Here is a 461,373-nt window from a genome sequence, read left to right on the forward strand (position 1 = left end):
ATTCGTTTATTACACCGTACCATCCCGGTTTCTACGATGTCTCACGGAAAGGTTATTCCTACGACCCTGATAAAGCAAAACAACTGCTTGACGAAGCAGGCTACAAGGATGTTGACGGGGATGGCTACCGCGAAACGCCTGACGGAAAACCGCTTAAAATCAATTTCATGTTTATGAGCGGCAGCGATGTAGCGGCTCCGATTGCGAATTACTATATCCAAAACTGGAAAGATGTCGGTTTAAATGTCGCGCTGAATGACGGCCGGTTGATCGAATTCAATGCGTTCTATGATAAGCTGCAGGATGACGACCCGACGGTAGAGATGTATTCCGCTGCATGGGGAGTCGGGTCGAATCCCGAGCCAACGGGGCTTTACGGAAAGGTCGCGCAGTTTAATTTGGAACGTTGGGTAAACGATAAAAATGAGGAGCTTCTTGCCAAAATAACTTCCGAAGCTGCTTTTGACGAAGCATTCCGTGCTCAAGCTTATAAAGAATGGGACGAGAATATTCTTGAAGAAGCTCCTGCGATTCCGACTGCTTATCGTATGAAATTGTATGCGGTAAACAAGCGGACAAAGAACTGGGATCAACAGTTCGTTACCGGTTGGGATTGGTGCGACCTAGCTCTGATTAACGATAAGCCTGCCGTTAATATGATGAAATAACGGTAGCCAAGTAAAAATAATGATTGGGGATAACACTGGTCGGTCAAACAAAACCGATCAGTGTTATTTGCATTTAAAGTAAATTAAAATTGTTATGAGGTTATAGCGCATGATACGAAAACAGCAGGAATTTTGGGGAAAATTAGTTATTTTCACCGGTATTAGTTTGGTTTTTGCATTTTTTATGCTGGCGTTGAGTCCCCGCTTTTCATTTTTAGGGCGATTGATTTCGGCAAAAGACCTTACATTGATGGTAACGCAATACCGGATACTCCCTAATTTCAGCTTTCTTACTCGTTTCGGCTTCGCCTTTGGAATCTTTGCTATTGCTTCAATTATGGCCTCACTTGGGACGGTTTTTTTGTCTCGTAGGGTTCGGGAAAGAGTGTATAAAGAAACGGAGACTGCTCTTTTTGATACTTTTATCAATAGATTGCGCTTTTGCTATACACGTGAAAACCTTATTGAAGCTATCCAGCAAGAACTTGAATACAAGGCTGATTGTTCTGTCTTGCTCACCAATACCGATACCGATTTAGTTATATACGGCAGTACGTCTGCGTATGTTTCGGATCCTGATGTATATGCAAAGTTGGCGCACCGATTCTCGGTCGAATGGCTTGACCACTGGGGAGAAAATATTTATTTATTGGATTCCGATATGCAGATGACCTCTGACAGAAAGAAAGCACGAGGTTTGGTTATTGCATACGGCTCTTCACGCCTTTTTATTATCTGCCGATATATCCGTTCCGTTGAGCCGGAGATTTTTTCTCAGCTTTTTAAAGAATTTAAAAATTATTTCGGACGTGAAAAAACGCTTTCTCAACTGCTCTATTATTCGGAACTCGCACAGGAGTGGCAGATGGTTGCAAATACTCAGCGTGCATTCCTGCCTCAAAAAATACCGGCACTTGACAAGTTAGAAATTGGCGTTTATTTCCGACCGTTAGTAAACGTGTCCGGCGACTATTATGATATTATTCCCATCGATGAGGATAAGACACTTATTATTACGGGGGATGTTTCAGGAAAAGGACTTGCTGCAGCGCTCGTTATGGGGGTTGTCGTAAATACAATACGGATTATGGAAAATAAAGAGGATTTAGCCGGCCTGATCCTTGCAATAGATAGCGCTATTAAACGTATGAATCTCCTTGATAAATATACCGTTGTGTTTTTAGGGTTGATCGATACCAAAGCGATGAAAATACGTTATGTCAACGCTTCGATGGAAGCGCCGATGATTTTTACCCATGCTGCGGAAGGATACAAAGTAAAGCAGCTTGATTCGAATTGTTCCGTTATCGGAATCATCGACATCGATTCGGTTGATGTCGATGAAAAACCTTTATACCGTAACGATTTACTGGTTATTACAACGGATGGAATTCCTGAAATAACGAATGAAGAGGGCGTAGAACTCGGCAGTAACGAAATTTATATTAAATCGATCAAATCTTTTGCCTCGTCGGATGCATCGACTATTGCTTCAAAGGTAGCAGATTTGGGGCTTACTTACAGTGCCTCAAAAGCGTTCCGCGATGACACTACTATTTTAGCAGTAAAATTAAAGGGATAATGTATGGGTTTAATTTTCTTTACTTATTTTTTTGCCGTATCACTTTTTGTGAACTCCTCCTATCTTGCATTTCATAAATCGAACCGTATTAATGTCCTTTTAAATAAGATTACGGTACCGGCTTCTCTTGTTGCGCTTTGTATTGCCGTTTCTATTCATCTGGTTTTTTATAAACAAATCGGACTGCAGCGTATCATATCAACTGCTACCTTATTCTTTATGCTGCTTACTTCTTATCATATTGTCGATATGGCTCTTGTTCTCTCTGAATTGAAAACGTACAAGATAATGCAAAAAGTGAATACGGTAGTCCATCTCGCCGGTATCGGACTTATCGTATTCTATGTGGGTAGATTTCAATGGAACTCGCTGAAAGGTTTCTATTTTGTACAGCGCGATGTGTTTCCGGGCATGAGCGGTATTAGACTGTTTCAGTATATTTATGTATTTTTTACCTCTGCGGTTTCGATAGCAATATGTTTTATAAAAATATTTTTTGTTAAAAGTAATATCCATCGTCAACAGCTGTTTTTACATACTCTTGCCATCGGGCTTGGCCTCGCGATATGGATTGCAGAAGGCTATTATTTCTTGATGTTTTCTTGGGTGTTCGCATTTATACCGGTCGGTTATGCTGCAATGTTGGCTTTTGACAATATAATATTCTCACTGACGCGCGTATTTGATATTAAACAAATCGCTTTCGGCCTTATCCGATTTGTCCTTTTTACAGCTATCTTTGCAGGTGCTGCAGGTTTTACGACGGCACTTATTATGCAGTTTATTCATTCAGTCAGCGGCTGGATAGTTTTAATTATCGTTTCGTGTATTATTCTTTTCTTTATCCGCAGTTTTGTTTCCGGTAAGCTTGAATATGTTTTCGGTAAAACGACGGATTATGAAGTAATGCTGGACACTGAGTTGCAAAAACTTGATTTTGGGAAAGGCCACGATACCGTGTTGGAATCTTTTCCGAAAATAATGAAACAATATATCACTTGTCAAGGGCTCGATATTCTTGTAAGTGATGAAAATATGAATTTACAGACAGTCTATTCGGATTTTGAGCATCATAATACATTGAGCGCTAACCTCGCTTGTTTTGAATATTTGCTCAGTCAAAATAATGTTGTTCTTACGAAAACGGAACTTATTGCCAATTATTTGTATGACTCTATAAGAGATGAACTGTTGGATGTCTTTGAAACAACACAGACCGAAATTCTTATCAGTATGCGGGAGGGGCAGAAACTCATCGGCTGTATCCTCCTCGCGCCAAAAACCCATAGCGCGGAATATACCCCTTATGATATACACGTATTGTCCAATATGTATTCGTATTTCTTTTTGGTAATCTATTACCTCAGAAATATATCCAAGCAGGATATTATCGTTACGATCGACCGTGAAGTTGAAATGTCCGACCAAATTATCGGATCCATTCAGAACTATAAGGATACACTTGAAGCACACGGATTTTCAATGGATTCTATTGCATATTCGGCGCATCAGCTTGGCGGTGATTTTATCGACTATATTACATTGAATGAAAAGCGGACAATGTTCCTTATCGGTGATGTTTCGGGTAAGGGGTTAAGTGCAAGTATGTCGATGGTTATTTTAAAGTCGATTATTCATACCTACTTGCAGACAATCTCCGATTTTAAAGAATTGATAACAAAGGTAAACCGGTTTATAAAGGATAACTTGCCGCGTGGGACTTTCTTCGCAGGGCTTTTCGGTATTATCGACTTCCCGACTAATACGATTTATTACTTGAATTGCGGTATTCCATTGATGTCAATGTATATCAGTTCATATAAGCATGCAATCGAAATTCAAGGGGAGGGTAGAGTTCTCGGTTTTGTAAAGAATATCGCACCGTTCCTAAAGGTACGAAAAATCACCATGCACAAGGGCGATACAATTGTCTTTACGACTGACGGCCTGCTTGAAGCAACGAATCTTAAAGGTGATCGGTTTGGCAGTGATCGCGTCGGACGAATTCTGCAGGAAAACAACGGGGCAAAGGCTTCTCAGATCGCCCGCACTATTTATAATAATCTTCTGGATTTTATTTTACGTAAAATCGATGATGATGTTACCATATTGGTATTGAAATACAATCAACAGGGTGTTTCTAAAAACTGATTCGCTATCCATGTCATGGATTCATGGATACGATAATAATTCCCTTACGGAATGAGCCGATAGGATTGCAGTCTTTAGAAGTCCTCAATATATAGGAGTAGATTTATGGATAATTTAACGATTACGGAAAAAACGAATGATGCGTTTGTATTACTGACGGTAGCCGGTTCAATAAATTCATACACGTATCATGAATTTGAAACGAAAGTTTACAATCTTATTAAAGAACACTCAATTGTACTTGATGTGTCAAGGGTTACCAATCTATCATCGTCAGGCTTAGGGATTCTCATGGCTGCTTCTGAAGACGGGGCGGAGCTTGGTCATAAAATCTATATTTTGAATCCTTCAGAGGTTGTAAAGCTTGCGATCGCCTCTACCGGCTTTACGGAAGTGTTTCCTATCATTCACTCGCTTGATGAAGTAAAATAGGCCGATACGGTAGTAGGACGTGAACCATTTACAGGTAGGAGCCGATTTAAAAAATATCGGCTTTATTGAAGAATTTATCTCTACCTCTAAAGATATTCCCGAGAATAAGCGAGTAGCAGCGCTTATTATATCAACAGAAGTGTTTGACAATATTGCTGAGCATGCCGCTTTTACAGGACGTAAAGAACTTCAATTAAGCATATCAAATATGTTCTTTCCGCGCCTTTGTTTTTCCTATCGCAGTACGAATTTCGACAATCTCCTGCATGCGCTCAAGGAAACAAAACCTCATTTTGATCCGAAAGCGAAGCGGTATCGAGGCTTCGGTCTATTGATGACGAAAAACATTGCTCGAAAAGTGTGCTATCGGCAAGAGCAATCTCGTTCTTATATTATCGTGTACTTATAAACACATTGTTAAAAGTCGGTGGTATGAAAAAAATACTTTGTATAATACTGTGTCTGTCATCGTTTTTTTGTATAACGGCAGCTGATCCTGCTATGGAAGCTCAGCTTCGCAACTTTGTATATCCCTCTGCTGTTCCGGCAGAGATACGGCGTCATATCGGCAATGATGCAGATGCCTTTTTAGCTGATCTGAAACAAGTTTTGGCTGCAGAAAAAGAGAACTTATTTATACTGGTTGATAAACGGCATTTGCTGCCGGATGGATATACGCCGCAAAATCTTGTAACGCTGCATACCGGCCGTGCATATATAATTAACCGGAAGGATTTATCTCTGACAAAAACGGCGGAACAGGCGTTACAAGAAATGGCGCTTGCAGCAAAACGGGATGGTATTACACTGGTCGTCAGCTCCTCGTACCGTTCATACACATATCAGAAAAATTTATTTGACCGCTATGTGCGGGAATCCGGTGAAAAAGAAGCGGAACGGTTTTCCGCCCGTGCGGGAACAAGTCAACACCAACTTGGGACGGTCGTCGACTTCGGTTCTATCTCCGATGACTTTGCGCAAACGCGCGCCGGCAAATGGATATTGCGTAACGCTTCAAGATACGGGTGGTCGCTTTCCTTTCCCAAAGGATACGAAGCAGTAACCGGCTATGTATGGGAGTCGTGGCACTATCGCTATATTGGCGTAGAAGCCTGTGTCTTTCAGCAAAAATGGTTCGGCGATATTCAGCAGTACATGCTTGAGTTTATAGACGCTTGGAAGAAACAAACGAGATAAGAGGATGCCTCAAAATGATTGGGTATTCCTAAAAACTTGGAATGAATTAGCCTGTCTGCCCTGCGTACGATCACTTGAGGATTTGACCAAAACGATTTTTACCTATAGAATAGTAGATATGAAAATATTTCATCGATATTTATTTTTAGCTTTTATAATAAGTGTATTGGTCGGCTGTTCTGCTGCGCCGTCTTCCGTTAAAGAGGAACCTACACCGTCCGAAGAGATCGCGGTTCCTGCTCCTCAGCCTGAACCGGTCAAAGAAGCGGAAGTGCCGGTAAAACGGGAATCCGTTAAACCCACGGTTCCTGTTAAACCGAAGCCTCCTGTTAAAACGAAGGAGCCTCCTGCGAAGGTAGAAGAACCGCCTGTAAAGGTGGAAGAACCTCCTGCGAAGGTGGAGGAGCCTCCCATGAAGCCTGAGCCGGTTAAAGAGCCTGTTGTTGAAGTTAAGCCCGAACCTGTCGAAGAAAAAAATACCGTTATTGCCGAGTTTGAAGGGGTTACCATTACAAAAGAAACCTATGATCAAACAAAGACGGAGATGGAAAAGATTGTCGAGAAGCTTAACCGTATTACAGCGACAAAGGACTATGCTCAATGGACGACATTCTTATCGGAAGAGTATAAACAACAATATTCCCAACCTTTGACGCTTAGAAAGGTTTCTGAAGCCTTACCGGTTAAAGGGATTAAGCTCAAATCGCTGCGTGATTACTTTATGTATGTTTTTGTTCCTTCTCGTCAGAATGTACGGGTAGACGATATTAGGTTCGTTTCCCCGACACGGGTCGATGTTATTATGAAACAGGCAAATGTTTCGCTGCTTGTCTACGGTTTGGAAAATATTAACGGCAGCTGGAAACTGATTCCGTCGAAACTGTAAGTCATCTTTGAGTAGGAGTTATACGCTATGCGTAAAAGTATTACTTCTGCAGTTTTTGCTGCATTAATTTGTGCAGGATGGATGATGTCCATTCCCGTCGGACCTATTCCCATTGTGCTGCAAAATGCGCTTGCAGTGCTTGCCGGCTTGCTGTTGGGGCCGCTGTTCGGCGGTCTTTCGGTACTGCTTTTTTTGGTTGCCGGAGCCGTCGGTCTGCCTGTTTTTTCGGGTGGTTCGGGAGGTTTTGCCGTCTTTGCGGGACCGACGGGCGGCTTTTTAGTCGGATATCTTGCCGCGGCTGTTGTCGGCGGTTGCATCATGAAACTTTACAGAGAAGAACAGCGGTGGCCGCTTGCTTGCAGTATTATTGCGGTTGCAGGGCTTTTAAGCTTTTTGTCTATCTACGTATTCGGTCTTCTGTGGTTTAAACATGTTCTGAACCTCAGCTGGCAGCATACGTTTATGAAAGGGTTTGTGCCGTTTATCCTGCCCGATCTGATTAAGCTGGTTGTTGTCGTTCCGATTACGCTCAAATTGCGCCCGATTATACGGCGCTATACGGAATAACGCAGCCTCTATCGATGCTCCGACTATTATACTGATGATGCCTTCCTCAGAACGCTATGAATTATTCAAGCTCACTGATGTAGCTAAATCTTTTACCGGTACCGAACGTCCGGTGCTGAACGGTATATCTTTCTCGGTATATGACGGTGATTGTGTTGTCGTATCGGGGCCGAACGGATCCGGTAAAACCGTACTGATGACGCTTATTGCCGGACTGGAAACTCCTTCCTCCGGTTCGATAGTCAGCAGCAGGAAAGACGGCGGTGAGTTGCGTATCGGACTGGTGTTTCAGGAAGCCGACGCTCAAATCCTCGGCGATACCGTCGAGGAAGATGCGCTTTTCGGTATGCGGGATAGTAAGCTGTCTAAAGACGTCATCGCACAGCGACTGGAAACGGTGCTTGCACAGCTGGGCTTGTACGAAAAGCGCCGCTCGCCCGCACGTAGTTTGTCAGGGGGCGAGAAGCGGCGGCTTGCAGTTGCCGGTATCCTGATGATGGAAGCCGATGTTATCATCTTTGACGAACCTTTTGCCAATCTCGATTTTGCTGGAGTGGTGCAGGTAACGGCAATGATAGAGCAGCTGCAGCGTGACGGGAAAACGGTTATGGTACTTACCCATGAGCTGGAAAAAGTGCTTGCACTTGCGAACCGGCTTATCATCTTGCACAAAGGGTGTCTTGTTTATAACGCGGAACCGGAGCCTGCACTCCATAGCGGTATTCTTGAACAATACGGCATACGGAATCCTCTCTGCTCATATCGTGTATTTTCGGACCTTGTATGGAGAACCGGTGACTGTCGATAAAAATAACTTTTTATTTCAATATACGGCTCGAAATACGGTGATTCACCGCCTTCCGGCGGGAGTAAAATTTTGCGTATTATGTCTTTCATCCTTCGTTTTATACGGCGCACCTCAAACGCTGCTGGCAGTCTATGCACTCTTTCTTGTATTGGCCAGCGTTGCTGCAAAGCTTTCGTGGCTAACGGTAAAAAGGAATTGCCGATTTTTAGGTATCTATGCACTTTGTATTTTTTTTATCAAGATAGTCGGTGTGCCGCTGACGGCAGATATGCTTAAAACTATGACGGCGGAAACGCTGTTGTTTATGCAAAAGCTCGTGCTTATCTTATTTACTGCCTCGATATTTTACGAAACCACCTCAAAGCTGGAGTTTTTTGTACTCTGCGAAAAAATCGAACGCTTCTTTTGCAGAAAAAAATACACCGGCGCTTTTTCAACGCTCTTTACCATCACATTGATGTGCGTTCCCCGTGTGTTTGAGGTGTGGGCTCAATTGAACTACGCTTACAATGCACGTACCTGCCGGCGGCGCGATATTGTCAGTGCCTACCGCCGGTTTGCTTCACTATTGCCTGCACTTATCGAAAATCTCTTACGTTTTGCCGTTACCGCCGAAAAAGCCCTCAAAAACCGCCGACTGCGGGGGTGTTAAACAACCGACCTGATGCGTTTACCCTGACTTCTTGGTGCAAGCCGTTTGACAATAGGGCAGTGTTTGTTATATTCTATACGACAATATGTTTGTATCGATAATGATAGATCCGGGCGGAGAGGAATCTGCCGCTCATCTTTCTGAATTGTTAACCTTTTATGGATTTGAACGGGTACAGCGGGCGTGTTGGGAATCCACTACAATTAGTGAAAAACAATTGGGTGCTCTTAAACGCGAAATTGATCGGGTAACCGATTATTATGATGTTATTCGCATATATCAGTATCCTGTCGAAGGGGTATTGGCGATTTCTACGCTTGCTAAAAAGAAGTGGCGGAAACTCTTAATTCGTCCGCCTAAGGACAGCTAAAAACTTTTTTCGGATGTTGAAACATCCTGCAAAAGTTTTTATAGGAGATATGATGTTATTGGAAGAATATAAACCGCAGATTGCAGCACTTAAGGCCGATGTCGATGAAATCTGGAGGCGTCTTTGACTCCGAAGCGGTAAAAAAACGGATTGCGGAAAAAGAAGCTATCGCGGGGCAAGAAGGTTTTTGGAACGATCCTAAAAATGCCGAAAAACTCTTGTCGGAAATCAAAAAGCTGAAAAACCGTATCGAGCCGTGGGAAACACTCATTGCCGATATCGACGATCTGCAAGCCCTCTATGAACTTACCCAAGAGGCGGGGGAGGAGGATAATGCAGATTCCATTCAAGAAATCGATACGTCGCTCACAAACCTTCAAGAACGGTTTGAAAAGCTCAATACGCTGGCACTCCTTTCCGATGAGGTCGACGGAAATGACGCCTTCTTGACCGTTCATGCAGGGGCAGGCGGCACCGAAGCGTGTGATTGGGCGCGGATGTTAACCCGTATGTATCTCCGCTGGGCGGAGCGCCGCGGGTTTACTATCGAAACGCTTGATGAGCTGGAAGCCGATGAAGGTTTAAAATCCATTACCCTACAGATACGCGGCGACTATGCTTACGGCTTTTTAAAGGCAGAAACCGGTGTACATCGGCTTATCCGTATCAGCCCGTTTGATGCAAATGCCCGCAGACATACTTCTTTTTCTTCCGTCTATGTATTCCCCGTGCTGGACGATACCATCGAGGTAAATATCAGACCGGAGGATTTACGGGTGGATACCTACCGCGCGGGCGGTGCCGGAGGACAGCATGTTAATAAAACCGACTCTGCAGTACGGCTGACGCATCTGCCTACCGGTATTGTCGTAGCGTGCCAAAACGAACGAAGCCAAATCTCTAATCGGGCAACGGCAATGAGTATGCTCAAGGCACGACTTTACGAATACTACCGCAACGAGAAAGAAAAAGAGAATGCGAAATTCGCTACCGAGAAAAAAGGAATTTCGTGGGGAAATCAGATCAGATCATACATCTTTCAGCCCTATACGATGGTAAAAGATCATCGTACAAAACATGAAACGGGCAATATTCAAGCTGTTATGGACGGCGATATAGACGGCTTTATCGAAGACTTTTTAAAAAAACAATGGGCAAATCAGCTTATGGATGAGGACAGCCCAGAATGAAGGTAAAACGGGTGTGCGTTGCGCTGATTGCGATAGTAATTGCATCCTATGGTACTGCGCAAACAAATGGGGAAATTCCTACATGGTCAATTACAGCATCAAAATTTACGCTTACCGATGTGCCTGAATTGTATGCGTCGTACTCGACTGCATTGCCTACAATGCTCAACCTTTTTTGTGCTGTACCTACAAGCAGAGTTGTGACTCCCGAAGAAAAAAAGGCACGACAGCTCATAGATTATGCTGCAAAAAAACTTATGCTTATTCGTGAGCGAGTATCATTAATCGCAGAACGGGATTCGTTGTACCTTGCTGTCATGCCCGAGAAGGAGAAGCTGAAGCAAGCGGTCGCATTCAACAAGAAAATAACTGCGAAGGAAATTGATATCCAAAAAGCCCAAGAGAAAATTGATGCATTACTGAACGATACTTCTTTTACTGCCGAAACGCTCCCGGTTACGATATGGAAGGACGGTCAACAGTTGTTTGAGCTCCCTGAATATGCGAATATTCCGCAAACGCTCAAAGTTGAGAATATCTCAGCAGTTATTAACGGATCGATACAGGATTTGGCGGGGTATATGTATGTGTCCGTTGTGTTGACAACCGGTTTGCCGGGTATGCCCGATTATCGGTTCAGCGAAGCGGGGCCATATCAGTCAATCGAAGCAATTGCTCGTTCATTAGCGGCACAAATTATGACGGCGGTAAAAAATACTCAGCCTGCAAAGGTTTTGCTTACTGTCGAACCGGAAAATGCAGAACTGTATTTAGACAGCGAACCGCTGGAAACTGGGAAAAAGTCTATTTATATGTATGAAGGAAGCCATCGACTGGAAGCGCTTGCTGACGGTTACGATTCAGCCGGTCAAACTATTGAGGTTCAAGCAGGACAAAACTATTTGTTGAACATAAAATTAAAAAAGGAAAAAATTATTTCCGTCGGGTTTCAGTTTATAACACCCAATGCAGATGTGTTTTTACATACACAGTATTTTGCCGGTGCACCATTTCAAACTGATATTCCGGTAGGTAAAAATACCGCTATCAGTTTTTCTTATGGAGACGTAAAAACCTATATTGTACTTCGGCCTCATGATTTTATGCAGCAAGGACAGACAATCTATCAGTTGCAAGCTACACTCAATAAAGAAAAGACCAAAACCTTGGTTGATCGGCGGCGGAATGTCTTGTACTGGTCGCTCGGCGCCTTTTACGTGTCGCTTCCTATTTTTATGATTTTGCAGGGACTTACTGCGGATATGGCTTCCGCCGCTGCGGATTCCCGTTTGGGAAGTGATACAACAGTACGAAATAAATATCGTGCACTGTTTATCAGTACTGCGGTTATGCAGGGAATAACAATCGGTTTAGGTATTAACTATGTGGTACAACTTGGACTGTATCTGTATGCCGCCGACCAAAGTATCCCAAAAGAGGCACGCAAATTATAACCGGATAAGCAGTGATACTATCACGCTTTGTCGGAATATCGGATATACTGGAGAGAAATATGGCTAAAAGAAGTTTTTCCGAAGGCTTAAAGAAACTGTTCGGCATTCATTCCAAATTGGACGATTCTTTTTTTGAAAGTGTTACCGATACTTTGGTAGAAGGCGATATCGGTGCTCAATTTGCATTCGAGATTGAAGACATGCTTCGTGCAGAATGTAAAAAACGGAAGGTTGAACAGCAAGAACAAGTATTGCAAATTTTATACGATATTTTGCTTCCTTTTTTGCCGGTCGTCTCTTTTACGCCGGAGAAAGATAAAACCTCCGTGTATTTGCTACTGGGGGTGAATGGAGTAGGGAAGACCACGACAGCGGCAAAGCTTGCTCAGTATTATAAGCCTCGCTTTGAAGCGCCGATCATACTTGCCGCTGCGGATACTTTTAGGGCCGCTGCGATAGAACAGCTTGAATATCACGGCAAACAGCTTGGAGTGCGGGTTATTGCACATCAGTACGGCGGAGATCCGGGAGCGGTTATCTTTGATGCGGCACAGGCAGCGCGGGCGCAGGGAGGAGGACTTGTCATCGCCGATACCGCAGGGCGACTCCATAATAAGGAAAACCTTGTACGGGAATTACAAAAGATCAATAGGATTGCCGAATCTAAAACCGATGAGGGATGTTATAAAAAAATACTTGTACTCGATGTAACGGCGGGACAAAGCGGTTTCAGGCAGGCTGAGGTGTTTCACGAGGCGGTCGGTGTCGATGCAGTCATCCTGACAAAATACGATTCGACGGCAAAGGGTGGTATCGCGCTCAGTGTGGGACGGCAGCTGAATCTGCCGGTCATTTTTACCGGCACCGGAGAAAAATACGGGGACTTTGCCCCTTTCAATGCCGATACCTATCTACGGGAATTTATCGGTATGCCGGTATGAAACGTTTTGCCTTTTGTATCTTCATTTTAGTGTCTGCATTCCGCCAATTGCCGTTTGGCATTGCTGATGGAATCGAATTAACGGATACTTCGATCGGTACAGTGCCGGGTGGGGCGGTAGACAGTACTCCGGATATTCAGGCAAACTCAGCGCCGATAGATACTACCCAAGCAGAGAAACTTTCTGCCGAATCTACAAAAGAGCATGAAATGACTTCGACACCTGCTACAACAAGAAAAGAAGCTTCCATGGAACCTGCAAAAAGTGATGAATTTGCTCCGTCGACAGCGGATACAGATGGAAAAACGGTTGATAATGACGGAACCACTGCATCAGCCGTAAAAGACGAGAAAAAAGACGAAAGTGGTGAATCTGCTGATGTAGCTTTTGCCTCTATCCATAGCAAGGGATTGACCGTCGCAGACGGGAACAGATGGTACTACGAGACTTTTGATCGCCAGGGGCGTTCTACCTTTGCGGTACTTTACGAAGATGGTACGGCTATTGAAAAAACAGAGTGGGCATATAAAGGAAAAACCCGTCATCCCACAAAAAAGCAGATACTTCGCGCGGATGGATCGGAGACGTTCCGCTATAACGAGCAGGGAAAAGAGTTGACTATTGAACGATATAAAGGAAAGACATTAACCTCAAAGACGGAAAATGTATATAACAGCGACGGTAAACTAATTGAGCAGACAATTACCGCGGGGAAAAATACCGACAAATCGGTATGGGTGTTTGCCGGAGATAAGGCTGTTTCTCAGACTAAATATCGGAACGGAAAAAAAACGGCCCTTATCGAACTGGGTAATATTCCTCATATTATACACTTATATGTCGATGACAAAGAAGTATATGTAGGAGAGGAACAATGAAACGTACCGACCTCGCATGGATTTTTTTTGTATTGCGGCGGTTTAATGCCGCAGATACCAAGGGGCGTTCGGCAGTTACCGGAATCCTTTCCGTACTCGGTATTGCTTTCGGAGTTATGGTCTTGATTGTGATCCTTGCCGTGATGAACGGTTTTCAGCGTAGCTTTATCGACACCATCTTACAGGTAAGTTCGGCGCATGTGCAGCTGTACGGCTCCGAAGCGGCACTTGAAAAGGCAAAGGCTGCAGGCGGGTTCCAATCTTTTTCTATATTTTCAGAAACACAAACGGTAATGCAGGGAAATTACGGCAGGCAGCAGCCCGCCATACTGCGCGCTGTGCCCGAAACAATCTTAGGCGATGACCGTGGCTTTGCCGGCGCTATAACAATGATGGAAGGTCGCTTTGACCTCAGTGTGCCGTATTCTGTCGTGCTTGGGTATGAGCTTGCCCGTATGCTTTCGGTTTCTATCGGGGATAAAATTTCACTTCTTGTACTTTCGGGGACTGCTGATACCGATATATTTCCGGAAGATGCGGAATGTACGGTTACCGGTTTAATGAAGACCGGCTATTATGCAATTGATGCAGGGTTTGCCTTTATGTCAACCGATACCGGCGAACTGCTCTGTGGCAAACAGCAGGAGCTGTCTGCTGCCGTAAAACTTCGAAACTCTGAAGCCGACGGGATCTATATTGCCCACATTTCCGCAGCTGTGCCCGAATTGAAAGCCGAATCCTGGCGCACCTATAATCAGGCGTTTTTCGGTGCACTACGCATCGAAAAAAATACGATGTTTATACTTGTGTTTTTAATCTTTGTAGTGGTTACGGTGAATATTTACAACGGGATGCGGCGTTCCATCTATGAGCGGCGGGAAGAGATTTCGGTGCTTGCCTCATTGGGAGCTAAAAAGGAGCATATCCAAGCCCTCTTTATCGCAAACGGTTTTACCATCGGACTTCTGGGTGCTTCAATCGGCTTACTATTGGGGCTGCTGCTTTCTGCCGACATCAATCGGGTATTTCTGCTGGCTGAATATCTGGTAAATACCGTCATTGAAGCGGCAAACATTTTGTTGGAGTATACGTTTTTTACCGGTTTCAGTATTTTCAGTCCTCAGTATTTTTATATTGATTCGGTACCGGTTCGCATTTTTTTTAACGAAGTATTCTTGATATTTTTGTTCGGAGTTTTTTCGGCAAGCTTTGCCGCTTCAATTGCAGCCCGGAAAATTCTTACTCTAAAACCTGCAGAGGTGCTACGCTATGAATAAACCGATTTTAGCACTGACGAACGTCTCAAAGACATTTCAGTCGGAGGCGGATTCAATCCGTATTTTACAAAATTTAGATCTGATAATCGAGTGTCCGGCAAAAATTGCCGTAGTAGGGGAGTCCGGTTCCGGGAAAAGTACCTTTTTGAATATTGTCGGCGGTTTGGAACAGGCTGATTCGGGAGAGATTGTTGCGGGCGGGTACGAATTGCACCGGCTCAATGAAAGCGGATTAACGGACTACCGACGGTTTTATCTCGGTTTTATCTTTCAGTTTCACTACTTGCTGAAGGATTTTACAGCGCTTGAAAATGTAATGCTGCCTGCCCTTATCGCCGGTATGCCGAAAAAAGAGGTAAAAGAGAAGGCTGCTGCGCTTTTGCAGGATGTCAAACTGGAAACACGGCTTCATCATTTCCCTTCTCAACTGTCGGGAGGGGAGCGGCAGCGGGCAGCGGTTGCTCGTGCGCTTATAAATGATCCCTCGCTTATTTTGGCCGACGAACCGACCGGCAACCTTGACCCTGCGAATGCGCACGGGGTTCAGGAGCTGCTCTTTTCGATAGCGGATAAGCATCATAAAACGCTCATCATCGTAACGCATGATCAGGGAATCGCTGCCGATACCGATCTATGCTATCGGCTTGAACAAGGGAAGCTGAATCTCTTATGAATTTTTTACTGGCATGGAAACTGGCGCTGCGGTATCTCGGACTCAACGCAGGTACGGCAGTCTCTAACGCGCGGAAGAGTTTAATCGGCGCCATCTGGGGCATCGGTATCAGTATTATCCCGTTGGTCATCGTGCTTGTGGTGTCAGATGGGATGATAAAGGGGATTACCTCTCGTATGATTGAGCTCGGAAGCGGGCATATACAGATACTCGACCTACGCCCTGCACCGCGCAGTGTACAAACAGCCGCTGATCGGAAGCGAAGCGCTCAAGAAGTTTTTGATTCAATCCGCATGAATACACGTTTGCTACTCACCGGTTCGCGGCAGCAGCAGGAAGGTACCGGCTTACTGATCGGCAAAGTCGGCCGCAGTGGGGGCACGATACGGGCGATAGAGGCGGGCTATTTTACCGGAAATCCTGCTGCACGGAATCTATTAACGGTAGTAGACGGTAATCTTGAGTTTGACGATGCCCGATCAATTCTGCTCGGTAAAAAGATTGCGGAGAAAACCGGTCTTAAAGTTGGAGATAGCTGCTCTCTGCTTACGCTAGTGCCACAGTATACAGGCAATCAGACAAAGCCGAAACTTACTCGTTTTAAGGTTGCCGGTATTCTTTCTTCCGGTTATCAGGAATTAGATGCATTGTGGATCTTTATCCCATTGGCATCTGCCGATGCAGTGTTATCGCCTCAGTCCTCGCTGAGCGCTCTTACGGTCAGTATTGCAGATCCTTTCAATGCCACTTTGCTTGCTGATGCGAAAGATGCCATCCAACAATTATTGCCGGCAGGTTTTTCGGTATATACGTGGCAGGATCTAAACCGCTCTCAATTTTATTCATTTCAGACTTCAAAGAATCTTTTGATGTTCATCATGTTTTTGATTCTTCTTGCTGCCTCGGTCAATGTTTCATCGGCAATGGTGATGCTCATCATGGAGCGGCGGAAGGAAATTGCAATTCTTAAAGCGACCGGCGCACATCCGTTTTTTATTACCCTGTCGTTTTTAATTGCAGGTCTCTTTACGGGAGCGGCAGGACTCTGTATCGGCTTAACCGGCGGTATCCTTGCAGCTTTACACATCAATGAACTGTTTACCTTTTTTGAATATGCAATCAATGCGGGACAGACTGCACTTTATTATATGGTGGGAAAAACGGGTGTTCCCCAAACCATCCGCCTCTTAGCACCTGAATACTATTTGGAGTATATCCCTATATCCTTAAATGCGACCGAACTGTATATAATCGCCGCCGGAACGCTTATTTTGTCGGTGATTGTCTGCTTGCTGCCTGCCGTGTATGCAGGTAAAGAAAAGCCCTTGGACAGTATGCGGAAACTGTAAGGGCTGATAATATGCTAATAAAATTCCGGAAATAGAAAAAATTCCAATGCCTATAAATTTTTACCTTGCATCAGATTAAAGAGTCTTTTAAACTTCTCTTTTGCCGCATTGCCGTATCGGGCAGCAAGCTGTTCCAGCGCTAAATCGATGGTTTTCTTTCCCTGCGCTTCCGCATCGGCAATCGAACCGCTTGAGCTCAGCAGTGCTATCGCTTTTTCTATCGCAGGAGAATCGATACCTTCTCGCCGCGCCTGTTCAAAATAAGCGGTAAGAGAGGCCGCATCTTCGGGATGTTTTTCGATATGCAGTATTGCGGGCATACTCTTTTTCCCTTCCACAATATCGTCGCCCCGTTTTTTTCCGGCATTTCCCGTGCTGATATTTTTTACATCATCGAGTATTTGAAAGCCGACGCCGGCTTCTGCAAACAGCGCTGCAAAAACGTTGCTTTCTTCATGTTCTTTTCCTGCAGCGCGCATACCGGTATAGGCGGCAAGCGCAGCGAGCGCTCCGGTCTTTAAGCGGATCATCCGCTCATAATCCTGCCGCGAAGGGAAAAACCCCGCCGTCCGATGCCAGTGGATATCGAGCGCCTGCCCTTCGTGCAAAGCACGGATATGCGCCAGCGCCGCAGCATATAAATCAAGCTTTATGCCGGCAGGAGCCTGATAGTTTTCGAGCGATTGCAATGCCCGAAAGTAAAGCCAGCTGCCCGAATTGAGCGCCGAATCGAGCCCGTAGGCCACGTGAGCGGCAGGCTGTCCGCGGCGCAGTTCGGAATTGTCTTCTATATCATCATGAATAAGGCTTGCCGTATGGATTCCTTCGATAAGCGGCGCAAGCGTGTAAATGTCATCACCGCTGCCCCCTGCAAGCCGATAGGCAAGAACCGCAAGCAGCGGTCTCCAGCGTTTCCCGCCGCCGGACACCAATGAGGCGCATGGAGCGGATAAAAGTGCAATAGGATTTTGTTCCAAATCGTCGCTCGATATATCGGATGTATCGGGTAGAAATGCAGTGCGCAAAGCGCCTTCAATCTTTTCAAGCCGTTGCTTAAATTCATCATTCATACTACTATTATACCTCATATTTTATTGATAGAGAACTACTCTAGCAAAGTGCAAAGGAACAGATGGGAAATCAGTATCGGGAACCGGACTATTGGTCGCGGAAGGCTTTTGCGGAAGGCTATCCTGCGCGGTCGGTCTATAAATTAGAAGAAATGCAAAAGAAATTTAACCTGTTTGGGAAAAACGACAGCGTGCTTGACCTCGGTGCCGCGCCGGGGAGCTGGACAACATTTTTACTGCGGTTTCTTTCTCCGGAAGGGCGCGTCTGTGCAGTGGATTTGCAGCCGCTTTCAGAGTCGATACGGGATCCGCGGCTTTCGTTTTTCCAAGGAGATCTGACAGCGGCGGCCATGGCTGTTGCGGTAAAAAACTGCGGCCCCTACCGTTCCGTTATCTGCGACGCGGCGCCCGCCACCACCGGTAATAAAATCGTCGATACCGCCCGCTCCGCCGCTCTTGTCGATATGGCGCTTTACTATGCCGAAACGCAGCTTGAAGCTCACGGCAGCTTTGTTGTTAAAATCTTTCAAGGCGGCAGCGAACAGCAGTACTTGCAACAAATGCGAAAATTATTTAAAACCGCCCGAGCTTTTAAACCGGAAGCATGCCGCAGCAGCAGCTTCGAAACCTACCTGCTCGGCCTAGACTTTAAAAGCCGTGGGTAAGTTCTCGATTATTTCCTTGACAATACCTACAACTAGCCCTTACAATATATAATATAGAATACTTTTTAACATCTTATGAGGAGCTTCGTGATGGGAATTGGAACAGAGAACATAAGAACGATTGCGATTGCAGGGCACGGACAGTCCGGCAAAACAACGCTTATTGAAAATCTTGCGGCAGTAACGGGTACAATTGCACGGGCGGAGCCGGTTGCAGGCGGTAAAACGGTTAGCGACTACACCCCCGAAGAAATAGAGCGAAAAATTTCGATATATTCGGCGCTGGTATCAACAAATTGGAACGATACGGTGATCAATTTCTGGGATACTCCCGGCTCTTCGGACTTTATGGGCGAAGTTATCGCGGCTTTCCGGTCGGCAGAAACGGGTTTAATGGTACTCGATGCAAAATCTGGAGTGCAGATTGAAACCATCAAATACTGGCGAGACCTTGACCGCCGAAATAAACCCCGCTTGGTTTTTGTCAATAAGATGGACGAAGAGCGCGCCGACTTTAATCATGCGATGCAGGATGTCAAAACCCAATTCAACGCTGATGTATTTGCCGTTACCTTTCCGATCGGAAAAGGTAACGATCTTGCAGGGATCGTCGATGTCCTGCACGGTGTTGCTTATCAAACAGATTCAAACGGTAAAGAAAAGGAAATACCTATTCCCGATTCGGAAAAAAAGCGATACGAAGAAATGCGCGAGGTACTTGCAGGAGCTGCAGCGGAAGGCGATGAAGATTTATTAGTAAAATTTATCGACGAAGGTGAACTCAGCAGTGACGAAATTGCGAAGGGGCTCACGCTCGCGATGAAGAACAATAGAATTGTGCCGATCTTTGCCGGAGCCGCACAAATGGGACTCGGTTTAACAGCGCTTTTACGCTTTATCACGGAGATTTTACCCTCTCCGGCCGGTTGTTTGGAACGTGCGGTAAAAGGCGAAGAGGAGTGTACCGTCAAAATCGATCCGGAGCCCGCATTCTCCGGCTTTATCGTTAAAACTGCAAACGACCAGTTTTCGGGACGGCTTTCGTACATCAAAGTTATTACCGGCACGCTCGTGTCGGATGCAGAAGTATATAACATTAACGAACAAAAGAAAGAGCGAGTCGGTAAGTTATATCGCGCTGTTGGAAAGAAACTGACCGAAGTAAAAGAGCTTGTAGCCGGAGATGTCGGCGTTGCGGTTAAACTCGCGGCAGCAAAAACCAACGATACCCTTGCCGCCTCTCAAGATTGCCCGCCGTTTGTAAAACTGCGCAATCCCGATCCTATCTATTCAATTGCAGTTGCAGCCGTCGATAAGAAAAATGACGACAAACTCGGCGAGCAGTTACTCCGCGCCTGCGAGGAAGACATGACGCTCTCTTTTGTCTACAACCCTGAAACAAAGCAGAATGTATTTTCCGGCATGGGAGACTTGCATACCTCCATTGTGCTTGACCGCATCAAAAAACAGACAAAGATTGAAGTACAAACCTCCATCCCCCGCATTGCCTATCGTGAAACCATCCGGCAAAAAGCACAGGCGGAATATACGCATAAAAAACAGTCGGGCGGACACGGACAGTTCGGACGGGTCGTCTTGGCAATTGAACCGTTGGAACGTGGTGCCAAATACAGCTTTACCAATGCGGTATTCGGCGGTGCGATTTCCAAGGGCTACATTCCCGGTGTTGAAAAGGGTGTAAAAGAAGCGATGGAAAACGGCGTCATGGCGGGCTATCCCGTTGTCGATGTCGGTACGACGGTGTTGGACGGTAAAGAGCATCCGGTAGACTCATCGGAAATGGCCTTTAAGATCGCCGCCCGAAACGCATTCAAAAATGCAATGCGTAACGCAGGCCCTATCCTTCTGGAACCGATTATGAATTTAACGGTCTATGTGGAAACGGCCTACCTCGGCGATATTATGAGTGATCTATCTTCACGCCGCGGACGCATTCTCGGACAGTCTCAACTTGCAAACGGTATTGAAGAAATCCGTGCACAGGTACCGCATAAAGAACTGCTCCGTTACGCTATCGATTTACGGTCGATGACCAGCGGTACCGGCTCTTTCGAAATGTCGTTTGATCATTACGACCCAATATCCGGTAAAATTGCCGATGAAGTAGTTGCCGCTGCCAAGGCATTTATCGAAGAACAAGAGGAGTAATATTTCTAGCTGTAATACTTAAAATTAAGTCATTGATATATAAAAACTTAATTTTAAGTTTGTTGAGGATGTTCTGAAAGATAGAAACTTTTGGGACATCCCCGTTTCCACCATATAAAAAAGTTGGCACATATACACAGAAAGGAGAATATTATGGCAGAAACAACAGCAAGTCCGGAGTATCAAAATCCCCCTAAACAAATTCTTATTCTCGATTTATGTACTAATCTCGGATGGATAGCAGCTAATTTTATTACTTCACCTTTTATCGGCAGTACCGGTAGTTTAAACGGTGTTATCAGGACAAAAGCTTTCATTATCGGTTTAATTCTTGCGTTCATCAATCCTGTTATAAAACAACACCTATTATTTCCGTCGATCATTAATTGGAAGGAAAATCCTCATAAGGCAAAAAAATGCATTACACTCTATGAACAATTATTACTGATATTTCCGGTTCTTATAGCGATTACTGTTCCGTTCTTTATTTCGCTTGAAATGGGTTTGCTGCAAAGCACTGGAATCTTTTTATCCGCGATGTTCAGCACAATCGGTAATATCTTATTAATCGGTGGTTTATTCTGCGCATATACGGTAAGGAGTTTTGAAAAATGGGTTCTATTCGTACCGGTCGATGAGGAAAGCCTTACGCTCTCTATGTTGAAACGAGTAGTATTCGTAAGCATCGCATGTATTGTAGCAATCGTTCTACTCGTCCTTTCACCACTTGTACGATATCAACAACATGATACCCATGTTAAGTTGATTACCGCAGCTTTACCTCTTTTTATATATGGCTTATTTTTTTCAGTATTTAATTTGCTAACAATTATACGCTCATTTGGAAGAAGAATATCGCTGATTCAACAAATTGTTAGGAAATTGGCAAACGGAGATTACCGACAAGAGATGCTTACGGCATGGACACGGGATGAAATATCTCTTTTACTATTGGACTTTAATAGATTGCTCTCATTTAATAAGACTTTCTTAAACGAGCTGAATGAAAGTGTTGCCGTTTCAACCCACACAGCGGAAGCGCTTTCTTCTAACATGAAGATAACCTCTAAAGCCGCCGAGAAAATCGGTGAAAGCGTATCTTTTGTGCGGGAGCGTATCAAAGAGCAGTCGAGCGGCGTTTTAGAGATGCAGGAAAACTTGCAGCAAGCGATAGAAAATATCGAAGATCTTGATAACAGTATTGAAACACAATCAACTTCCATCGGTCAAGTCGTTTTTGTTATTGAACGAATGGTTTTCGATATTCAATCGGTTACCCATACGATAGAAAATACCGTCGATTCGATTAAGCATTTAAATAGTGCAGCCGATGCCGGTAATGCAGCGGTCTCGAACGCCCATACGATTGTGAAAAATATTAGCGATCAATCTGAAGGATTACTGGAAGCAAGTAACGTCATTCAGCATATTGCAAGCCAAACCAATTTACTTGCAATGAATGCTGCTATCGAGGCTGCTCATGCGGGGGATGTTGGTAAGGGGTTTGCAGTTGTCGCCGACGAAATCAGGAAACTTGCCGAGGAATCAAGTACGCAAGGGAAGACTATTACTGCGGTGTTAAAAACACTGAAGGAAAAAATTGAAGCATTGAATTCGGTTGCGGAAGAAACTGCTATTCAGTTTGCAGAAATTATGCGGCAGCTCTCAACGGTTAATAGCGGCAGTAATACCATTATGGAATCGGTAACGAAACAAAATGACGGTAATACGCAAGTGCTTGAATCCGTTAAAGAAGTCAATGCTATAACGGCGCGGGTTAAGGAGAGCTCCTTACAAATACGTTCGGGTAATACGGAAGTCGGTAAAGAGATGGCAAGGTTGGTAGAAATTACTCAAAATATCGATAACACGATCAGCAGTGTAAGCGGTGACACGGAACAGATTAGAAAAGTTATCGATGAGGTAAGCGATAGCAGTGCGCGGAATCGAAAAGCAGCGCAGAGCGTCATGAAGTATCTGAGCCAGCTTTCGCTGTAATTTTAAAAGATACATAGGGAGTTTCTATTGCACACGCATAATGGAAAATGTGCTTGAGAAGCTCCCCGCTTCATTAGTATAAAAGCAGTCAAATTAACGGAAGAGACTGTTTGCCGATACGTTTATCGCAAAAAAAAGACAAACAGTACGATTATAAAAATACCGAATAGGATAAGGCAGATTCCGAGTAGTACGGCGAGCCCTCTGCCGGCCTCTTCATTGACACGACTCACTCGGGTTTCGGGATCTACAAGAACTCCGAGTCCCCATATCATACACCCGATACCGAAGCTGACCATTTGCAGATCCAATACACCGTCCGGTACTCCCAATATTTTTGTGATTGGTATTTCCAAAAAAGACATAACCACAATCGAAAAAATGTAGATAATCAGTCCCGTAATCTTGAGTCCTGTCCCTATCGTATGCCTTGTGCGTGTGGTTTTTTTCATACTAAAAACTTATTTCCAAAATCCTAATATTTCAAAATCTTCACAGTTAAATGCGGTAATTTTATCCCAATCTCTTTTTAAGATGATATCATCGACTTGTGCCGCTGTATATAATTCATCTAATGACTTGTAATTATATTCTCCACTTGATTTTTTATCATTACTGCCGCATCTCTGAAAGGAGCAATGGTCTTTGTAGATAATAATCATATACTCTTCGGGGTTATCTGCAAAAAATATGTGTAATTCGGCTTCGCAGTGGTACTCATCTATGCTTTTTAATAATAAGGTTTTAATCTCTTCAAAAGTAAATTCAGCCGCACTGTTTGTTTTTTCAATCCACACGATATTTTCTTTTGAGTTTTCTGCTATTATTTTACATTCTTCTACCGTGTCAAAAAAATAATCACTAACTGTGTTGAATTTTTCATCACAGAAAAACAAATAAAAACCTTGCTCATTTGCATAACTGCAAATTGCAAGATGTTTTATATCGAGAGTTTTCTTTCCGTCATTGCAGTCGACGGTACCAAAATCATCTTTTTTTGTATAGTATTTAACCTTTGCACCGTCTAAATAATTTGGGAACACTTTTTACCCCTATTAACTATATTATGTGTTGTCTATTCAAATCCCATTAAAAGACCATACATTTCATCTTTTACAGTCTTTGACTTCTCCAAGTCTTTTTCTGAAAGCTTTTGAGCAGTTTTTGAAAGTACATATATGCAGTCGATACAAATTTCAAATGCTCTCATCGGTACAGCTCCATTTTTCTTCCATTGCTTAAATCTTTCATTTAATTTTTCAAAGAATATATTATATAAGTCTTCATCAAAAAATCCGTTTTTCTGTTTAGAAACACATCTACCCAAGCATTTGGATCTTTGACATACCCATACAATGTTGGGTTTCCGCCCGCCAACCCTATTGGGTCTTGACTTATATATGCGCTCCTGTACTTGGGACATAGTACCTAAACCTATTTGTATACTAATTTCGTCTCGCGATCAAGATATTGTCCTTGATATAGAAACGATATGAAAATCCCGTCAACTTTTATTTTCCAATGATTTTGATACAGAATCTATTATTTCTTTTATTCTTTGAGATGAAAGTATTCCAATACCTCTTTTCTCTATTTCTTCTAATTCTTCGATAATTGCCCTAAAAGAGTGAAGTATCTGATTCAGCTTGTTGATATCCCCAAAAATCTCAATGTAGACATAAGTTTTAGCAATTATTCTTATTTCGAAATCTATCCAATCTTCATCATTGTCCCTGCCCAAAGGCTCGCTTGCTTTTAAAAAATCGCCATAATTACTTATATCAGCCCTTAAAATCCAGCCAGGATTATCTAACATACCAATAGAAATACCCTGCTCGTGTTCCCAATCGCCATCAATTTGCGTTTTTGTCCAGTCTTGTAACCAATCTACTATACTACGCATATCCTATCCTTTTTTGCCTGAATGGTATGAAAGTACGTTTTCCTTTTATATTTTTCAGTCTACCATAAATGTCGTTATTTGAAGAATATCTCTTTGCCGTCGGGGCTTTTAACGCTTCGTAGAGAGCTGTTACCGTTCCACTCGTGACTGTAACGATAGTGGAGATTATTTCTTTCCTAATACATCTGTTAATTTTAACTTCCAATCTGTGTCCCATCTATTTTCGATTACTTTTGAGTAATTCTTTATATGATAGTAATCATCAACGTCTTTATGGTAAAGGAAACAATTATCAACACTATTAATTATCCATTTTAAAATCCCAATTTCCTTGATATTTAATTTATTGAATAAGACATAATTGATAAGTTCCATTATTTTATCAGTATCAAAATATTGCTCTTCAAACAATTTATAACAAAAAGTATCTTCTATATCATCATCTTTATTTTTCATAATCAGACTATTGTCCTCGACACTCTGTTCTCTTTTTTGCTTTTTTAGTCTTTTTTTCATTTAAACTACCATCAAGATTTGTTATCGCTTTTGATTTATCATTACTATCAAAATACCTCCCATACAATGTTGGGTTTCCGCTCTTTAATTGCTTCCATTCATCATACCGTTTGTTTATGCCCCTCTTTTAGCGACGCTTTTTTCATTTTTATTTAAACACACCATAAATAAAAATACCTCCGACAACAGCAAAGAAAATACCGCCTACAAAACCTATTATGCGGGCAACAGGACGGCCAAAATAACGACTTATCTGTCCCATTCCCCATTTACTTTGATAGTGAGCGTCCGGTGCATACAGCCAATCCCAATCTCTGATGGCGCCTATAATGAGGCAAACTCCGAAAACAAAAACCACAACCGCTATTATTTTTCTGAAAATAGCAGGGTTATTTTTTATCCATTTCTCAATACGCTCGTCCATAGTTTACCTCCTCCTCCCGTCCCATTTTTCTAAAGATTATTGAATAATCTCTAAACCATGTAAATATGCAAATTTGATTAAACTTGCACCGTAAAAGTCTTCAAAATGCAAATCGATGTTTTCTTTTGGAATTTCTTTTAATGAGTTATAAAACGAAATATATTTTTTCTTTAACTTATCTTCTTTGATAACTTTATTAAAGTATCTTTCAGCCGGCTCTTTGCCGCCAAAATAGTAGATATAGTAGAGCAAAGCATACCCTTTTAATGAGCCGTTTAAAATTCTTTCGATATTTTTATTTGTATCTTCAAAGTCTGCAAATAAAGGCATAATGTGTTTATGTAATAATCCCGTAATTTGCGTTACGGTATCTTTATAGCTTGCTCCGGCCAACTGCCACCAAGCACCCGCTTTTCTTCCGACTAAAGAACTAAGCTCTCCGCCGTAAATAATTCCCTCACCGGTTATGCCTGCTTTTTTCATAGCCTTTGAATAAATGTTGATATGCGGGATAAACTCAACATTAGATTCACAATTGTATCTATTGGCCTGAAAATATATTTCAAAGATAATGTCTTTGTTATTTGCAATTTTTCGTAAAGTCTTTCCTTTACCTAACACTTTAAAGTCGGGGAAATTGCGTGCTATTTCTTGCCATGCTTTTTCGCAAAGTTCTCTTGGTTTCATAACTTCCTCCTAAAAACTCATTTTCGTCATCTTTTTTTTGTATAGTATTTAATCTTTGAACCGTCTAAATAATTTGGGAACACTTTTTACCCCTATTAACTATATTATATAAGTCTTCATCAAAAAATCCGTTTTTCTGTTTAGACACAAACTGAATGTATGCTTCTCTTAATTCCTCTTCTTGTTCCGTCTTTTCATTTTGGAGAACTGATTTTTCATATTTATTCTCACTATTAAGATAATATTGTTTTTGTATTTCTTCTTTTTTTCTACTTTGAAGATAACCTATATTCCTTAAAATTTCTTGACTACAATCCAAACCAAACACATCTACCCAAGCATTTGGATTTTTGACATACCCATACAATGTTGGGTTTCCACCCGCCAATGTTCCACCAAAGGCTAAAAAAGAAAACAAAAAACGCCTCGATTGAAACGCGTGTGAATTATATAATTTCACCCATTTCTAAGAATACAACATTTTCATAATTGTTGTTTTTACAAAACTCTTTTACTCGTTCTGTACACAATAAAAAACCAGAGTTTGTAAGGGTAAAGAAGTCAAAGTCACCGATTGCATCAGAACTAAAAAACAATCCTTTTCCTTGCTCTCTTGGAATAATGACATCGCCTCTTAAATCTGCAACTCCTATTATTTCTTCTATCCCCCGTTCACTCCTTATTATCGTACTTTTAGGAAGACAGTCGAAACTTATCGGACTAAAAAAAGCGGTTAAGGGAATAGCTTCCTTGGGTAGCCATTTTAAACGTCTGATGTCTTTTGCGTTTAACTCTTTATCTGTTTTATTGTATCTCAATTCCACACTTTTCAGCTCTTTGAAATTTTCTTTTAACAATTTAAAAATCGAGTTCTTACAGACATTTATCGCATAGCAAAAAACAAAATCACCAATTTTATCTCCACCGCTACACCAATCATCCCACCAAACATCCAAAACATCAACTTCTTTAATGTTTTGTTTATTACTTGGTCGAAGAATAGCAAAACTATCTTTTCCCGCATAGCTCGTTATATTATATATTTTCATTTTTTACACTTCAGTTTATATTTATCTATTCTAAATTTTTTTGTTAATTTATCCCTTATATTCAATATATCGGATATCACTTCAATCGCAATCCCTGCAAATACGCCATTTTAAATTCCCCGACTCCGACAAATTCATTATATTTAGGATTGATTTCATTTTCATTCATATTCAATAAGGTATTATATAATTTCATATATTGCCCTTTGTACCGGCTTTGGTTTATCCTCGTTTGGAATACCCGCTCTGCCGTTTCTTTTCCTCCAAATACAAGAAAATATGATAATGAAATATCCAAGTCCTGCTTGATGCTGTATTCGATAATTTCGTCCGGCGATTTACAAAAGACATCGAACAACGGAAGTACCGTATCGGTAAGGGCTTTTTGTATTTCAGAAACTGTCCGTACATAATTGGTTTTTGCAAGATCCCATGTTTTATATTCAGGACCGAGGATATAGCAAAGCTGTTTTCCCCAAACTATTCCGGTGCAATATTCGTTTTTATAGGCTTTAATATCAAATATTTTTACGGCTTTTGAATACACAGTGATATGCGGAATGATGGTAACGGAATTTTCATCATTATAGTGTGAGGATTGAAAATACAGCTGCAACGTAATATCCTTATTCGGTCTTTTCGAAACGGTTTGTCCTTTTTGAGCCGCTTTAAATCCATGCGGAATTAAGACCTCCGCTATCTCGTTGCAGCCCTTTAAAAACAATGCCCTCGGTTTTTCACTCATAAAATACACCCTCTATATCGTTCAATATATGTACCGATACTTTTAAACTTTATCATACTCATGGTCCGTCCGTGCTATACTCAACAACACAGCTAAAACATTACCGGTTTTGATTAGAATAATCACTAAACGCTCGTAAAATCTGAAAATTGAGCTATATTTTTTAGAAATATATCGTCATAGTGAACTTCCGTATTTTTGATGCGTATAAATCCAAAGCCTGTATCATCATGAGGATAAGCAATAAATCCTAATTCATCAAAAACAAAAAAACAATGCCCGTCAATTCCTTCATCCATCATCATTAATAAAGAGAACATAGATATAATATCATAATCCGTAGTGAGAAATTTTTTGAATCCTAAAGATAAGCAATTATCATTATCATAAATAGAAGCGCTAATTGTTTCTATATATCCAAAATCAATTAAATACTTTTCTATGTATTTTATGTAATTGTTTATATTGCTCTTATTTAGATTATATTCTTTTACTTTGAAAATATTAGAAACTATAATTATATTATTTGTATGTTTTCTAAAAAAATGCATAAAATAACCGACTATTTTATTTGCACGAAAAATAGTGAAAGGTTTATTTCTTTTGCAATATCCTTTCCAACCTTTGCTGTCGGTATAAGAATTTAAATTTACCCATTCTTGAATATTAAAATTTGAGTTATCCATTATCGTGTTCATCTATCTACTTTTAAACCTCCAGTTTTTGATAATACTTCTCTAATTGTTTTATATTCCGTGCTCTTTTTAAAGAATCGACATCATTTTTATCCGTATATGTCAGCCATTTATTATATAAGTCATATAAAATTTTCTGTCCGGTTTCGGTTAAATCGAGATTCGTATATAAGAGTTTTATAATTCGGCCTTCTCTGTCTACAGGATTTTCCTTTATCAGCTTTTTTTTATAGGCAAAATTAAGAAATGTAAGATTTTCTTCATATAGTTTATAAATGGTTTCGGGATAGCCTCTATAACTTTGAAATAAAAATCCTATATCAATGACAATTTCTTTTAGAAAATATAATTCATGATAGACATAATGTATGATCTTTTCAAGGTTCTCCTTATCTTCAAGATTTGTAACTTCAATAAATTGATAATACTTCCAATTAAATAAATTTACCGTTTTAAAACAAGGCAGTATATTTTCCGTTTTTTCAAAAGTTGGCGCATAAAGGACATAAAACTTTTCCTGATACAGCACACCGATTCGTTTCCCCGACACAAGTACAATATACTCTTCAAAAATAGCTTCCAGTGAAAAATTATTTATTCCTTTGCATTGTTTTTCCATATATTGAGCAAATTTTTTAGTGGTCATTTATTTTCTCTCTCCTAATCCGAACATAAGCCATATCCGGTTCTAATGTATCAAATTATACATGATTTTACGGTATTTTTCTATCCTTTAAAAAGCGTAAAAACAGCTGTTCTTATTATAGAAAAAAACGATTAAAAATGATATAATATAAACAATATTTAATTGGTGAAGGGCTTTTACATGGCAAAAGAAACAAATACTTTAGAAACTGATGTTTCTTTAACTGTTGCATTTTAAGGAAGGTTTATTTTCAGCCGCTAAAATGGCGCGGCTGAAAAACACGTCAAGTTTGCTTTGTGCAAACTTGCGGATTATATGTGCGCATTCTGCGCACGAATGCAACAGTCTCCAAAATTGATATTTTGTTCGACTGTTGCATTTTAAGGAAGGTATGAAATGGCACGATACGAACTTGGCGCAATTTACGAAATAGATGCAGGCGAAAAATCCTATTATGCCCGCCTTTTAAATTGTGATTTATATGGAGTATTCGCCCCCCTTTCCGGTGAAATATCCGAAGAAGCATTTGAAAATACACCATATCGCCTGTATATTTCTACCGGTAGCTATGCAGTAAAACGAGGCTTTTGGAAAAAGCTTTTTCCTTCGCCCGATAAAACGGATATTGAACGCTGGAGCCGCCCTCTGCATTTAGTTGTATTTACACCTTGGGACATTGAGGGGGCACTCAACCGTCGAACTTCATTTGACAAATACGGCCATACTGAAATACTTGATGAAAAAACATATATTCAATGCCTTAAACAGGGCTTTATTTCAATCATTCAACCTATGTACGAAAAAATCCCTCAGTTCCTCAATAATTATTACGATGATTGGCCTGCAAGTGAAATTTACAGCGACGTTCTAACAGGAATCGGCGCGGCAGAATATCAACAAAAACAAATGAGCAATTTAAAGAAATTGGGATTTGATATTTATGAATATCAGCATAAGAGGGGCTAGGTAAAAACCATGGTAAAAGCATATCCGTTAATATTGGAAAATACGACCTTTGTAAGCCATTGTATAGTCGGAATATATCCGCTAAAAGATAAAATAGCGGTTGTTCACTGTGCTTTCAATCATGCCGATAAAGAAAAAAATAGTGCAGAAAAGTGCATACGGACTTATATCCTGCTCGATGTTTTTTCTAAAGATTTTACCGAGCATACTAAGAGCCATCTTATATATCATCAAGAAGAAATTGTCTATCAAAGAGATGCGGCTTGTTATATAAAAGATGGTAGATTCTTATTGAATACTAGAAAGTATAAAGGTCTTGATTCTTCAATATCAAAGCTGATAGAAATATCCGATACTAATCTCGTTGAACTCGGAAAATCACCTGAACCTATTGATAAAATATATAATGACGGTAAAACATATTACTTTGATGAATCTGAAATATATATGTTTTCACAATATATAATGGCATGTAAAAATAGTAAATCAAAAGAAATAATATGGAAGCTGAAATTAGGTTCATATCTTTATACTGAAGTAAAAGAAGAAAATGGTGTGTTATATTTTGGAACCGCCGGGCACGGAGGGAAGTTTTTTGCCGTGAATATAGATGACGGCAGTCTCCTTTATAGTTATAAAACAGGCGGAACTGAAAACTTTATACAGTATAAGGATTACATCTTGCTTGCCGATATAAAAAACAAGCCAATATTGTTAAATAAAAAAAACGGTACGGAATTTAAAAAAATAGATTTTAATAATTTTCAAATTACAGCAGATCAACAAATGATTGTAATTGATGATACTTTGTACACAATAGCTTTTAATGATAATACAGTTTATGCGGTATGCACTGATTTAGTATAATTAATATAAGGAGAAATAAAATGCTTACATTGAAAGAATTAATTAAAAATCAAAAAAATTTTAATGAAAGCTTCTTTGTGGAAGTTTCGAGTAAACTATGGAAAATCGGAGAAATAGAAGAAATTAAAAATCAAACCGATGAGGATTTATTCCTTTTTCATATTGCCGTTAACATCATCGGAAATTGGAAGGGAGATGGTTGGTGGGAATTTATCTGTAATTATCCGCAGCTTATCCGTTATGTTCCTGACACATTGGCAGTATTAAAATTATCCGATATGAAAACAGCTTTTGAAAACGTGATAAAATGTTTCCCTGAAAATACGGTTTTTGAATATTCGAGCACCTATGTAGATACGGTCAATTTTCTTCAAAATGTCAGATTCAAAATAAGCGATACATATTTAAATTCGATTCCTGCAGATAAGAGAAAAGAAATGTCCGAGGCGTTACATAAAAGCATTGACGACCTTGAATCCTTGACGGATAAACGCTGGGCTTATGATGCAAAAGATGACGGCTGGTCGGATGTAATTAATTTTATCGGAGAAAAGGAATAACAGAGAAAATGATAATGCAGTATATCGGAGAATTAACAACATACGGTTACGGAATGGCTATTATTCCTATTGATTTGCTTACAGAATATCTTGCTTCAAAAAAATGCAGGGCAAAGAAGCTTTTAAGCTATCTGCAAAAGAACTTCGAGCTTTTTCTGGAGCTTGTAGAAAAAGGCAAGCTTGTCCCATTTTATCGTATCAATTCTTTTGAATATCATATATTCGCCTCTATAAATGAAGAAACTGTCATACCTAAAGAATTTAAAGAAATATGCAAGTTTGAAAAATTTTATCTTGAAGTGGGCGATTTAAATAAAATATGTTTTTCCTGCTTCGATGATTTGGACTATGATTTTGAAAATATCAAAAAAAATATTACAGATCACACGGAATATATTAAAACCGGTCCGAAAGAAATTATGGAGCCGTATAATTATCGTTTAGGTTTTGATATACCCAAAGGAAAATATGAATTCGATCTTATAGGCTTGGAAAAAATAGAGAAAACTGAAAGAGAAACCAAGAATTATGGTTATGCTTTTGTGTTCAAAAAGAATGAAAATGCCGTAAATAATAATTTGACAAAATGTGATAATGAAGATGATACTTATAAATTTAATGTACCGAAAAAAATACATGAATTATTTAAAGATTAAAAGAGAGGTGTTTAACACTTCGAGAAATAGGTAAACAAGGATTTAATTATGATAACAATCGGAAACATCGGAAGATTTGAATCTATACCGCAAATTTTAAACGATGTACTAAATGAAAATATTTTTGCATTGGAAGAACATCTATTAAACGGGTGGAAGCTTAATAAAGCAATCAGAGTCGGCAAATACACCGAACTCTCTCCTTTGGATTTTGCATTGATAATGGAAAAATCTCAATCTATAAAATGGCTGACGGAAAAAGGAGCAAACCTTAATGCAAAGGAGCATCCAAGTTTTCTTCTAGCAGTGAGATATTGTAATGAAGAGGTAATAAGGTTTCTTGTTTCCCATGGTGCAAAGATAGATGTAGTAAACAACGTAGGTTCGGAAGCATTTTTAGAAGCATACTATGGTAAACGCTTTGTCAATTTTTCGATTATACAAGAACTTGGGCATACCGCGGCTAAATACGGCGGACAGCTCTTTCGTCACGCGGTTTCTGACCGTAATTATAAAATTCTGGAATTTCTAATTGAACACGGAGCAGATATTAATTACAATAAGTCCAATATGGTATATTCCGATCAATCGACTCCGTTGTGTGTAGCTGCAAGATATGTTGATTTGGAAATGTGTAAATTTTTAGTGAAGCATGGAGCGGACGTTACGATTGCCGAAAAAGACGGAATGCGTCCATATAGTATAGCCTTGGAAAAAGGTGATGAGGAAATGGCGGAATATTTTAAATCATTAGAGCCTTCTGAGTTTCATCAAACGCAAAATAAATTGGATGAATTAAAACCGTATAAATTACCAAAGAAAATAATTGAATTTTTAACCGGTGAAAACCTACACTTTGATTTAGCGGATTCCGACTTTGGATATATCGAGTTCTTCAAACTGATTGATACTATTCCATTTAAATTCGGCCGACAAAAATTATTAAGACTTTCCCGCTCTCTCGGAGATTACAGTCATATTTATATTGTATGGAATCCGAAAACAAAAAAAATTGCAAGCTATGATATGGAGCATGAAGAGCTCATCGATTTGGCAGTCTTTGATGATTTTATAGAAAATATGACAAAGTATATGAACCGGATTTTGGAATAATAACTGATAATGAGAAAAAAGCTTAATGAATATAAAATGCATAGACAGATATCTCTATAATATAGATGAGGAGATGATAGATTGGGGAGATTAATTTTTATTTTACTGCTTTCCGTTTCAGGACTTGTTTTTTTAGCGATTATCTTCGGAATGTATATTTATATGAAACGAACTGTTTCCGGTGGAAAATCATTGATGGAAGAAGCAGTAAACGAACAGACCGATACTACAAAAATGTCGCTCAGTGAGTTTTTAGTATATGCATCTTCGATACTTGGGGCGGTATTATTTGCCTTACAGGTGATAAAAAAGGGAGGCTCAGGATTTTCTAATTTGGCAACATATATTATTTTGCCTCCGGTTATGGCTCTTTTTAATGCACGAAAGCGTACCGGAAGAAGTGTTTTTGTGTTTGTGGCTGTCGCAATATTTTCACTTTATATGTTTTTGGTATATATCATAATCAGCGTTCCGGTGAAGGCTCCGGTTTTTACGATTAACAACACAAAGATTAAGATGGCATATACAACTGTTGCCGATATAGTTGCGGACGGATTCGACATATATGTAAAACAGGATAATCATTCCGGTAGAGATTATGAAAAACTACTTTCTTGCGGTGCTTTTAAAAAATATCCCGTTGATCGGAGTATTCTCGTTGAAAAAGGATTCCGGCGAAATAATACTGCTATACCTTATGCTCATTATCTTCTTGTAAAAGACGGCTTTGTGATTGGGAGCATCGGTCTTTACGGTCATAAAAAAAAGGATACGGTATTAGAAGACTGTAAAATCATTCATTTAAAACTTGACGAATACTGTATCTCCGATGCAAGAGAAAATTCAATTCGTTATTGTCTTGATGATGTTGAGCTGCTCGTTCCATTGCAGCGAGAAACATTGCAAAAAACATTCGATAAAAAACTATGGTTAGTACCGCCGAAAAATACGAAAGACATAACCCAGCTGCACTACGGCATTAAATGGTCAACCGGAAGCGATCATCTCTTTTGGAATGAATACTTTGCTTATATTCATTTTAATGAAAGTAATGATATGACCGGCTTTGAGATTTCAACCGAAATAGCACGTGATTGGAATGAATGAGAGAGCTCAGTCGTTATAATCCCCCCTACACAAAGCCGCGCCGTATTTTTTTTATTGCGGTATGATAAGCGATTCGAAAGATACAAAAATTACAACCTGCATGCCAAGCATAATCCGAGACTACCTGCATGAAAATCGGGAGTATAAAAGAGCCTGACCGGCAGCGCTGCGTTATATATATCGGTATCTATACCGCCGCCCCGAAACACGCGGCAGGAATCGTGGATATCGTCAATGTCAACGATATCTGCTTCTACAAGCGAGTCAGGCAAAAAATCTTTAAAGCGGCTCCAACACCATTCCCACACGTTGCCGCTCATATCGTAGAGCCCGTATCCGTTCGGTTTCAGTTTTTTTACTTCATGGGTTCGGTTTTCACTATTCCCATCATGCCACATATATCGATCGACTTCTTCTTCATTATCCGTGCCCGCCCATTGGCTTTCTGCACCGCCTTTTGCTGCCCATTCCCATTCGGCCTCCGACGGCAACCGGAATCCATTTTTGCTTATATCTACGGTTACGGCATCCCATGCCTTTACTGCCGTCTCCTTTTCGGACATATATTTTTCCGAAGGAATTTTATCGAATGGAAGTGAGGCAAAGTCTATCGGTTTTCCTTTCACTGTTACCGTATAACAGGGTTCAAGGCCGAGCTTCAAACTGAGCTTGTTGCAAAAGGCAATAGCCTGATACCAGTTTATCATTTCTACCGGCCGCCTTTTTTGTTCTTCGCCGCCGACAGGTTTCGTTTCTTCGTCATTACCGTTAAAACCACTCGGGTTATTGCCCATCACCGCCTGCCACAACTCCTGCGTTACCTCCGTTTCGCCGATCCGGTAGGCCGGTAAGCTGACCGTATGTACAGGGTTTACGTCGTATTCTCCGTATCCGAGGGTACCGTCCGTTACGGCAGGAATGGTGATCATCGTAAACGATACGCCGCTTACCGTATACGTCTTACCGGCAAGCGGTATGTCTGCTTTTTCGGCATTTACACCGGTACTGCCGACCGTCATTACAATAAGTGCCGCTCCTAAAAATAATGTTTTATTCAATTTTCTTTCCTCCAAATATATTTATATTTCGGTCTTATAATACTGCTTTACCACAGTCTCCTTTCCCAAAATTACCTTCAACATTTTGTAGAATATTCTACATTTTTATTGTATCACTCCAAACTTCATAGAGCAATTAAAATAGAGTGATTAAAATAGAGCAATTTTGATAACGCACATTGTCTTAAGATGATAACATGTTAAGATAATGTGCGTTTTTATATCCGTTAGAGCAGTTAGCAAGGGCGTTTTTACCAAAGATACATGGTCTTTTTTATTTTTCATGAAAAGTAACTTTATGCAAGGAAGGGAATCTGTTTGTAAAATTGAAAACTGATGGCATAGTTGAATCGCTTCAATCTCTACAAGGGTTGTTTTTGATGATTTGATGATTCTCTGTTGTTAGACTGTTATAGAGTCGGTTTGGAACTTTTTAAGTTTCTGAAATGCTCTATTTTTTTGAACAAAATATTGAGTTTCAGCATTACAAATTAAAAATAGGATACATCATATCATCCTACTAAGTTATCTATCATTGTAGTTACAACAATGATAGATAACATCTATGAGCCAAGTATAATGCAAGAGACTGTGAGAGAATAATTTATAAAAGCTCTTGACAAAATAACAGATAAAAGATATTTTAAAAAAAACCGAACGGTCGGAATTTAATAAGAAGGTGTATCAGCTATGGCGAAAGAATATAATGCAAAGGCTACCATTGAGGCTATTTTATCCGTATCAGCGAAGCTGTTTTTACAAAAGGGATTCGATAAGACCAGCATGATGGATATTGCAACAGCTGCCGGAATATCCAAGGGGGCTATTTATCATCATTTTAAATCGAAGGATGAAATTATCAAATCTGTTATGGAGAAGCAGGAACAAAGTGTAAAGGGTATAATAGAAAACTTTATGGAAGAGACCCGGTTTTTGAGTGGAAAAGAACAGTTGCAACTTATTTTGGAGAAAAATATCGAGAATCAGGAAGCACATTATTTAGATGATGCAATGAGTGTACGCATGAAAAGTGCAGAGTTTGTCCTATCCTACATGCAATCTTGTGTCAATAAGGATTCTAACTTTGTTTCAAAAATTATTAAGAAAGGAATACAAGATGGCTCTATCGTTACAGATTTTCCGGATGAATGTGCGGAAGTTTTTATGCTATTGCTCAATGTGTGGTGTGATCCGGCTGTTTTTGATTGTGATGGTGAGAAGTTATCCTCGAGACTCGGATTTTTACAATATATGATGAAGTCGATAGGCATCGATGTATTCAGTGATGAACTTATTGAAAAATCGTTGGAGCTATTGCAAAAATTATATCCAAAGGAGGATTAAGACCGATGAATCATCATTTCATTATAGAAACAAATAACCTTACAAAAACTTTTGGCGGTAAGGAAGTAATTAAAGGTTGTAATATGCATGTAGAAAAAGGTACGATTTATGGTTTTTTAGGTGCGAACGGAGCGGGGAAAACAACGGTATTCAAACTTCTCTCAGGACTTCTTACACCGACTATGGGAAAATTACAAATGTTTGGAATAGATAATCTTTCAACACCGAGTGATATGTTATCACAGATTGGTACTTTGATAGAAACTCCCATTTTTTATGAACATTTGTCGGCAGCAGAAAATTTGCGTATGCATCTTGCCTACATGGGCAAGGAAGGTGGGAATGTAGAGGATGTCTTGTCAAAAGTCGGATTAAAGGATATTGGTGTTCAGCCGGTATCTACTTTTTCCTTGGGGATGCGTCAGCGTTTAGCGATTGCAAGAGCAATTATCCATAAACCACAACTATTGATTCTGGATGAGCCGATTAACGGACTGGATCCTATGGGAATTAAGGAAATGAGGGACTTATTTTTGTACCTTGCAAAAACAGAGGGTATGACATTACTGATTTCCAGTCATATTTTGACAGAAATAGAGCATATTGCGGATACAATAGGGGTCATTGTCAACGGAACGATAGTGAGAGAGGTCTCGATGGATAAGGTGAAGGTAGAGTATCCATCAGGTCTGGAAGAGTATTTTATGGATATTATGATAGGGAGAAAAGAAAATGAAAACGCTGATTAGATTGGAATTAAAAAAGAATAACATCAACACTTATATCTTAGCGGATATTATCATAGCGATTACGATGATTGGTTTCCTTTTTCTTTTTGCATATGCCCCTTTGATAGAGCCGAATGATAAAGACATGGCAATTTTTGCAGGATATGATAATCTTATTTCTCTATTTTGTGTTTTTAACATGGCAGTATTTTGTGTGATGTCTGCAGTGATGTATTGCAGGTTTGTTATTGAAGATTATTCGGGTAAGCGACCTATTTTACTTTTTTCCTATCCGGTCAGTCGAAAAAAGGTTGTGTTATCCAAACTTTTGATTGTGTGTGGATTTACGATTATATCAATGGTTATCTGTAACTTTATTGTTTTTTTGATATTCGGTATCACTGAAAATTTCATTCATCTTGTAGGAAACAACTTTACAGTTTCTATTATCTTGAACATTGTTGAAAATACCATATTGATGTCAGCGATAACTGCAACTATCGGAGTGATAGCAGTAGGAATCGGATTTATCAAAAAATCAGTGCCGACAACTATTATTTCTGCAGTTCTCCTTGCTTCGTTAATGTGTAATATTGTGGTAAATACAAACCCTAATCGAGCAGCGATGTATGTGTTAGCAGCGGCAATGGTAATGATTGGTATCTTGTGTTCGATATTTTTGATGAAAAAAATAAATAAGATGGAGGTTTTATAATGGAACAAAAAATAGAAGGAACAGTGGACAATTTTCTTGATAGAATGGCATCAGAATTATATTTGGGAAGTGTATGGTTTGGATTGTTGCTAATCCTTGTTGGAGCAGTGTTGTTATTCAAAAAAAGAAATTCAAACAATAACAAATTTGTTTGTTATGCTTGTATGGTAATAGGATTTCTCGCTATTGTAAGTGGACTGATGCAGATGTAATCCACTGAAAAAGGGGTCCTTGAATGCGTATCGGCTCTACATGAGACCAGACTATTTACGCTACAAGACAGGATAAAAGTATGTATATCAAAAATCGAAATTCCTATGCTTACAGTACGAGAAAATACTGAGAGAAGATGAATAGGGTAGTATAAGATGTTGAGAATACGAACAATAGGGTCTTCCAAATCAACCATGCGGTTTATAATCTATCTTCTATTTTATATTATAGCTTTAACACTGCGATAAGTTCTTCTCCATCCAATATCAAAATGAAGCATACTATATCCTTTATGACTTAAATTTATTCTGCAATATTAATTCCTTTCTTGATAAGTTTTTTCTTTGCTTTTTCGGAAATATAAATAGCGGTACCGTCAATAAGTTTTAAGTTTGGAAACTGTGCCAACTCTTCATCGGAAATAGACTTAATATCAAATAAATTATCCTCACCGTCCCATTGCGGAATAAGCTGCATATTAATTTCATTTCCGCCATCAAGAAACAGCTGTGTTACCTTTGAAGCCAATTCAGCAGGAATTTCCAATTGCTGAAACCAGCTTTTTACTTCAGGTATCATTTTATCGTAGTAATCATCGGGATCTATTTCTTTTTTTGCATAATCATTGCAAAAATCATATACATCAAATTTCGGTTTAAGCAGTTCTTGTTTGTACATCAGCTCTTGGATAACAGCAAGTTTAAAATTGAAGTTTGTAAATGTCAGTACTTCACCTTTTACCTTTGGCAGCGCCCATTTACCGCTCGACACCCTCGGCGGTTTATACCAAAAACTTATATCCCGTATAGGTTCAGGTTCGGCACATACCAAATCGACTATCTCATCGGTTTTTGATTTTCTTAAACGCTCCTGAAAAGATATTGCGCCCAGAACCGAGTTTAATTTGCTCGACAATGAGCAATTTATTTTCCAGTTTCCCACTTTCATTTCTAAAAATATATAAGCATCTCTCAATGTTTTTTGAGGTATAGCTTCCAAAATAGTTTTACCGTTTATCGTAAAAATGCCGGGAAACACCTGCTTGGGATTTACATCGAAAAACGAAAATTTTACTTTTTTCTCCCATTCCTTATCTTCACATATTCTTATGTCTAGTTCACTGATACATCCTTTGGAAACAAAACTTTTTACTCCCATATTATCCCAGATATATATTTCCTCTAAATCATCTTTACTTACTGTTCCATCAGGCGGCTTACGCAATACTTTTCTATATTCACCGAATTTCTCCGCAAGAATATCTATTGATAGGTTTTCAATAAACTCATCATTAATATACAAACCGTTTTTAGTTAAATTGATATGAAGTTTCTGTTGCGGCATAGCCGGCTGTTTATTCTGTTTATTTGATTCCAAGTTTTTTATAATACTCATTTTATAACTCCTTACCATATAATATTTCTTTAATAGCTCTTATGTCAATTTTATGCCATGTTTTATTAACATACATAAGCGCATCCCATAATTGGATCTTTACTTTACTGTTATCACTATATCGTATTACTATTCTTAAATGCGGTGTAGTCATTTTAAACATCTTTCCATCATTACGCTCATCATCATATTTTGCAGTATTTAAAATATCCGTTATTGCCTTTATATCATCATGCTTAATTGTTCGTAAGGCTGTATCCGTATTATCGGAAAACTGCATTGACACAATACCGTCAGGGTTTATGATGCATTGTTTTGAAATAGTCATAAAGCTGTCCTTTCCATCAGCAGATAGTGCAAAAGTAATGAATATAAACATAGAAAATGCAATTACTTGGTTCATTCTTTCCTTTATTCGTGCGGAGGGTTTAATACCCGCCGTCCTCGGCAACGCTCTGCGTCGGGGTTGTTGATTACAGCATGTTCACAATTTCAATCGTATTTTCAGATTGAAGCAGGATGAACAGTTGTTTATAAGCACTTATAATTTTTTCTCTATTTTCTTTATCTGACAAACCTAAAATATAGCAATCGCTATTTGTATCGATAAGATATAATACCTTGTCACTCATCGAAGCAAGTCTACGGAAAACTTCCGGCGGTTCAAATTCCGTATCTTTATCCAAGTGAAGCATATTCGCTTTTATCTTTTTTGCTAATAGATTGTAACCGTATACAATATCTCCCACATCCGCCTTCCAATCGAACATTACCAAATAGTTCAAATCTATAAAATCGTTTATCAAAGAGACACAAATATCTTCTTGCTCCAATGCTGTATGGTATATTTTCTTGGCTTTTTGCAGAGATATGCCGAGTAATTTGCAAAGCGATAAAAAAGTTTGTTCCGTATCGGCAGGTAAGCTTTTGTTCCGGCAAGCAAGTTTTTCTTTTTCCTCAAAAATACGTCTGTCTTCTTCTTCAAGTATTTTTATTTGCAGTTGTCCGTATTGTGTTAAAGCCGTTTTTATATTCTCAATGATTTTTTTATCAAAAACAGGGGTGTTCTTTCCTATAAAATTGAACCACTCTTGTCCATTCTTGCCTGTGATGTCATAATCATAAGAAACAATTTCACAACGCTCTCCGATTCTCACAACGGCAAAGATTTCATCTTCACAATAATCAACCATACAGATACTTTCGGGTATAAATGCTCTATGGCCGCCATTTTCGTAAAAGCGATTGGTGTATTTTGAGCTTTTGAGTGAAATACAATCATAAATATTTTGTGCTTTAATTTGTGTCTCCATCATTTCTTGAGCCTGATTCGAAAACTTTGCGTTGTTTTCCAATATCTGCCGAAAGAGTTGTATATCAAATGCCGACCCGCCTATGAGTTTTTCGTCTTTGTAGTATACCCACGATACAGTTCGGCCGATATTTTTTCCATTCATATTCCATTCCTTTTTTTTATTCGTGCGGAGGGTTTAATACCCCGACGCTTACGTCGGGGTTGTTGATTTATGAATTCACATTGCATAATGCTATTTCTTTTAGTCCTCTATCGTAAAACGAGGTAAGGCATATTTCGCCTGAGATGTTTTCGAGCCTGTGTTTGGACATTCCTCTTGGAAAGGTAATATCGGAATATTCACATGTGTTGAGTGAAAAAACTTTTTGCTTGCCTTTCCAATCATCGGTTTTAAAAAGAGGAGTCATTATCACATATTGAGAATCCGTAAAGCATCCGTTGATGCCGCCTTTTTTACCGTCTTTTTTTAAGTCATCTGATTCGATAAGTTTTTTGATTACTTTCCCATCTTCGGAAATACTTGCAAGGGCATAATAATTCATTCCCCACTTATTAACCGATGTTTGGCTGTCACCCGGAATAAAGGCATAGATTTCTTTACCCGATATTTTAATGCTGTCTATTTTAGGTGCCTCGCCGCATCTGTTATCTTGATGTATAAATGCTTTTTTATCTATTGTGGAAAAACATTTCCATTCGGCAGTTTTTGCTACCTCATCAAATTCCAAAAGAGCAAAATATCTTGCGTCCCCGCAATAAACTTCATTTTCAAAGCAAACGGGAATCGTTTGGCTGTCAGATATATTTTGAAAATATCTCTGTTCGGCTTTTTCCGGTACAATATTATACCTTAATAATGATTTATTTTTTATCGGAATTATTTCCGGAGAGGAATGAATGCTGGAGTAATACCGCACTTCTTTTGCCGAAATGATGAGTCCGAAACTTGCACCATATCGAAAAAGCACAGGATAATCTCTGCCTGATGTTTCCGCATATTCAATCGGAATCTTTTTTATGCCATCGACAGAAAGCACAAGGAGGTAAAATTTACCCCAATCGCTCTTCTCGCCCGTAGTCAGAATTATAGCAGTTCCATCCGGCAACAAAACAGAGCTATGCACAAACGAAAGCTCACTATCCAATTCCCATTTTTTCAATAAACTTAATTTTAGGTTATTCATATTTTTATCTCCTTATTTGCTTCAATTAAGCAATAATCGTTTTATATTTTATGAAAAGCTCTCTCAGCGGCGTAATGCAGTTTTTTCGACAGGTTCTCGAATTCCAAAGACCAAATCGATTCATCGTATTTCCATTCAAACGGTGTTTTGTAATTTTCCCAAATTGTACAAGCCTGCTTATTTACTTCTTCAATGAGCTCCGTAATCTTCAAAGCATCGCCCGCCTCGCTCATCATCAAATGCCAGTTGTCCAAATCGGCAGGGTCTTCGGTATGGATGGATTTCTCTCGCGGAAGATAATACACAAAATCGCTTGTATCAAAAGGGAACAGGGTATGACACAGCGCTATTTCGTAGATGTCTTGTGCAAGAACGGTAAGCAGCTGCTCGTCGGAATAACCGAAGGTGGAAATATATAAAAAGCCGCGCAAAATGCCTGCTAAATTTCTACAAACGGGAGCAAAAGCATAGTTAGAAACCTTAGTTGTTATGGCTCCGTTTCGTATAAAACTTATGGCACTGTCGATCTCTTTTCTTCTTAGATTTATATACTTTATCTTTTTAAACCGCCAAGAGTACATCAGTTCCAAAGAATTGTCGATGACGTGCAAATGCTTGTCTCTTTTTTCCTCCGCCGTGCCGTTTAGCTCGGCAATCATCGTAACAGCCTGTCTCCAAAACGGGATTAATGTTTTTACCCATTCGAAATACTGCAAAAAGAGGTCATTGGGTTTTTCTTTTTCAAAAGCAGTTCTTATTTCTGTAAGTTTTATCATGGTTTTTATCTCATTGTTCCTTTGATGGTTCAAGCCCGAATCCTAAGTATACTTAATCCTTTCAGCCGAGCTTCTTCATCAACTAATCCTCTTCCTTTCATATTCTATTGTATCATTTTTCCTTATCGTTTTTAAGAGGGGCGATGAAAATCTGACAGTAGAAAAGACACCTTAAAAAGGATACAATAGTGTCAAATATGTAATGAAATGAGAATTGTGCGTGGAATATAGTTATGGAAATGTTGATTATCGATATTTAAGGAATGACTTATCAATTGATAAGCCGGAACGTTCTGCCAGTGCATTATTTTCACAAAAGAGATACAACAAAGAAATACGGAAGAGGAACGATATGAAGTATATGGATTCGGATAATATGCATACAAGATTGGAGACTTACTGATCGTTCAGAGAGATGAGAGGAGGAGCTGAAAATGTATCTATGAACTTATACGTGCAAAAACGAACCGACGCCGTAGGGCGATTATGGTGAGCTTTTAAAAGATGCATTGTAAATAGTCGGAGTAATTGGAGGTTGCGAAGGATATATGAGCGTAGTAATGAATTTTTGGATAGCCATACCGGTAGATGATTTCTTTTGGTATAGCAATGACATAATGAAAAAATACGGCGTATCCGCTTATGTGGAAGTAATTGACAATAAGTCCGGAAATCGGAACGTGTATACTTATCGGGAAGACAGTCCTAATGTATTTACCGAATATTTCTTTGAACAAAGTTATCATTCTTTTTATTTTTCATGTTATCCGTTTGATGATGAAAAAAGTTCTATTCCGTTTGGCGCCTTTTATACACCTGAAATAGCTCCTTTTACAATCGAAGGCAACGGCGGATATGAAACGGAGCGTACACGAGAACAAATATATTTAAGACAAATTGATAAGCGGCCTGATAAAAACATCAAAAAATTTTATTCGGCTTTACAGCAGAAATTAAAAACTCTGCCGGGTATACAAAACGGCTATGTAATGGGAAAATACGAATATAAAAACCGCTATTTTTTGCCGTCATCAAAGATAATTATTCCCAATAATCCGCATAATAAAAACATAAAAGGAACGTGGGAGGACTATTATCTTAATTATCAGTATAATAAATGAAACAGAAACGACGGATGATATTGTGAAATGGTTACAAGGAATTTTCAAATAAATCAGCATTGAATGACATATACTATCAGTGAAAGGGAGATAACAAATGCTAAAGATCGGAGAAAATCATACGTTTGAAGATGACTGGAGTGGAAGACAGAGCTGTCTGATGTATTTAAAAGAAGATGGATCTGCATCATGGTCAGTGGATGTCGGATTTGCTAAAGGTAATTTTAGGGGCGAAACAATAGCACCTTCTATTTGCATAAATTGGATAGGTACAAACAAAAACTCAGCAGCAGAATTAATTGGAGAATCCTTTTCTGTAATGACAATAGAAGAAAGCGATGACAGAGAAGATTCATTTTACATTTATGAACACGAACCGATGGTTTCATACAAATTAAAAATTCTTGAAATAAGGAATAGCAAGGCTCATATCCAATGCAGCGGAATATTAATAGTGGATGGATATACTGAACCCTATGAACAGGAAAAATTTGAAATCGACAGTTGGATACCTGTTATTGAATCGGTTAAGGACTGGGAAAAATTCGGATTATAGGAAAAGTTAGGCGAGCGGAGGAACTATGAACGAGATTGAGAAATATAGAATATTGAGTGCAGGAAAAGCCTTTGGTCACCGTGCCCAAATTGCTTTGTTGTTGCTTGATAGCCGCACAGCCTATGAAGAACTTAAAGAGGAAGCGGCACAAACTTCAGTTGCCGGAAGTTATGGTTGTACCGGAGGTTTTCCATCCGAAATACTTGAAAGAATAATAACAGAATTGATATGCCGCGATACCCGCAACACCTGGTATTTGCCTGACAATGTAAAATTTTGGGACAGGCGTTTCGGCAGTCTGTTTGAGACCAAGTTTTTTTGCTATGATGATGATGTAGAAACGTGGAGTAAGATACTTTACAAATTCTTTGTAAAACTCAAGTGGATGCCGAAAAGAGAAGATTATACTTCAACAAAAAGCTATAATAACGTTTGGGGATATTTTGCAGAACTTTTAGCGGTTGTGAAACAAAATAATCATCCCGAATTTGATAAGTATTATGAAATTGCAATCAAAAACGGAATGAATGCAGTGATTTTGGAAAGAAAGTTAAAAGAACTGTCTGAAATAAAACAGTCCTTTATCGAGTTTAAAACAATTTGAACTAAAAAACGAATTTGATGAATGATGGATTAGTCGCATTTATAGTAGTGAACTGACTGTTATGTGAATATGGGAGAATAATTATGAATTACTATAATTGGAATGCAAAATGGGCAGGAAACTCTATTACAGAGTTAAAAGATTATACAGGAGAAGAAATTTTAAAGTTATATTGCTACGGATTATCTGAAGAAAAATATCCTTTAAAAAAAGACAGAGATAACATTTTAAAAAGCTGGATAGATTATTTTAACAATACAAAAACAAACATTAAAAAGCTTTTAGTAACAGGTATTGTAAATCAGAAGTTATTGGAAGCGATATGTAATCAAACGTCACTTGAAGAACTCGTTATATTTCAGGGCAATTTCTCGGACATACAGTGTATTACAAAATTAAAAAACTTAAAGACTCTTTCAATATATGCTTCATCAAGAGTAAAAAGTTTGTATTCCATAGGCGAAATACAAAATTTAGAAGTGCTTATATTATCTAACTTCACCGGCATAACGGATTATTCGCCGTTGGGCAAATTAAAAAATCTTAAACAACTGGGAATTCATAGTTCTATGGGAAATATAATTAAAGTAGATTCTTTTGATTTTTTAAAAAGTTTGAAGAATATTAAAAATCTTCATACAACGGGATTTAGGCTATTGAATGGAGATTATTCGCCTGTTTTAGAACTTGAAAAATTAGAATTCCTATCTGTTAATATGCCTGCTTATGATTACAAAATATGGAATGATAGGTTTGCAGAAAAGTTTAAAGATATTCCACAAAATGACCATGTTCGTCAGTTTGTATTTATATAATTTTAAAACCGAGATGATAATGATTACTGAATGGATAGAAAGAATAAAGCGAAAACATAATTGTAAAGCACATTTTGGAAATGATAGTTTTCAAATGAAAGACTGTATCGTAGCTCCAGTCCACCTGATTCCGGAGAAGATTTATGATAATCAAGAGTTTGACTTCTATGTCAAAACAAAATATGATGTTTACCTGCTCCGTATTATAAATAATGAATCTAAGTGCGGTATTATTTATCCGGCAAAACTGAGTGGTATTATATATATCGTAAGCAATTTACCTATTAGTAAAAACAATATAACCGAATCTATTCAAAAAACATTAAATCGATTAGAGGAATATGGCTTTCCAAATTTAAAGAACTCAAAATACAAAATTGCATTTCAAATGGAGTAATAAATTGAGCACTTACACAATGAAAGAAAAAACTTTGGTTACTCTTAAAGATGAAATATCTTTTGAATATCCGTTTTCTGATGATATGCCTATGATTTACTTAGGCGAAATAGCTAATATGCCGGAACATGGAATTTTTATAGGTCAATCCGGAAAATGTTATTTTGGATATCATATTTCAAATTTTAGAGAATTAAGCGAAGAAGAAGTATAAAAATATTAAGACAGATTGATTGGAGGACTTAATGGAATTAATTGAATACATGCGGCTAAGAAATAAAATGACACAAAAAGAATGGGAAGACTCTTTTGAGAAAAAGGAACGAGAGACTATTGTTCTAAGACACGAAGGCGGCGGCGGAAGTTTGAGAAACGGTTTTTGGGACTGGGCTGCTTATTTCTTAGCTTATGTGGACTGTGAAACAGGTGAACTGCATAAAGAAGAAGGGCGTATAGTATTTCCTGTCACAGATAAAGAAAATTTGCCATATCAATTTGAAGACGAAACCATTTACAAATTAAAGGTGCGTGCAAAGCTTCCTGAGGAAGTTCCAAACGGTGTACTACCGACAAAAAAACATTTTTTAGTTGTGGAAGTTCTTGAAAAAAATGCGGCTTGTAAGGAATTGGAAGAAATACTTGCAGAGTATAGAAAACCTATAATTTTACAAGATGATATATTAGGTGAACTGATTTATGATAAACAAATTAAAAGTTTTCAAGGAAGTATTATTTGGCAGGATAGAAAAATAAATATTACATTAGATGTAGATAAGGATAATACGGGTGAAATAACAAAGGCTAAAAAAGCTCTGAAAACAATGGTGTCAGAGCAGGCAAAATGGGATGCAGACCTGCGTAGTTTTGCTGCAAAAAAGCTTACTAAACTCGCCTGCGAATGGGCAGAATCTGATGATGAAACTTCTGAAATTACAGAAGAAAGTTTTGCAAAAAGAATTAGCCTCAGTTCAATTTGGATGACATCAGGCGGTTCATTTTCTGCCTATTTTGATGATGACGACCTTTTCTTTGGGCATTGTATAACAGTATGCGGAAGCTTAAAGAAGGGGATTGTGTCAGCCGATATGGAAGGGTAAGAAAATATAAGGAGAAGTGATGGAATTTATCATAGCTGAGGAGGGTGTTCCTCAAAGTATCGGTTGTGAAGGGGCAACGTTTGCATATTATGGGAGTGAAATAGAATTTCACTATGAAACAGTGCCGCCGCATGGAGATGATATTTTTTCTGCAAAATTACCGCTGTTAGATATTAAACTTCCATTTTGGATATATGGAAGAAATCTTATATTTTTAGATGCGTATTATTTACTGGCGGAAACGGTAAAAAAAGGCACTTGGGATCCCATAACAAGCATGCTTATCAATATCCATACGGGAAAGTATGCAAGTTTGGAACACTGGTACAACAACATATCGGTTAAGGAAAAAGAAGTTGAATTAAAAAATGATTATGACGGAAAATCTATGGTTTTAAAAGATGTTAATGGCCTTAAGTGGGTTTAGAAATATAAAATATACAAGTGTCAAATACTTTTGATACCCACATAGTATAATGGAAACTTAATAATTTTGGATTATAACTAAGGAGAAGACTAATGGCAAAGAAAAGAATTACCTTACCTAAAAATTTTGATGAACTGATTACAGCAGGAGATGTTGAAGCACTTAAAGCCGTCTATGATAAATGTGAGCTTACCGCTCATGACGGCAGATACAGCTTAAATACGGCGCTTCATTATGGCGGTGTTCCTGATGAACTTGTGATCTGGCTCGTTGAACAGGGCTTAGATGTAAATACACTCGATTATTATGGGCGTACGCCATTATATAAACATGCCACTCTGGGCAGAGATACTGTAAAACTGCTGTATGAATTAGGAGGAGATATACAAAAACCTGATACATATGGAAGTACACCTCTGCATACGGCAGCAGGGTTTTTCCGACCTAAGATAGTAAGTTTTTTGATTGAAAAAGGTGCAGACATTAATGCAAAAGATGATATGGGACGAACTCCTTTAGCCGAAGCCCTTGCTACTTGTAGGAATATTAATATTGTCCAGGCGGCAGAAATTGCAGAAATGTTAATAAAGGCGGGCGCTGAGGTAGTACCTGAAATGGCGGAAAGAGTCGAAATAATCGGTAAGGATTTTGAATTTCACAGAGAAAACTTTAATAAAGATTATCTGGCTGAAACAGAAGCGGGACTTGAGAAACTCTATACACTATTTAATGTAAAGCCTGCTCCAAAACGTAAAATACATGACGGCGTTTCTCCTATTATTGTAAAGACGGGGTCTTGGAGGGAACAATACGATGAACTTTGGGAGATGCTGATTCCTTCAAGCGGAGCTGCAAAAACAGTACAGGGAGAAGTCATCCGTATAACAGGCAGGGTGCAGGATGAGCTATATAGAAATGGCGGAGTAAACTGGGATAAAGATTATAGAAATATGCTTAATACCCTGCCAAATCATTTTGCTTCAGGCACGTCGCTTTCTGAGGAAGAACTGAAAGAGACCAAAGAGCTTATTTCAAGCATACGTGCAAACGGTAGTGATGAAGATGCTATAACAGAGCGTTTGCGCAAACTTTCGGTTCTCTGGGTGCTTTCAAATCCGACACCTATTCCTTTAGGAAAAACAAATTATAATAGATGATTGAGAATATAAACTTATAAAAATAGTTCTTTGAGGCGGCAAAATGAGCGGAGAAATCTCACACAAATATTTTTTGTTCTCTTATAAATAAGCAATAGGAAAAGATGGAATAAGCCGTATTATCTTATTGAAAAACAAGAGAAAGAAAACAACTTTGATGCGAACATGAAAGGAGAATGTATATGCATATTTTTAAACCAATAGTCATTTTATTATGTATTGTATGCAGTGCAATCTTTTTAAATGCCTGTTCGCATATTAAAGAAGATAGTGAAATGATAATCAAATATTTGGATAATAGATTTGGTAAGGATGCATATACCATTAAGAAAGATAAATATTATCGCCGCTGGCTTGTGACATTAAATGAATATCCCGATCTCATCATTTTTTATACTGTTTCCCGTGATCCTCTTTCCATGACATCACCTTCTATAAAAACGAATTTTGATGAGATTTTCGGCGAGTATATCATTGAGGAATACAAAAAAAATTATGAACTTGGTAATGATGAGATTTTTTGGGAAATCCCTATAAATTTTATATACTATACGAAAGTACGTTCACTTGAAGAATTGAAAGTTCCTTATGATAGAGCGATGGAATTTATTGCATTCGTTTCTGAAAAACATCCGATGCTTATTGATGAGAGATTACTAAACATACGAATGGATATTGACGGCATCAGACTGAAAGGTGTTGCCGATAATGATAGCATGATATATCTTGATATATCTGAAGTAAAAAACGATGGACTTAGTATTGCGGCATACGAAGACATTTGTAAAGAATTAACTCCAAAGTTAAAAACGCATTCGGATAATCCGAATGGATTTACATTTCATGCAGATATTGGGAAGTCTTTTATTTTAGGCAGTGATACATTTGAAGATTGTTTCTTTAAAAACCTTATTGTAAAGCAAGGAACGATTGAAGAATTAAAAAACATCATTTTGCAACCGGGGGAAATAAGTAACGCTTATATTTTTAAAAGTGATAATCAATATGAGTTTACAAATATAACTTTACAAGCTAAAAACTTATCGGATGCACCATGTTCTTTACTTGAGGCAACGATTGTCAAAGCAATTATAGATGATGCAAAAGAAATATATATTGAACCGGTATGGATTGATCTTGTTTTTGATAAACGCAGAGAATGGAAAGAACCTTATGAAGTACTAGGAATTTCTCCTCCAAAAACAGAGCAAGAGAATATGGAAGGTGTGCAATATAAAAATATTAAGATTTTATTTGAAATGAATCAATATTACAAAGAAGTTAAAAGGATTACATTAACCTTTCTATAAGTAAGCAAAACTAAATAAGCAGCACTTGTTAAGGAATGTATTAGAATTATGAACGGAGAGATGAGAAATGGCAATAGACGGTGTAAAAATTATAGACAGTGACGATGGGTATGATATTTACAATACTATAGTAGAACGATATAAAGACGGTGAAAATATCGACACAATAATTGAAGATATTTTAAATGACGAAAATAATTTTTGTATAGATTCATTTTACACGGAAATTTACTGGACTGCATTTGCGTACTCGCTGTGGAAGGTGGGACATTTGCCTGAGAAGATAAAGAATAAGGCATTAAAAATAATTGCAAAAGGACCCGATGATTTCTGGCGTGAAATTGACGGGAAAGCTTTAAAGCAAAGGCAAAAGGAACTCGATAAACTGGCAGTACAGTTACAAAGCGAAAATCAGAAACCGATTAAGGTACCGAAGGCAAAAATTAAACGATGCCCGTATTTTAAAGTGGGAGAAGTGCTTGCAGTTAAATTTGAGAATGAGTACGGCGTCGTTTTTGTTTCAGATGTTGATCAAACTCCAAGAAAAATAGAATATCATTTAGCCTGCACGCGTTTGTTGCAAAAAGATAGGCCGAGTATGGATGATTTTTTGAATAGCGAAATTGCCTGTAAGAAACAAAACACGAAATATGCTCTGGATACGGATTGCTGGTTTAATCACAAAGATTTAGGACTTCTATTAGATAAACTTGAAAAGATAGGTGAAGTCGTTTTTGAAGATTATTTTTTAGGATTATTAGCGCCTGCGCATACGTTGGAAAATATATACGAAGAAATTACCGCCGACAAGAAGATTTGGCAACTTCGCTTTATAGAAACTTATCATTTGATAAAAGAAATTAACATAATATAGTGGACACATACATGATGAAAAAATTTGAATTTGTGGCAGGAACACCAAAAAGCGACATGATTATGGGATTATGCTTTCCGATAAGCTTTATGTTTCCTATATTACTAACCTACCTGCTGTTATTTTATTCTGGAATGATTACTTACAAAATTCATCCGCTATTTAAATTTTTAGTGTTTTTACCTGCATTTGTTATATCATATCTTATTATAAAAAAAATTCGTAAAAGTGTAGCAAAAAAATTTATTGTTTATATCGATAAGCTTAATATAAGAATTTTAGAAAATGAAAAAGAAATTATAGCCGGTAAAATCTCATTTTGTAAAATCAAATCGAATCATGATAAATTGCTAAAGGTTGATATAGGAATTGATAACCGGAAAATATCATTTATATCAAGACCGAAAGAATACAAAACAATTACAGGCGCTACATCCTTCAATTCTTTCGGGATAAGCGATATATCAGACATGAGCCGATTATTGACCTTGGGAAGAGAAGTACAATATCTTATTGAAAAACAAGGGGAAAATTAGATTTACCGACATAAATGAATAGCATGTTTATACCTCCCTAATTCATCCATTTTTTCATTATTTCAATGAAATCGGAAATCATTAAATTGAAATCATAATTCGGTGTTTTCTTTCTTTGTTTTTCTGCAATAGTTTTAAGTGCAATTAAAAAATACTCTGCCAGTTTTTCTTTTTGCTGACGATGTGTTAATAGGCTGAATTCTTTTTCAAAATGTATAACTACATTTATCTTGCCTGTATCTGCTCTAAATGCCCCGTATTGAAATCGGGGACGTAAGTAATATCCGTTTTCGGAAATTTCTTCTTTTGTGTATAATTTCTGTAATTCTTTTGCGGCTTCTTGACTTGATAATTTGCGTCCCGATTCATCGATGACATAGTTTGTTTTACAATGAGCGTTATCATAATAGCTGAAAGCACATTTCAATAAAATACAATTTACGGCTGTGCCGTATTTTTCGGGACGCATCTTTTTATTTAATTCATCCTGAAGTTTTTCTTTAATGCTTTCTATAACCGGTTTGGAATTTTCATAACAGTTGGATATTGCATGCACAATCCAAACAGGATTTTTAGGAATCCAATTACGTTGACTTTCAATTTTCATGTCTTCTATATTTTCGGTTACAGGGTAATCCCAACACATCGATTGCTTCTTGTCTTTGCGGTCGGGGGCAGGATAATAGGAAGTTCTGCCCTGCTCCATCGTAAAGCCCATTTTTCTTTTTGACCATATTGCCTCGACAAAACGGAGCTCTCCAAATCTGTTGCAAAAAAAAGTACGGGGGTTACCGTTAAAAAACACACCTCTTGACGCTTCCAAAGATTCATGGTTTCCCCAACCGATTACGGCAAGACATTCGCAAAGACGCACCGCCTTGTTCCACTCCGATACGCTTTTATAATCCGCATATTTTAAAAATTCCGCAAAAAGTTTTTCACGTATGTTTTCAATGGAGTTTTGAGAATGTAAAAAATCTTCCAGTTCCGATAAGTCGTTAATTGCATAAATTTCATTCATATCCGTTTTTCTTTCCATATAGTTTAACTATTGATTCCGAGTCCATTGGTTTAACAGCAATCCCAATACATCCACACCTTATTGAAGTTTCTGTTTTTTAAATCGTCTTTGTTGATAAAAAAATGAGCTGTGCCGGTATCGCCGAACATAATCTTATCATCGCTATCGATTTGCAAAAGCGAAACATCATTCTTATGTTCTTGCCCGTAATCGCGCGGATCGGTTTGTGTAAAATATGAATAACCTCCTATCTTGTGCCCCGTGCCGTAAAATAAATCATCAAATACTTCTTTTTGTGCAGGCACAAGCGTATCATAAAGCTCCCACGGGCTTTTTCCGTTGAACATACAGCTACACCGAAAATCTTCGGTACCGCCGTACTCTTCCGTTTCTTTAAACTGCAAACGGTGCTCGCACCATATCGGACACTCTTCGTACAAATCTTCGGTTAAGAACGGAAAATCAGTTTGAGGCGGCGAGTCCGTATGCTCGTGGAAAAGTACTTTTATTTCTTCGCAATCGCACCACTTATCTGCCGAAACGAAAAACTGCACAATACCATTTTCGGGATAATCGTCCAAATGAGGAATTTCCAAAAAATTTAATTGCGCCCATAAAACAAGCGGCTTGCCATCCTTGTCTTTCGGATAGTCCGTACCGACAGGCAAATAAGGGGTTCCCAAAAACTTGGAACTTTTTATATCCGTTGTTTCACCGTCGTTTAGGGCTGTCGCAAGAATTTCGACAGAACGCTGCCTGTATTTTTGTAAAGCGGTTTCGTATTCTTTCATAAAATCGGGAATTTGTTTCATGATCATATTCCTTATATTTAATCCTTACTTAGAAATCTGACAGCCGATTTGCGAGCCTTTTCTATTTTTACTGCATCTTCATTTTCAACAGCGATAGACGATATCCATTTTTTGCCGAATAAACTCTGTGCCGACTCTATCATTACGCCGCATGCAAAAAGGTCTTTTTCCGCAGCGATTGCCTGTCTAAAAACATCTTTTACATCAGGGAGTATTGTTTGACTATGCAGTCTATTACATGATAATTGCCATAGCCCCGAAGCTGACCATGCACGGCAAAGACTATCCTCGTCGTGAAGCATTCTGTCATTAAAAATACCAATCTCTTGCGCTGTCCCAACCCACCCGACAGCTATCAGCACTTTTCGCCTCAGAACACAGTCCTTCGTATTTAAATACGAAACAAGTATCGGTACAAGACAATTGCATGCAGCCGTATAAAAATCGCGATGTTTCGACCTTACAAGAATTTCGGCAATGAGATAGGCGGTGAACACCCGTATTTTTTCGGTTGAAGCTTTGTTTATAGCCGCAAAAAGAAAATCAATTCCCGCTAAATCGTGTTTATCGAAACTGTTATCCAAATGCAACGAATCATCTCGCTCCCAGTCTTTGCAAATCAATTCGTAATGATAAGCGAGCTGATTACTGCCGCCTAAATCGGCTATAAAACCGATACATTCGCTAAGAGGAAAACCGGTTCTTTGTAAGTCGGCATACTTTTTTTGCAAATCTTCTTTTGTAAGATTTTGACGGCGTAACCGTTCCGCTTCAAGTTCTTGTAAAATCTTTTCCGTTGAATTCGGCATTACTTTATTTCCTTTTTAAAATCATGAAAAAAGTATTTTTGCTCTTCCATAAGTTGTAGGAAGCCGATGCCAAGGTACATCTTCTATTTTTAAGTTATGAATATAAGAATTGTTTTTCATACAATATCCCTCCCTGTGTATTTATGGTAATTTTTTTTACAGCTTATATTTTTCAATCAGCTCCATCAGCACAGACGCGGTATCAATTTCTTCTGAAAGTAAATCGTCAAACTCTTCTTCAAGCTCATCTTGTTTATCACAAATCCATGATAAAAATTCTTTTGATTTTTCATAGTTTTGATGAATAAAATAATATTCACCTAAAATACATTTTGCAGATGTAACACTGGCAAGATCATCATCGAGTTCGATTACTTTATTCAAAGTTTCCAAGGCTTCGTCATACAATTTCTTATTTAGTTGCAGCATGCCCTTTTTTAGATATAATTCTCCGTTCATATTTTACCCTCTATAAAAACTTTTTGAAGCAAATATAAATTTGCGAAAAAAGTTTTTTCAAATGTGTGCCGGAAAGCACACATATATAATAATGCGATGTTTGCCTGAAAGGCAAACTCGAAGATAAACAGTGAGGCTGAATTTCTGCCGAACTGTTTATCGCACCTCCTTATATTTATTCTATCATCTTTCAACCGTTTTTGTAAGTGTTGTAATTATATCGTCCAGTGTTTCAGATACGGAATTAAAGCCGGCTTTTTTTGCAGCCTTAGGAGTTTTTTCCAATGAAAATGATACGGCTTCTTTTAAAGCTTCTGCATCTTTTAGTGAAATAAGATTTTCCTTCGTCACAGTATTCTCAAAAGAGTCTGTAATAACTTTATCATCATTCAAAAGTGAATAACAATTGCGAATCATTATGCCGATATGAGAAAGTGTTATATAATCACGTTTTTTCTGCATAAGCTCTATGATTACAGGCCAAACTTCGGAAGTTTTCTTTAAATACCAAAGCAGGCTTGCTGCAGCTTGCCGTACAGAGGCATCTTGATGCCCTAAAAATAATCCTCCGAGCTCACGAGCCTTTATTTTGAATTCTGTGTTTTCTTTTTTTGCGATAAAGTTTTGAGAATCTTTTACCAAATAAGCTAAATCAATATAACGTTCACAATATGTTTTAATCAAAAATAAATATTCCCATAACAGTTTCGGATCTTTTTCGGATTTTACTATTTTAAAAAGTTTTGTGTAATTTTTAGTTTCAGAAAACCAATCTCTTATCGGATAGGTATTCTTCGTACCTGTTTCCAAACAAGAGGCTTGTCTTAAAAACTTTATCCCTTTTGTTTTCATGCTAATATCGCTGCTTTGCGCTTGCAGCAATGCTTCATCTAATGCTTCTTTTGAATACTTTGCCATATTCTTAACTAATCCCTCTTAAACTTTTAAGAACAATTTCTTTAAACAGCTCGCCATCAAAATTATATCCGGCTGCTTTAAGCTTTTTTTCAATAATTCCGCCTAACTGTATCAACGAGTTTTCCATGAATAGAATAAACTTTCTATCCACTGGAAGAACAGGTTCTAACGACCAATAGTTTTTATCGATACAAAACTCTGTCGTATATTCTGTCTTTGCACGGAAATATCGGGTTGCAGTAATACCCGTTTTATCGCAATAAGAAGAAACATCTCCGCTGATATATACGTTGATTTTTATTCTATCTAGCCCTTCAAAAAATATTCTTTTAAAATGCTCTTTCAAGGAGTTTCTCATTTTTATTATCAATGAATGAACAATTTTCCCACCATCAACCTCAACCGTAATTTCACCGCCGATTACCGTACTCAAAATAACTTCCATATTGCTGTCTCCTCATATTTATTCTATCATCTTTTAGCAATTTTGTGAGTGTACTATTCTTTTATATTGTTACCTTTATTGTAAGATTATCAAAAACGCTGTCAAAAAAATAAAGAGAAAAAATAACAATAATGGGAATGATGATAAGTTCAATGTAGTATAGTTTAGCCGAAATTGTATTTTGTTGAAAAATTTTTATTTTTCTTGTAAGCTGACTAATAGCTAAAAACAAATTCGTTATTATAAACGATACTAAAAATCTATAGCCCTCGATAACAATATCAAAAGAAAATTTAAGAGTTTTGGTAAAAACTCCTGTCTTTGGGAAATAGTACCCGATGATATACACCGCAATATTTAGCATGATGTAGTTCAAAAAAGTTTTAAGATATTTATTTTCAATTTTTGGAAATAAATCGGGAAGTCCGCCCCAAAGAGGAGCCGAATCATTATATCTTCTTTGTTTTATCAGTGTGAAAAATCTTGTGATTAACACTATATCGGCTGTAAAAATTAAAAGAGTAAAAATTACCATTACTGTTGTAGTTACAATTTTATTCATGTTAATTTCTAAAGATATGCGGAAAATTTACTGTGAACACTTCCTGTTCTTTGGGAGAAAGATTCTCGAAGTCTTTATTCGTGCGGAGGGTTTAATACCCCGATGCTTGCGTCGTAATAAAGGGTATTAAAGCCGACTGCAACCACCTTATAGAACACACAGTGCGAAACGTTGAGCACTGTGCCCCGACGCTTGCGTCGGGGTTGTTGATTTATCCTTGCGAATATCTTTTTTACAGATTCATTTTCAGAATCCTCGGCTAAGTAAGCAATCATTAAAACAGTTGCGCCGTCCAAATAATTCGGAAACATCTTTTAATCCTAAAAATCCCGTATCGTATCAAAAATTTCTAAGAGTTTTTCTTTATTGATAGATAGAGAAGGCGGTATTAAATCTAAAAGTTCTGTAAGAGCACAATAGATATCCTCTCGTTCTACTGTTTCAATAAAATATTTGCGTTTGTCCATCTTATTAAAGGCTTCAGTGTATGCCCTCACCAAAGCTTCGGCAGTCCGAGCAGCTTCGATCGGCGAGCTTTGTTCCAATTTGAGAATTTCGGCTCTTGTTTTTTTATATACATCTGCTGCTTTCTTGGCATTCGCTGCAGAAATATTTTCTTGTCCGTCCCATGAGCGGAACGGATTGTCAAGGTTCTGCGCCAGCCATTCCGGTTTTCGCGGCTTTTGTATCCAAAGGTTAAGACCTCGTTCTGTTTTCTTTTTATACAGTTGTTTTGCTTTTTTTGCCGCATCCTCCGGCAGGCTGCTCATCCAAAACCAATGTAAGTTAGGTAAACGATCCGGCTCCGGAATGTCTTCGGCAGAAAAACCGAATAAATCAACCGTAGTAAAGCCCTCCAGTTTTGTAAATCGGGATAGCATAGAAAGGTTAGAAAGAATACCGGGTTTGCCCCATAGCCGCAATTCCTTCAGCATCGGATATACTTTTAAAATCTCGGCTACATCAAGTTCTGTAATCTCTGAGCAATGCAGTTTGCCCAAGTCTTTTAGCCCCTGTATTTTAGGCACTATTTCAGTTGATGTTAAAAGTAATAAAGCTCCGTTTTCAACAGCATGTATTTTACAGTTATTTGTTACTTCACCTAACAGAATAAGTTCTTCCAATTCGTTATTCAGATACAGTTCTTCCACGCCGTTCATATCAATGGAAAGCTTATGTAAATGCGTATTGGAAAAATCCAATTTTTTTTGCTGATGATTTTCAAGTACCAGCTCATCTAAAAACGGACATGATTGTAAATATTCATATAAACCGGTATGCCATTTTTTACATGCCAAATAGGATAAGCATGGAAAGGCCTTTAATTCCAGCACATTTTCAAAAGGAACATCATCATATATGCGATGTTTGGAAACCGGTCTTTCTTTTCCGGCAAATATAATTTTTTCCTTACTGCTCTCCGCTTTTTTAAACGCATCTCTTTGCTCTTTAGGAATTTCCTGCCATTTAAGTTGACGATATACTTCGTATCCGTTTCCCCAAGACATTGCATAGGTATTTGTGCTTTCATCGGTTAATGGCTGCATGTTACCGATTAACATATGGTTCGCAGGCACCATGACATCAACATTACAAAGATGCAGACCACGTTTCCAGTACATAAAGTCCTGATAAAGCGGCTTTAGTAAAGGTAATTCTTCCTCTTTGAGAGGCTGTTCACCCGACCAATCTAACCAGAGCTGCACTGCTTTCGTTTTTTTCTCACCTTCCTCTATCTTGGTTATTTGGCACGCAGTATATTTTTTTAAATATGAATTATACACACAGTACACATCTCCGCTTTTAGCTTGCATAATTATGCCCCCTTCTTCTTATATATTATTACATTTCAAAATTTTAATTTTGCGACAAACCGTATTCGCTCAATCCTATTTCTTTTAAGTTTACATCCTTGCCATAACCGTCGTATAGGACATTTTTTTAATTTTTTTAGTGCTTCTATTAATTTTATAATATTTATCCATTTTTTAATTATATCACGGTTTCCGTTCTTTGATAAGTTTATCCAAATATAATTTATCTACGCTAATCCATTCAATGCTTTCTTTTCCGTTTTTATAATTGCGATATTCGAATATCATTTCATCTCTTGTTTGAAATAATGCATTCACAGCCCAATTTTTTTCTAAAGCCCCTGTTTTGCAATCAATAATCAGTTCATCAATTAATTCAAGTGCGGATAAATCAAATGCATAGCATCTTCCTTCAGTAGTACAAACTATTCCGAAACTATCATTGATTTTCTGTACATTGGATAATGAATCTTCTTTAAACAAAGAATATGTATTTTCAGCAATCGGCGTAAAATCGGAGGAGGAAATTTTAAAAAAGTTTGAGCTATAAAAATCTGCAAGCAAAGCATACTTATCGAAGCTAAATATATAAGATAAATTCTCCGGAAACTTATATATTATTTTCAGCTCATTTTGAGTTAATTCTATGCAATAATCTTGAGAGCCGTCCTGTCCTGCTGCAAAAGATACTACTATGCGATTGTCTTCATTTAAACTTGTAAAAGCTATATCTGAATCGCTTAATGCATCTTCCATTTTTATAGAAGCAATTTTGTTTGCAGCTTTATCGAATACCATTATGCGTACACAATTTTCGTCCAGCCGTTTTGCAGCCCAAATAATCTTATTTGGATGAGGAGATTGATAGATAATGTCAGCGTCGCAGCTTATTATTTTTTCAATCTCGGCACTTGGTTTTCTGTTGATGTCCTCTAAAAAACAATCTTTAGTTTTGCTATAGAATTTAACATAAATCACAGTTTGTTGCTTTCTCTCTAATCCTCATCTGTTTCATAACTGCCCACATAGACAAATTTCTCGGGATTATTCTTAATGTAATCTATCAGCTTATCGCCAAAGTCCTCGTTTTCATAGAAGAATTGTAACATTTCTAACCGCTAACTTTCCCAATCGATGGATATGATTTTTGCATCTTCACCGAATTTTACGCAGAGTATTTCATCGCTTTCATCAGGTGCAATCATAAAATCCATTGTGATGTGCGGCTTTTCACTGTCAATCCATAAGCCGATATTGGTTACTATCATTTTCGTTACAAACTCGGTAATATCAGTCGGTAAATCTTCCAGTCTGCATTCTTCAATATGAAAGTCGATATAGTAACTGTCATCTTTTAAATATGCTATAAGTGCTTTTCTTGCTTCTTTTATTTTATCGTCTATGTTCTCAAGAAACTGTGCATAAAGGTCGAGTATGCCGGTAGACGGTTCTACATTTTTGCCGAGCCAAAGCCATGTGTCTATCCCCTGAATCTCTTTTTCCCAAATAACATCCGTGTCATCGACTGCCTCAAGATTCAACTGACCGAAATACCAATGTTCCGTTTTTTTCATAGCTTAATCTCCTATAAAAGCTTTTTGCAGCAAATATCAATTTGCGAAAAAAGTTTTTTCCGTGCTTTTGTAACGCAGTTAAAAAGCACATATAATAATGCGACGTTTGTCGAAAGACAAACTCGGCAGATAAACAGTGAGGCTGAATTCCTGCCGAACTGTTTATCATGACTCCAATAAAAACTTCTTGTAAGTATATCAAAAAATGAAACTTTTGTCTGTGGACACATGTACTGATAAATACTATATTATTTAATCTTTATGTGGAGGTTTATATGATACCGACAAGAGAATGGATTGAAAAATATGAAAAGGTGAAGGAGCTGCTTGTATCTCCTGTGCATTACGGTAACTTGTTTTCTCAAAATGAAGTAAAGAAAAAAAAGTTGTTTATATTGCCGATGGGAACCGTGCATTTTCCGACGGGAAATATTTTGGTGCGTGATCCGCTTGTCTACCTTGACAGAAACGCGGAACCGTATCTGCAAAAAGTACCTACAGGAATTTTTCCATTAGAAACTTTGGTTGTCGAAATAGAAGAAGACCATTACCGATATGTTGCAACACGGGTAAAATTTTCCGATGAAAAGGCTGCCGTATATCGTGAAGCCTTGATAGGCAATGAAGATTTGGACGACGTCAATGGAGAAAGTTTTTTCGGATTTAATGTCGATGCAGGGCTTGCAACGGTTATCGATGTAAAAACACGGGATGCCTATTGCGATTTTGAAAGCCGTTGGGCAAACGAAAATCCCGACAAAAATATATACGACGATTATTTTGCAAAAGAGTTCAAAAAGAGTTATGCAGCAAATCCGCGCTTTCAACGCGACGGCGGTGATTGGATTAACTATCCCTTAGAAGGAACGAACTTGACCATTCCCATGATACAAAGCGGTTTCGGTGACGGAAAATATCCGGTATATTTCGGCTACGATAAAAACGATGCTGTCTGTGAGCTTGTCATCGAATATATTTTTGTCGGATAAAAATAGCGATGTATATTTGATTAACTAACTTTCCCAACCGATTATCGAATCGGTTAAGGACTGGAAAAAATTCGGATCATAAGGTAGCAGTGTAGAGAGCGAAAAATATGGATAATATTAATTTATTACAGTTAAAACAAAGGCTTGATTCGATAGACTGGAGCGGTAATTTCGAAAAGGCGGATAAAGAGCATTATGAGACTCTCGACAGACTGTGTGAATATATCGAGGTAGAACTTGGCAGAAATCCGAAATCTGAAACGATAGATAATGCCCTCTTACTCCTTGCAGAAAACATAGGCTGTGCCGAAGATTTTGCAAGATACGAAGAAAATTTTGTAAACAAGCTTGCAGACAAAGGGCTGCTGACCAAAGAACGGACTAAATTATTTTATAATAATACAAACAGAAGACAAGGATAGAACTTTATTGTGTAGGATAGAAAATCATGCAGGTAAAATTAGATAAAATTTCAGAGTGGACGACGACAGGATTCGAGCTAAGCAACGGCGCCTATCAATATGCTCCTATCAATGCAAAAAATCATTTTGCACGAGGAAAAGACGAATTCGTTATCTGGGGCAGCGGCGACGACGGCACGAGCTACGGTATCGTTTGGATAAAGGCGGGGCGATGGTCATTCATTCCGTCTCCCGCACAAAAGAAAAGCTGGAATAAGCCCGTTTTGTTGGATACAGGTTCCGACATTTTAATTATTAGCGGAGAAGACAAAAAAGCCTGGTGGGTGTCGTCTCCCGAGCAGAAGCCGTGCGAAGTAGTAAGTGAAAACCTGTGTGCCGCAGAGAATATCACGGAGATTTCCACACTTGGCGAAAAGGGGGGTTATCCGATTATTTGCCGTGTCGACGGAGAGGTCTTTGCCGCAAATAGTTTTACCTCTCTACATTATGATAATGAGACGCATACGCTGCACTGGGACAAGCAACTCACCCCTGTGTTTACAAATGAAAAAGTCCGGAGCAATTTTATGCAATCCTTGGGACGGGCAGAGGGTATCCATCACAAAATGGATTTTAGTTACTCCTATCCCCAGATAGGCAGCCTTATGATAAAAGATAATTCGATTTATGCCTTCGTGGAATCGGATACGATAAATCCTTGCCGCTTATCACAATTCAAGTATTATTGGTATCTCGAACTCACCCAAGACGGTATCTACAAGAGGAAAATATGGGGAAAGGAAAAATTGGAAAAGCTTGCACAAAAGCATGGCGTGAGGGGAAAATTCAGCGCCCAAAAAGAATATCTGATCCTATCCCCGATTTTCAAGACAGATGAATGGAAAGGAAACCAAAAACTGTTGAGATTGTCTGACCTGGAACTTCTCGATATTACATTCCCAAGAGGATATTCCAAATTCAGGATTATGGATATTTGGGATAATCACGTATTTATCAGCGATGAGATAAATCATATCGCCCTGTGCAAAATGGCGGTATAGGTACTTTTTGAGAGGAGGTATCGGTACTCTCTCTTATTGTATCCCTTGCCGTTACAATAGTCGACTTGACAAACAATATCCTTCTCTTTAATATTAAATTAAAATTCAATTTTGATAAAAAGACAAGCGATTTTGAGATGCAAGTATTGAAAGAAGAAGTGAGAAATAGAATTCTCGCCGCAGCAGAAAAAATATTTTATGAACAAGATTATAGGAGCGCCAAGCTGACGGATATTGCAGATGAAGCTGATATTCCTGTAGCACTCATTTATACCTATTTTAAAAATAAGGAAGTTTTGTTTGATACGGTTGTTGCCGGTATAACCGAGTATTTTACGAATGCGCTGGAAAAAGAAGAAGCTATGGAGTCGGGGCTGCCGTCAACACGTTTTGAAAAAATCGGCGCGGAATATGTGCACGGGCTTTTAAAAAATCATATAAAGCTCGTCATTCTGATGGATAAAAGTTCCGGCACCAAACACGCCGGAGCAAAAAACCGATGGGTTGAACGACTGCAGTTACATATCGAAAAAGGAGCCGCGCAGTTTGCGCATGGCTCCTATGATCCGGCACTGTTTCATATTCTTTCCAATAATTATGTTGAGGGGCTTTTAGAAATTGCACGCCATTATAAAAACGACGAGTGGGCAATGGAAATGTTCACCTTAATGAACCGATGTTATTATCACGGAGTTGAATCGTTGTAACCCATACTTGTGGCATAAACAATGGAAGAGAAGGAGCGGCAAACCGCTCCTTATTTTAGGCTATAATACTGAATATATATTCAATATTATTTAGTTTTGAAGACATGGATGTTAACACTTGATGATGATAAGGAGTTATTTGAAATGACTGAAAAAGAATTGAAAAAGCCTATGGCGGATAAACAAGTTAGAGCGGCGTATGTTTTTACGCTGGCTAAGGCGGAGCGGGGAAAATTGGCTGCGGGTATGGTACTTGCAGCGATCGGCTCGGTATTGTCGTTGGTTCCGTACATTGCTGTGTACCGGATTTTGGAAATGATTATTGCTCGGTCAATGAGTGCGGAAGCGCTTTTACATTGGGCTGTTATGTGTGTTGCAGCAGCAGCAGTACAGGCAGTGTTGATGTCGATTGCGGGAATTTGTTCGCACACAGCGGCATTTAATACGATGCATACGGTAAAGATAAAAGTCTTGCAACATATCTCGTATCTGAATGCAGGCTTTTTTCAAAAAAATGCAGCGGGTAAAATCAAGACAACCCTATTCGATGACATTGATAGAGTAGAAGCTTTTTTAGCGCACAGCACTTTGGAACTCACGCAGGCGGCGGTTGTTCCCCTTGCGATGTTTGTATTTATGCTGCATCTCCATTGGCTTATGGCATTGGTTATGCTTGTTCCTATGCTGCTCGGTATTGCCGTTCCGATGATGATGATAGCGGCAAGTAATTTTTCGGGATTGGCGAACGATTTTGCAAAGGATATGGAAGCCTTGAATGCATCGGCTACGGAATATATTTCTGCAATGCCGGTGATGAAGATGTACCGCGTAACAGCCGAAAAATTTCAACAGTATAAAACCGCTTTACAGACGTATACCGTTTGCTGGAAAAAGATGTGCACCGCTTCGTGTAATCCGCTTTCGGCAGCATCGGTTATCTTGGATTCGGCAATCTTATTCACTCTGCCGGCAGGAGGGTTCCTTTATGTAAGAGGCGCGCTGTCCGTTTCTTCTTTTTTGATTTTTATTCTTTTGACGGTGTGCTTTTATACATCGTTTTTAAATTCGGTTACGATTGCTATGCAGTCGATGGAACTCGGCGGCGGACTTGCAGCGGTTAAAAAAATTTTGGAAGAGCCTCAGATGAAAAGCGGATCAAAAACTCTTCCGCTAAACGGCCGTTATGATGTCCGGTTTGACGGTGTTTCATTTTCGTATGGAGAAGACGGACGGAACGCTTTAAATGATGTTTCGCTATGTGTAAAGGCGGGAACCGTCAACGCCTTTGTCGGAGCTTCCGGTGCAGGCAAAACCACCGCCGCCCAGCTTATCGGACGGTATTGGGATAGCTCTGCAGGCACTATTTCTATCGGCGGTATTCCCGTTACGGAACTGCAAACGGAGAACCTTATGGCGCTTACCTCGTTTGTGTTTCAAGAGGTGTTTTTATTGGAAGACACGCTGCTCGAAAATATCCGCATGGGGAGTGCCGCTTCTTTGGAAGAAGTACGCAAGGCAGCACAGGCAGCTCAAATTGACGATTTTATTATGAGTTTGCCCGACGGTTATGAAACGAAAATCGGCACAGAGGGTGTAAAGGTTTCAGGCGGAGAGCGGCAACGGATTTCTATTGCGCGTGCGTTAGTTAAAAATGCGCCTATCCTCATTTTTGATGAAGCAACTTCATATTCGGATATTCAAAATGAACATAAGATTCAAGTCGCATTGCAAAATTTGCTCAAAGGAAAAACGGTCATTATGATTGCGCACCGTCTGCACACGATAAAAAATGCGGATACTATTTTTGTCTTTGAAAAAGGCAGCATCGCTGAACAAGGCAGTCATACTGAACTGATGAATAAAAACGGTTTGTATGCACAGATGCAGCGCACGTACATATCCGCTCTCAACCACGACACTATAAATGTAAAGGAGGAAAACTGATATGTTAAAACTGATTGCACATATATTAAAAGAAAAACGGAAAGAATTAAGGCTGCCGATTATTTTAATGTCGCTTGATTCCGTGGGCGGTATGCTCTTATACATTATGCTCTATTTTACGGTGGTCGGATTAGTACGTAACACATTGACCGGAGAAATTATCATTACCTATTCGCTGATTTGTTTAGGAGCGGTGGTATTCCGTTTAATTATTTACCGCACAGGTTACTACCTCTGCTTTGCTCGCGGGGCGGAAGTATGTGCGCAAATGCGGCTCGATTTGGCAAATCACTATCGCTCGTTAAGCCTCGGCTATTTTAACCGGCACAGTTCAGGTGCTCTTTTGGAAACCCTTGTAAAAGATATTACCAATTTTGAACTGATCATTACGCATACGCTTCCCGCACTGGTAAAAACCGCGGTAACGGCGGCGCTGATTTTAATCGGTATGTATTGTATCGATGTTCCCTTGGCGATAGCGCAAACGGCAGCTCTCCTTGTGCTTATTCCGTTTTTGCATTGGGGAAACAGCTTGGCGGAGCATTTCGGAAATGAAAAGCATCGACTCACCGCTCGTATGATTTCCATTGTGCTGGAATACATTAAAGGAATAAAAGTGTTTAAGGCGTATAATCTAACCGGAGAGAAATTTGACAGAATGCTGCAGTCGTTGGAAACGGTAAGGAAAACCAATATCAAAGCGGAAATAAAACTTTCGCTGCCTGCTGCCGTCTATTTTATAGCAGCTCATTTTTTACTACCGCTTGCTCTTTTATCTTCGGTATATATTCTGAAGAGCGGATCGGTCAGCCCCGAAAAACTCACCGCTTTTATGTTGATGAGCCTTGCGCTTTCGGGAGTATTAATTTCATTTGAACACGCATACGGTTTACTAAAAGGTTTAAAACCTGCGGCGGAACATGTGCAAAAAGCGTATACGGCTCAACCCCTACCGTGTTTACAAACCGCCGGAACTTCAAAGTCAAATACCGGCACAACGGTGGGAGAAACAAGGCAGGAACAAAGTCAGCCTTTTGACGTTTCCTTTGAGGATGTTTCATTTTCTTATCGAGAACCGTTCCATACGTTTCAAAACCGGAGCGGTGAATCTAATACCGAACGGGAAACAGACGGTGCAAAACAAACAGCTGTATTACATTCCATTTCTTTTGAGGCAAAGCAGGGAACGGTAACTGCTCTTATCGGCCCGTCAGGTTCAGGCAAAACCACGATTGCTAATTTAATAGCCCGCTTTTGGGATCCGCAAAAAGGTACGGTTAAAATCGGCGGAAAGGATATAAAAGAAATAGAACCCGATACGCTTTTACAGTCTGTCAGTGCGGTATTTCAAGACAGCATTTTACTGTCGGACACCATTTACAATAATATTAAAATCGGAAAGCCCGATGCTTCGGAATCGGAGGTTATCGCTGCGGCACAGACGGCTCAATGTCATGAGTTTATCAGCGAGCAGCCTGACGGATATAACACCCTGCTTGAGGAAGGCGGGGCTGCTCTTTCAGGCGGCGAAAAACAGCGCATTGCTATTGCCCGTGCTCTTTTAAAAAATGCACCCATCGTGCTTTTGGATGAATCAACCGCCTCACTCGATGCCGACAACGAATGGAAAATCAACGCCGCCTTGGATACGCTTATGCAGGGTAAAACCGTCTTTGTCATCGCTCATCGGCTGAACACCATTCGTAACGCAAATCAAATCATCGTGTTGAAAAACGGCCGTATCGAAGAAAAAGGGACTCATACGGAACTTATGCAAAAGCGCGGCACCTACTTTGAGATGATACAAGAGCAACAAAAAGCCGCCGGATGGGAAGTCGCAAAGAATTTGTAATTTGTAATTTGTAATTTGTAATGGAGTTGTTTATGACAGAAAAAGAGCTGCGGAAAAAAGCAGTCGGTAATAATGTGAGTTCAAATATATTGCTTTCTTTAAAGATACTATTTGATTTAATACCGCAGGTACTGCTCGTTTATCTCATAAGTTCATTGATTGCACAAGATATAGCAGCGGCAAAGGTGAAGTATATTTTTCTTGCAATGCTCACTTCCTTTATTCTAAAGGGGGTGTTTTATTATTATGCGACGAAAGTTGCTCACGAAAAAGCATATAAAAAATTGACGGAACTAAGGTTAGATATTATAGGTCATCTGAAAAAACTCAGTTTGGGATTTTTCAAAGAGCATAATACCGGAGAGCTTACCAATATCGTTCAACATGATGTAGAGCAGGTTGAAGTATATCTTGCGCATGGATTACCTGAAATAATGGCTGTTACGCTTCTTCCTGTTATCATCTTCATCGCAATGATTTTTGTAGATTGGCGTCTTGCACTTAGCATGATTGCAGGTGTTCCGCTGATGTATGCGGTAAAAATACTTTCGCAGAAAACAATGAATAAAAACTTTGCGCTCTACTTCAACCATGAAAGTAAGATGAGAGAAGAACTGATGGAATATGTAAAAAATATTTCCGTGATTAAAGCTTTTGCAAAAGAAGAAGAGATGAGTGAACGGACACTAAAGACGGCAAGAGAATATATTTACTGGGTGAAAAAGAGTATGGGAGCAATTACCATTCCAATGGGACTCATTGATATATTCATGGAAATCGGCGTAGTTATTGTTATGATTTTAGGAAGTATATTTCTTTATCATGGGAACATTACAACACCTCATTTTATTCTTGCTATTATTTTGTCCTCTGCATTTACAGCCTCTATAAGTAAGACTGCTACTTTGCAACATTTTTCTATTGTGTTTAAGGAGGCCTTAAAAGAAATAGGAAAGATTTTAACCGTTCCGATTCCGAATAAAAAAATGGTACAAGGTTTGGAATGCGGCGATATAGAATTTTCAAATGTGAATTTTGCTTATGGTAAAGAAAGCTTTTCTCTGAAAGACATCAATTTAACTTTTAAGAAAAACAGCTTGAATGCCTTTGTCGGAGCAAGCGGTTGCGGAAAGAGCACCGTAGCCAATTTGCTTATGGGCTTTTGGAATGCAGACAGCGGACTCATAACGATAGGTGGAAAAGACATAAAACATTACAGTCAGGAGAATATTGCAGAACTTATCGGAAGTGTGCAGCAGGAGGTTATTCTTTTTGATGTAAGTATTTCGGAAAATATCGCTATCGGTAAAACAGGAGCAACAACAGAAGAAATCATAGAAGCCGCAAAGAAAGCACGATGTCACGATTTTATTTCTGCTTTACCGAATGGATATAATACAAAAGTCGGTGAAATGGGTGTCAAGTTATCAGGCGGAGAAAAGCAGAGGATTTCCATTGCGAGGATGATACTGAAAAATGCACCGATTTTGATATTAGATGAAGCAATGGCCGCAGTTGATAGTGAAAATGAAAAATTAATTGGAGAAGCGATTGATGATTTACGTAAGGATAAAACGGTTATTACCATTGCTCATCATCTGAATACGATAAAAGATTCGGATCAAATTATTGTGATGGATAAAGGCATCGTTCTCGACACAGGCAATCATAAAGAACTAATGCAAAGATGTGAGTTTTATCGTGATATGGTTGAAGCACAGAATAAGGTAGATAGATGGAATGTGAAAGACGAGGAACAAAGCTTTTCACGAACGAGCAGCGCAGCAGATTGCGATTGCATAACGGGAGTAATAAAAAATGTTTAGAGAGATGCTAAAACTGCTTACAAAAACCGGTAAAAGAGATTTGATTATATCAAGTATATTCTTTGCTCTCTATGGGTTAAGCTCCATAGCGATGATTGTTATTGTCTTTTCTATCTTGTTTCAAATATTTGCCGGAACGAGTATAAAAAGTCTCTATGCCTATTTTATCGCAATTGCACTGCTTGTTGTATTCAAAGGAATTTGCAATATGGTCGCAGACATGAAAAAGCACAGCGCAGGATTTGATATTGTTCAGCAGATTAGAGAGCGAATGATTATTAAACTAAAAAAATTCAGCTTAGGATTTTATACCAATGAAAGACTTGGTGAGATTAACACGATTCTTCATAAGGATGTTGATACTATGTCTCTTGTTGTAGGACATATGTGGTCAAGAATGTTCGGGGACTTTTTAATAGCGGCAGTGGTATGTATCGGTCTTGCAAGTATTGATATAAGGCTTGCACTGATAATGACAGTATCCGTTCCTATTGCTCTTGCGTTCTTAATTATGACAATTAAAAGATCAAAGGAAATTGAAAATAAGAACAACTCCGCTCTTTTGGATATGGTGAGTTTATTTGTTGAATATGTTAGAGGGATACCGGTATTAAAAAGTTTTTCCAACAACAAAAGTCTGGATAGTGAACTGATAGAAAGAACAAAAAAATTCGGAGAAACAAGCAAAGTTGCTTCAAGATTTAAAGCAAAACAATTATCCGTATTCGGTTTTTTACTTGATATGGGATATTTACTGCTCCTTATATTTGGAGTGATGTTTGTGATAAACGGCAATTTGAACGTATTTGATTTTATCATCTTTGCCGTTATTTCAAAGGAATTTTATAAGCCCTTTGCGTCGATGGAACAGCACTATATGTATTATGTTTCGGCAGTAGACAGTTATGAACGACTTTCAAGAATTTTATATGCAGAAGTAATACCGGATAAAGCGGACGGTATTATTCCTGAACATAATGATATAGCTTTTGAAAATATCGAATTTGCATATCAACAAGATGAGTTCAAAATGAATGGAGTAACTTTTTCCGTTCCGGAAAAAACGATGACTGCGCTTGTAGGAGAATCGGGAAGCGGTAAGACGACAGTTACGAATTTGCTTTTGCGGTTTTACGATGTGCAAGGCGGAAGTATTACACTCGGCGATACCGATAGTCGGGATATTCCCTACGATGAACTTTTGGATCGCATCAGTATTGTTATGCAAAATGTGCAGCTTTTCGATAACACCATCGAGGAAAATATCCGAGTAGGAAAAAAAGGAGCAACAAAAGAAGAAATCATCGAAGCTGCAAAAAAGGCAAAGATTCACGATTTTATTATGAGCTTGCCGAAAGGCTATGAAACGGATATTGGAGAAAATGGAGGTCTCTTATCCGGCGGGCAAAGACAGCGGATTTCCATTGCACGAGCATTTTTAAAAGACGCTCCGATTTTAATCCTCGATGAAATGACCAGTAATGTCGATCCCGTAAATGAGTCTTTAATACAGGATGCCATTACAGAACTTGCAAAAAACAGAACGGTCATAGTGATCGCTCATCATTTAAGGACTATTCAAAAGGCAGATCAAATTCTTGTGTTTCAAAAAGGAAAATTGCTTGAAAGAGGAAAGCATAGAGAACTTTTGGAAAAAGATGGGTACTATGCTCGGCTGTGGAAAGCACAGTATGAGGTGTAGTTATGATAATGCTTAAGAATATACAAGATTAAATGATTTGTTGGAATGAAACCGTATCTTACGTATCCATCGAAATATCGAACCAATCGGATTCTTCGGAAATAAGCCATTCAAGTCCGCGCCGCCGTTCCATCAAAACATCGGGATTTAAGTCCTTGATTTCCGTTTCCGGGCGGAGCCGCTTTTCCTCCGTTGCCCAATGGTAACGGTAGTGAAGATCGAGCATATCCAGTATTTCTTCTATTCCGCGGAGTTTGCACTGTGCTTTAAACGCAGCTTTCCCATCGGTATCGCCGACCAGCTTTATCGCTCTCTCCACATCACAGATGGTGTTCGGATACGAAATATCCTCGACCAAGCCCAAAGCCCACAGAAGCGACCAATACGCTTCATAAGTCCAGCAGACATCGATGACATCCTGTTCACTGTAGGTTCCGTCAAAAAGCCGTTTTTCTTTTTCCAAAAGGCAGTCCGATACTTCGTAGTTTTTAAGCAAACGTAAAAACAGTTCCTTCGATTCTTCATACCCTTGCTCATTATGAATGTCTTCGGCCAATTGAATTGACAAAAGGCATGCGATGGCTCTGTTGCAGATTTCTTCAAAGCTTTTAAGCTTTGCCTCTTTTGAGGATTCCACCAAGGGCAGTTCTTCCATACAGGCAATGCCCATTCCCTTTATTTTTGCATTCGATTTTTCACGCCGATCTTCAGGTCTTATGTACATAATAGTTCTCCTGTTTTTTGCTTACGTTGCCATTATATCAAAAACTGAACTCATTGATAACTGCTGGAAAAACACCTTCAACATGGTATAATGTTAGCTTAGCACATTTGACTTGATAAACAGACCGAAATATGATGCAGTTTTATTCAAATGAATTTTATCACTGAAAAGCGGATAATGTATACGGAATAAAGCGTTAAAAAAGGAATTGTAAATGATGAGAAGAATAACATTTCAATGCAATAAATATTCGCCCGGTGTATTGTATATTATGGTGTTATTCGGAGTAATAGTTGGGCTTTTGACTTTTTATACATTTCTTGTGTTCTCCGGTATTGAGAAAGGACCGGAAGATGGACCGGTATATTTCAGAGAACATCCCATGCATGCTGTTTATGTGATATTCGGTTTAATTCCTATTGCTATGTCGCTGCCGGCATGGATTGCTGCAAAATGTTGGAGCAGCAAGGAGGAAGAAGCACAGCTGGAACTATATGAAGATCATGCCGTTTTATATTGGAAAAATAAAGAATTCCTCATCAAAAAGGGAGCTGTAAATATTAAGATTCCCAAACCGCAACCTTATTGGTATAAAACTTACGTATTAAAAATACCGAGACACAGAGTCGTTTTGGTTGGCTCCATAAAAGAAATAAAAGAAAAGAGAAGAAGGCGACCTTCTTTGGATGTTGCAATGGAGGAACTCTCAGCTTACAAATAATGACCGATGCAACTATTAGAGAGTCTTTGGGAACCTCTTAAAAAGGATCAAGAAAAAAGATAAAATAAGGTATGAACGGCAGAATATCGGCTTTATCGGATAAAACAAAAATACGATATGGTAAATTTTTGACGGCAGTCTTTTTTACGTATGCCGCACTTTTTTTATTTCCCTTGAAAATTGTGCCGAAAAATGTGCCCTATTCGTATGCGCTCTATGATAAAACGGGTGTCCTGCTCGGTGCATCGGTTGCTTCGGACGGTCAGTGGCGTTTTTCGCCCGGCGAGGTCCCCGATAAATTTGCTCAAGCGGTTATCGTTTTTGAGGATAAACGTTTTTATTATCATCTCGGTGTTGATCCGATTGCCATAGTGCGTGCGGTCGTGTCCAATATACGGGCGGGACGGATCGTTTCGGGAGCCTCGACGCTTACGATGCAAACCATGCGGCTGCTTGCAGGGAATAAACCGCGTACATTCGGACAAAAGTGTCGGGAATCTTTCCTTGCGGTTATGGCGGAAATTCGGTTGGGAAAGGCGAAAATCTTGTCGCTGTATGCCGCTCATGCGCCGTTCGGGGGAAATGTCATCGGTATTGAGGCTGCTTCTTGGCGATATTTTAACCGTTCGCCGGCTTCGCTGACATGGGCGGAGGCGGCAACACTTGCCGTACTGCCGAATCAACCTTCGCTGGTGCATCCGGGAGCAAACAGAGCTGTTTTGCTCAAAAAGCGCAATACATTGCTGCAAGAGCTTTATGCGAAGGGGCGTATCGATGCACAAACGCTGGAGCTTTCGCTTGCAGAACCGCTGCCCGCAAAGCCGTACCCGCTGCCTTCCGGCGCCCCCCATTATTTGGAATTGTTAAAGAAGCAATACCCCCATACCGCACGGTTTTACACTGATCTGGATTCCGGTCTGCAAAAAAATCTGCACCGGATTCTGGAACGGCATTCGCGCGAGCTTTCTCGAAAAGGGATCGACAATGCTGCAGCGTTGATTATTGAAACCGCTACCGGAAAAGTGCTCGCATACTGCGGCAACACGGGGCTTGATGGCCGGAATGGAACTACATCGGCAGTAGATATTGTGCAGGCGCGGAGAAGTTCCGGCAGCTTGTTAAAGCCATTCCTTTATGCGGCGATGCTGGACAGCGGCCGGTTATTACCGGATCAACTCGTCATTGACATTCCGACTCGTATCGGCAGCTATAAACCCGATAACAATGTGCCGCTCTATCGCGGGGCCGTTCCCGCTTCCGAAGCGCTTTCACGCTCGTTAAATATTCCCGCCGTTAGAATGCTGCGTGAATATGGGATCAGTCATTTTCTCGACTATCTGAAGCGGTGCGGTTTTACCACCTTTACGCGGTCTGCCGACGAATACGGCTTGCCGCTCATCCTCGGCGGCGGTGAGATTACGCTCTACGAAGCGGTATATGCCTACGCACAGCTTATGAACGCCGCATGCAGCCGGAGCGGGTACTCCGGTGAATATGTCTTTCCCGTATCGGCCGGTGCTGCGTGGTTGACGCTCAAAGCATTGACCGAGGGGGTGCGTCCCGATGATGAAGCGCTCTGGCGTGTTTTTGCCGGTTCCAAAAGAATCGCATGGAAAACCGGTACCAGCAACGGGAACCGCGACGGATGGGCAATCGGAACCACGGAAGCATATACGGTCGGTGTGTGGTTCGGCAATGCGGAAGGGCAGGGGAGACAAGACCTCCAAAGTATCCGCACGGCAGCGCCGGTATTGTTTGAAATTTTTGCTTCCCTCCCCGCAGCTCATTGGCCTGCGGCACCATCCGAAAGTTTAAAGGAAGAAACTTTCTGTGCGGATTCAGGATATATTGCCGGACGGTACTGTAGCCGTACCGTAAAGGGCTTTCGTCCCGCTCAAGCGCCGCAGGGTACGGTTTGCCCGTATTGCACCGCCGTATCGTTTACACCTGACGGAAGATTTCAGGCCGATATGTCGGATATGACGGGGGTATACGAAGGCCGGTTTCCGCTCATTCAAAACCGCTTTGTATTGCCGCCGGCAGTAGAGTATTATTATACCCGGTTTGCCGCGACGTATAAAAAACTCCCGCCCTTCGTTGCGGGGCATCAAGGTACTCATCCTTCGCAACTGGCAATCCTTTTTCCGGAGCAAGGAGCGCGTATCGTTATTCCGGTAGAAATCGACGGCAGTGCGGGCGCCATGATTATGCAGGCTGCTGCGCGTGATATTGGCACGGTTATCTATTGGGATATCGACGGAGTGTATCTCGGCAGTACGCAGGGAACGCACACAATGACCGTTCGGCCTAAGATCGGCACCCATGTTCTTACCGTAACCGATTCGCTCGGCGCCCGCCGTGTCCGTACCTTTGAAGTCCTCGACGCGGGATAAGCATAAGTGCAGGCGTCTCTCCTCATCACCCTTTCAGTGCATAAAAAACGGTAAAAATGAGCTCCATTCGCGGAGGCGGATTGCTTCTTCGATGTGCGGTGCCGCAATGACTTCTTCCTGCGCGAGGTCGGCAATGGTACGCGCAATCTTTAAAATTGCGTGGCTGCCCCTTCCCGAAAGCTCTCTTTTTTCGGCATTATGGGTAAAAATACGCTCCGCCTCGCCGGTCAGCGGACACACTGCCGACAGGGCAGACGGAGTCAGGTGTACATTTTTGTAGGATAACTGTGCTGCCGATTGCGCAGCACAGGCGAGGCTGGGGGCTACCGCCTTGTTGTGTACAGGCGTTCCTGCCGCCGCTCCGCCGTTGAATCCTTTACGCAGATATGCGGCGTACCGCTCTCGTTGTATGTTATCCGAAGCCGCGATTTTTTTGCGCATATCCGCGGTATTGTAACGCGGCTTTTCCGGCAGCCCATATGATTGAGGCGGAAATACCGGAATCCGCAAGTCGATGCGGTCAATTAGCGGAGCCGTCAGTTTTTTCCAGTATTGTTCAACTACGGCGGGCATACACGTGCATACCTTGCCGTCGGCTCCGAGATTTCCGCACGGGCATGAGTTAAGCGCCATGAGGAGCTGGAAGCGGGCAGGGAAGGTACTTGTCCTGCCCGCACGGCTCAAAGTGACGGTTCCCGTTTCCAGCGGCGCACGGAGCGTTTGCAGTACAGTTTGTTTAAACTGCACAGCTTCGTCCAAAAAGAGGGTTCCGCCGTGCGCAAGGGAGATTTCTCCGGGCATACACTTTCCCGCGCCGCCGATCATTCCTTCAAGGCTGGCATTCGGATGCGGCATCCTGAACGGTGGGCGTTTAATCCGCACATCATGACCGCGCATACTCGGTAAAAGACCTGCGATGCTGTAAATATGGGTAACTTCCTCCGCCGTTTTCGGGTCTAGGTCGGGAAGGAGGCTGGCAAAGCGCTGCATCGAAAGCGTTTTACCGCAGCCGGGCGGCCCGTATGCAAGTACGCTGTGCCCGCCTGCTGCTGCGATGTGCAAAGCCCGCACCAGTTCGCGTTGGCCGTATACCTCCTCGAAAAAGCCGCCCGTCCCCGTATTGGCGACGACATCCGCTTGACTCGGTTCCGACCATGAAGCAGCTGTGGAAATCGAGTTGCCTGTGTGTCCGATAGCCTCCTGTGCCGGTGCGCCGCTGTTTTTTTTGCCTGTGTTTGTTTCGCAGTCTTTTTCCACACGCAACTCCGCTTCAATCGCATAGAGACATTCCAGGGATTCCCGCAGCGTTTCAACACCGTATATGCGCACCCCCTGTTGGATACGGGCTTCCGCTTCATTTTCTTTCGGTACGATAAAGTACTTAATCCCAGCGGCAGATCCTGAAATTAAAGCTCCCAATACGCCCCGCACCGGCCGTACCCTCCCCGATAGTTCCAGCTCGCCGATTACCATAACCGGCATATCGAGTGCGCATTCGGCCTGCAATACGGCGAGCGCAATCGGCAGATCAAACCCACTGCCTTCTTTTTTCTGGTCGGCAGGGCTTAAATTGATCAGTATCCGTTCTTGCGGGAAAGGCAAATCGGAATTACCGATGGCTGCACGCATCCGTTCCCGTGCTTCCTTCACCGCCGAACCCGGCAGTCCGACAATATCGACAATCGGCAGCCCGCGCCGCAAATCCGCTTCAACCTTGATAATCTCTCCTTCATAGCCGAAGGAGGCAAAACTCATAATAGTCATGTTCAGCTCCTCATCCTGTCACCGCCTCATAAAAAACACGATGGTTGCAGTTTCTTAAAGGATATATAGGGCATGATCAGCAATTCGGCTAAAGATTTGAGGGAAAAAGTGTCGTTTTTATGAAAATATTAAGAGAAAATGTGCCGTTTTAGCATCGGGGAGATTAAAAACGATGGAAATTAATCTTTAAGACAAGCAAATTCGTATTAATCGAGCGGCTGGGTGGTCTTTTTTTCTTTTATCAAGATAGTTCCGGTGGTACCTTCGTTAAAGGCAAATTCTTTTGCAGCGGTATTTGCTGCAAAGCTTTTACCTTCGATGGTAATTTCATCTTTTTGAGTAATCGTTACTGTTTCATCAGCAGGCGCCGATAAGAAGTTTTCTTTTTTTTTCCAAATGAGGGCGGGGCTTCGGATAGAAAAATCATCTTCAATCAACTGAAAGGATACTGTGTCGCCAAGCGAGTATTCTTCGGCTTTTTCATCGATGTATAAAATACCGGTTTGCCCCTTCATAGACTCTTTTTGTGTTTTTTTATCGTACTGTATAAAACTGATGTGCTTGCCCGCCCAAATTTTTTCTTCATCGTACATTTCGAGCTCTTGTGCATACACACTTAAATCGACGAGTGTATCCTCGTATCGCTTTAATGTGACGTTTGTAAATATCATATCAGGTTGAGGCACCGTTTGTTCCGGCAGTTCCTGATAATTAAACGAGCACGCCGTGCAGATAAAGATAATAAGGACAGGCCACAGCTTCATCTATTCCGCATCACTTCCGGTTGCTTCGATGACGGTTTCGGTAATGATCCCTTCCGCTTCCGGTTTACGGGAATAGCTGACGGAAAGATTCTTACCGCGGTACGGAAAATCATTGAGTTTTTCAATAATTTTATCTGCATCTTCATTCATTACCTGCACGAATGAGTAATTGTCGAGAATGCGGATATCGCCGATTCGTTCGCGGCTTATGTCTGCATTTTGGATAAGCAGCGTAATAATATCACGGGGAAATACACGGCGGCTTCTGCCGACACTCATAAAGATGCTCACCGATTCGGACGGTTCAAGCATCGGGCGTTCTACCGGCGGACGATCGGAAAAATAACCTCGTGAACGATCTCCGAAACGGGGATTCGGACGCCGACTATACGGTTTTGAGCGGGGGAAGGCAGAGCCTTCAAATTCTTTGATTAAATAAGCAGCAATATAAGAACGCAGCGTAAAGGGTACATTCTTTCTGAAAATCTTACGATAGGCGTTAAGGACATCCGGATCTTCTTCCGTTTTAACTGTTTCTACTGCTTCTTTAAGAAATGCGGTGATTTGTTCTTCATTTAATGCGGGGGTATGTTTTACCACAATATTCTCCTCTTCAACTCAGCTCCGCCTCATCGGAGCATAACATAACTGAAAATCATTCATCGTGCGCCGGATTAACCGACACTGTAATGCGACAATACTGCCATAGATAGATAATTTACTCAAGGGCAGGTTTAATTTTTCCTGACGATGTTCAAAATATCTTCTTGCGTTAAGGCTGTAACTATAATGTAGTTAGCATCTATAAATCGATATTTGCCTTTCGGCAGCCGTGCTATAAAATCGGAATATTCTACCTCTCCTGCCTGCTGATAAGAGTCTTTATCATCGGGATCGCCGTTTATAATCATTAAGGCTGCTTTCCAAGCGTTTACATCTTCATTTTTTACTATGTTTATATTCTTGTATTCCACGCTTGGTTTATAGGGCAAAATGGTTTCTACGTCTTGGGTGAGGGCATACATTCCAATAATTTGTTTAGTGTTCTTATCCTCAAAAAACATCTGATTTGCTGAAAAAGCGTCTAAATACTGAATCTCTTTATAGAATGTGCTAAATGCCGCTATCGGATTTTCAGCATTTAGAAATCCTTCTATAATTTTTTTGTTCAGCGCAACTTCACGGAAAATGCCCAAACTGATGTATTCTTCTGAATCTTTATCAAAACAAGATTTTATTCCGAATAAGATATCATCGGTATAATTGAATTGTTCAATGTTCTCAGCTGTGAAATGTTCATCTCTTTCACTTACAATATCACTGCCTAATTTCTTTGCCAGATCTTTGATATATTTTAAAGCAACTTCCCAGTCTTCTTGTGTGCTTGGGGTGAAAATTCTTACGGCATATTCATTGAGATCCTTTTCAAAAGAAAGTTCAAAACCGCGGGAACTCCGTTCATATACTCCACAGAGCAAACATTCATAATCTGCAATTGATGAGTTATAGAATTTCTTTGCATCAAAATCATCTTCTGTCTCATCAAAGGTAAATTGCTCTATTTTTTGTGAAGAAAGCGCTAAGCATTGTTCCACTGTCATAGGAGCCTTACTTCCCAAAATACTTTTTTTGTTTTTAATATAAAACGATATGCTCATTCGTTTCTCCATGTACTTTAGGTGGTATGTTAGATGGGAATGTCTCAAAACTCAAAAGTCGGTTGCTTTTTCGCCATCCTTGCCTTATTGGATATTGATATAAAAACCGGTGATATACCGTATCCGCGCATCCGCCTCCGCCCAATACTTACTTTGCGGAAAACCATCTGTAAGTGTTCTGTATGCGTCGAGAGCCAATCTGATATTGCGCATGGAACCGTTTAATTCATACGCGCGTCCTTTCAACAACCACCCTTCATCCAATTTCTCTTCCGCAGTGGTAAAGAAATTGTTCAGATATGTTAAGGCCTTGCCTGCATCCGCAGCTGCGATTGCCGTACGTGCCTTTTCGAGCAATTGATCGGGGCTGAGTACTTCTTCGCTTGCTGCTGTGGGACCTTGTCCGGTTGAATCGCCGGTATTTCCGGCAGCTGAGGATGCGGCTTCCGCCGTTCCGGCGGTCATAGCCTGTTCCGAAGTTTTGCTTTGCGAACCGGTACTCGCTGTTTGCGGAGCTTCGGAGGCTGCTTGTGCCGTGTGTGTTGTCGTGCCGGTGCCGGTGTTTGCGGTCGAATTGCTTGACGACTGAGAAGCGGCTGCTTGCGTATTTTTGTTAGCTTGCGCTTCTGTCGCATCGGAATCCGCTTCGGTTTGATAGTCCGGCGCTTTTACCATTGCTTTCGCTGCGGTTGAGCGGGCGGCGCTCACCGATACAGCTACCGCATCGGTGACAAACTCATTGGTAAATACGTCGAAATAGGAGAAATGGAGTATATAATCCCCTTTTTTCTCCGCTGTAAACATAAAAATCGAATTTTCATCCTGTAGTTTCCGCTGCTCATACTTTAATCCCGGTTGGGAAGTTTGTTCGCCGACATAGACCCATCCGTGCCCCGGATAGGTGAGCTCTAATCGCTGTTTTTCTTCGACTGCAACCATGCGCGAAACCTTGGGCTTTTGTTCGGTTTCCGGTTCTTTGGAAAGCGCAACGGTAAATATTTGCGGAGAAAAAAGGTCGCGCATTTCTTCCTGGAAGGTTGGTGGAGGTTCGTAGCCGTGGCTGCCGCCCTGTTTTTCAAAATCACTGATAAGATCCGCAAGCGTTGTTTCGTACGCCGGTACGTTCTGCTCTACAGAAGGGACGGGCGTGTCTGCGGCTGCAAGCGGTACCGGTTCGCCCGTAGACGGAGCTGTCGGAACCTGCTCGACGGCTGTATCTGCCGTTGTTGTGGGCTGTGGCGTGTTCTCGGTGGCTTTAGCGATATCTGCTGCTGTCGTTGTCGTGTTCTCGGCGGTTACGGTATCGGGATTGGAAGCGGCCGATTTCAGCTCACCGGCAGTTTCGGCAGCTACAGACTCACCGGCTGCTGCAGTAGGCTCTGCCTCACCGGCGGTTTTTGTAGGGACAGATGTATCAGTGGCGGCAAGGGCAGGGGAGGGGACAGTAGCCGACTCCTGCGTTGCTGTCTTGCCGCTGTTTCCTTCATCGTTATGTACAACTGCCTTGCTGCTGTTCTGTTTGGAATGCTGTGCAGCTGCTGTTACCGTTGGTTCGCTCTGCGCTTTCGCGGCGGTTTTATCTGCGGCAGTGTTCTTTTGACCGGCGGTTTTACCTGCGGTTGCTGCCGGAGTATGTTGCTTTTTCGATACGGCTGCGCCGCTGGTTGCCATACCTTTGTTGGCTCCTACTGCTTCCGATGCAGGCGTTCTTTTTTGCCGTTGGGATATGGTTGCACCGGACACGGTATCGATTGTTGCACCCGATACCGCATCGGGCTGCGATGCTTGTTTTGACTGCTGGGGGGCTACCGTTGCCGGCTGCGGAGACATTGTATTGTCGGTGTGAGAATCCGCTTCTACAGCAGGCTGTTCCTGCCGCGAAGGGGGATCCTGCGGCTTTTCCGCAGCAGTCTTTGTCGTACAGGCGGTAACCGGCACGAGGAGTAATACGAGAAGGATAAGGCAGGGCGGATAGATCGATTTTTTCACGGAACACTCTCCCATAATTTGTTCATTTGCCGCTCATTTATATCGTGCAGTTTTTGCATCTGCTCCGCATCGGGAATCGTATACCAATACTGCAAATCCGAATCAGTCCAGATTTTCTTTTGTTTGCGCGAATATTGTATCGGCGGAAGTTCAAGCGGCTCGTCGGGAAGCATAAAAATTACCGGATCGATTGAAATCATTACCTCATCGGGATCGATGCTCGGTTTTTTTGTTCCGCTTAGTAAAATAATCACGGAAATAATCAACATGATAATCAGCAAACCGAGCGCAGAAGCTAGAACAATGAGCTTATGCGTCCGAATCGTTTCCACGATGTTCATCCGGCTGTTCCTCCTGAGTTGTATGTCGTCGTTTCGGCGGCCGCGACGGAATGTAGATACCTTCTTCCGGCTCTACATCCTCTTCTATAAAAGTATCGGCATCTTCTTCCGCTTTCTCCTGCTTTAATAACTCAATATCATTATCCAATTTGATTGCAATGAGTTTGGAGACGCCGGATTCTTCCATCGTAACACCGAGCATGGTGTTTGCGCCGAGTACCGTTTTTTTGTTATGGGTGATGACGATATATTGACTGACATTCGCAAAGCCGGACAGGGCAGTAACGAAGCGGCTGACGTTCTGCTCGTCAAGCGCAGCGTCTATCTCGTCCAAGAGACAGAACGGGGAGGGCTTGACCATGTATGTTGCAAAAAGGAGCGCCACCGCCGTCATGGATTTTTCTCCGCCCGATAATAGACCGATATTCTCCAGCTTTTTCCCCGGAGGCTGCGCGAAAATCTCGATGCCCGATTCCAATACCTGCTTGGGATCGGTTAGCTTAATTTCCGCCCTGCCGCCGCCGAAGAGCCGCCTAAACATATTGTGAAAGTTCTTTTTGATCTTATTATAGGTTACAAGAAACAGCTCCGTAGACTCCGCCTTTATTTCATCCGTAATCCGCTGCAAATCCGAGCGGGCTTTATCAAGGTCGTTGATTTGTCCGGTCAAAAAATCAAATCGGGTCTTTACTTCTTGGAATTCCTCCGGAGCCATCAGGTTGACACTGCCGAGGTCTTTCAGCTGTTTGCGCAGCTCGGCAAGTTCCGTCCGTAAATCCATCGGGGAAGCGGTGATTTTATACATCCGCTCTTCAAATTCCATCAATTCACGCGAATGGGTTTCTCTAAAATTGTCTTTGACGTTTTTGATTTCGATTTCAAGGGTTGCCGTATCGACATAATATTTTTCGATAAGCGAATTATGCTTGGCAAGTTCCGCATTGAGCGTTTTCAGCGTCCCTTCGTTGCTCGAAAGCTCGTTATTGCGGGACGCGATTTCTTTTTCCAGCTGCTCGAGCGCTTCGGTCAACTGCCGCCCCTTGCGGTCAATCGACGCAATTTCTCCTTCAATTTCGAGGAGCTGTTCTTTTACCTCGTCAAAGCGTTTTTGCTCCGTGTACAGCTCGTTTTCAAGTTCGCGGAGCGCATTTTGCTGTACCGTCAATTCTTTCCGCAAAAACGCCGCTTGCTGCTCGGCAGCATCGGATTCCGCCTTCATCTTGGTTTTATGGATACGGAGGTCTTCCAGCGTTTTCCGGTACTCGTTTATTTTTACTGCGAGCTGCTCGTTTTCGGTATGCAGATTGGCTATCTTTTTTCGTTTTTCTTCTATTGTATTTCGATTTGCTTCGATTGCCGCGTCGATACTGCGCTTTTGAGTGATAATACCTTCCGGCGCTAAAAAGTCATCGATAAAACTTGCGGAAGATTTTTTGTACTCCTGCAAATATGTTTCCAGCGACTCGGTTAAGCCGAGCAGCTCGGTAAACGACTGTACGGCATTGTCGGCAAACTGCGCAGTCTCTTTTTCAGTATGATCGCTGAGCGCGGCAAAGTCCGAAAAGATATTCTTGCGGCCGTTTAACAGCACTTTGATTTGGCGGATGCAGTCAAAAACCTGTTGTTCCAGCTTGCCGCGTCCCTGCGCCGAATAACCTGCGGCGGAAAGGTTCTTATCCAGTTCCGTAACGATGTCTTCGGTGATAGCGCGGAGCTCGGTTTCCATACCGGCGCGTTTTTTATCGAGTTCTTCAATCTGTTCCTGCAGCGTCATACGGGCAGTGTCGTTATCGGTGATTTTTTGCGACGCAAGCCGGAGACTTTCTTCAAAGTCGTCGATGTTTTTTTGAATATCCTGCACCTTCTTTTTAAAGTCGTGCACCTTCGCATCCTGCTCTCCGGCGTCCTCTTCAAGGTTTTCGATACGCTCTTCGAGCCCTGTCTTGCGCAACTCCAGCTGACCGAGTTTGGTTTTCAGCTCGGTTTGCCGCTCCGCCTGTAAACGCGCCTGATTTTCCTTTCCGCGCTTTTCGATGGCAAGTCCGTAAATCTCTTTTTGATGTTCGTCGAGCTTTTTTTCCAAGCTGTTGACTTCGTCCATGTTCTCGGAAAGCATCGTATGGATGGAATCGATTTTGGTCTGTACATCATCGCGCTTAGCTTTGGCTTCTTTTATGCTTTCCTCGCGCTGTGCGTAGTCATCGGTGAATTTTTTAAGGCGCAACAGTTGGATATCGAGGTCGTGTTCAAAGATGGCATCCCGCAGCGACCGGTGCTTGACGGTTTTTTCCGCCTGTACTTTCAGAACATCGTAGGAGCGGCGTACCTCTCCCAATACGCCTTCCACTTGACGCATATTTTCTTCGGTCTTTTGCAGTTTTCGCTCCGCTTCGGCGCGGCGTACTTTAAACCGTGTAATACCGGCGGCCTCTTCAAACAAATAGCGGCGGTCTTCCGGCTTGCTGGAAAGAATTTGGTCGATCTTTCCCTGCTCCATGACTGAATACGCCGCCTTTCCGACACCCGTATCCCAAAAAAGCTCCCGCAGCTCTTTGAGCCGCACTGGCATATTATTGATAAAATATTCGCTTTCTCCCGACCGGTAGAGCCTGCGCTTTATGGCAATTTCACTTACTTCAAGATTTAACAATCCGTTTTCGTTGCTGATAGTCAGCGTAACTTCCGCCACATTGAGCGCCTTCCGCGACTCGGTGCCGTTAAAGATAACGTCTTCCATCTTCTCCGCACGGAGCGTTTTTGACGCCTGCTCACCCAGTACCCACTTCATCGCATCGACGACATTGCTTTTACCGCAGCCGTTTGGGCCGAGTAAGGCGGTAATACCTTCCGCAAATTCTATCCGCGTCCTATCCGCAAACGATTTAAATCCGAATATTTCAAGACTTTTAAGAAACACCCTGTCTATTAACTCCTCAAGAACTTGCCGTTTCCCATTCATTCAAGATAATCGGCAATCTTTTGTATTTTATACTTTTTTAGGGAGATTGTGAACATCCGTTCGAAGGAAATTTTATGCTGTTATGGAAAATAGATCTAAAGGGCATCTCTAAAAACCTCAGTTTTTAGAGATGCCCTAAACTCTTACTAAGCAGGTCAAAAAGAAGTATAGTGAATATGGACGTTTATTTTCAGCCGCTGAAATAGCGCGGCTGAAAAACACTGCGAGTTTGCCATTCGGCAAACATCGTAGATTATATGTGCGCTATCGCGCACTAATTGAACAACTTCCAAAATTGACACTTTGTTCAGTTGTTCAATTTTAAGGGAGGATAGAAAGCAGCAGATGCGGAAAAAAGTACTCGGAGGGATAGGTTTTGTGTGTCTGATTTTGATGCTCTTTTTATTTGCATTCGGGCGATCTTTTCCTTCGTATATACGAATAGATACACCTACATATCCGAATAGTTTCGTTTTGAACCTTGACGATAATTTATTTTACCGGCAAACACTGAATAATTGCGGCCCTTATTCGGTGATGGCTGTAATTAACGTTTTAAAAAGCGAAGTAATCTCTCCTGAACTGCTTGCAAAGGAAATGAGATGGCGAATGCATAAAAATTTAACATTCCCTATAGGATTAATAGAACTCCTACATAGATACGGTATAGGGGCAACAGAGTATATTTTAAACGGTAAAACAAGTGATACAAAGATTCATTGGATAAAAGAAACGATTGCAAAAGGTTCTCCCATAATTATGCTCATAAAAATCAATCATGTTCAACATTATGTGACAGTCTTAGGGTATGATGAGCATGGTTTTATGTTGTATGATTCACTGCAAAAGAAAAATATTGAAAATGGACGAAAAACTTTTATTGATGAAGGCTGTCTTGTTGGTAATAGATATTATTCGCATGAAGAATTAATCGATTTATGGAATAATGGCGGATATAAAATATTTTTCAAGAACTGGGCTATAGTTTGTAATCGGTATTAAATCGCTTTTTATAACGCTTACAGTGAAGATAATAATAAGTAAAAGCAAGCAAGAAAATCAACATACAGAGGCAGAATACACGATATAAAAACAATTTTCCCAAGAACTAATTGTAAGTACGGGGAGTACCCGATTTACAGTCCTCCGAGGAAGATGCCGGCAATAACTAAAATCAGGCATACGGGCACAAAGACATATTGCATATAGGGGGCGTACCACTTACCGACCTTATGCTTGGCATGAAGGTTGATATCCTCAAGTGTTCGCTGTGCCCCATATACCCAAAAGATAACAAAGGCCGCCGTAACTGCTGCGAGCGGAAAAATGATGATGGCAATGGTGTCGGTAAAGGTGCCGAATACCCTCATGTCAAAGTTGAGGGGTACGGCGATACCGGCTGCTAACACGGTGATAATAATCGCAGCCTTTTTTCTGCCGATTCTGAATTTTGACATCAGCGACTCAACAGGGACTTCAAGCATAACAATTGAAGAGGTGAGGGCGGCAAACAGTGCGCAGAGAAAGAAGAGGATGCCGAAGATATAGCCTGCCGGCATGTGTGCGATAATGTTAGGTACGGCAATAAAGAGGAGCGCGGCTCCCGCCTGCGGATTGATTCCAAGCGAATATGCGACCGGAACGGTAAACAGGGCGCACATTATCGAAGCAAGAAAATCCAAGCCTGCCGTTTGGCGGGCGGTACGAGGAACATCGGAACCCTCCGGCATATAGCTTCCGTATACAAGCATTGCAGCTCCGCCGAGACTGAGGGTAAAGAATGCCATGCCCAGCGCATATATCCAGATTCTGAAATGACCGAATACTTCCCACTTAGGTCTCAGCATTATGGCAACTCCGCGTAACGCTCCCGGCAGGGTGAGTGCACGGATAACCATCACGGTAACAACGATGTAAAAAGTTGCCATCATCACGGTGGTAAAGCGTTCGATGCCTTTTTGAATGCCGAGACTGACGATCAGCGCTGTTGCAACAAGGGCGGCGAGCGTCCATGGAATATTGGCGGGAGTTCCTGCAAAGGATTCGAAAAAGGAGGGAGACAGCACTGGAAATGTATTGGTAATCGCCAATACAAGATAGCGTAGGATCCATCCGATGATAACGGTGTAGAACGATAAAATGCCGATAAGGGCTACGACCGGAAACCAACCGACGGCACGGAGTAGGGGATTCGTTGTCTTTTGCGCGATAACCGATTCAAAGGCAAGTACCGGCCCTTTGCGCATCTTTCGGCCGAATGCATATTCTCCCATCAACCCAAAGGCGGAAAAGCAAAATAAAAAAATGAGGTACGGAATAAGAAATGTGATGCCGCCGAACTCCGCTAAGCGGGCGGGAAACATCCAAATATTCGCCAATCCCATTGCCGAACCTACGCAGGCAAGGAGCATTCCGATGTTTGTTTTAAAAAGTTCTCGTTTTTGTTTCATCCGTAACCTCAATAATTTTGCGGCTGTTTACCTTGCTTCTTTAAAAGCGGCGCCTACCGCATTCATATCCTCGATAAACCGAGGGTAGGATATTCTTACACAATCAAAATCTTCTATACAAGAGGTTTCGGAAAATTTTTCGGTATTTTCTCTCGTTGTATCCGATTGTTGTTCGCTGTGATACCGTGCGGCAATTCCGCAGGCTGCGACGGCGAGCATCATCGCGATGCGGTGATCACCACGGCTCCGTACCCGTGCGGGATGGAGTTTCTGTCTGCCGCTGCCGTTTGCAGTGCTGCTGTTTCTACCGCGGCTGCCGATGCGGAGAAAATCTTCCCCTTGGGTGATATCCGCTCCGAATTTTGCGAGTTCTTCCGCCGAGGCAGCAAGCCGGTCGCATTCTTTAAAGCGGCACACACCGGCGTTGAGCAGCAGTGTTTCTCCCGTACAAAACACAGCGGCAGCGGCGAGGATAGGAACCGCATCGGGGATATCCGCACAGTCGAAGCGTCCGCCTTTTAGTGTGCCGGATATGGGAAATACCGAAACCGTGCGGCGCTCCGTATCGCAGCGGATGTCCGCTCCCATTGCTTTGAGGATCGAAAGCGCCTGTGAATCTCCCTGCGTGTCTGCGGGGTCGAGGTTTGTCAGCGTAAGCGCCGCATTGCAGATGACGGCTGCTGTCAGAGGAAAGAGGGCGGACGACCAATCGCCCGGTATCGTTTCGGAAAACGAGCGGTATCGCTGTCTGCCTGCAACTTCAAAATAATAGTCGTCACGGTTCAATACCTCGATACCGGCAATGCGCAGCCAGCTGCAGGTCATCCGAAGATACGGACGTTCCCCGGCCTTGTTAAAGGTAATGCGGCTCATCCCGTTTAAAAGCGGTGTTGCAAGGAGGAGCCCCGTTACGGGTTGGGAAAAGGGGCCGTCGAGTTGATATGCTCCGGCCGGCAGCGGGCCGCAAAAACGGAGCGGCGGAACTTCCATGCTGCCTGTATCGTTTTTAATGCGTGCCGCCGAATATGGGATGCCAGTCTGTCGGTATACTGAAAGGAGCGGCTCTACGGGGCGGCTCCTAAGGGATTCATCTCCGGTGAGACACACCGGCATATCGACTGCGGCAAGAATCATGCCTAAAAAGTAGAGGAGGGAACCGGAATTGCCGAGGTCGAGGACGAGTTCTGTTGGTTTGTCACTTTGCTCGCTGTGTCCGATGTTTGTGCCAGCTGCATCGCGCTCTGCGGAGGCGAGGAGACCGCCGGATGGCGGCGTAACTTTGAGTACAAGCGGATTATTCGATACTTCCGTAATGGTAACGCCAAGCTGACGCAGTACCTGCACGGCGCTTTCCATGTCTCCGCTGATAAGGGGTGCGGTAATAAACGAAGTATCGTCCGCTAAAGAGGCGCAGATGAGGGCGCGGATCGTATGGCTTTTGGAAGAAGGCGTCGTCATTGTTCCGCAAAAAGACGGCGTACTTACTCTGAGATTCATTATGGTATAGTTCGTTCCGTTATTCAGCTGTTTTTTTTGTTCGAGGCTTTTTTACCGCCGCTTTTTCGGTTTTTGTATCAGTCGTCTCTTCTGCAGCAGGCTCAGTCGCTGCTGTTCTTTTTTTGCTTACAGCGGACTTGGCTCTTGCAGGAGCCTTCGTGTCCGCAGCAGACTTAGCAGATGCAGCTTTTTTTGCCTTGGTGCTTGTAGCGGGTTTTGTTGCATCTGCTCCTTCTTCGCCTGCAATAGACTTGGCGCTTGCCCTTTTTTTTGTCTTGGTACTGCTAACGGGTTCTTCTGCATCCGCGGCGGATTTGGAAGCTCTGCTTGTTTTTTTTGCCGAGGATGTCTTCTTGGGTTTTTGTTCAGCGTTTTGCTCTGAGGCAGGCTGATCGGTTGTGCCGGTATCCTGCAAGAGGGCTTGTTCAAGCGCCTCGACACGTTCCGACGTTTCGTACTGTTTAAGCTGTACAACCTGCGCTTGTGCCTGCTCGAACCGTTTTGTGTTGCGGTACACACAGGCAAGGTCGTAATGCAGGTCGGGGCTGTCGGCAAAGGCTTCAAGTCCTGTCCGCAGTGTTACCTCTGCACGGGCATAGTCGCCTTTTTGAACGGATATGGATGCAATCAGCTGATATATCCGTACGGACGGCTGAATATCGAGCGCCTTAACCAAACCGTCATCGGCTTCGTTTAGAAGGAAGAGCGCATAGTCGTTTTCAGCCTTATCGGTGAGAAGCTCGGGATTTTTCGGATCGAGTTTTAATGCCTTATAGTACCACTGCTGCGCTTCTTCGCGGGCATCGTCGTCGGCAAACGCATTCGCTAAGGCGTGGAACGCAGCTGCCCGATTACGTTCTACCGCAAGGTCGGCAGTTCCGTTTTCAATATCGAAGAGCGGCAGGCACTTTGCAAGCTGTCCCTTCCTGCGTTGTACTTCAAGGTAGTTTACCAATAGGGATACTTCATCGGGCAGCAGTCTGCGCGCTTCCGCAACTGCCGCTTCCGCCTGTTCAATATCGTTTTCGCTCAAGGCTGCTAATGCGCGTAAATTGTGCACCCAACCGTTTTGAGGATCGGCGGCGAGCGCTTGTTCCAATGCCGGTTGATATTTTCCGTTACTTAAATAGAGTGCTTCCGCCAGCCGGAACTGATATAATCCGTATTCAGGTTCAAGGTCACACGCTTTTTTAAATGCTTTGACCGCTCCTTTTGGGTCATCGGTTTTGAGCAAAAGTCCGTACAGGTACCAGTCAGCGGAATCTTCCGAACCCTTTTTGCACGCCGTTTTTAATTTGAGCAAGGCATCATCGTATCTTCCCACTGCGTAAGCATATTTTCCGGCAATCGAAAGCGTTCGGGAATCATTCGGCGCTATACGTTCCAATATCGTAATAACTTCTGCAAGGTCATCGTATGCTTCCTGCTGTAAAAATGCGCGCGCAGCCTGCATATATGCATCTACCGCTTCCGGCTTTTTCCCGCAATCGTAGAGTTCATTCGCCTGATGGAAGGCAAAAAGTCCCTGATCGGGATTGATTGTAAACGCTTGCCGATATGCTTCAGCCGATTCTTCGTGCTTTCCCAAGGCATGGTATAAATGTCCTTCAAGGTTTGAGAGGAATGAGGATTGCGCCATCATCGGCTTGGGAACTTTTTGCAGTAAACGCTGTAAATCTTCGTACCGTTCAGCCCGATAGTAAATGCCGCCGAGTTCCGCAAAGGCTTCCTCGTTGGAAGGATTCGCGTCCAAGACCGATTGAAATTCCTGCTCGGCTTCGTCAAGCATCCGTTGTGCAAAATAAATGCGGCCTGCCAGTATCCGATCCGCTTCTTCCGGCTCCTTTAACCGCGCTGCAGCCCGGAGTTGGAGCAAGGCAGGAACATACCGCCCCATCGCATAGAGCGTTTTTGCAAGACTGATGCGGGCATCCGGCGGCACAGCAGAAAATTCGTTCGCTTCCGTGTATGCCGTTTCTACCGTCATCGGGATGGAGTTTAGCGAAAAGCGGGAAAGCTGTGCGGTAACCTGCGGGTAGGTTTCCCAGTTTTGAATTGCAAAGGCAATTTTTCCCGCTGCCTGAATGGTGTCATCCTCGCAGCAGGCAACCCAATGGCCGTTTATCAAAATAGTGATAGTCGTATTATTCGCGATCAGTTTGATTGAGTACGCACGTTTTGTATCCGTCTCTTCTTTATGATTTGAATGGTCTGAATAGGAATGATCTGGATCGGAGTGATCTGAACCATGATGATCGGCATCGGAATGAGCGGAATCGGGGATTTTTATCCAGCCTAGGAGGGGCATCGGAGTGCTGTTGACGACTGCATCGAGCCGTACCCATCCCGCATCAGAGATCATCAGTGCGTAAAAGGTACTCTGGCTGATATAACGGAACAGGATTCCGGCAGCGAATCCTCCCGCCTTATCGGTCGGTGTGTCCTGTCCGTCCGGCTTTTTTGCCGGCTCCGGTAAACGGATATCGGCTTCGATAATCACATCCTTATAGCGGGATACCGGATTTACCGTCCACGCATAGAGATGCTTCCGCTGCGCTTCGAGCGTCAGTCCTCCCGTATTGTTTCCGGCAGGCTCAGGCGGCGTAAAGGCAACTGTATATCCGTCACCCGTTTCGGCAGCAAACCGGCAGTTTTCAGGCTTGGAAAAATTGGCCTGCCACTGTTCTTCAACAATTTCTTCATAATCAATCGGAATTTCTTCTTTAGGCTTCCGCAGATTTTTAATCTTACTTTTAAAATAATCGATGTAAAGTTTGAACATCCCCATACATTAAAAATAGCGAAAAAGAGAAAAAAAGTCTATCGAAGAAATAAATCAGAGCAATCCCAGCAGTTATTTTTATTGGTAAATGCCTTTCATGTAAAACTTAGTCCGGTGTTTAAGTTCTAATATTTCTCAATATATTTTGCTAACAAGCGAGGTGTAATAAAAAGAAATGTACTGCCACAAGACGGAAGCCGGTCATTCCTTTTTGTTTTCTATACATCCGGTACCGAACATATTCTTTTTTTAGGAAACCTCGGGAATGGCGAAAAAGTAATAACTTTTGAGCCATCCCCTTATCAGTTAAAATTCAACTTTAGGTGCCGTTGCTGCTTGCTCATCAGCCTTAAAATATGCCTTTTCTCTAAAGCCGAACATATTGGCGAGAAACGCTTGCGGGAAACGCCTAATCTGTAGGTTATATGTCTGTACCGCCTCATTAAAACGCTTTCGTTCTACGGCAATGCGGTTTTCGGTTCCTTCAAGCTGGCTTTGCAAGTCGCGGAAGTTTTCATTCGCTTTCAATTCAGGGTAATTTTCCGCAATGGCAAGCAGCCGCTGCAGTGCCCCGCCTAACTCGTTCTGTGCTTTTTGGAATTTTTCAAACGATTCGGGATTGTTGAGTACTTCGTCCGAAACATTGATAACGCCGCCTGCTCTGGAGCGCATTTCCGCAATTTCGGTAAAGACTTTTTCCTCATGGCTTGCATAGCCTTTTACGGTGTTAACAAGGTTGGGGATTAAATCAAAACGGCGCTGGTATACGTTTTCTACCTGACTCCATGCCGCTTTAACGTTTTCATCCGCCGCTACCATCGAATTATACGAACGGGCTACACAACCGTACAGCGAAAAAATAATCAGCACAATAATGCCGAGAATAATGAGTCCTGTTTTTAATCCTTTGCTCATAACCGGATGCTCCTATCAAAAAATTTAAAGTATTATTTGGCACACTGATGCATGCCAAATAATCAACGGCGAAGTATAGAGCATTTAGCGAAAAGAAACAACGTTCCGAAGTCTATAAGTGTAGGGCTTCAGCATGAAAGAAAGGCTGTAACGGCAGACGGTTTCGCCGGTACAGGTGGAAGGCTGTACAGTTAAGAGGGATTCCGAAGGAGATTGGGAGGAGCTTGAATTTGCTGGGGAATAAGCAAATAGCTTTCAAATTGCATTTTAAGGAATAATCTGTCTGCATAATCAACAACCCCGACGCAAGCGTCGGGGTATTAAACCCTCCGCACGAATAAAAGTAATCCACGCTTGACATTCATTCTCCTTTTTAGTAACATTGTTATTGATTAATAGAAGAGTTATTAGAATATGAACAAGTATACGGAAAAAATATTGGCCGATAAGGATGAGCTCAACACACGGGCAAAGATTTTGCGCGCTGCAAAACAGGAGTTTTTTACCAATGGCTTTGCAGATACTAACGTGCGTGCCATTGCAGAGAAAGCAGGGGTTACAACAGGGGCGCTGTATAATCTTTTTGATAACAAGGACGGCATATTCGAAGCTCTGGTAAGCGGTGTGTTCGATGAATTTTTAGACATCGTAACGCATCACGATATATTCGATGCTGAAAATTTTGGCATGAAAACAAGCGATCTTTCTGCAATTACCGAACTATCACAACATCGGTTCTTAAAAATGGTGGATTTTTTTTATGGTAATTGGGATGCGATGAAATTGATTGTCTGCTGTTCGAAGGGAAGCTCCTACGAGCATATTTTCGATAAAGCAATCGATGTAACTGAAAGAGAAACACTTCAATGGCTGAAACAAGACGGCGTTAAAATGTCGCGGCGCATACGTTTTTTTATTCATGTCATGGTAACGTCTCACTTTGAAAATCTAAAAGAAATTTTTTATCATAACTTAAAAAAATCGGAAGCAGTGGAATATATACTCGACTTTAACGTATACCATTGTGCCGGCTGGAAACAATATTGGATGGAACAAGTAAAGGGCTAAAGGTTAATGGAATAAACATTTTTGAAAATAGGTGGAGCAGATGCAAGGCGCAAGCAAAAATTAACCGGAGCCGTACTTTGTGTACGGTGAGGATTAATTTTTGTGAAGCAACGCAGCAGATGCCCGCATATTTTCAAAAAATAAAGGAGTTTATTTTATATGGATACATATAAAAGATTGTTAAAATATACGCCGGAGAAAATACACTGTGCGTATATTTCGGTGGTATGCGCTGTGCTGGGAGTTGCTTCTCAGATGGGGGCATTTTGGTTTTTGTGGAAGTTTTTGTACGCGCTTTTGGTTACCAAAAACGTTACGGACGGATCGATGTACGCAACGGTGATTGTTTCGCTGTTGGCAGGTTATTCGGTTGTATATTTCTGCGCTTTGTGGGCGTCGCACGTGCTTGGGTTCAGGCTTGAATCGAACTTGCGCAAAACGGCAATCAATCATTTGATGAATGCATCGTTTGCCTTTTTTGATATGAATCCGTCGGGAAAAATCCGGAAGCTCATTGACGACAATGCACAAGAGACGCACATGCTTGTTGCGCATTTAATTCCCGATAATATTTCCGCATTGTTTACACCGATTTTTATGTTTATCATTGTCTTTGCAGTTGATGTAAAACTCGGTCTTTTGTTGCTTGCCGTTGCTCTTATCGGCGGTGCGCAGATGATGTTTATGATGGGCAATAAAGATTTTATGCGGAAGTATCAAGCGGCGTTAGAGCGGATGAATGCCGAAGCAGTTGAATATGTCCGCGGTATGCAAATTGTAAAAATCTTTAGAAGCACGGTTGAATCTTTTAAAGCGTTTTACGAAGCAATTACCGGCTATTCCGATTTGGCATACAAGTACACACTCAGCTGCCGTACGCCGTATGTGATGTTTCAAGTGCTGTTTAACCTGTTTGCGGTGTTCACTATTCCTGCCGCTGTTTATTTTATGAACAAGGGGGCGGACGGCAACCTCATCATTGCAAAACTTGTCTTTTTTATTTGTATCGCCGGTGTGCTTTTTTCGGCATTTATGCGCGTGATGTATGTCGGTATGTATAACTTTCAGGCAAAAAGTGTTGTAGATAAACTCGAAACTCTTTTTGCAGACATGGAAAAGGATAATCTTGAACACGGTACGGAAGAAACCTTCGAAAACTTCGGTATTGAATTTAAAAACGTATCGTTCGGTTATACGGAAGAAAAGATTTTAAATGATGTCAGTTTTACATTAGAACCGAATAAAACCTATGCATTGGTCGGCTCATCAGGTGGAGGAAAAAGTACAATAGCAAAATTGATTTCGGGTTTTTATAAAATAAATTCAGGTGAAATTTTAATCGGCGGAAAAAATATTTCGTCATATTCAAAAAATGCGCTGATGCGCAGTATCGCCTTTGTGTTTCAAACCTCGAAGCTCTTTAAAACAAGTATTTTTGAAAACGTCAAAATGGGGAATAAAAATGCAAGCGATGCAGAAGTGATGAATGCGCTTCGACTAGCCCGCTGCGAAGATATTTTAGCAAAATTCCCCGAACGTGAAAAAACAGTTATCGGTTCAAAGGGTGTACACTTATCCGGTGGAGAAATTCAGCGCGTTGCGATTGCCCGCGCGATTTTGAAAAATGCGGATATCATTATTCTGGACGAGGCGTCCGCTGCTGCCGACCCTGAAAATGAATACGAAATTCAGCAGGCGTTTTCCAATTTGATGAAAAACAAAACGGTTATTATGATTGCGCACCGGTTAAGCTCGATCAAAAATGTTGATGAAATTTTAGTTGTCGAAGACGGAAATATTGCCGAACGCGGCAGCGATGCAGAACTGATGCAGAAGGGCGGAAAATACAGCCATCTACAACGGCTGTATTCTAAGGCGAATGACTGGAGGGTCTAGACTTTTGCAAATATGCGGGTATCTGCGTTGTCGCTTAACAAAAAACAGTCCTCGACGTACACCAAGTACGCCTGCGGGTGTTTTTTGTACGCTCCTAGCATCTACCTCGCATATTTGCAAAAGCGTTGGAGGAAAGAGATTTTTTCCTAATTAAGGGAGTTATATATGACTAAATTACAAAAATGGTTCGGGGTAACCGAATCGGGGGCAAAAGGGATTGTTACAGCGTCGGTATGGTCGATGCTTGCGGATGTTGCATTTATTCTACCGATGTTTGTGATGATGTTTTTTTTGCAAAGTTATTTTGACGGAACGCTGCGGTCGGCGGGATTTTATATCGGTATTATTGCTGCGCTTGCTGTTGTGATGTATGTGCTTGTGCATATCAATTATAATACGCTCTACACCGCGACATTTAAAGAATGTAAAGAACTGCGTGTGAATATTGCCGACCGGCTCAAGGCGCTGCCGCTTGCCTATTTTTCCAAACACGATGTTTCCGACTTATCACAAACGGTGATGACCGATGTTGCTACAATCGAGCATGCGCTGAGCCACGCAATTCCGCAAACAATCGGTCTTGTGTTCTATTTGATTATAATCGGCGCAATAATGATTACTGCGCATCCGGGATTAGGCTTATGCGTATTTGTTCCGATTATTATCAGCTTTATTCTATTGATCCTGTCGAAAAAAATTCAGATACGGGAGACAACGCGGGACTTTCATAAACAGCGTGAGCGCACGGAATTTTTTCAAGAAGCGATAGAACTGCAACAGGAAATTAAAAGCTATGGGCTTACGGAAGACACGGCGGAAAAACTAAACCGCAATGTCGATGAAGCGGAAAAACTACACTTAACTGTGGAAGCACATCAAGCGATCCCGCTTAACATCGCACTGCTGTTTTTAAAGTTTTCTATCGGTGTTACCGTATTTTTCGGACTAAAAATGTATCTGGCTGGCACGGCACCGCTTTTATATCTTATCGGCTATATTATTGCCGCTTCCCGTGTTATGGATGCGGTTGCAGGTGTTGAAATGAACCTTGCAGAGATGATGTATATCGATGCACGGGTTAAGCGCATAAACGAGCTGCGCGAAACAAAAACGCAGGAAGGCGAACCTGCTTCTTTGCAGCATTACGGTATTCAATTTAAAGATGTTGAGTTTTCGTATAACGATGGACAAAAGATTATCGACGGTATTTCGTTTACGGCGGAACAAAATAAAGTTACCGCGCTTGTCGGGCCTTCCGGCTGCGGAAAAACAACCGTACTCCGGCTTGCGTCCCGTCTCTATGATTACGGCAAGGGACAAATTCTCATCGACGGCAAAGACATTGCAACGATTGATACCGACAGCCTTTTCGATAAAATTTCGATTGTCTTTCAGGATGTCGGGCTTTTTAATACCTCTATTATGGAAAATATCCGCGTCGGAAATAAAAATGCCAGCGATGATGAGGTAAAAGAAGCTGCCCGTCTTGCCAACTGCGCCGAGTTTATCGAAGCGCTGCCGGACGGCTACAATACGGTCATCGGCGAAAACGGCAGCAGACTTTCCGGCGGAGAGCGTCAGCGTCTTTCCATTGCGCGTGCTCTTTTGAAAAATGCGCCGATTATCATCCTTGACGAAATCAGCGCCTCGCTCGATGTGGAAAACGAAATGAAAATACAGGAGAGCCTTAACACACTCATAAAAGGCAAAACGGTGATTATCATTTCGCACAGATTAAAGTCAATCGAGAACGCTGATAAAATCATCGTGATGAATAAAGGCAAAGTTGATGCGGAAGGTACGCACGCAGAGCTGTTGCAAAAATCGGCACTGTACCGAAGTATGATTGAGAAGTCGGGGTTGACTGAACACTATACCTATTGAAAATATACGGCATATCTACTTCGCCGCTCGTTCAACGAAGTACGTTCGTGTACTTCGCTGAGCACAAGTTTGCCCTTGCAAACTTGTAGCCCAAAAATGTACACAGATGTACATTTTTTTAGCGATGGCATCCATGCCGCTGATTTCATGCAGCAGGGAGTTCGCCTAGCGAACTCGTAGCCCAAGGATGTGCAAAGACGCTTGACACAAAGGTAAAAGTGCGTATAATAATGAATGAATTGTATGAAATATTCATTCATATCAACAACAGGATACAGAGATGGACGACAAAAAAGAACGGCTGACATCCGCAGCACATTCATTATTTTTAAAAAACGGCTATAAAAACACCAATATTGCTCAAATTGCAAAAAAAGCAGGTGTTGCCGTCGGATCATTCTATAACTACTATGCTTCAAAAGAAGATATATTTTTAGCGGTCTATATAGAAGAAAATGAGACGATGCGAAGTCATCTAATACAACAGATTGATTGGAAAGGGGATGTCGAGCAAATTATTGATGAGCTTTTCTCATACAGTTTTAAAAATATTATGAATAATAAAATTCTGATCGAGTGGAATAATGGCGCTGTTTCACAAATGCTGCATAGCTACTATTATTCAAAAACAGGCATAAAAAATAATTCTTTTCATCATTTTTTACAGAAAATTTTTACTAAATGGATGAGAGAACGAAGTCTCACTTCTGATGCAATCGAGAAAATATTAAAAGTATTTGATTTCATCTACTATATAGACTGTCATGTTACAGGGGATGAGTTTACGGGTTATGGCGAAGCGCTGCAAACATTTGTAAAGTATTTTGTCAAAGGTATTTTGTCGGAAGTCTCATCTAATACATAGCGGCTTAAGCCTTATTCTAAAAGATGAAAGAGAATCCTGTGTTTTTTATATCAGAAAATGAATGAATTTTAAAATTTATTCATTCATACTTAAAAAGGAGATCTGTGTGCGCAACGGAGATAAAAATTATACGGCAAGTATTTTGGTTAATTGTTTAACTATGGGAAGAATACCGCTTTCTGTTTTGGCATATATACTCGTATCTGCAGAGGAAATCAAAATGCTATCGTATCTATTCCTATTTACGGCTATTGCCGCAAGCGATTTTTTTGACGGAAAAGCTGCGCGGGCATTCCATGTGCAAAGCAATCTTGGTGCGGCAGCAGATGTGTTTTGCGATTTTTTTTATATCATAACTTCTTGCTATGCACTCTATCGAAAAGGGTTATTTCCATTATGGATGATAGCACTCATTGCACTCAAGCTAGTGGAATTTATCATGACATCCCTAGCAATACAAAATAGAAACAGCTGTCGGCATATTTTTTGCTTTGATTATATTGGGCGATATATCGCAGTTGTTTTTTATGCATTGCCGTCAATGATTATCATCTTTGATCGATTTATGCCCGCATATATCTTTTATCGCACGTCATATGTGCTATACGTTACATTGTTATTTTTTTCTATTTTTTCAAGCATCAAACGAATCAGGCTACTAGCATAATGAACATTTTCTCAGATGATCTGTTTGTAAACAGTTCCTATTTTTCTGCTATTATTCGTGCGGGGGTAATACCCCGACGGTTGCGTCGTAACAAAGGGTATTAAAGCCGACTGTAACCACCTTATGAGAACAACATACCTACAGAGTAGATTAGTATAGCCTTTTATCGCATATACGACACTACAGGATATCTTTATCATTGAATATTTTATTCAACGTTCGTTTATATGAATTGATCAAATGTTTTCTGATCATTCGTTTTGCTTTATCGGGATCGTTCTTTTTAATTGCTTCTGCAATAGCAAGATGTTCATTAAATACGGTTTGCGCATCGATCGAATTATTGTACACGGATTTATTTTCAAAGCGGAGATAGTTATCCAAGATCAATTCCGTTTCTCTATAAAGCCACTTATTGTTTGTTGCCTTTGCTATTGCTCTGTGAAATGTATGATCCAATCGATAGAGTTTTATTCCGTCTCTTGTTTCCAGTTGATCTTCAAGATTCTGTAAGCAATTAAAAATATCTTTTACACTCTGATCATTTGCCCGTGCTGCTGCGAGGTATGCATTATTCTGTTCCGTTAATAACCGTATCTCTAAAATATCTTTGGCGATTTCATCGGTAACCGGAACAACTTTTACGCCTCTCCCTCGTGCAAAAGCAACATAGCCTTCTTTTTGTAATTCTAACAAGGCTTCCCGTACAGGCGTTCTGCTGATACCGAGCTCTTCGCATATTTCATCTTGCGAGTATATGGCTCCGACTCTAAACCGGTTAAATAAAACAGCATCTTTTATAAGTTCATAAGCTTGTTCTTTGTATGTCAAAGTTTTTACAACTACACCGCCTATCAAAGACTCTTTTTTATCAGACATATAATCTCCTTCCGGAATTTTCTTACTGTTTCTCTATTTCTCCGTTGAGTTCACAATCTACGTTGAACTCAAATTGACAATCGCGGTGCGGAATAACTCTTCTTCTTTTGCAGCAGGATCGACACCTTTTGCGCGCATGGATTGCGCAACCGATTCTACCGTTTCTGCAGCACGCTTTCGATCGTATCCCATATTGATAAGAGCGGTGATGATATCCTCAAACTCCGATTTTTTTGCCGTTTCCGTCCGGCCCGTGTCGTGTAATCCGGTGAGTTGACCTTTCAGAGTAAGCACCATCTTTTGCGCTGTTTTCTTGCCGATACCGGGGATGCTTTGCAGCCGTGCAACATCCCCTGCCTCAAGAGCCGCTTCCAGCGCTGCGCTGTCAAGACCGGAAAGAATTTTCAGCGCTTGCTTCGGGCCAATCCCGTCAACTTTTGTTAAATCCAAAAAAAGACTCCGCTCCGCCGGTGTTAAAAAGCCGAAAAGCTTCATCTGATCTTCCCGATGATAGAGCCATGTATAGACCCGTACCGTGCTCCCCGCAGTTCCGAATCGGTCTGCACTCAGGGCGGATACAAAAACTTCCCATTCAATACCATTGGTTTCTATGTAGATGGATTCCGCCGTTTTACCGGTCAGTGTTCCGCTGATGCTGTTAAACATAGTTTTCTCCTTATGGAAATATATCCGCTTTTAGAGGTTCCTTATTCTGAAAATTGCACCGAAGAAGCGCCCTTGGTGATTTCCGTAACCAGCTTTGAAAACTCATCGCAGTATGCAAGCGGAATTGAGCCGCTCAGCCGGACAGTTTGTGCAAATTCCGTTTGTGCAAAGCTGATCGGCAGGTGTGCGGCGGCACGGAGCAGCGGGTTGTGATTCTCATAGCTGCATTCGCATATAAACTCCGCTTTTTGAATGAGCGGCTCCGTGTGTACTTTGGCAAGCGCCTCTTTTGCCGCCGTAGAATAGGCTTTTACCAAGCCTCCTGTTCCCAATAAGGTGCCGCCAAACCAGCGGGTAACGGTTACAAGAATATTGGTAATTCCGCTTCCTTTTAAGACGGCCAGAACCGGCTGTCCCGCCGTGCCTGCCGGCTCTCCGTCATCGCTGCAGCCAAGTACCGCGCCGCTTTCGCCGATAACAAAGGCGTGTACCACGTGCCGGGCATCGCGGTATTGGTCTTTTTGTCGCTTTACGGTCTCTTTAGCTTCCTGCGCATTGTCCGTATAAAACACCTCGGCACGGAACACCGATTTTTTTACGGTAAGTTCCGCCGCAGCTTCGGATATGGGTGTCGATGCTTCGGGGATAGATATCAATATGTCGGGCATAACCGCCGGTTTATCCGTTACTCCTGCGTCCGGCACTACAGTGGGTTCGTGTCGAGCGGCTTGCTCCCGGCTGCGGCTGAGAACTAGCATCCGGCGGCACCTGTGTTAGCCTGCGCTCCGGTTTCCGTTTTCGGCAAGCAGCCGTGCCGGAGCTGTGCGGCACGTAGGGTGTTCCGCAACACCATCGCTACGGTTAAAGGACCGACACCGCCGGGAACCGGAGTAATCCAGCCGGCTTGTTCAGCGGCGCTTTCAAAGTCAACATCGCCGGTCAGCCTGCTGCCTTTGGGTGCAGTAGGATCGGGGACGCGGTTAATTCCCACGTCGATAACTGCGGCGCCTTTTTTTATCATGCTACCGGTAATGAGCGCCGGATGTCCCGCAGCCGCAATCAAAATATCAGCCTGCCGTGTCAGTGCGGCAAGGTCTTTCGTTTTACTGTGGCAGAGTGTAACGGTTGCATCCGCTACAGTGAGCAGGGCGGCAAGTGGTTTCCCGACAATCGCAGAGCGCCCGACAATAACCGCATGAGCGCCGCTGAGCAGTATGCCATATTGCCGCAGTGCATACATAATTCCCTGCGGTGTACAGGGGATAAAGCCTGAACTACCGGTAAGCAATCGTCCCAAATTCTCCGGTGTAAAGCCATCGACGTCTTTAGCCGGATCAAGCGGCGCTAGTATCCGTTTGCTGTCCAGCGGATAGGGAAGGGGCAGCTGAATTAAAATGCCGTCAACGGTATCGTCAGCATTCAGGTTTTGTACGCACGCTGCCAACTCCCGCTCACTTATTGTTTCGGAATACGGAATAATCCTGCTCTGCATTCCCGCTTTCTCCAATGCTCGCACCTTCGTTTTAATGTAGACCTGTGAGGCGGGATCGCTTCCCGATGATACAATCGCAAGGCAGGGCTGCGGATGCTTTTTACAATATGCGGCATTTTCTTGTGTTACCGCTTCGGTCAATGCTTCGGCTAATTTTTTGCCGTCTATAATCTGTGCCATAATCAAGTTCTCTTATTGTAGTATATTAAAATCGCTTTGGGAATATCCGGCGCATTGTATGACGGTCTTTTTTCTGGTATACTTGCCGAGTTATGAGCTGTGTTATATTTACCGGCGGCGGTACCGGAGGGCATATATTCCCCGGTATTGCCGTTGCAGAAGTGTTAAAAAAAGAAACAGGGATACCGATTATCTGGATAGGTTCCAATAACGGCACCGATCGATCGTATGTGTGTAGTGCTGATATTCCGTTTTACGGAATACCGGCAGGAAAGCTCCGACGATATTTCAGCCTCGAAAACCTCATCGATGTGTTTAAAATTATCGGAGGATTCTTCGCTTCGTTGATTATCCTGTTAAGGCTTAAGCCTCGCTTTGTGTTTTCCAAGGGAGGCTTTGTGTCAGTGCCGCCGTGCGTTGCCGCACGGTGTTTAAAAATTCCGGTTATTACGCACGAATGTGATTTTTCTCCCGGACTTGCCACAAAAATCAATATGCGGTTTGCCGATCAAGTACTCATCTCTTATGCAAAAACAGCTGAATTTTTTCCGGTTACCGTGCAGAAGAAGCTTGTCGTTACCGGAAACCCTGTCCGAATGCGTTTTTATGCAGCCGATGCGGAATCTGGCAAAGCTTTTATTCAATATACCGGTGATAAGCCGATCCTATTTGTACAAGGAGGAAGCCTCGGTGCACTCCAGATTAATGTATTGGTAGAGCAAACAATTTTATTTCTTGCGGAATCTTTTTTTGTTGTGCACCAAACCGGCGCTCAGCACCGTGCGCAAGGGGAACGGATTAAGCAGCGTCTAAAGGAAGAACGGCCGGATTTAAGCAGTTGCTATAAACCCTTCCCGTTCATCGTCGAGCAAATGCCCGATGTTCTTGCCGCTTCCGATCTCGTGATGTCGCGTGCAGGTGCTAATACTATCTGGGAAGCGGCTGCAGCCGGAAAGCCGATGCTCTTATTGCCGCTCGAAAAAGGCAGCAGCCGCGGTGATCAAATTGAAAATGCGGAATTTTTTACAGCGCAAGGAGCATCTATTACACTTCATGCTAAAGATGCATCACCCACCGCACTTTGCAGTGCATTAACTCATCTTGTAGAGAATCCGGAAAAGTTAAAAGCGATGGCTCAAGCCTCTTCCGCTCTTGCCGGAGAAAAACCTGCTGTTAAAATTGCCCGTCTATTACAACAATGGATGGCAAAATGAGCATCAATATACTTGATACCGTTCTATTGCTTTTCAGTATTATTGTCATCATAAAAGTTACCATCCGAGGTTTTATCGACGAGTTTTTTTCAATGGCTGCCTTTTTGCTTGCAATTGCCGTCGCCTTTTGGTTTTATCGCCCGCTTTCTTTGCACACAAAGGTGAGCGGACTTTCCCCGGCAGCGATGAAGCTTATCGCTTTTTTTATGATATTTATCGTAGTATTTATAGCGGTTAAACTTTTACAATTGTTGATATCTGCCGTTTTCAATAATGAAATTCTCAATAGTCTTGATCATGCGCTCGGATTTTTTTTAGGTGTATTTGAAGCATATATCGTGCTTATTATTATAATCGCTATCCTACAGCTTCAGCCGTTTTTTAATGTTGATGAGCTTATTGCCCACAGTATTGTTGTGCGAGTACTGGTACCGCTTCCGATAGATAGCGATAATGTCTTGCAGATGATCAGAAGCGGTATCTAAGGCGCAAAGTACCATGGCAACCGTACTGAAAATATTTGAACGGTTACTTGCCGCTTAGGGATGTTCCAAAAGTTGGTTGCTTTCGGGACATCCCCGACGAGTTTAAAATTAAGTCTTTATACAGCAATGACTTAATTTTAAACATCGCATCTAAAACTTAAGGAAACTGTCCAAAAACTGTTTTGCAATCCGCTTTAGCGGATATGACAAATCATGTCCTTACAGAAAAAGCCGATAGGCTTTCAGTTTTTGGACAGCCCTATCATTTTTTTTGAGAAGGGCAACGCATCAGACGAATAAATATAAATAGCAAAATCAGGAGGTTGGACAAGCATTTGAACCATCTTCAACTGCTGTACATCCGTGTACAGCAGTTGAAGGCGAGTTTTATGCGTGCATAAAACATCGCTTCTGCATGGAACCACTGCCATCCATGGCAGCTCTGCTTGAACGGCCTCCTGATTTTGCGGGGAGATTAAAAAAATGATCTGATACGATTTGCCCTGAGAGAGGGTATATGTTTGAAAATGTACTCGGGCAACCGGTTATCCAGCTGCTCAGCGATGAATCACAGCACGGTAACGTACCACCGGCATTGCTTTTTGCAGGGCCGGAAGCAAGCGGTAAACTCACCGCCGCATTGGAAACAGCACGTATTCTTTCATGTGCTACAGACGGCAGTTGGACATGTACCTGTGAATCCTGCAAACGGCATAAAGACCTATCGGCAAGCGATCTGTTAATCCTCGGAACACGGGATACCGTGCTTGAAACGAAAGCAGCTGCCCGTGCGCTCTGCACCACAAAGACTGCGGCTGCACGGTACCTTTTTATCCGTGCCATACGCAAGCTTACGTCCCGATTTGATTCTCGGTTGTGGGAAACGGACGAACCGCGGTTTGTTAAAGCGGCGCCGATCCTTGCCGACATAGAGGAAGCCTTATCAGACCTTATCAGTCAATATGATAATATGGAAAACCTATCGGGCGAAGAAGACAAAAAACTGGAAAAGCAAACAATAAAAATTGCCGATTTCTGCCAAAAGCTACAAGAAGATTGTATGTATGACACACTTCCCGTTAATCAGGTACGCAAAGCTTCCGCATGGGTGCGTTTAATGCCGGTAGGTAAAAAAAAGGTACTCATTGTCGAAAACGCTGATAAAATGCAAGAATCTGCCCGAAACGCATTTCTCAAGATATTGGAGGAGCCTCCTGAATATGCAGTTTTTATTTTAACGACAACACGCAGAGCCGCTGTTATCCCCACTATTTTATCTCGCGTACGAACCTACCCGTTTATTGAACGGGAAGCTAAGCACCAACAGGCAGTAATCGAACGGGTATTTCGCGATACGCATTTTTGTGTGGCGCTATCTCCATCGCAACCGGTTCGTATCGTTTCATACTTGCAAAGTTTTTTACCGGTTGTCCCCGAATATTTTCGGGAAGCTGCCGCGGCCTTTTGGGAATATTGCTTAAATAGGGGCGAGCAACAAAAAAGACAATCCACAGTTCTTATTCAAAAGCTTACGGCTTATCGGTCCGAACATCCGTCAACCTACGAATCGTCGATTACAGTTATACTGAAACTGCTCAATAATTGTAAACCGCGCCGAATATATATACTTTTCTTAGAAGCGGTTATCGCTTTTTTGCAGGAAAGTATTCACACCGGCACATGCACGCCGCAGGAATTAGAGCAATACGCTGCTGTTTCTCGTTTTATCCACACGGCGATGCAGTCAGTCGATATTTTTAATGGTGCACCGCAAGCGGCACTGGAAACACTGAGCGAGCAGATTGCCTTTGCCTAAGGATGATCAAGGCAAGCATATCAAATTGGACATTTTAGATTTCCAGTGCAGGTTGTCTCGATGAGTAGGTATCTATAAAGAGGTCAGGGGGAGTTTTTAAAGATTCCCAAGCATTATAACCCGAAGGTGTTTGCCGGATTTACGCCTGCATAAAAATATAACGGATGCTTATCTTCAGGGAAGACTCCTTTCAACCGTTTAGCTTCTTCAACCAGTGCAGGAGCATCCTTAATCACGGTAGTCAGTGCATTGAGGTTCGCAAGATTTTTATTGATAATCAGTTCCGACTTGCGAGCAAGTCCCTGTAGTCGGCATGCAAGGTTGATGCCATAACCGACATAGTCGCGATATTTTAAGGCAGACGCTTCAGCAGATATCTCATACTTATATACTTTTTCCATTACTAAAGCACCGCCAAGCCCTAATTCGGGGTAGGGACTGAAAAGTTCTTCTCCGAGAAACTCGGTATAGGTTTGAAATACCATAATCGCTTCGCCTAATGTTGTCGGGGTTGTCTCGTCCCAAATAACTAAAGCACCGTCCCCAAGGAGCTTATAGTATGAGCATCCGTATCCGAATTGATTTACACAGGATAAAAAGTTTGAAGTGAACGAGGTGATAAGCGAAAACACAGCCTTTTCATCATGTGAGCAAAGAAAGTTGCTGAATCCGCGTACGTCGACACAAAGGATAAGCGCATGAGGTTTTACGTCACCGACATATACGTTATCGAATATATCGACAGGCATCTTTTTCAAACCGGCAAGAGTTGATGCATCCAGCTCAACAGATCCGTTTTCAGCATTAGAAAATACAAGGTTATTAAGCGATACTGTATCCATTTGTACAAAATTTAACATATTTTATTCAAAAAGACAAGGTAAAAATATCTTGTCTTGAATATTTTTAATATTCCTCGCATATTAATAGGGGAGGAGTAATCATATATGCGCCGAATCTCTGTTTTTATGTTTCTGTTGCCTGTATTCTGTTCATGCTGTGTAGTTGCCGACTCACTGCAAGTTATTATTCCGGCTGTTGTAGAGGAAGATGCTGTCCCTATAGACGATGGCAATCTCCTTTTTATGGGAAGCAATCCTTATAGTCATCCTCTCGTGCTCACTTTCGCAGGAGATCTTATGGCTCATACTGTGAATTTTAATATGAAGTCGTATGATTTAATATACACTGATGTCGAAAAAATATTACATAATGATGATTTAAGTTTTGTAAATGTTGAAACACCGGTCTGCGATGTACTACCGCTTTCGACCTACCCCAGTTTTAATGTGCATACACCTTATGTGCGTGCTGCTGTTCAAGCAGGGTTTGACGTATTGAGTCTCGCGAATAATCACACCAATGATCATGGTAAAATCGGTATTGATGGAACACTTACTGCGATACGGACAGTACAGAAAGAGCGCCCCACTTCCGGCATACTTCCTTCGTTTTTGATATTTTCCGGCTTAAAAGATTCCGAGAATGACCCTATACAGGTAACACCTCTTTTTTATAAGGGATGGAATATCCTATTTTGCTCCGTTACCGAAATTTTGAATTCCTACGATTCATCAAAAGCTCGGCTGTATTACAGTGCACCGACAAAGCAGGGGAGAGAGGCGCTCCTTTCAGTCATTAAAGAGGCACGCAACAGATATCCCTGCGATCTATTTGTCTTAGGGCTCCATCTCAATGAACCTGAATACGGTAGGATTGTTTCGAAAGCGAAGAAGGCGTGGTTTAAACAGCTTGGCGAAGCAGGAGTTGATATTATTTGGGCGCATCATCCGCATGTTATGCAGACATGGGAGACAATTACGGTCGAACGACCTGTACCTTTGCAAGAAGCCACCATGCCCGATAACACAACCAATCAAAAAACTTCTGATACCGATATGACAATTGATGCTAGACATACCGACATATCCGATGTGAAAGAAATCGTTGCCTCAGAACAGTGCAAGGTCTTTTGTATGTATTCTATGGGGAACTTTATTTCTGGGCAACGCTGGCATACACGGTATGATGATCCCGCATTCTATCGTGAATATACCGGAGACGCCGTATTGCTGCAATTAACATGTACGCGAAATAAAGCGGGTAGGGCGGATTTTTCGGTTTTGCCGCTGCTTATAACGCAATACAATGAATCGGCATATCCGGTTGTCAAGCGTTTTACACAGGAATGGCTAGATACGCTCAGCGAAAAAGAAAAGAATTATTTTACGAAGCGGCTTGAACTTATGGAGGCATATCTTCCGATAAATCTAACTACCGAATAAAACACGAGCTTTAGAGTCTTGCCGTTTTCAGTTATTATTCGTTCCGCGCCTTAGAAACAAAACGGGTACATTCGCTGATAAACTCAAGGTTGACGGTAGCAACCGGTCCGTTACGTTGTTTTGCAACGATCAGCTCGGTATCAGGGCTCTCGCGTTTTTCGCGATGTAAGAACATAACGACATCAGCATCCTGTTCGATTGCGCCTGATTCCCGCAAATTTGCAAGTGTCGGAGCTGTACCTTCAGCATCACGCCCTACCTGCGATAGCGCTATGACGGGAATATTAAGTTCGCGGGCGAGGCTTTTAAGCGATTGAGAAATTTCTGCAAAGCGTTCATGGCGCGGAATAGCGTTATTTTCCGAAGCGATTAAACCGAGGTAATCGATAAAGATAATCTTTACCCCCTCTTGCAAGCAGAGTTGCCGCGCCATCGCCCGTAAATCGAGCAGCTTCATATTGGGCATATCGACGATATAGAGCGGTGCTTCATAGAGTCTGCCTGCTGCATCTTGAATTTTTTGAAAATCGGCAAGCTGCAAATTCCCGGAACGGATTTTGGAAGAGGAAACTCGCGATTCCAGAGAGAACAGTCGATGTATCAGCTGCATATTTGACATTTCAAGCGAAAAGAAAGCGGAAGGTATTTTTTTTGTTACCGAAATATAGTCGGCAATGGTAAGTGCCAGCGCAGTTTTTCCGATTGAAGGGCGTGCCCCGATGATAATAAGTTCGGAATTTTGAAAACCGCTGGTAAGGCTATCTAAAAATTCAAAGCCGGAAGGAATCCCAGAAAACTCGTCGCGATGTTGTGTACGCGCTTGGATAATCTCGATTGCTTCCAAAATAAGATCTTTCGGTGTATGAAAGGTCGCCGATTGCCCCGCATCGGTTAAATCAAAGATATTCTTCTGTGCCTGTTCCAGCACGGAAGAGTATGCAACGGTTTGGTCAAAGACATCGGCATAAATCTGCTGCGAAACTCGTAAGAGTGAACGACGAATAGCAGCATCGAGGACAATTTTTGCATAATAGGCAACGTTTGCAGTGCTTGGGACGGTATCAGTGAGTGAGGCGATATAAGCCGTACCGCCTACAGAATCAAGCAAACCTTCTTGCCGCAGATGTTCGCTGATAACAAGAAGATCAACCCGATGACCTCCGTTATAAAGATCAACAACAGCTTGGAAGATTTTTTGATGGGCAATTGTATAAAAACTTTCCGCACGAACATACTGCAAAACCGTCCCGATAGAATCCGAGTCAAGCAAGATAGCTCCGAGCACAGCTTGTTCTGCTTCCGTATTATTCGGCGGTATTTTATCCTTTAATGAAGAAAGCTGTTTTATCATGTCTGACATTCTATTTTCCCTGATAATTTTTATATATGAGCATCTATAAAAACCGGCGAGTTTTTATAGATACCCTAAAAAATAAAAGAGAAGCCCCCTAATAGAACTTCTCTTTTATGATGGATGACACACCGTTTCCTTCTCTGATAAATCAATATAAGAGAAGTAGGCTATTCTTGCGTTTTGGCAGATTCTTCTGCTTTTACTTCTTCTTGGGTAGCTTCAGCTTGCTGTCCTTCAGTTGCTTCTGCCCGAGTCTCAGCTTCGTCCCCTTCATGGTGGCGGCGAGAGCGTTTCTCCGGTTTTGCCTCGGCCGTTTTTTCAGCCTCAGGCTGTGCCTCTACCACGATGGGAAGCACCGCAACAGCCGCTTCATACAGTTTGAGGGTCGCGTTATAATGCCCCACACTTTTAAAGGTAAGGCCGGGCAATTCAATACGCTTCCGTTCAATTTCGAATCCAAGTTTCTGCAGTTCATCGGAAATGGTTTGGTTGGTAACCGCACCGTACAGCTTCCCATTGGGACCTGCGGGCATTACGATAGTCAGTGTGAGGTTTTCAAGCTGCTCTTTTAAGCCTGCTGCATTCTGCCGTTTCACTGCTTTCCGCTGCTCTATCTCCTCTTTACGGCTTTCAAAATGGGCAAGGGTAAAAGAATTGCAGGGAACTGCTAAATTCCGCGGAAACAAATAGTTACGGGCATACCCTTTGGCAACGTCCTTAATATCACCCTCTTCTCCGAGGTGTTTGACATCTTCATTTAAAATTACTTTCATTTCAAGCTCCTTATAGGCGTACCGTTACAACGGTACATAATGATAAAACGATAGCTAACCGGTATTCCAGGAGTTGGAATCCGGCAGCAGACAATTTAAATACTCCTAAAAACCGTGCTTTTAGGAGTGTATCAACTCTTAGTCTACAACGTAAGGAAGTAACGCTAATGCGCGCGCACGCTTGATTTCGAGCGCAAGCTTACGCTGATGCTTCGCACAAGTTCCGGTAATACGGCGTGGTAAAATCTTTCCGCGTTCGGTAATAAAGCGCCGCAAAGAATCAGGGTCTTTATAATCGATTTTTGCCTTTTGCGAACAGAATCGGCAAACCTTTTTACGGAAAAACATTTTTCCTTTTTTATTTACCTGGCGTTCTTCGTTTCCTCCTCCTTCGCGAGGATTTTCCTGTGTATTTGTGTCCGCTTCAACGGTATTCAGTGTCTCGTCCGACATGTTTTGTTCTCCTTAAAATGGAATATTGTCATAATTAGCATTATCAAAATCAGCTTCATAACCGTCATTAGCCGGTGACATATTTTGCCGAGCCTGATATGCCGAAGGCGCATTTGATCGCTGATATGCTTCCCGATTGCCGCTACTTGTCTGCTGACCGCTTCCGGAACCGCCTCCTAAAAGCTGAAGATTATTCGCGATAATTTCTACTTTACTGCGGAATTGCCCGTCCTGTTCCCATCGGTTTTGCCGAAGTTCACCGTCAACAGCAACCTGTTTTCCTTTCACAAGGTATTGGTTAAGCGCTTCACCCTGTCTGCCCCAAAGTACGATGTCGAAATAGTTTACTTCTTCAACCCATTCTTCACCGTTTTTCCGCCGCCGGTTAATTGCAATCGAAAACTTGCATACGGCGGCTCCTCCTTGAGTATATTTTAATTCCGCATCACGGGTAAGTCTGCCGACAAGTACGACATGGTTTATATCTGCCATCAATATCCTCCCGAATTATTCATCAATTTTGATAAATAAAAAAGTCAAAAGGTTTTGATTTAGTTTAAACTTGCGGTCTATTTCGATAATTTTATCCGGTTCGGCATGGATATTGAACAATACATAGCGCCCCTTTGTCTTTTTTTTGATTTCATACGTTAATTCACGGTCTCCGAATGGGTCTTCGGAATCAATTTGGACGTTGAAGTCCCCCAGAACGGATCGGGCTTCTTCAATCCCCTGTTTGAACTGTGCTTCCTCAATAGGAAAGACAGTCATCAACTCATACTTTCTCATGTGCCCTCCTGATGGCCATTAGCCCCGTATTTACTACGGGATGGAGTTTATTTATCGGGCTTTAAACCCCGATATAGCGTTTACCTCATCTTAGATGAATAGCAATAAAACCCATTCATAGAGAGGTAAAGCATAGGTTTCAGTATAGTATAAAAAGACTTGTTCAGTCAATGCTGCATTTCATAATTAAAGAATTAAACATCATCTGATGTTAAGCGTTATAATTTTAGTTTTGTTTGCGTATTTCCTTAATCCGCTCCCAATAAAAGTCAAGTTCATCGGCTTTAAGGAGCGGTTCAGGCGGTGGCCGTTTGAGACTATTATGCCGTTTTATTTCTCCCTGCAAGTCTGAAATTGATGATCGGATTAAAAAAGGCTCGCCAAATGCAAAGGCGGTATCCGTTTCACTATAATATAACGGGAGCGATTGTACCTTCGGATATTTTTGATTCGGATACACATCCCCAATTGCATAAGTTCCCGGTCCGCCCCCCTGTGGTATAAGCGTCAGCTGGCGCATACCATTTTTGCCATTGCTGATCGATACGGCGCCTTTTTCATAGTTTTTAAGCCTAGACCCGTTATCGGTTACGCAGCTGTATATGGCATCATATTGCCGGATAAACTTTGGTACGGTTACTTGTAATCCGTCATCGAATGCAAACCCTGCATATTTTTCTTTGTACTCAAAATCGCCTATCCAATAGCGAAATTTGATATACTGTGTCCCATTAAAGAAAAAGGCATCAAAAAAAGCAGGAGCCGCTTGCTGATATATCAAGATGCCGTTTCGGAACCCCTGTTCAACCCAAAAACCATCCAAAATCGCTGTTTCCGGTGTAAGTACCGGTTGCAAATGGGTATCCGTTTCTGCAGACACAGAAGAAGAGAGGCTTTCTCGTCTATCGGTAACAAGCTTATAAGGTCTCTTTTTATAAAATGAGGAAAATAATCCGTTATCATACACCCATACGCTTGTTGTTATCGGAGTTCTGAATCCCTGGTAACGGATATTCAGTGAATAAATATTCCTTCGATCTTCTTGTTTTACCTTGACGGGGTAGCTACCCATATCCTCATACACAAAGCGATAATGAGTCTTGAGAACTATCCGCAATGTATCTTCTGCAGCTTCGTCTGCCTTCCCGATATATTCAATAAAACGTTCCGAATTTTCCCAAATACCGGCAAGCGACTGAGCAGGGCAGGGGAGCGAAAGAATAAAAAATAAAATGATATAAAGGTATTTAATATATCTCACAGCAACGATAGTATATCATATAGCTTGTATTTTGTTTAGCCGTCATCATAACTAATAAAACTCTTTAATGCCCTCATACTGAACACTTTAATAGCACTTTAAGAATTATCCTAGACATAACCTCATTTATATAGTAAATTGAGGAAATTTAATAAAGTTGCTGTACTTAGAATACGACAGTGTCAAGAATTAAAGGATTAATTAATTGTGAAAATTAAAGGTATAGCGTCCATTATTATACTATTTGCGCTAAGTCTTTATACCATGTCTTGTACAAAGGTCGAGCAATTGTATGTTTCAAATGGTATTTATGATATTTCGGATATTGATAAAGATATAGTTTATTCGTTAAAAGGTTCATGGGCATATGCGGAAAAAGAGTTTGTTTCTCCGATTATGCCGCTTGAGATATATACACATTTTCAGCCGATCGAATTCGGCTGGACAACATATACACCTCCACAACCGGTACAAGGATATGCTTCGTATGCAGTAAGAATCCGCGGTTTTGAGCCTCAAAAGGTATATGCGATCCATTTTACTCGTACATCGTCAGCTTTTACGGTATATCTGAATGGTAACCTATTCTATACATCTGGAACGCCCGGAAAAAATTTTAAAGAAGAAATATTTGATTGGCACGCTGATACGGTTATCTTGCCGCTTAATAATGAAACCGAAGCAACCATTGTTGTTCATTTATCGAATTTTCATGATAGAAATCCGGGGGTTGAAACACCTTTTCTTTTTGGCCTTTATTCAACATTACAAACAAAAATAGTATTGGATAAGCTTGTTTCCTCCGGCATATTTTCTATCTTATTCAGTATGGCTACTTTCTTTATTTCTTTATTTCTGTTTTATAGGAGAGAAACCACTGCAGGCCTCTTTGGATTGCTTTGCTATAGCTTTGCCATTAGGACACTTTGTTACAATGACTTTTTGTTAAGAGATTTCTTTCCGAACGTATCGACGAATATTATGTATCGACTCGGATACTTCACCTTTCCGTTTTGTGCTGTATTTACATTTCTCTTTATTCTTAATCTGTTCATCAAAAAACCGCCCAAAGTTTTTTATTTTTTAACTATTCCATTGATCTTGTATGGTTTAATAACACTCATCACTCCAATACCGGTATTCGTCGGAATATTACTTATTGTACAACTTTATATCTTATTTCTTTCGGTGATTGCATGTATAGTGGTTGCTTATGCATTAATTAAACGAAAACCATTTGCGTTAACATTTTTAATTTCATTTTTATTATTCATCAGCGCAGCAATATTTGACGGTTTAATTTCGAACGGTCTTATTAATGCCCCGTTTATTTCTCATTTTGGAGTATTACTGCTGATGATTCCGATGGCATTTATTGTCATTCGGCATTTTTCTGCAGCTTTTAAGACACAAGAGCAGATGATCGAATCGATCCAAAAGACAAATATATCTTTTCAACGATTCTTTCCAAATGAATTTTTACAATTTTTGAATAAGAAAAATGTTACGGATATTTCACTTGGTGATAATATTCATAAAAATATGTTTATTGCCTTTATCCATCTTGGTATTAAAGCAAAACTTTCATCAAGCAGTGCGCGTGAAGAACTGTTGATTTTATATAATACCGTTATCCAAGCAGCTAATCCTATTATTAAAAAATATAACGGATTCATTGATAAGTATTTAACAGATGGATTAATGGTTCTTTTTTACGGCACTGCAGAAGACACGGTGGATTGTATTATTGAGATTACACAGCTCATTAAAAAAATTAATATACATAGGCAGGAGCAATCCTTACCGCCGCTTCACATCTCTTCAGGAATTCATTATGGGAAATTAATGATGGGGACTATCGGGGAACCGGAGCGAATGGATACAACAGTTATTTCCGATGTGGTGAATATTTCTTCTCGAATGTATAGTTATGCGACTGAAAAGAATGTTAATATCATTATCAGTGAAACCGTTAGAGAACAGCTTCTTGAAAGTTATTGGCGTACACATACCTGCTTTTATTACGGAAAAATAAAATTCCACGGTAAAAGAAATTTAATAAATGTTTATGAGGTCAATTTACTATGAAAAAGATACTTGTAGGCGCTTTTCCTTTTTTTTGTATGATCCTTATGATAACATTTATTAGTAGAGAGAAACCAATACAGAATCTTCGAGAATATACAGTAACGGTACAGCATGGGCTGTTAACATTGCCAGTGCATAATGATCAAGATGTGTTTAATATTAGAGGCCAATGGTATTTTACTCCTAATCAGTTCTATTATTTTAAAGATAATACGCGGCCGTTATATGCACCGTTACCAGGTAGGCTCAGCGAAACCGCGCTGAAAACCGACTTTGGTTATGCCTCATACGGATTACGTATTGTCGGGCTTAACCCTAATAAGGTATATGCGCTTCAATTGAGTCATATTCTCTCAAGTTGTACCATTGTTATTAACGGTATTGATAGGGCAGGGCAAGGGCAACCCGGTGTATCTGCGCGGACGGAGATACCGGGGAAAACGATCAGCATTGCAACTTTCAAGCCACTAAAGAACGGTACTGCCGATATTATCATAAATATATCTAATTTTCATAATCGATATGGGGGAACAGATCAATCAATTATCCTTGGTTCCGCTGAAATGTTAAATCGATCTTTTGTATTCAATCTTTTATTTTATAATATTGCATCTACCGTACTGTTGCTGTTTAGTATCTTTTTTATCATACTGCACTTAAATTATAAAAAAATACCCTATATATTATGGTTTGCATTTGCTGCTATAACGATTAGTATTCGAATTAGTGTATTCTATCCGCATATTCTTGCTTATATTTGGCCTGCAATTCCATGGAAGTTGTATTTTATTTTGCGTTATTCTTCCATGCCATTAACGGCATTGTTTTTCACAATATTTATTAATAAGATTTTAAATATCCGGTATACATCTGTTTATCAAAGTATTATTGTAATTTGCCTATTATCAACTACCTTTATCGTTATTGCACCAACGCTTCTCGTATCCCGTTATTTATATATGCAACAGGCGCTTGTATTTATTGCTGCCATTTACGACGCGGTAATCATTATTCGTGCACTGGTTAAAAGGGAGAAGTCTGCAATATGGATTGCTATTGTATTATGTATACTTGCCGGCTTTGCGCTGTATGATACACTGGTAAGCCAATGGATTGTTTCGGGTAAATTACTCTTGCAAGAAGGCGCAATGGTCGCAATTATTATTGCCGTCATTATGAGCATCGACGGATATGCAGAAGCAATACACCAGATTGAACAGCTGGTAGAGGAACTGAAAAGGATCCAAACAGCATTGCGTCGTTTTTTCCCTAATCAATTATTGATGTTTCTTCAGAAAACCAGTATTACTGAGATAAATACCGGAGATTTCTCGGAATTGTCGATGACTGTTCTTTCAATTGATATCCGATCTTTTACCAGTATATCGGAACAACTGAGTCCTGACGAAGTTTTTATATTGCTTAATAACTATTTTGCTTTGGTAGCTCCTATTATCCGGCAGTACGGCGGGGTGATTATGAAGTTCCTTGGTGACGGTTTTACTGCATTGTTTCCCGAAAATTCCGATACAGCAGTATTATGCGGAATTGAAATCCAGAAGAAATTACAGGAAAAGTGTATACAGCTAAAGAATCTCCAATCTATTAAAATTAGGGCAGGTATCGGGATTGATACAGGGAGAATACTCTTAGGTGTCATCGGAAATGATAGCCGATTAGACAGCGTTGTTATTTCAAATACTTGTTATACAGCAGAAGAATTGCAAGCCGCGACAAAGATATATTCCAATACAATTATTATTTCTGAATCGATTTTCCGATCACTTAAGCGACCAGAAGATTTTCACATACGGTGTATTCAAGAATCGCCGATTATCGGAGAAGCGGAGCAAAGCGTACTTTATGAAGTTTACGATTGTGATATGCCTGATATACAAAATAAAAAACGACAGACAGCATCCCGTATTGAAAAAGCGCTTAAATCCATCAAAGAAAGAGATTACGCCCGAGCCCAAACATATCTTACACAATCGCTGGAAATATTTTCTGATGATCCGTTAGCACTCTATTATCAAAGATTGATAATAGGGATGTTGTCGGATAATTCTTAGAGTATTGACATAACGACTTTATACTTTAAGATAAACATTTTAGTAGACAGAACGCTCATTATTGATAGCATACTTCAACTATTTATTATATAGCGTTTTATAGAGGTTTGTCTAGTAGTCGTTTTTCGATCGCATCAATGCTACTGTCAGGAGTTGAAGCGCCGGCAGCAAGGCCGATTGTTCCGTACTGATACACATCCTGAGGAATATCATCGGCGGATTCGGCAAGCCATGCAGGTTTACTGCTGTCGATGGCAGTTTGCAAAAGACGGCGGGTATTGGCGGAATTACCGCCGCCGATAACGAGTATTGCATCAACTTCTTCTACGAGCTCCATGAGCGCATCCTGCCGTTCGTCGGTCGCCGGACAAATAGTTTCCAAAACGGTAAGGTTTGGAATTTTACTATTAAGGATTTCGGCAATTGCGCAGTATTCTTCCCGTTTAATGGTGGTTTGGGCAATCAGAACGGTAGGCGCTCCATCATATTGCAGTTTTTCCGCTTCTGCAGCCGTCTGCACGGTAATACACTTACCATTTGGAACTGACAAAGCATATCCTTTAATTCCGATTAGTTCTCCATGGTTTTTATCCCCGGCGAGGATAACCGTATAACCTTTTTTTGAATACTGTGCAGCCCTCAGTTGGCTTGCAATGACACGCGGGCAGGTTGCATCGATAATGATTGCGCCACAGTCTATCAATTCTTGCCGTTTTTTCGGAGCGATACCGTGTGCTCTGATAATAATCGGTGAGTCGGGAGTAATCTGAGATTTCAGCTCCTCATCGGGGTTTACGATACGCACCCCCTTCGCTTCTAAAAGCCGTATCGTTACCGGATTGTGAATGAGTGGGCCATACGTATAAACCGTTTTGTCAGGATACTTGGCAAGAGCGCGATATACCGCCTCAACCGCCCTTCGTACTCCCATACAGTAACCAAGTACTTTTGCACGCTTCACCTGTCGATGCTGTTCTTGCGGATGCGGTATATCGTCGAGCTTCATCATTTTACACCTTTTTTACCATAATACCGTTAATTAAAAATACCGTTAATTAAAATCTGTAACGATTTCTCTCACAGCTGCAACGAATTGTTCCAAATCACTTTTTTCCGTGCTGTGTCCGATGGAAATACGTATAGCATTTTGTGCGATTTCGGGACTAACGGAAAGAGCTGCCAGTATCGGCCGAACTTTTGTCTTTGAAGAACATGCTGAACCGGCCGATACAAAGATATCGCGATCGGAAAGGCATCGTGTCATGATTTCTGCCGGAACATTCTTAAAGCTCGCTTGTATAATCCACGGTGAAAATGCATGGGCACACTTGATGTTATCCGGTACTGCGGCATTCGATATTTCGACTGGTATTCTTGCGGAAGGGATAATCGAACATTCGGGGATTCGGCATAACGCTCCGATGAGGAATCGAGACAACTCCCCTGCCCGCTCAAATTTTTGCTGAAAATCCGTATATGTTTTTTCAAGACAGCGGGCAAGCGCACAAGCACCGGCAAGGTTTTCCGTCCCGGGTCGAATGTTGCGCTCCTGTGAGCCGCCGCGGATACCGGAGTTTAAGGGTTGTTTTAAGTATAAAAGGCCGATACCGCGCGGCCCGCCGATCTTATGGGCGCTCATCGAAGCGGAATGCACATCGGCAAGTCCAAGCTCCGCGACCGGTAATTTTCCGATCGATTGTACCATATCAACATGGAAATGAACGGGTCTTTTTCCGGCTGTATGTGCTTTGAGAGCTTGTGCAATATCTCGAACCGGCTGCACAGATCCAATCTCGTTGTTAACGCCCATAATTGCAACCAACACGGTATCTTCCCGCAGGGTATGCAATACTGCATCGGGGGTAATGCAGCCGCTCTTATCGGAAGGAGCTTTTAAAATCGTCCAGCCGCAGTGCTCCAATACAGCGGCTTGTTCCCGTACCGACGGGTGTTCGATATTGCTGATAACAAGACTGCCGGTTGCCGGACGGGTTAATAATGAAAGGAGTACGAGACTGTTTGATTCGGAAGCGCCGGAGGTAAAATAAAGCGTTTCTGCGGGAACACCGAGCACTGCGGCGCAGCGGCTGCGGGCTTTTTCCAGCATATTCCGTGCCTCTTTTCCGAAGCGGTGCTGTGCTGAAGGATTTGCGAACACTGCTGTCGCCTCACGATAAGCAGCTTCAATCTCATCGGTGTATGGCATTGCCGATGCCGCCCAATCCAGATAAATCATATCAGTACCTCCCGTATTATAGAAGTATCGACTTCACGTACCTGTGTTTTGAGAATATTCTCTTGAAGAACAAGTCGAATCATCCCACCTCGGTTCTTTTTATCTTTTTTCATGCGCGCAATAATAGCGTCTGCAAAAGAATCTGTATTAGATAGTATACTAAAGTAGACAGGTGTTGTACACCAGCCGTAACAGCTAAGAATTGCCGTGAGGGAGTTGGCGTAGTTTTTATCGGTAAGCTGTAGACGAAGTCCTACCGCTAAAGCGCGAGACATACCCCATGCGACGGCATCTCCATGTGGTATGGAAAAATGAGCTAAACTTTCAAGAGCATGGGCGAAGGTGTGTCCGAAATTTAAGAAAGCGCGTTCTCCTTGTTCGGTAAAGTCCCGCTCGACAACTTGCGCCTTAGCCTCCGCAGCGCGGCGTATCATCGTAGAGATACAGGCCTTATCTCTACCGATAATTTCATCATGCTGTGTTAAAAACATCTGATACAGTTCGGTATCGTAGAGGACGGCAGTTTTCAGTATTTCAGCAAGCCCCGAACGATATTCGGCCTCGGGCAAGGAACGGAGCACCGGAAAACAGAGGTGAATCGATGAAGCGGCGTAAAATGTGCCGATAAGATTTTTATAACCGGAAAGATTCACTGCTGTTTTTCCGCCGATGCTTGCATCCGCCATCGCGAGTACGGTTGTCGGCACCAGAATACACTGTATGCCGCGCATATAGAGCGAAGCGGCAAGGGCGGTTATGTCGCATACTACGCCGCCGCCGAATGCGATAAAACAGGCATGCCGGTCAAGTTCGTATTCTGCAGCTTTCTCGGCAATAAGAGTAAGGGAGTCTAAGTTTTTTGCTTCATCCCCTGCCGGTAGTACTACCAGCGGTACTTGCATGGAAAAATATTCAGCTTGTCGTAAGAGCGGGAGCGTATGCTCGTCGCATACATACAATGCGTCTACCCTCCCCTTTTTTTCCGAAAGTTGAGGGAGCCGGATGGTATCTGAGTACCATACCTGTGTAGTCCCGTGCGGCGTAGAAAATGAAAATGATTGCGGTAATAATTTCATAGGCGTCTGTTGTAGCCGACAAATTTAATCGGCGCGTACCGCTGTTGCAGTGGGTGTCGTTCGCGATATTTTTCTATTTTTTATTTTTAAAAAGAGCATTTTTTCAGTTTCGTAATTCGGATTTAAATCGGTTTTCCAATAAAAAAACATCCGTACGCCACGTATCATCTGTTCAACGGCTTCCGTCTCCCTTTTGCAGATGCCGTAAACGGGAATAACAATGAGACCCGGCACCTCATTTGCTTCCATTGTAAACTGAATCTTTCCTTCGGGGTCTTCGAGCTGTATCCATGAAACCTTATTAAATACATCGGTAGTGATACTGCGCTCTTTTTTTTGGTTTTCTTCGCAATCATACAGTGATAGGGAAGGCATGACGGAATCAGTTTCTTCTAATGCAATATCGATTTCAACAATAAAATAAGCGGAAAGATTAAAAGGGCTATCGTTCTTTAAAATGTATTGAACCTGCGTTCCTTCGGAAAAAAAAGTATATTGCTTACGCAGTGAAACCGGCTGTTCAATGCCGGCATCAAATAAACTTGCAGTAGACAGCTTCAGCTCAGAACGGATTGTATTAATTTCGGTTTCCTGATATGTATTATCGGAAAACACAGCTGTAAGCGCTTCGAGTTGTCCGTTTTTGAGACGCTGTAAAGCTGCTTCCGATAAAAGGTAGTCGATAAACATCCCTGAATGCTCCAACGGCATATCGGAATAGTTTTTATAGGCTGAAAACACGTCACATTCAAAAATCTTTCCGCCGTGATGATGCACATACATATTTAGAGGAGAACGTTGCGATAGGACTTCTTTAAAACCGTCCATATCGATATCATAGCGGGTGAGACCTTCGGTAAATATGCCCGGAAGCCGCGTTTGCTTTTCGGCAACAAGCAGTTTTCGGTAGGCAATTCGGCGTAATTCGTTATGGTATTCGGAAATACAAGGTTCCAGCGCGAAAAGCTCTGCATTTTGCGCTTTCCATAGTTCTTGTAAGGCATATTTTTTACGCGCCTTATCGCCTTTCATACCGTTTGCCAACATATTCACATACATCATTTTGGAATAAATTTTAAAGGCATCACGCTGTATCGTAATGGCGTGTTTTGTTGCATGTCCTGTCGGGGTATCACAGAGAATCGTATTTGGCGCAATGTACATGGGTGGGTGAGGTTGCCGCCGTTTCATCAATTCAGCCGTATGGGTAAGCCGTATGACCGATTCAGGTTGATTACACAGCTCCACAAAGGAAGAAAACCAGTTTAGCCCGTCTTTATTTTTTTCAAGGCATTTTATATAGGCTTTAACCGGTAGGAAAAGAAGATACATAGATTCGTCGGTAGAGGAGGCTGTAGCCGCTAATTTATCATAAAATTCTTGCGGTGTACGGTTTATGAAATCAGGATCATCGGGAATATACGGAAATACGGTTATTGTTTTTCCTTTATCTTCAACAATTGTAGGAGAAAAATAAGTATTTTGACTATTCTGTTCTCTATTTTGAGGAAACAGACGATAATCGAGAAGACAATATTCCATACCGCACCGAATAAACGGAGTAATTAATGACGGTGTCCATGCGGAAGCGGTTAAAAAAAGACCTCGAGGCCGTTTTCCGAAATGGGTACGGATAGCAGCAGTCATCATTTCAATTTGACCGATGACATCGGAAGCGGGTAATAAAGACAGATAAGGCTGATAATACCCGCCGCCCAGAAGCTCAATTTGTTTACGGGAAAGCATACTGTTGAGCAACATCGTATAGGCTTGACGCTTCCCTTTTTGCCATTCTAAAAAGCTGCCCGTTGCAAAAATTGTCAGAGGCAGCTTTTCCTCAGCTTGAATACCGGAAAAAAAAGTTTTATACAGCGAAGCATTATCATTTTTATCAATTTGCTGTAAATAGGAGATAGAGAGCTGTACACAAAAGCATAAATGCACATTTTTTTTTGAGGTATCCACGGGAATCATCCTTACTAAAACAATAGTTATTGTATACTATTTTCAGTAATTATGGAAGTATAAAATTCCGTTACATTTTTAGATATTGGTATCTCTAAAAACTCGATGAGCTTTTAGAGATACACGATAAGTATTTTGAATGTCACTGATTATTGCTGAGGAGTGGATGAATCCGAGCTATCAGCAGCACTAGACATGCCCGCTTTGTAAAGTTGCTCTTGCTCACCGGACATATCTGATGAAACAGGTATAATTTTCGATGTTTCGGAGATGGGCTGTTGCGGTAACTGAGACTCGGCCTTAATGATATCGTCAAACTCCTGTTTATCGATCGTTTCTTTTTCAAGCAAACGCTGAGCAATATACTCAAGCAGCGTCTTTTTTTCTTTTAATCGATTTACAACTACGGTATACCGCTCTTCCATAACGCGGGCAATTTCTTCATCGATATATTGCTGTGTAGTTTCAGAGTATTCACGTACCAGCTGAGGATCGCCTGCGCCGTATCCGCTACCCCGCTTTGAAAGAGCAACGTTTTTAAACCGATCACTCATACCGTAATCGGTTATCATACTGCGGATAATATCAGTAGCACGCGACAGATCGCTTGAGGCGCCGGTTGAGACAACCCCAAACTGTACAAATTCGGCAGCCCGTCCGCCAAGGAGACAGTCAACCTCTGCAAGCAGTTCCTTTTCAGTACTCAGGAAACGATCTTCTTCGGGGATGTTCAAGGTATAGCCAAGTGCTGCGATACCACGCGGTATAATAGAAACCTTATGTACCTTATCTGCTCCGTCAGTAAAAGCAGCGGTTATAGCGTGTCCGGTTTCGTGGTAAGCAACAATTTGACGTTCTTTTTCTTTTATCACCCTACTCTTTTTTTGTAAACCGGCAATAGCCTTTTCTACTGCCTCATTGAGATCTTCCGCGGCAACTTCTTTACGGCCGCCACGTACTGCGAGCAAAGCCGCCTCGTTAATCACATTTGCAAGATCAGCGCCAGAAAAGCCGCTTGTAATCCGTGCCGTATCACTAAGATCAATTCCGCTTGCAAGTTTAACATTCTTTGCATGTATCTTGAGTATCTGTTCTCGCCCTTTCATATCGGGGCGGTCCACTGCTACCTGCCGGTCAAACCGTCCGGGACGAAGCAACGCAGGGTCAAGAACATCAGGCCGGTTAGTTGCCGCCAGCAAAATAAGCCCTGTACTATTATCGAATCCGTCCATCTCTACGAGCAGCTGGTTGAGCGTTTGCTCCCGCTCGTCGTTTGAATGAATGGAATTTAAACGGGACTTACCGATGGCATCAAGCTCATCGATAAAAATGATACAGGGAGCTTTTTCCCGCGCTTGTTTAAAGAGATCACGTACACGGGAGGCACCGACACCGACAAACATCTCTACAAAGTCTGAGCCGCTAATCCGAAAGAATGGAACCCCCGATTCCCCTGCAACGGCACGTGCAAGCAGGGTTTTACCGGTTCCGGGCGGGCCGACCAACAAAACGCCGCGCGGAATCTTACCGCCTATTTCGGTATATTTTTGAGGGTATTTTAAAAAGTCTACAACTTCAACCAGTTCTTCTTTTGCCTCGTCAACACCCGCGACATCACTGAAACGAGTGGTAACTTTTCCTTCCTCAACGGCCGCCGACCGAGCCTGCCCGCCGGAAAAAATACTGCCGCCGAGACCGCCGAGATTCGAGGTAAAGCGCTTCATAACAAAATGCCAAAGAAGGAAGATAAAACCGAATGGCAGTATCCATTGTACCAAAAAGTCAACGAGAAAGTTATTTTCTTTAGGACGTACTAAATAAATGACATTATGTTCATCCAGCAGTTGTAAAAAAGATTCCGAATATATTCCGACCGTTTGATAGGCATCTCCCGCATCCGCAGATAAAAACGGCAACTTGCTTCGTGTTTGTTCACTACTCGCTTGCGTTTTCGTTTGTCCGATAAAATATGTCGGTCCCATAATGACTTTAACGATTTCGCCTGACGCAACACGATCTTTAAACTCCGAAAAAGGAATAATATTCGCATCTTGCTTCATCAAGAACTGGTTTACAATCAGTAGAATTATAAACACGCCCGCAATAATCGCGATAAAAGGTAATCGAGGTTTCTTTTGATCCTTATTATTATTGTTATTGGACGGTTCGGGGCTTAATTTGAAAAAATTAAAGGGATCTTGTTCATTCGGATCCTTTTTGTTCTTATCATCATTCTGATTCATAACTGCCATTGCCTCATCTTTTACTCTAGGATTCCGCTCAAAACTCCGGTGAAGGTAGTGGGGTTCCCTATTTATAAGGCATAACATACTCAAAAAAAACAATATAGACAAGCCGGCTATTCGAAAAGTCATAGCAACCGATCAAATTTTTTGCAATATACGTTCATAGAATAATGAAGGTTGTAGACATTTTATAATGTAGACATTTTATAATTGACGATACCGGTAATAGATGATAGAATTGCCCCCATGAAAACGGTTTCTGCCGCAACGGTGTTCCTTGCTATAAGCATAGTATGCAGCTTATTTTTTGTAATAAGAGCTATAAAGAATAGAAAAAGTATACAATCGACACAGTTATATAATATTATATTGGCAGTAATTATGCTCTTGTCTATAGCAGCAGCCGGCTTTTTCAGATATATTTCCTTCCCGTTCGCTTCGTTAGCACTCGGTGCCCTCTGTTTTATCCTATTAGTAGTTATTGCGTCAAACGATGCAGTCTATCGACGGGAATATATGGCTCTCAAAACACAGATGGAGTTGGTACAAGAAGAGCTGATTAAGGCGCAACGCCCCGATGAAACCGCTATGAGAGCTAAAGAGTTGCTGCCTGTCGGTAATACCTTCTTAATAAAAGCTGCCGAAGCGATACGGCAACAAACCGATACGGCTGGCATCCTCGGTTTTATCAATAAAATTATGATCGAACAGCTCTTTGCGGATGGGGGTGTTATCCTTACCATCGGCGAATTTGAAGACGTGCTCAGTGTTAAGGCGTATAGTGGAACTTATCCGCCGCCGTATAAGTTGCCTGATGATGTACCGCACCAACAAGATCAAGTTGCTACTAATTTTAGATATGCGGAGTTCCCACTTAATAATTCATTTTTTGGTGAAGTAGCCCGTTCAGCACAATCGATCCTAATTCCACACGCACAAGAAGATAGCAGAATTGTTATCAATGGAGAAGAGCCGTTTCTCATGCCTGGATCATTACTTACCCTTCCAATGGTATATCGGGATACGGTCGAAGGATTGATTTCTTTGTCAAGAAGTGCCAATCATGCACCGTTTACCGAGTCAGACCTACAGATCGGTGAAATATTGGCCAGCTATGCAACGGCAGCGCTTAAATTGATATACGATTTGCAAGACGAGACGGAATTAAACACAATTGAAAATGAAACCGATATTGCAAGTCGTATTCAGAAAATATTACTGCCTAAAAAGCTTATCGATACTACCGATTTGAATTTTTCCGTACTTTTTAATCAAGCACGAGGCGTTTGCAGTGATTATTATGATATCATCCAGAGTCAGAGGGATCGACTTTTCTGTATTATTGCCGATGTCGCCGGGAAAAGCATTCACGCCTGTATCGTTATGGTAATGATTCGCTCATTGCTTTATCTTATCACCAATACGGCTCAGAATACTCAGAATATCCTCGATATTTTAAATAAGGGTATTACCGGGAAAATATCGATTGACCACTATGCAAGTATATCGTTATTGACGTATATTCCTGCAGAGAAAAGCATTGAATATGTAAACGCCGGAACGCAGTCTCTTCTCCTGTGGAAAGCTTTGACAAAGAAATTAATCCGGCTTGAACAAAAATCGGATCCTATCGGTGTGGATAGTAAGTCAGTTTATACCTGCAAAAAGATTCCGGTTGAAAAAGGAGATATCGCCGTTTTATTTACCGACGGTGTTATAGAAACGCTCAATGAACGTGGAGAACCGTTCGGATTAAAAGCTCTTGCTGAGATTTTGGTTGCGAACGCTTCATTATCTGCAAAGGCAATTACCGAGAAAATTAACAAGCAAATAAGGACTTTTATCGGGAAAACATCACCTCATGATGATCAGACGGTGATGATTATTAAAGTAAAATAGAGTTAAGGAGGACAGAGTATGGAACTGAAAATCCGAAAAAATAAGGATGTATACATTATCGATGTAAGCGGCGAGATGGATTTATACAATTCGTATAAACTGAAGGAATTAATTGCAAAGATGCTTGAACGTCAGATTCAATGCATTGTACTCAATCTTGAAGAAGTGGAATATATCGATTCTTCCGGTATCGGAGCGTTGATTTATATCTGTTCAACCTTAAAAAAGAAAAACTTAAAGTTATACATTACTAATATTCATGGTTCGGTAAAGAAAGTCATCGAATTAACAAAACTGATGGGCTTTTTCCCAATTACCAATAGCCTGGAAGAGGCTCTACAAAAATTAGCCGATAGTCAATAGGAGAACGTTACAATATGATCAAAGAATTACGCGTTGACGGAAAAGACCCGTTATTTGATAAGACCGGTATGCTGTATAAAGAATTTCCTTCGGATTTCCGACAAATTCGCTATTTTACCCTTTTGATTGTTCAGTCAGCTCCGTTGGAAATCAAAGGAATTAACCTACTTGAGCAGCAAATCAGTGAGATCATCAAAAATGCTGTAAAGCATGGAAATAAATGTGATCCTAAAAAGAAAGTAAAGGTATGGTATGAATTCAGCCCCGAACACGCACACCTCATCGTCGAAGATGAAGGCTCCGGCTTCAAAGATATAGAGAAATGGAATGAATTTAACCGGAAACGGCTTGAATGCCTCCATAAGCAGGATTTTACCAATCTTGGTGATTATGTTTCTTTTAGAACGGCTCAGAGCGATGATAATGACGGCGGAAACGCGTTGTTTGCAGCACTGGAGTATTGGAATGGCGGTTTTGTATTCGGCGATAAGCGTAACTCGATCGCGATGCTGAAGCAATACCCTAAAAAACGCCACGGTATTGCAATAGAATAGTGCAGTATTGAAAAGCCTGTTTACCAGGGGCTGTCCAAAAACTGAAAGCCTATCGGCTTTTCCTGTAAGGAAATGATTTGTCATATCCGCTAAAGCGGATTGCGTAACAGTTTTTGGACAGTTTCCTTAGATTTAGATGCGATGTTTAAAATTAAGTCATTACTGTATAAAGACTTAATTTTAAACTCGCGGGGATGTCGAAAAAGTAACCAACTTTTGAGACATCCCCTTTTTCTAACAAACAAAGGATTGACGGCACATAAATTCTATGCTATCCTAAATCTATGTTAATAAAAGATATAATACATGGAATTGCAGTGCCGTTTTATTCATACAACGGTTCGGTTAAACAGCAGACATACCAGCTCAAATTAACACTTTCTTCTATAATACCCCAAGAAAATTAATAATGATAAATGGATAATTGATAATTCACCCATACCGTTTACCTTCTTCTTACCTGATAAAAGGACACACCTTATACGCAATAGCCGGAACGGACTTTCTCTGATTCATGTAGGTGTTTTCATATTTCTTTTTATATTTTGTATGCCGCTTGCAGCGCAAATGAGCGATGCCGTAAACGATAAGCGCATCGAAACCGGTGCAGCGCAAGATGTACAAAACACACAAGGCGAGCAAAGCGTGCCGGTTGCGCAAGAATCGCAAAGCGCCATACGAGGCCTCGCACAAGTTGCCGAGACGACCGCAGCTGATAGTTCGGATATTTCAGGGCGTTGGTATACCAACTTCTTTATTTCAGGCGGCTTTCAAACCTTTATCCCCGTTTCCGTTTTAAAAGAATACACACAAGCAAAGCCCGGTTATAGGGCGGCGCTCGGCTACACCTTTTTCCGCTCCGGCAAGCACACCATGCCGGTGTATCTGGAAACCGGACACAGCGTTATCCTCGGGACGAATCCGCTGGTACGCAGTTTTGACGCTTTTCCGATAACCGTCAATGCCGCCTATGAATACTTCCCGATACGGTATCTTTCGCTCGGCGTGTTTGCCGGAATAGGGGCAGAGGTACTGCGTATTCGCCATTATCGGACGGCGCTTGATCTATTAGCCGATAAACTGAATACACAATCGGGAGCGGAAGCAGTGCTCACAACCGGCGTAACGGTCGGAGCGGCAATACTGGAACGCAGCATCGAAGTGAAAGCCCAAGTTTCTATAAACCTTATGATGGAGCAGTCCCGTGTTATTCCGCTGCCTTCTTTTCAGCTTGCAATCAGACTGTATCCCGGTGCGGTTTATGCCTACGCACGAAAAAGGCGGACAGCGGAGTACCAGGTGCAAGCATGTGCCAAGAGGATAGAAAGCCTTAAAACATCGATTGAAACAAAACAGGAAGCATCGTTGGCGGTAGAGAAAGTGCCGACGGCGCCTGAAGGGAAAGAGGACGCTAAGATACCTGAAACAAAGCCGCTTGCACAGTTCAAGAGTATCTATGTGTATTTTGAACCTGAAAGCGCTGCGCTCGACGTAAACGCCAAAGGGGACATTAAAAAGGCTGCGGCAATCTTAAAAGAAAATGAAGACCTTTTCATCCTGTTTGAAAGCTCTGCAGCGCCGTTCGGATCGCAAGACGAAAGGCTGCAGATTGAAACAGCGCGCATCAGGTCGGTTGCCGAGTACCTCACACAAAAATGCGGTATCACGCATGACCGTATTATCTATAACGAACCGAAAGATAAAAACTTGCAAAGGGATAGCCGTAGCGGAGCAGACGAATATTACATCCAATATCGGTACGCAAAAATACGGTTTGTCAGAATACAAAGCAATCCCGATGAAGGAGCAAACAGTTGGGCGATTCCGAATGTTCAATGAGCTTTTAGAAGCCACCGTATCAATAGAACCGATAGATAAAGGAGAAAAAAGGTGAGAACGATGAAAAGTAGTATGCGTTTATATGGGCTTTTATGTGCCGCGCTGCTGCCGGTAACGGTATGTCTTTCATGTAATAAGCTGATAGGCGATCTTATTCCTTCGAACGAACAAAAACTTATCAGTTTTGATTTAAAAAACGTCGAACGATTTGTGTGCAGTACAAACACTGCTATTCGTGATCATAGCGTTACCGTAACGGTTCCGAAAGGAACCGATGTAACGCGCCTTTTGCCCGAATCGGTTGTATCTGCACAGGCGACGCTCTTTCCGGTAACGCTGCGCTACTTACAGGAAGCCTTTCCCGCAACCGATGTACTGAAAATCGGCTCTGCCATCGGCAGCTTTGAAAACATCGAAGCGATAAACAAGTGGTTTTTCGAAATGTATGCGGAAAATCCCAACTTTACCATTCCGGAGCTGATTTTTCCTATTAACTTTTTAAGCCCCGTGCCTTTTGCCGTTATCGGCGGACAGGGGAAGATAGAACTGTATACCGTAAAAGTCCTCTATGACGATGGCACCGATCCCGCTACCGGTACCCTGCCGCCGGGCGTTAATGCAGAAAAAAATATTCTTTCGTTTACGGTTGGGGAGCCGCAGATAGGCGAAAGCGTTATCGGAGAAAACACGGTGGATTTTGAAGTAACGGCGGGAACGGAAGTACGCGCGCTGACCGTAACGGCAACCGTTTCTCCGCACGCTGTTTTGATACCGCTTACCGAGTCCTACCTTGTGCCGCTTTTGCAGAGCTTAGGGATGGATCCGTTGAGCGTATTATCCGGTTACATTACTGCGCCGAATAAAGAAGCGTATTTACGCGCTCTTTTTGCGCCGGTTAACCTTTCGAGTGTAATCGTTCCGCTTAATAAACCGATTGATTTTACCAACCCCGTGCAGTTTGCCGTACTGGGTAATGATAAGGATGTAAAGCTGTACACGGCAACCTGCAAGCAGACGGTAACGGGAGCGGCGCTGAAAAACTTCGGTTTTTCAAAGGTGAAAAACCCCGGTCTGGTAAAAGACGGAACGGTTCGTATAGACCATGCGGCAAAAACCGTAACGGCAGAGCTTTTTTATCCGGTTGAATACTCAAATACCGGCTATGACGCTTTTTCGCTGTATTGCGATGTTGCTTATGCCGGAGACGAAGTAGAAATAAAATATAGGGGCAGACGGTATGCGACGAACGATAAAATACGCTTTAGACCCGAAAACCCGTCAGGAGCACAGTATCACCTCGGTACAGCCGAAGCAAAGATTATCATCACCTTCAGGACGGAGCAAACGGAGTATCGCCTATTTATCTCGTTTAAAGAAGACCCCGACACGGTGCGCAGCATTACCGACTTCCGCTTTACCAAGGACAAGAATAGCGAGCTGAAAACGCTTTCGATGGCGGCTATTGCAAACGACGGACACGAAGGTACGATCACCGCAACGGTGCTGTACACGGGAAGCGCAAAGCCCGAAAGCCTTATCCCTACCTTTATTACTCCCGGTACGGTAACCGTAAACGGCGCCGCACAAACATCGGGTAGCAGCGCACAAGACTTTAGAAAGACGTTGACGTATCTGTGTACCTCGCGGAACGGACAATACACAAGGCGGTACACCGTTAAAATACGGTTTGTCTATGCGGAGCCCGCTCAATCGCTGTTAAAAACCTTCCGCTTCCCCGCAGGGGTCAACTCGCTGACTAAAGACTCGGAAGGCAGGATAGACCAAACGGCGCGTACCGTGCACATCAGCGCCTGCTATGCGGGAGAAAGACCTAAAAAGCTGATCCCTGAATTTTCTGCAACGGGCGAAGTAACGGTGGACGCTCTTACGCAGTCAAGCGGTTTTAGCGCGCAGGATTTTGAATACCCCGTCTATTATAAGGTAACCGACCCCGGCGATCCGTCTGCATACACGATCTACGCGGTAACGGTGCACTTTGAGTACTCGGCGGATTCAGGATGCGAATTAACGGAATTTAAGCTATTGACGCAGGATAACCCTTCGCTGACGCAGGATGTAACTGCCTTTATCAGTGCGCATTCGGGTGTAATCTATGCGCTGTTGCCGCGCGGGGCGAACGCAGCGAACCTGATACCGCGCTTTACCGCACGGGGACGGGTAACGGTGGACGGCGTTGAACAGACAAGCGGAGAGACGGCAGCCGACTTTTCGTCGGCGGTAGAATACAAAGTAACGAGCGAAAACGGCCTTCATACCAAAACCTACCGCGTAACTTTACAGCAAGCGGGCGGCATTATCTATGTTGACCCCAAGGCGACGGGCAGACGCAACGGTTCTACCTGGGAAGATGCTTTTACAAACCTTGAAGCCGCCTTACAAAAGGCAAACGAAATACCTGCCGAAGTGAGCGCCGAAATATGGCTGAGTAAAGACTGTAAAACAGTCTATCGTGACTACGAACTGAAGCGCACGCTGACTCTGCGCGGCGGTTTTATCGGCATCGAACGCGATGCCGATGAGCGGAACAAGGACAATAAGAGCCTTTTTTACCGCGTCTTGTTTCATTCCCAAACGCCGATAGGCGGAACGCTCATGTTTGACGGCATTAAGTTTGATCCCTACTACAGCGCGGACAACAAGAAGATTCTTCACAATATTCAATGGGATACCGCCTGCGAAAACGCCCTTGTTATCCAAAATTGTACACTCGCTTTGAATCTGGATGTTAGCACCTCCGCCCGTTTGGCCTCGGTTACGGTAAAGGACGTAGTATCGGAAGGTTCATTCGGTAGCGACCTTACCTTGCCGGACTGCGATACCGCCGCTGTCGACAATTTTATAGGAGGTATTCTTTTTATTAATAAGGACGGGGGAATTGCACCGGCACAAAAAGCGGTTGTTAAAAACAGCACATGTTCGAACTCGATTCGTGCAAAAGACATCAGCGTATCACATAGCAACGAAAGATACGGATGGTTTGATAACTTTGACACTCTCAGTCTTTCCTCCATAAACAGCGACACATATGTGATAAAGCTGTCTCCCGCCGCTTCCGCCTCTGTCGAGATAGAAGAATGCCGTATAGGCTCTATAATTATCAGGAACACACAAAACGGGGTACTGAAACTAAAAAAAGTGAATATTACCGATTCAACCGTAAAAAATGTAAACACTGAACCCTCTGTAATAACTGAACGGTTTCTCAGCTGGCGTAATTACGCGATGAGCACCTTAAAGCTCCCCGCCTGTTCGGTAAGGATGAACCGCAGCTATTTTACGGACGAAGTCGATGTTTCCTGCAATGCAAAGGACTTTAAAGCCATTATGGAAACCGTACCGGTGCACACGGACATAGAGGACGTATCGGCAAAAACAATAAAATGCGGGTATATAACCGAAGACTTACGAACCATCAAAAGGGAGTACAGCTGCCCTCCGTATGTATTCAAAGAAGGCGACTGGAAAAAGATATATGTAGAACCGGTACCGTTTGCACGCGGCGGCTCCCATACCCTAAAAGATGTTAAGGCGGAAAACCTCTCTGTATCTTCAGGCGATTCCATTACGTTAAAAGACAGCGACGGGTATAGAGCCTTCTGGCTGCGGGGGCAGTTAAAAGGCTCTCTATCGTTCTTTGGGCGAAATAATGGGGATGGGAAGAATGTAACAGTATATAATGCCGTTGATTTCTCTTCCGTTGTGTTAAATAACGAAACGACGCCGAATAGTAAAATCGACATAGACAATATCTATGTACAAGGGGAGTGGTTTCGGGCGCGGACAGACAACCTTTCTGTACGCAATATAACAAAAGGATTTCCGACAGGCTGCATAGAACTGCAAGGGCATAGCGGTGTAACTGTTACGGATTGCGACTTCCGCAACTTGGTACCGTTTTACGCATACTGGGACAATAAGCCTACTATAATACGCCCCAGCTTCCTTGCCGTAGGTGGAACGGTCAGCCTGACGGGCTGCACCTTCGACGAGAGCTTTGTTCAAGTGGCTTCAGGCACGTGCTTCGACACCCACCTCAACAGTACGTTCAACTGCACGGCCGCGGTGTGGAAAAAGTAGGGGGAAAACTATTACGGTGTGGTCCGGGGATGTCGAAAAAGCAGCCGACTTTTAAGACATCCCCTGTCCGCCTGCCGCTTCTGTGGGTTCTTCATATCTGCAGTTAGAATATTAGAAAAAATATGATAATCTGCCGAGTTTCTTAGCCATTTTGCCATCCGTGGTATATATAGAGGGTATGGAGGCGTGAAAAATGCAGAAATTACCTACCACACCGATGAAGTTTACCGCTCGAAATGATTATGCGTTCAAAAAGCTTTTCGGTACCGAGGAAAATAAAGACATCATGATTGAATTTATTTCGTTAGTAACTGACTTAAGTCAGGATGATTTTGATGATGTCCGTATCGGCAATAATGAGCAGCTTCCGCGTTTTTATAACGATAAAACCGGACGGCTCGACATAAAAATCCGCTTAAACGATGGGAGAAAAATCGATGTAGAGATGCAGAATACGTACTTTGATTACTATCCCAAACGGAGTATCTTTTACTGCTCAAAAATGATCCATGAGCATTTTTTCAGCGGTTTACAGTACGCAGATTTAAAAAAATGTATTGCAATCAATGTGCTGAATAGTCCTTTTAAATTAAGTCCTAAAGTACATTCGGTGTATCAGATACGAGAAAGTGAAGAACAAACGCTCTTGGATGAGTTATTGGAGATTCATTTTTTAGATTTAACAAAGCTGCCGAAAGAGAATTTGACAAGCGTAGAGAAATGGCTTATGTTTATCAAAACAGACAGCAAGGAGGAGAGGCGGATGTTAGCACAAGAAAATCCTGTAATGACAAAGGCGAATAACGTGATGGATATCTTTTATCTGGATGAGCAGGAGCGGAGACGGTATGAAGCAGCATGGGAATATGAAAGCGACCGGCTGTCGATGATAAACGAGTCTGAACGGAAAGGTCTTGAACGAGGTAAATCACTTGGTCTTGCTGAAGGCTCGCGCCAAAAAGCCTTACAGGATGCAGGTAATTTCAAACGGCTTGGGGTTTCTATCGATATTATCACACAGGCGACCGGCCTCACCAAAGAAGAAGTAGAAGGCTTGTAAGGGTGTAACGGGATAATGTCACGGAAATCAATTTTTGAAAATAATACTGCGATCCAATGATTTCCGTATTGTTTTTAGAAGAAATGATACGTTGAGGATTTTCAGTAGCGGCACATACGGTAAAATACGGCTTTCCGTAAGCCTTTTGAAATAGACGATGCAGATGCTAGGAGCGTACAAAAAACACCCGCAGGCACGGTAAAAAATGTACGTCCTGTACATTTTTTACCTACGTGTTTGCTGCGCAAACACGCTGCTGCGTAGAACCACCGCCGTCCATGGCGGTTCTGCTACGTTGAGCACTTTCAAAAGCGGCACGGATGCCGCTGGGTTATATCAGAAGCGATATTTCGGCTGCTGCCGAAATTCGCCATTAAAAGTGTATACGGATGTACACTTTTAATGATGCGACGTAGTAGATGCCCCTGCCGTAAGCCTTTTGAAATAGACGGCGTAGATACGAGGCGCAAGCACAAATTAACCGCAGGCGTATCTTTGATACGTTGAGGATTAATTTGTGTGCAGCAACGAAGTAGATATGCCGTCTATTTCAAAAGGACGAGGGACTGTATTTCTCATGATACACCCGTTCATATAAAAACCGTTTATCTTCTTCAAAAAGATTTTCAAACACAAAACCGAGGACAGCGCAGTTGCTCTTGGGTAGAAAATGAGAAAATAAGCTGCGGCCGGTGCTATGAATGACACGATGGGGAAAATGCAGAACGAACCGAAGCGATTGCCGTTTTCCGATCGAAACGGCATAACGATCTCTGCAGCCACAGATGAGTATTTTACTGTCCACAAACAACATATACAGTCCGCCGGATGTGTAGGGGTTAAACATCATAAATGTTTGTTGTTCAAACTCATGTAGGCGGTACAAAAAAAGCGGAAAAAGATTTTGCGTTACCGGTTTTTCCGCCGTAAATTGTGCGGCAGTTTGATACGCTGAAGGCAAAAAGTCGGTAAAGGGAGGCAGATGCAGATCTGTGTGGATAATCGAATCGAGCGGGAAATACTCGTGTTCCTGTGCAGTGATTGGAGGATTCTCCGGTATATGAATTTCCGCAAAAACATTGTTCTTTTGCTGTTCATCGGGATCGTATTTATATGCGCTATCGGGTAAAGTAAAAAAACAGCTACCGTCATCGGCATAAATAGCCGTATAAAAGACAATACTTCGTTTTTTATGATCAAAAAAAACGGCTATTTTTTTTCCGATAAATTCGGGAAGCGATTGAAAATAAAGCCTACTGTTCTTGATCGTATAGGCGCCGGACGGCAACATATAAAAAAGTGCCCCCGATTGCAAAAGAAGCGGAGGCAATTCCTGCAAAAATGTTTCAAAAACATAGCTATATTCAATCCGTGAGAGCGGAATCTGCATATTCTGCCCCCTTAAAATCGATATAAGAGATTTTCCATACAGTTTCTTCTTTTACTGCGCCGAGTTCCATCATAATAAAAAGCGGCTGTTCATCGTCGGCAAAAAGGTTCGGAACATCAGCGATATTCTCCGGCTGATCTTTGACGTCTTCCTCGATAGCTTTAGTACCTTCGGTATTTTCAATACTTTTGGTACTTTCGATAGGAAGAGCTGCCGGTTCCGTCTCCCCATTCTGCACAACCGTATCTTGCTGTATAGCTGTATCTTGAGTTGTGTCCGAGACTTCCGGCGCGGTCTGTTTTACAGTAAGTCGCATCAGTATCGTTGCACTACCATCCTGCTTAAATGACGGGCGTCCGTAAAAAGCATAGGAAAAATCGGGAAAATGTTCAAACATAAAACGCCCGAGATGCGGTAAAAAAGGTTTCTGTGTACTGAATAAAGCGCTGTCAATCGATTTTGCGACCATTGCAGCAGCGACCGTATCGCAAAAACCGAGCAACTCTTCGGGGATATTCTGATAATCCAATATACCAAGCTGCGGTAATGAGGGTAAAATAGCGCCGTCATCGATGGTATCCGCATACGGAATAGGACGATTGCTTTCAATGGTATACGGTTCGGGAAGGGACGGAATGGCCAAATCGTTCAGTTCTTCCCATTGAATAGAATCAAAATACGTTTTATTTTGATCCCTGAGGGACTCCGAGCAGAGCGGCAACAGAACTAATATAAAAAAAGCTGCGCACCATTTTTTCCGCACTATTCTATACTCCCTACATCTTCCGCCGATAACCCATAGCACTCCCCTTCCCTGTCGGAATTATACGGCTCAATATGGATCACAATATCATAGACATTTCCAAGTGCATTGCGAATAACAAGTGAAGTCTTTTCTGCAATACCATGCGCTTCGCTTACCGGTATCGATCCGTCTACCTCAATATCCAAATCGATATCCCAAAGGTTTGCCATTTTACGTATCCGCGCTCGGTGCGGATTTTTAACTTCCGGGATGGTGGCTACAGCGCTAAAAAGTCGTTCGTAAAGCTGCTTATTGGTATTCCCGTCCATCAATTCTACATTGAGTTCGATAAAGAGCGTAATAGCCGATTTAATAATGAGGCACGAAACAAGCAATGCGACAAGCGGATCAAAATACGGCGCGTGGAATAGCAGAGAGATGATAAACCCGATGAGTACCGATGATGAAATGACGATGTCGTTTACCATATTGCGCGCGTTAGCAAGTATCATTAAACTTTGCGCTTTTTTGCCGAGGAGGTATTGGTTGAGCGCAAGTAAGAGCTTGCCGGCAATAGATACCGCTGTTACGATTATCGCAATGCGTTGCGGCATCGGAAGCAGCTCCCCCTTATAAACCTGTATCAGTTTATTGATTGAGGCGATAAAGAGCTGGATACCGGCAAACATAATGATGAATGCCAGTACCATAGAAGCGATGGTTTCGGCACGCTGCCGTCCCCACGGATAGCGAGAGTCCGACGGTTTATTGATGATAAAGCTGACAAGTACGGCCATCACGGCGATACCGACATCAGTTGCAGTATCGATACCGTCTCCTAAAACGGCAAGACTGCCGGTCATAAGCCCGACGGCGAGTTTTAGTATGCAGAGGAATAGATTACCACCGAGCGCGATAAAAGAGGCGGTACGCACAATCTTGGTACGTGTATCTTGTGTAAGCGTATTTTGATCGGTCGGTTGCATTTAGGCGTAAAACTCTTTCATTGTGTCGGCAATATATTGAATATGTTCTTTTGTAATCCAATAGTGCGTTGTCAATCGGAAATAGCCGTCGCGGTCGCACGGATTGATTAAAATATTTTTTTCATGCATATATTCGACAAAGGCTTCGGTATCCAGTTTTGTATCTTCTTTATTTTTGAAAAACACAAAGTTAATATCTCTGCGGTCATGCGCAATCTCTATTTTATCGATATCGTTTAAGAGCTTTTCCAGCATCCCCGCATGTTGATGGTCGGTATCGAGGCGGTACCGCATCTCTTTTAAGGCGATTAAGCCCGCAGCGGCAAGGATACCTGCCTGACGCAAGCCTCCGCCCATAATTTTGCGATTCCGGCGAGCTTGATCGATAAATTTGCGGCTTCCCGCTAAAATAGAGCCGACCGGTGCACATAAGCCTTTGGAAAGGCAGAACATAACCGAATCCACATGCCGCGTCAGTTCTTTCGCTTCAATGCCTAAAGAAACCGCCGCGTTAAAAAGGCGTGCGCCGTCAAGATGAATGGGAATATGATGACGATTTGCGCATCGCCTCACCTGTTCCATCTGCTCTACCGAAAACACCTTTCCGTTTGAATGAGCATTTTCCAAGCAGATAAGGCTTGTCGTAGGTTCATGAATATCATCGCCGATGCGTACCCGCGGTTCGATTGCTTCCGGCAAAAGGATAGAACCCTGCGCATCGATAGTCCGCAGCTGAACGCCCGCGATAATGCTTGCAGCGCCGCTTTCGTGCTGCACGATATGGCATTGGTCGTCTAAAATAACCTCACTGCCGCGCGGACAATGCGTGAAAAGCGCCAACTGATTTCCGAATACGCCGGAAGGCACAAAAAGCGCCGCTTCTTTTGCGGTAATACTCGCCGCATATTGTTCCAGCTCCTTAACGGTAGGATCATCTTCATACACGTCATCACCGACCGGAGCTTTCGCCATAGCTTCCCGCATCGCATCCGTCGGCCACGTAACGGTATCGCTACGCAAATCAATGTAGTTCATATATTCAAGTGTATCTCATAACCCCTTCCGATGCAATACAGACGCTTTCAATATTCAAAGATATTTTGTTAAAAGTAAACCTGTTCGGAAACTTCCGTTTCGGAACAGGTTACCTTGAAATGCGATGTTCTAAATCGTGCTATTTGTACGATTTAGAACTCGTCGACCTATTCGAAAACGCAGTTATCGAATAGGTCGAGTATTCCCGCTTGAAAGACAGACGCTGAAGCATATATTATAGGTTGCAGGGAACAATTAAAAACGGAAGTTTTTAATTGTTCCCTGCAAGAAATCTCTAAACAATCGGATAGGATGATGACGGAAGAAAAACCGGAAGCGTCGGCGGCATTTTCGCGGACTCGAGCAGATCATGCAATAGAAATACTGGAAGATTATACGGAGGCTATCGCCAAAATCAGTAAAGAAAACGGGAAATGCCGCGTTATGGATCTTGCACGATATTTCGGCGTAAGTCATGTGTCGGTCATTCAGGTGCTGCAACGGCTAAAAGTCAATCATTTGATTGAAAGTGGTACCCATAAGCCGATATGCCTTACCGAAGAAGGCCGTGCATTGGCGCGTGAATGTGCTATCCGGCATGGAATCGTACTTCAATTTTTACTGAAACTCGGCGTAAGCGAAAAAACCGCGCTACTCGATTCCGAAGGATTGGAACACCACATCAGTTCCGAAACATTGGAATGTATGAAGCAGTTTATAGAAAACCCCTAAACACTGGACTGCTATTATTACCATTCAAATTATGGTAATAGTCTTGACAAAATACTGTAGTATGCACTACATTTGTGGTGAAAATATGTAGTTTTTACTACATATTTTCCAAGTATTTTATGTAGTTTATACTACTAAAAACAGATTTTTTTGTTCTTAAATGTTTTTTTCCAAAGGAGCTTGTATGAAAAATCATACACAACGGACAACAATTATACTCATGATACTAACGTTTATTATCGGCGCAGCCGGTATTATCGGCTGTACAAAAAAAGATGCGGCTGCAAGTAAAGCAGATGCTGCGCGTCCGAAACGGGTAGTAACAACCTTCACTATTTTGCAGGATATGGCACAGAATATTGCAGGCGATAAGCTTCTCGTTGAATCGATTACCAAGCCGGGGGCGGAAATTCACGAGTATGAGCCGACTCCGCTTGATATTGTGAAGGCTCAATCTGCTGATTTGGTACTGCGCAACGGTTTGGGGCTTGAACGCTGGTTTGAAAAATTCATGGGCAATGTAAAAGATGTACCGAGCGTTACGCTCAGCGATGGAATTGAGCCGATGGGTATTGGGGAAGGACCGTACAACGGGATGCCGAACCCGCATTCGTGGATGTCGCCGAAAAATGCGCTCATCTATGTGGAAAATATCCGGAAAGCCTTTGTGAGTTTAGACCCTGCGAATGCGGAAACCTATAATGCGAATGCAGCTGCGTACAGTGAAAGCATCAAAAAGATAGATACCTTCCTCACTGAAAAGCTGTCTGAAATCCCCGAATCGCAGCGGTGGCTCGTAACCTGTGAAGGGGCTTTTTCGTACCTTATCCGCGACTGCAATATGAAAGAATTGTACCTGTGGCCGGTTAACGCCGACGAGGAAGGCAGTCCTCAGCAAATTCAAAAGGTGGTAGATACCATCCGGCTGCATCATATTCCCGTTGCCTTTTCCGAAAGTACCATCAGCAATAAGCCGCAGCTGCAAGTCTGTAAGGAGACAGGTGCCTATTACGGCGGGGTTTTATATGTCGACTCTTTGACGTATGAAGACGGAGATGCCCCGACTTATCTGAAAATGCTGGAATACAATGCCAATGCAATCGTGAAGGGATTTCAGGATAGTCTTGCACGGTAAGCCGCAGAGTGAGCATTACCCCTCCGCACGAATAATAAGGAAAAAATTATGGACGGTAAGCAGGAATATCCCGTTGAACTTACAGTAAAGGATGTCAGTGTTGCCTATAACAACGGACATGTCGCCCTATATGATGCGTCGTTTTCTCTGCAAAAGGGGACGATTACGGCATTAGTCGGGGTAAACGGCAGCGGAAAGTCCACGCTTTTTAAGACGATCATGGGCTTTATTAAGCCGATGAGCGGACAGGTAACTATCTGCGGAAAACCGATTCATACGGCACAAAAGGAACACCTGCTTGCGTATGTACCGCAGTCTGAAGATGTGGACTGGTCGTTTCCGGTTAGTGTGTGGGATGTGGTAATGATGGGGCGGTACGGCTATATGAATTTTCTCCGTATTCCGAGCGAAGAGGATAAAGAAATGGCCGAACGCAGCTTAGAGCGGGTACAGATGCTCGATTTTAAAGACCGTCAGATCGGCGAACTTTCAGGCGGACAAAAAAAACGAGTGTTCCTTGCGCGGGCGCTTGCGCAGCAGGGAAAAATCATATTGCTCGATGAGCCGTTTACCGGAGTCGATGTTAAAACGGAAACAGCGATTATCGAGCTGCTGCGTGAGCTGAAAGACGAAGGGCATCTAATCTTTGTTTCCACACACGATTTAGGTTCCATCCCGGAGTTTTGCGACCATGTTGTAATCATCAATCGGACGGTGATTGCCTCCGGCGCGACGGAAACCACCTTCACCGCCGAAAACCTGATCAAAGCCTTTGGAGGCGCTCTGCGGAGTATTAAGATTGATCATACCGATAATCCGGAAGACACTGCTCACGAAATAAGAGTATTTACCGATGACGAGGGGGCTTTGATTACCAAGCAGGAGGGAAAACCGTACCTCAAGGGCATAAGAAATGTTGTTGAGTAGTGGCGGTTTTGAAAAAGCAACCGCGCCCGACATATTTAAAGCGGTTGCGTTCCTTTCTGTGGAAAATTTTATTAAAAATTTTCCACAGTTTATTTTGAAGAGAAAGGCAAACACATTAGATAAATATATAAAAATCGCAGAATAATGGAGGTTGTGAGACCATTTGAACTGCAAAGCAGTTCAACTCTGGTCGAACAGCCCCATTATTCTGCGGGGTGTTAAAAAAATAGTCTGATGCGTTTGCCTTGATGGAGTGATATGTTATTGATTCCTTTTCAGTATGAATACATGGTGAAAGCGATTTTGGTGAGCGGAGGTGTCGGCGGGGTGTGCGCCTTGCTGTCGTGCTTTGTTGTGCTAAAAGGCTGGTCGCTTTTGGGAGATGCACTCTCCCATGCGGTGGTGCCCGGAGTTGCGGTTGCTTACATTATCGGTATTCCGTTTTCAGTCGGCGCGTTTATCAGCGGAATGCTTGCCGCGCTTATCATGGGCTTTGTTAAAAACAAGACACGGATTCGCGAAGATGCAGTTATCGGTATTGTCTATACCACGTTTTTTGCGCTCGGTGTGCTGCTGATCTCACTGTACCCAAGTAACATCAGCCTTACGACAATCATTATGGGAAATATTCTCGGTATTGCCGACAGAGATATTGTGCAAACGCTGATTATTGCAGGCGGAAGTCTTATCATCATCTTGCTGAAATGGAAAGATTTGCGGCTTTTCTCTTTTGATCCGTCGCACGCCCGCTCGATAGGACTGAACACCAATGCGCTCTACCTGTTGCTGCTCACTCTGCTTGCCGTTACGGCGATTGCGGCGCTGCAAACGGTAGGTAGTGTGCTGGTTGTAGCAATGCTGGTAACGCCGGGAGCTGCCGCATATCTGCTCACGGATAGATTTCCCATGATGATGGGGCTTGCGGCAATAATCGGGACACTCACCGCTTCAGCAGGAGCCTATATCAGCTATTATCTGAACGGCTCGGCAGGCGGGTGTATCGTTGCATTGCAGTTTTTCCTATTTTTAGCGATTCTGTTCTTTGCGCCGCATCACGGAATCCTCGCTGCACGGCGGACGGCAGCACGTTCGATAAAAGCCTTTTTTGCACAAAACTGAGGAGAGGTCTATGTGGTTAATGTCGGTTTTAGAGCCGTTTACGTATGGATTTATGATAAAAGCGCTCGTAATAGCGGCGTTGGTTGGGGGTGTTTGCGCTCTGATTTCGTGTTATCTGATCTTAAAGGGCTGGTCGCTGATGGGGGATGCGATTTCTCATGCGGTGTTGCCGGGAATTGTGGGGGCGTATCTTTTGCATATTCCGCTTGGGGTTGGGGCGTTTGCGGCAGGGCTATTGAATGCGGCTGCGACGGGGTGGATAAAAGACCGGAGCCGTATCCATGAAGATTCGGTAATGGGGGTGGTGTTTACAGGGCTGATGGCGATCGGGCTGATTTTGGTCACAAAGGTGAGTTCGAATATTCATTTTATGCATATTTTGTTCGGGAGTCTTTTGGGAATTGAAAGGGGCGATATGATACAGGCGGTTGTATGTTCGGTGGTGACGCTGGTTGTACTGATTGCCAAACGGAAGGATATTCTGCTGTACTTGTTTGATAAAAACCATGCGCAGGCGGTGGGTTTGAACGTGCAGGCTATTCATTACCTGTTTCTTTCGCTGACGGCGCTGACCATTGTTGCGTCGCTGCAGGCGGCAGGGATTTTGCTGACGGTTGCAATGCTGATTATTCCCGGTTGTATCGCCTACCTTTTGACGGACAGACTGAACCGGATGCTCCTTATTTCCGCCTGCTCCGCGGTGATGAGTTCCTTGATTGGTACTTACGTGAGTTATTACCTGAACGGAGCGACCGGCGCCTGTATCATTTTAACGGAGTCGTTCTTTTTTGCCTGCGCGATGGTATTTGCGCCTAAATACGGTATGCTTGCACACCGCCGAGCAGCGCGGAAAGCACGTTTAGCGCTCGCTTAGGACTCGCTTAGTGCGTCAAACAACGTAAAGGGAGATCGATATCGCTCCATTCTTCTTCGGTCATTACGGTTATCCCATTTTTCATAAGTAAATCTGCCGTTTTCCCATTTCCTGCAGTGAGTATTCCGGAAAAAGTCCCGTCATAAACCAAACCTTTTCCGCATGAAGGGGAACGGGCTTTAAGCAGTGCATCCGTACAACCATACTGCTGTGCTATTTCTAAAACTACAGCAGCACCTTTTTCAAATGCTTCGGTTACGTCATCGCCGTCAGTGTTAATGACTTTTCCTGCTTTTATTTCTGCTGCCGAACGCGGTGTCGGTAAGCCTCCAAGCTGCTCCGGACAGACCGGTATTGCTTTTCCTTCTCTTACAAGCTGCTGCACATCAGGATTTATTGCTTTCTTTCCGTCATACCTACAGGGGAATCCTGCAAGGCAGGCGCTTACAATGAACATAAGCGGAACGCTCCTCTTCACAGGTGTATCTCCGGCATTTTCGACGCTTCCGATAATACCGGCAACGCTGTTGTTTTAGCTACCTTTCCTGCGGTTCCGTAGAGACGGCAGGGAGTACGGTGATAGTTGTTTCAGAAATTGACTGTCTAACAGCTTGAATGCTTATCGTAAGCGCGTTTCCGTCAGCATCGATGACGGCGGTCGTATCGGGAGTAAAGTCGCCTGCGATAATTTTGACGGCAAGAGCATCTTCTATTTCGGTTTGCAGCAGCCTGCGCATCGGGCGCGCTCCGAGCAAGGGATCATAGCCATGCTTTATACAATAAGCGCGAGCCTCGTCGGTGATTTGCAGCTGCAGCTTCTTTGCTTCAAGGCGACCGGTTAATTTGGAAAGCTCCAACTCGAAAATAGATTCTATTTCTTTTTCGGAAAGCGGGGTAAAGACAATTAATGAATCGAGCCGATTCAGAAACTCAGGGCTAAAGATTTTTTTTGCCTCCAGCTCCGCCGACTTTTTCATGCTTTGATAGTCGATAGTGCGGTTTTCTACCTGTGCAAAACCGAGCGGTTCTTCCATCAAATCCCTGGTACCGACATTACCGGTGAGGATGATCACCGTATTCCGAAAGCTCACCGTATGGCCGAGGCTGTCCCGCAGTTCACCTTCTTCCAGCACCTGCAGCAACAGGTTAAAGACATCGGGGTGTGCTTTTTCGATTTCATCGAATAGGATAACGGAATACGGATTTCGCCTGATTTTTTCCGTCAGCATTCCGCCGTTTTCAAACCCGATATACCCGGGAGGCGCTCCAACCAACCGTGCAACGGCATGTTTTTCCATGTAATCGCTCATATCGACCCTGATAAGGGATTCCGCAGAGCCGAAGAGGAACTCGGCAAGCGCCTTTGCCAACAGCGTCTTCCCTACCCCTGTCGGTCCTAAAAAGAGGAATGAGCCGATAGGCCGATCCGCCGATGCAATACCCGCACGAGAACGACGCAAGGCATTTGCGATAATGCCGATAGCTTCATCCTGCCCAATAATGGTCTTATGCAGCTCTTGTTCGATATGCGCAAGGCGCTTCGCTTCATCGGAGCCAACACTTTTGAGCGGAATATCCGTCATCAAAGAAACGGTTTCGGCAATATCGGCAGGATCAACTTCAAGCATTGTTTTGTTTTCCTGATTAAGCCAATGCAGTTTAATCTTTTCCAGCTGAATCTTTAGGACATTTACTTCATCACGCACCGCAGCTGCCCGCTCATAATCCTGTACGGCAACCAAGTCTTTTTTTTCACCGACAAGCTCGGTAATCCGCTGTTCGATAGCGGTTATATTTTGAGGCAGTTCAGCCGTATCCATCGTTTTCAAAGCTCCCGCCTCATCCATCACATCGATTGCCTTATCGGGGAAAAAACGGTCGGGAATGTAGCGAGATGAAAGCTCTACAATCTTCTTAATCGTCTCGTCCGAATAATGCACGTGATGATGCTGCTCATACTTTGCTTTAAGCCCTCCGAGAATAGCGCACGTTTCTTCTTTTGTCGGCTCTTTAATCAGTACGGATTGAAAACGCCGTTCAAGAGCGGAATCTTTTTCAAAATACTTGCGGTATTCATCTAATGTCGTTGCACCGATACACTGTATCTCTCCGCGGGCAAGCGCCGGTTTTAAGATATTGGCTGCATCGAGCGCCCCTTGAGAACCGCCGGTACCGATGAGGGTATGTAGTTCGTCGATAAACAGGATGATATTTTTACTTTCGCTTACTTCTTTAATAATACGTTTGATGCGCTCCTCGAACTGCCCGCGGTACTTGGTGCCGGCGACAATAGAGGCAAGATCAAGCGCAATAACCCGCTTTCCGAACAGAGACCGAGGTACTTGCTCATTCACAATCGCCGCCGCGAGTCCTTCAACGATGGAAGTCTTGCCGACGCCGGGTTCTCCAATCAATACGGGATTATTCTTGCTGCGGCGGGATAAAATCTGCATAACGCGGCGCATCTCCCGCACTCTTCCGATAACCGGATCAAGGAGGCCTTCGCGGGTTATCTTGGTCAGATCTCTGCTGAATTCCGATAATACGCTGTGTTTCTTTTTTTCTTGCTGTGGTTTATCGCGCCGAGTATCCGTACCATGCAGTTGATTCAATGTCTGCTGCACATCATCCAGAAAAATTCCCTGCTGTAAAAAGAAATGCGCAAGAATACTCTCTTGTATCTGAGCAAAGGCCAGAATAAGATGCTCCGTACCGGCTGCATCCTGCTGCATGATCCGGGCTTGGGCAGCGGCGGTATCGACAAGCTGTTTAACCCTACTTGATGAAGGAATGTCTCCTTTTATCGGTTCCCCTTCTCGTATCGGCGTACTTTGTTCCAGCCGTAGCTGCAGTGTCAAAAAATTGACATGGAGATTCTCCAACAACCGATATCCGCGCCCCAGCTTTTTTGTGATGAGCGCAAGCAATATATGTTCAGGCTCTACCGTGTCGGCATTCACCCGCCGAGCCTCTTGCTGGCTAAAGATCGTTAACAATTCATAAAGATTTTGTGAAAGAGTATGCATCATGTACCTCTCGTTTCTACAGTCCGTTTTTTGCGGAGCTTTGTATCCGCAGTTCAGCTCGTTTTAAGATCTCCTGTACTAAAATCGCACGGATACGCTCAATACGGATCTCATCAAGCTGGAAAGGTTCTTCAAGATGAAACGTACCGTTTAGCATCAAAAAGGCAATATGGGCGGTTTGGGTTTGATACAGAAGCGCAAGGCAGGCTTCGGGGCTTAAACCTTCGATAAAGCCGAGATTGATGCCGAGTTTTATCTTGAACACAAGGTCTATCGTATCTTTTACATCGAGCAAGTATGCATTTTTAGCAATACTGAACGCTTTAATGACATCATCTTGAATACGCCACAGCTGCGTCCTTACCAATGAATCCCGCAATTCCCGCTCCTCATTGATAAGCGTTCTAATGGCGGTCATTATCATACCAATTTGTACCTCATCGGTATAGCCCGCGGAGCTTTTCGTAGAAATGAGGTATAGATAACCGAGCATCCGCTTTGTATTTTGCGCATAATATGCGTGCACTTCAAAATTCTGCTTTGTAAGCGCCTCTATCTTTTCCTGTATCTTGTTTGTTAACGAATGACCTGGCAGCGAACACAATACTGAATACTTTATACCGCTCCCAATATTCATCACATCAGAAGAAAGATAGCCGAAATCCTGGACTGCGCTGAATTCCAGCGTTTCAGCCAAGGTATCGATGATGTTTTTTCCCAGCGTAAAGCATTTTTGAAGTTCAAAGCCTGCATAGAACGCCGAAAGCCTGATGTGGTCTTTGATATTCACGGTTGCCGAAAGGATACCGTCATCACGAACAATGACCCCCGTACCGAAATTCCGCTCCAGATTTGCTGGGATAATATTCCGCTCTTCAAAAATCTTTTTTGCTATTGCATCCAACGTATCGAGCCTAATGGGATGAAAGCCGTCAACAGGAGGCAGCGTTTGGAATGCGGAAACTACAGTTCGATATACTGTTTCAGCATCTTCTTTACCGAGTGTCGGAGGAAAGCGGTAGTTCTTTAAGTTCCGTACAATACGTACCCGCGAAGAAAGCACCGTATCGTTGTCGTGTCCCGAATAGGTATACCATGCGTTTGAAGCAGCAAACATCCTAGGACGAAACCTCCTGCTCTTTTATCTTATCGCGGAGGTATGCAGCCAGCTCATATTCTTCATTCTCTACCGCTTTTTGCAGTTCATCTTCAAGATGTTGCAACGAGACTGCCACGTCCGAAAATGTCTCCGGTTGCAACGGCAAATTTCCAGCGTAAAAGATCTCTCCGGAACCTTCCTGCATAAACTTTAATACGGTATCGCGAAAATAAAAAAAACAACGAGGGCAGCCGATCACTTTTTTTTCTTTGACACGGCTGAGCGGCATCCCGCAATCGGGACACGCAAGAGGGTGGGCACTCTCATTTACCTTTTCTCGAGCGTCCAATTTAGGTACAAGGCCGTCAAAAATTGCTTTGAGCGAAAGAGACATTTCCTTATCATCGGAATAAATATGGTGTTTTTTAGCACATGCTCTGCAAAGATACAACTCTTTTGTCTTTCCGCCTACAATCTGCCGCACAAGCATAGAGGCATTATGTTTTCCGCATATTTGACATATCATGCTGCCTTCCTCATTCCCTTCTAATATTTTTCCAAGGTTTGTAATTTCCTTAGAAGCATACAGACAATGATTGATAAAATCAAGGACTAAGCTAAGGGTTGTTCTTTTATGTCGCGGGAGGCAGTATGCCGTTGACGTTTGCGGACAAAGGTTGCATGAGACATCCCGAGACTTTCTGCCGCAAGCCGTACATTGCCGTAGGTCTTATACGCAAAGTCGATGTACTCTGCTTCTATATCCGCGAGCGCAGCCTTTAGATCGTGGATACTGTCAGGCTGCTTTACCGGTATGTACAAGGGCTCCGTCTGCGGCTTACACGGGGTAATAAACGTATTCATGGCCGTAATTTCATCGCTGTCGGTAACGATAACAGCCCGTTCCACAATATTCCGCAGCTCGCGGATATTACCGGGCCATTCGTAACCAACCATCAGCCGGAGCGCTGCATCGGAAAAGTATTTATGGAATGCATATTTCCGGTTAAGCTGTTCGAGAAAAAGCTGCGCCAGCGGGATGATGTCGTTACGGCGTTCGCGGAGCGGCGGAATGTGCAGCGGGAACACCATCATTCGGTAATACAGGTCTTTTCGGAATTTCTTTTTCTTAACCATTTCTTCCAAATTACGGTTCGTTGCCGCAATGACGCGTATATCTACCGGAATGGGCTTTGTTCCACCGATACGCTTTACCTCATGCTCTTGCAGCACCCGCAGTAGCTTTACCTGCATATTCAGCGGCAGCTCGCCGATTTCATCGAGGAAAATCGTCCCTTGGTCGGCTACCTCGAAAAGTCCTGCTTTGCCGTTCTTATCAGCGCCGGTAAAAGCACCTCGTTCATAGCCGAATAGCTCGCTTTCTATCAGATTTGCGGGAATGGCACCACAATTCACGCTGATAAATGATTTTTTACTGCGGCGGCTTTGGCTGTGAACATATTGTGCAAACACTTCTTTACCGACACCTGTTTCACCGCTAATCATCACCGTTGTATCGAGCGGGGCAACCTTATCGGCCATACGGATAATCGAAAGTGTTACTTTATCGGCGGCAATAAAATCGGTTTTATCAAGGAACTGAGTTCTGATATGTTCCAACTCTTTATGAAGACGCAACCGCTCCTCGTTTCTGGATTCAATTTCTTCTCTCAGATGATGGATCTCGGTCATATCACGGACATTAGTGATGACCATTTCGATCTTATCGTCGGGGCCGAACACCGGCGTACTGGTAATCAACGCCTGCCGCCCCGTGCTAAATTTTTGCTGCAGTGTTACCGGCTTGCCGGTTCGGATAGCGATTAAGGACCCCGACTGAGAGATTGTACCGCTCTCTTCAAGCTGTTTCATGTTACAACCCATCACATCGTCGCGACAAATACCGGTAATCATCTCGTACGCTTTATTTGCCCGCAGCGTATTAGCCTGTCCATCGGTGATATAAATACCGTCAAACATATTTTCAATGATGGAATCGAGCTGCTTTTCCGCATCCAGCCGGATCGGACAAGAATCTTTTCTTAAACATTCATACTCAGACATAGCACCACCCTCCCACTATCTTTTATGATTTGAGCGGAGTTATTCTAATATGTCGGATAAGTTCTCCTTCCATATCATATACTTGAAACATATATTCACCGATTTGAGCTTCACATCCAACCGTCGGCGTTTTTCCTATTGCCTGTAAATAATTGAATAGATACCCCGCAACGGTGTGCCCGTAAGATTCATCGAAGTCTGCATCGAGCCTCTTATTAACCTCTTTCATACTGATACCGCCGTTTACGATATAGTCCCCACCGGTTTCATGATTATGTACTTCAGGATCATTGAAATACTTACGGACGGCAAAAAGGATTGCGATAGCGATAACACCTAACAGAGAGCTCTGCATACTGCTGTGATCCATAATGAGTGCACGAGCAATCGTATACAAAAGTACCTCGATAGCGCTGCCCGGCGTATGCTTTGTGAGCATCTTTACAAACTCGATACCGATAACCAGCTCGAATACCGTTGAAAGAAATTCCGCAAATGAGGGAATCTCCGTACCTGCAAACGTACTGATGATAAAGCCTTTCAGCTGTACAAGAACGCGAATACAGAGAAGCAAAATTCCGATAATGACTACAAGGGCAAGCAAAATTTCCGTATAGCTTGCCAGCAAACCTAAATATCGCCTAAGGTTTTGTTTGTTCAGTTTCGCTTTTAATTTATTCATTATCGAATATTATACACTGAAATGCTCAAAAGAAAAGAGTTAATTGACAATAAGTGGGCAAATTAATGGATAATGGGTAATCGCCGACTTAATTACACATACCAAATCAAATTACACGCGTTGACAGGCCGGACTAATTGCGTTACCATTTAAGCAAATGTAATAAATAACTTACATTGGGAGCATTGTATATGGAAAAGTTAAGCGCATTAAAAGAAAAGACAAAAGCAAAAGTTATCGAAATACTCGGAGACACGCATTTTCAAAGCAGAATAATATCCATCGGTATAACAGTCGGAAGCGAAATCGAAGTAATTCAGAATTATAAAAAACAGCCGGTGCTTATGTATTGCAGAAACACCGCGATTGCAGTCAATAAAAAAGAGGCTGATAAGATTATGATGGAGATATTATAGCTATGAAAAGAATAACCATTGCGCTGCTTGGTCAACCGAATTCGGGAAAATCAACATTATTTAACGGACTTACAGGTGCAAATCAACATGTCGGCAACTGGCCGGGAAAAACCGTAGAGAAAAAGGAAGGGGTCTTTTCGCATAAGGGTACCGACTATACAATCGTCGATTTACCCGGCTCTTACGGCTTGTCGGCACACTCCGAAGAAGAAGTCATTACACGAGAATATATAGCAAATGGGAAGGCCGACCTTGTTGCGATTATGGCGGATGCATCGCAGTTAAACCGGAGTCTTTTTATGCTATCCGATTATGCCGGTATACAAGTTCCCGTTGTCCTTATTATGAATATGATGGATATTGCGCATCAGCAAGGTAAGATGGTGGATATTGACGAGTTGCAGAAAGCGCTGAATATACCGGTTATCCCGATTATCGCGGCAGACAAAAAAGAATACGCTTCCCTGTATGACTTTTTAGAACACCGGAACGGAGCGCTTTTAAAAGATGAAGTGCTGAAAACATTATACGAAGATACGATCGGCGAAAAATATCGTGCATTGGAAACGTATATTCCGAAAGACGGCATCGGCGTTTTTTCACAAACGTGGATTATAAGTAAACTTGTTGAAAAAGATCAAAAAGCGATTGAATTGGTACAAACAGCGGTCGATGCGACGCAATTTAAAAATATCGAAAGCATATTACAGGACATAAAAGACGGCAATTTATATACCGGACAATGTAAATTTAATTGGGTAGATTCGCTCATTAAAAAATACGTTACGGAAAATCGGCATACTTTTACCAGAAGCACATTCGATAGGCTCGCGACAAGTAAAACATGGGGTAAACCGATTGCTGTCGGCATTATCATTGCGGGATTAATTGTTTCGATGCTAATCGGTTTTCCGTTAATGGGAATATTTTGGGTTGCTATTCCGCCGCTTTCCGGTTTACTGGCGAAAGGGCTTATGCTCCTTGGCGCTGCAAATTGGATAATCTCGCTTGTGTGCGGCGCAGTTATGACTGCCGTTACGTTTGCGTTTATGATGGTCAGCTATGTATTCGGCGTCAGTTTAGTGTTCGGATTTATGGAAGATGTCGGCTATATGGCACGGGTTTCCTATGTGTTTGATAACACGATGTCTAAATTGGGATTGCAGGGAAAAGCGATTATGCCTTTCTTGGTGAGCTTCGGCTGCAATATCGGAGGCGTTACCGGATCGAGGATTATCGACTCATGGGGGCAGCGGGTTATGACGATAGCGCTTTCGTGGGTGGTGCCGTGCGGGGCGACATGGGGCGTTGTGGGTGTCGTCAGCGGAGCCTTCTTCGGTAAGCAAGCGGTTTTTGTTGTTTTGAGCTTATTTGCCGTTGCATTTTTACACCTCTTAGTTACATACCGGATTTTCAGAAAATCGCTTTATAAAGGTGATGAAAATCTTGGCATGATTATGGAGCTGCCCCCTTATCATAAACCGCATTGGAAAAATCTCTTTGCTTCCGTTTTGAATAAAATGGGCAATGTGTTTAAAAGAGCGTTGAGTGTTATCGTACTTATTTCCGTGGTATTTTGGGCGCTTGCGTACACGCCGGACGGAAACATAACAAACAGCATCATTTATAAAATCGGTATGTTTATAGAACCCGTCACAAAAATCTTCGGATTACCGTGGCAGCTTTTTATGGCATTTGTTGCCTCGGCGATGGGGAAAGAATCCGCGCTGGGAGTGCTGGCATCCCTGTTTACGTCATCCGGTATCTGGAATGCCGTTGCAACGCGGGGTACCGTTGATACGGCGGTTTTGAGCAACACGATGCTCGCGGCTATTTCAAAACCCGAAGCACTTGCATTCCTCTTTGCGTTTTTCTTTAATATGCCGTGCTTGATGGCGCTTGCCGCTACCGCACAGGAAACGCACTCTAAAAAATGGACGATAACCATTGCGGTGTATTATATTTTTTCCGCACTTGTAATTGCCGCTATCGCGTATCACATCGGGATGCTTATCTTTTAGAAAATAGCCCTGTTCCGAAACGGAAGTTTTCGAACGGGTTTAGCGGTCGTAACATGCTCATACGCTTATTGGAATTGTTAAAATCGGGAAAAACATATACGATTCAGGAACTCGCCGAGCTTGCGGATATGGATGCCGCAAGCGTCAAGGCGGAAATAGAATATCTTGAACACACCGGTTATATTAAACCCGGAGCTATTCAAAAAGAAGAAACAAAAAAACACAACGCTTGCCATCATCACTGCAAAGGATGTAATGGGTGCGGCTGATAGCACAGCCTGTTATGAACCAAGAAAATTGAAATTTTGCTCCAAAGCTCTGCAGCGGAATTTGCGCTTTTTACCGTTTTGCATTATACTTGCCGCATGAGAGAATTTATGAGTCGCGCATTGCAAAAACTGCCGCGTATGAACGATTCGCAACTGCGCTCTTTTATTCAATTGATTGCCGATGACTACGCACTGTTTGATGCGATGATGGATTCGCTTACAAGCGGCGTCATCATTCTGGATTCCGATCATACCATTATAAAAACTAACCGTGCAGCTTTGCGTATTCTCGGTATCCCGCTTTCTGAAAGCCCCGAACGGCCGCTGTGGGCGTCTATTCCCGACACCAAGCTGGCGGATTTTATCCATACGGTGATAAAAAATGAAGAGACATGTACCGCAGAGGAATTTGTCATTGTTGCCGATGAGGGAAATCACTACATTGAGCTTTCGGTACTGCCGCTTGTAAAAGAAAAAAGGGTGCGCGGTACGATTATCACCGTTGAAGATATTACGCAGCGAAAGCGAGAAGAAATCAACAACCGACGGCTTGAAAACCTCGCAAGCCTTACCAATCTTGCAGCCGCGGTTGCGCACGAAATAAAAAATCCGCTTGCGGCCATCAGTATCCACGTCCAACTGCTGCGGAAGAACTTTAAAGCATGCAATTTGGAAATTAACGCAAAGGCGCAAAAGCACCTCGATGTAGTAGAAGAAGAAATTGAGCGATTAAATAAGATTGTGGTGGACTTTCTCTTTGCCGTTCGACCGCTCCAGTGTGAATTTGCACCGGTCGATGTAAACGAACTTATTAAAAATCTTTTTGCTACCTTTCAGGAAGAATTTTCCGCTGCAGGTATTTCTTTTGTTCCTCAGCTCGACGGCGAACTGCCGATTATTCAAGCGGACGAACGCTTTTTACGCCAAGCGCTGATGAATATTCTAACCAATGCAAAAGCGGCGATGATGCCTGCGGGCGGAGAACTCGGCATTACGACACGGTATGACGAAGAAAACGTATATATCGCTATTACCGATACGGGAAAAGGCATTCCGCCCGACATACTGCATAAGATTTTTGAGCCGTATTTTACAACAAAGCCGGACGGAAGCGGGCTCGGCCTTACCATGACATATAAGGTGATTAAAGAGCACGGCGGTGATATTCAGGTCCATTCGGAGATCGGCAAGGGAACCCGTTTTACGCTAATCTTGCCTATTACTCACAGTGAGAGACCGCTTCTATTGGAAGCACATACTGCATACGATAATAGTACAAAACCTCAATTTGAGAGCATAAAAGATGAAATTTAAGATTTTAGTTATCGACGACGAAAAGAATATCCGCGAAGGGCTCCAGATGGCACTCGAGGACGAAGGTTATGAGGTACTGACTGCGGAAGACGGGGCAGACGGACTGCATAAAGCGCTGTCGGAGATGGTAGACCTTGTCATCACCGATCTGCGAATGCCGGGCATCGGTGGGCAAGAAATTCTCCGCAGGGTAACTTCGGAAACGCCGGGCGTACCGGTTATCGTGTTGACCGGCCATGGTACCGTCGAAACCGCCGTCGAAGCGATGCGCATGGGCGCGTATGATTTTTTAACCAAGCCGCTCGACCTTGACCGGCTTTCCCTGCTGGTAAAACGCGCTCTCCAGAACCGCGAACTGGTGCTGCAGCACCGCGAACTTGTCGAACAGATACAGTCGGACAAAACATTCGAGCACATCATCGGGAAGAGCGCGGCGATGGAGCATGTCTTTGAGATGATCAGAAAGGTTGCCCCCTCACGGGCATCCGTGCTTATCACCGGCGAAAGCGGTGTGGGAAAAGAGCTTATTGCAAGCGCAATCCACAACCTTTCCCCGCGAAAAAACAACAGCTATATCAAGGTGCACTGCGCCGCGCTTGCGGAAAGCTTACTGGAAAGCGAACTGTTCGGGCACGAAAAGGGTGCATATACCGGCGCGGTCAGCCAAAAGCGGGGACGCTTTGAACTTGCCGACGGCGGCACGATCTTTTTGGACGAAATCGGGGAAATCAATCAGAGTTTGCAGATAAAAATACTGCGCGTATTGCAGGAAAAACAGTTCGAGCGGGTGGGCGGCGAAAAGTCAATCACGGTAGATACTCGTCTTATTACGGCAACCAACCGCGATCTTGAAAAGGAAGTCGCCGCCGGTACATTCCGCAGCGATCTGTATTACCGCCTGAATGTGGTACATATCCACGTGCCGCCGCTTCGGGAACGGAAAGAGGATATCCCGCTGCTAATTGCCGCCTTTATCAAAGAATTTACGGAAGAAAACGCAAAACAGATTACCACCATCGAACCGAAAGCCCGCGCAGCGCTCTATGCCTACGATTGGCCCGGCAATATTCGGCAGCTGAGGAACTGTCTGGAAAGCGCCGTCGTGATGAGCTCGGACGATACCATCCGCCTGTCCGATTTACCCGAACCGATACGCGAAGCGGAGCAGAATTCTTCCATCCGCATCCAAATCGGCACCCCCCTCGCCGAAGCGGAACGGCACATCATCATGGAAACGCTCGCCGCCTATAATGGAAATAAGTCGAAAACCGCCGATATACTCGGCATCGGACGCAAAACCCTGCATAGAAAGCTCGATGAATTTGCGGCACATGCTACTGATGCCACCGATTCTAGTGCGGAGTAAAACGGGTCGCACGGGGGTAAACCAACAGGCAGTATTAAAAAAAAGCTTTGTTACAGATTTACGCCGACGACAAATCGGAAAACTCCCGGCCGTAAAAACGTTCGAACCGGATGCATATACTCTCCACCAATCTCCACCGATCTGTTTAATGCCACAAGGCAGTTTACATAGAGGGTGTCCAAATAGAGGTAGCCGCCGGTATGCGCTTTTGAAGCGAAATTCCCTGTCAGTATCCATGCATAGCCGGTATGAAAGGATATACGGTTTATAAACAGCGGTAAGAAAGAGCTGCCGTTTTGCACGTCATAGCTAAAAAATGTAAGATCGCATACACCGGATATTCCTCCCGATACTTTGCCTGTTCCAAGCGAAGCAAATTTTTTCCGCATTGCATCAGTATTATATGCCGCAAAAGAGGGAAAATAATTAGTTTCCGTAACAGGGTAATGAGCGGCAATATGCGAATATGTTCCGTTTAAAGGATTAAACTGTGCATTGAATCCAAGATAACCGCTCAAAGTAAAGCGAAGCGGTACTACAGGAATATAGCCGTCAAACGATGCCTGAAAAACGGCAGCATTGGCTTTTTGTTCAACGCAGTATGCATGAGCAAGAGAGCTTGATATGGAGACACCTTGAAGATCCTTTGCAAAGAAAGGAGACCGTATTATGCGGGAACTGCGGACATTTCGGTAATAAAGCTGCCCTTCATGTGCAAGTACCGTATACTTGTATGGAAACGGATAGAAGGTTTTACCGGTATCGGATAAAGGCGCTATCCATGCTGCCGTTGCCAGATAAGAGAGTTTAAACATTTCCCATGAATAGGAAAGCGGAATAACGCTGCTTGCACCGACGCCAAATCCGGTTTTACGGTAGGTAAACGTCTTTGTATCAAGTTGATCAAAGACATTCATATTTAACGAAATAGGCCTAAAGTGATAGGCGGCATCGGCTTTTATTTGTGTAAAAAAAGGCTTTAGCAGAAATAGCAATGAAGAATTAACTTCGATTGTCTCCGTAGGATCAAGCATAGCCAGTTTTATCCCGATACCGTATCCCCCGTAACGCCGTATATCGGCAGGGATATTGGCTGTTGGCCGTACCTTTGCCCGCCACAGCCATGTGAGTGGCTGATACCGGTTCGGATTGAGAAGCTCAAGGTTAGGAAGCTTGGTCGATGCCGGTATATCCGGTTGAACAGTTATAGCTGTCGGTTGGATAGTTTTTACCGTAAGCTCCGATTCTTGCATAGTATATAAACGGTGATAGGTACCATGCTGCCCTACGTAAATGATGGAATGATTGCCGACTTCATTCGATAGCTGCTGTTTCTCCGGCAGTAGAATGGGAAAGAACACGCCGCCGGAAATATCGGTTTGCTGTGTTTTTATGATGCCGCTTTTAGGATAATAAAGGCCGAGCCGATAGAGCATATTCATCTCAGCCCAAGAGAAAGCAAGGATATACTCATTACCGCTTTTTACCGATTGTAAGTAGCGGATTGCGTAGGGGGTATCTTGTGCAGGCAACGACGAAAGACTGCCTGTTTCGGTATCGATACGTAAAATAGTACGTTTTACCCCATTTGCTGCGATAAGGGCAACCTGCCCTTCTCCGATATAACAAGGACTATACAATGAGGCAAAGGATTGACCGGGACCAGCCGTATATAAAACTTTCTTAACTTCCTGTGTAGTACGATCAATCAATACTGCGGAAAATGATTGATTCTTTAGCCTTATGGAACAAAGTGTCTGATTGTCAACAAAACACGCCGCCATACTTGATGGTATCGGTTTACCGATAAATCGACGTTTTTTCATATCAAAAATACGTGAGCGCTTTTGCGAAGTTTTATTACTTGTTTCAACTGAATCCGAGACAACGAGAAGAGAGCCGTCCTCCGAAAAAGACAGTTGATTTAACGAAAAATCCGCTGTAAAAAGCTTGACGGGTGTGGAAGCTGCAATGGAACTGTCTGTATTATCGATATTTACGTGTGTAAAATATACCGCTTGACTGTCAAAATCATAATAGGCAAAACCGTCATGGGAAGCTGCAAGAGCGCTATATCCAGACTTCTTTGTCTGAGAAGCAAATGGAGCAGGTTCATTCAGTTTTTCCGGCAGCGGAATAGTATTAATAAATTGATTCCATGCAGCGCTTACCCCTTTATCATAAATGGACTTGAATTTTCCCGGTATAAAAAGTCTCCAGCTCAGTTTCCATAGCTTTGAATACGACTCCATCCCATACGTTTTTTGTAAAAAGTCGGCGAAATAACCGCCATAGATATACGGCCACAATCCGGTCGGATACATATCCCGCGAACTTGCAGCTTCTGTCCACGTCGGAGTGATGCCATCGATTTTATTCTGAATCAAATACTGTTTAATCAACGGATCATTTAAACGACCTTGTCCATGCAAACTTTCAAATGAAACAGCCGCCCCTTCTACAAAAGACATCGGTAAAATATTTAAAAGGGAAAAAGGAACGTCAAGCGTGAGAGCGTGAGTAAGTTCATGGTAAAAAACTTGTAAGAGTGTGTCGGGCAAATTACCGAGTGTCCCATCCGTAATCCCGGTATCGTAAAGGACAATGCGGCGATGCGGTGTCCGGGTAAAATATCCATTAAGTTCTTCCGTATCGGATACAAGGTATACCGGTATACGTCCTTTGATTTTCTGTTGCAGAGCGGTACATATTTCTTCGGCATAACTGTCGGCATATTCTGTCAGCAGTGCTGCAGAAGGAGCCGATGCTTCCCTATAGATAATTTCAAAATACTTGGTTTTAACAGACTGCAGCGGTTCTGTAAAAGCCGGAGCTATGGCGACAATGAAAAAAAAGAATATTCCTAAAAGTTTTGCTTTATTATTCCTATGCTGTTTCATGATTAATCAATCCTCAAGTTCCGAATAAAACCGATCAATAAGCTGCTGTTCACACTCGGCATACTGTCCATTGATAAAGAGCGGTAAATAGGTATCTTTAAACTCAAACCAGCTTTCAGCTTCTTTTTCAGGAATAATCGGATAAAAGGACACGGTATTACTTTGCGCAGCCTGTAAATCGCCGGGAGCATCACCGATTTTTAATATACATCCGTCTTTATATCTGCCGGTCTGTTTCAATGAGGCAATCACTTGCTTTTTGCTGCCGTTTTCTTGCGTAAAAATACCGTCCACAAACTTGATTAAACCGGCTTGCTCCCATTCGGCAGTCACGGCAGCATTATTGGCAGAACTGACAACAGCTATATCGGCAACGGCATAAATAGCTTCGATGCTTTCATAAACATACGGGAAAGGGATGCGGTCTTCCAGCGGTATTGCAGCAATAGTCTTATTGACATTTATCGACCATTGCTCGGCAAGTGCAAAAATAGGATGACCGACAGTTTGATATGCCTGCCTGATGCCTTCATTCGACAACTTTCCGCCCGAATTAAGGAAATGTTCATACGCTTCCAATCCGTCAACAGGAATAAAGTGCTTATCGATATACCGGCATACCTCAAAAAAGCCTTTAAAACGATTTATTGCACGCTTTTTGCTGAAGAGATTTATCTTATTCCAATAATGTAAAATCGGTTCCGCATGATCGCGCAAATTGAATATGTTTACCAGCTCCGGCCCGAAAGCACGGTAGTGCTTGAGGTTCATCGTATCCATAGCACAGCCATCGCTGTCGATACAGACTAAAAAATCCTTCTCCCGTTGGAAATCCATCGCGGCCTCTCTTTAAGGAGCTTTTTTTAAGAATGCATCCTTAAAGCCTAATTTTTGGAAGTTTTCCAATATTGCACCCCGTTCATCTTTTTTCAGCGGTCCGATATAGACCTTATAAAAAATTCCCTTTGTCATAGGAGATTTTTCTACTGCGATAGGATACTGTTTACCATACCGCTGTACAAAACTTTCTACATTCAGCATATCCTTAAACCAACCGATTTGTACATAAAACGCTCCCTTTGTAAGGACATTGGCAGTATAGAGCTCTTCGGCAGGCTGTGTAACAACCGGTGACGCAGGCAAAGCCGGTTGTTCGGGTTCTTTGGGCGCAGGGATATATTCTTTCATCGGTACCCGGGGCTCCGATGGTACGAGCATAACATGATTTTCTGTAATCAAGTCATCTTCCGTAGTGTCATCCTTAGGCTCTTTCCCTGCAAGAGCTTCCTTAGCGATAACAACTTCCGGTTCGTCTTGCAACTCTTCCGATTCTTCTACCGGTTCTTCCTTAGGTTCAACGGCAGGAAGCTCTGGCTCGACTGTAGGCTTTTCCATATCTTTTTCAGACTCAGCTTCATCGACTGTTACCGGTTCCGGTTCAATCGGAGTTGACACTTCCGGCACCGGTGAAAGTAATGCATCTAAACCCGAAGCAGTCTCCGGAACGGCTATTTCCGCGACTTGCACTACCGGTTTTGTATACTCGGCGGAAGACTCGCTCTCTTCTTCTATCGGCGCTTCTTGAATAGGGGGGGCATCCAATACCGGTTTTTCAGCCTCTGCGGAATATTCGGATGATGCAGAAAATTCTATGGGTTCGGTTACCTCAGAAACGGCAGCAGGAGCCGGTACGATTTCCGGTTCCGGTAAAACAGGTTCCGATACTTCAGCTACAGGTGCGGCAGGTGCTGCCGGTGTCTTTTCGGGTTGAGAAGGTTCTTCCACTTCAGCGATCGGAGCCATCGGTTCTTCCGGTGCCTTTTCGGGTTGGGTAGGCTCTTCAACTTCGGCAATCGGAGACACCGGTTCTTCCGGTTCCGGTTGTACCGGCGTTTCAATTTCAGCTACCGTCATCGGTGCAACTTCTTCGTTTTTTTCTCCTTTGGGTTCGACTGCCGGCTTCACCGGTTCGGCTACCTCCGGAGGTGCAGGTTCATTCTGAATAACTGCTTCATTTTGAATAGGTTCTTCATACGGGCCTTTTCGGTTGTTATCCTCTTGTATCGGTTTTTCTGCTGGTTGTACCGGTTCCTCTATGGGGACAGCCTCTACAGGGGAAGTTTGAGGAGCCTCTTCTGCCGGTTTTTCAGGCACCGCCGTTGGGGTAGGCTGCCTCTCTTCAACTTTACCTAACAGCACAGGATCGGCACCTTCCTCGGCTACAAGTGGAGGTATGGAAACGCGGATGCGCACAGTACTATCTTCTTTAATTGCCAAAACCCTTGCTAAATCAGGCGACACCTTTACCAATACTCCCTGTGCCCCCTCATTATCGATAACAACTGCACGGGATGTTATATTTTGTTCCAAATTGGTGATTTCGATAAGCGTATACTTAGGGAATAAATCACTGGAAGCAAAGAGGCCTGCAGGGAATTCTTCCTGTGATCCGGCAACAGCATTACCTTCCCATACTGCCCATATCAGTGCAGTGCTTAGTATTAACATACTCAGGACAGTCATTATTTTTTTGATCATCTGTATCCCCTTTTCCTCTATAAATTTTCCAACATACTTGTACCGATAGATTGACCGGCGCTTTTGATTTTTTGTTTCAATTCGTTTTCCGGCATTGTTTTCGGATCGATATTTTCTTCAAAAATGATTTTTTGGGAGGAAAAATCGATGAGCTTCCATTCAAGATTCTTCCATTCAATTACCGGTGTCTGTCTCTTCGCGATATTGTCCGAGGCCTGATTATATTCGCAATATAGTGCAACTAAACAGTCGATCGCTGAATCGAAACGTTTTATCAGTGCAGTATTATTTTTGTATTGCTCATAGTTTCCTACTATACATTCGACACTGGTAGCTACTATCCCTTGATCAAAACAGAAGTCAAAAAGCTCGGTTTCGAGCGCCATAGTCAGTTCGGTTGCCCCGGCCGGTGCATCGGAATTATAGATACAAGCAAAACCGATTGTTTTCGCATATACCGCACCATACAGCATAGTGCAGCATAAAAGCACTATCGGTATCCGCTTTTTCATAGTATATTCTCCGTAATCAATATCGGCAAAATAAAAAAAGGATAAAGGATAAATGAGACAGGGTGAAACGCATCAGGCCGCTTTTTTAATATCCCCGCGAAAAAATTGAGACTATTCGACCAGAGTTGAACCTCTTCGCGGAGCAAAAAGCTCAGCATAGTGCTGCGCATCCTGCTTGGACTGCTGCACAAAGGCATTGTCTTCTACATGACCGAGTACGGCATCCCGCTCCGCACGATTTCGGTAGGTAATATCACGGAAGTGATTGGTGTAGTCTTTTTTCTTGGTGATAAGAACCTGCGCTTCGATGTAACGGTTCAAGCGGAGCGCTTCGTCAAGGTAGGTTCGCCAGTGTGATTCGGCAAGAACGGAAACTCCGGCGAGCCGGCAGAGTACGCTGTAGGCATGTTCTGCACGGTCAAAGGGATACCGTTCCCAGAGCCGGTCGTATTCGGCGTGGATTGCGTGCCACGAATTAAACTCCCCTGCCCCGATTCTATTGCGGAGGCGGTCATATTCATCTTCGCGTATCAGCTGCCCGCCTGCATTGACCCACCGGATTGTTCCGTTTTGAAGATTAAACCGGCAGCATACACCACTGCGGCTAAACACCTCACCGTCGCTACCGGTTTCATCGATGTATTGTGCCAAAACGGTTACCCCGTACCATACGAGCATATCGCGGTACGCATACCACGCATCCACGCCATGCAGAATTTTCACCGGGCGGGCGGAATGCTCGATGTTTTCGGCAGTAAGGGGCAGTTTTTTCAGCTCGTCTCGTTTATGAGTCAAAAGATAGCGAGCACTTTCGGGTTGATTTCCTGCCGCCGTCCATGCCGTTTCAAAAATGTGCTCCAGCAATTCCATCGCGTGCATAATTTCCCCGGCGGTATCGCAGGCAAGCACCTCGGTTTCAATCTTTTGCATCTTTGTTTTCCGTTTATCCCGTTTTTTAAATTTATCGTTATTGCGGGCAAGCGCATACATATTATACATCCAAAAATAGGCAGGCATAATATCGAGGCAATTTTCTCGCAGATTATCGCTGACCAAGCTGAACGGGAAAGGAATATCGAGTTCGGCAGGATAATTGCCTTTATTCAACAGCACAAAGGACGCAAACCGGCAGTTATGCTTGAGCGTCGCAGAAAGTCCCGGCCAAAATCCCCGACCGGCGATAATCTCTCCATCATTGCCGCGGGTATTGTGGTTTGAACCTACCGTAGCGGCGGCCGCCATATTAGACTGCCCCTGAATCATCGCAGCGATAAGGAATGAGTTGTTATGATGCTGCTCATGGTAGGGAAAGATCAACGCATTTAATACTTCGCAGCAGGAGATAGTTGAATTATCTCCCATCACGGAGTGAATGAGGCGGGCGCCGTATTTGAGCGTACAGTTATTTCCGAGCACAAAGCGCACTGCCTTAACGCCGTAGAACACGCGGCAGCCGTATCCGATAATTCCGTTGACCAGCTCAACGCCTTCCCCGATCTGCGTCGCTTCTGCTGCAGAAGACCGGATGGTTAGATTTTTTAGCTTATTGGCGCCCTTAATATAGACCGCCTCACCGAATCGGACATCCTTGATAATCCTACAGCTTTTAATCACTGCGTTATCGCCGACGGTACCGTAATAACCGCGGGCGGAGTCGCAAGAATCCTGCGTCAGCTTTTTCAGCTGCGCCATCAGCTTTGCATCATCGCGGTACCGCGCCCACATAAACGCATCGGCACAAATCATATCCGCAAAGGGAAGAATTTCCCGTCCGCCCGCTTCGTTCATCACATCGATTGTAACGCGGACTGCTTCATCTTCCCCGTCTTTAATGACCCCTTCGCCGAACTTGGCATGATCGGTTGCCGCCATCTCATCTATTCTGCTTAAAATGACGGTATTCCCGATAATATAGTGCGCAAGATAGGCGCAGTCGTGCACGGCGCAATTCGCTCCGATATCGCAGGAGATAATTTTGCTGTTGGTAATCCCCGCGGGGACAATAAAATCATGGTAGCGCAGATAACATTCGGTTAAAGAGGAAATCCTCACCAATCCCGCAAAAAGCGAGTTTTTAATGAGCGACGGCGTAAAGGGGTCTTCCACCAAAAAGGTATTCCAGTTAGTACAGGTATTTCCGTTCTTGATAAGCGTTTCAACTTCGTTAAAGGTGAGCGGCCGCCATCGGTGCTTTTCGGCAGGGTTCTGCATAAAACGGACGGTATATTCATCCCGTCCGGAAGTAAGAAAAGATTTATTGACAAAATTAACCCCAAAGTCATCCGCTGTTATAACACGTACCGGCATAGCTCCTCCAATGCTGGAGCAAACACATTAGACGTTCTTCTGAATACCCCGCAGAATAATGGGGCTGTTCAACCAGAGTTGAACCTCTTCGCGGTTCAAATGGTTGCCCAGCCTCATTATTCTGCGAAATTTGATTTGTCTGTCTAATGTGTTTGCTCTTTTCCGAAATAAACTGTGCGAAATTTTAGGCAAAATTTCGCACAAAAGGAAGGCAACCGCTTAAAATATTTACGGTGCGGTTGCCGTATTTTTCCTCTCAAATCTAATATGAAACCGAAGCACTACGATTTTCGGCTGTGAACGCGAAGCTTCTTTTTGAGGTTTTTAAACCAAAATGCCCGTAACTGTTCGGCACACGAGTAGAGGCGATAGCGGAAGCCTCGTACTGGAATATCAAGTGTTCCCACCCGATGAATAATAGTTCCGCCGAATCCCGTTTTGAACCGATACAGGCCGTACATAGGATGGTGCGAATCATCGGTTGGCGGAATCCCGTAAAAATCATAGGATGGACAACCGTACTTTTGCGCATCTTGGATTGCCTGCCATTGCAACAGATATGCAGGCATAAGGTTGCGGTGTTCATTTGAAGAAGCGCCGTACAGATAGATAGCTCCGCTCGGAGAAAAAAGCGTAATAATCGCGGCAAGCGGTTTTTCTTCAAAATAAGCAATATAGATTGAAATAAGAATACGTTCGGTATCGAATGCAGGATCGACAGCAAGCCGACAAAGCGAGTGGTAATAGTTTTCGCTATGGATAGCAATGCCATCCCTCGCTGCAGTTTCACGATAAAGCCGATAAAAGATCGGTATGACGTCTTCAGCTTGGCTTCCGGGAAAACAGCGAACCTGTACGCCTTTTTTTTCGGCAAGCCGGATATTGTAACGCCACTTAGGTTTACACTGAGCGAGCAAGGTGTCAAGCGGCTGTCCTAAATCGAGCAGAACGGTATCGGGCGGCTGAATATCGGAAGCTGCTTTACGCAGGCTGCACGGCGTTTTTCCGCCGGTACAGGGAATAAGCGGGAAATCTTGGCGAGAGAATGCCTGCGTGTTTCCGCTTCTTATTACGCATTCCCATGGAGGATCAAAGCGAATTAAAAAAACATAAGTAGGCAGCAAGGGAACGAGCTTTTCCGCTAGGTTTACCAGGAAAAGCTTCCGTTTTTCCGCCGTTTCGGGGAGCTGTGAATTATAATCGGTTAAGATAGACGGCCCCATCGGAATATAGGCAAGAAAGCCGAAAGGACTCAATTGCCGCAATAACACCGTGAGTAAAAAAGAACGGGTACCGGCAGCGTGTACCTCATATTGCTGATATGACCAACCTTGCTCCTTTTTAAACTCCGCCCAAAAGCGGCTCTGCAAAAAATGCTGAGCAGGAGTTTTTACCGTCATATCGGTACATTCTTTTATCGTCAATGTATTCATAGTTGAAAGGAACGATAGCGGAAAAACAGGCTTTTGTCAAAGGATTGGCTCTCGGTTTATAGTATCGAGGTGTTCGGACTGTAGAAAAACAATCTGCTTACACTCCCCCACCCCACCCGCGCCATTTTTCTGCAAGCGAGGTTTGTGCTTCCGATGCGGAGTATGAAGAAGTAGCATCGGAATCCGCTGGAGCAGAAGAAATTTTAGCAGGAGTACCGGTATTGCAGATGGTTTCGATATCGGCAGTCTTTAATTCCTGTAAGAAGGCGACTAATTCCTCCGGGGGCATGGTCTTTTTTAATGTATTGATTGTACGGATTAAATCTTGTTGGGCACCGCTCGCGGTTTCTTTTGTCAGTTGAGCATTGTTTTTTTCCACCTTTTCGCGGAGCCGTTTTGCATACTCACGTCCATCGATGGATTGCGCAACAGGGATACCTGCCGTCACACCGACAACTGCAAGCACTAATTTAAGTCCGACAAGTCCGCCCGCACTGCTCGCATATTCAAAAGAAGCGCCGGTAAGATAAGCGGTTTTAAACGCCTCATAATAGAAAATAGTAAGCGCACTGTATGCGATAAGAAGTATAAACGCCGCAGCAAGCCGCCTTTTGGTGTACCATCCCATCGGCTGAATAAACAAATAGATAATCGCTGCAATCAAAACCAACCCAAACAAGAGTTCGGCGCTCCACGGCATCATAACAAAAGAAAAAGAATCCGCATGAATTACATTGCGTAAAAGATAGAACTGTCCGACAAGAATTACAAGAAAACAGATAACCGTCACCCCGCCCCGCGCACGAACATTTGTTTTATTTTGTTTCATTTTATATATATTCCCTCGTGAATAGCCATCTCTATGCGAAGTTTTATTTGAAACTTCGCACATTTTTTCTAGCAGACGGCAAACACATCAGGCAGATTAGATGAAATGCGCAGAATAAAGAGGTTATGAGACCATTTGAACCGCGCAGAGGTTCAACTCTGGTCGAATAACATCTCTTATTCTGCGAGGGTATTCAAAGAAGTACCTGATGCGTTTACACCGTCAGCCTAGCAGGTTTCTATTGACGAGTCAACGGAACTACGGTACAAAAGGTACGGAGGATTTATGCTGCAATTCAATCCGGTACATCTTGCTTTCGCCGTTATGATAATCGGCGTTATTTTTACCTTTGTATTATCAAAAAAAGAGATCAAACAACTTCGCTCGCTTGCCGATTCCTTTGCAATCCCTTTCGTCAAACTTTCAAACTATATTGCACCGCAAAAGCCTGCAAGCTCATTGTTGACAGAAAAAACGGAATCCGGCGGTATTAGACCGCTGCCGGCAGAAGGACAATCAAAAGAAATGCGCGAAATCATTAAACGAGCGGGAAATACTAAAGCGGTAAAGCTTTTCCGTGAAATGGTGGAAGCCGAAGATGCGCTGAAAGAAGCTGCAGGGAAGAACCGCCGCAAATGCTATCAATTTGCCGATCCCGTCGCCCGCATCCTATATATGACGCATACCTTTCTTACCGGCTGCGAAAACCTTGCTCTCATCGACACGGAAAGCAAGCTGGATGAATTTAACAGCTTTTTGAATGAACAAGTGCAACACCGCATGACTTTACTGCGACTGATCAGCGGTTCCCTTGCCGAGGAATACAGAACGCTGAATAGGGTATACGCCGCAGAGATGGAGCAAATCGAACGGGAACAAATGCCGTTTATTAAGCGGAATGCCCAATGATGCAACAACCGCCAAAGTTTATACTTTGTTCAGTTGTTGCATTTTAAGGAAATTCAAAACGATCCCTCTCTATAATATGTCCGATTATTTCCACAAGAATTCGGGATAGTAGTTTTCTTTAATTTTTTGCGCTATTTCTTTTTTTACGATTTCGCGGTCTTCGGGATAGGTCATGCCGAACCAGCGTTCATCGGTGGTATAACATTTGATTGTACCGAGCCCCTTTGTAACCAGCATACTCGCTCCTTCCGGCAAGAGACATTCGGCTTTTTCGCTTGCGATATTCTTTTTGATAAATTCCTCAAAGAATATATGGAAACCTTCAAAGGCCTTGAGACTAAAACCGAAAAGATTCATAGAAACGGTCTCTTTACCGGTCAGATGCACTACTCCATTTTCAAGTTGAGATAGAATCACCCGTTTACCGTTTTCTTCACCGTAAGAAATCTTGGTATGTTCCTTCATAGAAACCAGCATTCCGTTCTCAACCTTGCATACGCCCCGCGATACGGAACCGGATTCACTCATCGTATTTTCCAAAATATAACCGACCATCGCATGGTTTGGAGAATAATTGTCTAGAGTTGACAAATGTCCGGCCATTGTTTTGTAGGCCTTGCGCCCGTAATAGTCATCTGCATTGATAATAGCAAAGGGAGTTTTTACGAAATTCTCCGCACAAAGAACAGCGTGGATAGTACCCCACGGTTTTTTACGGTTTACCGTCTGAGGGAGCTCTTTAGGATCAATCAGTGAATCAATGGATTGAAACAGGTATTCTGCATCGCAATTACGGGCAATTCGATCAAATAAACGGGCGCGGAAATCGGTTTCAATATCTTTTCTAATAACAAATACCACTTTTCCAAAACCGTTATGGACAGCATCGTAAACTGCATAATCAAGGAGTGTTTCATTATGCAGTCCAACCGCATCTATTTGCTTAACACCGCCGTAACGGCTCCCCATTCCTCCTGCTAAAACCAACAATGTAGGTTTCATTCTATTGTACCTCCATAAATACTCGCTTCCATACATCAACGCTTCAAAGAAAACGCCGATTAACCCATTGCAGGATCAATCAGCGTTCTAAAAGTTCATTAATCACACTATAAAAGCACTCTAAATACACATAAGGTTAAAGGCAACCTCTAAAAATTCAAGATTTTAGGGGTTTTCGTGCATTTACCGTTTATTTACGTGGCGGAAAATAACACGTTTTTCCATCGTTGTCATTGTCTTACCGATGGAGGCGCCTTTTAAATCTTCAACTTCGACGGAAGAAAAGCCTTTATCCCGTTTATAATTTGAAAAGAATTCATACATGACCTTTTCAGCTTCATTCTCGTCAAACGTGTTCTTATCTTCTTCGTATACGCAATAGTATTCCGCCCAGTTATCGGTCTTATAAATTTCGGTTAGATAAAGCGAGGCATTTGCACGACCTTCAACCTTAATCTTTTGCTTTTTAGTCTGTACAGTCTGTGCAGACAGGACAACAGCGAGCAGCATAAATGCGCACAGCGCAAGTATTTTCTTGTTCATTATAGATCCTCCTATAAAGTAATAAACAGAATGTAATATATACGGAAAACCCGTTCTTTGCAATATCGACTGTCAGGGCAAACGCATCAGGCATTTTTTATCTACCCTACCTGATGCGTTTACCCTATTCTACATCATTCACAGAGGGCGATCGGAGCAAAGGTTTCGGCTTTAAGTGCTGCGCCACCGATTAAACCACCGTCGATATTCTCTTTGGCAAGCAAAGCCTTAGCATTTTCGGCTTTCATCGAACCGCCGTACTGAATGACCATTGCATCGGCAGCAGCTTTTCCGTATAACTTCGCAATGACGGATCTGATATGCGCATGAATCGCATCGGCATCCTCCGGAGTTGCCGTTTTTCCGGTACCGATTGCCCATACCGGCTCATACGCAATGGTTACCCGTGCCAGTTCCTGTGCCGTTACACCTTCCAAACCTTTTTCGGTCTGTGCTGCGCAGACAGCTTCCGCCCGACCTGCTTCGCGTTCCTCCAGTAACTCGCCGACGCAAAGGATAACTTCCAGCCCATGCTGCAATGCAAGCCGCACCTTTTTGTTGATCATTGCATCGGTTTCCCCGTAAATATGGCGTCGTTCCGAATGGCCAAGGATAACAACCTGTACCCCGAGGTCTTTAAGCTGCAATACGGACACCTCACCCGTATGAGCGCCCTGCTCGTCGGTACTCATATTCTGCGCACCAAGCAAAACATTGGTTCCTTTTACTACCTGAGAAACGGCATCAAGGGCGGTAAAGGAAGGAGCTATCATATATTTGTGCTTTCCTCCTTTGACGGCCTCTACCACGCCTTTCGCCAGTTCAACAGCCTCACCCTTTGTTTTGTGCATTTTCCAGTTGCCTGCAATAAAATATCTCCGCATACCTTCTCCTATAAAAACTTTTGTAGGATGTTTCAACATCCGAAAAAGTTTTTAGCCGTGCGCGCATTACGCGCACATGTAAATAATCAAGTTTGCACCGCAAACTTGCGATAAAAAGCATCGACGCAATTTTAGGCGATGCTTTTTATCATAGCTCCTATAAAAACTTTTGCAGGAAATATCAGAGCCTTCGGCTCTGTTCTGCAAAGAAATTCTTTAACTTGTCCGCTTAAGCGGACAGCGAATCAACATCCGAAAAAGTTTTTAGCCGTGCGCGCATTGCGCGCACATGTAAATAATCAAGTTTGCACCGCAAACTTGTGATAAAAAGTACCGGCGACATCTCAGACGGTACTTTTTATCTCATCTCCTAATCAAGTTTGCATTGCAAACTTGCGATAAAAGTTTTCAGATATTTCATTATACCGTACCTTTACCGATTTTTAAAGGGTACCGTTCTGCAGCACAGAATAAACACATCGAACTCTTTCTGCGATTTCTAATTATGAATTACTTATCTTTTTTTATTATATATTCTCGGTTATAATAGACCTGTCCAATAACTGCGTTGTCGAACAGGTTTAAGAAACAAAAGAAGGATGATGCGATGAATGTATTTGATATAATCGGTCCTATCATGATCGGACCCTCCAGCTCCCATACCGCAGGGGCGGTGCGGATTGGTTTAATGAGCAGGCTACTGTTGGGTGCCCCTGCAGTAAAAGCATATATCAGACTGCATGGCTCTTTTGCGCAGACTTACAAAGGACACGGAACCGATCGTGCACTTGCGGCAGGGATTATGGGAATGCAGACCGATGATGAGCGTATCAGAAAAAGCTTGCAAATTGCCAAAGAAACGGGGCTTGCCATTACTTTCGAGCCAACCGTTATCCTCAATGCCCATCCGAATACAGCAGAAATCACCCTAACCGATGCAAACGGAAAAACAGTGTGTGTTCAAGGAGCGTCCATCGGGGGCGGCAACATTGTTATTACCCAAATAGACGGTAGAGAAGTAAAAATTACCGGCCAATCTCCAACGATTATTGTCGTACACAATGATATTCCGGGGATGATTGCTGCCGTAACGGCAGTGATGGCGCAGTATAAACTTAATGTCTACAAATTTAATCTTGCACGGGACAAAAGGGGGGGGACGGCAATTATGACATTACAGATCGATGGACGCTCCCTTGGAGAAGACTTGCAAACGACTATTGAAAAAATACCCGGTGTTACAAAGGTGATTTTTGTTAGACCGTTCTAAATGGAGTCCTATATGCTTAGTTATGAATCAGTTAACGAATTATATAAAACAGCGGAAGCGCAGCATAAGCGTATCAGGGAGATTGTATTAGAAGATCAAGCGGCACAGCTTGAACTGCCGGAAGAAGCACTGGTCAAGCGGATGGAAGAAAACTTGACAGTCATGCTAGAGGCAATTGAAAATGGCAGTAAACCGGGAGTTAAATCTACAAGTGGATTAACAGGGGGGGATGCATATCGGTTAAAACAGACGATTGCAGAAGGCAAACATCTCTGCGGAGACCTTATATCAAACGCCATCCAGATGGCGATGGCAGTATCTGAAATAAATGCCGCGATGGGGAAAATTGTTGCAACCCCAACGGCCGGCTCCTGCGGAATCCTCCCCGGTGCATTGGGGTCTTTGCTAAAAACGCGCGGCGTTCCGCGGGAAGAAGCGGTACTGTCCCTATTTACCGCCGGAGCTATCGGTATGGTGGTAGCAAACAAAGCATCAATTGCCGGTGCGTCAGGTGGCTGCCAGGCTGAGTGTGGCACTGCTTCTGCGATGGCAGCTGCCTGCATTGTAGAACTTTTAGGCGGCACACCGGAGATGGCAGCGCATGCTGTCGCAATAGCAATCAAGTGCATCTTGGGACTAGTGTGCGACCCCGTTGCCGGCCTTGTAGAAATCCCCTGCATTAAACGGAATGCCTCCGGCGTCACACTTGCCTTCACCGCTGCGGAACTAGCACTTGCAGGTATTAAAAGCGCAATTCCTGTTGACGAAACCATCGAGTCCCTCAAGCGGGTTGGCGACGGACTCCCGGCAGCGCTACGTGAAACTGCCCAAGGAGGTTTAGCAATAACACCGACTGGCCAGGCCTTTGAACGGCAGGTATTTGGTACGCGGTCACCACTTACCGGCAATCCGTGCAGTACTTGTGGCTCATGTGGATCATGCGGCAGTTAATACGGATGGCCTTATATTACCTTCAAAAAGCTCAATACAAAGACAATCCCGAAAATGGTAATACACGACACTATCGTCGAGAAAATAACGACTTGAGCGGCAAGTTCATGATCACAGCCGAGTTGTTCAGCCATAACTGCTGAAATAACGGCTGTAGGAGAACCGTAAAGAGCAATGAGCGCCACAATCTCATTGGTTCGAAATCCAAGATAAATGGCTAGCGTAATAAAGATCAATGGCATACCGATGAGTTTGCCCGCAACAGTGATTGACAGATTTTTAAAATTTGCTGAAACTTTTGAAAAGTCCAGCATTGCGCCTAGTACAATAATTGGAAATACACCCCCCATTTTTCCGATATCCGTCAATGACTTATCTAAAAAATGCGGAATAGGAGGATGCACCAAAGACATAATAATCCCTAAACCAGATGCAATGACCATGTGATTCCTCAATACATCCGATACTAATTTCTTTTTATTGACAGTGCATCCACCATAGATTGAAAATATAACAACAGCAGCAGCATTAAAAATGGGAACAATAACCATAACAAGCATCGATGCCAACGCTGCACTATTTTCCCCTGCAATATAGGAAGAAAGAGGAATACCGAGCATCACAAAATTACTTCTAAATATTCCCTGTATAATAACGCCTTGTTTCTTTTTGTCTTTTTCGAAAAGAGGGACGATAACAACGAGTAGGAAAATAGCAGCTAAAATACTTCCTGCGACATACAGAACGAACCGCAAATCGAAAACTTCGTTTAAATTTATCTTCCTGATATTATTAAACGTTACGATTGGTAAGAGTAAGTCAAAGCATAACTTATTTAACGGAGTAATCGTTGCCTTGCTGAAATAACCTTGTCGTTTAAGGAAATAACCGAAACCGACTAAGAGGACGACCGGTATGACTGCATTAAATGCTATAAAGAAACTCCCCATGTATGCTCCTCTTACGATACCGATTTTGAATTATCAAAGTGCCTGTTTACCTAAATTAGGCACTTTGATGGACTGCCTCCTTATACCCTGAACTTTCCGATTTCTCCGGTAACGCTTGCCACATTTTTTTGATTATTCATTGCGATAGTATTTACTTCTTTCATGGCGTTGTTAACTTCTGCGATCCCCGTCGCCATTTCTGCCATACTTTGTGTAATAATCTCTGAAAGATTGGCAAGCTTTTGGATACCGGTGGAAATATCGGCGGCTTCGGTTAGAATCTCCTCTGAATCTGCTTTTACCTTTGAGGTTATGGTATTCATTCCATTCATCACATTCAAGACTTCTTCACCGTCATGCATTTGTTCCTTCATTGTACGGATCATGCCATCTTCCTGTCGATAGATAAAGTCCATCATAGCACTGATTTTTTCGAACTGCTCTGCTACCAGAGGTCCGGCACCGTTAAGGCTCTCGATTTTATGTTTAAGCTCCTCCAAAACTTTCGTAATACTCGTACCTTGGGCGCCCGATTCCTCTGCCAACTTCCGTATCTCATCGGCGACGACCGCAAAGCCCTTCCCCGCTTCTCCCGCATGAGCTGCCTCAATCGCCGCATTCATCGCAAGAAGGTTTGTTTGACTTGCCGTATTTTGAATAACTGTAATGGCATCAAGAAGGCCTTCAGATTGCTCCGTCACTACTTTTGTTACCTCAACAACCATAGCAACGGTTTCTTTACCTGTATGGGTTGTTTTTTCAAGGGTTTTAATCGATTGTAGGTTTTTTTCAGCCCTTTCCTGTACAGCCTGGATATTTTTGACGATTTCTCCAATTGACAGTGATGAACCGGAAATACTTTGGGCTTGAGCCCCAATGTGAGAATCAAGGCTTGAAATAGTTTCAGTAATAGCATCTATCTTCGCTGCTGTTTCATTAACTTCCGTATGCTGCACCATTACTCTATCTTTTACACTTTCAATATTTCCTGTTATCTGATTAAGTGCCTCGGTAGAATCTATCATACGTGTAGACAATGTCTGGCTGACAGCTTTCATGCTATTTGCCGTTTCCGCGATAACCAAAAAAGAAGTACGGATTTTTTCTATTGCATTATTCATCGATAGTGCAATAGACCCGAGTTCGTCGGAATGTACTACAGCCTGGACGGTAAAATCTCCTTCTGCAACTTTATTAAAAATAGTATGGAGTTTAATAAATCGGCCGAATAAGTAGCGGAGCATAAACTGATTAACCGCGATCATAAGTATTAAAAGAACTGCTGTCCATAAAACAGAATACCCTAAAATCGGAAGAATAGGCGGTATAAAATCTTTTATAGGAACTGCCATGATAGTAGAATAAGGTAAATCTGCGAGCTGTTTTTTGACAACGACGACCCTACCGAGCGAAGCATCTTCATAGTATTGAAGCCCGTCATATCCTATTAAATCGGAAAGAGTTCCTACAACGGTATTGATTTTCTTATTAGTGAAATCAGCATTTGAACATAACGATATTGTATCGGTATTGTCAATGATACCAATCCATGATTGCGGACTAGGTAATGAGTTATTTATTTTAGCTGCGGCTTGTTGTAAATTAACTGCCATGCCGGCGAAACCGATCGCTTCTCCGGCTGTATTAAAAATTTTAACATTAAACCAAAAATTGGTTTTATGGAGTGTCCTATTATAATCAACATTATAAAATAACGTCTGTGGCCTTTTCATCATAGAAAAAAACCAATCATCAACAGCTTCGGTGAGTACATCTTTTTTTATCTGTTTATTATTATCGACAACATAATAACCGCCGGTTAATTTTGAAGCAGCAAAGCAGGTGGAAAATTGTTCATCTTCGCTAAGCTTAATAAGTTTTTCGGTAACTTTAACACGGTTTTCATTATCTTTTTCATAATTCTCAAACCAATCTATCAAATAAGGCTCTTCCGCTAAATCTTGTGAAATCGCTAACCCAACAGCAAGATTCGTCTGTAATTCGGAAGACGAAGCATCCAACATAAACGGTACGGTCTTATAAAAATTACTTTCAATATATGTCCTCGCTTGTATAACGCTAAAAGCCAAGGCACCACAGACAGCAATAATAAGAGTTGTTACCAGAAATAAGTTAACTGATGTCCGTATTTTCATAGGGTCTCTCCAGCATAGTAAAGAAAATTTAGATGTCTGATAAGTGTACCGTATTTTCATTTTTATAGCTAGATAGCGCATTGCACACAAGGTAAACGCATCAATATATGTACCCTTTACTCGATTTGTTGTTTTACTCCATATTTTTTGATACAATGCCTCACCATCTATGAGTACCATCTATACCCCCGATCAGGCGGCGCACAAATGCCTGAATACTTCCATTATACAGCTTTCATTTTCCCGCCCGCGCAATGGAATCGACGAGACAAAGGCACGGCTTCGGCGCATCACGATAAAAGGGAAGGCCGCGTATCAGCTGGAAACCGTCAAAAACAAGCAAGCATTTCAGAAAACAATTGAACCGGAGGCGGTATCCGGCACAATAGCGGAATGTTTCGCCCGTTTTAAAGCTGCGGAATGCCGCGGGCAAAAAGAACAGCTCTTTTTTTTACAGAACAACAAGGGAACCATCGCCCTTACCAAACGGCTTCCCTGCTCCACTCCGCTCACGGAAAACAACTGCGGTGGACACAACAAGATAAAGAACTATCTTATTCCCGAAGGGACACCGCTCGCGTTCTTGATCGAACAGGGGGTGATGAATGCGGAGGGCGCCGTCTTAAAGCAAAAATACCATAAGTTTCGGCAGATTAATAAATTCCTCGAATTTATCGCCGGGATCGAACCGTTTATACGGTATACGGTTGCCCGTTCCGGCAAGCCTTTTTCCATTACCGATTTCGGCTGCGGTAAGGCCTATTTGAGTTTTGCGCTCTACTATTATCTGCATGAACGGCAGCAGATTCCGGTGCGGATTCACGGGCTGGATTTAAAAACCGAGGTTATCGAACACTGCTCCGCACTGGCGGAACGGTGCGGCTATACGCATTTGGACTTTGCCGAAGGGAACATCGGCGACCATCCGCTGCCGGACGGTACCGGAATGATGGTATGCCTCCACGCTTGCAATACGGCAACCGATTTGGCGATTGCTCAAGCTGTCCGCGCGCAGGTACCGATTATCTTTGCTGTTCCGTGCTGCCAGCATGAACTCTATGGCCAGCTTAAAAACCGAAAAGAAACGTTCCGCACGGAAGATCACTTGATGCAGCCCTTTATGGAGCACGGCATTATCACCGAGCGGTTTGCTTCGCTCTTAACCGACACTGTGCGGGCGCTCCTTTTACAAGCCTGCGGCTATACCGTGCAGATTATGGAATTCATCGAAACGGAACATACCCCTAAAAATATCCTGATCCATGCGGTAAAAAAAACACAAAGCGCCGGCCAAGCGGAACGGCTGAAAGAAACAGCGCTCCGGCAATACCGCCGCATCAAAGAAAGCTTTTGCATCGAACCGACTCTGGAACAGCTATTGAAGGATATGATTCCGGCAAAACAACAGGAGAACTTATGATACAACCCAACAATACCGGCAAAAACGAACAAGACTCAGCCGTTCATCCCCATACTGCGGCGATAACGGCGCAGCCGGAAACAGCAGCCGCTGCAGAAGCATTCGCTGCACTCTTTACCACGATTAAACGGCTGCGGGCGCCGGGCGGCTGTCCGTGGGACATCGAGCAAACTCCGATGACGCTGCGTTCAACGCTCCTTGAAGAAACGTATGAAACAATTGAGGCGCTGGAAGAAGCCTCCGCGGACAGCGCGAAAGCCGTCCATGCGGCGGAAGAACTCGGCGATGTGCTTTTAAACATCGTAATGATTGCGTATATGTTTGAGCAGGATGGAGCTTTTTCCGTCGCGAAGATGATCGACGAGCTCAACGAAAAACTGATCAGGCGGCATCCCCACGTATTCGGACAAACGGCAGGTTTCCCCGACCCCGACGATACAAAAAAGCCGGTTACGGCGGAAAAAGTGCTTGCGCAATGGGATACTATCAAGGATACCGTAGAAGGCCGTGCAAGCGCCTCCGCACTGGATTCCATCCCGAAAACCTTTCCACCGCTCACCCGCGCATACAAACTGCAAAAGCGGGCAGCAAAGAAAGGTTTTGACTGGGATACGGCAGATGGGCCGCAGAAAAAAATAGAAGAAGAACTTGCGGAATTTACGGAAGCGCTTGCACACGGTACGAGCGAAGAAACGGAAGCGGAATTCGGAGACTTACTGTTCAGCTTGGTGAACACCGCGCGGCATTTACATATCGACCCCGCAATTGCGCTCGGCCGTACCAATGCAAAGTTTGAACGCCGCTTCCGCTTTGTCGAAAAACGCATGGCAGAATCCGGTATCCCGTGCTCCCACGAAACCTTAACCCAGATGGACGGCTTTTGGGAAGAAGCCAAGCGCATGGAAGCTCAAACTTCTGCCGCCTCGCGCAGCAACGATAATGCCGCACTATAATTGCGCCGTAGTATTAGGCGCTACGGCAACGGGAAAAACGACGCTTGCCGTCAAACTTGCGCACGCAAAGCACGGCGAAATCATCTCCGCCGATTCCCGGCAAGTATACCGCGGGCTCGACTTAGGCACGGGAAAGGATTTGCAGGAATACGGCAACATTCCCTACCACCTCATCGATGTCTGCGATTTAAGCCGCGAGTTTACGGTCTTTCATTTTCAGCAGGAGGTGTACCGCATCTTTCCGCAGCTCGTTGAAAAAGGCTGCTTGCCGATTATCGCAGGGGGGACGGGGCTGTATCTCGACGCCATCCTTCGCGGCTATGAGCTCATCCCCGTGCCCGAAGATCCCGCATTGCGTGAAGCGCTGGCTACAAAAACACTGCCGGAGCTGCAAGATATGCTCATAGCGCTCAAGCCGGATATTCACAATAAAACCGACTTGGAACAGCCCGACCGCCTCGTTCGCGCCATCGAAATTGCCCGTTACCGGCAGGAACATCCCGAATCCGCCGCCGTGCATCTGCATAGCGTACCGCCCATCACGCCGAAAATTTACGGTATCTCTTTTGAGCGCAGTGCCTTACGCGAACGTATCCGCCGTCGCCTCATTGCCCGCATCGACGCCGGTATGATAGAAGAAACCGAACAAATCCATGCACAGGGCTATTCATGGGAGCGGCTCGAAAGCCTCGGTTTGGAATACCGCTTTACGGCGCAGTATCTACAGGGAAAAATCGAAAGCAAAGAAGCCTATATCGAGCAACTCTATCGGGCAATCGGACAATTTGCAAAGCGGCAGGAAACATGGTTCCGGCGCATGGAACGAAACGGCATCGAAATAGAATGGATTGACGGCAACAAGGCGGCTCAGCTGACAGCAGAAGGTATTTCAAAGATTGAGCCGGTAAATTGAACCACACATTTTGCTAAATGCCCAACAGTAACCCGGTGATTGACATTTCGCGGTCAAGTTGGTACAGTTATCCACTATAAATCTAAAAAGTAAGAATATTAAAAATTAAATAGAGAAAATCTATAATTAAGGAAACAAAACTATGGCAGGCTTCAAAAAAAATACTTTAGCAATCGGAAGTATTATTATTCTGGTATTTTCAGTAATCGCGTTTGTTTTTGTTCCGGCCGCAGGTGGGCAATCGAACGACGGTTCAAAAACAATGATCGGTAAATGGAAAAATAAACAGCTTGACTACACGGCTGACGGACTTTTTTTCAGGGAATACCAACAGCTTCATCGATCTGCCGAACTACGCGGATATCTAAGAAATGACAATAATAACAAAGCTCAGCAGGAATTTATAGAACGGCAGATTATGCGAACCGCATTTAATTCTTCCATGATTCAGCTTGCTGCGCGAGAAGAAGCCCTGAATGCAGGTTTTTATCTGCCGAATAAAAATATCAATAAAGCGCTTATTTCCTTTTATACTGACTCAACAGGCGCTTATTCTGAAAAATTATACAATCGGACATCGGAACAGCAGCGTCTTGCCAATAGGCGGCAAGTAATCGATTATCTTACCGCACAACGATATATCGAAGATAACTTCGGCACCTATGATAATATATTCGGGCTAAAAACGAGCTCTGCGGAAACAGCTTTTGTGCAGAAGATGGCAGAAAAAGAGCGCATTTTTAAATATGTCGTATTTGAAGAAAGTCAATTTCCTCAAGATAAAATTCGTGCGTATGGCGAAGAACACGCGGAGATGTTTGCAGAGCATAACTTACTAATGTTGACCTTTGCCTCTCAAGAGGATGCAAATAAAACCGCTCAAGCACTCCAAAAAGGAGAGATCACGTTTGAAGATGCGGTGGTAACAAATTCTACCAAAATGGGTACCGATGCTAACGGAAAACTGTTATCCCCATACCGAACAACAGTAAACCGGACATTCCCCGAATCAAAGGATCTTGATACCGTACTTAAACTCGGAGTCGATGAAATGAGTCCTGTCGTTAAAACTTCATCAGGATATGCGATCGTAAAATGCACCGCTCCGGCTAAAGCTGCCGATTTTACGCTACCTGAAACGCAAGATCGTGTACTTTCTTATATGAAATCGAATGAACGAGGTATTATCGAAGATTACCTTGAGCAAAAGGCAAAAACCTTTATCGAAGCAGCAAAAATCGGCGGATTTGCGCATGAAGCTTCCATAAACGACTTGGTTGTGCAGACAAGCAACCCGATAACACTGAACTACGGTAATGCCGCTATCTTACCGCAAATTTCTTATCAGTCGGATAGTTTCTTTACGGCCGGTGTACGGAATGAAACCTTCTTTAAAAAAGCCTTTGCACTTAAGCAGGGGGAAATTTCGGATCCGATTTTGCTGGGGGCAAACGTACTGGTTTTGCAGCTCGATGAAGAAAAAAATAGCTCGGAAGAGACACAAAATAATATTGCGAACTCATATCGACAGTTCGCATCGGTTTGGTATTACGAATACCCACTCGCCATGCTTGCCTATCAACAACTTTCATGGGGACAGCAGACTTTTATTGATTTTGTCTTAAACAGCAAAAACTTTACCGACAATTTTAATGCGGTATTCAACCAAAAAGATTGATTAGCGACAACAAAGCTGAAAAGCCTCTGCCAATACAAACAAGCAGGGGCTTTTCCGTTTTATATCGAAATAAATATCTCTATTCAAAATACAATCCTCAAGCAGCCATTATAGCGCAGATTGCATCGTTGCAGATACCCAATTCTACATTAATACTCTGCCTTTCGCCGGTACTGGGCTACGGACTTAAAGAATTGACGGAAAAGCTGCCGGCTTCTTCCTATATTCTCGCGCTGGAATGCGATCAAATGCTGATGCGGTTCTCGCTCGATCATTGTGATTTCTCTCCGTTTGCACAGCAGCGATTTTCTTATATCCGGACGGATTCGGTTGCAGAGGTGCTGAAAAAGATAGAATCCTTGCCGTTGTTTCCCTTTAAAAAGTGTCTTGTGCTTTCCTGTTCAGGCGGGGTACAGCTCAACCAAGTCTTTTATGATGAAGTGCGTTTGTATGCCGATGAGGTTATTTCACGGTTTTGGAAAAACCGGATAACGCTGATGCATCTCGGCAGGAATTACGCACATAATACGTTCCGCAACCTCCTCTCGCTTGCGAGATCGCTTGCAAAATCACCGGCGAGACAAATGACGGGATCGCTGACGAGATCACTCGTAAGATCGCCGGAGAGTTCCCCAGCGGAATTATCTGCGTGGGAGGCACCATCGAGTAAGAGGAATTTCCAGTTGCTCACCGGCGATGAGCGTATCCGCAAGCCTCTTTTGGTTGCAGGCGCCGGTCCTTCGCTGGATACTGCACGGGATTTTATTATCAAGAATAGAAATTCCTTTTTTTTGCTTGCAGTGGATGCCGCAGCCGCAGCTCTTTTACCTGATATTCAACCTGACGCAATCGTATTGGTGGAATCGCAGTACTGGATTGATTCGGCGTTCATCGGCTTGCGCAAATACGGCATACCGGTCTTTGCCGATCTGACAGCTTCCCCCCGTGCGCTGCAAGCATGCGGCGGAAGTGTACACTTTTTTTGCACCGAGTACGCACGGCTGAAGTATTTGGAACATCTCTATCAAACGCTGCAGCCGCTTATTCTTCCGCCGATGGGATCGGTAGGATTGACAGCACTACAGCTTGCTTTAGCGCTGGGCGCCCCTCACCTGCCCGTACTGCATACCGGCTTGGATTTTGCATGGCAAAACGGTCTTACCCATGCCGCCGGAAGCAGCCCTATAAAAAAACTCTTTGCGGAAATAAACCGCACCGAATCGCCGTATAAGCTCAGTGTTTCTACCGGTATGCAGCGTATTTCCGGGAAGCGTGGACTTTCCTATTGGACAACTCCGGTGCTTTCCGGCTATGCGGAACTATACCGCCATACCTTCTCAGGAAATGAGCGGGTCATCGACATTGGAACGGAAGGCTGCTTCTTGAACGGCCGACAAGCTGATATGACCGAAGCCGAACGGATACTTACCGATGGCTGTGCCTCGGATGCGGACAGTACAGCTATCGGAACCGGTTGCTCACAGACAAATGCAGCCGATACTTTTTTTGATTCCGTTTGTGAATCAGACACTGCAAACGAACGATATGAAGCGCTCTCCGGCTATCTTGCCGGTGAAGCCAAAGCGTTGACTATGCTGAATGACCATTTACAGGGCAAGCGCTCGATATCGGAACACACGATGGAAGAACTCTTTTCAGAACGCGACTATCTGTACAGCCACTTCCCAGATGCAGCACGGGGCTATTCGCTTGACCTCGGTTTTCTAAAGCGGGCAGGTATCGAGCTGCGGTATCTGCTGAAGATTCTCGGCTAACAGCGGCGAAACTTCTTCTTTCAGAAATTTGAGAAATTTGTAGAATTTTTTGTTGCATTTCCTTGAAAGGTGGTATAAGCTTATATTATGATATGTAATATATTACATATCATAATATAAGCTAAGTAGAGGAGAAATCAGTATGTTAATTGCAACATGGATCATTACATTTTTAATTGTTGTCGGTATCGGTATTTATGCCGGAACAACCATTAAGTCGTCCGCACAGTGGTCGGGAGGTGATAAGTCCCTGAGCGCCGTTTCACTCGGTGCTATTTTTGCCGCATGGCAAATCGGCGGCATGGCAATTGTCGGAGCAGCTCAAAACGGATATAACCTCGGCATCGCCGGGTCGTGGTATTCAATAGCCGGATCGTTTTACTTTATTGCATTAGCTGTTTTTGCAAAAATAATCCGAAATAATATGCCCGGTGAATCGGTTCCTGTATACTTACAATCCAGATTCGACACTAAAACGGCAAAACTGTACTCATACGCATGGATTGTCTACGGTTTTCTCTATATTCCCATTCAGTTAAAAACGGTTTCGTCCATCATTCAAATTGTATTACCCAATATAAACTTCATGGCGGCAATGATAATCGGTGTAACGGTTGCCGTCGTTTACACCGGCTTTTCGGGTATGAAAGGAGCATCAGCGGTAGGAAGAATCGTCTGTATCGGTATTTATATCTTACTCATTATTTTTGTTGTAACGACACTGCCTAAATTTGAAGGCTTTAGCGGATTGCTGGCAAAATTACCGCAAGGATATGACAGTATGAAAAATATGCCGCTGCACAGAATCATCGCGTGGATATTCGGAGGGTGTATCAGTACGGCTGTTATGCAATCGGTACTTCAGCCGTTATTGGCGGCAAAAACCCCGCAAGCTGCCCGCACCGGTTCCATCCTCGGATATCTTATTGCAGCACCGATTTGTTTCTTTACGGCAACCTGCGGAATGCTTGCAAAAGCTTCGGGAGCTGATTTAGGTGATGGAACAAGCGCATTTGCCTATGCTATTAAAACCTTTACCTCACCGTTCTTCGGCGGTATTATCTTTGCATTCGTTACAATGATTATCGCTGCAACGATGGCAACAATGATGCTGGCCACCGGTACGATTATCACCAACGTATATAAAACGGATATCAATCCAAATGCCGATGATAAAAAGGTTCTCAGTATTTCCAAAAAGATTACATTTATTTTTGCATATCTTACGCTGATACCTGCACTTTTTATTCCAAGCCGTTCACTTACAAATCTCTTTTTAACGCTCCAGCATGTTGCCGCTGCTCCTATCAGTTTTTCTATCTTAGTCGGTTTAACATGGAAAAAGGTTACCAAGCAAGGTGCTTTCTGGAGTATCCTCTGCGGTATGCTCGTTGGGATAGCTTGGATGGTACTGCGCTTGAGCGATAAGCTTGAAGCAATTTATCCGGTTGTCATCGTTACATACGGCGTTGGAATAATCGTTTCGTTACTGACATATAAAGAAGGCGGTAAATAATCGTATGCAAGAAAAGAAAATGTATATGTGGCCGTCTGCATGGGATCGGCCGTCTATCAATGGAACATACGGGGCAATCAGCAGTAATAATGTGTATGCCACTCAAGCAGGACTGAATGTGTTGAGAAACGGCGGAAATGCGTTTGACGCTGCCGTTGCGGTTTCGTTGGTATTATCCGTTGTCGAACCGCATCATTCGGGAATCGGCGGAGGCTGCTTTACACTGGCGTACTCAAAGCAGGAAAATGCAGTCTATGCCTTGGATGGGAGAGGAATAGCCCCGCGGAATGCGGCAAAAGATTTATTTTTAAAAGACGGAAAGGTGTGCGACGAATGGAAGGATACCGGCGGAAGATCGGTTGCCGTTCCGGGATTATTGAAAAGCCTAGATGTCTTGCTAAAAAAATTCGGTACAATGACAATGCAAGCGGTTACACAAGATGCAATCAAGTTGTCGCTCAACGGTTTTAGGACAAGCTTTACCGGTTCGATAACCGGTACGGATGACTCGGTTATCAGAAAACGGAATACCTATCCCGCCTTTAAAAAGAATTTTATGAACGGAGATAAGGGATATGAATTCGGCGCTATGCAAAAAAATGAAAAACTGGGACGGCTTTTAGAAAAAATCGCAACAGTCGGAGTTGATTATTTTTATAGCGGAGAAGCAGCAAAGACAATCATCAACACAATAAATGAGCATGACGGTTGTTTTTCCTATGAAGATATGTCCGAGTATCAACCTAAATTCCGTGAACCCGTAAGTATCAATTATCGAAATGCCGCCGTATATTCCTTTCCTCCCCCCGGAGGAGGCTGTACCGTACTCGAAATGCTGAATATCCTTGAAAATGCGGATATAAAAAAAGCAGGGCATAATTCGGCACAGTACATACATCTATTGGCGGAAGCGATGAAGATTGCTTTTGCAGACAGAAGTATCGGATTAGGTGATCCCGATTTTATCAAAATCGACACGCATAAAATTCTCAGCAAAGATTATGCAAAATTACAATATGAGCATATCAATAAAACAGCACAAGAGTATAAACCGAGCATCGACACTGCATTCGACGAGCATAAAGGAAATACCTCTCATTTTTCCATTATGGATCGATATGGGAATACGGTATCGCAGACACAGACCATCAGAGACTGGTTCGGAAGCGGCATTGTTGTAGATGCCTACGGTTTTGTACTGAATAATGCAATGTCGGATTTTTCCGCAACGGAGGGAGCACTTACCAGTCAAGGATTATCGTACGGCAGCTCTAATGCGATAGCCGGCGGAAAAACACCGATTTCCAGTATGTCGCCGACCATTGTTTTTAAAGAAGGAGCACCGTTCATGGCCATCGGTTCTGCCGGAGGTCCGAGAATTATTACCGGCGTGCTGCAAGGGATAGTAAATGCAATCGATTTTGATATGGAACCTGAGCAGCTGGTAGATATGCCGTATATCAACTGTCTCAGTAAACAACAAGGCATAGAAACCGAATTCGGTATTTCACCTGATACTGTTGTTCAGCTTCAAGCAGCACTGCATACCGTACATCAAGTTCCCGTACATCAGGCAATGAGTACAATGGTAAATTGCGTGATGAAAAAACAGGATAGGTTTTATGCAGGGCGGACAAAGCGAGTCGATGGCTGCGCAGGAGTTCTTTTTTCCTCCGGCGCAAGCTTTGACGGCATAGGGTTTTCGGAAATATAGTAGAGCATCTCTAAAAGCTAACCGAGTTTTTAGAGATGCCCGGTATTCGGCTTTAACATACGGGGATGTCTCAAAAGTTGGTTACTTTTTTGCGAGCCCCATTCAGCAGCAGGGCTTAGTTTAAACGCTTTTCCCGTGCTCATGTCAATCGAGGGAAAGCGGCTGCTGTCCGCTTACGCTGAACATACGCCAGAACCGCACAGCATATACCAACCGCAAAGGCGGCTGCCGAAAATATCACACGCTGCATTCCGCTTCCCGGTGCGATAACCGGAAGGCGTGCAAAAAAATCCGCTGCTGTAAAAATTATCCGATACGCGGCGTTCAATCCGTATCCCAGCAGCGGACTACTGAACGGGAAGATAAGCGCAAGCGGAATGCAGATAAGCCCCGCGATGAGGAAAACCGAAACAAGCGGGCTAACCACGCATGAAGCAATTACCCCCGCCGCTGCGATATTACCGATTGCAGAGATAACAATCGGGGCGGTGAAAAGCTGTGCGCCGACGGATGCGGAAATACTGCCTGCAAAAGACGGCGGTATTTTTCCAGCCATGAGACGAGCGCACGCATCGCCGAAGATGATAATACCTGCACAGGCCCCATACGAAAGCATAAACCCGAGCGTTATTGCTTCGGAGCCGGCGATTGCGATATGCACAGTCAGCATGGCGCACAGCACGGACAAGGGCAGCGGCTTTAACCCGAGCGCTCTCCCTGCGGCGGCGATACATACCATTCCCAATGCACGGTTCAGCGAAGGCGCAGAACCTGCAAACCAGACAAAAAGGAAGACCGCCGCAAGCGAAAACCATGCCGCCCGCGTCTTATGCCCAAACATCCTGCCGCCCTGCAGCGCCGCTGTCCCGATTAGCGAAAGGTGCATCCCCGACAAGGCAAGGATATGAGCAAGTCCGGCGTTGCGGAAGGCCGCGATGCATTCCGCCGGTAAGAACGCCTTATCTGCAGCAAGCAGCGCAAGCAAAAGTCCGCCCGCCTCTCCCCAACCGTATAGCATCCGCATAAAGGCAAAGCGGAAAAACGCACGAAGGCGGTTGAGCGGAGAATTCCAGCCGAGAAATACCGGCTGCACCTGCCGCGCATAAAACACCGTTCCCGTCTTACCGAACTTTCCTTGAACTGCAAGCTTCATTCCACAGACATAAAACCGACATTCTTGCTGATTTTGCAAAGCCTCTGCAAATACAGCCGTACTGGACAGTAGCGGCGCTGCCGCTTCGGATTGTTCCGCTTCGCCGATGCGGGTAATACCTCCTGAATATGTTCCGCGGACAAGCGCTGCCGGAACAAAAAGCTGCACGGAACCCGATGCGGAAAACTGCTCATTGCGGCCGGCGCCGCACGCAATCAGTTTAACCGGTATGCGATAATAATCGGATCCAGCCGGAACAGGCTCACCGGTTAATTCCGCAATAAGCATCCGCACCGTAGGCAGCGAAGCAAGCGTTTGAGGAGGGCGCTGCTCTCTTTGCAGAGTACGCGCAGCATACGAGCCGATCACAGCTCCCGCAATCACACAAAGCGCAAACCGTACCATGGCTCGCACTCGTTTCTGACGACAGTGCTGCGGTTGGAATTTCCGGTGCGTCAACTGAGCGGCTATCGGTACTGCCGCTAAGAACAGCAAGAAAGCACACAGTAATAAGAATGCCGTTATAAAAACAAAAGATATAATTTTACTGTCAGTTTGAGCAAATACATACAACCCGTAAAAAAACGCCGCCACCGCAACGGCTATGATCGTAACAGGCGGAACAACATGTCTATCCATACTTACCTCTTACGATTTCTTATACGACACAAGGCGCAAAATGGCTACAAATCAGCGGCAGCGGCAAAGGAAATCTGAGAAAAACATAACTGCCCAAAAGTTACGTTTTCAAGGATTCCTTTAATTTGGTATTTTTATATGATAAAGCGTATGATTTTCAGGATTTCCCTTAAATCGTATTTGCTGTTTCTGTACGGTATCGGTAACAGAAAGGATAGTACGTTTAATGGAACGGTTATTAAAAAGAATCTGAGAGATAACGATCTCATTCGAAAGCGCAGTGTTTTTTATATCGGCGGCAGTATTAACAGTCAGCCCAACATAATTAAGCCGGTTATTCAAGGTTACCACCAATACCGAACCGCTATGCAAACCCATTTTAATTTCCAACCGTTCGCTTATCGGCTTATTTTGACTATACTTTGTCAATTGTCGCAGTGCTTTCACAGCAGCATTAAAGGCCTTACAAGGATCGATAAAAGCCCCCATAACAACATTGCCGTTTTTCATAATCGGTACGCCGCTGTACTTTTCAATCGTACTCAAAAGAAGCTTCACATATCCCTTTATCAATAAAAATGCTTTTTTATTACCTAATGATGCGTAAAGCCTTGTCGAATTTGTAATATCTGCAAAGAGAATTGTCATATTTGTCAGTGGAAGTGATTGGTCGCCAATCAGAATTTCAGAACTCATCAATTCGCGGTACAAATTATTTTGAATAATCTCCACACCTCGTACTGCATCAGGTGTGTCCCACGTCCGATACTTTCCGCTCCGAATATTTTTGCCTATATCAGCAATATAATTCATTTTAAACGTAGGATCGAGCATCTTGAGCCGCGGGTGAATCGAAAAGCAAACCTCAATATTGGTGTCAAGCGTATTATTAAAGACCTTATTACAAACCGTACAAAAATTTTGTGACGAAGCTTGATGAAGAGACGGAGCTTCATAGGCAATATGTCCGCAAGTAGGGCAATGATAAATCCATTCTAATATAAATACTCCGTCATAAACTCCTTGAATAAAAATATCCAATATTTTTTCACGCGATATACCGAAAGCTTTACCGATTTCATAGAGAGGAATATGAAAAAGTAACCGATCCGACACATTTGTTAAAAAGGCTGCAATTTTATCAGCCTCTTTCTGATTTACTTTAGAGCGTAATTTCACACTCATAACTCTCTCCTTCTATAATCAACAACTCCGACGCAGAGCATCGGGGTACAGTGCCCAACGTTTCGCACAGTATAGGATATCCGGCACGGATGCAGGTGATTCCAAACAGGAACGAGTTTTTTGCAAGGCAAAAAACTCGCAGTCAAAAATGTACAAGGATGTACATTTTTGACGAGATGGTTGCAGTCAGCTTTAATACCCTTTGTTACGACGTAGAGCGTTGCCGAGAACGGCGGGTATTAAACCGCACGAATAAAAACCTTCATGATGAAAGAAAAGCAAGGAGAGTACAAGAATCATGGCAGGTGGTACAAAATATTTTTTAACGCACTATGCTAAACAGTCGGCTTTTAAAATGGTTATAAAAATTTTGATGAATATTTTGATGAATATTTGACAAACCATTTTTTTTCATGTTATAGTAAATAAAGATTGGTGGTATTACCACATACCGCTATTCTAAATATGAGATTATATGAAAAAGAAAAAACGAACAACGGCTAAAAGCAATAAAGAACGTTTTATCGAGCAGATGGAGACACTGCTGTTGATGCACCTTATCCTGCCGGGAGAGCTGTTACCGCCCGAACGGGAATTGGCACAGCAGATGGGTGTCTCTCGGCCGGTCATCCACGAGGGGCTTTTGGAACTTGGTGCGAGAGGGCTTATTTCCATTCGGCCGCGGCATGGCTGGATTGTCAATAACTTCACAGAAGAAGGTGCGCTGCCCCTGCTTTCAAGCCTTTATCGTTTTTCGGCACCTCAGTCTGCCGCCCGTATCGATGCCGATTTGGAAGAAGTCCGCCGGATGATTTTGACAAAATCATTGATGCAGTATTTTGCTGCCGATACGGTGCAGAAACAAACAAATTCGCCGCTCATTGAGAAATTACATAAGATACACAGAGAAGAACATAAAAATATCGAGGCCCATTTACGACCTGCTGAAATACGGCGGCTGACCGAATTGGATTTTCTCTTTTACCGTGCAATTATCGAGGCGGGTGGCAATACGATATTTCTCCTTCTCTTTAACTCGGCACGAGAATTGTACCATCAAAAACTGGAGCAGTTTTTTACGGAAAATACCGAGAGCATTCGGACAGCAGCCGCCTTAAAATCACGGTTGATTGCCTATATCACGGAGAATAAACGGAATGAAGCGTTCGCCTTACTGGAAAAAATGATCTCAACGAATGCATACATTCATACGGAAGCTGACGGACGGGAAAGTCCGCCGATTATGAGGGAACAGCATTATGAAGAACTATCTTCAAAAGCTTGAGCGGAAGATAAAGGAACGGTACCCGCAGCTGAAACTTTCGGCAGAATGGGACGGCCGGTCGGTAATATTGACCGGAGATGCTCCTACCGTTGAAGAACGGTACACCGTCGGCGCCTTTTTTGCAAGAAAATGTAAAAAGCTCCCGGGATATAAGGGTTTGGTTAATGATATAACCGTTGCTGGAAAGGCTGAGCCGCCGATGCGGATGCCGGAAGTGCGGGATAATCTTTTAGCAGGTAAAACATTCGATATCGTGATTATCGGCGCGGGTGTTGTCGGATGTGCAATCGCACGGGAACTATCCCGCTATGATTTAACAATCGCCGTGCTCGAAAAAGAGTGCGATTGCGCAATGCAGGCGTCCTCCCGCAACGACGGCATGATTCATCCCGGCTTTGCAGATAGTCCTTCAAAGATAAAAGGCAGACTGAACACACGTGGCAACCGTCTGTACCGCAAGCTCGACAAAGAACTCGGCTTTCAAACCGAATGGCCGGGCAGCTTTATGCTATTTGATTCCCCGCTCCTAAAACCGCTTGTGCCCTTTATGCACCGACGGGCGGCAAAAAACGGCGTTGAAGGTCGCGTCGGTTATATGAATAAAAAAACGATACAAAACATGGAACCGAACCTGAGTACGGAATACTACGGCGGTTTTTGGATGCCCTACTCCGGCATTGCCTCTCCTTTTAAGGTAACGATTGCCTTTGCAGAAAACGCTGCGGCAAACGGCGTATCTTTTTTCTTTGAAACCGCTGTAACCGGTTTTGGCAAAACGAACGACTTGATTTCGGCAGTGTACACAAACCGCGGTACGCTGAACGCCCGCCTGATTATCAACGCAGCGGGCGTATGGTCTGATAAAATTGCGGAATTTGCCGGAGACCGTTTTTTTTCCATTCATCCTCGAAAGGGCATGGATATCATCCTCGATAAAAAGAAAAAGGGAGCGCAGCATACCATTATCGGAAAACCTAATCTTCTAAACTCTTCAAAACAGCACTCAAAAGGCGGCGGCATTATCCCCTGTATAGAAGGGAATATCCTTGTCGGGCCGACTGCGCATGAGGTATATGACCGTGAAGACTACGGTACCGACTCCGAAGATGAACGAGCCTTGCTTGAGCAAATGTCTATGAATAAAACGCTTTCGAGGGGTGATATCATCGCGTATTATAGCGGTATCCGCGCCGCGACATGGGAGGAAGACTTTATCGTTGAAATGTCCGAAAAGGTACCCAACTTGATTCATGCAGCGGGCATTCAATCGCCGGGTTTTGCTTCGGCTCCGGCAATCGCGGAAGATATTACAGCGCTTGCACTCCGGCGCTTTCCCGCCGGCCTCAAAGAAAAACCGAACTTTATATCTCGCCGCGCCGCACCCCGCGAAACAGCTTCGATGCACGATGCCGAGCGGCATACGCTTATCAAACGAGATCCGCTCTATGGTAAAATCGTCTGCCGCTGCGAGCAAATCTCCGAGGGAGAAATACGGGATGCGGTACGCAGCTGCCGTGCACTCGGTATGCAGCATATCAGCCTTGATGCGGTAAAACGGAGGTGCCGCGCAGGAATGGGGCGGTGCCACGGCGGTTTTTGTACGCCGCGGGTAATGGAAATCATCAGCAGGGAAGCCGGCATTCCGCTTGAACGCATTACTAAAAAAGGCGGCTCCTCGTACATACTGAACAACCCACTGTCGGCAGATGAGGGGAAGGCGGCATTATGAAACGCTTTTATGATATCATTGTGATTGGAGCGGGACCCGCCGGTATGGCTGCCGCTCTTGCCGCCGCCGAAAAAGCTCCGCAGTGCAGCATTGCACTGATAGAGCGGGAAGAGCATATCGGCGGTATTTTAAAGCAGTGCATTCACGACGGCTTCGGACTTATTCGGTTTAAAGAGCGGCTGACCGGTCCCGAATATGCATGGCGGTACCGCGATATGCTCGCTCAGCATTCCAACATCGACATATTCGTATCCACCTTTGTTATCCGTATCGTGCAGCAGAACGGCGGCAGCTTTGAGCTGACCTTTACCAATCCGCAGAACGGTATTTTTACCCTTTCTTGCACGGCGCTCATTTCCGCAACGGGCTGTAGAGAACGTACCGACCGGCAGGTGTTTATCCACGGCGACCGGCCTTCGGGGGTATTCACTGCGGGGCAGGCGCAAGCCTTTATCAACCTAAAGGGATACCTCCCCGGTAAGCGGTTTGTCATTTTGGGCAGCGGAGACATCGGGCTTATTATGGCGCGGCGGCTCACCCTCGAAACCGCACATATTGGCGGTAGTGTGGAAGGTGTCTACGAGGTAAAGAGCGAACCGTCGGGACTTACCCGCAATATCGTGCAATGCCTTGAAGATTACGGTATTCCGCTCCACCTTTCTACGACGGTGAGCGCTTTGCACGGGGCAGGACGCTTGGAGGGCGTAACCGTAACGCAGGTTGACGGACGGATGCAGCCGGTCGCCGGTACGGAACGGTATATCCCCTGCGACACCCTCATTTTGAGCGTCGGGCTTATCCCCGAAAACGACATCCTCGACAGTCTCGCGCCGAAAATGGATACGCGGACAAAGGGACCGCAGGTTAATCAATATATGGAAACAACCGTACCGGGACTTTTCTCCTGTGGGAATGCGCTGCACGTCAATGACCTCGTAGACTATGTTTCTGAGTCGGGCAGTATTGCCGGGGAACAGGCTGCCTTACTCTGCAGCGGAACAGCATTTGAAGGCAATACCGCCTCAGAAAGAGCTGCGGCAACGGAAATACAGCCGGCGGCGCAGGCTGAGCTATGTAAAAATCCTGCTGAAATTCCCATCTATGCCGATAAAACGCTGCTATACCAAACACCCGCCCGCATCGCACCGGACGGGAAGCAGGCGGTTCTGTACTTCCGGTCTGCGGCACAGCGGGAGCAAGCGGTATTGACAATTAGAGCGGAAACAAAAACAGGCTCAAAGACTCTTTTCAAAAAAACATACCGCTCGCTCAAGCCGCCGGAGATGGAGCGGATTATCGTGGATACCGCATCGATACCGGCCTACACGCAGCAACTGTCTGTTTCGTTGACAGACGCAGAACCGGCGCATCAGGCAAAGGAGGCTGAATGATCAAAGAGCTGACTTGTATTGCATGCCCGCGCGGCTGTGCATTAACCGTGACAATCGACGATGCAACGAATATAATAGTAGTAAGCGGAAATAGCTGTCCTAAAGGAATCAGCTACGGCAAACAGGAAGTGCTGTGCCCTATGAGAACGCTCACCACCACCGTTGCCTGCAAGCCGGCTCGGCATAATGGAGAAACAACAGGATTCGGTGAGCCTGAGTTTATTCGCCTGCCGGTAAAAACCGGATGCGAAATTCCGCTTGAGGAGATGAAATCTATGATAGAAAAAATACGCACTATTACCGCCGCAGCTCCGGTGCGATACGGAGACTGTCTTGCCCAGCTTACTGCTGAAAACGGAACTAAAATACCGATTCTCGCCTGTGCAAGTACGGAGGCTGAATGATTATGACCAATCAATCGACGATTATCTCAATTGACTGCGGTACCCAGAGCCTGCGTGTTATCATCTTTGCGGAAGACGGTTCGGTACTTGCAAAGAAGCAGATTATGTATAAACCGTGCGTCAGTCCGCGGCCGGGATGGGCGGAACAAGATCCCGCAGTGTGGTGGGGTGCGCTGTGCACAGGTGTAGCGGCACTCAAAAACAGTCATCCCGATTTAATGGCTCGCGCAAAGGGAATCGGCGTAACAGCTCAGCGGGACACCGTCATCCTCATCGGTAAAGACGGAAACGTGCTGCGCCCTGCGATTACGTGGCTCGATACCCGAAAGGCACACGGCCGGTATCATCCGAATTTCATTATGAAGGCTGCGCTGAAAGCCGTTGATTACTACGAAAAAATCATGCACTCTCAAAGCGACGGTCAGTGCAACTGGATACAGGAAAACGAGCCGGAAATTTGGAAAAAAACTTGGCGGGTACTGATGGTATCGGGCTATCTGCAATACCGGCTTACGGGAATTGCTGCCGATTCCCCTTCATCGCTGGTCGGACACATTCCCTTTGATCATAAAAAGCAAAAGTGGGCATCGCCCGGACACATCACGGCAAAGATATTTCCGATAGATGATGATAAAAAATGCAGTGTTGTCCAAAGCGGGAAAGAGATCGGACGGGTTTCCGCTCAAGGCGCTCTGGAAACGGGGCTTCCTGTCGGTATACCGGTCATCGCCTGCGGCAGTGATAAGGCATGCGAAACGCTCGGTATGGGATGTCTCGATGCGAAAACCGCGTCCCTCAGCTTCGGAACAACGGCAACGGTGGAAATATGCACCGACCGCTACACGGAACCGATCCGATTCCTACCCGCATACAGCGCTGCCTATCCCGGGCGTTGGGTACCGGAAATCGAAATATTCCGCGGCTACTGGATGATCAGCTGGTTTAAGGACGAGCTCGGCTATGAAGAACGGGCAAAGGCGACGGCAACCGGTATTATTCCGGAGCAAATTATGGATCGTCTCCTCGACTCCTCCCCGCCCGGCTGCTACGGCCTGATGCTGCAACCCTATTGGGGCGCCAGCCTTAAAGATCACTATGCGAAAGGCTCGATGATCGGGTTCGGCGACGTACACGGACGGCACGCAATATACCGCGCAATCGTCGAAGGGCTCGCCTACTCGCTGCGGGAGGGGTTGGAACAACTGCAACGGCAAAGCGGTGTTCCCGTACAAAAGGTTGCCGTTTCGGGCGGAGCCTCGCAGAGCGACCGTATCTGCACTATCACGGCGGATATCTTAAACAAGCCGCTCGTCCGCGGTGCGACAACGGAAACTTCTGCACTGGGAGCCGCGATCTTAACGGCGTACGGGACGGGGTGTTATTCAAGTATCGAAGAAAGCGTCAAAAACATGGTTCATATCGCGCAGGAATTTGCCCCTTCACCGGATAACCGCGAATTATATGATGAACTCTATCAAATATACACACAGATATATCCTATCTTAAAGCACGTGTATAAACGGATACGGGAGGTAACCGGTTATCCGTCATAAAAAGTAGCATCGAGAGCCTCTAAAAATCTCATCAAGTTTTAAGAGGTGTTCTATCATAAATTCAAATAGGAGATGGCTATGGCAGAACGTAAGGTATACAAGAATTTTAAACCGGAATGGGAGCAAGTCCCCCCGCCGCCGACTTCATTCCGTTCGATTTTAAAATGGGGAGACCCCAACGAATTTAAGGAACCGAATGAAAGGCTTTTTACCTTTATGAAAGGTGAGCTCGGCTTAACCGATGCCGATTTTCAGCGGAAGGGCGCCGACGGGCATGAAGCGGTACCCGAAACATTAGCGACACCGCCGCTTGAACCGGAGCATGTTGCGTTCTTTGAATCCGTGTGCGGTAAGGACAATGTAAGCACCAAGGGATACAACCGACTTTCCGTGGCTTACGGCAAAACCATGTACGACCTCTACCGGCTGCGGGAAAACATCACCGAAAATGCCCCGCGGGCAGTGCTCTATCCTTCAAGTCATGAAGAAATCGTGCAGATTGTCGAATACTGCCAAAAGCAGCACATTCCCCTCTATGTATACGGCGGCGGCTCTTCCGTTACCCGCGGTGTAGAAGCGTTTAAGGGCGGCATCAGCCTTGATATGCGGCGGAACTTTAACAAGGTGATTAACTTTAACGAAACCGATCAAACCATCACGGTTGAAGCAGGAATGTCCGGCCCCCAGCTCGAAAAAATCTTGAGCGAAGCAAAAACCCGTTTCGGCGCACGGCACGTTTACACCTGCGGACACTTTCCGCAGTCGTTTGAATACTCCTCCGTCGGCGGCTGGACGGTAACGCGGGGCGCCGGTCAAAACTCAACCTATTACGGCAATATTCACAATATCGTGATGGGACAGACTTATGTTACCCCTACCGGCATCATTAAAAGCTACGGACTCCCCGCCCACGCAGTCGGCCCTGATATCGATGAGCTGATGATGGGGTCGGAAGGAGCGTTCGGCGTACTGACGCATGTAACACTGAAAATTTCCCGCCTGACTGCGGAGAACCGCCGGTATTTCAGCTTTATGTTTAAGGACTGGCAGAGCGGACGCGACGCCGCGCGGGAAATTATGCAGGCCGAAGCAGGCTATCCTTCCGTGTTCCGCCTATCCGACCCCGAAGAAACCGATGCGATGATGAAGCTCTACGGCGTGGAAGGCACCCCGCTCGAAAGCTTGATGAATCTCCGCGGATACAAAGCGCATGACCGCTGTATGTTCTTAGGCTGGACGGAAGGGGAGCGAGGCTTTTCTTCAAATCTCTTCCGCGTCGTAAAAAAAATCAGCAAAGCCCACGGCGGACTGTACCTCACCGGCTATCCCGCGCACAAATGGGAAGAAGGCCGCTTTACCGACCCCTATTTACGGGAATCGCTGCAGGACTACGGTATCATCATCGACACGATGGAATGCTCCGTTACATGGGAGATGATGGGGCGTGTGCATGAAAAGGTTCGCGCCTTTGCAAAATCCCGCCCGAACACGGTCTGTATGACACACCTATCCCATGCGTATGAGCAGGGAGCCAATCTCTATTTTATCTTCATCGGGAAATTCCGTGATAAAGAAGAATATGCAGAATATCAGTTCGGTATCTTTGATAATATCATGGAACAGGGAGCTGCGATGAGCCACCACCACGGTGTCGGCAAGATGACGGCGGCATGGGTTGAGCAGTCGATCGGCACGGATAGGCTGAATATTTTCCGCGCGTTAAAAAAGCATTTTGACCCCGACAATATTATGAACCCGGGCGGCACCCTCGGCATCGACATGACCGATGAGCAAAAGCGCAAGCCGAAGTTCTGCAGCAGAACATGGGATAATCCTGCGTATTAAGGGGTATTGCTCAAAATAACGGAGCCGCTAAAAAGAGCCGGGGCTGTCCAAAAACTTCAGTTTTGGACAGTTTCCTTAGATTTAGATGCGATGTTTAAAATTAAGTTATTACTGTATAAAGACTTAATTTTAAACTCGCGGGGATGTCGAAAAAGTAACCAACTTTTGAGACATCCCCGGTTTTCGTTTTTAATGCAATTCTTCAAACCCGTAGGTTTCTTCTTTTGTATTAAAGAAATAGTTATAGGATTTGGAAGCCTCTACTGTAATTTCCTGTTTGCTTGCACCGTAGGTTGTTGTAACGGAGCGGTAAAAGAAACCGGGACGAGTTTTTGAAAAAGACGATTCGACGACATGGGTTCCGGGAGTAACATAGAATCCGGTTGAAAGCTTTTCTCTAAAGTAGAACGGGCGCTCCCCGTCGACGCTGCGGATGGTTATCTGTTGAGCGGCACTCGCCAGATAACCGGTTACCGAACTCGTTTTACCGATATATACTTTTACCACATCGGGATGTTCATTCAGCCAATTTGTAACGCGCTGTTTATCCTTCTTCGTTTTAAAGATTGCAAATGCAAAATAAGCAAGCAGCCCTATCGGAATAAGGATAAAATAATAGATATGTGAAAAACTTGTATTACTCATGATGGTGTCCATGGGTTTTCTCCTTTACGGTTGTCAATTTAGCCGGTTCATTAGTATTGTCCGTGCTGAGTTTGGTTACGGAATCTCTATTAATTCCCAAATCATCCAATAACTTTATAAACTGCGTAATACCGATTAATTCGCAGTCAATCAGTTCTTCATTTTCTCCCGGGCGAGTAAGATAGAGCGAACATTCCGTATCGCCGCCCGAACTAACGGTTTTTGCCCGTATCGCTGTAGCGGAAATCGAATAGGTATCGATTTTTTTCCCTTTTTTTATCGTCAATGTATTGCCGTCGGTTTCTATAACAATCATGTTGCCGATAATGATAAGCCAAATATAGCCGGCGAAAACTGCTAAAGCTATCAATAGCAATAATACGGAACTTTTAAGCCAAATTGATGCAATAAAAGTCACAAAGAGAGCGGCTCCCGCACCAAAAATGAGATTCACGAGAACTCTGTGCGGACGTGTCTTATAGACATTGCTCATTTTTTCCTCCTAATAAACTTCGGAATCGAAAGCATTATTATAATTGAGCAAGATAGTTTGTCAACCCAATCTAAATTTAGAGGATGCGAATTTACAAGATCGCACAAATAGATTACTGAGACGCCCTATTACACCACATATTGAAATTCCTTTCTATTCTATGGCATACTAGGCTCTGTTAAGGAGAAATACTATGGAACTCATACGTCAAGAAAATAGAATTTATGCGGAAAACGATGCCGGAAAAGTGATTGCCGAGGTTACCTTTCCGCAGGAGAATGACTCGACGGTTTGCCTCGACCATACCTTTGTTGATGATTCGCTGAGAGGACAGGGCGTTGCCGGTAAGCTCGTTAAAGAAGTCGTAGCCTATGCTCAAAAGAACGGAAAAAAGATACGGCCTCAATGCTCGTATGCAGCCGATTGGTTCAATAAACATTCGGAATACGCGGATTTAGTCGCACATTAATTGAACCACCAAGCACGCAGAGACCGCAAAGGATTCTAAAAAGCACACTCTTATCGAATTCCTTTTCTTTGCGATCTTGGCAGCCTTTGCGGTTACATTTACCAATTAGTTTATCTTTATCCCTCGCAAAGAGGAGGCGCTTGAGTACTTATGAATGTTTTAGCTGAAAAATGTAAAGAAGTTATTTTTTCAGTTTTACCCATTGCCGTGTTAATTTGTATTTTGAACTTCCTTTTTGTGCGGGTTGAGTATACTTTTTTTATTCAGTTTTTAATCGGCGTTGTTTTTATCTGCCTCGGGCTTACGATATTCCTATTCGGAATAGACATCGGTATTACGCCCATCGGCGACGTGATGGGGCAGTTCATCACCGCGAAAAATAAAATCTCAGTGGTTATTATCGGGGCGCTCATACTCGGCTTTTTTATTTCGATTGCCGAACCCGATCTGCAAATCCTCGGCGCTCAAGTTATGCAAGTTACCAAGGGCGCAATCCCGCAAACCACGCTGATTGTCATCGTTTCAATCGGTGTCGCGGTATTTCTTGCCGTCGGATTATTAACCATTGTCTATCATATCCCGCAGCATAAAGCTTTTACTTTCTCGTATGGATTGATATTGCTCTGTTCGATTTTTTCGGTACGGGAGGGCATCTCGATTGCCTTTGATTCTTCGGGTGCAACCACCGGCGCAATTACGGTGCCGTTTGTTCTGGCAATAGCAGCAGGTGTTTCCCGCATGAAGAAAAACTCCATCGCATCGGAAACGGATTCTTTCGGACTTGTCGGGATGGTTTCGGCGGGAGCAATCTTGAGCGTGCTTGCAATAACCTTGATACGGCAGTTACCCGCCTTTGATAATGATTTCAGCATTTCAGAACCGGCCGCCGGAGCCTCAATTCTTACCGCCATATCCGAAGCGTTTAAGCATGCAGCCTCTGAATCGGTGCTCTCGCTGTTACCGATTGCGGTTATCTTTTTACTCACCGATGTATGTTCGTTACGGTTGAAAAAGAATACCTTGAGCGGAATTATTAAAGGGATGATTATCACCTTTGTCGGCTTAATGTTATTTTTAGCGGGAGTAAAAGCGGGTTTTTTGGATCTCGGCTTCCTGATTGGGCATAAAATCGGAGAGATTGCAAATCTACCGCTCATTTTAATCATCGGGGCTTTTATCGGCTGTGTAGTCATCCTTGCGGAGCCGGCCGTCTATGTATTGACCAAGCAAATTGAAACCGTCAGCGCCGGCTATATTCCGAGAAAGCTGGTACTCATCTTCCTTGCACTCGGCGTGAGTATTGCAACATTTCTTTCGATGCTGCGGATTCTTATTCCCGCATTTCAGCTCTGGCATATTCTATTGCCGGGATATATGGTCGCCCTCGCGCTTTCGTGGATTGTGCCGGAGCTGTTTGTCGGTATGGCTTTTGATGCAGGAGGGGTCGCGTCGGGTCCGATGACGGCAACATTCGTGCTCTCCTTTGCGCAAGGGTTGGCGGCTGCAACACCGGGTGCAAACGTACTTATCGACGGGTTCGGCATTATCGCAGCAGTCGCTTTGGCGCCGGTTATCTCGCTGCAAGTACTCGGATTACTTTTTTATTTAAAACAAAGGAAGGGGACATGACCGCTTTTTCATTATTGATCATTTTAGTGCCACATGGACAAGCGCGGAAAATTATTCACGAAGGTAGGGAACTCGGCCTTATCGGAGCGACGACGCTGCTTGCTCAAGGTACGGTAAAAAGTAAGCTGCTCGATTTTCTCGGCATCAATCAAATCCAAAAGGAATTGATTTTGACAATGGGAGAACATGATAAACTTGCCTCGATTATGGAGGAACTGAACCGGCGGCATAAAGTAACCAGAAAAAATTTCGGCATTGCGTTCATCATTCCGATTACCTATTCAAATAAACATTTCAGCGGAGCAATGCCGCCGGAAACGCAAAAGGAGATACAAGCTATGAAGTCGGCGATTTTTACAATTGTAGATAGAGGACGAGCTAATGATGTTGTGGACGCTACCATAGAAGCGGGAGCACGCGGAGGCACCATCCTTCACGCCCGCGGTTCGGGGGCGAATCAAACAAAGCTGATTTTCGATATTGAAATAGAACCCGAAAAAGAAATTGTCTTAACAATTGTAGACCCCGAACAGGTTGAACCCGTCGTTGCCGCCATCCGCAGCCACAGTGATATCGAAAAGGACGGCCACGGAATCTTATTTGTGCTGCCCATCACCGACGCCTACGGAATAAAATAGTAGAAAAATTACTGGAATATAGTATACTCTAAGAAGGCACTGTAGGTCATAAGGAGGTTTTGTGGTGATAGAAACAACTCTTAAACAAAAAGCGATGGATTATTTTGCAATGCTTGATAATGAGCAGGCTCAAATAGTTATTTCATACATGGAAGCAATTGATTTTTCCACTGAAAAACAACAACGCAGTCTCGCCGACCTAAAGGGTAAAATTCAATTTGCTGATGGATATGATTATAAAGCAATGCGGAGTTCTTAATGATTCTAGTAGATACTTCTGTGCTGATCAATTTTTTTCGTGGCAGGGAAACAGTCGGTACTGTATATTTTGAAAAAATACTTGAAGAACAAAAACATTTTTGTATCAATGAATTTATTTATCAAGAAATTTTGCAAGGTTCAAAAGACGAAAAAGAATTTTCCGTTTTGAAATCTTATTTACGTGACGTACCGTTGTATTCTCTAAGACTCGGTATTGGCTCCTTTGAAAATGCAGCTCTGCTGAATTTTCGTTGTCGTAAAGGAGGGGTTACAATTCGTAGTACGGTCGATTTACTGATTGCAGAAACGGCAATTGAAAATAATATTCCGCTTCTACACGATGATGCCGATTTTGTAAATATGGCTCGAATTATTACAGAATTAAAACTTGCTGTGTAAATCAAAACCGCTTAGTACCGTTATGTATGTTTTATAAACTCTTTATCTCTTTATGATTACACATCTCCGACGGTTTCAACACTGTCAATAATACCGCCGCCGACTACCCTACTCCCGCAATAAAATACAGCGGCTTGCCCGCGCGCAACCGCCCGTTCGGGTTCGCTAAAAACGATGCGGACTCGGCTAATGCCGCTCGGTTCAATGCAGGCTTTTTTCAGCTGCTGCCGGTACCGTGTTTTAACCTCCGCGTAAAAAGGCTCCTGCGGCATTTCGGCAATCCAGTTTACTTCCCGCACCGAACAGGCGGCGGCGAGAAGGGCATCCCCCGCACCGACGGTAACGGTATTATGCTCTGCCGATTTTTCAACCACGTAAATCGGATAACCGAACGGCAGAGCAAGCCCCCGCCGCTGCCCAATGGTATAACGATGCAAGCCGCGGTGCGTGCCGACCTTTGTGCCATTGATGTCGATAAAATCTCCTTCGGGAAACGCATCGGGCGCCAATGCTTCGATTACTGCCGTGTAGTCGCCGTCCGGTACAAAGCAAATATCTTGGCTATCGCTCTTATGCGCATTGACCAATCCGGCCTTTTCCGCAATAAGGCGAACCTCCGGCTTCGTCAATTCTGCAAGCGGAAAAAACGTCCTGCTTAACTGCTCTTGACTCAACAAGGCCAAAAAATAGCTTTGATCCTTCTGTGCATCAGCCCCCCGCTCCAGCACATACCGGCCGGACGGCTCCTGAAACACCTTGGCATAATGGCCGGTCGCAATAGCATCACAACCTTCCCGTAAAGCCTGTTCCAAAAGCAGCCCGAATTTAATCTGTCTATTGCAAATGTAACAGGGATTCGGTGTTTCTCCGCTGCGGTAGCTTTTTATAAAATAATCGATAATCCGCTTTTGAAATTCGGTACGGAAGTCGTAAACACGGTGCGGAATACCGAGAAGCCGCGCTGCCTGCGCCGCTTCTTCGATAATCCGCTCGGATTGTTCCTTCGCGACGGGAGACTGTTCATCCAGCAAGCGGAGCGTAACACCACACACGTCATGTCCCTCTTCTATCAGAAGCTTTGCGGCAACGCTAGAATCTACCCCTCCGCTTAAACCTACTGCAATCTTCATTTTTTTATTGCACTCCGCAATGACAGCGCTTTACCGTCTGCGAGCACAACCGCTTCCAATTGTTTATACGTATGGGCAGGAAACTGAATCGGTACGCTTAAAGTACTGCCGATGTAAATCACTTCGACGGCTTTTGTTTCCTTCTGTTCCGTATCGCGGTTCGCCGCAGTGATACGGACGGTAAGCGGCAGCGCATAGTCATCGCTTTGTTCCGTGGCTGCGAACGAAATATTCACATAGAGATGTTCCTGCTGCGTTAAATATTCCAATTTAACCGGAACTCCCTCAATTTTTCCTGACTGCCGATCGGTTTTAAATAAAAATGATGCAAAGGTGAGGGCAAAAACGGCAACAATAGCAAACAGCATAGATCGGGTTGAACGAGTTGCGGTAAGGCTTTTAAGAAGACTCATTTTTTTGATGTAGTCGGGCTCGTACATTTGCTGCACCGCTTCCGGCGCACGCTTTAAACGCTCACTTCGGTCATAGCGGAGATACGAACTTCCCTCATCCCATGAATCCGGTTGGTTATTCATTTTTTGACGCTCCGGTAATTTCGGTTGTCTTCCACCAAACGATGTCCGCCTGCTTGTCCCCTGCAAGGAGCGCCGATAAGATACCATCGGAAGAAAGATGGAAAGCGTTATACACTAATTCATCCGGGGAGACGGTCAATGTTCGCGTATGTATTTTATTTGAATGTAAATTGATTAGTTCGAGGATATATCCGTCGGAACGCGGTGTCGTCAACAAGCACCAATTATTTGCGGTTACACCGAGCAACCCATACACTTTTTTAATGTGCCGGGTACCGGTATTCGTGTCTTCCGTATCCTCATACGGCGCAATATCCACCGTCCGCTCGTACTGCCTCTCTTCAATATTGAACGTATAGAGGCAGCTTTTATCATAACTGATTCCGGCGCTCACATTGATATCCGTATCAATATCTTCACGGTAATAATCGACTTTAATATGCAGCTTCTTCGCCGTAAAATCGGGAACAGCCTTATCAAGGCTCGAAAATACTTTTACATCGTTGGTGTAAGGCGACGGCAACCCGCTAAATGCAATAGGAATTTTGTACAGCAAACCGCCCGTATTGTCATACCAGTACACCCTGATACCGGTTTCCGTTCGACATACTACAATAAGACCATTGTTTGAATCCGCATATAGTCCTTCGATAGGTGGAAACGGCGTACCGCCGACTCCTTCTTGTCCGACGGTATCAACAAATTCACCGGTCTCATTAAAATGAATGACCGTATCGCGTAACGCAAGATTCTCCGTTTGATCGTATTCAATACGTTCTTCGTTGACCGTATCGACGGCAAACAAGTGCTTGTTCGGCGTTACGGCAAGATAGGTCGGATGATTCAGCGGATACGGCACGGCACGGCGAGTCATAATTTTATCCGCTTGATCGGCGTCGATAAATGTCGGGCGGGGATTCTTTTCGGGATTATAATACAGCGCAAGCAAATCACCGAAAGACGTCAATTTCATAATTTTTCCCGCGCCTGAATTGCTTAAGTAAAAAATACCGTCATCCATGACTAACTGACTGTCGGGACGGACATACGGACTTGCCAGCTGAAATAAATCGAGCTGATCTTCAAAATTTCCGTATTTAATTGAAAAAAGTTGTTTGCGCTCCAAGTTCCCCGTTTTTTCTTTCCCGCACGAAACGACACAAAGAGAAACAACAGCACACAAGAAAATACAAAGCCCTTTAACAAAATGACTGCGGTAACACATTACAATAATCCGGTTCCTTACGGTATCTTCTAAAAACTCATGAGAGATTTGTTTTGCACCCTTAGGAATAGAAGATACCGCATCAGCAAAACTGCTTATTTGATAACTTCCGCAATACTTGACACAAGCCCTGCCATATTCTGAATATCAGCAGGAATAATAATTTTCGTCGATTTTCCGTCGGCTACTTTTTCAAAGGCTTCAAGACTGCGCAATTTAATCAGTGCAGAATCGGCGCCGACATTCTTAATAAGATTCAAACCTTCGGCAGTTGCTTTCTGGATAGCTAAAATCGCCTCAGCCTCACCCTGCGCCCTGCAGATAGCGGATTCTTTTTCCGCTTCGGCCTGTAAAATCATCGACGCCTTTTTTCCTTCCGCCACCAGAATGGAGGACTGCTTTTGTCCTTCTGCAATCAGGATGGCCTCGCGCCGTTCGCGTTCTGCACGCATCTGTTTTTCCATCGCTTCCTGAATGGATTCAGGGGGAATGATATTCTTTACTTCTACACGGTTTACCTTAATACCCCACGGATCGGTCGCTTCATCCAGAATGCTGCGCATACGAGTATTGATAACATCGCGGCTTGTCAGCGTACCATCAAGTTCCAATTCACCGATAATATTCCGCAGCGTGGTCGCTGACAGATTTTCAATCGCATTCATCGGGTTTTCAACGCCGTAGGTATAGAGCTTCGGGTCGGTAATCTGAAAATAGATAACCGTGTCAATCATCATGGTAACGTTATCCTTCGTAATAACCGGCTGCGGTTTAAAATCGAGCACCCGCTCCTTGAGCGACACCTTATTGGCGATTCGATCGACAAACGGCATCTTAACGTGCAGACCGACCTCCCATGACTGGAAATAGCCGCCAAGCCGTTCGATAATGAACGACTGAGACTGCGGTACAATTCTGATATTCAAAATAAGCAGAATGAGTACGAATACGATTAATGCAAAAGCAATCCACATAGTAAAACCTCTCTATTATATTTAGGCTCTTGTTAGGCGCCTCTAAACGTTTCAGTTTTCAGAGGCATCCGTTTCTTTTACGATCAGGGTAACACCCTCTATCTTTTCGATGATACATTCATCTCCGGCAGGTATAACCGCGCCGTCAACCGAAGCAGCCGTCCACACAACGCCGTTGATTTTAACTTGCCCTTTTTCCCATTCGGTAATGGTTTGTAACACGACGGCTTTTTTACCGATAAGGCTGTCTGCATTGGTTTTTTCCCGTTTGGTATGCAAAAATTTCAGCGCAATGGGGCGGGTAAAAAAGAGCAGCAGCAACGCAACAAGCGCAAACAGAACGCACTGCACATAAAACGGCGGCTGCAACATGGAAATGAAAATCATCAGCACGGCGCTGAGCGCAAACCACACGGTCGTTAAACCGAGTGTCATCCCCTCGATAACTGCACAAATAACGGCGATACCGAACCAAAACCACGGCGTATAAAACGCTAAAAACATCGATAGTTGGAAGAGCATACGGCCATCTCCTTAGGTTCGTGCCAGCGCCGCTCCGATAAAGTCACGGAATAGCGGATGCGGCTTATTCGGACGGGAGGCAAACTCGGGATGAAACTGTACCGCTAAAAACCACGGATGATTTTTCAGCTCGACGATTTCCACCAAATTGCGCTCAGGATTGATTCCCGAAAGCAGCATGTCGGTATTTTCAAACCGGCTGCGGTACAAATTGTTAAATTCATAGCGGTGCCGGTGGCGCTCGCGAATTTCGTGCATTTTATAAGCCTGCTCCGCCCTGCTGTTTTCCGCAACCATACAGCGGAAAGAACCGAGCCTGAGCGTACCGCCGAGCTGCACGTCTTTTTGATCGGGCATCAAGTCGATGACGGGTTCACAATTCTTGATAAACTCGGAGGAATGTGCGCGTTCCAACCCGAGTACATGGCGGGCAAATTCGATAACGGCAATCTGCATTCCAAGGCAAATACCGAAATAGGGAACGCCCTTGGTGCGCGCATATTCCGCAGTGAGTACCATCCCTTCAATACCGCGTTCACCGAAACCGCCCGGGACGATAATCGCCTGTGCATCCTTTAACAGCTCTTCAGCCTTTGCCGCATCCGTAATCTTCGCTGCGTCAATCCACAGCTGCTTTACACGTGCGCGGTGATAGACCCCGGCAGCGGTCAACGCTTCGCTTACGCTTAAATACGCATCGGGCAGCTCGGTGTATTTACCGACAAGCGCAACCGTTACTTCTTTTTCGGGATGATAGTAGGATTCAACCATTTCCTTCCACGACTGTAAATCGGGCTCTCGATTGGGAATATTGAAAAGCTCGCAGATTTTTTTACCGAGGTTTCCTTCTTCCAGCATCAGCGGAACTTCGTAGATGGACTTTGCGGTAAGATTTTCGATAATGGCGTCTTGGCTGACATTGCAAAAAAGGCTGAGCTTTTCGCGAATGGACTTACTGAGCCTTTTTTCGCTGCGGCACATAATGATATCGGGCTGAATACCAAAGCCGAGCAGTTCTTTAACACTATGCTGCATAGGCTTGGTTTTAAGCTCGCCGCATTCTTTTAGGTACGGTAAAAGGCCGAGGTGGATAAAAAGGCAATGTTCCCTGCCGACCGTGTTCCGGATTTGCCGAATTGCTTCTATAAAAGGGAGTGATTCGATATCGCCGACAGTACCGCCTATTTCCGTAATAACGATATCGCTGCCGGTTTGCTCCGCCGTTTGCATAATGCGGTGCTTAATTTCGTCGGTAACATGCGGGATAACCTGCACGGTCGCTCCGCAATAGTCCCCAGCCCGTTCATGATCTAATATGGAAAGATACACTTTTCCGGCCGTGTGGCTGTTAAATTTATGCAAAGCAACATCAGTGAACCGTTCGTAATGACCGAGGTCGAGGTCGGTTTCTCCGCCGTCCTCCGTTACAAAAACTTCTCCATGCTGATAGGGGTTCATCGTCCCCGGATCGATATTCAGATAAGGGTCAAACTTTTGATTGATAACCGAAAAACCTCTGCTTTTCAGCAAAAGTCCGATAGATGCAGCGGTAATGCCTTTCCCAAGGGAAGAAACAACCCCGCCGGTAATAAAAATAAAACGAGCTTTCATCATGTACGCTACTATAGCATATTATGAGGGCTTCCGCAATCAATATGCCCATGCCGAACACAGTATCGTGAAATTCCCCCCTCTGCTATGACTGCGGGGCGTTTTATGATACACTCATTCCCATGACACAGCATACACAAGATACGCTCTACCTGCTTGATTCCTACGGCTTAATTTACCGCTCTTACTTCGCTTTTGTCAGCCATCCGTTGACTAATAAGGCGGGTGAAAACGTTTCCGCGCTTTACGGCTTTTTTAGAAGTCTGGCGATGATTTTAAAAACATATCGGCCGCAGTATTTTCTTGCAGCCTTCGATTCCCGCACGCCGACGTTTCGGCACGAATGGTACCCCGAATACAAAGCAACCCGCGACAAGACACCGGAAGATTTGCACGCTCAGATTCCGCATATCGAAAAAATACTGACAACGCTCGGTATCACCTGCCTCCGCAAAGACGGTTTTGAGGCTGATGATATTATTGCAACCCTTGCCTGCCGCGCTGCACAAGAAGGCCGCCGCTGTGTTATCATTTCCGGAGATAAAGACTTGGCGCAGCTGGTAGGAGATTTTGTTTCGGTGCTTAAACCCGATAAGAGTGAAGCCTTGGCGCACTGCGGCATCGAAGAGGTTAAGGAGCATTGGGGGGTTGCGCCTGCACAGATGCTCGATTATCTTTCGCTCATCGGCGATACTTCGGACAATATTCCCGGCGTAAAGGGCATCGGCCCCAAAACAGCTGTAAAGCTTTTGCAGGATTACGGTACGCTCGACGCTGTGTATGAACATATCGATTCCATTGCAGGAGCCGTACAAAAGAAATTGGCTGCCGGAAAGGAGAGCGCCTATTTTTCAAAAAAACTGATAACACTTGCCGCCGATATTCCCATCGAAGGCTCGATTGAGGATTACCGCTGCGATGCGCTGCACTACACGGAGGCGGCTGCGCTGCTGAAAGAATATGAGCTGCCGCGCCTCGGCGAACTATACACAAAGGCCGCCGAAGAAGCAAGCACGGCCGGTGCAGCTGCCGCGCCGAATACCGCAGCAGCCGGTGTTTCAGCGGATAACGGTTCGGCAAAAAACGGTTCTGGTACAGGCGACGCGGGTGCCCATAGCAAAGCAGCCTCGTCCGCCGGAAGCGGCACGAAAGCGGCAGGCGCAGGTACAAAACTGGCGGCCGATACAAAACCGATAGGCGGCACTGACGGCGCACCGGCAGCCGGGACCGGTACAACACCGGCGGAACTCCGTAAAAATACCGGCGAGTACCGCACCGTAACGGACGCGGAAGAACTCGAAGCCGTTATCGCAGCAGCCGAAGCGCAGGGCTTTGCCGCCTTTGACTGCGAAACCACCGGCCTCAACCCGCTGTACGACGCTCTTGTCGGCTTTTCGCTCAGCGTAAAAGCCGGAACCGGCATCTACGTACCGCTCAAAGCGCCGGCGCCCGAACTGGGTGAACAACCCTTTACCGTGATGCCCCTTGCCGCTGCAAAGGAACTACTCGCGCGGCTCTGGAGCAATAAAGCGCTCACCCTTGTGTTGCACAACGGCAAATTCGACTATCAGGTGCTGCGGACGGCAAAGATTTTTACCAGCGCCGGCTGCCGCCTCTTCGATACGATGATAGCGGCATGGCTGCTCGAACCGGATAACCTCAGCTTCGGGCTGGAGAACCTTGCCGAAGCGCAGCTCGGCTTGCAGGGCATTAACTATAAAGATGTCGTGCCCAAGGGCCATACCTTTGCGGCGGTGCCCCTTCCGCAAGCGACCGAATATGCAGCGGAGGATGCCGACTTCACCCTGCAATTATATCACATATATAAGCCCGCCTTGGAACAGGCAAACTTGACCGCTCTTTTTGAAACGCTTGAAATGCCGCTGATGCCGCTCCTTGCGGATATGGAAGCGCAGGGTATCTTCCTTAAAAAAGAAGAACTTGCCGCGTTTTCTGATGAATTGGCGGATACGCTTGCACGGGACGAAGCGGAAATTTACAAGCTAGTCGGCCATCCTTTTAACATCGCCTCCCCTAAGCAGCTGCAGGAAGTGTTGTTCACCGAACGGAAGCTGCCGACCGGTAAAAAAACAAAAACCGGCTACTCTACGGATATTTCCGTGCTGGAAGAGCTCGCCGCCATCGATGAACTTCCGGCAAAAATTCTCGATTACCGCGCCTCCGCAAAACTGAAATCGGGCTATGCCGATGCGCTGCCCCTGCTTGCCGATACACACGGGCGGATACACACCAGTTTTATTCAAACGGGGACCGCGACAGGAAGACTTTCGAGCCGTGATCCGAACTTGCAGAATATTCCGATCAGAGGAGAAGAAGGGCGCAAAATCCGCAAGGCGTTCTACGCAGCGGACGGCTGTAAACTGATTTCCGCGGACTATGCCCAGATTGAGCTGGTTATCCTCGCTCATTTTTCGCAGGATGAAAATTTAGTAAAGGCATTCCGGCACGGAACCGATGTCCACGCGGCGACGGCTGCGCTCATCTTTAACGTGCCGGTTGAAAACGTTGTTCCCGATATGCGCCGCATTGCAAAGGTGATTAACTTCGGGGTAATGTACGGTATGAGCGCATTCAGGCTCGCCAATCAACTGCGTATTTCCCGCACCGAGGCGGCGGAGTTTATTACCCGCTATTTTACCACCTATTCGGGAGTGTCCGCCTTTATGGAAACGCTCAAAGAGTCGGCCGCGGAAAAAGGCTTTGTGGAAACGCTGATGGGCAGACGGCGGTACATCCGCGCTATCAACAGCCGAAACCAAACGCAGCGCGCCGCAGCGGAACGGATTGCCATCAATACACCCATTCAAGGCTCCGCCGCCGATATCGTCAAAACGGCAATGCTGCGTGTAGATCGCGCATTAAAACAGCAGCAGTTAAAAGCGCGCCTCCTGTTACAGGTACACGATGAGCTGATACTCGAAGCACCCGATGCGGAAGTCGATACCGTCAAAGCACTGTTAAAACAAGAGATGGAACACGTCGTCAAACTCGCCGTCCCGCTCCGTGTCAGTATCGAAGCAGGCAGCTGCTGGGGAGATTTCCATTAAGGTGTCAGGGTTCTGCCCTAAGAACCCGCCTTGGTTCCAGAGCTTGATTCTTATAGAGCTTCTACTTCTGCTTGAGAGAGACCCGAAATTTTACAAATATCATTGAGTGGATACCCCATAGTTAGCATTGTCTTTGCGGTTTCAAGCGCTTTTTGGCGGGAACCGCGAGCTTCTCCTTGTTGTATCCCAAGCATTAAACTTTCTTCTCTTTGTACTGCAATATCGGTATCGTAATCATATTCGGCTATTAACATGTTTATGACCTCCCGTGATTTTCTTTGTAGGTATTCCTTCAGTATATCATTTTTGATGCATTCTTTAATCGCATTTTCAAACCCATGCTCTTTATCAACTGCAATATGCCGACGCACTGCATCCACAAACAGGCTGTATTGTCCCAACGGTTCGCAACGCTTTACTATTCGACTATCTTTATCATAATTGATATTTATCAGTTTTACAACAAGCTCAAGAGTTGGCGTTTCAGGTTGCCTAATAAAGGAATCCGAAAGCCTTAGTATTTTTTGTGCAGGAATGGTTTCTCTTCCATTGTAAAAGACGTAAAATGCCGGAACCGGGATTTTTTTAAGAGTCCGTGAATAGCGATCGCGGGGATTTTGAATATGCTCATACAACCGCGTAACATATTCAAGACATCTTAATGGCATATTCGGATTTACGGTTGACTGATGTTCCGCAAGGACAATAATTTTATTATCAACGAGATACGATACGTCATTAGCGAATGACATATACATTGTTTGTTTCAGCCGCATGTTTTTCAATATATCTGTAGACTGATAATTCGTATTATACAGGGCATTATACAGCGCTAAAAAATTATCTTTTGCAGTTCTATCATTACTGAAAAGATCGACAAAGACCGAATCTTTATAACGACGATTGTATTTTCTCATAGTAATTTACCTCCGTGCATATACCTCTCTTATAAAGCACAGATGCAAAAATGGCTAAAGAATGGAAAGAAATGCGTAATCGTTTCGAGCAGTAAAACTCATAGGGATATTATGAGATTTTCTTGCCATCTTCTACCTCCGTGCACCGCCACCGACGGCGGTAGTTCCTATAGGATATATACAGCATGGATGCAAAAATGGCTAAAGAAATGAAGAAAAAATTACCTTTTTTATTAAGTTAGGGGAAGACTTTTCTTTTTTTTCGATAACAGGGCATCTGCAAAAAAACTCGGCCAGTTTTTTCAGATGCCCGTCGAGTTTTTAATAAGTCTATAAATATGAATGACTTATTAAAAACATCGCAAAAAAAAATTCAAGGAAACCCTCTAAAAAACTGAAGTTTTTAGAGGCTACCTAAAAAGTCTTCCCCTGCGCCCCCATCTATTCAGAACCGCCACGGATGGCGGTGATTTTATGCAGAAACGAGATTTGCGTTTGACGCAAATCTCGTACTAAGGGGAGTACATGGAAGTACTCCCCTTAGTGAGCGACTTAGGGCTCTGCCCTAAGAACCCGCATTGATTCCAAAGCATAGTTCTGAAAATAAAAGCTAAACAGTAGTAACTTTCACACTAACTCGTTTCAGTACCGCCACGGATGACATCGCGCACAAATGTACATCCTTGTACATTTGTGCGCTTCGAGTTTTTCTAATGAAAAACTCGATACTGTGAAGAACCACTGACATCCTGTCAGCAGCAGCGACGTTTTTGCCAAGCAAAAACTCGCGTTCAAAAATTGACATGGAGGTCAATTTTTGAACTTGCCACGGACGGCGGTGGTTCCAAACAGTAGTAAGTTTTTCGATAGAAAAACTTATCGTTGAGCAGTGTACATGGACGTACACTGCTCAACAGCCCAACGCCGTTCAACCGCCAGCTCACAAAACGGTCTGAACCCTAGGGGCGACAAGCCACACGAAAGCCAAGATGGTCGCCGCTGTCGCCGGGGTTGCCGCCGAGCCGACCACCGACGACGCAGCCCCCCGCGAGACTGTCCCAACAACCTCCGCGAAAGACGCGGTCAACGCCAGCCGCGCCACCTTGCGGGTCAACTACAAATCCGCCGGATGTATAAGCAGCATCATTTACTCTAGGATTAGCATCATACCAATCAAAACACCATTCCCATACATTCCCGCTCATATCGTGTAAGCCTAGTGCATTTGACCGTTTTTCTCCTACAGGATGGGTCTTACTGTCTGAATTATCCCAATACCACGCAACCGCATTTGTCTCACCCGCATTATTCCAGCGAGCTTTCGCTCCGCTTGCACTGTTCAGTTTGGTCAGCCATACTTCTCCGTATTGCACTGCATTTTCGGTATTGCTCCCCTGCCAGCGAGCTGCATACTCCCATTCCGCTTCCGTCGGCAGTCTAAAGCCTTTTTTACTCATATCGGCATACGCCGCATCACACTCACTACCTTTCGTTGCGTCTTTTAATACCGTAGTATCGGTTTTGCTTTTGCGGTAGACGCATTCGCTCTCAGCATTGTTCGTTTTCTGGGTATACGCATTGCACCACACTATGCAGTCCCGCCAACTTACACTCGTTACCGGCTCTTCTTCGCTCCCGCTTCCGTCTTTACCTTTTACTCCTGCATTGGCAAACTGATATCCGGTTCCGATTGCCCAGTCGTATACTTCTTTCCACAGCTTATACGGCACTTCCGTTTTGCCAAGCTTATAAGGGCTCAATTTTACCTTCCGACCTGCGCGGAATACCCCTTTCCATTCATCTGCCGTTCCCGGCAATGTATATGTCGGATTCATACCGGTAATTCCTGCTGCAGGCGGACTTATTTTTATAAAGCCATCGCCTGTATCTTCAAAACTACCGACATCGCCAGCAGGCGGTGTAGGCGGGACGCTGTTGCTTTCAAAGCCCACCTTAACCTCGACGCCTTTTGTAACGGTAAACGAATAGGAATCGTTCGTGCCGTTTACGGCTTCTCCATCACGCGTCCAGCCCTTTACCCTGTAGCCTGAATCAGGCGTCGCCCTAAAGGTTACTATTTTACCCTGTTCAATGGTTATAGGGCTCGTCTCCGTTTCCGCTATGCCTTCCGCCTTTGCTTTAAGCGTACCGTGTTCCCCGGCGCTAAACGTTACTTCAAATGTTACCGGTTTAACCGTTATCTTATTCGGACATCCGGTAAACAAGGCCATTGCAGCAAGCATCAATCCTACTGCCAACCGGCTCAACAGCCGATTCGTTCTTCCTTTTTTATCCATAATTGTTCCTCCTAGCACTTATATATTTTCAACCGCTAAACGGTTTAGTTCTTAATGCAACCGCAAAGCGTACAGAAAATGGTAAGGTTTTAAATGCCTTATACGGTACATCGCTCTCAATACCGCCACAGACGGCGGTGGTTCCACGCAGTAGCGATGTTTTTTGCTCTGCAAAAAACTCGCGTTGAGCAGGATACACGGCTGTATACTGCTCAACAGTACTCTCCGCATACGTGGTACTCTTTGCGGTTTAATATGGAAAAGATTAACAGCACGGTTGTCGTCTGCAAAAATTGATGAGAAAATATAATGATGTCGTTGTCTGAATGAAAAAAACGCCCGTTTATCAGGGCACAGTCTAGTTGCTGAGTTGCTGAGTTGCTGAGTTGCTGAGTTGCTGAGTTGCTGAGTTGCTGAGTTGCTGAGTTGCTGAGTTGCTGAGTTGCTGAGTTGCTGAGTAAGTGTTGCCGCTTATTTTATGCGTGTCAAGTATCTTTTGCATCTTTTTTTGCGCGTTGTGAGAAGATAATTGATACTGTAGTGATCCAGTTCTGAAACTCAGCATAGAAATAGTATAGGAGTAAATATTGAGAAATGCAAGGGCTTTTGAAAATATGCATACCGTCTACGGCGTTGCATTGCCAAAAGTGTACATCCTTGTACACTTTTGGCAGCGAGTTTCAGCGATGCTGAAACATCGCTTCTGATATAACCAGCGGCATCCCTGCCGCTACTGAAAATCCTCAACGTGCAAAAAGCACGTCTCCGGTTGTTTTTTACACGCGCCTTGTATCCCCGGTATCACTATTTTCAAAAGTGCTGGAATTACGGGGCACATACGGCATTCCTGCAAACAAATTAATTGGTAATGGGCATCGATAATAAGCGTTAGGGATTGGAAGGGCAGCGCAGCTGTTCCGAAAGGAATGAAGCGCCAGCGAAACCCCGCAAAGCCCGACGGTCGGTCAACCATTGACATCCGTGTCGATGTTTGACCGACCGGAACGCCCAAAATATAGTTACCCATTAAATATTACAACGTACACATTAGTTCAGCGCTTCACCCCGTGATTGTTCAAGCTGTTTCAAAACTACCGGATCAAGTTTAATGGAAAGATTTTTTTCGTTTGACGGGAGCACGGTTCCTTTCGGTGCGTTCTTCGCCCTCCGCAAATCCTTCACTGCAGTGTAGTAGAGATCGGCTTGTCCGTTCCGGCGCGCCTTTGAATAAAACACGGCGAGGTTCCCCGCGGCAATCAGCACCGGCAGCGGAACAGTCTTTCCGTTTTTGTTTTTGATAAAGACATAGCCGCCGGAATAGTCCCGCACATGAAGCCACATATCCTTGCCCCGCACGTGATGCCGCAGCAGCTCATCGTTTTCGGCAGCTGTCCTGCCGACATACAGAATCCACCCGTCATGGTAGAACGTAAGTCCCGGCCGCTCTTTTTCTTGAGCCGCCTGTTTCCGCTGCACAGGTATCTTTCTTTTGTGCAGCACCTTTTCGATAAGGTAAGGATTTTCTTCAACCCGCAGTTTTACAAGCTCTTCGTTAAGCGCGGCGAGCGTCCGCTTGGAGGCTTCGATGTCATCGGTGAGCGCCTCAAGCCCCGAAACCGCTTTTTTATACCGCTCATAGTATCCGGCGGCATTTTCCTGCGCAGTTTTTCTCGGGTCGAGGGCGATGCGGATAATCCGGTTGTCCGCCGCATAATCTTCCAGTTCTACGGAAGAGGCGCCCTGTGGAATCCGGTAGAGATTTGCCAAGAGTAAATCACCTTGATGTTTTAGCGTATCCGCCTGCAAGAACGAATGCTTTTTCGCTTCGAGTTTTTCAAGCGCGCGGGAAATCTTTTCTATTTTAAGACCATAAAAGCGCTCCGCTTCCGCACGTAAGGCTTCGAGCGAAAGTACAGGCGCCTGCCGCGCGTACCATTCGTCAATCGCTTCATTAAAGGTCTTGGATGCATCATAGCTGCGGACGGTGTAGGTTTTTACCGGTTTGTCAGCGGCTATAGGCGACACGGTGGTAGATACACTTTCTGCAACGGCTTTTGATTCGCTGCCTGCCGCAGCACTCGGCTCATTTCCAAAAGTTTGCGTCGTAGTGGCTTCAGATTCTCCCGGTAGGGGCTGCCACGGCTCTCCGCTCACTTCATGGCGGGATGGGCGGCGGTAAAAGGCATCGACGATAATGCCGTTATCGACAAGCAGCATATTCGCTGCCCCGCTCCACAGCCGGATATAGAGGTAGAGCATACCTGAAGAGGTCTCCAACGAAAGCCTGACAATGCGGTCGTTGTTCAGCTGAACGGCCTCGGTAATCTTGGCGCCGCGGAGACGGGAACGGAGCAGCTCCATAAAACGGAGCGGCTTGTCGAACTTGGGGATTTTCCGCGTGGTTTCATGCAAGCGGCACGCCCCCGGTTCAAGACAGATGACCAAACTCATCGGGCGGGTCTTATAGAGGTGCAGCACCATCACTGAATAGGAGGACTGCACCACCTTTTGTATGTATGAGCCTTCCAAATCGAGCTCTTCCAGAATCTTATCAATTTCAGCGCAATTAAGCGACATCCATACCTCCGGTCACAGGGCAAACGCATCAGATACTTTTGAAAATATACGGCGCATCTACTGTGTCGCATCGTCAAAACTATACATCCTTGTATAGTTTTGACTGCGAGTTTCGCGGGATCGCGAAACATCGCTTTTGATAAAACCAGCGGCATCCGTGCCGCTGCTCAACGTATCATAGATACGCCTGCGCTTTATTTTCAGCTAACTCCTTGTAGCTACACCATCTATTTTCAAAAGCACTGGTTCTAGGCAGTAGTATCCGTTATCTTGTGAAATGGCATCTATCGGTCTGATGCGTTTGCCCTGAGCTTAAAGAAATGATACCTAAAATTTCGATCAGGAGGAAGGCATCTCGATGATGTTGTCGGCGAGGTACTCGGCTTCGTCGCGGTCATGGGTAACGTATATTGCCGTGTACCGCATTTCAGCTTGATGTTTTTTGAGCTCTTCGCGGAGTTTAAGCCGTAACGGAGCATCGAGAGCGGAAAGCGGTTCGTCGAACAAGACCACGAGCGGGTTTACCGCAAGCGCCCGCGCAAGGGCGACACGCTGCCGCTCCCCGCCGGAGAGCCCTTCAATCCGTCTTTTTTCCATACCGGTCAAACCGAAACGTTCAAGCCATCTCGCAGCAGCCCGCCTGCTTTCCCTTTTTGATATCCCTTGCGAAACGAGGCCGTACCCGATATTGTCTTCGACACTTAAATGAGGGAACAGCGCATAGTCCTGAAAGACCATACCGACGCTGCGATTTTTGACGGGCTCATCGGTAATATCGTGTCCGTTCAAAAAGACGTTTCCGGAATCGGCGGGCAATAAACCTGCGATCATTTTAAGCACGGTTGACTTACCGCATCCCGACGAACCGAGCAGCGCAAGTGTCCCAGCCTTTTTCACCGAACAGGAAAGACTGATAGTCTTTGCGGGCAACCGCTTCGTCAAACAAACAAGCCGGAGAAATGCCTCACCTTCATCATTCGCTCTATTTATCGGAAAAACCATCGAATCACCTTTCATATACGTTCCCTACCATACCTCGCTTACCCCGCATTTGTATCTTTGCCGATGCGCATAGCAGCAGTAAAGACACATCAAACAACTTTCGTGACAAAACAAATGTCAGCGTTAAAGTGAGTGTTATACCGAATATTCTATCGTCCAATCCTCAATTAATAAGCCTTCTACTCTTGAAAACTCTCCGACATTATGTGTTATCAATGTTCCACCGTTTGCTAGCACTGTTGCTGCAATCATCATATCATTCGGACCGATTATGACACCATTTGACGATAAAATTTTTCTTAATTTTCCGTATTCCACTGACGATTTTTTATCAAAAACAGCTGTCGGATATAAATCCAAAAACGGTTTATAAACTGAAATTGTCTTTTCATAATCGTTGGAATTCCTTGCCCCATATTCAAGCTCGGCAAGAACAACAGAGGGAATTACTATATCTCTGTCATGTGCCTCCAGCATTTCTCCAATGGTACGAAATTTTCCCTTTATGAAATAGATTATAATATTTGAATCTAAAAAATACTTCACAGGGTCTCCAGTTTTGTATCAGCAGAAAAATCCGGTTCGGCAGATATATTCATTTCGATATCTTTGCCGCTGCCAAAATAGTGCCAGATATTTTTTTTATTTGATTCATCTCTAAGGTCGAAAGGGAGCCCATTAACAGCAACCGTTTTTTTCATAAAAATCCTGATGGCTGTCGGTAAATCCAGTCCGTAATAATCATAGATATGGGTAACTTTATCTTTTAGCGCTTCATCAACTCTAACTTGAACAAGTGTTGTATTTGTCATTATTGACTCCTTTTTAGTATTCGGTATTCATACACTCGTATTAATATTGTATATTTAAATAAGTAGTTTTTCAAGGTTAAAGCAAGGTAATTTTAAAATAATAGCATTTCTAACTATTTGTAATGCTTCTTTATATATCACCGCCATCAGTGGCGGACATGACAAAACGTCTAATGCGTTTGTCCGCGCTCCCTCACCGTGTCCTGAATATAAAAGAGCGAGCCCGTCAGCACTGCAAGAATCACCGCAATACCGGCGCTTTCGGTGAATCGATACGAACCGGCAAAGCGGAACAGCATCAGCGCGAGATTTTCAAAGTTCGGTATATGCAACAGAAGCGGCAGCGATGCGTCCCCCGCGCTAATTGCAAACACACAGCACAGCGCAGATATAATACCGGTTTTGCATAACGGCAGAAATACCCGAAAAAATGCATCCGTGCGGGAAGAAGACAAAAGCCGGGCGGCGTCGAGTACCGAACGGGGAATTTTTGCGAGGCCGGTCTCTATTTGCATCCACGCAAAGGGCCACGCAAGCGAACTTTGCACAACAACCAGCAACAACAGCGACGGCATGGTATCAAGCTTCAACCACCCCGATCCCAATACAATAGAAGAAACTGCAAAAGGAATAAGCGGCAGGCTTTTATACCACTTCCCATTCGCTTGAAACGCTGCATACGCAAAAAAAAGCGCAGCCGTTACGGAAAGCGCAGCGGTGCCGATACCGGTCTGCATGGTGTGCCGCACCGCGCCCCAAAAGTGAGGCCGCTGTAAAAGCTGCCGCCACGTATCAACGCTTATCGTGAGCGGCGCCTTAGGAGTCGACAAGGAATACCACACCAGAGAACCGAGCGGAAACAGTAAACAAAAACAGATAACACAGATAAGCACGGCAAAAAAGATATGTTCCACTGCGCCGCTGATGCGCAACCGGCTGCGGGCGTATTGGGTGTTTTCAGTATGATCGGGTGTTCTGCTCCTTAAATAAGCGTACAGCCCTACCGCAGCCGCTGCGATACCGGTTTCCGTCAGCGCAATATGCGCCGCGGTACTCGCGTGTATATCTCTGCGGATGGTTTGATACAGCTCAACCTCCAGCGTTGTTACGCCGAGACCGCCCAGCAACAGAATAATCACAAAGCTGAAAAAACAATATAAAAAGATAATGACGAACGAAGCGCATAGCGGCGCCTTTAATGCCGGAAAGATAACCGTTCTAAAAATACGCAGCGGCGAGGCTCCGAGCAAAAGAGCGGCTTGTTCGGTTTCCTCAGGGAGTTGTTCCCATGCGGCAGATACGGTACGCATCGTAATGGGAAAATTATAAAAGGCGTGTACAAGCACAATGCCGCCCGTCGAATAAAGGAAGGTACCGATTGAAAGCTGTCCTGCCGAAAGCGCCGCAAGCAGTTTATTCAGTAAACCGTTTTTTCCGAAAAAGAGGATAAACGCGAGCGCGATAACCACCGGCGGCACGCTCAAGGGTATCGCCGAAAGAGAGAGCAACAACTTTCGTCCGAAGAACCTCCGGCGGGCGCAAAAAAACGCCGCACAGAGGCCGATACCGCTTGCCCCTGCCGCAGAGAGAAACGCTTGCATCACGGTAAAGCGGACAGCCTTCCATAAAGGCCGAAAGGCCACTGCAGAAGCGCCTCCATCGAAGGCCGGAAAAACGGCAGCTCCGAGCGGCACGAAAAAAGCAATCAGCACCGCACAGAATAACACCCCGCCGCCTACTACAAAAGCATTTTGCAGTAGTGTCCGCTTCGCAGCGTATCGATTAATTGAAACCATACAATTCTGCGATAAAAATGCAAAAATACGGTTATTTTTCCAATACTGAAATAATAGCGTCTACCGCCGTTTCCGCCTCGGTACCGGAAATCGTCAGCGATTTTTTCGGCATCGGGACGGTTTTAAATGATTCGGGAAGCTGCACCGCGGTATTTGCCGGATACATCCACTGCGTTTCGGGCAACACTTCCTGCGCTTTTTCGGTCAGCATAAAATCGATAAAAGCGTGAGCCGCTGCCCTATGCGGCGCATTCTTAACGACGCCCATTCCCTCAAGCGCAATCATATTCCCTTCGGCAAACGTCAATGCCTGATACCGATCTGTTTTATCATACCGGATGTGATAGGCCATACTGGTGGTATAGCTGACGGCAAGCGGAGCCTCCCCCGCCGTAAACAGCCCGTATCCCGCGCTCCACGAATGGCTCATCGTCAAGATGGAAGGCATCAATCTTTTCCAGTACGAAAGATAATCGTTCCCGTAAACAGCCTTTGTCCATGCGGCAAAACCTAAGCCGGGAGCGCTCGTGCGGGGATCCATGATAACCAAGGATTTTGCATATTCGGGTTTTGTTAAATCTTCCAGTGACTGAGGAGCAGGCACCTTTGATTGAGTGTCATACATAATCGCAAAATAGCCCCAATCATACGGGGTGAGTAGTTGATCATCAGTCATTATAACGTGTTTCGGAACAACTTTATCCAAATTCGGAGAGGTATACGGTTCCAGAACGCCTGCACTGCGCGTCTTATCGACAAGAAACGCATTGATACCGAGCAGTACATCGGCACGCGGATTCTTTTTTTCGGCCATCGCTTTCGATAGGACGGAACCTGAATCCTCGCAGATCACATAATTGACGGTGTAGCCCGTTTGCTCTTTGAAGCGTTTGGCTATTTCGGCGCCCGGCCCCCATTCAGAAGCAAAAGAGTCATAGGTATAGACAACAACGATTTTTTCCGCAGTATCTTGTTTTCCGCCTGCAAAAGCGGTTGAAGGCAGTATGATTGAACATACGATAAACAAAAAGAAATAAAGACGTAACTTCATTATTCCCTCCGCCGGCATTATCCGGATCAGGTGTAAGGCCTCCGTACGGACGCCTTTTTCGGGTATGCTCTCAGCACGAAACGAATAGATTCGGTTGGCTCTAAAAAACCGATGAGGTTCTTAGAGGTTCCCGTTCATTGTTCCGGCACCCCAAGTTTGCGTATCCTAGTATATTCGCAAAAAAAGTGCAAGCGATTTATCAGCTTTTGAAAATATAGAATCACATAACTGTTATTCATGCATATTACATCTAAAGTAATGATCTTCAATCTTTATCACATTGACAATTCTTGGATATCTAAATGCTTTTTGAAATTCACTGTACATCTCTTTATCCATATATGTATCTGCAGATGAATGATACAACATATCTAAATTATTATGTTTATCATAAATGATAACGCTGTATGTATCTAAAAATCCCGGATCCCATATAATTCCGACATAATTATTAAATACCCGGATATTTTTATTTTCTACATTGTTTGTGATATAACTATCAAGTTCATTTTTGTATCTTTTGAATTCTATTTTTAAGGCAATTTTTTCAGATAGCTGGTTTTTCTCAATCAAAAAACTGAATAAAAGAGAACACATAATCGGTATTAAAAAAACTAATTGTTTTATTGCTTTTGTTTTTATCGTTTTTGTGATCACAAATAAAATATTTAAAATGATACTTAATATACATACATACTCGTATATAATAGCTCCGATAAAACTGAGACTCCTCAATAGATAAAAAGAGAATAATGATAAAAAGATTAAGCTTATATTTGATACGATCACAATTATTCTAAAATATAACGTACTCTTTTCATTTTTCATAAATAAAAATGGAATATAAATGAGCAACAAAAAAAATAGCATAAACGACATAGGCATCTCCTCTCACAGCTTTTTGCCTTAATTGTTTTCGTCTTTTAAAACTTTACCGTCCCTTTTATATACTGATCTTTCCCATCACGACAAACTTCCTTGCCCCTGTCGCAGACGGAACGTTGTTCGGATTCCCACAGAGCGCTTCATTTGCGAGTACGGCGAAGGCGCACGCTTCTTTTGAATCGCTGTTTTTACCGATATCTTCATTGGTGAACACGGAGCATTCAGGCAGCAGCTGCCGTAGATGATGTAAGATGACGGGATTTCTGCAGCCGCCCCCGCCGACTATCAGCTTTTGCGGCATCGGCAATCCGAATGTATTAAGCGAATACGCGATTGAATACGCAGTGTAATAGGTTGCCGTTCTCACAATTGTTTCCGGCGGCAACTGCAGCGCCTTACCTTTATCGTAGAGCGCTTGTATAAACGCTTTGGAATAATGTTCTCTGCCGGTGGTCTTAGGCGGTTTTAATTGCAAATAAGGATCGGCTTTTAAAAATTCCAGTAAGGTCGAATCGACCGCACCGGCAGCGGCACATTTGCCGTCTTCGTCATAATTTTGCGTACCGCCGGTGATAAGCCGCATTAAGCCGTCTATCAGCATATTGCCCGGGCCGGTATCAAAAGCGATAATGCCGCCCATATCGGCATCGGCAGGCAAAAGCGTGATATTGCCGATACCGCCGATATTCTGCAAGCCGATTACCGTACCTGGTTCCCGGTATAGCAGATACTCGGTAAACGGAACAAGCGGCGCCCCTGCCCCGCCCGCCGCGACATCCCGAACGCGGAAATCGGCAACCGTAACGCATCCGGTTCTCTCTGCAATAACAGCGGCTTCACCGATTTGCAGCGTGCTTTTAATATTCTTGCCAAAATAATATCGTTCATTCGATGCATGAAAAACCGTATGTCCATGCGAACCGATAAAATCAACCGTACTAATATCGACCTTCGCCTTTTTGCATACGGCAAAGCAGGCGTCCGCAAATAGTTCCCCAAGATAAACATTCATCGCGCTTAACTCTTCGCTGCCGCCGAAAGAACCGGAAGCAAGCGCCAACAGCCGCTGTCGTACTTCTTGCAAATAAGGCACGGTCAGAAATGCCCGCTCCGTAATATGCGTATCGAGCCCGCTGCCGGTAATAGTCAGCAGCACCGCATCGATACCGTCAACAGACGTCCCGCTCATAAGCCCAATCGCCGTTTTTTCTTTTTTTTCGTTTATAAAATCCAAATACTTCATATATTGTTCCCGAGGACAACCGCGTTTAAATATTCTAAGCGGTTGTATTCCTTTTGTGCAAAATTTTATCCAAAATTTTGCACACTTTATCTAAGAAGAAGGGGGAAACGCATCAGACCAGCATATAAAAATCGCAGAATAAGTGAGGTTGCGAGACCATTTGAACCATCTTCAACTGTTGTACATCCGTGTACATCAGTTGAAGGCGAGTTTTGCCTATAGACAAAACATCGCTACTGTATGGAACCACTGCCATCCTTGGCAGTTCTGGTTGAACAGCCTCAATTTTTCTGAGAGGCTGCCAACAAAGTGTCTGATGCGTTTACCCTCAGTTAGTCGCGGTCTTTTTGGAAGAATTTTAAAAACGGCTTTTTCTGTTTTTTTTCGGTATCCGTTTTTTGTATTAAATGTTTGACATTTTCCATGACCTTGCTCACAATCGGCTGATCGGAGAGATCAATCAAAAAGAATGACAGCGTACCGGTAGCCGAGAACACCGGCATACACACGATATGTGTATCTTGCTGCATAGCTGTACGAGTGAGCGCTGCATTTTGAATCGCTTCTTTAAGGCTGATACCGGGAGCTATTTCGGAAAGCGCATCCCCTTGTTTACAACCCGTTTTCTCCTGTGCTTTAGCGGAGAAATTCAGAATGGTTCCGGTAAGACTCACAACCAGAAGAGGGCGATCGATAATCAATAAGAGTTCATCAACCAGACCGTTTAATCCTGCAATCTTTAAGCTCTTTTGTGCGGTAATTTGATAGGCATCATCGAGCGCTTCCTGTAGTGTGGAACCTAAATTTCCCAATTTTTTTGCACGGGAATTCGATAATACGCCGTTCAGCTGAATAGCCTTTGCGACCATTAAAAAATCACTTTCTTTTCTTTTTGCATAGACGAGCATTGCAATCAATAGGCAAAGCTCCAACCCTGCTCCGATAAATCCGAAAAACAGCACCAGTTCCGAATCGCTTTTAAGCGAACTCTGCATTCCGACTTTATATCCCCAAATTGCAGTCGCTAAAATAAGTGCAAATGAAAAAAGTACCGCCCCGATCAATTTCTTTTTTCCGATAATAATCATACATACATTCCTATTCGTTAGACATTCCGAAACATCGCTAAAAAGCTGTCCAAGTTTCTAAAAGCTGCTCTTTAGATGTTTCTAAATTCCGCAATTTTTTCGACGCTGCCAAGCACAAAGAGTTTATCGCCTGCCTGCAATACAAGATTATCATCCGGTTCATACATCACTTCGCGGTTCAAAGGATTGCCGACCGTATCGATATCAAGCTCAAGCCGGACAACCGTAATGAGCGTTATATTGAATTTTTCTTTGAGCGCAACTTGCGAGAGTGTTTTACCGATAAAAAACTTCGGCACTTTTACTTCGCAAATTCCATACCCCTCGATAACGGAAAGCGAATTGAGTGCATCGGGATTAATCAATTCATGTGCAATACGGGTGGCCGACTCTTCTTCAATCTTTAACACTCGATTTGCCCCTACCCGCTTTAATACTATCGCATGGAGCGGAGAAACCGCCCGCGCTACAATATAGGGAATTTCCCGTTCCTTCAGCAGCGTCGTCGTCAAGATACTCGCTTCTTTATTGTCGCCGATCGTAACGATAGCAACATCAATATCGTCGAGCGGAGCTTTCTTAAACGCATTTTCATCGGTAGTATCGATCACCATAGCCGCCGGGACAAATTTTTTTACCCGATCGACAGCTTGCGCATCGTGGTCAAACGCAACAACCGAGCCGCCGCCTTCCGCCAGCATTTCGCAAACTCGAATGCCGAATTCTCCTAATCCGATAACCGCAAAATTTTGTTGTACATCCATAGTTGTTCTCCTTTTAGAGATGCCCTCTACATCAACGGTGCGATAGCTTTTAACACAATACCGGAAGCTTTAACCGTCCATTTCTCCTGCCGGATCGTTTCAGTCGTTACTGCCCGGCACTGTTTTAATACGGATTGATAATCCGCTTCAATATCATTGATACAGTCGACACCATATAAATAAGTAGCGCATTCAAAATGATGATAGAGGCTGCGATAATCCAAATTGATGGTGCCGACAACAGCTTCCCGATCATCACACACAAAAACTTTTGCATGCACAAAGCCCGGCGTATATTCATAAATTCGTACTCCCGACGCGAGCAAAGGAGCGTAATGGGTTTTTGCCAATGCGTACGGAGCTTTTTTATCGGGAATACCCGGCAAGATCAATGTAATATCCACGCCGCGCTCTGCCGCAAACTTCAACATCGTTTCCATTTCCCCGTCGAGAATAAGGTAGGGGGACATGATATGCACATACCGCTGCGCTCTGTTGAGGATATCCATATACACACACTCGCCGACTTTATTTTGATCGACGGGGCTGTCTCCGAAAGGAATAACAAACCCTGCTGCAGAAACCGGCAAGATATTGGCGGGAACATTCACATACTCATTAAAATCCCATTCTTTTTCGTGTATGCTCCACAACTGCAAAAACATCAGCGTAAAACTTTTAACCGCGGCGCCGTGCAGCATGACGGCGGCATCTTTCCAGTATCCGTATTTATGAATAACATTGATATATTCATCCGCTAAATTAACGCCGCCGTTAAACGCAACTTTACCGTCAATCACCAGAATTTTGCGATGGTCTCGGTAATTATAGCGTGTTGACAGAAACGGTGTAAGCCGCCCGAATATCTTACATTTTATTCCTAATTTTTCCAAACGCTCAGGATAGTCATGCGGCAATGTAGAAAACTCGCAAGTACCATCATACATAATTCGGACATCGACGCCCTCTTTCGCTTTTTGCGCCAATATTTCCAATACGCTTCCCCACATCAGACCTTCTTCTATAATAAAATATTCCAAAAAGATAAAATGCTTTGCCTGTTTCAGTTGAATAAGCATTTCTTTCCACTTCGCTTTTCCGGAAGGAAAATATGTTACTTCAGTTTGATTAAAAACCGGATGACATCCGGTATATCGGAGATATTGAGCAAGCGATGCAGCCCCCTTATCTTGTACTGCAAGAGAAGCGGCAACCTGCGGATCTTGCGGAATAGTATCTTGCGTCAGCGTAAAAAGATTATTCAGATGTTTCCGCGCCAAGCGGTTTCCCGGATCACTTTGGGTATACCAAAACAACAAAGCGCCGAATGCAGGGAGCATCATGATGATAACAAGCCACGTAATTTTTGCAGTAGGATCAATATCGGAATTCAGTAAATACAGCACCATCGCAACGATGAATAAAGACTGGACAATAGAATAATAAGGGAATATTTCTTTAAACCGATACGGGATACTGAATAAAATAAATGCCTGCAAGCCTAATAAAACGAGGAATACCCCTAAACGGCTAAACAGTGCACGTACAAGTCCCTTCCGGCCTTTTTTGAGTAAATATAAACCTTTGCGTTTTCTCCGTTTTTTTTCTTTCGTATTATCCTCGCTTATGGGAACTGTATCCGATTAAGCACAAAATGTAAACGTGAGGATAATCAACATGCCCCGCTGCAGAGCACTTGCATATTAAACTCCCCGCGAGCATCTCTAAAAAGCTAACCGAGTTTTTAGAGAGACCTATACATGCTTGAGCAAATATGTTACAACAGGCTTACAAATTAAATCTAAGGAGTATTTTATGAAAAAACACTATGTTATAGCGTTTTTATTTTGTTGTATCGCCGCAATGCTCTGTGCAGGCGGCAAAAAGGACTCGTCCACGGTGGCTCAGGCAAAATCAGCCGGCAATTCATCCGCTCAAGCAGCTTATACCGTAAAGGTGGTTGTGCCCGCTAATGCTCCGGCAATTTGTATCGCAAAAATGGCATCCGACGCCGCCGCTGTTGCCGACGGTGCAGTTACGGAATATGAAGTGTTGCAAGCACCCGATATGCTGCAAGCACGGCTGCTTTCCGGAGAAGCGGATATCGCTATCGTCCCTTCAAACCTCTCCGCTATTTTATACGCAAAAGGTACCGGTGTCCGACTTGCAGGCGCCGTCGTTTGGGGAATTCTCTACGGACTTACCTCAGAATCAGTCAATTCTATCGAAGATTTAAGAGGAAAAACGATTATCACTTTCGGAAGAGGCCTTACCCCGGATGTCACGGTACGGGAGCTCTTAAACGCCTACGGACTTACTCCCGATAAGGACGTAATCTTTAACTATGTACAGTCGGGTCAAGAAGCGGCAGCTGCCTTTATCAGCGGGAAAGGCTCTTTTGTTATTTTACCGGAGCCGATGGTTAGCATGGTATTAACCAAAAAGTCCGGATCAAAGGTGTTCCTCGACGTACAGAACGCATGGAAAGAAAAACTCGGTGGAGACAGCTCCTACCCACAGGCAGTCGTGGTCGTACAAAAAAAACTCATCGAAAATCATCCCGATTACGTTGCTCGCTTCTTAGCTCAACTGGAACAATCAATAAACTGGGCAAAAGAAAACCCCAAGCAAGCGGGAGAAGCCACCGCAAAGCTGCAAAAAGGTATTCAAGCACCGCTTATTGCAAAAGGAATAAGCCGAATGAATATGCAGTTTGTGAACGCCGAACAAACCCGCCCCGCACTTGAGCGATATTTCTCCATTCTCTATAAGGCTGATCCGAAATTTATCGGCGGGGCCATGCCTCAGGATGATTTCTATTACACCACAGCAAAATAGCGATACGGGCAGCGGCAACGGTAAGGACCGAACTCGAGCAGTATACCGGCTCTGCGGACTCGTCGCGGGGCTGGGACTATGGCAGTTAACAGCCGTGCTGATAGCACAACCGCTCATTGTGCCGAGACTTGAAGCTATTGCCGCCGCTACGGTCGATATTCTTACCGGAGAAGATTTCTTTTTAACCGTTGCTGCAACGCTTTTACGCATTGCGGCAACGATCGCTATAGATACCGTCATTGCTTTTTTACTGGGAATTGCAGCCGGCGTGTCCGCACGAATTGAAGCAGCGCTCAGCCCTTTTGAAACTGCCATGCGTGCTGTCCCGACGATGGGTATTCTGCTCCTCTCGCTGATATGGTTTAATTCCGAGATCACCCCTATTTTTGTCGCAAGCCTTATCGCGCTTCCGCTGCTGTACCGCGGCGTGGTAAACGGCGTTAAAAACATCGACATTCGTCTTATCCAAATGTCTACCGGTTTCCAAGTCTCCTTCGTGCGCAAACTTAAACAGCTGTACATTCCTTCCATTAGGCCGTTTACACTCACCGCATATTCCGCAACGCTTGGGTTGTTGGTAAAGGTTATGGTTACCGCCGAAGTACTCAGCCAGCCACGGAGAGGCATCGGTACGGAGTTCCAGATTGCACGTGCTCAGTTGGATACCGCAACGATTTTCGGCTGGGGAATCATTGTGATCGTCTTTGCCGCTCTTATGGAGCAGGCAGCAAAACGTATTCTTTCATATAATAAAGCCCGCAAAGCGATGCAGACAGCGGATGCTGATACCGCTCTACCCGACACACCTGTCAACACCGGAGAAAACTTCGATACTGACGTATATGCAGATATCGGCAAACAAGCTGCCGAAATACATATTGACCGTATCTCTTTTAATTTTGAATCGGTACCGGTGTTTCAATCTTTTTCACTTGAGGTTAAACCTGCGCGGATAAATTATATCCTCGGCCGCTCCGGTAGAGGCAAAACAACGCTGCTTTTTTTAATTGCAGGTTTTCTGCACCCTCAACACGGAACGATACGCATATTGCCGCCCAATGCGAAAATCGGTTTTGCCTATCAAGACCTGCGGCTTATCCCACACCTCACCGCAGAACAGAATATCCGCTATATACTGCCGCCGGATTACGGAACGGAAAAGGCAAAGCGTATTGCACGGCAATATTTACAGATGTTCGGCTTACAAGGGTTTGAGCATTTTCTACCGGCGGAACTTTCCGGCGGTATGCAGCGGCGAGTCAGTTTAGCCCGTGCACTCGCCTACCCTTCGGAAATTTTGCTCCTCGACGAGGCCTTTGACTCCCTCGATCCCGAAACAAAAAAAGCGGCGGCGAGAGTGTTTTCCCGTATTGTCCGGCAGCAGCGGCGGACAGTCCTATGTGTAACGCACGACCCGGTATTCACGCAGCTTATCGAAGGCATTACGCTGGATGTTCCCAACGGTCATTGATAAACGCTACCACTTCACTTCTCTTAGGCTGAAGCAAAAGGCCGTATCAGGTTCAAACTTTACCCGATCGAAATAGCGCCGTACGGATATTCGACGGTGTCGCTGCCTTCCTTTTTTCCGGCAGCAGTGAGAATGGTAAGCGGTCCTACCCTGCCGATAAACATGAGGAAGATCAATATCAGTTTACCGGCAACACTGAACTGCGCCGTTATGCCGGTAGAGAGCCCAACCGTTGCAAAGGCGGAAACCGTTTCAAACGCCATGGGTAAAAACGGCAGCGATTCGGTTACCGTCAATACAAATATGGCAGCGGACACAATCGTCAAACCGAAACCGAGAATAAGAAAAGCTTTTTTTACCTGCTCATCGGGTATCGACATTTTTTTGATAACGACCGTCCGGTCGTTTTTTAGAAACGAACGGAAAAACGCGAAGACCACCGCAACAGTGTTCAGCTTAATACCGCCGGCCGTACTGCCCGATGCGCCGCCTGCGAACATTACAAAAATCATCATAAGCAGCGTCGCATTCGTCAGGGAGGCAAAGGACACCGTTGAGAAACCCGCCGTCCGCAGGGTAACCGCCTGAAAGAAAGCGCCGAGGTATTGTTCTCGAAGTGAAAAATCCTTCATCGCATGAGTATGCTCCAGCAGATAAAACGCCGCAAATGAGATAAAAAGGATGCCCGCAGTCATTATAAGCACGATCTGTGTATTCAACGGAAGGAAAAACGTTGTCTTTTTCTTTTTGAACGCATTACACGTTTCGGTTTTTATTTTACGCGCCGTATCGTACATAACCGCAAAACCGATACCTCCAAGGATAATCGTAAAGCTAATCGTTAAACTGATGATAGGATCGCCGATAAAGGATTCGAGATTATTGGAAAAGAGCGCAAAACCTGCGTTACAAAAAGCGGAGACCGCATGAAAAGCCGCAAAACCAAGTGTCTTGGCGGATGCTCCCATGGTGCGTGAAAACCCGAGAAATAAGAAACCAGCACTGACAGCTTCAACTAAAAAGGTAGACCCAACAATGACGCGGAGCGCTTTAAACAATCCCGACATATCATCTTCGCTCACCATATACGAAACGGTCAGCTTTTCCGCAATAGACAGCTTGCGCCGAAACGCGAGCATACCGAAAAACGAGAACACCATAATACCAAGTCCGCCGATCTGAATAAGCAAAACGAGGATTACTTTTCCGACTGTTGTCAATTCCGTCGCGACATCGATAATACTCAAGCCGGTAACACAGACTGCAGAAGTTGCAGTAAATAGTGCAGTCAAAAAGTCAAGATGACCTGCGTCGGGAGTAGCTGCCGGAAGCATCAACAAAAAGGCACCGGTAATAATCACCATGAAGAATGAAATAAGCAAAGTTCCTGCAGGGTTCAACATTATCCGCTCCGTGCCGCCCGCACTGTCCGCCGTATTCTTGATGATTTTCCCAAATAGGAAAATGTTCTTGATCAGCGCAAACATAAGAATCAATTCCGGCGACGTAGGAATAAAACCGATTTTTATTTTAAAAAAGATAAAAACTGCACAAAAGAGAAGCGTACTTAAACACAGCGCAACATGTTTTTGAACATACTGCTGAAAATACTTTTCATGCCGCATCGGTAAAAACGTTTCCGCAATAATAAGAAGCAAAATGATTGCATCTATCGCATGAATAACAATAGTAGCGGCAAGAGAAGCATAAAACTGCTGCAAAAACAGCACTGCCAAACTGAGTATAAAGGCAACGCCCGAAAGATTTGTACGGAGTTTGATTACTATGGTATTCATATCAGTCCAATCCTTTTTCCTACTTCCTAAATGCTTTCACCTTTTCCGCAAAGTCCCGCAGCGCGGCAGAAACGCGCACGGTAACATCCGCCGTATTCATACCGCTCAAGAGCTCGATACCTTCATCGATATTGCTGACCGCCCATATCTTAAACCGCTTTTCGGCAATTGCATTGATGACGCGCTCCGGCAAAAAGAGATTATTTTTATTGCCCTGAGGAATCATCACCCCTTGCGTGCCGGTAGACCTGAGAATCGCGCAGGTATCGAAAAAGCCGGTTATCTTTTCCGAAATACCGCCCACCGGCTGCACCATACCAAGCTGATTCAAACTACCGGTTACCGCAATGTCCTGCCTAAGCGGGATGCCCCCGATTGCGGAAAGCAGCGTGAAAAGCTCGGCGCAGGAAGCGGAGTCTCCGTCGATCATACCGTAGGATTGTTCAAAGCAGATTGCAGCGGAAATCGACAGCGGAAAATCAGGCGCGTATTTTTGCCGGAGAATCGAGCTGATGATAAGGTGCGCCTTATCGTAAATTTCACCGGAAAGCCCCGCCTCCCGCTCGATGTTGATAATACCGGCAGTACCCGGCGATGCTTGTGCGGTAACGCTGACCGGTATGCCGAAGGTATGGAAACCGCGCTCCTCTACGGCAAGCCCGTTGATTTTTCCCACTGCAGTGCCGGAGGTGTCGATTAAAATTTCTTTGAGCTGCACCATCTCGGCGAATTTTTCTTCGGGTAAGGCCGCAAGATAATGCCGCTGCTCGATTGTTTTGGTAATGATCTCATCGGTGATAAGCTCGCACGATTGCTGCTTCGCCGTATAATTTGCCTCCGCAACAAAATCCGCAATCTTCGTAAACTGAGCTGAAATCAAATGCCGGCTCTCCGAAAGTTCAACCGCATAGGCAAGCAACTTCGCATACCCCGAATCAGTGAACGGCAGCGAATGCCGGTCTTTTACAAAGGTTTCGATGAGCGCCAAGACGGCGGCCAAGTTTTCATCCGTCAGCGGCATCACCGAATCGAATTCGGCACATACCTTGAACAGCTTATAAAAGTCGGGATCCTCCTGATAGAGAATCTCATAGGAATATTCGCCGCCGATGATGATAACCTTCAGCTGCGCGGGAATCGGTTCGGGCTTTAAAAGAGAAGGCGTATGCGTACCGGCAGGCGGCGCTTGCACGGCGATACGTCCCGACTGCAGCACCCGCTTTAAATACACCCACGAATCTTCTTCTTCCAAAAGGTCTTTCAGCCGCAGCACCAAAAAGCCGCCTAAGGCACGGTGTACCGCTCCGCCGCGCAGCCGTAAATGGCCGTTCAGCAGTCCGTCTTCTTCATCACCGTGCCCCTCGATTGTCCCGAAGAGATTGGAAAAATTCGGCTGATTTTCATCGATAACGTAGGATTTATCATCCGTATTTTCGCAAATCAGATTGATTGCATACCGCCCGAAAAAAGCCTTCTTGTGTCGCGGAGACTTAAACGGCGCTGCATACATCACGGCACGGGCAATCAAATCCGTCTCGGTCTTTTTTAAAAAAGACGCAATCTTCTCGTTGTGTTTTTTCTGTATATCGGTTTCTGCAGGATAGCCGTTCAACAGCGCACAAGGCTGCTCAAGCTCCGCCGCGACAATCGGTTTGAGTAAATCGATGTACAGCTGCTTGAGCTTTTCTTCAGCCTCCGTTCGGTTTTTCCGCAGCAGGGCAAAAAGATCGGCCAGCTCATCGAGCGAGCGGTAATATGTTTCACGCAAATCGTTGAGCGCTTGTTCGGAAAACTTCTTCCGCGCAACCAGCAGCTGCAGCTCCCCGAACGGAACCTCTTTTCCTTTAATGAGCGGAATCAAATCGACGGATTGATTGGAATCGTCTTTCAGCTGCAAGAGCTTAAATCCCCGTGATAGCATCGTTACTTCAAAATTTGCAAGCAGGGAATTTTCGTCGCTGTCGACCGCCGACATAATCTTCTTTTGAGCAGACAAAAAATTCTCCGACTTTTCAATCTGCAGCGCCTGTTTATAGAGAGCTTCAACCGCATTCTTGAGACTGTGCTGAAACTTCTTGCCCTCCCCCGCCGGAAAAAATAGCGCGATCGGTTCCGCCGGATGCCGGTAGTTATGCGCATACGCAATATCTTGCAAGGCGGCGGTATTTGGTTTATAGTCCTTGAGCAGCGAAGAGAGAACCGTCCGGCGGCCTGTTCCCGGCGCTCCCATAATAAAAATGTTGTAGCCGTCGTCCCGAATACTTAAGCCGAGTTCCAATGCGGACACCGCGCGGAGCTGCCCGACAATCGGCTTATGCGGCGCCTGTGTTTTTAATGCGGCGATTTTCGATTCCGGTATATTGAATTGAATTTCTGAAAGCGGAAGCTCCTGTGCCGAAGCCTGCTGCGGGATGTTTGACGTTGATGATGTATTCAATAGCTTCACTCTCCTCAATGATTATGAGATACAAAAGGAAAAAATATGACCGATCTGTTACTAAGCGAGCTTGTCGTTCTGCTCCTCTTACTGCCGGTATTACTGCGCCCGTTTTCAAAAAGCTTAAAAAAAGGCCGCGCGATTCCTATTCTACCTTTTCTGAGCCTCTTTGTCTGTATCTGTATTATCATCGGACAGGGAATTGTCCTCTATCTTTTTATTCTCGTTCTCTTTGTTCTGATTGTCTGCCTTTCGGAAATAATACGGCTGATTGCGTTTTTCCAAGGGATGCTGAACGATTTTTACGGTATCGCATCGATGATGCTGCGCATTGTGTTATTGTGCCTTTTTTGCGGAGTAGCATATTGCGCATTCAGATTTGCGCCGGAAGCAAGTATCAGAACCGAATATCCGCTGACCGTCCGTTCGATCGAATTAACCGATAAAACAAACGCCGGTACCGATAAATATATTGCCGAACAAACCGCCGATTCAGCTTCACCTAATTCTTCCGCTTTGCGGAATCCTATCGAAGGATTGTTGATTGAGCGGCAGGGCGGCGCCGATAAAAAAGCGCTGGTGATTATTGCCGAAACGTTCCCTTATGCCGAACGGCCGGAAACGCTCGCCTCTCTTCTCGCGGATCAAGGCTATACCGTTGCGGAAATCACGAGGCTCAAACCGCGCGGCCTTATTCCGCGTATCGAACTGTACCGCAAGCTGCTGCACCTCGTCGGGAAAAAAGAGCAACGGTATTTAATAAAAGAAGATGACCCGCAGACGGCTGCGTTCTTTGCCGACTTTCTTGAACAAACGGTTGCACGTTACGGACGCAATAAACGGATATTTTTATATGCGGAAGGAATCTATACCGATTTAGCCGCGCACTTTTGTACGGAAAATCCGGGTGTATTTACGGGTGTGTTTTTCAGCCTTTCCGAAGAAGAGCCGCTGCCGTCCGCCCCCGACGGATGGATACAAACCATGCGGGAACACAATCCGGAACTTCCGTCTGAGGACAATTCAGCAGCGGATACTACCGCCGTATCTGATGCAGCATCAGAGCAAGCAGCAGGTGCCGGCGGGAACGGTTCGGCTGAGACAGCTCCCGCAGTTTCCGCAGCTCCGGCAACTGCCCCCACACAGCCGGAGCGGCCGCTGCCGTTCTGTTGTTACATCCGCCCCTACTCCGAACTCGCAGGCTTCGGACAACTGCGCGCAGAGGATGCCCTCGCAGCGGAACTCTTAGGCAGCGGCCGCAGCATCGGCAGACAGGACAAAGCCGCAGCAGCCGCGGCATTTAACCGGTATGCACTACTGTTTTGAACTGCTGACCCCGGAGACTATCTATGACGCGGCTGCATTCGTGCGACAGCACGAATACCGTTGCATCGATCTTGCAGAGCAGCTGCGGCTTTGCTTGTACCCCGACTATGCTCCGCGGTATAAAAAGGCAGCGGCTGTCTATGCCTGCCCGCAACGGCAAACTTGTCCGCAACCGCAAAAAATCTACTGCGGGGTCTTACTGTTCAGCACGTATGGGCTTTTGTTCCACTGTATCGACACTGACATTCCAGAAGAAACGGTCTTAGCTTTCGGCAGATTTTTTTTAAGTGAAGACTTTCCTTACACGGAACTCCACGCCGTTGCAGGCATCCGCGAGCATACGCTCCTCTTTGAACAGGTTATGTCCGAAACAGCGCATATCCGGCTCGACACCGCCGTAGATTACTACCTGATGCAGTGCGCCAAACCTTGTACGGATACATTCTTTCAAACAGCGGAGTCAAAACTGAATACCACGCTGTCCATTGAACGCGCAACGGAGAATGATCTTACAGAACTCTTCCCGCTCCAGCTTGATTATGAAAATACCGAGGTTGCCTACGAAGGCCGCCCGATAAACCCTGCCGTCTGCAAACTGTCACTGCGTACCCGCCTTACAACCGAATACATCTACAAGGTCTCGGCAGACGGGCGCATCGTCGCAAAGGCCGGAACCAACGCGCAGGGCTTTCACTGGTTCCAAATCGGTGGCGTCTACACCCTGCCCGCATACCGGAACAAAGGATTAGCTGCAGCCGCCGTTGCGCATCTCATCAATACCCACAGCGCAGAAGCGCACGGCTTCGCACTCTTCGTAAAAACCGCCAACACAGCCGCCCTCCGCGTATACGAAAAGCTCGGCTTTGAGCAGTGCGGGCTGTTCAGAATGAGTTACTGGAAAAAGATAAAAAATTGAGGTTCGCACCGACGCTTTACGTCGGGGTATGCTCCATTCTATTCTCCTAAAAACAGCGCAGTACTTGATAAGAGAATCGCAGATATAAGAACAGGAAAGAATGTCTCTGGACATGAACTTATCGGGGAGTGATAGTGCGTAAAACCGATCTATTCGTCTTTATGATTGAGGATGAGGTCTTCGAAATACTGAGCGCTCAAATGTATAGCGACTTGATTGTAAGATATAAAAATATTTGGCGAAAAAAGATACTCTGTATATACTGAACATATATGGACATTCCAGATAATACATATAGTAAGTTACGGGACTGTATATGTATTCTACTGGAAAAAGCGAACATTCATTATATGACCTTCCCTTTATATGAAGAATTACAGCCATAGCCCCCTACTTACTGAACCGGAAGGTGATTGCCTACTGCTCCAATAAGATGCTTACGATCAAGAAACAGCAGCTATTTTTAATACATTATCCATGAATGTTCTACCACGTAAACGTCCCTTAAAATTGAACAACTGAACAAAGTGTAAACTTTGGCAGGTGTTCAATTAGTGCACGATAGCGCATATATAATCTACGATGTTTGCCGAACGGCAAACTCGCAGTGTTTTTCAGCCACGATATTTCAGTGGCTGAAAATAAACGTCCCTTTCAGCCACACAGCGCTTATCTTGTGTAAGGCTGCAAAATCTCCCTTACCGTCATAGCCTTTGGTGTACACATCCCCGCCGAGTGCAAAATTGATATTATCGGTGATTGCATAGCTAACCGAATAGGTACTGAACGTACTACCGTAGTTTACGTCGATGACGCCGCTTGCCGAAAGCTTCAGTGTTTCGCGCAAAAATGTTTTGCTTACATTGAGGCTGACAAAGCCCTTGTGCATCGGCCGCTCTATATCGTTTTTATGATTGAGGATGAGATCTTCAAAATATTGAGCGCTCAGCGTCCACGAACTCTTGATCCAGTCAATGCCGGCAAGCATCAGCAGCTGGTGTTTTTGGGGAGAATTAAACTCAAGCGGTACATCATCAGGTGTCTGCCTTTTCAAATCGTCAATAGATTTATCTGTAAGTAAATTCTTAGGCTCAAAGTACCGTTTTCCTACCCACGCGGTTTCCAGCCGGATTGTTACATCTCCTACCGGGATTGCTGCGTCAATGCCCGCCATTCCGATACGGTAATACTCTTCATTTAAGTTGGTATGCAGCTCTTTCGGTATGTACGGATTTAAAAGTATATTGTGTGGAGCGGCAGGATTAAAAAGCCCTTTTTTCGCATACCCGCTTTTTGCATAGCGCGGCGTTTTATCCCAGCCGTAGAAGCCTGAAACGGAAAAATCGATGCCGGGCAAAAAGAAGGAGAAACGGGCGGCGGCTTCCGTGTCGGTAAACATCTTTGGTTTTGCGCTTTCCGTTTTTGTATAATGAACAGGGACTGTTCCGAACGGCGTACTAAAAGTATCCGGCGTGTCGATGTAGTACAGCCCGTCTTTGGCGCCCTCTTCAAAGCCGAAGCGCGGCAGCTTGTTCGGCGTAAAAAACGGCACGGCGACCGCTTCAAACGTAAAAAGGTCGTGGAAAAAACGCAGGCGGATACTATCGGACGGGAGTCGCGCTTCATCGCCGCTAAAGGCGATAAACTCCGAGCTGTCCCGCGCACTTAACACATCCGTAAGCTTAAACCCGTCAGCCTGCCCCCACACAATAACCTGCCGCCCGACACTGATATCCCATATCTCACCCGAATAGCGGTAATACGCTTCGTTCAGGCGGAAACCGGTGCGTGCGGGGTTGCGGTAATTGTATTCTGCAGCGGCGAAAATAACCGCATAAGAAGATCCGGCAGAGACCTCGCCTTTTATCTGTACGATAGAACGGGACGCTCCGTATTCAAGCTTCTTTTCAGTACCGTTCCAGCGCACTCCGTGCAGCGTCCCAATTTTACCGCTTACCGTGAGTACCGGTTTTGCACTGCCATCTTCCGAATCGGTAGAAAATTCGTCATCTCCTAAATCATCATTTACTTGAGATGCAGTTTCACTATCGGATGATGTATCAGTTGCTTGAGCTATTTCCACCTTTCCGTCTACGCCTGCTGCCTCCTGCGCACTGCAGGGAAGCGCCAATACAAAAAACAGTAAACAAATAATAGCTCCTGACAAAAATGCTTGTCTGTATTTCCGTATTGTGTTCATATCGTCATTACTCCTTCTTTTCATTTTATTCGTGCGGAGGGCTTAAGAGTAATACTCCAACACTTTTTGAAAACACCCTCTCCCAGCGCCTTTTGAAATAGACGGTGTAGATACGAGGCGCGAGCACAAATTAACCGCAGGCGTATCTTTGATACGTTGAGGATTAATTTGTGCGCAGCAACGAAGTAGATGCACCGTATATTTCAAAAGGATTACCTAATCTTCCCTTCTTCCAATGAATTCACCCTAAAATACGAGTCCGAAATGTTTTTATTGAACTCGTGCTTAAGCGTTTCGATAACGGTTGTGTGTTTTTTTTGCAGGTTGTTCATCTCCATTTTACCCGCAGTCCAAAAGCCGTCTTTTTTCTCGATGCCGCTTACCGTAAGCACTTTCAACAGCGAACCTTGCTCATCGTAAAATTCCGCCTTTACCTGCACCAGCGATTCCTTATCAATCCACGAAATATATTTTGAATACATCGATTTTTTTACCGGAACCGATTCAATCTTCCAGCAGTTTTTCCCGTCCACCGTTTCTTCCGCAAGCAGTGTGTACGTGTAGTCATCGATCTTGTGCCCACTTATATCATCGTAGGTAAAATCGGTACCCATAAAATAGTCCTGACTTGAAGAACCGGAAATACGTTTCGCCTTTTTAAGCGCAGGCATATAGAGCCAGCGGTCATCGCTTTTTGCCGCATCATCATACGAGAAAGAAAGATAGCCGACGCCCTTTACATCAGCGGGTAGCGTAAACATCATCACCGTTTTTTTCTCGCTGCCGTAATCCTTCGAATATGCCGTAACTTGGCGCACCCGCTTTTTACCGCCGGAATTGATCAGCGTCATCCGCATCGTAAATGAATCGGTTGCAGCTTTTTCGCGCTTATCAACCTTTTGCATAATCTCTTTACCCGTCAGCTCTTGTGCAAAGACAGGGCTTACGGCCATCGCTGCAAACACAATCAGCGCAATTACGTGTTTTATAATTTTCATACATCCTCCTCTTTTAATTGGTAATTTGTAATGCGTAATTGGTAATTACTGCTGCACGTAAATCGCTTTAATTACCAATTACCAATTACCAATTATCGCATTACCCATTATTTTTCCTCTTTCCCAAACGGTTTGCTTATGTAAATCAGTACCGGTGTCATCAAATAGTCGGCGGCGAGAGCGGACATGAGACCGACAGCGGCCAATACACCGAGACGTAAAATTGCTGCAATATTACACGTAAGATATACTAAAAATGTGGCAGACAAAATGATCGTGGTCATTGCAAGCGTTTTTCCGATGGAATAGAACGTCCCGAAAATAGCGCGGTCATACGATTTTTCTTTTTCAAAAAGATACTTTGCGTGGTTGGTGAAGTGAATAGTGTCATCAACGGCAATCCCGAGGATCATCGGCATAATCGCCATCGTCATAAGGTCGAGCGAAATACCGAGATAGCCCATAATCGCACCGATGACAAGAACGGGAAAGATATTTGGGATAAGCCCGATGAGTCCCATTTTCACACTGCCGAATACGAGCATCATCAAAATTGCAATCGCAACAAGCGAAGTAAAAAAAGAATACAATTCGCCGAATACGATTTTGTTGTTCAATTCCGCAAATTGTACGGCAGCTCCGATTAAATGACAGTCCGCCTGCGGAAACAGTTCCGCACATGTTTGTTCGATAGTTTTCAGATTTGCTGCAAGCTCGTTCGCATCATACGAGGCAACATCAATCGACATACGAAGCGTACGGAACTCTTCGTCAACCCAACGCGATGTTTGCCCGCCTGAAATTTCGTACAAGAACAAGAGCTGCGCAAGCAAGTCTTCGTCATCGGGGATTGTGTAAAACGCAGGATCGTCGGAGTGCATCGTTTGATTCATCTCTTTGACAATATCCAAAATCGAGAATATCTTCGGCACACCGTTATTCATTTTTGTTAATCTGAACGTCCCGATGAGTATGCTCAGTTTATCGAGTTTTTTAAGCACATCGGGATTTTTGACTGCATCATCTTCATCAAAGGTGAGCATAATATTGTAACTAAAATAGGAACCGAGCTGCGACTGCGTAATTTCATAGATGCGCCTGATATACGGAATGCGCAAACCCATAAATTTAAAATTGTCCATGTTGACATCGATTTTGAACAACGCCGGAATACAAGCTGCAGTGATGAGCGTAAATGCAGTGATGATTGCTTTGCGTCTTTTGATAACAGTACGCCCGAAGCGTTCAAACCGTGCATCCAATTTTTGGGCACGTGCAGCTTTTGCATTGTGGGTATTTGCCGAATCTTTACCGGCCTCAATATCTTTTCCGAAGCTCATCAGAATGGGAATGAGAACGCTGACATAGACATACACGGCAAATACCATCGCGGCGCTTGCTGCCCCCATCCAGCGCATCGGCTTAAGGTCAGTCGTTAAAAACGACAGCACCGAAACAACGGTAGTAACGACAGTAAAAAAGAGCGGCCAACCGGTATTTTCAATCGAAGCGATAACAGCCTCTTTTCGTTTGCCGAGTTCATAAAAGCTTGTTTTAAATGAATTGACGAGGTGAATCGAGTAACCGACCGAAAGCGCCATCGCAAGTACAATCGGCACCGACATCATCTCCGACTTTCCCGAAATGTGCAAAAAGCCCATAATGCCGAGTACCGTAGTAATACCGAAGAAGGTCGCGAATAGCGGTACAATCGTTCCGCGAAGTGAGCGGGTAAATATGATGAGCAAGATAATCATACAGAGAAAACTCAAGCCCACGCTTTTTGTGGTCTCGTGTCCCATCACTACTTTTTCTTCCGTTTCGGTATAGGGAAGCCCCGCAGGTTTTATTGTGTACGCAGCGCTGTGATATTTAGGGTCGGTTACAATATCGATTGCAGCTTCTCCGATAACGTACATCGGCGCCTTGGTCGAAGTTTTACTCCACACTTCTTCAGGCGGCGTTGCTTTAAGCGACAGCACCAGCCACGTTTCCGTTGCATCCTGCGTTACGAGCTTATTAACAATCGACTTACGTGAAAGAATAAAATCCTTCGCTTTTTGTAGATCAGCAGGATCGGAAGGAATACCGTCTCGAAACGGATTGGTGATTTCTATGCCCTCATCCGTGCCAACGGTAATATCCGTATCGGTAATCGAGGTAATGGAATCCGAATATGGTACCTTTTCCAAAAGTTCGGCGCCGATATCTTTAATCGCTTGCAGCACCTCCGGCTTAAATACATCGTCTGATTCAAAGAGCAGCACGATCGAATCGTTACTGCCAAACAACTCCTTAAACCGTGCATCATTCTTTTTTGTGCTTTCTTTTACGGTTAAAAACTCGTCTTCATCCGCCGAGCCGACTTTAAAGCTTTTTACGCCTATAAGCCCCACAACCGTTACTGCTGCAAGCAGAGCTAAACAAAGCCAGCGGTATTTTAATTGAAACTCTGCGATCTTCTTAAAGAATAGATGCATCCCTTCAAGTTTCATAGTATGAACCTCTTATAAATGACCTGCAACACTAGTTCCGTTGTTTTGCAGATACCATGATGAAAAAAAACAGTAAACATTGTTTACTGTTTTAGTATAAAATTTCCATAAGAATTGTCAATAGGTGCGATTGTCGGTTCACTTCATCTGCGAACACTCTGGCATAAACTGTGAAAGCGCCGTTCCCTTACCTTTTAAGCACCTTATACATAACGATACCGACGGCAAGTAAGATCAGACCGGCAATATCTAATCCCCGCAGTATCCAAACGGGAATAACGGCTGCAGGAAGATACAGCCCTCCAAGCAGCAAAAAAATGCTGATGATAATCAGGATGAGTCCGCATATTTTTGATCCGGTTCCGCTCATTCTTACGCTCCTTCTTGCCACGATGTAGCGTCATTATGGGCTTGCGTCATGCGGTAATAGAGCCCGTGCTCTTTGATCAGTTCATCATGGGTACCTTGCTCTTTGAGTTCTCCGCCATCAATGACAAAAATACGGTCTGCTTCGCGGACGGTTTCCAGCCGGTGAGCAATAACCAGTGTGGTCTTTCCGCGGCATAATTCACTCAAGGCTTTCTGTATTGCCTGCTCGTTATCGGCATCGATACTCGCAGTCGCTTCATCTAAGATGATAAGCGGCGCGTCTTTGAGAATACTTCGTGCAATCGAAATACGCTGGGCTTCTCCGCCCGAAAGAGAGGCGCCGCCTTCACCGATAACGGTATCGAATCCGTACGGAAGCCGCATGATAAAATCATAACACTGCGCTTTTTTTGCCGCTTCGATAATAGCCGCCCTGTCCGCATGAGGACGCCCCATCGCGATGTTATTTGCAATCGTGTCCTCAAACAGATAGACCCGCTGAAACACCATGCTGATATGATCCATTAACACCGGCAGCGGAAGCTCTTTGATGTTTTTTCCTCGTAAGAGGATTTCGCCCTTCGATATATCCCAGAACCGCGCCAGTATATTCATAATCGTGCTTTTTCCGCCGCCGGACTGCCCGACAAAGGCCGCCATCTGCCCTTGGTCGATGCTGAACGACAGGTTATGCAGCACTTCTTTATCCCCGTAGTCAAACGACACGTTTTTGAATGTTATTTCCGCATCGGCTGTTTGCGGCAAAGACTCGGTTCCCGTATCCTCAAGCTCCCGTTCGTTAAATACTTCGTTCACACGATTCAGCGCAGCTTGCATGATCGCCAGTATACCGGTTTTTTGATAGAGCTGTTTGAGCGGCGTAAAAAGATTGAAGGCAAACAGCATACAGCCGACAAATACGGTGCTTGACAGGGCTCCGTGTTGAAACAACCGAATATTGAGAGCAAGTATTGCGGTCATACCGAGACTGTAAATAATCAGCAGTGTCCGCTCCTTGGGGGAATATTCTTCTTCAAAAGACAAGCTCGCTTCTTTCATGCGCTCAAAGCTGGCTCTGATATCTTCCGCACCCGCTCCGGTGAGGTTATAGCTTTTAATTACACCGAGCCCTTCCGTGTATTCCAACACGGCGCCGGTCAATGCTTCAATGCTTTTTTGGCGCAGCTTTGAATTACGGGCGGAAAGCCGGATCATCGGCTGCGCGAAAAGAATTGCCGTAAGCTCCGTCGCAATGGCAACAGCTCCGAACAGCGGATGCAGCGCAAACAGGAACCCTGTCAAAATGATCTGCGCCGCGATGCTGCTTGTAACCTCCGAAACAGCCGCCATCGCCTGCTCCTCGATAAAGACCATATCGGCAGACAGCACCGAACTGATTTTTCCGATATTCCCCGCAGTGAAGTATCCCATCGGCAGCCGGCGCAGATGCCGCCCAAGCTCAAGCCGCTTTTCTGCAAAGACCTTATATCCCTCTCCCGCTTGCAGCCGGTCTGCGATATTTTGACAGATTGCCTGAATAGCCAGCAAAAGCAGCATGACCGCTGCCGCATAGATTGCCGTTTTAATGTCGGCTTCACCTTTGATAAGCATGTCGATAAGTTTTACGGCAACCATCAGCGGCGCATTTGCTGCAACCGCTTTTAAAAAAGTAAACAGATATGCCAATCGGATTTTCCGAGCGTACGTGCCGGTAAATACGAGTAACTGATGAACCATCGCAATCATAGAGAGCTTCCTAAAATTCGACAGCCGAACAAAATATCAATTTTTGAGGCGGGCGAATTAGTGCGCGAAAAGCGCACATGTTGATAATCGAGTTTGCGCTGCAAACTCGCAGTGTTTTTAAGCCGCGCTATTTCAGCGGCTTAAAATAAACATTCCTTTTTCGGCTCCGCATCGGTGCCCCAACATTTTATAATTTTATAACACAAAGCTCGGACAATTACTATTGGCACCTCTAAAAACTCGGTTAGATTTTTAGAGGTGCCCGTCGAGTTTTTAATAAGTCTATAAATATAAATGACTTATTAAAAACATCGCAAATTAAATCTAAAGAAAACCTCTAAAAGCTGAAGTTTTTAGAGGTTCTCTATTCTTTCAGTATATCCATCAAGCCGGTATTTATAAACAGATTGTCTTTTCCAACCTTTATACAGGTAAGAATACCGATAGCTTCCAGTTGATGTAGGTAACGGGAAGCAGCTTTCCGTTCTACCCCCAGCGCTTTTACAATAAATTCAGTTTTGCAATAGGGATTTTCAAAAAGGGTTTCTACCAGTTCTTTTGAATAAATTTTCGGAGCTTCCGATTTTACTTTTTCGATTGTGTTATCTAACAGTTCCTTTATCGCTTTTACCTTTTGAATTGTTTCTGCGGCTGTCTCTTCTATTCCTTTAAGAATAAAAATAATCCATTTTTCCCACGCTTCTTCCGTACGGACTTTTTGCAAAAGTTCGTAATATTGTTCTTTATTTTTGATGATATATGAACTTAAATAGAGAATTGGGAGATCAAGATGATGTTTTAAAATCAAATAAAGGATATTTACAATTCTTCCGGTTCTTCCATTCCCATCATAAAAAGGATGGATGCTTTCAAACTGATGGTGAAGTATTGCAAGTTTTGTCAGAGAATCATCATCGTTGTTTAAATACTCAGTAAAGTTTTTTAAGAGTCCGTCAATTTCTTCTTTTGTCTGCGGCGGAATATAGACAACTTCATTCGTACGGTCATTCATCAGCTTTGTGCCGGGTACAGTTCTGATTCCCGCATTATTTTGAACAAGCTGTTTTTGAATGTTTATGATATCATTTATAGAAATAAAATGATGTTTTTTTAGTTCTGCAAAACCTGCGTATAAGGCCTCTCTGTAGAACATAACCTCTTTTGTAGCAGAATCAACTTTTTTTACCGTTTCGGAAAGAGCTTTATAGAGCTCATCTTTTGTGGTAATGATATTTTCAATCTCTGAACTGTCTTGAGATTCTTGTAGCACAACGGCATTAATAAGAATAAACTGATTAGGAATCACCTGTGCAATACCTTTAAGCTCGGCAAGCGCTTTAGACGCTTTGCTTTCTGCTTTGAGGATAGTAATTGTTTCGGTCTTTTTAGGATCAACCGGCAATTTTTGCAATTCCGACATGTCCCAATTATAGTCTTTTTTGGGACATGTGATCAAGATGTGTACCAAATATTAAAAAAATGGTACATATCAATTCGTTCTTGCGCCGTTTTCACGGTAGCCGGGGATGTCTCAAAAGTTGGTTAGTTTTTGGACAGTCCCTAGGGTTACTCCCCTCTTACTTCCCCCGTACCGTCCAGTCTGCGGTTTCTTCCGAGATACGCCAGAGGTTTTGGTATTCCGGGCTGGTTTTAATAAGCTCCGCATGACAGCCGGAAGCGGCGATACGTCCATCTTTGAGCACGATAATGCGGTTGGCGCTCATAATGGACTTCATTTTATGAGCGATGACGATAACGGTTTTATCCCGCACGATTTCGGATATTGCCTGATTCATCTTTTGCTCGTTTTCAGGATCGATAAAGGCGGTTGCCTCATCCAAAATAACAATCGGAGCATCTTTAAGTATTGCCCGTGCAAAGGCAATCCGCTGCCGCTGCCCGCCTGAAAGTTTACTGCCTGCTTCCCCTGCAAGCGTTGCATACCCGTCCGGCAGTTCGCGGATAAACTCATCCGCCTGCGCTTTTTTTGCTGCGGCAATAATCTCCTCATCGGTTGCGCCTTTTTTGCCGATTCGGATATTGTCCGCAATGCTCTTGTTAAAAAGAAACACATCCTGAGAAACGTAGGCAATCTGTTCGTTGAGCGCTTCTAAGCTCATTTCACGGATATTCTGTCCGCCGATTAGCACCCCGCCGCCCGAAACATCGTAATAATGCACTAAGAGCTTTGCCGCCGTGCTTTTTCCGCTGCCGCTTGCTCCGACTAAAGCAGTCATCTGCCGCTCTTGCGCCGTAAAGGAAACATCTTTCAGAACTTCCAAATCCTTGTATGCAAACCGGACATTGCGGAATTCGATACTGTGCCCCGTGCCGGAAAACGGCGCCGTTCCCGTTTTCAGTTCGGGGTAATCAAATGCTTTTTCCAACGCCTGAATTTTATAACTTGCTTGCGGTACGGCGCCGATAAAACTCATGCAGCGGAGCAGGAGCGGCGCAATTCCGAAAGAAAGACAAATTGTCAAAATGTAGCGGGCAAGGGTCAGTTGACCGAGCAAGATAAGCAGTGTGCCGAAAGGCAGGCTGTATAGTAAAATGTTTGAAAATAAACTGCCGTATAGAGCCATCCACGGGAATGAAACCTTGTACCATGACAGCGCAAAGTCGCGGTACGCAGTAACGGAAGAAGCAAATCGTTCGCCGAATTCATCCTGCCGGTTAAACACGCGAACAACCTCCATACCGTTTACATATTCGATAATGGTATTGTTCAGCCGCTTTGCTGCGGCAAAGTAACTGCCCATCTGCTCGACACCGACACGGTACATCTGTCCCGAAACACTGATGCCCAGCGCAATGACAACACAGGTAAGCAGTGCAAGCTGCCAGTCTATAACGAGGATGGTTACAAGCGCAAACACGGCAACGGTGAGATTGGCAATCCCTTCGGGGATCATGTGCGCCAAAAGGAGTTCTATCGATTCAATGTCATCGGTAAACAGCTTTTTGATAGCTCCGCTGCCCATCTCCCTCACTTTTCCGAGCGGCTTGCGCTCCAAGTTTTCCTGCAAAAAGCGGCGTATGTTTTCCAGCGTGTTGTAAGCCGCACGGTGCGAAAGCTGAAAGCCGTACATATAAAAAACAGCGTATACGATTTCCGCAAGCAGGATACCTGCAAGCATTTTCCCGCTTCCGGCTAAGGTCGGAACCGAACCGTTTAAGACCTGCTCAAGGATGGTGTATACCAAAAGATACGGGATAATACTCGCCGCTGCTCCGAGTGTCATACAGAGCGCCGCTTGATATATCGTGCGGCGGTGCGCCCCTGCGTACTGCAAAATCTTGGAGATCGAACTTTGCTTGTCCCGTTTCCGGCTCGTGTTTTCATCGCTTTCCTGCAAGAAATAGGAAGAAACCCGTTCGATGCCTGCTTTATTCAACGGATAGAAAGCTAAGACCCTGCCGTTTTCGATATGGAGAATGTGCGTGCAGCAGCTCATAATCAATTCGGGGTCGTGCGTAATAACGAGCGAAAGGGCGGCGCTTGTCTGCAGATCGCGTAAAAGAGAGCCGAAGCGTTCCATACCGCGGCGGTCAAGTCCGCTGGTCGGTTCATCAAAAATCAGCAAATCTTTTTTTGCACAGAGTGCGGAAGCAATTGCCGTCCGCTGTTTTTGACCACCCGATAATGAGGCCGGGTGCCGGTCTTTCAGTTCAAGGATACCGAGCCGCGCCAATACGGCTTCGGCATCAGCTGCGGAAGCGCCGGTGTTCATCATCACTTCTTCCAGCACACTGTCGGCGAAGAGTTGCCGGTTGACATCCTGCATCACCATAAAACTGCGTTTGCTGCGCTCCTCCGCCGTCAAATACGCGCCGCCGACTGCGATGCTCCCGTTTGAAGGAATCAACCCCGCGAGCGCTTGCGCAAAAGTGCTTTTGCCCGATCCGTTATCACCGATGAGCGCCACAATCGAATGTTCGGGCAGCGCGAGCCGCTCTATATCGAGCACACGGGTAGAGCCGTAGCCGCAAGTTACATCGAGCGCTTCAAGCGCGGGCTTTGACACGGGTTGGGTTTCGGGCGGTGTACTGCCTTTGACCGACGTTTCTCGTGCCGCATCCTCTTTCCGTGCAAGCACGGCGAGGGACTGCATATTCGTGAGGCGCAAGCCCAGCGCGGTTAAATCGGATTCGCTGAGCGCTTTCATTTCGTCCCGTGTAAAAATACGCTCGATCTTTCCGCTGCGCATATAGATAAAGCGGTCTGCTACATCCATCAGGTAATAGAGCCGATGCTCTGCAATAACAACGGTCTTTCCCGCTGCTTTGATTTTTACCAGCATCCGGTGCAGCCGCTGAATTGCCCGTTTATCCAAATTAGAGGACGGCTCATCCAGCACAAAGACTTGAGGGTCTGCGGTATAGCAGGAGGCGCAGGCAATTTGCTGCTTTTCTCCTCCCGACAGTTCAAAAATATCCCCGTCCATCAAATTATCGAGCTGCAAATCGCGTTTTGTTTTTTCGAGGCGCTGTTGAATCTGCTCCCTTGGGATGCCGAGATTTTCGCAGCCGAATACAAGCTCGCCGGTGGTGTCAAGGTTAAAGAATTGGCTCTTTGGATTTTGAAAAACGCTTCCGGTGAGCGCTGCAATATCGGATAAGTTTTCCGTGTTTACGCACACATCGCCGATCATCACGGAACCGCTCATTTCACCTTCATAAAAATGAGGAGCAAGCCCGTTTATCAGCCGTGTAACGGTGGTCTTGCCGCAGCCCGACTCGCCGCATAATACGACAAATTCGCCGTCTTTTATGGTAAGGTCTATTTCGGATACGCCGTCTCCGGTACCGTGTTCCCCGCTGTAGGAAAAAGAGACGTTTTTAAAATTGATCACACTATTACTCTCCGATAGTATTAGAGATTTTGTATACTATAACTATAATACGGATAGACAAAGATGTATATGTGTAATGAGGAAGATTTGATTTCAGTAAACATAGTCTTGAGATTGTAGGCGATCGACGGCAAACAGATGGCTTTGCAGAACGGCTACGAGCGCACGAATCTGCGGGATTTTACGGTCTATTTTTTTGAAAAAATATGATAAACTATTTGCAGTCTGAATAATGCAGGAGATAGGGAATGTCCGTTACAGCATCTAAACTTGCACAAATGATGAAAACACTCACAGAAGAAGATTATAGCGCCGTGATAAAATATGTTGAATTTCTTATCAGCTCTCGTAAACAAACTACAAAAGCGACTATTCAGCAAATACAGGAAATGTTTACTGATAATAAAGGATGGAATTCTGAAGAAGAAATGCTATCGGATATGGCGGCTTTCCGCCGTTCGCGGTTAGTATAAATGCGAATCTTTTTAGACACGAATGTCCTTATTTCCGCAGGTTAAGCGATGCTCTTTTTCATAATGCGGATATTATTCTAACCGGCGATAAGGATTTTCTTGAATCTGATGTAGAAAAACCTTTAATATTTTCTCCTACAATGCTATATGATTATTTAACAAATGAGGGATAATGACCTCTTTACGGTCTCCGGCTCAATTTTATACTGCATCATCAGAGGCAGCGTTTTCCCTTCTCAACTGAATTCTCGGATTACCATACAGAGCAACCGCATTATAAATATTTTTAGCGGTTGCTTCCTTCTGTGCGAAATTTTAAATCAACAACCCCGACGCAAGCGTCGGGGTTGTTGATTTAAAATTTCGCACATTTTTCCGAGAAAAAGGTAAACGCATCAGGTAGAATAGAGAAAAATCGCAAAAAAATTGAGACTGTGAGACCATTTGAACCATCTTCAACTGTTGTACATCCGTGTACCTCTCAACCGATGTACGTCCATGTACATCGGTTGAGGACAAGTTTTGTTCCAAAACTTGTTTCTGACCTATCCCACGCCCATCCTTGGGCGCATTGAAGGCGAGTTTTGTGCGTACACAAAACATCGCTGTACTGACAGGAAGTCAGTGGTTCCAAACAGTATCGAGTTTTTCATCAGAAAAACTCGAAGCTAAAAAATGTACAGGGATGTACATTTTTTAGCGATGCCATCCTTGGCAGTTCTGGTCGAATAGTATCAATTTTTTTCGCGGGGATGTTAAAAAAATAGCCTGATGCGTTTACCCTGGATTACCTTATCGTTTTCCATTGACACATCCTCTTCTTTGTCATACAATGCTAACAAAGTTATCAAGAACAAGAGAGATGCTCTAAAAGCTTAAAGTTAGTTTTTGAGGGCGACTACTACGGATATGGCAAGCGGAACATACGAAGCAACCCACACAAGGATTTTAGAAAGCGGCAAAAAGATGTTTTTGCGGAATGGTTATGAACGTACAAACCTGCGGGATTTGTGTGGTGAGGCGGGCGTAACGACCGGTGCGTTTTACCGCCATTTTAAGGACAAAGAAGCCCTCTTTTCGGCTTTGGTGGAACCTGCCGTCAATAGTATCCAAGATAAATATGAAACGGCTGCGGATGAGTGCTTTCATTGCCTGAGTATGGGAAACACGGAAGACATTTGGGCAATTTCGGCAGAGACGATAGAAGCATTTGTCTGCATCATTTACGCGCATTTTGATGAGTTCAAACTCCTTTTGTGCTGCGCGGATGGAACACCGTATATCGATTTTACCGATCGGCTTGTCGAACGGGAACTACAAGACACACACCGTATGTACGAATTTTTGGATAAAAAGCATATTAAATACAGCCGGATTGATGGAAAAAAACTGCACATGCTTATCCATTCTTACTTTTCTTGTATTTTTGAAACGGTTTTGCATGATTACACGCAGGATGAAGCGCTTGAAGTTGTGCATACCCTTGCCGAATTTTTTTCTGCCGGCTGGCGGAAGGTTTTGCGAGTGTAATATATTTTTTTTGAAGAAAAGATAACAAAGTGTGCTATCAATGTTATCACAAGAGGTGCTCTAAAAAATACAGATTTTAGAGGGCTTAATTTTATGGAGGTTTGCGTATGCAAAGCAGTAAGTTGTCGGCGAAGGATCTGATAAATGTCGGAATCTATACGGCGATGTATTTGGTTATTTTTTTTGTGATCGGGATGATCAACGCGATTCCGGTGCTGTATCCGTTTTTGTATGTGATTGTGCCGATTGCGACGGGGATCCCGTTTATGCTGTTTTTGACAAAGGCGGATAAGTTCGGCATGGTCTTTATTATGAGTGTTATTTTAGGCCTATTTTGGTATCTGATGGGATACACGTATCTTCCGATTATCGGCTATTGTGTGATGGGCGCACTTGCCGATCTAGTGCTGAAGGCGGGTAAATACAAGAGTTTTAAGGCGAGTGTGCTTGGCTACTGGCTTTTTTCTTGCGCGATGATAAGCTGTCAGGCACCGATGTGGCTTTTTGCTGCAACGTATATGGAAAAGGTGCGCAGTTCAATGGGGGATCAATATGTTGAAGGGGTGCAAAAGTTTATGCCGCCGTGGATGGGATTTGCAGCAATCGGTATTCTGTTTGTCTCTTCACTGCTCGGTGCGCTGCTTGGAAGGCGGATGTTGAAAAAGCATTTTGAAAGAGCCGGTATTGTATAGGTGCGTATAGATGCCGCCGGTGCTGCATGGTGTTAGATAAGGGTTATATAAAGGATTGTATAATGGAAGATTTTGAGCCGTATAGACCGCCGCGGGCGAAGGGGGTGCACATCGATCCCCGCACCAAGGTGCTGTTTATGTTTTTTCTTGCAACGCTGATATTCTTTGTGGAAGAGCAGAGTATGCTGAATATGGTGATTGTGCTTATTCCCATTAGCCTGCTTTTTCTGAACCGCCAATACCGGCCGGCGCTAATTTACGGTGGGCTTTTTGCGCTGGCGGCTGCGGTCAAGCTGTCGAACACGACAGGGAGTTTTCCGTACCTTGCGGCGATGCTGTGGGGGCTTTTAAGCGAGCTGATTTTCCGGTTTTTTCCGGTGTTTATGTTCGGCTACTATATTATCGAATCGACAAAACCGAATGAGTTTATCGCAGCGATGAGTCGGTGGCATGTGCCTGATGCGCTGATTATTCCCATATCCGTTGTCTTCCGGTTTATTCCTACGTTGGGAGAAGAAAACCGTTCAATCGGCAGCGCGATGCGGATGCGGGAGATCGGGTTCGGTACGCCGCGATTTTGGCGGAATCCTGCGATGATGCTGGAGTACCGGCTGATTCCGCTGATGATGTCGATTGCCAAAATCGGTGAAGAGTTATCGGCGGCTGCGTTAACGCGGGGCTTAGGGGGATTGAAAAAGCGGACATGCCTTGTTGAGCTGCACTTTGGCATATACGATGCGGGCATTGCCGTCATCGCTGCTGCGCTGCTTGTCTGTACAGTGTTACGCATCGGGGGATGATTGGGGAACGACACGGATTAGACAATGATATGGAAAATGATGCAGATGAGAGGATGATAAGATGATTGAGTTAAAAAACGTAACCTTTACCTATCATAACGCGGAGCGGAGCGCGGGGGTGTACGGTATCGACTTACAAATCCCGGCGGGACAGGTGGTGTTATTGTGCGGACTGTCGGGCTGCGGTAAGACGACGATTACCCGCCTGATTAACGGGCTTGCTCCGGCGTATTATGCGGGGGCGCTGGAAGGACAGGTACTTATCGATGGAAGAGATTCGGCATCCGTAACGCTGTATGAGCTTTCGCAAAAAGTCGGGTCGGTGTTTCAAAATCCGCGCTCTCAGTTTTTCAGTTTGGATTCCACGAGTGAAATCGCTTTCGGCTGCGAAAATACCGGCGTTCCGCGGGAAGAAATGTACCGCCGCATCGGGCAGGTAAGCAGAGACCTTGATATGGATAACCTTTTGGATAGAAACCTGTTTGCGCTTTCAGGCGGAGAAAAGCAAAAAATAGCGTGTGCTTCTGCGGCGGCAATGCAGCCTGCCATATTCGTCTTGGATGAGCCTTCTTCCAACCTTGATCTCCGCTCCATTGCCAATTTGAAGGCGGTGATACGGAAATGGAAGGAGCAGGGAAAGACGGTCGTTATCGCTGAGCACCGCCTGTACTATCTGATGGAGGTGGCTGACCGCGCTATCTATATGGAAAACGGGCGGATTGTCCAGGATTTTCCGATAGCGGAATTTCTGAAGGTGGACACGGAAGCGCTGCATCGGAAAGGTTTGCGTTCGCAAAAAGCGATGGAATACACTCCTAGATGTATCCGTGCATGTCAAACCGGAGGAATTCTTGAAGGAACCTTTGAAGGTTCCTCCGAAGAGGCATTCGTATATGCTCCCACCGAAAAGTCTCCGGCATTTGACTGTGCCTCTGTCGAAAGGTCTCCAGCACCCGAATGTGCTTCCGCCGAAGAGCCGCCGGTATTCGAGCGGTATGTTACGTTTTCCGGTCTTGCGTTCTCTTACGGAAAAAAGCGCGTTCTCGATATACCGGAGCTGAAGGTTCCTTCCGGTGCGGTTACGGGTGTGCTTGGGTTTAACGGCGCAGGAAAATCGACTTTGGCGCGGGTTATCTGCGGGCTTGAAAAACAGGCGAAAGGGGTGTTGAACGATAACGGAAAATCCTACACGGCAAAGGCGCGGCTGAAAAAGTCCTATATGGTGATGCAGGATGTTAACCATCAACTTTTTACGGAAAGCGTTATCGAAGAAGTCTTATTGAGTATGGATGTAAGTGATGTAAGCGGCGAAGCTGCACGTCAAAAAGCGCTTGATATTTTGGAAGCGATGAATCTTTCGGAATTTAAGGAAGTGCATCCGATGGCGTTATCGGGCGGACAAAAGCAGCGTCTTGCCGTCGCAAGCGCGATAGCTGCCGATAAGGAGTTCCTTATTTTTGACGAGCCGACCAGCGGCCTTGACTACGCGCACATGCTGGATGTTGCGGAAAATATCACACGCCTCGCCCGTGCAGGCAAAACCGTGTTCATTATCAGCCACGATCCGGAGCTGATCGCTGCATGCTGTAATTATCTCATTTTTATGGATGGCGGAAAGTTAGTATGGAGTGGCGGCTGGTCACAAGCGATTATGGAGAAGGTACAGGCGTTTTTTGAGGGGAGGTAGCTGGGAGAGTGAGCGGCAAGCTTAGCTTAAAACGCTGCTCATTAAACGGTATTTGCTGTTTATAGCCTTTAAGTCGATTCCGGTACATTCTATCGAAAGCAGGAACACGGAAATCAACGTAATCATAAATCAGTACTTCTTCTTTTCCTGCAAAATTTCTGTGCAATCGGCCGCAGTATTGCGCAAGCGTCCCCTTCCAGCTGAACGGCATTGCAAGCATAAGCGTATCGAGCCGAGGATTGTCAATTGATCTTTTCCTGTGCGGTACTGTTCCGAGTAACAAGTACATGCGATGGATGATAGACATCTGCTGTTACCGATTCCGACATCGTCTGGGCCATTATTTGTAGGTTGTATTCAACCGCAGCAGCATCTTTATTTTTTGTGCTTTCTTCGGCGACTTTTTCTTCAAGGACAAGCCGAATATCTTCATGAGTCGTTGTAAAAGAATGTAGTAACTCTATAAGCTCATCATGAGAGAGGGTTTCTAAATATGACAAAACAGCGGATGATCTATCGGACATTAATAAATGCTCTATTAAAGCCGGTTGAGTTCCAATAATCGAAATCGGAAAATTTCATCTGAACAATTAAGGCGATCCAAGCTCCATACGGCAGTATAAAACGTGCGCTGTTCAATCAAAGTCATACCACATTTTCCATCAGCTCCTCCCTCCTACAGCAGCATAGAACGCAATGCCTACAAACAGCAGTATAATGATGTAGTCCGGAAAACGCATCTTTACCGCTTCGTATGATGTCCGTTTCCGTTCCGCATCAAGACCGCGTGCAAGGGAAGCGGAGGCGAGCTCATCCATAACGGAGATACAGCTGAAAAGGAGCGGTATCAATATGTACTCGATTGTTTTAAAAGGCGCCCGTATCACCGCGCCCGGTTCAAGGGATATGCCTCTAAATGCCATAGCCTTCCGCACGCCATCCCATTCTTCCTGCACTGTCGGGATAAACCTGAGCATTACGGATAGGGGGATAATAACAAAGAGCGGAAGATGCAGAGCCGATAGCGCCGCGATGAGTTGACTGATGCGCGTTGTTTTAATTAAAAATGAGAGGGATAGGAGCAAGGGAAAACCGTACCGGCACATCATAATAAGTGCGACAAGAATTCCGGTTAGCGCGGGAGCGCCTGTGCCGGAGGTGATGATGCGGTAGCGCAGATATTCCATACAAGCAATGAGAGCACCGCACTTGAGTGCAAACCATTTTTCCCCGCACAAGGCTAATAGTGCGCACATCGCTGCGCAGTACATCCACAACGCACATTCATTATAGGAAAAGGTACTGACAGCGATACCTGCACAAAATAAAAGCAGCTTTGTCCGCGGGTCAAGCTTTAAAAGCCCGCTCCCGCTTCCATACAGCCCGAACGCCATTTATACCGCTCCGGCTTTTTCAAAATGCTTTTTAACCAAATTTTTTGCGATAAGCGCGCCGCCAATTCCCCCTGCAATAGCGCAGCCCAGTATCGCGAACCATATCTTTCCGTTAAATGCCAGTTTTGCAAACGACTGTGCATAAGCGGCACCGCTGTATTTTTCCGAAAGCATCATAAATTTGTTGTAATCGGTAAGCAGCATCAGAGTCGGTGCCGCCATATTGAGGTTGAAAAAAACAAATGACAGCAGATACATCTTGCGGGATTGATACTTACCTAAGAACAAAATCAGCTCGGCTATAAGCGCCGCCGCCAGTGAAAAAATCACTGCATACAAACTTTGCGTACAAGTGATTAGCGTAAAAAACGCACCGAATATCAACGCGGCGCCGAACTTATGCACTTTAAGCACGCACAGCATATACACCGTACCGCAAATCAACCCAACCGTCAGCGGCGCCATGAAATACAGCACGGGAGAAATGGCGGAAGAACCCATTACGATAATCAGCATCAGCACGATATACAGCGCACCGAATGCTCCTGCATAGATAAAATCCTTTGTCCGCATTTTTTTATCGGATTGTGTCGTTGAACTCATTGTTTTTAAACTCCTTACGTTTAGAAATTAATAGGACGGTAGTATATAACATAGTTATGTGTCAATAGGCTTACTTTTTTCAAGAGGCAGCTGGTGTGATTGTCCTGATTGCGTTTCCGGTTGCATAATTTTGTTCCAGCAAAAATACATCACATCAGTCAATATATCCATAAAGGATAGGGCTTTTTCATAAGAATATTCATGGGTAATAATTTCAAAAAACGGCGTTAAGGCGGTACTGTAAATCAAATGGAGTTGATCGTCAGTGAGAGGATGTATATTGATTCCTCGCAGTTTTAAGTCGCCGATAAATTTTTTGCATGCAGCAACATCCGCCATTACAAATTCATGGCGAATGTTTTCGTATTTTGTTCCCGCAGAGCGGTTAAACAAAAGTTTAAATTCATCAAAGCGGCTGTAGGCAAGATCGCACAAATCTTGGATAGATATGCGTATTGCTTCTTTTGTCACGGAGTTGCCCTCAGTTGTGAATAGATGGATTGCGGTTTTGGAAAAATCGGTGCCGATATTTAACGTTTGTGTAATAAGCGGCTGCACGAGCGCTTCAAATATTGCAGCCTTTGACGGAAAGTGTTTGTACAAGGCACCTGCGGTTATTCCCGTCATTGCTGCGATGGAACGCATAGACGCTTTTTCAAAACCTTTTTGCAAAAATTCTTTTTTTGCGTTTTTAAGGATTTCAGTATAAGTGTCGTGTTTTTTCCTCGATTCTTTCATCACTGATAGTATTATAGATTGTCGTTTATAAATTGTTAAGAGGACAATCGCCTCCGCCTCAATCCTCTGTCAGTGGGGTATGCTGCAACAGCTGCATCGTCCGGCGGTTAAACCACGAAAGGGAGCCGTCATAGTTCACGCTGACAATGTATGCATCCGTCATCAGTGCTTTACGAGATAAAGCATAATCCCGCGGAAGCTGCCGGATCGATCTCCGCTTTTTATCGTAGTAACTCAGCTGATTTTTCCCGAGGTTGGTAAGCACTGCGTATCCGTCATCATAGAGCGAGGCTTGTAAGTTCTCATCACCATACGAAAGCGCTGCGGTAAAAGCGCTGCGGGCGGGATACACCGTATCGATTTTCATCGTCATTAAATCGGTTTGTGCCGCCTTCTCCGTTTTTAACCGAAAGCAGGAAAAGGTGTTTTTTACTTTATTATTTGCCTGTGCGGAAAACGCGATGTCTCCTTCCATATTAAGCGGGATGGTTTCGCTCGTTCTGATATCAATCAGCAGGAGCGGCTGGCTAATAACACCGCCCGTACTCTTGGTGATAAGCACAAATGTGTCGTCAACCTGTACGGCATCCTGTAATCCGGCGGCTTGATACGTAAATAACGGTGCGCCGCTTTTACCGTCCAACAACACAAGCCCACTAAATGCCCGTACCGCCGCAATAGTATCATTATAAACGGAAACCGAATTGAGCCGTTCCCGTGGGCGGTAGAGGACAGCAGGTGTTTGTCCCTCCTCTGCATAATATAGCGGTGCGTTTTTTTCTGCCGACCAAAATAAAAAACCATTACCGTATACAGTACACCGTTCGCCTGAAACGGATTGAATGATGGGTTCCGGCTTATCCTCCGGGGAAGCGGCTACATAGAGCGTTGAACCGCTCAGCATATAAATTTTAGAATCCTTCGTGCATATATCGCTCACCTGCATTGAAGTGTCGATATTCAACTCCGTCAGCGAAATTGCCGCATCGCTATTTTGCTTCAAACGATATAGTCTACCGTCATCGGTTCCGATTACAACCGTCGAATCAACATGCCGCGCTGCCGTGATTGCTGCCGGATACGGAAGGCTAAAAGCAGGGGATCTTTTATCGCCTTGACACAAATGCCATGTTTGCCGTGTATCGCCTTTTTCAATCCATACCGGTAGGCTGTCCGTAATCTTCCCTGCAAACAGCGCCGAACGCGCGGGATAGCTTTTTAATACCTCGCCCGAAGCGGCCTTTACAACTACGACATTCCCGTTTTTATAGCCGATAATCTGAGTATAATTCTTAATAAGCTCAGGACTTTCCAATCGATCCTCTGTCTCGTATTGGGTGAGAATAGATTTTTTCGCAATATCGGCATACACAAGCCGACCGGTTTCTCCGTATGTTACGATACTTTTTTCGCTCGGGCCGGTCGCGGCAAGTAGCACGATTCCCGGCGGACGCGGATACACTTTTTTGATCTTTCCGCTTGCGTCAAGGATGGTAATACCTTCCGTCGATGCGGTTCCGATAAAAAGGTACGTCCCTTGAGCCGACCACGATAGCGAAAGGATGGAACTGGAAAAACGTTTCGCATACAGCTGTTTTTTTGTTTGCCAATCCCAAAGAGAAATTTTATGAACGCTGAAACCATCCGTTTCATAGACGGCAATCAACGCTTTTTTAGGATGTGCGGCTATGCGCTTAATCGGCATGGTCGATACCTGCCATGTTTCGGGCTTCATCGTTCCATATGAGAACCGAGTCATAAAACCGTCTTTTCCGGCAGCAAAAAAAGAACGCGTCACAGATGAGTCGGCAATAGCTGCTACGCCTCCCTCAAATCGATGAGAGATATAGGCTCGTTCCAAGATGTTTTTTTTAAGAGCATTAGGAGTTACCGTATCAGGAGTGTTTTTATCGGTAAGAGATGCAGTGTCATCCGATTTTTCTAATGGTGTACCTATATCGGTAGTTTTATCGGATTGGGATTGCCGATGCGTATCCGAATTGTCATCGTTATCCAATGCACCGGACTGTGATTGTCCGTCAGCTGCAGTTTGTTCGGTTTCGGAGAGCGAAGATTCAGATTCTTCTGGAGTTGGAGGCGTCACAATATTGCCAGTTGTCTGAGCTGCTGCACTTGCAAGGAAGCATATAAACAAGAGCAAAAACGAAAATCGTTTAAACTGATGCATCATGATCATCTCCTTCGGCATGAATATTCTTATAGGAAAGGTAGGGGCCGAGCCATAAGGCTTGGAATACCTCTTTTTGCTTTTTTGCTTTACGATCTGCTTCGATCGAACGATAAAGATTTAGTGGAATACGCATCACTGCAACTTCTTTTTCCCGTAAGCCATGCACATGAAATTCAATTACATCATCATAAAATTTTTCAAACAGGATTTGAATTTGCTTACCCTTGATATTCTTCCCGTTATCCAATAAAAAGAATTTTACTGCTTCAACAATCTCCGGATCTAAACCGGAATCAAGGACGGCAATCCGATCGGCAAGTTCAGGGTAGCCGATAACGGGCGTTTGTCCTTTCTTCAGAAATTCAGTCTTTAATTTTTTATTATTTTCCGCATTAATTCTGACGGCTCCCGCACAAAAAGCAAGACATTCCATACGCTTCTTTTCGGGTACAAACAATAGCGTTGTTTTTTTCGATTTCCACACAAATTCCGTTTCAAGTTCGATATTGACTTTTGAATGGCAGGACGGGCATACAAAAGACAAAAAGGAGCCTCTTTTTATATCTTCCTTTACTGCTGGGCGGGCATCAAGATCGATTGTTTTTTCGTATTCCACATCAAATGAACAGTCGCATTTACAGGTAATTTTTTGCATAAGGCCTCCTAAAAAACGCCGTGCTTGTTTCAAACGCAGGTAACTTCCTGCCCTTCATTTCATAATATATAGGATATCCGCCCATAATGCAAAGAAAAAAAGCACGGCGATAAAGGCGAATCCTACGAACTGGAGATAATATAACACACGAGGCGGTATTTGCCGGCGGACGATACATTCGACAAAGGCAGTAAAGATCAATCCGCCGTCCAGAATAGGAATGGGCAAAAGGTTCATTAAAAAGAGAGACACGCATATTACCGCGACAATTTCAGCAATATTCACAAAGCCCGCTCGTGTATTTTCGCTAAAGCCGTCCGCCGCGAGACTACCGATCATCGAACTGATTCGTACCGGCCCGGCAACCGCGTCAGTCATATTCACGCCTTTAAACAAAAGCCCGAGGCTTTTCAGCGTAACGGCCGTCAGTTCTCCGGTTTGCACTATCCCTTGGCGTAAACTGGCAATAAAACCGGTTCCTTTCTCGGTTACGGTGATATAGGCCCAATTCAAACCGAGATCGACGCTGCCGTTTTCCGTGCGGACAAGGTTTACCGGCAGCTCAATCCGCTCGCCGTCGCGGATAAGCTCAAAGAGCGCGGTCTTTTGCGTATAGTCGCGGAAAAAGTATATCAACGCCATCTGGTTATCGAGCGCTGTGCCGTCAATACCGGTAAGCCGGTCACCTGCTTTTATTCCCGCCAAATCGGCAGCGGAATCTTTCCGCACGGATGCAACTTCGAGCGGCACATAACGGTAAATACCGACCTGCCCCGCGCCCGTTTTTTTATTCAAATCAGGGCGTATAGTCATACTGAGCTGTTCTCCCCCCCGTTCAATCAGCATTGTAAGCGATTCTTCGGGATGAAGCGCGATAATCTGCTGAATATCGGCGAAGTTCGCTGTCTTTTGATCGTTGATTTGGAGAATACGATCGCCTATCTGTAGACCGGCTGTCCGCGCAGGCGATTGGTCGCTCGAATCGAGGCAGTATACCGGTACGATACGGTTATCGGTGGTGTAGTATGTCCTGCCGAGTCCGCTTATCATGGCAAGTGCGGCGGCGGCAAGCAAGAGGTTGGCAAAGGGCCCCGCAAACGCTATCAGTATCCGCTTAAAGGGGTGTGCGGCAAAAAGGCTCCCCTCTTCCTTGGGAACACTGGGCAGTTTTTTTTCGTACGCCTCTCTAAACGCGTGTTCTCCCTTCATGCCGCAATAGCCGCCGAGGGGAATCGCCGACAGCCGGTAGTCGGTTGCACCGAACTTTTTATGCAGCAGTACCGGCCCCCAGCCGATGGAAAAGCTCTCCACCGACACTCCACAGAGCTTAGCAGCGATGAAGTGCCCCAGCTCATGGATAAATACGACAATGCCGAGTACCGGCAATCCGATCAAAAATTTTAACATCTATATAGTCCTTCGCAGGGAAAACGAATCAGGTTATTTTTTTTACACCCCGCAGCATCACCGGGATTGTTCGACCAGAGTTTCGCCGCTTTGCGGCTCAAATGGTCGCCCAATCCCGGCGCTTCTGCGGTATTTGAACTGCACCACCTGATTCATTTTCCCTTCTCTTCTAAAATAAACTGCGTGAAATTTTATCTAAAATTTCACGCAGAAGGAAGGCAACCGCTTAATATTTCTGTGCGGTTGCCGCTTACATTAAACATAGTATTGCTGCAATATCAGCCGGCGTAGTTATACGGGGATGTCTCAAAAGTTGGTTACTTTTTCGACATCTCCGCGAGTTTAAAATTAAGTCTTTATACAGTAATAACTTAATTTTAAACATCGCATCTACATTTAAGGAAGCTGTCCAAAAACTGAAGTTTTTGGACAGCTTCGTCTGCGCGGCGGCGGGCGGATTCGTCGATGCGCATAACATCCGTTATAGCCTTCGGTGCGGCGCTCCAATCTTCCTGCATCACCTGTGCGGTAATCTCCGCTAAATGCACAAACCGGATTTGATTGCGCAAAAACGCCGCGACGGCCTGTTCATTGGCGGCGTTGAATGCGATCGGGTACCCTGCCTTTTTACGGGCAGCGATAAACCCGAGCGATAACATCGGAAAATCCTCCATCCGCGGCGGCTCGAAGTGCAGATCTAAAGGCTTGGTAAAATCGAGCGGCGCAAGATAGGGCGGCGGTTCTTCAGGATAGCTCATCGCAGCAAAAATGGGATTGCGCATATCGGGCGGAGAAAGCTGCGCATAGATTTCACCGCCGGTAAGCTGCACCATCGAATGTACGACACTTGACGGATGTACCGCAACGGTAATACGGTCGGCAGAAATATCGAAAAGATGCACCGCTTCGATTACTTCCAAAGCCTTATTGGCAAGGGAGGCGGAGTCGATCGTAATTTTAGCGCCCATCGTCCACGTCGGGTGTTTAAGCGCGTCCTGCAGCGTTGCTTCTTGAATCCGTTCCTTTGCCCATGTCCTGAACGGGCCGCCTGAAGCAGTAATGATCAGGCGTTCAATAGCCTCCCGTCCGTGAGCCCGTATTAAGCTGTAAATGGCTGAATGTTCGGAATCTACCGGTATAATGAGCGAATGATACTTTTCGGCTTCTTGTTGCAAAAGATGCCCCGCCATCACAATGCTTTCTTTATTTGCAAGAGCAAGTATTCGATGAGTCCGAACCGCAATGAGGGAGGCCTGTAATCCCGCCGCTCCTGCAATACCGTTCACCACAATATCGGCAGGGGTTTCGGTTAAAAACCGTTCAAGACTATGATGTTTTATATCATACCCTGCGGCAGCGGCGGAATCCGTTACCGCAAAATCTTGAAAATGAAATTCGGCACGTAAGGCATTCAACACATCAGTCTTTGTATGTACGGAAACACCGGCAAGTTCAAAACGGCTTGGAAACTTGCGTATAATATCGATAGTATTTTGTCCGATCGTCCCGCTTGCCCCGAGTACGATTATCTTTTGCATTATTTCACCCTGTATAATGAGACACCTAAAAACCGAAGGTTAATTTTCTAAGATGCCAAATTTTAAAGCTGCTCTCTTATATTCCAATGAAAAATCGATAGCAAAGATAGAACACCGGCGCAGCAAGTAAAATAGAATCGGCACTGTCAAGGATTCCACCACGTCCAAGTATAAGCGCTCCGGAATCTTTTACTTCAGCAGAACGCTTAAAAATAGATTCGATAAGATCCCCGATGATAGCTGCCAAACCGGTGCAAAAACCCGTTAGTAAAGAGCCGCTTAAACTCTTTCCAAAGTCGGCAGGGAACAGCTTAAAGGCGAGAAAACCGGTTGCAGTCGCGGCGACGGCTCCTCCGATAAAACCTACGATGCTTTTGTTCGGACTCGCCGGTACAAAGCCGCGGTTTCCTTTCCCAAACAATATGCCGAACAACCACGCAAGCGAATCACAGGAAAAAACCATCAGCAAAAACATTGCAATAATATTCGAAGCAGACGGCCAGCGTGTCATTGCAGAAATGAATATAACCAAAAGACCCGGATAAAAAATGATAAATGCTGCAGAACACACACGCTGAATACTTTTTTCAAACGGCTTTGAAAAAGAATAAAAGGTTTCAACAAAGAATATAAAATAAAGTGCACCGATACCGATCAAGGTCATTACAGCGCGAGAAAAAAGCCCGAGCATAAAAAGATATACGGCCACTGGAATAAGCATGCCGGCAAATAAGACAATCGGCATAGAGTATACGGCAATCTTTCGGGAAAACATAGTGCGAATTTCTATAATCGAAAGAGCCGTGGCAGCAAATATTTCGAGATGCAGCACCAAAAAATGATGGTATGGTAAAAAATATACCGAACTGATTACAAGAGGCAATCCGATGACAAACATTATTATCCGTTCAATAATCTTTTTCATACGATCCTTCCGAAGCGCCGTATACGTTTACCGTAAGCGTCTAATGCTTCCATCAAATGGGCAGGTGTAAAATCCGGCCACAAGATATCCGTACTATAAAATTCGGCATACGCTGTCTGCCATAGCAAAAAATTGCTTAATCGCTTTTCGCCGCCGGTACGGATGACAAGATCTACAGGTGGAACACCAGCCGTATCGAGCAACTGCTCAAAGGCATCTTCCGTAAGCGTTTCAAGTTGTCTGCCGCTTAGTTTTTTTATTGCACGGATAATTTCATCTTTACCACCGTAGTTGATGGCAAGCTGCATAGTCGTCCCCGTGTAGTGTTCCGTTTTTTTCATTATATCGGCAATATCCATTTGAATTGCACGAGGCAATGCCGCTGCATTCCCGATATGTTTCACTTTGATATTATTTGCAGCATAAAAGGCGAGCTCTGCACGGAGATGCTGTTGAATGAGCCCCATCAAAAAGCCGACTTCTTCCTCCGTGCGCTTCCAATTTTCCGTTGAAAACACATACAGAGTGATGTACGGTATATGTAAATCGGCAACCGTTTTGACAATCCGTTTGGCTGCTTCCAATCCCTCTCGATGTCCTTTTGTACGAGCTAACCCCCGCTGCTGAGCCCATCGCCCGTTGCCATCCATAATGACGGCAATATGCTGCACTGTCATTAACCTTCCATAATTTCTTTTTCTTTTTCTGCAAGGAGCTTATTGATATCGTTGATATGAGCATCCGTTGCTTTTTGGAATTTTTCTTCGGCTACTTTTAAGGCATCCTCACTTAACACACCTTCCTTCTGCTGCTTTTTTGCCTCATCGATGCCGTCTCGCCGAATATTACGGATCGCTACACGGCACTGTTCGGCAAAGTTTTTTGCCTGTTTAGCGAGCTCCTTCCGGCGCTCTTCGGTAAGCGGCGGAATTGCGATACGAATAAGCTTACCGTCGTTTGCAGGATTGAGCGAAAGCTCCGATTTAAGGATGGCTTTTTCGATTTCTCCCAACAGCGACTTATCCCATGGCTGAATAACCACTAAGCGGGCTTCAGGAATAGAAATGGATGCCACTTGATTAAGCGGCGTCGGCTGTCCGTAGCTGTCAACCCGTATTTTATCGAACAAAGAAGCAGAAGCACGACCCGTCCGGAGTCCGTTAAAATCATCCTTCAACGTCGCAATCGACTTCTTCATTTTTTCTTCATAGACACTATGAATATCGCTCATATCACCCTCTATTGGCCAAGCTGCCACAGCACAAGCTTTGAAAGGCTGATGTTGGCACCGAGCTGCTTTCCGACTTCCTTCATCTTTGCCGCTACGGATACCTTATCGTCCTTAACAAAGGCCTGCTCAAGGAAGCAAATTTCAGCCAAATGCTTATTCAGCTTACCTTTTACAATTCCTTCCTTTACATTGTCGGGCTTCTGCAATTCAGCAACCTGTCCGCGGAATACCTCAAGCTGCTCGTCGATATAGGCAGCATCGACATCTTCTTTCTTTACATAGAGCGGGGTAAATGCCGCCGCATGGAGACAGCAGTCATACGCAAATTCCTGAAACGCTTTGTCGGCAAATACGGCAGACTTATCTGATTTTAACACAACGATAACACCGGTTTTTTTGTCGGAGTGGACATAATGGGCAATGTATTCATCGCTGCCTGCTTGTACGGCAGTTAAGCGCCGTAACCCCATATTCTCACGTACACGGGTCGCAAGATCGAGCACCATATCGCTCAATTCTTTTTGAACATCGGTATAGCCTTTTGCAAGAGCGGTTTCTGCGATTTTATCACCGACTGCGATAAAATCGGCATTTTTTGCGACAAAGTCGGTCTCACAGGTTAATTCCACCATTACCGCTTTAGAATCGGTAGTTTTAACAACAATGATACCTTCGCTGGTCGCGCGGCTTGCCCGCTTTTCAACGGCGGCAAGACCTTTTTCTTTTAAGTATTTTTCCGCTTCTTTTGCATCACCATTGCATTCTTGCAGAGCTTTTTTACATTCCATCATACCGGCGCCGGTCTTTTCGCGCAGTGCCTTTACGTCAGATGCTTTTATTTCCATAACTGTTTTCTCCTTAAATCTTTGTGCATAGTAAGATACCGCCGAAAGTATGCGTATCTTTCAGCGGCAGGTTATACATCCTTTTTAGCGGTCGCCGTATAGTTCATCTTCATCAATTAAAGAACTGCTTCCGTCATCCGAATCTTCTTCATGATCGTTCTTTTCTGAAGGAGTATAGTTGGAATAATCGGTAATCTCTTCATCTTCACGATCTTGATACGGATCGATATTGGAATCACTGAATCCTTCATCTCCGTCTTGAAGATTTTCGATAATCTTGAGGCCGCTTTCGTTATCAGCTTCGATAACGGCATTTGCAATAATCTGAGTGAATAAAGAAATCGAACGGATAGCATCATCGTTACCCGGAATCGGATAATCAATACCCTCAGGGTTACAGTTTGTATCGACTACTGCGACAATCGGGATTCCCATGCGGCGGGCTTCGCTGATTGCGATAGTTTCTTTTCGTGTATCAATGATAAAGATGATGCCCGGGAGCTCTTTCATCTCTTTGATACCGCCGAGGTTCTTTTCGAGCTTGGCTTTTTCCTTCTGCAGCACGGCAACTTCTTTTTTAGTCAGGCTGTCAAAGGTGCCGTCATTTTCCATTTTTTCAATTTTCTTAAGACGAGCGAGGCTTTTTTTGATGGTAGAAAAGTTTGTCAGCATTCCGCCGAGCCAGCGGTTATTAACATAGAACATACCGCAGCGTTCAGCTTCTTTTGCAATGGTTTGCTGTACTTGTTTTTTAGTTCCAACGAATAAGACCGATTTTCCTGCTGCGGTTGTCTTCCGTACCGCATCATACGCCTCACGGATTGCAGTGATGGTTTTCTGCAAATCAATAATGTGGATACCGTTCCGTTCCGCAAAAATGTATTTTTTCATTCGCGGATCCCAGCGCTTTACCTGATGTCCGAAGTGGACACCGGATTCAAGCAGGTTTTTCATGGTTACTACTGCCATGGTTACTCCTTCACGAGCTTTTTAAAGCCCATCCTTCTCTATTTCTCTAAAAATGCATTCAGGGCGTTTCTAAAAACGTAGTGAGATTTTAGAAATTTCTTTCTGCATTTTAGGATATTTACACGGCCACTGTCCTTAGGTAAAGCTGTAGCCGTGCTCCGTCAAAATATCATATAACTCATAAATAGGCAAGCCTACGATTCCGCTGTATGAACCTTCTATTTTTGTAATAAAACAAGCTGCGGTTCCCTGTATACGGTATCCTCCTGCAGCACCCTGCCATTCCCCGGTACTCAGGTACCAATCGATTTCGGCCTCTGATAATGCCTTAAAAAACACTTGAGAACTGCTGATTCGGGTTGAAATGTGCTGTAATTTTTCGTCATAGCAACAAATCGCCGTTATAACCTTATGCGCCGTATTTGAATACGATTGCAGCATTTTACGAGCATCATCGATATCGGCAGGTTTGCCCATCGGCGTACCATTAGAAAAGATAAGCGTATCGGCGGATATAATCCACGGTGTATTGATTTTTAGCGGGGAACGGAGCACTGCTTCTGCCTTTCGCAATGCAATCTGTTCTACCGCTTTTTCGGGAGGAAGATCGGAGGCGACAGATTCATCGGCCTCCGACGGGATACTGATAAACGGAATGTTTAAACGCTTAAGGATGTCCTGCCGCTGGGGTGACTTCGATGCAAGAATAATCGGTTCCATTCATAACAGTATACGAAAGGAAGGATAAAAAGACAAGCAGGACAAGAAATCAGAATTAAGCGCACACGCAATGCGGCAAATATATTGCTCTCGAGATCTCTACAGCTTAAAAGCAATTCCTAACCGCGCGGTAAAATTGTTTGCCAAGAGCCCGGATACCGCCTGTTTAGCATCCTTAACACCCTTCTGTAAGTATTCAGAAACAGTACCATGAGTATAATACTGTTGGTTAGATACCTGTATGAACGAAAGATTATCCGTAACGCCCGCAAAAATACCTACATGAGGCAGAAAGTAAAAGCTTACCCCGACATTAAGACCGAGTCCCAATAAACCAATGAGGCGGTCTTCTGTCCAGCCAGCCAAAGCTAATGCTGTTGCCGGAATATTTCTTGTTGTTCTGATGATATCAAATCCTACACCGCCCCCAACGAATAAATTGATGGGAGAATCTTTAAAGAAAGTTCCCCCACAACCAAGCTGTCCGTTAAAAATAAACGAATTGTTATTTAATGTTCCCCCGAAATTTTTTATATCATCGATAGTAATTTGACGGGGAAGTCCCACATTCAGGGTAAGATACGCACTGCTTATTCTAAGATCAGCTCCTAAGGCATACATATTATAGCCGTCGTGAAAGAACTTATCATAGTCTTTGAATATTTTTTTTACCTCTGTAGAGGCATGAGCAATAGTATCTTTATCATACTTTGTCCACACATTAAAATTCATAAATCCGACAGGACTCACTTGTGCCGAAAAACCGACTCCCTCGGAAAACACGAACGGTGCCATAAGCATTAAACCGATAAACATACATAAAATCTTCTTTTTCATAACACAACCCTCCTTAGAGTTTCATGATTACTATAATGCGGTACTCTCTTACATCCCAATTCGTTTAGATCAGAGAGACACCCCCATACCTACTTTAATTCGCGCTGAACGCGTTGCACAACATAATCGATAACACCCTCAAGCGGCATATTCATCGACTCTTCATCCGAACGGAACTTAAATTCAATATTAGGCAGTTTCTTATCGCTGATGACAAGCCGGATAGGCAAGCCGATGAGATCCATATCCTTAAACTTAACCCCCGGCCGTTCCAAACGGTCATCCAGCAATACTTCAATACCGCGAGCCGTGAGTTCATCGTGCAGCCGGTCAGCAACGGCCTTCATGGTTCCTTCATATTGTATCGGTACAATACCGACATGATACGGAGCAACGCTCATCGGCCAGATAATTCCGTTATCGTCGTGATGCTCTTCGATAATCGATGCCAGAGCACGGTCGATGCCGATACCGTAGCAACCCATTAAAGGATACTGCTGTTGACCGCTTTCGTCAAGGTAAGTCATATTCATACTTTTGGTGTATTTTGTACCGAGTTTGAAGATGTGTCCAAGCTCATTACCTTTTTTGCTGTAAAACGGCGTTTTGCACAAGGGGCAGAGGTCGCCTGCCTTGACGATCCGGACATCGCACACCATCGTGGGAGCAAAATCCCGTTTCGGTTCAACATGAATATAGTGCATATCTTTTTCCAGTGCACCGGTTACGGCATCATGCATCAGCATGACACTTTCGTCAGCCAATACGGGAGCCTTGATTAAACCGATAGGGCCGGCAAATCCGACTACGGTACCCGTAATATCTTCAACGTCCGCATTGGAGGCAAGTTCAACTTCCGCAGCTTTGAGTACTGCTGTCAATTTTGCTTCGTTTACTTCCAAATCACCGCGGATACACACTGCAACAAACTCCGAGTCGATAACCTCGGAATCTTTTACATGATAGATTAGGGTTTTAATGAATGCTTTCGGCGAGGTGTGCAAGAACGCAACTAATTCCTCTATTGTGCGGGCATCGGGTGTCGGCAGCTTCGTGCATTTTTCCGCTGTCTCGGGAAGTTCGGTGTAGGGATCGGGTGCACAGGCGGCTTTTTCTTCGTTTGCAGAATAGCGGCACTGCGGGCAAAGGATGAGCGTGTCGTCCCCGATTGCGGATTCAACCATGAATTCCTCGGAGCCACTGCCTCCCATAGAACCGGAATCCGCCCGAACCCGTATAATACTTAAACCGAAACGGCGGAATATCTTTTCGTATGCTTCACCGAATGAACGGTAGGTTTTATCAAGACAGTCAGCGTTCGTATGGAAAGAATACGCATCTTTCATCGTAAACTCGCGGGCGCGCATTAATCCGTAACGGGGACGAATTTCATCCCGGTATTTTGTATTAATATGATACACCGAAAGCGGATAATCCTTGTACGAACCGAGCTCGTACCGCATCAGGGCGGTAAATGATTCTTCATTTGTCGGGCTGACAACGAGATCTTGACCGAGGCGGTTTTTCATCCTTAAAAGCCCGTCTCCCATCGTGTACCAGCGCTTGGACTCTTGCCAAATCTCGCCCGGAGCAACAACCGAAGCTTTACACTCCAAACATCCGGTAGCGTCGATTTCCTCCCGTACGATATTTTCAACCTTTCTGAACACCCGTAAACCGAGCGGCAGATAATTAAACAGCCCGTTCCCCAATCTACGGATCATTCCGGCGCGTAATAATAATTGATGACTGACAACGACTGCTTCCGCAGGTGTTTCCCGTAATGTGGGAATAAAAGTTTGAGATCTTTTCACACTATGCCTCACTCAGGGTAATCTCATCAGACTCTTTTACACTCCCGCAGAATAATGGAGACCATTCTACTAGAACTGCCATGCGATGTTTTGTGCATACACAAAACTCGCCTTCAACTGTTGTACACGGATGTACAACAGTTGAAGATGGCTCAAATGGTCGCCCAGCCTATATTATTCTGCAATTTTTATGTATATGCCTGATGTGATTACCCTTCTTCTAAAATAAACTGTGCGAAATTTTAAAAAAATTTCGCACAATAAGGAATGCAACCGCTTGAAATATCTCCGATACGATTGCCCTGATACCTCACTGTCTTAAACCAGAGTGGAAGCATATAGAATTTCTTTTTTTATGTAAAGTAGAGCATATAGAGGCTAACAGGGATTCCGCACGAATAAAAACATACGGAATCCCTGCACACACGAACAAACCGTCCGCGTTGGGAAATGACTACCGGCTACTCTTTCCAGACTAAGCGGAAGCCTACATTGGGATATTTTTTGCCGGAACTATCGCTATCGCGTTTGCCGGTCATACAGCCGTATACGGCATTTTTTGTTTCCGGCTTATCTGATAATGACCAGTTGCCGCCGCGCAAAACGCGTTTGGTATCGGCAGTTGACGCGGAACCGGTCGGATCCGTTACCAAACCGGAAGATAGTGTTGTAGAATACCTATCCCAGCACCATTCGGAAGCGTTGCCGCTCATATCAAAAAGCCCCAGTTTGTTCGGCGCTTGTTTTCCGACATCGGATAATCCGGTTACGGGAGTAGGTTGTTCTACAAAGTCGGTACCATTGTAATACTTGTTAAAAACCGCGACCCGTGCAGTTTCAGTGTATAAGTCGGTAAAGTTTGGAGCCCCAGTCATCCCTTCAAAACCGATGGGTTTTATTGCCCCGCTTGCAGAATTTAAATTGGTTAAATAGACAGAGCCGTATAGTTCGGCATTTGTACTATCGGCACCCTGATAACGGGCGGCGTATTCCCATTCGGCTTCGGTCGGTAAACGGAAGCCTTTTTTGGATTGGTCAAAATAGGCTCCATCCGCGTCTTGATCATGAGCACTTTTTACTGCGGCTGCACCAGGCGAAGAGTTTTCACGATATACACAATGTTCAGTATCTCCGTATTTCATTTCGGTATAGGCATTGCACCATGCTATACAGTTACGCCAACTTACATTTGTCATAGGTTTATTACTTTTCGCAGGGATAGGAAGCTCTTCAAATTCATAGCCGTTTTCTTTTGCCCATTCATATACGGTAAGCCATAAGTCCGCCGTTACTTCGTATTTACCGATTGTATATTCGCTTAATTTGACCGTGCGTCCGTCAATGAATACACCTTTCCATGTGGCGTCAGTGCCGGGCAAGGTATTTGGTAAAACAGCGTGTCCGGTAATACCTCCTGTAGGCGGTGTTACCTTTACCCCTTCGGAAACGGGAACGGCTTGCGTCGTTGCATATACCTCGGCGTCTTCCTCAAACTTATCACCATCTGCCAATTCGTCTCCGTCCGCACGGTCTTTTTTCCATGCAGCAAACACATAGCCTTGGTCGCAAGTTATCTTCGCTTTTGCATCGTCTTTTATTGCTCCCCAGGTTACACCATACGGCTTTATAATTTTAGGATCTGCTGCCAACTGAACATAACCGCCGTTTTTTATCGTGATAGTAACGTTTATCTGTTTTGGTTCCGCATATATTGTCATAGCGCTTCCTAAAGGAAGATTGTCCACTGACAATACCGCTCCGCTTGAGTTATTTTTTCTCCATTGTTTGAATTCATAATTTGGGTGGTAACGGAGCAGACCTTTTGCGAGATCCTTAACATCGCCCCATTTCTTCCCCCTTTGAACTTCAATAGAAGCAGGAGGATCTATATCAACATGATCCCCCGTAATAGTAAGTGTTATCATTATAGGTTCAGCCACAACAAAGACGGTCGTATCATTGTCAAACAGAGCTGTATAGCTATTATTCAAAAGTGCGCCTGTACTATCGGTAAGCCGCCATTCTTTAAATTTATAGTTATTATCTTTATAGCCTTGAATTTTCTTTTCCGCTTCGGTTTTCAGATCATTCCACGTTTTGCCTTTTTGTACTTTAAACGTGGGATCGGATTTTAGTATAACATTTTCATCTCCCGCAACCGTTATCGTTATTTTCTCAGGCGCAGGAGCTGAAGTCTGCTTCGACACGGCGTAGACGGTCGTACTCGTTTCAAACTTATACGTAGGCACAATAACCGTACCTGAAACTCCGTTCAGTTTCCATGTATCGTTTTCATAACCGGGCTTATATTTGATGAGTTTCTCAGCTTTGGTTTTTACATCAGCCCATGTTTTGTCTTTATCGATTTCGAAGGATCGATTAGCTGTTTTAAACTCAACATTTCTATCACCCGCAACCGTTATCGTTATTTTCTCAGGTGTTGAGCTGCCGCCCTGCTGCTGGGAAGACGCCCCTCCTCCCTTTGAGGGAGTATTGGGGCCTTTACATCCTGCAAAAAATGCCGCAAGCGTTATCACCGCTGCTATAGTCAATAGTATCTTTTTCATAAGCTCTCCTCGTGTCTTGTATAATGTGTAAGTCCGCCTTTATTATGGGCGGCAGATGATTTTACTGATATGCCGGCCCCGGGTTAGTTGTCAGCGTCAATACGGAACCGGAACCCATTAATTGAACTTTCACTTGAAGATCCGTTTCACCGGATGTTTTTTGCAGCTGAATATTTTCAATAAAAATAACTTTATTGTTTCTTGTTTTTGAAGCACCGTATGCTTTGCAGCCCAAGTAGTTTGAAAGCGTTGCCTCGCCGTTTACACATAAACAAAACGGTTTATTGGGGTCGTCGGGAAGCGGATTGGAGGCAAGCACAACAGCCCCGTCATCGCCTATACGCAGCAAAGGAACGCGGTCAAACGGTTTCCTTTTCCAAGTTTTTATAGCTTCAGCTGACGGATTCGGTTTCGATGACATACTAAAAAAAAGCTGATTTTTTAATTCCTCTGCATTTGTTATCTTTGCATAATCTGACCGTGTTATCGTTTTTATCGCCGTAATTTCTCCTTGGTTTGTCAATTGTTCCTGTGTTGCAATGCAAAACTTTACCGTCAATTCACCTTTATAATCGTCCGCGTTAATGCCGCCGGTTTTGGGATTGCTTATACCGCACATAATATCAAGCTGCATATATTCACCGACATCTTTAGTTTGATACCGTGTTTTATAAGGTTCAAGGCGACTATCGTCAAAAAGAGCTTCGGGAGAACCTCCTGTCTGTTTTGCAAGCGCATAAAAAGACGAAGCGAATTCATTAGGATACACTTTTATAACACTGTCGTCCGTTTTGCTTAAAACATACTCAAACACGTCTTTTGGGGTGAAATAACTTTTTGTCAGCAGTTCCGATAAATGGGTAAAATCCTTGTATTCCTTTGTCGTTACCGTATCCGATCCGCCGGCAGTCTTTTTATGATTTTTTACCGTATACACAGGTACAATTTTAATTTTATCCGTTCCTTCTTTTGCAAGTGTAGCGGTCAGCTTATATTGGGGAAAATCGCCGAGTGTAACGGAAATTCCGTTATTCTTCTCGAAAGAAAAAGTAAACGGTGCTTTAAAAAAGTCTGGAATATTTGTATTCGCTTTTTCTACATATTTTTCGATTGAATAATTATGCTCAATACCTTCCTCGAGCTTCAGCTGCCCCTTATTATCTGAAAGATTTATGATCCACGGTTGAGCATTATACGGATTGATAAAGCCGTTTACCGTCATTTCTTTTTCAAATTCTTTTCCGTTTTTCGTACCCTTTACTTTTACGGTAAAGGTTCCCTTCTCGTCGTCATAGGCGGTAACTTCTTTTTGCGTAAACACAATTGAAGGAAGAATTGAATTTCCCGAATTAATTTTTTCGGCAGCTTCAAACGGGGATTGCTCGCCCTTTGTTAAGCAGAACGCCTCAAACACATCCGCTTCAACCAATTCATACGGATTTTGCGGAGGAGTAGATGGGACACCTGGTGTTTCCGATGACCCCTTATGATCTAACGGTGAATTACAGCTTGTCATTCCGATAGCTATCACCGCTGTTATGCAGAGTATTAGTCTCTTCATTTATACCTCATTAAAAAATATTTCCCGGCCTTTAAAGCCCGGTTCTTTCGTTTTACCCTATAGGAATTGCCAAAAGGCAAACGATGCCCTTAGCCGGTTTCCCCGTCAATGCCCCAACAATTGTATAACTTTTGATAATAAAAACGTATTTGTAATAGAGATGTCGAATGGCTTTATTGTAATTTAAGCCACCAGCTACTGAAAAAGACCGTTCCACGGATATCTTTTTAACTTACACGGTAACTATATAGGATTTCTGTGAATGAATCAAGCAGATTAAAGCATATTTTTTTAGATTTTTGGAATAATACCGATTTTTAGTTCTGCGGCAGAATCATATCTTCGGAAGTATCGCCTTCAATATGCAAAAAAACCCTGTTAGGCATACAGGCATTCCAATCCCCTGCTTTTTTGAGTGCCGCAGCATTCACACAGGTTTTATTGGGACACGGCGAATCGGAGATAAAGGCGGTATTATGTTCTATCCGGATGGTAGTATTGCCGATTGCACCGGGTACAACTACCGTGCGCGGTTCGGTAAGCGGGTATATCCATTTACCGCTTGGCGTTTCAATCACCAGCCGCTGTATGTGATTCTTTCCGGTATAGAGGAAAAAGCCCGCCCACAGGGAAACGGTAATAATAGAAGCAAAAATAAGATAATCAAAAACACGCAAACGGCGAAAAATAGGAATCATACGCTATACTCTTTTCTTGTTTTTCGAGTTAAAAGTGCTCGTTGTATTTTACCGTTAATACCTTTTGCAAAAAAAGTTTGCAGCAAATCCCTGTTATCCATTGTTTTCCGATATCCGAACTCGATCTGTTTTTTGGGATTGGAAAAATCATGGGAAGAACGAGCACTTGTCAAATTGATAAACGCCGTGGGGTATTCATTCGGTTGCAATGCAATATGAGCGGTAGTACAGGCAAGCGTTCTCGTCAATACTGCAATCGAGGTATCCAATTCGGAAGCGGTAACCGGTTCAAGTGCACCGAAGGTGAGAGCAAGGATATTTTTATAGCCCTGGTTGCGGGCAACCCATACGGGGGTATTATCCATCACACAAGCGTCGATCAGCATTTGTTTTTGCTGCTTAACGGGAATAAAAAGCCCCGGATAAGAAGCGCTCGCTCGCATCGCATCTGCTAAAAGACCTGACTGTAAAATGACCTCTTTACCGCTGCACAGATCCAAGGCATTGCAAAAAAAAGGGATGCTGCAGTCTTTAAAAGATTTGCAACCGGAAAGTTCCAGAAAAAATTTATGGGCTTTTTCACCCGAATCCGCCCCCGTGCCGGAAAGCATACGGGTAATCAATGTACCGTATTGAATAATCTGATTAAGCGCGTGTTTAAAAAGCGGAATGTGCCTGCCGCCTACATAGCGGTTAACATCGAAGGGTTGCTCGAAAACAGCTTCCATATCCCGAACCGATTTTCCGCTTGCATATAAACCGCCGATAATCGATCCCATCGAGCAGCCGACGATGCAGTCAGGCTTAGGAAAGTTTAATTCTTCAAGTGCTTTAAAAAAACCGATATAAGCGAGGCCTGCAGCTCCGCCTCCGGATAACACGAGTGCCCATTTCATAGTAACTGGTAGTATACAAAAAAATGCGATATACGCCTATAGTGCGATTGTCCTATGATGATACCCTGCTTGAAGAAAGTTATAAATTATAGTATCTTTGCAATACGTTCGGCGTTATCAATTTTAGCGGAGGATAGATATGGCGATTACTGACGCGCAGTTTCAATTGGTTACCTTTCAGCTCGGTGAAGAGCTTTACGGTGTCGATATAATGGATGTAAAAGAGATAGTAAAGGTTCAAGAAGTCCGACAGATTCCGAATGCACCGTATTACGTCGAAGGTTTTTTCCATTTGAGAAATGAAATTATACCGATTATCAGTTTGCATAAACGGTTTCATCTTAAAAAGGCGGATTTGGACGGTGACGATGAATATTTGGGAGGGTTTATCATCCTTAAAATCGGAAAATATAAAATCGGTATTGTGATTGACCGCATCGCACGTGTCGTTATGGTACGGCAAGAAGATGTTCAGCCGCCGCCCCAGATGATTACCGGTATCGGCACCGAATATATCAATGGGGTTATCCGCCAAGACTCCGGCTATCTTATCCTATTGGATATCCGCAGATTGTTTAATCCGAAAGAATTACAAAAACTTACCACCTTCTAGCATGCCGATACCTGTTTATAGCTCTACCATCCGCCGCTCGGAAATGGATGCCGTACTCACTTGCATGGTTGAAGAAAAAATCGGCCCGGGCGAGATGAATCAAAAACTCATTAAGTTGGTACGCGAACTCTATGGGGCGGAAGGTGCTCTTGCTTTACGCAGCCCGGCGATGGCATTAGTTTATACGCTGAAGATGTTCGACCTTCCTGAAAAGGCGGGTATTTTATTGTCAGCACTCGCCCCTTCGTGGCAATATATCGAAGTAGTACGAAACGGATTTACACCGATTGTCTTGGATGTCGATCCGTTGACCGGCTTGGTTACGCTCGAGGCGGTTGAAGAAGGAATTAAGCAAGGCGGTAGAGTGCTCGTATTGCATGAAACACTCGGCAACGTCCCCGATATGGAAGCGTTTACAGCTCTTTCAATTCCGATTATCGAAGATATTTCCCAAAGCGCCGGAGCCCTGTACGGAGAAAAGCGGGCAGGGACGTTCGGCTCGTTTGCGATACTGGGGCTCGAAGAACGCGACATTTTAACAGGCGGCGGCGGCGGTATCTTGATTGCTACAGAGCGGCGCAATGCCTCCGTACTAAAAAATATGGCAGAAACTATTCCGATAACCGATTTTTTGCCTGACATTAATGCATCGCTTGCCTTTGTGCAGCTTAAAAATATGGAAAAAAATCTCCAGCTTCGCGATGAAATGCGGGAGCTGTATCTCCGTGCGCTTTTGCAGACAAGGCATAAGCCGCTCGTATTTTCCGAAGCGGTAAAAAATCCCGTTTATTCCTTTCCGGTGATACTGGAAAGCGGCTTTAAGGATGTAAAACAATACGTTAACCGCAAAGATATTGAGATAGAGCTTGCCTTTACCAATTCTATTGCGGACTTTTTAAAAGAAGAAAATACATGTATCAATGCGGCGTCACTTCTGCTTCGGACGGTACTCTTTCCGCTCTATCCCCGGCTCGGCCTCAATAATGCAGCGAAGATTGCAAAGGTATTGGGAACACTGCCGTAACGGACACGTATGCAAAAGAATGCCATTATCATCCTAACAACCTATAAGCCGCACGTAGCGGAGATGTCCAAGGAGCTTCTTTGCTTTTTGCAAGAAAACCGGATTCAAGCGGATATCTATGAATATGACGGCTTACCACCGGCAAAACCGATACGGAAGCGGTATGATTTTGCCGTCAGCCTTGGGGGGGACGGTACGGTGCTGTTTGCAGCGCGGTACTGTGCACCGAAAAAAATACCGGTATTTCCCATTAACCTCGGTGAATTCGGCTTTATTGCGGGCGTTGAACCGGCACATTGGAAGCAAGCGCTCGGAGAATACCTCGCAGGGAATGCGGAACACCACGAGCGGCTGATGCTTTCTACCGCCGTGTATCGTAACGGCGAATGCGTCGGCTCCTTCGATGCGCTCAACGATGTGGTTGTTTCAGGCGGCGGTATTGCAAAGCTGATAAACCTCGCACTTTCCTTTAACGGTATCTCTTTCGGCGTATATCGGGCGGACGGCGTTATCGTGTCGAGCCCGACCGGTTCTACCGCATATTCGGCAGCCTCCGGCGGCCCTATTATGGATCCGACTGTTGCCGCCTTTGTTCTTACCCCCATCTCGGCATTTTCCCTGTCAAACCGGCCGGTCGTGTTACCTGCTTCCGGTACGATGCGTATTGAGGTTTTGCATAATCGTCAAAAAGATGTTATTGTATCTATAGACGGACAGGAGTTGTTTCCGCTCTGCGAAGGCGACAAAATTGAAATTAAGATGTCGCGCCACCGATTAAAACTCATCGGGTGCTCACCGGAAGCGTTTTACACGGCGCTCCGGTCAAAATTAGCGTGGTCGGGAAGTCCGTTGCAGGAATAACACTGCGGCGCGGAGGTTGATATGCTCGAAACCATTTCGGTAAAAAATATTGCGCTTATCGACGAGCTTTCTCTCGATTTTAACGCTCATTTGAATGTGCTGTCGGGAGAAACAGGAGCCGGAAAATCAATTTTGATCGGAGCGCTCAGCTTTTTACTCGGCGGGAAGGTTACCGCGGATATTATCCGCACGGGCGCTGCCGAAGCGGCGGTGTCCGGTACATTCTACCTTGCGAATACCCATCCCGAAGCCGCCGCATGGCTTGACGAGCGCGGCATAGAACCGGAAAACAATCGGATATTGTTGCGACGCACACTGAAAGAAAACGGCCGCGGCGGTATTTGGATTCAAGACACGCAAGTATCCCGTGCCGAACTTGAAGAATTCACCTCCTTTTTAGTTGATATCCACGGTCAGCATGACCATCAATCTCTTTTTAAAACAGCGGAACACCGCCGGTTTTTGGATTCCTACGCAGGAATCCTTGATGAGGTACGGGCATTCAGCCTTCTTTATACCCGCCTCGCCGAAATAAAAGCAAAGCTGGAAACGATCGGCCGTTCCGAAAAAGAGCGTACCGAACGGACAGACTATCTTGCATTCGTCATCGATGAAATCGACAATGCACGGTTACAACCGGACGAGGACGAGGTGCTTGAGGCGGAAGAAACAAAGCTCTGCCAGTACGAAAAACTGTATGAGCAGGTTGAGACGCTGCAAAACCTCTGTACACAAGAACAGGGCATTGTACCGCAGCTTAAAAAACTACAGCATATCTCCGACAGCGTTGCCGCTATCGATCCCGCCGTTCACGAATATGCCGAGCGGATAGAAAACGCCTACTACGAAATGCAGGATATCGGCGAATTTTTCAGCTCGTATCTTTCAAAACTCGTATTTGATCCCGACCGGTTGGAACAGGTGCAAGAGCGGCTTTCCCTTATCAATAAGCTCAAAAAAAAATACGGTGCAACCATCAAGGATATCCTCGCCTATCGGGAATCCGCACACACGGAGCTGGACTCTCTCGACGAAAGCGAGCAGGATAAAACCGCTCTGGAAAAAGAAGTCCCCGCGCTTGAAGCAAAACTGTTTGCAGCCGGTACCGCCCTGTCGCAAAAGCGGAAAGCTGCCGCAGCGGATCTTCAACAGAACATTCAAACTACCCTCACCCGCCTCGGTATGCCCAAGGTGGTATTTACCGTGCAGGTTACGGCAGCCGAACCGAATGGAAATAAGCAGACTGCCGGTCTCTACGGGTTTGACTCGGTGGAATTTTTAATCAGCACCAATCCGGGAGAGCCGGTCAAACCGCTCAACAAAATAGCGTCGGGTGGTGAACTTTCGCGCGTCATGCTGGCGCTGAAAACCGTTCTAACCGCTGCCGATGAAGCGGATACCCTGGTATTTGATGAAATCGATACCGGCATCGGTGGAGAGGTCGCCCGCACCGTTGCAGAACATCTGAAAAGATTGTCCGACAATAAACAGATATTATGCATTACACACCTTGCGGTTATTGCCGCCGCTGCCGATACTCATATTAAGATACTGAAAATACAATCCGAACATACAAGCCGCACATCGGCGCAGCAAATAGACGGAGAAGCCCGTATTGAAGAAATTGCACGGATGCTCGCAGGCGATGAGGTGAGTGCCGCTTCACGTATTCATGCAAAAGAGCTATTATCAAGGCAAGGAAGCATAGGATAACACGATATGGATAGTCCACAGCAAGGTACCAATATATACGAAGAACAACTCCGTTACTATCAAGAGGAAATTAATCAAATACTCAAACAGGAAAAAGCGATGACCGAGCTTACCGCAAGAGACCCTGAAGGCAGTATGTATAAAAAAATCATGCTTGTCGACGAGTTGATATATATGGTAACGCTCTATTTAGCACAATATCAAATAGCAGTTTCTTTTTTAGGTAAAAAAAATGAAACGCTGCTCAACGAAGCGCGAAAGGCCATATATAAGGTCATTATCAATCTTGAAGAAATTGTTTCAAACTTTATCGACGCTCCTTTTTCCGACTATGAAGAAAAAGTACGCAAGATTGAACACGTACCCCAAAAACAGCGGTTTTATTTAATCAGAAAATTAGGCTTGGTGATAGATCTCGTCATTCGAGCATACAGCGATAATACCAAATGGAAGTGGTCGTTTGTAGAACTCCAAGGACGATACGCAACAGTTGCTAAAAATATCCTCGATTTAAAGGATACTGCAGAAACAGGCTTTGATCCCCGTTCTCCCGACTACGAAAGTACGATGTTCCACCTTAAACTGGTAAAAAAACTATTACTGCAAGCAGCCGATCAATACCGTGCACGCTACGAAACGGCGACTTCCAGTATAGAAGATTTCAGGCTTGCCATTCAGTATTTGGAAGCTGCACGGCGTATGCACATTTTGCTGAACGAACGAAGCGCAGCGGAAGAAGTAAAACGGCAAATTGGAATATGGTCCGATAAGATGGAAAAAGATTTACAGAAGCGGAAAAAAGCATAGGGCATCTTGAAAAAATTTGCCGGATTTTCGGAGGCTCCCTATAACGCAGGCGAAAGAGGAATAACAATGTTCACGAAAGAAATAGTATTCAAACTCTTTGAAGCATTTTCCATTCAGCGGTGGAACGATTTAGTCCGCCCCTTCGATATTGTCGAAATGGACAAGACGGCGGAAAAAATGTTCCTCAGTTTTATCATCGGTAAATATGAAGAAAAGAACGGAAGAACGGTCAATTGGCTTACCATCATTAACCATTCGTTCTTTGAACTGCTGCGCCGCATCGCACTCTGCGATATGAAATCTCCGGTGCAGCGCATTATCCGCTCGGAATATCCCGAAGAATATAAAAAACTGAATCGCTGGGTACTTGATAAATACAAGACAATTATCACCGATCCGCTTTTTCTTGATGAGTTTGCATCCTACCTTTTTGACCCGGCTGACCCTACGGATATAAGTTTTCGAGTGCTGCGCGCTGCACATAAATATTCGGCCATACGAGAACTCGATATGATCCGCATGGTGAACGAACCTTTCCGGCTGACTGAAATCGACAAATGCTTGGAGGCAGACATCGCCGATTTTATGGACTTAACAGGTTTGCAGCTTTTGGTGACACGACAGCAACCGTATTATTTTATTACGGAGATCGAAAAGCTACGGTTCCAAACCCGCTGGAACCAAACGCCGCGGGTACCGGCAACGACAGTACTCGGGCATTCGTACTTTGTTGCCGCGCTGGTTTTCTTAATGAGCCGCACGCTCGAGCTGGCGCCGCACCGGCTTGCGATGAACTTTTTTGCAGCGCTGTTCCACGACTTACCGGAAGCGGTTACCCGCGATATTATTTCTCCGGTAAAGCAGGCAACCGATCGGCTACCCGAAGTGGTTAAGCATATTGAAGATGAAATCGTCGCGAAGGAATTGCTCCCGTTGATGGACGACTTTTACCGCGAAGAGGTACTGTACTTTATTCAAGATGAATTTGAAAACCGGATTAAACTGGACGGAGAAACCCGCTGCATAACAAGCGAAGAGCTAAATACAACATACGCGGCGCCTGAGTTCTGCGGGATTGACGGTAAACTGATCCGTGCAGCAGATCACATCGCAGCCTTTGTAGAAGCCGACAGCTCCATCAACTTCGGCATCCGCTCCGAACAGCTGGAAGAAGGCAGGGCAAATATCCTGCACCACTACGGAAAAAACACCGTCATCAACGGCTTTTCCCTAGAAAGCTTTTTTGCATCATACCGTTAATCGTTCGTGCGAAATTTTGAACAAAATTTCGCACAGTTTATTTAGTTTAGGAGAAGGGTAATTGCTTCAGACAGATAGATCAAAATCGCAGAATAATATAGGTTGTGAGACCATTTGAACCATCTTCAACTGTTGTACATCCATGTACAACAGTTGAAGGCGAGTTTCGTGCGTGCACAAAACATCGCTGCTGCATGGAACCACCGCCATCCGTGGCGGTTCTGCAGTGTAAGCCTTTTGAAAATAGATGGTGTAGATACAAGGAGTTAGGCAAAAAAGTACCGCAGGCGTATCTTTGATACGTTGAGGACACTTTTTTGCCGTGCGACGCAGTAGATGCGCCGTATATTTTCAAAAGTGTCTGATGCAATTACCCTATGGAGTAGAGAAGATGAATATTGTAGAAATCCCATTACCGCTGTTGCGGAATGAACTTTCGGCTGTGTCGTTTTTATCTTGCATTGCCGAAGAAGAGCTCGGAGCGCTCGCTCAGTTTTCTCAGCTTTGCGCATTTGACGAAGGAGAGGTACTGATTGCGGAAGGCACGATAAATGCCAATTTTTATATCTTGATGAGCGGATCCCTTGATGTGATAAAACAAGGAAAATGGAATAAGCAGGTACATGTTGCAACATTGAAAGATCACGCTTCAGTCGGCGAGTCGGCACTTCTGGAGGATGAACTCAGTACCGCAACGGTCCGCGCTGCCGAAGACACGATTGTGTTGATCCTTTCTCGCAGTCAGTTCAAAAAATATATTAACGCCTATCCCAAGGCGGGTTTGGTGATGATGACCTATATCGTCTTCAGCCTGTTGCAAAAGCTGCGCAGTGCAAGCGAAGAGCTCGCCGACGAACGCAGTATGGAATTTGCACAGGAATATTTAACCGCGATGGTTGATATGTTCCAAGAGACTGGAAAAGACGGAAGCTCCGGCTTAGACGATGAGGCGCGATAATTCCGCGATTAAATCTTTACCGTCCCATATTGTATCCATTTCCATCGCCTGCCCTAACGCGGCAATTCGGTCGATACCTGACGCACGGCGCTGCGCAAAAAACCGAGCAAGTCCTTCCCGCCGGTAGCCTTCCGCACAAAGCGTTTGCACCTTGAACGAGAGCAGCGGCAGTAATTCTTCCTTAGCGCGAATTTCGGTTTCAAAGAAAAAGCCGAATGTTCCCCGCAGCGTCTCCACCGCATTGGCAGGCAGCTTTGCCAAAGTCGCAACATATAAAAGATTCCCCGCATACTGTTTGACAGAGATTTTCTCCGGCAAGGTCATCGCCGCAAGACACAGCTGCTCGTATTTCCGCGCCGCCTGATAGGCGCCGAATCGGTACGCCGATTGAGTTTCCGCCGCAACCTTTTCCCACCAGCGGAGACGCACTGTAGAATCACCTCCATCGTTTCCCCACACAACAAGGTGCGGGGCGGAACAGGCATTTTGATCCATCAAATACGTATCGTTGTAAAACCGGTGTGCCCATGCGGCGAGTGTTTCTTCATCCGCTTGGGAAAACGCCGCTTGACTGAACAGCGCAAACGACCATCGGTCGGGGAATACCAGTTCAACCGCATGGGGCGGAAGCGGAAGCGCACGCATGCGGCGTATCGTTTCGTCCCCGCCCCACACTACCCGCGCATCGCAATCGGCCGTATAGGCAGCGGTTATCGCGTCATCCCTGCCATAGCTGATAAACGATGTCCGCCGTTTTATTGGTTCAAACTCCGGGCGATCCAGCACCCGGCCGATGCAGGCGCAGAGCAATGTGCTGATTTCGCCGCCCCGCTCCGACAGCCGTACGATGTTTGCGTTCCCTGCAAGCAGCCCGATTGTATATGAATAGGCAAACATCGTCGAAACGTTTGAAGGCGCAATGTGGAACGCAAGCCCCCGCCCGAGCCGCGGAAAAGGCGAAGCATGGCGCTTAGCCAAGGCTTCAAGATGCGCCCTACGGCACCAGAAGCCGAATGCGGCAATCTCCGGTATGGAATGCAATTCCGATGCGCCGATTTCAGCCGACACCGCAGCAAGGAACTCCATTGTCTCCGGTGAAAACACGGGATACGGTTCCCTTTCCGGCTGCAAAACACCTGCCAACAATGTTACGGCGGCTTTTTTATCACTGCTTGGATCAGTAATTTGCCTGCTTATTACGGCGCTTTGCGGCGATATGATAACTTCATCGGTTTTCGTTTGCATGGGCATCATCCTTCATACGTGTCGCTGCATCCCCTTATCTCCGCGCGCGGGATACGTCCGGTAATGGAAAAATACTTACCGAGCCGCCCGCAGGGACAGTCATCCTCTCCCAACAGCACACCGGTATCCTCAGTCAACAGCGAATGCCCCGGGTACGATCCGGGCAGCGGCGACAGCACCTGCACAATCCCCTGCTCCCCGATGCCGCACACACTGAAATCCTTTGCTCGCCTAAAAAGCACGTCAGACCAAATGCTTGCGTGCAAATGCCCCTCAGGGCATTCCATATAAATACAACCGGTCTGTTCCGCCATACCGTAATAGTTGCTGATACGCGCAATGCCGGTCGCAGCGGTTATTCGCGCTTTAAACTCTTCCGGAGAAACAGCCTCGTTAATGAGGTTCTTCCAGCCGCCGCCGTGTATCAGTATCCCGTTCGGAATATCGAGGCGTATCTTTTTTTCTTCAAGAACACGGATTACGTGTTTATAGATGATAAAGGTGAAACCGAAGGCGAGCACCGGCTCATTCGCATGTTCGGCAAGAAAATTTTGAACAGCCGGAATATTCAGCTCCATATTTTCGTCAAGCGCGTAACAGGTACGGGAGGCCAGCAAAGAAAAGCCCAAAATACCGGCTCCTCGTGCCGAAAACATCTTCCTATCCCGCAGCGTTTTTTTCGTATCAAATACTAAATAGGGAATCCTGTTTTCACTGGCAAAATCGGCAATAATCCGGTACAGCACCTGTTGCTGATTCGCCGCCGTTTCCGCATCCAAATAAATCTGCGAAACACGCTGACCGGTTGTTCCCGATGAGGTGAGCGTTTTAAACACTGCTTCTTCGGGAACACTCTTGAGTGGAAGCTCCTTAAAAACCGACACCGGCAGCATCGGTGCCGTCTCCGCCGAAAAAGCAGCATTCTCCGGAATACCTAAGGCTTTTAACAGCCGTCCATACGGCTCACAATGGTTACGGTGAAAGGCCGTCCGCTCCGTCAGCAGCTCAGTGTACGCCGCCGCTTTTTCTTGATGCGTCAATGAATACGGTTTCAGCTGTATGAATTCATCTATGGTCATGATAGTTAACATGTTTCCTATAATTCAGCATACACGCCACTCCTTAATCGTCCTCGTCTTTTCATCAAAAGAGCTTCCGATGAGCACAATCTTCTTACCATCCACCTGATATTTTGCTGCATATTCTTTCTCTTTTATCTGATTGAGTGCATCTTCCGCACTGCCGTTACCGGTGAGCTTAAACTCGAAGAGGTAGATACTATCTGCAGTAGTAACCACGCAGTCAGCTCGTCCGGTACTACAATGCACCTCGGTCTGTACAAACTGCCCCATCAGCGCAAAGACCAAATACACTGCCGTTTGATAGTTTTGTTCCCGCAGCTTCATGTTTTCTTCAGTGAAGTTATCATACGGTATACCTGCTATGATCGATCTCATCCGTTCCATAAAAGAGTCAACTTTCCCCTCACGGATGTCTTGTACAAACTGCCATACCGACTTGCCTGTATCACCGAGCGGTAAACTTGAATATGCAGGCAGTAGATTCTCTAAAAAGCCGTATCGTACTTCATCATTCGGAAAGCCGAGCTTATACAGCCGCGCTTCTTTGATATACCCTATAATCGTCAAATACCCTGATTGAAACAGAATGGGTAATGCATTTTCTGTCACTGCACGATACGTGTCCAACCCCGATTCATTGAGTTCAACCTTGCCATCCAAATCCGGAATAAAATAATGAGCCTCTTTTAAGTAATTGACTAAAAAGGTCGGTGTTCCCGTACTGAACCAATAGCTGCCGAAATCTTTCGCCTTAAATGCACTTAAAAGACTGAAGGGGTTATACACATTCACACCGGCTTTTGCAAAAAGATACCCGTCATACTGCTTCTTCAAGGCTGCAAGCGTTTTACTTCTCGTCAAACCTTCTGCTATACTCAATGCTTCTATCTCCGGCTCAAAGTTCTGCTCAAGTTCCTGTTCAGTAATGCCGCATATTCCTGCATAATCATTGCGCAGGCTGATATCTTCAAGATTGTTCAAGTCGCTGAAAATACTGATTTTACTGAACTTGGTAACACCGGTTAAAAAAGCAAAGCGGATATATTGATCGCAGGTTTTGATTACGGAGTAAAATGCTTTAAGGGTATTGCGATAGTGTTCGTTCAGTTCTTCATTTACACCCATGGTTTGCAGCAAGGGTTTGTCGTACTCGTCTACAAGGATGACTACTTGCTTACCGGTTTGTTGATAAACAATTTTCAAGAACTTTTCAAAGCGTGAGGCAAAAAACGGCTGTTCTTCTTTCGAGGGCGAAATACCATATACAGATTCCTCTGCACATAACATAATATGCAGCCGCTCATTTAAAGCACCGGAATCGGTGTATTTTCCGACATTAAAATCCAGATACAATACCGGATATACTTCCCATGCTGCCCGTTGTTCGAACCTCGCTTGTTCTTCCTCGGCTTTTTCAAGATACAGGTCTTTAAACAGTTCTTTTTGGCCGAGAAAATATGCAGCCAATGTCGAAAGAAATAAGCTTTTCCCAAATCGGCGCGGGCGACTGAGAAAATAGACCTTTCCGTTATTTACCAGTCGAAAAAGGTATTCCGTTTTATCAACATAGAGGAAATTTTTTTCCCGCAAATCTTTAAAACTCTGTATGCCGATCGGCAGTTTTCGTAAAAAGTTCATACCGGTATTATAGCATGGTTATTGCCGTTCCGCAATTTATACCGGTATTAACCCCTCGCACGAATCAACCGGCATAGCAAGCCTATAATCCTTGCCGTGCCCGGGGTAAATATGAATACCGACCGGTAATGTTGCTAAGAAGGGTTCCGTGATTTCGTGATAGTCTTTTTCGCTGCCGCCGGGAAGCCGCAAAATCACCTCCCTGCCCGGCAACAAATAATCACCCGAAAAAAAGATATCGTCATCAAGAAAAATACCGACACTGCCTGCGGTATGCCCGGGCAACGGCACAAAGCGGAACGTATGCTCGCGCCAGTCCAACGTACAGGCCTCGCTATATGTTTTATCTGCAGGGCGGCACACAAACGGGGTATAAGACACACCCGACTTGCCGAAAAAGGTGAGATACACCTCCATCATCCGCGACATATTGAGCCGCGCATTCTGCATCCCGACATTACACTGCTCGCTCGCCATTACCTGCGCATCGGGAAAACGCTCCCTCATCGGCTCCAATCCCGCCGTATGATCGCAGTGCTCATGCGTTAAAAGTATCCATTCAGGCCGTAAGCCTTTTTGTTCCAGCACCGAAAGCGGCCCCGCAGGATCGTTCGGATCAATCACCACGCAGGGAGCGACCTCGTTCCCGTGTCTTTCTTTATGTTCGTATATAATATAGCAGTTGCTTTCGGCCAGAGGCTCCGTCCACACCGAAATCGCTATGGCAGACACTTAAATCTCTACACCGTATTTCGCCAGAATCGTTTTGCCTTTCTCGTAAGTTGAAAATTCCAAAACATCCAGCGTACTTAAATTAATTCCGAACGTTTCTTCGATAAGGCCTACCAAATCCATGTGCCCAACCGAATCCCATTCTTTCAAACCGCGGTACTTTAATCCGGGTAAATCCTCTTTTTTAACCGGAAAATTCTGTAAAAAAATGCGGTCATATTTTTCAAGATTTGTCATTTTCATCTCCTCTATAAGTCCGTGTGTATTTTGCTTCGTATAAACTATTTCATAATTAAACGATTTATACGAGATATGTCGGTTATTTTATAAGCTATAAGATATCCGATAATTGTACATAAATTAGTTAAGATAAAAGCGATAACGATCATATTATAATAAGATAAACGCAGAGAAAAAATAATAAACGGTATGAAAAAAATATAGACAATACCTGTTTCGACAAAAACAGTATTAATAAATTTATTTCTTAATTGCATTTCTGCGCGTAAAAAAGATACGAGAGAATCCGTCAATAGTAAAAAAATAATAGTTTTTAAATAAAATTGAAATATCCGACTATTATCAGATAATCCATAAATATTCACTATATTCGTTAGGAAAATACGTATTATAACATAAATAAATAAAATAAAGATTGAATTTAATAGAATAGAATAAAGCTTTTCTTTAAGCGAGGTATTTCCTAAAATGACAGCAGTTCTATAGGTGCTGACAGGTATTACGGAAATAAGGTTATTAAATTCAAATATAATACTAAATTGAAGAATAACAGGCATAGTGTAAGCAGAATCGGAATGAGCTAATACCATTCCGTATACAATTGCCATCCCTATTTTTAATAGTACAATTCTTGAAAATTCCTTATAGATATTATTTTTTGATTTATTAACTAAAGCCATTTGAATACGCCGATTTCTATGGAGTAAATTTATCCGCAAGCTAATTATATAGCCGACACTTGTTACTATCGTTACTAATAACGTAGCAAAAAAACAGCCGATGTATCCAAAGATGTTTAAAAACCAGTAATCAAGAATATAATTGATAAAAATACTGATAAACGAAATAATTAAAACGATATATCCTTTTTTTTTAAAATGTAGTAATGATGTCGTACTTAATTGCAGCCAACGGAATGGAATAGTAACGGTAATTATAATCAATACGAAAAAAAACTCTTGAAATGGCATATTTAATTTTTTATTCATTTGGAGTGTAAAAAATAAAACCATTGAAACGATAGCAGAAATACATCCAATAATTATGCCGCAATAACAAGAAAACGGGATTAAACTATTTTGAATAGCGCCGGAACGGTAATGCGAAACAGTAACTAAGCACGTTGGAATTACTGATAGAGCAATAATAAAATCGAAAATAGAAATTTGTGAGAAAAAAGAAAGAAGAACGATTGTATTCGGGAAATTACGTAAAAAATACAAATCGGTTTGAGTCAAAATACGAGAAAAGCTGAGGGATATAAGCATAGGAAAAAATATTTTTCCCCATTCGAATACTTTTATCTCTTTAAGAAACAAGATATATCTTCTCCCTGATTGCATTCTCCAATACCATTTGTATATATTATTATTGGGCATCTTTCAAAAACTTGGTTAGATCTTTAGAAGATGCTCCATCAGCAAAGCCGATACCGAGGGTAAAAAGCGGATAGCCTTTACTCTCCAAAAAGCAGGCTGTCCTAGTAAACCTGTTCAAAAACTTCCGTTTCGGAACAGGTTACTTTGAAATGCGATATTCACGCATCGCGCTATCTGTGCGATGCGTGAACTCATCGGCCTGTTTGGCAGCGCAGTTATCGCACCATGCCTAGTATTTGCAGTTAAAGCGCTTTTCGAATTCAGCTTTTAATTCTTCGCGGAAATCGGGATGCGCAATTGCAATCAGATTATGCGCACGCTGCTTTAATGTCAAGCCTTTCAGCGCGGCAATGCCGTATTCGGTAACGACATAGTCCACATCATTGCGGCTTGTAGTAACGGCAGCGCCTTCATCCAACAGCGGAACGATCTTCGAAATCTTGCCCTTTACCGTTGCCGGCATTGCCATAATCGAAACACCGCCCTTGCTTGCGGATGCGCCGCGCACAAAGTCAACCTGTCCGCCGACGCCGGAGAACTGCTTAAGTCCGATGGTTTCGGAAGCGACCTGTCCCATCAAATCTACCTGTACGCAGGAGTTAATCGAAATCAGACAATCATTCTGTGCAACGATGAACGGGTTATTCACATAGTCAACCGGACGCATATCGACATCGGGATTATGATTGACAAAATCATACAGCCTTTTGGTACCCATCAAGAAGTTGACGATAAACTTTCCGGGATGCAGCGTCTTTTTCTTGTTGGTAATAACACCCGCTTCTGCAAGTTCGACTACGCCGTCCGAGAACATTTCGGAGTGGATACCCAAATCTTTTTTACCTTTAAGGAACAACAGGACGGCGTCGGGAATAGCGCCGATACCGAGCTGGAGAGTTGCTCCGTCGGGAATAAGCGAGGCGCAATGCTCTCCGATTGCTCTTTCTATATCACCGATCTTAGGCGGCGGCAATTCAATCAACGGTTCATTGTGTTCGACAATAAAGTCGAGGTCTTGTACCGAAACGAGACTGTTCGGGCCTGTCCACGGCATTTCCTTATTGACCTGCGCGATAACGGTTTTTGCCTGTTTTACCGCTTCCTGTGTGTAATCGACGGATACGCCGAGTGAGCACATACCGTTCTCATCAGGCGGGCTGACGGTTACCATTGCCACATCGACCGGTAAGGTTGTTCTGAACAGCCGGGGAATTTCAAAAAAGAAGCACGGCGTATAATCCGCACGTCCTGCAGCAACTGCCTCGCGTGTGCTTCCGCCGACAAACAGCGCATTGTGCCGAAAGTTTTCGGCATATTCAGGCTGGCAATACTTACCGCCGCCCATTGCAACCATGTGAACGATTTCGACATTTTTATATGCCGCAGCGTTATCCACCATTGCATTCACCAAGTGAGCAGGTTCACCGCAGGCATGGCCGATCACAACGCGGTTTCCCGACTTAATGTGCTTGACAGCCTCTGCAGCAGTTGTCAAATGCTCCTGATAATACTTCTTCCAATCAGACATACGATACTCCTTTCCATACATTTTTTATGTTTTGAAATACGTTCGTGCGCTGCACAAACGTATTTCAAAACCCGTTAAGAGTGCTCGGAAACTGCGATTCCCGAGTCTTTCTTTAAAAACATCCGTTCCCTTACCGCATGGCAAGGGTTACTTCGGCATCGGCGGCTAAATCACCGTCCGAAAAGATTTGGCCGCGGCAGCTCACCCAGCCCAATTCCGCCCGTTCTTCTAAAAGCGTACTGTAGATTTCGAGCGTATCGCCCAAAAGAATTTTCTTGCGGAAGTTCGCTTTTTTAATTCCCATAAAGAGCGGGGTTTTACCGGCATACCGATCGAGCGTTAACAGCAAAATGTCCGCCGCCTGAGCAATCGCTTCAACGGCGCACACTCCCGGAAATATCGGATTATCGGGAAAGTGCCCTTTTAACAAACTCAACTCAGGCGTAACGGAAAAGGACGCCTTAACTTCCTTACCGGGAACAAGCGTAGAGACCGTGTCGATAAACAGCATCGGCGGCCGCTGCGGCAGTATTTCCAACACTTGCTCATGGGTTAACGAACGCTCCTCTTGTTTCGCACACGCTTCCGCACAAACTTCTTTAATAAAATCCCGTGCCGGTAAAAGGTCTTCCCAGCCGCCGATTTTAAACAAGCGGCCTGCCGGTACGGAAATATCATCGCGTTTTGCACAATCGGTTGGGCAGCCCGCAACGATAAGCGCGGCCGGATAGGGAGTTCCCGGCTGCGCCGTTACGAACTCAACCTCCGGCACCAGCGTTTCAAGGCGGCGAATAACGGCAACCCGGTCGTACCGGTTGTTACATCCGCCGCAATAACGCACACCGATCGAAATCTTATCCGCCATGGCGTTGTTTTAAAATGGATCGAGCCTCATCCAACAAACTCTGGCTCACTTCATTTATTAAAACGGCTTGTTTTACTTCCGGCATGTGTTCCATCAGCTCTGTTTGAATAAGATTCTCGGTGGTAAAATCGGCAGCGGGACAGCCCGCACAATGCCCGTGCAATTTGAACTTAACTACACCGTCCGTAAAATCCACTACCTGCATATCGCCGCCGTGAGCTCTCAACAGCGGTCGCACATAAGTATCCAATGTCTTTTCCAGTTCCTCGTACATGCAGGCATCTCCTTTTGCCAATAAAATTTTTTCTATATAATAGCCGATTATTTCGTTCGATTTACCTTGGAATGGAACTTAATCGGCTGCATAGAGGCTGTCCCAAAAGTCAGTTATTCTCAAGACAGCCTCGTACTATTCATCCATACGGAGAGCTTAATGCTCGCCGTTTCCCAGCAACGTTCTACGTTGTACGTTGAGGACGATAATTAGTTTTCCGCCTTTTCGGCCTGCTTTGCAGCTTCTTTTTTGTTCGAATCATAGAGCAGTGCAAAAAGAACAAGACCGACGACGAGCCCCCATGCGGCGCCGCGCATTGCCAAAACAGCGCCCATAACACCGCAAATACCGCGTTCAATATTGGTTTTGCACATATTCATCGCAAGCTGCGTACAAATATATCCTTGTACGATCAGCGTTAACGAAAGCGCAAGCGGCAAAGACGGCTGCAACAGAGAAGAAATAGGCAGCAGCGCAACGGCTACGAATGTCGAAAGACGGAACGTACCGAAACCGCTATAAATTGATTCCATCGCTTTCGGACTTTCCTTATAACGCTGAGAAACTGCTGCGGTAACAGCTGCCCACAGCGGGCCGCACATTTGCGTATACGGACAGGTCATTGACATTGCCACATTACGAATACCGCTAACGAGGTTCGACCGGTTTGCGTTAAAGTCGATCTTTTCATCCTGCCGAACTTCATCGGCTTCTCTGATGAGTGCTTCCGAAGTAACAAAGTCGCCGAATGCGATGATATACGTAACAATCGCTACGGGAATGGCAGCAGCCCAAACTTTCATACTCGGCCATCCGATTGCGAATGGAGAAAGCTGATTCCAAATATCCGCAAAATCGGGCACTTTAATAAGCGGCCACCATTGTACATGAGGAATAGCAAATTCGCCGGCGAGCGGGCCCACTACGACACCAATTAAAATTGCAGGCAGCATACCGAATTTACCGATTGAATCGATGAGTTTATTCTTCCTACGCATATCCGCCCAAATCGGGCTGAATAAACAAAAATACGCCACGATAATTCCGATAGTGATGGAAATGGGATATTTATCAAAACGGCCGGTAGCCTTAAATTCACCTAAAACAGCCGCAATACCGCCGCCCATCAAAACACCGGCTTTTACGGAATTCGGCACGACTTTAACCATCTTACCGCCCAAACCGGTGATGCCGAATACCAAAAAGATAAGTCCGAGACACATCTGCACGGCAATCAAGGCTTGAGTCCGCTCCGGTCCCATTACATAGCCGTTAGTTAAAAAAGCCGTAATCAGCGGGATTGCGGGTGTAACCCATCCCGGAACGACCGGATCGCCGAGTAATACATGCAGCGTATAGAAGAAGCCGTTGATGATAACCATCGATAACGCTACTTCATAGCTGACACCCAAGACTTCGGTTAATACCGGAATAGCTCCCAAACAGGTCGCGCACATAAAGAGCGCCTGAAACATCTCCGGAAAAGACCACGCATAGTGAATGAAAGGTAACCGAATCTTAAACGGTCCCGCCGGCCAATACGCTTGCTCACCGCCGTACTCACGATAGCGGCTTTTAAACTGCATTTGCGCATCTGTCATAAAAATCCCCCTTAAAGCCTTTCTTAAATCAAGACTTTATCATTTACCGCACTGGTCATTCAACACTACTGCGGCCTATATAGTTATTATATAAGCAATATCTATGCCAATCTCTCCTTTTGCAAATAGATGACGCATCTACTTCGTTGCTGCGCACAAATTAATCCTCAACGTATCAAAGATACGCCTGCGGTTAATTTGTGCTCGCGCCTCGTATCTGCATCATCTATTTGCAAAAGGCTTACGGAAAGCCGTCCACGGATGAACGGGAAATAAAACAAGAGCGATGTTTTTGCTGTGCAAAAACTCGATGTCAGCAAATGTACACGGATGTACATTTGCTGACATCGATAATTATCATATTTTAAAAAAAGCGGCTTTTTAGCATTTCCGTGGGGTTCACCAGCAACAGTACAAATAGTCTAAATGTAAGCTATATCTAACTTTACAAATTACACTTCGCTCAATATTTTGGTTCATTTATAAACCGGTTTGTTTGGTTGGCTCATAAATGTACCAATATCGATATAGTCAATACAAAACATCGGGGTTTACAGAGGGACGGAGCATCAAACTCAACGCACAGTTTTCCGGTAAAAGAACAAACATATCAGGCAGATGATGTAGATAAAAATCCTAGAATAAGAGACTGTAATTTTGGAAGCAGTTTTTCCATTAGCCTTTTAAAAATAGGCGAGATAGATACGAGGCATGAACAAAAATTACCCACAGGCGTGCTTTTGCACGTCGAGGATTAATTTTTATGAAATAACGAAGTAGATACTCGCATATTTTTAAAAGAACAGGTTGAACAGCCCATAATTATTCTGCGGAGATTAAAAAAAATGCATGATATGTTTGTTCTACATACGTTGGCATAAAAATTGCTTTACTATTAGTAAGGCGTCTATCCTGATAGACAAATAAACAAAGTAAGGAGTATGCACATGGCACTTATGACAGGCGAACAGTATGTTGAGAGTATGCGTAAACTGAATTTGCAGGTTTACATGTTCGGAAAGAAAGTTGACAATGTTGTCGACAATCCGATTCTTCGGCCGTCCCTGAACTCGGTGAAGGCTACCTATGATCTGGCTCAGATGCCGGAATATGAAGATTTAATGACCGTTAAATCTTCTTTGACCGGAAAGAAGATCAACCGCTTCACACATATTCACCAGAGTCCTGAGGATCTGATTAAAAAGGTAAAGATGCAGCGGCTTTGCGGACAAAAAACAGCGGCTTGCTTCCAGCGCTGTGTCGGTATGGATGCGTTTAACGCCGTTTACAGCACAACGTATGAGCTCGATGAAAAATATGGAACTCACTATCATGAAAACTTCAAAAAGTTTATTCAGCATGTTCAGGATGAAGACCTGACCGTAGACGGCGCAATGACCGACCCGAAAGGAGACCGCTCTTTGGCTCCTCATGCTCAAACCGATCCCGACTTATATCTCCATGTCGTAGAACGGAGAGCCGACGGTATCGTCGTTCGTGGTGCAAAAGCGCACCAAACCGGTTTTATCAATTCACACGAAGTTATCGTTATGCCGACCATCGCAATGGGCGAAGACGACAAAGACTATGCAGTAGCCTTTGCCTGTCCGACCGATGCGAAAGGTATCTTCATGATTGTTGGACGCCAAAGCTGCGACACCAGAAAGCTGGAAGGTTCCGAAATCGATGTCGGTAACTCCACCTACGGCGGAACCGAAGCTTTGGTTATCTTCGATAACGTATTTATTCCGAACGATCACATCTTCCTGAACGGAGAATTTGAATTTGCCGGTATGCTGGTTGAACGCTTTGCAGGATATCACCGCCAGTCCTACGGCGGATGCAAGGTCGGTGTCGGCGACGTTCTTATCGGTGCGGCGGCAGTTGCGGCAGACTACAACGGCGCGCAGAAAGCTTCTCACGTTAAAGATAAGCTGATTGAAATGACCCACCTGAACGAAACGCTGTACTGTTGCGGTATCGCATGTTCGGCCGAAGGTACCAAGACCAAATCCGGTAACTACCTTATCGACCTGCTGCTTGCCAACGTCTGTAAGCAGAATGTTACCCGCTTCCCGTATGAAATTGCACGCCTTGCAGAAGACATCGCAGGCGGCTTGATGGTAACCGCTCCGGCAGAATCCGATCTGCGCGATCCCAAACTCGGCCCGTATGTTGTCAAATACTTGCAGGGTGTTGCCTCCGTTTCTACCGAAAACCGCTTACGCATTCTCCGCTTGATCGAAAACCTGACCCTCGGCAGTGCCGCAGTCGGTTACCGCACAGAGTCCATGCACGGCGCCGGTTCTCCGCAGGCACAGCGCATCATGATCTCTCGCCAAGGTAACCTTGCAATGAAGAAAAAGCTTGCAAAGGATATCGCGAAGATTAAAGAGTAATTATTCTTCCTTAATTTAAGGAACGGATAGTACGAGATAAGGCAGGGCCAATAACCCTGCCTTTTTTTAAAAATGATTTACCAAACTGTTACCCACATACAACAGTGCAGCTCTAAAAACCGGGTCTTCTTTTAGAAGCTACCGAAATAACTGAAGGAGGAAATATATGAGTGACCAACTCGCAACTGCAAAGCAGCCGGAGCACTTCAATGAAGGAAAATTTCCTTTAAAGAAGAGAGAATTCGGCGGCGTACAGCCGTACATTCCGCTCGGCCCGTTCAATTTACGTATTCCGCTGATCCATCACGAATGGTCGTGGACGGAAATGCTCGCGGCATTCTTTCTCGGCGTCGCCTGCCTCGGCGCAGGAACCGCTACCACAATGACGACTTTCGGGTTTGATAACCCCGAAAACATCGCCGCACTGGGGATGACGGAGAACAGCGTCTTTTTGATGTCGCTGACATTCGGCGTACTAAACGCTATTTGTTATTATCTGCCGTCATTATTGGGCGACCCCGTTGTACCCGGATGGATTACCCCCGCGCTCCCGCTTACATTAAAGTATTTGGCGCAATGGGAACTGCCTAACTACGCAACAGGAAATGTTGACCGCGTTTATGCAATGATTGCTTTGCAAATGATTGTAGCGCTTTTCTTTTTAATCATGGGTGTAACCGGTATCGGACGTAAACTGGTCGATACGGTACCGCGTTCCATTAAAGCGGGTATCGTATTGGGCGCCGGTGTTACCGCAGGTATCAACGTATTCCAATCCCGTATGCCCAAAGCGCCGATTACCGTTGTCATAGCGGTATTGATGTCCTACTTCTTCTTGTTTAACTCGACCTTTGCAAAGGCCGCCGCAAAGAACAAGACATTGGATACGCTCCGCAACCAAGGCGTTGTTCCGGCACAAGTGTTCGCCATCGTATTGGCGCCGTTCCTTATCAAAGAAATAGCCGTGCCGAATATTCAATGGGGCTTTACACCGCTTTCTTTCGGTTTTGTGCTTGAACACTTCACCATTTTCGGCTTAGGATTGCCGGCTGCAAAATTCTTTATGGCAGCATTGCCGATGGCGCTTACCGTCTATATTATTGCGTTCTCCGACTTCGTTCTTGCAAAAGAAATTGTTACCGAGGCAACCGCTACCCGCGATGATGAAACCGTTATTTTCGATGCGGGACGATCAAATCTCGTGTCATTCCTGCGTAACGGCATCATGTCGCTCTTTGCACCGTGGGTTCCCATGTGCGGCCCACTTTGGGCATCGGGTCTGCTGACCATTACGGAACGCTACAAGAGAGGATACAAAACGCTGCATAGCTACTGGGATGGCGTCTGTACGTTCCGTGCCGCAACCGTTATTGCCGTTTTAATTCTTCCGCTCGTTACGCTTATCCGTCCGGCTTTCGCTATATTCTTCGGCATTACGATGGGCGTTCAGGCTTTTGCCTGCGGTAACGTCGGAATGACAATGTGTACCAACCGTAATGAAAGAGGTATCGCCTGCGTTATTGCTTCGGCGCTCTGCTTCTATACCCCCGGATGGGCACTACTTATCGGCATTATCCTGTGGGCTGTTATCGAAGGCACCGAGCTCTTTGCAAAAAAATCCGACGCTCAGAGTGCCGCATAACTCCGGCAACAAAATCGTTTAAAAGGATCGGTATGATATGATGACATTACAAGAAGCGCCCTGCGCCGTTTATACCGTCAAAAAAATAAACGGCTCGCGCGATCTTAAAAGACGGATGGAAAACATGGGTATTGCAGCCGGCGCGGATGTAGAAGTGATCGAACATACCGAAACCGTATGCCGGATTAAAACCGTTAAACGAGAAATAGAACTATCTGTTGAAGAAGCTGCCTGTATCGGCGTCGGAGAACAGTTTAAACGAAACGGAGACCCTGTTTTGTTCAGCTGCTGCTCTTACGGCCGTGCAGGCGACCTCTGGGATAGGGCAAACGAAATTAATGAAAACGTACAACAAAAAGGAGATGAAAGACCATGAAACAGCTTGCGGTAAAACCTGAAATTCATAAGTTTGAAACGGCGAAAGAATTTGCGGAAGCGTTCAAACTCGGAAAAGACGATCTTGTTATCACAAACGAGTATATCTACAAACCGTTTTTCGGCGCATTGAACCTGCCTTGCGCGACGCTTTTTCAAGAAAAATACGGTACGGGAGAACCTTCCGACGATATGGTTGAAGCTATGTACAAAGATGTACACGGCAGCTATAAGCGTATTATCGCAATCGGCGGCGGAACCGTCATCGACATTTCGAAGTTTTTCTCCTTAAAGCACACCTCGCCAGTGTTGGACTTATACGACGGAAAGCAAGAAATCGTAAAGGGCAAAGAACTGATTATCGTACCGACTACCTGCGGTACCGGATCGGAGGTAACCAATATCGCCGTACTCTCGCTGAATGCCCGCGGAACAAAAAAAGGCCTTGCGCACGATGCAATGTATGGCGACTATGCGGTGTTGATTCCCGAACTGCTGAAAGACTTGCCGTTCAAATTTTTTGCAACAAGTTCCATCGATGCATTGGTGCATTCCGTTGAATCATCGCTTTCACCCAAAGCAACGGAAAGCACAAAGCTGTTCGGATACAAAGCTATCGAGATGATTTTAAAAGGCTATAAAGAAATCGAGAAAAGCGGCCCCGATGCACGGCTTCCGCTGTTAAGTGATTTCTTGCTCGCCTCAAACTATGCAGGTATTGCATTTAGTATTGCAGGATGCGCAGCGGTTCACGCGATGAGCTATCCGGTCGGCGCAACCTTCCATGTCGCTCACGGTGAATCGAACTACGCGATGTTTACCGGCGTCTTGAAAAATTATCTTGAAATTAAAAAAGACGGCGAGATTGCAAAACTGAACCAATTTATGGCCGATATTCTCGGATGTGATACGGCACAAGTCTACGATGCGTTGGAAAAGCTGCTCAACTGTCTGCTCAAAAAGAAACCGCTGCACGAATACGGTATGAAAAAAGAGCAGATTGCCGAATTTGCCGACAACGTCATTGCAAATCAGCAGCGCCTTATGGCAAATAACTTTGTGTTCCTTGACAGAGACCGGCTGATTAAAATCTATACCGAATTATTTTAAAGTACGGGGAACGGGGATATCCGAAAAGTTGGTTACTTTTCGAATATCCCCGACATTAAAGCCCCTCTAAACACCTGTCATTGACATTTCAAGCGGAATCATCGAGAATATCTTCACGAGGTACTATGATACTACAAAAAAATACTGACCAACACCGTTGGAATTTTTCGCGCTTCGGCGGTGTTACACAGGTCATCTTGAAGGATGTAGATGATATCACGCATTTGTACGAACTTGATCAGAAATTATGGACAGTTTTGGCAATGCCAACTCAGGGGATATTTTTTGATCCTAAGACAATTTCGCTGCTTGATTATGATGGTGACGGATTCATCCGTCCACCTGAAATTCTCGCTACCGTTGAGTGGATTAATACTCAGCTTTCCGATATTTCTTTGTTGCTGGAGGAAGGAGATTCCGTACCACTTGAATTGATTAAGGATGAGACGCTTCGCGCCAGTGCTCGTTGGTTACTGGATCATATCAAAAAGAATGATGCACAAGAAATTTCGATAGCGGATATAGAAACACAAAAAAAATTTTTTGATGCACATATACCGGACTGTAATGCACCGATAGCAGCCGATGAATCGGATGATGAGAAGCTAAAACAGATCATCAATATTGCCATTGCCTCTTGTATTGCAAATGGTACACTTACAGACGGAGTTCAACAACGTATCCTGCAAGATTTAATGGCCGATGCGGAGGCATTTTTAGCATGGCAGATTTCTTTGAAAGAAGAAGGGATTCTGCCGCTTGATCTGGAACATACCCAAAAAGCCGCAGCGGCGCTCGCCGCTATAAAAGAAAAGGTGGAAGATTATTTTTTACGCTGTACATTAACCGAGTATGCACCAGACAAGGCTGCTGCCTTATCAGCAGACGAACAGGTATTCCAACAACTTGCAACCGAAAGTATTCATTACGATAATGAAGCGCTGTATGCATTACCCCTCGCCGCAGCAGCCGCTGATAACCCATTGCCCCTGACAAAAGGAATCAATCCTGCATGGAAAGCAAAACTACAAACCTTTGTAGAAGATACCGTTACACCGCTGCTCGGGCACAAAGAATGCATTACACAAGATGAGTTTGCCCTCATAGTGCAGAAACTGACACCGTATCAGGGACGTTTGAGCGGGAAACCTACTACACCGGCAGCGTTGCTCAGTGTTCCGTTCTTACAAGCGCTTATCAATGGCGAAAAACAAGGAGAAGTATCCTCGTTAATTCGATATGCATTAACGATAGAAAAAGAACGCGGAAATGTATCTAATTTGGAAAAACTCGTGCTCCTACGCCGCGATTTTGTTACGTTATTGAAAAACTATATCAGCTTCAGCGACTTTTATGAGGGTAAAGGTTCGGTTTTTCAAGCCGGCGTATTGTATTTTGATACACGTGCAGCAGACTTATGCTTTGAACTTAACGGAGATGCTCGCCATGCGACCTTGGATACGCTTTCCGGTGCCTATTTGGTATACTGCGATATCAGCCGCAAGGGAGAGACCACTAAAAAAATCGTTGCCTTGTTTACAAACGGTGATAGCGACAATATCGTAATCGGTCGAAACGGTATTTTCTACGACCGCGCCGGCAAGGATTGGAACGCAGTTGTTACAAAAGTCATTGCCAACCCAATCAGTGTCCGGCAGGCATTCTTCATGCCGTATAAGCAATTAGCTGCGATGATAGAAACGCAAATTGCAGCACGAGCTGCAGCAGGAGAAGCGAAATCAGCCGATTTGCTTTCCAAGACGGCTGCCACCGTCACAACCGCTGACAAGCAAGCTGTTGTCGGTACAGCCCCAGCGACTGCGGCACCGACAGCAGCCAAAAAACTCGACTTAGGAACCATTGCCTTGATCGGTACTGCATTAGGCGGTATTTCAGCCTTAATCGGCAGCATTCTGCAAGCATTATTCGGATTAGGATTTTGGGTTCCGCTCGGACTTATCGGTATTTTGCTCTGTATTTCCGGTCCGTCGATGATTTTAGCTTCGATGAAATTGCGGAAACGCAGTATTGCTCCGATTCTTGAAGCAAACGGCTGGGCGATAAATATCCGCACAAGAATTAATATTCCGTTCGGAACTCAGCTTACCCAACTCGCCGCTATTCCATTCGGCAGCATCGTGGTTCCCATCGATCCCTTTGCCGATAAGAAAAACGGGCGAAAAGCGGTGTTTATCATACTCGGAATCTTAATCGTCGGAACTGCTGCTTTCTGCTACTTAAAATTCGGTTTGCATTTCCGTTTTTCTGAAATATCGACTTATTTAAAAAATCTCAATAATAAATAAACAATCAGTATCCCCCGATGCTCTGCGTCGGGGGATAAAACTGTGCACGAGCCTATGCGCGTTCGCTTACGAAACAGGACGCAAAACAGCCGTATCTTTGTTCGGAATGCATCAGAAATATCAATACTGTATACCAATTATTCGATTAGACATTATGCGGTGGGATATGGGCAATGCTGGAATCGAACCAGCGACCCCAAGCGTGTCATGCTTGTACTCTAACCAACTGAGCTAATTGCCCGCATTCGATAAATAACAAAAAAGAGTTTATCTTATTTTACTATTTACGTCAAGTCCCAAAATAGGTATACTATTTTCCATCTATGAATCTTGAAGCATTTATCTTGGGCTGCGGGGGCATGATGCCTTTACCGTACCGTCATCTTACTTCGGTGCTGCTTCGCCGTGAGGGCGATTTATTTCTTTTTGATGCAGGCGAAGGCACGCAAGTTTCCCTACGCCGCCTCAACCTCCGATGGAAAAAAATCAATACCATCTTTATCAGTCATACCCATGCGGATCATGTAACGGGGTTGCCCGGCATTCTGATGTTATCGGCACAGGTTGACCGCGATGAGCCACTTTACATTATCGGCCCGCCGAGAATTAAAGAATACGTTGAAACAAGCCGGCAAGTTCTCGATATGTATATCAATTACGAAATCATTATCCAAGAAATTACCGAACCCGGCATTGTGTATAAAACCGATGAGTTTCAAGTGCGGGCATTCTGGCTTGAGCATACTAAGCCGTGTCTCGGCTATGTATTTGAGGAATTTCCCCGGCCGGGAGCCTTCGATCCCGAAGCAGCACGCAGGCTTAATGTCCCATGCGGACCGCTCTGGTCAAAGCTGCAGGCAGGAATGGCCGTAGAAGCGGCAGACGGTACTGTCGTAGAAAGCAGCCAAGTACTCGGACCGCCTCGAAACGGCAGAAAATTCGGATTTGTAACCGATACAAAATATCTCCCGAGCATCGCACCGGAGGTTGCCGGATCCGACTTCTTAGTCTGCGAATCCATGTTTGCAAAAGGAATGGAACAAGATGCCGCCGAAAAAAAACACATGACTTGTACTCAGGCAGCCCAAATTGCACGAGACGCTGCAGTAAAAAAAATGGCACTCATTCACTACAGCCCTCGTTATACGGATCATGACTTAAAGCAGCTTTTAAAAGACGCACAGGAAATATTCCCCAATACGGTGTTATCAAAAGACCGGATGGTAGAAACTATCGAATATACAGATTAAACACCGGACATCTCTAAAAGCTCATTGAGTTTTTAAGAGATGCCTAACTTTTTAGAATTCCCACCCGATACCCAGCTGCGGTTGGATGATATATTTCGGAAATCCGTTTCCCCTTCGAATCGGAATAAGATGATCAAGATTAACTTCGATATATAGCTTTTTATACACATATGCATACAAGGCCGTACCAACATTGAATGTTAATCCCCAATACCATGCCTTCTCACTTGTCAGTTTTTCCGTTGTATTAGTTGTATTATAGGTAAACTGGGTATTTACGAGAAACATCGTACCAAATCCGGCATGTGCATCGAATATCAATCGATGTTTAATAATGGGATAGAAATAAGCAGCATTCAGTTGAGCAAATAATATTCCTGCATTGAGCGTATACCCATCGGTTTTATTTCTTAAATAGGCTCCTGAACCGGTAAAATTAAAACCGAAATTTCCGTAAAACCGCTTTATCGGAGCAACGGTCAGCCGGATACCGCCAGCCAAAGGTGCAATACTTGTGTTGAAATAATCTTTTTTTGCTAATATTCGGTTACCGATAAAACCGTTAAAAACATAGTTACCTGAAATAAATATATCAATCGGCTTCTGAAATCGGAACACAATACCGTCTTTTTCTGCCGAAAGGTCACTCGGATCAACTGCTGCAAATGTATAAGTTCCCGGATTTGCTCTCAAAAACTCAAAAGAGACGACTGCATGCGTACCGTTGTCCTTTAACTCAATCACAGTTCCATTTAAAACAGATCCGCTAAGATCATTTTTAAGAACAAAAGCCGTATCTTCATGAAAATTTTTACCGGTTATAGTAAGTGTTTGATCTTCCAACTCATCGAAGTTGATAACTTGCGGAGAGACCGTCGAAACTTCCGGTTGATACGCAATACGAATGGCAAAGTTACGATACTCGCTCGACTCTTCTTTTTGGCCTAAAAGATTGATAACCCGCACACGGAAACGGTAATCCCCCGGAGACAAAGAAACGTCTACATAATTCGTTTTTACAGTACGTTTATCTATCACACGCCATACTTTCGTTTTTTTATCTTGCTGTTCAAGGTCAAATTCAAACCCCAAAATATCATCCAACTTCTCCCAAGAAAGGCGCTGTACAAGCGTAACACCTTTATCGGTTTCTTTAAGGAAATAATTTTTCTTTTCATCCACTGTTTTTTTTGTTTCTTGGGCAGAGGAAGAGAGTTGTTGCGCCGGTAACGGAATAAAACAAAAAAAGAGGATACCGGCAAGTAGTAAGCCGTACTTATTTTCCATATAGAACTCCCGTCTCATCCGTCGATACCGTTCTCCCCTTAGGAATATCTATTCGAAAACGTACACGCGAAACAGTACCGTCTTGGAATACTTTTCCGTTGCTTAATCGCCGCTGTGCTTTCACTTCTGCAGAAAAAATACCGCGGGATAGGCGCGCAATGTCCTTAAAGCTGACCATCGGCTTTGTTGCACCGTCTGCACGAATATCGGCTGTAAACACTACCCGTCCGGAAGAATCGGAGAGTTTAAAATGATAATGTGTAGCATCCGATACTCTATCCCACTTAAAATCGATACTCCGGTTTGATTTAAAAAAAGAAGCATCTAATACCGTATCTGTTTTGGGGAAACCAAATACAACCTGTGGCAGTGGAGGTACCGGTAAAACGGTAAATACAAACCGTTTCCGCGACGAAATATCAAATCCTTCCGGTATCGTGGCTTTTACTTCCCATGTATATCTTCCCGATTCGAGCGGTGGCGCCTGTATTTCTGTAGACGGATCCGATACTTCAAAAACCGGATTAGCAGTACCCGATTTTCTCAATATGAGTTTTGATGTAGCAGGAGAAACAACCGATTTCCACTTAAAGGTAAACGGATTAAGCGCAGCCTCAAGTCCGCCTATTTTTACCCCGTCAGCCGGATATAACAGTTCTACAGGTTTTAGATGCATAAGTGCGAAGCTATGATCAACAGCTAAGCCGTACCGCCGCGTCGACGTTACGGAAGCGGAGGCAAAGCCTTGAATACTAACTCGGTAGTTGCCTTCTAAGACACGTTGCAAAGCAATTTCAACTTTAGTCTCGGTAATAAATAAGTTTTCATATAACGGAGAATCTTCCTGACCGATTTTCGTAATACGCACCTGATAATAATCCGCGCCCTTAACAGGTGACCACGCAAATTTCGTTTTACCCTCAGGAAAAACGATAACGGTATTCCCGACATCAAATAAATTCGGTTTCTCCAACGGAGGCGCAACAGTAAAATACTTAGGTTCGGTTTTTACCGTCCCCGCTTGACCGCCTTCGGAGACTATTCTCCAATACCACTGACCTTGCGGTAAAGAAATTCCTTCAATGCCGTTACCGGATGTCTTTATATCGACAGCAAGTGTCGAGAAATCTTGGGAAGCGGATACTTGAAAGTGTTTTTCCGTTTCGATGTTTGTTTTCCATGTAAACCGGGTATCGGGACACAGAGTATCTGCAAGTACATATCCGTTAGGCGGGAAAATACCACGCAGTGTATAATCGGTATTAACCGTTTCAAATTTAGCCGGTGCGGAAGCGACCATCTCGGTACCTTTTGAATCGATTCCCGATACCGTCCAATAGTATTCACCGTTAGGCAAAACCGTTGCGGCATTATCAAGCTTAAAAGAATTGGATTCAACGATGGTATCGACGACAATCGTCTTCATTTGGGCGTCTTTTGCAACTTTAAGCCGATACGACTTTGTTTCGGAGATGTTTTTCCATGCAAAAGCCATTTCTTTCCCACGCGCAGTTTCCGCCGTTGCCTGAGGAAATAACACCTGTGGGATTTCGGCTGCGGCAGCTTGTTTCTCTATATGAAAAAACGACACTTTCGACGCTTCAGGCGCATTTTCAACTCCGATAAGATACCGAGGGGTAACGCGCCAATACCATGTTCCTTCACCGAACTCGGATAACGTCAGCGATTGAGTATTGATAAAGCGGCTGAATTGGGGGGCTTTCAGTTCAGGATTGTCGGCAACTTCCAACAAATAAGAAGCGACAAGGGAATTTCCCTCCCACAAGAATCGTACGATTGGAGCTGTCTCCGTATAGGTATACTCCGCTTCGACAGCCGGTTCCAACAGTACCGGAGCAGGAGCCGCAATAATATTCACCTTACCGGATTGCACATTCGCGTCAGACGATCCGGAGGCAGAAGAATAAAGCCTCCAATAGAATGATCTGTTCTGTTGCGTAAGCGTAAATTCCGTCAAACCGGTAACCGTGTATTTTTGAACTTCATCGGAGAAACTACCGAGCGGTGAAGTCTCCAGTATTATCTCCTCACCGGTGGGCAATGAGCTTTGCCATTGGAAGGGCACATCGGTGCCGCGGCCGCTCTGGTCAAGCAGTTTAATGTTTTTTCCCGGTCTTACCACCACAAGCGGAAGCTGAACACCCGCCTGCATTACCGCCCCTTGGGTCAACACTTCGGCAGTGCCTGCTCCATCCTGACCGGTAACGGCGGCTTCCCCTTTTTCGACGACAAGCTGCAGACTCCCCTCGCCACTTTTATCCGCACGAAACGAAGACCCTTTTGAAACCTTCGCTGTCGTATTTTCCGAACTAATCAGCATATTTGAAGAGTCCGAAGTTTCAACTGACACAAGCCCATCCGTCAGATCAATGCGGGATTCTTCATTATTGACAAACACCTGAATCATTGTATTTGAACCGAGCTCGACGACATTACGGTCGATAAAATACAATGTTGCTTCCGCTTCGGGGGATGTACGTATCGTATCACCGTTATACACAGGGGAATTCTGTTGTGGACGATCCCAGACAGCGCGGTCGATAAACTTACGCTGAACCGACTTATACTTATACTGCACGGTCGCAACCGGTGTCTTATCGTTACGTGAAAATGTTCTATTTAAATTCCTCACGAATAAAAATGAACAAATAAAGATGATCAATAGACAAAGGGCTACAACGGAAATATCCACACCCGGATTTTTAAAACTAGGATTGGATTTTGTATTTTTTCTCGTCTTCATTGAGATTTACCTTTGCAAAATCGGGAATAGGAATTCCCAACACATTTCTAATCTGATTAAGACTTGTCGGCCCTTTTTCGCCCGCACCCGGAATACCTTTTTCGTTGGGCATATTGATGACCGCAAACATGCGGAGCGGTTTCTCTTTTCCTTTTACGGTGACGGACGGCATCTCTTCTACCAGAACCTGATCATGCACGAGCTTATAGGTGTATTCGGTGATAAGAATGTCGGTACCCATCGGTTTATTCAACGCTTCCGTTCGGGAGGCAAGGTTAACCGCATCGCCGATAACTGTATATTCCATACGCTTCTGAGAACCGATTTGCCCGGCAACGACCGGCCCGGAATTGATACCGCATCCGATGCGGATAATCGGCTTTTTATCCTCTCCCCGTCCGCGGTTAAACTGCATCAAAGCTGCCCGCATACGGAGCGCTGCGCGGATACAATTCAACGCATCTTCGCGCGGAGAGCCGGAACTCGTCGGCGCACCCCAGACAGCCATAATCGCGTCGCCGATAAACTTATCGACAACACCATGTGTGTCATTGACACATTCAACCATCTGAGTCATATATTCATTTAAAAATCCGACAACTTCAAACGGTTCGAGTTTTTCCGAAATCGCGGTAAACGAACGAATATCCGAAAAGAATATCGTTGTTTCTTTGGTTTCACCGCCGAGTGCCAACCGCCCCTGCGCTGCAAGCTCCGCGATCTCCTTATTAATAAACCTTCCGAACGAATCCTTTAAGCGTTCCCGTTCAGCAAGACCTTTTCCCATCTGTACGAAACTTGAAGTTAAAAGCCCCACTTCATCATGTGTTTTCGGCTTTAAGTCAAGTTCGTATTCGCCCGCTTCAATTTGGTGAGCTGCGACGGTCAGCAGCTTGATCGGTGTGCTGATGGATTTGGATAAGAACCACACAAACATTGCCGAAAGAGCGAGTACCGCAATGCTTAAATAGAGGTTGCGCTTTGCCGTATCGTTGACGGGCTCAAGAACCTGCTCCGCTTCTGCAGTGGTAAGAACCGCCGCATCGCCGAGTGAAAGGCGCGTATACGAACCGAAATACTTTTTACCTGCTTCATCCTGAAACAGCATTTGCCGGTTGGTATCGCCGTTTTCGCGCATTTGGGTAAAGAGCGGAAAGGTAGCGACGCTCGCACCGCGGCGGATAAGATCAAAATCAGGATGAATAAGTACATCCCCCCTATCGTTTACGAGATACGTTGTCTGCAATGTCCCTTGCCCGAACCCGTCGGAGAGCTTCTCTGCAGAAAAGAATACCGCAAGCCCTTGTGCAAGACCTTTCTCTTTATACGGATAAAACAAGACCAACATCGGTTGATTAAAAAGCGGCGCGGCATTGAGGATCTTCATAATCCCCTGCTCTACTTGAGCCGCTGCCTCCCGTTCTTGCTTTAAAAACGCTTCTACTAGTGACGGCTCCAGCTCATGGGATAAAAAGAACGTCGTATTCAGCAATGTACGGTCGATACCGTCAGAACGTCGTGAATCGGTAACCAGAACAGCTGCAACCGAAGGGTTGCGTTCAAAATAAAACGCGGCAGCTTGCTTTGCAAAACTGCTTGAACTTTCGGCTGTATTGATAAGATCCAATAACAGAAAAGCATTTGCTCTAATGGAAGAAAGTTCATTTTCAACGGAACTTGCCGCTTGAGCGTTCACCGTTCGGTTGTTTTCCTCGGCAGTAATTCGGACATCTTCGCTGCCGAACCATGTTACCAATAGGGTAATCGTTCCAAGCGCAATAATAAGTAAAATGGAAATCATCATAACCAATTTTACTGCTATCGGAAATTTTACCCTTTCCTGTCCAACAGTATGCGTGTTTTTTTGTTCTGACATTTATTTCTCCGCATTCGGAAATGACCACCATTTTCCTAAAGAAAACTCCATCATCCGAATTTTTACATTTAGCACACAATATCTCTTATTATTTTATTATAACTTCCTATTTATCGCAAGGTAAATAGAAAAAGAAATATGAAACTTAAAAAAAAGAACCATGGTTATTGCCCTTTAAATGCACGTAAGGCCATCGACATGGTACCGTAAGCCCTCTAAAAATACACTTTTTAGAGGGCTTTTTGCTTCTTTTTGTAATGCATTTATAACGCAGCAAGTTTTTTCCGTACCAGTTCCGTAGTTTGATTAGGATTCGCCTTGCCCTGCGATTTTTTCATCACCTGCCCCATCAGCCAGCCGGCGACATTAGTCTTGCCCTTTTTCCAGTCGGCGATAGCTTGGGGATTTGCCGCAAAGACCTCATCCACCAGTTTCTCGATAGTGCCGGTATCGCTTACCTGCGTCATTCCCCTATTTTTGATGATCTGCCGGGGATGTTCACCGCTTTCCAACATCTCTACAAAAACATCCTTTGCCTGCTTGCTGGTAATAGTCTGTGCATCAAGTTCATTGACCAGTTCGGCAATATGGTCGGGATCAAACGGAAGCTGCTCAAGTCCAATATGCTTTTCATTTAATACCGCAAGGACTTCCGCAAGTACCCAGTTGGCAACTTTTTTGGGGTCTTTTGTTTGAGCGGCAGCAGCCTCAAACCACTCCGCTAAATTCCGCTCGGTTGTCAGTGTTTCCACATCGAATTGAGAAAGGCCGTACTCTTTTTTAAACCGTTCCCGTTTTGCAGCCGGAAGCTCTCCAACGGTTTTGCATACCGAATCGATGTATCCACGGCTCAGCATCAACGAAGGAATATCGGGTTCGCGCATAAAACGGTAGTCAAGCGCGGAATTTTTTGTGCGCTGGATAACGGTTTTTCCGCTCGGCTCATCCCAACCCATTGTACGTTTAAAATCAGCCGAATACTCCTGCCGGTCGGTTTTAAACTCTTCGAGCTGCCGCTGAACTTCATACGCACAGGCATCGCGTACCGTTCTAAACGAGTTCATATTCTTAATTTCGGAAATCGGCGTCCGGTATTCTTTGCCGTTTTCAAATACTTTTAGGTTGATGTTCGCATCGCAGCGCATCGCGCCTTCTTCCAAGTTACCGTCGGTAACGCCGATAAACTTTAAAATTTCCCGAATTGTCTGCATATACTGCGCTGCTTCTTCGGGGCTTTTCATATCCGGCTTGGATACGATTTCGATAAGCGGAACCCCGCAGCGGTTATAATCTACATAGCTATGCGCTCCTTCAATGTGAAGGCTTTTACCGGCATCTTCTTCGAGATGAATACGCTCAATTCTGATTGTCCGCATCTCGGGCGGTTCATTAGGAGCCGCCATATTGATTTCAACCTGACCGTTTTCACAAATCGGTTTATCGAATTGGGTAATCTGGTAGCCTTTAACCAAGTCGGGATAAAAGTAATGCTTCCGGTCAAACTTACTGAATTCGTTGATCGTGCAGCCAAGCGCAAAACCTGCTTTAATACCGAGTTTGACGTATTCGTCGCCGACAACGGGCAAGGCGCCGGGAAGTCCTAAACAAACCGGACAGACACGGGAATTCGGCATTCCGCCGTAACGGTTTTCGCAGGAACAGAACGCTTTTGTCTTTGTTAACAGTTGGCAGTGAATTTCACAGCCGATAATTACTTCGTAGGATAATTCCGAACTCATACCCGTTCCGCCTCCAACGTTTTTGCCAATCGTAAGATTTTTCCTTCGGAAAGCTTCGCGCCCACAATTTGCATACCGATCGGGCGGCCGTCTTGTGCTTTGCCCGCGGGTATCGACAGCGCCGGAATATGGGATAAATTAACAAATGTCGTAAACAAATCCGAAAGGTACATCGCAAGCGGATCGTTTACGCGCTCACCGAGCTTAAACGCCGGTGTCGGCGCGGTCGGGCAGAAAATAAAATCATAGTGCTGTAAAACCGCCCCGACCTCTTTTTCCATACGGGCGCGGACACGGAGCGCATTTTCATAGCAATCCCCCGACAGGTGATGCGACAACACATAGTTTCCGGTGATAATGCGCCGTTTTACCTCACGGCCGAACCCTGCTGATCGGGTGGCACAATATAGCTCGTCGTACCCTTTGCCCGGATCCACACGTAAGCCGTAGCGGATTCCGTCAAAACGGGCAAGATTGCTCGCCGCCTCAGAAAGCGCAATAACATAGTACATCGCAATGGCAGATTCCAACACCGGTATGGAAACGGGATCGACTTGAATACCCTTTGAGACAAACCAACTGCGGAACTTTTCAAACAGCACCGCAACATCCGTATCCAAACCTTTCGCTTGCGTAAATTCAACCGGTAATGCAATGCGGAGTTTTTTTAACTCGTTGTCGGCGTAGGGTTGCAAGTGTGCGCAGGAAGAAAAATCATATTTGACACTCGTTTCATCATGCGGATCGGCGCCTCCTGCGACCGAAAGGCCTAATCCGATATCATCTACACAGCGGGCAAAAAGCCCTACTTGATCGAGCGAAGAGCCGAACGCGACGACGCCGTAGCGGCTGATAGCGCCGTAAGTCGGTTTTAATCCGTATATTCCGCAATACGAAGCGGGAAGTCGTACGGAACCACCCGTTTCCGTACCGAGCGCAAACGGAACCTGAAAACCGGCAACCACCGCTGCGGAACCGCCCGAACTGCCGCCGGGTGTCAGCGCGCGATCTACAGGATTATGCGACGGCCCATATACCGAATATTCGGTGGAAGACCCCATCGCAAACTCATCCATATTTGCTCTACCAATCGGGATTGCGCCAGCCTCCGTTAAACGGGTAATAACCGTTGCGTTATACGGGGCTCTGTAACCGTCCAATATCTTACTGCAGCAGGTACAAAGTTTCCCGCGTATTGAAATATTATCTTTTACTGCAAAGGGTAACCCTAAAAGCGGCTTATCAGCCCCCTTGCCTTCTTTCCGTAGTGCATCGGCTTTTTCCGCTTGCGCTTCTGCATCGTCAAAAAACTCAATAAATCCATGCAACGGCGTCGTTTGCTTTTCATCCGCCTGATATGCTGCCTTTAATGCACGAACGATGTCAACGGAAGAGGCCACCCCTTCTTCCAAGTACGTTTTTAATTCGGCTAAGCTCGCTGTACAAAGATCTTTCATGATCACACCCCACTCCCGAGAACTTTAGGTACACGAAAATAGCCGTCCATATATTCACTCGACATCTTCTTTAAATCCGACTGCGTTATGCCAGCTGAAATGGTATCGCTGCGGAGTAACTCTTCCGAAATCATTGCAGTGTCGTCTGCCTCGGTAGATACATCATACTTTTTGAGAATATCGAAATATTCGATAATTTGACTAACCTGTCCGGCAATAGACTCTGTGTCACTGTCATTCGAAGAAAGGCGCGAGAGATAGAGTAAATTATCGAATACTTCAGGAGTAATTTTACTGTTTTGATCCATCGTTTTTCCTTAACTATAAATATTTAAGGGGAACCCAAAAAACTTCAGTTTTCAGAGGTTCCCGCTTTTTTTAGTCAACATACCCCGATGCAGAGCGCTGCCGAAGAACGGCGGGTATTAAAACCTCCGCATGAATAAACATCGGAAATATGATTAGATTTCCGGGACTTCATTTTCATCCGGACATGTTTCTCGATTTTGAGAGGATAACCGATTTAAACGGCTGATAATTTCACGTGTTTGTTCTTGCGATTCTGCCGTTTTCGAAAAAATGCGTATTAGGCTGGTGATATTATCAACCATTGCATCAATTTCAGCATTAACCTTTTCGGTAGCTTGCGTTAAATGGTCAAAACTGGTAACCGTATTTTCCCGTGTTTCGATAATCTGGCTATTTTCGTTCTTTAAGGCCGTCATTTCTTCCAACACTTCTTTCAACGTTTGTTCCATTCGAGTCGTATGAGCATCCGTATGTCCGATAAAGGTTGCGATTTCTGCAAGCATATGCTCGAAATCGGTTACTTTATTGCTGATATCGGCAAAACTCTGGGCTAAAATATCCGCAGCAGAAGCAGTTTCGTCGATAGAAGTGGTAATTTGTTTAATAATCTTTCCGGTCGAATCCGATTCGGAAGACGCCCTCTCAGCCAAATTTCGAATTTCTTCAGCAACAACAGCAAACCCTTTTCCGGCATCACCTGCATGGGCAGCTTCGATAGCGGCATTCATTGCAAGCATATCCGTCTGCTCTGCAACCTGTGTTATCAGCTGGTTGGTTTCAAGCAAAACGGCAGAACGGGCAGTAATGTCGGATATCGTCTTTGTCATCTTTGAAAAGTTTGTTTTTCCGACTTCATTTGCTTGGAAGATATTCATAAAGTTATCTTGAATAACCTTGAATTTTTCCGTCAGTAATTTTGTGTTTTGGATTAAGTCCGTAAGCTTATCCATTGCATCCTTCGACTTTTCACTTTGCTGTGTAATTTGCGTATCCAAGCCTTCAAGGAAAGTATTTAAATAATTAGTATTGGTTTCCGTATCAATCAAACTCGTTTTCTGCGAAGATACTTCTTCGAGTACCAACTTAATATAGCTTGAAATTTTATCTACATAGGACTGAGCGCTGTGCATATTCGAGGTCAACACGGTATCTTCGTTTGCCAAATCTTCGATAACTTTTTTAATTTCAGCGATAAATGTATTCAATTGATCGGAAGAGGCAATAACCTTATCGCGCATCAACTCGCTCTCTCTTTTCTCAAAATAAAATATTCTTGCAAATGAGACTGCTTGGATCAGCAGGAAAAAGAGAAGGCCAAAGGGGAGCGTCGCCGGCGTATGGATAAGCTCCATTCCCTCAAGGATATCGATCACGGAGGTTACCATCAGCGCAGCAAAACCTGTTGCAATAAACGACGCCTCTTTCTCTTTTTTATACACCAACCGCACGATGAGATATAGGAGGTATAAAACTTCTAAAAGACAAACGACCTGATGTATATAGAGAAACGATGTAAAAAAAGCCCCTCTCGTAACAAGCGTTAAAATTCCATACAGCAAACCTTCAGAGACCCAGACAATGACAATCGCTTTATGAATATATTTCTTGTAAAGTTCATAAAAGTACATGATGACAGGAATTGAAACGGTTGCAAAACTGAAATAGTCCATACGGAGCACTGTCATCCAGGAAAAGCCGAATAAATCGGATCCGATTATCGTTCCCGTCGAGAGTATTCGTATCATAACGATAAATACAAGCAGCGTAAAATACAAAATACTGAGCTCTTTTGTTCTGAAGATAAACAATATCAAATGGTAAAGACCGAGTGCTAATGCAAAACTGAAAATCATTGCTTCGATAAGTTTATTTCGATATATAGACGATTCGATAACGGACGTTTTATTAATGATAACAGGATTGTATATACCCTGTTTCTTGTGATCAATACTTTTTATTTGAATCAAAAGATCGACCTGCGTTTCGCCTGCCGGTAATACAAAACAAGACGATTGCGCATCCGTAAGCTTTCTTCCGGAAGGATTATACGCGTCAAGCTTTACGCCGTTTGCAAAAACGGTGAGCGAAGGGAACCTGTTTTTCAGGTACACCGAAAGGGAAGGAGCTCCTTTAGGCAACAGTAGCCTTAGGGTATATGTCGCATAGCCGTTTGAAGGATAAGATTTTCCTTGCCCCGATTTTCTATCTGCCCAAGAAGATGGTACCGCCATATATTCGGAGGGATCTTTCCAATCTTCCAAGAATTCGTTCCAAAAAAAACCGTAATTGCCGGAGAGAAGAACCTTACCGCGGGTATCAAAGTTCCAGTTTCGTAAATCGATAACACCGCCTTGTACTGTCGGCGCGGTTTCCGCATAGACAGCGGTACCCAAGCCAAAAAAAATAAAGGTCGTCAATACGACCGATAAAAGATACTTTTTATTATAGAAAGTTTTTTTAAACAGTGAAGGGCGGTATACCATAGCAGAAGCGGGACAAATCACTTCGGTATATTTTGCACCGGGACGAGAAATTAATTCTTTCATGCTGTAACTCTCCATAGGTATGCCGTTATCACAAAGGGACGATACTTCCCCCCATGATATGAACCGGCTATTTTGAATGTATTTAGTATAGACTAAAAATATGAATTATGCTAGCACCCTACTTTTGAAAATATGCATACCGTCTACGGCGTTGCAGGGTGAATAACAGTCCTCGACGTGCAAAAAGCACGCCTGCGGGTGTTATTCACTCTGCGCCTTGTATCCGGTACTACTATTTTCAAAAGCGCTGGAATTACGGGGCATATACGGCGTTGCAGCGTTATTTTTTATCGATGGGATAAAAATGAATGAGTATGAGACCGCATAAACACATGGTTGCAGCGATCGGCCCTGCAATAAACCTAATAGCAAATATCGTTTTAGGAGGTTGGATTACATCAGCACAGTAACCGGCTGCACTAAGAATTAAGCCCGAAACGCCGGTTGAAATAGCCTGTCCGAGCTTACTGGCAAAAGTCCACACTCCGTAATAACAACCTTCGTTGTGTACCGTATCAGGCTGCCACGCGATCGCATCAGGCAGCATTGCCCAAGGAGTCGCAAAAGCAAAGCCAACCCCAACTCCTGCAGCTACAAACAAGAGTGAAAGGCCGATTACCCCGATACGGTGTCCGATAAAAAATATAACCATCGTAGAAATACACAATACGGCAAGTCCTACGCAGTATGAAAAATTTTTTCCCAGTATATTTGAGCATTTGGCTGCAACCGGAATAGAAACGATCGCCGTTACCAGTAAGAGCCCCATAATCGTACTTGAAGACGCTTCCGCTTGGTAAATGTACTTTAGGTAATACACAACCATGCCTTGCAAAAAATTGAGTGCAGTAATATGTAGCACAAAAACTGCCAGCAACACCGTGTACGCGGAATTTTTAAATACCGAGCGGTAGGCGGAAAAGAACGCTTCTGTTTTTTTCTTACCGTTTTTAGGCGGTGCAGCAGACTCTCGCACTGAAAAAAAAGTGATAAAAGTTGTTATTATGATAATACCGCCGATAGCTGCCCCTGCAACCGAGAAGCCTAAGGCTTTTGACGGGAATATATTGACAATCGGCATCACAATAACAGCACCCATTATCGTACCGATTCCGGCGCACAAAAAACGGTAGGCATTTAACGAGGTTTGTTCGTTATAATCCGAGGTTAATTCGGGGGTTAAAGCAGAATACGGAATATTCACGAGAGTCATCGTCGTATTTACCAAACAAAGCATCAACAGTGCCCACCAAAACAGCGCTGTTTGACCGGTAACCGAAGGCTTGGTAAAAAACAGCCAAAGCGAAAGACCGAACGGAAGCGCTCCGAACAAGAGATACGGACGGCGCCTGCCGAATCGGGAACGAGTGTTATCGGAAAGAAAGCCGACAATAGGGTCGGTAACCGCATCCCATATTTTTGCCACCATAATGGCGATACCGGCAAGGGCGGGCGCCAGATACACCGTATCGGTAAGATAGGTCAGCGTCCAAAAGCCCATAGCCGTAAAAAACAGATTTCCACCGATGTCGGCAATTCCGAATCCGAGTTTTTTTCGTACCGGCAACCGTACATCGGCTAAGCATACTTCGGTTATCGGGACTTCTGCACTATCAGCAACAATTTTTTCGCTTATAATTTTTTTATTCATAGACAGTAACAATCTGCGGAAGCGCCCGCTCTTTTAAAATACGACTTATTCCAAAAGCGATGGCAGCCCCTGCAGCAAGACCGACAACGATACCGGCTAAAGCCAGCGATTCGTTATGCGTTTGCAAAAAGATTACCGTAAAGGAAAGCATCGAAAGCACGAGCGGAATACCCACTGCGCACAGTCCCTGAAAACGGGCAGCTTTTTCGGAAATAAAGACACCGACCTTGTTTCCAATCCATAAATCTTTTCCCGAAACGTTCAGCGCATCGACGATGTTGCCCTGTACAACCAGCAAACCGTCTTTACTGCCTCCGCCACAAGCATGGCAACCGCCGCCGCATGACGCGCATCCGCTGCGGCTATCGGTAGATTTAATGGAACAAAGATCTGCTTCGGGCGTATCGTATTCAATAGTTGCAATCTGCATGCCGTTCCGTTTCGTTATCGGCATACGTATCACTCTTCCTATTCTTTCCATTTAAAAAGCCCTCCAAAATTAAATACGGACATACGTTATGATGACTGCGGCACCGCAGCGGCAGGTATTTCGATACGGACCCGTTCTATCGACAGGGCGCCGCCCGCCCCGTCCAGCTCAATATCCACCCCCTGTATACAGACCCGTTGCCATGTTTCTTGCGGGTACTCAAAAAGACCGGTGCGATATTCCCGAATCTTACCGGACGGGGCATGTCCGCCGACGGAGTCAAAGCTGCCGGTTCGTCCCGCATCCGTGATATAAGCGGTTTTTCTGCTCCGCTGTTCGCAGCATGTTTCTACAGTTGCAGTCTGCATATCGATATGCACATGATCGGAACCGGAACCGGATAAATCACACTCGGCGGACATCAGCCGCTCATCGGCTGTGGCGGCGCCCGAGCCTGACCCGACCAATGCGGAGATCCTCCCCGCAAGGAAAAATGCCATAGTCTGTTTTTCGGCGGTTGCAGTTGAAGAAAAATCCGCCACGATAAACGGTGTTTCTCTTTCTATTTTCGGAAGCAGCGCCTGCATCAACGTAAACGGATTATCCGCTAAAAGCCGGTGGCGCCCTACCCGCCCCAAAATCGAAACAACCGCAAGTTTTCCCCCATTTCGAGCTGTAAAATAGCGATAACCGGCTCCTAAACTGTGCTCGGGTAGATTACAAGGACGCAGTACAAAAGGCATCTGTGGGAGATTTTCGACTAAATCTTTCTTTTGAAAGATACAATCCCCGCCGGTGATGCAATCGATCCCCATCTTTCTCAAATAACCGGCGTGTTGTTTGCCCAGCCCGCCCGCGCCTGTCGCCATACCGGCATTTGCGATAATAAAATCAGGCTGATAGCGGCGCTTAATTTCCGCAATATTTTTTTTAACCGCCCACACGCCCACCTTACCGGTAATTTCAGCGATATAAAAAATTCTCACAGTTCGTTCCGCTTTTGTACCAGCGTATTCGGATTTTTTAATGCCAGTCTGTCGATTATTTTAGTGCATTTTTTGGCAAGCTTTTTGTTCCCCAGTATCGTATAGGTATCGCGTAAATTAAAAAGCGTATCCTCTGAATCGGGAGCAAGCGTCAAGGCTGATTCAAAAGCGCGGCGGGCTTGTTCGTATTTTTCTTCATTAAAAAGGAGCGTACCGTAGTTATTCCAGATACGGCCGTTTTCGGTCTCCAGCTCAAGCGCTTTCGTATATGCAAGCCGTGAAGCCTCCATTTCGCCGGTTTCATGGAGAACGACACCGAGCGTATCCCAAATGTCGGCATCAAAGGGATTGCAGCGCGCTGCCTCGTAGAGTGCATAGCGAGAGTTATCTTTATCATCAAGCGCATAGTAGCTGAGCCCCAAATTAAACCACATTAAACTGCTGTATGGTTCTAGCTGTAAACCGCGGCGAAGGCATGCTATCGCTTCGCTATGGCATCCCTCGGCGGCAAGCATCACTGCACTGTCGTTAAAAAAATCGGCTGTTTCTTGCATACTTTAAATATATACTATTTAATGAAAGAACTCAATCGATATTACCTTACAGCCCTGCATATTCCGGTTTACTAAATCTATTACCTCTACATTGGCCATATTGCGCCGTTAGATGAGAGACAAAAGCCAATCTTTTAAATCCTTTGCTGACGAACATTCAAGCACAGGTTCATTCGTTATTTGAGGATTATACTTCAGGCGAGAGGGTATCGACGGGTATATTCCCGTTGCCGTCCTAACCGCTTCAGTGTAGAAAGCGGGATGAGTTATTTCCGGAGTAATCATAATACAGGAATGCGCAGTGTGCTCATCGGATACCCAACGGGGAAGCAAACCGGTATCTGTAAAAAAACTTTCGATCATTTTATCCGATTCCGATAAACCATTTTTTACTGTGTTCCAGGCCTGCCATATTTCCGCAACATAGGGACTGATAATATACCCTGTTCGATCTTTACAATCTCTCATTGCCTCCAATACAGAATCTTGGTTAAATCGAAATGAGGCGATACTTGGAGTAGATTTCTTAGAAGCCTCGTGTGCATACAGCATTTTAAAGCGTGTATATTCTCTCTCGTGCTCTATTTCAGGGGCATGACAAGTAGAATCGACCGTCGTAATAAAACCGTTTATAGGTGTACCCATCTTCTGCGCAACTACGGCGGCACTGAGGGCATTCGGCTGCTTTAACGGGACTCCGATAATCAAACGGGGATGCTCAATACTGTTATCATAGCCGGCTCGTGAAAGTGCCGTCAATGCAGCATACATACAGCAGCACACTTGCGATAGCAGATAATCGATATGCGCTACATGGGGTATAAACAGCTCCATCGAACCGGTAATATCAGCATCTGACACCGTCTCTTGAATTATAGTCTTACAATCTGCCAAAGAACCGTTGACTCCAAAGATATGAATGTTTTCAGGGAGCAAAAGGAATTGCTGTTTTACCATGGGCTGAAAAGCATCCTTTGAATTTTTAGGATATAAAAAGGTTGCATGAATATCCTCAAACTCAGAAAAAGCTTTTGCAAGTGAAAGCGTTTCAAGCTCTGTCCCCGCAAAAAGAATATGCACCGGCTGCCCGTTGAGCTGGTAGAAATAATCGACCAACTGCGCAGTAAAACGTGCACCGAAATCGGCATAGGAACCGCCATCTCCGTGGGTCAGTTCAGCGATATAAGTACGCGGATCAATCGGAAACACCGGAACTCTAAATGGAAATGCGCGGACGATAAGAGTATACAAATCGGATTCAGGAATAGCATCCCGAAAAAATGATCTGAACACTTCAAACGTAACATCGCGGAAGGACGGCGGAGGATTTTTATATATTAAAGAATCGGGTAAAAGCGGTATCTGCCGGGGAAGATAATTACCTCCTTCCGCATTGTGTGTTTTTAACAGCATTTCTAAAGGAACGCATACGGACGGATCTCTTATATTATAAAAAGATATGGACGGCTGCATATCCCTTTATAGCATAGATATACGGTGATTTCAATCGTAAAAGGTATATTTTTAGGGCAAGCATATCCTTTGCCTTATTCAGCAGCGATAAAAAGAGCGTGTAACATACATCGTCATATCCTTTTTCTTCTTCGCGCCGGTTAAGTATATGCTCCTTATACGCAAAGAGGTTAAAAAAATCGTATAGCCTGCTGCCGTGTTCGCAAAATTGTATATTCATATGGGAACCTCTAAAAAACGAGCTGTTGCATTTAAAACGGCGGTTTTCTAAAGATGAATTGTCCCCTACCTTTTTCGCCTAAAAATTCGTTATTCTTTACGATTAATTCTCCGCGGCTGAATACGGAATCGATCACACACTGCACCTTCATCCCTTCATACGTGCAGTAATCGCAGGCGCTTTTCAGGTTCTTCTTTGTCAGCACTTCTTCGGCATTCGGATTGATAATCGTAATGTCGGCATCGGCGCCGGGCAAAAGGCATCCTTTCTGAGGATACATACCGAAGATGCGGGCAGGGTTTGCCGCCATCACCTGTACGAAGCGCTCCAACGAAATCCGCTTTTTTTGTACGCCTTCGGAGAAAATAATCCGCACTCGCTCTTCGATACCCGGAGCGCCGCCCGGCCCTTTGGTAAAATCGCCCTTGGTATCCATCTTCTCTTTTAACAGGAAGGGACAATGGTCGGTTGCAACGACTTGGATATCACCGTTTGCAAGACCGATCCAGAGCGCTTCTATATCCTGCTTTCTGCGCAGGGGCGGCGCCATGATATATTTCAGCCCTTCGATATTTTCAGGATCATCGGGACTGCCGTTCTCATTTCCGTATTTTTCTTCCGAAAGCGTCAGATACTGCGTACAGGTTTCTACAAACAGCCGATTAACGTGCTGCCGTCCCTCTACAACGCTGATAAGCGCCTCTCCCGTAGAAAGGTGTACAATGTACAGCGGCGCATCCTTTACCATTTCCGAAAAATGAATAAGGCGGGAAACAGCCTCGGCTTCCGTTTCGTTAGGCCGACTGCGCGCATGGTAAATAGGCAGCATTTTATTTTCTTTTACAAATTTTGACCGGAGATAATTGATAAGCGAATCGTTTTCCGAATGTACGGTTAAAATGCCGCCCGCTTCTTTCACGGTTTGCAGCAAGCGGTAAAAGCCCGTATCGTCAATTTTAAATCCGTAGGTCGTATAAGCCTTAAAGCTCGTAATACCTTCATTTTTAATGATGCCGGATAGCTCCTGCAAAATTGCATCATCCACATGCTGAATAACACCGTGAAAGCTGTAGTCGATAACCGCTTTTTTTGCAAGCTCATGGTATCGGTCTATGGAATAATGCAAGTTGCATCCGGCGGGGCCGAAAGAGATATGGTCGATAACGGAGGTCGTGCCGCCGCAGGCTGCTGCAACGGTGCCGGTGTAAAAGTCATCGACGGCGCGGTACTGCGGAGACTGCTGCAACTCAAGATGTGTATGCGCATCAATCAGCCCCGGCATGACATAACAGCCGGGAACTTCATACACGGCATCAAAATCGACGGGATTAAAATGCCCGATTCCGGTTATCTTGCTGCCGGTTATTGCAATGTCCGCCTTAAACGTATCATTTTCGGTTACGAGCATACCGCCCGTTATCAATGTCTTTTTCACAATTTCTCCTTATCTATGGACAGCTCTAAAAGCCCTGTTAGATTTTTAGAGTTACCGCTATACAACTTTTCATATACAAAAAATGCCGATCAGACTTACGATGACCCAATCGGCATTTTTGTATTTAATTTTTAATCGTCGTCCACCATAATGCGTAAGATAACCTTATCGGTTTCCCGCATACCGTCGGCAGCAACGGCGCCTACACCGGCGATGGTTTTTTCTATATCGCCTTTTACGATACCTTCACCGGGTTCAAACACCCGGTCATGCATTGCAAGATAATGCGCATTCAACGCCGCATCAACCGATGTGGCAATCTTCGAGGCACACGAAGGCTTGGCGCCGTCGCAGACAATTCCCGACACAACCGCAAGGGTATTGGTAATCGTCTCGCATACCTGTTCATAGCTTCCGCCTGAAAGATACGTAACGGCAGCCCCGCTCCCACATGCAGCGCTGACAGCTCCGCAATAGGCGGAAAGTCGGCCGATCCGCGTTTTTTGGTGAATCGCAATCAAGTTGCTGACCAACAGACCGCGCAACAGCTTATCATGCGGGAGCTTTTTTTCTTCGGCAAACACGATAACCGGTAGCGACGCCGTCAAGCCCTGATTGCCGCTGCCCGAATTGGTAACAACCGGCAAGGTACAGCCGCTCATGCGGGCATCGGAACCCGCAGCAGCGGCGGCCTGCGCACGGATTTTTAGGGTAACGGCCTGCTCAGTCTCGGCAGCCTTTAGGAGATTCGCCCCCGCATTAATACCGTAGCGGTGCTCCAGCCCTTCCTGTGCAATACGGGTATTATAATCGATCTGGCGTTCCAGTATCGGGCGGACGCGGTCAAGGTTTATCGTATCGGCAAACTCAAGGATCTTTTTTACCGATAAGCCCGACCGGTCGGTCAACGCGGCATTTGCACTAGCCGGATCAAACGGAACGGATAACACATCTTTTCCGTTTTTGGTTGTGTGCACGATATTCGTATGCTGATGGATAATCTCAACCGATGCGCTGTCGGCGCCGGCAAAAACTTCTACAATAAAATGCAGAGAAGCCACCGTATCCAAAAGGGAAACTTTACAAGGAACTTTTTCCAAAAATTCCTTTGTGCGGGCAATATCGGATTCGGTTATATCGGCAAGAACCTCAAGTCCCTTATTGGGATTACCGCCGATAATGCCGATTGCCGCCGCCGCCGGAATTCCCTTCATATTGCCCGAATTAGGGACGGTAACACTCTTTACGTTCTTAATAATGTTACCGCTGCTTTTGATGCACACACGGTCGGGAATCTTACCGAGTAAAGCGCGGGCATGAGCACCCGCATACGCTATGGCAATCGGTTCGGTACAGCCGAGCGCAGGAACCAGCTCTTCTTGAAGGATCGCAATGAATTGATTACAGTCAAAGTCCGTAAGTTCCATACCTTACGCCTGTTTTAACGTTCCGTCCGGTTTATAGAACACACCGCGCAGAATAAGCGCAAGCGCTCCGTCTCCGGTTACATTGCAGGCCGTACCGAAGCTGTCCTGTAGGGCAAAGATAGCAATCAATAAGCCGGTACCGATTTCGTCAAAACCGAGTATGCTGATAACGATACCGAGCGAAGCCATAACCGTTCCGCCGGGTACGCCGGGCGCTCCGACAGCGAATACACCGAACAGGAATGAGAACAAGACCATTGTCCCGATTGGAGGAACCGCCCCGTACAACATCTGAGATATCGTCATTGCAAAGAATGTTTCGGTAAGAACGGAACCGCACAAATGGGTTGTTGCTCCCAGCGGGATAGCAAAGTCAACGATATCGGACGGAAGAGCACTGGATTTATGAGCACAGCGTAAGGCAACCGGCAAGGTCGCCGCGCTCGACATCGTACCGACTGCGGTGGCATACGCAGGGCCGTAGTGCTTTACCACTTCAAGCGGATTTTGCTTTGAAACCGCACCGCCGATGAGGTACAACAGCGTCATCCAGATAAAATGACCGATGAGTACAATAATGATAACTTTCAAGAATACGGGAAGCTGGCGGGTTAAGCTACCGCTGTATGCAAGTTCGGCGAAGGTTGTCGCAATAAAGAACGGCAGTATCGGTACGATAACGCGGTTGACGATTTCAAGCACCATTGCCTGAATCTCTTTTAAGAGTTTTTCAACCGTCGCAGCTTTTGTCCAAATAACCGAAATACCGGCCAAGATAGCCAATACCAGTGCGGTCATAACCGGCATAATCGGCTGTATGTTCAGCGAGAACGCCGTAGAGGGTATTTCCACCAATTCGGCAGCCTGTGCAGGAATATGCAGGAACGGAATAAGAATATATCCTGCTACAGTCGAAAACAGGGATGCTCCGACTGCGGACAAATACGATATCAGCAAAAAGACGCCGAGCATTTTGCCTGCATTTGCTTTTAAATCGCAAATAGCCGGAGCAATAAAGCCGAAGATAACGAGTGGAACGGCAAAAAAGATCAGCGAACCGAGCAACCTTTTAATGGTCGCAATAATCCCCATTACCGGAGCGGGTACAAACAACCCGAGCAACACACCGGCAAGAATCCCTAACGCAAGCTGCGGTAACAGTCCCAATTTTCTACCGCTTTGTTTTTCCATAATAGAATCCCCCATAAACATTTTTGTAGGCAGTGAATGCCCGTTCATTAACATGAAGCAGGGCAACTCACAACAGAAGACATTATATACCCGCTGTTTTACACTTGTCAAATTATAAATGAGTTTCTTTGCGCAAACATCGCGTATTAACGTGTGAGCGTTCTGTGCACGAATTAAACAACTTCCAAAGTTGATTTGCAATCCGCTTTAGCGGATATTATAAATTATTCCTTTACAGAACAGAACCAGAGGCTCTGATACTTTGTTCAATTTTAAAGAATAAAAAAATTGACGAACAACTCTCACAGATTAACAATCTTCACTGGCTGCCGTGGATAGGAAAGAACCTCAAGAAAATACCGGTCATTTAATTACACCCTATGTAATCACTCTTTCATATTTTTCCCGCTAAATCCCGTCTTTTCTCCGGCATTAGGCATTCTATTTGATGGCTTTAACAGTAACATGATGCAAACAGAACAGCAAAAGCGGCAAAGAAATTCAGCTTCTATATACACTAAACAGAAACAGAGATATTACAAGCTCAACTTTTGGAAAAATAAAACGCTCTTTAATGTATGGTTAGGTAAATCTTTTTTATACTTGATTTGTGTACATGCATAATGTATATTGAATATTATGAAGAAAACGCAACAGCATATATATAAAACTATTGATTTTCCCCCGCTGACAGATGAGCAAAAGAAAGAACTGGAAGTTCTGGAGTCAAAGAGCGAAAGCGAGATAGACTATTCAGATATTCCGGCAAATCTTGATACGCCTATTTTTCCTTATTATTTTCAGTCCTTGAAAGTTCCCAAAACAGCAATTCATACAAAGATTGATAATGATAATCTTGAATGGTTAAGGAAAGATGGAAAAGGGTACCAAGCAAGGCTAAATAATGTCATACGCTGGGCAAGAATGAATAATTGCCCAATTTCAACGCTATAATAGACATGGATATTGAAATGGGTATTGTCTCACGGCTCAAACGCACAGCCGCTTGAACCGGAAGATTTTGTGCAAGACTGGCAAGCGGAAATACGAGCTATGTTGAGGCGGATTTCCGGCGTTTAAATCCTTCGACACGGGCGCTTGCAGGGCAATCGAGAGGGCTCCTGTCGCCACGCACCAAATAGCGGTAGCCTACTCCGGCAATCATGGCGGCATTATCCGTGCAGAGCTTGAGCGGTGGGAAGATGCACGTTAAACCTTTTTGTTCGGCGAGTTTTTCACGGAGCAGCGAATTTGCAGCAACGCCGCCGCCTGCGACAATCGTGTGCAGTCCCGTGTCTTCTACCGCCCTCAGCAGGGAGCGCAGTAATATTTTAACGGCTCTTGATTGAAAGGCTGCCGCGATATTTTCGGGCGTTTTTTCATATCCGGGATTCCAGAATTGATCGATTTGATTGATAACTGCGGTTTTTAATCCTGAATAGGACACGTCATACCGGCGGCCGGATTCGTGCAGTACTGGCATCGGGAAGTTTGCAGCCTTGGGATCGCCGTTTTTTGCCAGCCGGTCGATAATTACGCCGCCCGGATAGCCGAAATCGTAGAACTTCGCAACCTTATCGAATGCTTCGCCCGGCGCATCGTCGATAGTACTACCGAGCACTTCGATTGAATCAAAATCGTATACTTTGCAGATAAGCGAATGGCCGCCCGACACTAAAAGACCGAGGTAGGGATAGGGAATGTCCTGCTCAAGATGCGCTGCGTACAGATGCCCGAGCATGTGGTTTACGGCAATAAACGGTTTGTTGCATGCCCATGCGAGGGTTTTCGCAAAAGTAAGCCCCACCAGTAGCGACCCCATCAATCCCGGCCGATTGGTTACGGCGATACCGTCTATCGATTGCAACGTTTCACCCGCTTCCTGCAAAGCGGTCTTGACAACCGGCAATATCCATTCGGTGTGCTTACGGCTCGCAATCTCAGGCACCACGCCCTTATATGCTTCGTGAAATGGTATCTGAGTCGCCACCACAGAGCTGATGATTTTATGTCCGTCCTCCACGACGGCGGCTGCCGTTTCATCGCAGGAGCTTTCTATTCCAAGTATCTTCATTCTGTTGTTCCTATTGTTCCATGATTGACTTTGGACATTCTCTTTTAGTTGCCGAAGTTAACTGTCCCTTTTTGTGCAACTTGAGCAATTGCCGAAAGTGAAAATCCGTCTTCGATAAGTGCAGGATACATCTCGGTTAAAAGCTCTGCAAGCTCAACCGTAAAGACATGGCCGATCATGATGGCAGAGCCTTTCTGTCTCGCAATGCTCAACCCTTTTTTAATTTGCGTTTCCATTGCAGCGCGGCTTTTATCGTTATCAATAAAAATTGCCCGTTCCCAGACAGCCATATTTTTCTCCTTTGCAACCTTCGCAACGACTGACCGAGCGGTTGTCCGCGAATCCAAAAAGAATATATGTTTTTCCGCTACGACATCCAAAACCGCGCTCATCGCTGCCTCGTCCGCCGTCATCAGTGAGCCTTCGTGATTATTCATCCCGGCTACCGGCCAAATTTCTTCGAGATTTTTTCTGACGATGTTTTTGATTTGCTCCGCAGAAAGTCCCGGCGTCACCGCCCCCGGTCCCGGATTAATATGCAGATCGACCGATTGCATCGGCTGGTGCAAAATAACCTGTTTTCCGGCTTTACGTATCCGCCGCGCCGACTCGCTAGAGTACCGCAATCCGGGTAAAACTGCAATAGTACAGGGGAACGGGAGCCGTAAAAAGTATTCAAGCTGGTCGAGATTGTGCCCTGCATCGTCAAACACGAAGGTGAGGTTCCCTGCATAAGGGGCAGGCTTGCGCGGCTTTTCCGGTTTTGCAGCAGGCTGCACCGGCTGCACTTTTTGCACGGTTTTTTTCTTATCGGGTACGGCAGGTTTTTCCGGTACACTGTTTTTCTTCGATGCGGTATTTTTTTTATCAGATGCAACGGATTTTTCCGGTACGGTATTCTTTTGCGGAGCCGGATAGACTGCCGGCTTTTCTTTCTGCGCAGTACCTTTCTGTGCAGCAGAAGCGGTGCGGGATGCAGGCACAGCGGCAGGCGAATGGGGAGCCGGTTGTGCAGCCGGTGTTGTTTTTTTTACAGCAGGCGCTTTCTCCTGTGATGACTCCGTTTTTTGCTGCGCTGTCGGTGTATTTTTCTGTTTTTCGGATGGAACCGGCTGTTGTTTCGGTTCCTCGCTTTTTGCTGTTTCGGGTTGAGCTGTGATGTGTTCGGTATGCTGCAAATCGGCTTTCGGTGTATGTGAGGAAACCTGCGGCGTGGTAACCGATGCCATCTCTTCGGATTTCAGCGAGCTTTTCAAATTCGGTACCAACTTTAATACTAAAACAAGATTAAAACCCAAAAGCAGAACGCACAATATCACCAATGCGGCAATAATATTCCCTCTCGAACGCTTCTTTCGGGCGGTTGAACTGCGCGGCTTTTTCTTTGTTGTTGTACTGCTGCGGCTCTTGGTTTTTGACTGCCCCTTCGCCGCTGTTTTTTTAGGTGTCGTTTTTTTGCTTGTTTTTACTTTATCTTCTTTTTCGGACATAGGCGAAAGCATAAAAACAGCGCGGCTTAATGTCAAGCGGCATTTATAATGGTAGCCCCTATCGGAAAACCTCTAAAAACCGCAAGCCTATCAGCTTGTTCTGTAAAGAAATCATTTACCGTATATGCTAATAAATCTCTATACTTTAAGATAGAGCCGTTTTAATGAAAAGATATAATAAAAGTATGATAGGGATAGAAATAAAATAGAGAAAATAATCGGGCAAGCCGGATTTGAACCGGCGACCCCAAGTCCCCCAGACTTGTACGCTAACCAACTGCGCTATTGCCCGTTTTGTTTCAATGACAGAAAGAGATATTATCGATAAAATTCCGTTATGTCAATACGCAGTGTTGCATCATACGTCACATTCTGTCCCAAAGCAATCGATAGAATGTTCAAAGAATAATGTAACCATCGATTGACTTTTACCGTATTCTGTATATACTAGACACATTCGATAACTTCGTTGTCGAACAGGTTTGCTAATATGCTTGTGAGGTTATACTATGAAAAAATATATTGTAGGAATGTTAATCGTTATCATCGGTTTGCTCGTTTTATTTGCTCCCTTCGGATATGCACATGTCTGTTTTCCGAAAGCTGACGGCGGTTTTATGAAGTGCCATTGGATGGGCGAGGCGGTTCGAATGCTCGGCGGTTTAATTGCCGCATTGGGCATCGTATTCTTATTGTTCAAGAGTTCCCGCATCGGTATCGCATTTTCCAATATCGGGCTCGGTGTTTGTCTGATATTATTGCAAACGGTTGTTATCGGTACATGTAAGACTGCAACTATGCATTGTAATGTTTATACCAAACCCGTCATTTTACTGTTGGCAATCATACTGATAGCCATTGATATCGGGTATCTGTTCGTTAACAGAAGACGATAAATTTTACCATTGGATTATTACGGTATGTTATTGCAAACAAAACAACTTTCCAGAACGTTTACCAGAAGCGGTTCCGATTTTTTTGCCGTTAAGGAGGCCGATTTCACTATCGATTCTTCCGATTTTGTCTTTATTGTCGGCCGCTCCGGTTCGGGGAAAACGACACTGCTTAATCTGCTTTCGGGAATTTTAGAGCCGACTTCAGGTACGGTTCTTTTTGAAGATAAAGATATTACGCTGATGAGTGATACCGAAAAAAGCTATTACCGTAATGAGTCTATAGGATTTGTTCCGCAATCACTCGGCGCCTTGCCGAATCTGTCGGTACTGGATAATGTGCGCGTCCCGTTTTTTTTATTTAGCAGGGACGGCGATACCGAAGGGAGGGCGCTCAGTTTGTTGGAAGTGATGGGAATAGCACATCTAAAAGATGAAATGCCGAAAAATCTTTCGGGCGGAGAATCAAAGCGGATGCTTATCGCGCGTGCATTGATGAATGCGCCCAAGTTGCTCATCGCCGACGAACCGACGGCAAACCTCGATGCGGAAACGGCAGCTGGTGTCATGCAGGCGGTAAAAGATGTAAACAAGCTCGGAACTGCCGTGCTGATTGTAACGCATGATTCCACTATCTTGGATCCGCACTGTACAACCTACCGCATGGATGCCGGAACCCTTTCAAAAGTCTAGGTCTTCCATAATACAGCTCTCTTATGCTATAAATGAAAATCGAGTCAACATACCCCAACGCAGAGCATCGGGATACAATGCTCAATGTTTCGCATTGTATGTTCTATAAGGTGGTTGCAAACATATCGCATCGCTCAGGTAAAAAAATCGGCTTTTTGTAAAAATTTTCTAAAAAAAGTGATTTTCAGCCGTTTTTTTAAGCCAAAATCGCGATGACGCTATATAACAAAGATAAGAAGCAATGCAGCGTTCGACAATTGCCGGAGTTACAGTATACGGAATATCATCATAGTATGATGCTATTCTAACGGCGACGGTCGGATGCACTGGGGAACCTCTAAAAACTGCAAGCCTATCGGCTTGTTCTGTAAGGAAATTCATTAAGTTATCCGCTTTGCGGACTGCGAATCAGTTTTTAGAGGTTTTCCTTAGATTTAATTTGCGATATTTCAGTTTAAGTCATTGCAATATAAAGACTTAAACTGAAACTCGTCGGGCATCTCTAAAAAGCTAACCGAGTTTTTAGAGATGCCCTATGTTATGGAGGCACAAAGATGGCAAAAACAAAATCGGAAATAAATCAGGTAACCAATATTACCGATGCTGATGAAAAGCTCAAAGCGTTGGAGGCTGCGCGTCTGCAAATTGAAAAACAATTCGGACAAGGGTCGATCATGAAGCTCGGTTCAAAGACCGAGACGAGCGGTATCGAAGTAATCCCGTCAGGGAGTATCCTGCTTGACGAAGCGCTCGGTATCGGCGGTTATCCGCGCGGTAGAATTATCGAAATATTCGGTCCGGAGTCGTCGGGAAAAACCACGCTTGCGCTCCATGTTGTTGCAGAAGCGCAAAAACGGGGCGGTATTGCAGCGTTTGTGGATGCCGAACATGCACTTGACCCCCAGTATGCACAAAAACTCGGTGTCAATATCGATGAGTTGTGGGTCGCTCAGCCCGATGCGGGAGAGCAGGCGTTGGAAATCACCGAAAACCTCGTCCGATCGGGTGCGGTGGATGTCATCGTCGTGGACTCGGTAGCAGCCCTTACGCCGCAAGCGGAAATTGACGGTGAAATGGGCGATTCACACATGGGATTACAGGCTCGTTTAATGAGTCAGGCGTTGCGGAAGCTGACGGCAATTATCTCACGGTCAAAATGTATTCTCATCTTTATCAACCAAATCCGTATGAAAATCGGTATTGCGTACGGTAATCCTGAAACCACCACCGGCGGTAATGCGCTCAAATTCTATTCCTCGGTACGTATCGAAGTCCGCAAAGGCGAAGTGCTCGGCAAGGATGAGGATGAAGCATGGGGAAACAAGGTGCGCATCAAAGTTGTCAAGAATAAGGTCGCGCCGCCGTTCCGAAAGGTTGAGCTGGAAATCCTGTTCGGCAAGGGAATTTCTCCCTACGGCAGCTTGCTGGACTGCGCGGTAAAATACGAATTGATAGATAAAAAAGGTGCATGGTACTCGTATAAAGAAGATAAGATTGGACAAGGGCATGACAACGCCGTAAAATTCTTGGAAGACAATCCCGATGTTGCAATCGATCTTGAAAAGACCTTGCGCGCACAGCTGTTCCCCAACCAAAAATACGTGTCGAGTTTTGTAAAAACCGATCAAGCTGATTCCGGTGCTGCGAGCAAAACGCCGTCCGGTTCCGGCACCGGCGAAGCGGCTGCGGCAAAGGCGGCGGGTTCCGTAAAACCGGAAGCGGCAAGGACTGATAAAGAAGCCGATGCTCAGGCCACTCCGGCAGGGAAAAAATCCATGCTTGAAAAAGCAGCTCTCGCTAGCGGCAAAACTGAAAGTTTGAATGCCGATTCTGCAGCAGTATCCGCTGTGCATAAATCAAAGCCGGGCAGCGCTTTTGACGGCGACAACGAGCTCTTTTAAACAGCCTGATATCGCAGGGTAATCGCATCAGACTGTTTTGCTATATTTCCCCGCAAAATAAATAGGCTATTCAACCAGAATTTCGCCGCTTTGCGCCTCAAATGGTCTCATAGCCTATTTATTTTGCGATTTTTATTTATCTGTCTGATGCGATTTCTCTCCTGCAGGGAAAAGATGCGTGAAATTTTAGGAAAATTTCACGCAAAAGGAAGACCTGTGTTAGAGTTTTGAGCTTACACTGATGTGCAGGGCAGCACCTTCGTCCATGCGGAAAGCAGCGTTTGCGGCTCCTTCCGCTCGGTGATGAGTGCGGTAAAAAGCGGTTCCAGCTGAGGCAGCGCCGCATCCAGCAGGGTAAATTCTTCTTGAGAAAAAGGAGACAGCACATAGCCTGCGATATCGGGATGATCGGCGCTGCTGCTTTTTTTCCCGCCGGGACGCCCGATACCGATCCTGAGCCGCCAAAAGTCCGGCGTACCCAGCGCAGCCTTTATTGAGCGAAGCCCATTGTGTCCGCCGAGCCCTCCCGACCACTTGAGACTCAAGGCGGCAGGCGGCAGTTCGAGTTCGTCATGCACGACAAGTATTTCCGCCGGAGGAATTTTAAAGAACTGGGCAGCTTCTCCTACCGCTTCCCCCGATAGGTTCATATAGGTTTCGGGCTTTAAAGCATGGACAGCCTGTCCCCCGCTCACTGCCGCCGGAAACCGCCCGTACAGACCGCGGAACTTATGCTGCCACGAAATTCCCCCGCAAATAGATAAACGATCCGCAGCAATCCATGCTGCGTTATGCCGGGTTCGTTCATACTCCCGCCCGACATTTCCCAAAAATGCTATTAACGAAATCATCTTTTTTGACCTGTAATTATTCTTTTACCTTCGTGTCGATTATGATCGTAACCGGTCCGTCGTTGTGAATTTCCACCTGCATATCCGCTCCGAATTGTCCGGTTTTTATCGGCTTACCAAGCGCTTCGCTCAGTTTGCGGATACAGCATTCATAGAGCGGGATTGCAATCGAAGGCTCCGCCGCTGCATTGAAGGACGGGCGGTTTCCTTTCTTGGTACTGGCAAACAAGGTGAACTGACTGACCAACAAAATGTCTCCCTGCACATCCGCAAGGGCACGGTTCATCTTCCCCTCATCGTCTTCGAAAATCCGCATCTGTACGATTTTTTTAACCAACCAATCTATATCGTCCTCAGAATCTTCAGGACAAATCCCCAACAAAATCACAAAGCCCTTGCCGATGGTCTGCGTTTCAAAGCCTTCAATCGCCACACTTCCCGACCGTACCCGCTGTATTACTGCTCGCATGACACACGCTCCTCATTCCGTATATCCATACAATAAAATACACCTTTAGTCGTATAATGAATACTTCGAGCCATTTTTTCCTCTCTTATTGATTATATCCTGCCGTCTATGATGTATCTCAATTGTTGCATTTCGAGACAGCTTCAGTTATATTGGACGGGCATCGGGAGTGCGCTCTACAATGGATACACAAAACACGGAACTTTTACAAGCGGGATTAACCGCATTACATATTGAAGACCGGCAAGGTACATTGGCAAATATGTTAACGCGATATATTCGCGAACTTGAAACATTTAATGCCGCATTTAATTTGATAAAGGTACAAAACACTCAAGAGCTGATTATCAAACATATCCTCGACAGTCTTGCGCCCTGGGAAGCGTTAGCACACCGGCTCGATTCACAGCAAACCGAGGGCACCTGTACTATTGCAGATATCGGTTCGGGGGCGGGGCTGCCGGGTATTCCGCTTGCATGTCTGTTTTCACTTAAAGATCCGAGCATTAAATTTACGTTAATAGAGCGGATGCACAAACGATGCGCTGTTTTGGAAAATGTACAAGCCATGCTAGGGCTGACCAATACCACCGTGCTGGAATCCGAGGCAGAAAAAGCTCCTGCCGATTATTTTGACATTGCGGTATTCCGAGCCTTCCGGCCGCTTGACCGCGCAATGCTTGCTACCCTGCAAAAACGAATTCACAGTACCGGTATCTTAGCGGCCTATAAGGGGAAACGCACCGCAATTGAAGAAGAGATGCAAGCTTTGGACGCTTATAAACCGGACTATGAGGTAATACCGGTACAAACACCTTTTTATGACGCGGAACGGAATCTCGTTATTATCCCTAAGTGCCGCGAGGATAATTAACAGATCAATTCTCCCGAATAGTACCGGCGTTCTTTATCCTCTTCCGTAATGCACAGTGCCCCATCCGGAGCGATGCCGGTAAGGATACCTTCGACGATGTCATCTTCCTGTTGCCCGCGCATAAAGCGTACTACAGAACTTCGCTTCCAAAGCCGGCGGCTGATTTCTTCATTCCAATCGCGGCGGCTAAGACATTCCTGTATGTGAGTCAGCAGCGTAGGAATAAACACCTCAAACGTGGGGCATTTATCGGCGCCGATAATCATTGCAAGCGAAGTTGCCGTGTGTTCTATACTCCGTAAGAAGGCCGTTTGAAGCAGGTTGATACCGACACCGGCAAGGACACAGCCGCCCGCGCTTTCGCACAGGATACCGGCAGCTTTTTTACCGTTGATAAAGATATCATTCGGCCACTTAACGGCAGTCCGTACGCCGGAAGGCAAAAACGAATCGAGTGTTAAACTAGCGGCTAAGCCTATCCGCAGCGTAAAATCGGTGGATGCGGGTTGCCTTAAAATAAGCGTACCGAGCAGGTTTTCCCCTGCAGGGGAAAGCCACTGCCGATCGGCCATACGCCCGCGCCCTTCCGTTTGATAACCGGCATAGATGAATGTCCCATCCGGACACCCCTCCGCAAGGCATTCGCGAGCAGTCTGTAATGTAGAATCGGTACGTGCGTAATAATACACAGGCGCATTAAAAGGATTCATGATTGAGGTTGTTTCTCGTTTTTGTTGAGGTATCAAAATAAACTCCGTGAATAATCTTTCTCTTTTTGCTCCGTTTCGGGGGCTAACAGACTGGCAACATCCGTTTCCGTACGGATTTTTTCTACCAGCTCGGGATTGTTTTTTAAAAATCTACTTAATATTTGCTCAAACAATTCCATGCAGACGCGGGCATCGTCTTCGGCACGGTGAGCCTCCAGCGCTGTAATACCGAACTGTACGGCAAGATCCTGTAATGCATAGCTGGATAAACCGGGAAATACTTCCTTTGCAAATATTCGCGTATCGACGGCTTTATTGGTTAAAGGAAATTTTCCGGCGCGCTTTAACTCCGCATTAACATAGTTTATGTCAAATGGAGCATTATGCGCAACTAAAACACCGGTACCGATAAAATCGAAAAAGTCAGGAAAGACATCAGCTATCAGCGGCTTATCCTTCAACATCTCATCGGTGATTCCGTTGACCTTGCCCGCCTCCTCCGGCATCGGCATTTCAGGATTGATAAGCACATTGTACCGGGCAATAACACCGCGTTGGTCGAACTTTACCGCACCGATTTCTACAATTCGCCCCGATACGGGATCAAGTCCGGTCGTTTCGGTATCAAAAGCGATAAAGGCTACCGTGTCATATACGGCAGCCAACCAATCATAACTGGTCATTAGACGATAGTGTCCAACGCTTGAGCAAAAATTTTAACCTGCTGTTCTGCTTTGGTCTGAGCGGCGGCAACATCCTTACCCTGTACCGGCTGCGGATGGATGATATAAAACTTGATCTTGGGCTCGGTACCGCTCGGGCGGATACTGATAATCGTTCCGTCTTCAAGATAATACTGCAACACATTACTTACCGGAAGATGTACCGCTTCTTTTTTATCAGGTGTCAACGGGTTGTATGAACATGATTGATCGATATCGCGGATGGTTAGAACCTTTACGCCGGCAATATCCTTTAATGCGGAAGTACGGAGCTTTATCATCATATTTTTCATAATTTCAACCCCTTCCGCACCGGGGAACACCTTGTTGATGGTTTTCTCGCAGAAGAGGTTATGCTGTGTAAAGAGTTCGTTTAAGCGATCTAACAAGCTCTTCCCTTGTTTACGCCAATAGAGCGACATCTCGGCACAGAGAGCAGAGGCAGCAATTCCGTCTTTATCGCGGATTTCCATCCCGAAATTATAGCCGTAGCTTTCCTCAAAGCCGTAAATGTAGTGATACCCTTGTTTGGAAATTTCATCAGCTTTGTTGCAGATCCACTTAAATCCCGTTAAGCATTCAAAGGAAGCAACCCCGTAGCTTTTCGCAATACGGTCACACAGATGCGATGTTACAATAGAACGAACAATGGCAGGTTTTGCCGGCATAACACCGAATTCTTTTGCAGTCAGGCAGAGGTAGTCGGCAAAAAGGGCGCCCATCTGGTTGCCGGTAATAAGATGTATTTTTCCGTTGCCGTCTTTTACCGCCGAAGCAAAACGGTCGGCATCGGGGTCGGTTGCCATCAGGATATCGGCGCCTTCTTTTTCCGCAAGTGCAATCGCCATTTTAAGCGCAGCAGGGTCTTCGGGATTGGGGTAGCTGACTGTCGGGAAATTGCCGTCCGGCTGACGTTGTTCGGGTACGGTGATGATGTTAAAGCCCATATCGCCGAGTACTTTTTCGACATGCATCGCACCGGTACCGTGCAGCGGGGTGTAAACAATTTTTACGGACTTTGACATCTCTTTAATAAGATCACCGCGATGCAGCTTGGCCTTAACGCTCGCCCAATATTTTTCATCTATCTCTTTATCGATGATGATGAGTTTACCACTCTTAATCGCTTCGTCGCGGTTCATCATGTTAACTTTTTTAACAGCATTGACCTTGTCGATAATGCCCTTATCGTGGGGTGGGATAACTTGTGCACCGTCATTCCAATATGCTTTGTATCCATTATACTGCGGCGGATTGTGCGAAGCGGTAACGACTACACCGGTATCGCAGCCGAGGTGGCGGATTGCATAGGAAAGCTCCGGTGTCGGGCGTAATGCCGAAAACAGGTATACCGTAAAACCGTTTGCCGCAAAGATGAGCGCGGTTGCCTCTGCAAACACATCCGAATAGCGGCGCGAATCATGCGCGATAACTGCTTTTAGTTGGCCTTTTTTTGCCTTTTCGGGAAAGGTTTCGATAATATAGTCAGCAAGCCCTTGAGTTGCCTTCTTAATAACCGTAGGATTCATCCTGTTTGTTCCGCCACCGATAATCCCGCGCAAACCGCCGGTACCGAATTCCAATTGACGGTAGAAGCGGTCAAACAGCTCTTTTTCATCATTCTTTGCAATGAGCGCTTCCACTTCCTTTACAAATGTAGGATCGGTTTCCTCTGCTATGTACTGTTTTGCAGAGGTTAGAATTGTTTTACTATCCATAATCGAGTCTCCCTCTTAATCAACAACCCCGACGCAAGCGTCGGGGTACAGTGCTCAACGTTTCGCACTGTATGTGTTCCATAAGGTGGTTGCAGTCGGCTTTAATACCCTTTGTTACGACGCAAGCGTCGGGGTATTAAACCCTCCGCACGAATAATCACAACGTTTAAATATCTTTAGGGTATCTTTAAAAACTTAATTTGCTTTCGGATACCGCTATTTATTTAGTGTAATCTTTTTTTATAGATTACGCAAGGTAAAATATCAAGAGTGTCAGGAGATAAAAAAAGGGCAACCGTACTCCATACCGGATTTTTAATACGGTCACCCTTCGCACGAATAAATACTATCCGTTTTGAGCTTTTACCGAATCCGCTCTAACCCAGCCTTTTTTTTGCTTGTTTTGGATATAGAGCCATTCAACGCCACTCTCGGAATCTCCATCCTGTTTAATATATTTGCGGGTGGCAGTGGCCGATGTTCCTGCTTTCAGCATATTTACCGTTCTTGCAGAATCTTCATCGGGAATACTTAACAGATTGATATCTTCGATAGCCGTAACCTTTTCACTGATTTTTTCAACTGTAAGCTCTTTCATAAAATTCTCTTCTTTTATCATAATTTCAGAAAGTGACTGTAAAACCGCAATGGTATCGCTATAGGGAGAACCCAGTTCAATTGCATTCTGAAACAGCTCCGTCCGGATGGTATCGTTTTTGGATTCCATCGCAACCTGAGCGAGGATCATAGCCGAAACACTCATTTCATCCATTTCTACCGCATCCCGTTTTACATATTTGTCTTTAATACTCCATGAACTAACCAGTTCAGGATTATACGCTGCAATTTTAATAAATTTACTGTCCGGCTTTTCAAGGCTGTCTTTATATACCGCAACAATAGCATAACGAGGAATGAATTCGTCGGTCATAGCCGCAAGGGATTCCGATTTATACAGCACGACGTCTTGTCCCGAAATAAAGGCCGCTACGGTATCGGGTTCATAAGAATATTCTTGTATCCAATAGCGCTGCCCGTTAAGCTCGACATGAAAAAATGTCCGCTTTTGTCCGTCGGTTCTTACAGCTTCTTTCTTTTCTCCCAAATAGAGCGCTTTATCACCCAGTGAAGCCTCAGCAGTCCACTTCATTTTTCCTTCGTCGTTTTCCGTATAAAGCCCCGCATTGTTCACATAAACGACTCCGCTAATATCCATAGCATTCCCCATACCGGACGCAGACTCTTGTTTTGCATCCATATGGTCGACTTTTTGTACTTCATCGACCGGACTATTCTCATTATTCGTACTTTGCCTTCCATTTTTTGCACATGATACAATCTGTATAATCCCAAATACGGCAAACAGAACTATCTTATTTAATCTTTTCATTTTATATGCTCCTTGCAGCTATTATTATTTGATAGTAACAAAGTGTCAATATTGCACACACAGGTATATGCTTGAAAAAAAAATGATTTTGTGCTTTTATAGGCACATGCGCGGACGCACCGTCTTTTTATATATTTATCTTATTATTGTTTTTACCGTGCTTGTTGCGGGTTCGGCAATGCTAGGCTATCTTTTGGCAGAAACAGCAGCCGTAAAGCAAAGCGAACAATTCACCGCTTTTAATCCCGATTTACCGACCCGAATACTTGATATACGAGGAGACTTAATCACTGAATTCTCGTCCAATGAAAAACGGGAGATTATTAAATTCGAGCAGATACCCCCCGCATTGATTAATGCACTGCTCGTCCGTGAAGACCGCAGCTTCTATCGACACCGAGGCTTTACTTTAAAAGCTATTTTTCGTGCCGTTATCGGAAAGCTCACCCATAGAACACTCGGCGGCGGAAGTACCATCACGCAGCAAATCGCAGGGCTTCTATACTGCGACCGCACCGATATGAGTATTTCGCGAAAGATAAAAGAACTATGGTGGGCGATTCAAATGGAACGCCGGTATTCAAAAGACGAAATTCTTGAACTTTATTTGAACAAAGTATATTTTGGCGGTGGAACCTACGGTGTTAGCGCCGCATGCCGTTTTTATTTCGGCCACTCTGTAGCGGAAATTACCCCTGCAGAAGCAGCGATACTGGTTATTCAACTGTCAAGCCCCGCTAAATATAATCCCTTTGAATACCCGAACGTTGTACAGGAACGCCAGAGCTATGTTCTTGATGAGATGGTGCGCCTCGGCTATCTTACAAAAGAGGAAAGAGACGAGTCCTACGATGAGTATTGGGCTCACTTTGACTATACCCGCACTGCTTCGTCTGCATGGTTTAATCGTGAAGACAAAGCCCGCTGGTTTTCCGAATATGTACGCCGCCAGCTTGAAACGATGATGTACGGTACGATGGATTTTTATTCTGACGGCTATATCGTACATACCACTTGCGACCTGCGTCACCAAGCAGCAGCAGAAAAAGAGATGGGCGACTATATCCGCATTGCAAACACCCGGGTAAAGAATACCCGATCGCACCGCTTTGCTCAGAGCGAACTATACAGCAATATCACTGCGCTGGTTTCACTCGCCTTTAATATTCCGGCACTCCATATCGACTCCGAACGAGTTCAAGCAAAAACACTCTCCTACTACCGCAGCGATTTGAATCCTATTGTGGATATGGCGGCAATGCTCTTCGGCTTAAACAACCTCAAAATTACCGGCACAAAAAGCACCGCAAAGGTGCAAGATGAGCTTGCAAGGAAGACGGTTGAAGGAACGCTCATCTGTTTGGAAAATAATACAGGCTACATTACAGCGCTCGTTGGAGGAAGTAGATTCGATGAATCAAACCAAATGATACGAGCGACACAAGGGCGTGTTCAGCCGGGGAGTTCCTTTAAGCCGCTTCTGTATTCCGCAGCTTTCGACACCAAATTAATTACACCGGCAACAGTGCTGGAGGATACGCCGCAAGTATTTCAAAATCAAAGCGGTGTCCCATATATTCCGAACAACTATGCAGGGCATTGGCAGGGCACGGTTCTCGCATGGCGAGCACTGGCAAGATCGCTGAATATTCCTGCGATTAAGGTACTTGATACAATCGGCTTCGATGCGGCAATCACTCGATCCGCTGCTCTGCTCGGCATCACCGATCAGGACGAAATAGACCGTACATTCCCACGAGTATATCCGCTCGCTCTCGGCGTTATCAGCGTTGCTCCCATTCAGATGGCAAAAGCGTTTGCCATCTTTGGAAACCAAGGACGGCGGGTTGACCCCATTGCCATCCGTACCGTAGAAAACCGTAATGGTACAATCGTGATGGATCCCGAACGGGATTTACGGCTGGAACAGCGGCGGCGGGGAACTGCAATGCAGGTTATCAGCCCTCAAAATGCCTATCTTATGACATCGGTACTACAAAAAACAATTACCGCAGGAACACTTATGACTGCTTCCGGTAGCGGGTCAAAATTCCGCTTTAAGGACAAAAAGAGCGGTAAGTATTTTTCCATGCCTATTGCAGGTAAAACCGGTACAACTCAAAACTGGTCGGATGCATGGGCGATCGGTTATTCTCCGTATTATACCGCCGCTGTTTGGTTCGGATATGACAAGGGAGGGCAGTCGTTGGGACTCGACAATACGGGTGCAATGCTCGCAGGACCTCCGTGGGCGAACTTTATGAAAGCGATCCATGAAGATATGCCGTATCGAGATTTTATTCGACCCGAAACAGGATTAACCACTGTGTCGGTTTGTTCAAAATCAGGAATGCTGCAAACACCTTACTGTAACGAGGGGACGGTATCGCTCTACTTTTTATCCGGTACGGAACCGACAGAGGCTTGTACCTATCATGAAGCCAACAATGTACTGTTGGAAATTGCAAAAGACCGTCTGCGCAAAAGCAATTACAGTACAGGACAAACACCGGTCGACATTATTAAAACGGATGTACTTATTGACCCACGCATTTTTGAAGATCCTGAACCAAGCAAACATAGACGGACAGGGAATGCTTCCTCTTATACAACAGATCCATTTATAACCGATGAACTTACAGTGCCTTCCGACTCCGGCAACGTTTTGGAACCCGACCCGTTATTACATTCGGGTGAAGATAATTCTTCAACAGAGCCGCCGGTGCTTACTCCACAGCAAGAGCAAAATACACAAAATCCTGGAATTCAGCCCGGGCAGACTTCAGGACAATCAGGAGTGAATAATACGATACAACCACCGATTCCTCAAACGCATCCGGATTCGGGAACCATCGACGAAGGAACTCCGGTACCGTCTTTTCCACCTATAGAATCTGACCCGTCCGGTAGCGAATCCGAAACACAGGAACAGAATAACGGTGCGATACAGGGAGAAGGCATCAACCCGTGGTTGTAACAGGGTATCCTATAAAAGTACTGTTAGATTTTTAAGATGTCTCAGAAGTGTTATGCCAAGAGCCTTAGACCCTACGCAAACACATATCAGGGGGAAACATGACTGAAGAACCGTATATCCGCCCAACATGGGACGAATACTTTATGGAAGTGTGCCGCGCAATCGCGAAACGTGCAACGTGCGACCGCGGTAGATCCGGATGCGTCATTGCACGGGATAATCAACTCTTGGTTACCGGCTATGTGGGTGCTCCCCGCGGATTGCCCCATTGCGACGATGTTGGACATCAGTTTAAAAAGGTGCAGCATGAAGACGGTTCCGTAAGTCAACATTGCGTCCGTACTGTTCATGCAGAACAGAATGCAATTTGCCAAGCAGCAAAGCGAGGTATCAGTATCGACGGTGCAACGCTCTACTGCAAAATGACTCCCTGCCGCACATGCGCGATGCTGATTATCAATTGCGGTATAAAACGAGTTATTGCCGAAAAACGATACCATGACAGTGCCGATTCAATCCAGATGTTTAAACAGGCAGGAGTTGAGCTTGAGCACCTGAGTGATAATGTCGAAGAATATCAAGGCCAATAGCACTTTTGAAAATAGCGCATCTATGAGGGAAAAAACTATGGCTGATATGTTGGTGAACTTGCTCCGGCTGCCTCCGGCAGAAGGGCTTTATGCGGAATTGCAGCGTAAATACGATGTGCATATCCGGCGCGCGATGACGCCCGATAAGTTCCGAATCGTTGAATGGGTAAAAGAACATTCTACTTTAAGCGCAGCAGGCGAATGCGATACCTGCTTTTCCCGCATACCGGTGAGCTGCTTTATCGCTACCCGCGGGCAGAACATACTCGGATATGCATGCTATAACGCAACCGCGCCCGACTTTTTCGGCCCTACAAAGGTATTGGAAGATGAACAGGGGAAAGGAATCGGCAAAGCGCTGCTGCTCGCATCGCTCCATGCCTTACGCAACGAAGGGTATGCCTATGCCATTATCGGAGGAGTAGGCCCCGAAGTCTTCTATCAAAAAACCGTCGGCGCTGTATTGATTGACGGCTCTACGCCCGGTATTTACAAAGACTTTCTACCGAAACTCTAGGCCGTGGATCCTGTGTTTTTATCCCAAAGGTTAGCGATGGGAGCTGCGCCGAAGGCGTTCCGGAACGAAAGGGTATAACATTTATTTTTCTGCGTAAATGAGGCTGCTTTGGATATAGGTTTTTATTGCCAAGCCGTGTCCCCATTTCTTTGCGTATTCGTCTGAAACGTCTTTTGAACGTATGATTATGTTGATAAAGCCGATTTTTTCAAAGGTGTCTTTTATCTGCTCCGCAGACCAAGCTCCCCCCACTCACGTTTTTACCATATCGGGATCAGAGATCCATTCGTGCGGCAAAGCAGCCTTTAAAGTGATGTCGGAAATCGCGACTCTTCCGCCTTTGCGAAGACAGCGGTAAAGCTCTGAATACACTCCATATTTATCCGTTGACAAATTTATCACGCAATTACTCATGATGAGATCGAGGGAACTATCGGAAAGCGGAATATGTTCAATTTCGCCAAGTATAAATTCGCAATTGGTAAACCCGTTTTTTACGGCGATTTCCGAAGCGCGGCTGATCATAGTTTTTGAGCTGTCAAGCCCGAAAACTTTTCCGTTTTTACCGACAGCTTTTGACGCTATAAAGCAGTCAAGTCCTCTTCCGCATCCTAAGTCAAGGATGGTTTCGTTTAAGCGGGGCTTGGCAGCTTCTTGCGGATTTCCACAGCCGAGCCCGAGGTCGGCCTCTTTCGGAATGCCGACCAAATCTTGTGCGGCATAGCCTATCGAAGTCGTTATCTTTTCAGCCTCACCATGTACGGAAAGGCTTCCCTGTGCCAGATTTTCGTAATGCTCTTTGACGGCTTCTTTCACCGCATTCTTATCGTAACTCATTCAAATGATTATATCCTCGCTTGCTCTTTTAGACTATACCGTTCCATGTGAACTGTTTACAATGAGGCATCTCCTAAAACGCTTAAGTGTGTTGCGGTTCTTTACTCAAACAACTCGGCAAGTTCTTCATTGCTCATCTTGCCGATCCACGATTCGCCGCCGCTCAAGGTCATCTGAGAAATATGCCGCTTCTTCTGAATCATCTCGTCGATTTTTTCTTCAAAGGTACCGGCGCAGATAAAACGGGACACAAACACGGTGTTGTGCTGCCCGATTCGGAATGCGCGGTCGGTCGCCTGATCTTCTATCGCAGGGTTGTACCAGAGGTCAAAGTGGATAACGCGGGTCGCAGCGGTAAGGTTTAAGCCGGTACCGCCTGCCTTGAGCGAAATAAGAAAGATGCGTTGCGCCGGATCGGTTTGGAACGATTCGACCGCGGCCTTCCGTGCGGTAAGCGGCATCTGTCCGTGCAAGAGGAGCGGCTCATCTCCGAATTGCTCCTGTATCAGCTTCCGCAGTAAAAAGAGCGTTTGCGTGTATTGGCTGAAAATCAGTGTCTTTTCGCCGGCGTCCAATATTTCGCCGAGCAGCTGCATCAGCGCGGCGGTTTTTCCGGAAAGCGCGATATCGGTCTGAAAGCTTTCGTCGTAGACATGGGGATGATTGCACACCTGCTTTAAGGCGGTCAGCAGTTTCAGTACCAACGCATTCCGCTGGATTCCCTCTTCCGCCTTCAACACGCTTTTCAGCTGCGTTTCAACAAGGCTTTCGTACAGCGCGATTTGCTCCGGCGTCAGGCGACAATATTGCGGTGTAATCACTTTTTCCGGTAAGTCGGAAATAACGGCAGGATCGGTTTTAAGGCGACGGAGTAAAAACGGGGCGGTAATTTTTTGAAAGGATTCCGCAGTCTCCGCATCGCCGTGCAGCTCGATGGGTATGCGCCATTTTTTACGGAAGGTTTCCGCAGAGCCGAGATAGCCCGGAATGATAAAATCGAACAAGGCGCGCATATCCTCAAGGCTGTTCTCAACCGGCGTACCGGTCATCGCGATACGGGACTGTGCCTGCACAAGCCTGAGCGCTTGGGCGTTTTTGGTCTGCGTATTTTTAACCGCCTGCGCTTCGTCGATAATCAGACAGTCAAAGGTCTTTTCGGAAAGTTTTTTTACATCCCGCTGGAGGGTCTGATACGTCGTAATATGAATGTCAGACTTTGCGGAAAACCGCCGCCCCTGTCCGTGCAAGATTGTACAACGCAGCGACGGAGCAAAGGTGTGCAGCTCATGTTCCCAGTTCGGCAAAAGACTCGCCGGAGCCGCGATAAGGATGCCGCTATGCTCAAGGCCCTGTTCTTTCAATTTGAGAATGAGGGCGATAACTTGCAGCGTTTTACCGAGTCCCATATCATCCCCCAACAGACAGCCGAAACCGCTTTTAATGGTAGAATAGAGCCACTGAAACCCTTTTTCCTGATACGGCCGGAGCGTCGCCTGCAATGTGCGGGGTACCGCGGCATCCGTTTCCCGAAAGAGCGAATAGGAAAACGGCGCGCCGTCCGCCATTACGGTATCTCCGGTCAATGTCCCTTGAATGACCTCATTGATGCCGGGTCTTTCGTGCTGCATGGTTTCGAGAAGACGCGCCGTGTGTTCGGGATCGACAAGGATGTAGCGGTCGTTGAATTTCACCAAACCGCTACTCTGCTTCATCAATGCGCGGAATTTCTTGGCGCTGATGACGGTATCGCCGAGCATAATGCTGCGGTCATAATCCATCAGGTTATCAAGGCTGAGGTACGACTGTACAGCGCCGGCTCCCTTTTGTCGTTTCAGCTGGAACACCGCCCGCGGTTTCAGCGCCCGCTGCAACGTCTTAGGCAGCACGACCTCTATCCCAAAACGGGAGAGGAGCGGCGCCGCCGTCCGTAAAAACACCGCCGTCTCTTCCTGCGTAAGCGGAACCGACTTTTGCCCGATCATCTCCGTTAATTTCGGCAGATATGCGGAAAGCGCAATCGCGAACTCCACCGTTTTGCTTTCCAGCTGTACGGAGTCGGCGATGCGGGAAAACGGTATAAACCGGTTGTTCGTTTCTTCGCTGTGGCACACCTCGGCGGAAATCTGAAAGTCGGATTTTTTCGCTTCCTCCAAGATGAGCCGGAAACGGAGGCTGTTGCTGTCGTAGTAGAGCGCAGCAAGCCAGCGGGTAATCGATGCGGGAAGGCGGCGCATACCCGGCGCCTTCGTATTGATAGTCGCGCCTTGGAAAAAGAGAGCTGCAATTTCTTGTTCCGCTTGGCGGATACCGGCGGGCATAAAACCGGTAGTATGTACATATTCGGTGAGGAACGCCGTCAGCAGCAGTTCGGCGCAATACCGCCTGCCCCAGCTCTTAACTTGCGGAAAAAATGCTTCGGTAATAAAGGAAGCGCAGCGGTCGATTGCTGCGGAAACAGCCTGCGCCGAGGTCAGCGGCTTCCAAAATATTGCCAGTTTCCGCGTTACCGACTCGAGGTATACCGTCGGCAGCAGCGCAGATTCGGCGACGAGCCGCTCTCCGAGTGTCAGTACCGTATATGCCGCCTTCATACCGTCCGGAGAATCCGTAAGGGGCGTAACGCCGCGCAGGAGGTGAAGCGCTTGCACGAGCGTCAGCGCAGCTTCCGTACCGTTCGGAAGCCGCACGCGGAGCTGCAACGCTGCTTCTTTCTGCAAGGGGAAAGCCGGAACTCCTGCCGTTTTTTGCTTCGGCAGTTTTGCCGTATCGAGCCGAACCAGCGTATATAAAAGACGGCTTGAACCGCACAGCGTTGCCGCCGATGCGCAGTCCGTACCGGATTTCATTAAAACGGCAATCCGCTGCTCAAGCGTCAACTCAAATGCTTTGTTCTGCCGGACAATCAGTTTATGGTATAGCTCTTTAAAGGCTGCAACCAAGTCATCGTCATAGAAGGGTGCAAACGGCGGAAGCAGCGCGGAAATCAGCGGTAAAAACGATTCTTCAAGCGGAAAGCGGGGAAGTTCCGCCGGTACGTCCTGTGCAGGCTCATCCGCACGGCGTAGGGATAACGGCACCGGATGTTCGTATTCAGGGTCTGACGGCACTGAAAAAGACGATGCTTTAGCCGCCGTACCCGCCGCGCCGGATTGCCTCGCTTTCCTTTGCGCTCCGGCGATTGTGGCATTATCGGTTGCCGGTGTTTCAAATATCGCAGTACTTGCCGCCGGTATAACACCCATTGCGAAATCCGCTGCCGTATTATCCGCCGGTGATGCGCCCCGCTCCGATACGGCGGTTAGAGCCGGTTCGGCGGACATATCCCCTGCGGCGGGCAGTATCTTTTCCCGCAGTTCGGCAAGATCGATCCCCGCAAGCTGAAAGAGGAGCCGCGGATCGTGGTCGATTTCTTTTGCCAGAATATACAGCACCGCGGCAATGTGTTTACACAGGGAGGCTGAGTCGGGACAGGAGCAATCGCTTTCGATAAGGCTCCAGCGGCGGGGAATAAATCGTATATCCTTTGCCTCAAAGAGCGTTACAAGACGTTCCGTCATCGTACCGCTTCCCAATGCGATGAAGTCGGCGAGATGTTCCGTTAAGATTTTTTCCAATTTTTTTCGATTCGGTTCAGAAATACGGGGAAAGGTGAGCGAAATATAGTACCACGGGTCATAATGTCCCGCGACACGGGCAGCAACTTTATTGCCGGTAATCACAAGGGAATCTACCTTACCGGTATTCGCGTAACTTTTCCCTCGCGACACCCGCCCCTCGCCGTCATAACTTTCGAGCATCCGTAAAAACCATGCGCCCCACGGCGTTGTTCCGTACTTACTGCGTGCCATGGGTTGATTTTATCGGATTTTAAGCGAATAAGCCAGCTGTAAAAGCAATTCACAATTATGAATTTTATTCGTGCGAGGGTTTAATACCCGCCGTTTCTCGGCAACGCTCTGCGTCGGGGGTATGTTGATTCAGTTAGACCGGCGTATCATTCTGCAAAACCGAACAATACGCCGTGTATTCGCGGAACGTCCGGTTTTATTCCAACGGAGCAAAATAGCCGGTTTCATCTCGGCCCGAACGAGTTAAAAGTCGTACCTCAACTTCGACGGGCAAATAGGCACGGCCGAAATCGGTTGGCAATGTAGAGGTGTAACTCAGCTGATATGAACCTACCGGTTTTGCAATTAAGTCTTCAATAATCGGAGAAAGCCCCTGTTCGGCATAAATATACGTGCTCATTCCGCCTGTCTTTGTACAAAGATACGCCAACTCAGGTGGCAATGTCCGCGGTTTTAGATTAACCGCATAAAACCGGATACCGTTGTTAGTTATATACGAGGCAAGATCATTTAAGCTGTACTGCCTAAAGCTGTCGGAACCGATATCTTCAAACGATAAGAACACGATAGCCCGCTTCGGAGCCGCATTAATAAGCTCTCCGCTTGCCAACCGCAGCGCAAGATCACAGTTCCATACGGGCGACCACGCCGCCTTTAATTTAAGCGGCTGCGATAAAAGCGCTTCGGGAGAAAACTTACCTTCCAGCACCGGCAATTGAGACGCCGACACAAGAGAAATTTTTCCTTTCCCTTGCATTGCCTCGGCAAGCTCTTTTACAACCGTCTTAACAAGCTCAAATTCCTTTTCCGACTGAGGAGAGCGCTCGATTACAACGGCAATATCACATCCGGTATTGAGGTAGGCGGCGCCTTTTAACGTAAAGTCATTAACCTGTCGATTTGATTCGGTCAGGAAAAAATTATTTTCCGTTAAGCCGACCAGCGGCTGCCCCATCCGGTTTTCTACGCGGACATCGACGGTTACCGTCGGAAACTTATCGGCATAGACACGGTCAAAGCGGACAAACAAGCCACCGGCCAATTCGTTGATATGAGAAAAGACTTGAATATTTCCGTTTTTATAATCGGCTAACAAAAGGCTGCCGTTGACATCGGGAATTGCCGCGGTTACACGGGCGGGCGCATTCCCTAAACTCGCAACGGTATACAAACTTGCTAAGCCGATATCGACCAAGTACACCTTATTGGCGCAGGACACCAGCAGATTGTTTTTCCATGCCCGCATCGACTCCGCCTGTACGACACTTCCGTCCGGCAGCAGCGTTCTAATATAGTTTCCCGCCGTATCAAACACATAGATAGAACCTTTTACCGAATCCGCAACGTAGACCAAATCATCTAAGATTGCGATCCCTGCCGGAGCGGTAAAGCCCGGGAATATGCCGCTGCGCTGCCCGAAGGTAAAAAGGCCTTCTCCGTCCGGAGAAAACACCACGACGCGGGCGTTGCCGAAATCCGTTACAAAAATATTTCCGTAAGAATCGTGCGCTAAAAACTGAGGGCCGATGCACTGTCCGTCTCCCCTGCCCTTCGTACCGAACGACTTAATGAATTTTCCGTCTTTGGTAAGCAGTGAAAGTCGATCGGCAGCAAATTCTGAGATAAGGAGATTTCCGTTTTTGAGCGGTAAAATATCGAAAGGACGGTCAAATCCTTGCAGCGGGCCACTCGTCCGGTCGAGTATAATTCCGTTAATATCGAAGTGCACCAATTCGTTGGAACCGTAGGCAACCACCCAGAAACTGCCGTCCCCCATTGCCGCAACTGAAAGCGGCTGTTTAAAAAAGACTTCCGATCCATGTTTGGATTCAAATACGGCGGTTTCCACATAGCGTACCGATTCCGCAAAATCGGGCTGAGAACTGCGTCGTTCTTTCACAACCTCTATTTTATTTTTTAAAAGCTGCCCGCCGTATCCTGAGGCAGACGCCGCCGACCATTGCTCAAGTGCAGCCCCCTCTATACCGGAGCGGTAATAGGCTTGTCCGAGCCAATCCAAGATGAGCGGATCGCCGGGAATATGCGTGAGAGCTTTTTCAAATAGCAGGATAGCCTCATTAAATGTCCCGCGATAATACGCCTGCACGCCGCGGCGGAATTCTTCAAATCCGTGATCCCTATCGGCGGAGCTCAATCGGGGTTGGAGGCTGTTGGTTTGCGCAGTCAGCGCCATACCGCCGCACAATAAAAGCAGCATTAAACCGGCTGTTTGCAATAGTCTCTTTATACGCATGATACTTATCCTTTTTTTAAGGTTACCCATTCATAATACGCTGCAAGTGGCGTTTAATTATTATATTATCGGGAAGTTGTTCATTCGCCCGTTGGATATATGATCGAGCTTCGGTATCAAAACCCATCTTGTAATATGTCCATGCCAGCGAATCCAAATAAGCGGGATTATCGGGCTGCGCATCAAGCGCTTTTTTACACAGAATTAAGGCGCGAGTTAAATCTTTTTCGGTATCGGCAAGGATATAGCCGAGTCCGTTAAGCGCGGTTGGATTATCAGGATCGAGCTCCAACGCTTTTTCATAAAGGCTCAAAGACTTGTCTACTTTATCCTGCTCATACGCCAAATACGCCATCGAAGTATGCACCTGCGGAGAATCGTACCCTGCATCCAGAAGTTTTGAAAGCTCGAATTCCGCAAGACGAGCACGCCCCGTTTTTGCATAAATAAAGGCTAAAATAAGTCTGCATTGATATACACGGGCGATATCGGTTCCGGCAGTGATAATCTGTTCCAAATAGACAAGCGCATTGTCATATTGTAAAAGGCTCGCATAACAGAGGCCGATATAATACGCCAAATCAAAATTGAGCTCAACATCTTTAGAAGATATCTTTAAAAATGCGGTAAGCGCTTCTTCATATCGATTTTCCCGATACAACTGTATGCCTTCTTTAAGAACCGTATCCATTTCGTTTCTCCATCATAGTATACGAACCCCGCCGGAAGGTTTAACTTTATAATACAAAGGCTTAAAACCGAAAATTCGTTCATAATCACCCAATTTTTCAATATAGGTTTGGATATCGTTCGCCCTCAGGATACTGTATGTACATCCGCCGAATCCCCGTCCCGTCAGACGCGAACACACAATGTCGTTCATATCGGGTGCGACAAACTCCATCGCCCGTTTAACAAGCCAATCCAATTCGGGGCAAGAAATCTCAAAGCGGTCGCGTAAGCTTTCTTGAGAGCGCGTTACAATACGCGAGAACACAACCCAATCGTTTTTCTTTAAGGCGCTGATAGCGTCATCGACACTTATCGACTCACGGATAATATAGAGTACCCGCCGACGCACCGATTCCGGGATGGCAAGCTCTTCAAGATCGCTTTCGGCAAGCTTACTAAAATCATTGGGAATATCAGGCATCTTTTTAACCCGCTCGTAGGCCTCCATACATTCTTGGATTCTGTGATTCAGTTCCTCGCGCGCCAACAGACGGGGAACCCGCGAATCCGTTAAAATAATCCGATAGTTATTGATGGGAAACGGATAAATATCGGCTGTCTTCCGCCGATGATTTGTCCGTATACAGTGTCCCGCCTTGGCATATAACGCGCACAGAATATCCGCGCGGTGAGGATAGGTTTTCAGGTGCTGCACATTTGCATTTTCTAGAATATCTACGAGATCAGCCTTCGTAAGCCGCGGCGCAAATACCTTCCGCAATGCCATCGCCGTTGCAACCTTGAGCGCATTCGGCGTACCGAGCCCTGCATCCGCCGGTATTTCGGAAAGAATGGTAAAATTGAGCCCTGTCATCTCAATCCCTTGATCCATAAACGAAAGAATAACAGCCTTTATCGAATTTGCCCAACGATCCTCTTTACGATACCGAAGGTTGGCGGCTGCAACTTTTTTCCGCTCTTTGAGCGATAAAGAAAGAAAGCGATAATTGGCGTCTTTTCTTTTTGAAACGCAAAGATACAGATAATGATCGATCGCCATCGAAAGCGTATTGCCCTGTGCAAACCATGTATGTTCACCTAAAAGGTGGAAGCGCCCGGGAACCGCAACGGTTACTTCCGGCTCGTCTCCATATTCGTCTACATGAAACGGTAGAATCTTCTGCATACTCTCTATAATATCCCTTATATTGAAACAATTCAAGAAAAATGATTAAATTACCTCAAAATTATGTCGGTTATTTCATCTTTTCTAGCGGTTTTATGCTCTGCGGTGCTGCTTTCACTCGGGATACCGAATGAATACCTGTATTTTGGGTCGGCTTTCTTCGGCGTTATTGCACTGATACCGTTATATACCGCCTTTTGCCGCTGCCCTGCACGACGACGCACTGCATTGATGTTCGGCGCAATGATAGCCCTTGTCCACCTGTGTTCAAGCTTTTGGCTGGCATATTTCGAAAATTTTGCAATTTTTACGCTCGGCGCCTCTACCGCCGCCTATTTGTTCCTCGGCTTCCTTTTCGGGCATTGGTTTTATTATGCAATGAAGCTGCCGTTAGGACTACGCCCATTCGCCTTTGCCGGTTTGTGGACACTCTGGGAATGGTTTAAAGGCAGCGGCTTTGTCGCATATCCCTGGGGTAGCCTTTCGATGACGACATTATCGCTGCGTCCGCTCATTCAAATAGCCGATATTACCGGCGTATGGGGAATTACCTTCCTTGTTGCATTGATTTCCGCGCTCCTTGCAGAAATAATCAGGGCAACGGCAAAATTAACCACCGGTTTTTCCAAGCCGCACGGCAGACCGTTGCTACGGCCGCTGGCATTTACGGCTGCGTTGTTAATACTGATCAACGGGTACGGACTTTTTCGCATATATCAAAAAAGGACGCCACAGCAAAACCTCCATCTTGTGTTAGTGCAGCAGAACACCGACCCGTGGGGCTACGGCCTCGATCTGTTTTTTGATAACCTGTATGACACCCAAAAACTTACCGAAAAGGCAATTAGCGAATCTCCGGTTAAACCCGATCTTATCGTATGGAACGAAAGCAGCCTTGCATACGGCTACGACCAATTTCAAGATTATTATAGGCGGCTTCCCTTTAAAGAGTCCTTCACCGATTTTTTGCAGCGGATGGATATACCGATTCTAACGGGTTCTCCGCTTTTACAGGATGCCGAAAGAGAAAAATATTCGAATGCCGTCTATCTTATTGCGCCTGACGGAACGGTGCTCGACACTTATTCAAAGATACAGCTGATCTGCTTTGCGGAATACATTCCCTTTATTGACCATCCGTTTGTGCAGCGTTTTTTTGACTCACTAGTCGGTTTTTCATCAGGATGGGCGCCGGGAACGGAATATAAAGCGATGGCATTCACCGCGCAAAACGGAAATGATATCCGGTTCGCCGCGCCCATCTGTTTTGAGGATGCCTTTCCAACGCTCTGCGCCGATTTGCATAATCAAAAAAGCAATATCCTGATTAACCTAACGAACGATTCATGGTCAAAAACGGCGAGCGCGGAATACCAGCATTTTGCCGTCGCCTATTTCCGTGCAATTGAACTGCGAACGCCGCTTGTCCGCTCTACCAACGGCGGCTTTACCTGCGTTGTTGATCCTGCCGGAAACGTTACCGCGAGCCTTCCGCTCTTTACTGCGGATGCATTGAGCGTTTCCGTACCGATCTATCCGTACCGCCGGACTTTTTATGCACAATGGAAGGACTGGCTGCCCGCGCTTTTTTTAGCGATTGCGCTTATCTCCGCTGCAGCATACCGGTTCAACCCCGCGTTTTGTAAAAAAGCGGTTGTGTATATGGAACATCCGCTCGCACGGCTCTCCCGCGCCGCACGAAAAAAGCGACAACAAAAACGGCTCTGGAAAAAGGTATGGTTTAGAAAACGGCGGAAATCGGACGCATTATAGGCTTTTCACTCCTGCATTTTCTCTAAGCCACTGACAAATTTAATGGAGATTCATTTTCTGAACTTATCGACCGCACAAACTTTCGATATACAGAAAGCCCCTATCGAAAAACGGCAAAAACTGATAAACTGATCACAATTGATAAGAGTCCGCATTTTCAAAAATAGTAATATCGGATACAAAAGTTTTTATGGGAGATATAATCATGAATACACCAAACCAAAATCCCGCACGGGAGATACCCTTTTTTAGGCCGTCGTTCGACCGCAGGGAAGAAGAAGCGGCAATCCGCGTGCTGCACTCAGGCTGGTTGACGACCGGCAAGGAAACGCTCGCCTTTGAAAAAGAGTTTGCCGATATGGTACATAGCCCGTACGCACTTGCAGTTAATTCCGCGTCAAACGGATTGATGCTCGCAATGGAAGCCTTCGGAATCGGCAAGGGAACCAAAATACTCACCAGCCCGTACACCTTTGTATCGACTGCAACCAGCGCCTTGCACCTCGGCGGAGAAGCGATCTATGCGGATATCGAAGCGGACTCCTACAGTATCGATCCTGAAAAAATCGAAGATAAGCTCAAGCAGGATAAGAGCATTAAGGCGATTGTGCCTATCCATATCGCAGGGAACCTCTGCAATATGAAGGCGATTAACAGCCTCGCCAAGAAATACAACGTCGCGGTTATCGAGGATGCAGCCCATGCCTTTCCTGCAAAAACAGCGGACGGCTACGGCGGCACCTTCGGCGATGCGGGCGTGTTCTCTTTTTATGCCACCAAAACCATCACCACCGGAGAAGGCGGTATGATCTGCGTCCGCAATCCCGAAGCGGCGGAACGCATTAAGCTGATGCGCTCCCACGGTATCAACCGCACAATATGGGATCGCTACACCGACAAACACGCCAGCTGGCAATACGATGTCGTTGCGGAAGGCTATAAATGCAACCTGCCGGATATTTTATCGGCAATCGGCAGAGTACAACTGCAAAAGGCGGAAGAGTTTTACCGGAAACGGAAGCTCATCGCCGAACGCTTTACCCGCGCCTTTGAACCGCTCGACTTTTTTCAAGTTCCACCGGACGGAGACGGCAATGCGTGGCACCTCTACCTCCTCCGCATCGTACCGGAAATGCTTTCCGTCGGCAGGGATGACTTTGCCCGCGCGCTGCAGGAACGGGGACTCGGTATTTCAGTCCACTTTATCCCCCACTTTGAACTGACCTTCCTGAAAGAACGGTATGGGCTGCGCGCACAAGACTTCCCCAATGCCGCAGCGCACTATGCGCAGAGCATCAGCCTTCCGTTCTGGCCGGATATGACCGATGAGGATGTGCAGTATGTCATCGATACGGTAATCGATACCGCAAAGAAGTTCCGCAAATAGGAACCGACTTTTGAGATATCCCCAAAGTTTTCAAAAAGCAGGAATTTGACAGGAAGTTTGATATGATAGAACAATTTGTTTCGGATATGAGCTTTGAGGGGCAGCAGTATGCGGTGATTGTCCGTGCTCCCGTACCGTCGGGAATTGTTTCCGCCGTGCATCTGCCGCCCTTACCCGAAGGCTATGCCTTTTACGGAGCAGCGCAGCTGCCTGCTCAAAAAACGATCGACATATTCGAACATTCGCTTCCTCTTTTTGCAGCGGACGAGATAAACTATAAAGGACAAGCAGTCGGAATCCTCACCGGTGATAATGAGGCGACGCTTGAGGCACTGCGGAAGGATGTCACAATAGAACTGGAGCCGATACCCGAAGACAGCTTTGAAGCAGGGCGGCCGCATACGCTGTTCGACTATCCTATCGTTGCACGGGAGGTGCGTACTGCCGGAGATATTGATTCAATCTTTGAAACAGCCGCTTCAACCGTATTCTCATCGCTCAAAATAGCTTCGCAGTATGCAGCCCGTTCGGAACCGTTTTCCGCCGTTACGGTGTTCCGCGAGGACGGACTTGACATCTATGTGCCTACCCAGTGGCCGTTTCATGTCCGTACTGCGGTAGCAAAAGCGACCGGGCTTGCGGAAGAAACTGTTGTCGTGCACCCAACCCAAACCGGCGAAACATTCAATGAGCTTTTATGGTTTCCGTCCCTCCTCGCCTGTCAGTGCGCCGTTGCAGCGGTGCTGCAGCGGAAAACCGTTTCGCTCAATCTGTCAGCGGAAGAGAGCAGAGCAGCCGCACCTAAAACGCCGGAGATGATTATCGAACATCAATCGGCGCTGTCCGATACTCATTCGATTGCCGCAATGCAGATTTCGATTATTGTCAACGCCGGCGCCTGCTGTCCGCTTATCGGCAACATACTCAAGCAAATGGCCGCCGCCGCATTAGGGCCGTACACCGTACCGAACTACCGGATCGAGGTGCGGGCATCAAAAACGACGGGAGGTCTTATCGATATTCTCGAAGGATGGGGCGACTACTACGTGTCAAACGCACTGGAAAACCACATCAACAAAATTATTCAGGATTACAATCTCTCTCCGGCAGAATGGCGCATACAAAATATGTCGGACAATTACGGCACCGTTTTTTCAAGCCTCTTCGAACTTTTGACCGGCAAAAGCGATTTTATCTGTAAATATGCCGCGTATAATGTTTTTAACCGAGGCAAAACGGATAAACGGGACGGGCGGTGGCGCGGTATCGGATTGGCAGCGGGCTTCCAATACAGTGGATGCGCCGCAGACTTCACGTATACGGCAGAACTGACACTGGACGTTCACAATCGGCTTTTTATTAAGGCGGAACCGGCGGAAGACAATGTAAAAAGAGTCATCAGGAAGCTGGCTGCCAAAAAACTGAACATTGCCGAATCCGATATTACCTTTGCCGGTCTTACGACTGCAGATATGAACGAGTCCGGACCCGCAACTGCCGACAACACCGCCGGTATCGTTCTTCCCCTCGTTGAGCAATGCCTGCACGATTTACAGGAGCAGCGATTCCGCAATCCGCTGCCGATCAGTATTTCGAGAAGTACCCGCACCCCGCTCCCGGATGCCTCACAACCTAATACCTCGCAAGCCGATGTTTCACAGTCCGATGTTCCGCCGCTCGATACTCCGCAGCCAAATGTTTCATCGATAGAAAATAAAACAGAAAATAAAACCGGCAAAAATAGTGTTCCGTTTATAGCCAAAACGCCCGCTGCCTGTATTATCGAACTTGAACTGGATACGGTTTGCTATGAAATACAAATCCGGAAAGTGTGGTTCGCATGTCATCCCGGAAAAATCTATGAAAAAAAGCAGGTTCTCAACTATCTGCGTAAAAATATTGCCGCGGCATTATCACGTACCGCAAAGGAAGCGCTCCCCCAGTCGGAAGCCGAGGATACTCCCCTCCCCTATTCGGAATATCGGATGATACTGCCGACTGAAATGCCGCCTCTTTCCGTGGATATTCCAGAACGGGGAAATTCGATGAGTGCTTTCGATTCATGTGCGCTGAATATACTGCCCGCTGCCTATCTTGCGGCGTTAAACCAAATACTGCTGCGTGTTCCGACGCGGATAGATACGCTGCCGATCCGCACTGAACGCTTATTTAAAGCGTTAACGGGGAAAAAATAATATGAGAATACGATTTAATCTGAATAACCAAGCGGTAGAGATTGAAACCGATGCCGATGAGCGATTGTCAGACGTGCTGAGGCGAGATTTCGGCCTGCTCAGCGTGAAGAAAAGCTGTATGCAGGAGACCTACAATTCCTGTACGGTGCTCTTAAACGATCATGCGGTGCCGTCCTGTATAATTCCCATCTTTGCCGTATCGGGGCAGAATATTATTACATTTGAAGCCTTTAGCACTACGCAGGAATATAAAGATATTACCACCGCGTTTGAAAAAGAAGGCATTACGCTGTGCGGTTTTTGCTCTGCGGGTACCCTTTTAACCGCTCACAGTATTGTGCAAAAACACTGGAACCCCACCGACGAACAAATACGCGATGCCTATATCGGAACCGTGTGCCGGTGTACCGATATTGTTTCGATCACCGCAGCGTTAAAACAGGTATGCAGATCAAGGAGGAGCAAGCGGCATGAAAAATAATTATATCGTCAATACCGCAAAAAGCATGGCAGAGCTGTATACGCTGATGCAGAACAATACCGACATTACCCCGCTTGCCGGCACCACGGGATTGCTCAAAGATTGCCATACCGACCGTTTCCTCTTGCCGGAATCGATTTTATTCCTAAAGAATCTTCCCGAACTTGAAACCATCGCCAAACGGGAACGCTTCATAGACTTCGGCGCTGCCGCAACCCTCAATACCATTTTAGAACTGGGAGAAAAAAACGTACCGCAAATTCTCTATCAGGCGATTTCCCTCGCGGCCAATCCCGGTGTCCGTTCACTTGCAACCATCGGCGGAAACATCGCGCAAGCGCCCATGCAAAATTCCTGCCTTATCCCGTTAATCGCGCTCGATACCAAAATCGAAATACGGACACGGAAGGAAACATTTTGGATGCCGCTGATTCAGTATTGCGACGAAAGCAGCACTGTACTGCGCCAGAGCCCACATATTATCCTCCGTGTGCGCGTTCCCTTTGAAGAATGGACTATTTCATATTATAAGCGGCTTGGACCGATCGGTCATATTACTGCCGATACCGCCTCTTTTGTATTTATGGCTCGCACACAGAAAAACCTGCTTTCCGATGTTAAACTGCTGTTCGGCAGCACTCAGCTGATAAAAAGTAAAGAGTTTGAAAACCTTTTAACCGGAAAGGGGCTCCCCATCGACCGGCGAAGCGTCGGCGCATTGATGAAAGAAACCGAAGATATTTTCAGCGATACCTTTTCCGCTGCGGAGATATCCGAATTCCAAAAGGCGTGCTTTTTCAACTTGATTGAAGAGAGTATCTACTTACTGACCAATTAAGCGTACATTGTATCAGAGTTGCTTCTCATGCTAGTATCAACATTATGTTACGGCATACAATACTTTTTATATTACTACTATCCGCCTACACCGCTACAGCAACGAATACACACATACAAGGCCGTATTCCTTCTCCGCTGTACGGTATAACGCTTGATGATGTTTCAGAGCATTCTATCACAGCTATCATAGATGCAATTAAAGCACTACCGGTAAAACCGACAGCACGTATTGTTATTGATGCTGACAAAAAGCCGGCTAATTTTGTTTCACTTCTCGCCGGTATTCACGAAGTCGCGTATATTATGCTTTGCCCATGCGATTCGTATGATATGGCTTTTTATAAAACAGCCGAATCCTATAAGGCGCGTTTTGCCGAATGTGTGGCATATCTCACGCCGTACGTAGATATTTGGGAAATCGGAAATGAAGTCAACGGAGAAGGATGGTTGGGCGATTCGGAGAAATTGATTGCCGAGAAGGTTTATACGGCGTGGAAATACATACATCAGCAAGGTTTTACAACGGCACTTACCGCATATATGGCTGATCCGGATTCTCAAAGTATAACAATGGAGGACTGGCTTTTAAACTATATTCCACCTGATATGCGGAATACACTTGATTATGTATTAGTCAGTTACTATGACGATGATAATGACGGTAAGCATGAAGAATGGCAGAATATGTTCAAAAATCTGTATACTATGTTTCCTAATTCTTTGTTTGGATTCGGTGAATGCGGGTTTGCAAAACCACACAACGCAGGAAAAACCTTCAATACCCAGGCAGATAGATATTATCGTATGCTCCCCTATAACCACCGCTATATCGGCGGCTATTTTTGGTGGTATTGGCAGGAAGACTGTATTCCTCATAAACAAAATTCGCGCTGGAACAAAATAGCCGATAATTTTTTGTGGATGAAAGAACAATACCGCTAAACAAGACAATACAAAAAGGGCACCGTTAAAAACTTCCGTTGATTAACGGTGCCCAAAACTTTTTACCAAAACTTTTATTTTACATATTTCACGACACGGTATATGCTGCCCGGTGTATAACCTACCGCCGCCTTCCATGTTGTTACACTCGCAGGAGCAACGGCAACACAAGCACGTGCATCGCCGGCACGATGTTTCATTGCAGCAGTCATAACATTCCATGCGCCTGTTTGATCCGCAGAACCGTCAGACTTCCATGTTTTTACCAAGCCGGTATCATAATACGCAATTTGGATACCGTCATACGCATTTGTTTTACTCAAATACGCAACGTAGGGGGTTGTACCTTCCATTGTAAGCTCTACCCGTGAACCGTTTTCCGCAATAACAACGCTTTTTCCGAAAGTATAAGCGTCAACGGTAGTACCTGTATTTTTATTTGTGGACTTTACATAGCAAATCTGTCCTTTTGTGTTGCGGAACACAATGTGCAAATAACCGGCAGAGTCGAATTGCGCAGCAAAATAATCCGTTGCACGCCCCGTATTAGCATCGTCTGCAGGAAGTACCTTTTGTACTTTCCAATTTGTAGCTGCTGTGGGCGTTTCGGCATTTGCCCGCGCAAGCCGCAGTGTACCTGTGTCAACATCGGCATAGACAACGACCGGTCTGTTTGAACCGTCCAACGCAAGAGCGCAGTATTCGGCAGTACTGCCAGTACGGGTAAGACTACCTTCAAATTGCCCTGAAGAACCATCCACAAGTTTAGCAACAGTACCGACTCTCTTTAAATTAGGATCAGTTACTAGATCTGTAAGGGTACTGCCGTCCAAATCGACCCATGCTATCTCACTGCGATTATTCTTATCGTCTGCCATATCATATTGACCATTGTGGAAATTAATATCCGCATTCGTTGTTCCCGATTGAACCGTTGAATACTTAACGGATGCTGCCATGGTATCATAATACGCTATATGTATGTTATTATTTTTCCTTGCAATACGGAAGTTCTTAAACTGCTGCAATTGCTTTTGGTGATAAAAAAGTTCAAACCGGTATATTTTCCCGCCATTATCATTGAAAAACAGGAAATTTGGTGCATGGGTATCATAACAATATAAGCCGCCTGCTCTAGTGATGTTTGCTATCCAGTGAGCAGGCAATCCTCCATGATAATTGGCAGAATATAAAATATTTACCGTATCCGTACCACTCACACTGATTGCAGCCTCTTCCGGCGGATCATATCCCCAATAAACGGATTGAGGCGCGTCGCCTAATTTTGAGTAGTATACTTTGGAGTCGGAGTAATTACTGTACGCTGCATATAAATCTCCGTTTGAACCCATCGCCATACTCGGATATTTCGGATTATTGCTGCCTGCAAAATCCTCATCGTCTTTCCATACATCGATTGTCAAATCGTCAGTCCAATATTGAGTTTCCGGACGGTTTGCAAGCTCCTGCCGGTTGTAGGGTTTGCTGTTGTTACTTTTATTGTTAATAGCTTCTACCGCAGGTTTTGTTCCGGCACCGTCAGGATCAACAGTAATAACAATCGAACCGGACTTTGCTGCAGCAGGAAGTGTAAACTTATTACTTGCTACAGCTTGTTCGCTCGTTACATTCGGAATTTTAGCTTTTACAGTTGCGCCTGTTCCGCCGAGATTAAACCCTGTAACGGTAACCATGTCGTTTCGCAGCAGGTTATAAGCGCCCGATGAGGAACGGTTGGTATTATAGGTATCCGGACGTTTCAAGCCTGTAATAAAAGGCACGACGTTTACATTCGTTTTTGCTTCGTTTGCATTATAGCCGTACACAAAAACGTCGTTTACATCAACGGGAACGTTGTTTTCCAGCGTTACTTTATTACCGGATACGCTTGCAAGGCGGGTAAGATATTGCTTTTCACCTTTTGTGAATACAACAAATTGTCCCGGATTTTTACCGGTAAAAACGTCGTTTTGTGCAGAGTTTTCATTTGCTCTGGTAACGCCCGTTACGGCATTAGGCATATTCGCTTTGCCGTCCGACGATACGGTTGTTCCGTCGTGTACGGTTATTTTAATTTCTTGTGCGAGGCCGACGCTCGTTGTTTTTTCCGTATTCCAATCCAAAGTCCATTTGACGTAATAGCCGAGATAGTCGGCGCCAAGCTTTTCAACGGTCAATACGGCGTCGTCTGAAGCCATAGTTCCCGCCGTCCACTTAGTACCGGTATCGGAAAGCGTAGCTGTCAAGGTTTTGCCGGGCAGCACCGCAGTAACCGTATGTATCTTAATATTGTCGTAAGCAAAACCGCGCAAAGTAACTTTCCCTGAAACGGACGAATAACTGTTATTATCCGACGTATTAGCGGTAAGGCCTGTAACGGGAGCAATTTCCACGTGTCCGTTTTTACTGCTGCCCTCATACAAAGAGTTCAAAGAATTATTGTTCGAATCTTTGCCTTCTCCGTTCCAATAGAACGGAAGCATGACCACCTTAGGCGGATTATCGTCAAGGGCGTCAAAGAGCGTATTGATTTTAATTTGGGCAAAAGAGCTCTTTTCAAGCGGGGTTGCGCCGGTCGGTGTACAGCCGCCCTGTGCACTATCCCACAATTCCAGCGTCAATTCTTTGGTTGTTTCGCCTGTAGTATTACCGATCGTATTCAAATTGGCTGGGCTCAATGTTATGATGTCGCCGTTGCCGATATTTTGCATATCATGCCCGGCCAAAACATTACCGGCATATTTCAAATTATATTTTACCTGTCCTTCACCGCCGGTAAATGCAACCTTTATTTTCGAGTGAGTTTTATCTTTAAATGCAAATTTGCTGCTTGTAAAAGTTCCGATAAAATCGAGATCGGAATTTAAAGAACCCGAAAGAGCTCCGTCGGAGGACGTTTCCGCGCCGCCTACGTTGGTAACAAGCGTTATCGAACTCACTGTGAAAGCCTTATTTTTTACCCGCACGTCTTTTTGAGCAGAGTGAATGTTTCCGCTATGATCGGTTACGGTGTAAGTGAGTTTACCCTTGCCGTCGGGTATGGTTGATAAATTGATGTGTCCTTCCCATCTACATAAACCGTCGAGCAGGCGGTATATTTTATTTGAAGGATCAAGTTCGGTCATCGTTACGCTTTGCGACTCGCTTCCTACTTCAAGCTTAGCGGTCACCGTTTGAACGCCCGAGCCGTCATCGTTCGCAACGCCGGGAACGATCCAATCATTTCCGCTGACGGCTTTTACCAATATGTCAGGTTTATAAAGGACATAACTGTATTTTCCGCCGGAAGCAAGAGCGGGGGTAAATGTAACCTTATTACCCGAAAAGCCTGCGGCATTCGTTATACTTACAATTGTATTTCCGACAAGCATTTTCAAACCTGTAGGATTTGATCGTATAGCGTCTGCAAGAGAGGGACTGGTGATGGAATCTATAACTCTGGAGATGGGATCTGTAGCAAAGGTAGCGTTTGCAACATAACCCGTAAATGTCTTGCCGAAATCACCGATGGGGCTATCCTTATCGAAGCGGAACAAAAAGGAACTTTGCGAAGACAAATGTTGAGCATCTTTTTCCCTGATTACTATTGTAACCGAAAAACTGTCACCCGACATACTGCTTATATCAAACGGGAGATTTAATTCATAGCCCGATTTTCCGCCTAAAGAGTAATCCGTAAGCCAACCGGTCGGAACGGCGGTGTACCCCGAATCGAGAGTACCTGCATCCTTTTTTTGATACTTTGTTTCAATAGTGCCGTTTTTAAAGGTAATCTTTACGTCTTGTATTCCCGACGGATCAACCAACTTTGCCGTAAGTTTTTTACCGTTTTTAATCCACATGTTCATGTTGTAATCTTGCGGCGATGACGTGCCCGAGTCATTATCGATCTTTACATCGGTAATCAACGGCGCATCTTTGTCGACGATTATTTTTCTTTTTTCCGTCCATTCGCCCCATACATTGCTCTTATTTTTTGCACGAAGCTTAAAATAGACAGTCTGATTTTGATTGGTTGCATGATTAAAAGCGTTGTCGGCATTTATGCTGATTCTCCAGTCCGCTCCGTCTTGGCCTGCTCCTGCACCGGTATCAGTCGTAATGGGTAATCCATTACCGCCGTTATACCAGTCTTTCGAACCGAATGTTCCATCGGCGGCATTCGCAAAGCTTCCGTCGTGCGAAAACTGAATATACACTTTGTCTACGGCTCCCGCTCCGCCTTTCGGGACATTTGCGGTTCCGAAAATTTGTATCGTACCGCCCACAGTTGCACCTTCTTGCGGCGAACTCACTTTTACAACAGGTTTTGTTCCGTCGGGATCAAAGAGAATCGTTTTTTCATGTACGGCTTTATTCCCTAGTTCGTCTTCCGTAAAAATGTATAACGGTATTTTTTTGTATGTACCGACAGCCGCACCGTGTTCCGATGAGGGGACGTTATCCAAATTTATGTGAATACTCCACGAACCTTTTGTAGAAGTATCAGGAGCATCTTTCATTATTTTCCAGCCGGCAGCAGTATCAACCGTCGGCGTAGAGGGCTTTTTACCCAATATGTACTTAGTTTTTTCGGGATTTACTCCGGCCCATTCATCGCTGATTCGACCCGATACGACAATCTCTCCCGCTTGCGGATCGCTTTCTTCAGGATATACTATTTCAATTGTCGGCCCCGTTTTATCGACGGTAAATTCGGTAGTGTCCTTATCGGTTGAACCGGAACTTGTTTTAGCTAAAAAGTGAATTTTATGGATTCCGTCCGAAAGACCGCTTATAGTAACGCCCGCTGCTTTGTAGCGAGGATCGGTCGGGTCGGCATTGACCTTTGTAAGAATCTTTGACGGATCCGGACTGGCGGTATTTACCGGCGCATCTATGTTGTAATACACCGCACCAGCCGCATCGATACCGGTAACATCCGCTTCTATATCCACAGTTGTATTTTTAAAGCCTTGCGGACGGATCGGCCGTATTCTCGGACCTGTCCCAACGGCAAGGAAATTTATGATATACATCCCATCGTTTACCGAATTGGAATCATCATATTCTTGAAATTTATGCGATTCTTCATCGATAGTATCCGTTCCTTTAACCTTTACGATATAGTACCCCTCACCCCAAGAAGGATCGAATGTACATTTTACACGTAAGTTTCCGTCAGCTACCGTAATCTTACTTGCAATCTTATTCGTATCCGTTAATTCGGAAAATTTTACCAGCGTTTTTTCTTCAAGATTTGTGTTGTTTTTAAAGCTATCTTCTCCAGAACCCGTTCCATTCCATTTGAACAAGACGATTTCAATATTACTGCCTGTATATGCGGTAGGATTGGAAGCAATACCATTTATCAGTGAATCCTTATTCTTATTACGAATAAGCTCTACCGGAAAGGCTGTTTCCGTTCCGGTTTTAAATAACATGGAAGTAGCCTGCGCCAAATTTAATGTATTTTTAGGCAAATTTTTTATGCCGATAACCTTAAATCCCGGTGATGTACTGGGATCCAGTTTAAAGGTGCTTCGCTTTTCTTCCATTTTTATCATTGCCGATTTAAGCGTGTTTAAGGCGTCCGTATCGCCGCGCAAGGCCAGTATCTTTTGGTCGTGTTCGTTTTTATTTGAACCTTTTTTACCGGCAAAATAGTCGCTGATTACCTCCGGGGTGTACCCCTTTGCTATAACATCGGTATAAACATCCTCCCATTGATAATACCAATCGGCTTTATTACCTTCAGTTGATGCCCCCCCCCCAGTACGTTCGCGGGCGTTATCATATAAATAAAATTCGCCTTTGAGCGGCTTTGTTTTATCCTTATCCTGTAGCTCATATAAAGGATCTTTAGGATCTGTTTTGCGGAATACTGCAATTTGAGCGTTTATGTTGTTGCCTACAAACATTGTTTGTATCGGTTCTGCTCCGGTAACACGTACATCAAGCTTTTCTACCGTATTTCTTTCGCCAGCTTGCCCTACAACGGAAAATATGGCTCCATATCCGTCCCATGTCACCGGTGTTTCGTCTTTACCTGCAACCGTTGACGGCCGCTGCACGATAAACACCGGCGGGGTGTTGTCTATTTTGTAGTTCTTAGTAAATGTAGACGGCTTTCCTCCCTTGTCGGTAACGGTAACGATCGCCGTGTATTCACCGTCGGGGATGGGATAGATCTTTACGAGTTCGTGAGGCGGCGCTTCCGTCCCCGTAGGTTCGTTATCTATGGATACAGTCCACTCTGTACTGTCGGCGCCCGGCTTGGAAAGACTTGCCGGAAAAGAACGCGTGCTGTCTTTCGTTTCTATGTTTTCAAAAACGATTGAAACTGCTCGTACGCCTTCGTCGTCCTTTGCCGTTCCTCTCAAAATAAATGAACCCCGTATCGGCGTCTCACCCGCATCGGGATAGATAATCTCCCCGCTCGGCGGAAGGATGTCGATTTGGCTGCCTAAGCCCGGTTTACAGGTAAAACCTGCAATAGCAGTTAATATAATCAGTACAACAGATATTGCGCGATTCATCTTTTTCATAAGCTTTTTTCTCCGCTCCATTTCGCAAGCGTTCTTACCACGCATACTCCGGTGATAAAAACGCACTATAATAGACCTATTCGATAAATGCGCTTTCGAATAGGTCGACGAGTTCTAAATCGCACAAATAGCACGATTTAGAACATCGCATTTCAAGGTACCCTGTTCAGAAACGGAAGTTTCCGAACAGGTTTAATTTCTTCTGCGCTTCTCTGCGGCAGAACCTTACCGTCTTGCTTTCCCGTCTAATCGGTAACGCATAACCGGCACAACTTTCTGCTATCCCGCCTCTCATATAGACAGCAATAGCTCAGAACTTTAATGTTGTTGTTAATGATAAACTTTTTTGTACGATTACTTTTACAAATAACTTTTAGGGGGGCGGCGGATTACCGCATATATTACTAAATATTGCCCAATATATACTGGTAATTCTGACCTTTGTCAAGCGAAAACTAAATCTTAAATCTTTATCCTGCCTTTAAAGCTGCGCATTAGAGTCAGTTTGTCGGTGTACTCCAAATCGCCGCCAACCGGCAGACCCGACGCAAGGCGAGTAACCTCGACGGGAAGATCGCGCAATACTTTTTGGATATAGAGGGCGGTGGTATCCCCTTCGATGGTCGGATTGGTTGCGAGGATCACCTCTTTTACCGCCGTACCGTTGCCGATTCGTTTAACGAGACTTGCGATGCGGAGTTGCTCCGGTCCGATGCCTTCAAGCGGCGCGATAACACCGCCGAGCACGTGAAAAAGCCCCCTGTACTCGCCTATGCTCATCAGAGTAGAGACATCCTGCGGCTGCTCCACGACACAGATACAGGAGCCGTCCCGCGTGGGATCGCTGCAAATGTCACATACGTCTTGATCGGTAAAAGCCCCGCACACCGGACAGGGTTTGATGCTGTCGTGAAGCTTGTAGAGACTATCCGCCAGCCGGTGGGCATAGGGAGGATCCTGCTTGAGAATATGATATGCGAGCCGGGCGGCGCTCTTTTTTCCGATACCCGGCAGGCGGCATAAATTGTCGATAAGGTCTTCAAGCGCGTTCATTACGACGGCATTCCTCCCGCAAGTGCAGCGAGCGGTCCCATCTTTTCTTTCAGCGTTTCCTTAATTTTCTCTATTGCATCGGTATGGGCGGAGCGGATCAGATCCTGCAGCATCGGGATATCGCGATTATCGACGGCGATTGGATCCAGTTCAACTTTTACCATATCGAAGGTACCGCTCAGCGTTACCTTTACCAAGCCGCCGCCCGAAACACCTTGCACGCGGAGCGATGCCAGTTCTTCTTGCATTTTCCCGAAATGAGTCTGCAAATCTTTTGCGTTTTTCATCAATTCAAACGGATTTATGTTCATTCTTCTTCCTCCGGTTCTTCTTCAACCGCTTTTTTTTGTATGTCAACGATGCTGCCTTTTATGTTACGCAGTACCATCTCTACCCGCGCGGGGACGGCTACTTTTTGCGCCGTCTCTGCTTGAGCGAGCGTTATCTGTATTTTCAATTCTTTGCCGTAAAGCTCGGCTGTTTTTCGGGTTAGGATATTCTTTTCTCGCTGCAGCTGCTGCACTTCAAAAGGCGTATGCACGGCCATATACAGCACACCGTCCCGTTCGATCCAGTTGAGCGTTTTAGCGACTGCCGCCGACAACATCGTATGTTCTATGAGTAGATGCTGAACGAGCGCTTCTTTGAGTTCACCGATATTTTGCACACGGGGCGGCGACGGGGTTTCCACTAGCGGCTGCCGCACTGCCGAAGGCTGAGGTACCGTTGTCGGATGGCGAATCTGCGGCGTCGGCGGCGACTGACGTCCCACTGCCGGCGGGTTAATTTGCTGCACCGGCGGCGACTGAATCTGCGAGGTGCCGGCTATCCCGACCGGAGCATTGACCGGTATCCCGGCCGATGCGGTGTTTCCGTAAGTACCGGCAGCTTTCAGCGAAGAGAAGCCGCCGGTCTTAAAAAAGGGGAGGCAGCCCCGCCTTTTTGCGGCGCCCCGCTGCCGGGCAGTGCTCTGGTTGCCGTGTGAGCCGCTGTGGGTACGCCTGCGAGCAGCGCTTGAGCCGCATCAAAGGCTTCTTTCAGTTCCTTTGGAGAAACATAGTCGGAAAGCCATGCAAGGCGGGAAACCGTTAATTCCAGTTCATAACGAGGATTGAGCGAGAACCGGAGATCTCTGAAAAGCTGCAAAAACAGATACAGCGCGCGCTCAAGCTGCTGCGCACCCCAGCCTGTCAGTATTTCCTGCGGAAACCGATCCGCGCGCTGCCCGATCAAAGCTTCTTTTGTAATGCCTTGCTGTATCAAGAGGAGACTGCGGAGATAGTTGGTGCAGTCTACCGTAAATTGCTCGGTGGAAACTCCGTTTTGCAGAATAGTATCAAGGGTGAGCAGCGCGGCGGCGGCATCCTTTTGAACGCAAGCAGTCAGCAAGGCACCGATCGAATCGGTACCCGTTAAACCGAGCGTGCTCTGTATTTTTTCAAAGGTGATATGCCCGTCCGAAAAGGCAGCCACCTGATCGAACAAAGTGTAACAATCGCGCACGCTTCCGGTAGCCTCACGCGCAATCCAGTACAGCGCCTCGTCGTCAGCTTCAATATGCAGCTCCGCTGCCGCCTCCGCCAATGCCTGTTTAAGCACCTCAACATCGACTAATTTAAAATTGAAGTGTTGGCAGCGGCTTTTGATGGTTGCCGGAACCTTGTGCAGTTCGGTTGTTGCAAAAATAAAGATAACATACGGAGGCGGTTCTTCAATCGTTTTCAGCAACGCATTGAAAGCACTTGTGGAAAGCATGTGGACTTCGTCGATAATGTAGATTTTATACCGGCTGGTATTAGGCGGAAAGAGGATTTCGTCCTTAATTTGACGCACATCGTTGACGCTCGTATTCGATGCGCCGTCTATTTCGATAACATCGATACTTGAACCCGCCGTAATTTCGCGGCACGAGGTACAAACTCCGCAGGGAGTAGCGACCGTTCCCGTTTCACAGTTGAGTGCCTTGGCTAAAATACGCGCCGAACTGGTTTTACCGCATCCGCGCGGCCCCGAAAAAAGATACGCATGGGCTATTTTCCCCGCTTCAATAGATTTTTGCAGCGTTGCCGCAACAAAATCCTGCCCTAATAAATCTTCAAATCGCTGAGGCCTGCGCCGTGTCGCCGTTACTTGGTACTCCATCCGAGCATAATATCATAAATCGAGGTTTGGATAAAGTATTTACTCACGTAAAAATCTAACGGAAAGCCTTGACATCTAATCGAAAGGCGCCTTGTCTAACAAGTCATACACTGATATAGTACACTATGCACACAGAAAAAATTATTATCCTTGATTTCGGAGGGCAGTATAGCCAGCTCATTGCCCGCCGTGTCCGCGAATGCGGAGTATATTGTGAAGTGCTTCCTTTCGACGCAGAACTTACCCGTATACAAAGTAGTGATTTAAAAGGAATCATCTTAACCGGAGCGCCTGACTCCGTATATGCCGAAGATGCGGCAACCTGCAATCCTGAAATATTCAACTTAGGGGTACCGGTGTTGGGTATCTGTTACGGAATGCAGCTGATGACGTATTTGCTCGGCGGAAAAGTGCAGCCGGCAGAAAAAAGCGAATTCGGTAAGACAGAGCTGTACACCGGCAAAGATGCGGCAGGTGCAGCGCTTTGGAAAGATTGTCCGGCAGACTCCATCGTGTGGATGAGCCATAACGACAGCGTATCCGCCCTTCCCCAAGGCTTTACCGTTATTGCGAAAACGGATAACTGTCCTATCGCCGCCATGGCAAATACCGAGCGCAAATGTTACGGCGTACAATTCCATCCCGAAGTCTTACACTCCGTATACGGCACACAAATGCTCAAAAACTTTGTGCGCGGTATTTGCGGATGTACCGAAGTCTGGAACGCCGCAACCGCCGCCGATTCGGTTATTCAGGAAATAAAACGAAAGGTCGGAAACAAAAAGGTTATTTCGGCTCTGTCGGGCGGAGTTGATTCCTCCGTTGCTTCGGTACTGGTACATAAGGCTGTCGGCGATCAGCTTACCTGTATTTTTGTCGATCACGGACTTTTACGCAAAGATGAGGCGACACAGGTGCTGAAAACCTACCGCGAAACACTCGGCCTTAACATCATCCATGTCGATGCCTCCGAGCGGTTCTTAAAAAAACTTGCCGGAGTGACCGAACCCGAACGCAAGCGGAAGATTATCGGTGAAGAATTTATCCGTGTTTTTGAAGAAGAAGCGAAAAAAATCGGTACGGTTGACTTTTTGGTACAAGGAACCATCTATCCCGATGTTATTGAATCCGGCGGCAGTAAAAAGGCAGCGGTCATAAAATCCCATCACAATGTCGGCGGACTCCCCGAACATATCGACTTTAAGGAACTGATTGAACCGCTGAGGATGCTATTTAAGGACGAGGTGCGGGCGCTTGGCACGGCGCTTGGTATTCCCGACGAACTGGTCAAGCGGCAGCCATTCCCCGGCCCTGGACTTGCGGTGCGTATCTTAGGAGAGATTACTCCCGAACGGCTGCATTGGGTACGCGAAAGCGATGCCATTCTCCGCGAAGAGATTGCGCAGGCGGGCTTGGCGGATTCTATTTGGCAGTATTTTACCGTATTCCCCAATGTCCGCACGGTCGGCGCCATGGGCGACGGCAGAACGTATGACAACCTCATTGCGATACGGGCGGTAACCTCCGTCGATGCGATGACGGTTGAGGTCGCAGAAATTCCGTATCCGCTGCTGCAAAAGATTACGCTCCGCATCATCAACGAAGTCAAAGGCATCAACCGCGTAGTGTATGACATTACGCCCAAACCGCCCGCAACCATTGAATGGGAGTAACGCCATCCGTATGAATGCCAAACCCTTTCGCATAAAGCGTTTTTTTAACCATCCTTTTGCGCTTATTACCCTGCTTGCAGTATTTCTTTGCTTTTCATGCAGGTCGGTTCCCCCGTCCATTCCTAAAGCGATTATGGGTACCGGACGCATGACGCAGGAACAACTCGTTTCGTTCTTTTTAATGCAAACCGCATTAGCGCAAACAGAAGAAGTTGATCAGGAAAAAGTCGAGCGGTTGGCAGGGTATTATGTGAAAGAATCCTCAGCTGAAGGAATCAATGCCGATATCGCTTTTGTGCAGATGTGTTTGGAAACCGGCTTTTTACAGTTCGGCGGATTGGTAACTGCAGACATGAACAATTTTTGCGGACTCGGCGCCATCAACGCAGAGAACCCGGGATTGGCGTTTCCCGACGAGCAAACGGGAGTCAGGGCGCATATTCAGCATCTAAAAGCATACGCCAGCGCCGAACCGCTCAACCTTCCTGCCGTAGATCCGCGTTATCGCTATGTAAATCCGAAAGGCAAGGCGCCGCATATTTATAACCTTGCCGGAACGTGGGCATCGGATCCTGCTTACGGGCATAAAATAGACCAGCTACTGCGCCGTATGTACGCAGGATTGTAGAGAAAATATAACCGGTAACCTCTAAAAAACTCAATTTTCGAGGTTACTTTAAATTGATTTACGAAGGAGATCACTATGACAATAGCTGAACGTATTAACGTATTACGCAATAAAATGGCGGAATGCGGCTTCGACGCGTATTATATTCCAACCGCCGACCCGCATCAGTGTGAATATCTTGCCGAACACGATAAGACCCGCGTCTTTATTTCCGGCTTTACCGGATCTGCGGGCGCCGTATTGGTTACAAAAGACAAGGCCTTTTTATGGACTGACGGCCGGTATTTTTTACAAGCTGAAAAAGAATTGAAGGGAAGCGGTATCCTTTTGCAAAAGAGCGGAGAGCCGAATGTACCGACCGTATTTGAATATCTTGCACAAACGCTTCCAGCGGGAAGTACGATCGGTATGGACGGGAAAGTGATGGCGCTTAATTCGTTTGCACAGTTTAACTCGTCGCTTCCCGATATGAAGTTTGTTATCGACCGCGATCTTATCGGGGAGATGTGGACGGATCGTCCTGCACCCGTATTAAGCGCCGCCTTTTTACTCGATGTCCGCTACACGGGAAAATCCACATCGGAAAAAATCAAAGAAGTCCGCGCGGCACTTCGGGAAAAGAAAGCGGAGGCAACGGTTATCGGGGCTTTGGAGGATGTTTGTTACCTTTTTAATATCCGCGGCAACGATATTGCATGTACGCCGGTTGTTACCGCCTATGCCTTGGTTGATATGCAAAGCGCACGGCTTTACATCGACGCGCGGCAAATGACGGATGAGGTGAAGGCGGCGCTGGAAAAAGAAGGCGTCTCCGTTGCGCCTTACGAAGCGGTTTTTGCCGATGCCGAAAAGCTGCAGGGTACGGTCTACCTTGATCCCACACGGACAAATATCTTCTTACGCAACAAGATTAAAGCGGATATCATAGAAGGCCTTAATATCACCTCTTCGATGAAAGCGGTGAAGAACGAAACCGAAATTAAAAATTACCGGAATGCATTCCTCAAAGACGGCATCGCGATGGTTAAAATCCTCAAATGGGTAGAAGATCATGCCGATAGCGGCGTTACCGAATGGGATGTTTCCGAACAGCTGCTGCGCTTCCGTGCCGAACAGCCGGACTTCATAGAGGCGAGCTTTACCACGATTGCCGGATACGGAGCAAATGCGGCGATTATCCACTACGGGCCTAAAAAAAATACTGCTGCTACCTTGCAGCCCAAAGGCTTTTTACTGCTCGACTCGGGCGGACAATACAAAGACGGGACAACGGATATCACCCGTACTATCCCGCTCGGACAGCTCACCGCGGAAGAAAAAGAGGATTATACGCTGGTGCTCAAAGGGCATATCCAGCTCGCCTTAGCCCGATTTCCCGAAAACACGACCGGCTATAAGCTTGATATTCTTGCCCGCAATCCGCTCCGGAAATACGGCAAGGACTATAAGCACGGTACCGGACACGGCGTCGGGTATGTGCTGTCCGTTCACGAAGGGCCGCAGAATATCGGGCTCCGCTATAGTGACGCTCCGATGAAGGCGGGCATGATTACCTCCAACGAGCCCGGCTTTTACTGCGCTGGCAGTCACGGTATCCGCATCGAAAACCTTACGCTGACAAAGGAATGGAAAACAACGGAGTACGGCACCTTCTTGGAATTTGAAACGCTGACGCTCTGCCCGATCGACACACGGCCGGTAGTGAAGGAGCTACTGCTTCCTGAAGAACTCAAGTGGCTGAATGATTATAATCAAGCGGTTCGTACTGCGCTGGATCCTCATTTGGATGAGGAACATCGTGCATTCTTAAAAGTGCGGACACAGGCGCTGTAATACGCAAATGCGTGCTTTAACCGGCGTTAATATGGTAGGAAAATAAGGAGAATGGCGGAACAGCGGACAGCCGCAGGACGGATTATAATGGGGATCGACCCCGGACTTGCCCATACCGGCTACGGCATTATTACTGTGTCCGGCAGCAGGATGCGCTGTATTGATTACGGTGTTATTCAAACGGAGGCGGGACAGGTACAGGGGAACCGGCTGCTCATTGTCTTTGACCGGCTCACGGAGCTTATCCGCACATACCAACCTGCCGCCGCCGGTATCGAAACGCTCTATTTCGCAAAAAACGTAACGAGCGCTTTGAGCGTTTCGGAAGCACGCGGCGTGACGCTGCTTGCCTTAGCGCAAGCAGGTGTTCCCGTCTTTCAATACGCGCCGAACGCTATTAAAAAAGCAGTTACCGGCATCGCACAGGCGGAAAAGCAGCAGGTGCAGCTCACGGTACAGTTACTGCTCGGCCTTAAAACGATACCGAAACCCGATCACGCCGCCGATGCGCTGGCGGCGGCGATTACATACGTAAATACAGTACCTACCTTTTGAAATATACGGCATATCTGCGTTGTCGCTACGCCGAAATAAATGCTCAACGTATACCCGATACGTCTCCGCTTTATTTCGGCTAGGCTCCTAGCATCTACGCCGTCTATTTCAAAAGGCTTACGGAAAGCGTATTTTCAGAAGCGCTGGCTAAGGAGAACCGCCACTCTCTATGATGGGAACTTGGTTGATGTGTTTATCCTGGAGCAAGCGAAGGGTTGTTTTTTTTATATGGGCTGTATATACTGTTCCAATGCTTTTTTATTTATCGGGGCTTCTTTCTTCATTCTACGGCCCCATGCGGCTTTTACAATCATATCTCGTACTTATTTCAATTTCATTTTATGTAGGCTTTTTTTTAACGGTATTCATTTTACCGCGCTTTTATGGCCGTTTGCCGAAAGACAGAGGAAAGGAATTCGGTATTTCTCCTGAGGCAGCAAAAGGAAAACCGACCGGCGGCGGGGTCGTATTTATTACGATTTTTGTCGTTATGATTTTCCTGCTGATCATGCCTTCGGGTACGCAAATAGCGGTACTGGTTTTAACATGGTTGGTGATGCTCACCGGCTATCTTGACGACCGGTCGGTTAATCCGTGGGGAGAATACCGAAAAGGTGCATTGGATTTACTGTTGTCGCTGATTACGGCGGCAGTACTCTTTCATTGGTATTTTGACGATTCCATTTCTTACTGGATTCCGTTTATGAGTCAAAGTATCGCGGTACATCCTGCCATATTTTTTACGGTCTCCGTTTTAATTTTATGGTTTTCCATCAATACAACGAACTGCACCGATGGAGTAGACGGACTTTCCGGAACCCTCATTTTGATGGCGCTTATTTCGCTTGGTATGGTTTTCTATTTTATTATCGGGAACGTAAAAGTTTCAGAATATCTGCTCATTCCGCATCGGGTAGACGGCGCGCAGTGGGCACTCATTTGCTTTAGTCTTTCCGGCGTACTGATGGGATATCTGTGGCATAATGCCTATCCAAGCAAGGTGATGATGGGAGATGCAGGTTCCCGTGCGCTCGGCTTTTTTATCGGCGTATTGGTCATTATTTCGGGCAATCCCTTTTTACTGTTAATGACCAGCGGAATGATTCTCCTGAACGGCGGCACAGGCCTTGTTAAAGTGGCGTTATTACGCTTTTTTCATATCCGTATTTTTAGGAATATCCGGTTCCCGCTCCATGACCACATGCGGAAAAACCTTCAATGGTCATCCACGCAGGTACTGATAAAGTTCCTTATTTTACAACTGCTGATTACGCTTGCCGTATTTGCAGTTCTATTCAAAATTCGCTAAGCCTTGTTCGAATCTGATATCAAGAGTGCCACGCACGGCATCTACGATGCACACAATATCGGCACGGCTGTACAGGACGAGCCTGACCCGCTGTTTATCCGGAGCAAAGCGCTTATCGGGGCGGAAGGTGTTAACCGGCTTCGTAAATTGCGGGTTGCAGTATTCGGTATCGGCGGTGTTGGCGGGTATACGGTCGAAGCCCTTGCACGCGCCGGCGTCGGAACACTGTATCTCGTTGACGGCGATACGGTAAGCCCTTCAAACCTTAACCGGCAGCTCTATGCGCTTACATCTACCATCGGACAGTACAAAACCGCTGCTGCTGCCGCGCGAATCGCCGATATAAACCCGGCGTGTACAGTTCATCAGATCGTGCAGCACATTCTCCCCGATGCGGACGGCTCTCTTTCTTTTTTACCTTTCTTATCCGACATCGATTGTATTGTCGATGCGGTTGATACGATTTCGCTTAAAGTTGCACTGGCGGCAGAGGCGGAAAACCGCGGCATTCCAATCATAGCGGCAATGGGTTGCGGGAATAAGCTCCGCGCAGATTTATTTCAATTTGCCGACATTTACGATACTGCTGTTTGTCCCTTGTGTAAAACCATGCGCGAACTGCTAAAAAAACGGGGAGTAAAAAAGCTGCGGGTGCTATATTCCAAGGAGGTTCCTGCTGTCCGCAGCCGTCCGCCAAGCTCGGTTTCATGGGTACCCGCCGCAGCCGGCATTCTGCTTGCAGGCGATCTACTCAATCAGATATTACAATCTTAAACGACAGGACAGTGCGGAAAGTATCGGCTATTTTTCCAGCACGGTGATTTCAACACGGCGGTTCCGTGCTCGGTTCGCTTCCGTAGTATTAGGCGCAATCGGTTTTTCTGCGCCGAACCCGCGTGTAAAAACATGGTGTTGTTCTCTCACCCCAAGTTCTACCAGATAATTTGCAACAGCCGCTGCCCGCTGCTCAGACAGTATCTGCCTCGCTTCAGCCGTACCTGCTAATGCCGTATGCCCCGAAATCAATAGTTCATAATCAGGGTATGCACCCAATAACTTTCCTATTTTTTCAATCTTTTCTTTTTCGGCTGGAAGAAGACGTGCAGAATCAGGTTCAAATTGGATATTTTCAAGACTGATGGTAATTCCTTCATCGGTTTTTTCTACGGTAGTATTCGAAATCCCCATATCACGGATGTTTTTATCCAGTACTCCTGCTATTTCCTCTTTATTCATACGCTGCAACATCGTAATTTCGGCCTTTGCGGTACCGCGATATTCTATTACCGCCCCCGTGTTTAACTCCATCATTATGGTAAATACTTCATCATAATAGGGAAGAATACCTGCATTACTATCCCAATAGAGTCGCTGTTTTGAATAGCCCATGGTGCGGACAGGATACAGCATCGGCAATGTTGCACTTCCGTTTCTTTTATTCTGGATATTTTTTAATGGAATATCATAATAAAGATCATAATTTACTTCTATTAATTGATAGTTTTTTCCTTCATGCGCGGCAAGACCTTTGTATGTGTAAGTAACGTCGATAGGAACGACAAAAGGCTTTTGAATATTAAAGTTATCCCGCAGATCATGTGCTTCGCTTGCAGAGTGCTGCCAACTTTCCCCTATTTTTACATCATGCTGAGGGAAAACCGGTACATTCCGCACCACCGGCATAAAATACTGTTCATCGATAGTGTAAATGCCGAATTCATCTCGGCGAAATACGCTCGGATATTCGCGTCCCCACGAGAACGTCCTGTTGCTGTTTTGCTCGCTTGTCATAAAAGTACAGGTATGAAGCGCGGAGGAAGGCTTTCCGTTTGATGCCGGTTGAACATCCGACACTTCCACGGTAACACGGTTGGTGATATAAGCCTGATGCGCAAATTGCCCGTTCAAGTACACATCTTCAGTAACGGTAGAATTGATCCGGTAGGTATCTCCATCCCTAAAGTTGAAACGGAAGATTTCGGAATACAGCGGAGATAATCCTCCTATTACAAAAAAAACGCCTAAAAAGAGAAGGCGTGAAAAACGCATCCGGGGAAAATGTTTAAGCCTGTTCATAGTATTCGAAAAAGAAAAAAGTAATTGCATACCGTACCCTAATATTTTCATAATTTTTTGTAAATATGTAACCTTTCTTTTTTTGTCTGTTTAAGTGGTGTATATTGCGATACGTACTATCAAAGAGTATTCAATGTACCTCCTTTACAGTTGCCCTGTAGGATTTTTTCCTCCTTTTGCCTACAGGGTTTTTTCTTTTTCAAGCCCCCGGATAATGAACACCTACCATTCGCATTAAAGCTGACAGTGCAGGTGAATTGAATGGTCACCACCCGTTATATATAGGGCATCTCTAAAAACTCGGTTAGATTTTTAGAGATGCCCGACGAGTTTTAATTTAAGTCTTTATACTATAATGACTTAAATTAAAACATCGCAAGTAAATCCAAGGAAAACCTCTAAAAACCTGATTCGCAATCCGCTTTAGCGGATATGATAAATCATTTCCTTACAGAACAAGCCGATAGGCTTGATGTTTTTAGAGGTTTGCAAGCAGCCGCTTTTAGATTTTTCCAACTAAGTCGATAGAAGGATACAGCGTTTTTTCGCCGGGGCGCCATTTGGCAGGGCATACCTGATCACCGTGTGCTGCAGTAAACTGAGCAGCCTGAACCTTGCGCAGCAATTCGGAAGCATCGCGACCGATACTCGTGTCGTGTACCTCATAAGCTTTAATGATACCGTCGGGATCGACGACAAAAGAGCCGCGGAGCGCAACCCATGTTTCAGGTACAAGGATGCCTAAAGAAGATGCAAAAATACCGGCTTTATCAGCAATCATTTCATAAGGGAGGCCACCGATTGTCGCGCTCGCATCAGCCCATGCCTTATGCACAAATTCGCTGTCGGTAGAGACGGAAAAGACTCTACATCCAATCTCCTGAAATTCCGAATACAGCTTACCCAAATCGGCCAACTCGGTAGGACACACAAACGTAAAGTCTGCAGGATAAAACATAAACACAGCCCAATTACCCAACAACGATTTACTCGACACAGTCGTAAACTTTCCCTTGCAATAGGCAGGCAAAGTAAAATCAATAATCTTTTTTCCGATTAAATTTTCCATAAAAAGCTCCTATAACTTGAATTGATAATCGTTACGATAATAGTGAAACACCTGCTAAATGTCTAGTACGACGCAAACGCACACGTTGATACGCGAATCTTCGAAAGAAACTTTGACAGCTAATATATCCGGCATGGAGGCGGTGGTTAGAGCAAAAGCGATATTTCAACTTGCCGGGATATCGCCATACTTATCACTTAATCACGTAGATCGTGCTGCTGCCCGTACACGGCCTGTACTTATCGGCACAGTTTTTTTTGAAAAGTTCATGTAATGTTTCGGCAATTTTTAAGCTCAAGTCTCCATCTAATTTTGTTTCTTTTCTGTCATAAGTAAAAATACCGTTTACCTCATCTTCAACATCGCTTACTTGAGTGTAAATTGAAGCGCTCAATCCCTTTTTCATCGCCGGATATACATCGGTTTCATAGAGGTTCCGGATACCGTCGTTTAAAGATTGCCTATCTTTGAAGATTTTATAACCGTATAAAATATCGGAGGAGGTATGACCGTTCACAGCTAAGCTGAACCCTCCGAATTCGGTTAAGGCTAAAATCCGATTTAACGGATCGGGTTTCGGACGGAAGGATTTAAAATAAATGTGATAGCTGTGGAAATCTCCTGCACCTTGATCAAAATAGCCGCTTGCATGATCGATGAGCCTCGTGGGATCTTTTTTATGGACGTATTCCGCCATTGAGGCTGCTTCGAATTGTCCCCATCCTTCATTAAAAGGAACCCATACCGAAAGGCTTACCGTATTGTACAGTAAATCGATGGTACGTTCGGCATCGCGTAAAAATATGTTCCGCCCCTTTTCGCTTTTGCGTCCGTGGAGGGCATATCGGTTTTTCGTATCGTTAAAATTGAAGCCGAGCCACGGCGCATATTGAACGACCAACGGTTTATACGGACCGCCGCCGCTGACAAAATCCTGCCAGACAAGCATTCCGAGTCTATCGCAATGGTAGTACCAGCGGAGCGGTTCTATTTTAATGTGCTTCCTCAGCATATTAAAACCCATATCTTTCAGTTTTTTAATTTCCCAAATCATCGCCTCGTCGGAAGGCGCCGTATACATTCCGTCGCTCCAATAACCCTGATCCAAGAGTCCGTGATGAAAGATCGGCGCTCCGTTTAGACTGAGAACGGGACCGTGTTTGCCGTTGATGATTCCGAATTCCCGCATACCGAAGTATGAAGTTACCGTATCCTCTCCTGCACGGATTTCCACATCATAGAGGAAAGGATGTTCGGGACTCCAACTCTTAAAATCGGCAGGCATTTTTATCCGCAGCGGATTGGTTGTGAGTATTTCTTCTGCAATGACAGAACCGGAGTCAAAGATTTTAATGCGTATATCATCATCACGTTTAACATATATATCATCAAGGCGATGCGAAGAGTTTACATTGTTTCCGCCGGCATCGGCTCCGGTAATAAAGACCGAAATTTCAACTTCACCGGTTTGATAATGAGGCGTTATGGTGAGCTTTTCGATATGAGTGCCGGGAACTTTTTCGCACCATACGGTTTGCCAAATACCGCTCTGCCCCGTGTACCAAATCTCTCCTCGGTTTAAGGTTTGCTTACCGTACGCCTCATCACCGGTATCGGTATCGTCGGTAACTGCAATGACAATTTCCGTTGTATCACCGTTTAAAAAATTGCTGATGTCAAAAGAGAACGGCCAGTATCCCCCCGAATGGGAACCTGCTTCTTTACCGTTGACATAGACGGTACAGTATTGATCTACCGCTCCGAAATGTAACAGGAGCCGCTCCTCCGGTTTGCATTGTTCAAAGTTGAACGTTTTTCGGTACCATAGCGTCTCCCCCGGAAGCAACTGCCGCTGTACGTTTGACAGGATTGTTTCCGGAGAGAACGGTACGATTATTTCTCCATCCCATATTTTAGGCATCTGTTTATCGGCGGTTATCGCGTAGTCCCATGCTCCGTTTAAGCATTGCCATTCTTTCCGCGCCAACTGAGGACGGGGGTAATCGTTTAAGGGCTTTTGTTTGTCGAGCGCTTCACCCCACGGTGTGAGTAAAGGTTTTATCGGTTTGTTTTTTCTCATGTTATTGTCTCGATGGTAAGGCGATCGTTTCTGCGCCGGTTATACATTTTCGATGCGAAAAAGAGCGGGAAAAGCGCCGTTACCGCTAGAATCGCTCCCCACAGATAGATGGATTCTGCGGGAATATTTTCGATGATTCCGAATTCATTCGCGATGGAGCCTGCTCCGTTTTTAACAATGATGTTGCCTATCACGGTTCCGATAATCATCGGGGTGAGGACGAAAAAGAGAATACGGATACCTTCAAACTGACCTCGTGCGGTTTCGGGATAGAGTTCTTTAACCCAGATGGTCATCGATTGCGTAACGAGAATTTGTCCTGCACCTGCAAGGAAAACGGAAAGGAACAGCGGAATGTTTTGCACGCAGAATACCGTTTCCGTGTTAAAAGCTGCGGGCTTTGCAAAGAGCGATAAAATGCATAAGCCGACGATATTCAGAATAATTGCAAAACAGGCAAGCTGCGGAGTATGCCTCTTATTGATAATCCCGATTGCAGGAATCACCGGCAGGGACGCGGCGACTAAACTTAATCCTTGAATAATGCCCATGCTCCCAGCGTTAAAGCCCATGCGGTAAATCATCCAGTTTCCCATGTGGACAAAATAAACATTGAACGAAACAAAGAACAGTGCCGTTGTAATACACGCAAGCATCAATTCTTTTTGAGAAAAAAATCCTTCCGCTTTAAAGATCGAGCTCAATTGCTCCCAAAATGAACCGGTTTTGCAAGGTTTTAAGTCGGGAGAATCTTCTAATAGAAGAAGAGAGAGAAGTCCTGCAAGGATGACAAAGATACCCATAGACCAAAATAACCGCTGATAGTTATTTTCGCTGCCGATGAGCAAACCGCCCAATACGGTGCCGACGATGGTGCCGATTATCGGTTGAATTGCGAGCACGGCTCCGACTTGACCACGGTTTTTATCGGTAGTCATGTCGTTGCTCCATGCGTTGTATCCCGAATCGTTTCCCATAGAGCCGAAAAAGCTCATAACATCATCGGCTAAAATAACAAGGACTGCTGCCCAGATTGAAGCCTTTGCTCCGGTTCCGACCTGTCCGTGTCCCACAAATTCGGTAAGACCGAACAGAATCGTCGTCAATCCCCATACGATGTAGCCTATAGAGATAAATCTTCTTCTCGAACCTATTCTATCCGACAGTGTCCCGAATATGAAAGTTGAGAATGTTGTGACCAAAGCGCTGGTAATAACCATGAGCGTTACGATAGAGGAATCTTTTGCAATCTTTGCATACACAAAGGTATTAAACCATTGATTTTCGATATTCCAGCATAACTGCCCCGCAAGACCTAAGCCCCACATTAAAAACCAAAACCGTTTTGTTCCTATAAGTGTCTTTTCTTTCATAGTATCCATTGCTTATTATCCATCACTTAATCACATACAGCATTCCGCCGCTTCGTCCGAAGATTTCGTTTTCGTACATACACTCGGCGGTTGCCGGCGGGCAGGGAAATACACCGCGGCGGGCTGCACGGAATTTAAAGCGTACCGTGGTGCCGCCTTTGTCCCAACTGTTCCAGAAATACTGAACTTCGTTGTCGTATATCTGTTGCTTACTTGGATCCCGCCAATCAGTCCACGACTCTGCCGCATTTTTTTCCTCGTAATCGTTTGATGCAGTGGTAACGAAGGCTGCGTCTAAAATTTCCGCCCCTGACGGAATGGGCGCCCGCAGTGCGACAAACGTATAGTCCTTTCCCGACGAGAGGCAGATTGCCATTTCGTAGGTTTTGCCGCTTTCGAGGGTGATCATCGAGCTGTTCTCCGAATCCGGCGTTACGATTTTATCTGCGGCGATGTCGCGGATAGTACAGGAAACACCGAGCCCCTCGTCGCGCGGCTTTTGGCGTTCCTGCGGCAGTGCATACGCAAGCGAGGCAGTGTAGTAGAGCTGTCCCGTACCGGTTTTGGTAAAGCGGAGTGGCAGCAGGGTATCCCGCTTTGCTCCCGACACCGGCTGTTCTTTAAAGGAGAACATTTGGAAAGCCGGTTTTGCTGCCGCTCCTTTGAACGCCGCGGTGAGCAAGTCTCCGCCGGGCAGCGATGCCGCAGCGGTGAGGTCGGTAGCATCAAGCTGTGCATACTGAATATATTCGTACACTGCTTCCAACACGTGAGCGGTAGTTGCCGTATTTTGCCAATAGCCGCCTTTTTGACGCTGGAGCAAGGTGTACAGCACTGCCCGTACCGCATCCTCGCGGCTATGGTCGGGCGCCGCTTTTACCAAGCTTTGCAGAATAAGCGCTAAGTCGAGGGAAAGGTCGTTCCCGTACCAGAAACGGTAGCCTTGTAACGGCGGTACCGCGAGTGATACGCTGCGGGTGGTAAAGCGGCAGGAGTTTATAATCCGTTCCGTGCACTTCGCTGCTTTCGCTGCATCTCCGGCGCGGTTTCGCTGCGTGTAGGTTAAGCTCAGCAATGCAAGGGCAGCAAGATCATTCGGCTGCGCAGTGTAGTCTTCCAGCTGAGGAATTACACGTGCCTGAACTGCCGTCAAAATGCTCTCATCAAAACCGGCGTTGTTCATTGCCAGTACAAAGCAGGCGTAGGCTTGTAAGTACGGCGATAGTGTTTTCCTATTTGCAAGGAGCTGCGAGCGAATATAGTCGGTCAGTTTTTTGGTATTGACGGCAATATCATCTTGGCTGTATCCGCGTTGCTGTGCGGCGGCGCAGATATGCGCAATTCGTAAACTGACATAAAAGTCCGCGTACCAGCCGCCCGGCCAGTAGGGGAAGCCGCCTTCGGACGTTTGTTCCCGCGCCCATGCCGCCATCGTTTTTTTGACCGTGTGCCGGACATTCGGCACCTTACTTTTAAGCGAGAATACGTCGATGTAGTTTTCAAACAGGACGAGCGGTAGAATGCGGGCAGACTGCTGTTCCATGCAGAGGAACGGATAGTCGAATACGTAATCAATAGCTGATGACAACGCGCCGAGTCCGCTTGAATCCAGCGTCAGACTGAGCGAGCCGGTATTTTCATCTGCCATAGACGGAATGATCAGCCCCTCGGCTGCTTCGTTTTCATCTTTTGCGATAGCGCCGGTTGAAGTTACGGTTTCAAAGACAAAGGGGCGTTCGATAACGAGCGGCTGAATCAGTTTTTCTTGGAGCGCATCGGAAGAAACGGTAAACACCGCCTCTACCGTGCCCGCCTTTACCGCTGCAATGTCAAAGTAGACCGCCGCCTGCTGTCCGCCTGCAACGGTAACCGTATGCGTTGTCTCCCCGTCGATAAAGGCGGCTCCGCGGTGCGGTATGCCGACTGTAGAGGTATCTTGCCCCTGTCCATTTTTTTGACCGGCGGCATTTCCCGCGCTGCCTTGCTTACCGCCCTGTGCATCGGCAGCGGAATCATCCTGCGAGCCGGGTTCACGGACTGAGGCGCGTATCGTAATGCTATGAGCGCGGGTATCCACATTGGAAATGAGGACGCCGCATTCTGCAGTATCCCGTTCGCGGAGGCGGCGGGGCATAACCGGCAGAATGTTGACGGTGTTCTGCACGGTAATCTCTTCTTCGTGCAGGGCAAAAAGGTCGGTATGTGCTCCGACGGCGGTAAGCCGGTAGCTGGTCAGCGTATCCGGTAGCTTAAAGGTTGCCGTTACCTTACCGTTTGAATCCGTCTTTAAGATAGGAATGAACACCGCGGTCGGGTTAAAGTTGCTGCGTTCCGCTTCATCATCCCCTTTCCCGCCGTCCGAATCGCCGCCTGCAAGGGTTTTCGCTTCTTCCATAACGGGATCCATCAGCCACGCGCGGGAATCTCCGCCGGTGACGCCGAGCTGAAAATTGCCGGGATTATAGAAGAAGTCAAGCGGATTGGGCACGTGATAGTCTATTAAATCGAGGACGCCGCGGTCTACGGCAAGCAGGGTGAGTTCCGCATTGGCCAAAGGCTTACCGCCTCTTGTCGCCGTCAGCGTAACGGTTGCTTCCTCTCCGGGCTTGTACACGGACTTATCCGCGGCGAGTTCGACGGAGAATGCTTTGACGCGGGCATTTACAAAGATCGGCGTCATACCGAAAATGCCTTTCGGCTTATCAAGGTCAAGTTCACCGTGCTTGTGCTGCGGCTCCTTTGTCCGTACCGAATAGGACGACACCGCGACATACACCACGGGAATATAGTTGCTTGCGACGGGAATTTCCAAAACTTGAGTATTTCCGTCGAGTTCGCGGATTTCTTCCGTAAAAATACCTTCGCGCTCTACCGTGATGAGGTATCTTCCCGCAGGGAGCGGGCTTTGCATCAAAATGCGGGCGGTGTCGCCGGGGTTGTACAGCGATTGGTCGGGCGTTAGGCGCACGGCGTCTTCATAATCGCGATCCCAAAAGCTCGCACCCGATCCGGTAACATAGAAGCGGTAATCGGTTTTGAACGTACGCCCTGCGGTATCGGTTCCGCTCATACTCAGAATATATGAACCGGCATTTTTCGGCGTTACCTGCACCGTTCCCTTTGCAGCGGGTTTCACGGTTGCCGTATGCTCGGTGATGTTTTCTTTTTCGTAGTTTGAGTAAATGCTGCCGCCCGAACCGCGCTCCTGTACGAGCTTCCAGTTTTCCCTGATCAGCTCAACGGTAAAATCTCCCGCGGCCGGTTTGGTGCCGCCAAGCGGATTGCCGTCGGGGGAGGCGAGGATGAACGGGAAGGTGAGCTTTTGTCCCTTTTGCGCAAAGCCGGTAAGGTTTTCAGGCCGTGCAAGCCCAATGTAGAGCGCTGCCGGATGCACCATAACGGTATTCCGTGCGGAAATTTGCTGATTGCTGATGTCGGTTATCGAAACCTCGGTACTGTAGCGATAGGGGAGACCGATAATGCCTTCCGAAGCCGCCGCTTGGCAGGAAAGTTCCGCCGTACCCGTGTTCGACAGTTTTCCGGAAAACGATGCAACATGATCGATACCATAGCCTTCTACGCCGAACCGATAGTCCTTTAATGCCGGATGTTGAGGGCTGAAAGAGGTTCCTTGCCGCATCCAGCTTCCGCTGTACGAAGCCTTGCCGATCCCTCCGCCCGAAAGGTACGAGGCGGATACTGCCGCTTTGATGGTATCTCCCATAATGACCGGCTGTTGCGGCATAGTTACTTCCGCCTGAAATTTCAACTTTTCAAAATACGCAACGGTGATGGGGCATTCCTGTGCTTCGTTGTTGTTATCGTCGTCAGCCCGCCGGTAGGTCAGGCTGTAGGAGCCGGGCGCTAAATCTTCCGGTAAGTTGAATGCTCCCCAAAAGCTCCCCGAATCGGTACAGGTACCTTCTTGTTCTGCAACTTCGACCTCATCTCCTTCCGATGAATAACCGGATAACGTAACGATGTACTGCCCCTCGTACGGTGTGAAAGTATTGAACATTTGTGTGCGGTCGATACCTCTGAACGAAACCGTTTCTCCGGGTTTATACAGCCCTCTGTCCGAAAAGAGGAATGTCCGCTGGTGTGTTTCTGCAATCTCTTGCGGATTTGCTGCGTACACATCGAAGCGCCACGGACTGTGGGTATGCGGATAAAAAACAGCTTTATCTCCGTCTTTTTCTACAAATACGGCAGCATAATTCCCTGCATTGCGGAAAAAGCGGATACTTTTGCTTCCGTAGGGAAGGACGGCAATTCCTTCTTTATCGGTGGTGCCGGAGGCAAAGGGATTTTGTGCACCTTCTTCGGGGCTGACCGCTTCATTCTTATCGGTTTCCGCGTCGTACAGGTACACTGAAGCACCTTCCACAGGTTCTCCCGTTGACAGTTTGGAAACCAGCACGACGGTTTTATTGAGTGCGGAACGGACGGTAATGCCGAGGTCCGTTACCTGCACGGTCGAGGTTTGGCGGTTGACGCGCGGCTTTTTATCCCGCTGAGAATAGGGCGGCAACGTTACTTCCGAATCGATACAGACAAAACCCTTGCCGTTTTCAAGGTAGGGGTCAAGGTCGGCGAGTTCAAACAGCCGTTTATTCCGTATGGAAGCATCTAAGGTCTTTGCCTTTGAACGGTCGTATGCCTCTCCCCATGAGTCCAGATCAAGCGGGTTGTCGGTTTTTGCGATTGCATAGCTCGACGGGGAAAGAATATTTTGATATTCAAAGAGGTATTTATGCGGATACGCTGCTTCCAACATCAGATGTCCCGTATCGGTATATTGCACAAAACTCGGTGCATCGGGAACGGTAACCGTATAGGATGCAGCGGAGGCAAGAGCTCTGCCGTAGGTATCCTTTATGCCGTTTTGTACGGTAACGGTGTATGTTTCTTGGGGTGCGACCGGCAAGCCGTGAATCAGCACGGTTGAATAGTACGATGTTGCATTGTGCACTTCGATATTTTTTTCACCGAATGTGAGCGCCGGTTTTATGGAAATATTGTTGAGTACGGTCTTTTTATCCACCGGATGGGAGAATCGGAGTGCTATCGGGTTTGTATAGCCGTAGTCGCTATGATAAACCGATGCGCCTTTACAGGTAAACGGCTTGAGCGTATGGTATTGTGCTGTAGTGAGGGAGCCGTCCGGACGTTTTGCCGCTACGGTAACCGTTGCATTAAAGGGGATTTTGCCGTTGATATTCACCAATACGTTGAAGTCGTTTTCTCCTTCGGGGCGGGTAACGGTATGACGGTATGGAACCGCTTGTTTCCCTGCTTCCTGTACCGATACGGAAAGAATCGATTGCAGTTCGGCAGGCTGTACAGGATAATTGAAGCGGAGCTGTACATCGTTTGCCGCTTCCGGAATCAGGTTGTCGGTATTGATGGGTATCCACCGGTCGGAGTTTTTCCGCAGCATATAGCCGGGTTGGGAATAGGTGATTCGGAGCACTTCGCTGGTAACGGTGAACTGCCTTTTCCCTTCTATTTGTTTTCCGTTGAGCGCTTGTACGCTGTCTTTAACGGTTATCGTGTATTTCAGTCCGGGTTTAAGGCTTTCTGCAGGTTCAAAAGCAAGGTACCGCGAGCCGTACCAGCGGAATATGCCTTTTACGGCAGGACTAATCGATAGGTATGGAGACTCCGTTTCCGGTTTGCCGAGGGCGCCGATTGCCTTAACCGGCAGCGAGAACACGACATAAAAGGACGGCGAGGTTACCGCCGCGGGAATCTTGCCTTTCGGTCCCCAATCGGCAACCGTGAGCGCTCCGCTCTGCGGGAGATCGATGGTTTCCGCTATGCCTTTGGTTTGCTCGCCGGTCTCTGCCGTCAATTGAGGCGTATAGGAGGTTTTGTATGCGGTAAGCGCCCGTACTCCGGGAATAACCGAGACATCTTTTGCCGATGATTGCGGCGCGGGCGCTTTAAACGCCGGTATCTTGGAGTTCTGTTCGGGTTCGGGCGTTTCTATCGCATACTGCGGTAAAAACTGCTTTTCAAAGTCCGAAATATTCGGATCATTGTACTTGCGCTGCGTCTGTTCTTGCAGCTTTGCGATATACGCTTTTTGATTCGCATCGCCCGACCTTGAACCTTTGCCGCAGCCGGCGATAAGGGCTGCCAGGGTTATAATCATTAAAACAATACCGGATTTTCTCATTATTGGGCTCCATCAACTAATAACAGCTGGAGCATCTAAAAACTCACGGGCTATAGATGCTCCTAATAGTATACAAGAGCGACGCTGAATATACAACATGATATTTCAGGACTAGATCAAAGAAAATTTCGTACAAAAGAAAATTTTGAGTTGATTATTTGTGCAGATGAAAGGTAAAAAAGATAATATGAAGTATCTTTGCTATCGGAAGCCGGCAGGATGATAAGATGAGACCGGCGGGATTCGAACCCGCCACCTACTGCTTAGAAGGCAGTTGCTCTATCCAAATGAGCTACGATCTCTTGAACTCGCAGTGTTCACTGTAAATATGCTATATGTATACAATAGGAGTGAAAAAAAGTCAAGGTTTATTTTCAGCCGCTGAAATAGCGCGGCTGAAAAACGCTACGAGTTTGCTTACGCAAACATCGCTTATTGACGTGTGCGCTATCGCGCACGGATTCAACAGTCTCAAAAATTGATATTTTGTTCGACTGTTAAATTTTAAGGAACCTATCGTGCAAACGCATCAAACTGTTTCTAGTAGTCCCAATTATTTTACACTTTTGCTCTACTCTACCTAATGCATTTGCCCTGCTACTAAATTATTTAATTAAAAATCATTCCGAATATTTGACTTCCTGTCGGAAATATACTATTTTGTTTGCATGAAAATCAGAATAGTATCTTTATGTTTCGTTTTTAACCTTTTTGTGCTCGGTTGTTCCGCTAAACAAGCGCAGACTGCCAACCCGGCAGCAACACCGAATTCGGGAGTACAGCCAACTGCTACCGCTTCTACGACAATGCAGACTTCTGCCGATCGACAAACCAATGCTGATCCGGTCGCAGCGCTGAGTTCGCTCGGGTTTTACGTTTACGACACACCGATTGATCTGCCTATAACCGCACCGATACCTGCGCTTGCAGGCGATCCTATCAAAGTGGACGATTTTACCGGTAAAATCACACTCCTCAATTTTTGGGCGACGTGGTGCCCGCCGTGCCGTGCGGAAATGCCCTCCATCGAGCGCTTATATAAGCAGATGGACGGTACAAATTTCCGAATTATTGCTGTCAATGCCGGTGAGCATCGTTCGCAAGTCACATCTTTTATCGAAAAAAATAAATATACATTCCCCATCTATTTGGATGAATCAAACCAGTTATCGTCCATATTTGCTGCGCGCGGACTTCCGTCGACCTACCTCGTTAATAAAGAGGGAAAGGTTATTGCCGCACGTATCGGAGCGATGGAGTATGACCAAGCAGAATTGATAAAACTGCTTAAGGAATTAGCCGATGGGTAGTGCGTCTCTTCCCGGTTTATTCGGAGCCTTTTTTGCAGGACTGCTTTCATTTTTGAGCCCCTGCGTATTGCCGCTTATTCCCGTCTATCTTTCGTTCATCTCCGGTGAATCGCTTGCCCAAATCCGCGAAGGCAACAACGGCCGTATGCGCCTTTTTCTGCGCAGCATCAGCTTTGTGCTGGGATTTACAGTAGTATTTGTACTGCTTGCGATCCTATTCGGAACAGGCGCCCGTTTTATCGGCAGTTCCGCCCCCCGCGTCATTATGCGGATTGCGGGAGTTGTTGTCATAATTCTCGGCCTGAATATGCTTTTCGATTTTATCCCGTTTTTACGCGGAGAGATAAAAGCACAGGCGCCGAGTACTGCCGCAAGTTTTTCAAAGGCGTTTCTCTTCGGTATGCTGTTCGCCGCCGGATGGAGCCCTTGTATCGGGCCGATATTGTCGTCCATTCTGCTCTTTGCGGCTCAAGCGGGCAATATCGTAAAAGCAACCTTTTTGCTCGGGGCGTATTCGCTCGGACTCGGCATTCCTTTCTTGCTGGTAGGGCTGTTTTTTGATAAAGCTGAGCCGGTGCTACAGTGGTTCAAGCGGCATATGCGCGGGGTTAAGATAACAGCCGGAGTGCTGATCATCTTTTTCGGTATATTGATGGTAACCGCCGGTTTGGCGAGCATTACGGCCTTCTTTGTAAAGATAGGGTATGCACTCGAAGAATATGCTCAGACGGGGACACCTCCGTTCAGCACTATTGCCGGAGCACTTGCCCGCTGGCTGCAATTCCAAGGGGTATAGGAAAACTACTGAAAGCCGTCTTTTTAGATTGCATTATTCGTGCGGGTTTAAACCCCGACGCTCGCGTCGGGGTTGTTGATTGCCTACGGGCTTCTTATAAAGGCGTGCGCAATCTAAAAATTCCCGCAGATAGCTTGGGGGCGTAATCTTTTTATTCCATACAAGATAAAGGTCGCGGTAGCGATGCGGTACGTTCTCCAGCGAGAAAGCGAGTAGCTCTCCACGCTTAATCATATCATCTACGGCAATTTTGGAAATAAATGACGTACCCGCCCCTTGCGCAACGAGCCGCTTTATCACTTCGATATTGTTGATCGTGGTGATGATATGCAGCGATTCGGCGGGGATATGTGCGGAAGCTAATATGAGCTCCATATTCTGCTTTACGGCGGAACCGCTTTCCCGTACAATGAGCGGTTCCTGAGCGAGCCGCTTTAAATCGGGTTTTGTCTGCTGTAAAGCTCGATAATAGGGAATATTAGGCGTAATAAAAACAAACTCATCTTGGTAGATCGGTTTAAACTCGCAGTTTTCATCATCGCTTTTCATTCCAACAATGCCCGCATCGACCTTTCGGGCAGAAATCCGTTTAATCGTTTCGTAGCTGTTTTGTTCTTCAACTTGAACAAGGATATTGGGGTGGTCTTTTCTGAATCGACTCAATATAAAGGGAAGTATATATCCCGTTGGGATAGTAGAAGCGCCGAGCCTCAACACCTTTTGATTTGGATTGATAAATCGGTCTATAAGAGCCGAACGCTGCTGCAATAAATCCTTTGCTTCGCGGTAGAGCATCGTCCCTTCTTCCGTAATTTTCAGTTCTCGCGTGGAACGGATAAAGAGGGGAGTATCCAGTTCTTCTTCGAGCTGCTTAATGTGCAGACTCACTGTCGGCTGCGAAATATTCAGTTCTTCGGCCGCCGCAGAAAAGCTTAAATTTTCGACTAACTTTACAAATACTTCGAGGTGTTTAAATTCCATATTCTCTCCTACGGTTGTTAGTCAACGGTTCTATTTGCCGCGCGGAGCCTTTGCAGGATCGATCGGTTTATTGTTTGCATATACCATAAAATAAAGTCTCGGCGTACCGGTAATAGAATCTGCGGCAAGGGTACCGAGTTTTTGACCGACGGTAATGTGCGTACCCGCTTGCGGGAGTATCTGCGCCAATCCCCCGTATACATAGACGTGCTTTGTTTTGGATTGAATAAAGATAACCTGCCCGTATCCTCGATGCGGACCGATTGAAATAACCCGTCCCGATGCGATGGCCTTTACCGATGCATTTGTTGTCGAATCGATGGCGACGCCGTAGAGCTTTCCCGACAGATACGAAATTTCGGTAATAGGAACAGGCCACAGAAGCTTTTTGTCTATGCTTTTTTTTGTATATGAGCGAGGGTCTTCCCATGAAGCTTGAGAATGTTGCTGAGCTGCTGTCGTATTGGTGGAAGCTGTCGCATTTTTGGGAGCAGAGGCAACGGCGTTTTTTTCTCTTTCCGGCACAATCAATATTTTTCCGACTTTTAAGACATCTGAATTGGAGAGGCTATTTGCTTTTCGCAGCGCATCAACGGTAACGGAGAATTTTTTCGCAATGCTGTAAAGCGTGTCACCCTTTTGTATTGTGTATGTTTCCGGAATATAGATTTTCTGTCCAATCGTAATTTTACCCGCATCGCTGATGTTATTCCGTTCCAGGAGGATAGCAACCGGTACCGAATATTTGCGGCTTAACGCATAGAGCGTTTCGCCTTTTTCCAATATATGCAGGGTATCTGTTGCAGCAACGGTATAAATCGCAAGAGAAAAAATAAAAAAGCAAACGGAATAACAACGCTTAGACATATTCGTCTATAAATATCGGCTCATTATGTAAAAAACTCAACTATCTTGTGTAGCTGCTAAAAACAGCCTGACTCGTTTACCCTGTTGACGCCCTGTACCTTTCCCATTAAAATCCGCAGAGTAAGGAAATTAGGAATGGATATTATTAAGCGAAACGGTGAAAAGGAAGCCTACAATGCCGAAAAGATTACATTGGCGATGCAGGCAGCATTTAACAGTGTAACGGATGCGGCGGCGCAGCATGATGCAAATACGGCTGTACAAAAGGACACGGAACTATCAAAGGTTGACAACCTTGCGCAAGTACTGCAGCAGATGACGGCGGAAATCGAAGCCGATATATATGAACTGAGCAAAAACGGGAATGCGGTACAGGTAGAAACCATTCAAGATCTGGTTGAAAAAACGCTCATCGAACATAATTATTACGCAGCGGTAAAGAGTTTTATTCTTTACCGTGTTGAACAGACAAAAAAACGGGATGCGAGGCGTGCTATTGCGGCCCATTTTTCTTCCATTAATATTCAACCGGTACTAACCCGTATCCAGCAGGATTTTTCCGAAGAACAGTACAGCTTAACCCTGCTCTTTCACAAGTTTGAATCCTTCCGTAAGCAGGATATGACAGAATCGGAATTACTCGCCTTGGTGATAAAGGCCGCTGTTGAGCTCACTGCGCAGGAGGCTCCCCGCTGGGAGTTTATTGCCGCCCGCTTTTTGATGCTTGATTTTTCCGGCAAACTGAAAATCGAGCTTGAAAAACGGAATATCCGATCGTTTTACGAAAAAATCACCTATCTGGAAGAAAAAGGACTCTACGGCGCTTATATCCGTGCAGGCTATTCAAAAGAAGAGCTGGAAAAAGCCTATTCATATATCGATAACGGTAAAAACGACCTATTCACCTACAGCGGTTTGGATTTACTCTTGCGCCGGTATGTTATTTCCACACGGGGACATATTCCGCTCGAAACACCGCAGGAGATGTTTTTAGGAATCGCCTTACACCTCGCGTTGCATGAAAAAAATGACCGGATGGAATGGGTGCGCCGCTTTTACCTGATGCTGAGCAGCTTGCAGGTTACCATGGCGACGCCGACCCTTTCCAATGCCCGCAAGCCCTATCATCAGCTTTCATCCTGCTTTATCGACACCGTTCCCGACTCCCTCGACGGGATTTATCGCAGCATCGATAACTTCGCAAAGATTTCCAAATTCGGCGGCGGCATGGGGCTGTACTTCGGCAAGGTGCGGGCAGTCGGCGCACCCATCCGCGGGTTTCAAGGAGCGGCAGGCGGGGTTATCCGCTGGATAAAGCTTGCAAACGATACCGCTGTCGCCGTCGATCAGCTGGGTGTGCGGCAGGGTTCGGTAGCCGTGTACTTGGACGTATGGCATAAGGACGTGCCGGAGTTTTTACAGCTCCGTACCAATAACGGCGACGACCGCATGAAGGCGCACGATGTGTTCCCTGCGGTGTGCTGCCCCGACCTCTTCTGGCGCACCGTCGATGAGGACATCAATGCCCCATGGTACCTGATGTGTCCGCACGAAGTCCTCACCGTAAAAGGCTACGCGCTGGAAGACTTTTACGGCGAAGAATGGGAAAAGCGCTACAAGGATTGTATCAACGATAACCGAATTTCCAAACGGGAAATCCCGATAAAAGAGCTGGTGCGCCTCATCCTAAAATCAGCGGTAGAAACCGGTACGCCGTTCATCTTTAACCGCGACCATGCGAACCGCGCTAACCCGAACGGACATAAGGGCATGATCTATAGCTCCAACCTCTGTACCGAAATTGCACAGAATATGAGCCCGATCGAAACGGTGAACACCGAAATTAAAACACAGGATGGGGAGACCGTAGTTGTAACCGTTACAAAGCCCGGCAATTTCGTCGTCTGTAATCTTGCTTCACTTGTACTCGGCAATATCGACACCGATAACGAAGCCGAGCTGGAAGGTGTCATAGAAGCGGCAGTGCGTGCTTTAGACAATGTGATTGATCTCAATTTTTATCCCGTACCATACGCGAAGATCACCAACGAGCAGTACCGCGCCATCGGCTTAGGCGTTTCGGGCTATCATCATTTATTGGCAAAAAAACACATTGCGTGGGAAAGCGAGGCGCACCTCCGCCTTGCCGATGAGCTGTTTGAAAAAATCAATTACTATGCAGTGCAGGCGAGTATGCGGATTGCTGAAGAGAAAGGTTCTTACCGCCTCTTTGAAGGCAGCGATTGGCAAACTGGCGCGTATTTTGAAAAACGCGGCTATCATTCCGAACAGTGGAACACACTGCAGAACGCGGTTGCCCGACACGGTATGCGGAACGGCTATCTGTTAGCGGTCGCTCCGACCAGTTCAACCTCGATTGTCGCAGGCACCACTGCCGGTATCGATCCCATTATGAAGCGCTATTTTTTGGAAGAAAAGAAAGGCTCACTTGTCCCCCGTGTTGCGCCAGCCCTCTCGCTCGAAACCTATTGGCTGTATAAAAACGCCCACACCATTGATCAGCTCTGGAGCATCCGCGCCTGCGGTCTCCGCCAGCGTCATATCGATCAGGGACAATCCATGAACTTCTACATTACCAACGAGTACAGCTTCCGGCAGGTGCTCAACTTGTATGTTGAAGCATGGAAAAACGGCATAAAATCCGTCTATTATGTCCGCAGCCGCTCCCTCGAAGTGGAAGAATGCGAAAGCTGCAGCTCGTAGCGAAAACATATTCAACGATTGCTCATCTTTCACATAATTGGCAAACTAATCGGTTGCAGTAAATACTAAAACTCGCTATAATATGCGTTATGATTTTTCCGTTAAAAGAATTGATTGAATTCAAAGGCAATATTTACGAAATTACCTGCGCCGCTACTCGGCGCGCTTTTCAGCTGGTAACTATTCAAGATCCGATACTCGAAGAGAATAACGATAAAGTTGTGTGCACCGCGGCGGCTCAAGTATTTACCGGCGCTATCGACTATAAAATAGACTATCGCCCCGATCATTCCTAATTCTTGATATCGACACATACAATTCCGGTCGCGGTTGTTTTCGGGGCCACCGCCTGCGGAAAGACTGCGCTTGCCGCTCATCTTTTTACTTCTCCTGTTAACTCCATTAAAGCAGAGATTATATCTGCAGATTCGGTGCAGGTATATCGCGGTATGCCTATCGGTTCGGCTCAACCTCCGCAAGAGCTTCTCGATACGCTCCCCCATCACCTCATCGGGATATGCGATCCTTCCGAAGAATTTTCCGTAGCTGACTTTGTACGCAGCGCGGATGCACTCTGCAAGGACATTGCAAGCCGCGGCAAACTGCCGGTTGTGCTTGGCGGGACGGCTTTTTACATTAAACATTTTATGTACGGTATGCCGGTTACCCCGCAGGCGGATCCGGTTTTACGTGCACAATTGCAGGAACGGATGCAGCGTGTCGGCGCCGCGGCAATGCACGGGGAACTTGCGTCTTTTGACCCCGCATCGGCAGCAAAAATCCACATCCATGACGAATACCGTATCCTCCGCGCGCACGAGGTGTATTGCGCCTCGGGGCGGCCGCTCAGCTCGTTCGAGCTGTCGTACCGTTATCGCGAGGGTTTCCGCTTTTGCCCGATATGTTTAGACCGCCCTCGCGATGAACTGTACCGGCGCATCGAAATCCGTGTCGATGAGATGTTTGCGCAAGGGTTGCAACAGGAAATTGCGCAGCTCGTTTCACAGGGCTGTACTGCCGAATATCCTGCAATGAAGGCTATCGGGTACCGAGAGTTTTTTGAGCTGTCCCCCGATGCGCCGGCGGACGCCCCGATGGATGCGGTGAAAGACCTCATTAAGCGCAACAGCAAACGCTACGCCAAACGGCAGCAAACCTTTTTCCAATCCTTCCCGAATGTTCTCCGCATCGACATGTCAGACCCGAAAAGCGAACAGCAAGTGGCAGAGATAGTATGTCAACTCTGTAAGGATCAATTGACTAAAGCACGGTTATCAGTATAATAATACGGAACTATGATAGATCGTTCTGTTCAAACTATATTGCAGCCCGCTCTTGTTTTCCTTAAGCAAGGAGACCTTGAGCAAGCGCATACGAGCCTTGGACGGCTGCTTGAACAGGATTTGGAAAACCCTCAAGTGATGTACACACTAAAGGGGGTTAGTTTCTGGCTTGATCGGGTGCGTTATTCACAAGCATTAGCCGATAATTTCTTGCGTGGTGAATATATTATTTCTCAATGGAAGCCCTTTCTTGATTATATAGAGAAGAAAGGCGACTTTAACGAACCGATTATCTATGCTCTTAAGTGTAGTATATTTACAATTGCATTACGGTTGTACCAATCGCTCTTAAACGGGACTGAACCCATGCATAATACGGCAGAAATATATCGGAAAACAGGACTCTGTTATAAAGCGCTCGGGGATTATGAAACGGCGATCAGCTGTTTACGGTATGCAGCCGATCTGAATACGAACTCATCAGCTATTTCGGCTGAACTTGCTGATGCATATGCCTTGAGCGGCGAAGTACGACTCGCAAAGATTTTTTTTCGAGAAGCATTCTTTAAAAACGCTTCGGAAATAGAAGTATGCTTTCTTGAATCTGAAATTATCAATGCACTCGTTACTAAAGTCGCAAATATAGGTTTTACAGGAGAGGAGTTGTTAGAGTGGCTTCCGGTTTATGGCACACTTGACGGCGTACTTAATGTAAAACGCGAGCTGAAAGCCTTGGAACTTGGAAAATTGAAGCAATCGATCTATATGCTTGAAAATGAGCTGAGGGAGAAGAACGTAAAAAATAAAAAAATCCTTGTCCCCCGCTTAATTAATTATTATTTTTGGCTTATAGACCATTATATGAACGGTACTGTTGAAAAGTCAAAAATCGATGAGATTCTTCTAAGAATTAAACTGCTCGACGAGAAAATCTATAACCGCTATATACGGTAATGACACAGTGAGGTGAATATGTCTGATGTATTAGAAAAGAATGTCCGCGATATATTTAATGAGGAAAAGTGGACACGTGCTGCCATTACAAATTATTCCATTAACAATTTTAAAGAACTCGACACACTTATTGAAGAAGCAAAAAAGAACCGTCATCTGGATGAATTAAAAACATTGTCTGATGAACATCTCTCTCATAATAAAACAAGTATTACAGCATTGTATATTTCAAGTATTATTGCGCTTTCCAAGCAGTTGCTCGATGACTCCTCGCTCATAACACTGGTAACTCTTTTCATTGATAACCATCGGATGCAGATCGTTGAATATCTTTGTCAACGAGTACTTGAATTCGGAGATTCAAAATTTGCACTTCGAACGTTAGCAAACTGCTACAAAGAATCCGGTAACGGCGATATCTATGACATTTGGGAGCGACTTGCCCGCATCGACTATGAAGAAGCGGATATTCCGAAGCAACTTGCCGAACGATATCAGCAAATGGGCAATACGGAAAAAGCCGTTGAATATTATAAGAAGGCCTTATATCGTTATATCAACCGGCATTCTTATACTGCCGTAAAAGAAGTGTGGGCACGTTTAGTGGAGTTGGTACCGCAGGAAATCGACTTTTTCTATCATGTACAACGGAAAATAGCGGATCATCTCGGTACAGAACGAGGCGCTGCGCTCATGCAGGACTTATACGATTATTATAAAAAAGAAAAAGATTGGAATACTGCCATCGATATTTTAAAATTGGTCCTCGCCAGCGATGATAAAGACAATTGGGCTCGAAAAGAAATAGTCGAATGCTTTAGAGAAAAATATGCATCGCACAGCCAGCTTGAAGAATACATAAAAGTCTCCAATTTAACACAAAGCTGGCGGAATGTTTTCGAAGCTATCGACGATTTTGAAAAGCATATTTCTTTCGACGAAGGCTGCTTTGTATTCCACCGGACATGGGGTGTCGGACGCATCGCAAAAGTAAACAATGATGAATTGGTTATCGATTTTGCAAAGAAGCGTGGCCATACGATGAGCCTTAAGATGGGTATTACTGCACTCCAGACGCTGGATAAAGATCATATCTGGGTATTAAAATCGATCATGAAGCGCGACGAACTCGCCGCGAAGGTGAAAGCAAATCCCGAATGGGCACTGAAAACCATTATCCATAGCTTTGATAACAACTGTGATTTTAAACGAATCAAGCATGAGCTGGTACCCTCACTGTTAACCGACAAAGAATGGACAACGTGGAGTACCAAGGCACGGAAAGTCGTCAAAGAAAATCCTGAATTCGGTATCAATCCTACTAATATCGATTTCTACACTGTACATACTCGTCCGATTTCACTTGAAGAAAAACTGTCGAACGAATTTAAAGCGCAGAAAAATTTCTTTGAGCGGGTCGAAATCATCTTTAATGTGATGGAAAGCGGTGATACGGACTCAGACAGCTTTCAAGATATGATTAATTACTTTGATGCCTTCCTCAAAGCCTTTAGTCAAGTGAATGAACAAGTGATTGCGGCCTATTTAGTCATGTCAAAACTGACGGCAGCGCTGCCGCATCTGAGCGTAACTCAACACCATAACTTTGCGGAATTATTCGCGCAGATAGAGGATCCTGCTGCTATATATTGTGGGATAGAAAATAAGGAATTACGGAGTGCCTATCTGCGTAACATAAAGAATCTTGTTCCCGATTGGAGCGATCAATATATCCGCCTATTCCCTGTAGTGCTTTCTGCCGAGGTGCTCAATCCGTTGCTTGAAGAGTATCCCGAAAAAGTAAAAGAACTGGTACTGACGTGCTTTAAAGATTATAAAGAATACCGTGAAGCGGTTATTTGGTTCTTTAAAAACGCTCAGGAAGAGCAGTGGTTCAAAGATTTGAATATCGATTATGAACATGAGATTATCGTCCTTATTCATATCCTTGATATAACGTATCGAGAGATTGCAAGTCGGCGAAACACAACAGAAAACCGGAAAATCAACAAGCAGATCCATACGATTCTCTTTGGTAAGGAAGCTTTACTTGAAAACTTTATCCTCGAACACGATGAAGATGCCGTTACAAGACTCTATACATTAGTCAGCGATATTAAGGATTTGGATCCGCCGATTAAGATGCAGCTGCGTAACCGTATCCTCGAAAAGTATAAGAATTTTAAATTCTTCGATGAAGTTGAAAAAACAGTTTCCGGACGCGGTTTAATTGTAACGTCAAAAATGCTTGAAGAAAAGAAAAAAGAGCTCCAGCGGCTCATTGAAGTTGAAATACCCCGTAACTCAAAAGAAGTCGGTTTTGCACTCTCCTTGGGAGACTTACGCGAAAACTCCGAATATAAAGCTGCAAAAGAAGAACAGAATAGGCTTAATAACACGGTAAGCCGTTTGCAGGAAGAGTTAGAGCGGGCTCAAGTGTTTGATCCTACAACGATTACGACAACACGCGTTGGATTTGGTACAATCGTTGTATTGGAAACACCCGATAACAACGAAAAAGAGACCTATACCATCCTCGGTCCGTGGGAATCCAATCCTGAAAACGGCGTAATATCGTATATGTCGCCGCTCGGCACCAACCTATTAAATCATAAGGTCGGTGAAACACTTTCATTTATGGTAAATGAAGAGAAAAAAACATACAAAATCCTTGATATTTCTGCGGCAGCCGATTGATACGGGAGGGTACTTCAAAACTAACCAAGTTAATAGGGCATCTCTAAAAACCTCGATTTTTTAGAGATGCCCTATAGTATCCGATAATATAAAAAAGAGCCTTTACAAAAATTGGAGCTGTCCATGTTTGTAGAGGCTCTTTTTAGATAACTGCAAAGGGGAGTACATAATGAAAAAAATAAGGATTTTTGCGGTCGCAGCGATCTTCTGTTTAATTACATCTGCATTGAATGCCCGGGCAACACGGCAGGATGCGGCCGATGTAGTTGTCCTTATGGACACTTCCGGTACCGTGTTACCCTATTACGAGGTTATCAATAGACGTGTACTACAATCCATCATTTCAAAATTTGTACGCATAGGGGACTCCTTCCATCTTATTTCATTTAGTGCGGTTCCGCAGTATGAAATGTCACAAAAAATCAATACCGAAGCGGATTTATCCCGCGTAGTTTCGCGTTTTATGCTTCTATACCAGCTTGGGCAAAGTGCCGATTTTTTGTCCGGTATCAATTTTGCCGGTCAGTATATGACACGGCTGCCTTCACAGCAAGAAAAAATACTCATTGTTATTTCGGACGGTATTTTTAATCCGCCTGCCTCAAGTCCATACCGGAATTATACCGGTGAGCAGGTAAAAACCGAATTGGCAAAGATTTCCGCCTCTATCCGTGCAAAGGGCTGGAAGGTCTATTATGTAAAACTCCCCTTCCCTTCCGATGCGGTAATCAAAGATTTGGATGGAGCATTTTATGCAGGGAAGCTTGATGCAGCAGGCTCGCTCGATCGATCAGATGTCGATAGCGTAATGACTTCTTCGGGTACAGCATCCGCCGGCACAGACAGTTCTTCGAACGGGCAGAAAGGATACGTATCTGATGTGAATGCACAAAACAAAGCAGCAGCAAGGACCAACGGACAGACACGCGACAATAATACTCAGCCAACAAATACGGAAACAGGGCGAGTTGATACTGTAACAGGACGAACCGATAGACCGACCACCGCTTCTTCCGGATCAAATACCACACAAGATATAACCGAGCCTCCTACAACAGCGGGTTCCAATTCCACCGGTAATACCATATATGCTCAAAATCAGGCGGGCACACCAGGCAGTTCGAATATGACAGAGCAAAATGCTGAAAATGCTGCCGTATCGGCGACCGGTGGACAGGGAACCGACACAGATACCGATTCCGCTGGACAAAGACCGAGAGAATACACCGATGTTTCTCAGACCTTTACGGAAAACCTCGGTATTGAACCGAGCGGTTTGCCGGAAGAAGGCGGAGTGGAATTCAATGACACGACATTCCCTATTCCGCAAATTGTCTTTCCCGACCGCATAGAAACCTCAAGTAATACAGCCGAACTACCGCTCACTATAATCAATGAAGCGGCAGAGCCGGCTGAAATACAGTTAAAAAGTCTTTCCATAGGATCAGACGGCAAAATTCAAAAGCAGCAACTGGAGAATATCATTGTTCGTATTCCTCCCGAAGGTAAAAGCGAACTTACCATACGGATTGCACTGCCCGATAGCTTACGGAGAGAAGGCCAGCACCGCACCGATATACGGCTTGATCTTGCGCAGCAAGATAAAACATTTTCCCAAGCGGCAGTCATATTGCTTACCATTAAACCGACGTTTATTCAGTCACTACTGCGGGGCAATCTTCTATGGATTCTGCTCGCCGCGCTGGTATTTATCCTTATCCTGCTATTAATTATCTTTGTACTCCGCCGTCGGGCTTCTGAACCGGTTAAATATGCCGCACGGATGGTCGGACAACAGTCGGATTTAAGACAGCAAAGCAACCCTACTCAACAAACTGATTTTAATAGGAACCAGCGAGAAGCGCTTACCGCTTCCCAAACGAAATATTATCCGGAACAGTTGGCAAATAGAACAGATCCGCGTGACACCCTGAATACCTTCAGTTCACAAACAGCGGCAGCAACTGCGGTAACTAAAACCGAAACAGCAGCTCAATTTGATCACCTTGCACAAGAACGATCCCGTGCTGCCGAAGGGCGTTTTGCCTTGTTAAACAGCGCAGAAGGCCATCTCAACCGCCGCCCGGGATTGAATCACGGCTATTATAGCGGCCGCGTCAGCACAAAGCCTTCACAGTCAGGAATGACGGAGCTTTTTGTCTATAACCAGACTACGTTAATTGGAAAACGGAATATCCACGTGATGAAGGCAGGAACCCGCCTCAGTATCGGCGGTAGCAAAAGCGATGACTTTTTAATCTTCCTTGTACCATTTCCTGCAAATCTTGCGCAGGTACAATATGACGGGAACGATTACCGTGTGTCTATCTTAAAGCCGGAATATTTCCCGTACGAGACATCCAATACGATTTATCCCTGTATTGGACGGGATATAACAGCGGTGTCTAAGAAAGGCTATCCTGTTACTTTTACGTTTAGAGGCTACGAAGATCCGATGATTAGGTTGAATACGATCCTTACTTCAATTAATTACGCCGAAGATCGCTGAACAGCGAGCGGGGCGTGTAGCCCCGCGATTTTATTTTTTGAATTACTTTACTTATCCGTGTAATACTTCCTTTAATGCCGCTATCAGCATATCGTTATCATTCTGATCTCGTACGGCAAGCCGAATATAATCGCCGCCTTCAAAGCATTTCTTCGACGACAAATCTTTGATAAAGATATTATAGTTTTCAAGCAGTTTGACGGCGAGTTCTTCGGCTTTCATTGTACCGGTCAACCGGCACAAGATATAGTTAGCTTGACTCGGGAAAACCGTAAGGCCTTTAATTCCTTGTAGTCGTGCCGAAAAGCGGCGCCGTTCATCTGCAATCGAATCGCAAGCTGTGGCATATGTTTTATTATACTTATCGTAAATCTGTAGGAAGTATTCACCGAATGAGTTAATATTCCAAATAGCATTGGCTTTTTTAATATGTGTAATATATTGCGCATCGGCGCAGGCAAGGACACCGAGCCGCAGCCCCGGTACACCGTAGCTCTTGCTGATTGACTTTACAACGATAAGGTTCTGGTATTCAGTTAGAATATTTCCGTCAAGCAATGTATAACGCTTTGATTTTTCTGCAAAATCGATAAACGATTCGTCAAAAAAGAGGACGGCATCTGTCTTTTTCAATTCCGCACAAAGCCGTAATACCTCATCCTTTTCTAAGAAATTCCCCGTCGGATTATCAGGATTAATTAATACAACAGCCTTTGCATGTTCTTTTTTTACCGTATCCAGAATATCGTCCACTGAATATGAAAAAGTTTGCATATTAGTCGGCACAGGTACAACATTGGCTAACCCAAATCGTTCAGGATACTCGTTAAATGTAGGGAACGGAATAGCAACGGTACATTTGGTAAATTTTGCAAGCGATGCAATCAATTCGGCAGCACCGTTGCCTACAACAATGTGTTCAGGCATTACATTGAATATCTTAGAGGCAAGGAGACTTTGCTGCGCGGCGCCGCTCGGATATTGAGTCAACAACGTTCCGAAGCTTGCAGTCATTTCGCTGATAAGTTTTTCCGGCGGAAAATACGGATTAACCAAATAGCAGAAATCTTTAAGCTGTGGGAACCGCCAATAACCGCCGTATCGCTTTTCAAGGCTATGCAGTTTTTCAGTCCCCGTCTTGAATCGATCTTCTGCAATAGCAAGGTCGGCAGGATCGTCAATTTCATACCAATCCTTCCCGCTTACTACCAATCCTTTTAAGGTCGACGACGATAAGAAAGAAATAACCTTTAAGACCTGCTCATAGTATTCATTTTTACCGAAGGCCTTTTGGTAGGCATCAAGGAACGGCAGATAGTATTGTTGTGAAAATTCTTTAGAAAATTTATAGATATTGACAGTTTTATAGTAATGTTCAGTATCTGACCAATTAAAACGGACTTTATCGAGAAGAGCAGTAATACAGTTATTCTCATCCAATAAGGTACAGGTACCGTCCATCCACGATTCAAACGGCGAAACAACCGCCAAGTTCTTATCAGGGCTGGTAACCAGGTTAGTTAAAATCCCAGGCTTGAAAATTAAGTCGCTTTCGAGCAGGATAGTATCATCTTTTACCATTTCATCTCTGGCAAGATACAACGAATAGATATTATTTGTCGTATCGTATACCGGATTCTCAATGTATTCAATTTTCATACCATGCAGATTAGCCGTATTAAATTTTGAAGTGATAAAATCCTTCAAAAGCTGCCCCTTATATCCGACTACTACTACAAGCCTTTCGATGTTATTCGAAACAAGTGCTTCTATCGTATATTCGATCAATGTTTTTCCATTGACCTTAACCATACATTTTGTCGCATCTTTGGTGTATGATCGGAGTCGCTTTCCCATTCCGGCTGCTAAAATAATTGCTTGCATTATATTCCTCCTCAAAAACAAAAAACGATTAAACTATTTTGCTATTATAAGTGATATATGTCTTTTTAGCAACTCACAGATGTACATATTGATGCACGCATAAATTTCAGTATAAAGGGAATAGGTTAAACTGCCGATATAAGCGTAAGAGAGCATCGTAGATATGCAATGCCGTTAAGGAAGAGGAATATGTCAGCAAAGAAAATAGTCTTAATAGTAGCAGCCGCCATTTTATTCGGAGCATGGTGTTTTGCCGCCGAAACGGACGGCGAAAGCAAATCCTTGGATGCGGATGTTGCAATCCGATTTTACGACCGCCGCGTATATTATCCCGGAAACGACGGGACGGAACCTATTTTTGTAAAGATTTCCATCACCAATAAAGGGAGCCATCCGTTGCGTTTTAAACTAGCAAACGATCGTATGTTTAGTATTGATTTTTCGGTATTGAATACGAAAAATAAAAATCTTGCGCATACGGAGCCGTGGATTCGGAAACGGAATACCGATCAGCAAATTTATTTTCGGGAAATTACGATAGAAACAGGGGAAACTTACGCCTTTGTCGAAAACGTAAAAGACTATATTACGATTGAAAGCCCCGGCGCTTATATACTTTCTGCCAATTTTTACCCTGAATTAAAACGGCTCAGCGATTCCTCCGAATCACATATTTCTTCCAATAGGCTCGGACTTGAAATCAAACCTTCTCCTTCTGCCGCAGCTCTTGGGGCAGTTCCTATTGCATCGGTATCACGAGAAGTACTCCAGCCTCAGCCAATTTCTCCAGACAAAGTTATTAGCTATATGCTAACTGCCCGCCAAAAATCACAGTGGGATCAATTCTTCCTCTATCTCGATATTGAACGCATGATCGCCCGCGATCCGATAAGAAGCCGCAGATATAAGGCGGAGGCTGAAGCAGGGCGTATCAACATGCTCGACACCTATAAGCACGATCTCATGCAATCACGTACCGATAAAGATATCGCGATGATCCCGGTAGAATTTACCATTGAGCGGACAACCTACAGCACAACCGAAGCAGAGGTTACAGTTATCGAATGGTTCGATTATACCAGCTTCCGCGAAAAAAAGCGTTTTACGTATAATCTTGCTTCCCGCGATGATATTTGGACGGTTTATGATTACAGCGTAAACAACCTCGGAACTGAGTAAGCTGATAATATTACCGGCAATTTTATGGGTGCATGATCTCTGCTACCGAATACCTTTATCTTGCACTACAGGCAGTATTTGCTTCCATGCTACCAGGAGCTCTGCAAAGCTACACCGTGCATTTGCAGGGCTGGTAGACGGGAGCTTAATAGCCGAAATACCGATTCTCTTTGTGCATATTTCATAGGCTTTGCTACCGTTTGCGAAGACCGCTTGAATAGGTGCTTCTCCTAAAATATCGCTTAAATCCGTTGGTACGATGAATTGCATACTTGCATCGGCAGATCCGATAATAGAACAGACGCGAACGGCATCGTACAGCGCAATATGATGGTGCAGCAGCATTTGTTTTTTTTCTTCTATTGTGTGGGGTTCCGGTGCATCCAGCAAAGCGGTAATGAGCGGCCAAAATCTATTCCGTGGATGACCATAGTAGAATTCCTGTACACGGGAGGCGACGGATGGAAAAGAACCTAAAATAAGGATACGCGATTCGGAGTTATATATCGGCGGAAAGGGATGAATAATTCTTTCAGACATCGTTTTAAAAACACATATTAGGCAGCTCTAAAACACTGGGCGTTTAGAGCTGCCCTATCGAGATAGCTTGCTTTTATATCAATTTTCGGCATTCAAGATAGAAACGCTTTTCGCTTGCCTCTCCCATTGAAAAACTTTTTCTCGGTAAGGAACCGCTTTCGGCAATAGTGGAAAAAAAGCTCTCTTTAGAAATAGGCGGTAATAGAATGGAAACGGCATCGTCGTACTGCGGAATGCGGAAAGCCTCGTCCGAACCGTGAATATAATCTATCTGAAGATTATGCGTTTTAATAAAATCGTCTAAAAGCGGCTGCAGAGCGCTTACTGCGAGGCATGTCATGTCAGTTTCCAGACAAGTGAGATCACCGGTTGCAGCGATAAAACCGAATGAAGCAGAGGAATGCTCTACCTTCTGCAATAAGGCGGCCTTATCGGAGCAAGCTATAACCTTACCTCCTAATTTTGACTGTAAAAATGAAATCAACTGTTTAGTATCAGCTCCGAATATGACGCGGTGAATGGGTTCGAAGGTAAGACCTGAGTCGTAGAGGTTTACAATTTCGACAAGGGCGTAGCGCAACGGATTATTTCCAAGATCGGCTGGGAGCGAAATGGAGCTGTTTGCCTGTTGCATACCTCCGTGCTCCCGCTTGTATGCATCCCATACGGCTTTTGCGGTCGCGAGCGAATGGTTTCCGTCGCCTACGGCAAACATAAATACCGAACCGTCAGCATCGGTATTGGCGCTATACAATTTTTCAAGGGCTTTTTCCATATATGCGGAGCAGTCGGCAGGAATAGACCAGCCTGAAATACTACCGGAATTCAACATAAGCTGAGTAGTATAGAGCGGCATCACTTGAGAACTATAAATGGAAGCTCCGATTTGTTCTATCAGCATTCGTTCAGGATCATCAACCAAAAGCATAATATGAGGCATCTCCAGTACGGCTCCTTGCCTAATCTCCATCCGCGGCGGAAGTCGCTCTACAATAGTTGCCTCAGTTGCACGTATTTCCGCCTTTGAATCCGGCCGCCAGTCGTATTTTTCCAAATCGATACAGGTAATGATCCCTTTCCGCAAGCGATTATACGCTGTTTTTCGCTCAATATACAGCATGGAATGTATCGGTTCCGCAAAAACACCTGTCGCAAGATAGTCTTTCATCGTCTTTTGGATCTTTACGATTTCTTGCTTCCGCTGTTCATCGGAAATGGTATTTAAATAGACTTCCGGTAAAATCATGTGTAATGTTGAATAGCGGTCTTTCGCAACAGCTGCAACTTTGCTCCAATAATCGGTATCTTGTGTATATTGGTCGCAGGCAATCACAGACCATGCGGTTAGATCTACAGTTTTATTCGGTAGTAAAATATCGGGTGTTTTAAGTGCACATCTTTCAAAAATATCCATGGGAATAGTATAAAAGATAATAAAAATAAATGCCAGACACAGATCAGAGATAATTACACCAGGCCATTTTTTAGCAGCCTCATGAATGAACATTCGTATACGGAACTCGCGTCATCAAAACTATACACGGATGTATAGTTTTGACGATGCAACAACAAAGTAGATGCGCCATATATCTTCAAAAGGGAGCTGATGTGATTAGCCTGCCCTACCCTTCGGTAATGTCACAAAAAGCGGCGGCGCAGATTTCTTGCAAATCTGCAGGGGCAATGCACAGCATGTGCCCCCGTTCCCCGGCACTCACATAGATACGGTCGTACAGCTGTGCGGTTTCATCGATAAACGTAGGAAAATGCTTTTTCATGCCGAGCGGGGAACAGCCGCCGCGGACATAGCCTGTTGTTTTTTGCAGCGACTCAAGTTTAAGCGGCGTTATCTTTTTACCGGTTATATTCCGTACCTTTTTCAAACTTACTTCCGAAGGCGCCGGTACGCAAAAAACGAACACTTCATTATCCTCGCTTATCATCACAATCGTTTTAAAGAGCATATCAGGATCGATGTTTAACTTCCGTGCGGCGGATACTGCATCCAAATGCGCCTCATCCCACGCATACTCGACACTGCTATAGGGAACCCCCGCCGCCTCCAAAATGCGCATTGCATTCGTCTTTTTCATTATTTAAAACCTGTCCGTATTAATTCACATTGACAACTCTGGTTGAACAGCCTCTTTATTTTGCGGGGATATTCAATAAAATATCTGGTGCGGTTGCCCAATCTTAATGCTTATTGAACACCTTATTTCCGACAGCCTCTTGATACACGGCAAGATATTGCTTCGCAGAGGTATCCCATGTAAAATCCTTTGCCATACCGCGCTTGCGCATTTTAACGATGTGTTCGGGATGCTTAAACCACGCATTTACCGCCCAATCCACGGTATTATAAATACTTTCCGGTGTAAGCAGATTTAGTACAAAACCGGTACCTTTTCCGGTTTTCTCGTCATAGTTCTCTACCGTGTCTGCAAGTCCGCCGGTATTACGTACAATAGGCAATGTTCCGTACAGCAGCGAGTACATCTGATTAAGTCCGCACGGTTCATATCGCGACGGCATCAAAAAGAAGTCGCTCCCCGCTTCTATTAAATGGCTCAATTTTTCATCGTAACCGACATACACACGGAGGTTCGGCAGCCGTTTTGAAAGTGCCAACAATTCATCTTCGCACCATCGGTCACCGGCTCCAAGTACAATCAGCTGTAAATTAATATCGGTACACATCTTAAATGCCGCACCATATGACGGCCCGAACAATTCAGCGATGCCTTTTTGATCAGTCAGCCGCGTTATCATACCGAACACCGGAATTTTTTCGTCTTGCGGAAGTCCCATATACTTTTGTAAAGCCTCTTTATCCTTTGCCTTTTTTGCAAGAGAACGGGCGGTATAATTGAAGGGGATATGTGTATCCGTTTTGGGATTCCACACAGAAGTATCAACGCCGTTTAAAATACCGGTCAATGCTTCCTGACGGAACCGGAGAATACCATCCATCCGGAAACCGTATTCAGCACTCTGTATTTCTTTTGCATAAGTAGGAGAAACGGTTGTCAGACGATCGGCAGAAAGCAGCCCTGCTTTTAAAAAATTCATTCTGTCCCAGTCCTCAAAACCGGCAGAATAAAAATACACCCAATCGAGTCCCGTATCCACATAGTTTGCTTTATTATAAATTCCTTGATAGCCGATATTGTGTACGGTAAAAACACTTGCCGTCTCTTTGAAATCGAGATACTGAGTGTTAAATTTCAACAGCACGGGAACGAGTGCCGTCTGCCAATCATGTGCATGCATCAGATCGGGAATCCAATGTTGCTTTCTGCATATCTGGAAGGCTGCATGGCTCAATATTGAAAACCTCTTGGGATTGTCGTTAAAGTCAGGTTCAAATGCGGAACCATACAACCCGTCGCGGCCGAAACTTTCTTCATGATCGATAAAATATACCGGTATATCGGAATCCGGAAGCGTCGATTCAAAAACTTCCGTCCAATACTCTCTACTGCCGATAGTAACGCCCATTGCTCCGGGAATAGGCGTTAAATTTTTTTTATCAATTCTATAATAACGCGGCATAACAATTCTTACATCATGCCCAAGTTTTTTTAAAGCGTAGGATAAGGCGGAAACAACATCCGCTAAGCCGCCTGTTTTTGCAAACGGCACCGCTTCACTGGTTATCATTAATATTCGCACAGTAATACCTCCCTTCAAAAATTATAACACGGGTAATGGAATTATAAAAGAGAAAAATAGAGTATCAAACCGGCGGCTGTGCAAAGCATTTACTGTAGCTGCGTCTCTATCGTACCGACCGTACACAGCAGCTCAATGAGCGGAATACGGATCGAAGCGCGGGATGTCTTTTCCGTCTTCGTCTGTACGGTAACCGTTCCGACAGGACTGATGCGCGCCGTTTGTATCTTATACGGAACATCGACGATTAACGTAAATTCGGCGCTATGGAGTTCGGTTGCGATCTTTTTTCCGTACGCGGCGCCGATCAGTTCTTCGTATTCCGCAGGCGGTATGGCATCGCCGGTAAACAGCGGCGCCATCAGCATATCGATAAAATCCCGACTTTCCTGCGGTAATATCTTCAAAAACGATGCGATATTTTCGGGCGAAATACGCAATACTGTTTTCCGCCCTTTTTTATCATAACCGATAATATCCTTGAGCAGTCCATGATTATACGGAACGGCACATACAAGGCGCAATCCCAGAACCCCTTTCAGCGTAATATCTTGAACGCTGATGCCTTCTTTTGTAAACGCTTCTTTCAGCTCTTGAACATTAAATACGGATTGCCCGTCAGCATGTTCACTCTTCTGTTTCAGCAAATGCGTAATATTTTTTTCTAACAAACTGCTCGGTATAAATTCCGCGGTAAGGTCGTAATTCGTATTATCCCGTATAACGATATGGGCAGAAGAAGAACACGCCGCCGTAATACAAACCACAACACAGCATACTAATATGCGATATACTATTTTCATAGCAAAATCTCCTCTTAATTTTTTCCAACAGACGTGCAAACGCATCAGGTACTCACTTATTCTGCAGGGCTTGCTACAAATAGTCTGATGCGTTGGCACGGATATCAGGATGAACAGGGCAATTTTCGGTTGTACGCGAAAAAAACGGAATGGTCGATTCGGCAAAGAAAATTTCTTCCGGTTTCATAATACTGCCCGCAAAACGATACGTTTTTTTCCAATACGATTCTTGAATGCTCGAAATAATAACCCCGGTACGCGGCCCGTCCGATGCCGAATGAATAAATTTTCCTGCACCGATATAAATACCGACATGGGAAATACCGCCTGCGGTATTAAAGAAAAGCAAATCGCCCGGCTGAATTTCTTCGTCCGTTATCCTTTTTGCATATTCGGCAATCGCATCCGAGCGCCGCGGCATCTGTAATTTCAGAATCTCCGATCCGTTACGGTAGACAAACCCCGAACAGTCCATACCTTTAGGAGAATGTCCCGCATAACGGTAGGGCGTCCCAAGATAGCGCAATGCATTATTAACAAACGCAATCCGTTGGGAATCTTTCGGAGAGGGTACTCCAAAAAGGGAATATGCCGCCGTCAATATAAGAAATAAATAGAAAAAAAGGACTCGTGTATCTTTTAAAATCATGTAAAATAGTTATACTAAAAATAAGAAAAAATTGCAATTTTGAAAGTAAAACAAAAAATTGTATTTACAAAGGAGCATATTGATATGAACAAAATGTCAAAAAGGCCATGGGAATTCCTTGATGCATGGCGAGGAAAAAAGTTTACCGGAGAATGGCCGACATTACCGGAGATGTTTGAAATTACTGCCGAGCGTTTTCCGAATAGAAACTGTTTAACCGTCTTTGAACCGGATCGGATCACTCTCACCTATCGTGAAACGCTTACAGCAATTAAAAAATTAGCGGGCTGGTTTGTCGCTCATGGTGTAAAAAGAGGAACGCATATCGCCGTTTCCGGCAAAAATTCTTCCGAATGGGCAATCGTCTATTTAAGTGCGCTGTATGCCGGCGGTATTATTATCCCGATTGACTACGGTTTACATGATTATGAAATTGAATCGCTTTTAAAAACGGCAAAACCGCTTTTTTTCTTTGTCGATGAAGAAAAATATGATCATTTTTTTGAAGCAGCAAAATCTCAGACATTCATAGGCGAAGTGTATTCTTTAAACAGCAATCTTGCCGATCGCTATGTATATAATTTGGAAGCAGAACCGCTCGCAGCCTGTTTTCCACTACGCGAAACGGATACGGCAGCAATTCTGTTTACCTCCGGTACAATGGGTAATCCCAAAGGTGTTATGCTATCTCACCGGAATATCGTCTCAGACTGTTACATTGCCCAATCGCACTTAACGATATTTGAAACCGATGTTTTTTATGCACTATTGCCGATCCACCACTCCTATACTATGGTTGCCGTCTTTATCGAAGCGATCTCCGTCGGCGCAGAAATCGTATTCGGAAAATCCTTAGTAGTATCCCGTATGCTGCGTGAATTGAAAGAAGGAAAAATTACCATGCTCCTCGGCGTACCGCTGCTCTTTAACAAGCTGCTCGCCGGTATTATGAAAGGAGTGCGCAGCAAAGGCGTATTAGTATACGGCATCATCCGGTTTCTGATGGGTGTTTCGTATCTTGTTAAAAAGACAACAGGGAAAAATATCGGTAAAAAGCTCTTTAAAAGCGTATTGGAAAAGGCAAATCTCACAACGCTTAGGATCGCGATTTCAGGTGGGGGGCCGCTTTCAAAAGAAGTGTTCAGAGCATACAATGAGTTCGGTATCGATTTTGTGCAAGGGTACGGACTGACTGAAACATCGCCGATTATCGCGTTGAATCCGAAAGAACACTTTAAGATTGAAAGCGTCGGCAGTTATTTCCATCCCTACATGGAAATGAAAATCCTTGATCCTGATGAAAACGGCCGTGGGGAAATCTGTGCAAAAGGTCCGATGATTATGCAGGGCTATTACAATATGCCGGAAGAAACCGCACAAGTGCTATCGGCAGACGGGTGGTTCCGCACCGGTGATATAGGCTGGCTTGACGATGAAAAATATCTGTATCTCTGTGGACGCGCAAAGAACCTCATCGTTACCTCCGGCGGCAAGAATGTATACCCCGAAGAAATAGAAAATGCCTTCCAGATGTATTACAACGATATCGAGCAAATCACCGTAATGGGATACCACCCTGCAGACGATTTGACAAGCGAGGAAATTGAAGTATTGGTATATCCCACCGATGAGCTGTATAAAACATTGAATCTTGACAGGGGAACCCCTGCAGGCGACAGTGCTGTTTATAAAAGAATAGAAGCGATTGTCGAAATCGTGAACAAAGAACTACTACCTTATCAGCGGATAACAAAAACCACGCTCTTGGATAAACCGCTCGAAATGACCACAACCAAGAAGGTTAAACGGTATAACGGGCATCTCTAAAGAACGATAACGGAGACGATGAATATGGGGATCAACCAACAATCTTTTGAAAATATGCACGCCGTTTACGGCGTTGCTGCGCACGAATAAATGCTCAACGTAAAACAAGTACGTCTCCGCTTTATTAATGAACTACCGGTTGTTAAGCAATAAACATAGTAATGCGCACATATTATCAAAAAGACAGCTGCTATGCAGTGTAGGGACAATATGCCTTGTACTCTGTATTAGCAGCTGGATTTCACTCTTTTTGCCGTTCCCAGAACTGGACGCTTTTATGCAGCGGGATTGGAGCACCCGCATCTATGACCGAGGCGGTAACCTTATTCAAATCCTTGCGCTTGAGGACGGTATACGGCGTGAGTTTACAGCGTATGAAGCGATACCGCCCGATGCTGTCCGGATTTTTCTCGCTGCGGAAGACAAGGATTTTTTCTCCCACCGCGGCATCGATATTGCCGCTATTGCACGGGCGGCTTATCAAAATATCAGCAGCGGGAAACGGGTCAGCGGTGCATCTACCATTACGATGCAGCTGGCACGCCTCATCGTTCCGGCAAAAGAGCGCACGTTCTTTGCAAAACTCCGCGAGGCGCGGAATGCACTCCGAATTGAACGGAGGCTGTCTAAACAGGCCATTCTTGAGCTCTACCTCAACAGTATCCCGTTCGGGTTCCAAACCGAAGGCCTTACGTCGGCAGCAAGGAATTTTTTTGCTCTGCCGCTTTCGGAACTGACTACGGAACAGCTCTGCTGCCTCGCGGTTATTCCCCGCCGTCCTACCGGTTACAATCCCCTTGAACACCCGGAAGCCTGTGCCGAAAAAGCGACGGCGCTCTACCGATCCGTATTTATACAAGAAAACGAAACGCAAAACGGACGACAGGGTACGCAGCTTGAAGGTCGGCTGCTGCAAACTGCCCGTACTGCGCGCCGCTTCGAATACCCTTTTGGAATGCCCCATTACGTCGAATACCTTGTGCGACGATACAAGGCAGGTGATTTGCAGAGGATCAACCAAACACAGGAGATACGGCGGCCTGTATCGGAAATCTTTGAAACCACCCCCCGATCATTACCGCCTGACTGGTATCTAACCGCCGACAACACATTATCAGCCCAAGCAGAATTTTTGCTGCAAGTTCAGCTGAAAAACAACCCTCAAGCACGCGTACGCAACGGCGCGGTTCTCGTTATCGAAAATGCAACCGGGAACATTCTTGCATGGGTAGGCTCAAATTCTTATTTTGATGATGAAAACAACGGAAAAATCGACGGTGTTACCGCGTTGAATCAGAGCGGAAGCAGTTCCAAGCCGTTTTTATATGCGCTTGCATTGGAACACGGGTGGAAGCCATCAGATGTATTGCCGGATATTCCAATGCGGTTCGGGAAAGAGGAGGCATACATCCCGCGTAACTTTAATAACCGGTTTAACGGTCCCGTTCGATTACGGATTGCGCTCGCCTCCAGCCTCAATATCCCCGCCGTCTATCTTCTAAATGAACTCGGAACCGAAAACTATCTGCACACGTTAGAGGCGCTCGGCTTTCAGTCTATCGATACAGCGGGCGCAGAGGCAGGGTTGTCGTTGGCGCTCGGTAGCATGCCGGTTTCTCTCTACGAGCTGGTACGCGCGTTCAGCGTTTTTCCTCGTGACGGTATACTCATTCCGCTGCACTCGTTTACGGATGGAAGCACTGCTGACGGATTTTCCGAGCCGAAACAGGTTTTCAACGCCGATACCGCACGGCTCATCTGCTCAATTCTTTCCGATTCTGCTGCGAGGGCGAAGGGTTTCGGTTTTTCTTCCACCTTTAAAACACCCTTTCCTTCCATTTTTAAAACAGGTACGGCAAACCAATTCCAAAGCCTTATTGCCCTCGCCTCGTCATCGGCCTTTACCGTCGGCGTCTGGATGGGAAATTTTGCAGGCAACACCGTAATAGGAAAAACAGGAAGTTCTGCCCCTGCCGCAATCGCGCATAACTTACTTATCCGGCTGCACCGCCAACCCTTAGCGGACGGCACTGCAGTACCGGCAAAAAACTTTATGGAACCGGAGCACTGGTACCGCGGATCCGTTTGTGCTCTTTCAGGGATGCCCGCCGGTTCCGCATGCCACAACACCGTGCAAGAATATCTACCATCCGCATTCGCCGTATTCAATAAATATGACAGGCAGAATGAACACAACGCCGGACACAATAACTACCAGTTCGATACATCCGACCGATATGGTACATATAAACAGGAAAACGGCGAATGTGAACAAGAAGGTAACGAATGCACATGGCACAGGACACAAAATGGGCATACGATTACCGTATATCCCGAAAAGTACCGGCGCTGGTTTGCGAACATCATGCGGCATGGCACAATCGGACAACTGAATAATGCATTAACCATTATCCGCCCTGCAGACGGCAGCCATTTTTTCAGTGATCATCGTTACCTCCGTACCGGCGTCCCAATCGAAATTATCGGCGGTGCGGAAGATACCATACAAGCTATCTACGATGACCACGCTCCGATTACTCTAAACCGGCCGTTTTTAGGTGCCCTCCCACTGGAAAAGGGTGACCACCGGCTCCTCATTCGCTGCGGTGATGAAGCGGTAGCGGCTGTATTCACCGTTGAATAAGTGTGTTTCAAAAAAAAAGACACTCGAAATGAGTGTCTTGTAAAGGAGGTAGCGGCAATAGGGCTTGAACCTATGACCTAACGGATATGAGCCGTTTGCTCTACCAACTGAGCTATACCGCCGTAAAAATACTCAAAGAATATAGCGTAAAATGAAATCTTTGTCAATAATTACCCTGAAAATTGAAAACTGGTGGCTGTAACCTCATCGGATACGGACGGAAACGGTTTCGGTTTTAAATTCGCCGCTTTGTGCGGAAACCTTTGCCGTGCCTGCTTTCCCGAGCGTTTTAATCCAAAAGCCGCGAGCACCGCCGATAAGTGCAAATTCCTGCGGGCCGATAATTTTCGCAGGCCCTTTCAGCGTAATCTTCACAATCTCGAAGCTATAGGGTAATTCGTTACCGACCTGATCAAGGAGCTGCACAACAAAGCGGACGGCATCGGGTATGTCTGCCCGAAGCTTTGTCTCATCGGCGGTAAGTACGAGCTGTGTCGCGACAGGATTTGCGCTAAACCGGCGGGTAATACACTCCATACCGTTATGGTAGCCGGTGAATACGGCATCTTCCCATCCGCCACCCCATACACTTGGAAGGTTGTCGATAACGACAGGAGGATGTGCAAGCCCGGGATAGCGGTCAAAAGCGGGGTAAAACAGACCTAAATCTTTTGTGCCGATGCTTAGCCGGACTGCCGTACAATTTGTACAAATAATAAGCGGCGCAATTCCACCGACTGCACGATCGCCGACGGTATAGCGGGTCAACGGTTCCAACACCGGCTTCATTTCGACAGGCTGCTGACTTGCATACACGCTTGCAGCAAATTTGGGGATGCGAAACATATCCATCACACCATGGTAACAAATGCGATCACCCGACCCAAAATTCGCATGGGTATTATAATCAAAAGCACACCAGCCGATTGCGCCGCATTTTTGCGGGTCGAGCGCGGCGGCATTCTGCACCGCAAGGTGGAGTTTTGCATGCTCAACCAAGCGTTCTTCCTGATCGAACCGCTTTGTCGGGTACATGTGCCCGCCGAACTCGGTTACCAAATAGGGAACCGAATCGGATAGCCCCGTAACCTCACGCTGGGAACGAAGTACACGTGCTGCTCCGGCTGCAGTACCGGCAGTCAATCCTTGAACTCCGCAAGTAAAATCGTTCATTGTATATACGTCTTCAAAAAATTCGCTATTTTCAATACATCTGACACCGCCGGTTTGCCGATACGGATCAAGTTCATGGGCAATCGTATTTGTCTGCTGGTAAAACGCAGTACAATCCGGCGATTCATTGATTCGTACTCCCCACAACACAATAGAGGGATGATTCCGATCCCTCGTAATCATCTTACGGATATTTTCGCAAGTAACATCCTGCCAGGCGGAATCGCCGATATGCTGCCAACCGGGCGTTTCTTCAAAAACCAATAGTCCGATCTCATCACAGCGATCCAAAAAATACGGCGACTGCGGATAATGCGAAGTACGAACAATATTAACGCCAAGCTCGTATTTCAGGATATCCGCATCTTTCCGCTGTACCCGTTCAGGCATCGCATAACCGACGTATGGAAAAGACTGGTGCCGGTTTAAGCCCCGCAGCTTGAGCAGTTTGCCGTTTAAGAAAAAACCTTCCGGCGTAAATTCAACCGTACGAAATCCGATACGGGTAGATACGGTATCGCATACAAGACCGTCTTCCAGTATCGATACTTCGGCGCGGTACAGTTCGGGCTTTTCAAGCGTCCACAGTTTTAAACCGGTTAATTCATCCATTATCATCGATAGGGTAAGAGACGGAACGGCAACCTCAAGGCTTCTGCTCAATTCCGCCCGTTTTCGATTTCTGGAATCGAAGATCGCTACCGAAACGTCAATCGATTTATTCGTTCGTTCGTCATGTGCAATCGCAATATCAACCTGTAGACTTTTTTCCGCCGTTAAAGCGGAAATCGGGCGGGCATAAATCGACTCAATATGGCAATGGGGTACCGCACGCAGGATAACATCGCGGTAAATACCGCCGTAGCAAAGATAGTCCACTTCACCACCGAACGGGGGAATATCAGCTCGTTCCGTCGAGTCGACATACACGGCAAGCACATTGCTTTCAGTGTCTCCATACTCAACGTAGTGAGTAATCTCCACAGAAAAAGGAACATATCCGCCTTTGTGTTCTCCGATAAAGTGCCCATTGATAAAGACCCTTGCATAGCACATCAGACCGTCAAAGTCGACAAAAAGCCTCATCCCTTGCAGATTGGAGGATACGGCAAATTTTTTTCGATAACATGACTCAAATTGATATACCTTCTCATCAAAATAATGATACGGCAATTCTTTCACCGTATGCGGAAGCTGCACTTCAGTAAAATGAGATTCATCACAATCGGCTCGCACATACTGTTCTTCAAAAGTATTCACAAATTGCCAATTTTGCCATAAAGGGATCAGTATTCGTGCCATTTTATGCCTCCGTTTGTATATCGATCATCTGATTTAATACGATATTAAGGTCTTCGATAAAAATTCCGGAATACCGTTCGATATTTTTTATAATAAAGTCTTTTAATGCCAATATCCGTCCAGCCAAATCCGGGCCGGCAGGCATATCGACCATCATAATAACCCTATAACCGTTATCTTCGGTTTGAACGGTAATTTTCTTAATATTTACCGCGCTATCGTATTGAGCCGCATATTGTATAACCATTTCTTTTAATGCATCATCTGAAACTTGTGCCGGGTACACTTTAGAAAATTCAGGACGCACGACCGATTTTTCAAAAAGTGTTTCTTCTTCCTTTAAGTGCCCGATATTTGCATTACGGAACAGCAGTCTGATTTTATCATAAAATATCTGCGGATAGTTCCTTTTCACCTCGACTGACGGTACGGGAATAACGTGTTTGCCTTCGACACGACGACTTCTAATGGCGGTTTCAATTTCTTCCCTCGTCGCAATATCTTCAATGCGGATAATCTTCTGCGGAGGTGGAATCTGCAACCGTGTCGCAATTTTATTAACCATCTTATCCGACGTTCCCAAAATAAGTACTTTTTTGCGGCTTAATTGATGCAACACTTTTGCCGCTTCATCCCTATGCTGTTTATCGTCAAAGACAGCCGTTTTTACTGCCGCCAAAAAGGTCTTCTCTCGTTTTGCAGAATGCCCCGCAAGTATTTTATCGCCTCTAATGACTAATCCGTCATCGATAATTAAATCTATTCCATATTTTTGGGCGACCAATCGCGCTCTAAAGCTTTTCCCGGTGCCGTTTCCTCCGACCAGCGCATATATCTGAGGTCTCTTGACCCAACGAAAGAACCTATCAAAAAACCGCATATCAGTTTAGTATAAGCCGGTTATTGCATCTCCGCAAGCCTATTTTTATCAAATTCTGCGCTAACACAACAAAAGCGAGAACTTGACAAATGGGTAATAGCAGGTTACCCTTTTTTACAGAGCATCTTGGTGCAAACTCAAATAATTCTAAAGATGCTCATAAATTCGGAGGAAAGTATGAAACGTATCGTTAAGCTCTGTGCCGCACTGCTGATTGTCGGTATCTTGCTGGCCGGGTGCGAGGCTAAAAAACCGGACGTATCCCAAACCAATTCGGAAAAACCGATTGAAATCTCATTGTATTATTCGGACAATGCGACACTTCCTTTCAAAGCCGATTGGCTGACCGTGCAGGAATCGGAAAAGCGCTCAAACACGAAATTGCATTTTGAGCCGATACCGATCGCCGATTACAACACGAAAGTATCGTTAGCATTGAATACCGGTAACGGCCCCGATGTAATTCTTTATCAAAATACCAACGGGGAAAACGGTTCATTGGCTTTAAACGGCGCGCTTATTCCAATCAGCGATTATCCCGAATGGACACCGAACTTTAATGCGCAAGTAAAAAAATTCGGATTGGAAAAAGACATCGATGCGCTGCGCCTTAAAGACGGGAAATATTATTATCTTCCTTCTTTATTCGACGTTCCCTTTTATGACGGCGGATTGATTTTGCGCGAGGACATACTGAATAAATACGGCTTATCTCAGCCGAAAACATTCGACGACCTCTATGTCTATTTAAAGAAATACAAACAAGATAATCCCGACTCATACCCGCTGACCATTTTGGCCGGTCCTCGGGTATTATATAGAATGACAATGCCGTCATTCGGTATCAGCCTCGGCAAAAATTCTTCAACCGGTACCGGCGTTTTAAGCTGGGACTATGCGAAAGGTAACTATTTTGCCGGAGCGACAACGGAAATGTATAAGTCTTATGCGCGCTTCCTTGCAAAGCTCTATAAAGAAGGTTTGCTGGATCCCGAAATGGCAGAACCTATCGACGGAGATAAATGGGCGCAAAAACTTGCAACAGGCAAGGCAGTCGCAACCTATGCGTACTATGACCAAATCGGCGGCGTTACCGGCAAATCGGCTATCGAAGGCTTTAAACTGCAAATGTATCCGCCGCTCGCCGGTCCTGCAGGCGCTCACCATCAGCCCAAGAGCAGAACACAATGGGGCATCATGTTCCCGTCAAAGACCGCAAAGAGAGCGGACTTTGAAAAAATTGTCCGTGCAATTGACGATATTTTCTTCAGCGATGAAGGTGCAAAACTCTGGTGTCTCGGCGTAGAAGGCGTAACCTATACTATGGAGAACGGAAAAATTAAGTATGCAAAAGAAATTACCGAAGCTCCTGAAGGTATTTACAAGGCGATGCAGTTAAAATACGGCTGCGGCGCTGATACGACGCAGCTGGTATGGATCAACAGCAGAGAAATGACCAAGTATGACGACAATTATGCCCGCATCAATGCAGAAGTAGAAAAAATGGATATGGCGATCCAGCCGATTCCCCCTACCCCGCTGTTTGATGATGCCGTTGCCGAAGAAGCAGGTATCCTGCGCACTCCGCTCCTAGACACATTTGAAAAATGGAACAATGATTTTATCACCGGGAAAAAAGATATTGATAAGGATTGGAATGCCTATGTTACCGAAATGAATAATGTCGGCATTGAAAAGTACCTTGCGCTCTATAACGAACACGTAAGGAAATAACCTCTTGCTGCGCCTGCATAAGCATCGCTTTGCGGGCGTATTGGGCATCTCTAAAAGCTATACCTGAGTTTTTAGAGATGCCCAATTATTTTTTAACGCTATGAATCAAAGAACGAAACGCTATTTTCATCAATATTGGCAGCTTTATGCGATGCTTCTGTTGCCTTTACTTTATTTTATCATATTCAAATATGTCCCGATTTTCGGCAATGTACTTGCATTCAGACGATATCGTCCGGGTCTCGGCGCATTCGGTACTGAATGGGTTGGGCTGCGCTATTTTACGATGTTCTTTAAAGACCCCGCATTTTGGCGTGCATTTAGGAATACGCTGACTCTATCGCTGATGAATTTACTCATAAACTTCCCGATACCGATTATCTTTGCCCTCCTCTTAAACGAAATACGTTCCGTTTTTTTTAAGAAATTCGTACAAACGGTTTCATATATGCCGCGGTTTATTTCGACCGTTGTCGTTATTGCAATGGCTGCGGAAATTCTTTCGCCGAGTACCGGTATTTTAAATCTTCTGTTAAAAAATACGTTCGATATGCAGCCGATCTATTTCATGAACGAACCGGCCTATTTTAGAACTTTGTACATTTTCACTGATACATGGCAGTATATGGGATGGACTGCAATTATCTATCTTGCAGCAATTACGGGAATTAACGAAGAATTATATGAGGCGGCAAAGATCGACGGTGCGGGAAAATTGCAGCAGATACTGTATATCACTATACCATCTATCCTGCCGACTATTATGGTGATGCTTATTCTGGAAATCGGCAGATTACTGACACTTGGATTTGAGAAGATACTGCTTATGTATACCCCGAACAATGCGGATGTCAGCGATATTATCGCAACACTTGTATACCGCACCGGTTTGGCAAATCAGAACTATTCATATGCAACGGCAATCGGATTATTTACCGGTGTTATCGGCATTGTTCTTGTCGCCTCTGCAAACGCTGCAAGCAAACGCCTCACCGACGAAAGTATCTATTAAAAAAACATCTGTTAATACGGAGTGAACTATGCAATCAAGAAAAAACTCGTTCAGCATTTTTAATCTTATCCTCTTTATTGTGATGGCATTTGTCATACTCATCTGCATTGTACCATTCATATATATGATTGCACTTTCTTTCTCCGACCCTGCCGCTATTATGCAAAACAAAGTATCGTTTTTACCGGTGGGGTTTACAACCGCGGCATATAAGCAGATATTCACATACCCGAATTTCTTTAAAGCGTACGGCAATACTATTTTTTACACTTTCTTTGGAACGCTTATTGCCCTCTGTTTTACTTCGATTTTTGCGTATCCGCTTTCAAAGAAGTTTTTACGCGGTACCGGTACTATCATGAAGCTGGTCGTTTTTTCGATGTTTTTTTCCGGAGGTTTAATCCCCACCTATCTGCTTATTTCTTCATTACATTTAACGGGTACGGTATTTGCAATACTGCTCCCCTTTGCCATCAATCAGTTCCATCTGATTATTTTAATAAACTTTTTTAAAGCTTTTCCGCACGAGCTGGAAGAAGCTGCCTTGATAGACGGACTCGGCTACTTTAGGATTTTTACCCAAATCGTTGTTCCGCTTTCCACTCCTGCTTTGGCGGCGATCGGTCTGTATACGGCAGTATTCTTTTGGAACGATTGGTTTAACGGATTGATCTACTTAAAGTCTTCACAGTTCCCCGTTATGCTGTTCTTACGCAATATCGTCAACGGTACAGCAACCATGGGGGATGGAGCCGGCAGCGCAGATATGTCGGTTATCGGTATTTCGATTAAAGCTGCCGTCATTATCGTTTCAACGCTGCCGATTATCCTGCTGTACCCCTTCCTGCAAAAATACTTTGTGAAAGGGCTGACAATCGGCTCGGTAAAAGGCTAAACAGTAGAAGGTTAATAGCGCGTATCTCGTCGGTGTTGTAAAACCAGCAGTTTTACAACACCGTTTTTTTATCAGCGGCTTTCGGAGCTACTACCGGCAGCGGTTTCAAAATCGGCTTTGATTTTTTCCAACAGGGCGCCGATATCATTTTGATAGATAAAATCCCAGCCGACCCACGAGAATTTTTTATCGGCTGATAAGCGATTGTCAACAGACGGATTGGTAGACGGAAAGAAACCGCTTTGCGCGAAAACCGTACCGGTCTTTTCCGAAAGGAAAAACGACACAAAATCTTTTGTGAGCGCTTCGGTATCTTTTTTTACCAGCATAAAAATAGGCGCGACAATCGCGCCGTCCTTCGGCCAAACCGTCTTCAGAGGAGTCCGCTCGTCTATCATCTTAGAGAAAAAATAAGGACTGATACTGACGACAGGCTGTGCAGTCGCAGCGCTCTTTCCTCCTTTTACCATTTGGGCAGGATGCATATACGCACTGCACGCTTTGCCTAATTTTTTAATTCCTTCATCGCCAAAACGTGCATAGATATTAAGAACGACGGAATTGAATAAATCCAAATCGCCGAACGGAATAGCGACGGAATGTTCAAATGCGGGAGACAAGATATCCTCCCATGTCTCCGGCATTTTTCTGCCGTCCAACAGCGCAGTATTCACAATCATAATTGCAGGAACGACACCGATAATGGCGTAATTTTTTTTCTCATCCCGCAAATCGATATAGTCATTGCAAAAATCTTTATTGACCGTATCGAGTGCGCAGTGAAATTCCTTGTTTTCAATAAAAGAGCCCATTAACTTTTTGTCAAAGAACAGTTCAAAACCGGCAGACAGGAGCACATCCGGCAGGTTTTCTTTTTTACCGGTTCTTGCCAGATCGATTATCCAGTCAATACCGAGATTAGCCGATCTTAAATCATACCGGATTTTATAATTTTGTTTCTCTAACGCTTCCTGATGTGTTTCAATATAATCGGAATAAAATGCTTCAAAACTTTCCAACAGCGGAATCCGTATCGGACAAGGCAGAACGCCTTCAATCCTCACTGTCTTTTTTCCGTCATCCGGCTCAAGAGGATTATCGCTTTTTACCTTTAAACTGAGATCGATATGCGCTAAACCCGACGAGGCGTTTTGTTCGATAATTTCAACCAGTTCCCGCTCGCATAAATCGATATCCAATTTCTTAGAAAGAAAAGCTTTTTCAAGCGTAATCTTCTTTCCCATCAATTTGCGCATAACCGGATTGGTAAGCGGCGTAAAACCCTTTCCCGCCAAATAGCGGATTGTTTCAGGATACCGTTCCGTAACGTCAAAGACCGTTTCGTTCATATTAAAATAATTATTCATAATCTTCCTCCAATAACAGATATATAGTAGACTATTTACCACCGATACTTTTGGGCATCTCTAAAAACTCGGTTAGATTTTTAGAGATGCCCGACGAGTTTTTGTTTAAGTTTTTATGTTATAATAACTCAAACAAAAACATCGCAAATAAGCTTAAGGAAAACCTCTAAAAACGGAAGTTTTTAGAGGTTCCTTTTAAAAAGCCCCGCATACTATGCAAAGGAAGGACGCTGTGAATCCGTTATTCAAAGATATTCCCGCAAAGGAACTGGAAACCTATCTTACCGCCGTCAAGGCAAAGACTGCCATCTATCCAAAAGACAGCTTTATTTTCTTTGAAGGCGACCTTCCCAAAGCATTGTTCATCCTAAAATCGGGGGCTGTTCAAATCGAAAAAAACGGTATCGACGGCAAACGGACTATTATGAACCGCTTTGAAACACCGGAAACCGTCTTCGGTGAAGTGTACGCCTTCCTGCAATCAGTTCCGTACGATTATTCATGTAGAATAATTGCCGATGCGAAAATCCTCAGTATTCCGGCAAACATATTTTTTGCTTCTGCAACACTACCCGCCGTACAAACAAAAATTGTACAGAATCTTTTATCTATCCTTGCGCATAAAGCCTATTTCCTAAACCAGAAGCTGTTGATATTCTCTTCATTTACACTGCGTAAAAAAATAGCCGTGTATCTGTTGCAGCAAGCACACGGTCAGCCTAAAATAACGCTCAAACTAAACCGAGAAGCTATGGCCGAATATCTCGCCGTCCCGCGCCCTTCCCTATCCCGTGAATTGATGAATATGCAAAAAGACAAGCTGCTCACCATATCCAAAGATACCGTAACCGTTAACATCGACAAACTCGAAGATCTTGCATAAATCAATTCTACAGATAGCCGGTTCTAAGTAACGAAATTCTTAAAACTGTATAGAGTATATCACAACAAAAATGAGAATTCGGTAGCATTTGTTACCGCATTGGTATTTTAATATCTCGGCGATAGAATATTATGAAAAAATAGTAATACCTCTCAGATAATTTCGATACGATTACCTTGACTAAAGCCGCAAAATAAATTACTATAGTGCTTCCTTGGGCCTATAGCTCAGTTGGTTAGAGCAGCGGACTCATAATCCGCGGGTCGCCGGTTCAAGTCCAGCTGGGCCCATTTTCCCCCTCACAACAATTTCTACAAGTAACACCGGAGCGGAACCTACAGCATTACGCTGTAGAGAACTCACGATTTTCTATCCATTTTTATAAATTGCAAATTGATTAACGTAATCTACTATTGGGAATCTTTGTTCCGGCAAGACGAATGAGTTCTTCTGTTTCAGCCTGTGTATATGGACGAATTGTATTCCATGCGGGATTAAGACAGTTCCCCGGTAAAAAGGGAGCAAAAAACCATGCGGCATCGGAAGGGAGCAATGCTGAAATAGCACGTATATCCTCGGCAGCTACAAGCGGCGGTACAAGAACGGTTCTATATTCGATTTCTACCGGCCGACAGAACGTGTGCTTTTCCTGCAAAATCATCAACGTCCGTTTTAGTGCAGCTTCAGGCTGTTCAGCCGACGGCTCAGTTCCTGCCGGGCAACAAAATTTGAGTTCATGATAACGGGCAGGAGCAGTCTTTATATCGACGGCTATCATATCGGGACAGAGCGCGTCGTCGTGCAGAAGCGAATACACTTTATCCGACAATAAACCATTTGTATCAATCTTAACGGCAAGCCCTGCCTTTCGTGCCCGTAGAATAAGTTCCGGTAAAACCGGAGAAAGAAGTGCTTCACCGCCCGAAATAACAAGTCCATGCAATACCGACTTCCGCTTTTCGATATGTTCATAGACCGCTTCAATCGGTACGTAGTCATTCGTACCGCTCCCCAATGACTTACCGGCAGGACCTTCCGAAACAGACGCACATACGAGCTCGCCGTTATAGCAATACGGGCAGCGCAAGTTACAGCCGGGCAGAAAAACCGCAGCAGCAACCTTGCGCGGATAGTTGACAAGTGTGGTTTTCTGCAGACCGACATTCATAGCTTACGCGATAACTGCTTCAGCCGTATATGGGGTTAAGCGATACGCTTTAAGATCGGCAACCGAATATGCACGGGAAAGTTCTTTTTCCGATTCATTATACATGATAACGGTAGGACAGGATCGGACGCCGTGCTTTGCAGCTGCTTTAATACCTTCTTCGGTGTCGGCATCGATATAACGGATATCAATACCGAGATTATTGCAGTAATCTTTAACAGGTGGGCAGTTGGGACACGTCTTCCGCGTATACACCTCAAAAAAGGCAGGATATTGAATTGATGTTGTTCCCGTATCCACTACGGTACTTTGCCCTGCATAGAGGGGCGTTTTAGGATTTTCGTGTTCGAACATTTTCCGCTCTGAAAACTCTTCACGCTTGCCCTTATTCCAGTTACGGACGGAACGGTAATAACCGACTATGCGTGCATATACTTCCGTTGTAGAACCGTGTACATTTTGCAGCTCCGACTGTGCAGCTGCAATATCAGCATCGATTGCTTCTCTTGTTCTCATGGTATCTTACCCACCTTTTATAGAGATATGTTTCACTATATAAGTTTATCTATATAGTGTTAATTATGCTTACATTTGTGATGATACCCCCATATATAGTGTATGTCAAGTAGTCAAATAAAATCTCGCTTTGCAGTAAAACTCGATGTCCTATAGTTGACCAAGTATCGGTTTTCATGTACTATAGCCTGTATTTTATTCTTGTAGGAACATTCCTAAAAGCGGCTGTTTTTAGTAGTTCCCACCATAAATAATTAATTTCCGGGAGGATTAACGTGAGCGTAAAAATCAGACTCAAGAAATTCGGAACAAAAAAGCGCCCATATTACCGCATCGTGGTACAGGATGTCCGTGAACCCCGTGATGGTAAAACCATTGACGAAGTAGGCATCTATCATCCTATTGAAGCGGAAGATCAGCAGATTGCTTTTGATGCCGATAAAGTACGCGGTTGGCTTAATAAAGGCGCTCAGCCGACCGACACGGTTCGTCACTTGCTCAACAAAAAACAATTCACGTTATAGGTCGGCTATCGAACATGGAACGTGATTTAGTCGAGTACATTGCAAAGTCGCTTGTTGATGATCCCAGTGCCGTTTCCGTATCGGAAAAAGAGACCGACCGCGGTATTGTGCTGGAATTGCGCGTTGCAAGCGGTGATGTAGGAAAGGTAATCGGAAAATTCGGAAGGGTTGCTCAGGCAATTCGGACGCTGCTTATGGCATCAGCCGGTCGGAGTGGAACCCGTTATTTGCTGGAAATTCTTGATTAATGGACTGGCTCATAACCGGTAGGATTCGGGGCACATTCGGTCTTGAAGGCTTCCTTAAAATTGAAAGCTGTTCGGGCGAATATGAACATTTTCTAAACTTAAAAGAGATAAAACTGCAGTTTCCATCCGAGGGGACGGGAACACAGCATCCCGAACTATTCTATCAGGTTGAAGAGTGCGTTGTCCGCAATGCGGACGCGTTATTAAAACTACGAGGTATCGATTCGCCTGAGGCGGCAAAAAAGCTACACGGAGCGGATATATTGGTTCCTCGCGATATGGCTTGCCCGCTCGAACGCGGCGAGTTTTATATCAATGATCTTTGTAATTCTGTCCTTGTGTACAAAGGAAATTCTGTGGGTACAATTGCAGATGTAGTGGAAGGCGGAGGCGGATTGTTATTGGAAGTCTCCGAGGCTGCAACAGGCAGAACCGTGTATGTTCCGTTTCGTTCCCAATTTATTGGAAAGATAAACATACCGGTAAAGCAGGTTGAGCTTATGCACCGCTGGATTCTCGAATGAGATTCAATGTGCTGACCTTGTTCCCCGAAATCCCCGCCGCCTTTTTCGAATCGTCGATCATGGCGAAGGCGGTCGAACGGGGGCTTATTACCTACAATCTGGTGAATATCCGCGACTTTGCTTACGACAAGCATCGAACCTGTGATGATCTAACCTACGGCGGCGGGGCGGGAATGCTCCTATTGCCGCAGCCGCTTTCGCTCGCACTCGATTCTGTGCAGGCAGCCGAAAAACGAGTTATCTATGTAACTCCTTCCGGTAAACCTTTCACCCAAGTGTGTGCAGCGGAGCTTGCACGAGAACAAGAACTCGTGTTTATCTGCGGCCGCTACGAAGGAATTGATCAGCGGATCATCGACGAATACGTTGACGATGAAATTTCGCTCGGCGACTACGTCATGTCCTCAGGTGAACTTGCTGCGCTCGTAATAATAGACGCGGTGTATCGCTTGATCGACGGCGTTATTTCCCGCGAATCCCTTGAAGAGGAGAGTTTTTCCGACGGTTTGTTGGAATACCCCCAGTACACACGGCCGCAGATATTCAGGGACAGGGCTGTTCCTGAAGTGCTTCTGTCCGGCCACCACGAACACATTCGTAAATGGCGGCTTGAACAGCGGATTAGAAAGACGCTTGCCATGCGTCCCGACTTGCTGACGGCAATTCGTAGTTCACCTGAATGGACAAAAGAAGCGGAACTTATTTTACAGGAGATAACAAATGGCAGAGAATTTAATTCGTAAGATTGAAGAAAAACAAAAGATTGTCGAAAAACCTTCTTTTAAAGTAGGCGACACCGTAAAGGTACACTTCAAGATTATTGAAGGGAAAACCGAACGTATTCAGATATATGAAGGACTGGTACTGTGCTTTAAAAATGCCGGTATCGGCCGGACATTCACGGTAAGAAAGAATTCTTACGGCGTCGGCGTAGAGCGTGTATTTCCGCTCCACTCACCGCGTATCGCAAAGGTAGAAGTGGTGCATGCCGGTAAGGTTCGCCGTGGCAAGCTCTACTACATCCGCGAGAAGATCGGTAAGGCTGCAAAGATTAAGACACTTCTGCAAAAGAAGAACTAGCGGATATGCAGCCCACAGCGGAACGGCCGGCGCTTCTGATTCCATTACATCGGAATGAGGCACTTAACGCGGCCGTTCTTTTCCAAGGAGACAAAGCCGCCGGTTTTACCGAAAATGAACCGGTAACGGTTCGGGTGCTGTCGATCCTTAAAAACAATACGGTGCGGATTACCGTTAAAGGTTCCGTACTACAGGCACAGACAAAAGCTCTTTCTCAAGATATTAGGGAAGGGGCTTTTTTATTGATGCGCGTCCATATTGCCGGCAATACGGTTATGTTAACGCCGTATCAGAAATCTATACCGCATTCGTTGCCGCATGGTGATGTATTCTCCCAGCTCGGCATACCGCAGTCCGACCTCGCGGTAACATTGATCGCTTTTTTTCGTCAAAATGAACAGCCGTTACAATCCCGCCCGCTCTTAAAAATCCTTTCTTCACTCTATGCGTTCGCCCCGCACGAAAAAAAAGCAGCTTTTGCTGCTGCCCTCCTCTACTCCCGCGGCATAGAACCTTTACCGCAGCTAATTGAGCAATGCCTTGCAGCCATGTTTGCCCTTCCCGGCAAACAGCATGAAAATCTGACCGACTCATCGGAGGATGCCGACCTCTTCCGCTTTCTCAATCATGTAAAAACAGGCAAAAACCACTGGGTGGTATTTCCGTTTGAAAAACAGCTCAACACACTCTGGAGAGGTTCAGCGGCTTTTTTGCTTGATCTGCAAGACGCCATATGTCTTGAATGCTGCCTACGGGTACGAAGTGAAGAACAACAAGAAGCATGGACATTTGTGCTCAAGAATAACCAATGCTTTTTTTCCTATCGAGGACAAGAAGAACTTTCAACACAGAAGCAGAAAAATCTCGCAACTTTGCTGCACGACTGTCTGGAATCTGCAGGAGTTACTTCCTATACCGTACATTATGCCGATAATAATATGGAAGAGAATCATACCCTTGCATCAATCGATATATCAGTGTAGAATAATCTAGGAGTAGATGTGACTTTTTATTACCATGGAGATAAAAAGCAATAGTATGGACAAGGGGCGAGATTGCTCGGTTGCATTGTCATATACATTCGGAGAAGATATTCCGATGATTACCGCCTCGGGGCGCGGTGCTATTGCACGAAAGATACGAGAAATTGCCGATAAATGTCATATTCCCCTCATCAATAACCCTCTGCTGGCAGAAGTGTTGGTTGATACCGAAATAGGATCTTGTATTCCTGAAGAGACATATCAAGCAGTTGCCGCTATTTTTGCATTTCTTCAAAAAAAGGATGGAATAACCGGTGCTAAGACGAATTAAGGTAGAAGATTTAAAAGAAGGCATGATATTTTCTGAGCCGCTATTCTTTGATGACGGCAAGAACAGAGTCCTGGGCAAAGGGCATCCTGTTTCTGAACGTGAACTATCGGTATTAAAGCAATGGAAAGTTCCCTTTGTTATGACAGCAGGGAAAAGTATAAAAAAGAGTGCAGAAGTAACGGAACTAGTTGAAGAATTAGATACACTACCCGACGAAGGAGGATCTCCTACTGCTAAGACAGCTGACAAAAATACTAAAAAGAAGACAACGGAAGAAAGTACCATTTTACAACTGCCGGATATTTTAACACACAGCGAACTCTATACTGAATATTTGGCAATTATCCTAACACTGGACATCTTTTTAACCGAAGTAAAAAACAGAAAAGCCATATCACCCCGACCTATAGATGGAATAGCCCTGAGACTGCGTAATTTGCTCGCAGCCAATAGACCACTTGCCATTTCATTTATCCTATCAGCCCAAATTCCTGAACGAGATATGGCAAAAGCTCTAGTCGATACTGCTATTTTAGCTGAAACCATCGCAAATTTTATGAATCTGCCCGAAGATTATATTGATGATATAATACTCGGTTCTCTGCTACACGATTGCGGTATGCTAAGGATTCCTGATGCCATTTTAAACAAAAAAACTGCGCTTTCGGATACTGAAATGCAAACTGTGGTTGCGCACACCGTCTATGGGTATAAAGCTGTATTATCGGAATTTGTGTATACCGAGCGTGTTGCAATGCTTGTTCTCGAGCACCATGAACGTTGGGACGGAAAAGGCTACCCCAATGGACTTGATAAAGATTCCATCGAAATAGGTGCCCGTATTATAGCTGTAGTAGACGCCTTTGTCGCAATGACTGCACGAAAGGCTTATCGCAACGCACTGCTCGGTTATGATGCAATGAAAACTCTACTTGCAGATAAAGGTCGCCGCTTTGATTACGAGGTCATCAAAGCAATGATTCAAAGTATTGGTGTATATCCCATCGGCTCAATAGTATTAATGAACGATACCTCCATCGTGCGTGTCGTCGGCACACACCCGGAAGCTCCCTTACGCCCGCTGATTAGGGTACTCATTGATGAAACCGGCCATCTTTATCCAAACAATAAGGGCAAACTTATCGATCTAAAGGAATATAAAAATACTTTTATTGTCAAGGCAATTGACCCACTTCAGTATCAACAAAAAAAATGATGGAAGAACGGCTGGGGCCGGCAGGTGAGACATTCGCAGAAAAATGGCTTGAACGGCAAGGGTACTCTATCATTGCCCGAAACTGGCGAACAAGAACAGGGGAAATTGACATCATAGCAGAAAAGGACGAAACGCTTGTCTTTTTTGAAGTAAAAACATTACCCCATACACCGCTTACGGACTTGGATATTATCGTTGGAAATAGAAAACAGGAAAGGATTTGTAAAACCGCTAAATATTTTCTCTTAACTCATCGAAAATATAACAAGATGCATATACGGTTTGATGTTCTTGTATTGCCGTTTGATCCACGGACAATAGAATCAGCTGAGCCGCTGCATCTAGAGAATGCTTTTGAGGACTATGTATGAATGTTGGCGTGTTTCCAAAAAAAGGGCGGTATACTCCCCGCAAATACTTTACCGAATCCGATTTTCGTGAAATGGAAACAAAACTCAATGACGAAACATATATTCAAGCGGCAATATACCGATTAGCATCGATATTGACCGAACAAATGATGTATATGAAGGATGAAGAATAATATGAATAATAGGCGGGGACATAGAAAAGAAAACCGTTATACAGAAAATACCACGGTGAATAACAAACCGTATATCAGTCCACAGCACGAGGATCCTACCGAACTTTTTACCTGCCCACGGTGCGGCAAACCGATCAAAGATTTAAGCGCCGCATTAGCGGATAAAACAGACGGCAAGCCTGTGCATTTCGATTGCGTATTAAATTTTTTAAAGCAAAACGAAGTCTTACATGAAAATGAAGCGATTTCGTATATCGGTCAAGGCAGATTTGCCGTTATCAAATACGCTTCAATGGTAACGATGAAAGAATTCACTATCGTTAGAATCATTGAGTGGGAAGATAAAAACCAGCGCGCAGAATGGCGGGGCACCATCGCCGACCGTTTCAGCTTAATCGATTAAGTGAATAGCCTTTCCGTTAGCCTTTTGAAAATAGTGGTACCGGATACAAGGCGCTGAGTGAACAACACCCGCAGGCGTACTTATTGTACGTCGAGGACTGTTGTTCACTCAGCAACGCCGTAGACGGTATGCATATTTTCAAAAGGAAAGTTAGACGACGATATTCACAATCTTATTCGGCACAACGATAATCTTTTTAGGCTGTTTATCGCCGAGGAAGCGCTGTGCGCCATCTGTTTTTAACGCGAGCGCTTCAAGCTCATCTTTCGGCAAATCGACGGCAGCTTGAAATTTATCGCGCACCTTTCCGTTGATTTGCACGACAATCGTACATTCGGAATCGATGCAAAACTTTTCGACAAACATCGGCCACTGCGTATATGCAATTGTTTCCGTATGCCCTAACTTCTCCCACAGCTCTTCGGCGAGGTGCGGTGCGTAGGGCGCGAGCAGCTTGACAAATGCCTCCCATGCAAAGCGAGGTACGGTCTGATATTTTCCGAGCGTGTTGATGAAAATCATCATCTGGCTGATTGCCGTATTAAAGTTGAGCGATGCGGTATCTTCGGTTATCTTTTTAATGGATTTATTGAGGAGCTTGGTAATTTCCGCATGTTCCGGCGTACTCATATCGTTTACCGGACAGGAAATAAGCTCTTTTTCGGAAAGAGCCCAGATTTTCTCCAAGAAGCGGAAAATACCGATCAACCCTTGCGTGTTCCACGGCTTGGACATATCGAGCGGCCCCATAAACATCTCATACATACGGCACGAATCGGCGCCGTATTGAGCGATCATCTCATCAGGATTGATGACATTTTTTAGGCTTTTCGACATCTTTGCGATAACCCGCTTCAACTTTTCGCCGGTACTCTTTTCTTCAAAAGCATCATCGCCGGTCTGCACAACCTCATCGACCGGCACGAGCGACCCGTTTGAACGCTGATACGCAAAGGAAGTGATCATTCCCTGATTCACCAACCGCATGAACGGTTCTTTGGTATGCACCACGCCTAAATCGTACAGTACCTTGTGCCAAAAGCGGGCATAGAGGAGGTGGAGTACCGCATGTTCCGCACCGCCGACGTAGAGATTAACAGGCATCCAATACGCTTCTTTTTCCTTGGCACAAAAACTGTGTGCATTATGAGGATCGAGATAGCGGAGATAGTACCAGCAGGAACCCGCCCATTGAGGCATGGTGTTTGTTTCGCGGCGGGCAGGGGCGCCGCAGTGCGGACACACGGTATTCACCCATTCGGGTATTTTGGCAAGCGGGCTTTCTCCCGTGTCGGAAGGGGTGTAGCTATCCGTTTCAGGCAAGGCAAGCGGTAAATCCTTTTCGTCCAGCGGAACCACGCCGCATTTCGGGCAATGCACCAACGGAATAGGCTCTCCCCAGTACCGCTGCCTGCTGAACACCCAGTCGCGGAGCTTATAATTGACGGCCTTTTTGCCGAAGCCGTTAGCGGCGGCGTAGTCGGTAACCCGCTCTATTGCTTCCCGCGTCGGCAGTCCGGTAAATTCGCCTGAATTTACCGCATAACCGTCGGCTGCGGTACATGCTTGCGGTACTGCGCGGTAATCGCCCGCCGCTCCCTTTTCCTTCCATTCAGCTTCGGATGCGACCGTTTGAATAACTGGCAGCGAAAAAACGTGAGCAAACTCCCAGTCGCGCTCATCATGCGCCGGAACCGCCATAATGGCGCCGGTTCCGTAAGAAACCAAAATATAATCGGAGATCCAAATCGGAATAGGTTCTTTTGTTAGCGGATTTACCGCATAGGCGCCGGTAAAGACGCCGGTTTTCTTTTTTGCAAGTTCAGTCCGTTCAAGGTCGGTTTTCTTTGCCGTCTCGTCAATATACTGCTGCACGGCGCCTTTTTGCGCCCCGCTAACAATGCGCATGACGAGCGGATGTTCCGGAGCAAGCACGAGGTAGGTTGCCCCGAAAATAGTATCCGGCCGAGTAGTATATACGGTAATCTTTTCGCTTTCGTGCGGAGCGGCAAGGTGAAAGTCTATTTCCGCTCCGGTGCTTTTGCCGATCCAATTCCGCTGCATCATCTTAACAGACTGAGGCCAATCCAGCTCTTCCAAGTCCTCAAGGAGCCGCTCTGCATACGCAGTAATCTTGAGCATCCACTGCCGAACATTCTTGCGGACAACCTGTGTGCCGCACCGTTCGCAGCAGCCTTCTTTCACTTCCTCATTCGCAAGACCGGTCAAACAGCTCGGGCACCAGTTAATCGGTGCTTCCGTTTCGTAGGCTAAACCTTTTTTATACAGCTGTAAAAATATCCACTGTGTCCAGCGGTAATAGTCCACATCCGAAGTTGCAAGCTCGCGATCCCAGTCGTAGGAAAAACCGAACGCCTGTATTTGCCTCCGGAAGGTGTCGATGTTTTCTTTTGTCGTAATACGCGGATGAGTACCGGTCTTAATGGCGTAATTTTCCGCCGGTAAGCCGAAGGAGTCAAACCCCATCGGATGCAGCACCGCATATCCGTTCATGCGGAGATACCGACAATAAATATCAGTTGCCGTATATCCTTCAGGATGTCCGACGTGCAAGCCTGCTCCCGACGGATACGGAAACATATCCAATACATACGCCCGTTTTTCCGGCGGATAATTTTCATCCTCGGTTACTTTAAACGTCTTATGATCTTTCCAATATTTTTGCCATTTTTTTTCAATATCGCCAAAAGGATACGGCATTATACAACTCCTTTGAGTAAAACATTTTAGAGGCACATTCAAAATAATAGGGGCTGTCCAGAAACTTCAGTTTTTGGACAGTTTCCTTAGATTTAGATGCGATGTTTAATATTAAGTCATTATTGTATAAAGACTTAATATTAAACTCGCGGGGATGTCGAAAAAGTAACCAACTTTCGAGACATCCCCATTCATTTATAGAAGGATTATTTTTTTACTGTTAGTTTTGGTAATACCGAATACCCGCAAAATATTTTCCGTGGTATAATCTGCATGAGCTAATTTATTATAATAATCCGTAACAGTTTGTAGCTCCTCTTGAGAATCATCGTAGGCGGCAAAAGCCGCTGCGCTGCGAAAAGCACCTGCTTCCAGCAATTCCTTTAAAGTCTTACCGCCGTTTTTAGTACGTCGTTCTTTATCAACTACCGCAGCCGCACCGTCATATCCGATTGTGCTGATAAAATCATTTTTTGTCATATTGTGCTACCTTGTTTAAACCTTTTTGAATCCGTCCTTTGAGACGCCGCAGAGCGGACATACCCACGTATCGGGCAAATCCTCAAACTGAGTACCCGGTTTAATATTACCCTCAGGATCACCAGCGCTCGGATCATACTCATAACCACATAAATCACATACATATTTATCCATACTCTACTCCTATAAAAACTTTTGCAGGACGTTTTAACATCCGAAAAAGTTTTTCGTAGGCTAATACTATACGGGTTTTACAGCGGTTTTACAAGTAGGAGAGAGGCTTGGGAGCGGCAACTGCTACAATAGAGGAATCCGTGCATCCACAAGGATTCTGCTTGCTTTTTACAAGTCTTTTTCTTATAGTAACAGCCTTATGAATATCCTCGAAAAATTTTATAGTGATGCACAGAGACGAACGGAAAAATTACCTGATCCTGCATTCCGGCAAGAATTATGTGAATTTTTTATTCAAACAATCCGCAGTTACGATAAAAGCCTGCTCCCGTTAGCGGAAGATTCAGCTGAGTATTGGTTGAGAACGCATTCCGCTGATACAAAAGAAGAGGCCGTTACTTGGTTCTATACCGTCTTTTCCCTCTTTGACGGCAGCTTCGGTAGCGATATGGATTTTTCCAATGAAGACTGGGAAGAACTACATACCATTATCTCGGCGGCAGCGGAAACACTCGATATGCAAACCGTAAGCGCCATTATGAGCATTATGGTTGAACGGCATAAGCTCCTCGGCGATTTCTAAAAGCGAAGTGAGCTTCTAAAGATACCATTAAATAGGAATAGCACTATGATACGGGATTTTTGCTGCGTAGAATATGAGCACTGTACCGCCTGTCCAAAGCGCTGCGGGGTAAATAGGAACGCCGGTGAACGCGGCTTTTGTGGAGAAACGGCGGAACTGCGCATTGCATGGGCAGGATTACACTTCGGAGAAGAACCTCCGGTAAGCGGCGCAGGCGGATCGGGAACAATATTCCTTACCGGCTGTAACCTCCGCTGCGTTTTTTGCCAAAACTTTCAAATTTCACAAGAGGGCATGGGACGTGCCGTAACGGAACGGGAATTTATCGAAATATGCCTCACACTTCAGAGCGCAGGCGCGGAAAACATCAACATCGTTACGGGCAGCCATGCGATACCGGCTTTGGGGGCAGGGCTCCGAGCCGCAAAACAGCACGGCTTAACTATTCCCATCGTCTGGAACTCCTCCGCATACGAAACGGTAGAAGCACTCGAATCGATTGCGGACACCGTCGACGGCTGGCTCCCCGATCTCAAAACGCTTAATACCGAAACATCCCGCCGCGTTTTTGCCGCTCCGGATTATCCCGAACAAGCCTGTGCTGCAATCAAGACAATGGCGCGGCTTTCTCCCCTCAACCTTACACCGCCCGATGAACGGTATCCGTTCGGTAAAATGCTGTCGGGTGTTATTGTCCGGCATCTCGCACTTCCGGGAAAATTAGAGGATTCGCAAGCAGTACTCCGTTGGTTTGCCCAAAGGCTGAAAAGCAAGGCGCTGCTTTCGCTGATGACTCAGTACACGCCCATTACGGCAAATCCGAAAGCGCGGCGTATCGATGCTTTTTCCAACCGCCTACTCAACGAATCCGAGGACATCAGATTGCGCACTTTTCTTGAAGATTTAAACATCGACGACGGGTTTTATCAGGAATTAGTAAGCGACTTGGATTGGCTCCCCGACTTTAACCGCATACAAACCTTTTCTTCCACACTGTCAAAACCGCTCTGGCATTGGAAGACCGGCTGGGTGCATTAACGTTTATTTTCAGCCGCACCATTTCAGTGCGCCTGCGGTAACAAAGTAAGACTGCTATTAAAAGCATAACTCAGTTAAAGCACCTCTCCAAAAAGCGCTTTGTCACGTGCATCATATCTTTTACTTTTTGCATTGTATTTGCAAAGAACATCAATGGGCTTCATCATAAAGCTGATATCGTCTATCGAGTAGGTACTATCGAACCCGCGAATGTTACTTTTACCTCTGCTGCAGCGCAACACACATTTATTTCCGCATCCGTTTTGAAACTGTTGTGTAAATCAAATACATATATGGCGCACCCAAATTGGTTTCCATCAGCGAATTAACAACCAAAGTACGAAGCCCCGCATTACGGATACCCGTTATAAATAAAATAAATTCCCATGCGAACTGCACCAAAAGCCCGATTGATATAATGCTCCAAAGAGGTACTCGCTCATCGTCGCGCGTAGCAGATAAATTTTTCATGAGCAACCACGCATAACCGACAAATAAAAACACCGCCATAATCCAATGATATCCGCCAGTTCCACGCTGAATTGTAATTATCGGGAATGCCGCCCCAGCCCCGTTACTGATAACCGCCGCAGAAAACCACCACACAATAATCAAAAGCGAAAACTCCAAACGATTTTTCGGTTCGGCAAACCACAGCCACATCCACGCCATATTTGTAAACCCATAACTCATACTGAGCCACAGCAAAAACCAAAAAGGGTTTGCACCAACCACTTTTCGTGTTTCAAGCAACCAATAAAATCCGCCGTAATCTACTACAAAATAGAGTAAGCCCCCGAGTATTCCAACCAGAAGAGGAATATATCGCTTACTCTTTAGAAAATAAAATGCGAGTAATACTAAAAAAGCACAATCCAAAAATACGTACAAACTGCTCAATGATCGGTTTGGAATTAATTCCAATTTTTTCCTCCATACAGTTTTATATCACACAAAATAACAAGAACTTCCAGACGACAATTAACGTAAAATACTCTATCCTTAGGCGGCTGCGTGTCGTGCCTCTCTCCGCGCGAGTATGCGCTGGATAAAGATAGACGCAACAAAGATGCCGACACCGGCAAGGTCGGTTAATAAGGCGCTGTCGATGAGCAAGAACGCTCCTGCAAGCATCAAAAGCCGCATGAAAATATTCACCTTTGTATGGAAATACCCTTCTACGGCGGCGCTGATTAAAAAGACGCCGACGCATGCGGTAAGCGCAACCTGAATACCTTGCAAAATATTCGTATTCATCAATAACAGTTGATTATTGTAGACGAACATATATGGAATGATAAAACCGGCGAGCGCAAGCTTAATGGACACAATCCCCGTCTTCATCGGATTACCGCCCGATATACCTGCCGCTGCAAATGAGGCAAGTGCAACCGGCGGCGTAATATTGGCAAACATCGCAAAGTAGAAGCAGAACAGGTGAGCAGCCAACGGCGCAATGCCGAGCTCTATCAGCGCAGGAGCCGCAATCGTTACGGTAATAATGTACGCAGGAATACTCGGTAAGCCCATACCAAGCAGCATACAGGTAACCATCGTAAAGACGAGCGTCAACAACAAGCTCTTTCCGCCGAGCGAGATAATCGCACTTGCCATATTGATAGTAAAGCCGGTTAAACTCGACACACCGATAACGATACCGACACAAGCACAGGCAATCGCAACCGATACCGTCGATTTTGCGGAAGCGACAAAAGCAGCCTCTATATCTTTCAAGCTCATGCGAGTTTCTTTTTTCAGCTGCGCAATAATGATTGTTAAAAGGATGGTTAAAAAAGCGCCTTTGATAACGGTATAACCGCTGAAGAACAGCATATACACCAAGAATAAAATCGGGATGGTCAGGTGCCAGTACATCTTCAGCGTTTCTTTCACCTTGGGCAGCTGATCTTTCGGCATACCGTCAAGTTTGTCCTTCGACGCACGCAGTTGAATCTGGAAGATAATACCCAAATAGTAAATCAGCGCAGGGATAGCCGCCGCAACGACAATCTCCTTGTACTTAATACCGAGTGTTTCCGCCATAATAAATGCGGCGGCGCCCATAATCGGCGGTAAGAGCTGACCACCTACGGAAGCGGTTGACGAAACCGCACCGGAGAATTCTTTACTGTACCCGATTTTCTTCATAAGCGGGATTGTAAACGAACCGGTGGTAACGACATTCGCAATCGCAGACCCGTTGATACTTCCGAGCAAGCCCGCCGCAATAACGGCTACCTTTGCAGGACCGCCTTTCGTATGCCCTGCCAAACCGATGGCAATATCGTTAAAGAATTTTCCCATTCCGCATTTATTCATAATTTCGCCGAATACGATGAATAAGAAAATGTACGTTGAAGAAACGTTGACCGACGTACCGTAAATACCTTCCGTATTGGAAAAGAGGTGCCCGATCAATTTCGGCCATTTAAACCCTCTATGCAAAAACAGACCCGGCACGTTTATCGGGATAAGTCCTTGGCGGGCACCCATCAGCGCATAAATCATAAAGATGATCCCGATGACCGGTAATGCCCAACCCGTAATCCGCCGCGCAGCCTCTATTACCAATGCAACCAATATGGTACCCATGATAACGTCCGTCAGGTTTGCGTCCCCTACCCTGTCGATAATCGCTTGATAATTCACCCACATGTAGACGGGAATGATAACGGACAAAATCATCAGTATGTAATCATACCATGCAATAACTTTTCTACTCGATCTTTTAAATGCAGGATAGATTGCAAACGTCATCAGCAAAATCATGCCGACGTGAATGGAACGATGGCGCAACGTTTCCGGACGGATATAGCCGGAAGCATACGCCAAATGGTAAAAGGTAACCAGCAGCGCAGTCCATTTGAGAATCTTTGTAAAAATCGGGTTAACAAAGTTTCGAGTTCTGCTTTCCCGTTCAAATTCTTCCAAGAGAGCCTTTTGGTCTATTGTTTTTTCTGTAGCCAAGATGTACTCCTTATGTATAGTTGGGCACCTCTAAAGAAAACCTCTAAAACCTGAAGTTTTTAGAAGTTCCCAGTAGTATAATTATGAAATTTAAAGACAACCTCTATAAACTTTTTAGAGTTTTTCCCTTATCATTTTACCGGCCGAATAAGCCTTTTAGCGTACTGCCGGCCGCATCTCTAAGCGTATCCATTCCTGTCTGCTCGATGCGTTTCATAACTTCGACTTTGCTTTCTTCCAGTTTTTTTTGCAGCATATCGGCAGCTTGTTTTTGATTCATAACAAGTTTTTCAATACTGCCGAAGTCGCCCAGCTTTTCGTTTAAAGGACCGGTGTATTTTTCTAATTCGGCTTGAGCTTCTTTAAGCGCCTTTTGCTTTATGGCTGAAAGTTCTTTGTTGATTCCTGTTTGCAGCGCCGCAAGAAAAACCTTGTCCGCATCGGTTGCAATGTCCATATTCAAATCAGACTGGGAAAACTCCGCCTTGATTTTAAACCGCATATTTTTAACCGCTGCAAGTGATTCATTGTAAATGCGCGAAATAAAATCGGGTTCAAACGAATCAGCCGTAAGGCGCACTTCGTCAAAGCTAAAATCCGCGTCGATACCGACATGCCCGTCGCGCTCAGCCTGTATACCCGCCTGTATTTTCGCCCTGCCCTCAAAAGACGGAACGCCGGCAATGTCAAGCACGGAAGCGCCGAGCGCCTGCAAAGCTGAAGAGGGATTAAACGCAGCGTTATAACCGCTTCCGGTATATTGCAATTTCAATAAGGGATAATTGAGTTTCTCTCCGACATTTATGAGTCCCTCTCCGCTGTGCGTGCGCTTGCTTTCGAAAAAAGCACTTTCGTCAAAATGGGCGCTGAACGATACAGGCTTTCCCCAGCGGTCAGGATCGTTTGAAATATCATTTATGCGGCCTTCAAAACCCGTTCCGTTTGCAAGCATTTGCTGAATTAAAAATGACGGGTATATGTCGGCGCGGTATTGGATTGTTCTGCCCGGAAGCCGCCGGACTTCTTGACGGGTCTTTTGTTTTTTTGCCGCCTTTTTTGATCCCTTGTTGAAATTGAGCGCAGCATTAAACGCTTTTTCCGCATACGGATAATATTTTCCGAGGACGTTGTATGCAGCGGCTTTTATAGTTTGTGCAAAAATGTTTTTTCCGTCGGCAACCGTAAACGAGCGGATTTTATTGATTTCTCCGTTAACAAAATCGGTATCTTTTCTTACCGCCTTGAAAGCTTCCTTTGCCGCAAGCTGCACGGCCTTACCGTCTTTTTGCAAATCTTTAACCACTGAATCGGTCAAAGCTACAAGCTTTTGGCTGTCTTTTATCGCAGCATTAAGTTCTTGCAATACCGCCTTCAATTCGGCAATGTCTTTAATTGCCTGATAATCGCGCCCGATGACTTTTTCCGAGCTTTTTCTAAAATCGTTTACGGCGGCCTCCAGTTCTGCCGGACGCTTTTCCCACACCGCTACAATTTGAGCGACCATGTCCTGTGCTTTTTGCACTGCAGCGGGCGTTTGCAGCTGTTTAAGCGCGTTGTCCAAAAACTTTTGCGGATTCAAACTTTCAAACATCGACGAAACGATTTTTTTACTTTGTTCAAGCGCATCTTTTTGCCGCTCTTTTATAAGCAACGCTATTTTACTATCGCCGACATCTTTATCGTTTCCCTTTTTTACGGATGCCGGAAGCTCGCCCGATGTTTTTCGATCGGTTCCGAATGCCATGCCGGAAACTTCAAGGTTTTGGCACACAAAGCGCTTTTTTAAAAGCTGCGTTAAATTAAAATCAAGCTGAATTTTTTGTGCTTCAAAAACGTTTTTCATCGGTGCATTTTTATCGGCAGCAGCAAGACCGCGCACGGTAACCGACGCATCCAAGATACCGACGTGAACCGAAGCGATATCGACTTTGGCACCCGTGATTTTTTGCAGACCTGCCGTTAAAGCACGTTTTGCAAGCGGATCTTTAAACATAAGAACGGCAAGCACAACCCCGACAACAACAGCTGCAACGGCAGCAAGCGGCACGAGGTTTATGCGTCCTTTTTGCCGCTTTATCTGTTTGCTTAAAATCTTTAAGCGCTTAAAATCTTTTGCGTCGTATTCGATACGGTGAATCCGCAATTTAGCCGGATCCTCTCCATCGGCAGAAAACTGTGCCGCAACAAATTCGCGGTCGGCCGGTATATAGAGTTTTTTAAGCAGTTTTTTTTCGAGCGACTTTTCCGTATATGTCTTTTTATACATCCACGGAAGTTTTTTGAAGGGTATCTTCTTTTGCTCTTCTTTCATATTTATACCTCAGTAAAAAAGCTGATAATTTTCGCGACAAAGGGCACGTGATAAAAGGCTTGCATAAACTTGCTCCGCGCAAGCGCCGGTGCGAGATGCGTGCGCCAAGATTTAATGAAAATTCTTACCACAATATATACCGGAATATACAGTATAAGGCTAAACACAAGAGAGCCGGCGACTATCGTGTTGTTGAATTTTGTAAAGGCGACAAAGGGAATGTCGAGCAAAGCGGCATAGACCGGCTTTAAAGGTGAGAAAGTCAATACACCGTAGCCTATCGAGTCGAACAGCGGATCAAAAAACCGAGCAAGCAAACTTGCAATGAGTACCGTAAGCAGAAAGGCGCCTTTGTTCATACGTACAAAAAGAAAAAACACAAACAGCAGGTACCACAGTGCGTTGTCTTTCGGCATAAAGCCGAGGAGCACCCCAATTGCAACGGCATGAGCGATTTCACCCGGATGCGAATTCGTATTGAGTGATTTAAGCAGTTTCGCAATGTACGAAATCATATTTTCTCCGTTTTACAGTAAACCTGTTCGGAAACTTCCGCGTCGGAACAGGTTACCTTAAAATACACCGGGAATGTCCTAAAAGTTGATTACTTTTTCGCCATCCCCAGCGAGTTTAGAATTAAGCCTTTGTACAATAATGGCTTAATTTTAAGCATCACGCCTAAAATTAAGCCGTTTTATATATAGCTCTTCGTATCTTTCCGATAAAAACCCTGATTGTTAAAGAATCCTTATTTCCGACTTGCAGATTGAGCATAAAATCGATACAACAGATTTTCCCTGCTCTCTGAAGCGGTACTGAACATATGGCGAAATTCCATCCAACTGTTCGCGCTCGATAATACCGTTTTTCATCAAATTTTTCAATGCTACAGCTCCGAATTGCACATCCATTCAGTCACTACGACATCAGCGATTCGTGCAGCATATCCGGTAAAAATATCGGAATGCGATGTTGTCAGAGCATCAGGAAATTAAACCATCAGAACGAATAAATCATTATAATAAAATAACTTATTTCATAATACCGTAAATAAGGTTTGCGAGAAATTTCTCAAATATTGACTTTATCGCTCATTTCTGCTTTACTAATCGAATGAAAAAAACAATAGTTGTTACTACCGTTATATTCAGCTTTTATATAACAGCATTTTGTCAATCCATTACGACTGCGAGCGTATTTTTTTCCGGAATGTCCGAACAATACGCGGCGCTTTCCGATTACACTGCCAATCTCACGGTTTCAACCGGCTCGGGTTCAAAAGTCCAAACAATGGAAGCAACCGTATACTTTAAGCGCCCTAATCGACTACGCATCGATTTTACCAAACCGAACGAGCAGGTCATTCTTTTCACCGGCGACACACTGACCATCTATGTTCCCTCCTATCGGATGGTGTTAAACCAAACAATCGAAAAAGATTCCTCCGCCGGTACCGCTAATCTTGCTACGCCTCAAGGCCTATCGTTGTTGAAACGCTCATACACCATTGCGTACGAAACGGGTGCCACCCCCCAACCGTTAGCGGAAGGTTCATCCGAACAGGTTGTAGTTCTTGCACTTAACAGACGCTCGGCTTCGGAAACTTTTAGAAATATCCGACTGCTCGTATCTCCTGAAACAAAGCTGATTAGACGGATCGAAGCATGGCCTATTTCCGGAAGTAAGATCACTTTTGACTTTTCGGCTTATCGATTAAATACGGGAATTCCTGATTCCCGCTTTTTATATGATATACCGCCTAATGCGGATATGCTGAACAATTTTTTATTTGAAGAATAACGGAACAATTATCCCACCAGAATATGAGAAGGTTTATTTTCAGCCGCTGAAATAGCACGGCTGAAAAACTAGGAAGGAATAGATGCAGGATATAGGCAATGTATTAGAAAAGGCGCGCAATGAAAAACAGATTGGGCTTGAACAGGCTTCACGGGAAACGAATATCGCCCGCCGATATTTAGAAGCGCTTGAGACCGGTATGTATGAGGTATTTCCCGGAGAGCCGTATGTTATCGGTTTTTTACGGAACTATGCGGAATACTTAGGCTTAAATCCTAATGAATGCGTTACGTTGTATAAACAGACAAAAATACAGGAAACAGCTGTACCTCCTGAAAAACTTATTCCTCAAAGACAATTTACCGTTCCCCGCGGTGTATTTATCGGAGCAGGGATATTAGTCTTTTTAATAGCGCTGTTTTTTATCGCCAAAATACTGATTTCAAAAATCGGTACGGCAATAAAAGACAGACCGGTACAACCGACCGGACAAACTGAAATCATCGAAAAGAAAGAGAATGCATCCTATACCCTTTCACAAGAAGTATTTGAAAAGCGACTCTTTAAAGGTGATGTCGTTATGCTCCCGCTCGGCGGAAAAGAATATCAACTAAAAGTCGAAAAGACAGCGCCCGAGCTGTATCTCGCAACGGATATCGGAACACAAATTATTGCATTAGGCCAAAGCCTTGTTCTTGACCTTAACGGCGACGTTACTGCCGACGTGAAAATTTCCGTTGAGGATATCGATACGTCCGATGAATCGAAGGGTGCATTGGTAGAAATACTTACCACAGGTTTTTCGGAACCGGTTTCCCCGGAAGCACCTGCAATAAAAATTTCCGATCAGGTAGCTCAGCCCGAAACGGCAAAATACAAGGTACTGTTCGATGCCGGTTCTGCGTATCCGGTAACCTTAAACGCAACTTTCCGAAGCTATTGCCTCTTCCGTTATGAACAGGACAGAGCAAACCGTGACGAGCGGTACTATCAAAAATCGGAACAGTTGACGGTTCAAGCAAATAACGGAATCCGCATCTGGGCATCAAATGGAAACGCCGTTAAAATGCAGATTATTGCGGGCGGGAAAACCATCGATATAGAAGTCAGCCGCCCGGGTGAAGTCATCGTTAAAGATTTAAAATGGATTAAGGATGATGAATCAGGGCGCTATGCATTTGTGGTAATGGACGTTGACTAAGCGTTTTTTTCTTGATCAGCATGGGTGTGCGAAAAATCAAGTAGACGGTGAGCTGCTTATCGGTATCTTGACCGATAATGGCTGGCAAAAGACTATCGAACCTGAAAAGGCCGATCTCATCATTGTCAATTCATGTGGCTTTATCGAACCCGCAAAGAAGGAATCAATTGAAGCGGTTATCACCGCCCGGATGGCCTACCCTCAAGCAAAAATTTTGCTGGCAGGGTGTTTAGCGGAACGGTACGGAGATATATTTAAGACCGAATTTGAAGAAGCCGATGCTTTGTTCGGTAACGGAGACCTATCACAGCTCCCCATACTTATCGACCAACTGTTTCCGGCACAGCCCAAGCTCCAATCTGAACAGTCCTTGTCGGCAGAAGGGCAGACAATGGTATCCGACAGTAAGAAAAAGACTATTGCAGACACTGCTCCTGCCGAGTATCTTTCCGCGGTACAAAACACTGAACATAGCCGCCCATTTCTTAAACCGGCGCAAAAAGGCGTATGCTGCGGACGGCGCCCCGAATTATTAAACTTTCCCCGTTCCGCCTTTATCAAAATTACTGAAGGCTGTGATAATTGCTGTTCATTTTGTGCGATACCGCTGATACGTGGCTCAGTGAGAAGCCGGTCGCTTGACAGTATTGTCAATGAAATACGGGGGTTTGTGCAGCAAGGATATAAAGAATTCAACCTCATCGGGCAAGACCTGGCAGTGTATGACGCCGCATCGCCTCGAGATAAGCTCAGCAGCCGGCTTAACAATAACTTGCCCGCATTGCCGCCCAAAACGAAACAAGGGCATTCGGGATTAGCACAGCTTTTACGCGCGATTTCCGGTATTGACGGAACATTCAGCGTCCGGCTGCTCTACATCCACCCCGATCATTTTCCGCCGGATATCTTGCCGATTATGACTGCCGACACCCGCTTCCTCCCCTACTTTGATATCCCCTTTCAGTCCGGCTCCGATCCGATCATCCGTGCGATGAACCGTTGCGGTTCTGCCGAAACCTATCTCAAGCTGATAGAAACCATCCGCGCAGCTTTCCGCACAGCGGAAAGCCCCTACGGGGAGGCGGTTATCCGTACTACTTTTTTAACAGGCTTTCCGGGAGAAACTCAAGCTGATTTTGAACGGACGGCAGCCTTTTTGCAGGCAGCCCAGAGCCTATGGTCGGGAGCATTCGCGTATTCGCAGGAAGAGGGAACCAAGGCTGCCGATATGAAAAAACAGGTGCCGGCAAAAATTGCCGAACAGCGCAAGACAGCCCTTAACGAACTGCAATTAAAGATTACCGAACAAAAACTCGCTGCTTTTTGCGGACTGGAAACGGATGTTCTTATCGAAGAGATTATCCCGCAAGAACAAAACAATGAAGAAGAAAACACACAATGCTGCATTGCGCTCGGTCGGGCATGGTTCCAAGCGCCGGAAGTAGACGGGGCTGTAGTTGTCAATTTTTCCAAAGCGCAAAAAGACAGCGAAGGGCAGCCGATAACTGCCGGCAGTCTGGTTCGAGTACGGATTACCGCCCTGCGCGGGATTGACCTCGAAGCGGACGCACTTTAGCTGCCATTGAGTGCATTCTTTTATAAAAAGCTCTCTATAATTCTACAGGTTATAAAAGGTTTTCCTAAAAGGTATTAACTTTTAAGAAAAAATTTATGTACGAAGCACTTTTTCTACATATTGCGGGTCAGCGGATACTACTTTTAGCAGTGATAATGCTGCACCGTCAGGCTTGCGTCGTCCTTGCTCCCAATTACGCAGCGTTCCAATACTGATATTAAGCATCGTTGCAAATTCTTCCTGTGTTTTATGTGTTTTATTACGTATTGCTGCAATATCTAAAGCATCAATAACAGAGACACGCGCAGGTTCCATTTCTCCTTTTTCAATTAAGGCAGCTTCTTTAATACTTTGTATAAGTTCACTAAACATTTCATCGCTCATTTTTTTATGTCCAATCATAATAACACCTCTTTAACGAATGCTGCTAACATATTCGTCTGTTTTTTCGTAAGATTATCCGATTCATTTTTTGCATAAGCGAATAACAAATATATTTGTGTATCCGTTTTTATAAAATAAATAATCCGGACACCCCCGCTTTTTCCGGTATTCTTTTTACCCCATCGTATTTTTCTTATTCCACCGCCACCTCTAATTAATTTCCCTTTTAATGGATTGCATACCAAATATTCTTTAAATTGTGTGTATGTCAGATCATCCAACAAACGGTCAATTTGCTTTTTAAATACCGGTGTTTCTATCAGTTCCATACTTTTATTATACGTCATTGACGCATGATAATCAAGTTTTTTATACAAAATGAATAACTGAAAAAGCATTGATTCAGTGTTGCAAATTATTCAATTGCTTATTCTTTAGAAGAAGGAGAATCGATTCAACTATTTTTAATACACGAGCTTTAATGAAAGAATAACACTGAAGCATGACAAAGCGTAACAGCGTAAAATTATCAGTTTGATAAGTCTATATACAGCAAGGAATAAACTATCGGGATGGAGGGATTTGAACCCCCGATCTTCTGGTCCCAAACCAGACGCCTTAGCCCCTAGGCTACATCCCGTTATGCGAATTACCGGTAGCTGAAATACAGCATACACCAAGAAACCTCTAGAAACTTCAGTTTTTTAAGATGCCTGCCAGTTACTTAGTAAGAGTTGTAACTTTACTTAAAATAAAGTATCCTGTCAAGCGGAAGTCAGGGCAATCGTACCAGACATTCTTCTGAATATTCCCCGTAGAAACAAGGGGTTGTTCAACCAGAGTTGAACCTCTTCGCGGTTCAAATGGTCTCACAACCTCATTATTCTGCGTTTTTTATCTATTTGTCTGATGCGTTTATCCTTCTCCTAAAAATAAACTGTACGAAATTTTAGATAAAATTTCGTACAGTTTATTAGAGACAAGAAGAACCGCATCAGATGAATAAAGCGCAATCTGTGATTTTTGAAAAGAGATTTTCCGTCAGCCTTTTAAAAATAGGGGGTGCAGATGCAAGGCGCAAGAGCAAATTAACCGCAGGCGTATCTTTGATACGTTGAGGATTAATTTGTTCGCAGCAACGCAGAAGATGCCCTCATATTTTTAAAAGGAAACTGATGCGGTTCTTCTGATAGAATGGAGGCTTTTATGAAAGGGTTTGAGATTACATTTCCGGACGGTTCAAAAAAACAGTTTGTCGAACCGATTTCTGCGCGTGCCGCATTGGCATATTGTAAAGAACCGGAGTCGGTTGCATTCGGTATGAAAGTAAATAACGAACTGGTTCCGTTAAACAAGATGATCGATGTGCGCGCTACGATAAAGCCTGTCTTAAAAGGAACCTACGAAGGTTCGAATATTTACCGGCGCACGCTGTGTTTTCTGTTAGCCGCCGCCGCACGAAAAGTATATCCCGATTTACGGCTCTTAGTTGGGCACAGCTTCGGCTATTCCTACTATTATACGTTTGAAGGCGCTCATGCCTCCGATATCGATCTTAAAATCATCGAAGATAAAATGCACGAAATGGTCGATGCGGATTTGCCGATACAAACGCAATCCGTCGCGTATGCCGAAGCGCTGGAGCTTTTTGCAAACACCAATCAGCCCGATGCATACCGACTGCTTTCTTATAACAGTAAACCGAAAATCACGATCAATATACTGGACGATTATTACGACTTATACTTCCAGCCGCTGATGGATCGTGTCGGCTATTTAAAAGTATTCGGATTAATGAAGTACGAGGACGGTTTTTTACTGCGCTTTCCTGCGACCGCCGACACTGACACGCTGCCCCAATTTAAAGATATTCCGCAGCTTTTTACCGTATACAAGGAGTATAAGACATGGGGTAAGATGATCGGCGTTTCTTCCGTCGGTCAATTAAATGAAATTATCGAAAACCGTAAAACTAAAGACTTTGTTGAAATTACGGAAACCTTGCAGAATAATAAGCTGGCGCATATTGCCGAGCAGATTAGAAATAGAGGAAACGTCAAAGTGATTCTGATTGCGGGACCGTCCAGTTCAGGAAAAACGACCTCTGCAAAAAAGCTTTCGATGCAGCTGCGCGTCGTAGGATATGAACCGTATGTTATCAGCCTTGACGATTATTATGTCGGCAGAGATAAGACCCCGCGCGATAAGGACGGAAAACTCGACTTTGAATGTCTTGAATCTTTGGATGTTCCGCTTTTGAATGAGCTGTTGCTCAAACTGTTTGCGGGTGAAGAAGTTGAGCTGCCGTCTTATAATTTTAAAACAGGCGAACGGTTTTACACCGGAAAAAAACTCCGCCTGAACAGCCGCTCCATACTCATCTTGGAAGGAATACACGGATTAAACGACAACCTAACCCCGCAGATAGACGCTTCGCTTAAATTCAAGATATATCTTTCGGCATTAACACAGCTGACCTTGGATGATCACAACCGGATACCCACTTCCGATAACCGGCTCTTGCGGCGTATCGTGCGCGACGCTCAGTTTAGAGGAAGTTCCGCTTCGATTACTATCGGTATGTGGTCGGATGTGCGGGCGGGAGAGGCAAAACATATCTTCCCGTATCAAAATACCGCCGACGTTATCTTTAATACGGCACTCGATTATGAACTTTCGGTACTGAAAATTTATGCAGAACCGCTGCTCCGTGCGGTAAAACCCACCGATCCGGCATACAGCGAAGCATCTCGGCTGCTCATTTTCCTGAACAACTTCCTTTCAGTTTCTCCGTCCTTTGTGCACGGCCAATCCATTTTACGGGAGTTTATCGGCGACAGCGATTTTTCGTACCACTAAGTAACACAGGCAACCTTACGGCAGTTTTACCGGCTGCCGTAAAAAGGATCAGCCATTTCTTCTTCAAACATACGTACCATCTGCGCCACACAGCGCGCATGGTTAAACTCTTTACCGTATTCGGCATAGCGGATCTCCTGTGCCTTGCGCTCTTCCGGATGGTCAAACCAATAATCGATTTTCTCCGCAAGTGCACGGGCATTACCCGCCTCAAATAAACTCCTGTCATCAAGAGCAAACTGAGGCGTAGCTGATTGATCGCTGTTTGCAATGACGGGTACTAAGCCGCATGAAAAAGCTTCGATACAGGCAATCGCTTCAATTTCGGCATCGGCAGTATGCACATACAGATCGGCATACGATATAATCGTAATAAGTTCTTCCTGTGTGCAAAACGTAAAGATAGGCTGGTGCGGCAACGCTGTTCCTTGTTTTTGATATTGTTTTTTAAGTGGACCTTTTCCGGCAAAGATGAGCTGAATACGGTTTGCATAGCGGGAAAGCTTTGCTGCTTCCATGAGGAGGTCTTGGCGTTTTTCTTTTGAAAGCCTGCCGATCATTAGAATAACTAAGCGGTCTTGTAATTCCGTAGGTTTTTCAGCTTTGATGTATCGAAAGTGAGGATCAACACCATTGGAAATGACATAGCGTTGCGCTGTATATCCATGTTCTTCAAGCTGATGAGCAATAAAACGGCTTGGGCAGTGAATACGTCTGAAGTACTTAAAAAAATGATCACGCATCAAGTTGTATAGAAAGGCATTGGGAAGTTTAGCGGTTCCCATACCGATTGAATAGGTAATATTTTGTGGCTGGACATGAAAAGCCGCCGTATGCGGTACACCTAATTCCCGCGCAATTTTAACTCCTGCATTAGAAAGGAAGAAGGGCATGACAAAATGCACTAAATTCGCCCATTTGATTGCTTTTCTGAGAGTTTCTTTATCCGATCCTGCGATTATCATGCCCTGAGCACTGATAATATTACGCATAAAAGACGGCATTGTAAGCGGCGGAACTACGAATTTATCAGGCGCTTCTTTTCCCGTACTTACAATCTTTACTTCGTATCCAACGTTTCGGAGCCCTTCTGCCAATCGGCGGGCAGTCATCGTAGTACCGTTGTTTTCTCCATCATATTGATCTAAAACGATCAAAATCCGTCTGAGTTGAGTTGAGTTGAGTTGAGTTGAGTTGAGTTGAGTTGAGTTGAGTTGAGTTGAGTTGAGTTGAGTTGAGTTGCATTATATCCCCTTTGCATTACGTGTCAAGTACCCCGTCAAAAAAAATATGAATTCCCTAAAAATATCATTTTTAACTTTAAGCTTATGGCGTCTTTTTTGTTGAGCGCTCGGCTACGACCAATACCGCATCATAAAAGCCCTGATAGCTTTCAGGATGATCCTGCAGATCGGTACGCTTATCAAGCTTAGCGGTATCCAGCAGTTCCGTATATCCACCGGCTTCATATTCTAGTGTATAGGTAATTGCTTGTTGTACCGGCAGTTTTCTTATCTCTTCCTCGGAGAAATACACATTAAGTCCGAACCAATCACTTTTTGCTTCTACCTCTTCTCTTTTTAAGCTGCCGCCGCCCCATGTAAGAGTAAGCTTGTAAGGCATCCTTACAACAGCACTCCACTGATTATTACGGAAAGTTGCCGGAAACATTGCAACAAAACACAATCCCTTATGTTTAATATTTTTAGGCAATGTAAAAGTTCCTTGCACCTTGCCGGCGTTTTTAAAGTTGAAATCTTTTTCAGCATACACCCATAAAAATTCGTTTTTAAAACGGGCATTTTTTACCGTGTATGGAAAGCGGCAAGTACTAAAAGTCAGCACACACAGCGCCGTCAGCACTACACAGCTTTTGCGGTGCAACAATTTTACTATTTTTTCCATCCGGCTAATCTCCACATACTCTTTGAAGGCTCTATAGAGAGAGCCTGAATGTCTAATCTAAGGAGTTCCTTAGTATTGCTCTACTATACCATCATCCGTTTTATAACACAAGAGAGTGTGCTACTCATAACCTCAGCCAAGAACTGTATCATCTTGCATATTTCTTCTGATTGCGCTATAGTCTGAATTACAGTGTAATATTACGTTGTAATATTATAGCTAAAAAGATAGCTATCGGTATAATATCCTGTACCGGTTCAATAGATTCTGTTGGAGGGTGATTGTATACCAGGGAATTTTCAGCAAACACACGAAAATCTGCTGCAATGTGCAAAAGAGCAGTTTTTGGCGTTCGGCTTTGAACGGGCAAGCATTCGGGAAATTTGCAAGGAAGCTCATGTAACCAACGGTGCATTCTATAATCATTTTACGGATAAGGAAGCGCTCTTCGGCGCCATAGTAGAACCGGTGTTTCAAACTATTTCTCAAATGTATAACGATGCCGCAGCGGAGCAGTTCGCATTAGTAAAAAACGATGATCTTTTACAGTTGTGGAAACATGAAGAAGAAACCTTGTGCAGCATGATCGAGTATATCTATGCACATTTTGAAATATTTCAGCTTTTGCTGATGTGTTCAGCCGGTACAAAATACGCAGATTTTCAGGATATGGTGGTACGTGCCGAAATGCGGGAAACCAAAAAGTTCCTTGCCGAATTAAAGCGGCGGGGTATTCCTTTTCGGAATTTAGAAGATGATGAATGGCATATCCTTGTGCATGCGCATTACGCTTCCCTTGCCGAACTTGTGTTGCACAATTATCCAAAAGAAACCGCATTAAAATATGCTCATACGCTCGCCGCTTTTTTTGAGGCGGGATGGAAAGCGGTGTTAGGGCTCCCGTAATGGGTGGTGAGCGGGGGAAATAAAACTACGGCAGTGATTTTGATCTATCAGGAGATAGTAGGAATCTTTTAAAAACTCGGGTTAGATTTTTTATGGAGTGTAAAATAAAAGCCGTACAAGTGGCACGGCTTTTATTTACTCAAGTTTGCTCAAGCGCAAACTTGTATATCATCTGCACGTTCTCACTTTGTTGCGAACGTGCGTAAAAAGTCAATCGAAAGTTGATACTTTCTTCTTGACTTTTTATGGGAGAGGAGAATATATGGATATTTTAAAAAAGCATATCGGCGCAATCATCTTTTCGGTGGTTGTCGCAATTATCGGTGTTGCGTGCAGCATTGTGCCCTACTTTGCAGTTGCGTCTATTGTAACACAGCTGATAAACGGCGCAACGGACTACCGCATTTTCTTACCGTATGCAGGGCTTATTTTTGCAGGCTTTGCCGGAGCGATTATCGGACATTCGATATCTACCATTGGTTCGCATAATCTGGCATTCAGCATTATTGAAGATACACGGAAGCGAGTGGTTGAAAAATTGAGCAGGCTTTCGATGGGTACGATAGAAGAAAAAAGCAGCGGCAAGTGGTCGCAGTTTGTGGTAGAAACAGTAGATAAAATGGAAAAGCCGATTGCGCACGTTATTCCCGAAGTGCTTGCCAACGTTATCATTCCGATCGTTATTGTCGTTATCATTTTTATACTGAACTGGAAGATTGGACTTGCAAATCTCGTAACACTGCCGCTCGGCATGCTCTTTTCGATGCTGATGATGAAAGACTATGAAGCAAAATCGAAACGATACATCGAAGCATCAAAAAAAATGAATGCCGCTGCGGTCGAATATATTCAAGGGATAAAAGTGATCAAGGCGTTTAACAAGTCGGCATCGTCGTATGATAAATTCCAAAAAGCGGTGGAGGATAACCGGGACTCAATGCTCGACTGGTATTTGAGCGTGTGTTTTGCGATGACTGCGGCGATGGAAGTGCTGCCGTCCACGCTCCTTGTCGTACTGCCGGTCGGCTTGTATCTGTTTATGACAGGCAGCATTACCACGCCGGTGATGATCATGTGCGTGCTGCTTTCTTATGCTTCATATAAACCGCTCCTCAAAGCAATGACGTACATGGATACGATGGCGAATGTGCGTGTTGTGTTCGGTGAGATTCAATCGGTACTCGATTTACCGGAGCTGGTACGGCAAGACACTGCTCCAGCACCGCACGGCTTTGATGTGCGTTTTGAAAATGTCGTGTTCGGCTACGGCGGAGCGCTGTGCGAAACAGCCGGTACCGCTGCTCAGGATACTGCGGCAGGTAACGCGGTAAACGGTGCCGCTGCCAAAGACAGCACAAAGGTATTTGACGGATTGAACTTTATCGCCAAAGAAGGCGAGCTGACCGCGATTGTCGGTTCTTCCGGCAGCGGTAAGTCTACCATCGCAAAACTGTTGGCAGGATTTTGGAATATCGACAGCGGACACATCACCATCGGCGGCGCTGATATCGGGAGCATGAGCTTAGAGCGGAATATGCAGCTGGTTACCTACGTGTCGCAGGAAAACTTTTTGTTCAATAAGACCATTCGGGAAAATCTCAAGATGGCAAAAGAGGATGCAACCGATGCGGAAATCGAAGCCGCCTGTACAAAAGCCAGTATTCACGACTTTATCAAAAGCCTGCCCGACGGGTATGACACCAATGCGGGAAACGCAGGCAGCAAGTTTTCAGGCGGCGAGCGGCAGCGGCTCACCATTGCCCGTGCCTTACTAAAAGACAGTCCCATTGTGGTACTCGACGAGGCAACCGCCTACTCCGACCCGGAAAACGAAGCCATTATCCAGCAGTCCATCGATAACCTCGTAAAAAATAAGACCGTTATTATGATTGCGCACCGGCTTTCCACGATTGTCAATGCCGATAAAATCATCGTACTGGATAAAGGAAAAATCGCCGCTGAGGGAACGCATACCGAGCTGTTACAGCGCTCTCCACTCTATCAAAAAATGTGGCAGTCCCATATCAGCAGCAGGGATAATTAAGAATTATATTGGAGTAATACATGATACGGACTATACAGCTAACAGATGCAAAGGCTATTCGGGATATAAGCGAATTTTCGCTCGGCTATAAAACAACAGAAGCGGTAACTGAACGGCAAATTGCAAAACTCTTAAAAGACCGTCAGCATTTTATACGGGTGTACGAAGATGATGAAACGCACACTGTGGTCGGCTTTATTCATGCCGAAGCGTATGAATTACTGTTTGAAGAAGCGGGGTTCAACATTTTAGAATTGGCAGTCAGTTCCGAACACCAGCATAAAGGTATCGGCAAACAATTAGTGCAGGCCTTGGAAGCTGAAGCTGCTGCACGGCACTACCGCTTTATCCGCCTCAACTCCGGCGAGCACCGCACGGAAGCCCATGCGTTTTACGAACATTGCGGTTATTCATGCACCAAGCTGCAAAAACGTTTTATAAAGGAATGGTAAATGAGCAGTAAGAATATAGTGGTTTTGGCAGGTTCTAATGGGTGATACAATTATATCAGAAAATAATCTATTTGAATGGGATAGCCAAAAGAACAGTGATAACATAAAAAAGCACGGATTTGGTTTTGATGAGATAACAGACGTTTTTTTAGATCCCTATCTGATCACACTTTATGATGAAAAGCATTCATCTGAGGAAGATCGCTTTTACAGTGTCGGTAGCTTACATGGTTTGCTGATTATTGTAGTATATCATACTGAACGAGATGGAAGAACTCGTATCATATCTGCACGGCAAGCAGAAAAAAAATTGCAGGAGGTGTATTATGACTTCATCAAAAAAATTAACGGCTGAAAGAATAGAAGCGATTAAAAGACAGCCTATCGTGTATGATGACGATATTCCTGAATTTACAGATGAACAGTTGCGACAATTCAAACCGGCTCATCCGGAGCATTACGTTCCATCGGCTGTAGAAAAGAAACAAATACAAATCGGCATCGATAGTGATATTCTCGCGGTGCTTGAAAGTTTTGGAACAGGCTATCAAAATCAGATAAATGCGATTCTCCGAAAAGCGGTATTCGGATAAGAAGCCCCTACCGTTCTCGGTGTACGGATTATGTGTTTTAAAGTTTTAAACGCTTTATAAAGGAATGGTAAAACTATGTTTGATTTATTGAAGAAGATTTACGCGATTGCGGGGAAGCAATCAAAGCGTATAACAACGATGTTTATTTGCGATATGCTCAAAAGCATATTCGAAGGCTTTACGCTCGGCGGACTGGGGTATTTTTTACTGACGCTGAGCCGTGCAATGTTCCAATCACAGCCGGTTACACGGAGCAATATCATTACCGTGTTCTGCATTATGGTTACCAGCCTTACGGGAAAAATTATTTTCGGCTATATTTCCGACCGCAATAAAAATATCGCCTCGTATACGATGGGGGCGGAGAACAGGCTTGTCATCGGAGATAAACTGAAAAACGTACACATGGGATATTTTTCCGAAAGTAAACTCGGCGATATTTCGGGAGCGTTGACAACGGTGATTACCGATGTTGAAACCATCAATATGATGATTCTCGAAATGATGTTTGCAGGCGGTATTCAAACGGTGATCATGGCGCTGTTTGTATTCCCGTATGATATGACGACCGGCTGTATCATCTTTATTACCCTTGTCGTGGCGATTGTATTCAACAATCTGTTCCAAAAGAACACCGATGCGGTAACGACAAAACTGACGGAGCTGAAGCTGCAACTGCATACCGATGTTTTGGAGTATGTGCAGGGGATCGGTGTGGTAAAGGCATTCGGTAGGACAAGCGAAGCGATAAAAAACGTAACGGAGAGTATTAAAAAAAGTAAAACCGGTTTTTTTGCGGTAGAAAAAACACTGATGCCTTCATTGCTTGTTTTTTCGCTCCTGCTAAAACTGGGAACAACCGCAATTATTGTGAGCGCCTTATATCGGTATTCAGCTGGGACGATCGATGTGGAAAAAACGCTGATGCTGATTGTTGCGAGCTTTGTGGTATTCGGCGGGTTTGAAATAGCCGGTACGATGCAGCGGATGCGCGGTGTTGCGGTACAGAATTTGGATACGCTGTTTACGGTTAAAAATATTCAAGCCTTACCGGAAGGTTCGCTCCTGCCGCAGGGAAATGACGATATCACCGTCAAAAATGTTACCTTTGGCTACGGCGGAAAGGAGCAGTCAGAAGAAAAACTTTTCCGCAATGTGGATATGAGTATTCCGAAAAATAGTACAACTGCGCTGGTCGGTTATTCCGGTTCGGGAAAGACCAGTTTGTGCCAGCTGATTGCTCGCTTTTGGGATGTCGATTCAGGAGAAATAAAACTCGGCGATACCAATATAAAAGGCTTTGTGTACGATGCGTTTTTATCGAACTTTACATTTGTATTCCAAGATGTGTACTTGTTTGAAGACACAATAAAGAACAACATTAAATTCGGAAAACCGGATGCAAGTGACGCAGAAGTTATTGCAGCGGCAAAAGCAGCGCAATGTCACGACTTTATTATGGAACTGCCGAACGCTTACGATACCGTGCTGCAGGAAGGCGGCAGCAATCTTTCAGGCGGGGAGCGCCAGCGTATTTCTATCGCACGCGCAATGCTCAAGCCGAGTTCCATTGTCATCCTCGACGAAGCAACTTCCAGTGTCGATCCCGAAAACGAAGAAAAGCTGATGAGCGCCCTCGATGAATTGCTGAAAAACAAAACAGCAATCATCATCGCACACCGGCTTTCAACTATCAAAAATGCCGATCAAATATTCGTCATGGATAAGGGCAGTATCGTCCAGCACGGCACCCATTCCGAACTGGTGCAGCAAGACGGTATCTATGCACGCTTTGTCGGTATGCGAGAAACCGCGGCCGCGTGGAGGGTGTAAAATAATCGGTAATGTGTAATTCATGAAACTTGTCAAGTATTAGTAGACACATTAAATTGATAATTGTTGGTAAGCTTCATTCGGTATTCGATAATTAATACTTGAATGAAGTCTTTCACTGTTATAATACAACTCTATATATTCGACTATCGTTGCTTTCGCCTGTTCAAATTTCATATGGCGAATACTCGGCATCTCTCGTTTCATGGTCTTCCAGAAACTTTCAATTGGCTGATTGTCTTGCGGAACTCCGGGTCTTGACATACTTTTGATAAAGCCTGCTTTCTCAATCAGCTCCGTTGTCTTTTTTGAGCAAAACTGGCTACCGCCATCAGTGTGCATATAGCGTTCAGCTGGTACATTCACATGGCGGCCGCAAGCCATTTTCAGAGCTTGATGTACAATAACTTCTCTCATATGTAATTGGATTGACCAACCAACAATCACCCTGCTTGCAACATCTATTATCCCACAAACATACACCTTGCCTCCTGTTATCTTAAATTCACTGATATCCGAACTCCAAAGCTTATTTACTTCCTTCACAGCAAATTTGTCCTTAATCACATTTTGTTTAATTATTTTTTCCTGTTGCACCATTTTGCTCCTTTTCCCTCGCCCTTTCTTTCTGCCTCCTTTCGCTATTAACCCGTTCTCTTTCATAATTCGAGCAATTTTCCATTCACTCACTTTGATATGCTCTCGCTCAAGCGCTTTTTTGATCCGTATCCGCCCATAATTTCCCTTATGTTTGGCAAATGTAGAAATGATACGCTGCTCAAGCTGTTTTTCTTCTTCTTTCTGCTCCTTTGCTTGCCTATAGTAGCTGCTACGCGATACGCCAAGTATCCGGCATACAGTGCTTATTTTTCTTTGAGAAAAATATTTTTTTGCTATTTTGACGCATTCGCTCACTTTTCCGCAAAGTATGCCGCTGCTTTTTTTAGTACTTCATTCTCCAGTTTTAAGTACTCGTTTTCCTTTTGCAGTTTCTTCAGTTGCGCATCTGCACTTCTTACTCGTCCTGAACCGACAAAAGCTTCCTGTCCATAGCTTTCATATTGGTTTAACCATTTGTATAAAAGCTGTACTCGTACACTCAATTTCTCTGCCACAATGCGCACGGGTATGTTTTTTTCAACAACCAGCTTACATGCCTGCTCTTTTAAATCTTTCGTATAATTCTTGTAAACACGTCCCATATATTCTCCATTTTACCTGTCTACTTTTATTATACAAGTTTCATCCATTATCCATTATCCATTACCCATTACCCATTACCCATTATCATTTTACGGTATCTTTGGTTGCTCCGCTCATTTGCGCAGCCTGCTCCAATTCCCGATATGCTTTATGTGTCATAGTCATTGTAGGCATAATAAGCCTCCTCGTCTTTTATTATAACATAGCCCCCTTGAAATCTTAATTAAAAATTATCCCTCCCCCCTTCCTGCCGTAGGAATCCGCCACGGATGACGGAAAAGTGTTAAGTAATCGATGGGGATGTCTCAAAAGTTGGTTACTTTCTCGACATCCCCGACGAGTTTAAAATTAAGTCTTTGTGCAGCAATGACTTAATTTTAAACATCGCAGTTAAATCTAAGGAAGCTGTCCAAAAACTAAAGTTTTCCGACACCCCCTCAAGTTGACAACGGAACAGGATGTGCCGTTGTCAACCATTTTTCCCCTTAAAACCCGGAAAACGTCTCCGCCGGTCGCCTTAATTTCCCCGTCTATGATGATAATTCCACCTAAAAAAGTAAGGCGGCTTCCGGTGTTTATACCGACTGCCTCCTCACCTAAAACTTTGTGCGTGTTTCTCTGCGCCGCCTGCGTTTTACAGGATTCGCAGCACGCATAAAGTTCCCCCCATCCTTTACTGCTGCTTCAAAAAGCCGTCGCGGTCTATTCCCCACTGCTCGGTGCCGTTCGGCGTTACCTTAAACTTGGTGTAGTTTGAGCCGGTTTCTATATCGCCGTCAAGCACTTGTTGTGTCGTCTCATACCGGTCCGGCGTGATGCGCGCCGCCGTGCCGCCTACGGGAGTCAACTCGCCGACAATGGTTATCTTGCCATGGGGGCTTGGCAAATACACGTCGTTTTTGCCGGGCTCGTTTGCGTCTCCTCCGGTTGACGGGGTAACGGTTGCGGAGCCTTTCATAGTGAACACTCCGCTGCTCATTACCTCCGCTCAGCCACCAAGGAGTATTCCCCCTTAGTATGCCGTATAATTTTCAGGATTGTTAAATTCTCCATCCGGCTCCTTATGCACAGCTTTATCACTGCCTCCATTATTGCTAATGGAACCCTTTATCCAGTTAAAAGTTCCCTCATCGTCAATGTATACAGCAAAACCTGTACCAGTACCATTAACGAAGTTACGGGTTATGCTGCTGCTTTCGCCGTCCATCGTAAAGGTTCCATTTGAGCCTATATATACGCCGCCGCCACCGTCGCCAGTTGCCGCGTTGTCTTTAATAATACAGTTTATCATCTTGACTGTGCTGCCGTGAGTCGATGCACCTATGTGAATTGCACCGCCCTTGCCGTTAATACCACCTGTGAGCGTCAGGTTTTGGAGAGTGACCGTTTTACCCCCGTTCACGAAAAAGATATAGTGTGGGAATTTGCCATTTTCGTTTTTGTTTGCATTAAGAATGGCAGTATCCTTGTTTTTGCCCTTTATCGTGATGCTTTTGTTGATGGTTATTCCGCCATAGTTGTCAGGAGCGTCTGTGGCTTTGATTTCGCCGTTTATAACGATAATATCGCCGTCATGAGCGCTGGTAATGGCCGTTTTAAGATCCTTCCATGGGGTCGCCGATGAGCTGCTTACGACGTCTTTGGCTTTTTTCAAACATCCGTCGCTTTTTATTACCCATTCGGCCGTGCTGCTTTCCGGCGTTACCTCAAACTTATAGTATTCAGATCCGACTTCGCTGCCGTTAAGCACTTGCCGTTCTTCAGTGTAGCTTTCCGGCGTAATGCGCGCTGCGGGATTGTTTGACAAAGTTCCGTCAACGGTTATCGCCTGTCCGCTCTTCAAATACACGTCGTTTTTACCCTTACTATTCGCCTCTGATCCGGTAGCGGGCGTAACGACTGCGGAGCCTTTCATAATGAGCGTACCTTCATTGTACACTCCGCCGCCGCGCTGCGCTGTGTTGCCCGTAATTGTGCAGCCGGTGGAGCCGTTATTTTGCAGTGTTACCTTGCAGTCTTCACCGACATAAATGCCGCCGCCGTTGCCATCGGAGCCGGTTCCGGTTGCTTTGTTTGCCTTATCCGTATCCGTGCCGCCGATTGTGCCGCCTGAGATTGTTACGGTGGGTGGGGTGCTTTCAATCTTTTTCGTATAGATACCGCCGCCGTTCTTTGCGGTGTTCCCCGTAAAGGTGCAGTTTGTGATGTTGGTAGTTGTGCCCTCAACATTTAAGCCGCCGCCGTTTGTATCTGCCTTGTTGCCCGTAATGGTACAGCCTGTCATGGTGAGCCTTCCCATAAAGGTATATACGCCGCCGCCGCCTGAGTCATCGTCGCCTGTTGTCTTGTTGTTTTTAATAGTACAGTTGGTCATTTTAACAGTTGATCGGTTTGCGCGCACACCGCCGGCTCTCCATGCCTCGTTGCCGATAATCCGTACACTGTCAAGCGTTAAGGTACAGTCATTATCTACAAAGATACCGCCGCCAAAGTGCCATTTGCCGGTTACCTTGTTTTTCTCGTCCGTACCTGTGCCGCCGATAGTACCGCCGCTGATTGTTACGGTGGAAGCAGTGCTGCCTTCTTTTTGTGCATAAATTGCACCGCCGTCACTAACAGCCTCGTTACCCTTGAGGGTGCAGTTCGTTATGTTGACGGTTGCACCGTTCACAAAGATTGCGCCGCCCTTATTCGCCGAGCAGCTGATGATAGCGCTCGAGTTGTGCATTTTAAAGGTTCCGCCCTGTTGTACATAAACACCGCCGCCTTCTTTATTCGCCGAGCAGCCGGTGATCTTGCTTGTGTCGTGCATTTCAAAGGTTCCGCCGCTTACGTAAACGCCGCCGCCGGAATTATCCGCCGAGCAGTTTTCGATAATGCTTGAGCCTTTCATAATGAGTGTACCACCCGAATTTACGTATACGCCGGCGCCGCCTGAGTGGTTGGAGAGCCATTTACCGTTTTTAAGCGTTATGTTTTGAAGGGTGAGTGTGTTATGCGCATCAAGGATACCCGACTTGCTGTCTGCATTCAAAGCAGCGGAAGAGTTGTTGCCTTTTATGGTAAGTCTTTTGTAGGTATTAATTACGCCATTATCTCCCTCGGCATTTGTTGCCTTTATTTCGCCGTCTATGGTAAGGGTAGCGTTATCGGGTGCGCTTTTAACTGCACGCGCAAGGTCACGCCATTTTGCCGTCGGATTCTTTAAGGTCGACTGGTAAAACTTCACCGTTACGGTTGTATCTGCGGTTACGTTGGAAAGACTGTAGGTTGTACTTGTCCCGTTTACTACGACATCGTCCTTTTTCCATTCTGCAACTTTCCAGTCTATATTGGTGGGATCCGCGGTAAAGCCTACACTTCCGCCGTATTCAACTGATGTGCTGCCACTTTCTACAAAGCTACCTGAATCGGCTTTAATCTTTCCTCCCGCTACTTCGTCTACGATTTCTACGCGGTAGGTTACCGTGTGGGCCTTCACAACCTTATAATAAATCGTTTTTACCGGCGTTGCAGCAAAGCCTGTGCCGTCCGTGTAATACTCCAGCTTGTACTGCTTTTCATTGCCGCCGTTTAACGGAAGCGGTACGGTAACGGGATTGCCGTCGTATGGAATAGATGTGCCGGTATCAGTACGCGTACAGTGTACCGTCGTATTTGCCGTTGCGGAAGCTATACGTATTTCTGCTTTATCACCATCGGTACCGATAATGATCGGATCAGTGTCGCTGCTTCCGCTTCCGCTTCCAGGAATCTTTTCTCCCTTCGTGATGCGGACAATTTCCGTTTCCGGTTTATTCGGCTTTGTACTTGCGTTCACTATGTCAGAAGCTAAGCCTTTTTTGTCTATAAGTTTAATCGTATAGTCTTCTTTTGCGGCGCCGAGTTCAACCTTAACATTGGTTTGATAGTACAGCACCCAGCTGCTATCGGTGGGAATAGCATCGTTAGGCTGGTTGCTCAGCTTTTCTACATCGGAATGTGTAATAAAGACCGGATCTTCCGGCTTGGTAAACGCGGTTTGCGCTTCATTAACCGAAACGTATAGGGTGTTCCGTTAATCTCAATACGGTCAAGGTCTTTATGCAAAGCCCTCCCCTGCTGTCTTATCCATATCCGGTACCGTGATGCACAGCACGTAATAAGCGGGCGTCCCCGTCGTTTTTGCAACGGCATAGCCCGGCTTCGGAGGCGGGGTATTCGCTTTAAGGGGAATGGTAAAGGTTTGTTTAAACTCTCTGCCGTCATCGGCATACAGGGTGATGGTAGACGAGATATTTTTCTCCCCATTCGGCCTTTTCAAAAGATTTGTTATATACAAGCTGCAAGGTATCCGCCGAAGGCTGTATCAGTTCATAATCGGTACCGGCTGCGGGTTCTGTCCCGGTAAAATGAGCGAACTCGACAATCTTTCTTGTTTCGGACGAGGACGGCATAACAAACCGAAAGGACTTGGGGTTCTGTATTTTCAGCGTAACGGTAACCTTATCCGCAGAAGCGACACTTGCCATACCGTTTGCATCATTGTATGTTTTCTTGTCTATGGTCGAGCTTCGTATAAAGGCCTCGGAAGACCAATAGCCGAGGTAATCGTCTATGTCTGTGGTAAACTGCTTACACGTTGCAAACAAAAGAGTAAACAATATTCCGGTTAAAACGATAAAAGCTTTACGCATAGAATGGCTCCCTATTATTATAGATAGAAATGGATACAAAAGAAATTAAGGTATAATAGCAAAAATCTTCTATAAAAAAATGTTTTTAACTCAAAAAGAACCTTAGTTGCTTAAAAAGAACCATGGTTACTCTATCGGGTATGACTTTGTTCGTGCGGAGAGCTTAATACCCTCCGCTTTAGCGGATATAATAAATTATTACCAATTACACATTACCAATTACGAATTGATTACACATTACAAATTATGAAGCGTCTCCCTTTCTTCCCTAAAAAACATCGCAAAGGCGCAAAGAATTTTATACAGAAAGAATAGAACAATCCATTTTTAAATCCTATAATCTATGCTATAATGCAGTCAGTAAGAGGTATCCGCTATGACTACGGCAAATAGAAAATATAAAGATTCGGTATTTGTTGACCTATTCAGTGAAGATGAAAAGGCAAAAGAGAACTTTTTATCACTGTATAATGCCCTGCATGGTACAAACCTTCAACTTTCCTGTCCTGTAGAAAACATACGGCTTGATAACATTATGTATATGAACATCATCAACGATGTTTCTTGCCTTGTAGACAATAAGATTATCGTTCTTGCTGAACATCAATCTACCATAAACGAGAATATGCCATTACGCTTTTTGCAATATATAGCAAGATTGTATGAAAAGTTACAAGCACCGGCAGACAGGTATTTAAGAAAGCTATCAAAAATACCTACGCCGGAGTTCTACGTCTTTTACAATGGGCGGGAAGATTACCCTGAAATGATAACACTAAAACTATCAGATGCCTTTATTACCAAACCTGAGCAGATGCCGTTAGACCTTGAGGTA

General features: G+C 44.9%; 399 protein-coding genes and 6 tRNA genes (2 of these 405 cut by a window edge). 185 read left to right on the forward strand and 220 right to left on the reverse strand.

What is annotated here, in order from left to right:
• From ABH09_RS06045 to ABH09_RS06130, 18 genes are all read left to right on the forward strand, one after another.
• Positions 1-668, forward strand: partial view of an oligopeptide ABC transporter substrate-binding protein gene (locus ABH09_RS06045; RefSeq protein WP_253715624.1) — the 3' end only. 1,186 nt of this gene lie to the left of the window's left edge; the window shows 668 of its 1,854 coding nt (coding positions 1,187-1,854); its start codon lies off the left edge, out of view; it ends in the stop codon at positions 666-668.
• Between the two features lie 109 nt (positions 669-777).
• Complete coding sequence (locus ABH09_RS06050) at positions 778-2,250, forward strand: PP2C family protein-serine/threonine phosphatase (RefSeq protein WP_253715625.1); 1,473 nt, start codon at positions 778-780, stop codon at positions 2,248-2,250.
• Positions 2,251-2,253: 3 nt separating this feature from the next.
• Entirely contained in the window at positions 2,254-4,401 is a 2,148-nt protein-coding gene (locus ABH09_RS06055; protein WP_253715627.1) for a PP2C family protein-serine/threonine phosphatase, read from the forward strand.
• 105 nt (positions 4,402-4,506) lie between these two features.
• On the forward strand, positions 4,507-4,833 hold the full coding sequence (locus ABH09_RS06060; RefSeq protein WP_162663463.1) for an STAS domain-containing protein: 327 nt from the start codon (positions 4,507-4,509) through the stop codon (positions 4,831-4,833).
• 19 nt (positions 4,834-4,852) lie between these two features.
• Positions 4,853-5,242, forward strand: a complete 390-nt coding sequence (locus tag ABH09_RS06065) for a hypothetical protein (RefSeq protein ID WP_162663464.1) — start codon at positions 4,853-4,855, stop codon at positions 5,240-5,242.
• Between the two features lie 23 nt (positions 5,243-5,265).
• A complete protein-coding gene (locus tag ABH09_RS06070; RefSeq protein WP_253715629.1) occupies positions 5,266-6,030 on the forward strand; it encodes a M15 family metallopeptidase in 765 nt (254 codons plus the stop codon).
• A gap of 118 nt (positions 6,031-6,148) precedes the next feature.
• Entirely contained in the window at positions 6,149-6,916 is a 768-nt protein-coding gene (locus ABH09_RS06075) for a hypothetical protein (RefSeq protein ID WP_162663466.1), read from the forward strand.
• A gap of 27 nt (positions 6,917-6,943) precedes the next feature.
• Positions 6,944-7,483, forward strand: coding sequence for a biotin transporter BioY (locus tag ABH09_RS06080; RefSeq protein ID WP_253715630.1), 540 nt, complete (start codon positions 6,944-6,946; stop codon positions 7,481-7,483).
• Between the two features lie 34 nt (positions 7,484-7,517).
• Positions 7,518-8,291 carry an ABC transporter ATP-binding protein gene (locus ABH09_RS06085; protein ID WP_253715632.1) on the forward strand — a complete coding sequence of 258 codons (774 nt, stop codon included), beginning with the start codon at positions 7,518-7,520 and terminating at the stop codon, positions 8,289-8,291.
• Positions 8,278-8,943, forward strand: a complete 666-nt coding sequence (locus ABH09_RS06090) for an energy-coupling factor transporter transmembrane component T family protein (RefSeq protein ID WP_253715634.1) — start codon at positions 8,278-8,280, stop codon at positions 8,941-8,943. Before ABH09_RS06085 ends, ABH09_RS06090 begins: the two co-directional genes overlap by 14 nt.
• Positions 8,944-9,028: 85 nt before the next feature.
• Positions 9,029-9,313 (forward strand): CRISPR-associated endonuclease Cas2, encoded by a 285-nt coding sequence (gene cas2, locus ABH09_RS06095; RefSeq protein ID WP_162663469.1) that lies wholly within the window; start codon positions 9,029-9,031, stop codon positions 9,311-9,313.
• Between the two features lie 52 nt (positions 9,314-9,365).
• A protein-coding gene (prfB, locus tag ABH09_RS06100) for a peptide chain release factor 2 (protein WP_162664778.1) occupies positions 9,366-10,503 on the forward strand; the annotation gives its coding sequence in 2 pieces (ribosomal slippage) (positions 9,366-9,437 and positions 9,439-10,503; 1,137 coding nt in all).
• Positions 10,500-11,957 (forward strand): PEGA domain-containing protein, encoded by a 1,458-nt coding sequence (locus ABH09_RS06105; protein WP_253715636.1) that lies wholly within the window; start codon positions 10,500-10,502, stop codon positions 11,955-11,957. Before prfB ends, ABH09_RS06105 begins: the two co-directional genes overlap by 4 nt.
• 59 nt (positions 11,958-12,016) lie before the next feature.
• Positions 12,017-12,898: a signal recognition particle-docking protein FtsY gene (ftsY, locus tag ABH09_RS06110; protein ID WP_253715637.1), complete on the forward strand. Its 882-nt coding sequence runs from the start codon at positions 12,017-12,019 to the stop codon at positions 12,896-12,898.
• On the forward strand, positions 12,895-13,776 hold the full coding sequence (locus ABH09_RS06115) for a hypothetical protein (protein WP_253715639.1): 882 nt from the start codon (positions 12,895-12,897) through the stop codon (positions 13,774-13,776). The genes ftsY and ABH09_RS06115 overlap by 4 nt, the downstream gene beginning before the upstream one ends.
• A complete protein-coding gene (locus ABH09_RS06120) occupies positions 13,773-15,053 on the forward strand; it encodes an ABC transporter permease (RefSeq protein WP_253715641.1) in 1,281 nt (426 codons plus the stop codon). The genes ABH09_RS06115 and ABH09_RS06120 overlap by 4 nt, the downstream gene beginning before the upstream one ends.
• Positions 15,046-15,726 carry an ABC transporter ATP-binding protein gene (locus ABH09_RS06125; RefSeq protein ID WP_162663473.1) on the forward strand — a complete coding sequence of 227 codons (681 nt, stop codon included), beginning with the start codon at positions 15,046-15,048 and terminating at the stop codon, positions 15,724-15,726. Before ABH09_RS06120 ends, ABH09_RS06125 begins: the two co-directional genes overlap by 8 nt.
• The gene (locus tag ABH09_RS06130; RefSeq protein WP_162663474.1) at positions 15,723-17,075 is read left to right on the forward strand and encodes an ABC transporter permease; all 1,353 of its coding nucleotides are present in this window, start codon (positions 15,723-15,725) and stop codon (positions 17,073-17,075) included. The genes ABH09_RS06125 and ABH09_RS06130 overlap by 4 nt, the downstream gene beginning before the upstream one ends.
• A 50-nt stretch (positions 17,076-17,125) precedes the next feature.
• Here ABH09_RS06130 and ABH09_RS06135 read toward each other — a convergent pair whose 3' ends face one another.
• Entirely contained in the window at positions 17,126-18,145 is a 1,020-nt protein-coding gene (locus ABH09_RS06135) for a polyprenyl synthetase family protein (RefSeq protein WP_253715642.1), read from the reverse strand.
• Between the two features lie 62 nt (positions 18,146-18,207).
• Between ABH09_RS06135 and ABH09_RS06140 the strand changes: the two genes are divergently transcribed.
• The 3 genes from ABH09_RS06140 to ABH09_RS06150 all read left to right on the forward strand — a co-directional run bounded on the left by ABH09_RS06140 (position 18,208) and on the right by ABH09_RS06150 (position 22,977).
• Positions 18,208-18,810 carry an RlmE family RNA methyltransferase gene (locus ABH09_RS06140; protein WP_253715643.1) on the forward strand — a complete coding sequence of 201 codons (603 nt, stop codon included), beginning with the start codon at positions 18,208-18,210 and terminating at the stop codon, positions 18,808-18,810.
• Positions 18,811-18,900: 90 nt separating this feature from the next.
• The gene (fusA, locus tag ABH09_RS06145) at positions 18,901-20,979 is read left to right on the forward strand and encodes an elongation factor G (protein WP_253715644.1); all 2,079 of its coding nucleotides are present in this window, start codon (positions 18,901-18,903) and stop codon (positions 20,977-20,979) included.
• Positions 20,980-21,132: 153 nt separating this feature from the next.
• Entirely contained in the window at positions 21,133-22,977 is a 1,845-nt protein-coding gene (locus ABH09_RS06150) for a methyl-accepting chemotaxis protein (protein WP_253715645.1), read from the forward strand.
• A 122-nt stretch (positions 22,978-23,099) separates the two neighbouring features.
• Here ABH09_RS06150 and ABH09_RS06155 read toward each other — a convergent pair whose 3' ends face one another.
• From ABH09_RS06155 to ABH09_RS06210, 12 genes are all read right to left on the reverse strand, one after another.
• Positions 23,100-23,429 (reverse strand): hypothetical protein, encoded by a 330-nt coding sequence (locus ABH09_RS06155; protein ID WP_162663478.1) that lies wholly within the window; start codon positions 23,427-23,429, stop codon positions 23,100-23,102.
• A gap of 9 nt (positions 23,430-23,438) precedes the next feature.
• Complete coding sequence (locus ABH09_RS06160; RefSeq protein ID WP_203232451.1) at positions 23,439-24,020, reverse strand: hypothetical protein; 582 nt, start codon at positions 24,018-24,020, stop codon at positions 23,439-23,441.
• A 32-nt stretch (positions 24,021-24,052) separates the two neighbouring features.
• Positions 24,053-24,304: a hypothetical protein gene (locus ABH09_RS06165; protein ID WP_253715646.1), complete on the reverse strand. Its 252-nt coding sequence runs from the start codon at positions 24,302-24,304 to the stop codon at positions 24,053-24,055.
• 177 nt (positions 24,305-24,481) lie between these two features.
• Positions 24,482-24,880 (reverse strand): immunity 53 family protein, encoded by a 399-nt coding sequence (locus tag ABH09_RS06170; protein WP_253715647.1) that lies wholly within the window; start codon positions 24,878-24,880, stop codon positions 24,482-24,484.
• A 165-nt stretch (positions 24,881-25,045) separates the two neighbouring features.
• Positions 25,046-25,336, reverse strand: coding sequence for a hypothetical protein (locus ABH09_RS06175; protein WP_253715648.1), 291 nt, complete (start codon positions 25,334-25,336; stop codon positions 25,046-25,048).
• 208 nt (positions 25,337-25,544) lie between these two features.
• Positions 25,545-25,820 (reverse strand): Imm17 family immunity protein, encoded by a 276-nt coding sequence (locus ABH09_RS06180; RefSeq protein ID WP_253715650.1) that lies wholly within the window; start codon positions 25,818-25,820, stop codon positions 25,545-25,547.
• Positions 25,821-25,856: 36 nt separating this feature from the next.
• A complete protein-coding gene (locus ABH09_RS06185) occupies positions 25,857-26,507 on the reverse strand; it encodes a DUF4304 domain-containing protein (RefSeq protein ID WP_253715652.1) in 651 nt (216 codons plus the stop codon).
• A 64-nt stretch (positions 26,508-26,571) separates the two neighbouring features.
• Positions 26,572-26,925, reverse strand: coding sequence for a hypothetical protein (locus tag ABH09_RS06190; protein ID WP_253715653.1), 354 nt, complete (start codon positions 26,923-26,925; stop codon positions 26,572-26,574).
• A 28-nt stretch (positions 26,926-26,953) separates the two neighbouring features.
• Positions 26,954-27,556 (reverse strand): hypothetical protein, encoded by a 603-nt coding sequence (locus ABH09_RS06195; protein WP_253715654.1) that lies wholly within the window; start codon positions 27,554-27,556, stop codon positions 26,954-26,956.
• Between the two features lie 76 nt (positions 27,557-27,632).
• Positions 27,633-28,301, reverse strand: a complete 669-nt coding sequence (locus tag ABH09_RS06200; RefSeq protein ID WP_253715655.1) for a DUF4304 domain-containing protein — start codon at positions 28,299-28,301, stop codon at positions 27,633-27,635.
• Between the two features lie 125 nt (positions 28,302-28,426).
• Positions 28,427-28,999 carry a hypothetical protein gene (locus tag ABH09_RS06205; protein WP_253715656.1) on the reverse strand — a complete coding sequence of 191 codons (573 nt, stop codon included), beginning with the start codon at positions 28,997-28,999 and terminating at the stop codon, positions 28,427-28,429.
• Between the two features lie 10 nt (positions 29,000-29,009).
• Positions 29,010-29,642, reverse strand: a complete 633-nt coding sequence (locus ABH09_RS06210; RefSeq protein ID WP_253715657.1) for a hypothetical protein — start codon at positions 29,640-29,642, stop codon at positions 29,010-29,012.
• Positions 29,643-30,038: 396 nt separating this feature from the next.
• Between ABH09_RS06210 and ABH09_RS06215 the strand changes: the two genes are divergently transcribed.
• The 6 genes from ABH09_RS06215 (at position 30,039) to ABH09_RS06240 (ending at position 34,911) form a co-directional block, all read left to right on the forward strand.
• Positions 30,039-30,608 (forward strand): hypothetical protein, encoded by a 570-nt coding sequence (locus ABH09_RS06215; protein WP_253715658.1) that lies wholly within the window; start codon positions 30,039-30,041, stop codon positions 30,606-30,608.
• Between the two features lie 9 nt (positions 30,609-30,617).
• Positions 30,618-31,475: a LamG domain-containing protein gene (locus ABH09_RS06220; protein ID WP_253715659.1), complete on the forward strand. Its 858-nt coding sequence runs from the start codon at positions 30,618-30,620 to the stop codon at positions 31,473-31,475.
• Between the two features lie 20 nt (positions 31,476-31,495).
• Positions 31,496-32,035 carry a hypothetical protein gene (locus ABH09_RS06225; protein WP_253715661.1) on the forward strand — a complete coding sequence of 180 codons (540 nt, stop codon included), beginning with the start codon at positions 31,496-31,498 and terminating at the stop codon, positions 32,033-32,035.
• 14 nt (positions 32,036-32,049) lie between these two features.
• Positions 32,050-32,691 (forward strand): hypothetical protein, encoded by a 642-nt coding sequence (locus ABH09_RS06230; RefSeq protein ID WP_253715662.1) that lies wholly within the window; start codon positions 32,050-32,052, stop codon positions 32,689-32,691.
• Positions 32,692-32,739: 48 nt separating this feature from the next.
• Positions 32,740-33,804 carry an ankyrin repeat domain-containing protein gene (locus ABH09_RS06235; protein WP_371922131.1) on the forward strand — a complete coding sequence of 355 codons (1,065 nt, stop codon included), beginning with the start codon at positions 32,740-32,742 and terminating at the stop codon, positions 33,802-33,804.
• A gap of 81 nt (positions 33,805-33,885) precedes the next feature.
• Positions 33,886-34,911, forward strand: coding sequence for a hypothetical protein (locus tag ABH09_RS06240; protein ID WP_253715664.1), 1,026 nt, complete (start codon positions 33,886-33,888; stop codon positions 34,909-34,911).
• Between the two features lie 89 nt (positions 34,912-35,000).
• Here the strand turns inward: ABH09_RS06240 and ABH09_RS06245 are convergent, their stop codons facing one another.
• Positions 35,001-35,969 carry a formylglycine-generating enzyme family protein gene (locus ABH09_RS06245; RefSeq protein WP_253715665.1) on the reverse strand — a complete coding sequence of 323 codons (969 nt, stop codon included), beginning with the start codon at positions 35,967-35,969 and terminating at the stop codon, positions 35,001-35,003.
• 690 nt (positions 35,970-36,659) lie between these two features.
• Here ABH09_RS06245 and ABH09_RS06250 point away from each other — a divergent pair.
• The 4 genes from ABH09_RS06250 to ABH09_RS06265 are packed head-to-tail and all read left to right on the forward strand — an operon-like array spanning position 36,660 to position 38,968.
• Positions 36,660-37,313, forward strand: a complete 654-nt coding sequence (locus ABH09_RS06250; RefSeq protein ID WP_253715666.1) for a TetR/AcrR family transcriptional regulator — start codon at positions 36,660-36,662, stop codon at positions 37,311-37,313.
• A 5-nt stretch (positions 37,314-37,318) separates the two neighbouring features.
• Complete coding sequence (locus ABH09_RS06255) at positions 37,319-38,062, forward strand: ATP-binding cassette domain-containing protein (RefSeq protein ID WP_162663491.1); 744 nt, start codon at positions 37,319-37,321, stop codon at positions 38,060-38,062.
• A complete protein-coding gene (locus ABH09_RS06260) occupies positions 38,046-38,756 on the forward strand; it encodes an ABC transporter permease (RefSeq protein WP_253715667.1) in 711 nt (236 codons plus the stop codon). Before ABH09_RS06255 ends, ABH09_RS06260 begins: the two co-directional genes overlap by 17 nt.
• Positions 38,756-38,968, forward strand: coding sequence for an LPXTG cell wall anchor domain-containing protein (locus tag ABH09_RS06265; RefSeq protein WP_162663493.1), 213 nt, complete (start codon positions 38,756-38,758; stop codon positions 38,966-38,968). Before ABH09_RS06260 ends, ABH09_RS06265 begins: the two co-directional genes overlap by 1 nt.
• A gap of 304 nt (positions 38,969-39,272) precedes the next feature.
• Here the strand turns inward: ABH09_RS06265 and ABH09_RS06270 are convergent, their stop codons facing one another.
• The 5 genes from ABH09_RS06270 to ABH09_RS06290 all read right to left on the reverse strand — a co-directional run bounded on the left by ABH09_RS06270 (position 39,273) and on the right by ABH09_RS06290 (position 43,639).
• Positions 39,273-40,364 carry a DUF6892 domain-containing protein gene (locus ABH09_RS06270; protein WP_253715668.1) on the reverse strand — a complete coding sequence of 364 codons (1,092 nt, stop codon included), beginning with the start codon at positions 40,362-40,364 and terminating at the stop codon, positions 39,273-39,275.
• Between the two features lies 1 nt (position 40,365).
• Positions 40,366-40,767 carry a hypothetical protein gene (locus ABH09_RS06275; protein WP_253715669.1) on the reverse strand — a complete coding sequence of 134 codons (402 nt, stop codon included), beginning with the start codon at positions 40,765-40,767 and terminating at the stop codon, positions 40,366-40,368.
• 70 nt (positions 40,768-40,837) lie between these two features.
• Positions 40,838-41,821 (reverse strand): DUF6630 family protein, encoded by a 984-nt coding sequence (locus ABH09_RS06280; protein ID WP_371922132.1) that lies wholly within the window; start codon positions 41,819-41,821, stop codon positions 40,838-40,840.
• A gap of 67 nt (positions 41,822-41,888) precedes the next feature.
• Positions 41,889-42,863, reverse strand: a complete 975-nt coding sequence (locus tag ABH09_RS06285; RefSeq protein ID WP_253715672.1) for a hypothetical protein — start codon at positions 42,861-42,863, stop codon at positions 41,889-41,891.
• Between the two features lie 41 nt (positions 42,864-42,904).
• Complete coding sequence (locus ABH09_RS06290; protein WP_253715674.1) at positions 42,905-43,639, reverse strand: hypothetical protein; 735 nt, start codon at positions 43,637-43,639, stop codon at positions 42,905-42,907.
• Between the two features lie 548 nt (positions 43,640-44,187).
• Between ABH09_RS06290 and ABH09_RS06295 the strand changes: the two genes are divergently transcribed.
• The 12 genes from ABH09_RS06295 to ABH09_RS06350 all read left to right on the forward strand — a co-directional run bounded on the left by ABH09_RS06295 (position 44,188) and on the right by ABH09_RS06350 (position 52,533).
• Entirely contained in the window at positions 44,188-44,760 is a 573-nt protein-coding gene (locus tag ABH09_RS06295; protein WP_230978122.1) for a hypothetical protein, read from the forward strand.
• Positions 44,761-44,857: 97 nt separating this feature from the next.
• Positions 44,858-45,316 (forward strand): hypothetical protein, encoded by a 459-nt coding sequence (locus tag ABH09_RS06300; RefSeq protein ID WP_253715676.1) that lies wholly within the window; start codon positions 44,858-44,860, stop codon positions 45,314-45,316.
• 25 nt (positions 45,317-45,341) lie between these two features.
• Positions 45,342-45,920: a hypothetical protein gene (locus tag ABH09_RS06305; RefSeq protein ID WP_253715677.1), complete on the forward strand. Its 579-nt coding sequence runs from the start codon at positions 45,342-45,344 to the stop codon at positions 45,918-45,920.
• Between the two features lie 83 nt (positions 45,921-46,003).
• The gene (locus ABH09_RS06310) at positions 46,004-46,735 is read left to right on the forward strand and encodes a leucine-rich repeat domain-containing protein (protein WP_253715679.1); all 732 of its coding nucleotides are present in this window, start codon (positions 46,004-46,006) and stop codon (positions 46,733-46,735) included.
• Positions 46,736-46,748: 13 nt separating this feature from the next.
• Entirely contained in the window at positions 46,749-47,132 is a 384-nt protein-coding gene (locus tag ABH09_RS06315) for a hypothetical protein (protein WP_371922133.1), read from the forward strand.
• A 19-nt stretch (positions 47,133-47,151) separates the two neighbouring features.
• Entirely contained in the window at positions 47,152-47,346 is a 195-nt protein-coding gene (locus tag ABH09_RS06320) for a hypothetical protein (protein WP_253715682.1), read from the forward strand.
• Positions 47,347-47,377: 31 nt separating this feature from the next.
• The gene (locus tag ABH09_RS06325) at positions 47,378-48,229 is read left to right on the forward strand and encodes a DUF2262 domain-containing protein (protein WP_253715683.1); all 852 of its coding nucleotides are present in this window, start codon (positions 47,378-47,380) and stop codon (positions 48,227-48,229) included.
• 19 nt (positions 48,230-48,248) lie between these two features.
• The gene (locus ABH09_RS06330; protein ID WP_253715685.1) at positions 48,249-48,656 is read left to right on the forward strand and encodes a hypothetical protein; all 408 of its coding nucleotides are present in this window, start codon (positions 48,249-48,251) and stop codon (positions 48,654-48,656) included.
• Positions 48,657-48,748: 92 nt separating this feature from the next.
• On the forward strand, positions 48,749-49,813 hold the full coding sequence (locus tag ABH09_RS06335; protein WP_253715686.1) for an ankyrin repeat domain-containing protein: 1,065 nt from the start codon (positions 48,749-48,751) through the stop codon (positions 49,811-49,813).
• A 182-nt stretch (positions 49,814-49,995) separates the two neighbouring features.
• Positions 49,996-51,123, forward strand: coding sequence for a hypothetical protein (locus tag ABH09_RS06340; protein WP_253715687.1), 1,128 nt, complete (start codon positions 49,996-49,998; stop codon positions 51,121-51,123).
• 67 nt (positions 51,124-51,190) lie between these two features.
• Positions 51,191-51,997, forward strand: coding sequence for a hypothetical protein (locus tag ABH09_RS06345; RefSeq protein ID WP_253715689.1), 807 nt, complete (start codon positions 51,191-51,193; stop codon positions 51,995-51,997).
• An 11-nt stretch (positions 51,998-52,008) separates the two neighbouring features.
• The gene (locus ABH09_RS06350; protein ID WP_253715691.1) at positions 52,009-52,533 is read left to right on the forward strand and encodes a hypothetical protein; all 525 of its coding nucleotides are present in this window, start codon (positions 52,009-52,011) and stop codon (positions 52,531-52,533) included.
• A gap of 37 nt (positions 52,534-52,570) precedes the next feature.
• Here ABH09_RS06350 and ABH09_RS06355 read toward each other — a convergent pair whose 3' ends face one another.
• The 10 genes from ABH09_RS06355 to ABH09_RS06400 all read right to left on the reverse strand — a co-directional run bounded on the left by ABH09_RS06355 (position 52,571) and on the right by ABH09_RS06400 (position 60,947).
• On the reverse strand, positions 52,571-53,554 hold the full coding sequence (locus ABH09_RS06355; RefSeq protein ID WP_371922150.1) for a hypothetical protein: 984 nt from the start codon (positions 53,552-53,554) through the stop codon (positions 52,571-52,573).
• Positions 53,555-53,604: 50 nt separating this feature from the next.
• A complete protein-coding gene (locus tag ABH09_RS06360; RefSeq protein WP_253715694.1) occupies positions 53,605-54,372 on the reverse strand; it encodes a YwqG family protein in 768 nt (255 codons plus the stop codon).
• Between the two features lie 11 nt (positions 54,373-54,383).
• Entirely contained in the window at positions 54,384-55,175 is a 792-nt protein-coding gene (locus ABH09_RS06365; RefSeq protein WP_162663512.1) for a HEAT repeat domain-containing protein, read from the reverse strand.
• A 156-nt stretch (positions 55,176-55,331) separates the two neighbouring features.
• Complete coding sequence (locus ABH09_RS06370; protein WP_253715695.1) at positions 55,332-55,634, reverse strand: tetratricopeptide repeat protein; 303 nt, start codon at positions 55,632-55,634, stop codon at positions 55,332-55,334.
• A gap of 183 nt (positions 55,635-55,817) precedes the next feature.
• The gene (locus ABH09_RS06375) at positions 55,818-56,552 is read right to left on the reverse strand and encodes a hypothetical protein (protein ID WP_253715697.1); all 735 of its coding nucleotides are present in this window, start codon (positions 56,550-56,552) and stop codon (positions 55,818-55,820) included.
• Positions 56,553-56,556: 4 nt separating this feature from the next.
• Positions 56,557-56,997 carry an Imm12 family immunity protein gene (locus ABH09_RS06380; RefSeq protein WP_253715698.1) on the reverse strand — a complete coding sequence of 147 codons (441 nt, stop codon included), beginning with the start codon at positions 56,995-56,997 and terminating at the stop codon, positions 56,557-56,559.
• Positions 56,998-57,058: 61 nt separating this feature from the next.
• Positions 57,059-57,559: a hypothetical protein gene (locus ABH09_RS06385; protein WP_253715699.1), complete on the reverse strand. Its 501-nt coding sequence runs from the start codon at positions 57,557-57,559 to the stop codon at positions 57,059-57,061.
• Positions 57,560-57,879: 320 nt separating this feature from the next.
• Positions 57,880-59,373, reverse strand: coding sequence for a gliding motility protein (locus ABH09_RS06390; RefSeq protein ID WP_253715700.1), 1,494 nt, complete (start codon positions 59,371-59,373; stop codon positions 57,880-57,882).
• Between the two features lie 183 nt (positions 59,374-59,556).
• Positions 59,557-60,351, reverse strand: coding sequence for a hypothetical protein (locus ABH09_RS06395; protein WP_253715701.1), 795 nt, complete (start codon positions 60,349-60,351; stop codon positions 59,557-59,559).
• A 140-nt stretch (positions 60,352-60,491) separates the two neighbouring features.
• On the reverse strand, positions 60,492-60,947 hold the full coding sequence (locus ABH09_RS06400) for a DUF2004 domain-containing protein (protein WP_253715702.1): 456 nt from the start codon (positions 60,945-60,947) through the stop codon (positions 60,492-60,494).
• Between the two features lie 275 nt (positions 60,948-61,222).
• On the opposite strand from ABH09_RS06400, the gene ABH09_RS06405 reads away from it, so the two are divergent.
• The 8 genes from ABH09_RS06405 (at position 61,223) to ABH09_RS06440 (ending at position 71,429) form a co-directional block, all read left to right on the forward strand.
• Positions 61,223-61,936, forward strand: a complete 714-nt coding sequence (locus ABH09_RS06405; RefSeq protein ID WP_253715703.1) for a DUF4241 domain-containing protein — start codon at positions 61,223-61,225, stop codon at positions 61,934-61,936.
• 107 nt (positions 61,937-62,043) lie between these two features.
• On the forward strand, positions 62,044-62,358 hold the full coding sequence (locus ABH09_RS06410; RefSeq protein WP_009216794.1) for a hypothetical protein: 315 nt from the start codon (positions 62,044-62,046) through the stop codon (positions 62,356-62,358).
• Between the two features lie 26 nt (positions 62,359-62,384).
• Complete coding sequence (locus tag ABH09_RS06415; protein WP_253715704.1) at positions 62,385-63,398, forward strand: hypothetical protein; 1,014 nt, start codon at positions 62,385-62,387, stop codon at positions 63,396-63,398.
• Between the two features lie 137 nt (positions 63,399-63,535).
• Complete coding sequence (locus ABH09_RS06420; RefSeq protein ID WP_162663522.1) at positions 63,536-64,105, forward strand: TetR/AcrR family transcriptional regulator; 570 nt, start codon at positions 63,536-63,538, stop codon at positions 64,103-64,105.
• Between the two features lie 171 nt (positions 64,106-64,276).
• A complete protein-coding gene (locus ABH09_RS06425; RefSeq protein ID WP_371922151.1) occupies positions 64,277-66,049 on the forward strand; it encodes an ABC transporter ATP-binding protein in 1,773 nt (590 codons plus the stop codon).
• Position 66,050: 1 nt separating this feature from the next.
• On the forward strand, positions 66,051-67,901 hold the full coding sequence (locus tag ABH09_RS06430) for an ABC transporter ATP-binding protein (protein ID WP_253715706.1): 1,851 nt from the start codon (positions 66,051-66,053) through the stop codon (positions 67,899-67,901).
• Positions 67,902-67,933: 32 nt separating this feature from the next.
• On the forward strand, positions 67,934-69,727 hold the full coding sequence (locus tag ABH09_RS06435; protein WP_253715708.1) for an ABC transporter ATP-binding protein: 1,794 nt from the start codon (positions 67,934-67,936) through the stop codon (positions 69,725-69,727).
• The gene (locus tag ABH09_RS06440) at positions 69,720-71,429 is read left to right on the forward strand and encodes an ABC transporter ATP-binding protein (protein ID WP_253715710.1); all 1,710 of its coding nucleotides are present in this window, start codon (positions 69,720-69,722) and stop codon (positions 71,427-71,429) included. Before ABH09_RS06435 ends, ABH09_RS06440 begins: the two co-directional genes overlap by 8 nt.
• Before the next feature lie 58 nt (positions 71,430-71,487).
• Here the strand turns inward: ABH09_RS06440 and ABH09_RS06445 are convergent, their stop codons facing one another.
• Positions 71,488-72,153 carry a DUF4272 domain-containing protein gene (locus ABH09_RS06445; protein WP_253715711.1) on the reverse strand — a complete coding sequence of 222 codons (666 nt, stop codon included), beginning with the start codon at positions 72,151-72,153 and terminating at the stop codon, positions 71,488-71,490.
• 217 nt (positions 72,154-72,370) lie between these two features.
• On the opposite strand from ABH09_RS06445, the gene ABH09_RS06450 reads away from it, so the two are divergent.
• Positions 72,371-72,874: a hypothetical protein gene (locus tag ABH09_RS06450; RefSeq protein WP_253715745.1), complete on the forward strand. Its 504-nt coding sequence runs from the start codon at positions 72,371-72,373 to the stop codon at positions 72,872-72,874.
• A 71-nt stretch (positions 72,875-72,945) separates the two neighbouring features.
• Positions 72,946-75,267 (forward strand): penicillin-binding protein 1C, encoded by a 2,322-nt coding sequence (pbpC, locus tag ABH09_RS06455; protein WP_253715713.1) that lies wholly within the window; start codon positions 72,946-72,948, stop codon positions 75,265-75,267.
• A 33-nt stretch (positions 75,268-75,300) separates the two neighbouring features.
• On the opposite strand, the gene ABH09_RS06460 is transcribed toward pbpC, so the two are convergent.
• The 7 genes from ABH09_RS06460 to ABH09_RS06490 form a co-directional block, all read right to left on the reverse strand.
• Positions 75,301-77,031 (reverse strand): YifB family Mg chelatase-like AAA ATPase, encoded by a 1,731-nt coding sequence (locus ABH09_RS06460; protein WP_253715714.1) that lies wholly within the window; start codon positions 77,029-77,031, stop codon positions 75,301-75,303.
• A 206-nt stretch (positions 77,032-77,237) separates the two neighbouring features.
• Positions 77,238-77,795 (reverse strand): LPS export ABC transporter periplasmic protein LptC, encoded by a 558-nt coding sequence (gene lptC, locus ABH09_RS06465; RefSeq protein ID WP_253713782.1) that lies wholly within the window; start codon positions 77,793-77,795, stop codon positions 77,238-77,240.
• Positions 77,796-78,395: a DbpA RNA binding domain-containing protein gene (locus ABH09_RS06470; protein WP_162663530.1), complete on the reverse strand. Its 600-nt coding sequence runs from the start codon at positions 78,393-78,395 to the stop codon at positions 77,796-77,798.
• Positions 78,396-78,529: 134 nt separating this feature from the next.
• The gene (locus tag ABH09_RS06475; RefSeq protein ID WP_253713783.1) at positions 78,530-79,453 is read right to left on the reverse strand and encodes a DUF4299 family protein; all 924 of its coding nucleotides are present in this window, start codon (positions 79,451-79,453) and stop codon (positions 78,530-78,532) included.
• A gap of 84 nt (positions 79,454-79,537) precedes the next feature.
• Entirely contained in the window at positions 79,538-81,442 is a 1,905-nt protein-coding gene (locus tag ABH09_RS06480; protein WP_253713784.1) for an outer membrane protein assembly factor BamD, read from the reverse strand.
• Positions 81,439-81,783 carry a hypothetical protein gene (locus ABH09_RS06485; RefSeq protein WP_253713785.1) on the reverse strand — a complete coding sequence of 115 codons (345 nt, stop codon included), beginning with the start codon at positions 81,781-81,783 and terminating at the stop codon, positions 81,439-81,441. The genes ABH09_RS06480 and ABH09_RS06485 overlap by 4 nt, the downstream gene beginning before the upstream one ends.
• Positions 81,752-84,700 carry a chromosome segregation SMC family protein gene (locus ABH09_RS06490; RefSeq protein WP_253715747.1) on the reverse strand — a complete coding sequence of 983 codons (2,949 nt, stop codon included), beginning with the start codon at positions 84,698-84,700 and terminating at the stop codon, positions 81,752-81,754. The genes ABH09_RS06485 and ABH09_RS06490 overlap by 32 nt, the downstream gene beginning before the upstream one ends.
• Positions 84,701-85,087: 387 nt before the next feature.
• On the opposite strand from ABH09_RS06490, the gene ABH09_RS06495 reads away from it, so the two are divergent.
• Complete coding sequence (locus ABH09_RS06495) at positions 85,088-85,744, forward strand: C39 family peptidase (protein WP_253713786.1); 657 nt, start codon at positions 85,088-85,090, stop codon at positions 85,742-85,744.
• A 134-nt stretch (positions 85,745-85,878) separates the two neighbouring features.
• Here ABH09_RS06495 and ABH09_RS06500 read toward each other — a convergent pair whose 3' ends face one another.
• The 4 genes from ABH09_RS06500 to ABH09_RS06515 all read right to left on the reverse strand — a co-directional run bounded on the left by ABH09_RS06500 (position 85,879) and on the right by ABH09_RS06515 (position 92,386).
• A complete protein-coding gene (locus ABH09_RS06500; RefSeq protein WP_253713787.1) occupies positions 85,879-87,192 on the reverse strand; it encodes a sodium-dependent transporter in 1,314 nt (437 codons plus the stop codon).
• A 27-nt stretch (positions 87,193-87,219) separates the two neighbouring features.
• Entirely contained in the window at positions 87,220-88,689 is a 1,470-nt protein-coding gene (locus ABH09_RS06505; RefSeq protein ID WP_253713788.1) for a 3-phosphoshikimate 1-carboxyvinyltransferase, read from the reverse strand.
• Positions 88,690-88,708: 19 nt separating this feature from the next.
• Positions 88,709-91,471, reverse strand: a complete 2,763-nt coding sequence (locus ABH09_RS06510) for a tetratricopeptide repeat protein (RefSeq protein ID WP_253713789.1) — start codon at positions 91,469-91,471, stop codon at positions 88,709-88,711.
• Positions 91,472-91,777: 306 nt separating this feature from the next.
• Positions 91,778-92,386, reverse strand: coding sequence for a LemA family protein (locus ABH09_RS06515; RefSeq protein ID WP_253713790.1), 609 nt, complete (start codon positions 92,384-92,386; stop codon positions 91,778-91,780).
• A gap of 414 nt (positions 92,387-92,800) precedes the next feature.
• Between ABH09_RS06515 and ABH09_RS06520 the strand changes: the two genes are divergently transcribed.
• The 5 genes from ABH09_RS06520 (at position 92,801) to ABH09_RS06540 (ending at position 98,766) form a co-directional block, all read left to right on the forward strand.
• On the forward strand, positions 92,801-93,454 hold the full coding sequence (locus ABH09_RS06520; protein WP_253713791.1) for a TetR/AcrR family transcriptional regulator: 654 nt from the start codon (positions 92,801-92,803) through the stop codon (positions 93,452-93,454).
• Between the two features lie 159 nt (positions 93,455-93,613).
• Positions 93,614-95,350 (forward strand): ABC transporter ATP-binding protein, encoded by a 1,737-nt coding sequence (locus tag ABH09_RS06525; protein WP_253713792.1) that lies wholly within the window; start codon positions 93,614-93,616, stop codon positions 95,348-95,350.
• Positions 95,351-95,515: 165 nt separating this feature from the next.
• On the forward strand, positions 95,516-97,234 hold the full coding sequence (locus ABH09_RS06530) for an ABC transporter ATP-binding protein (RefSeq protein ID WP_253713793.1): 1,719 nt from the start codon (positions 95,516-95,518) through the stop codon (positions 97,232-97,234).
• 280 nt (positions 97,235-97,514) lie between these two features.
• A complete protein-coding gene (locus ABH09_RS06535; protein WP_162663542.1) occupies positions 97,515-98,099 on the forward strand; it encodes a TetR/AcrR family transcriptional regulator in 585 nt (194 codons plus the stop codon).
• Positions 98,100-98,205: 106 nt separating this feature from the next.
• Entirely contained in the window at positions 98,206-98,766 is a 561-nt protein-coding gene (locus ABH09_RS06540; RefSeq protein WP_230978130.1) for a CDP-alcohol phosphatidyltransferase family protein, read from the forward strand.
• 180 nt (positions 98,767-98,946) lie between these two features.
• Here ABH09_RS06540 and ABH09_RS06545 read toward each other — a convergent pair whose 3' ends face one another.
• The 4 genes from ABH09_RS06545 to ABH09_RS06560 form a co-directional block, all read right to left on the reverse strand.
• Entirely contained in the window at positions 98,947-99,645 is a 699-nt protein-coding gene (locus ABH09_RS06545) for a GntR family transcriptional regulator (RefSeq protein ID WP_044016458.1), read from the reverse strand.
• 57 nt (positions 99,646-99,702) lie between these two features.
• On the reverse strand, positions 99,703-100,311 hold the full coding sequence (gene ruvA, locus ABH09_RS06550; RefSeq protein ID WP_253713794.1) for a Holliday junction branch migration protein RuvA: 609 nt from the start codon (positions 100,309-100,311) through the stop codon (positions 99,703-99,705).
• A gap of 41 nt (positions 100,312-100,352) precedes the next feature.
• On the reverse strand, positions 100,353-100,979 hold the full coding sequence (locus ABH09_RS06555; RefSeq protein ID WP_371922152.1) for an IMPACT family protein: 627 nt from the start codon (positions 100,977-100,979) through the stop codon (positions 100,353-100,355).
• 83 nt (positions 100,980-101,062) lie between these two features.
• Positions 101,063-101,983, reverse strand: a complete 921-nt coding sequence (locus tag ABH09_RS06560) for a bifunctional 5,10-methylenetetrahydrofolate dehydrogenase/5,10-methenyltetrahydrofolate cyclohydrolase (protein WP_253713796.1) — start codon at positions 101,981-101,983, stop codon at positions 101,063-101,065.
• Between the two features lie 92 nt (positions 101,984-102,075).
• Here ABH09_RS06560 and murG point away from each other — a divergent pair, with 92 nt between their 5' ends.
• The 3 genes from murG to ABH09_RS06575 all read left to right on the forward strand — a co-directional run bounded on the left by murG (position 102,076) and on the right by ABH09_RS06575 (position 105,498).
• The gene (gene murG / locus ABH09_RS06565; RefSeq protein ID WP_253713797.1) at positions 102,076-103,197 is read left to right on the forward strand and encodes an undecaprenyldiphospho-muramoylpentapeptide beta-N-acetylglucosaminyltransferase; all 1,122 of its coding nucleotides are present in this window, start codon (positions 102,076-102,078) and stop codon (positions 103,195-103,197) included.
• The gene (locus ABH09_RS06570) at positions 103,194-103,682 is read left to right on the forward strand and encodes a CvpA family protein (protein ID WP_253713798.1); all 489 of its coding nucleotides are present in this window, start codon (positions 103,194-103,196) and stop codon (positions 103,680-103,682) included. The genes murG and ABH09_RS06570 overlap by 4 nt, the downstream gene beginning before the upstream one ends.
• A 517-nt stretch (positions 103,683-104,199) precedes the next feature.
• A complete protein-coding gene (locus ABH09_RS06575) occupies positions 104,200-105,498 on the forward strand; it encodes a hypothetical protein (protein ID WP_253713799.1) in 1,299 nt (432 codons plus the stop codon).
• Between the two features lie 113 nt (positions 105,499-105,611).
• Here ABH09_RS06575 and ABH09_RS06580 read toward each other — a convergent pair whose 3' ends face one another.
• Positions 105,612-106,358: a hypothetical protein gene (locus ABH09_RS06580; protein ID WP_230978131.1), complete on the reverse strand. Its 747-nt coding sequence runs from the start codon at positions 106,356-106,358 to the stop codon at positions 105,612-105,614.
• Positions 106,359-106,466: 108 nt separating this feature from the next.
• Between ABH09_RS06580 and ABH09_RS06585 the strand changes: the two genes are divergently transcribed.
• A complete protein-coding gene (locus tag ABH09_RS06585) occupies positions 106,467-107,783 on the forward strand; it encodes a CapA family protein (RefSeq protein WP_371922153.1) in 1,317 nt (438 codons plus the stop codon).
• Between the two features lie 34 nt (positions 107,784-107,817).
• Here ABH09_RS06585 and dnaB read toward each other — a convergent pair whose 3' ends face one another.
• From dnaB to ABH09_RS06615, 6 genes are all read right to left on the reverse strand, one after another.
• Positions 107,818-109,143, reverse strand: a complete 1,326-nt coding sequence (gene dnaB / locus ABH09_RS06590; protein ID WP_253713801.1) for a replicative DNA helicase — start codon at positions 109,141-109,143, stop codon at positions 107,818-107,820.
• Positions 109,144-109,304: 161 nt separating this feature from the next.
• Positions 109,305-109,910, reverse strand: coding sequence for a 50S ribosomal protein L9 (rplI, locus tag ABH09_RS06595; RefSeq protein WP_253713802.1), 606 nt, complete (start codon positions 109,908-109,910; stop codon positions 109,305-109,307).
• Between the two features lie 138 nt (positions 109,911-110,048).
• Positions 110,049-110,363, reverse strand: a complete 315-nt coding sequence (gene rpsR, locus ABH09_RS06600; RefSeq protein ID WP_162663553.1) for a 30S ribosomal protein S18 — start codon at positions 110,361-110,363, stop codon at positions 110,049-110,051.
• A 12-nt stretch (positions 110,364-110,375) separates the two neighbouring features.
• On the reverse strand, positions 110,376-110,855 hold the full coding sequence (gene ssb / locus ABH09_RS06605; RefSeq protein WP_253713803.1) for a single-stranded DNA-binding protein: 480 nt from the start codon (positions 110,853-110,855) through the stop codon (positions 110,376-110,378).
• Positions 110,856-110,870: 15 nt separating this feature from the next.
• On the reverse strand, positions 110,871-111,152 hold the full coding sequence (rpsF, locus tag ABH09_RS06610) for a 30S ribosomal protein S6 (protein ID WP_162663555.1): 282 nt from the start codon (positions 111,150-111,152) through the stop codon (positions 110,871-110,873).
• 226 nt (positions 111,153-111,378) lie between these two features.
• Positions 111,379-112,413 carry a hypothetical protein gene (locus tag ABH09_RS06615; protein ID WP_253713804.1) on the reverse strand — a complete coding sequence of 345 codons (1,035 nt, stop codon included), beginning with the start codon at positions 112,411-112,413 and terminating at the stop codon, positions 111,379-111,381.
• Between the two features lie 207 nt (positions 112,414-112,620).
• Here ABH09_RS06615 and ABH09_RS06620 point away from each other — a divergent pair, with 207 nt between their 5' ends.
• Both ABH09_RS06620 and ABH09_RS06625 read left to right on the forward strand, forming a co-directional pair.
• Positions 112,621-114,501: an adenylate/guanylate cyclase domain-containing protein gene (locus tag ABH09_RS06620; protein WP_162663556.1), complete on the forward strand. Its 1,881-nt coding sequence runs from the start codon at positions 112,621-112,623 to the stop codon at positions 114,499-114,501.
• Entirely contained in the window at positions 114,498-116,573 is a 2,076-nt protein-coding gene (locus tag ABH09_RS06625; RefSeq protein ID WP_253713805.1) for an adenylate/guanylate cyclase domain-containing protein, read from the forward strand. The genes ABH09_RS06620 and ABH09_RS06625 overlap by 4 nt, the downstream gene beginning before the upstream one ends.
• Positions 116,574-116,670: 97 nt before the next feature.
• Here ABH09_RS06625 and ispH read toward each other — a convergent pair whose 3' ends face one another.
• From ispH to ftsH, 5 genes are all read right to left on the reverse strand, one after another.
• The gene (gene ispH, locus ABH09_RS06630) at positions 116,671-117,582 is read right to left on the reverse strand and encodes a 4-hydroxy-3-methylbut-2-enyl diphosphate reductase (RefSeq protein WP_253713806.1); all 912 of its coding nucleotides are present in this window, start codon (positions 117,580-117,582) and stop codon (positions 116,671-116,673) included.
• 42 nt (positions 117,583-117,624) lie between these two features.
• Positions 117,625-118,809, reverse strand: a complete 1,185-nt coding sequence (locus ABH09_RS06635) for a cysteine desulfurase family protein (protein ID WP_253713807.1) — start codon at positions 118,807-118,809, stop codon at positions 117,625-117,627.
• Positions 118,806-119,885, reverse strand: coding sequence for a 3-dehydroquinate synthase (locus ABH09_RS06640; protein WP_253713808.1), 1,080 nt, complete (start codon positions 119,883-119,885; stop codon positions 118,806-118,808). Before ABH09_RS06640 ends, ABH09_RS06635 begins: the two co-directional genes overlap by 4 nt.
• 24 nt (positions 119,886-119,909) lie before the next feature.
• Positions 119,910-121,850 (reverse strand): alpha-amylase/4-alpha-glucanotransferase domain-containing protein, encoded by a 1,941-nt coding sequence (locus ABH09_RS06645; RefSeq protein ID WP_162663561.1) that lies wholly within the window; start codon positions 121,848-121,850, stop codon positions 119,910-119,912.
• 149 nt (positions 121,851-121,999) lie between these two features.
• Positions 122,000-124,093 carry an ATP-dependent zinc metalloprotease FtsH gene (gene ftsH, locus ABH09_RS06650; RefSeq protein WP_371922102.1) on the reverse strand — a complete coding sequence of 698 codons (2,094 nt, stop codon included), beginning with the start codon at positions 124,091-124,093 and terminating at the stop codon, positions 122,000-122,002.
• 372 nt (positions 124,094-124,465) lie between these two features.
• On the opposite strand from ftsH, the gene ABH09_RS06655 reads away from it, so the two are divergent.
• The 6 genes from ABH09_RS06655 (at position 124,466) to ABH09_RS06680 (ending at position 133,909) form a co-directional block, all read left to right on the forward strand.
• On the forward strand, positions 124,466-125,995 hold the full coding sequence (locus tag ABH09_RS06655; RefSeq protein WP_253713809.1) for a PP2C family protein-serine/threonine phosphatase: 1,530 nt from the start codon (positions 124,466-124,468) through the stop codon (positions 125,993-125,995).
• 18 nt (positions 125,996-126,013) lie between these two features.
• Positions 126,014-126,358, forward strand: a complete 345-nt coding sequence (locus tag ABH09_RS06660) for an STAS domain-containing protein (protein WP_162663563.1) — start codon at positions 126,014-126,016, stop codon at positions 126,356-126,358.
• A 14-nt stretch (positions 126,359-126,372) separates the two neighbouring features.
• Positions 126,373-126,912, forward strand: a complete 540-nt coding sequence (locus tag ABH09_RS06665) for an ATP-binding protein (RefSeq protein ID WP_162663564.1) — start codon at positions 126,373-126,375, stop codon at positions 126,910-126,912.
• 567 nt (positions 126,913-127,479) lie between these two features.
• Positions 127,480-128,751: an OmpA family protein gene (locus tag ABH09_RS06670; protein ID WP_253713810.1), complete on the forward strand. Its 1,272-nt coding sequence runs from the start codon at positions 127,480-127,482 to the stop codon at positions 128,749-128,751.
• Between the two features lie 51 nt (positions 128,752-128,802).
• Complete coding sequence (locus tag ABH09_RS06675; RefSeq protein ID WP_253713811.1) at positions 128,803-132,849, forward strand: hypothetical protein; 4,047 nt, start codon at positions 128,803-128,805, stop codon at positions 132,847-132,849.
• Positions 132,850-133,042: 193 nt separating this feature from the next.
• Entirely contained in the window at positions 133,043-133,909 is an 867-nt protein-coding gene (locus tag ABH09_RS06680) for an Rpn family recombination-promoting nuclease/putative transposase (RefSeq protein ID WP_253713812.1), read from the forward strand.
• A gap of 550 nt (positions 133,910-134,459) precedes the next feature.
• Here ABH09_RS06680 and ABH09_RS06685 read toward each other — a convergent pair.
• Genes ABH09_RS06685 through ltaE form a run of 4 tightly spaced genes read right to left on the reverse strand, consistent with a single transcriptional unit; the run spans position 134,460 to position 138,065 of the window.
• Complete coding sequence (locus ABH09_RS06685; RefSeq protein WP_253713813.1) at positions 134,460-135,299, reverse strand: hypothetical protein; 840 nt, start codon at positions 135,297-135,299, stop codon at positions 134,460-134,462.
• A complete protein-coding gene (locus ABH09_RS06690) occupies positions 135,274-136,062 on the reverse strand; it encodes a hypothetical protein (RefSeq protein WP_253713814.1) in 789 nt (262 codons plus the stop codon). Before ABH09_RS06690 ends, ABH09_RS06685 begins: the two co-directional genes overlap by 26 nt.
• Positions 136,062-137,030: a cation diffusion facilitator family transporter gene (locus tag ABH09_RS06695; protein WP_253713815.1), complete on the reverse strand. Its 969-nt coding sequence runs from the start codon at positions 137,028-137,030 to the stop codon at positions 136,062-136,064. The genes ABH09_RS06690 and ABH09_RS06695 overlap by 1 nt, the downstream gene beginning before the upstream one ends.
• A complete protein-coding gene (gene ltaE / locus ABH09_RS06700) occupies positions 137,031-138,065 on the reverse strand; it encodes a low-specificity L-threonine aldolase (RefSeq protein WP_253713816.1) in 1,035 nt (344 codons plus the stop codon).
• A 315-nt stretch (positions 138,066-138,380) separates the two neighbouring features.
• Between ltaE and ABH09_RS06705 the strand changes: the two genes are divergently transcribed.
• The 5 genes from ABH09_RS06705 (at position 138,381) to ABH09_RS06725 (ending at position 142,852) form a co-directional block, all read left to right on the forward strand.
• Positions 138,381-138,797 carry an iron dependent repressor, metal binding and dimerization domain protein gene (locus tag ABH09_RS06705; RefSeq protein WP_162664790.1) on the forward strand — a complete coding sequence of 139 codons (417 nt, stop codon included), beginning with the start codon at positions 138,381-138,383 and terminating at the stop codon, positions 138,795-138,797.
• 184 nt (positions 138,798-138,981) lie between these two features.
• Positions 138,982-139,932 (forward strand): metal ABC transporter substrate-binding protein, encoded by a 951-nt coding sequence (locus ABH09_RS06710; RefSeq protein ID WP_305880064.1) that lies wholly within the window; start codon positions 138,982-138,984, stop codon positions 139,930-139,932.
• 48 nt (positions 139,933-139,980) lie between these two features.
• The gene (locus ABH09_RS06715; protein ID WP_253713817.1) at positions 139,981-140,859 is read left to right on the forward strand and encodes a metal ABC transporter ATP-binding protein; all 879 of its coding nucleotides are present in this window, start codon (positions 139,981-139,983) and stop codon (positions 140,857-140,859) included.
• Between the two features lie 258 nt (positions 140,860-141,117).
• Positions 141,118-141,978: a metal ABC transporter permease gene (locus ABH09_RS06720; protein ID WP_253713818.1), complete on the forward strand. Its 861-nt coding sequence runs from the start codon at positions 141,118-141,120 to the stop codon at positions 141,976-141,978.
• Between the two features lie 10 nt (positions 141,979-141,988).
• Complete coding sequence (locus tag ABH09_RS06725) at positions 141,989-142,852, forward strand: metal ABC transporter permease (RefSeq protein WP_044016519.1); 864 nt, start codon at positions 141,989-141,991, stop codon at positions 142,850-142,852.
• A gap of 7 nt (positions 142,853-142,859) precedes the next feature.
• Here ABH09_RS06725 and ABH09_RS06730 read toward each other — a convergent pair whose 3' ends face one another.
• From ABH09_RS06730 to ABH09_RS06755, 6 genes are all read right to left on the reverse strand, one after another.
• A complete protein-coding gene (locus ABH09_RS06730) occupies positions 142,860-143,309 on the reverse strand; it encodes a 2-thiouracil desulfurase family protein (RefSeq protein WP_253713819.1) in 450 nt (149 codons plus the stop codon).
• A 79-nt stretch (positions 143,310-143,388) separates the two neighbouring features.
• Complete coding sequence (locus tag ABH09_RS06735) at positions 143,389-145,881, reverse strand: ATP-dependent Clp protease ATP-binding subunit (RefSeq protein WP_253713820.1); 2,493 nt, start codon at positions 145,879-145,881, stop codon at positions 143,389-143,391.
• A gap of 13 nt (positions 145,882-145,894) precedes the next feature.
• On the reverse strand, positions 145,895-146,995 hold the full coding sequence (locus ABH09_RS06740; protein ID WP_162663576.1) for an ATP--guanido phosphotransferase: 1,101 nt from the start codon (positions 146,993-146,995) through the stop codon (positions 145,895-145,897).
• A 1-nt stretch (position 146,996) separates the two neighbouring features.
• On the reverse strand, positions 146,997-147,503 hold the full coding sequence (locus ABH09_RS06745; protein WP_162663577.1) for a UvrB/UvrC motif-containing protein: 507 nt from the start codon (positions 147,501-147,503) through the stop codon (positions 146,997-146,999).
• An 86-nt stretch (positions 147,504-147,589) separates the two neighbouring features.
• Positions 147,590-149,041 (reverse strand): sigma-54 interaction domain-containing protein, encoded by a 1,452-nt coding sequence (locus ABH09_RS06750; RefSeq protein ID WP_253713821.1) that lies wholly within the window; start codon positions 149,039-149,041, stop codon positions 147,590-147,592.
• A 22-nt stretch (positions 149,042-149,063) separates the two neighbouring features.
• Positions 149,064-149,723: a transporter associated domain-containing protein gene (locus ABH09_RS06755; RefSeq protein ID WP_162663579.1), complete on the reverse strand. Its 660-nt coding sequence runs from the start codon at positions 149,721-149,723 to the stop codon at positions 149,064-149,066.
• 191 nt (positions 149,724-149,914) lie between these two features.
• On the opposite strand from ABH09_RS06755, the gene ABH09_RS06760 reads away from it, so the two are divergent.
• From ABH09_RS06760 to ABH09_RS06780, 5 genes are all read left to right on the forward strand, one after another.
• The gene (locus tag ABH09_RS06760) at positions 149,915-150,139 is read left to right on the forward strand and encodes a FeoA family protein (protein WP_162663580.1); all 225 of its coding nucleotides are present in this window, start codon (positions 149,915-149,917) and stop codon (positions 150,137-150,139) included.
• 2 nt (positions 150,140-150,141) lie between these two features.
• Positions 150,142-152,160 (forward strand): ferrous iron transport protein B, encoded by a 2,019-nt coding sequence (gene feoB / locus ABH09_RS06765; protein ID WP_253713822.1) that lies wholly within the window; start codon positions 150,142-150,144, stop codon positions 152,158-152,160.
• Positions 152,161-152,213: 53 nt separating this feature from the next.
• Positions 152,214-152,429 (forward strand): transcriptional regulator, encoded by a 216-nt coding sequence (locus ABH09_RS06770; protein ID WP_162663582.1) that lies wholly within the window; start codon positions 152,214-152,216, stop codon positions 152,427-152,429.
• A 96-nt stretch (positions 152,430-152,525) separates the two neighbouring features.
• Positions 152,526-153,743: a two-component system sensor histidine kinase NtrB gene (locus tag ABH09_RS06775; RefSeq protein WP_315450632.1), complete on the forward strand. Its 1,218-nt coding sequence runs from the start codon at positions 152,526-152,528 to the stop codon at positions 153,741-153,743.
• Positions 153,733-155,109: a sigma-54-dependent transcriptional regulator gene (locus tag ABH09_RS06780; RefSeq protein WP_253713823.1), complete on the forward strand. Its 1,377-nt coding sequence runs from the start codon at positions 153,733-153,735 to the stop codon at positions 155,107-155,109. Before ABH09_RS06775 ends, ABH09_RS06780 begins: the two co-directional genes overlap by 11 nt.
• Positions 155,110-155,159: 50 nt before the next feature.
• Here the strand turns inward: ABH09_RS06780 and ABH09_RS06785 are convergent, their stop codons facing one another.
• The 7 genes from ABH09_RS06785 to ABH09_RS06815 form a co-directional block, all read right to left on the reverse strand.
• Positions 155,160-158,009, reverse strand: a complete 2,850-nt coding sequence (locus ABH09_RS06785; protein WP_253713824.1) for a hypothetical protein — start codon at positions 158,007-158,009, stop codon at positions 155,160-155,162.
• A gap of 6 nt (positions 158,010-158,015) precedes the next feature.
• Entirely contained in the window at positions 158,016-158,846 is an 831-nt protein-coding gene (locus ABH09_RS06790; protein ID WP_253713825.1) for an HAD family hydrolase, read from the reverse strand.
• 12 nt (positions 158,847-158,858) lie between these two features.
• Positions 158,859-160,547 (reverse strand): SPOR domain-containing protein, encoded by a 1,689-nt coding sequence (locus tag ABH09_RS06795; protein WP_253713826.1) that lies wholly within the window; start codon positions 160,545-160,547, stop codon positions 158,859-158,861.
• Between the two features lie 17 nt (positions 160,548-160,564).
• The gene (locus ABH09_RS06800) at positions 160,565-161,059 is read right to left on the reverse strand and encodes a hypothetical protein (protein ID WP_253713827.1); all 495 of its coding nucleotides are present in this window, start codon (positions 161,057-161,059) and stop codon (positions 160,565-160,567) included.
• A gap of 111 nt (positions 161,060-161,170) precedes the next feature.
• On the reverse strand, positions 161,171-163,366 hold the full coding sequence (locus tag ABH09_RS06805; protein WP_253713828.1) for a DUF4954 family protein: 2,196 nt from the start codon (positions 163,364-163,366) through the stop codon (positions 161,171-161,173).
• Positions 163,367-163,647: 281 nt separating this feature from the next.
• Positions 163,648-164,799 (reverse strand): lipid II:glycine glycyltransferase FemX, encoded by a 1,152-nt coding sequence (locus ABH09_RS06810; protein WP_253713829.1) that lies wholly within the window; start codon positions 164,797-164,799, stop codon positions 163,648-163,650.
• A 97-nt stretch (positions 164,800-164,896) separates the two neighbouring features.
• Positions 164,897-165,628, reverse strand: coding sequence for a hypothetical protein (locus ABH09_RS06815; RefSeq protein ID WP_253713830.1), 732 nt, complete (start codon positions 165,626-165,628; stop codon positions 164,897-164,899).
• A 285-nt stretch (positions 165,629-165,913) separates the two neighbouring features.
• Between ABH09_RS06815 and ABH09_RS06820 the strand changes: the two genes are divergently transcribed.
• The gene (locus ABH09_RS06820; protein ID WP_162663591.1) at positions 165,914-166,537 is read left to right on the forward strand and encodes a hypothetical protein; all 624 of its coding nucleotides are present in this window, start codon (positions 165,914-165,916) and stop codon (positions 166,535-166,537) included.
• Between the two features lie 84 nt (positions 166,538-166,621).
• On the opposite strand, the gene ABH09_RS06825 is transcribed toward ABH09_RS06820, so the two are convergent.
• The 3 genes from ABH09_RS06825 to tpiA form a co-directional block, all read right to left on the reverse strand.
• Positions 166,622-167,539 carry a nucleotidyltransferase family protein gene (locus tag ABH09_RS06825; RefSeq protein ID WP_253713831.1) on the reverse strand — a complete coding sequence of 306 codons (918 nt, stop codon included), beginning with the start codon at positions 167,537-167,539 and terminating at the stop codon, positions 166,622-166,624.
• 183 nt (positions 167,540-167,722) lie between these two features.
• Positions 167,723-168,082, reverse strand: a complete 360-nt coding sequence (locus ABH09_RS06830; protein WP_162663593.1) for a hypothetical protein — start codon at positions 168,080-168,082, stop codon at positions 167,723-167,725.
• Between the two features lie 134 nt (positions 168,083-168,216).
• Positions 168,217-168,966: a triose-phosphate isomerase gene (gene tpiA, locus ABH09_RS06835; protein WP_253713832.1), complete on the reverse strand. Its 750-nt coding sequence runs from the start codon at positions 168,964-168,966 to the stop codon at positions 168,217-168,219.
• Positions 168,967-169,573: 607 nt separating this feature from the next.
• Here tpiA and sdaAB point away from each other — a divergent pair.
• Together sdaAB and sdaAA are read left to right on the forward strand one after the other, a co-directional pair.
• Positions 169,574-170,236 carry an L-serine ammonia-lyase, iron-sulfur-dependent subunit beta gene (sdaAB, locus tag ABH09_RS06840; protein ID WP_253713833.1) on the forward strand — a complete coding sequence of 221 codons (663 nt, stop codon included), beginning with the start codon at positions 169,574-169,576 and terminating at the stop codon, positions 170,234-170,236.
• A 12-nt stretch (positions 170,237-170,248) separates the two neighbouring features.
• Positions 170,249-171,187 carry an L-serine ammonia-lyase, iron-sulfur-dependent, subunit alpha gene (gene sdaAA / locus ABH09_RS06845; RefSeq protein ID WP_162663595.1) on the forward strand — a complete coding sequence of 313 codons (939 nt, stop codon included), beginning with the start codon at positions 170,249-170,251 and terminating at the stop codon, positions 171,185-171,187.
• Positions 171,188-171,198: 11 nt separating this feature from the next.
• Here sdaAA and ABH09_RS06850 read toward each other — a convergent pair whose 3' ends face one another.
• Both ABH09_RS06850 and ABH09_RS06855 read right to left on the reverse strand, forming a co-directional pair.
• On the reverse strand, positions 171,199-172,137 hold the full coding sequence (locus ABH09_RS06850; RefSeq protein ID WP_253713834.1) for an AEC family transporter: 939 nt from the start codon (positions 172,135-172,137) through the stop codon (positions 171,199-171,201).
• A gap of 80 nt (positions 172,138-172,217) precedes the next feature.
• Positions 172,218-174,293 (reverse strand): methyl-accepting chemotaxis protein, encoded by a 2,076-nt coding sequence (locus tag ABH09_RS06855; protein ID WP_253713835.1) that lies wholly within the window; start codon positions 174,291-174,293, stop codon positions 172,218-172,220.
• 169 nt (positions 174,294-174,462) lie between these two features.
• Here ABH09_RS06855 and ABH09_RS06860 point away from each other — a divergent pair, with 169 nt between their 5' ends.
• From ABH09_RS06860 to ggt, 7 genes are all read left to right on the forward strand, one after another.
• Positions 174,463-175,713 (forward strand): class I SAM-dependent methyltransferase, encoded by a 1,251-nt coding sequence (locus ABH09_RS06860; protein ID WP_253713836.1) that lies wholly within the window; start codon positions 174,463-174,465, stop codon positions 175,711-175,713.
• The gene (gene mazG / locus ABH09_RS06865) at positions 175,710-176,666 is read left to right on the forward strand and encodes a nucleoside triphosphate pyrophosphohydrolase (RefSeq protein ID WP_253713837.1); all 957 of its coding nucleotides are present in this window, start codon (positions 175,710-175,712) and stop codon (positions 176,664-176,666) included. Before ABH09_RS06860 ends, mazG begins: the two co-directional genes overlap by 4 nt.
• The gene (miaA, locus tag ABH09_RS06870; RefSeq protein ID WP_253713838.1) at positions 176,653-177,579 is read left to right on the forward strand and encodes a tRNA (adenosine(37)-N6)-dimethylallyltransferase MiaA; all 927 of its coding nucleotides are present in this window, start codon (positions 176,653-176,655) and stop codon (positions 177,577-177,579) included. The genes mazG and miaA (ABH09_RS06870) overlap by 14 nt, the downstream gene beginning before the upstream one ends.
• A 142-nt stretch (positions 177,580-177,721) precedes the next feature.
• Positions 177,722-179,257, forward strand: coding sequence for a peptidyl-prolyl cis-trans isomerase (locus ABH09_RS06875; protein WP_162663601.1), 1,536 nt, complete (start codon positions 177,722-177,724; stop codon positions 179,255-179,257).
• A gap of 128 nt (positions 179,258-179,385) precedes the next feature.
• Positions 179,386-181,032, forward strand: a complete 1,647-nt coding sequence (locus ABH09_RS06880) for a 6-hydroxymethylpterin diphosphokinase MptE-like protein (protein WP_253713839.1) — start codon at positions 179,386-179,388, stop codon at positions 181,030-181,032.
• Between the two features lie 142 nt (positions 181,033-181,174).
• Positions 181,175-182,548, forward strand: coding sequence for a sodium:solute symporter family protein (locus ABH09_RS06885; protein WP_253713840.1), 1,374 nt, complete (start codon positions 181,175-181,177; stop codon positions 182,546-182,548).
• Positions 182,549-182,552: 4 nt separating this feature from the next.
• Positions 182,553-184,262 (forward strand): gamma-glutamyltransferase, encoded by a 1,710-nt coding sequence (gene ggt, locus ABH09_RS06890; protein ID WP_253713841.1) that lies wholly within the window; start codon positions 182,553-182,555, stop codon positions 184,260-184,262.
• Positions 184,263-184,401: 139 nt separating this feature from the next.
• Here the strand turns inward: ggt and ABH09_RS06895 are convergent, their stop codons facing one another.
• Entirely contained in the window at positions 184,402-186,054 is a 1,653-nt protein-coding gene (locus ABH09_RS06895) for a ComEC/Rec2 family competence protein (RefSeq protein WP_253713842.1), read from the reverse strand.
• A 120-nt stretch (positions 186,055-186,174) separates the two neighbouring features.
• Entirely contained in the window at positions 186,175-187,239 is a 1,065-nt protein-coding gene (locus ABH09_RS06900) for an adenylate/guanylate cyclase domain-containing protein (protein ID WP_162663605.1), read from the reverse strand.
• Between the two features lie 475 nt (positions 187,240-187,714).
• On the opposite strand from ABH09_RS06900, the gene ABH09_RS06905 reads away from it, so the two are divergent.
• The 6 genes from ABH09_RS06905 to ABH09_RS06930 all read left to right on the forward strand — a co-directional run bounded on the left by ABH09_RS06905 (position 187,715) and on the right by ABH09_RS06930 (position 195,446).
• The gene (locus ABH09_RS06905; RefSeq protein WP_253713843.1) at positions 187,715-188,524 is read left to right on the forward strand and encodes a FadR/GntR family transcriptional regulator; all 810 of its coding nucleotides are present in this window, start codon (positions 187,715-187,717) and stop codon (positions 188,522-188,524) included.
• On the forward strand, positions 188,499-190,253 hold the full coding sequence (locus ABH09_RS06910; protein ID WP_253713844.1) for an NAD(P)/FAD-dependent oxidoreductase: 1,755 nt from the start codon (positions 188,499-188,501) through the stop codon (positions 190,251-190,253). Before ABH09_RS06905 ends, ABH09_RS06910 begins: the two co-directional genes overlap by 26 nt.
• Positions 190,250-191,644: an NAD(P)/FAD-dependent oxidoreductase gene (locus ABH09_RS06915; protein ID WP_253713845.1), complete on the forward strand. Its 1,395-nt coding sequence runs from the start codon at positions 190,250-190,252 to the stop codon at positions 191,642-191,644. The genes ABH09_RS06910 and ABH09_RS06915 overlap by 4 nt, the downstream gene beginning before the upstream one ends.
• The gene (locus ABH09_RS06920) at positions 191,641-192,048 is read left to right on the forward strand and encodes a DUF1667 domain-containing protein (protein ID WP_253713846.1); all 408 of its coding nucleotides are present in this window, start codon (positions 191,641-191,643) and stop codon (positions 192,046-192,048) included. Before ABH09_RS06915 ends, ABH09_RS06920 begins: the two co-directional genes overlap by 4 nt.
• Positions 192,045-193,601 (forward strand): FGGY-family carbohydrate kinase, encoded by a 1,557-nt coding sequence (locus ABH09_RS06925; RefSeq protein ID WP_253713847.1) that lies wholly within the window; start codon positions 192,045-192,047, stop codon positions 193,599-193,601. The genes ABH09_RS06920 and ABH09_RS06925 overlap by 4 nt, the downstream gene beginning before the upstream one ends.
• A gap of 78 nt (positions 193,602-193,679) precedes the next feature.
• The gene (locus tag ABH09_RS06930) at positions 193,680-195,446 is read left to right on the forward strand and encodes an FAD-binding oxidoreductase (RefSeq protein WP_253713848.1); all 1,767 of its coding nucleotides are present in this window, start codon (positions 193,680-193,682) and stop codon (positions 195,444-195,446) included.
• Positions 195,447-195,635: 189 nt separating this feature from the next.
• On the opposite strand, the gene ABH09_RS06935 is transcribed toward ABH09_RS06930, so the two are convergent.
• On the reverse strand, positions 195,636-196,103 hold the full coding sequence (locus tag ABH09_RS06935; RefSeq protein WP_253713849.1) for a hypothetical protein: 468 nt from the start codon (positions 196,101-196,103) through the stop codon (positions 195,636-195,638).
• The gene (locus tag ABH09_RS06940) at positions 196,084-196,584 is read right to left on the reverse strand and encodes a hypothetical protein (RefSeq protein WP_253713850.1); all 501 of its coding nucleotides are present in this window, start codon (positions 196,582-196,584) and stop codon (positions 196,084-196,086) included. Before ABH09_RS06940 ends, ABH09_RS06935 begins: the two co-directional genes overlap by 20 nt.
• A gap of 193 nt (positions 196,585-196,777) precedes the next feature.
• On the opposite strand from ABH09_RS06940, the gene ABH09_RS06945 reads away from it, so the two are divergent.
• The 5 genes from ABH09_RS06945 (at position 196,778) to ABH09_RS06965 (ending at position 199,980) form a co-directional block, all read left to right on the forward strand.
• On the forward strand, positions 196,778-197,053 hold the full coding sequence (locus tag ABH09_RS06945) for a GNAT family N-acetyltransferase (RefSeq protein ID WP_253713851.1): 276 nt from the start codon (positions 196,778-196,780) through the stop codon (positions 197,051-197,053).
• Between the two features lie 150 nt (positions 197,054-197,203).
• Complete coding sequence (locus ABH09_RS06950) at positions 197,204-198,682, forward strand: DUF1538 domain-containing protein (RefSeq protein ID WP_253713852.1); 1,479 nt, start codon at positions 197,204-197,206, stop codon at positions 198,680-198,682.
• Positions 198,679-199,320, forward strand: a complete 642-nt coding sequence (locus ABH09_RS06955; RefSeq protein WP_044016065.1) for a P-II family nitrogen regulator — start codon at positions 198,679-198,681, stop codon at positions 199,318-199,320. Before ABH09_RS06950 ends, ABH09_RS06955 begins: the two co-directional genes overlap by 4 nt.
• Before the next feature lie 61 nt (positions 199,321-199,381).
• On the forward strand, positions 199,382-199,579 hold the full coding sequence (locus ABH09_RS06960) for a hypothetical protein (protein ID WP_253713853.1): 198 nt from the start codon (positions 199,382-199,384) through the stop codon (positions 199,577-199,579).
• Positions 199,579-199,980, forward strand: coding sequence for a type II toxin-antitoxin system VapC family toxin (locus ABH09_RS06965; RefSeq protein ID WP_253713854.1), 402 nt, complete (start codon positions 199,579-199,581; stop codon positions 199,978-199,980). Before ABH09_RS06960 ends, ABH09_RS06965 begins: the two co-directional genes overlap by 1 nt.
• Before the next feature lie 56 nt (positions 199,981-200,036).
• Here the strand turns inward: ABH09_RS06965 and mnmA are convergent, their stop codons facing one another.
• The 6 genes from mnmA to ABH09_RS06995 form a co-directional block, all read right to left on the reverse strand.
• A complete protein-coding gene (gene mnmA / locus ABH09_RS06970; RefSeq protein ID WP_253713855.1) occupies positions 200,037-201,110 on the reverse strand; it encodes a tRNA 2-thiouridine(34) synthase MnmA in 1,074 nt (357 codons plus the stop codon).
• Positions 201,107-201,646 carry a hypothetical protein gene (locus tag ABH09_RS06975; RefSeq protein WP_253713856.1) on the reverse strand — a complete coding sequence of 180 codons (540 nt, stop codon included), beginning with the start codon at positions 201,644-201,646 and terminating at the stop codon, positions 201,107-201,109. The genes mnmA and ABH09_RS06975 overlap by 4 nt, the downstream gene beginning before the upstream one ends.
• On the reverse strand, positions 201,639-202,871 hold the full coding sequence (locus ABH09_RS06980) for an LIC_12708 family protein (protein WP_253713857.1): 1,233 nt from the start codon (positions 202,869-202,871) through the stop codon (positions 201,639-201,641). The genes ABH09_RS06975 and ABH09_RS06980 overlap by 8 nt, the downstream gene beginning before the upstream one ends.
• Before the next feature lie 95 nt (positions 202,872-202,966).
• Positions 202,967-203,845: an SPFH domain-containing protein gene (locus ABH09_RS06985; protein WP_253713858.1), complete on the reverse strand. Its 879-nt coding sequence runs from the start codon at positions 203,843-203,845 to the stop codon at positions 202,967-202,969.
• A 51-nt stretch (positions 203,846-203,896) separates the two neighbouring features.
• Positions 203,897-204,367 carry an NfeD family protein gene (locus ABH09_RS06990; protein ID WP_253713859.1) on the reverse strand — a complete coding sequence of 157 codons (471 nt, stop codon included), beginning with the start codon at positions 204,365-204,367 and terminating at the stop codon, positions 203,897-203,899.
• 12 nt (positions 204,368-204,379) lie between these two features.
• Entirely contained in the window at positions 204,380-205,978 is a 1,599-nt protein-coding gene (locus tag ABH09_RS06995) for a CTP synthase (RefSeq protein WP_253715751.1), read from the reverse strand.
• A 122-nt stretch (positions 205,979-206,100) separates the two neighbouring features.
• Between ABH09_RS06995 and polA the strand changes: the two genes are divergently transcribed.
• Positions 206,101-209,046: a DNA polymerase I gene (gene polA / locus ABH09_RS07000; protein WP_253713860.1), complete on the forward strand. Its 2,946-nt coding sequence runs from the start codon at positions 206,101-206,103 to the stop codon at positions 209,044-209,046.
• Positions 209,047-209,096: 50 nt separating this feature from the next.
• Here the strand turns inward: polA and ABH09_RS07005 are convergent, their stop codons facing one another.
• The 14 genes from ABH09_RS07005 to ABH09_RS07070 form a co-directional block, all read right to left on the reverse strand.
• Positions 209,097-209,963: an Rpn family recombination-promoting nuclease/putative transposase gene (locus ABH09_RS07005; RefSeq protein ID WP_253713861.1), complete on the reverse strand. Its 867-nt coding sequence runs from the start codon at positions 209,961-209,963 to the stop codon at positions 209,097-209,099.
• A gap of 959 nt (positions 209,964-210,922) precedes the next feature.
• Positions 210,923-212,260: an SUMF1/EgtB/PvdO family nonheme iron enzyme gene (locus ABH09_RS07010; RefSeq protein WP_253713862.1), complete on the reverse strand. Its 1,338-nt coding sequence runs from the start codon at positions 212,258-212,260 to the stop codon at positions 210,923-210,925.
• 730 nt (positions 212,261-212,990) lie between these two features.
• Positions 212,991-213,287: a hypothetical protein gene (locus tag ABH09_RS07015; protein ID WP_253713863.1), complete on the reverse strand. Its 297-nt coding sequence runs from the start codon at positions 213,285-213,287 to the stop codon at positions 212,991-212,993.
• Between the two features lie 20 nt (positions 213,288-213,307).
• Positions 213,308-214,837: an NFACT RNA binding domain-containing protein gene (locus ABH09_RS07020; protein ID WP_253713864.1), complete on the reverse strand. Its 1,530-nt coding sequence runs from the start codon at positions 214,835-214,837 to the stop codon at positions 213,308-213,310.
• Between the two features lie 339 nt (positions 214,838-215,176).
• Positions 215,177-215,854, reverse strand: a complete 678-nt coding sequence (locus ABH09_RS07025) for an ABC transporter ATP-binding protein (protein ID WP_253713865.1) — start codon at positions 215,852-215,854, stop codon at positions 215,177-215,179.
• A 120-nt stretch (positions 215,855-215,974) separates the two neighbouring features.
• Positions 215,975-216,385 carry a PIN domain-containing protein gene (locus ABH09_RS07030; RefSeq protein WP_162663629.1) on the reverse strand — a complete coding sequence of 137 codons (411 nt, stop codon included), beginning with the start codon at positions 216,383-216,385 and terminating at the stop codon, positions 215,975-215,977.
• Positions 216,382-216,651: a type II toxin-antitoxin system RelB/DinJ family antitoxin gene (locus tag ABH09_RS07035; RefSeq protein ID WP_162663630.1), complete on the reverse strand. Its 270-nt coding sequence runs from the start codon at positions 216,649-216,651 to the stop codon at positions 216,382-216,384. The genes ABH09_RS07030 and ABH09_RS07035 overlap by 4 nt, the downstream gene beginning before the upstream one ends.
• Positions 216,652-216,821: 170 nt before the next feature.
• Entirely contained in the window at positions 216,822-218,447 is a 1,626-nt protein-coding gene (locus tag ABH09_RS07040) for an ABC transporter permease (RefSeq protein WP_253713866.1), read from the reverse strand.
• Positions 218,448-218,478: 31 nt separating this feature from the next.
• The gene (locus ABH09_RS07045; protein WP_253713867.1) at positions 218,479-219,498 is read right to left on the reverse strand and encodes a thiamine ABC transporter substrate-binding protein; all 1,020 of its coding nucleotides are present in this window, start codon (positions 219,496-219,498) and stop codon (positions 218,479-218,481) included.
• A 231-nt stretch (positions 219,499-219,729) separates the two neighbouring features.
• Positions 219,730-220,377 (reverse strand): hypothetical protein, encoded by a 648-nt coding sequence (locus ABH09_RS07050; protein WP_253713868.1) that lies wholly within the window; start codon positions 220,375-220,377, stop codon positions 219,730-219,732.
• A 64-nt stretch (positions 220,378-220,441) separates the two neighbouring features.
• Entirely contained in the window at positions 220,442-221,626 is a 1,185-nt protein-coding gene (locus ABH09_RS07055) for an anhydro-N-acetylmuramic acid kinase (protein WP_253713869.1), read from the reverse strand.
• Positions 221,627-221,958: 332 nt separating this feature from the next.
• Positions 221,959-222,714 (reverse strand): hypothetical protein, encoded by a 756-nt coding sequence (locus ABH09_RS07060; protein WP_253713870.1) that lies wholly within the window; start codon positions 222,712-222,714, stop codon positions 221,959-221,961.
• A gap of 71 nt (positions 222,715-222,785) precedes the next feature.
• Complete coding sequence (locus ABH09_RS07065; protein ID WP_162663634.1) at positions 222,786-223,478, reverse strand: potassium channel family protein; 693 nt, start codon at positions 223,476-223,478, stop codon at positions 222,786-222,788.
• 26 nt (positions 223,479-223,504) lie between these two features.
• Positions 223,505-224,977 (reverse strand): phospholipase D-like domain-containing protein, encoded by a 1,473-nt coding sequence (locus tag ABH09_RS07070; RefSeq protein ID WP_253713871.1) that lies wholly within the window; start codon positions 224,975-224,977, stop codon positions 223,505-223,507.
• A gap of 316 nt (positions 224,978-225,293) precedes the next feature.
• Between ABH09_RS07070 and ABH09_RS07075 the strand changes: the two genes are divergently transcribed.
• Both ABH09_RS07075 and ABH09_RS07080 read left to right on the forward strand, forming a co-directional pair.
• Positions 225,294-226,316 carry an ABC transporter substrate-binding protein gene (locus ABH09_RS07075; protein WP_253713872.1) on the forward strand — a complete coding sequence of 341 codons (1,023 nt, stop codon included), beginning with the start codon at positions 225,294-225,296 and terminating at the stop codon, positions 226,314-226,316.
• Entirely contained in the window at positions 226,288-227,787 is a 1,500-nt protein-coding gene (locus tag ABH09_RS07080; protein ID WP_230977593.1) for an ATP-binding cassette domain-containing protein, read from the forward strand. Before ABH09_RS07075 ends, ABH09_RS07080 begins: the two co-directional genes overlap by 29 nt.
• A 59-nt stretch (positions 227,788-227,846) precedes the next feature.
• Here ABH09_RS07080 and ABH09_RS07085 read toward each other — a convergent pair whose 3' ends face one another.
• A complete protein-coding gene (locus ABH09_RS07085) occupies positions 227,847-229,583 on the reverse strand; it encodes a TrkH family potassium uptake protein (protein WP_253713873.1) in 1,737 nt (578 codons plus the stop codon).
• Positions 229,584-229,602: 19 nt separating this feature from the next.
• Positions 229,603-232,020: a Lon protease family protein gene (locus tag ABH09_RS07090; RefSeq protein WP_253713874.1), complete on the reverse strand. Its 2,418-nt coding sequence runs from the start codon at positions 232,018-232,020 to the stop codon at positions 229,603-229,605.
• A 45-nt stretch (positions 232,021-232,065) separates the two neighbouring features.
• Here ABH09_RS07090 and ABH09_RS07095 point away from each other — a divergent pair, with 45 nt between their 5' ends.
• A complete protein-coding gene (locus ABH09_RS07095; RefSeq protein ID WP_253713875.1) occupies positions 232,066-233,346 on the forward strand; it encodes a hypothetical protein in 1,281 nt (426 codons plus the stop codon).
• Complete coding sequence (locus tag ABH09_RS07100) at positions 233,330-234,262, forward strand: GNAT family N-acetyltransferase (RefSeq protein ID WP_253713876.1); 933 nt, start codon at positions 233,330-233,332, stop codon at positions 234,260-234,262. The genes ABH09_RS07095 and ABH09_RS07100 overlap by 17 nt, the downstream gene beginning before the upstream one ends.
• A 628-nt stretch (positions 234,263-234,890) precedes the next feature.
• Here ABH09_RS07100 and ABH09_RS07105 read toward each other — a convergent pair.
• The 7 genes from ABH09_RS07105 to ABH09_RS07135 form a co-directional block, all read right to left on the reverse strand.
• Entirely contained in the window at positions 234,891-236,462 is a 1,572-nt protein-coding gene (locus ABH09_RS07105; RefSeq protein ID WP_253713877.1) for a DUF1302 family protein, read from the reverse strand.
• A 212-nt stretch (positions 236,463-236,674) separates the two neighbouring features.
• Positions 236,675-237,460 carry an outer membrane lipoprotein-sorting protein gene (locus ABH09_RS07110; RefSeq protein WP_253713878.1) on the reverse strand — a complete coding sequence of 262 codons (786 nt, stop codon included), beginning with the start codon at positions 237,458-237,460 and terminating at the stop codon, positions 236,675-236,677.
• A 107-nt stretch (positions 237,461-237,567) separates the two neighbouring features.
• Positions 237,568-239,955 carry an efflux RND transporter permease subunit gene (locus ABH09_RS07115; protein WP_253713879.1) on the reverse strand — a complete coding sequence of 796 codons (2,388 nt, stop codon included), beginning with the start codon at positions 239,953-239,955 and terminating at the stop codon, positions 237,568-237,570.
• A gap of 187 nt (positions 239,956-240,142) precedes the next feature.
• Positions 240,143-240,325, reverse strand: a complete 183-nt coding sequence (locus ABH09_RS07120) for a hypothetical protein (protein ID WP_162663642.1) — start codon at positions 240,323-240,325, stop codon at positions 240,143-240,145.
• A gap of 2 nt (positions 240,326-240,327) precedes the next feature.
• Positions 240,328-242,070: an ABC transporter ATP-binding protein gene (locus ABH09_RS07125; protein WP_253713880.1), complete on the reverse strand. Its 1,743-nt coding sequence runs from the start codon at positions 242,068-242,070 to the stop codon at positions 240,328-240,330.
• A 364-nt stretch (positions 242,071-242,434) separates the two neighbouring features.
• Positions 242,435-243,490 carry a Fic family protein gene (locus tag ABH09_RS07130; protein ID WP_253713881.1) on the reverse strand — a complete coding sequence of 352 codons (1,056 nt, stop codon included), beginning with the start codon at positions 243,488-243,490 and terminating at the stop codon, positions 242,435-242,437.
• A gap of 157 nt (positions 243,491-243,647) precedes the next feature.
• Positions 243,648-246,926 carry an energy-coupling factor transporter ATPase gene (locus ABH09_RS07135; protein ID WP_253713882.1) on the reverse strand — a complete coding sequence of 1,093 codons (3,279 nt, stop codon included), beginning with the start codon at positions 246,924-246,926 and terminating at the stop codon, positions 243,648-243,650.
• A 248-nt stretch (positions 246,927-247,174) separates the two neighbouring features.
• On the opposite strand from ABH09_RS07135, the gene ABH09_RS07140 reads away from it, so the two are divergent.
• The 5 genes from ABH09_RS07140 to ABH09_RS07160 all read left to right on the forward strand — a co-directional run bounded on the left by ABH09_RS07140 (position 247,175) and on the right by ABH09_RS07160 (position 252,108).
• Positions 247,175-247,399: a hypothetical protein gene (locus ABH09_RS07140; RefSeq protein ID WP_212566377.1), complete on the forward strand. Its 225-nt coding sequence runs from the start codon at positions 247,175-247,177 to the stop codon at positions 247,397-247,399.
• 909 nt (positions 247,400-248,308) lie between these two features.
• A complete protein-coding gene (locus ABH09_RS07145) occupies positions 248,309-248,929 on the forward strand; it encodes a TetR/AcrR family transcriptional regulator (RefSeq protein WP_253713883.1) in 621 nt (206 codons plus the stop codon).
• A 107-nt stretch (positions 248,930-249,036) separates the two neighbouring features.
• Complete coding sequence (locus tag ABH09_RS07150; protein WP_253713884.1) at positions 249,037-249,621, forward strand: MptD family putative ECF transporter S component; 585 nt, start codon at positions 249,037-249,039, stop codon at positions 249,619-249,621.
• A 62-nt stretch (positions 249,622-249,683) separates the two neighbouring features.
• Positions 249,684-250,421, forward strand: a complete 738-nt coding sequence (locus tag ABH09_RS07155) for an energy-coupling factor transporter transmembrane component T (protein WP_253713885.1) — start codon at positions 249,684-249,686, stop codon at positions 250,419-250,421.
• Between the two features lie 61 nt (positions 250,422-250,482).
• The gene (locus ABH09_RS07160; RefSeq protein ID WP_253713886.1) at positions 250,483-252,108 is read left to right on the forward strand and encodes an ABC transporter ATP-binding protein; all 1,626 of its coding nucleotides are present in this window, start codon (positions 250,483-250,485) and stop codon (positions 252,106-252,108) included.
• 242 nt (positions 252,109-252,350) lie between these two features.
• Here ABH09_RS07160 and ABH09_RS07165 read toward each other — a convergent pair whose 3' ends face one another.
• The 20 genes from ABH09_RS07165 to ABH09_RS07260 all read right to left on the reverse strand — a co-directional run bounded on the left by ABH09_RS07165 (position 252,351) and on the right by ABH09_RS07260 (position 273,697).
• Positions 252,351-252,632: a hypothetical protein gene (locus tag ABH09_RS07165; RefSeq protein ID WP_253713887.1), complete on the reverse strand. Its 282-nt coding sequence runs from the start codon at positions 252,630-252,632 to the stop codon at positions 252,351-252,353.
• A gap of 138 nt (positions 252,633-252,770) precedes the next feature.
• Positions 252,771-253,502 (reverse strand): energy-coupling factor transporter transmembrane component T, encoded by a 732-nt coding sequence (locus ABH09_RS07170; RefSeq protein ID WP_253713888.1) that lies wholly within the window; start codon positions 253,500-253,502, stop codon positions 252,771-252,773.
• On the reverse strand, positions 253,503-254,105 hold the full coding sequence (locus tag ABH09_RS07175) for an MptD family putative ECF transporter S component (RefSeq protein ID WP_162663662.1): 603 nt from the start codon (positions 254,103-254,105) through the stop codon (positions 253,503-253,505).
• A 54-nt stretch (positions 254,106-254,159) separates the two neighbouring features.
• On the reverse strand, positions 254,160-254,846 hold the full coding sequence (locus tag ABH09_RS07180; RefSeq protein WP_253713889.1) for a TetR/AcrR family transcriptional regulator: 687 nt from the start codon (positions 254,844-254,846) through the stop codon (positions 254,160-254,162).
• Positions 254,847-254,901: 55 nt separating this feature from the next.
• A complete protein-coding gene (locus ABH09_RS07185; protein WP_253713890.1) occupies positions 254,902-257,034 on the reverse strand; it encodes a hypothetical protein in 2,133 nt (710 codons plus the stop codon).
• Positions 257,018-257,689, reverse strand: a complete 672-nt coding sequence (locus ABH09_RS07190) for a CpXC domain-containing protein (RefSeq protein ID WP_253713891.1) — start codon at positions 257,687-257,689, stop codon at positions 257,018-257,020. Before ABH09_RS07190 ends, ABH09_RS07185 begins: the two co-directional genes overlap by 17 nt.
• 54 nt (positions 257,690-257,743) lie before the next feature.
• A complete protein-coding gene (rseP, locus tag ABH09_RS07195; RefSeq protein ID WP_253713892.1) occupies positions 257,744-259,096 on the reverse strand; it encodes an RIP metalloprotease RseP in 1,353 nt (450 codons plus the stop codon).
• Between the two features lie 377 nt (positions 259,097-259,473).
• Entirely contained in the window at positions 259,474-260,634 is a 1,161-nt protein-coding gene (gene dxr / locus ABH09_RS07200) for a 1-deoxy-D-xylulose-5-phosphate reductoisomerase (RefSeq protein ID WP_253713893.1), read from the reverse strand.
• Positions 260,635-260,710: 76 nt separating this feature from the next.
• The gene (locus ABH09_RS07205) at positions 260,711-261,559 is read right to left on the reverse strand and encodes a phosphatidate cytidylyltransferase (RefSeq protein ID WP_162663667.1); all 849 of its coding nucleotides are present in this window, start codon (positions 261,557-261,559) and stop codon (positions 260,711-260,713) included.
• Entirely contained in the window at positions 261,556-262,236 is a 681-nt protein-coding gene (uppS, locus tag ABH09_RS07210; protein WP_162663668.1) for a polyprenyl diphosphate synthase, read from the reverse strand. The genes ABH09_RS07205 and uppS overlap by 4 nt, the downstream gene beginning before the upstream one ends.
• Complete coding sequence (frr, locus tag ABH09_RS07215) at positions 262,236-262,790, reverse strand: ribosome recycling factor (RefSeq protein ID WP_253713894.1); 555 nt, start codon at positions 262,788-262,790, stop codon at positions 262,236-262,238. Before frr ends, uppS begins: the two co-directional genes overlap by 1 nt.
• A gap of 8 nt (positions 262,791-262,798) precedes the next feature.
• On the reverse strand, positions 262,799-263,635 hold the full coding sequence (tsf, locus tag ABH09_RS07220; protein WP_253713895.1) for a translation elongation factor Ts: 837 nt from the start codon (positions 263,633-263,635) through the stop codon (positions 262,799-262,801).
• An 84-nt stretch (positions 263,636-263,719) separates the two neighbouring features.
• The gene (gene rpsB, locus ABH09_RS07225) at positions 263,720-264,604 is read right to left on the reverse strand and encodes a 30S ribosomal protein S2 (RefSeq protein ID WP_162663671.1); all 885 of its coding nucleotides are present in this window, start codon (positions 264,602-264,604) and stop codon (positions 263,720-263,722) included.
• Between the two features lie 135 nt (positions 264,605-264,739).
• Positions 264,740-265,324 (reverse strand): Maf family protein, encoded by a 585-nt coding sequence (locus tag ABH09_RS07230; protein WP_253713896.1) that lies wholly within the window; start codon positions 265,322-265,324, stop codon positions 264,740-264,742.
• Between the two features lie 99 nt (positions 265,325-265,423).
• A complete protein-coding gene (locus ABH09_RS07235; RefSeq protein ID WP_253713897.1) occupies positions 265,424-266,161 on the reverse strand; it encodes a DUF2715 domain-containing protein in 738 nt (245 codons plus the stop codon).
• A gap of 89 nt (positions 266,162-266,250) precedes the next feature.
• Positions 266,251-267,975 carry a proline--tRNA ligase gene (locus ABH09_RS07240; protein WP_253713898.1) on the reverse strand — a complete coding sequence of 575 codons (1,725 nt, stop codon included), beginning with the start codon at positions 267,973-267,975 and terminating at the stop codon, positions 266,251-266,253.
• A 461-nt stretch (positions 267,976-268,436) separates the two neighbouring features.
• Positions 268,437-270,542 (reverse strand): formylglycine-generating enzyme family protein, encoded by a 2,106-nt coding sequence (locus ABH09_RS07245; RefSeq protein ID WP_253713899.1) that lies wholly within the window; start codon positions 270,540-270,542, stop codon positions 268,437-268,439.
• Between the two features lie 61 nt (positions 270,543-270,603).
• Positions 270,604-272,103, reverse strand: coding sequence for a lipoprotein 17-related variable surface protein (locus ABH09_RS07250; RefSeq protein WP_253713900.1), 1,500 nt, complete (start codon positions 272,101-272,103; stop codon positions 270,604-270,606).
• Positions 272,104-272,420: 317 nt separating this feature from the next.
• Positions 272,421-272,801, reverse strand: coding sequence for a NusG domain II-containing protein (locus ABH09_RS07255; protein ID WP_162663676.1), 381 nt, complete (start codon positions 272,799-272,801; stop codon positions 272,421-272,423).
• The gene (locus tag ABH09_RS07260; protein ID WP_253713901.1) at positions 272,798-273,697 is read right to left on the reverse strand and encodes a patatin-like phospholipase family protein; all 900 of its coding nucleotides are present in this window, start codon (positions 273,695-273,697) and stop codon (positions 272,798-272,800) included. Before ABH09_RS07260 ends, ABH09_RS07255 begins: the two co-directional genes overlap by 4 nt.
• A 139-nt stretch (positions 273,698-273,836) precedes the next feature.
• Between ABH09_RS07260 and ABH09_RS07265 the strand changes: the two genes are divergently transcribed.
• The 7 genes from ABH09_RS07265 to ABH09_RS07295 all read left to right on the forward strand — a co-directional run bounded on the left by ABH09_RS07265 (position 273,837) and on the right by ABH09_RS07295 (position 280,933).
• Complete coding sequence (locus ABH09_RS07265; protein WP_044016249.1) at positions 273,837-274,310, forward strand: chemotaxis protein CheW; 474 nt, start codon at positions 273,837-273,839, stop codon at positions 274,308-274,310.
• A 1-nt stretch (position 274,311) separates the two neighbouring features.
• A complete protein-coding gene (locus ABH09_RS07270; protein WP_253713902.1) occupies positions 274,312-275,334 on the forward strand; it encodes a DegT/DnrJ/EryC1/StrS family aminotransferase in 1,023 nt (340 codons plus the stop codon).
• Between the two features lie 9 nt (positions 275,335-275,343).
• A complete protein-coding gene (locus ABH09_RS07275; protein ID WP_162663678.1) occupies positions 275,344-276,195 on the forward strand; it encodes an NAD(+)/NADH kinase in 852 nt (283 codons plus the stop codon).
• Positions 276,196-276,216: 21 nt separating this feature from the next.
• A complete protein-coding gene (recN, locus tag ABH09_RS07280; protein ID WP_253713903.1) occupies positions 276,217-277,908 on the forward strand; it encodes a DNA repair protein RecN in 1,692 nt (563 codons plus the stop codon).
• Positions 277,909-277,914: 6 nt separating this feature from the next.
• Complete coding sequence (locus ABH09_RS07285; protein ID WP_162663680.1) at positions 277,915-278,715, forward strand: hypothetical protein; 801 nt, start codon at positions 277,915-277,917, stop codon at positions 278,713-278,715.
• A 66-nt stretch (positions 278,716-278,781) separates the two neighbouring features.
• A complete protein-coding gene (locus tag ABH09_RS07290) occupies positions 278,782-279,975 on the forward strand; it encodes an HD domain-containing protein (protein WP_253713904.1) in 1,194 nt (397 codons plus the stop codon).
• A 391-nt stretch (positions 279,976-280,366) separates the two neighbouring features.
• On the forward strand, positions 280,367-280,933 hold the full coding sequence (locus tag ABH09_RS07295; protein WP_253713905.1) for a cyclic nucleotide-binding domain-containing protein: 567 nt from the start codon (positions 280,367-280,369) through the stop codon (positions 280,931-280,933).
• On the opposite strand, the gene ABH09_RS07300 is transcribed toward ABH09_RS07295, so the two are convergent.
• The 10 genes from ABH09_RS07300 to ABH09_RS07345 form a co-directional block, all read right to left on the reverse strand.
• Positions 280,913-282,178, reverse strand: a complete 1,266-nt coding sequence (locus ABH09_RS07300) for an acyl-CoA reductase (protein ID WP_253713906.1) — start codon at positions 282,176-282,178, stop codon at positions 280,913-280,915. The genes ABH09_RS07295 and ABH09_RS07300 overlap by 21 nt on opposite strands.
• A gap of 5 nt (positions 282,179-282,183) precedes the next feature.
• Positions 282,184-283,257 carry a LuxE/PaaK family acyltransferase gene (locus tag ABH09_RS07305; RefSeq protein WP_253713907.1) on the reverse strand — a complete coding sequence of 358 codons (1,074 nt, stop codon included), beginning with the start codon at positions 283,255-283,257 and terminating at the stop codon, positions 282,184-282,186.
• Between the two features lie 24 nt (positions 283,258-283,281).
• Positions 283,282-284,898: an ATP-binding protein gene (locus ABH09_RS07310; protein WP_253713908.1), complete on the reverse strand. Its 1,617-nt coding sequence runs from the start codon at positions 284,896-284,898 to the stop codon at positions 283,282-283,284.
• Positions 284,899-284,934: 36 nt separating this feature from the next.
• Positions 284,935-285,630: an MBL fold metallo-hydrolase gene (locus ABH09_RS07315; RefSeq protein WP_253713909.1), complete on the reverse strand. Its 696-nt coding sequence runs from the start codon at positions 285,628-285,630 to the stop codon at positions 284,935-284,937.
• Positions 285,631-285,867: an acyl carrier protein gene (locus tag ABH09_RS07320; protein ID WP_006188701.1), complete on the reverse strand. Its 237-nt coding sequence runs from the start codon at positions 285,865-285,867 to the stop codon at positions 285,631-285,633.
• A 44-nt stretch (positions 285,868-285,911) separates the two neighbouring features.
• Positions 285,912-287,189, reverse strand: coding sequence for a hypothetical protein (locus tag ABH09_RS07325; RefSeq protein ID WP_253713910.1), 1,278 nt, complete (start codon positions 287,187-287,189; stop codon positions 285,912-285,914).
• Positions 287,190-287,478: 289 nt separating this feature from the next.
• Positions 287,479-288,777, reverse strand: a complete 1,299-nt coding sequence (locus ABH09_RS07330) for an acetyl-CoA hydrolase/transferase family protein (RefSeq protein ID WP_162663687.1) — start codon at positions 288,775-288,777, stop codon at positions 287,479-287,481.
• Positions 288,778-288,907: 130 nt separating this feature from the next.
• A complete protein-coding gene (locus tag ABH09_RS07335) occupies positions 288,908-289,642 on the reverse strand; it encodes a 3-hydroxyacyl-ACP dehydratase FabZ family protein (RefSeq protein WP_253713911.1) in 735 nt (244 codons plus the stop codon).
• Positions 289,632-289,916: a NifU family protein gene (locus ABH09_RS07340; protein WP_016517772.1), complete on the reverse strand. Its 285-nt coding sequence runs from the start codon at positions 289,914-289,916 to the stop codon at positions 289,632-289,634. The genes ABH09_RS07335 and ABH09_RS07340 overlap by 11 nt, the downstream gene beginning before the upstream one ends.
• Positions 289,917-290,125: 209 nt before the next feature.
• Positions 290,126-291,517, reverse strand: coding sequence for a hypothetical protein (locus tag ABH09_RS07345; protein WP_253713912.1), 1,392 nt, complete (start codon positions 291,515-291,517; stop codon positions 290,126-290,128).
• Between the two features lie 947 nt (positions 291,518-292,464).
• On the opposite strand from ABH09_RS07345, the gene ABH09_RS07350 reads away from it, so the two are divergent.
• The 5 genes from ABH09_RS07350 (at position 292,465) to ABH09_RS07370 (ending at position 299,349) form a co-directional block, all read left to right on the forward strand.
• A complete protein-coding gene (locus ABH09_RS07350) occupies positions 292,465-293,916 on the forward strand; it encodes a 4-hydroxyphenylacetate 3-hydroxylase family protein (protein WP_006188709.1) in 1,452 nt (483 codons plus the stop codon).
• A 166-nt stretch (positions 293,917-294,082) separates the two neighbouring features.
• Positions 294,083-295,558, forward strand: coding sequence for a hypothetical protein (locus ABH09_RS07355; RefSeq protein WP_253713913.1), 1,476 nt, complete (start codon positions 294,083-294,085; stop codon positions 295,556-295,558).
• A 37-nt stretch (positions 295,559-295,595) separates the two neighbouring features.
• Positions 295,596-295,934 carry a ferrous iron transport protein A gene (locus ABH09_RS07360; RefSeq protein ID WP_253713914.1) on the forward strand — a complete coding sequence of 113 codons (339 nt, stop codon included), beginning with the start codon at positions 295,596-295,598 and terminating at the stop codon, positions 295,932-295,934.
• Entirely contained in the window at positions 295,931-297,043 is a 1,113-nt protein-coding gene (locus ABH09_RS07365) for a 4-hydroxybutyrate dehydrogenase (RefSeq protein WP_253713915.1), read from the forward strand. Before ABH09_RS07360 ends, ABH09_RS07365 begins: the two co-directional genes overlap by 4 nt.
• Before the next feature lie 125 nt (positions 297,044-297,168).
• Complete coding sequence (locus ABH09_RS07370) at positions 297,169-299,349, forward strand: hypothetical protein (protein WP_253713916.1); 2,181 nt, start codon at positions 297,169-297,171, stop codon at positions 299,347-299,349.
• A 167-nt stretch (positions 299,350-299,516) separates the two neighbouring features.
• On the opposite strand, the gene ABH09_RS07375 is transcribed toward ABH09_RS07370, so the two are convergent.
• A tRNA-Val gene (locus ABH09_RS07375) sits at positions 299,517-299,590 on the reverse strand.
• A gap of 82 nt (positions 299,591-299,672) precedes the next feature.
• On the opposite strand from ABH09_RS07375, the gene ABH09_RS07380 reads away from it, so the two are divergent.
• A complete protein-coding gene (locus tag ABH09_RS07380; protein WP_253713917.1) occupies positions 299,673-300,599 on the forward strand; it encodes a ribonuclease Z in 927 nt (308 codons plus the stop codon).
• 51 nt (positions 300,600-300,650) lie between these two features.
• On the opposite strand, the gene ABH09_RS07385 is transcribed toward ABH09_RS07380, so the two are convergent.
• The 16 genes from ABH09_RS07385 to ABH09_RS07460 form a co-directional block, all read right to left on the reverse strand.
• A complete protein-coding gene (locus tag ABH09_RS07385; protein ID WP_162663693.1) occupies positions 300,651-301,886 on the reverse strand; it encodes a fibronectin type III domain-containing protein in 1,236 nt (411 codons plus the stop codon).
• Positions 301,876-304,650: a FecR domain-containing protein gene (locus ABH09_RS07390; RefSeq protein ID WP_253713918.1), complete on the reverse strand. Its 2,775-nt coding sequence runs from the start codon at positions 304,648-304,650 to the stop codon at positions 301,876-301,878. Before ABH09_RS07390 ends, ABH09_RS07385 begins: the two co-directional genes overlap by 11 nt.
• Complete coding sequence (locus ABH09_RS07395) at positions 304,616-306,526, reverse strand: adenylate/guanylate cyclase domain-containing protein (RefSeq protein WP_253713919.1); 1,911 nt, start codon at positions 306,524-306,526, stop codon at positions 304,616-304,618. Before ABH09_RS07395 ends, ABH09_RS07390 begins: the two co-directional genes overlap by 35 nt.
• A gap of 263 nt (positions 306,527-306,789) precedes the next feature.
• Positions 306,790-308,265, reverse strand: a complete 1,476-nt coding sequence (gatB, locus tag ABH09_RS07400) for an Asp-tRNA(Asn)/Glu-tRNA(Gln) amidotransferase subunit GatB (protein WP_253713920.1) — start codon at positions 308,263-308,265, stop codon at positions 306,790-306,792.
• Positions 308,262-309,722 carry an Asp-tRNA(Asn)/Glu-tRNA(Gln) amidotransferase subunit GatA gene (gene gatA, locus ABH09_RS07405; protein WP_253715752.1) on the reverse strand — a complete coding sequence of 487 codons (1,461 nt, stop codon included), beginning with the start codon at positions 309,720-309,722 and terminating at the stop codon, positions 308,262-308,264. Before gatA ends, gatB begins: the two co-directional genes overlap by 4 nt.
• A 2-nt stretch (positions 309,723-309,724) precedes the next feature.
• Positions 309,725-310,030, reverse strand: a complete 306-nt coding sequence (gene gatC, locus ABH09_RS07410; RefSeq protein ID WP_162663697.1) for an Asp-tRNA(Asn)/Glu-tRNA(Gln) amidotransferase subunit GatC — start codon at positions 310,028-310,030, stop codon at positions 309,725-309,727.
• Positions 310,031-310,183: 153 nt separating this feature from the next.
• On the reverse strand, positions 310,184-312,577 hold the full coding sequence (locus tag ABH09_RS07415) for a methyl-accepting chemotaxis protein (RefSeq protein WP_253713921.1): 2,394 nt from the start codon (positions 312,575-312,577) through the stop codon (positions 310,184-310,186).
• Positions 312,578-312,857: 280 nt separating this feature from the next.
• The gene (locus ABH09_RS07420; RefSeq protein WP_253713922.1) at positions 312,858-314,228 is read right to left on the reverse strand and encodes an MFS transporter; all 1,371 of its coding nucleotides are present in this window, start codon (positions 314,226-314,228) and stop codon (positions 312,858-312,860) included.
• The gene (locus ABH09_RS07425) at positions 314,221-314,709 is read right to left on the reverse strand and encodes a SoxR reducing system RseC family protein (protein WP_253713923.1); all 489 of its coding nucleotides are present in this window, start codon (positions 314,707-314,709) and stop codon (positions 314,221-314,223) included. The genes ABH09_RS07420 and ABH09_RS07425 overlap by 8 nt, the downstream gene beginning before the upstream one ends.
• A gap of 35 nt (positions 314,710-314,744) precedes the next feature.
• Positions 314,745-315,644: a TIGR00282 family metallophosphoesterase gene (locus tag ABH09_RS07430; protein ID WP_253713924.1), complete on the reverse strand. Its 900-nt coding sequence runs from the start codon at positions 315,642-315,644 to the stop codon at positions 314,745-314,747.
• On the reverse strand, positions 315,641-316,198 hold the full coding sequence (locus ABH09_RS07435) for a tetratricopeptide repeat protein (RefSeq protein WP_162663699.1): 558 nt from the start codon (positions 316,196-316,198) through the stop codon (positions 315,641-315,643). Before ABH09_RS07435 ends, ABH09_RS07430 begins: the two co-directional genes overlap by 4 nt.
• A gap of 108 nt (positions 316,199-316,306) precedes the next feature.
• On the reverse strand, positions 316,307-317,611 hold the full coding sequence (locus ABH09_RS07440) for a PALP domain-containing protein (RefSeq protein WP_253713925.1): 1,305 nt from the start codon (positions 317,609-317,611) through the stop codon (positions 316,307-316,309).
• Between the two features lie 34 nt (positions 317,612-317,645).
• The gene (locus ABH09_RS07445; protein ID WP_253713926.1) at positions 317,646-317,891 is read right to left on the reverse strand and encodes a hypothetical protein; all 246 of its coding nucleotides are present in this window, start codon (positions 317,889-317,891) and stop codon (positions 317,646-317,648) included.
• A gap of 31 nt (positions 317,892-317,922) precedes the next feature.
• Positions 317,923-319,326: a dihydropyrimidinase gene (gene hydA / locus ABH09_RS07450; RefSeq protein ID WP_253713927.1), complete on the reverse strand. Its 1,404-nt coding sequence runs from the start codon at positions 319,324-319,326 to the stop codon at positions 317,923-317,925.
• 131 nt (positions 319,327-319,457) lie between these two features.
• On the reverse strand, positions 319,458-320,753 hold the full coding sequence (locus tag ABH09_RS07455; protein ID WP_253713928.1) for an L-cysteine desulfidase family protein: 1,296 nt from the start codon (positions 320,751-320,753) through the stop codon (positions 319,458-319,460).
• Between the two features lie 3 nt (positions 320,754-320,756).
• Positions 320,757-321,944 carry a dicarboxylate/amino acid:cation symporter gene (locus ABH09_RS07460; protein ID WP_162663703.1) on the reverse strand — a complete coding sequence of 396 codons (1,188 nt, stop codon included), beginning with the start codon at positions 321,942-321,944 and terminating at the stop codon, positions 320,757-320,759.
• Positions 321,945-322,583: 639 nt separating this feature from the next.
• Here ABH09_RS07460 and ABH09_RS07465 point away from each other — a divergent pair.
• Positions 322,584-322,898: a BrnA antitoxin family protein gene (locus ABH09_RS07465; RefSeq protein WP_253713929.1), complete on the forward strand. Its 315-nt coding sequence runs from the start codon at positions 322,584-322,586 to the stop codon at positions 322,896-322,898.
• 97 nt (positions 322,899-322,995) lie between these two features.
• Here ABH09_RS07465 and tsaD read toward each other — a convergent pair whose 3' ends face one another.
• From tsaD to ABH09_RS07480, 3 genes are all read right to left on the reverse strand, one after another.
• Positions 322,996-324,018 (reverse strand): tRNA (adenosine(37)-N6)-threonylcarbamoyltransferase complex transferase subunit TsaD, encoded by a 1,023-nt coding sequence (gene tsaD, locus ABH09_RS07470; RefSeq protein ID WP_162663705.1) that lies wholly within the window; start codon positions 324,016-324,018, stop codon positions 322,996-322,998.
• 44 nt (positions 324,019-324,062) lie between these two features.
• Positions 324,063-325,508: a divergent polysaccharide deacetylase family protein gene (locus ABH09_RS07475; protein ID WP_253713930.1), complete on the reverse strand. Its 1,446-nt coding sequence runs from the start codon at positions 325,506-325,508 to the stop codon at positions 324,063-324,065.
• A 218-nt stretch (positions 325,509-325,726) separates the two neighbouring features.
• A tRNA-Pro gene (locus ABH09_RS07480) sits at positions 325,727-325,800 on the reverse strand.
• A 217-nt stretch (positions 325,801-326,017) separates the two neighbouring features.
• Between ABH09_RS07480 and ABH09_RS07485 the strand changes: the two genes are divergently transcribed.
• Positions 326,018-326,404 (forward strand): DUF4418 family protein, encoded by a 387-nt coding sequence (locus ABH09_RS07485; RefSeq protein WP_253713931.1) that lies wholly within the window; start codon positions 326,018-326,020, stop codon positions 326,402-326,404.
• A gap of 24 nt (positions 326,405-326,428) precedes the next feature.
• Positions 326,429-327,094 carry an ABC transporter ATP-binding protein gene (locus ABH09_RS07490; protein ID WP_253713932.1) on the forward strand — a complete coding sequence of 222 codons (666 nt, stop codon included), beginning with the start codon at positions 326,429-326,431 and terminating at the stop codon, positions 327,092-327,094.
• 168 nt (positions 327,095-327,262) lie between these two features.
• On the opposite strand, the gene ABH09_RS07495 is transcribed toward ABH09_RS07490, so the two are convergent.
• Positions 327,263-327,475, reverse strand: coding sequence for a hypothetical protein (locus ABH09_RS07495; protein ID WP_253713933.1), 213 nt, complete (start codon positions 327,473-327,475; stop codon positions 327,263-327,265).
• Between the two features lie 173 nt (positions 327,476-327,648).
• Here ABH09_RS07495 and recA point away from each other — a divergent pair, with 173 nt between their 5' ends.
• Positions 327,649-328,995 carry a recombinase RecA gene (gene recA / locus ABH09_RS07500; RefSeq protein ID WP_253713934.1) on the forward strand — a complete coding sequence of 449 codons (1,347 nt, stop codon included), beginning with the start codon at positions 327,649-327,651 and terminating at the stop codon, positions 328,993-328,995.
• 233 nt (positions 328,996-329,228) lie between these two features.
• Here recA and pth read toward each other — a convergent pair whose 3' ends face one another.
• Positions 329,229-329,846 carry an aminoacyl-tRNA hydrolase gene (gene pth / locus ABH09_RS07505; RefSeq protein ID WP_253713935.1) on the reverse strand — a complete coding sequence of 206 codons (618 nt, stop codon included), beginning with the start codon at positions 329,844-329,846 and terminating at the stop codon, positions 329,229-329,231.
• A gap of 16 nt (positions 329,847-329,862) precedes the next feature.
• Positions 329,863-330,315, reverse strand: a complete 453-nt coding sequence (gene dtd / locus ABH09_RS07510; protein WP_253713936.1) for a D-aminoacyl-tRNA deacylase — start codon at positions 330,313-330,315, stop codon at positions 329,863-329,865.
• Between the two features lie 181 nt (positions 330,316-330,496).
• Here dtd and rsmG point away from each other — a divergent pair, with 181 nt between their 5' ends.
• The gene (gene rsmG, locus ABH09_RS07515) at positions 330,497-331,189 is read left to right on the forward strand and encodes a 16S rRNA (guanine(527)-N(7))-methyltransferase RsmG (protein ID WP_253713937.1); all 693 of its coding nucleotides are present in this window, start codon (positions 330,497-330,499) and stop codon (positions 331,187-331,189) included.
• Here rsmG and ABH09_RS07520 read toward each other — a convergent pair.
• From ABH09_RS07520 to ABH09_RS07535, 4 genes are all read right to left on the reverse strand, one after another.
• Positions 331,186-331,899, reverse strand: coding sequence for a biotin--[acetyl-CoA-carboxylase] ligase (locus ABH09_RS07520; RefSeq protein WP_253713938.1), 714 nt, complete (start codon positions 331,897-331,899; stop codon positions 331,186-331,188). The genes rsmG and ABH09_RS07520 overlap by 4 nt on opposite strands.
• A gap of 32 nt (positions 331,900-331,931) precedes the next feature.
• The gene (locus ABH09_RS07525) at positions 331,932-332,582 is read right to left on the reverse strand and encodes a 3'-5' exonuclease (RefSeq protein WP_162663714.1); all 651 of its coding nucleotides are present in this window, start codon (positions 332,580-332,582) and stop codon (positions 331,932-331,934) included.
• The gene (locus ABH09_RS07530) at positions 332,582-334,339 is read right to left on the reverse strand and encodes a phospho-sugar mutase (protein ID WP_253713939.1); all 1,758 of its coding nucleotides are present in this window, start codon (positions 334,337-334,339) and stop codon (positions 332,582-332,584) included. The genes ABH09_RS07525 and ABH09_RS07530 overlap by 1 nt, the downstream gene beginning before the upstream one ends.
• A gap of 346 nt (positions 334,340-334,685) precedes the next feature.
• Positions 334,686-335,729: a hypothetical protein gene (locus tag ABH09_RS07535; RefSeq protein WP_253713940.1), complete on the reverse strand. Its 1,044-nt coding sequence runs from the start codon at positions 335,727-335,729 to the stop codon at positions 334,686-334,688.
• A gap of 106 nt (positions 335,730-335,835) precedes the next feature.
• Here ABH09_RS07535 and ABH09_RS07540 point away from each other — a divergent pair, with 106 nt between their 5' ends.
• The 3 genes from ABH09_RS07540 (at position 335,836) to ABH09_RS07550 (ending at position 339,813) form a co-directional block, all read left to right on the forward strand.
• Positions 335,836-338,706 carry a PBP1A family penicillin-binding protein gene (locus ABH09_RS07540; RefSeq protein ID WP_253715753.1) on the forward strand — a complete coding sequence of 957 codons (2,871 nt, stop codon included), beginning with the start codon at positions 335,836-335,838 and terminating at the stop codon, positions 338,704-338,706.
• Positions 338,707-338,804: 98 nt separating this feature from the next.
• Entirely contained in the window at positions 338,805-339,296 is a 492-nt protein-coding gene (locus ABH09_RS07545) for a deoxycytidylate deaminase (RefSeq protein WP_162663718.1), read from the forward strand.
• A 37-nt stretch (positions 339,297-339,333) separates the two neighbouring features.
• Complete coding sequence (locus ABH09_RS07550; protein ID WP_253713941.1) at positions 339,334-339,813, forward strand: GNAT family N-acetyltransferase; 480 nt, start codon at positions 339,334-339,336, stop codon at positions 339,811-339,813.
• A gap of 81 nt (positions 339,814-339,894) precedes the next feature.
• Here ABH09_RS07550 and ABH09_RS07555 read toward each other — a convergent pair whose 3' ends face one another.
• The 6 genes from ABH09_RS07555 to ABH09_RS07580 all read right to left on the reverse strand — a co-directional run bounded on the left by ABH09_RS07555 (position 339,895) and on the right by ABH09_RS07580 (position 348,610).
• Positions 339,895-340,065 carry a hypothetical protein gene (locus tag ABH09_RS07555; protein ID WP_006188064.1) on the reverse strand — a complete coding sequence of 57 codons (171 nt, stop codon included), beginning with the start codon at positions 340,063-340,065 and terminating at the stop codon, positions 339,895-339,897.
• Complete coding sequence (locus ABH09_RS07560) at positions 340,066-340,650, reverse strand: methyltransferase domain-containing protein (RefSeq protein WP_006188063.1); 585 nt, start codon at positions 340,648-340,650, stop codon at positions 340,066-340,068.
• 101 nt (positions 340,651-340,751) lie between these two features.
• Positions 340,752-344,498, reverse strand: coding sequence for a DEAD/DEAH box helicase (locus ABH09_RS07565; RefSeq protein WP_253713942.1), 3,747 nt, complete (start codon positions 344,496-344,498; stop codon positions 340,752-340,754).
• Positions 344,499-344,694: 196 nt separating this feature from the next.
• Positions 344,695-346,752, reverse strand: coding sequence for a hypothetical protein (locus ABH09_RS07570; RefSeq protein ID WP_253713943.1), 2,058 nt, complete (start codon positions 346,750-346,752; stop codon positions 344,695-344,697).
• A gap of 22 nt (positions 346,753-346,774) precedes the next feature.
• Complete coding sequence (locus ABH09_RS07575; protein WP_162663722.1) at positions 346,775-347,443, reverse strand: tetratricopeptide repeat protein; 669 nt, start codon at positions 347,441-347,443, stop codon at positions 346,775-346,777.
• Positions 347,444-347,455: 12 nt separating this feature from the next.
• Entirely contained in the window at positions 347,456-348,610 is a 1,155-nt protein-coding gene (locus tag ABH09_RS07580; protein ID WP_162663723.1) for a galactokinase, read from the reverse strand.
• Between the two features lie 63 nt (positions 348,611-348,673).
• On the opposite strand from ABH09_RS07580, the gene lnt reads away from it, so the two are divergent.
• The 6 genes from lnt to ABH09_RS07610 all read left to right on the forward strand — a co-directional run bounded on the left by lnt (position 348,674) and on the right by ABH09_RS07610 (position 356,228).
• Positions 348,674-350,383: an apolipoprotein N-acyltransferase gene (gene lnt, locus ABH09_RS07585; protein WP_253713944.1), complete on the forward strand. Its 1,710-nt coding sequence runs from the start codon at positions 348,674-348,676 to the stop codon at positions 350,381-350,383.
• A 205-nt stretch (positions 350,384-350,588) separates the two neighbouring features.
• Positions 350,589-351,770, forward strand: coding sequence for a DegT/DnrJ/EryC1/StrS aminotransferase family protein (locus tag ABH09_RS07590; protein WP_253713945.1), 1,182 nt, complete (start codon positions 350,589-350,591; stop codon positions 351,768-351,770).
• A 62-nt stretch (positions 351,771-351,832) separates the two neighbouring features.
• Entirely contained in the window at positions 351,833-353,965 is a 2,133-nt protein-coding gene (locus tag ABH09_RS07595) for a molybdopterin cofactor-binding domain-containing protein (RefSeq protein WP_253713946.1), read from the forward strand.
• A gap of 1 nt (position 353,966) precedes the next feature.
• A complete protein-coding gene (locus ABH09_RS07600) occupies positions 353,967-354,446 on the forward strand; it encodes a (2Fe-2S)-binding protein (protein ID WP_162663727.1) in 480 nt (159 codons plus the stop codon).
• A complete protein-coding gene (locus ABH09_RS07605; protein WP_253713947.1) occupies positions 354,436-355,284 on the forward strand; it encodes an FAD binding domain-containing protein in 849 nt (282 codons plus the stop codon). The genes ABH09_RS07600 and ABH09_RS07605 overlap by 11 nt, the downstream gene beginning before the upstream one ends.
• Positions 355,285-355,328: 44 nt before the next feature.
• Positions 355,329-356,228, forward strand: a complete 900-nt coding sequence (locus ABH09_RS07610) for a hypothetical protein (RefSeq protein ID WP_253713948.1) — start codon at positions 355,329-355,331, stop codon at positions 356,226-356,228.
• A 74-nt stretch (positions 356,229-356,302) separates the two neighbouring features.
• Here ABH09_RS07610 and ABH09_RS07615 read toward each other — a convergent pair whose 3' ends face one another.
• From ABH09_RS07615 to dnaX, 5 genes are all read right to left on the reverse strand, one after another.
• Complete coding sequence (locus ABH09_RS07615; protein WP_253713949.1) at positions 356,303-362,755, reverse strand: hypothetical protein; 6,453 nt, start codon at positions 362,753-362,755, stop codon at positions 356,303-356,305.
• 462 nt (positions 362,756-363,217) lie between these two features.
• Positions 363,218-363,808 carry a recombination mediator RecR gene (gene recR, locus ABH09_RS07620; RefSeq protein WP_253713950.1) on the reverse strand — a complete coding sequence of 197 codons (591 nt, stop codon included), beginning with the start codon at positions 363,806-363,808 and terminating at the stop codon, positions 363,218-363,220.
• A complete protein-coding gene (locus ABH09_RS07625; protein ID WP_253713951.1) occupies positions 363,808-364,119 on the reverse strand; it encodes a YbaB/EbfC family nucleoid-associated protein in 312 nt (103 codons plus the stop codon). Before ABH09_RS07625 ends, recR begins: the two co-directional genes overlap by 1 nt.
• The gene (locus tag ABH09_RS07630) at positions 364,116-364,604 is read right to left on the reverse strand and encodes a DNA polymerase III subunit gamma/tau (protein WP_253713952.1); all 489 of its coding nucleotides are present in this window, start codon (positions 364,602-364,604) and stop codon (positions 364,116-364,118) included. The genes ABH09_RS07625 and ABH09_RS07630 overlap by 4 nt, the downstream gene beginning before the upstream one ends.
• Positions 364,605-364,699: 95 nt before the next feature.
• Positions 364,700-365,950 carry a DNA polymerase III subunit gamma/tau gene (dnaX, locus tag ABH09_RS07635; protein ID WP_253713953.1) on the reverse strand — a complete coding sequence of 417 codons (1,251 nt, stop codon included), beginning with the start codon at positions 365,948-365,950 and terminating at the stop codon, positions 364,700-364,702.
• A gap of 125 nt (positions 365,951-366,075) precedes the next feature.
• Between dnaX and guaA the strand changes: the two genes are divergently transcribed.
• The 6 genes from guaA to ABH09_RS07665 all read left to right on the forward strand — a co-directional run bounded on the left by guaA (position 366,076) and on the right by ABH09_RS07665 (position 372,722).
• Positions 366,076-367,623, forward strand: coding sequence for a glutamine-hydrolyzing GMP synthase (gene guaA, locus ABH09_RS07640; protein WP_253713954.1), 1,548 nt, complete (start codon positions 366,076-366,078; stop codon positions 367,621-367,623).
• Positions 367,624-367,633: 10 nt separating this feature from the next.
• Complete coding sequence (locus ABH09_RS07645) at positions 367,634-368,251, forward strand: glucosaminidase domain-containing protein (protein WP_253713955.1); 618 nt, start codon at positions 367,634-367,636, stop codon at positions 368,249-368,251.
• Between the two features lie 75 nt (positions 368,252-368,326).
• Positions 368,327-370,084, forward strand: coding sequence for an aminopeptidase P family protein (locus tag ABH09_RS07650; RefSeq protein ID WP_253713956.1), 1,758 nt, complete (start codon positions 368,327-368,329; stop codon positions 370,082-370,084).
• Between the two features lie 51 nt (positions 370,085-370,135).
• Positions 370,136-370,639 (forward strand): crossover junction endodeoxyribonuclease RuvC, encoded by a 504-nt coding sequence (gene ruvC, locus ABH09_RS07655; protein ID WP_253713957.1) that lies wholly within the window; start codon positions 370,136-370,138, stop codon positions 370,637-370,639.
• Positions 370,640-370,889: 250 nt separating this feature from the next.
• Positions 370,890-371,948, forward strand: coding sequence for a phospho-N-acetylmuramoyl-pentapeptide-transferase (locus ABH09_RS07660; RefSeq protein WP_162663738.1), 1,059 nt, complete (start codon positions 370,890-370,892; stop codon positions 371,946-371,948).
• A 57-nt stretch (positions 371,949-372,005) separates the two neighbouring features.
• Positions 372,006-372,722 (forward strand): tRNA threonylcarbamoyladenosine dehydratase, encoded by a 717-nt coding sequence (locus tag ABH09_RS07665; RefSeq protein WP_371922154.1) that lies wholly within the window; start codon positions 372,006-372,008, stop codon positions 372,720-372,722.
• Between the two features lie 27 nt (positions 372,723-372,749).
• On the opposite strand, the gene ABH09_RS07670 is transcribed toward ABH09_RS07665, so the two are convergent.
• The 6 genes from ABH09_RS07670 to ABH09_RS07695 form a co-directional block, all read right to left on the reverse strand.
• Complete coding sequence (locus ABH09_RS07670) at positions 372,750-374,054, reverse strand: OmpA family protein (protein WP_253713959.1); 1,305 nt, start codon at positions 374,052-374,054, stop codon at positions 372,750-372,752.
• A gap of 472 nt (positions 374,055-374,526) precedes the next feature.
• A complete protein-coding gene (locus ABH09_RS07675) occupies positions 374,527-375,093 on the reverse strand; it encodes a redoxin domain-containing protein (protein WP_162663740.1) in 567 nt (188 codons plus the stop codon).
• Positions 375,094-375,286: 193 nt separating this feature from the next.
• Entirely contained in the window at positions 375,287-377,173 is a 1,887-nt protein-coding gene (locus ABH09_RS07680; protein ID WP_253713960.1) for a glycoside hydrolase family 2 protein, read from the reverse strand.
• The gene (locus tag ABH09_RS07685) at positions 377,170-378,555 is read right to left on the reverse strand and encodes an MFS transporter (RefSeq protein ID WP_253713961.1); all 1,386 of its coding nucleotides are present in this window, start codon (positions 378,553-378,555) and stop codon (positions 377,170-377,172) included. Before ABH09_RS07685 ends, ABH09_RS07680 begins: the two co-directional genes overlap by 4 nt.
• Positions 378,556-378,568: 13 nt before the next feature.
• Complete coding sequence (locus tag ABH09_RS07690; RefSeq protein ID WP_253713962.1) at positions 378,569-384,727, reverse strand: alpha-2-macroglobulin family protein; 6,159 nt, start codon at positions 384,725-384,727, stop codon at positions 378,569-378,571.
• 228 nt (positions 384,728-384,955) lie between these two features.
• Positions 384,956-385,029 (reverse strand) — tRNA-Arg (locus ABH09_RS07695).
• 366 nt (positions 385,030-385,395) lie between these two features.
• On the opposite strand from ABH09_RS07695, the gene ABH09_RS07700 reads away from it, so the two are divergent.
• The gene (locus ABH09_RS07700; RefSeq protein WP_162663756.1) at positions 385,396-386,037 is read left to right on the forward strand and encodes a TlpA family protein disulfide reductase; all 642 of its coding nucleotides are present in this window, start codon (positions 385,396-385,398) and stop codon (positions 386,035-386,037) included.
• Positions 386,030-386,833 carry a cytochrome c biogenesis CcdA family protein gene (locus ABH09_RS07705; RefSeq protein WP_253713963.1) on the forward strand — a complete coding sequence of 268 codons (804 nt, stop codon included), beginning with the start codon at positions 386,030-386,032 and terminating at the stop codon, positions 386,831-386,833. Before ABH09_RS07700 ends, ABH09_RS07705 begins: the two co-directional genes overlap by 8 nt.
• Before the next feature lie 33 nt (positions 386,834-386,866).
• Here the strand turns inward: ABH09_RS07705 and ABH09_RS07710 are convergent, their stop codons facing one another.
• On the reverse strand, positions 386,867-387,814 hold the full coding sequence (locus ABH09_RS07710; RefSeq protein ID WP_230977615.1) for a selenium metabolism-associated LysR family transcriptional regulator: 948 nt from the start codon (positions 387,812-387,814) through the stop codon (positions 386,867-386,869).
• 30 nt (positions 387,815-387,844) lie between these two features.
• The gene (locus ABH09_RS07715; protein WP_253713964.1) at positions 387,845-388,681 is read right to left on the reverse strand and encodes a M23 family metallopeptidase; all 837 of its coding nucleotides are present in this window, start codon (positions 388,679-388,681) and stop codon (positions 387,845-387,847) included.
• Between the two features lie 135 nt (positions 388,682-388,816).
• Between ABH09_RS07715 and ABH09_RS07720 the strand changes: the two genes are divergently transcribed.
• The 6 genes from ABH09_RS07720 (at position 388,817) to ABH09_RS07745 (ending at position 398,848) form a co-directional block, all read left to right on the forward strand.
• A complete protein-coding gene (locus ABH09_RS07720) occupies positions 388,817-391,405 on the forward strand; it encodes a ribonucleoside-diphosphate reductase subunit alpha (protein WP_253713965.1) in 2,589 nt (862 codons plus the stop codon).
• A gap of 89 nt (positions 391,406-391,494) precedes the next feature.
• Positions 391,495-391,701 carry a DNA-directed RNA polymerase subunit omega gene (locus tag ABH09_RS07725; protein WP_016523781.1) on the forward strand — a complete coding sequence of 69 codons (207 nt, stop codon included), beginning with the start codon at positions 391,495-391,497 and terminating at the stop codon, positions 391,699-391,701.
• A gap of 3 nt (positions 391,702-391,704) precedes the next feature.
• Positions 391,705-392,688 carry a tRNA (adenosine(37)-N6)-dimethylallyltransferase MiaA gene (miaA, locus tag ABH09_RS07730; protein WP_253713966.1) on the forward strand — a complete coding sequence of 328 codons (984 nt, stop codon included), beginning with the start codon at positions 391,705-391,707 and terminating at the stop codon, positions 392,686-392,688.
• A gap of 12 nt (positions 392,689-392,700) precedes the next feature.
• A complete protein-coding gene (locus tag ABH09_RS07735; RefSeq protein ID WP_253713967.1) occupies positions 392,701-393,642 on the forward strand; it encodes a tetratricopeptide repeat protein in 942 nt (313 codons plus the stop codon).
• 18 nt (positions 393,643-393,660) lie between these two features.
• The gene (gene greA, locus ABH09_RS07740) at positions 393,661-396,339 is read left to right on the forward strand and encodes a transcription elongation factor GreA (protein WP_253713968.1); all 2,679 of its coding nucleotides are present in this window, start codon (positions 393,661-393,663) and stop codon (positions 396,337-396,339) included.
• 169 nt (positions 396,340-396,508) lie between these two features.
• A complete protein-coding gene (locus tag ABH09_RS07745) occupies positions 396,509-398,848 on the forward strand; it encodes a vWA domain-containing protein (protein ID WP_253713969.1) in 2,340 nt (779 codons plus the stop codon).
• A 51-nt stretch (positions 398,849-398,899) separates the two neighbouring features.
• On the opposite strand, the gene ABH09_RS07750 is transcribed toward ABH09_RS07745, so the two are convergent.
• Positions 398,900-400,732 (reverse strand): aminotransferase class I/II-fold pyridoxal phosphate-dependent enzyme, encoded by a 1,833-nt coding sequence (locus tag ABH09_RS07750; protein WP_253713970.1) that lies wholly within the window; start codon positions 400,730-400,732, stop codon positions 398,900-398,902.
• A gap of 189 nt (positions 400,733-400,921) precedes the next feature.
• On the opposite strand from ABH09_RS07750, the gene ABH09_RS07755 reads away from it, so the two are divergent.
• A complete protein-coding gene (locus ABH09_RS07755; protein ID WP_162663764.1) occupies positions 400,922-401,911 on the forward strand; it encodes a hypothetical protein in 990 nt (329 codons plus the stop codon).
• A 42-nt stretch (positions 401,912-401,953) separates the two neighbouring features.
• On the opposite strand, the gene ABH09_RS07760 is transcribed toward ABH09_RS07755, so the two are convergent.
• The 6 genes from ABH09_RS07760 to ABH09_RS07785 all read right to left on the reverse strand — a co-directional run bounded on the left by ABH09_RS07760 (position 401,954) and on the right by ABH09_RS07785 (position 407,578).
• Positions 401,954-402,451, reverse strand: coding sequence for a DNA-deoxyinosine glycosylase (locus ABH09_RS07760; RefSeq protein ID WP_253713971.1), 498 nt, complete (start codon positions 402,449-402,451; stop codon positions 401,954-401,956).
• Between the two features lie 73 nt (positions 402,452-402,524).
• Positions 402,525-403,865, reverse strand: a complete 1,341-nt coding sequence (locus ABH09_RS07765) for a DUF1015 domain-containing protein (RefSeq protein ID WP_253713972.1) — start codon at positions 403,863-403,865, stop codon at positions 402,525-402,527.
• 208 nt (positions 403,866-404,073) lie between these two features.
• Positions 404,074-404,544, reverse strand: coding sequence for a Cys-tRNA(Pro) deacylase (gene ybaK, locus ABH09_RS07770; protein WP_253713973.1), 471 nt, complete (start codon positions 404,542-404,544; stop codon positions 404,074-404,076).
• Between the two features lie 103 nt (positions 404,545-404,647).
• Positions 404,648-406,126 (reverse strand): glycogen synthase GlgA, encoded by a 1,479-nt coding sequence (gene glgA, locus ABH09_RS07775; protein ID WP_253713974.1) that lies wholly within the window; start codon positions 406,124-406,126, stop codon positions 404,648-404,650.
• Positions 406,127-406,215: 89 nt separating this feature from the next.
• Positions 406,216-406,929 (reverse strand): hypothetical protein, encoded by a 714-nt coding sequence (locus ABH09_RS07780; protein WP_162663768.1) that lies wholly within the window; start codon positions 406,927-406,929, stop codon positions 406,216-406,218.
• A gap of 73 nt (positions 406,930-407,002) precedes the next feature.
• Entirely contained in the window at positions 407,003-407,578 is a 576-nt protein-coding gene (locus tag ABH09_RS07785; RefSeq protein WP_162663769.1) for a C40 family peptidase, read from the reverse strand.
• An 84-nt stretch (positions 407,579-407,662) separates the two neighbouring features.
• Between ABH09_RS07785 and ABH09_RS07790 the strand changes: the two genes are divergently transcribed.
• Positions 407,663-409,405, forward strand: a complete 1,743-nt coding sequence (locus ABH09_RS07790; protein ID WP_253713975.1) for an AMP-dependent synthetase/ligase — start codon at positions 407,663-407,665, stop codon at positions 409,403-409,405.
• Between the two features lie 277 nt (positions 409,406-409,682).
• Complete coding sequence (locus ABH09_RS07795; protein ID WP_253713976.1) at positions 409,683-412,049, forward strand: transglycosylase domain-containing protein; 2,367 nt, start codon at positions 409,683-409,685, stop codon at positions 412,047-412,049.
• Between the two features lie 49 nt (positions 412,050-412,098).
• Here the strand turns inward: ABH09_RS07795 and ABH09_RS07800 are convergent.
• The 3 genes from ABH09_RS07800 to ABH09_RS07810 form a co-directional block, all read right to left on the reverse strand.
• Positions 412,099-412,171: transfer RNA gene (locus ABH09_RS07800), tRNA-Met, on the reverse strand.
• A gap of 82 nt (positions 412,172-412,253) precedes the next feature.
• On the reverse strand, positions 412,254-414,524 hold the full coding sequence (locus tag ABH09_RS07805) for a glycoside hydrolase family 2 protein (protein ID WP_253713977.1): 2,271 nt from the start codon (positions 414,522-414,524) through the stop codon (positions 412,254-412,256).
• A gap of 1 nt (position 414,525) precedes the next feature.
• Complete coding sequence (locus ABH09_RS07810; protein WP_253713978.1) at positions 414,526-415,404, reverse strand: hypothetical protein; 879 nt, start codon at positions 415,402-415,404, stop codon at positions 414,526-414,528.
• A 177-nt stretch (positions 415,405-415,581) separates the two neighbouring features.
• On the opposite strand from ABH09_RS07810, the gene ABH09_RS07815 reads away from it, so the two are divergent.
• The 3 genes from ABH09_RS07815 (at position 415,582) to ABH09_RS07825 (ending at position 419,045) form a co-directional block, all read left to right on the forward strand.
• The gene (locus ABH09_RS07815; protein WP_162663774.1) at positions 415,582-417,138 is read left to right on the forward strand and encodes an extracellular solute-binding protein; all 1,557 of its coding nucleotides are present in this window, start codon (positions 415,582-415,584) and stop codon (positions 417,136-417,138) included.
• Between the two features lie 100 nt (positions 417,139-417,238).
• Positions 417,239-418,150 carry an ABC transporter permease gene (locus ABH09_RS07820; RefSeq protein WP_162663775.1) on the forward strand — a complete coding sequence of 304 codons (912 nt, stop codon included), beginning with the start codon at positions 417,239-417,241 and terminating at the stop codon, positions 418,148-418,150.
• Positions 418,151-418,178: 28 nt separating this feature from the next.
• On the forward strand, positions 418,179-419,045 hold the full coding sequence (locus ABH09_RS07825) for a carbohydrate ABC transporter permease (protein WP_162663776.1): 867 nt from the start codon (positions 418,179-418,181) through the stop codon (positions 419,043-419,045).
• 71 nt (positions 419,046-419,116) lie between these two features.
• On the opposite strand, the gene ABH09_RS07830 is transcribed toward ABH09_RS07825, so the two are convergent.
• Positions 419,117-420,412, reverse strand: a complete 1,296-nt coding sequence (locus tag ABH09_RS07830) for an ABC transporter substrate-binding protein (RefSeq protein ID WP_253713979.1) — start codon at positions 420,410-420,412, stop codon at positions 419,117-419,119.
• A 232-nt stretch (positions 420,413-420,644) separates the two neighbouring features.
• Here ABH09_RS07830 and ABH09_RS07835 point away from each other — a divergent pair, with 232 nt between their 5' ends.
• A complete protein-coding gene (locus tag ABH09_RS07835) occupies positions 420,645-421,295 on the forward strand; it encodes a Crp/Fnr family transcriptional regulator (RefSeq protein WP_253713980.1) in 651 nt (216 codons plus the stop codon).
• Between the two features lie 216 nt (positions 421,296-421,511).
• Positions 421,512-421,585: transfer RNA gene (locus tag ABH09_RS07840), tRNA-Ile, on the forward strand.
• 107 nt (positions 421,586-421,692) lie between these two features.
• Here the strand turns inward: ABH09_RS07840 and ABH09_RS07845 are convergent.
• Together ABH09_RS07845 and nrdD are read right to left on the reverse strand one after the other, a co-directional pair.
• A complete protein-coding gene (locus ABH09_RS07845; protein WP_253713981.1) occupies positions 421,693-422,463 on the reverse strand; it encodes a radical SAM protein in 771 nt (256 codons plus the stop codon).
• A 3-nt stretch (positions 422,464-422,466) separates the two neighbouring features.
• Positions 422,467-422,979, reverse strand: a complete 513-nt coding sequence (gene nrdD / locus ABH09_RS07850; protein WP_253713982.1) for a glutaredoxin family protein — start codon at positions 422,977-422,979, stop codon at positions 422,467-422,469.
• A 275-nt stretch (positions 422,980-423,254) separates the two neighbouring features.
• Here nrdD and rpsP point away from each other — a divergent pair, with 275 nt between their 5' ends.
• From rpsP to ABH09_RS07905, 11 genes are read left to right on the forward strand one after another with little or no spacing between them, the layout of a single operon-like run.
• Positions 423,255-423,503: a 30S ribosomal protein S16 gene (gene rpsP, locus ABH09_RS07855; protein ID WP_044012752.1), complete on the forward strand. Its 249-nt coding sequence runs from the start codon at positions 423,255-423,257 to the stop codon at positions 423,501-423,503.
• A gap of 14 nt (positions 423,504-423,517) precedes the next feature.
• Positions 423,518-423,751 (forward strand): KH domain-containing protein, encoded by a 234-nt coding sequence (locus ABH09_RS07860; protein ID WP_006188554.1) that lies wholly within the window; start codon positions 423,518-423,520, stop codon positions 423,749-423,751.
• The gene (rimM, locus tag ABH09_RS07865; protein WP_162663780.1) at positions 423,751-424,275 is read left to right on the forward strand and encodes a ribosome maturation factor RimM; all 525 of its coding nucleotides are present in this window, start codon (positions 423,751-423,753) and stop codon (positions 424,273-424,275) included. Before ABH09_RS07860 ends, rimM begins: the two co-directional genes overlap by 1 nt.
• Positions 424,272-425,018, forward strand: a complete 747-nt coding sequence (trmD, locus tag ABH09_RS07870; protein ID WP_253713983.1) for a tRNA (guanosine(37)-N1)-methyltransferase TrmD — start codon at positions 424,272-424,274, stop codon at positions 425,016-425,018. The genes rimM and trmD overlap by 4 nt, the downstream gene beginning before the upstream one ends.
• A complete protein-coding gene (rplS, locus tag ABH09_RS07875) occupies positions 424,996-425,355 on the forward strand; it encodes a 50S ribosomal protein L19 (RefSeq protein WP_253713984.1) in 360 nt (119 codons plus the stop codon). Before trmD ends, rplS begins: the two co-directional genes overlap by 23 nt.
• A gap of 5 nt (positions 425,356-425,360) precedes the next feature.
• A complete protein-coding gene (locus tag ABH09_RS07880; protein WP_253713985.1) occupies positions 425,361-426,338 on the forward strand; it encodes a hypothetical protein in 978 nt (325 codons plus the stop codon).
• A gap of 55 nt (positions 426,339-426,393) precedes the next feature.
• Complete coding sequence (locus ABH09_RS07885; protein WP_162663784.1) at positions 426,394-426,669, forward strand: EscU/YscU/HrcU family type III secretion system export apparatus switch protein; 276 nt, start codon at positions 426,394-426,396, stop codon at positions 426,667-426,669.
• Positions 426,653-427,885 carry an HD-GYP domain-containing protein gene (locus tag ABH09_RS07890; protein ID WP_162663785.1) on the forward strand — a complete coding sequence of 411 codons (1,233 nt, stop codon included), beginning with the start codon at positions 426,653-426,655 and terminating at the stop codon, positions 427,883-427,885. The genes ABH09_RS07885 and ABH09_RS07890 overlap by 17 nt, the downstream gene beginning before the upstream one ends.
• A complete protein-coding gene (locus tag ABH09_RS07895) occupies positions 427,882-428,256 on the forward strand; it encodes a YraN family protein (RefSeq protein WP_253713986.1) in 375 nt (124 codons plus the stop codon). The genes ABH09_RS07890 and ABH09_RS07895 overlap by 4 nt, the downstream gene beginning before the upstream one ends.
• A complete protein-coding gene (locus tag ABH09_RS07900; RefSeq protein WP_203232396.1) occupies positions 428,253-428,429 on the forward strand; it encodes a hypothetical protein in 177 nt (58 codons plus the stop codon). Before ABH09_RS07895 ends, ABH09_RS07900 begins: the two co-directional genes overlap by 4 nt.
• A gap of 1 nt (position 428,430) precedes the next feature.
• A complete protein-coding gene (locus tag ABH09_RS07905) occupies positions 428,431-428,832 on the forward strand; it encodes a hypothetical protein (RefSeq protein WP_162663786.1) in 402 nt (133 codons plus the stop codon).
• A 150-nt stretch (positions 428,833-428,982) separates the two neighbouring features.
• Here the strand turns inward: ABH09_RS07905 and leuS are convergent, their stop codons facing one another.
• From leuS to rd, 3 genes are all read right to left on the reverse strand, one after another.
• A complete protein-coding gene (gene leuS / locus ABH09_RS07910; RefSeq protein WP_253713987.1) occupies positions 428,983-431,553 on the reverse strand; it encodes a leucine--tRNA ligase in 2,571 nt (856 codons plus the stop codon).
• 195 nt (positions 431,554-431,748) lie between these two features.
• Positions 431,749-432,033: a hypothetical protein gene (locus ABH09_RS07915; protein ID WP_162663787.1), complete on the reverse strand. Its 285-nt coding sequence runs from the start codon at positions 432,031-432,033 to the stop codon at positions 431,749-431,751.
• A gap of 15 nt (positions 432,034-432,048) precedes the next feature.
• Positions 432,049-432,207, reverse strand: coding sequence for a rubredoxin (gene rd, locus ABH09_RS07920; protein WP_162663788.1), 159 nt, complete (start codon positions 432,205-432,207; stop codon positions 432,049-432,051).
• A 199-nt stretch (positions 432,208-432,406) separates the two neighbouring features.
• On the opposite strand from rd, the gene ABH09_RS07925 reads away from it, so the two are divergent.
• Together ABH09_RS07925 and ABH09_RS07930 are read left to right on the forward strand one after the other, a co-directional pair.
• The gene (locus ABH09_RS07925) at positions 432,407-432,790 is read left to right on the forward strand and encodes a hypothetical protein (protein ID WP_253713988.1); all 384 of its coding nucleotides are present in this window, start codon (positions 432,407-432,409) and stop codon (positions 432,788-432,790) included.
• 45 nt (positions 432,791-432,835) lie between these two features.
• Entirely contained in the window at positions 432,836-433,828 is a 993-nt protein-coding gene (locus tag ABH09_RS07930) for a radical SAM protein (RefSeq protein WP_253713989.1), read from the forward strand.
• A gap of 246 nt (positions 433,829-434,074) precedes the next feature.
• Here ABH09_RS07930 and ABH09_RS07935 read toward each other — a convergent pair whose 3' ends face one another.
• From ABH09_RS07935 to ABH09_RS13030, 5 genes are all read right to left on the reverse strand, one after another.
• Positions 434,075-434,752 (reverse strand): hypothetical protein, encoded by a 678-nt coding sequence (locus tag ABH09_RS07935; RefSeq protein ID WP_253713990.1) that lies wholly within the window; start codon positions 434,750-434,752, stop codon positions 434,075-434,077.
• A 78-nt stretch (positions 434,753-434,830) separates the two neighbouring features.
• On the reverse strand, positions 434,831-436,795 hold the full coding sequence (locus ABH09_RS07940; RefSeq protein ID WP_253713991.1) for a TRAP transporter permease: 1,965 nt from the start codon (positions 436,793-436,795) through the stop codon (positions 434,831-434,833).
• 136 nt (positions 436,796-436,931) lie between these two features.
• A complete protein-coding gene (locus tag ABH09_RS07945; protein WP_253713992.1) occupies positions 436,932-439,106 on the reverse strand; it encodes a TIGR03545 family protein in 2,175 nt (724 codons plus the stop codon).
• 2 nt (positions 439,107-439,108) lie between these two features.
• Positions 439,109-439,621, reverse strand: a complete 513-nt coding sequence (locus tag ABH09_RS07950) for a TIGR03546 family protein (RefSeq protein ID WP_253713993.1) — start codon at positions 439,619-439,621, stop codon at positions 439,109-439,111.
• A gap of 222 nt (positions 439,622-439,843) precedes the next feature.
• Positions 439,844-440,017 (reverse strand): winged helix-turn-helix transcriptional regulator, encoded by a 174-nt coding sequence (locus tag ABH09_RS13030; RefSeq protein WP_371922103.1) that lies wholly within the window; start codon positions 440,015-440,017, stop codon positions 439,844-439,846.
• Positions 440,018-440,219: 202 nt separating this feature from the next.
• Between ABH09_RS13030 and ABH09_RS07955 the strand changes: the two genes are divergently transcribed.
• The 3 genes from ABH09_RS07955 to ABH09_RS07965 all read left to right on the forward strand — a co-directional run bounded on the left by ABH09_RS07955 (position 440,220) and on the right by ABH09_RS07965 (position 443,683).
• Positions 440,220-440,906 carry a LolA family protein gene (locus ABH09_RS07955; protein ID WP_253713994.1) on the forward strand — a complete coding sequence of 229 codons (687 nt, stop codon included), beginning with the start codon at positions 440,220-440,222 and terminating at the stop codon, positions 440,904-440,906.
• Between the two features lie 82 nt (positions 440,907-440,988).
• Positions 440,989-442,107, forward strand: coding sequence for a helix-turn-helix domain-containing protein (locus ABH09_RS07960; RefSeq protein ID WP_253713995.1), 1,119 nt, complete (start codon positions 440,989-440,991; stop codon positions 442,105-442,107).
• On the forward strand, positions 442,100-443,683 hold the full coding sequence (locus tag ABH09_RS07965) for a MiaB/RimO family radical SAM methylthiotransferase (RefSeq protein ID WP_253713996.1): 1,584 nt from the start codon (positions 442,100-442,102) through the stop codon (positions 443,681-443,683). The genes ABH09_RS07960 and ABH09_RS07965 overlap by 8 nt, the downstream gene beginning before the upstream one ends.
• Before the next feature lie 93 nt (positions 443,684-443,776).
• Here ABH09_RS07965 and nadS read toward each other — a convergent pair whose 3' ends face one another.
• From nadS to ABH09_RS07980, 3 genes are all read right to left on the reverse strand, one after another.
• Positions 443,777-444,085, reverse strand: coding sequence for a NadS family protein (nadS, locus tag ABH09_RS07970; RefSeq protein ID WP_253713997.1), 309 nt, complete (start codon positions 444,083-444,085; stop codon positions 443,777-443,779).
• Positions 444,082-444,396, reverse strand: coding sequence for a type II toxin-antitoxin system RelE/ParE family toxin (locus ABH09_RS07975; protein ID WP_162664818.1), 315 nt, complete (start codon positions 444,394-444,396; stop codon positions 444,082-444,084). The genes nadS and ABH09_RS07975 overlap by 4 nt, the downstream gene beginning before the upstream one ends.
• A gap of 238 nt (positions 444,397-444,634) precedes the next feature.
• Positions 444,635-444,707, reverse strand: a tRNA-Pro gene (locus ABH09_RS07980).
• A gap of 566 nt (positions 444,708-445,273) precedes the next feature.
• Here ABH09_RS07980 and ABH09_RS07985 point away from each other — a divergent pair.
• Positions 445,274-446,926 (forward strand): nucleoside kinase, encoded by a 1,653-nt coding sequence (locus ABH09_RS07985; RefSeq protein ID WP_253713998.1) that lies wholly within the window; start codon positions 445,274-445,276, stop codon positions 446,924-446,926.
• A gap of 26 nt (positions 446,927-446,952) precedes the next feature.
• Here ABH09_RS07985 and ABH09_RS07990 read toward each other — a convergent pair whose 3' ends face one another.
• Positions 446,953-448,083: a glycosyltransferase gene (locus ABH09_RS07990; protein WP_253713999.1), complete on the reverse strand. Its 1,131-nt coding sequence runs from the start codon at positions 448,081-448,083 to the stop codon at positions 446,953-446,955.
• Positions 448,084-448,252: 169 nt separating this feature from the next.
• Positions 448,253-448,831: a hypothetical protein gene (locus tag ABH09_RS07995; RefSeq protein ID WP_253714000.1), complete on the reverse strand. Its 579-nt coding sequence runs from the start codon at positions 448,829-448,831 to the stop codon at positions 448,253-448,255.
• A 270-nt stretch (positions 448,832-449,101) separates the two neighbouring features.
• On the opposite strand from ABH09_RS07995, the gene ABH09_RS08000 reads away from it, so the two are divergent.
• The 6 genes from ABH09_RS08000 to ABH09_RS08025 all read left to right on the forward strand — a co-directional run bounded on the left by ABH09_RS08000 (position 449,102) and on the right by ABH09_RS08025 (position 454,659).
• Entirely contained in the window at positions 449,102-449,737 is a 636-nt protein-coding gene (locus ABH09_RS08000; RefSeq protein WP_315443192.1) for a TetR/AcrR family transcriptional regulator, read from the forward strand.
• Positions 449,738-449,999: 262 nt separating this feature from the next.
• Entirely contained in the window at positions 450,000-451,781 is a 1,782-nt protein-coding gene (locus ABH09_RS08005) for an ABC transporter ATP-binding protein (protein WP_253714002.1), read from the forward strand.
• 20 nt (positions 451,782-451,801) lie between these two features.
• Complete coding sequence (locus ABH09_RS08010) at positions 451,802-452,233, forward strand: GNAT family N-acetyltransferase (protein ID WP_253714003.1); 432 nt, start codon at positions 451,802-451,804, stop codon at positions 452,231-452,233.
• A 37-nt stretch (positions 452,234-452,270) separates the two neighbouring features.
• Positions 452,271-452,588, forward strand: coding sequence for a BrnT family toxin (locus tag ABH09_RS08015; RefSeq protein ID WP_162663809.1), 318 nt, complete (start codon positions 452,271-452,273; stop codon positions 452,586-452,588).
• Entirely contained in the window at positions 452,560-452,826 is a 267-nt protein-coding gene (locus ABH09_RS08020; protein WP_162663810.1) for a BrnA antitoxin family protein, read from the forward strand. The genes ABH09_RS08015 and ABH09_RS08020 overlap by 29 nt, the downstream gene beginning before the upstream one ends.
• Before the next feature lie 75 nt (positions 452,827-452,901).
• Positions 452,902-454,659, forward strand: coding sequence for an ABC transporter ATP-binding protein (locus ABH09_RS08025; protein WP_253714004.1), 1,758 nt, complete (start codon positions 452,902-452,904; stop codon positions 454,657-454,659).
• A gap of 51 nt (positions 454,660-454,710) precedes the next feature.
• Here the strand turns inward: ABH09_RS08025 and ABH09_RS08030 are convergent, their stop codons facing one another.
• The 6 genes from ABH09_RS08030 to ABH09_RS08055 all read right to left on the reverse strand — a co-directional run bounded on the left by ABH09_RS08030 (position 454,711) and on the right by ABH09_RS08055 (position 460,538).
• Positions 454,711-455,574 (reverse strand): IS3 family transposase, encoded by an 864-nt coding sequence (locus tag ABH09_RS08030; RefSeq protein ID WP_253714005.1) that lies wholly within the window; start codon positions 455,572-455,574, stop codon positions 454,711-454,713.
• Positions 455,571-455,861, reverse strand: a complete 291-nt coding sequence (locus tag ABH09_RS08035) for a transposase (RefSeq protein ID WP_162663442.1) — start codon at positions 455,859-455,861, stop codon at positions 455,571-455,573. The genes ABH09_RS08030 and ABH09_RS08035 overlap by 4 nt, the downstream gene beginning before the upstream one ends.
• A 674-nt stretch (positions 455,862-456,535) precedes the next feature.
• Positions 456,536-456,820 (reverse strand): hypothetical protein, encoded by a 285-nt coding sequence (locus ABH09_RS08040; RefSeq protein WP_253714006.1) that lies wholly within the window; start codon positions 456,818-456,820, stop codon positions 456,536-456,538.
• 54 nt (positions 456,821-456,874) lie between these two features.
• Positions 456,875-459,781: a right-handed parallel beta-helix repeat-containing protein gene (locus ABH09_RS08045; protein WP_253714007.1), complete on the reverse strand. Its 2,907-nt coding sequence runs from the start codon at positions 459,779-459,781 to the stop codon at positions 456,875-456,877.
• A 162-nt stretch (positions 459,782-459,943) separates the two neighbouring features.
• On the reverse strand, positions 459,944-460,165 hold the full coding sequence (locus ABH09_RS08050; protein ID WP_253714008.1) for a hypothetical protein: 222 nt from the start codon (positions 460,163-460,165) through the stop codon (positions 459,944-459,946).
• Entirely contained in the window at positions 460,107-460,538 is a 432-nt protein-coding gene (locus tag ABH09_RS08055) for a hypothetical protein (RefSeq protein WP_253714009.1), read from the reverse strand. Before ABH09_RS08055 ends, ABH09_RS08050 begins: the two co-directional genes overlap by 59 nt.
• A 376-nt stretch (positions 460,539-460,914) precedes the next feature.
• Here ABH09_RS08055 and ABH09_RS08060 point away from each other — a divergent pair, with 376 nt between their 5' ends.
• A protein-coding gene (locus tag ABH09_RS08060) for an Rpn family recombination-promoting nuclease/putative transposase (protein WP_253714010.1) crosses the window boundary here: on the forward strand, positions 460,915-461,373 show its 5' portion. 435 nt of this gene lie beyond the right edge of the window; the window shows 459 of its 894 coding nt (coding positions 1-459); the start codon lies at positions 460,915-460,917; its stop codon lies beyond the right edge, outside the window.

The organism is Treponema sp. OMZ 803 (assembly GCF_024181165.1).
GTDB lineage: Bacteria > Spirochaetota > Spirochaetia > Treponematales > Treponemataceae > Treponema.

Bases quoted from the DNA above. Each gene is read 5' to 3' on its own strand.
- ABH09_RS06050 (WP_253715625.1), top strand. From the start codon at position 778: ATGATACGAAAACAGCAGGAATTTTGGGGAAAATTAGTTATTTTCACC.
- ABH09_RS06055 (WP_253715627.1), top strand. From the start codon at position 2,254: ATGGGTTTAATTTTCTTTACTTATTTTTTTGCCGTATCACTTTTTGTG.
- ABH09_RS06060 (WP_162663463.1), top strand. From the start codon at position 4,507: ATGGATAATTTAACGATTACGGAAAAAACGAATGATGCGTTTGTATTA.
- ABH09_RS06070 (WP_253715629.1), top strand. From the start codon at position 5,266: ATGAAAAAAATACTTTGTATAATACTGTGTCTGTCATCGTTTTTTTGT.
- ABH09_RS06075 (WP_162663466.1), top strand. From the start codon at position 6,149: ATGAAAATATTTCATCGATATTTATTTTTAGCTTTTATAATAAGTGTA.
- ABH09_RS06080 (WP_253715630.1), top strand. From the start codon at position 6,944: ATGCGTAAAAGTATTACTTCTGCAGTTTTTGCTGCATTAATTTGTGCA.
- ABH09_RS06085 (WP_253715632.1), top strand. From the start codon at position 7,518: ATGATGCCTTCCTCAGAACGCTATGAATTATTCAAGCTCACTGATGTA.
- cas2 (WP_162663469.1), top strand. From the start codon at position 9,029: ATGTTTGTATCGATAATGATAGATCCGGGCGGAGAGGAATCTGCCGCT.
- ABH09_RS06105 (WP_253715636.1), top strand. From the start codon at position 10,500: ATGAAGGTAAAACGGGTGTGCGTTGCGCTGATTGCGATAGTAATTGCA.
- ftsY (WP_253715637.1), top strand. From the start codon at position 12,017: ATGGCTAAAAGAAGTTTTTCCGAAGGCTTAAAGAAACTGTTCGGCATT.
- ABH09_RS06115 (WP_253715639.1), top strand. From the start codon at position 12,895: ATGAAACGTTTTGCCTTTTGTATCTTCATTTTAGTGTCTGCATTCCGC.
- ABH09_RS06120 (WP_253715641.1), top strand. From the start codon at position 13,773: ATGAAACGTACCGACCTCGCATGGATTTTTTTTGTATTGCGGCGGTTT.
- ABH09_RS06125 (WP_162663473.1), top strand. From the start codon at position 15,046: ATGAATAAACCGATTTTAGCACTGACGAACGTCTCAAAGACATTTCAG.
- ABH09_RS06130 (WP_162663474.1), top strand. From the start codon at position 15,723: ATGAATTTTTTACTGGCATGGAAACTGGCGCTGCGGTATCTCGGACTC.
- ABH09_RS06135 (WP_253715642.1), bottom strand. From the start codon at position 18,145: ATGAATGATGAATTTAAGCAACGGCTTGAAAAGATTGAAGGCGCTTTG.
- ABH09_RS06140 (WP_253715643.1), top strand. From the start codon at position 18,208: ATGGGAAATCAGTATCGGGAACCGGACTATTGGTCGCGGAAGGCTTTT.
- fusA (WP_253715644.1), top strand. From the start codon at position 18,901: ATGGGAATTGGAACAGAGAACATAAGAACGATTGCGATTGCAGGGCAC.
- ABH09_RS06150 (WP_253715645.1), top strand. From the start codon at position 21,133: ATGGCAGAAACAACAGCAAGTCCGGAGTATCAAAATCCCCCTAAACAA.
- ABH09_RS06155 (WP_162663478.1), bottom strand. From the start codon at position 23,429: ATGAAAAAAACCACACGCACAAGGCATACGATAGGGACAGGACTCAAG.
- ABH09_RS06170 (WP_253715647.1), bottom strand. From the start codon at position 24,880: ATGCGTAGTATAGTAGATTGGTTACAAGACTGGACAAAAACGCAAATT.
- ABH09_RS06175 (WP_253715648.1), bottom strand. From the start codon at position 25,336: ATGAAAAATAAAGATGATGATATAGAAGATACTTTTTGTTATAAATTG.
- ABH09_RS06180 (WP_253715650.1), bottom strand. From the start codon at position 25,820: ATGGACGAGCGTATTGAGAAATGGATAAAAAATAACCCTGCTATTTTC.
- ABH09_RS06185 (WP_253715652.1), bottom strand. From the start codon at position 26,507: ATGAAACCAAGAGAACTTTGCGAAAAAGCATGGCAAGAAATAGCACGC.
- ABH09_RS06195 (WP_253715654.1), bottom strand. From the start codon at position 27,556: ATGAAAATATATAATATAACGAGCTATGCGGGAAAAGATAGTTTTGCT.
- ABH09_RS06200 (WP_253715655.1), bottom strand. From the start codon at position 28,301: ATGAGTGAAAAACCGAGGGCATTGTTTTTAAAGGGCTGCAACGAGATA.
- ABH09_RS06205 (WP_253715656.1), bottom strand. From the start codon at position 28,999: ATGAACACGATAATGGATAACTCAAATTTTAATATTCAAGAATGGGTA.
- ABH09_RS06210 (WP_253715657.1), bottom strand. From the start codon at position 29,642: ATGACCACTAAAAAATTTGCTCAATATATGGAAAAACAATGCAAAGGA.
- ABH09_RS06215 (WP_253715658.1), top strand. From the start codon at position 30,039: ATGGCACGATACGAACTTGGCGCAATTTACGAAATAGATGCAGGCGAA.
- ABH09_RS06220 (WP_253715659.1), top strand. From the start codon at position 30,618: ATGGTAAAAGCATATCCGTTAATATTGGAAAATACGACCTTTGTAAGC.
- ABH09_RS06225 (WP_253715661.1), top strand. From the start codon at position 31,496: ATGCTTACATTGAAAGAATTAATTAAAAATCAAAAAAATTTTAATGAA.
- ABH09_RS06230 (WP_253715662.1), top strand. From the start codon at position 32,050: ATGCAGTATATCGGAGAATTAACAACATACGGTTACGGAATGGCTATT.
- ABH09_RS06235 (WP_371922131.1), top strand. From the start codon at position 32,740: ATGATAACAATCGGAAACATCGGAAGATTTGAATCTATACCGCAAATT.
- ABH09_RS06250 (WP_253715666.1), top strand. From the start codon at position 36,660: ATGGCGAAAGAATATAATGCAAAGGCTACCATTGAGGCTATTTTATCC.
- ABH09_RS06255 (WP_162663491.1), top strand. From the start codon at position 37,319: ATGAATCATCATTTCATTATAGAAACAAATAACCTTACAAAAACTTTT.
- ABH09_RS06260 (WP_253715667.1), top strand. From the start codon at position 38,046: ATGAAAACGCTGATTAGATTGGAATTAAAAAAGAATAACATCAACACT.
- ABH09_RS06265 (WP_162663493.1), top strand. From the start codon at position 38,756: ATGGAACAAAAAATAGAAGGAACAGTGGACAATTTTCTTGATAGAATG.
- ABH09_RS06270 (WP_253715668.1), bottom strand. From the start codon at position 40,364: ATGAGTATTATAAAAAACTTGGAATCAAATAAACAGAATAAACAGCCG.
- ABH09_RS06275 (WP_253715669.1), bottom strand. From the start codon at position 40,767: ATGAACCAAGTAATTGCATTTTCTATGTTTATATTCATTACTTTTGCA.
- ABH09_RS06280 (WP_371922132.1), bottom strand. From the start codon at position 41,821: ATGAATGGAAAAAATATCGGCCGAACTGTATCGTGGGTATACTACAAA.
- ABH09_RS06285 (WP_253715672.1), bottom strand. From the start codon at position 42,863: ATGAATAACCTAAAATTAAGTTTATTGAAAAAATGGGAATTGGATAGT.
- ABH09_RS06290 (WP_253715674.1), bottom strand. From the start codon at position 43,639: ATGATAAAACTTACAGAAATAAGAACTGCTTTTGAAAAAGAAAAACCC.
- ABH09_RS06295 (WP_230978122.1), top strand. From the start codon at position 44,188: ATGAGCGTAGTAATGAATTTTTGGATAGCCATACCGGTAGATGATTTC.
- ABH09_RS06300 (WP_253715676.1), top strand. From the start codon at position 44,858: ATGCTAAAGATCGGAGAAAATCATACGTTTGAAGATGACTGGAGTGGA.
- ABH09_RS06305 (WP_253715677.1), top strand. From the start codon at position 45,342: ATGAACGAGATTGAGAAATATAGAATATTGAGTGCAGGAAAAGCCTTT.
- ABH09_RS06310 (WP_253715679.1), top strand. From the start codon at position 46,004: ATGAATTACTATAATTGGAATGCAAAATGGGCAGGAAACTCTATTACA.
- ABH09_RS06315 (WP_371922133.1), top strand. From the start codon at position 46,749: ATGATAATGATTACTGAATGGATAGAAAGAATAAAGCGAAAACATAAT.
- ABH09_RS06320 (WP_253715682.1), top strand. From the start codon at position 47,152: ATGAAAGAAAAAACTTTGGTTACTCTTAAAGATGAAATATCTTTTGAA.
- ABH09_RS06325 (WP_253715683.1), top strand. From the start codon at position 47,378: ATGGAATTAATTGAATACATGCGGCTAAGAAATAAAATGACACAAAAA.
- ABH09_RS06330 (WP_253715685.1), top strand. From the start codon at position 48,249: ATGGAATTTATCATAGCTGAGGAGGGTGTTCCTCAAAGTATCGGTTGT.
- ABH09_RS06335 (WP_253715686.1), top strand. From the start codon at position 48,749: ATGGCAAAGAAAAGAATTACCTTACCTAAAAATTTTGATGAACTGATT.
- ABH09_RS06340 (WP_253715687.1), top strand. From the start codon at position 49,996: ATGCATATTTTTAAACCAATAGTCATTTTATTATGTATTGTATGCAGT.
- ABH09_RS06345 (WP_253715689.1), top strand. From the start codon at position 51,191: ATGGCAATAGACGGTGTAAAAATTATAGACAGTGACGATGGGTATGAT.
- ABH09_RS06350 (WP_253715691.1), top strand. From the start codon at position 52,009: ATGATGAAAAAATTTGAATTTGTGGCAGGAACACCAAAAAGCGACATG.
- ABH09_RS06355 (WP_371922150.1), bottom strand. From the start codon at position 53,554: ATGAATGAAATTTATGCAATTAACGACTTATCGGAACTGGAAGATTTT.
- ABH09_RS06360 (WP_253715694.1), bottom strand. From the start codon at position 54,372: ATGATCATGAAACAAATTCCCGATTTTATGAAAGAATACGAAACCGCT.
- ABH09_RS06365 (WP_162663512.1), bottom strand. From the start codon at position 55,175: ATGCCGAATTCAACGGAAAAGATTTTACAAGAACTTGAAGCGGAACGG.
- ABH09_RS06370 (WP_253715695.1), bottom strand. From the start codon at position 55,634: ATGAACGGAGAATTATATCTAAAAAAGGGCATGCTGCAACTAAATAAG.
- ABH09_RS06375 (WP_253715697.1), bottom strand. From the start codon at position 56,552: ATGGCAAAGTATTCAAAAGAAGCATTAGATGAAGCATTGCTGCAAGCG.
- ABH09_RS06380 (WP_253715698.1), bottom strand. From the start codon at position 56,997: ATGGAAGTTATTTTGAGTACGGTAATCGGCGGTGAAATTACGGTTGAG.
- ABH09_RS06385 (WP_253715699.1), bottom strand. From the start codon at position 57,559: ATGAATAAAATTGTAACTACAACAGTAATGGTAATTTTTACTCTTTTA.
- ABH09_RS06390 (WP_253715700.1), bottom strand. From the start codon at position 59,373: ATGCAAGCTAAAAGCGGAGATGTGTACTGTGTGTATAATTCATATTTA.
- ABH09_RS06400 (WP_253715702.1), bottom strand. From the start codon at position 60,947: ATGAAAAAAACGGAACATTGGTATTTCGGTCAGTTGAATCTTGAGGCA.
- ABH09_RS06405 (WP_253715703.1), top strand. From the start codon at position 61,223: ATGATACCGACAAGAGAATGGATTGAAAAATATGAAAAGGTGAAGGAG.
- ABH09_RS06410 (WP_009216794.1), top strand. From the start codon at position 62,044: ATGGATAATATTAATTTATTACAGTTAAAACAAAGGCTTGATTCGATA.
- ABH09_RS06415 (WP_253715704.1), top strand. From the start codon at position 62,385: ATGCAGGTAAAATTAGATAAAATTTCAGAGTGGACGACGACAGGATTC.
- ABH09_RS06420 (WP_162663522.1), top strand. From the start codon at position 63,536: ATGCAAGTATTGAAAGAAGAAGTGAGAAATAGAATTCTCGCCGCAGCA.
- ABH09_RS06425 (WP_371922151.1), top strand. From the start codon at position 64,277: ATGGCGGATAAACAAGTTAGAGCGGCGTATGTTTTTACGCTGGCTAAG.
- ABH09_RS06430 (WP_253715706.1), top strand. From the start codon at position 66,051: ATGTTAAAACTGATTGCACATATATTAAAAGAAAAACGGAAAGAATTA.
- ABH09_RS06435 (WP_253715708.1), top strand. From the start codon at position 67,934: ATGACAGAAAAAGAGCTGCGGAAAAAAGCAGTCGGTAATAATGTGAGT.
- ABH09_RS06440 (WP_253715710.1), top strand. From the start codon at position 69,720: ATGTTTAGAGAGATGCTAAAACTGCTTACAAAAACCGGTAAAAGAGAT.
- ABH09_RS06445 (WP_253715711.1), bottom strand. From the start codon at position 72,153: ATGTACATAAGACCTGAAGATCGGCGTGAAAAATCGAATGCAAAAATA.
- ABH09_RS06450 (WP_253715745.1), top strand. From the start codon at position 72,371: ATGAGAAGAATAACATTTCAATGCAATAAATATTCGCCCGGTGTATTG.
- pbpC (WP_253715713.1), top strand. From the start codon at position 72,946: ATGAACGGCAGAATATCGGCTTTATCGGATAAAACAAAAATACGATAT.
- ABH09_RS06460 (WP_253715714.1), bottom strand. From the start codon at position 77,031: ATGACTATTATGAGTTTTGCCTCCTTCGGCTATGAAGGAGAGATTATC.
- lptC (WP_253713782.1), bottom strand. From the start codon at position 77,795: ATGAAGCTGTGGCCTGTCCTTATTATCTTTATCTGCACGGCGTGCTCG.
- ABH09_RS06475 (WP_253713783.1), bottom strand. From the start codon at position 79,453: ATGAGCATATCGTTTTATATTAAAAACAAAAAAAGTATTTTGGGAAGT.
- ABH09_RS06485 (WP_253713785.1), bottom strand. From the start codon at position 81,783: ATGAACATCGTGGAAACGATTCGGACGCATAAGCTCATTGTTCTAGCT.
- ABH09_RS06495 (WP_253713786.1), top strand. From the start codon at position 85,088: ATGCGGAAAAAAGTACTCGGAGGGATAGGTTTTGTGTGTCTGATTTTG.
- ABH09_RS06500 (WP_253713787.1), bottom strand. From the start codon at position 87,192: ATGAAACAAAAACGAGAACTTTTTAAAACAAACATCGGAATGCTCCTT.
- ABH09_RS06505 (WP_253713788.1), bottom strand. From the start codon at position 88,689: ATGAATCTCAGAGTAAGTACGCCGTCTTTTTGCGGAACAATGACGACG.
- ABH09_RS06510 (WP_253713789.1), bottom strand. From the start codon at position 91,471: ATGTTCAAACTTTACATCGATTATTTTAAAAGTAAGATTAAAAATCTG.
- ABH09_RS06515 (WP_253713790.1), bottom strand. From the start codon at position 92,386: ATGAGCAAAGGATTAAAAACAGGACTCATTATTCTCGGCATTATTGTG.
- ABH09_RS06520 (WP_253713791.1), top strand. From the start codon at position 92,801: ATGAACAAGTATACGGAAAAAATATTGGCCGATAAGGATGAGCTCAAC.
- ABH09_RS06525 (WP_253713792.1), top strand. From the start codon at position 93,614: ATGGATACATATAAAAGATTGTTAAAATATACGCCGGAGAAAATACAC.
- ABH09_RS06530 (WP_253713793.1), top strand. From the start codon at position 95,516: ATGACTAAATTACAAAAATGGTTCGGGGTAACCGAATCGGGGGCAAAA.
- ABH09_RS06535 (WP_162663542.1), top strand. From the start codon at position 97,515: ATGGACGACAAAAAAGAACGGCTGACATCCGCAGCACATTCATTATTT.
- ABH09_RS06545 (WP_044016458.1), bottom strand. From the start codon at position 99,645: ATGTCTGATAAAAAAGAGTCTTTGATAGGCGGTGTAGTTGTAAAAACT.
- ruvA (WP_253713794.1), bottom strand. From the start codon at position 100,311: ATGTTTAACAGCATCAGCGGAACACTGACCGGTAAAACGGCGGAATCC.
- ABH09_RS06555 (WP_371922152.1), bottom strand. From the start codon at position 100,979: ATGCCCGACATATTGATATCTATCCCCGAAGCATCGACACCCATATCC.
- ABH09_RS06560 (WP_253713796.1), bottom strand. From the start codon at position 101,983: ATGGCACAGATTATAGACGGCAAAAAATTAGCCGAAGCATTGACCGAA.
- murG (WP_253713797.1), top strand. From the start codon at position 102,076: ATGAGCTGTGTTATATTTACCGGCGGCGGTACCGGAGGGCATATATTC.
- ABH09_RS06570 (WP_253713798.1), top strand. From the start codon at position 103,194: ATGAGCATCAATATACTTGATACCGTTCTATTGCTTTTCAGTATTATT.
- ABH09_RS06575 (WP_253713799.1), top strand. From the start codon at position 104,200: ATGTTTGAAAATGTACTCGGGCAACCGGTTATCCAGCTGCTCAGCGAT.
- ABH09_RS06580 (WP_230978131.1), bottom strand. From the start codon at position 106,358: ATGTTAAATTTTGTACAAATGGATACAGTATCGCTTAATAACCTTGTA.
- ABH09_RS06585 (WP_371922153.1), top strand. From the start codon at position 106,467: ATGTTTCTGTTGCCTGTATTCTGTTCATGCTGTGTAGTTGCCGACTCA.
- dnaB (WP_253713801.1), bottom strand. From the start codon at position 109,143: ATGTCAGACATGATAAAACAGCTTTCTTCATTAAAGGATAAAATACCG.
- rplI (WP_253713802.1), bottom strand. From the start codon at position 109,910: ATGAAAGTAATTTTAAATGAAGATGTCAAACACCTCGGAGAAGAGGGT.
- rpsR (WP_162663553.1), bottom strand. From the start codon at position 110,363: ATGTCGGACGAGACACTGAATACCGTTGAAGCGGACACAAATACACAG.
- ssb (WP_253713803.1), bottom strand. From the start codon at position 110,855: ATGGCAGATATAAACCATGTCGTACTTGTCGGCAGACTTACCCGTGAT.
- rpsF (WP_162663555.1), bottom strand. From the start codon at position 111,152: ATGAGAAAGTATGAGTTGATGACTGTCTTTCCTATTGAGGAAGCACAG.
- ABH09_RS06625 (WP_253713805.1), top strand. From the start codon at position 114,498: ATGAAAAAGATACTTGTAGGCGCTTTTCCTTTTTTTTGTATGATCCTT.
- ispH (WP_253713806.1), bottom strand. From the start codon at position 117,582: ATGATGAAGCTCGACGATATACCGCATCCGCAAGAACAGCATCGACAG.
- ABH09_RS06635 (WP_253713807.1), bottom strand. From the start codon at position 118,809: ATGATTTATCTGGATTGGGCGGCATCGGCAATGCCATACACCGATGAG.
- ABH09_RS06640 (WP_253713808.1), bottom strand. From the start codon at position 119,885: ATGAAATTATTACCGCAATCATTTTCATTTTCTACGCCGCACGGGACT.
- ftsH (WP_371922102.1), bottom strand. From the start codon at position 124,093: ATGAATCAGAATGATGATAAGAACAAAAAGGATCCGAATGAACAAGAT.
- ABH09_RS06660 (WP_162663563.1), top strand. From the start codon at position 126,014: ATGGAACTGAAAATCCGAAAAAATAAGGATGTATACATTATCGATGTA.
- ABH09_RS06665 (WP_162663564.1), top strand. From the start codon at position 126,373: ATGATCAAAGAATTACGCGTTGACGGAAAAGACCCGTTATTTGATAAG.
- ABH09_RS06670 (WP_253713810.1), top strand. From the start codon at position 127,480: ATGAGCGATGCCGTAAACGATAAGCGCATCGAAACCGGTGCAGCGCAA.
- ABH09_RS06680 (WP_253713812.1), top strand. From the start codon at position 133,043: ATGCAGAAATTACCTACCACACCGATGAAGTTTACCGCTCGAAATGAT.
- ABH09_RS06685 (WP_253713813.1), bottom strand. From the start codon at position 135,299: ATGCAGATTCCGCTCTCACGGATTGAATATAGCTATGTTTTTGAAACA.
- ABH09_RS06695 (WP_253713815.1), bottom strand. From the start codon at position 137,030: ATGCAACCGACCGATCAAAATACGCTTACACAAGATACACGTACCAAG.
- ltaE (WP_253713816.1), bottom strand. From the start codon at position 138,065: ATGAACTACATTGATTTGCGTAGCGATACCGTTACGTGGCCGACGGAT.
- ABH09_RS06705 (WP_162664790.1), top strand. From the start codon at position 138,381: ATGACGGAAGAAAAACCGGAAGCGTCGGCGGCATTTTCGCGGACTCGA.
- ABH09_RS06710 (WP_305880064.1), top strand. From the start codon at position 138,982: ATGAAAAATCATACACAACGGACAACAATTATACTCATGATACTAACG.
- ABH09_RS06715 (WP_253713817.1), top strand. From the start codon at position 139,981: ATGGACGGTAAGCAGGAATATCCCGTTGAACTTACAGTAAAGGATGTC.
- ABH09_RS06720 (WP_253713818.1), top strand. From the start codon at position 141,118: ATGTTATTGATTCCTTTTCAGTATGAATACATGGTGAAAGCGATTTTG.
- ABH09_RS06725 (WP_044016519.1), top strand. From the start codon at position 141,989: ATGTGGTTAATGTCGGTTTTAGAGCCGTTTACGTATGGATTTATGATA.
- ABH09_RS06730 (WP_253713819.1), bottom strand. From the start codon at position 143,309: ATGTTCATTGTAAGCGCCTGCCTTGCAGGATTCCCCTGTAGGTATGAC.
- ABH09_RS06735 (WP_253713820.1), bottom strand. From the start codon at position 145,881: ATGATGCATACTCTTTCACAAAATCTTTATGAATTGTTAACGATCTTT.
- ABH09_RS06740 (WP_162663576.1), bottom strand. From the start codon at position 146,995: ATGTTTGCTGCTTCAAACGCATGGTATACCTATTCGGGACACGACAAC.
- ABH09_RS06745 (WP_162663577.1), bottom strand. From the start codon at position 147,503: ATGATATGTCAAATATGCGGAAAACATAATGCCTCTATGCTTGTGCGG.
- ABH09_RS06750 (WP_253713821.1), bottom strand. From the start codon at position 149,041: ATGTCTGAGTATGAATGTTTAAGAAAAGATTCTTGTCCGATCCGGCTG.
- ABH09_RS06755 (WP_162663579.1), bottom strand. From the start codon at position 149,723: ATGAATAAATTAAAAGCGAAACTGAACAAACAAAACCTTAGGCGATAT.
- ABH09_RS06760 (WP_162663580.1), top strand. From the start codon at position 149,915: ATGGAAAAGTTAAGCGCATTAAAAGAAAAGACAAAAGCAAAAGTTATC.
- feoB (WP_253713822.1), top strand. From the start codon at position 150,142: ATGAAAAGAATAACCATTGCGCTGCTTGGTCAACCGAATTCGGGAAAA.
- ABH09_RS06770 (WP_162663582.1), top strand. From the start codon at position 152,214: ATGCTCATACGCTTATTGGAATTGTTAAAATCGGGAAAAACATATACG.
- ABH09_RS06775 (WP_315450632.1), top strand. From the start codon at position 152,526: ATGAGAGAATTTATGAGTCGCGCATTGCAAAAACTGCCGCGTATGAAC.
- ABH09_RS06780 (WP_253713823.1), top strand. From the start codon at position 153,733: ATGAAATTTAAGATTTTAGTTATCGACGACGAAAAGAATATCCGCGAA.
- ABH09_RS06785 (WP_253713824.1), bottom strand. From the start codon at position 158,009: ATGAAACAGCATAGGAATAATAAAGCAAAACTTTTAGGAATATTCTTT.
- ABH09_RS06790 (WP_253713825.1), bottom strand. From the start codon at position 158,846: ATGGATTTCCAACGGGAGAAGGATTTTTTAGTCTGTATCGACAGCGAT.
- ABH09_RS06795 (WP_253713826.1), bottom strand. From the start codon at position 160,547: ATGATCAAAAAAATAATGACTGTCCTGAGTATGTTAATACTAAGCACT.
- ABH09_RS06800 (WP_253713827.1), bottom strand. From the start codon at position 161,059: ATGAAAAAGCGGATACCGATAGTGCTTTTATGCTGCACTATGCTGTAT.
- ABH09_RS06805 (WP_253713828.1), bottom strand. From the start codon at position 163,366: ATGCCGGTACGTGTTATAACAGCGGATGACTTTGGGGTTAATTTTGTC.
- ABH09_RS06810 (WP_253713829.1), bottom strand. From the start codon at position 164,799: ATGAATACATTGACGATAAAAGAATGTACCGATATGACGGTAAAAACT.
- ABH09_RS06815 (WP_253713830.1), bottom strand. From the start codon at position 165,628: ATGAAACAAAATAAAACAAATGTTCGTGCGCGGGGCGGGGTGACGGTT.
- ABH09_RS06820 (WP_162663591.1), top strand. From the start codon at position 165,914: ATGCTGCAATTCAATCCGGTACATCTTGCTTTCGCCGTTATGATAATC.
- ABH09_RS06825 (WP_253713831.1), bottom strand. From the start codon at position 167,539: ATGAAACCTACATTGTTGGTTTTAGCAGGAGGAATGGGGAGCCGTTAC.
- ABH09_RS06830 (WP_162663593.1), bottom strand. From the start codon at position 168,082: ATGAACAAGAAAATACTTGCGCTGTGCGCATTTATGCTGCTCGCTGTT.
- tpiA (WP_253713832.1), bottom strand. From the start codon at position 168,966: ATGCGGAGATATTTTATTGCAGGCAACTGGAAAATGCACAAAACAAAG.
- sdaAB (WP_253713833.1), top strand. From the start codon at position 169,574: ATGAATGTATTTGATATAATCGGTCCTATCATGATCGGACCCTCCAGC.
- sdaAA (WP_162663595.1), top strand. From the start codon at position 170,249: ATGCTTAGTTATGAATCAGTTAACGAATTATATAAAACAGCGGAAGCG.
- ABH09_RS06850 (WP_253713834.1), bottom strand. From the start codon at position 172,137: ATGGGGAGTTTCTTTATAGCATTTAATGCAGTCATACCGGTCGTCCTC.
- ABH09_RS06855 (WP_253713835.1), bottom strand. From the start codon at position 174,293: ATGAAAATACGGACATCAGTTAACTTATTTCTGGTAACAACTCTTATT.
- ABH09_RS06860 (WP_253713836.1), top strand. From the start codon at position 174,463: ATGAGTACCATCTATACCCCCGATCAGGCGGCGCACAAATGCCTGAAT.
- mazG (WP_253713837.1), top strand. From the start codon at position 175,710: ATGATACAACCCAACAATACCGGCAAAAACGAACAAGACTCAGCCGTT.
- miaA (WP_253713838.1), top strand. From the start codon at position 176,653: ATGCCGCACTATAATTGCGCCGTAGTATTAGGCGCTACGGCAACGGGA.
- ABH09_RS06875 (WP_162663601.1), top strand. From the start codon at position 177,722: ATGGCAGGCTTCAAAAAAAATACTTTAGCAATCGGAAGTATTATTATT.
- ABH09_RS06885 (WP_253713840.1), top strand. From the start codon at position 181,175: ATGTTAATTGCAACATGGATCATTACATTTTTAATTGTTGTCGGTATC.
- ggt (WP_253713841.1), top strand. From the start codon at position 182,553: ATGCAAGAAAAGAAAATGTATATGTGGCCGTCTGCATGGGATCGGCCG.
- ABH09_RS06895 (WP_253713842.1), bottom strand. From the start codon at position 186,054: ATGGATAGACATGTTGTTCCGCCTGTTACGATCATAGCCGTTGCGGTG.
- ABH09_RS06900 (WP_162663605.1), bottom strand. From the start codon at position 187,239: ATGAGTGTGAAATTACGCTCTAAAGTAAATCAGAAAGAGGCTGATAAA.
- ABH09_RS06905 (WP_253713843.1), top strand. From the start codon at position 187,715: ATGAAAAAGAAAAAACGAACAACGGCTAAAAGCAATAAAGAACGTTTT.
- ABH09_RS06910 (WP_253713844.1), top strand. From the start codon at position 188,499: ATGAAGAACTATCTTCAAAAGCTTGAGCGGAAGATAAAGGAACGGTAC.
- ABH09_RS06915 (WP_253713845.1), top strand. From the start codon at position 190,250: ATGAAACGCTTTTATGATATCATTGTGATTGGAGCGGGACCCGCCGGT.
- ABH09_RS06920 (WP_253713846.1), top strand. From the start codon at position 191,641: ATGATCAAAGAGCTGACTTGTATTGCATGCCCGCGCGGCTGTGCATTA.
- ABH09_RS06925 (WP_253713847.1), top strand. From the start codon at position 192,045: ATGATTATGACCAATCAATCGACGATTATCTCAATTGACTGCGGTACC.
- ABH09_RS06930 (WP_253713848.1), top strand. From the start codon at position 193,680: ATGGCAGAACGTAAGGTATACAAGAATTTTAAACCGGAATGGGAGCAA.
- ABH09_RS06935 (WP_253713849.1), bottom strand. From the start codon at position 196,103: ATGGACACCATCATGAGTAATACAAGTTTTTCACATATCTATTATTTT.
- ABH09_RS06940 (WP_253713850.1), bottom strand. From the start codon at position 196,584: ATGAGCAATGTCTATAAGACACGTCCGCACAGAGTTCTCGTGAATCTC.
- ABH09_RS06945 (WP_253713851.1), top strand. From the start codon at position 196,778: ATGGAACTCATACGTCAAGAAAATAGAATTTATGCGGAAAACGATGCC.
- ABH09_RS06950 (WP_253713852.1), top strand. From the start codon at position 197,204: ATGAATGTTTTAGCTGAAAAATGTAAAGAAGTTATTTTTTCAGTTTTA.
- ABH09_RS06955 (WP_044016065.1), top strand. From the start codon at position 198,679: ATGACCGCTTTTTCATTATTGATCATTTTAGTGCCACATGGACAAGCG.
- ABH09_RS06965 (WP_253713854.1), top strand. From the start codon at position 199,579: ATGATTCTAGTAGATACTTCTGTGCTGATCAATTTTTTTCGTGGCAGG.
- mnmA (WP_253713855.1), bottom strand. From the start codon at position 201,110: ATGAAGATTGCAGTAGGTTTAAGCGGAGGGGTAGATTCTAGCGTTGCC.
- ABH09_RS06975 (WP_253713856.1), bottom strand. From the start codon at position 201,646: ATGAATAACCAACCGGATTCATGGGATGAGGGAAGTTCGTATCTCCGC.
- ABH09_RS06980 (WP_253713857.1), bottom strand. From the start codon at position 202,871: ATGTGTTACCGCAGTCATTTTGTTAAAGGGCTTTGTATTTTCTTGTGT.
- ABH09_RS06985 (WP_253713858.1), bottom strand. From the start codon at position 203,845: ATGTGGATTGCTTTTGCATTAATCGTATTCGTACTCATTCTGCTTATT.
- ABH09_RS06990 (WP_253713859.1), bottom strand. From the start codon at position 204,367: ATGCTCTTCCAACTATCGATGTTTTTAGCGTTTTATACGCCGTGGTTT.
- ABH09_RS06995 (WP_253715751.1), bottom strand. From the start codon at position 205,978: ATGAAAGCTCGTTTTATTTTTATTACCGGCGGGGTTGTTTCTTCCCTT.
- polA (WP_253713860.1), top strand. From the start codon at position 206,101: ATGACACAGCATACACAAGATACGCTCTACCTGCTTGATTCCTACGGC.
- ABH09_RS07005 (WP_253713861.1), bottom strand. From the start codon at position 209,963: ATGAGAAAATACAATCGTCGTTATAAAGATTCGGTCTTTGTCGATCTT.
- ABH09_RS07010 (WP_253713862.1), bottom strand. From the start codon at position 212,260: ATGGATAAAAAAGGAAGAACGAATCGGCTGTTGAGCCGGTTGGCAGTA.
- ABH09_RS07015 (WP_253713863.1), bottom strand. From the start codon at position 213,287: ATGGGTAACTATATTTTGGGCGTTCCGGTCGGTCAAACATCGACACGG.
- ABH09_RS07020 (WP_253713864.1), bottom strand. From the start codon at position 214,837: ATGTCGCTTAATTGCGCTGAAATTGATAAGATTCTGGAAGAGCTCGAT.
- ABH09_RS07025 (WP_253713865.1), bottom strand. From the start codon at position 215,854: ATGAAAGGTGATTCGATGGTTTTTCCGATAAATAGAGCGAATGATGAA.
- ABH09_RS07035 (WP_162663630.1), bottom strand. From the start codon at position 216,651: ATGACAAATACAACACTTGTTCAAGTTAGAGTTGATGAAGCGCTAAAA.
- ABH09_RS07040 (WP_253713866.1), bottom strand. From the start codon at position 218,447: ATGGTTTCAATTAATCGATACGCTGCGAAGCGGACACTACTGCAAAAT.
- ABH09_RS07045 (WP_253713867.1), bottom strand. From the start codon at position 219,498: ATGAAGTTACGTCTTTATTTCTTTTTGTTTATCGTATGTTCAATCATA.
- ABH09_RS07050 (WP_253713868.1), bottom strand. From the start codon at position 220,377: ATGTCGTTTATGCTATTTTTTTTGTTGCTCATTTATATTCCATTTTTA.
- ABH09_RS07055 (WP_253713869.1), bottom strand. From the start codon at position 221,626: ATGAAGTATTTGGATTTTATAAACGAAAAAAAAGAAAAAACGGCGATT.
- ABH09_RS07060 (WP_253713870.1), bottom strand. From the start codon at position 222,714: ATGATTATTATCGGAAAAAAGAAATTGATCGGGGCGGTACTTTTTTCA.
- ABH09_RS07065 (WP_162663634.1), bottom strand. From the start codon at position 223,478: ATGGATGTACAACAAAATTTTGCGGTTATCGGATTAGGAGAATTCGGC.
- ABH09_RS07075 (WP_253713872.1), top strand. From the start codon at position 225,294: ATGAAAAAACACTATGTTATAGCGTTTTTATTTTGTTGTATCGCCGCA.
- ABH09_RS07080 (WP_230977593.1), top strand. From the start codon at position 226,288: ATGATTTCTATTACACCACAGCAAAATAGCGATACGGGCAGCGGCAAC.
- ABH09_RS07085 (WP_253713873.1), bottom strand. From the start codon at position 229,583: ATGAATACCATAGTAATCAAACTCCGTACAAATCTTTCGGGCGTTGCC.
- ABH09_RS07095 (WP_253713875.1), top strand. From the start codon at position 232,066: ATGACCGATCTGTTACTAAGCGAGCTTGTCGTTCTGCTCCTCTTACTG.
- ABH09_RS07100 (WP_253713876.1), top strand. From the start codon at position 233,330: ATGCACTACTGTTTTGAACTGCTGACCCCGGAGACTATCTATGACGCG.
- ABH09_RS07105 (WP_253713877.1), bottom strand. From the start codon at position 236,462: ATGAACACAATACGGAAATACAGACAAGCATTTTTGTCAGGAGCTATT.
- ABH09_RS07110 (WP_253713878.1), bottom strand. From the start codon at position 237,460: ATGAAAATTATAAAACACGTAATTGCGCTGATTGTGTTTGCAGCGATG.
- ABH09_RS07115 (WP_253713879.1), bottom strand. From the start codon at position 239,955: ATGAAACTTGAAGGGATGCATCTATTCTTTAAGAAGATCGCAGAGTTT.
- ABH09_RS07120 (WP_162663642.1), bottom strand. From the start codon at position 240,325: ATGAGCGGAACCGGATCAAAAATATGCGGACTCATCCTGATTATCATC.
- ABH09_RS07125 (WP_253713880.1), bottom strand. From the start codon at position 242,070: ATGATTGCGATGGTTCATCAGTTACTCGTATTTACCGGCACGTACGCT.
- ABH09_RS07130 (WP_253713881.1), bottom strand. From the start codon at position 243,490: ATGTCGGAATTGCAAAAATTGCCGGTTGATCCTAAAAAGACCGAAACA.
- ABH09_RS07140 (WP_212566377.1), top strand. From the start codon at position 247,175: ATGTCCGTTACAGCATCTAAACTTGCACAAATGATGAAAACACTCACA.
- ABH09_RS07145 (WP_253713883.1), top strand. From the start codon at position 248,309: ATGGCAAGCGGAACATACGAAGCAACCCACACAAGGATTTTAGAAAGC.
- ABH09_RS07150 (WP_253713884.1), top strand. From the start codon at position 249,037: ATGCAAAGCAGTAAGTTGTCGGCGAAGGATCTGATAAATGTCGGAATC.
- ABH09_RS07155 (WP_253713885.1), top strand. From the start codon at position 249,684: ATGGAAGATTTTGAGCCGTATAGACCGCCGCGGGCGAAGGGGGTGCAC.
- ABH09_RS07160 (WP_253713886.1), top strand. From the start codon at position 250,483: ATGATTGAGTTAAAAAACGTAACCTTTACCTATCATAACGCGGAGCGG.
- ABH09_RS07165 (WP_253713887.1), bottom strand. From the start codon at position 252,632: ATGTCCGATAGATCATCCGCTGTTTTGTCATATTTAGAAACCCTCTCT.
- ABH09_RS07170 (WP_253713888.1), bottom strand. From the start codon at position 253,502: ATGGCGTTCGGGCTGTATGGAAGCGGGAGCGGGCTTTTAAAGCTTGAC.
- ABH09_RS07175 (WP_162663662.1), bottom strand. From the start codon at position 254,105: ATGAGTTCAACGACACAATCCGATAAAAAAATGCGGACAAAGGATTTT.
- ABH09_RS07185 (WP_253713890.1), bottom strand. From the start codon at position 257,034: ATGATGCATCAGTTTAAACGATTTTCGTTTTTGCTCTTGTTTATATGC.
- ABH09_RS07190 (WP_253713891.1), bottom strand. From the start codon at position 257,689: ATGCAAAAAATTACCTGTAAATGCGACTGTTCATTTGATGTGGAATAC.
- rseP (WP_253713892.1), bottom strand. From the start codon at position 259,096: ATGTTAAAATTTTTGATCGGATTGCCGGTACTCGGCATTGTCGTATTT.
- dxr (WP_253713893.1), bottom strand. From the start codon at position 260,634: ATGCAAAAGATAATCGTACTCGGGGCAAGCGGGACGATCGGACAAAAT.
- ABH09_RS07205 (WP_162663667.1), bottom strand. From the start codon at position 261,559: ATGAAAAAGATTATTGAACGGATAATAATGTTTGTCATCGGATTGCCT.
- uppS (WP_162663668.1), bottom strand. From the start codon at position 262,236: ATGACAGTGCAGCATATTGCCGTCATTATGGATGGCAACGGGCGATGG.
- frr (WP_253713894.1), bottom strand. From the start codon at position 262,790: ATGAGCGATATTCATAGTGTCTATGAAGAAAAAATGAAGAAGTCGATT.
- tsf (WP_253713895.1), bottom strand. From the start codon at position 263,635: ATGGAAATAAAAGCATCTGACGTAAAGGCACTGCGCGAAAAGACCGGC.
- rpsB (WP_162663671.1), bottom strand. From the start codon at position 264,604: ATGGCAGTAGTAACCATGAAAAACCTGCTTGAATCCGGTGTCCACTTC.
- ABH09_RS07230 (WP_253713896.1), bottom strand. From the start codon at position 265,324: ATGGAACCGATTATTCTTGCATCGAAGTCACCCCAGCGGCAGGACATC.
- ABH09_RS07235 (WP_253713897.1), bottom strand. From the start codon at position 266,161: ATGAAAAAGAAGATTTTATGTATGTTTATCGGTTTAATGCTTATGGCA.
- ABH09_RS07245 (WP_253713899.1), bottom strand. From the start codon at position 270,542: ATGAAAAAGATACTATTGACTATAGCAGCGGTGATAACGCTTGCGGCA.
- ABH09_RS07250 (WP_253713900.1), bottom strand. From the start codon at position 272,103: ATGAAGAGACTAATACTCTGCATAACAGCGGTGATAGCTATCGGAATG.
- ABH09_RS07255 (WP_162663676.1), bottom strand. From the start codon at position 272,801: ATGATTCCTATTTTTCGCCGTTTGCGTGTTTTTGATTATCTTATTTTT.
- ABH09_RS07260 (WP_253713901.1), bottom strand. From the start codon at position 273,697: ATGAAATGGGCACTCGTGTTATCCGGAGGCGGAGCTGCAGGCCTCGCT.
- ABH09_RS07265 (WP_044016249.1), top strand. From the start codon at position 273,837: ATGGCGATTACTGACGCGCAGTTTCAATTGGTTACCTTTCAGCTCGGT.
- ABH09_RS07270 (WP_253713902.1), top strand. From the start codon at position 274,312: ATGCCGATACCTGTTTATAGCTCTACCATCCGCCGCTCGGAAATGGAT.
- ABH09_RS07275 (WP_162663678.1), top strand. From the start codon at position 275,344: ATGCAAAAGAATGCCATTATCATCCTAACAACCTATAAGCCGCACGTA.
- recN (WP_253713903.1), top strand. From the start codon at position 276,217: ATGCTCGAAACCATTTCGGTAAAAAATATTGCGCTTATCGACGAGCTT.
- ABH09_RS07285 (WP_162663680.1), top strand. From the start codon at position 277,915: ATGGATAGTCCACAGCAAGGTACCAATATATACGAAGAACAACTCCGT.
- ABH09_RS07290 (WP_253713904.1), top strand. From the start codon at position 278,782: ATGTTCACGAAAGAAATAGTATTCAAACTCTTTGAAGCATTTTCCATT.
- ABH09_RS07295 (WP_253713905.1), top strand. From the start codon at position 280,367: ATGAATATTGTAGAAATCCCATTACCGCTGTTGCGGAATGAACTTTCG.
- ABH09_RS07300 (WP_253713906.1), bottom strand. From the start codon at position 282,178: ATGCAAACGAAAACCGATGAAGTTATCATATCGCCGCAAAGCGCCGTA.
- ABH09_RS07305 (WP_253713907.1), bottom strand. From the start codon at position 283,257: ATGACCATAGATGAATTCATACAGCTGAAACCGTATTCATTGACGCAT.
- ABH09_RS07310 (WP_253713908.1), bottom strand. From the start codon at position 284,898: ATGAACTTTTTACGAAAACTGCCGATCGGCATACAGAGTTTTAAAGAT.
- ABH09_RS07320 (WP_006188701.1), bottom strand. From the start codon at position 285,867: ATGACAAATCTTGAAAAATATGACCGCATTTTTTTACAGAATTTTCCG.
- ABH09_RS07330 (WP_162663687.1), bottom strand. From the start codon at position 288,777: ATGTCTGATTGGAAGAAGTATTATCAGGAGCATTTGACAACTGCTGCA.
- ABH09_RS07335 (WP_253713911.1), bottom strand. From the start codon at position 289,642: ATGGCGGATAAGATTTCGATCGGTGTGCGTTATTGCGGCGGATGTAAC.
- ABH09_RS07340 (WP_016517772.1), bottom strand. From the start codon at position 289,916: ATGTACGAGGAACTGGAAAAGACATTGGATACTTATGTGCGACCGCTG.
- ABH09_RS07345 (WP_253713912.1), bottom strand. From the start codon at position 291,517: ATGACAGATGCGCAAATGCAGTTTAAAAGCCGCTATCGTGAGTACGGC.
- ABH09_RS07350 (WP_006188709.1), top strand. From the start codon at position 292,465: ATGGCACTTATGACAGGCGAACAGTATGTTGAGAGTATGCGTAAACTG.
- ABH09_RS07355 (WP_253713913.1), top strand. From the start codon at position 294,083: ATGAGTGACCAACTCGCAACTGCAAAGCAGCCGGAGCACTTCAATGAA.
- ABH09_RS07360 (WP_253713914.1), top strand. From the start codon at position 295,596: ATGATGACATTACAAGAAGCGCCCTGCGCCGTTTATACCGTCAAAAAA.
- ABH09_RS07365 (WP_253713915.1), top strand. From the start codon at position 295,931: ATGAAACAGCTTGCGGTAAAACCTGAAATTCATAAGTTTGAAACGGCG.
- ABH09_RS07370 (WP_253713916.1), top strand. From the start codon at position 297,169: ATGATACTACAAAAAAATACTGACCAACACCGTTGGAATTTTTCGCGC.
- ABH09_RS07380 (WP_253713917.1), top strand. From the start codon at position 299,673: ATGAATCTTGAAGCATTTATCTTGGGCTGCGGGGGCATGATGCCTTTA.
- ABH09_RS07385 (WP_162663693.1), bottom strand. From the start codon at position 301,886: ATGGAAAATAAGTACGGCTTACTACTTGCCGGTATCCTCTTTTTTTGT.
- ABH09_RS07390 (WP_253713918.1), bottom strand. From the start codon at position 304,650: ATGAAGACGAGAAAAAATACAAAATCCAATCCTAGTTTTAAAAATCCG.
- ABH09_RS07395 (WP_253713919.1), bottom strand. From the start codon at position 306,526: ATGTCAGAACAAAAAAACACGCATACTGTTGGACAGGAAAGGGTAAAA.
- gatB (WP_253713920.1), bottom strand. From the start codon at position 308,265: ATGAGTTCGGAATTATCCTACGAAGTAATTATCGGCTGTGAAATTCAC.
- gatA (WP_253715752.1), bottom strand. From the start codon at position 309,722: ATGAAAGATCTTTGTACAGCGAGCTTAGCCGAATTAAAAACGTACTTG.
- gatC (WP_162663697.1), bottom strand. From the start codon at position 310,030: ATGGATCAAAACAGTAAAATTACTCCTGAAGTATTCGATAATTTACTC.
- ABH09_RS07415 (WP_253713921.1), bottom strand. From the start codon at position 312,577: ATGAAAGAATTAATTTCTCGTCCCGGTGCAAAATATACCGAAGTGATT.
- ABH09_RS07420 (WP_253713922.1), bottom strand. From the start codon at position 314,228: ATGAATAAAAAAATTATAAGCGAAAAAATTGTTGCTGATAGTGCAGAA.
- ABH09_RS07425 (WP_253713923.1), bottom strand. From the start codon at position 314,709: ATGGAAAGAATAGGAAGAGTGATACGTATGCCGATAACGAAACGGAAC.
- ABH09_RS07435 (WP_162663699.1), bottom strand. From the start codon at position 316,198: ATGCAAGAAACAGCCGATTTTTTTAACGACAGTGCAGTGATGCTTGCC.
- ABH09_RS07440 (WP_253713925.1), bottom strand. From the start codon at position 317,611: ATGCTGTTAAAAACACACAATGCGGAAGGAGGTAATTATCTTCCCCGG.
- ABH09_RS07445 (WP_253713926.1), bottom strand. From the start codon at position 317,891: ATGAATATACAATTTTGCGAACACGGCAGCAGGCTATACGATTTTTTT.
- ABH09_RS07455 (WP_253713928.1), bottom strand. From the start codon at position 320,753: ATGGAACTTACGGACTTTGACTGTAATCAATTCATTGCGATCCTTCAA.
- ABH09_RS07460 (WP_162663703.1), bottom strand. From the start codon at position 321,944: ATGGAAAAACAAAGCGGTAGAAAATTGGGACTGTTACCGCAGCTTGCG.
- ABH09_RS07465 (WP_253713929.1), top strand. From the start codon at position 322,584: ATGAAGAAAACGCAACAGCATATATATAAAACTATTGATTTTCCCCCG.
- tsaD (WP_162663705.1), bottom strand. From the start codon at position 324,018: ATGAAGATACTTGGAATAGAAAGCTCCTGCGATGAAACGGCAGCCGCC.
- ABH09_RS07475 (WP_253713930.1), bottom strand. From the start codon at position 325,508: ATGTCCGAAAAAGAAGATAAAGTAAAAACAAGCAAAAAAACGACACCT.
- ABH09_RS07485 (WP_253713931.1), top strand. From the start codon at position 326,018: ATGAAAAAATATATTGTAGGAATGTTAATCGTTATCATCGGTTTGCTC.
- ABH09_RS07490 (WP_253713932.1), top strand. From the start codon at position 326,429: ATGTTATTGCAAACAAAACAACTTTCCAGAACGTTTACCAGAAGCGGT.
- ABH09_RS07495 (WP_253713933.1), bottom strand. From the start codon at position 327,475: ATGAATTTCCTTACAGAACAAGCCGATAGGCTTGCAGTTTTTAGAGGT.
- recA (WP_253713934.1), top strand. From the start codon at position 327,649: ATGGCAAAAACAAAATCGGAAATAAATCAGGTAACCAATATTACCGAT.
- pth (WP_253713935.1), bottom strand. From the start codon at position 329,846: ATGATTTCGTTAATAGCATTTTTGGGAAATGTCGGGCGGGAGTATGAA.
- dtd (WP_253713936.1), bottom strand. From the start codon at position 330,315: ATGCGAGCAGTAATACAGCGGGTACGGTCGGGAAGTGTGGCGATTGAA.
- rsmG (WP_253713937.1), top strand. From the start codon at position 330,497: ATGGATACACAAAACACGGAACTTTTACAAGCGGGATTAACCGCATTA.
- ABH09_RS07520 (WP_253713938.1), bottom strand. From the start codon at position 331,899: ATGAATCCTTTTAATGCGCCTGTGTATTATTACGCACGTACCGATTCT.
- ABH09_RS07525 (WP_162663714.1), bottom strand. From the start codon at position 332,582: ATGACCAGTTATGATTGGTTGGCTGCCGTATATGACACGGTAGCCTTT.
- ABH09_RS07530 (WP_253713939.1), bottom strand. From the start codon at position 334,339: ATGGATAGTAAAACAATTCTAACCTCTGCAAAACAGTACATAGCAGAG.
- ABH09_RS07535 (WP_253713940.1), bottom strand. From the start codon at position 335,729: ATGAAAAGATTAAATAAGATAGTTCTGTTTGCCGTATTTGGGATTATA.
- ABH09_RS07540 (WP_253715753.1), top strand. From the start codon at position 335,836: ATGCGCGGACGCACCGTCTTTTTATATATTTATCTTATTATTGTTTTT.
- ABH09_RS07545 (WP_162663718.1), top strand. From the start codon at position 338,805: ATGACTGAAGAACCGTATATCCGCCCAACATGGGACGAATACTTTATG.
- ABH09_RS07550 (WP_253713941.1), top strand. From the start codon at position 339,334: ATGGCTGATATGTTGGTGAACTTGCTCCGGCTGCCTCCGGCAGAAGGG.
- ABH09_RS07560 (WP_006188063.1), bottom strand. From the start codon at position 340,650: ATGAGTTACGATAAGAATGCGGTGAAAGAAGCCGTCAAAGAGCATTAC.
- ABH09_RS07565 (WP_253713942.1), bottom strand. From the start codon at position 344,498: ATGGCACGCAGTAAGTACGGAACAACGCCGTGGGGCGCATGGTTTTTA.
- ABH09_RS07570 (WP_253713943.1), bottom strand. From the start codon at position 346,752: ATGCGTATAAAGAGACTATTGCAAACAGCCGGTTTAATGCTGCTTTTA.
- ABH09_RS07575 (WP_162663722.1), bottom strand. From the start codon at position 347,443: ATGGATACGGTTCTTAAAGAAGGCATACAGTTGTATCGGGAAAATCGA.
- ABH09_RS07580 (WP_162663723.1), bottom strand. From the start codon at position 348,610: ATGCAGAAGATTCTACCGTTTCATGTAGACGAATATGGAGACGAGCCG.
- lnt (WP_253713944.1), top strand. From the start codon at position 348,674: ATGTCGGTTATTTCATCTTTTCTAGCGGTTTTATGCTCTGCGGTGCTG.
- ABH09_RS07590 (WP_253713945.1), top strand. From the start codon at position 350,589: ATGAATACACCAAACCAAAATCCCGCACGGGAGATACCCTTTTTTAGG.
- ABH09_RS07595 (WP_253713946.1), top strand. From the start codon at position 351,833: ATGATAGAACAATTTGTTTCGGATATGAGCTTTGAGGGGCAGCAGTAT.
- ABH09_RS07600 (WP_162663727.1), top strand. From the start codon at position 353,967: ATGAGAATACGATTTAATCTGAATAACCAAGCGGTAGAGATTGAAACC.
- ABH09_RS07605 (WP_253713947.1), top strand. From the start codon at position 354,436: ATGAAAAATAATTATATCGTCAATACCGCAAAAAGCATGGCAGAGCTG.
- ABH09_RS07610 (WP_253713948.1), top strand. From the start codon at position 355,329: ATGTTACGGCATACAATACTTTTTATATTACTACTATCCGCCTACACC.
- ABH09_RS07615 (WP_253713949.1), bottom strand. From the start codon at position 362,755: ATGAAAAAGATGAATCGCGCAATATCTGTTGTACTGATTATATTAACT.
- recR (WP_253713950.1), bottom strand. From the start codon at position 363,808: ATGAACGCGCTTGAAGACCTTATCGACAATTTATGCCGCCTGCCGGGT.
- ABH09_RS07625 (WP_253713951.1), bottom strand. From the start codon at position 364,119: ATGAACATAAATCCGTTTGAATTGATGAAAAACGCAAAAGATTTGCAG.
- dnaX (WP_253713953.1), bottom strand. From the start codon at position 365,950: ATGGAGTACCAAGTAACGGCGACACGGCGCAGGCCTCAGCGATTTGAA.
- guaA (WP_253713954.1), top strand. From the start codon at position 366,076: ATGCACACAGAAAAAATTATTATCCTTGATTTCGGAGGGCAGTATAGC.
- ABH09_RS07645 (WP_253713955.1), top strand. From the start codon at position 367,634: ATGAATGCCAAACCCTTTCGCATAAAGCGTTTTTTTAACCATCCTTTT.
- ABH09_RS07650 (WP_253713956.1), top strand. From the start codon at position 368,327: ATGACAATAGCTGAACGTATTAACGTATTACGCAATAAAATGGCGGAA.
- ruvC (WP_253713957.1), top strand. From the start codon at position 370,136: ATGGCGGAACAGCGGACAGCCGCAGGACGGATTATAATGGGGATCGAC.
- ABH09_RS07660 (WP_162663738.1), top strand. From the start codon at position 370,890: ATGCTTTTTTATTTATCGGGGCTTCTTTCTTCATTCTACGGCCCCATG.
- ABH09_RS07670 (WP_253713959.1), bottom strand. From the start codon at position 374,054: ATGCAATTACTTTTTTCTTTTTCGAATACTATGAACAGGCTTAAACAT.
- ABH09_RS07675 (WP_162663740.1), bottom strand. From the start codon at position 375,093: ATGGAAAATTTAATCGGAAAAAAGATTATTGATTTTACTTTGCCTGCC.
- ABH09_RS07680 (WP_253713960.1), bottom strand. From the start codon at position 377,173: ATGAGAAAAAACAAACCGATAAAACCTTTACTCACACCGTGGGGTGAA.
- ABH09_RS07685 (WP_253713961.1), bottom strand. From the start codon at position 378,555: ATGGATACTATGAAAGAAAAGACACTTATAGGAACAAAACGGTTTTGG.
- ABH09_RS07690 (WP_253713962.1), bottom strand. From the start codon at position 384,727: ATGAGAAAATCCGGTATTGTTTTAATGATTATAACCCTGGCAGCCCTT.
- ABH09_RS07700 (WP_162663756.1), top strand. From the start codon at position 385,396: ATGAAAATCAGAATAGTATCTTTATGTTTCGTTTTTAACCTTTTTGTG.
- ABH09_RS07705 (WP_253713963.1), top strand. From the start codon at position 386,030: ATGGGTAGTGCGTCTCTTCCCGGTTTATTCGGAGCCTTTTTTGCAGGA.
- ABH09_RS07710 (WP_230977615.1), bottom strand. From the start codon at position 387,814: ATGGAATTTAAACACCTCGAAGTATTTGTAAAGTTAGTCGAAAATTTA.
- ABH09_RS07715 (WP_253713964.1), bottom strand. From the start codon at position 388,681: ATGTCTAAGCGTTGTTATTCCGTTTGCTTTTTTATTTTTTCTCTTGCG.
- ABH09_RS07720 (WP_253713965.1), top strand. From the start codon at position 388,817: ATGGATATTATTAAGCGAAACGGTGAAAAGGAAGCCTACAATGCCGAA.
- ABH09_RS07725 (WP_016523781.1), top strand. From the start codon at position 391,495: ATGATTTTTCCGTTAAAAGAATTGATTGAATTCAAAGGCAATATTTAC.
- ABH09_RS07735 (WP_253713967.1), top strand. From the start codon at position 392,701: ATGATAGATCGTTCTGTTCAAACTATATTGCAGCCCGCTCTTGTTTTC.
- greA (WP_253713968.1), top strand. From the start codon at position 393,661: ATGTCTGATGTATTAGAAAAGAATGTCCGCGATATATTTAATGAGGAA.
- ABH09_RS07745 (WP_253713969.1), top strand. From the start codon at position 396,509: ATGAAAAAAATAAGGATTTTTGCGGTCGCAGCGATCTTCTGTTTAATT.
- ABH09_RS07750 (WP_253713970.1), bottom strand. From the start codon at position 400,732: ATGCAAGCAATTATTTTAGCAGCCGGAATGGGAAAGCGACTCCGATCA.
- ABH09_RS07755 (WP_162663764.1), top strand. From the start codon at position 400,922: ATGTCAGCAAAGAAAATAGTCTTAATAGTAGCAGCCGCCATTTTATTC.
- ABH09_RS07760 (WP_253713971.1), bottom strand. From the start codon at position 402,451: ATGTCTGAAAGAATTATTCATCCCTTTCCGCCGATATATAACTCCGAA.
- ABH09_RS07765 (WP_253713972.1), bottom strand. From the start codon at position 403,865: ATGGATATTTTTGAAAGATGTGCACTTAAAACACCCGATATTTTACTA.
- ybaK (WP_253713973.1), bottom strand. From the start codon at position 404,544: ATGAAAAAGACGAATGCAATGCGCATTTTGGAGGCGGCGGGGGTTCCC.
- ABH09_RS07780 (WP_162663768.1), bottom strand. From the start codon at position 406,929: ATGAAAATAGTATATCGCATATTAGTATGCTGTGTTGTGGTTTGTATT.
- ABH09_RS07785 (WP_162663769.1), bottom strand. From the start codon at position 407,578: ATGATTTTAAAAGATACACGAGTCCTTTTTTTCTATTTATTTCTTATA.
- ABH09_RS07790 (WP_253713975.1), top strand. From the start codon at position 407,663: ATGAACAAAATGTCAAAAAGGCCATGGGAATTCCTTGATGCATGGCGA.
- ABH09_RS07795 (WP_253713976.1), top strand. From the start codon at position 409,683: ATGCAGCGGGATTGGAGCACCCGCATCTATGACCGAGGCGGTAACCTT.
- ABH09_RS07805 (WP_253713977.1), bottom strand. From the start codon at position 414,524: ATGGCACGAATACTGATCCCTTTATGGCAAAATTGGCAATTTGTGAAT.
- ABH09_RS07810 (WP_253713978.1), bottom strand. From the start codon at position 415,404: ATGCGGTTTTTTGATAGGTTCTTTCGTTGGGTCAAGAGACCTCAGATA.
- ABH09_RS07815 (WP_162663774.1), top strand. From the start codon at position 415,582: ATGAAACGTATCGTTAAGCTCTGTGCCGCACTGCTGATTGTCGGTATC.
- ABH09_RS07820 (WP_162663775.1), top strand. From the start codon at position 417,239: ATGAATCAAAGAACGAAACGCTATTTTCATCAATATTGGCAGCTTTAT.
- ABH09_RS07825 (WP_162663776.1), top strand. From the start codon at position 418,179: ATGCAATCAAGAAAAAACTCGTTCAGCATTTTTAATCTTATCCTCTTT.
- ABH09_RS07830 (WP_253713979.1), bottom strand. From the start codon at position 420,412: ATGAATAATTATTTTAATATGAACGAAACGGTCTTTGACGTTACGGAA.
- ABH09_RS07845 (WP_253713981.1), bottom strand. From the start codon at position 422,463: ATGAATGTCGGTCTGCAGAAAACCACACTTGTCAACTATCCGCGCAAG.
- nrdD (WP_253713982.1), bottom strand. From the start codon at position 422,979: ATGAGAACAAGAGAAGCAATCGATGCTGATATTGCAGCTGCACAGTCG.
- ABH09_RS07860 (WP_006188554.1), top strand. From the start codon at position 423,518: ATGGAACGTGATTTAGTCGAGTACATTGCAAAGTCGCTTGTTGATGAT.
- rimM (WP_162663780.1), top strand. From the start codon at position 423,751: ATGGACTGGCTCATAACCGGTAGGATTCGGGGCACATTCGGTCTTGAA.
- trmD (WP_253713983.1), top strand. From the start codon at position 424,272: ATGAGATTCAATGTGCTGACCTTGTTCCCCGAAATCCCCGCCGCCTTT.
- rplS (WP_253713984.1), top strand. From the start codon at position 424,996: ATGGCAGAGAATTTAATTCGTAAGATTGAAGAAAAACAAAAGATTGTC.
- ABH09_RS07880 (WP_253713985.1), top strand. From the start codon at position 425,361: ATGCAGCCCACAGCGGAACGGCCGGCGCTTCTGATTCCATTACATCGG.
- ABH09_RS07885 (WP_162663784.1), top strand. From the start codon at position 426,394: ATGGACAAGGGGCGAGATTGCTCGGTTGCATTGTCATATACATTCGGA.
- ABH09_RS07895 (WP_253713986.1), top strand. From the start codon at position 427,882: ATGATGGAAGAACGGCTGGGGCCGGCAGGTGAGACATTCGCAGAAAAA.
- ABH09_RS07900 (WP_203232396.1), top strand. From the start codon at position 428,253: ATGAATGTTGGCGTGTTTCCAAAAAAAGGGCGGTATACTCCCCGCAAA.
- ABH09_RS07905 (WP_162663786.1), top strand. From the start codon at position 428,431: ATGAATAATAGGCGGGGACATAGAAAAGAAAACCGTTATACAGAAAAT.
- leuS (WP_253713987.1), bottom strand. From the start codon at position 431,553: ATGCCGTATCCTTTTGGCGATATTGAAAAAAAATGGCAAAAATATTGG.
- ABH09_RS07915 (WP_162663787.1), bottom strand. From the start codon at position 432,033: ATGACAAAAAATGATTTTATCAGCACAATCGGATATGACGGTGCGGCT.
- rd (WP_162663788.1), bottom strand. From the start codon at position 432,207: ATGGATAAATATGTATGTGATTTATGTGGTTATGAGTATGATCCGAGC.
- ABH09_RS07925 (WP_253713988.1), top strand. From the start codon at position 432,407: ATGAATATCCTCGAAAAATTTTATAGTGATGCACAGAGACGAACGGAA.
- ABH09_RS07930 (WP_253713989.1), top strand. From the start codon at position 432,836: ATGATACGGGATTTTTGCTGCGTAGAATATGAGCACTGTACCGCCTGT.
- ABH09_RS07945 (WP_253713992.1), bottom strand. From the start codon at position 439,106: ATGAAAGAAGAGCAAAAGAAGATACCCTTCAAAAAACTTCCGTGGATG.
- ABH09_RS07950 (WP_253713993.1), bottom strand. From the start codon at position 439,621: ATGATTTCGTACATTGCGAAACTGCTTAAATCACTCAATACGAATTCG.
- ABH09_RS13030 (WP_371922103.1), bottom strand. From the start codon at position 440,017: ATGGATGTGCAATTCGGAGCTGTAGCATTGAAAAATTTGATGAAAAAC.
- ABH09_RS07955 (WP_253713994.1), top strand. From the start codon at position 440,220: ATGAAAAAAACAATAGTTGTTACTACCGTTATATTCAGCTTTTATATA.
- ABH09_RS07960 (WP_253713995.1), top strand. From the start codon at position 440,989: ATGCAGGATATAGGCAATGTATTAGAAAAGGCGCGCAATGAAAAACAG.
- nadS (WP_253713997.1), bottom strand. From the start codon at position 444,085: ATGATTGGACATAAAAAAATGAGCGATGAAATGTTTAGTGAACTTATA.
- ABH09_RS07975 (WP_162664818.1), bottom strand. From the start codon at position 444,396: ATGGAACTGATAGAAACACCGGTATTTAAAAAGCAAATTGACCGTTTG.
- ABH09_RS07985 (WP_253713998.1), top strand. From the start codon at position 445,274: ATGAAAGGGTTTGAGATTACATTTCCGGACGGTTCAAAAAAACAGTTT.
- ABH09_RS07995 (WP_253714000.1), bottom strand. From the start codon at position 448,831: ATGGAAAAAATAGTAAAATTGTTGCACCGCAAAAGCTGTGTAGTGCTG.
- ABH09_RS08005 (WP_253714002.1), top strand. From the start codon at position 450,000: ATGGATATTTTAAAAAAGCATATCGGCGCAATCATCTTTTCGGTGGTT.
- ABH09_RS08010 (WP_253714003.1), top strand. From the start codon at position 451,802: ATGATACGGACTATACAGCTAACAGATGCAAAGGCTATTCGGGATATA.
- ABH09_RS08015 (WP_162663809.1), top strand. From the start codon at position 452,271: ATGGGTGATACAATTATATCAGAAAATAATCTATTTGAATGGGATAGC.
- ABH09_RS08020 (WP_162663810.1), top strand. From the start codon at position 452,560: ATGACTTCATCAAAAAAATTAACGGCTGAAAGAATAGAAGCGATTAAA.
- ABH09_RS08025 (WP_253714004.1), top strand. From the start codon at position 452,902: ATGTTTGATTTATTGAAGAAGATTTACGCGATTGCGGGGAAGCAATCA.
- ABH09_RS08035 (WP_162663442.1), bottom strand. From the start codon at position 455,861: ATGGGACGTGTTTACAAGAATTATACGAAAGATTTAAAAGAGCAGGCA.
- ABH09_RS08040 (WP_253714006.1), bottom strand. From the start codon at position 456,820: ATGAAAGGCTCCGCAACCGTTACCCCGTCAACCGGAGGAGACGCAAAC.
- ABH09_RS08055 (WP_253714009.1), bottom strand. From the start codon at position 460,538: ATGCGTAAAGCTTTTATCGTTTTAACCGGAATATTGTTTACTCTTTTG.